This is a genomic window from Paenibacillus mucilaginosus 3016 (assembly GCF_000250655.1).
Classification (GTDB): Bacteria; Bacillota; Bacilli; order Paenibacillales; family NBRC-103111; genus Paenibacillus_G; species Paenibacillus_G mucilaginosus.
In genome coordinates, this window is record NC_016935.1 from 1,332,629 (window position 1) to 1,794,001 (window position 461,373).

The following is a 461,373-nucleotide window of genomic DNA, read 5'->3' on the forward strand; positions in this document are numbered from 1 at the left end:
GCGGGCTGCTCGTCCACAAATCGACGCACCACTTCGATCTCGTGAACTTCTGGATCGGGTCGCGGCCGGATACGGTGTTCGCTTTCGGCGACCTGCTGTTCTACGGCAAGGAGAATGCGGAGCGGCGGGGCGAGACCCGGTTCTACGACCGGGCAACCAGGAATCCGCTGGCGGAGGACGATCCGTTCGCCCTGCATCTGGACCGCAACGAGAATCTGAAGGCGATGTATCTGGATGCGGAGCATGAGGACGGGTACCGGCGCGACCAGAGCGTGTTCGGGGACGGTATCTCCATCGAGGACACGATGGGCGTCATGGTGCGCTACAAGAACAACGCAATCCTCACATATTCCCTGAACGCTTACCTGCCCTGGGAAGGGTATCGGATTGCCTTCAACGGAAGCAAGGGGCGTATCGAGATGTCGGTCGGCGAGAAATCGTACGTGAACTCCGGGGGAGACAAAGCGCAGGAAGGCGCGGTGAAAAGCCGCTCGATCCGCGTGTTCCCGATGTTCGGGAAGCCGTACGAGGTGGAGGTGGAACTGGCCGCAGGCGGACACGGCGGAGGGGATCCCGCCCTCCTGAACGACCTGTTCGGCGAGCCGGCCGAAGACCCGTTCCGGCGGGCGGCGGACCACGTGGACGGAGCGAGGTCCATCCTGACCGGCATTGCGGCCAACCGGTCGATCCGGACAGGGCTTCCGGTACGGGTCGACGATCTGGTGCGAATCTAAAACAAGAGGGGAGCGGGAACAGATATGGCTTACGTGGAGGAACACGAATCGATTGCCGCGCGCACAGCCGGGCGGACGGAGGACATGCTGACGGCGGTGGTGAACCGCTATATCGGGGCGAACCCAAAGCTGCCGCCGGTGTACCGGGTGTTCAACAGAGGCGGCTTCCTGAGGGATGCGGAGTACCGCTATGATATGAATCTGGCGGAGAAGTTCGGGGAGCTGGAGGACGGGCTCTTCGTGTATGCCTGGGCGAAGCTGTGGGCCGAGCAGGAAGGCGAGCAGCCTCTGCGGATCTCGTGCTACGGGCCCGTGCGGGCGTTCGTGAACGACGCCTGGGTGTTCCAGTCGAACCAGCGGGACGACGTGCTGCCCGACCAGACGGCGGAGTTCAAGGCGCCGCTGCGCCGGGGCTGGAACCACGTGGTGCTCGAATTCACCAGCGCAGCGACCGGCTGCGGGGGGCGGTTCGGCACCGGGCTCATCAAGGCGGCGCCGCTGCACTTCCTGGCCCCGACCAAGGAACGGGAAGGGCAGGAGGGGTGGGTCTACAGCGAGCCGCAGGCGGTCCGCTGGTACGGGCTGAAGCCGGCGGAAGCGGAGCTCTCGGGAGGCGAGCCGATGGGGGCGCCGGGCCGTGAGGCATTCCGCATGGAGTCGCTGGCGCAGGAGAGCGGCGCCCCGGTCCGGTGGCTGCCGGACCGGTCTTGGGACGCCGAGGCGGTGCAGCGCGGCCGCTTCGCCCGGGTGATCGGCGGGGAGACGGAGCCCGGAAAGCTCGCCTTCGCGTGGGCGAAGCTGGAGAACCGGGGCGCAGCGCCCGCCGAGGTCACGCTGAAGGGCCGCCTTGCCGGCCGCACTGCGTTGTATCTTGGGGGCCGGCTCGTGTACGAGACCCCGGCGGAAGGCGGCGGCAGCGGGGAGATTGCGGTGGTGCTGCAGGTGCCGGCCGGCAGCCATGATTTCGTGGTCCGGGGGCAAAGCGAAGGCGAGGGAGCCCCGTGGGGCTTCGACTTCGAGCCCTTCAGCGGTCCGGAGGAAGTGCGGTGGGTGCAGCCCTCCCCGGTATTGGGGATGGGAGAGGATCCCTGGCTGTACCTCGGTCCCTTTGACAGGGGAGCGGAGCCTTCCGTCAGCGAGGTGCCCGTCATGGAGACACTGTTCGGCGAGGGCGAGGAGCGGGTCTACTGGCGGGTGGACCAGCCGCGCGGATGGGTGAGGCCGTATCTCGAGAATCCCCTGTTCGGCCGGTGGAATTATCCGCTCGGCGTGACGCTCTACGGCATCCTCCAGACCGGCAAGGAGCTTGGCCGCGCGGATTATATCGACTACGCGGCCGATCACATCGGCCAGTGCACCCGGCTCGGCGAGTACTCCGAGTGGGATGCCCAGCAGTACGGCGGACCGGGGACGAATCACCAGCTTGCGCTGATCGACTCGCTGGATGACTGCGGCTCCTTCGGGGCGACGATGCTGCGGGTTCTCCGGGAGCGGGAGCTGCCGGGAGGCCGGTGGGCGGCGGACCGGATCGCGGAGTACATTACCCGCGAGCAGGACCGTCTGCCGAACGGGATGCTGTACCGCCGGCGGGGGCACAGCCAGCTCATGCACGGAACCGTGTGGTGCGACGATCTGTACATGAGCACCCCGTTCTTGTGCCGGTACTACGAGCTGACGGGCGACGAAGCTTATCTGACGGATGCGGCGAATCAGTTTCTGCGCTACAAGGAGCTGCTGTTCATGCCGGAGCGCCGCATCATGCACCACGTCTATAACCTTCGATTCGGCAAGCCCAATACGGTCCCTTGGGGCCGGGGCAACGGCTGGGTGCTCTTCTCGCTGACCGAGCTGCTCGAGACGATGCCGGAAGGGCATGCGAAGCGCGGTGAGATCCTGAGCTTCTACCGGGAGCTGTGCTCCGGGTACCTCGCGCTGCAGGATGAGTACGGCTTGTGGCACCAGGTGCTGACGGACCCGCAGTCTTACCCGGAAGCTTCCTGCACCTCGATGTTCATCTACGCCTTCGCCCGCGGCGTCCGCTTCGGCTGGCTGCCCGATCCGGGCCCTTATGTGCAGGCGGTGCGCCGGGGATTCGACGGGCTCACCCGCACCTGTATCGACAAGCAGGGCAATGTGTACGGCGTGTGCCGCGGCTCGGGCTATTCGTATTCGGCGCTGTATTACAAAGAGCGGCTGTCCTGGCTGCTCAACGATACGCATGGCATCGGCATCGTCCTGCTCGCGGGGATCGAGACGCTGAGACTGCAGGCGCATCTGGCGTCGGGGACACAGCCGGCTGCAGCGGCGGGCAAGCGGTAGACGGCGGCAGGCAGCTTCAGAGACCGCGGCGGAGTTGGCCTCAGCCGCGCGTCCTTTGCATGATGCTTCATTTTCCAAGCGATACCGGAAGAACCGCATAAGGCAGACAGTCCGTTGAAGATCCGGCGGCTGTCTGTTTTTTCATGGGATCCGCCGGTCAAGGTAGGAATTGGCACACCTGTGGTCGAATATAAAAAAGAGTGCGCTTACATTACACACGGGAGGTGACGGGATGTCCAGATTCCAGGAGTGGCTCAAGGGCAATTGGCGCAATACCCAAGCCCGGCTGGTACTGATTATGACGCTTTCGGTTTCTTTGATCATCTTTACGGTGGGACTCGCTTCCTACTATACCTCGAAGTCCGTGCTGCAGAGCGAGCTCAGCGAGCCCCAGCATCTCAAGCTTCGCATTGGGATGAGCTATATCGACAAGCAGGTGGACGAGGCGAACCGGCTCGCGGTCAAGATCTCCCTGCACCCGGCGGTGCGGGAATTCCTCACCACAACCGAGCAGGGGGCTTACGGTCCGACGACGCAGCTCTATGGGGTGCTCGATGCCCTGTTCCTGAGTTCCCCTTACCTTAACAGCATCCATATATATGACAAGGAGCGGCAGAGCTTCATCGGTTATCCCGACGGTTACAGCTCGCGTTCCGAAACATTTCCGGATCACACCTGGGTGAAGCAGGCCGAAACGATGGGCAGCCGCCCGATGATGATCGCCAGCCGCAAGCTTCCGGAGGGCACCAGCCATGCCGGCCGCGACCAGGTGACCCTGTACCGCACGATCAAGATCGCGGGACAGAACGAAGGTCTGATCGCGGTGAACTTCAACCCGAATGCGCTGTTCTCCCAGATGACAGGCAGTGAGGTATCGAGCCTGAAGAGTCCGCAGTTCATCTTCGATTCCGCAGGGAAGCTCGTTTTTGCTGCAGGAGCTGAGGATTTCGGCGTGGATACGGGTACGGTGCTCGGCGCGCTGCAGGCTCTCGGTGGAGATCAGTTCGGCGAGCTGGCTTATGCGGGAGGCAGGCTGCTCCTGTCGCACACCCGTTCCGAGCTGACGCAATGGGAATTCGTCTCCCTCGTCTCCCAGGACGAGCTGCTCGCGAAGACGGAGAAAATCCGCGACGTCGTCCTTCTGGTGGCGGCCGGTGCGCTGCTGCTCGGTGCCTGGACGATCGTCCACATCAATTCCGTTGCCTTCCTGCCCGTGCGGCGCATGCGCTCCATGCTGCATGCCTACAAGAAGGACGGCGTATCGCCGGACCTGAACGATCTGGAGCAGGTAACCGGCCGGCTGCTCAGCGACCACGACAAGCTGTCGCAGCTGATCCGGCAGACGCTGCCGGAGGCGGCCTCCAAGTTCGTGAAGGAGGCGCTGGCCGGGCAGATCCGCTCCTCCAAGGAGTGGAAGCACAAGTGGACGTGCTATTTCCGGGATTGGGATGAGGGGCCGCTGACCTTGGCCGTGCTGTCCATCGACCGGTACGGGGAGTGGGTACGCCGTTACCCCGATCACGATCACCTGCTGCTGAAGTACGCGCTCGCCAATATTACGGAGGAGCTGTTCGCGGCGAAGTGGCGGACCGTATGCCTGGATCTCGGCCATGACCGGATGGCGCTGCTGCTTCAGCCGCGGGAAGCGGAGACGGAGGGGCCGGAGCAGGGGCTGCGGGAGGCGGAGGAGACGATCCGGCGCCTGCTGAGCTTCAGCATCTCGGCGGGCATCAGCCGGCCGTGCCCGGATGCGGGAGCGCTGCAGAGGGCTATGCAGGAGGCGGAGACGGCGCTGGCTTACCGGCTGTACCTGGGCTGCGGCCGTGTCATCCCATGGGATGACACGCTTCAACAGGGAGGCGGGGCGGTCACGCTTCCGTCCGAAACACTGATCGGCGGCCTCGCGGACGCCGTGGAAGCCGGGGCGGCGGACCATGCGCTGTGCCTATGGGAGCGGATCCGGCGGGAGCTGGAAGAAGCCCGGACTCCGCCGGCTGCCGCTCTGTCCTACGTGAATGCTCTGAGGCACAGGCTGAACGGCATCTCCCGCGTGAAGGAGCAGGGCGGCGGGGCGGAAGCCCGGGAAGCCCCGTACGGGGAGACGATGCCTCTCGCCGAGATCGGCGAAGCTATGGCGCTGGAGATCCGGGAGCTCGCGGAGAGCTTTGCCCGCACGGCCCGCAGCAAGGAGTATCTGCAGGTCCAGGGCATGATCGAGTACATGAGGCAGCATCTCGGCGACAACGTCGGCGTACAGGACATTGCGGCGGCGGCCGGCATCTCGATCTCTCTGGCCTCCCAGCTCTTCAAGCAGGAAACCGGCGAGACGATCCACGATTACCTGACGGCGCTGCGGGTGGAGCGGGCCGGGGAGCTGCTGCTGCAGACGCCGAGCAAGATTGCGGATATCGCCTCGATGGTCGGCTACCAGCATGAGAACAGCTTCATCCGGGTCTTCCGCAAGTATAAGGACATTACGCCGGGCAAATACCGGGAGCTGATGAAAGCCAAAGCGGCGCCGGCAGCCGAATAGCTGGTAGGCGGCACGATTAGACAGCCCCGGCAGGGCCCCCTTGGAGCGGAATTCATATTCGCTCTAAGGGGGCTTTTTGGTGCAGGCGTGCAGCCGGCGAGGCGTGGCACAGCTCTCCCACAGAAGGCCGGCCAAGGCGTGGGTCCCCCGTCCCTGCAGCCGGGGAATCTGCCCAGGCACGGGCCAGCCCGTCCCGCAGCCGGAACCGGCCCTTGCAAGAGGGCCGCCCGTCCCGCAGCCGAAATGCCGGCCGAGAGAGGGCAGCCGGCCCGTCCTGTCGCCGAAGCGCCGGCCATGCCCATGACTGCGCGCACGCAGCTAATCTTCTTCCGTTGTGCTGCCACCCCCCGTCAGTCCAAGCCCCACCCCGCATCAACCGAACGGCCACGGGACCAACCGATCCGTCACAACGGGGCGCCATCCCGGTTTGGCGCACGGGATAACGGAATGATCGATTGCCGCAGCCCCCTGGTGAAGGTACGATGAGGCCAATCCCAACAACACTTTGGACTCCGGTCAGAAGAAAGGCGGTGTGACGATTGGCCAAGTATTGGCAGAATGCCAAGAAGCATTGGATGCTCTATCTCATGATCCTCCCGGGCATAGCCTACTATATCGTATTCAAATACGTGCCCGTGGCGGGAAGCATCATCGCATTCCAGAAGTACCAGATCATGCGGGGGATCTGGGACAGCCCCTGGGTGGGGCTGGATAACTTCAAGTTCATTTTCGCATACCCGGATTTCTACAATGTCCTGCGCAATACGCTGCTCCTGGCGATGTACCATCTGGTGTTCGGGTTCCCGGCGCCGATCCTGCTCGCGCTTCTCTTCAACGAAGTGCGGCTGGCGCTGGCGAAGAAGCTCTTCCAGAGCCTGTTCTACCTCCCTCACTTCCTGTCGTGGGTGGTGGTCGGCGGCATTGTCTTCGAGCTGCTGTCCGCCCAGGGGATCGCGAATATGATCCGGGGCTGGTTCGGGCTCTCCCCGATCCTGTTCATGCAGGAGGAGTCGATGTTCCGCTCGATCGTCGTCATCTCAGGGATCTGGAAGGAAGTCGGCTGGGGAACGATCATCTACCTGGCGGCACTGGCCGGCATCAACCCGCATCTCTATGAGGCGGCGGTCGTCGACGGGGCGAACAAGTGGAAGCAGACGATCTACATCACGCTGCCGTCGCTGATGCCCACGATTCTCGTGCTGTTCCTGCTGCGGATCGGCAACTTCCTCGAGCTCGGCTTCGATCAGGTGTTCAACCTGCTCACGCCGATGACCTATTCGGTCGGGGACATCATCGAGACGTATGTGTACCGGGCCGGGGTGCTGCAGGCGCAGTACAGCGTTACAACGGCGATCGGCTTGTTCCAATCCGTCATTGGGTTCCTCTTATTGTGGATCTTTAACAGATTAGCGAGAAAATCGGAACAGGGGTTGTGGTGATGACAGAGACTTGGGGAGAAAAGCTGTTCAAGCCGCTCAATTACATTTTCCTCGCGGCAGCCTCACTGTCGATGGTGCTGCCGCTGATTCACCTGCTGGCGGTATCGCTCAGTTCGCCTTATGCCGCCGATGCGAAGCAGGTGCTCCTGCTGCCTGTGGATTTTACTCTGGCCTCGTGGGACTACATCCTGAACAAGGATGACCTGTGGCGGGCGTTCTGGGTCACCGTGATGATCACGGCCGTGGGCACGGCAATGAGCATGCTCTTCACGGTGTTAACCGCCTATCCGCTGGCCCAGCGGGCGTTCCTTCTCCGCAAGGCGGTCATGCTGGGCATTGTGATCACGATGATTTTCAACGCGCCGCTCATCCCGTTCTTCCTTACCGTGAAGGCGCTCGGGCTGCTGAATTCGTTCTGGGCTTACATTATTCCGGGTCTCATCGGGACCTTCAACATGATTATCATCCGTACCTTCCTTATGGAGCTGCCGCCTGAGCTCGACGATTCGGCCCGCATGGACGGCTGCAACGACCTGCGGATCCTCTTCCAGATCTACCTGCCGCTGTCGAAGCCGGTGCTCGCCACGGTCAGCTTGTTCTATGCCGTCGGCTACTGGAACACGTTCCAGCGGGCGGTGCTCTTCATCCGCAACCCGGACCTGTGGCCGCTGCAGATGAAGCTGCGGGAGTATCTCATGAGCAACGAAGAGCTAATCACGACGAGCCAGATGGTCGGCACGTTCGACTACAACGCGGCGACGCTGCATGCGGCGACGATCATTTTTGCAGCGGTACCGATCCTGCTCGTGTATCCTTATCTGCAGAAGTACTTCATTAAGGGAGCGCTGATCGGGTCGATCAAAGGATGAAAATCAGGCGGTTCGATCAAGGGCTGAACAATCGAAGGGGGATGGCGAAGATGGGTATGGACAAAAGCGCAAAACAGCGTTACGGCACGGTAGCCCGGTCGAGTCTGACAGTGGTGCTGGCGGCGGCGCTGGCGGCAGGCTGCAGCTCCGACAAGGGAGCCGAGCAGGGGGCGGAGGCAGGCCAGGACGGCAAACCGGTGAAGGTACGCGTGTTCAAGAGCCACCTCGGCAAAGGAAAAATTCCCGAGGGGAGCAACGAGCACATCAAATATATCGCCGACCGGACAGGGGTCGAGTACCAGCTCATGACCTCGGCGCCGGGCTCCGATCCCGCCGAGACGCTCAACGTGATGATCGCCTCCGACGATCTGCCCGATATTCTGCGGCCCATCGGCGGCGTGGAGCAGACGCTGATCCAGCAGGGAGGCGCGCTGCCGCTCGACGACCTGCTCCCGAAATATGCGCCTAACGTGTGGAAGCTGATCCCGAAGGAAGCATGGGACATCGTGCGGGCGGCTTCGCCGGACGGGAAGATTTATTTTGTCCCGAAGGTGTACACGATTCCGGAACGGGTCCCGATGATCCGCAAGGACTGGCTCGATAAGCTCGGCCTCCCGATGCCGCAGACGAAGGAGCAGTACTTCGAGATGATGCGGGCGATGCGCGACAAGGACCCGAACGGCAACGGCAAGGCGGATGAGCTGCCGACGACGGGCCGCGAGCTCGGGAAGTGGATGGACCACCTGTTCGGCATGTACGGCGTCGCGATGTGGGAGGGCAACCCGGAGTGGGACGTCTATGACGGCCAGATCCAGTATGCGGGCATCACGCCGAACATGAAGGCGGCGATCGCCATGATCCGCGACATGTATAAGGAGAAGCTGCTCGACACCGAGACGTTCCTGAACAAGGGGGAAGTATGGCAGGCGAAGATCAACAACAACCTGGTCGGCCACTGGTACCATCTGCCCGCCTCGCTCAAGGATAAATATGCCGCGATGAAAAAGACCGCGCCGGATGCCTACGTAGCCGGCATGCCGCTGCCGAAGGTGGAGGGCTTCACGGGCTTCGTGACCCAGAAATCGATGGGCGAGGTCGAGTGGATGATCCCGACCGCCTCCGAGAAGAATGCGCCGAATGCGCTGAAGCTGCTCGATTTCTACTACAACCCGGAGAATGAAGATTTCGTCCGCTTCGGGGTCGAAGGCCTGCAGCACGAAGTGGTGAACGGGGTGAAGAAGCTGCTGCCGGAGTCGGAGGACCGCCCGATCGCCCTCGGCATGCAGAACTTCAGCACGAAGGAAACGATGCAGAAGCGCATCGAGCAGACGTATTCGGCCGACCAGGTGAAGATGGTCATGGATATTTTTGAGGTCGGCATCTCGCAGGCGCGCCGGATCGCCGGGGACGGCATGAGCTCCTCCGTCTATGAGGGCTTCCCGGATATCCAGTCGCACAAGCTGTTCCAGCAGTATGTGGCGAAGATCATCATCGGCGAATGGCCGCTCGAGAAGTTCGACGAGTTCGTGGAGAAGTGGAAGTCTTCCGGCGGCGACGCGGTCACGAAGCGCGTGCAGGAATGGTACGCACGCGTGGAACAGTACCGGAAGCAGCAGCCGTAGGGCTATGCCGGACTCCCCGGTGGCAGGGTACGATTCTGAATGCGCAGGGGGAGCGGCTTGCGTCAGAGGGGAAGTTGGGATGAGGCAGGCCGCCGGAAGCAGGTTGGAAGAGGAACAAGGACTCCCGGAAATAAGGGAGATATGCTGCAGGGATGACGGAGCGCAGTGAAGCAGGGGGGCCGGTGGGGAAGGCCCCTCTGCGCGTACCGTCCGTAAAGGACGGCAAAGCCGTTTATCTCGGAGAAGGAGGAGCTATGACAACGATCGATCGCAAGGCTTTGGTCCGCCGGCACAATCCGGTGATCCGGGAGGTGCTGCCGCTGTCGCCGCTGTCTGTCGGCAACGGGGAGTTCGCGTTCACGGCCGACCTGACGGGGCTGCAGACGTTCCCGCAAGCGTACGAGGTGCCGCTCGGCACCCAGTCCCAGTGGGGCTGGCATTCTTCTGGAGGACGGGAGGTCTGGACGCTGGACGATGTCCGGCTGCAGTACCGTGATGAGGCCACAGGCCTCGGCGGGTATCCCGTGCATGCCGAGGACCGCGAGGAGGCGTATCATTGGCTGCGCCAGAATCCGCACCGGCTGCAGCTCGGCCAGCTGGGCCTGCTGCTCCTGCGGGAGAACGGCGGGCGGATGACGCCGGAAGAGATCACGGACGCGGAGCAGACGCTGGACCTGTGGACCGGCATTCTGACGAGCCGGTTCCGCGCTGGGGGCGTACCGGTGACGGTGCAGACTGTCTGCCATCCGGAGCTCGACGGCATCGGCGTGACAGTGGAGAGCCCGCTGCTCGCGGAGGGCCGGCTGGGGCTCTCTCTCCGGTTCCCTGCCCCGGGGGTAACCTCCCGGGCCTGGGACAAGACGACGGGGCTGCACTGGGACGGGCCGGAGGAGCACCGCAGTGAGCTGGAGCGCCTCGGCGACGGCGGCTTCCTCATCCGGCGGACGATGGATGAGGACGGCTATGGAGCCCTGCTCCGGCTCTCGGAGGGAGAGCTGGAGCGGGAGGAGGAGCCCCACGCGTACGTGGTACTGGGCGGCATTCCCGGCGGGCGGCTGGAGCTCACGCTCTCGTTCGCTTCGCAGGACCGGCAGCCGCCGGAGCTTCCCGGCAGCGGCGGCGTTCTGGAGGCGAGCGCCCGTCACTGGGAGCGCTTCTGGCAGGAGGGAGCCGCCGTGGAGCTGGCGGACAGCCGGGACTCCCGCGCCCCCGAACTGGAGCGGCGCATCGTGCTCTCGCAGTTCCTGACCGCAATCCACTCGGCGGGCTCCGTGCCTCCGCAGGAAACGGGGCTGCTCTACAACAGCTGGTTCGGCAAGCCGCATCTGGAGATGCACTGGTGGCATGCGGTGCATTTTCCGCTCTGGGGCCGCACGGAGCTGCTGCTGCGCAGCATGGACTGGTACCGGGCGATCCTGCCCAAGGCCAAGGCGCTGGCAGCTTCGCAGGGCTACACCGGGGCGAGGTGGCCGAAGATGGTCGGTCCCGAAGGGGACCAGAGCCCGTCGCCGATCGCGGCACTGCTGATCTGGCAGCAGCCGCACCCGATCGTGTTCGCGGAGCTGGTCTACCGGGCCGACCCGACCAGGGAGACCCTGGAACGCTTCGCGGATGTTGTGCTGGAGTCCGCGGAATTCATGGCTTCCTTCGCCGCTTGGGACGAGGCGGAGGGCCGGTACGTGCTCGGTCCGCCGGTGATCCCGGCGCAGGAGAACCACAAGCCCGCAGGCTGCCGGAACCCGGCCTACGAGCTGGAGTATTGGCATCACGGGCTGGAGACCGCGATGCGCTGGGCCGAGCGGCTCGGGCGGCCGGTGCCGGACCGCTGGCAGCGCGTATACCGTCATCTCGCGGCGCTGCCGGAGCAGGACGGCGTGTACCTGGCGCATGAGCGGTGCCCGGACACCTACACCGCCTTCAACACCGACCACCCCTCGATGCTGGGGGCGCTGGGCCTGCTGCCCGGCAAGCTCGCCAAGCGCGAAGTGATGCGGGCTACGCTCGACCGGGTGCTCGAGAGCTGGCGGTGGGAGACGTCCTGGGGCTGGGACTTCCCGATGGCGGCGATGACCGCCGCCCGGCTCGGGGAGGGCGCCCTGGCCGTCGACCTGCTCCTCAAGGAGGAGGTCAAGAACACCTACCTGCCCAGCGGACACAACTACCAGCGCCCGGGGCTGACCGCTTACCTGCCGGGCAACGGCGGGCTGCTGGCGGCCGTGGCGCTGATGGCCGGCGGCTGGCAGGGCGGGCCGGAGGGGCATGCGCCCGGCTTCCCGCAGGACGGCAGCTGGACGGTCCGCGCCGAGGGGCTGAACCCCTGGCTGTAGGCCGGCCCGGCAGGCGGGAGGTACCGCAGGAGTAGAAGCGGCGGCTGGAGCGATTGCACCATCGGTGTGCGGTCCGGGCCGCGGGTGGAGCCTTTAGCCGTAACGGGTGCAAGAGGTGAGCCATGAGAAGAATCGGCATATGGAGCGGCTGGACGCAGGAACTCCGGTGCAGGACGATCCGCAGCGGCAGACCCTGGGCCTTAAAGGGGGCGGAGGCTCCGGCAGCGGAAGCGAGGGCTGACGGGCCGCAGCAGGAGGTGGAAGACATGAAGGGATGGCAGGAGGAGGCGGCCGGCGGCGTGAAGGGATGGCAGGAAGCGGGAGCCGGCGGCGTGGCGGGATCGCAGAAGGAGACAGCCGGCGGTGTGAAGGGTTCGCAGCAGGCGGGTGCCGGCAAGGGGGACGGCGCACCGTCCTACGGCGGCCGGAACCGGCGCAGGCTGGTCCTTCGCCGGCCGGCGTCGTGGTGGGGCCAGCTGTGGCGGGAGGCGCTGCCGTCGGGCAACGGCCTGATCGGTGCCGCCGTACATGGAGCCATCGGCAGCGAAACGGTGCTCCTGACCCACGCGGAGCTGTGGACCGGAGGCACGAAGCAGGAGCTGCCGGAGGTCAGCGGGACGCTGGCCGAGATCCGGCGCCTGATGGACGAGGGCGCCTACCGCGAAGCGAACGGGCTGCTGGAAGGCCGGCTCCGCGAAGCCGGATACGAGCCGGTCCGCGAGACGCCGCTGCCGCTGGCGGACCTGAAGGTGGTGCGTACGGCGCAGGCCGGCTTCCGCCGTTACCGCCGGGAGCTGGACCTGGAGACGGGGGAAGTCTCCGTCCGCTGGGAGGAGGGAGCGGCGGCGTACGAACGGAAGCTCTTCGTCTCCCGCAGCGACGATCTCATCGTCTATGAGCTTGGGTCCCGCGGAGGGTGCGTGGATGTGGCCCTTCTCCTGCAGCCGCATGAGAAGGGGACGGCCAGCCGTCCGGACATGCCCTCCTATGTGTCCGAGTCGCTGGAGATCACGGCGGCGGACGGCTTCCTCCGGTATGCCGCCCGCAACGATGACGGCCGGGATTTCGGCGCGGTGCTGCGGGCGGTGCCTGCCGGAGGGCGTCTCGGCGAGGATCAGGGCCGTCTGTCCGTTACCGGCGCCGACAAGGTGCTGATCCTGGTGAAGGTGTTTGCCGGAGGCGACCGCTCGCAGGAGTGGACGCGGCTGGAAGCGGAGCTCCGCGAAGTCGCGTGGACGTACAGCGAGCTGCTGGACCGCCATACGGCGCTGCATGGGCCGTTGATGCGCTCCGCGGACGTGCACCTGGGCGGTGCCGGTGAGGAGGCGTCCTGCACGTACACGGATGAGCTGCTCCAGGAGGCGTATGAAGGCGGTTTGAGCCCCGCTCTGGCGGAGCTGATGTGGGCATACGGGCGCTACCTGTTCATCTCGGGGACCCGTCCGGGCGGGCTTCCTTTTGGCCTGTACGGCCTGTGGTGCGGCGATTACAAGGCGGTCTGGAGCCATTTCATGGCCAATGAGAATGTGCAGATGATGTACTGGCACGCGGCGGCCGGCGGCTTGTCCGAGCTGATCCTGCCCATGCTGGACTATTACGAGTCCCGCCTGGAGATCTTCCGGGACAATGCGAGGAAGCTGTACGGCTGCCGGGGAATTTTCATCCCTGCAGGGACGACGCCCGGCATGGCCGAGCCCTTCCAGACCGTGCCGGTGATTATGCACTGGACGGGGGCGGCGGGATGGCTGGCCCGCCACTTTTATGAATACTACCGGTTCACCGGGGACCTGGAATTCCTTCGCAGGCGGGCGTTACCTTTCATGAAGGAAGCGGCATTGTTCTATGAGGACTTCCTGGTGGAGGGGGAGGACGGCAGGCTCGTCTCGTATCCGTCCGTGTCGCCGGAGAACACACCGGGCAATTATATCTCCGAAGAAGGCGTCTTCGGAGCGATGGCCCATGCCATGCCGACGGCGGTCAATGCGCTGCTTGACTTCGCGATCCTGAAGGAGCTGCTCACGGATCTTCTGGAGGCCGTGGAGCTCACAGGGGAAGGGGAGCCGGAAGCGGTCCGGCGGTGGAGCGTTCTGCTGGAGCGGATTCCCGCCTATGAGGTCAACGGGGATGGTGCCGTCCGCGAGTGGCTTCATCCCGATTTTACGGACCGCTACCGGCACCGGCATATCTCACACATCTACCCGGTGTTTCCGGCTTACGAAGTCTCGCGGGACAGCGACCCGGCGCTCTTCGAAGCCTTCGCCGAGGCGGTGCGCAGGCGGCAGGTCGTCGGGATCGGCGACCAGACCGCCTGGTCGTGGGCCCATCTCTCCAATATTTATGCCCGTATGGAAGAAGGGGAGCCGGCGCTGGAGTGTCTGGCCATGCTCGCGCGCTCGTGCCTGCAGGATAACCTCTATACCGTACATAACGACTGGCGGCATATGGGGGTAAGCTTGTCCTACGGCCGGGCGCCGGTCCAGATGGACGCGAACCTCGGCTGGGTCTCCGCCGTGCAGGAGATGCTGCTCCTGGCTGCGCCGGGCCGTGTGAAGCTGCTGCCTGCTCTGCCCGCTTCCTGGGCGCAGGGGAGTGTCCGGGATCTGCGCTTCGAGACCGGCCGCGTCAGCTTCGCCTGGAACCTGCAGCGCGGGCAGCTCGAAGGGGAGGTGACGGCAGGACGCCAGACGAACCTGCTGCTGACACTGCCTCCGGGGTTCCGCCTGACTGCGGTGGAAGCGGAGGGAAGTGATTGGGCCGCCGGCTGCACCGGGCCTTCCTTCCCGGTCCGCTTGAGCGCGGGCCGTACGCTGAAGTTTACCGCCGAAGCGGAGCGGGGGCGGATGGTCCCGGACGAGGGAATGTGAGAAGAGAGGCCGGAGGAAGAGCATGAAGGAGGCCCTCGAAGCAGGGAGGCCGTTACCGTAAGTTTATTTGTCGCCTGCGCGAAAGCGGCCGGTAGGTTCTTCGGCGTCCGCCTCCGGACCCGTACCCTACACTCCACCTTGGAAAGGAGGTGACCTGGACGGACCGCACCGAAACAGGCGGTGGATTGGCTGACTCCAGTCGACCGACACGGAGCCCGCCTGAGCCCATTGGATTGGGCACCTATCCACGCACTCATTTTATCCCAAGGAGATGATGCATGTATGAGGAAGAGACAAGGACCGAAGAGGCTGCTGGCGGCCCTGCTGGTTCCGTCGCTGCTGCTGGGCTCCATCCCGCCGTCCGCTGCGGCGGAGGGGACGCTTCCCGCTTTCCCCGGCGCGGAAGGCGGAGGAATGTACACGACCGGCGGACGCGGCGGCGCCGTGTATGAGGTCACGAATCTGAACGATTCGGGCCCCGGCTCCCTGAGGGATGCCGTCTCGCAGGGCAACCGCACGATCGTGTTCCGCGTGTCGGGGAACATCAACCTGAAGTCGAAGCTGATCATCCGCAGCTCGAACCTCACCTTCGCCGGGCAGACGGCACCGGGCGACGGGATCTCGATCAACCATTATCCGGTCATTGTCGATGCGGATAACATCATTTTCCGCTACCTGCGGTTCCGTCCCGGTGACGTCGTCCTGGCGGAGGAGGACGCGATGTCGATCCGCAAGCATGCGAACATCATCATCGACCACTGTTCGTTCACATGGGCGATCGACGAGGTGCTCTCGCCTTACGAGAACCGCAACGTCACCGTCCAGTGGTCGATCGCGGGCGAGGCGCTGCATATGTCGAGGCACCAGAAGGGACGCCACGGCTTCGGCGGTCTCTGGGGGGCCGGCAATTCCACGTACCACCACAACCTGCTCATCCACAACGCCAGCCGCAACGCCCGTTACAAGGGCACGCTGACGGAGAGCAAAACGCTCGATTTTCGCAACAACGTCATCTACAACTGGAATTATCAGACGTCCTACGGCGGCGACCATGCCGATGTGAATATGATTAACAATTACTACAAGTACGGTCCGGATACGAATATCTCCGAGCGGACCAACTTGTATGAGCTGACCGGCGCGAACGGCAAGGTCTACGTGAACGGCAACTATGTGGATTCGTTCCCGGACGTCACGGCGGATAACTGGCTCGGGGTGGATCTCGACGCGGGCAAAGAGCGTGTCACGGAGCCGATCCCGGCCTATCCCGTGACTACGCATTCGGCGGAGGAAGCGTACCGTCTGGTGCTCGAGCAGGCCGGCGCGGTGCTGCCGAAGCGGGACAGCGTGGATGCCCGTCTGACGGCCGATGTGCGGGACCGGACCGGCCGGCAGATCAACTCGCAGGCGGAGGTGGGCGGGTGGCCTGAGCTGAAGAGCGCGCCGGCACCTGCAGATGCCGACCACGATGGCATGCCGGACGCCTGGGAAACCGCCGAAGGGCTGAATCCGGCGGATGCCGCGGACCGTAACGGTACGCAGACGCCTGGCGGGTATACGCATCTCGAGAGGTACCTGAACTCCATCGTCTGGAAAGGGGACCGGAGTCCGGTCGTCCGGCTGACCTCGCCGGAGATCAACCGGCTCGCGGATGCCGGCGGCAGCATGACCCTGAAAGCGGATGCGGTGGATCCGGACGGGACGGTAGCCAAGGTGCAGTTTTATGCCAATGACGTGCTTCTTGGCGAGGACACCTACGCACCGTACAGCTTCGAGTGGAAGAACCTGAAGGACGGCAGCTATTTCCTGAGGGCCAAAGCGGTTGACCGCAAGGGCTATGCGACGGACTCCTCCACGGTCCCTGTTCATGTGAACACCAGAGGCTCGATCTACCCCTGGATCTCCAAGGATATCGGGGAGCCGGGAATCCGCGGCCACGTGTCGGTCAGCGGGGACAGCATCACGGTCAAGGGGGCGGGCAACTGGCGGGAGAACGACTCCTTCCACACGGCGTACCGCAAGCTTAGAGGCAGCGGCGAGATCGTGGCCCGGATCGACACGCTGACGAATACGACCCCGCATAACCGGGCGGGCGTCATCATCCGCGAGAGCCTGGAGCCCTTGGCACGGGAGGCCATGATGGCCTTGTCCGTCCGCGGCGAGGCGTATGTCGGGGTGTTCTATCACCGCGGGGAGGCAGGGCAGCCTCTTGCCGAGACACCGCCGATCGTGGCGCTGCGCACGCCGTATTACGTGAAGCTGGCCAAAACCGGCGACACGGTCGAAGGCTACATTTCGCAGAACGGCACGGACTGGAGGCTCGTCTCGACGGCTTCTTTCCCGGGCATGAACGAGGTGTACATCGGTCTGGCGGCGGAAGCTGCTGAAGAAAACAACCTCATCGACAATTACAATGCGTCGGTGTTCCGCCAGGTGGGCCTGCTCGGGCTGCCGGAGATCCGTCCGGACCAGCAGAGCGGCACGGTTGCCGCATCCGTCTATGGATCGGGAACGGTGACCTCCGCGGTGTACCGCCTGTCGGGATCGGTGAGCGAGCCGGCGAGCGTGAGCGTGAACGGGCGGGCGGCGAAGGTCGATGCATCCCTGCGCTTCACGGCGGATGTGACGCTGTATCCGGGGCCGAACCGGTTCACCCTGCGGGCCGTGGACACGGACGGCAACCCGGCCGAACCGAAGGTCCTGATCCTGACGTGGGATCCGCGTACGGCTTCCGTCCGGGTGGAGGAAGGCACCGTTGACGCCGCGGCGGGAACGGAAGCTTCAGGAGCTGCACCGGATGGCGGAGTGGCGGAGGATTCGTAACCAGATACATCCGATGGAAGGCGCTGTCCCCTGAGAGGGGGCGGCGCTTTTTTGCAGCGAAGATAAGATTGCTGTCTCACCAGGGTTCGATTCTGTCATCCTTCTAAACGCGCATGATCCTTGCAGGACGGCGAATCCGTTTGTCTCAGCTTGCCGCCGTGCGGCCCGTACGCTATATTATCTTCCAATGGAGGAAACCCTAAGGGCATCCTTCGGAGGGGAGAACAGCTATGGAAAAGAGACAGATCGACCAGCTTCGCGACATCCGCAATAAAGTGACGCGCTTCATGATGATGTACAAGTTTGCCCTGGAAGAGCTCGAGACCAAGATCAATATTCTTAATGAGGAGTTCCATCTCCTGCATGAATACAATCCGATCGAGCATACCAAGTCCCGCATCAAATCCCCGGAGAGCATCCTGGAGAAGCTGAACCGCAAAGGGGGAGGGGAATCGCTCGCCAGCATCAAGGAGACGATCCGGGATATCGCCGGACTGCGCATCACCTGCTCCTTCGTCGAGGATATCTACTGGATCAGCGAGATGCTGAAGAACCAGTCCGACCTTCATGTCGTGGAGATCAAGGACTATATCAAGAACCCGAAGCCGAACGGCTACCGCAGCCTCCACCTGCTGGTTCAGGTGCCCGTGTTCATGTCGGACAGGCAGGAGCCCGTGTACGTGGAGGTACAGATCCGGACGATCGCGATGGATTTCTGGGCCAGCCTCGAGCACAAAATCTTCTACAAATACGACGGTTCCGTGCCGCCGCGGCTGCTCGAAGAGCTGAAGGACGCCGCCGATTCGGCTACGGCCCTGGACCGCAAGATGGAGAAGCTGCACAAGGAGATCGAAGCGATCAAATCCGCGGAGGAGGAGGCTTCGGAGGGCCCGGAGCTGTTGGAGCAGCTGACCGGCGGGAAGGGGCTGCCGATCCCGGAGGCCCTCCTGCGGCTGGCGGGCGAGGGGGCAGGACTAGGGAGCATTAAATAAGCCGTTTCTCAATAGAGTATGGGCTGGCAGCATAGCAGGCGAAACGATGTTGGTCTATAGGCCGGCATCGTTTTTTTTGTTGTGACGAAGGCAGATGCAGGAACTTAAGGGGATAGGCATAAGCAGAATGTGGTTTTCGCATGTGGAAATATTTGTTAATATATGTAGGGGATGTGAGTTTGTAAGGGGGGAAGAGGTAGAATGCATATCAACAAACGGCTTATTACATTGCTGCTTATTCTCTTCTTTTTAACCAACGTGGTTACCTTCGGCCTGCTCTATTTCTCCCGACTGGATACAACGTTCTCTATAAGTACTACATCCCGGAAGGGTGAGCATACCGTTAAGGTTCAAACGTTTAGCGGTCAGAGTCCGACCTGGAAGGTGGATCATTATACGGTAGTCCGTACCGAAAACAAGCTGTGGCGGGGAGGAGCGAAATTAACGCATGTGGGTGATCCGGAGGAGAGGGCGGCCGGGACTTCCTACTTCAAATACACGTTCTATGAACAGAAGGAAGACAAGCAGCAGGCTGACGTTGTGTTGGCTGGATCCACGTCCGGACCACCGGGAAGCACCCCATTCCAGGACCTAAGGAAGCTGGGGGCGACCGAAGAAACCCCTTTTGGAAAGTGGGCTCCCATTCGCAGTGTCTATCTGGAGGTGGAATGGTTCGACCCGAGCGGGGAGATGAGGAAGGATAAAATCTTTCTGTCCGAGTAGAATAGGGGCTTTGCATCGAGGGCTCCGATTGAAATAAAGGAACCTGGATGCCTTATTGGCATGGTTTTACGGGTTCCGCCGCATATAAGGGAACTCAGATGCTCTATTGCTGTCCGATTGGGGGAAAAGCCGGCTCAAACCCCGGAATAGCGAATCTCCGTTCCGTTAAAATGAAAACAGCCCTGCCGCGACCAAGGATAGCGCACCGGAGTTCCTCTATTTCACCATCACGGGGCTTGCCGGGGCAAAGACCGTCCGCACTTGCCGGTCGAGCGTGATATGCCCGAGTCGTTTCGTTCCACCGATCCAGCCCTCTGCACACAAACAAACACCCTTCCGCCGGAAGGGTGTTTTTCGTTGAGACGATTATGAATGTATATCTCGCCAGGGCTCGATTTTGTATTTAATCAATGTGCATCGTCCGTAAAGGACGGGGAAGCCGTTTATCCTACAGCGAGCGGGTTCTGCCTGAAGTATGTTTAAACCCACGGCCGAGGCATCAGGCATAGTGGATGACCATGCTCATGCGCGTCATTACACTGCCCGAATTGTGATAGTCATGGGGCTTGTCCGCCTTGAAGCGGATAGCATCCCCGGCCTTGACCGTATACTCCGCATTGTCGATCCGGACGGTCAGCTCCCCGTCGAAGACCGTGATGAATTCCTCCGTCCCGGGCTGATGCGGATTGGCGCTCAGGTATCCCCCTTTGTCGATCTCAATGGTATACACCTCGAACCGCCTCCCGTCCTCAAAGGGGAAGAACGGATAGATCCGGTAGCTGCCGTTATCCTCGTGGAGCGCACCGATCTCGCTCTTCGGTACGACGACGGCATCCGGCCGGAGATCATGGATAAGCGAAGTGAAGCTCACCTTCAAGCCGTTCGCGATTTTCCATACCGTATTGATCGTGGGATTGGATTCCCCGCGCTCGATCTGCCCGAGCATCGTCTTGCTGACGCCGGTCAGCTCCGCCACCTTATCCAGACTCAGCTTCTCTTTCTCTCGCAGCAGCTTGAGATTCTTGGCGAGCACCACATTAATATTGTCCATGCCCATGACGATCCCCCTTTTTTTGGTTGTGCGTTATGACGTCTGTATTGTATAATCATAACGTACATACGTTAAGGCGCACTTTTTGTGCAATTATAGAGCATGTTAGGGGTGGATCACAATGGGTTTTGTACCGTTCTTGCTGTATGTGCTCGTGACCAGCTTCACACCGGGGCCCAACAACTTCATGGCGATGTCGAATGCCAGCCGGTACGGGTTCGCCGGAACGCTTCGCTTCAGCCTGGGGGTCGGCGCCGGCTTCTTCGTGATTGTGATGCTGTGCAGCTACTTTAATCTGTTCCTGTACAGCCTCATACCCACGATCCAATTCGTGATGAGCCTGCTCGGGAGCGCTTATATGATCTATCTAGCGGTCAAAATCATGAGGAGCAAACCGGGCGATCCGGACGGGGCGCCCGAGTCCATGAATTCCTTCGCAGCCGGCGCCGTTCTGCAATTCGTCAATCCGAAGGCGATCCTGTACGGGATTACGGTGACCTCCACGTTCATTCTGCCGTTCTACCAGTCCCATCTCAGTCTGATTCTGTTCGCTCTGGGACTTGCGCTGGTCGGCATTCTGTCGACTTCGAGCTGGGCGCTCTTCGGTTCCTTGTTCCAGAGGTTCCTCGCCGGCTGGCAAAGGTCCTTCAATGTGCTGATGGGGCTGCTGCTGATCTACAGCGCCGCGGCGATCTTTATGTGATTTGGGCCCATTCCTCTTCACCGCAAAAAAAGCCAAATGACCCGGCCCCCGGCCGGATGCATTTGGCTTCTGTCATGAGCAGCCTGGGGCTGCACTCTACTGGCCCTTCACTGCTTCGGCAAGCAGCTGATACGACCGCAGGCGGGCTTCGTGGTCATAAATCTGCCCGGTGACGATAATCTCGTCCGCGCCGGTCTCCTGCAGGTAGCGCGGCAGCTTCTCCCGGATGGTGGCCTTACTGCCCGCAATCGAGTAGCCGAGCTGCTTCAGCACGATGGCTTTCTCCTGCTCGTTCCACAGCGTATCCATGCTGTCCACCGGAGGCTTGAGCTGGCCGGTGCGCCCGCGGATGATGTTCAGGAAAGCCATCTGGTGCGAGGTCGCTAGACGCTGCGCCTCTTCGTCGGTGTCGGCGGCCACGATGTTCATGCCGACAATGACGTAGGGCTTCTCCAGCACTTCCGACGGCCGGAAGTTGCTGCGGTACAGATCGAGCGCGGGCAGCAGGTACTCGGGGGCAAAATGGCTCGCAAAAGCGAACGGCAGCCCGAGCTGGCCGGCCAGCTGGGCGCTGAAGCCGCTGGAGCCGAGCAGGTAGATCGGGATGTCGAGGCCCTCACCCGGTACGGCGCGCACGCCCATCGGGCGGCTGTCAGGGTCGCCGCTCAGGTAGGCGCGGAGCTCGCTGAGCTGCTCCGGGAAGTCGCTGCCGTCGCTGCCGAGGCCGCGGCGGAGAGCACGGGCCGTGTACTGGTCGGAGCCCGGCGCGCGGCCAAGGCCCAGATCGATGCGGCCCGGGTACATGGACTCCAGCGTGCCGAACTGTTCGGCGATCATCAGCGGCGCGTGGTTCGGCAGCATGATGCCGCCGGAGCCGACGCGGATGGTCTCGGTGCCCCCGGCTACGTAGCCGATCACTACGGAAGTGGCCGAGCTGGCAATGCCGGGCATGCTGTGGTGCTCCGCGAGCCAGAAGCGGCGGTAGCCCCACTGCTCGGCATGGCGGGCAAGGTCGAGCGTATGGCGGAAGGTCTCTGCGGCCGTGCTGCCGGTGCGGATCGGCGCCAGGTCCAGCACGGAGAGGGTCAGATTCTGCAGCAGGTCGTCTGTATGGGTAGCAGTCATTATCGTAAAGTACCTCCTAAGGATAGCATGATGCCTTGCAACTGTTACTATTATAATAACAGAAGTGGCGGGGGAACAACAACCCTTAGGATATCCGTGCCAAGGTCCGGTCATTCAGGCTGATTCCTTGCATTAGCCAATTGGGGCTGTTCAGGCTGATTCCATGCGTGTCAGGTTCCTGCTTTTTGCAGCGCAGCCTCAAGTTCGGAGCGCTTCTCCTTTGGAGATCCCTTGCGGGACAGCCGAAGGGAAGCTGCCGCGGTCACTGCAGCCACGGCTACGCCCGCTGCCCCGATCCAGGAGATGGAAGCGAGGGAGACGCTTTGGATGACCACGCCGCCGATGCCGGCACCTGCGGCCATCGCCAGCTGCAGCACGGAGGAGTTCAGGCTGAGCATGATCCCCGAAGCTTGGGGCGCGAGCAGGATCAGGTTATATTGCTGCGTCGGGCCGGACGACCAGGCGGAGAATGCCCACAGCATCAGCAGAGGGAACATGGCTGCGGAAGAATGGGCGGCGAGGGACAGCGCGACCAGGGTCAGCGTATGAAGCAGCATGCCGCCGATGAGAGTGCGGGGAACGCCCCAGCGGTCGGTGCCGTACCCGCCGAGTTTCGATCCGAGCAGGGAGGCAATGCCGAAGGCGAACAGGGCGGCACTCACTCCTTTTTCGCTCATTCCGGTTACGGTAAGCAGGAACGGGGAGATATACGTATAGGTGATCGAATAGCCGGCGATCCAGAAGAAGGTAACGAGTAAGGCAGCGGCAATCTTCGGCTGCTTCAGAAGCGCAAGCTGGTCCCGGATCGGTACGGGCTGTTCGCCTTCTGTCCGTGGAATGACCCAGGCAACGGCCAGCATGGCAAGAACCCCCAGTACACCGATACCGCCGAAGATCCACTGCCAATCATACGCCGCGGCTATGACTCTTCCGAGAGGCACGCCGACGATCAGGGAGGTGCTGAAGCCCATGACTAGGGTGGCGATGGCACTGCCCTGCTTGTCGGGAGGAGCGAGCTTGGAGGCCACAGTGAGGGCGGTGACGACGAATACACCGGTGCTGAGCGCGAGAATAATCCGCGAACCGATAAGGAAGGAATAGCCGGTCAGGGTAACCGCAAGCAGATTGCCGGCTACGAATACAGCCAGGGAGTAGAGCAGCAGCCTCCTTCGTTCCATCCGGGCCAGGGCTGCCATCAGGATGGGCGTACCGAAGGCATAGGCAAGGGAGAAGACGGTAATGAGCTGGCCGGCAGCGGAGACCGATACGCCGATGTCAGCTGCCACCTTATCCAATATGCCTGCAATAATATTTTCCGACGTACCGACCAGAAAACTGGCGACAGCGAGCAGGTAGATTTTCCACGTGTTCGACATGATTTCCTAAGCTCCTTTCATACCTCAAATTTTATATTTCTAAAAATATAGAAATAACAAGCAAAAAAAATTACTGCAGCAGGTAAGGGGCGTATTTCTGCGCCATTTCTCTATTTACGCTGTAATAAATAAACGTGCCGTCCTTGCGAAGGTCGAGCAGCCCGCAGTCCGTCAGCTGCTTCAGGTGATGGGACAGCGTCGATCCGGCGATGGATTCAAGCTTGCTCTTGATATCGGTGCAGCACAGGTTCTTCTCCTCGGTGAGCAGCATGGCGATCTTCAGGCGGGTAGGTTCCCCGAGCGCTTTGTATACTTTGACAGCTTCACGTAATTCTGCGTTCTCTTGGACCATGAGGATCACCCTTGTTGTGTTTTGGTATTTCTATAACTATGGAAATTAAGTTACCATATCTTTCCCCGGATGTAAACCCCATTTTTCCGGGTGAGCGGGTATGTTTTACGGACATAACTGAATCCGCTGTCTCCGGATACCGCTTCGCATGCTTCGGGTCCCGGCTGGGAAACCTAGGGGAGATTGCCAGACAGCCAAAGCGTTTCGCGACCAAACGGAAGGAGGCATTACCCTATGGATCTCACCAGACTGCGGGAAGAGCGATGGAACGCATGGACTCACGGCATCGGAGCGGTCCTGAGTGCTTTCGGGCTCGTCCTGCTGCTGCAGCGGGCCGCGCTATTCAGCCACGCAGCTTATACGATATCGAGCGCTGTATACGGGGTGTCCTTCACCCTGCTCTACCTGTCCTCCACGCTGCTTCACAGCGCCCGCTCCGCGAAGTGGATCGAACGGTTCGAACGGCTGGATCATGCGGCCATTTTTATTGCGATTGCCGGTTCTTATACGCCCTTTCTTGTCTATGCCTTTCCCGGGGTGCCAGGCTATGCGATGCTGAGTCTGGTCTGGACGCTGGCCTTCACCGGCATCGGGCTCGTCCGCTGGATCATCCGGCGATTCATGCCTTGGGGGATGATCTACTATCTCGTGCTGGGCTGGCTCATCGTCTTCCTGCTCGGGCCGCTGCAGGACAAGCTGCCGCCCGAAGGACTCGCCTGGCTGCTCGCCGGCGGAGTGCTTTACAGCACGGGCATTCTGTTCTTCGTCTGGCGCAGTCTCAGGTACCATCACGTGATCTGGCATCTCTTCGTGCTAGCAGGCAGCGGCTGCCATTTTATCACGGTATATGCTTTCCTGGCTCCCTTGCCGGGAAGTTGAACGAACAGCACTGAACCAAGACCCGACGTACGGTACCTGACACGGTTCCGTCGGCGGGTCTTTTTGACATATCCGAAAATATAACTCGCTTAAGCTCGTTTCTGTCATCTGCATAAGTTTAATAAACGCACACCGTCCCTAAGGATGGCACAGCCGTTTATCCCAATCGGCCATGATTCGACAGGATTTACGAAAGATTCACACCGGGATGATATTCAGCAAATACAGAATGTTTATTTTAGAAAAGTAAACGAGCAAAAACGTGCACGGATATGTTCAACGTGTTTGTTTTTGCGCGATTGAGATTACAGCAGACTTCGACGGGCAGTTCAGGGGGACTATGGAACAGGATATTCAAGGATTCATGGGGGATGGGGACGGCACGCTGCGGAGTTCGCTTGTCGACGTGCCCGCCTGTCTCCCGCAGCCGGGAGAAGAGCTCCGGGGCAGTCCTAAGGGGCATGCTTCGGGCGAGCCCCAGTGTGCTGCCGGAGCATCCGGCTGGACGAAAGGAGCGACGGAGCATGCTGGCAGCGGAAAGAAAACAGCGCATCGTTGATTACGTCCGGAGGCACAGCACCGCTTCGGTCCATGCGCTGGCCCGCGAATTCCAGGTGCATGAAGCCACGATTCGGCGAGATCTGGCGGAGATCGAGTCGGAGGGGCTGCTGAAGCGGACGCATGGCGGAGTTGTCGTGGAACAGTGGACCCGTGATGAGCCCCCGTTCTCCGAGCGCTCCTCGCTGCACCTGGACGAGAAGATGCGCATCGGCCGGATGGCCGCCAGCCTGGTGGAGGACGGGGAGCACATCATCGTGGATTCGGGCACAACCACCGAGCACATCGCGAAGAACCTGACGCAGCGCTCTCATATTACCGTAGTGACCAACGATATGAATGTCGCAGCGGAACTGAGGGAGGCTCCCCGGGTGAAGGTGATCGTAACGGGCGGGGAGCTGTATCCTTCGAGTTATATGCTGAACGGCATGCTCACGGATCAGGCGCTCGGGGCGCTTCACACATCCAAGGCGTTTATCGGGACACCGGCTCTCCATCCGCAGCATGGACTGATGCATCCCGAATCCCAGCTCGTGCCGGCCAAGCAGGCGATGATCCGCGCCGCCCAGGAGGTCATCGTCGTGACCGACCATACCAAGCTCGGCAAGCTTTCTCTGCATACGGTCGCGCCCCTGAGAGCCATTCATACGCTGATCACCGGCAAAGAAGCATCGGAGCAGGAACTTGCGCCCTTCCGGGAGAGCGGAATTACCGTGTATACCGTGTAGTGCGCGCAGGACGGCTTACAAGGCAAGGAGGAAGAAGATTGGCATCCATTGATATCGTCCAAGTGACCAAAACCTTCGAGAAGACCACGGTCATCCAAGATCTCAGTCTCACGATCCGCGACGGATCCTTCACGGTCCTCGTCGGTCCTTCCGGCTGCGGCAAAACCACGCTGCTGCGCATGATCGCAGGGCTCGATCCCCAGACGAGCGGTTCGGTAATCATCGGCGGAACCGACGTCTCGAGGCGGCCTCCGGGCCAAAGAGGAGTCGCGATGGTATTCCAGAACTATGCGCTCTATCCGACCATGACCGTACGGGAGAATATTGAATTCGGACTCAAGAACAACAAGGTGGGGAAGGCGGAACGCAAGGCGCTCGTGGAGACGATCAGCGAAACGGTCGGTCTTCAGCCGTATCTGGACCGTAAGCCTGCGACCCTGTCAGGCGGGCAGCGCCAGCGCGTCGCACTGGCCCGGGCGATGGTCAAGAAGCCCTCGGTGTTCCTGATGGACGAGCCGCTGTCCAACCTCGATGCCAAGCTTAGGGCGCAGATGCGCCTGGAGCTTATCGAGCTGCACAAGAAGCTGGGGACGACCTTCGTCTACGTCACCCATGATCAGGTGGAGGCCATGTCGATGGCCGATACTATCGTCCTGATGAACCGGGGCATGATCCAGCAGGAGGCTTCCCCGGAGGAGATGTACCGGAGACCGAGCAACTTGTTCACGGCCCAGTTCATCGGGGTTCCTCCGATGAATGTGAACGGGCTCGGAGAGGGCGGCATCGCGTTCGGCTTCCGTCCGGAGCACGCCATACTGTCGCTATACCCGGTGGCGGCTGATTTCCGGGCTGAGGGCACCATTGTCACCCGAGAGATGCTGGGCTCCGAGACCCTGTATCAGATCCGGGAGCAGGGACGCTCGTATATGGTGAAGAGCATGGATGACTCGTTCGCCGTAGGGCAGCAGGTTCATCTCGGCGTAGGTGCCGGCCGGCTCTACTTCTTCGACCGGGACGGCCGACGGATGGACGAAGGACATCCGGAGCACAGGGCCTGTCTGGGGATGCTGAGAGGGCATGCCCATGCGTAGCACGGAGCTCTGGATGCGGATCCGCCCCTATGTGATGATTGCCCCGGCTATGACGGGTATCGTTCTCTTTGTCCTTTACCCTGTCGCGTACCTCGGGTATCTCAGCTTCCATAAGTACAATCTGCTCAATCCCTCGAAGAGCAGATTCGTCGGCTGGGAGAACTATATCCGGATTTTTACCAGGGAGGATTTCTACCGGTCCGTGCTCAACACGGCTGTGTATACCTTGGGAGTAGTCGTGCTCACCCTGGTGCTGGCCCTGCTGGCAGCCCTGTGGCTGCGCGGAAGCTCCCGGTGGAACGCGTTCGTCAGGGCCGGCATCTTCACGCCGCATATCGTGTCCATCGTGTCGATCGCCCTGGTCTGGATGTGGCTGATGGAACCGAATCTCGGCCTGCTGAACTTCATGCTGAAGGCCGTCGGGCTTCCGCCATCCCCCTGGCTTCAGAGCTCCGCCACGGCGATGGCGTCCGTGATCCTCGTATCGGTGTGGCACAATGTCGGCTATTACACGCTGATTATTTTTGCGGCGCTGCAGAGCGTTCCGCCCAGCCTCTATGAGGCGGCCGCTCTCGATCAGGCGAGCCGCAGCAGGGTCTTTTTCCGGATCACGCTGCCGATGATTTCGCCCCAGCTCTTCTTCATCCTGATTGTCATGACAATCGGCTCCTTCAAGGTGTTCGATACCGTCCAGATCATGACGGGCGGAGGGCCGAACGGCGCCACCGAAACCCTGGTGTATTATATCTACAGCTATAGGACGACCAATATCGGCTTTGCTTCGGCCACCGGCGTTGTGCTCATGGCGATCATCGGCGGATTGACGCTCTTGTATTTCCGATTCTTGTCCAGGAAGGTGCATTACCAATGAGTATGATGGACAGGAGCCTGCTCCTGAGGTTGCTGGATCATGCCGGCAAGGCGCTGATTCTGCTGGTCTTCCTCTTTCCCTTTCTGTGGATGATCTCCACTTCGCTCCAAACGTTCGAGGAGACGATGTCGTTCCCGCCGGTCTGGGTCCCGTCCTCTCTGCAGTGGGGCAATTTTGCCGAAGCGATGACCGCCGGGCCCTTCCTGACGTATGCTCGGAATTCGATCGTCATTACGACCGCGATCCTTATCCTTCAGTTCGCTGTGATGATTCCCGCCGCCTATGCGTTTGCCAAGTATACCTTTGCCGGCAGCGGGCTGATGTTCGGGCTGGTGCTGCTGGCCTTCATGATTCCCTCCCAGATCACCTTCATCCCGGTGTATATGACCATGGCGGACTGGGGCTGGGTCGACACGCTGCTGCCGCAGATTGTTCCTTTCATGTCCAATGCCTTCGGCATCTTCCTGCTCCGGCAGTATTTCAGGCAAATTCCGCAGGAGATCATCGAGTCGGCACGGCTGGATAACGCGGGGGAGTTCAAGATCATCACGAGGCTTATGGTGCCTATGTCGATGCCGGCCCTTGCCACCATTGCCCTCTTCAGCTTCGTCAGCCATTGGAACGATTATTTCTGGCCCCTGGTCATGACCGACGCGACGCATGTCCGTCCGCTTACGCTGGGCATCGCCAAACTGCGGGAGACCGAGGGGATCAGCAACTGGAATATCATTATGGCGGGCAACGTCATTCTTGTGCTGCCCATTCTTATCGTGTATCTGTTCTGCTCGAAGCAGATTGTCAAAGCTTTCGTGTATTCCGGGATCAAATAAGATTCCTGTGCATGGGGCGGTTCTCAGCCGCCGCATCCCACTACTACCTATTATGGAGGGATTTACCATGAAGAAGACGCATTTGCTGTGCACCGCCGCTCTGCTGATGGGGACGCTGACGGCCTGCGGGGGGCCGGAGGAGCCGGCCGCAACCGGTGCTGCTCCGGCCGCCCAGCCTGCTTCGGAGAAACCGGCGGAAGGCGGGAAGACGACCGTGCAGTTCTGGCACTCCCTCGGCGGCAAGAACGGAGAGTATATGGATGCGATGGTGAAGCGGTTCAACGATTCGCATCCGAACGTGGAGGTTGTGGCGACCTTCCAGGGGAGCTATGACGAGATGGTCACGAAGCTCCAGCAGTCTCTTCCTTCCAAGACGGCCCCGGATGTCGCCATGCTGGAGCGCGCTTATGTGGAGATGTTCGCGGATGCCGACGTACTGGAGGATCTCGGTCCGCTGATGAAATCCTCGAATCTCAGCGAGGGTGACTTCGTGTCCGGACTGATGGGCCATTCCACCTTTAACAACAAGCTGGTATCGCTGCCCTTGAACCGTTCCACCCCCATCCTTCACATTAACAAGACGCTGCTGGATGAGAAGGGGCTGAAGGTGCCGACAACCTGGGACGAGCTGAAGACCACGGCGGAAGCTCTGGTAGTCAAAGAAGGCGGCGAAGTGAAGCGCTACGGTCTGACCATGCCGTTCGACACCTGGTATCCCATGGCGATGATCACCCAGGCGGGCGGGACCTTCTTCAGCGAGGATAAGAAGACGATCGGCTTCTATGATAATGGGGTGGGAAGCAAGGTATTCGGCTACCTGAAGGACCTTCAGGGGACGGGAGCCCTGTTCTATCCTCCGGCCAAGGATTCGGGGAATATCGTGAACCAGATGTTCACCAGCGGCAAGGCGGCCATGATGTTCCAGTCTACCGGCACGATCGGCTCCCTGATCAATACCGCCAAGTTCGAGTACGTCACCGCCTATCTTCCGAAGGACCAGAAGTTCGCGAGTCCGACCGGAGGGGCGAACGTGGCGATGATGTCTTCTTCCGGGAACAAGCAGGCCGCGTGGGAATTCATCCGCTGGATGGAGACGGACCCGCAGGGGGCGCTTCCGTTTATTCTGCAGTCCGGCTACCTGCCTTTTACCAAAGCGATGGCCGAGTCGAAGGAGCTGCAGGACCTGTGGGCGAAGGAGCCGGCCCGCAAGGTGGCTTATGAGCAGCTTCAGTATGCGGTGGATACCAACAAATCGGTGGCTTGGCCTGAGGTGATGAAGGAATTCAATTCCGTCATTGAAGCGGTGATGTATGACAATAAAGACATTCAGGCTTCGCTGGAAACCTTCAAAAAGCAAGCTGAGCGCATCCTGGCAGGACAGTAAAAGCGGGCTGTTCATCATCCGGAAAGGGAGAGGGAAGACATGATCGAGAAGCTTGCGGCCGCGGAAGAGGTGACCGTGGCCGGTCACCGGGGGTATAAAGCGGCGTATCCGGAGAACACGCTGCTCTCCTTCCGGAAGGCGGTAGAAGCGGGGGCGGCCATGCTGGAGTTTGACCTGAGACGCTCCAAAGACGGCGTGGTCGTCGTTATTCATGACGATACGGTGGACCGGACGACGAACGGAACCGGGGCGGTCCGCGATCACACCTGGGAGGAGCTGCGGGGACTGGATGCGGGTGGATGGTTCGACCCCGTATTCGAGGGGCTGCGCATCCCCAGCCTGACGCAGCTGTGCGAGGAGCTGCGGGCTTACCCGGATCTGCTCCTGAATGTGGAGATTAAGCCTGCGCCCGATGCCGTACAGACCGCGGACCAGGCGGTGGCCATGCTGCAGGCTTACGGGCTGCTGCCCCGCTGTGTGTTTACCAGCTTCGACGCGGAGATTGTGGCTTACCTGCACGATACCTATGGGCTGAAGACGCAGGGATTCCTCGGAGAAGACATGCTTCACTTTCAGGAAGGGGAACAGGGAACCTACTCCAAAATGTGGGCGATCGCCTTCCCTATGGGCAAGCTGACGAAGGAGATTGTCGAGACGTACCGGAGCAGGGGGCTGCTCACCTGGTGCTACTGCCCCGATACGGAAGCGCAGGTGGATTATGCGCTGGAGTGCGGCGCCGGGGTGCTGACATGCAATGACCCTGTTCCGGCGCTGCATCGGCTCCGCAGGCAAGAGGCGCCAAGAGTGTAAGGTAACCTTCGGTGATCCTTGGGATAAAAAGAGGGAGAGGTGAGGGGCAGCCGGCGGGCTTTGAGGCCCCTTGTGGATATCCGCGAGTCCGAGAGGAGAATGCGTGCAAAGCTCGCCGGCCGCCAATCGCTGACCGCCGACCGCCCACCGCCGCAATAACAAAGATCGGTATCCGGTTAGGGAAGGCTTAGTGGATGCGGGAGGGCGAATGTAAGGAGAGGCTGCCGGCTGACTGTTCTTCCTTGTCATGTTTAAGCGGGGTCCCTTTCGGGGTAAAAAAGGGTAACCGAGGCACGTCCCTCTGCAGGGGGCGGCCATGACGAAGGAGTGTTCCCTATGAGTATCCAAAACCGTAACGAAGCAGCTTCGTTCACGAAGCCCTTTGCCCATGTGCATACCCTGCTCACCGCCCACGGATTCGATGAAGTGGCCGGTAAGGAGAATAGCTTCTATGAGCTCCCGATCCGCTCGGAGGGAGAGTCCAAGGGCTACCCGTTCCGCGTGTATACCCGCGCTGCGGAGAACAATCAGCTCGTCGTAGACCTGAGCGAGGCCCGGTTCGCCGCAGAAGGCGAGGTACCTGCGGAGGTTTCCGCCAAGGCGGACAAGCTGCTCGCGACCCTGCGTGAGAAGCTGCAGGGAGAGCCGTACAAGAACGAGTCCACGCCAATCGACGAGGCCCAGAACGGGCGGATGTCGAACAACGAGGAAGAGGTCAAGCAGCTTGGCAAGGTGATGACGGATTACCCGACGAACAAAGAGGTCAAGGAAAGCGGCATGGTGCCGGATCCGATTCAGTAAGATACGGATGCGGCGGCCCAAACAGGGTCATGCGGAGGATTTACGCGGCCGAGGCTTGCTGTTGAGCCTCGGTATACCATGAAGAAAAGAGGCACTCTCGGTGAGGGGGCCTCTTTTCTTTGCGGTGGGGATTCCACACGGCGGTTGTCATGTTGGCCGGGCGAAACTTCGCGCTCTATGTGACTTGTGATGGCAAACAGCCCGTTCCTTGCCGTTTGTCGAGGCAGCCGGGTAGTTTGGGGGGCTGGCTTGAGCCGTTTGGCTTGCCCATACGAATAGCGGAACTGAGGTGCGCTATTGCCGGGATGATGGCGGCCGATTTCGAAATAGCGGAACTCAGATGCGCTATCTGGGCTGGAAGGGGGGATAGCGGTGACTTTGGGGCCAATAAGATACCTGAGTTCCGCTATTTCTCGGGAAATGATGGGAAATATCACGATAAGGCATCTGATTTCCGCTATTTTGAGTGGGGCCGTTGCGACAGTCCGTTGGAGCCGCCGGATGGGGGCAATCTATAGCTCATGGGGACTGTAATTCGTACCCGTACAAGACCGCCGCGCATGCACAGCAGTACCCCCGCGCAGCGTCTGCGGGCCACTCGTACAGCAGGCAGCGGTCGAGGCCGGAAGCGGCACGCCTGCAGGTGGCGTGCGGCGCACAGCTAGCGCCCGCGCTGCCTTACTCCGCTTCCGCGCGGAGCCGCGCCAGCAGCGCGTTCATGCGCCGCGGATTCTCCTCGCGCAGCGCGCTCCACGGCGCGAAGGCGTCTGCGGGCCACTCGTACAGCAGGCAGCGGTCGAGGCCGGAAGCGGCACGCCTGCAGGTGGCGTGCGGCGCACAGCTAGCGCCCGCGCTGCCTTACTCCGCTTCCGCGCGGAGCCGCGCCTGCAGCGCGCTCATGTGCCGCGGAATCTCCTCGCGCAGCGCGCTCCACGGCGCGAAGGCCACTCGTACCGCCTGCAGCGGTGCGAGGGCCGGAAGCGGAACGCCTGCAGGTGGCGTACGCCGCACAGCTAGCGCCCGCGCTGCCTTACTCCGCTTCCGCGCGGAGCCGCGCCAGCAGCGCGTTCATGCGCCGAGGAATCTCCTCGCGCAGCGCGCTCCACGGCGCGAAGGCATCCGCGGGCCACTCGTACCGCCGGTAGCGGTGCGAGGGCCGGAAGCGGAACGCCTGCAGGTGCCGTGCGGCGAGCTCATCCAGCTCGGCGTCAGTGGCGAACGTGCCGCGGAACAGGTCCGGCACGAGTACGCCGCCCTCGCCCGCGAGCTCCATCCCGGCCCGCTCGCCGTCCGGCAGCAGGCGGAAGAGCTCCGGCATGGCGCCGAAGGCATGCTTGCCGGCCTGCACATGAAGCACGGGCCGCCGGCCGTCTTCGAGGTTGCTGCGGTCCGGCAGCAGGCCGAGGAAGAATTTGCCGTGGAAGCTGGCTTCGCACCGCACGACTTCCCCTTGATGGCCGAGGTAGACCCAGACATGCTCGAGATCGTAGAGGTGGCCGATGTCATAGTCCCAGTAGACGGCGTATTCGATCACCGAAGAGACCTCGGCGGGATCGAAGCGCAGCTCGCGGCGGAACGACGGTGAAGGTCCGGAGGCCTCAAGCAGCGTCACTCCGCAGCGGACGGGCACGAAAGGCTCCTGCTCGTCGAGCAGCATGACGGGGGCATAGGCGGCGGCCAGCTTCAGGAGACGATCTCCTGCGCCGCCGCTCATACGCCCGCCCCTTCCTGCAGCGCCTGCAGCCGGGCGGCAGCCAGCGTCTGCACGCTGATCCGGATATCGCCCGGACGTGCAGTCGACCTTGGACTCCCCCGCAGCCCGCCCCAACAGACGATCTCCGCCGCCGCTCATACGCCCGCCCCTTCCTGCAGCACCTGCAGCCGGGCAGCCAGCGTCTGCACGCTGATCCGGATCTCCTCCGGCGTGCAGTTCGGCTTGAGCTCATAGACCTTGAGCTCTGCCGCGGCGATGGCCGGAAGGAACCGCTCGAACCCCGGCACGTCCTGCGTATGGACGTAAGGACAGCCGTGGTCGACGAGCCCGACCGTATCGTGGATATGCATGCCGTAGATGAGGCGCCGGTACTTCACCATGTCGACCGTGTTGTCGTACAGCCCCATGCGCTCCATGATGATCGCATGGCCGCTGTCGACCCACAGGTAGACGGGGGCGGCGGCAAGGCCTGCGATCACCTCCGCCGCTTCGGCCGGCGTCGGGAGCTGGTGGCACCGGGCTCGCGTCTCGAGCCCGATCGCCACACGGATGCCGCGGACGGCCAGCCGCTCGCACACGGTCTCGAGGCTGTCCCGCATGTGATGCAGCGCGGGAGCGGCGGCTTCCGTGCGCCGGGCCAGCATGCGCCGCCACGTGTCCGCGTACGCCTCCGACTCGCGCAGGCCCTCACGGTAGAGCCGCTTCAGCTCCGCATCGAACTGCGGACCGATGTCGGCTTCGCCCGGGTGCAGCACGACGGCTTTGGCGCCGTAGCGCGCAGCATACTCCGCGGACTGCACGAGCAGCTCGACGCCCTGCCGGCGCATCGCCTCGTCAGGATGCCCCAGCATGAGGGAGTCGGGGCCGAACTCGGGATCGTCCGTCCGCGGGAAGACATGGTGCACGGAGGAGATCTCGATGAGACCGCTTTCGATCATCGGTTCGATCGTCTCGAGATGCTGTGCCGTAACCTGGTAGTTCAGCTCGATCCGCCGGAAGCCGAGCCCCCGGATCTCGTCGATCATGTCGCGGCCGACGGCATGGCGCTTGACGTTCCAGCTCGTGGAGAAGGAGAAAGCATCGTAAGGATTCGGTACGGATGAGTTCATGGACTTGTAACCTCCTGAAGCCTCAGTGTGGGATAACGGCAAAATCAGCAGGGGAGGGCATCCGCCACGGGGCCCGTCCCTCTGCCTTACCCATTTATTTCTTCTTCACATTAGCGTACCACTCATTGGCTTCTTTGGTAAGCTGCTCGCCGCCGGCTTTGTTCCAGTTGGCGACGAAGGTGTCGAAGTAGTCGACCGGCTTGTCGCCGGTGATGATGGAGATGATCATCTCGTCGCGCATCTTGAGCAGCTCGGCCTTGTATTTGGCGTCGGATGGCAGTGCGCCGATCAGCTTGTTGCGCACGGTGCCGACGTCATACTTGTGGTCATACGCCCACTGGTTGCGGTGCTTGTTCGTGTCGTAGGTCATGAAGCTGGCGGCAAAGGTCCCCGCGCCGTATGCGTCGCCGCTGGTCATGGTGTCATACGGAGGCAGCGTGCGGATCGTGTTCAGCTCCGGATCTTCGGACTCCCAGTGCTTGCCCCGGACGCCGGAGAGGGCGGTCATGTAGTTTTCCTTGGTCGACCCCATGTTGTGCTCGAGGATCTGCAGTATCTTGCCGAGCTTGTCCGGCTCCTTCTCGAGCGGCTTGCCGAACACGACGACCGGCGCATCCACGAAGTTGTTGGCGAACAGCGTGCGCTTGTTATCCTTGCCGAGCGGCGGCAGTCCATGAACGAGGGAGTTCGCGATGTTCGGATCCTTTTTGTACAGCTCCTGGTAGTTCTGGCCGCCCTTGTCGCCCTTGATCTCCGGGATCGGGCTGTACCAGTGGTGGAACTGCGCATGGCCGGTGAAGCCGATCCGCGAGTTGATGAAGGCATGGGAGAGGCCCCAGTAGCCGCCGGTGTTCTCGCCGGTGATGAACTCGGGGTCGATCACCCCGTCCTTGTACCACTTGTTCAGGAGCTTCAGCGCATCCTTGACCTCCGGCTGCACGGCGCCGTAGACAAGCTTGCCGTCACGTTCCTGCCAGAACCAGTCCTGCCACTTGTGGGCGGAGAAGCCGGGGAGATAGCCGAAGGCGCCGAAAATCACCTGCAGACCGGATTTCGAAAGGCCGTACGTATCCTTCTTGCCGTTGCCGTCCGGATCGTTGTTCGCGATCTTATAGAGCGCGTCCTCGAATTCGGCGAGCGTATCCGGTGTCTTCTCGATGCCGAGCTTCTTCAGCCAGTCGCCGCGCCAGACCACGGTCGTACGGAACAGGGCCGAGTCGGCGAGGATCGGCAGGCCGTAGATTTTGCCGTCCACCTTGGCGAAGTTCAGCCAGTCGGGCTCCAGCTCTGTCGCTTTCTTGTAGACATTCGGCATGAGCTTCTTGATGACCTCCTCCGGCACCTCGGCGAGAACACCCTGGTTCACGTACTCGGGGAGGGTGGTCATTTTGACGGCGTTGCGGTTGTAGTCGGGAATCTCGCCGGAGGCCAGGCGCATGTTGAACAGCTCGGTCACCTTGCTGTGGTCGAGGTTCCAGATGTCGAAGTCGACGTTGAACTTGTCCTCATAATACTTGACCATATCGGCGTCCTGCGGCACCGGTACCGTCTCATAGGGAAGCCAGGAGATGCTGTACTTTTTGCCATCTACCGGGTTGTACCTGCTAAGCGCGTCACCGGAAGAGCTTGCGGCTGCGGCACCGGCTTCGCCTGTTCCGGAAGCGGTTTTGGACGTTTGGCAGGCGGTCATGACCGGCACTGTGACCATCATCAGGGCGGCGAGGCGGGCGATATGCTTTGCGGCTTGGGAGGATTTCATGGATTGGGGGCACTTCCTTCGTATAAGGTAGGGTGTTGTATATAAAGGCGACGGAGCGCCTTGTTTCCTGGAGGCTTACTCATCGTTGGACACTCATCTCTGCGAACATGACGGGGGGTGATCCGTTCCGCAGGCTCAGCCCTTCACGGACCCGACCAGCATGCCCTTCACAAAATACTTCTGCAGCAGCGGATACACCGCCACGATCGGCAGCGTCGTAACCATGAGGGTGGCGGCCTTGATCGTCTCTGTGGAGACATGGGGGCGGTCCTCCGGAATGGCCGTGGACATCACATCCATCTGGCCGTCGAGCACGATCCGGCGCATTACGACCTGCAGCACCTCTTTGGACGGATCGGTCATGTAGAGCAGGGAGTCGAACCACGAGTTCCAGTGGGATACCATATTCCACAGCGCCAGCGTGACGAGAATCGGCAGCGAGAGCGGCAGTACGATCTTCAGCAGAATGACGATGTCGTTCGCCCCGTCGATCTTGGCGGATTCCTCCGGCTCAGCCGGCAGCGAGGCCAGGAAGTTGCGGGTGACGAGCAGCTGGAAGGCGCTGATCATGGACGGCAGCACCAGCGCGCCGAGGTTGTTCGTCAGGCCCAGGTCCTTGATGAGCAGGTAGGTTGGAATCAGGCCGCCCGAGAAGAACATCGTAAGGAGGATGAGCTGGGTCCAGAACCGGCGGTGCGGAAAATAAGGCTTCGACAGCACATACGCGGCCGCCATGGTGGTGACCACGGAGAGTAAGGTGCCGACCGCCGTCCGGGAGATGCTGTTCAGGAAGCCGCTGCGGATGTTCGGGTAGCCGAGCACCTGCCTGAAGTTATCCAGGGTTACTTTCTCGGGAATGATCTTCAGCGTCGTGAACGATACGTCGGCCGGGCTGAGCGACATCGCGAGCAGGTACAGGAACGGATACAGGGTGATTACGCACAGCAGGGTCATGAGCGTGTAATTCAGAACATCGAATGCGGAGGTTCTCTCCAGGGCGCGGTTCACTTGGCCGCCCTCCTTTCGTGGTTTACCATAAGCCGCTGCGGTTAAAGCGGTTCGCCGCCCAGTTGGCGCCGAGCACTAGCAGCAGCGAGATGACGTTCTTGAACAGCCCGACGGCGGTGGCAAAAGAGTACTTGAGCTGCTCTACGCCGCTGCGGTAGGTGTAGGTGCTCAGCACGTCGCCGACCTGGTAGACGGCCGGGTTGAGCAGGTTGAACACCTGGTCGAAGTCGTCCTGGATGAGCTTGCCGACGCTCAGAATGAGCATGACCGTCACGACCGGTGCGATGCCCGGCAGCGTAATGTGCAGCATGCGCTGCAGCCGTCCCGCTCCATCCACCTTGGCTACCTCGTACAGCTCGGGATTGATCCCCGCGATCGCGGCAAGATACACGATGGCGCCCCAGCCGAGATCCTTCCATACGTCGGAGAAGACGAGCACCCAGCGGAACCAGTCGGGATCACCGACGAAGAACACCGGTGAGAAGCCGAGGAGCTTCAGCAGGTGGTTTACCGGACCGATGGAAGGGGACAGGAACTGGATCAGCACCCCGGCCATAATCACCCACGAGATAAAATGGGGAAAGAACGTCACGGTCTGCACCAGCCGCTGGAACAGCAGGGAGCGCAGCTCGTTCAGGAGCACGGCGAACAGGATCGGGGCGGGGAAGCCCGCCGCGAACTTCAGCAACGAGAGAATCAGCGTATTGCGCAGCACGAGCCAGAAGCTGTCCAGCGAGAACAGGTAGCGGAAGTGCTCGAGCCCGACCCAGGGGCTGCCGGAGATCCCGTCCATGAAGCGGTATTGCTTGAACGCGATCTGGATGCCGTAGATGGGCACATAGTGGAACACGATAAAGTAAATGATGGCGGGCAGCAGAAGCAGCGTAAGGTATCTATGCTTCCAGTAGCCGTACAGCGAAGAGCTCCGCCAGGCCGACGGCTTCGCCGATCGTTCGGTAGGCATGGACAGCGATGACTGCATGCAGGGGGTTCCTCCCTTAATGGTGGTTTTGAACGTGGTATCCGGTGCGGAGCGGCGGCTTGGCCGGTTCCGCAGCACCAACATAAGGGAGAACGGGCGGCCCGCTCAACGGAAAAGTTTTTGATTTCTAGCACAATTTCTACTCTTTCCTCATTTTGGAGGTAACGGGAATTCGGCGCAGGCGCAAAGTTTGGAGATCGCGGAGGATTTAACATGGGGTTAACACAACCCGGCATCCGGGTTAACGATTCCAGGGTATAATGATCGGCTTGATTGAGGTGAGGGGCTGGGGACACGGGCAGAACTGGGCCCAGGCTTCATAGCACTGTTCAGTTGAATAGCCCTATCTGATCCTGCCCGAGAGGTAGACTCGCAAGCTGCGGATTCACGGCAGGTGCCTTTATCTCTGCGTACCGGTTCGATTATAATATACTCATTCCTACGAACGGGAGGTGATACTGATGGCAATCAGAGATTGCCGGATTGGACAAGCCTCATGCAAAGCCGAATAGGAGAGGCGATACTTTGCATGGGCTGACCAGGGATTCACGAACGTCGCCCGAATCCGCAGCTATCGTTTTCTAATATATTGGCTTTGCACTTTATTTTCTCTATCGAAAATAAAAAATAAGGGGCTAGTGTCCATGTGCGAACCATTTATTAGAAACCATCAATATAACTATATCCGAAACCAGGCGGACGCGGTGCTTCATGCACTCCGGTCGGTCGGTGATCCGAAGATATGGGAGTCCGTCCGGCTCAGCGCCCAAACCAAGGTGCTGGAGCTGTTTCCGGACTTATCGGATAACAGGAAAACGCTGCTGGCATCCATTTCGGATGTGAAAACAGCAGAAGATGTTCACAACTATAGGCTGGCACTTGAGCCGTATCGGATTGGATTTCCTCCAGTGACCGAGAAGCAGATTCGGAAGCTGTTCCCCAAAAACAAGAAGCTGAAGCTGCCCGATCTCTCTCAAATCGACTTCCGGCAAGTGTCTTATCTGAGCTGGACCGATATCGCGACGAATAAAATGTTCATCGTGTATCCCGCAGGCGAAGGATTTGTCGGTGTAGAGGGCAGATATACCGCAACCCACAAGAAAAGCTACTGCTTCGTATGCAGCAGTTACGAAGAATTGGCCTTGTTCACTGCGGCATCCAAAAAAAGACCGGCACATGCTTCACCGGACTATTACAAATCGGTCGGTAACTATATATGCATGAACGGCCATGAGTGCAACAAGAACATGACCGATGCTGCTTCGTTGGAAAAATTCATCAGCTCGGTTCTGGAATAGCACCGGAAAGATCATGCAAGCAAGTCAAGGGGCAGCTCAGGCTGCCTCTTTTTTCACTGCCAATGATTCGAAGTTCAGGCTGGGTACAACATTGGATCACAACCTTTCGTCAGATACATAGATACCATTATTTTTCCATGAGGAGGGTGTTAGAATGAATCGGCAGGAATTTATGATCTTTACGTAAGTCCCCTCATGAAAAAAGGATGCAGCTGCAGCTCATGCGCTAGCTAAGTGAGGTAGAGGGAGCCAAATGATTTTATTGTTGCAAATACAACGAATATGAGATAAATTAAAACCATGCTTTTTGTTGTATTTGCAACAATAAACAGGAATCATTCCGGAACAATCAGCCAAAATGATAAAAGGAGGATCATCTTTATATGACTATAACTATAAAAAAGTGTACCCTTGAAGATTCGCGAACACTTCAAGAAATTAGTTATGAAACCTTTAACGAGACATTTAAGGATCAGAACTCGCCCGACAATATAAAAACCTATTTGGAAAGGGCTTTTAACATAAACCAATTGGAAACAGAATTATCCCATCCTTTTTCGCAGTTCTTTTTTGTTTATTTCAATAATGAAGTTGCAGGATATGTAAAGGTCAACGCCAATGATGCTCAGTCTGAAGTAATGGGTAATGAATCTCTCGAAATCGAGAGGATTTATATTAAAAGCAAATTTCAAAAACATGGACTTGGTAAAGTTCTGTTAAATAAAGCTATGGAAATTGCGCTGGAATGTGAAAAGAAGAAAATCTGGCTGGGCGTATGGGAAAAAAATGAAAATGCTATCGCTTTTTATAAAAAAATGGGGTTTGTTCAAACAGGGGCCCATACTTTCCATATGGGTGATGAAGAACAAATCGATTTTATAATGACCAAAACACTCATATAACATCTCTCTGTAATGCTATTCAGCCAACATGGGACGTTAGCGTCATAACCAGGGAGCAGTTGTTGCCGCGGCACAGCTGCTCCTTTACTATAGAATCAAGGATGAACTATTTTATTAGCATTCTTAATTCAGTCAGGAACTGTTCTTCACTTGATGAGCTGTAGTGGCGTGCTGTCCCGGCTGCCCCTGATTGGCGATATCCATAATAAAGAACGCCCGGTTTTTAACCATCTGTAACATAAAGTTTGTGGAATCGTATATGGTAATATTAGTGATAGATCGTGCGACTAAACATTCCTGTACAGCCTAAGCAATCGGCTTTGTCTCAACAAAGGAATGCCTCGGTATGATGGGTTTGCCCACGGGTTCGATACCCCGTCCCATCAAGGAGGCGCTCTTACTTGAATACAGTATGGAATGGGAGGATCGGCCATTCGATGTCCAATAACACCCAAAGTAATCCATCATCCTCCGGCAGCGGGCGCAAGCTTGCACCGGATCTAGCCAGAGGCTTTATGCTGCTGCTCATTGCCCTGGCTCATGCTAATCAGAATCTATTAACCCTCGAAGCAACCACTTTCAATCGAATGATCGTAGTATTGCGGCAGATCTTTGTTGACGGACGGGCATTTCCTGTTTTCTTTCTTCTATTTGGCTATGGTATGGTCCAATTATTACACCGCCAAGAAGAGAAGGGGCATGATTGGCCCTTTATACGCAAACTGTTCTTCCGGCGGGGCTGGTGGCTGCTTCTGTTTGGTTTTGCACATGCATTATCGCTTGACGACCTTACAATCGGACTGTATGGCATGGCAACGATCCTCTTTGTCTGGTTTCTTCGGCTATCGGATAAGAAATTGATTTGGATCGCTGCAGCAGCTCTCTTGCTGGCGGCAGTTCTTGGTTCTGAGATTACACGCGGTGAATATGAATGGGGTCAAGTTGCTTCAGCTCCAGGAACAGCTGCTTTAGCCGGCAGCGTAGATACCATGCTGACCCGATTGTTCTACTGGGCTCCCTACAGTTTGATTCTACTGCATCAAGTTATACCGGCTATGGCACTTGGCATCTGGGCAGGCAGGAAAAAGCTGCTGGATCATCCGGAGCGGCACCGCGGCCTCCTCCTGCGGACGGCATCGGTTGGTCTTGCGCTTTCCACACTTGGCGGCATACCGCTAGCGCTCTTGTCCTCGCTGTATTGGAATTCCCCTTCAGAAGCAGCAACAGCCATTGCAGGTTCCATACATACCGTTACCGGCTATGCTGGCGGAATCGGATGGGCTTCACTAATCGGATTAATCGCTTGCAGCCCAAGAACACTACGCAGCAAGCTGACAAGGGCTGTCGCAGCTCTTGGCCAGCGATCGTTGACGTTTTATATTTTTCAGTCTATCGTGTTCTTTATCGTTTTTGCGGAGGGGATAGGCGGTCTAGGCGCTACCGGGAATCAGCTCAGCAGCGATATTGTCGCCTGGCTGACATGGATCTTATCCATACTAATTGCCTTGTTCATGCAGCGCGCTAACTACCCCGGCCCCGCCGAGCAGCTCTTGCGCCGATTGACTTACCGAATGACTCCAAATAGGTGATGTTGTAAATTAGAGCCCGCAGCCGATGAAGAATATGTAAAACTTTAACGATTCAATATGCTACGCAGAAACGGCAGCCAATCCTGGCTGCCGTTATTTTCGTCCTTACGTCTGAGGACGGCAGGATAGTTCAAAAAAAATGGGGAAAATAACAACCAATATATTATGGGGGAGGTGATTTTTTCATGAACAGGTGGGCAGTTCTACTATTGTTTATGTTTGTACTTTTGAACGGAAATGAAGCTGTTGTGGCATCAGATAAAATCATAGTTTCTAGTCTGCGTCCTAATGTTGAATGGGGTAGTTTTAATTTATCACCGGGCGGTATTGAAACGGCTGAAATCAAGTGGTCGTGCTGTAATAAAATTCTTCTTACTAAAGACGAAGTAAATAAGCTCACTATCTTTTTAAGCAAAGTCACGCAAAGTGATGTAACAATATTTACGGGACCTGCTCCCAAAGGTGGTCCTACTCGCTTAGAATTATCCATAAAACCAAACCAAAGATTCTCACTAGTGTTTAATGGAGATTATCTTCTATATCGCGGAAGCCAAGTTTATTTTCCGGAGCTTCGTGAATTTACAAATAAAATCAAGAAGCGGGTCCAATCAGATAGAGAGCAGACCAATTTATATGCTTCATTGGTAGCCCCTGTTACTAGGTCACACGAATACGAAGAACATCATAAAAGACTCGTTCTGACTCTCCTGGCACCCAATATACAAAATCAAATAAACCAATTTTATAAAGATAGACTAACTACATCTCCACAGTTCGCACCTTTTCTTGGAGGGACTGAACTGAATGTACTGTATTATTCTTCGCATATGGAAGTTAATGTAACGCTAACTCCATATGTAGGCCCACATCTGGATGTAGGAATGGATTCGATAAAGTTTCACGTAGATAATGCCGGGAAGGTGACAGTTGCGGAATACAAGCATGTAAAGGATTATGAACTGCCTCCAAATTACAAGTCCTTAATACTGGGGGAAGAGGAACGATAGTTCAACCAAAACAGGGGGCATTTCCCATGTTATTACCGGATAGTTTATACTTTAGAAAAACCATTTTTGCCTGGAGGAAACCATGTCGAAAAAAAAAGTGAAGGTCTATTACGAACGGGGAACGAATGAACTGAGGGAGAAAAACATGCGAGCACAAAGGCTTGTAAAGGCTTTTAATGACTGCGATCCCGAGGATGGACAAGAGAAAGAACGGTTGATTCGAGAACTGTTTGGCAGCGTAAGTGAAGGCATTAGCATTGAGCATAATTTCCATTGTGATTTGGGTTACAATATTTATGTGGGTCGTAATTTCTATGCCGGTTATAATTGCACCATATTGGATATAGCGGAGGTCCGTATCGGTGATGATTGCATGATAGCGCCGAATGTCGGGATCTACACGGCTGGTCATAATATCGGACCCAAAGACCGTAATCAATCTGGTTACGGCATCCCCATTACGATTGGAAATAATGTTTGGATTGGTGGGCATTCCGCAATTCTGCCCGGGGTTTCAATAGGGGATAATTCCATTTGTGGCAGCCGGTTCAATAGTAACAAAAGATGTGCCAGCAAACACAATAGTCGCAGGTAATCCAGCCAAGGTGCTCAAGCAGATTACAGAGGAATAATTTATAACTTTTAACAGATGGGATTAAGCTATCTGGGAACTCTAGCGTCAGGGAGCAGATCGCCGTGAACAGCCCCCCGTTAAGTAGACAGTACAAAAAATAAAAATCTTAAGCGGCCTTGGTCCTGTATTCCATTGGACTGAGGCCGTTTAGTTTTGCTTGTAATCGTTCGTTATTGTAAAAATCGATGTAAGCCAGAATGTCTCTCTCAAGCTCCTCAAAGGTTTGGTAAGTGTGTAGATAATACTTCTCGCATTATCCTGTATTTGTCGATGATCTGGTATTTTGACAATCCACCCTCTACATAATCTTTCACCGCTTGAAGCTTCAGCTCAGCGCTCTAACTTCGATTGCGAGTACTTCTTTCCAGTCCTTCATACCCTTAAGGTTGTTTTATTCATGCTACCCTTACAGTAACAGTTTTTTTATTATTTCACCTGCCTACCGTTTGGGGAGCGTATCACGCGGCAGCTGCTCCCTGCAGTTGCTACCTCAGTTAACTACCTTTATTTCGTGTGTACTGAAGCTTAAGGGAATCTTCTTTATCATCCTCGATATTCGGCATACTCATATAAAATCGGCGAAAGTGAGTAGGTGTTTGCTTGGTCATTTTCTTGAACAGAGTAACGAAATACGATGTACTGGAGAACCCAATGGCTAAAGCAATTTGGTCTAATGACTTATTCGTTTCAAGCAAGTATGCCTTAGCTGCGTTTATTCTCTTTCTCTGAACATACTCCACAGGGGTAACCCCCTTGATCCTCTTGAAGGTTCGCTGCAGATGATAGGGACTCCCATGAAACTGATCCGACAATGCTTCAAGCGTAATCGTATTAACATAATGTTTGTCTATATACTGTGTAATCTGATCAACCCATTCTTCAGTAGGAATTTGCGCTCCATTGGGTTTGCACCGCTTACATGGCCGAAAGGTTTCATATATAGCCTGCGTTGCACTCCCAAAAATACGGACATTCTCTTTTTTGGGTGGTCTTGATTTACAGGAAGGTCTGCAAAAAATGCCTGTTGTCCGAACTCCATATAAAAATTGATGGTCAAAGGCTGCGTCATTGTGAATGATAGCTTGCCAGCGTTCATCAGTTAGCTGGAGCTCCTTTTTTTGAATGGAGTCATTCAAAGTGAAATCACCTCCCGTCTAAGCATACCTTCCTGGCCGCAATTCGTACATAATCTGAAAATAGGATAGCAAGATTCCGTTAATGGCGATTTGTGTGAATGAGAGCACAACATCGCGAAATTCCGGACGTGGTATAACAAAGCTGTATCAAACAACAATTCGTCAGGAGATGAAGCGTATGAGTAAATTGTTAAACAAAGTAGCTATCGTAACAGGAGGGAGCAGGGGCATCGGCCGGGCCATTGCACAGCGGCTTGGGCGCGAAGGGGCGACAGTGGCTGTTCATTACGCATCCAGCCAAGGCGCTGCCGAGGAGGTTGTTGAGGAAATCAAGCACCATGGGGGCTCTGCTTTTGCCGTTGGATCCGATCTAGGGACTCTTGATGGAATTCAGACGCTCTATGACGCGGTGGACCGTGAACTTCTCGCACGGTTCGGCACGACTGGAATCGATATTCTTGTCAATAATGCAGGAAACCCTCTTGTAGCAGCTATCGAGGACACGAAGGGAGACGAATTTGATTCACTGATGTCATTGAATGTAAAGGCGCCATTCTTCATGATTCAGCAGGCGCTCCCCCGCCTCCGCAAAGAGGGGCGCATTATTCAACTTTCTTCAGCAGTTACACGCATTTCCCTGCCGGCTATTCCGGCATACAGCATGTCGAAAGCCGCCATTAATGCATTGACACTCTCCCTTGCGAATCAGCTCGGTCCGCGCGGAATTACAATCAATGCCATCGCGCCAGGATTCGTCGCAACGGATATGAACGCTGGCATGCTCCAAGATCCGGGAAGCCGTCAGTTTGGCGCTGACTACTCGATTTTCGGAAGATGGGGCGAACCGGGGGACATTGCGGATATTGCAGCATTCCTAGCTTCTAGCGAGAGCGGATGGATCACTGGTCAGGTCATTGACGCAAGCGGGGGTTCACACCTTTAATAAGATATATCGCTTTATGTTATCGGTTAACGAGAGTTGAACGATCCAGGAGCAGTTTGCCGCGGCAGCTGCTCCATTAACGCAATAATGGACTATAACATTGAATAACATGCCAAAAACGCAGTGCCTATGATCTGCGGCAATGCGTTTTTCGCATTTTATTTACTCCTTCATTTCTGCTACGTCGAGCTGGCGAATCCGCGATTGTTCGGCAATCATCTCGATCTCGGTGATTTTGCCCTCCACAATCTTGAACTCGAGTACGAAAAGCATGTTACCGCGAGGAGCGACGACTGCGCCAACAGAACCGTTTATTAAGATCGGCCGTGCACCCTGGGCACGACCGGCGAAGCCCTTGGCCACAGCTTCCGCACCGTGAACAAGCGGCCATGCTGCGACAGGAGGGAATGCTGGATCCTGTCTCAGCACAACATCAGGGTCTAATACCGAAAGAAGCTTCACAAAGTCCCCCGAACGTGATGCAGTCAGGAAAGCATCTACAAGTTCCCGTTTCCGCTTGAACTCCTCGGAATCCGCAGTTGCTTTTGCTCCCTGAACCCGACGGCGTGCGCGGCTCGCAAGCTGTCTGGCCGCAACCTCATTACGCCCGATAATCGGTGCTATTTCTGAAAAAGACAAGGCGAAAATATCGTGTAATACGAACGCAATCCGTTCAGAGGGATTCAAGTTTCCAAGGACCATAAGCATGGCAAGACCAACAGAATCAGCCAACAATGCTTCTTGCTCAGGATCGCTGCCGTCTTGTTGGTTATTCACCGGCTCGGGCACTCCCGCAAGCGTAAGCTCTTCACGCCGTGATTTACGAGCCCGCAGCATATCCAAACACACCCTGGAGACGATCGTCGTCAGCCATCCACCCATATTCTCGACGTTGCTGCTATCGGTACGGCTAAACCGTATCCATGATTCCTGTACTGCATCCTCCGCTTCGTTCAAAGATCCAAGCATCCGGTAAGCTACCGTTTTCAAGTGATTTCGATGTGTCTCAAAATGTTCTGCCAGCCATTGAGGATCATCCATTGGTCATATTCCTTCCATTGGTTTCTTATTACTTACCTGTCGTATGAAACTCAACAAAGGTGACAACGAAGATGTACGAACATGCATGTTGATCATTCGAAAATTTTTCTCACGGAACTGGTCACGTTTCTTTGCTGACTTACGACAAAGTTAGTGACAGGGAAAACGGACGATGAAGATTTCGGAAGAGACCCAGGAAAGAAGGAGCTGATGAATTGAGTGCGTGATCCGTGGTCAAATGAATAATCCTATTTTAATTAAATTAGGGAGGACTTTCTATATGACAATTCTTACGATCATACTGCAAAGCTTATTGATCGCATACTACATCTTTTCGGGGACCGCTAAGATGTTTGGAGTAAAATATTGGACCGATATATTTGAGAACCTTAAACTGCCGAAATGGCTTCTACCCGTAACAGGAGTCGTTCAATTCATCGGTGCCGTAGGGCTTATCGCTGGCTACTGGTATGTCGGAGCACTTACATGGGGCGCTGTTTGGCTTGGCATTACCATGCTGGTGGCGTGCTTCGTACATCTGAGGGCCAAGGACCCATTCGGCAAAACGGTACCTGCACTTGTATTTGCATTTCTTAACATCACCCTCATCGTCATAAATGCAGGAACCGTTATATGAGGTAGAAGTTCTTTGGGGTGGGTTATGAAGTTAAACAAGGTATCATGTTCAGCGTGAGTGTGGGCGTTGTTGTTCGGGTTACGGAGTTTCTATCTTTGCATTGGGCGGAACAGTTGGAAATGGGGGATTCTGGCGTAAGAGATCTGGAAGGGATTCTCACTCAGGATCCGGCCTTCTTATGAGCTTTGCGGGTGCCTGGTAAAAGCTTATGTTGGCATGCTTCAGCCTTAGAATGTAGTAAAAACCATCGTGAAATTGCTCAATGGGGCGTAGTGATTAAAGGTGATATAAAAAGAACTGATTGAAGTAACCGGGAACGATATTCATTGGGACACAAAGGCAGCCGGCCAGTAGACCGGCAGCCTTTTGCCATTAAAGTAACGGGCAGCATAGTTCCAATATGTGGTATTATGGGGAGGAAGGTTGTCCAGGGAAGGAATGATGATTTTGATAGTACTTTTTAAAATGATCGGAGTTGTAATTGTTGGTATCGCCCCTGTATATGAATTTTACAGAAGACGTTTATGGAACAAGCCAAATACTTTTGATACCATGTGACCATGATGACGAAGCTGCTGAAAGATCGGCAGCTTTGTTGCGTTAATTGGCAGGAGAGTTTGAAAAGAATAGTTATAAAAAAGTGGGGTTGACCGAGGGTGTTTATGAAAAGTTTGGCGACTAAAATAAACATATGGTCATTCATATTTATGTTGTTATGCTGGGTAGCCTTCTTTAGTGGATTATCACAAGTTTTTGACCCCCATTACATGATACTTGTTGTTTCTATTGTTGTATTTATACTTAGTGTAGTGGGACTAGGAGGAGTAATTGGCTGGAAGACAGCTTTACTAGCAATAATATCAATCATCGGTTCTATAGCTTTAGTTGTACTCGAATTATGGGTGATATTTATCGGAAGGTTGCTATCTTAGTATCACGATTTACTCTTATCTGTTGTCACTTAACGAAGAACGTTAGAGCAGGTACTCCATTGTCTGTGGAATAAAGCAGTAATACCCAGGGGATTTTACCCTTGAGGTGATGGCATGCGAATGTTGCTTGTTCAGTTTCCTTTGTTATTTTTAGCTATAAATTCGATAGTGGTTCAACCAAAAACACAGCAAGTATCATATCCGTGCAGTGTTGTATTGCTTCCAGCTAAGCATGTGCTTAATACACAAGGAACCGCATTGATCACTAAAGTAAAAAAGCCCTATACTGCCGATCCAACGGGACCTCTAAGAGAACGTCAAAGCGTAGGTATCTATGCTGATTGGATGACAGATCCATCTGCCTACGGTGATTACGACCACTATGTGGGATTAGCCCAAATACCCGGTGTAATCAGTTGGCGATTTAGACTATCTCCAGTTAAGGAGGATTCATCAAGTTTCTTTGGAGGTCATCCTTGGGTGGGTAAATTCGATGAAATTTCCATGGAGATTCCGGTTTATGCGCGAGTGGAGGTTCGACCTTCTAATTCTAAGACCAACGAGCTGGGGCCAGTTATTCTACAAAACTCTTTAGAGTCGTGTAAACACAGAAGCCATTCTGAGGGGAACGTGCTCCGCTAACGGGAGACGTTAGCGCAATAACCAGGGAGCAGATCGCCGCGCGGCAGCTGCTCCCTTCTTCATTGAAGTAACGGGCAGCATTCCTATTATGAGCAAATATCAGGTTTGAGAAATAAAAAGACTCCTTGGTATGATGTTATGGGTCCATGATGCTGGCCAGCGGCCGGATCCCAAAAACAAACCAAGGAGACTACAAGATGAATTTTACTCAAAATGAACGTATTAATCAAATTACTTCTTCTACCTTAATTGTCGGTGTCGACATCGCAAAATTCAATCATGTGGCCCGTGCACAAGACTACCGCGGAGTCGAGTTCGGGAAGGCCCTTACCTTTGAGAATAATCGAGAAGGCTTTACACGATTCTTAGGTTGGTTCCGGAGCTTATGGTCATTACTGGCTTAACCTGGCTTATTACCTACAAGATGAGCAAGTCATGTTTGGTGTCGTGAATCCCTTGCATGTGAAGAAAAGCAAGGAACTCGACGACAACTCACCGACCAAGAATGACATCAAAGATGCAAAAGTGATCGCACAGCTGGTCAAAGATGGGAGATACGCCGTACCTAACCTTCCTCAGGGCGTTTATGCTGCACTGAGGGAAGCGATGAAATTCGCGATTACCTAACCACTGACCTAAGCGTAGTACAAAGCCGTGTCCACAACTGGCTGGATCGTTACTTTCCCGAGTTCTTCACGGTGTTTAAGGACTGGGAATGCAAGTCGGCACGCCAAATGCTAAGCCTAGGTTTACTGCCGCATGAGCTTGTTTCCGTAACGGATGAGGTCCTGCTGCGGCACCTAAGGGAAGCTGCAAAGCGTGGACTTGGACTAGCACGTGTGAGGAGCTTGAAGGACGCTGCCAGCCGTTCTATAGGTATTAAAGAAGGTTCTGAACTGGCTAAAATGGAGCTTCAACTCCTGTTGGCTCAGTATGAACTACTCCAAAGTAAGTTCGAAGAACTGGAAGCAAAGTTGCCCAAATAACGAAGAGAGGAAGGAAGCGTCTGCGGGCCTTGCTTTTCCGCGTGATGATGCCCCTTGTGGCCAAAAAACAAGCATTTAAGGCGCTGCATGAGTATTATACCAAGCGGCAAAGCAACCCTTTGAAGAAAATGCAGTCACTCATTGCGCTTTGCAGTAAACTGATACGTATTCTCTTTGGCATGTTGAAAAAGGGACATGCATTCAATGAAGAAAAGATGATGCAGGATATCCCTCGATTTGCGGAAGTAACGTTAGCAGCATAAGTACAAGCTTTTTCTTAGAAAAGAGACGAAAATAGCAGCAGAACAACAGACAACCAAAGCACGGATGAGTCGGAATAAAACTAACATACGGACGAAGATCCTGTCGGGCAGCAAATCCGACCTCTACCTCATGGACAGGTTGAATGAAGGAAAGTGGGAGCGTAGACTCTGCGAGACATGGGAGGGTTGACCGCCATGAGACCATGTGGAGATCCAAAAGGTGCAACCATACTTTACCATAGTAGCCATTTTTTAAAGAGGATGGTCTAGGTGGAGGCTTTTTTGCACTTAAGAAGTCCCCTAAATTTCTTTATATACAACTTCGTTCCAATTTAATATTGTCTACTGTTAAAGAATAATGGGTCGAAGTCTAAGAAAACGTGAGCATTTAAGAGCTAATGGATTCTCCATAGAGGGAGTAGAGTTACAAATGAAGGAAAATATTAGGTATTATAGAATAAATAATAAAAGAACACAGACCAGTCTAGAACAATCTGATAAATTGAATTAATTTTACTGAGGTGGAGGCCAAATGAATCCAGTTATCGACCACATTCAGATAACAGTTAAAGATATGGGAGTAGCAGAACCTTTCTACGATAAGTTCCTACCACTTTTAGGATTTGATATTAAGAACAAAGTAAGTGCTGTTATAGAAGATCATGATTTTCATGTAGTGGAATATACACATCCGTTACTGGCTTTTGCGATCACTTCACCAAGAAAATCTTTTAAAGAAGATACAATAAATCGAAGGAAACCAGGAGCATTACATCATCTTGCATTTAAAGCGGAGTCTCGTAATGAGGTTGATAGGCTTTCCATTTGTTTGGAAGAGATTGGTGCAAAAGTGTTGAATAAGCCCAAAATATTTACTGAATACGGTCCCAACTACTATGCTATTTTTTTTAAAGATATAGAGGGAATAAAATACGAAATTGTTTGTAATAAACCATGAGAGAATTACAAGCCTTTGAAATATGTGGGTAAACAATCACATGTAGATTTCAATCTTCATTGAAGTAACGGGGAACGATAGCTCAATTAAGGCACCGTGGCAGCCGGCAAAGATGAGTGACGGGCAGATTACGCTAATTGAGTTGTTATAATAAATCATTTGACACAGTGTATAAGTTATTTGTTATGATTGATGAAGGAGGTGTGCACTCATGACTCATTCTATGCGATTGCGATAATTAGGGGAGGTTTGTAAATGTCTCGACCATTTTTTTAATGATAATGGTAGGGTTATTTGTCATTCCAATTTTCCGATTATCCAATAACAATGAATGAGTAAAAGGAGATATAGCCTCTCATGAATACACAATGGAAAAAAACGTTCGCGCTGATTTTCAGCGGACAAATTTTTTCGATCTTAACGTCGTTTATGGTTCAATTTTCTATAATTTGGCATCTAACGAAGACCACTGAATCGGCCTCGGTGTTAATGATTGCCGGGTTAGCCGGATTTCTCCCGCAAGCGCTTCTAGGCCCATTTATCGGCGTCTGGCTCGATCGATGGGATCGCAAGGTTACAATGATGGTTGCAGATAGCGCCATTGCACTCTCCAGCTTGATCTTAGGTGCTTACTTCTTATGGGGGGAGTCGAATGTATGGGTCGTGTATTTGATCCTGCTGATTCGATCAGCTGCTTCATCCTTCCACGCTCCGGCGTTCCAAGCTGCGATCCCATTGATCGCGCCCCAAGATCAGTTAACGCGGGTAGCGGGTTGGCATCAGCTTGTGTTCTCTTCCTCCAGCGTGCTCGGACCTGCGCTTGGAATAGCGGTATACTCGGCAACTTCCCTAGGAACGGTCTTGCTCTTGGATGTCGTAGGCGCTCTGATTGCGAATCTTATGTTGCTCCTGATCAAGATTAATCAACCAAAGCCGGAGAACTCTCAAGCGCCTTCGTTTCGTAAGGAATTTATACTTGGATGGATAACTTTCCTATCTGTAAAGTCGGTTGTCACGATTACAGTCGCTATGGCTGTGTTCAGTGTCGTGTTTATGCCGCTAGCTATGTTGTTTCCCCTGATGACGCTATCTCATTTTGGCCGTGGGGGCTATAGTGCCAGTTTGATCGAGGCGGTATTTGGTATCGGAATGATCCTGGGGGGCGCTATTTTGTCGGCCATTGCTTCCAAATGGAAGGATTCCACGTATATGAGTCTGAGTCTTGTTCTAATAGGGTTCACTTGCGTTCTAAGTGGAGTCATCGGGAGTAATGCGTTTATCGCCTTCATCATCCTCTCCTTCTGTATGGGCGCAGCGGCGCCGCTTTTTAACGGGCCCTACATGGCTATAATTCAGAAATCGTATGAGCCCGAGAAGTTAGGACGAGTGCTCTCATTCGTCACTAGCATCGGGCTGCTGTCTTCCCCGATCGGGCTCGCGTTGGCCGGGCCGATCGTCGATCGTTTCGGAGTGCAGGTGTGGTTTTTTTGGTCAGGGATCGTAGTGATTCTGATCGGGGCATTGATTTTTTTCATGGTTTCAAGAAAAGAAGATATATGTGGCAGACAGGAATCGAATAAGCAATAAATTACTATTCTTTAATTAAAACACTGAAGGGCAGCCTCTAACGGCTGCCCTATTGTGCCTTCAAGAAAAAATCAAATATTTGATACATACTGCCGATGTTCTTTGAGCTCCCTCAAAGAATAAGGATTTTCACACGAATGCTCGCTCATTCGCAGGATTTCACATGGAAGTTTCACATAGGAACTCAGATGAGTGGAGAGTAAGGGCCAGGAAATCCGTTTGAGCGCATGCGGGAACAGAAGGTGTTGATTCATTTTACAACATCTTCCATAAAATAATTCTGCTGCACGCCTCTCTCCACAAGGTCCTTGGGGATTTACTCTCCCAAATCTCGACGGGTCTATGCCCTCACATTCCTTCGTCCTATCTATCCAAGGTGTGGAGTCCGATCAACGTTAACGGAACGGGTCTTTGCCCTAAAGCGTAAAGATCTCGGTACTCCGTGCTTTCTTTGTGAAATCCTGCGAATGAGCCAATCTACGTGTCCGGGTTACAAGTCTTAATTTTAAGCTGCTAATGGTGGCTGGGCCTTATCGGGGGAAAATGCCTGTCCTTCCCTCGCCAAGGCTACAAGGATTCGAGCCAGTTTCCCAATCAACTTCATCATGGACTGCATTTTCGTCATTCGTTTCACTTCGGTATTGTGTACATGCATGGCTTGGAAAGCTCCATTAAAAGATAACAGGTGAAACACAGTGAAGTATAAATGCTTACGTAATAATGAGTTGCCTCGTTTGGTGAGCTTAATTTGTCCCTTATACTTGCCAGAACTTCGTTCTGCTAAGTTCAATCCTGCTTTTCGTAATAACTGCTTCCCGTGAGACAGCTTACGTAAGTCCCCGCCAAATGCTAATATGGCAGCCGTTGCAGGAACGGAGGCACCTACAGATCGAATGAGATCCGAACAAGGTATTTCAGGCAGCGCCTTTTCAATCATCTGGTCTGCTTCATCAATGATTCGGCGTATTCTCTCATATTCCTCAATGAGGTGCCTCAATTCCCATTTGTCTTCTTCAAGGGCACTCGTGTCTCCCACGCTATGTCTGGCAAGTGATTGAAGCTCTAACGCCTTGTTCTTACCGCGCTCACCGCCAGGTCTGGTCATGTACTCACTCCAGATTTGCACCATTTGCTCCGAGGTTAGCTGCAATATGTCAGAAGGGGCTGGAAACCGGCGCAAGGTAGCCAATGAGCGATCACTAAAAATGTCATCAAATGCTTGTCTGTATTCGGGAAAACGGATATCGAGCCAGCGGTGGATTCTGTTTTTAATACGTCCAGATTTAACAACCCAGTGCTCTCTGTTTGTAACCATAACCCGTATACGGCGGAATGCTTCATCCTTTGGAGCAAAGGGCGTGTAAAACCCGCGGCTCACTGCATCGGCAATGACCAAGGCGTCCTTTGGGTCACTCTTGGAAGGAGAGTTATCTCTGTTTTCCTTATTGCGTTTGGTTGTCATTGGATTGACAAGAGCCACATCAATTCCTTGACCCACCAACCAGTTGGCGATATTGAACCAATAATGGCCGGTGCTCTCCATACCCACAACGACGTCATTCATGCCGTGCATCTTCTGTAATTTCCGAATGCTCTGTTCTAAATGCTCGAAACCAGCAAGGTCATTCGAAAATAAAATGGGGCGCTTGGTGAGGACAATTCCTCGAAAATTAATGGCTTGTGCAGCGTGTTTCTCCTTGGCAATGTCAATGCCTATAACCAGAGTGGAAGTAGAGATTCGTTCTACACGTTGATTTTGAGACTTTATTAGATTAGACTTCATGATAACGCCTCCTAAGGTGAGTTCTGAGGGCTGCAACCCAGTACATACTCATCCTAGCGAGGCGTCCATTTTTCTGCAAATCGGATCTCTTAAGACCTACAGGAATGTTAACGGGCAGCATTCCTATTATGAGCAAATACGAGGTTTGAGAAATAAAAAGACTCCTTGGTACGATGTTTACGGGTCCCAGAGCTCGCCAGCGACCGGATCCAAAAACAAACCAAGGAGACTACAAGATGAATTCTACTCAAAATGAACGTATTAATCAAATCACTTCTTCTACCTTAATTGTCGGAGTGGACATCGCAAAATTCAATCATGTGGCCCGGGCACAAGACTACCGCGGAGTCGAGTTCGGAAAGCCAATCACGTTTGGAAACACCCGGGAAGGCTTTGAATTGTTCGTAGGCTGGTACCAAAAGATTGCGACTGCACAAGGGTTCCAGGACGTCATAGTCGGCATGGAGCCGACCGGCCACTACTGGCTAAATCTTGCTCATTACCTAAGGGAGAATCACGTGAAGTACGGTATTGTGAATCCACTGCACGTGAAAAAAAGTAAAGAGCTTGATGACAATTCTCCTTCGAAGAATGACATGAAGGATGCGAAAGTTATTGCACAGCTGGTCAAAGACGGGAGATACGCCATACCCCATCTTCCTCAGGGCATTTATGCTGAACTGAGGGAGGCGATGAAAATTCGCGATCACCTGACCACTGACCTTTGCGTTGTACAAGCACGTGTCCATAACTGGCTGGACCGGTATTTCCCAGAGTTCCTTACGGTATTTAAGGATTGGGAGTGCAAGTCAGCCATCCAAATGCTCAGTCTATATCTACTGCCGCACGAGCTTGCTTGCGTATCGGATGAAACCCTGCTTAAGCACCTGAGAGAAGCCGCAAAGCGTGGGCTGGGTCTAGGCCGCATCCAGATGCTTAAGGCAGCAGCTAGCCGTTCTGTGGGCATATGAGACGGTTCAGAGCTGGCGAAAATGGAGCTAAAGCTGCTGCTAACCCAGCACCAATGGTTCCAAAGCAAACTCGAAGAACTGGAAACGAAATTGGATGGATTACTGACACAGATCCCTTATGTGGAGCAAGTGCTGGCCATTAAAGGAGTTGGCAGAGACACCGTCGCAGGATTTCTTGCTGAGGTAGGCGACATTAGCCAGTATCGCCACCCCAAGCAGATCACGAAGCTCGCTGGATTGAATTTAAAAACAAATTCGTCAGGCACACACAATGGACAAACGAAAATCACGAAGAGAGGCCGCAAGCGCCTACGTGCCTTGCTGTTCAGAGTCATCATGCCATTGGTCTCTAAAAATACAGCCTTCCGAGCCTTGCACCAGTACTACACGAAAAGGTCGGTAAATCCATTGAAAAAGATGCAATCGCTCATCGCTTTATGTAACAAATTGATTCGGATCTTGTTCGGTATATTGAAAAAGGGACATGAATTTAGGGAAGAAAAGATGCTGCAGGATATCCCCCGAATGGCAGAATTACCACAAGCAGCTTAATTATAGCGATTTTTTGGAAGCTTTGCCCTAAGCAATAACAGACAACAAAAGCACGGATGAGTCGGAAAGGCACTATCCATACGGACAAAGATCCTGCCGGGCAGCATATCCGACCTCCACCTCATGGACAGGTTAAATGAAGGAATGTGGGAGCGTAGACTCTGTGAGACGTGGGAGGTTTCACCGCCATGAGCACATGTGGAGATCCAAAGGTGCAACCATACTTTACCAAGGTAGCCATTTTTTAAAGAGGATGGTCTGAGTGGAGACTCCTTTTTGCATCGCTAATCCCATATATTTCTTCGTTTACAACTTGCATCCATATCCATGCTGTCTACTGTGAAGAAAGCTAGGTCAAAGTCTAAGAAAAAGTGAGCATTTTAGAGCAAATGGATTCTCCATAGAGGGAGGATAGTGGGGAGATATGTTAATATTGGATTGTGATGCTTATGCCTATCTCGAAAGGAGATTTATTGAAGATGCTTAGTGCTCAACAGGTGCTATCAAGTTATTTCCAAGCATTAGGAAGCAAACAGATGGATAAAGTGATCGAATTGATTCATGATGAAGCGAAATTTATTATTCTAAAAAAAGAGCCCTCCGATAAGATCCCTTTATACGGTACATTTTATGGTAAAGAAGGTGTTAGAAAATATTTAAACCTCTTAGAAGAAACAGAACAAATAGAACGGTTTACTCTATATAAACTCATCGGTAATCAGGAAGCAGCGTGTGCATGGGGGAATTTCCGCATCAAGGTCAACGTAACCGGTAAAGTATTCGACAGTGATTGGGCAATGGTTTGCGAAGTAGAGCAAGGGAAGATAAAGTTTTTTCAAATCTTTGAAGATACGGCTGCACTAGAAGAAGCGTTTAAATCATAAAAACGTTTGATTTGCTAATGCACGAAGCTGTACTGACTGAGTAACGGATCGGCTCAAGTTATACGTTACGCTATCTGGGAACGTTAGTTGAACTTTGCTCAGCTGTGATTTACGAAAAGCGATCCCCTTGTAGAGAAAGGGAGAGCTCGCTTTTTATGCAACGAATTGCATAGTACGTTTTCCGCCTTTTGTCGTGGTACTCCAATATTGACAGACAGAATTGAATAGAGAAGGGAGATTACACCATGTCGGATGAAATCACAGTGCCCCCCGTCGTCTGGCCACCTGCCCCAATCATGACCGAGCGGCTCGTGCTCCGCCAGTCCGAGGCCCGGGACCGTGCGGCGCTAATCGACCTGTTCGCCTCACCAGAGGTGGGCACCTACGTTGGCGGCTCCCGACCGCGTGACGAGCTCGAGCGCGCGCTGCCCGAGGTGCCCGGGCAGCGCTTCGGCTTCTTCGTGGTCGAGCTCAACGGAACAACAATCGGCATGATCACGCTCGATCGGCGCGGCCCGGAGCGTAAGGGTCACATCCGTCCAGAGGGAGGGGAGCACGGGCTCGGCTACATGTTCTTGCCGCAGGCGTGGGGACGCGGGTACGCCACCGAGGCGTGCGCAGCGGTGCTCGACTGGTTCACCGACGCGCATCCCGGCGAGCCGGTGCTGCTCTCCACCCAGACCGCCAACGAGGCTTCGATGCGCGTCGCTGCGAAGCTGGGGTTCGCCGAGGTGGCGCGGTTCGAGGACTACGGCGCCGAACAGTGGCTCGGCGTATGGTATCCGGGCACGTCGTCCGAATGAGTTCATGCCCGACAGCGCGACGGCTCGCCTAGGCCGCCGATCGGCCATCGGCCTAGGCGAGCCGCTTGTGCCAGTGCTTCCCATCGGTGACAACCGTCCCGACTTCGCTGTCACCGGACGCGCGCCCGTCAGTATTTAGGGATGATTTTGATAAAAATCACTTAAAAATCCAACTTAATAATGTAGCCTTATTTATTGATTAATGGGATGCGTTTAAGCGGAAAGTCTTTTGATGATTTGTTCGTGCTTAATTAAACTAGCGGAGAACGATAGCTCAATAACAACCAACGAAGCTGCCGACACATGATCGGCAGCTTCATTACGTTAACGGGCAGATTAGTTCCAACATGTGGTAAAATATTATAGATACTGGTTTTATGTTTATCGTTCAAATTTGGAGGTGCTTAAAAATTCAAAATAAATATCGTTCTGATTTTAATGTTTTCAATGGTTATTCTGGTTATTTCGGGATGCTCGTCTCAAAAAAATAAAGAGTTCAATCTAGAAAGTAGCATGAATTCGATTATCAGTTATAAATTGAATGAAGTAGAAGATGAGCATACAGAAACGGTTAACCAGTGGTTGGCTAATGCAAAAGAAACAGGAGCAGAAGGACAATACTTTCTATATCAAAATAGCACTAAAGACAATGCATATTCGTATGTGTATAGAAAAGGATATTCTGATTATGAAGTTTCATTTATCTACGATCCAAGTGATTCAACAAACAAGGGAAAAGTCTATGTGAATGGGATTAAGAAGAATTCAAATAACGATACTTTTATACAAATAAAAACAATCAATGACCTCTCACTTCTATTTGTTTTATCCGATGAAAGTTTGCAGAATAAATTGAAATAACGTATACCACTTTATCTTCTTGCTATGATGCATTTTTGAAGGTCAGAATCTGTTGCATCATTAAACTATCTGGGAACGATAGCACAACCATCAGGGAGCAGGTCCCCGCGCGGCAGTTGCTCCCTGCTCGCGTTGAAGTGACGGCAGGTTGTTCCAATATGTAGTATAGTCGATGTGGAAAAAGTGGGGTTTGAGGAGGGTTCGTAGTAGTGGACAAAGACGATATAATTAAACAAATGACAGATTTAGATAAATTAGAATCAATAAAATCATTAAAATCGACAATCAGTAAACTCGAGAGTGCCTTGTCCCAGATGACTCAAAGTGGAACAAATACTACCCTAGTAAAGAAACGACTCAAAGCTGTTTATATCGGCTTAGCCACGCTAGAAAACGTTTGGCTTCAAATACCCCATCATTACACCCAGGAAGATTTAGCAGAAGCCCGCAATGTTATTACTGGTTTATTTCCGTCAATTGAAAACAGTTATGTTAAGTCAAAGGCTGGTAGTCCCCAAAGAACGCTTTTAAAAAGAAGAATTAAAGCGTTGGAAAAAGCTGTTCAAGCTATTGATGACCTTTCCGCCAAATAACTCATAATGTAAACGAAGCTTTAAGAGCAACCTTAATTAACCTTACTGAACAAAAACTAACTGAAGTCCTTTTATTAATATACTTTTGGGAGTTCTAAGCCACCGAAGGTATGAAGGGTTTAACCATCATAAACGCGGCATGGATGGCTATCTGGGAACTATAGCGTAATAGCCAGGGAGCAGGTCGCCGTTGCGGCAACTGCTCCTTCTGTCGTTAAGCTAAAGAGCAGGATAGTGCAGTACCCCCATTCAAGGTCTGGGCTTCAAGACACGAGAAATTCGTGTTCGTAAATCGCTTGAATCCTTTCCAAAACGTCCTGCGCCTGGTCTTTAAATTTTAATTCTGCAACCCGCCCTTTCAGCAAAAACACGCCGCTCTCATGATGGTGTTTCCCGAGAGCCCCTTCATACAGCTTGTTGGCGCCGAGGGTAGGAGGCGAGAAAAATAGCTTCATCAATACTTCAACCAAAACGGGCAGTCCGGATTGTTTCCCTTTTCTTAGCGTATTGTTGCCACCCGGGTCAACGCTACGGATCTTGATGTTGTCCTTGGCGAGCTGCGATGCAATGGCCTGAGTCCACAGCGAAAGAGCTAGCTTTGAGGTCGCGTAAGGACCAAGCAACTTGCGAAAGGTTTTGGGATGCTCCAGGACTTCGATCGAAAACTCTTTTGTAAATTTTAGGGCTGAAGAGGAGGTATTGATTACCGTTTTTAAACGACTGATTTTTAGGAGTTCCTTCAATTCCATCAGAATAATATAAGGAACGACCGTCATCAGCTCATAATGCTTCTCGCGTCCTTGTTTCGAATAGCTCAGCTCGGGAAAGGACCCTCCGGCGTTATTGAATAAAATATCGATCCGCCGCTCCTTGCTTTTGATCTCTTCCAAAGTAAGTCTCAAGCTGGCAAAGTCGGCAAGATCATCCGTTTTATAAATGCGAAGCAATCCGCTCTTGACCGCATTGTGGATGATCATATCGTCGGCAGGAAAGTCAGAACGGTTTACAGCAACCACATGCCAGTTCTCCGACAGTAATTTCCGTGTAAGTTCCAACCCGATTCCGGCGCTTGCGCCTGTAATCAATGCGATATGTTCACGTTGGTACTTGTTCATTGTACATCTCCTTTTGATATCGGGATTTTTGATTCGATAGCGCACATTCTATAACTTGAAGTCGACTCCAAGTCAAGACGCTAAAACAAATCTTTTCTCCAGGGATAAGAGATTTGACTTGGAGCCAGCTTCAAGATGTATAATGCACAATAATCAATCTTAGGGAGGGAACAGGATGAAGGAAGAGCAATGCTTTACAATAAAGCAAACCGCCGAGCAAACCGGAATTACTGAGGATACGATCCGTTATTACGAAAAGATCGCGCTGCTGCCTCGCGCAGAGCGGAAGGATAACGGGCACCGCATCTACCGGCAGGAGGACATCAATACGATCCGGCTGATAGCATGCCTGAAAAAAACGGGGATGCCGCTAGTGGAAATTCGGCCTTTTTTGGCGGTCTCAGCCGATACTGATCCCGCGGAATATCCGGAGCTTGTGGAACTCTTAAGAAGCCATCGTGAAAATATAGTCAGCCAGATCACTTCACTGCAGCAAGTTGTTGATTTTATCGACATGAAGTTGGAGGAGGGGAGATATAGACGAGACTGCTCGGATGAAGGTCTAGACGGCGTAGCAGAGAAAATGTCGGGTGAACCGAAACCAAAGCCTGTCTCACCTGGCGAGATGAGGTATTTTTCTGTAACGGCCAAAGCGGGAAAGTCACAGGCCTCCGTAAGATAAGCTCGTCTTAACAAGGTGGAGCGGCTACTTCCTGCATAAACTGCTGTAGTCCGTTGAGTTTACGGGGAACGTTAGTTGAATGAAGCAATTGGCTGGCGGTTATTAGCCGGCAGCCTTTTTTCCGCTAAGGGAGGATTAAGAACGGAGTTCCATCATATATAGGTCATCACACTGCATCACCTATGTGTACTGAAGAACATGCGCACATATAAGCAATACGTAGTAAAGGGGATGTCCTCCAGATGATATGTGGAGGCATCCCCTTTTTGTTAAAATGCCACAAGACCACATTCGATTAAATGCTCGATCTGAAGGTACTAAGATTCGAGGAGGTACAGGTTGAATCCATATAACAACTTATATCTAAAAAAAGTATTAGGTTCAGCTTTTAATGGTGATACCACATCTCAAAAAATGCTGCTGTCAATAAAAGAATCATTTTCTGTTTCACCCGATTTTTCAACTTTAGTCGTTGTCATAAGAGGTTGATCGGCCGAAAATCATGAAGAGGAATTTGGGAAGGAATTGTATCTATCAAGGTACCATGCTGAAATATACCGGTGTAAAGAAAACCCTGTAAGTCATCAGGATGTTCTTATTTCTTGGACATACATTCCTATTCCACTTGATTTTCAGGTTACTAAAATTCACTATAATGAGGACAAGTTTTGTTTCATTTCAGCGGACAATGAGCATGTATCTGGGACTTTAGATAAAATAATTTGCTCTATGCTCAATTCAGTAATATATTCAAACGATGTAACTGAAGAACAGATCAAGAAGGCCTTTTTTTCAATCGAAAACAGAATTTGAAACTTTATTAGCCCAGTGCTAGTCAAGTATAGACTTCCAGTCCATTAAAGTATCTGGAGACGATAGTCCAAAGAAGAAGGTGAGATTAAGTTGAAACAACCAGGACCATTTGAGGATCCAGAAAATGTAGTTGTCATAACCATAGATAGAATCATGAAGCGAGAATCTCCGACTTTATATGTAACTCATGACGAGGACGATGGTACGTGGCAATTTCTCGATGGTGGCGAAGTTAAGGAAGAAGAGGCGCGTCTATTGTCGTTAAAAGAAATGGTCAACATTGACCCGAGTCTGACTCAACTCTCCGATCTTCCGCTTGGCTGGATTGCATGGAGAGACAATCAATATAGTGAGTGGATCAGAGCACAAAGATAAGCATTTGTCATTAAACTGTCGGGGAACGTTAGCTGAATAAGACCCTGCAGCAACTGCATAACTTTATGACAGTGACGCTTAGACATAAACTTAATTGAGGACAGCTTTTAGAGATCATGACTTTTCATTCAAGGAGAGAAAAATATGACAAATAATAAATTACTACGAATGGACAACGTCCTTATCGTCGTTGACAACCTCGAAGCCGTCAAAGCCTTCTTTCTCCAACTCGGATTCGAGTTGGAGGGCGAAACGACCGTTGAAGGCTCCTCCGTAGATCGTCTCATTGGCCTTCAGAACGTCCGTGCTACCCTCGTGTTTATGCGCACTCCGGACGGCCACGGACGGATCGAGCTGGACAAGTTCTACACACCGGATGCGCTCAGAACTGGGCCGGAGAAGGCTCCGGTGAACGAACTGGGGATCCGCCGCATCATGTTCGCCGTCGATGACATCGATGACGTGGTCGCGCGCCTGCTTGCCCATGGCGCCGAACTGGTCGGCGAAGTGGTGCAATTCGGGGACACGAATCGACTGGCCTACATCCGCGGTCCAGAAGGCATTATCGTCGGATTGAGCGAGCAGCTCAAGTAATAAAACTGTTACGCTATCGAAGAACGATAGTGCAACAACCAGGGAGCAGTTCGCCGCGCGGCAGCTGTTCCCTTCTTCATTAAAGTAATGGGCAGTTTAGTGGAGAAATATGTTAAAATTGGATTTAGGGTCTTGATATCGAACCGGGGTGGGTATCGTGGAATTTATATTCATTTTTCTTCCAGCATTTATATTTATGATGTGTTTCCTACTCACAATCCGTGCTTTCATAAACAAGGATACTGGACTTGGTACGTTATTATCTTTCTTTACTTCAGCGATATTTGGGTTTTTGTTTTGGATTTGTATTAAAAGTGTTGAAGGCTAAGCTATCCGCGAATTAGGTGCCGTCCGTCCTAACAGCCAAATATAGGAGGGTAGCCTAGAAGATGTATAAACGAATTCTAATATTAATAATTCTCATATTAGTTCTCAATAAAAAGAAGAGGAGCGTGTGCTTCATGGCTCATGCGAAGGAAGTGCTGTCCGACCAACTGCTTGCCAATGCCGATGATCCGAGCTGGTATATGCCTTTCAAGCAGGCGACCGAGGGGGTGTCCGAAGTAGACGCCTTCCGGAAGCTAGACGCAAACGTCAAGAGCATCTCGGAGATCACGCAGCATCTGCTGTACTGGAATGAGACTTGGCAGGAGCGTTACCGGGCGTCCCGGCTTGATGTGGTGCCGCGGATGTCAAGCAACGACGAAAGCTTCGTTGTGCCGGAGGGCCGGGATTTCAAAACCTTGAGGGAAGATCTACTGAAAGTGCTCTTGCGCTGGCAGGAGGATCTTGCTCCTGACAAACTGGAAAGGGCCGTGGACGGCTTCGACGAGCAGGCCAAGTGGTGGCAGGTCATCGCCAACGTGACCACCCATAACGCGTATCATATCGGCCAAATCGTATATATCCGCAAGTTGCAAGACAATTGGATCGAATCTACGCATTAACTTTTTCGTAGATGATTTTGATTTTAATGATTGTGGAACCGATCCACCACTGGTTTTGCTTTATGTGTCCCTGAATAATTCCCTACAAGTGACTGGTTGTATAACGGAGATCAGGAAAAATAAGGACCATTATGACGTCGTAGTTGGATGCTCAGATCAAGATGAGATAGAACTATGGGAAATGTTGAATTTGAATGGTGATGTAATTTATATTCAGTAGTCATGATTAAGCTATAGGTTAGCGCAATAACCAGGGAGCAGATCGCCGCGCGGCAGCTGCTCCCTTCTTCATTGAAGCAACGGCAGTTTAGCCAAATTTTCTAAATTGTTCAAGAAGACGCAACTTATTTGTGCACAAATAGTTGCGATGCGATATTAGTGGTATTTTATAATTGGGTTGAAAGGAGGGATTCGATGGATTGGCTTGAACGGATGAACCGGGCGATGGACTATATCGAATCAAACTTGGCTGGGGAGATTGAGCTGAGTGAAGTTGCGCGTAGAGCATGCTGTTCGTCTCATCAGTTCCAAAGGATGTTCTCATTCATTACCAATGTAACACTGGCAGAATATATTCGGCGCCGAAAGCTCACCCTTGCCGCACTCGAATTGAAGAATAGCGAGGCGTCCAGAGTGATCGATATCGCCATGAAATACGGCTACGAGTCCCCGGTTTCATTCGCGCGAGCTTTTCAATCGCTTCATGGGATCACGCCGGCAATGGCTCGCCAAGACGGCATTGCTCTTAAAGCCTATCCGCGCCTCTCCTTCCTGATTACGATCAAAGGAGTAGATGCGATGAATTATCGTATTGAAACGAAGGAATCATTCGAGGTATTCGGTATGGAGCGAGTTTTCCGCAGCGATGGAAGTGGGGATCCACCGAACACGCCGGAACAATTCTGGCAGCAATCCCACGCCAATGGCGAAGTTGAGAGACTTGCTGCTAACGCCGGAGACTTGCCCCGTTTTGTAAGCCAAGATTTATACAAAGTACATGGGATTTGCAGTTACAAACATACAGGACACGATACTTTCCCTTATATGATCTGTGCCTTTAAAAGCGGGACCAGCAACGCAAACGGTTATTCAACCATCATGATTCCCGCACAAACATGGGCGATCTTCCCTTCGGAACCAATTGCTTGGGATGCATTCGGTGGAACCATGGAGACGTTGTATCGACGATTTTATGCGGAATGGCTCCCAACATCAGGCTATGAGCAGGTGGATGAAATAGAATTGCAAGTTTGCGGCGAAAGAGCGGGGCTTTATTCCATTGAACTATGGTTCGCCGTAAGGAAATCTAATGCACGATTACAACTTTGAGCACGAATCTTAATATGCTTGAATGGTAGTAGAATATGGGTAATAAGGGAGATGGAAGAATGCTAAGAAAATTCAACCCTCCAGGAATGGGCTCCTCAAACATGTATCACCAAGGTGTTGAGATTACGTCTTTCCAACGTATGCTGTTCATCTCAGGTCAAGTAGGTGTAGGTTCGGACGGAGCTCCCGGCAAAGATATTCGGCAACAAACGGAGCTCGCGATTAATAATTTATACAACATTCTTGCCGCTGCAGATATGGATGCAAACGACATCGTCAAAACCACAATCTATTTAACGGATGAAAATCTGCTCGGTGCCTTCATGGAGGCTGGTGCATCGTCCTTGCCTAGCGCTCCCCCTGCGACGACGTTAGTTATTGTCAAAGCGCTCGCTTCGCCGGATTTGCTCATTGAGATCGAAGCCGTTGCAGCGAAGTAATGTTTCTATTACACCTATATTCCCAAGTAACAGGGAAGGAAAACAAGCAGGGGGCAGAGTGCAGCGTTCATTGAGCTACGAGGAAGTTAGCGAAAATAACCAGGGAGCAGACCGCCGCGCGGCAGCTGCTCCCTGATTCGCGTTTTGACATTCTGGTGTTTCTTCATAAGGCATTTTGAGGGCTTATCCACTTGCTGGTAGCGGGCCAATTTTGTGGAATATCAAACCACTCCATTTGGTTTTCTTGTATCTTATTCAAGTTGTGTTTTACAACATTACACGTCATGTTTTATGTCCGATTTATTTTAATGAGCTTAATATTTTTGCTACAATGACCATACTATTAAATCTTCTATGATTTGAGTCTTGTATGATTTATCATAAGATGCAAAGGAAAATCCATAAAAAAGTACAGAATATAGACATAGACGGGGGGCTGACAATGATAAGGATAATCAGAGGTATTCCGTTGAAAAATTCGGTATTGGTGAAAACGATTTTTTTTCATTCTATGCTCGTTCTGATTTTGGTTAGTTTAGTTTCGTTTTTCATGATGAATATCGTCTCCAGAGGCTTAACCAAGGAAGCCAAAGCATCAGTTGATACAATGACAGAGCAAGCTTACCACACGGCTGACGTGCTTTTGAGGTCTACCTATTACTACTTCGGGCAGCTTTATACGAATGATATGGAGATATTTAATGCGATGTACGGGGATGAATTTACCGGCATGCAATCCAAGCGGATCCGGGATAAGCTCGTGGATTTAAAAGCAGCTAATCCCTTAATAGAATCAGTTTATATCTATAACATGAATCATGACATCGTCTTTTCCTCCGAAAGCACCCAGAACACGGTAGATTCCTTCTACGACAACGGGATGACCGAACTGTTAAAACAAGGACAGAAAATGGGCAACCGAGGAGTTTTTATTCCAAGAAGGGAACGGTTCTCTTCTAATAATACTCCAGTAGACATGAATTTGTTATCGATCGTTTATACACAGTTTAAACAGGATGGAGCTTCAGATGGGGCGCTGGTTGTTAACTTGAATCAACAAACGCTTCAAGAGCTTATAAATAAGGCAGGGCAGGGAATATCACGGCAATCGATGATTATCAATCAGCAAGGTATGGTGCTTTCCCATTCGGACCCACAATTTCTCATGAAAAGTATTGCGGATGAACGTTATATCGATGAGATTTTGCATTCCGAACATACAAGGGGACAAATCAGTGTTTCGATCAAAGGGGATAACTATTTGGTCGCCTATTTGAAATCCGATCAACTAGGGTGGATCGCAATCAGTATGGTGGAGGAAAACAGCGTTTTGGGGACCGTAATCATGGTTCAGCGGTTTATCCTCTGTATTACAGGTCTATTTATCATTATCGCAATTGTAAGTGCTATTCTCTCCATTCGGTCGATCTATATACCCGTTCGGAATTTGGCAAGAAAAATAGGGGGAAGTTCGACCAAACCTTTGCATTCACCGCATGCGAACGAGTATGAAATGATCGAATCATGGATTTCCCATCAAGAAGAACGGGTGCAGGATTTGCAGAGCAGCATCTCAAGATACAGCGATGCCGGCAAGAAGGAGCTGCTCAAAGAGGTTATTCTTGGAGTGTTTAAGGAAACCCCTGCTAATCTTAAGCGTTCTCATAACCTTGGAATCCTTCTTGACGGCGGACCTTATCTGGCTGCCGCAATTCGAATCGATAATTATTATTCCTTAAGCAACAGATTTCAACTTGAAGATCTGGCGCTGTTTAAGTATGCGATTATGAATATTGCTGACGAAACTATGCGGCCTTACGGTACTGCGGAGCTATTCGAATACAGCGATGATACGATCGCTGTTCTAATAAACTTGGCTGAGGGGCAATCTCATCATGCCGATGCTTATCATAAAGCATTCAACGAAGTGCTGGGAAATATCACGGAATATCTCCCCTTTTCCGTAACCATATCCTTTGGTACTGTTGTACACAGTCTGGTGCAGGTGACTTATTCTTGGAGCCAGGCTTGTCAGGCGGCGCAATACAGGATTGTTCACGGGACGGGAACGGTAATCGCTTATGAGCCGGAGATGTCGCAGCGGATGCCGGCGGATGAATACCCCTACCAATTGGAAAAGATGATTACGGATCAGATGAAGACGGGAAACAAAAGGAAGCATCGTACGCTTGTAGACGAGTTTTTCGAAACGATATCGAAGTATCAATATGAAGAGATCATTCAGTACCTGTCCCAAATGGTGATAATGTCGGAACGTGTTGCGAAGGTGATTACAGATGATGATGAGTTGCTGCACATGGATCTGTCCTCATTATCGGAATCCTTGCGTCAATGGGATACATTAGCCCATATCAAGGAAGAGTACATTAGAATTTGTGAGAAGATCATGGATTTCCGGGATAATGATTTTTCATTACGAGGTGTCAAGGTTGTCGATAAGGTGAAGGAGTACATCCACACGGAATACAGCAACCCGGATCTAACCATTGACGACCTGGTAAAGCAAACCGGAATGACCAAAAACCATGTCCGAAAAATTTTCAACGATCTATGTGGAGAGACCATAAGTCAATATCTCAGCAATTACCGTTTTGAGAAAGCCAAGGAACTGCTGATCCAAACCGACTATTCCGCGGCTAGGATCAGCGAGATGGTCGGCATAGCAAATTCCAACTACTTTTATGTCTCGTTCAAGAAGTACGCTGGCAAGTCGCCGCAGCATTACCGAATGGAGCATCGATTGAATTAATGGTAATCAAATGGAAAGGAGGAAATTGCAACATGAGAAGAAAACTGATCAAGAACGCGACCTTATTGATGGCTTCTGCAACAATGATGCTATCCGTTGCAGCTTGCTTCAAAAGTAAGGAAGATGCTGGAGCTTCAACTGCTCCGAGCTCCGATGCTTCCACAGCTTCAAGTGCATCGTCTACGCCACCGTCACCTGTAACATTGAAATTACTGTTCCTGCAATCAAAGCCGGCAGAGATGGATAAGGTGTTGGCCGAGTTCGAGAAGCGCACCAAGGATACACTGAATACCAAGCTCGATATCGAGTTTACCGGCGATCTGGCGCTGAAGCTTGGACTGAAGATGGCCGCCGGCGAAGAAGTGGACTTGTCGTTCGACTATCTTGGCAACGGCACCTTGTATCAGAATATTGCAAAGGGGTACTATCAGCCACTTGAAAAGTATTTCAACAATGATGCATACCCGGGATTGAAGAAAGCGTTTCCGCCGGAACTCATTGAAGCCAATAAAGTTAACGGCCATCTTTACAGCATACCAATGACGGAGGCTTGGCAGATTCCGGGCGTCATTTTTTACCGCAAGGACTTGCGCGAGAAATATGGCTTGCAACCGATCAAGACCATGGCAGAGTTCCAGGTGTTCATGGATAAGGTGAGGGAGCAAGACCCGAAGCTGGTTCCTCTGGCTGTTCGCAATACTCGCGGCTTTGCCAATGGTGTAATGTTCGCTAATGAAGAGGTACAGAAGAACATTCGCACCAACCCGTACTTCATCTCCGGTACAGGCGTGAATTTCAGCGTGATTCTCTCCGATGACGGCAAAAAGGTACTAGGTGCAGTAACATTGGGCGACCCGGCATCGGATTATGCAAACCTCCCGGCTCCGTATAATAAACAGGATTACCTGTACCAATACCTGGATAAGTATGTTCAATGGAACAAATACCTTGAGAAAGATGTTTTGGCTCAGAAGAACCCCGGATCGCTGTTCGATTCCGGCAAAGCCGCAGCACATGAATGGAATATAAGAGGGATGGCTGACGTTAAGAAAACGATCCAAAAAGCTATTCCCGGCGCAGATATCGAGTACTTCGTCTATAACACCAAAGTCGCGCATCTTCAGCCCCAAGCTCTCGGAACCAACTATATCCCGTACAACCACGCTGTCGTTCCGGTTACGTCCAAAAATGTTGACCGTACGATGAAAGTTTTGGATTGGATTTTCAGCAGCCAGGAAAACAACGATCTGTTCACCTGGGGAATCGAAGGCGAGCACTGGACCAAGGTAGGAGATCATGGCTATTCGCGTACGGATGATCAAGCTAAGAAATACAGCTTCCCGTGGTATGAATTGTCAATGAATTCGATGTATGAACGCACGAATGCTGATACGGATCCGTATGCGAAAAAGGTGCTCCAATTTGTAAAAACGAATGACGCGTATTATACGCTGCCTCTGGCCCAATTTGTATTTGACGCAACGCCAGTAAAGACTGAAATTGCCAAAGTATCTCCCAAGCTTGAAGAATACAAACCTCTCTTCGTCACAGGCTCCGACAAGAACTGGAGAGAATCGGCTGCGAAGATGAACAAGGAACTTCGCGGGTTGGGAATGGAGAAGATCCGCGCAGAGTTGGTCAAGCAAATCCAGGCGTATCTTGATAAAGGCGGTAAGTAATCCTGTAACCGTCACTGAGCCGCACGATCAGTCCGGAAATGAATAAAAAAGGTTCAGTAAGAGGGGAAGGCATTACGCCTTCCTCAGGTTGTTTGAAAATGCGGTTTTTAGCAGGTTAGAACGGCACCTATGGTTAAAAGTACCTCTTCTTGATGCATCAAATTACAATCGCCCTCTACTTTGCCTTCTTGGCAAGGTGGAGGGCGATTTTCTTTATGTTCTGTGCCGCTGCGGTCATCAGTGCCTGTTCCCGGACTTTTTCCTTGCCACGAAACCGGCAATAGCGAAGCCCATGGAGCTCTTTGGCATCCGCGAAGCTTCGCTCTATGGTCTGGTACCGCAGGCGGTACAGATATTTACCTGATCGGCTAAGCCGGTTAAGACGCACCCACTCTTTGCTGTCTTCCCAGACATGGCGGGTGATGACCTTCTGTGTGTTTTGGGATCGGGTGCACGTCTCCAGCAGCGGACAAGTTTTGCAATGACTGGGGTTTGACTTATATTCGCGGTAGCCGTCCCGGTTCGTAGTGGAGTACTTCAGTTCTTGCTTGCCGGGGCATACATAAACATTTTTCTCCGCATCATACGTAAACTGCCACTTCTTCATAAGTCCTTTGACAGGGGAGAAAGACCAATGCCCAATGACGGCAAACACGTTCATGTCGTGAACTTCTTTGCAAATATAAGATGTCAAATAACCGGCATTCAGTGCTACAGCCTCCAGTGTTTCGCCAAATCCACAATTTGGACCTGGTGTTTGAGCCGCTCGATGTAAGGAATCGAATCATGCACGTTCCCAGGGGTAACATGAACGTCCGTAATGATGTTGTATTTATGGTCTACCGTACGATGATTAAAAGAAGCCTTCCGGCTTACCGTCCCGAACCATAAAGCCGCTCTCTGGGCCGGTTGTGCTAATCTTGACCTCCTTGGTCTTTGCCACCACCTCCTTCTCTTGTAATGGCTTTTTTCCATGCTTCCTCCGGTCTTCGTTGATGGCGTTGTCCAAGTCCTCGATGTATTCCTTGGGCGAACATTCTACCACTTGCTTGTTAAGCTTACGTTTATTGGCGTTGGCTTTAAGATGAGTAGAGTCCGTGATGAGTACGCGGCCGGCTACCATGCGGTGTTCCATAGCTACACGAACGACATGGTCGAAGAGCTCTTGGAATACTTCTTTGCCTTCAAAGCGATTATTCCGGTTCGCTGTGGTCGGGTGCTTTTTTGGAGAGACCAATGCCCAGAAACCAGCGGTAGGCAATATTCAGATTGATTTCCTGTTCCGACCGGCGCTCCGAGCGAATCCCGTAAAGATACCCGATGAGCAGCATCTTAAAAAGCATAACGGGAAGGATGGAAGGCCGGCCGTGTGTTTGGCTGTAATAAGGGCGAACCAGCTCTGTAATAAAGGAAAAGTCTATATGTTTTTGGATATGCCGCAGCAGATGATTGTCCGGCACCATATGCTCAATACAAATAAGCTCATAGTCCAATTGAGGCTCAGGCTGATAAGTATATAACAAGAAGAACACCTACTTTCTGCTAAACTCTTTACCGATATTATACTATATTAACGCATTGTCGTATTAAACTAAATAGATGAAAAGAAAGACTGTTGAAAGATTCTCAACAGTCAGGGGGAAGGCATTACGCCTTCCTCTTTTCATTTTTTACATATGCGATATTTCATTCGAAGGACGTCCTTTCTCATTTCCTGAAATCATTGGAATCATGCGTGATTGCAGTGTTTGAAAGAGTTCGATCACAGTGTTCGTAATATATTAAAGTAGTCTGAAAGCGCTGTTTTTATGCATACTGAAAACATCGAGAAGAGATTATCTTGTTAAAGTGAGGAAAAAATTGATGAGCTTTTTAAAGATTTGGGAGGCGCCCGAAGGGGCGGTAGGCCGGGATGATTTTGAGGTTAGCGTCCGCATTCCGGGGGAGAGCTGGCAGCCACTCTTCGTATATGAAGCGAAGGTGGACATGCACAATGTCAGACAGGCATCCATGACCTATTTCGACATGGAAGGAACGGTGGAGGTCCGGGTCGAGAGCCGGAAGGGACCGGTTCATCAAACGGTTATCCGCCCCCTCTCGAAGCAAATTCCGTTCGAGGTGGAAGGAGCGGTTGTTACCTTCCGTTTGAATGAACCTTGTAAGCTGTCCATAGAAGTGAACGGGGACCGCTTCGGCAATCTTCATCTTTTCGCGAATGCTCCGGAGGAGAATCCGCCGGAACAGGACGCCCCGAACGTGCTGTTCCTGAAGCCTGCCATCCATCGGATGGATGATATTTATCGGTTGGCCGACAATCCGAAGGAGCCCGGGGGGGCGGCGCCGGAAGTGATCTATTTTGGGCCGGGGATGCACTATCTGGAGGAGACAATCTTCCGCATCCCGTCCGGGAAAACCGTCTATATCGCCGGCGGTGCCATTGTGGTTGGCTCCCTCGTCTGTGATCATGTACAGAATGTTACCATCCGTGGCAGAGGGGTATTGTATTTAGCTGACTTCCACCGGTTTTCTGCGTTCCGGGGTGTCCGAATCCACTTCTCGCAACATATTACCGTGGAAGGGATCGTGCTGCTGGACCCGCCTCACTACAGCATCTATATCGGCAAGTCCGAGCATATCCGGATCCGCAACTTCAAATCCTTCAGCACGCGGGGATGGTGCGACGGCATCGACATGATGGCTAGCTCCTATATTGAGATCGAGGATGTGTTCCTGCGGACGTCCGACGATTGTATTGCCGTATACGGAAGCCGTTGGGATTATAAAGGGGATTCACGCTGCGTAAGTGTCAAAGACTCCATCCTCTGGGCTGACGTCGCTCATGCGATGAATATCGGCGGACATGGGGACTACCGTCGGGGAGGTGACTTGATCGAGGATATCCAGTTCAGCAATATCGATATTTTGGAGCATCATGAGCCCCAGCCCGGTTATTGGGGGGCCATGAATATTAATGTCGGCGATAATAACACAGTGCGGAACGTCACCTATGACAACATCCGTGTGGAGGATTTTGAGCTGGGCCAGCTGCTGGACATCCGTGTGGTGTGGAACGAGAAATATAACCCTGTTGCCGGTAAACGTATTGAGAACATTCATTTCCGGAATGTGACCTATAATGGCAGGAATGAAAACATAAACCGAATATACGGGTTTGACCGTGAACGGAGTGTGGAAGGGGTCACCTTTACCAATTTGCGGGTCAATGGCGAGTTGATTTTGAGTGCGGAGCAGGGGAATTTTGAGATCAATGAGTTTGTATCCGGCATTCAGTTCCGTAAAGAAGAAGGAAGGAGGATATAAATGAATGTAGCTTTGAGCAATAATAAAGCAGACAGCGTAGTCATTAAGAAGAAGAAAAAGACCTTCTTCTCAGAGATAAAACAAAATTTCTACTTGTACCTATTGGTTTTTCCAGGTGTTTTATTTTTTGTGATATTCAAATACCTCCCGATGGTGGGAATTATCGTAGCTTTTCAAGACTTTAATATTATGAAAGGACTTTTTAAAAGTAAATTTGTCGGTCTGAAAAATTTTGAGTATTTCTTTACTTCAAAGGATTGGCTGGTTGTAACCTGGAACACGGTGTATTTAAATTTATTGTTTCTTTTTACCGGCTTGTTTTTTTCTATCCTTATTGCCCTTGTACTATCAGAAATCAGCTCCAAGTATTTTAAAAAAGTGACGCAATCTGTTGTCATTCTGCCGAATTTTATTTCTTGGACATTAGTTTCGATGTTTGTTTTTGCATTACTGTCGACTGATGTAGGATTTATTAATTCCGTTTTAAAAACGCTTGGTATTATACAAGAAGGGCAGGAAATAAATTTTTATTCAAATCCGGCATTATGGACTGGGATACTTGTAGTATTGAAAATATGGAAAACCGCAGGTTTCGGTTCCGTTATATATTTGGCTGCAATTGCAGGCATTGATCAGGAAATATATGAAGCTGCCAAAATTGACGGAGCCAGCCGTATGCAGTGTATTACAAAGATTACCTTGCCTCAGCTTCGAACAACAGCAGTGCTTATGACCTTATTTGGCATCGGAAACATATTCGACGGGGATTTAGGGATGATTTATGCGATTGTAGGAGACAACCCTAATTTGTATGAAACGACCGATGTCATTGACACTTATGTATTCAGAATGCTTAGGCAAATGAATGACTTCAGCATGACTACTGCGATCGGACTTTATCAAGCACTTGTAGGTTTTGTCATCGTATATATAACGAATTATTTTGCCAAGAAATATGATTCGGATTCAGCCATTTTTTAAAGGAAGGAGATAAAAAAATGAAAACCAGCTTGGAGAATAAAGCAATAGATCTATTTTCTTATCTCTTTATGGCCATATTTTCAATATTTTGCATTGTGCCTTTTATCCTTCTTATATCAAGCTCCCTATCAGACGAAAAAGCTGTACAAGCGACTGGCTTTGTTCTTTTTCCAAAAGAATTCTCGTTATTTGCTTACAAGGTCATATTTCAGGATAACGCAATATTCAATGCTTACAAGACAACCATAATTTTCACCGTTTTGGGTACGGTGCTTTGCCTTATCCTTACGAGTGCTATGGCTTATGCCCTTTCCGTAAAAACGTTTACTCACAGAAACAAGATTGCTTTTTTCGTGTATTTTACGATGTTGTTTAACGGAGGTTTGATCCCTTCGTATCTTCTAATCGCCAAATATTTAGGCTTAAGAGACAATATCTTGGTTTATATTCTACCGGTGTTGATTAATCCGTTTAATATGTTTCTGTTAAGAAATTTCTTCAAGCAAATCCCGGATTCGCTGGCGGAGTCCGCCAAAATAGATGGAGCTAATGACATCTATATTTTATATAAAATCATCCTTCCATTAGCAAAACCTGCATTGGCAACGATCGGGTTGTTTTATGGACTCGGTTTCTGGAACGAATGGTTTACAGCCACCCTTTATATTGACAATAAAGACCTGTATTCTTTGCAATATCTGATCATGAAGGTATTGAGAGAAGTGGACTTTATGAATCAAATGAATGAAATGCAAGGAGTTATGGCTAATTATGTAGTTCCAACCAATACTGCCAGAATGGCTACCGCCGTCGTCACTGTAGGTCCCATTATTTTTGTTTATCCATTTATACAAAAGTACTTTGTTAAGGGATTGGTAGTTGGAGCCGTTAAGGGCTAGACCCGCAAAAGAGGTTTAGTATATATCATTATTTTTCATTGGGGGAGGAAAAAACATGAACAAAAAGTTTTTGGTATTGCCGCTTGCCGCAACAATGCTTGCTGCATCCATCGTTGGATGCAGCAAGGAATCAGGCAAGCCGGCTGAAAGTACTGCGCCAGCAACAAAGAAGGATCCGGTTACGCTTAATATTCGTTTCTTCGGGACGGAAAACGGGCATTACCGCGCTGTCGATCCCGCCTTTAGAGAGTTTGAGAAACGGACGAAGGAAACTCTTAATACGAACTTGAATGTGGTATGGACACCGCCTGCCGACTATGGTACCAAGCATCAATTGTGGATGACATCGGGAGAAGATGTCGACCTCTTTATCCCGTGGGAATTGAACAAATTCGCCAAAGACGGCGTATTGGCAGATTTGGGCAAATACTTTAACAACCCTCAATATCCAGGACTTCAGAAGGCATTTTCACCAGAATATATCAATGACAATAAAATTTTTGGCAATACCTATGCCATTCCGATTGCAAACACGTTTATGGATATGGAAGGCGTATATTATAGAAAAGATTTATTAAAGAAGTACGGAATGAAGGATATCAGCAGTTATGACGATTTGTATAACTTCCTTGAAAAAGTAAAAGAAAACGAAAAAGACATGGTACCATTTGCGAATTACGGAAATACGGCTTTCTTTAAATTATTTACCGATATCAATGCACAACAGCTGGAAGGGAAAGTATTTCCATTTACCGGCGCCGGAAATCCGAAGAGAAATTTCATTTACGCTCAAATAGCCGATGATGGGAAATCCGTTGCAGGTGTGGCAGCTTATGGAGATCCGGCATCCGAATGGGCTAAAATTAATCCCACATACGGTCTGGATTATCTGATGAACCAGTTTAATCAAGCGAAGCGGTTTAACAAATTTATCCCGGTAGATACCTTATCAAACCCGAATGGAGCACAAGGAAAGCAAGAAGCTGCCGGATATGTACCAATAGGTGGTTTCAAGGGAACTGAAGCCAAAATAAAAGCAAAGGATCCGAATGCTGAACTTGGTTTCTGGCCTATTTTTAAGAACAATCAAGAAATGAAACCTGGCACTCAATCTACGGATGGCAAGGCGTGGAACTTCATTGCCATCCCTGCTTCCTCCAAGAAAATTGACAGAACCATGGAATTCCTGGATTGGGTTTTCTCCAATCAAGAGAACAATGACTTATTTACTTACGGTATAAAAGGTACAAACTGGGAGCCTGTAGGAACGAATCAGTGGAAGATTCCGGATGGAGTCGATCCGGCGAAAAATTACAGTTTCCCCGGTTACCAGTTGACTTGGAATCCGACATTAACCAGAATCCCAGCAGGATTGCCGGAGCAAATTCAAAAATATTATGAATATCAATATAAGCCGGATACATTTAAGAAAAATGTACTGGCAGGATTTACATTTGATCAAGAGCCTGTAAAAAGTGAAATTGCCAAATGCAACACAGTTATGGATAAGTATATGCCATTTTTACTGTCCGGCTTCGGCGACGTTAATGAGAACTTGTCAAAGATGAATGCGGATTTGAAGGCTTCAGGTGTAGATAAAATTAAAGCAGAATTAACGAATCAAATTAACGCTTTCCTCGCTCAAAAGAAGTAATCACAATGAAGAATGTATTATTGTTTATTTAAGTAATTAGGGACATTTGTAGATTTAGGTAAATCAAATCTATAGGTGTTCCTATCCTATCCTAGATAGATGCCGGCTATGTGAATCTTATTTAATCAAAAAAAGGAGGGTTATTGAAAACGCTTTAATTTTGCCCTACTTCTCAGGAAGCAAAGCTTCTAAATGAAAGGATGATTTCAGATGAAACAAAAGGGAAAAAGAGTGTTATCCCTTGTTACAGCCATTGTGTTGCTGGCACAGATGCTTTTAATCGCTTTGCCGGTTGCTGTGAAAGCGGAAACAACCTCGATTTTTACAGATTATCTGCCGCAGATCACTCAAACAACCGATGCAGCCGGGTTTACACATCCCGGTGTAGGACAAACCAAGGAGCTTCTTGATAACGTTAGATTGAAGGTCAGAACGGGAGCACAACCTTGGACGTACTATTTTAATACCATGCTGCTCCCGGCTGCTGAAGCTTCGAAGACGGTTACGTCAAGCAACAGCGGCGATGGCAAGACACCAAGTGCTGATTATTTCGACAGTCAGGGTATTCAAGGAAGGTTTATTGCAGATAGCATAAAGGCATATGCACAGGCGGTTATGTATTATGTGACCGGCGATGAAGTATACCGTGCCAATGCAATGATGATTATCCGTATTTGGGAACAGATGGATCCTGCGAAATACAAGTACTATTCAGATGCTCATATTCACGCAGGAATACCTCTTAACCGAATGCTCATGGCAGCGGAGATTTTAAGGTATACAAGCACTCAAACAGAATCACTGGCTTGGACAGATCAAGATACAGCTAAATTAACCAACAATCTTATCATTCCGATAACGGAAACATTGCTGCATAGCCAACACCATTTTATGAACCAGCATAATTATCCGCTCATTGGAGCCATATCCGGGTATATCTTTACCGGCAACCGCGAGAGATACAACGAGGCTGTGGAATGGTTTACCGTTAACCGTACAGCTAATGACCAAGGCTTCAACGGATCAATTAAGGCGCTGTTCCGGTGGGTAACGGAGGAACAAAAGCCGGGAACGATAGTCGGGGAAGGAACGCCGGTAGAACCTCACGTCCAGCATATGGAGATGGGCAGGGACCAAGCGCATGGCGGCGGCGACTTAACCAACGCGGCCATCATTACCCGGTTGATTCACGCCCAGGGAACCAAAGTAGACCCGGTAGCCGGAACCCCGTCTACAGCGGACAATGCAGTGGATATCATGGAGTTCCTGAATCATCGACTTTTGGCGGCAGCCGACTATTTTTGGCAGTTCATGCTCGGTTATGATACGCCATGGACACCGCAGGCATACGCCATTACCGGCGGCGACCCTGATAACGTTGGTATGGGTGGAACTATAAGAGACACTTATAATACAATTGCACACGGTTACTGGGGAAGATTTACGACGGCAAACTTCTGGGATTTTTATTCCTACTATACTTATGTAAGACATGAAGATGTAGCCGAGATTGCACCGTATTATTATGAAGCCTTCACCAAGAAACTCCCGTCAACTCCCGATGGCTGGCGCAATAAGGATGCAGGCAATGACTTCTGGCTCTATTTGCCGCCGGAGGCTGAGGCTGATGCAGCAAAGTTTATACCTCAGGATCAAACCAGCGGCAAAACCTTCCATCTGGATGACCGGTACACGAATCTTGACAACCATACGGCTACGATGCAAGAGGGCGATACCAGATTCATCCGATTTAATGCAACTCAAGAAGGAAGTAAAATAGCTGTTCTCAGCTTTGCAAGTGCCGGTTCGGGGTCCTTTGGATTCAAAATTCGAACCAATGGCGTAACCACAATTGATTGGGTGGGTTCGACCTTCACCCTTCCGGATACAAAGGGGGAGTGGAAATATGTAGTGTTGGCCGGGGGCTTTGGCGATATGGTCTTTATGACGGTAAAAGGAGCCCCTGGTGTTACCGTCGATATTGACTCCGTTGATGCGGCGGCAGGCACGAATCTGACACCCCCGGTATTCAAAGCCGGAAGCTCCGATTTGAAGATCTATACTTATGTAGGAGCGACCGTGAATGTAGATTTGTCTGCTACGGATGCAAGCAGCACGGATGTGATTGCGTATGAGCTTCAGAATAATTCCAAAGGGCTTCCGATAGATACCCATACAGGCGCATTTTCCTGGCAGCCTACAGAGGCCGGAGACTATTCCGTTGTCGTTGCGGCTACGGACGGCACTACCGTTTCGGTCAAAAATGTCAACATTATCGTAAGCAGCGACCGTGCTTCTGCAGTACAAGCCATTACTTCGTCCTATGATAGTAACCAAGCATACATTGAAGCAACACTTAACAATTTCCACACGGTTCATAACGAAACGTTGAGTCTGATTAACACTGCGTCCGATGTGGAGTTCGATATGCAATTGCAAGCTCTAAGGGCTGCAGTTGATGGTCTGGAATTAGTGACGCCTTTAACTGATTTCGGCATGCCGTGGTCCAAGCTTGTTGCTTGGTCCACCTTTGGTAAAGATGCCACTTATGTAAATGATGGTGATTGGGAGAGCGGCGCTTGGTTTGGTCTGGCGCAGGGGTCACCGCCGCATTTGTATCATTTGCTGGATTTCGGTCCCGATTATAAGGTTTCAGCTACCAAGTTTGGGTTCAAGAGCAATATCTTCGTAGATCGTCTCGCCAACTCCACGGTATATGGATCCAATGATAAGATGAACTGGACTCGGCTGACACCGGGAGTCACCCAGTATACGCAAGCTTATCATACTCTTGATGTAGATCCTGCATACCAAAATGAGAAATACCGGTATATCAAATTGGAAATGATCAAACCGCTGCCCGATGTTCTTCGTGGGAATGTGGTTAATCTCTTGGAAATGCGCGATTTTGACATCTATGGAACGCGTCATGAAATCGGCAACAAGCTTCAATCGGTTTCCTTAAGTTCGGATCAGGCTCTTAACGGCAGGGTTGCACTAGGCAATACAGTTAAAGCATCCATCACGGCCAAAGAAGCGATACAAAACGTAAAGGTTAAAATTCAAGGCCAGGATGCCACAGTCAGTACGACGGACCATATCAACTGGACGGCTACGGCAATGTTGACGGGACAAGATCAAACCGGCGATGTGAAAGTCAGTGTCGATTATACCAAGCAGGACGGAACGAACGGAGATACCCTGTATGGCACAACCGATGGTTCCAAGCTGTTCGCTGCCGATGATTCGGATTTGATTACGAATCTGGCCAGCCTCGCCAATTTGATTGGTTATAGCGCGGCAGATACTTTAAAACAAGCGGATTATCTATTTGACAACAATCCAAGTACGGCTTCCGAGTTCCGGTTGAACGGCTCTGGAGCGGGAAGCTACATGACCTTCGACTTCAGGGAAGGCAATCAAGTGACGCTTTCGAATGTAGAACTGCTTGCAAGACAAGATCAAGTTGCTCGACTAAGCGGTGCAGTCGTTCAGGGCTCCAACGATAATACGACGTGGACGACCCTCACCAAAGGAGCGGTATCAACAGCGGATTGGCAAATGTTGAAGGTTAGCGATACGAAAGGGTACCGTTATATCCGAATTTACAATGCGAATACGTGGTTCGGCAATATGGCGGAAGTAAGACTCCATGGCGTTGTGAAGTCCCTGAGCAAAATCGCGTCGTCTTCGATCAGTTCGGCTCAGAGCGTCAAAAGCAGGATTGTTCCAGGTAACACGGCCCAATTGACCTTCACTTCCAAAGAAGCGATCAATAATGTCAAGGTCACAATCCAAGGTCAAGCCGCGACGGTTACTTCTGCGGACAATATCAACTGGACCGCAGAGGCAACCTTGAATCAAGGCGCAGCAACAGGCACAGTAAATTTCGCCATTACTTACAACCAGCAAGATGGAGCAGTCGGATTCCCAATTCACTCTACTACAGATAACTCCACTCTGTTCCTTGTAGACGAGTTGGATGTGATTAAAAATGTGACCAGTATCGCCAATTTAATGGACTCTACTGCAGGAAGAACTGCAGCAACGACCCTGCAACAGGTGAATTATCTGTTTGACAACAATGCAAGTACGAGTTCCGACTTCCGTATTGGAAGCAACAACTCCGGCTCCGGAAGCTATATCACCTTTGACTTTAAGGAAGGCAATCTAGTTACGCTTTCGAATGTAGAACTGCTCGCAAGACAAGATCAAGTTGCTCGACTAAGCGGTGCAGTAGTTCAAGGCTCCAACGATAATACGACCTGGACGACACTCACGAATGCAGCGGTTTCTACACCAGATTGGCAAACATTATCGGTCAGCGGCAATGTGCCGTATCGTTATATCCGAATTTATAATGGCAATGCGTGGTTTGGCAATATGGCTGAGGTGAGGTTCCATGGAAAGGTTGATTCCGTGACCAAAATCCAATCGGCTTCGATCAGTTCGGCTCAAAGCATCATGAACAGGATCGTGCCAGGTAACACAGTAAATGTAGCGATTGTAGCCAATGAGCCCATAAAAGACGTAAAAGTAGCGATTCAAGGCCAAGATGCAACTGTATCTTCCACAGACAATATAAACTGGAAGGCTACGGCGACCTTGAATCAAGGCGTGGCTTCAGGGCCGGTGAAATTCACCGTGAATTACAATAAACAAGATGGAACGGCAGGGTATCCGGCCACTCAAACAACAGACAACACTTCTCTTTACCTTGTTGATGAGTCGGATGTGATTAAAAATGTCACCAGCAACGCGAATTTTATAGATTCAACTTCAGGAAGAACTGCCGCGCAAACCTTGCAGCAGGTGAATGCTTTGTTTGACAGCAATGCAAGCACGGGTTCCGACTTCCGTATTGGAAGCAACAACTCCGGAACGGGAAGCTACATCGTCTTTGACTTTAAAGCTGGCAATCAAGCTACGCTTACGAGTGTAGAGCTGCTCGCAAGACAAGATCAAAATTATGCAAGAATCAATGGTGCAGTGATCCAAGGCTCCAACGATAATACGACCTGGACGACTCTCACCAAAGCGGCGGTAGCTACGCGGGATTGGCAAACCTTGGCGGTTAGCAGTAAAGTACCGTACCGTTACATCAGAATTGTCAACCCAAACACTTGGTTTGGAAATGTGAATGAAGTGAGATTCCACGGGGCAGTGAAACCGGCAGATGTGACGCCTCCGGTTACCTCGGATGATGCGCCGCAGGGGCCCGTGCACACGGATAGGGCGGTAAACTTTAACGCCACAGATGAAAGCTCCGGTGTTGCGGCTACTTATTACACAGTAGACGGCGGCGCACAGCAAACAGGGAACACGGTCACATTGACCACCTATGGAACGCATACGTTAGTATATTGGAGCGTAGACTGGGCCGGCAATGTGGAGCAGCAGCATACGGTTACCGTAAACCTCGATAAGTCTGCTCCGGTTGTGGCCGGCTTGTATGCGGATATTACAGTGCCGACCAACAAAGATGTTACTGTAACAATCTACTATCCGAATGACGTAGTGCTGACGGAGTACAAATTTGGCGATAACGGCGAATGGACAGCGTACACGGGTCCGGTAACGGTTTCCGAAAACGTAACGGTGTATGCAAGAAGTGCGGATGCTGCGGGCAATGTCTCGGACGTAGCGAGCTACACGGTCAGCAACATTTACAAGACAGCACCTACGGACGCCGTCTTCACAGCGGACGTTACAAACCCGACCAACGGTAATGTTACCTTGACGATCAGCTATCCGGACAACGCGGTGGTCAAGGAGTACAAAGTCGGGGATAACGGCACATGGACAGCGTACGCTTCGCCTGTCACCGTATCCGATAATGTTACTGTTTATGCACAGAGCAAGGACTTTGTGGGCAATAGTTCGAATGTAACCAGCTATACCGTCAGCAATACCGACAGGCTGCCGCCTGAGGACGCTGTATTGTCTGCCGACATTACGGAGCCGACTAATCAGGATGTTACTGTAACAATCAGCTATCCGGCCGATGCTGCAGTGAAGGAGTACAAGGTAGGCGAGACCGGCGTTTGGACCGCGTACGGCGCTCCTGTGGTGATCTCCGAGACCAGCACGGTGTATGCAAGAGGTACGGATGCTGCCGGCAATGTCTCCAACGTCACCCAATATGCGGTTGGCAATATCGACCGTATACCACCGGCTGACGCAATCTTGGCAGTAGATACCACAGCTCTGACCAATCAGGGTGTTACCGTAACGATCACCTATCCGGAAGATGCGGCAGTGAAGGAGTACAAAGTGGGCGATAGCGGCATGTGGACTGCCTATACGGGACCTGTTGTTGTCCAAGACAATGATACCGTATATGCGAGAGGAACGGACGCCGTAGGCAATGTATCGAATGTAACCAGCGCAATTGTAAGCAACATTTGGAAGGTTGCTCCTATCACTACCGCAACGTTAAACCCTGCTTCGCCTAGCGGCAAGAATAGTTGGTACACAACGGATGTTACCGTTAGCCTTTCCGTATACGCAAGTGTATATGGAGGAGCAGTGACAACGGAATACCAAGTGAATGACGGTGCCTGGATCACCTATACCGGTTCCATTCCTGCCTTTGGTGACGGAGATTATAAGATGGGTTACCGAAGCAAGGATCAAGCCGGCAATGTAGAACAACTCAAAACGATTGAGTTCAAAGTGGACAAGACAGCCCCGGTATTATCTGTCCAGTTGGACAAGACGATGATTTGGCCGCCGAATCATAAGATGGTGCCTGTCAATGCCACGTTGCTTTCGAACGACGACGGTTCAGGGATCGAATCGGTGGTGTTGACCTCCATCACGAGCAATCTGCCGGATAGCGGCAGAGGCGGCGACATTCAGGCCAATTTCGGCACAGCCGCCACCTCATTCAGCGTGCGTGCGGAAAGAGGAAGCATCTACACCATCACGTATACGGCTACCGATAAAGCGGGCAACAAAACAGTAGTAACGGCAACCGTAACGGTGCCTCATGATCAATCCGGCATTCATTAGTTAGAACCATTTTATCGGAGGAAGGCCTTAGCGCCTTCCTCTGTTAGAATGTTCTTCGTTACTGATTTTTTGCAACATCAGACGCGTTTAGAAGCTTAGGAGGTGCCTCAAGGATCACTGTACCAAGGGTTGTCATGCTTAAAGAGTTTTAGTTTTCTAACCTAAACTCGATGAAGGAGGATGGCGAATATGCCTGCCATCACCTCAGTAGCACCCCGTGCCCTTTTTGGGAGACCCCAGCGCAGACGGGAGTGCTGGACCAGGGTTTATCCGTAAGACTCCATGAGTTAGCTCGTTTGTATGGGGAAAGGTGGTCGTGAGGACCTACGAAGAGCTTATGCTAACTGTCGATTTTGTGACTCGAGCCTTACCATCGCTGAAGTGGTGGCGGATCTGAAATCAGACGGAAAGTAAAGATCACGCTAATGAAAAATGCAAGCTAATAAAACGAAAAAAACGAATTGGTTATCTAAGTAAGATAGAACTTCTCTTCATGATGAACGGTAATGAAGCGCAATAACCAAGGAGTAGTGCGCCGCGGCCGCTGTTCCCTGGTTTTGTAAACAGGCAGGGTAACGTAGACTGCCCAAGGCTAGCTATACTAAATTCTATTCAAGGTCTATTTAAAAGGCACCTCAAGTTTCTAATGGGGTGACTTTTTTTTGTTACAGGAACATAGGAGTTTCCGTTGGCTTTGCGTCTGCGTCGATTCAAAATGTGTGCCCTGATTATACGGTAGACCGGAACAATGGCTTCTATTTACTGTCCACTTTGGTGAGCTTTTTTAGCAATGCAACTTAAAATGTTGTTATTTAAGCTTTCTATTTGTTATTTAAGAGGGGACAGCCTGCGGAATATAATGAAGAAGCCAACAACATCGTAACCGGTTACAGTGTCTTAGGAGGATCAAGAGTGACGACGATTTACGATATTGCCAAGAGAGCGGGTGTATCTTCCGCAACGGTGTCCCGGGTGATCAACGAGCACAGGGATGTTAGTGAGAAAACAAGGCAGAATGTGAAAAGCATCATGGCTGAGCTCGATTTTCGGCCGAATGCGACAGCCAGGGGACTGGCGACCAAAAGCTCTCAGCTGATCGGCGTATTTTTACAGGATCATCTCCTGACAGGATTAAAGCATCCGTTTCTTCAGGACGTGCTGAGTAGCTTCGAGGTGGTGGCAGGCGAGAAGGGATATGACTTGCTTCTGTTTGCGAATTACAGTGCCGAAAGCATGGATAACTATGAGGCCAGAGCCAGGCGAAGAGATGTCGACGGCGTGCTGCTCTTCGGTATATCGAAGACGGATCCCAATGTGTCGGCGATCATTAAAAGTCAAATTCCCTGTATTTCGATCGACATGGATTTATATGGTCCACGCACTGGATTTCTGACTTCCGATAATGTGGGGGGCGCCATTCTTGCCATTGATCATTTCGTGGAAAATGGTCACCGGGACATCGCCTTCTTTGCCGACATCTATAACAGCAAGCCGGGGCTGGATCGCTTGATCGGTTATCAGCAGGCAATGAACAAGCATGGGTTGCCTTATCCGTCCGAATGGACCCTTCATTCCGATTTCAGCGAACAGGGAGGTTACGAGGCGGCACAGCGCCTTCTCAGCCTGGAGAAGCTGCCATCCGCTCTCTTCTGCGCATCGGATACCATGGCTCTTGGCGCCATGGAGGCGCTCTCTATGGCCGCGCTTGTCGTTGGACAGGATATCTCGATTATCGGATTTGACGACATTGCCATACTGAAGTACCTGAGACCTGGGCTAACCACAATCCGCCAGAACCGGGAAGAAATCGGAAGGAGGGCGGCGCAGGCTCTATTTGACATGATGGATTGCGCGCAGTCGCACCCGCCGATCCTGACTATCCCGACTGAACTGGTTATACGGGAAAGCGTCGCCTGTCTGATTCCTTCGTCGAAACCGGTTACGGAAATATCATCAAATTTATGAACATACAGGGGGAGTTTTTCTTGAAAAAAGCACCGACTTCCGTATTGGCAGCAATGGTAACAGCATCCATGGTGTTCGCGGGTTGTTCCTCGAGCACGCCTGCTTCAGACACCGGACCGGCAGCTGCAGAGCAAAACGGCAAAGACAAGCCGGTTACTCTGAATGCCTGGATCATGCCGAACAGTCCGAAGCCCGATCAGGATTTTTTGACAACATTGAAGCCTTACTTGGACCAGAATAAACACGTGACCCTGAAAGTAACGGTGTTGGATTGGGGCTCGGCATGGACCAAAATAACGACAGCCGCAACCAGCGGGGAGGGTCCCGACCTGCTTCAGCTGGGCACATCCTGGGTTCCGGCGATCGCTTCAATGAATGGGATAGAAGACATTACCGGCAGGGTGAAGGAGATCGGCGGCGAAGAGGCCTATCTGCCAGCAAGCTGGAAGACAACCAAGATTGAAGGCAGCGACAAAATATATGGTGTTCCCTGGTTTGTGGATGCACGTGCGATTTTCTACCGCACGGACGCTTTTAAGAAGGCGGGAGTCGATCCGGCAACGGCATTCGAAACGTGGGATTCATTCAGGGAAGCGTTAAAGAAAGTGAACGGAGTTCAAATCGGGGATCAGAAGATGAGCGCCCTGGGCATACCGGGCAAGAATGATTGGAATGTGCCGCATAACCTGTTCCCGTGGATTTGGGGCGCTGGTGGCACCGTGCTGACCATGGACAATAAGGCAGCCGCTTTCAATGACGAGAAGGCCTTGGAAGGCATCCTGTATTACACAGGCCTTGTGCAGGATGGCTTAGTGGATAAGACATCCCTGGAGAAAAACTCGGCCCAAGTGGAATCGGACTTTGCCGACGGAAGATCAGCGGTTCTTTTTGCAGGTCCTTGGATGGTGAAAAACTTTACCACGCCGACGGATGCCGGCGGGATGGCCGAGAAGCTGGCAGCCCAAAACTATGGCGTAGCCCCGCTGCCTGCCGGTCCGAAGGAGAGAGCAACCTTCATTGGAGGAAGCAATTTGACGGTGTTTAAAGGTTCCAAGAACAAGGATGCCGCCTGGGATGTCATCCAATTCCTCTCTACCGACGAGGCTCAATTGTCTTACGCCAAGCTGACCGGGTTCTTGCCTGCCAAGGCCAAAGTAATTCAATCGGAGGAGCTTACCAAGGACCCGGGATTTGCCTCTTTCGCCGAAGCGGCCAAATACGGCAAATCCTACCCGTCGATTCCACAGTGGGGTCCCATGGAAACGGCCCTTGTCAAGTATTTCGGCAATATTTGGGATATCGTGGCTGGTGTGAAAGGTACGTACAGCAAGGAAGCGGTGAAACAGCAGCTTGACGATGCCGCCCGCGAAGTGAACGGAATTCTCAACCAGTAATCCGCTTGGTACAGACAATGGAGTAGTGTGCCGTCTGGCGTAATACCTGATGGCACACTCATCGAAGAAGGAGATATGTTATGCAGCCTGCAACCGGTTCTTCAGGAGATGATAACCAGAAATTTGCGATCATTCTCCATGATTTCAGAAAAAATCGATTCGCCTACGCCTTGGTCCTGCCGACGATTCTCTTTATGTTGGCTGTACATTTATGGCCTATGCTGCAGGGGATCTGGATGTCTCTGCTCAAGCTCAACCAGTTTACGCTTAACCAATATTTGAAAGCGCCGTTCGTCGGTATGCATAACTATACGGAGCTGCTCTTTAATACGAGCAATCCGGTTCGTCAGGGAATGCAGTATGCTCTCCGGAATACGGCGATTTACACGGTCGTCGTCACGATCGCTGTGATGGCCTGCGGACTTGGGACGGCGATGCTGATGAACCGCGCGTTTCCGGGAAGAGCGATTGCGCGAACCGCTCTGCTGCTGCCTTGGGTGGTTCCCTCCTATGTGGTCGGTATCCTATGGGGATTTATGTGGCAGAAAGAAGGGATTATCAATTATGTTCTGGTGGATGTGCTGCATCTGCTGGATGACAAGCCATTCTGGTTGATCGGATCCAACACGTTATGGGCCATTATCATTCCGACCGTATGGCGCAGTTGGCCGTTTCTGATGATCGTCTTCCTGGCCGGTCTGCAGACGATATCCGATGAGCTCTACGAAGCGGCAGAGATCGACGGAGCGAACAAGTTCAGGCAGTTTATGAGCATTACCCTGCCTTTGCTGAAACCGATCATCGCCGTTCAGCTCTTGTTCCAAATCATTTACAATGTGTATTCCTATAACATTGTAGCCATGATGTTCGGCAACGGTTCAGGTTACCCCGGAGAGTGGGGCGATCTGGTGATGACGGCGATGACCCGCCAGACTTTCGGGTACTGGGCCTTCGGAAGCGGTTCCGCCGCCTCGTTCATGCTGATGCTTATTATGTTTGTCATTGTCGGCATCTGGTATCGAGTCTTCAGATCGGAGTTGAATACATAATGAGCAAGCAGCAATCCCGTTTTATTCTGAACGGTTCTTTGACCACATTCACCTGGATAATCGTGCTGTTCACCATTTTCCCTATTTTTTATATGGTCTTTGCTTCCCTGCATTCGAATGAGGACATTCTCCGGGGAATTACAAGCTTTAAGCTCGTGGACCCCAAGTGGGAGAATTACCGGGATATGTGGATTAACATTGATTTCTTCAACTTTTTCAAAAACAGCCTCATTATCTGTACGGTCACGATGCTGCTCGCCAGCTCCTTCGCCGTGATGGCTGGCTATGCGCTTGCCAAATACCGGTTTTTCGGATCCAAAACACTTGAAATGGGTATTATCTCGACGCAGATGATTCCAGGCATTATGTTCCTGCTCCCGATCTACCTCATGTTCCTGGGATTGAAAGAAGTACTCGGCATTCCTATGATCAATACCTATTGGGGTATGATTCTTGTCTACACAGCTTTCTATACACCGATGAGTATTTGGATTATGCGAAGCTTCTTCGTAGCAATCCCGAACGATCTGGAGGAATCGGCACTGATTGACGGCTGTACCCGGTTCCAGGCCTTCGTGAAGGTGATTCTGCCCTTGTCGGTTCCCGGCATGATTGCCACCTGCATCTATATCTTCCTTACCGCTTGGGATGAGCTGCTGTTTGCTTGGGTTCTTACGACAAGTCCGGACGTACAAACGATTCCCGTGGGTATCCGGCTGTTCGTCGGACAATATCAGAATCGATATGATCTGCTGATGTCGGCGGCTACCGTAGTGACTATTCCGGTCATCATCACGTTCTTTTTGACACAGAAATATTTCATTCGGGGTATGACGGCAGGTGCGGTCAAGGGGTAGTGAACCCTTGAGCGAGCCTTATACAATTCCAAAAGTGAGGTTGACAGACATGAACAATAAGCTATTTCCTTCTGACTTTACGTGGGGGACGGCTACGGCAGCGTATCAAATCGAAGGTGCGGGAAGCGAGGATGGGCGAACGCCCTGCATATGGGACATGTTTGCGGCAATTCCGGGAAAGGTACACGGGGGGCATAACGGAAGTGTGGCGTGCGACCATTACCACCGCTATCCAGAGGATATTTCCTTGATGGGTGAGCTTGGTTTCCAGTCGTACCGGTTCTCCGTAGCCTGGCCCCGTATATTCCCGGAGAAGGGGAAGCTGGGTGAGAAGGGTATCGACTTCTATCTGCGTCTGCTGGAGCAGCTGCACAAGCATAACATCAAGCCGTCGGTGACGATGTATCATTGGGATCTCCCGTTGTGGCTGTATGAACAGGGGGGATGGCTCAGCCGGGACACGGTAGCGCATTTTGAAGAATATGCCGACACCTTATACCGAAGGCTCGGAGACGCCGTACCGATGTGGATCACTCATAACGAGCCTTGGTGCGCCGCATTCCTGGGCTACGGCATGGGCGTGCATGCCCCTGGGCATGAGGATTGGAATGAAGCGTTAACGGCTGCCCACCATCTTCTGCTGTCCCACGGCAGAGCGGTACAGGCTTACCGTGCAGCAGGTCTTCAAGGGCAGATCGGCATCACACTCAATCTGAGCCACGTCGATGCAGCTTCTCCATCGGAAGAGGATCAAAGGGCAGCTCAAGTCGCCGACGGGTTCACGAATCGCTGGTTCCTGGATCCCGTGTTTCGCGGTAGCTATCCAGAAGACATGATGTCCCGTTTTGCTGACCTAGGCGTTACCTATGAATTCATAAAACCGGGTGATTTCACGACGATTTCCACACCCAATGACTTTGTGGGAATCAATTACTATACCCGCCAATTGATTCGTGCCAATCCGGAGGATAGAGCTTTCGGTTTGGCTCACGTTAAAGGAGAGAATCCGCACACAGATATGGATTGGGAGGTATACCCCGACGGGCTGTATCATCTGTTGCGGAAGGTATCCCGCGAATACACCGAACTGCCGATTTATATCACGGAGAACGGAGCCGCTTATGCCGATGAGCTCTGCGACGGCTCGGTGAACGACGGGGAGCGGGTAGAGTATTACCATCGGCATTTGGAGGCTGCACACCGGTTTATTTTGGAGGGCGGACCGCTGAAAGGATATTACTGCTGGTCGTTCATGGATAATTACGAGTGGGCTTACGGATACTCCAAGCGGTTCGGCATTGTTCATGTGGATTATGAGACCCAGATCCGGACGCCCAAGCAAAGCGCGTTATGGTTTAAGGAGCTCATCCATTCCAATGCTCTGCCAGCAAGATGAGCATCACTGAGAACGGTCGTCAGGAAGCACCGGCATCCGTGACCGGGTAAGCGCCTTAAGGATGCATAAGGAACGAGGTGGATGGCGGGCTTAGGGTCCTCCGCAAGGTACAAGCGGTATCCGGTGCCTGCCTCGGCCGCTTAGGCGCATATTCATCAGGAGCAGGACGTTCATACATAAGGAGTTGGATACGATGAAAATGAGGAAAGCACTGGTTATTGGACTGTCGGTTTTGACCTTATGGGGACAAGCGGCAGGCGGTATTCTTGCGAACCCACCGGTTCCAGGCAGTCATGAGGCGGAATTGTTGGATTTGAGTCAGCATTGGTCGGCAGCCGAAGTGGTCAAGTGGGTCGATGCTAAGGTGCTTGAAGGGTATCCAGATGGAACCTTTCGGCCAGACGCGCCTATCACGAGGGCGGAATTCGTGTCCGTGCTCCAAAGACTGTTCGGATTCCGTATAAGTGCATCCGGCGGACAGGCAGCCTTCACTGATATCGAAGCGGACGCTTGGTACAAGGAGACGGTCACTGCAGCGCTGCGGCAAGGATACGTATCGGGGTACCCGGACAACACCTTCCGGCCGAATGCGCCGATTACCCGAGAGGAGGCCGCCGTTCTTGCCGCCAGGATGTTCAGGCTGGAAGCAAGGCATGATGGGGAGGGGACGATGCTCCCGTATCCGGATGCAGACCGGATCAGCGGATTTGCTCGCAATGCGGCGGAAGCCATGCTGGCGGAAGGCTCAATCACAGGCTATCCGGACGGGACCTTCCGGCCTCAAGAGCCCATTACGCGTGCCGAAACCGTAAGTCTTCTTAAGCGTCTAACCGGGGAGGTATTCCATAAGCAGGGCACATACGGCAAAGCGGAAAGCATGCCGAACGCCATCGTGAATGCGCCAGGCATCAAGCTCTCGGACGCAGCGATTGCCGGACGGTTATATTTGACCGAAGGTCTTGGCGGCGGAGACGTGGTCCTGGAGCGCGTTCAAGTGAAAGGGGTTACACATATAGGTGGAGGGGGCAGCGTGCAGCTGACTGATTCCACTTTTGGTACCGTAGTAATCAAAAAGCAGGAGCAAGAAATCCGTGTAACTGCGGCAGGTACTACGACTGTAGAGAGGTTGGAGGTGCGGTCGGAAGCGCTTGTAGAGGCCGTTTCTTCAGGCATGAAGGATGTGCTCATACATACCGAAGGGCCGAATGACACGGTTACACTGTCCGGCAGCTTCGGACGTGTAGAAGTCGCGTCGGCTGACAGCCATGTCGTGGTGACGGCCGGATCGACCATCGGCGAACTGCATATTCTTGAGGGCGCGAAAGGGACGAAAGTGGAGTCCGCAGGAGCGCTCCGAAGCTTGTTGGTCGACGCTGATGGCGTATCACTAAACGGGAAGATGATCGCCAAAGGCGCATCATGGAAGGATGTGAAGCCACAAGGCGGGAACAACAGCCCTGGAAGCGGAGGCAGCGATCCCGGTGATGGCGATGATGGCAGCGGCGGAGGCAGCGAGCCGGGAGAAGGCGACGATGACAGCGGCGGAGGCAGCGATCCCGGAGGCGGCAACGATGACAGCGGCGGGGGCAGTGATCCCGGTGACGGCGATGATGACAGTGATCAGGGACTCGCCTACACGGTGCAGGCGGGTAAGCTTCACGGAACCACCCGGATCGACGCGCTTGCGGGTGAGGGCCGTCACCTTGCCGTCAAGGTAAGCCATGAAGTCTTACCCCAGCCGGCAGCGGGAGACAAGGCACCTGCGGACCGGACGGTGCATAACCCTTATGTGCCCGGCTCGGACATTAGCGGTGTCGACGCGGTAACCAATAAATATATTGGGCTGTATGAATTGGATTCGAACCAGAGGGTGATGGGATACCGGCTCATCGAACTGGGGGCTGATCAGATCGCTGCTGAAGCATGGAAGCTCAGGTGGGCGGATGAATTCGACCAGCCGGGCATAGATCCCGCCAAGTGGAACTTCATCGAGGGCGGCGGCGGGTACGGGAATAATGAGCTTCAGAACTACACGAACCGTCCCGAGAACGCACGCGTGGAGGACGGCAGCCTGGTGATTGAAGCCCGCGAGGAATCCTTCGGAGGGAGCCCATACACCTCTTCCAAGCTCACATCCCAAGGAAAAGGCGAATGGACGTATGGCCGATATGAGATCCGCGCCAAGCTGCCGGCAGGGCAGGGTATCTGGCCTGCGATCTGGATGATGCCGGCGGATGAGACCCTCTATGGCCCTTGGCCGTCGTCAGGCGAGATCGATATCATGGAGCTGCTCGGGCATCGGCCGGGCCAAATCTTCGGAACGCTTCACTACGGCAAGCCTAAAGAGGAAACCCAGGCTTCGTACATCTTGCCCGGAAATAAAGGCTTTGATGACGACTATCATGTATTCGCCATCGAATGGGAGCCGGGCGAGATCCGGCATTATGTAGACGGTATCCTCTACAGCAGGATGAACGACTGGTTCTCCCACAATAGCAATGAGGCGGCAGCGTATACGTATCCTGCACCCTTCGACCGCGACTTCTATATGCAGTTGAATCTGGCCGTCGGTGGGAACTGGCCCGGGAATCCGGATGCGACCACAACATTCCCGCAGCGGATGCTCGTCGATTATGTAAGAGTATATGAGCTCGATGGGATGTATCGCAGTGCGGGAACTCGCCCGAAGCATGAGGTGGTGCTGCGGGAGCCTGCTGCGGATGGAAACTATATAATAAATGGCCGTTTCGAGAACGGATTGGATGCATGGCAGTTCCAGCCGTTTGCCCCGCCGGCAGACCTGTTCGGCGGCACCGGAGACGTAGCGGTGGATCAGGGTGCAGCCAGAATCACGATCGGTCAGGAAGGCAGCCAAACCTATGCGGTTCAATTCGTTCAGCCGCAAATTCCTTTGGAGAAGGGGGCGTCTTACCGGCTGACTTTCGATGCCAGATCAGACGGGGAACGCACCATGGTGACAGGCATTTCGGGACCCGAGCGGAGCTACACAAGGTATTTGGACGATCAGAGCGTCGTGCTGAACTCCGAGCTTCAGCGTTATACGTATGATTTCGAGATGAAAGCAGAGACTGACGGCAGCGCGCGTCTGGAATTCAACCTGGGGAAGGCCGGGACACGGCCGGTTTGGATCAGCAACGTGAAGCTCACCCAAACGGAAGCGCCGGATCCGAATCCGGTAAAGGAAGTGCTGCCGGACGGCAATTATATCTATAACGGCACCTTCGATCAGGGCGACGACCGGAAGATGTTCTGGGACTTTCTTACCGTGGATGGCGCAGAAGCAGACTTTGGGGTCACGAACGGGTGGCTCGGCTCCCACCTGGTTAGAGAGCTTAAGGTGGACGTCAAAAAAGAAGGGCCTCATGCATCCTCTGTGGCTGTAAGTCAGAACAACCTGTCTCTGGACAAAGCGTCTGCGTATAGTGTCATGTTCAGCGCAAGGGCAGAATCTCCGCGTTCCATGGAATGGAATATGAAAGCGGTTGACCCGCAAAACATCGTATTCCTAAGCGAAAGAAAGCTGGAGCTGACTCCGGAGATGAAGAACTACCAGTTCGACTTTGCCACAGCCGATTTAGACGGTCCCTTGAATGCCAAGCTTGAATTACTGCTCGGGAACGCCCTTGGCAGTGTCTATCTGGATAACGTCCGGCTTGTGAAACGGGGAATTCCTACTGAAGTGAACGGATGGACGCATATGGAAGCTGACCAATACTGGGGAATGCAGGGGATTCAGGTGGGCGCAGACGGGACTGTCGGCTATCTGGATACAGGGGATTATTTTGAATTCAAACTGAATGTCTCGCAGGCTGGTAAGTATCTTGTTCAATCCCGGCTCGCCAGCGATATAGGCGAATCCTTCGCCAGACTGACGTGGCGCGATGCCAACCGGAAGGTAATGGGCACACAGGACTATGGTATCGGCCGCACAGGCGGGTGGGATACTTACCGCACGATGGACCTGGGGCAGGTTCACTTGACTCCGGGCGTGTATTACCTGGAGATCTCAGGTGACAAATTCAACACCGATTGGGTGGAGCTGAGCCCCTCCCTGATCGACAATGGCGGCTTCGATGAGGGTCTGCAGGGGTGGGATTACTTCGAAGCGGATTGGCTGCCGGGTGTAAGCCCGTCCTTCGCTGAAGCTAAGGATGGGAAACTTCAGGTCAGCATCTCCGACCCGGGTACGGAAGAGTGGAACATTCAAGTGAAGCAGCCAGGCAGATCGCTCCTTAAGGGCCGGTCCTATACCGTGAGCTTTGATGTGTATTCCACGATGGAGCGGAACATACTGGTGGTAATCCAGCATGACGGTACCCAGGATAACGTTTGGACGCCTTATTATGAGAACATGATCCATCTGGACGGCACGCAGCAGCATGTAGAAGATGCTTTTATAATGCAGCATGACTCCGATCCGAGTGCCCTCTTTCAGTTTGCGCTTGGACAGACCGGCGCCATCTCCGTCTCGCATGCCGTCTATATCGACAATGTGGTGTTGAAGGAACGGGCCGCTATCCAGCCTCAAGGTATCAATCTGCTGCCGAATTCGGATTTCTCTCAAGGGACATCCGGCTGGGCTTCTTACTCGCCGGAAGCAGATCAGCTTATGGTATCTGCTGCGGAGGAACAGCTGAAGATCGACATAGGCACGCCGGGCAGCAATCCGTGGGATCGGCAGGTCTTCCTGGAGGGCGTTGCTTTTCAGGAAGGATACAATTATACACTTACCTTCAAAGCCCGAACAACCAAGACGCCGAGGAAAATGAATGTGAGCACCGGCCGGCTGAGCGGAGCCCCCGACTATGTATGGACGGGTTACCATTCCGAGATCATCGATCTGACAGCTGAGGCGCAGACGCACACCGTGAATTTCGATGTACGGCAGCCCACGAATCACAGCGGCCGTGTTAGTCTTGAGCTGGGGAACATCGACGGAGGCGATTCGGGCGGATTGTCTGTATATATTGATGATATCCGCTTGGTGAATAACGGGCCTTCAATGTGACAGTAAACCACATCTGATTTGAAACAGGGGATCATGCTAAAGCCCTCCGGGTTTCGGGGGGCTTTTGCCTATGTTCGAATGTCGGAAATGATGACTTTGCAAAAGGATCGTTTTGTCAAACTTGGTCGCGATATTCCTGGGGTGTTACCCCGTATCGTTCTTTGAACACTTTGATAAAGTAATGCGCATTGGAATACCCGAGCTCCGATGAGATTTCATAAATTTTATCACTGAAGTTCTTGAGGAGATAAGCGGCTTTGTCCATCTTGGCATTGTAGATCAGCTCACTGATGCTTTGTCCGGTTTCCGTTTTATAAACCTTGGACAAATAAGCGGGGTGGAGTGAGACTTGGGCGGCAATCGTCTGCAGAGTAACGGTCGACAGATGGGCTTCCACAAACTGATGAATGGTTTGGACGAGAGCGCTTTTGGAATGCTTGACCTCGAACTCCAGTTCTTTTCGGATCCCGCTCACCATGCGGAAAGTCCACTCTTCGACCAGCTGGATCGATCTGAGATGCTCGGGAGGAAGCGGAGCTCCTGCCATATCAGACAATAGCCGGCCATTTTTATGGGCAATATAGTAAAAAGCGGACGAAAGCACGGTATAGGCTTCCATAAGATGCTCCTGCGAATCATTCCACTCGCTGCGGATTTCCCTGAATATCGAGTACAGCTTCTCTTCGAAGGCATCCCAGCGTCCCGATTCGTACAGATGGATCAAAGTGGGCGGCTCGTACAGCGATCGAATCGTTTGGACCGACAGAGGCTCTGGGTCGCCGGAGAGGGAGAGAAAGTATCCTGTGTCCTTGCCGATTCTCTTGCGCAGCGCCGCTAAGGAGTCCTGGTAAATCGCTTGAATGCCTTCAGGGAATGTTCCCCACTTGCCCGTCACGACCGAGATGCCTCCGCCGAGATAAATGTTTACATTTCGCTGAAGCTGGCTGGCCAAAGACTCCAAGGCATGGTCAGAAGTATCGGGTGAATCGAAGGGAGAGCTCTTGGGGGTAACGACATAAACAAGCATCTCATGGAGGTCCTTGCAGGACCATAATTGAAACTGCTCCGAGAACGTTTCCCGTGCAATGTTGTCAATGGCATACTCAAACAGCAGTAAGCTGTCCGTATCATGTTTGAGAAAAAATTCCTCCAGCCGAATCAGCATGACGCTGATCCGGTCTCCTTGGAAGAAGGGAATCCGATATTTATCCAGCTGTTCCGCTAGAGACGGTGAATTTGTGCTCCTGCCTTGAAGGAGCTCATTAAGCAGCTTATCCTTCAAGAGGGGCAAATGTTCCTCGAATGTGCGGATCGCATGATCGTAAGAAGCCAGGGCTTTCCACTCATCCCGCATTTGATCTGCCACATTCCGGATCGTGGCCATAAAATCGGCATCGCTGATGGGCTTCAGCAAATATTCGCTTACCTCGTGGGACAACGCTTTACGTGCATAGTCGAACTCTGCATAGCCGGAAAGCAGAATGCATTTGGTCCGCTTATATTGACGGCGAATCGTCTCAGCCAGCTCTATACCGGACATACCCGGCATGGAAATATCGGTGACCACGATATCGATGGCGGTGTGCTCCATGATTTGCAATGCTTCCGCACCCGAGGAGGCAGTGAATACTTCTTCAATCTGCAGCTCGCTCCACGGTATCGTTGCAGCCAAATCTTCTACAACGTAGGATTCATCATCCACCAGTAATAGGGTAAGCATAGTTATTCCTCCTGAGTTTATTGTTGAATGCAAATCCTAAGTCTCGATGTTCAGTGTAAACCGGATCCCGCCTGCGGCCGACTCGCTCACCTGCAGTCCGGAGCCTTGGCCAAAGTGTAAAAGGATTCGCTGGTGCACATTCCATAACCCGTAGCCCGATGACTTCGGTGCAGGGGCCAGCAGACTGTCGCGAAGCTGCTGCAGCTGCTCAGGTTCCATGCCCACCCCGTCATCCTCTATTACGATGGTCAGCCATCTTCCGGACTGCTCCGCGCAGATACGGATCATACCGCTGCCAACCTTGGGTTCGATGCCATGTATGATGCTGTTTTCGACAAGCGGCTGAATCAGCAGCTTCGGGATATGGAATTCCAGTAGAGGCTCCGGAATGTCTATAACATGATCGATTCGCTGCTTTCGCAGGTTTTGTATGTTCAGATAATGGATTACCAGCTTCAACTCCTGACCCAACGTGGTCTGGGACGTATCTACACGGGTTAAGTATCGATAGTATTCGCCCAAGCTGAGGGCCATCGACTTAATCGACTCCATATCGCCGACGGACGCCTTGCTTTTGATGAAAAACAGGCAGTTGTAAAGGAAATGTGGATTAATTTGGGATTGGAGCTGCTTCATCACGGCATCCTGGGAACGGATTTGCTCCAAGTATACACGTTCAATGAGCTCCTGGATCCGATCGGCCATCTCGTTGAAGCCCATATACAACATCCGAAATTCATAGGTCCGGATAGGCATTACGCGAGCCGTGAGATCCCCTTGCTTGAACTTGTTCATTACCTTGATGAACAGGGATATGGGTCTTTGTATATTCCGGTACAGCAAAGCGGACAGCACGATCCCCAAGATCAGCAGCATCACCGTGGACACGATAAAGAAATTGCGGCCTTCCTTGATCGGGACGAGCACCCGTTCAAGCGGAACATAGTCGACCAAATACCACCCGAGTGATTTTGACTGGACATAGTTGACGAGGTACTGCTGGTGATTCAACAGGACCAGTTGCGAACCCTTAGAGGAGAGGGATTGTTCCTTAAGCTTGGCTGTGACTTCATTGGTGAGTTCCGCTTGAGAGGATTGATTGGCGATCGTCCCATTCTGCGGGTGAAACAAGAATGGATCTCCTCCCGACCGTTTGAACTGATCGAGCATCTTGCGTATGTTGTCTTCCTGGAAACGGGTCTCAATCACGAGATTCGGATGTTGGACGGGAGCTCTGCCAAGCTGGGGGGCCGCAACCAGAAAAACAAATTCGCCTTGCTCAGGCCGTCCGTGTTGGATATAGGTCCATGAACCGTGAATCTGTCCCGTAACCCCTCTGTAATCGCTGTCAAGTGAAGGTGCGGTAGAGATGATTTCACTCGTTAACGGGAAATGCAGCAGCATTTGGTTGGGCCACGAGCTGCTGGCACTTTGCAGGGTTAATTTCTCCAAAATCGTGATTCTAAGTTTATTGGCGTCGAGCAGATGGTTCAAATGATTGATGTTGCGATAGTCCTGAATGGACGGGTCGCGCTCAAGTGTGTAAGCACTGATGGCAAGCTGGTCGATTTGGTTCTCCATCTGACTCAGGAAGAATTCCAGCTGGTTTAAGTTGTTTCGCTGAATCTCCTCGCGGACTACGCCGATGTTGATCCCATACGTATGCCGATAGAGTAAGAAGATAACGAGGAATATCATAAATACAGCGAATATCATTTTGGTCGATAGGTTTGGCTGAATTTTCAATCTGGACACCCACTTTTTATTCTAATACACTTATTTAATTAACACTATTTTACTATAGATTTGAAAACAGGAGTAATACATACAGGAAACTCAGTGATGGTTTCCTATCTTAGTAGAAGGCAGTGGATACTACATGAAACGCTTTGTACTGCTTGGGATGACGGCACTCTTCCTTCTCTCCGGCTGCCGGCAGGGTGGGGGGAAGGAGTCGGAATCGATGCAGGTTACATCGGACACGGCCGGAGGTCAGAGCGTCCAATTCAACCCGCAGAAAGACAAATATGATCCTCCGGCAACGATGACCGTGGCTGCAGCGGTGAATCCGGAGATGACGTTCAAGAATGGCGAGACGCTTGAGGACAATGTGCATACCCGCTGGGTAAAGAAGCGGCTTGGTATCGACATCCGTTACTTGTGGACCATTCCCAATCAGAATCACTCTTTCGATACCAAACTAAGATTAGAGCTTGCTGCCGGACGGCCCTTCCCCGATGTGCTTCCCGTCAGAGGTGAAGTTGTGCACGAATTGATCGACTCCGGTCAGTTTATGGAAGTGGGGGAGCTCTTCGAGCGTTATGCTTCGACGTCTTGGAAGAAAGCGATGGATACCGATCCATCCGTATGGTTTCCCTACATGAGAAACGGCAAGAAGTATGCCATACCTATTCTGGATTATGAGTATTCCTCCGATCCTGTGCTATGGATCCGCGAGGACTGGCTGAATCGGTTGAACCTCAAGGCGCCGGAAACCCTGGATGAGCTAACCGACGTGATGAATGCGTTTACGAATGGGGATCCGGATGGCAATCAGACCAAGGATACATATGGGCTGGCGGTCGGTTTCAAGAACGGCATGAACAGCTGGATGGCCGATGCCAACTGGATCTTCGGAGGGTTCGGCAGCGTACCGGGACAGTGGAATGTGGGAGCTGGAGGCAGGCTCGAATACGGTTCGGTAGATCCGGGGGCCGAGAGCGCTTTGGCTTTATTGCAGAAGTGGATGAAGGAGGGGTATATCTCCAGAGAAGCCGAATGGTTTGATGAGGTGCGAGCCGCCGAGCAATTCGCCTCAGGCAAGGCGGGGGTCGTTGCCGGGCCGATCTGGATGAAATATTGGCCGCTCGGTGAAATGAAGGCGAGGAACAAGGACGCGGTGATCTCCGCATATAAGATACCCTCCGGCCCGGGAGGTAAGATTGCACGCAGGGGCAGCCGGCTTAACAACGGAGCGGTGCTGATCAACAAGGAAATGAAGCATCCGGAGCTGTTTTTTACGTATCAAAATTATTTGTTTGATCATTACGCACAGCAATCCGGTGAATTCAAATACGGATTAGCCGAAGGTTATGATTGGGTGAGGACACCGGAGGGTCAGGAGTCGACGAATCCCAGCGATATCCCCGGCGGGTACGTACGGGTGGCTGCGTATACTTTGACATTTGACGGGGCGAGGATTCCGGAAGCATGGAACAAGAACGTTGTGCCTGAGGATGTTCCTATTCATGAGGTGCTGCTAAGTCAGGCTGGTGCCTCGAAGAAAGACATGTTTCGAGGGGGCCCGACGGAAACAATGGGACTGAAAGGGGAACTGCTCAAGAAGTTGGAGAAGGAAACCTTTATTCAAATCATTTATTCGCGGCTCCCGGCTGCAGCCTTCCGTGAATTTACGAGATCATGGAGACAACTTGGGGGTGAACAGATCACCGAGGAAGTGAATCAGTGGTATGACGAGGTGAAGTAAATGCAAGAGAAGGAGCGCCGATGAATGAGATCATCGGCACCCCTTTCTGCAGTATGCACGGCACAGGCTTCGTCTTTATGGTGAACGTCAGGATGGATATTGTGAGCGTTTTCTATAAGTTGGATAATGAGTGTTTGTTTTGGGTTTTAATTGCTCGTATACTTTACCCAATCGTAGTAAGCATAGAGAGGAGTTTTTCCGTCATAACTCCCGAGCCAGGAATCCACGCCCGTGCCATTCCAAACATTCATCATTATCTTTCCAGGCGTTTGCGGAATGTTAGAGGTGGCGGTATGCTTCAATACGCCATCAACATACCACTTAATGGAGCCTGGCTGCCAATCAAACGCATACGTATGAAATCCTTGTGAAGCATCGAAGCCGAGGTCAACGACCTTCTCATGACCGCCGACACCATTGGTATAGTAATTAAATTGTACTTTCGTGGTGTCCTTGCCAAGGAATTCGATATCGATCTCATCCCACTGGGTTCCATCACTCGGGCCGGTATAGGTGAAGAAAGAGGAGACAATACCCACATTCTTGGCAGGCTTCATGTTGACCTCGTATTTGCCGAAGCCGTATTTGTTCGTGGAACGGTACTCGCCACAATCAAACTTGTTGTAGGATGGACTTGTGATCTTTAGTTCCAATTGTCCGCCGCTAGTGAAATTGGCATTGTTTGCTCTCCACGTACAATTAAACATGGATCCGTTGGAGTAATTGTTCGCTTTTTCCCAGGTGCTAGGATTGTGATAAGTGAGCGGCTCCCAGAACACCCACGCAGCTGATGCGGATGTAACCAGACAAAGCGATAGAATTAATCCGACAAGTGCAAGCATCCATTTCTTCTTTTTCATTAGTATACCTCCTGAGTATAGAGATTGCGTTACAACTCTATGCTATCAGGGTCGCATAATGTAAGCGATACCAATTATTTGAGATAAATAACAATATCGTAGCCTGTAATATGGGATTCATCCTACCGGCTTTCCCGTGTAGGATTTTCCTTTGTCATACCTGTTACTTTATGATATACTGTTGCCATATTATTTTCTGTTTTTTTGTGCACCCGCCAAGCGGCTCAGGGTGAAAAGTAGGGTAGATTGTAGACCCAGAATGACCTCTTTAGGTATTGACTCGTACACACGGGATTTCTCTGTGTACTGAAGCGTCGATGCTTAAAGAGGTCATTTTGTTTTTACGACCTAAATTCGACGAAGGAGGATGGCGACTATGCCAAAGATATCCCAGAGCACCCTTGATATGATCGAGAACATTCACACCTACGATGTGGTGACACGACTAGGTCACTGAAGAGAAGCGGGCAATCAGTTGGATAAGACTTTACCCTGAGAGCATCGCAGAAGACTACGTCAAGGAAGTGGTTGTAGACAAAACAACGGATATGTACGAGTCGGCGGGAAATGGATAGGATATCTCGGTCCCCAAACTTTCTGGCTAAAAATCGAAGATACTTGGCTAGGCGAAGCTTGGATTGTCGACCCCAATCATGGAATAGGATCTCGAAAAGCGCTTTGGTAACGTCGAATCTGACTCTCTCGTTATTAAAAAGTTAAAGGAAGTCATATGTCCTTATGCACATTGACTTCCCTATCGTTCAGTTCCTATCTTTGATGTTATGTTTTTGTATCAAGGCCAATACCTCTTCCTTTGTCAAAAAAGTTAGTTTGAAGGTACTTAATCAAGTCACTCACACAAACTCCCCCCCTCAAAATTCGTTTTCATCCGTTAGTGCCTTTTTCTTAACAAATTCAATTCTTCGCTGTTAATATGAAAATGGCATCTGAACAGCAGCGTGCGTACGTCATTCAGCTCTTTGGTTCCCGTAACCAATTTTTTAATGCTTACCATCCTGATAAATTTGAGCAATAAAAAACCACCGTTAGAGTTTGGCGCCTCTGAGGGTGGTTTTTTATTTGGAGTTCTAAGAAAAAGCAAAGGGATTGTTGCGACAGGATATTCCAGAACTTTATTTCGTACTAATATGGTGTCTAAGGCAACATTCGTGACTGAATTAAATAAGTAAACAAAGATCCAATCTTTCCTGGGAGCTTTCCTCATGGTATAAGCTAACGCAGTCAGGTTTGAGATTAGGGCTCCGTACAAAATAAGCCTGTTCTTCTTCTTATTAATTCGTCCGTTCATTAAGATCACACCTCAAATTTGTCTTAAGCGTATTATTCCTCTTACAGACAAATTTAAGCAGGTATTGGTTAAACTGACTGGGCACGCTAGGTCAACAACAGTCAAATAGGGCGAGGCTGCCGAAAGGCAATCTCGCTGTGCTAATGTATATTCCAATAACTCTTGTTATTTTGCTCTAGACAATGGTAATATTTTACGGGAACATGCGTTTGTTTTTTATGTCTTCCAACGGAGGAGCCGATGTGGACATGATCCAATTGACGAATCGCCAGGCACGGCAATTTCTGCTATTGAAGCACGGGCTGTTGGGCGAATATCAATTTGCCGGAAAGCAGGGAGTATTGGATTTTGTGCGGCAGGTCGGCTGTATTCAATACGATCCCATCGATGTTTGCGGTAAAAACGCCGAACTGGTGCTGCAGTCGCGAATCAAAGGATTTACCAAGAACATGCTCGCCGAGTTGCTGTATCAAGATAGAAGCCTTGTCGATTATCCTGACAAGAATTTGGCCATTATCCCTGTCGAGGACTGGCCGTATTTTGAGCGGTACAGGCAGGCCGCCCGACAACATGCCAAGCGCTATCCTGAAATGGAAACGTTGATAGAGCAAGTACGGGCTCATATCCAAAATCACGGTGCGCTAAGTTCGGATGATCTAAAATTGGATGGAAATTTCGCTTGGCAATCGGCCATCCACTGGAGCAGCGGAAACAATTCAACCCGGTCGGTGCTGGAGCAGATGTACTCGACAGGCGAGTTGGTTATCCATCACAAAAAAGGAACTCGTAAGTATTACGATTTAGCTGAGAAGTACATAGAGCCAAATCTGCTGAATGCGCCGGAGCCGCTAGAGGGCGAGCTTGAGCATCATAAGTGGCGGGTACTGCGTCGAATCGGCGCTGTTGGCCTATTATGGAATCGTGCATCCGATGCCTGGCTGAACATATGGGGATTGAAAGCGAAGCAGCGCAACGAAGTTTTCCGCCTGCTGCTGCACGAAGCTCGCATTGTTGCTGTTGCCGTGGATCAAATGAAGGATATACTGTACTGCCGCGTGGAGGACTTGCCGCTTATTGAAGACGTCCTGCAAAATCCGGCGCCGAAATGGCGCTGCGAGCTGATTGCCCCACTAGATAATTTCATATGGGACAGAAAGCTGATCAACGAATTGTTTGGATTCGATTACACTTGGGAGATTTACACGCCTGCAATCAAACGGAAATTCGGCTATTATGTGTTGCCTCTACTATACGGAGAAAGCCTCATCGGACGAGCCGAGGTAATCGCGGAGCGAAAATCCGGGACGCTCGTTGTTAAAAACATATGGTACGAGAAGGACATAAAGCCAACAAAGCAATTGCGAACAGCCTTGAACCATTGTTTTCAAAATTTTGCATTATTCAATGAATGCGAGACGATTTCGATAAAGTCTATGGACTGATATTCCCAGTCCCCCGGTAACATTTGCCGACAAATTCCCGTGTACGAAACAGGTAAGCCGACGCGTCCGGTGGCGGAGCCTATGCACAATTCAATGATAAGTACGAATTATTGGAGTTTTTATGTTCCGATTTATTTCAATATTATAATTAAAATATTTTCAAAATATGTATTTTATTTGAGGGATATGATCCGCTATGGAGCAAGTAGAAAAACACAATCCGATCAAGAGATAAAGAGTATGAGCGAGCAATTAACTGAAATAATTGTCAACGAAGTAGTACAAATCTACCTGCCGTCAACCAATATAAAAAGAACGGTTGAGTGGTACAAGAATGTATTTGGTTTTCAGGTTATTTGGGAACAGGAGAGCGCAGCCAATTTAAAATTGAAACACGGTCCTTTTTTGTTCATTAAGAAGACTTCGATAAAACAACCTGTCCAATTTGAAGCGGATGAAGAAGTATCGCCGGTAGTAAGTTTCCAGACTTCAGATTTAAATCTTCTTCATGAAAAACTAAAATCAGAAAAATACCAAGTTGGTGAAATTAACCAACATGGAGAAGGCATAAACGGATCTTATAAGGATTTCTATATTACAGACCCTGACGGGAATTTGATTGAGGTCAGTAGCTACCCCGATCTAAATCTTGAACAATTTAGAGGGTACTAGTCGTTCAACGATCGGGAGACGATAGCACAACACCCAGGGAGCAGATCGCCGCGCGGCAGCTGCTCTCTTCTTCATTGAAGTAACGGGCAGGAATGTGGCTTGTTGATTTGCTCCTTTTATCACTGGCCTAAACCTATACGTAGTTCAAAAAACCAGCTGAGAGCCAGAGCTGATTTTTCTTTTCTTGGGAAAACACTCGCGGATGCCACATTCCCGTAAGCAGTAATCACTTGCAGCATTCTATAGGAGGATTTTGGAAAAAACTGTTGAATGTAAAATTTTAGGTAAATAATTTTGTTCCTTATTGCCACAAGGTGAGTCAACTGCTGAATTCAAATTCGATCGATAGGTGGTTCGTTGAGATTGGAGTAGAGAATGATCAACGGAGGGAAATGAGATGAAACGACGTTTTTTACTTAGGTTATGTGGATTCCTGATTGTGACGCTGCTTCTGCCCTTACAGGCGGTCGCCGACGAGTCCGATTCCGTGGTGGCAGCAAAGAGCACGTATTCAGGGATCAGGATGGCTGCTGGAGGAGAGAGTCATACTCTCGCTCTGAATGCCAACGGAACGGTATGGGCGTGGGGAGGCGGCCAACTGGGCAATGGAAGCACGACGGGGAGTCCTGCGCCCGTTCAAGTACAAGACCTTCATTCGGTGGAAGCCATTGCTGCAGGGGGCTCGCATAATTTGGCCATCAAAAGCGATGGAACCGTATGGGCATGGGGATTCAATGGCTATGGGCAGCTCGGCGATGGAAGCACGACAGGTCGGAATACTCCAGTTCAAGTAGAGGGCCTCAGATCGATAGTCGGCGCTGCAGCGCATTACGATCATAGTTTGGCGCTCAAAAGCGACGGCACCGTTTGGGCGTGGGGAAGAAATGAGTACGGGCAGCTCGGCGATGGAAGCAAGACGGACCGTCATACTCCGGTTCGAGTGAAGGGTCTCGATTCGGTAGTCGCGATTTCTTCCGGTTTTGGGTATAGTTTGGCAGTCAAAAGCGACGGCACCGTCTGGGCGTGGGGAAAAAATGAGTACGGGCAGCTTGGCAATGGAAGCACAACACAGAGTTCTGCTCCCGTTCAAGTACAGGGTCTTCATTCGGTGACGGCCGTTGCTTCAGGTGATTATCATAATTTGGCAATCAAGAGAGATGGAACGGTTTGGTCGTGGGGACCGAATTTGGCCGGTCAACTGGGCGATGGAAGTGATATGGACCGATATACTCCTGTTCAAGTAGAGGGTTTCAGTTCGGCAGTCGACGTGGATGCGGGTTTTGGGCATAGTTTGGCACTTAAGAGCGACGGAACGGTATGGGCGTGGGGAAATTATCAGTTTAACGAATGGGGGTTTGGAAGCAGTACGCCCGTTCAAGTGCAGGAGCTTGATTCGGTTGTTGACATCGCCGCAGGTACCCAGCATAGCTTGGCAGTGAGAAACGACGGAACGGTATGGGCGTGGGGAAAAAACGATAACGGACAACTCGGCGACGGAACGAGTACAGCTCGGCTTACTCCCATAAAAGTTCAAGGATTTGGAGGACCGGAGTGGCCGGAGGGTGACGTGCTTACGGTTACGCATGTGACTTATAACAGTGTACAGCTGAATTGGCAGCCGGCGAAGGATGGGGCGGAGGTAGACCAATATTGGGTATACCAGGAAAACACCCTGGTTGCTGCGCTGAACGGGGATACGACCTACTATGAAGTGAAAGAGCTGTCTCCCCATTCGACCTATCACTTTTCACTGATCGCCGTCAATGACGATGGCAGCCAGAGCGCGACAAAAGACGTGACGGTCACTACTGCTGCCAATCAAGATGAAACGCTGCTTTTTAACCGGTTTGACGGAACTATTCTCGACTTTGATCAACATCGTATTCTGTGGAAACAAACTGGCGATCAGGTGCTCTGGCTGTTCAATCGTGCGAATCAAAGCCAAACAAAGGTTCACGATGCCACTATGGCCGGAGCGCCGTATACCATTGGTGCTGCGAAGCTATCCGCTGACGGCGTTGTGTATTCTATCTTGGGGAAAGCTGTGAATACCCGTTATTGGAAGGACGGCGCGGATCAAAGATATTGGGACGGTTGGGAATGGGGATACCTTCACGAAGTCAATGGGAATTATGCGGTATTCACTTTCGGTGCTGCGGATGTAACGACAGGAGGGTCCCGAACCTTACCGAGTTCAGATTTTGAAAATGCCTACCGCTTCGATCTGTCCTATGACGGAACGGTGGCTTATACGGATCCAACTTCAGAATCCAGCCTCTACCTATCGCTTCCCGACGGTACGTTGACTACATACGATCCGTCTTCGAACTACCAGACCTATTCCGGGGCTTTGACCGATGGAAAAAACATGATCTACAAAGTACTTAAGGTGGATAATGGAAGTGATTCCATGTGGTCGCTGCGTGTAAGAAGCACCGATCAGCGGATAACCGAAGAGACCGAATTAGCATTGAACCCGTATGCGCAGGACGAGTTCGCCGATCCAAGAAAGTCGTACCGGATCAGCAACGGCTGGATTGCCTATAACAAATATAATCAAGATGGAGACAGTTGGACTTTGTATGTCCGGTCGCCGGAAGGCGAAGAGAAGCAGGCATCGTTCCTTAGCGGACATGTGAATATCGAACAGCTTGGACCGGATGGCACGGTTGCCTATTCCATTCAGAACCAAACCTACCTTTACTCCGCCCCAAAGGGCAAGCTCATTCATACGTCCACCGGTCCGGGGACGTTCCATTACATTGACGGCACATGGTACCGGCTCGACGGCAACTCATTGTTTGCGGTTCAAACTGATCATTCGGATACGACCGCCCCTGTTTGGACCGCAGAGAATCCTTTGACCGTGACGGACGTGACCTACATGTCCGCGGTGCTGGCTTGGCAGCCGGCTGCCGATACGGAAGGCGTCACGCTGTACCGCATTTATCAAAATGACACTCCGATCGATACGGTGACCGGCAGCGTATACAGCTATGAGGTCGATGGACTTACGCCGTCGACAGCTTATAAGTTCACCTTGGAAGCGGAAGACGCGGCGGGGAACAAAAGCGCGAACAGCCCGTCTGTTACTGTGACTACGAACGCGTACGCACCTGTCGATTCGACCGCCCCGGTATGGCCGGACGGTCCGGTGCTGACGGCTGCCGATGTAACCTATAACAGCGTACAGCTGAATTGGCAGCCGGCCGCGGACGATATGGGCGTCGATTCCTATGAGATTTACAAGGATGATTCGCTGCTGGCTTCCGTCAGCGGATCGGTATACAGCTATACAGCCTTGGGGCTGTTTCCGGAGACAGCCTACGGGTTTGCCGTGCAAGCCAAAGATGCTGCTGGCAATGCAAGCCTGAAGAGCAAGGTCATGAGCGTAACTACATCGGCTTACCATCCGCTGCCAAACCCATACATGGATCTGAAGGTGAAGCCGGGATTCGTGCAGGTAGGTTCGACTTTGGACCTTGTAGTAAAGGCCGAGGAAGCGGAGGATCTCTATGCCTTCCTGGCAGACCTGAAGTACAGCCCGCAGCAAGTAAAGCTTAAAGAGGTGTGGCTGTCCCCAAGCTTCGGCACGGAAGGGAAGGATGCCGTATTCAGCCGGAAGCTGCAGGATGGTAGGGCCAGACTGGCTGGCGCGCTGCTTGGTCCCGTTCCGGGTCGGAGCGGCAGCCTTCAGCTGATGACGATCCGGTTCCAAGTGCTCGCCAAAGGCCCGGTCGTCTTCACCCTGGATCCGAATACCGAAGTCGCCGACAGTCAGGGCCAGACCCGGAAATTGGGCACTCCTGTAATGCTGGAGCTCGTGATCAGTGATCCGGATTTCGATAAAGACGGGAAGATCGGACTCAGCGATCTTGTCCTGATTTCGCGCCACAGCGGGACGAGTGAAGGGCAACCGGGCTATGATAAGGCTTATGATCTGAATTTCGACCGTATGATTGACAGCCAGGATGTTCAGTATGTAGCGGGCAAAGTGGCTGCAGGATCGGCCTAACTCGAGTTTCATCCTAACAGGCGGCTTCGGGCACCTTTGTTCTATCCATACACAGGATATATGTGTCCGCTGTTTTTGGTTTGATTGCATGTGTCATTAAGCTAACGAGGAACGATAGTTTAACTTACAGGGAGCAGTTTGCCGCCGCGCAGCTGTTCCTGTTTCATTGAACTAAGGGCAGGATAGACGTATTTCTCGAATAATTGTTAGAGTTTATAGTAACTAAAATATTCCGTATTAGCTGCTACTAAGTACCAACTAAGATTTCTTTTAGTGTGAATTATGGGAAAAAACTTAGTAAAATATCTGGGAGATCTACTTTTACATGAAGATGACGGATTGCGGTTTGTGCGGTATTAAGTCAATTAGCCATTGAGTGGAAACACGATGATAAGATATCCAAAGAAGCAGTTGATTACTTTATTAATATAGATCCGGTTATTAATGCAGCTTTGAATCAATATTCCATGAAACAGCGCAATTCATTTAGAGGGAACGCGGAGTACTGGGAAACTCGTAAGCTCCCTGTGGAGCAGGGGAAAAGCTGGAGATCACATCAAAATGCTTACCTATTGTAACCTATAGCTGGGCAACGGTTGTTTGGTAGCCATCATTGCATTCTTAAAGTGAAAGAGGGGGGGGGCACCTGTCCTTGGTCGCCGCACCCTCCATAACACCGCCGCATCGGATTAACAGACAAGGCGATGGCCGCGATCAGTTTCCCCTGGTCAAACCGGTCGATTGCAGGAGCCGTAAGCCGAAATCGGCATCCTCATCGGCCCAAATCTCCCGCCAATATCCTCCTTTCAGCATTCCCGAAATTCTATTTTGTGCAGTACCCCCTATTGCTTGCGCCAGCTTTGTGCCTCCATCCGCTCCACGTCCTGAAGCCCCGTCTACACCAAACAAAGCCGCTCCACTCGCCAAAACTTCTCTAGCAGTAATTTTATTCTGCATTTTTGGGGCAACTTATGAATAACACTACGCAAGTTCAAAATTAACCCAATAACGGGACGTGCTAACAAACCAGAAAAGTGAAGGGAGCGCTGTTGGTGAAACTGTACCAAGTGCGGAAGGGGCAATTTGTCTACTACAACAACAAATTACACAGGGTTTACGGAATAAAGCCAATGTACAAGCAATCCGTTCATCTCATTCGGCTAAGCGACTTAACGCAGCATCTGGCTACTGCGGCAGAAGTGGAAAAGTATAAACCAAAAGAGCTGGATAGCTTTGTTTATAACCACAAGCCTTACACCCTCAGAAAGGACCGAAAAGCGCAAGAAGGGGATACGATATTAATTACCAATCCGACACCCGATTCTCTTGACCATTATTCGCTCAATGAAATTGAAGTCGTGGATACAGTTGACCATAAAGGCGTCATTACCATGGATTCAAACGGCATCAAGCATAATGAATATTTGTTAATGGTTCCCGGCCGAAGCACGGAAAGCCGCGTTATTGACTATCAGACTGTCGAACCTGCCGGGGAAGAACAATTAAACATGGATTACCCTGATATGCATACCAACAATTCCGGCAACTTACTAATGCCCAATCTTGGGGACGTCTATAAACAGACTAACAATGACGCCTCATTCGAAACCATGGTCGTTGCCATCCAGAATCAAACCGTATTCTTGGGAGGCGGCTTTGTCGTATCGCCGGAAGAGCTGTTGGATCGTGAAAAGTGGCAATTCCAGTACAACCTACTAGACCAATGAATGTCCCTATATCAGATTGAGCTAAATTCCACTTCACTTGGGGGTCCCCATGAATAAAAAACTACAGGAAAACATTGTTTTCATTATTTCTTTGGCGATTACCCTGATCTTCATTTTGTGGGGAGTCTTCTTCACCGATAATCTCGCCAAAGTTACTGATGCCATTTATAACGGTTCAATCGATTACCTTGGATGGGTTTATCTAAGCGCCACTTTATTTTTTGTCGTGTTCTCGATTTACTTGCTGTTCTCCAAATACGGGAATATTCGCCTGGGCAAAAAAACGGATACTCCCGATTTCAAAACAGGGTCTTGGCTCGCCATGCTGTTCGGCGCTGGGATGGGAATCGGGATTGTGTACTGGAGCGTAGCCGAGCCCGTCACCCATTATACGAATCCCCCTATAGGCGAACCCTACACGATAGAAGCGGCCAATACGGCAATGAAGTATACCTTCTTCCATTGGGGCCTCGATCCATGGGGCATCTATGCGGTTATCGGGTTAGCCCTTGCTTTTTTTCAATATAACAGAAAGCTGCCTGCAGCCATCAGTTCGTCGTTCCAGCCCATATTGGGCCACAGAATTAACGGACCGATAGGGAAAACAATCGATGTGCTCTCGATCTTTGCTACGGTATTCGGCATCGCCACGTCTCTAGGTCTGGGCGCCATGCAGGTTACGGCCGGGATGCATGCCATTTTCGGCATTCCTAATCTTCTGTTCGTCCAGCTCATTGTCATAGCCGTGGCGACCGTGCTTTTTATCATCTCGATCAATACAGGGCTGGAAAAGGGAATTCAGTATTTGTCGAACGCGGCGATGATTTTATCATTTGCCATCATGGCGCTGATTCTGCTTGTAGGCCCAACCATGGCGGTTATTAAAGTCTTCTTCAATACCACAGGGATCTACCTAAGCGACTTTTTACATATGAGCTTAAGGCTGAAGCCCTTCGGGGAAGGCGAGTGGATCGCGTCATGGACCTTATTTTATTGGGCATGGTGGATTGCTTGGGCCCCTTTTGTCGGCATGTTTATCGCTCGCGTCTCGAAAGGAAGAACCATCCGGGAATTCGTTATCGGCGTTCTGATCGTTCCCACAATCGGTACATGCCTCTGGATGTCCGTATTTGGCGGCTCCGCCCTGTCCATTGTTATCGATTCCGGTAACCATGATCTGGCCAAAGCCATTACGGAAGATGTATCGTTGTCGATATTTACCTTTTTCGATCACCTTCCGTTGAGCACGCTGCTGAGCCTGCTCGGGTTTGCCGTGGTCGCGATTTATTACATCACCGTTGCCGATACCGCTACCTTTGTTCTGGGGATGCTAAGTGAAGGCGGAACACTTAATCCTTCCGGTAAAATCAAAGTGACATGGGGTATCATACAATCGGCGGTAGCCGCGGTATTGCTGCTCGCTGGAGGCTTAAACGTCTTGCAGACGGCTTCCATCGCCGCGGCTCTCCCCTTTGCGATCATTATGGTCGTCATGTGCTTCTCCCTGCTCAAAGGTCTAAAAAAGGAGCTCGAAATCCAGCAGCCTGCCAAGAGAGGCGGACAATTAAACAAAGACGTGAAGTAATTGCAGCATGCGCTCCCCTTCAGGTAAAAAGGCGAAAGGCCATCCTCATGTAAGAAACCTTAAATATTCGCGCAATTGCAAAAAAATCCTTGACCCTAGTCGAGGATTTTTTTCGTTTCAGGGGTCTAGTGTCCAAATTGGCGGCGTTTGGCTCGGGAATGGGGTCAAGTTCTTGTCAAAAAAAATGTCGGGTAGGTATCCGCGTTACGCTACCCTGAAAATAACTCATAGCGTATAGCCTAAAAAGGCAGCACGAAACTAGGCGCAGCTGCTTCAATTTTTTAAAAGCTGCGTCTTCCTCCAAGTAATGATGTTATTTCAGAACTAAGATACTTCGGTAGTGGCCAAAGTAACAGAGTATCCTAAGTTTTCTAACTTTCGAACCGTCTGTCTGACAATGGCGTCTTGCTTTCGCTTCTCAAAGTAATCAGAGCCTAAATCCGTGTAATCTTCCTGGCGTGTTATCAGATGGTATGCAATAGTCATGATGGAGTGAGCAACTGCAACAGCTGCTCTATGTCCGCCTTTACGGGCTGCAATGCGTCTATACTGAGCACCGAGGTAGTTGTTCGATCCTCGAATGGAATGGGAAGCTTCAATGAGGGCAGAGCGGAGGTACTTGTTGCCTTTTCGGGTTTTGGAGGGTTTGCGCTTACCTGCACTCTCATTATGCCCCGGCACAAGGCCGATCCACGAGCAGAGGTGTGGTGCACTCGGGAAACGGGAGGCGATATCGGTGCCGATTTCAGCCAGGATTTGCTCAGCGGTCCGTCTGGCGACCCCTGGAATGGTATCCAGGCGATCCAGATCTTGCTGAAAAGGGTCGAGCCGTTTGGCTACCTCCATATCCAGTTCGGAAATCTGTTCATTTAGGAAGTCGATATGCGTCAGCATGCTTTTGAGGATGAGACGCTGGTGTGCAGTCATGTTCCCCCGCAGCGCAAGCTCTAGTTCTTCTTTCTTTTTCTTCATGGTTCGGCGTGCGAAGCCTGCCAGCTTCTCCGGATCCGTCTCCCCATTCACCATGGCCTCCAGCATGTCCCGGCTCGAGACGCCCATAATGTCAGAAACGACAGAAGCCAGCTTAATGTTAGCCCCTTCCAGAACCTTCTGAATCCGGTTGTGTTCACGGGCACGCTCCTGGATTAAGCTTCGGCGGTAGCGAACCAGCTCTCGCAATTCACGTTGGTTTCGGTCCGGAATAAAGCTCGCTTTAAGCAGGCCGTGCCGTAATAAATCGGCGATCCATTCCGCATCTTTCACGTCTGTCTTGCGGCCGGGAACGGCTTTCATATGCTGTGCATTCACAACCAGAAATTCAATCTGTTCCGCTTCAAGCAGGTTGACGATTGGCTTCCAAAAAACGCCGGTGCTCTCCATGGCCACGTGGGTGCAGCGGTGTTCCTTGATCCAATCGATAAGTTCAAGAAGAAAGACTGTATGGGTACGGAATGTCTTGATCTCCTTTCCTTCAGGAGTAACGATGCAGGCTGTGATGGACTTCTTATGAACATCCAACCCGCAAGCTCGTTCAATAAGAACTTCCATGATACTCACCTTTCTTCGGCAAATTGAATTGAGGACTGGCGCAACAACCAGCAAAAGGGTTAATCTACCCTGCGTGCTTCCCCAAAGGGAGCGACATTCCGTGGTGCACCATGGTCGTCGGAGTCAGACTAAAGGTTGGGTTCGCAACACCATAGCTTATCGACCTTCCTCACCAGCCGTAAGAATAGTATAAGGCAGGAAGTATAAATTTTCATGATTCCGTGGTGCCGCGTTCGCGCGGCATGGATGGCTAAAGGGCAGTATAGTTTAAGATCATTCGCGGTAAACCGTATCACAAGTAACGGCAAGTTTTAGGGGGAATGTCGAAGAAGCCTTCAATAACGCGTTGACCGGCATGGGTTGGGGAAGGAACGCGCTCAACGGAAAAGTCGGCGCAAACGGGCTTCTTCGAGTTTTTCGTAACAAAGAACGATGCTGTACCTTCGCCGTTTTTGGTGGGAGGGGCCTTTCTGCCAGTTGTCTCTCTGCCTCGGTCTTGCGCTGCGCAGGCTGTTCGTGCTGGACTTTCAGTTTGGCAGGATGGGCGATCTTCTTTATGTTCTGGCACGTCGCTGTGCGGACATACCTTATATTCACTTTTGTTATATTTTTGACTGGATCCAGAATAAAACGGACTAGCGTAATTTCGAATGCTAGTCTGTTTCTGTTTGTTCGTTATTCTCCTTAATTGAGTCGCTTTCGCTGGACATGGGCCGCTCCCCATTGATGTAAGGCTTCCAGAATTGGAGACAGGCTCATGCCGTATTCCGTGATGGAGTATTCCACTTTCGGCGGGATCTGCGGATAAATGACTCGTTTAACGAGCTCTTCCTCCTCCATTTCGCGCAGATGGAGCGTAAGCATCCTTTGCGTGATACCGGGCAGCAATCTTCTTAGCTCATTGAACCGTAGAGGTTTGCCTTGAAGCAAATGATAAAGGATAATCGGCTTCCACTTGCCGACGATCGAATCCAGCGCCGTAACGAATTGACATTGGACAGGATTCTTTTCCATTTGTTGACCTCCGTAACAGTACCTTTTTTAATACTATACCACATAATTGTTCCTACTTTTAATAAGTAAGTACATATTATATGATCGGTCTAGAAAGTGTACTTAATTTAATTACAGAAAGGAAGTTTTCATTCATGGCAACTATACTGTACATCACCGCACATCCCCTTGATCCTCAGGAATCTTTTAGCCTCGCGGTAGGTAAAGAATTTATTGAGGCGTACCGTGAAGCTAATCCAACAGATGAAGTTGTTCATTTGGATCTGTACAAAGAGAATATTCCGCAGTTCGATGCAGATGTTTTGCATGGCTGGGAAAAGCTTCGGTCGGGTTCGTCTTTTGATCAATTGTCCAAAGCCGAGCAATCAAAAGTAGCTCGGCTTGACGAGATTGTCAATCAATACGTGTCTGCCGATAAGTACGTGTATGTTTCCCCCATGTGGAATTTCTCGATCCCACCGGTTTTGAAAGCATACACGGATGCGACTTCAATTCCGGGCAAGACGTTCAAATATACCAAGAATGGTCCTGAAGGTCTATTGTCCGGTAAGAAAGCCTTGCACATTCAAGCTAGCGGTTCTGTTTATTCGAATGGTCCTCTTGCTGAAGTTGAAATGGGATACAGCTATCTGAAAAAGATTTTGCAGTTCTATGGAATTCAATCTATGGAGGCCATATTTGTTGAAGGAACGGCATCATCAGAGCGAGCTCCAGCCATTAAAGAAGAGGCAATTGCTCATGCTAAGGAAGTTGCCACACGTTTCTAATAAGTATAGTGTAAGGATTCATGGATGGATTGCACATGGGTCAGTACATGACGAAGTATATATTTACTTAGATTCCTCGCACTTCAATAGCGGCTTAGTTTTATCAGGAATTGAAGTCCAAGGGAAGAAATCTGAATAAAGACACCGAGCAGCCGGTCGCAATGATCGGCTGTCTCTGTTGAACTAAATGGGAACGTTAGTTCAATAAAGCAGTGGGCTGCCGATTATTATCCGGCAGCCTTTTTTGGATATTCTCCGTGTAAATCGGCGTACAAAACCAGCGAGTTACATTTTATAAAATCCTGAGGATCAAATATTAGCACCTAATCTGTTATGCATGACTGGTTTATCAGTCTGAAGAACAAGTTGGTGCTTTTTTACAGTAAAATTGAAATAAGGCGCAACCGATATTTTTAATTATATAAGGCTGATAAATTTTGGTTTATTACAATCTAAGGGGATCATCTCATGAGACTAAAGAATAAGCTTGCCTTACTTCTACTTACGATCTGCGCAGTGCCGCTAATTTTGTCCTCTGTCATGTCGATTCACTCCACATTTGAAAATGAAAAAGCTCACGCAATCGAAAGAAATTCTGCACTATCTAGGGAAGTAGATCTTGAGATTACCTCGTTAATAAACCATAACATGGGAACACTTAAGCTGCTTGCGCAAGATCCCGTAATTCGTTCCATGAACACGATCGAAATAAAGAAGGTGCTGGAGGAGGCGCTGCAAGTCAGCCCCGAATTCAAAAGTGGAATTGTCCTCACCAATACAAGCGGTATGCAAATTGTTCGCAGTGGCGACGGAACACTCAACAATATTTCGGACAGGCAATTTTATCAGGATGCCTTAAATGGCAAGGCAGAGGTCATATCGGAAATATTGGTAAGCAAGCAGAGTGGTCAATTGATTACCGTTCTAGCCGCACCGGTATACGATCATCCGGGCGGCAAAATAATAGGGGTTATACAGGGTTCGATGGATGTGACCAAGCTGATTGAATTTGTGCAACAGCGTTCAAAAGATGGAGCAACGGTGTTTGTTGCCGACGAGAAAGGGAAATTGATTGCCCACCCTACCATTCAATTATCAAAAGCAGAGGATCGCATCGACTTGAGCCAAACCGAGTTTATGAAGGATGCATTGGCGGGGAATAAGGGCTCGGTGGAAATGGCCAATCCAAAAAGAGAAAGGGTCATAACCAGTTATTTGAGAAATCAGGCAACTGGGTGGATTGTTAGCACTGAGGTGCCGCTTTCGTTAGTGGAAGCAGGTGGCTGGAAAGAAACAATCTTCTCAACGGTCTTTCTCTTAATCGTTCTTGTGATTGTCATAGTTGTAGCAGTTATTGTCGCTAGAAAGGCGACGAAGCCAATACTTGAGATTTCGGAAATGACACAATCTATAGCTGTGGGCAATTTAACCGGGAAGTTGATTGTGCGCAGCCAAGACGAGATTGGGCAGCTGGCCCAGAGCATCAACTCAATGCTTGATTCTCTCCGTACCATTGTTTACAACATTCAGAGGCAATCTTCAGATGTAAGCGGGCATGCAGTCGGCTTGTCGTCGACATCGGTACAGATAGCCCACTCGTCTCAGGAGGTAGCAACCGCTGCGAGTGAAAGCGCAACAGGAGTGACCAATCAATCGGAGGAATTGACGCATATTCTTAATAGTGTCAATGATTTTAGCCAAGCGATTAACCATATTTACGACTCCATGGAATCAGTCAAGCGAGGATCTGAATTAACCGAACGGCTGTCAAACGATGGTAGCCAGAGGCTGAAGCAGCTTGAAGAATCGATTCAAGGGGTGGAGAGTTCCTTTGCAGGCTTGGTAAAGACGCTTGGTGACCTGGATCAGAACGTTAATAAAATTGGACACATTGCGAATGAAATCAAGACGATATCCGATCAAACCAATATGTTGTCCTTAAACGCATCGATCGAAGCGGCAAGGGCTGGAGAAGCGGGCAAAGGCTTTGCGGTTGTTGCCCAGGAGGTTAAGAAGCTAGCAGATCAATCCAAACACTTAACCGGCTCTATAGAGGAAATTGTCAGCTCAGTTACAACGGATGCAACCGCGGCGGTACAATCAAGCGAGGCAATGAATCATAAGCTTGCATTGCAAATCCAGACGGTCGAGCATATGTCCGCCGCTTTCGTAGCCATCTTGAAATCGGTAATGGAAACGACGCCGCAATTGAAGCGATCGGTGGATGCTACAAACCGGGCAATCCTTCAGAAAGATGATATTGTTGGAAGAATCGAGTCCATCTCTGCCATAGCCGAGCAGACCTCCGCAGCGACTGAGGAAATGGCTGCTTCAGCTGAGGAGTTGACCGCGACCACTCAAGAGATAGCTGCTGTTGGAGAAAATCTGAAGAGTGTTTCCGCTGAATTAGAGGAATGCATAAAGATCTTTAGAGTGTGAATTTATGATTCGGCTGCCGGATATGGTCCGGCAGCCTTTTTTTGCTAAATGAGAATTAAAAACTGAGTCCCATCATATACATAGGGTCATCCAGAACATAACCTATAACTTAGATGTACTGAAGAACATGCGCACATATAAGTGATACGTAATAAAGGGATGTCCTCCAGATGAGTGTGTGGAGGCATCCCCTTTTTGTTAAAATTTGTTATGCTAACGGGCAGGTTAGTTCCAATTAGATATCATTGAATCTCTCCTTCGAAACCCTAATAAATTCGGATATAGCTGCTGATTTATAAGTATCCTTGCGGCGAATGAATAGAGTGGGGATATTAACGAGCTCATCCGAGATTTTGTGATATTGTAAGTTATATTTAATCATAGCTCTTTCGATAACCGAAAAAGGTAAAAGCGAAACTCCGAGGCCAGCATGAATACATCCCAGAATCCCCTCTAAAGTTCCGAGTTCCATAATTTTTGCGGGAATGCCTTTCAAGTGCAACCAATCTTCAAGTATTCGACGGTAATGACATCCAACGCGAAAAACAAAAATGGTCAGATGGCGTAGTTGTTCAAGGTGATGGATCGGCGCTGTTTGCCGGCCTGATATGAGTACGAGTTCCTCAGTCCCAACTTCTACTGTGTCAAGCTCTACATGATCGCCTAGTGAGGATACAAAAGCTCCGTCCAACTCGTACTTCAAAACCGAATGGATGAGTTCTTCTGTCGTTCCTGTTTTGAGAATTAAATCGACCTCGGGATAAGATTTATGGTATTCAGCGAGAATAAATGGAAGCCGAAGCGCAGTTGTAGTTTCAAGCGATCCGATTCGAAGCTGCCCACGAGGGATTGTATTATCAGATATAACGCGTTCCGCTTCTTTGGTGAGGAATATAATTTTCTCAGCATAAGACTTTAGTGCCTCTCCTGATGATGTGAGGCGAACTCCCTGACGTCCACGATGGAACAGTTCTGTTTTTAACTCGCTTTCAAGTTGCTGAATTCTTATACTTATGCTCGATTGAACGTATTCTAACTTCTCAGCTGCCCTGGTAAAGCTCCCTTCATTGGCAACAGCCAAAAAAATCTGCATGTCCCTGATGTCCATTGCGATTCCTCCGTAATTAAGTATTGATATTTTTAATGATAAACATCTTTTAAATTCATTTTACTTGATATATAAAGAGGGGTAAAATGATTTTTGAAAGGGGCAATTCTTATGCAGTTATTTAGGAATAAAGTTAATGAATCTACGCGGACAATGATTGCTGGATTCGTTATGCTAATCATTGCGATGGGCATCGGGCGGTTTTCCTATACCTCCATACTCCCATTGATGCAGTCACAAACTCATCTTACAGTTACGGAGTCTGGGTATTTGGCGGGAAGTAATAATTTGGGTTACCTTGCCGCTGCTTTTGGTGCAGGTTTTATAACCTGGGGAAATCGGCGACCTCGCCACCTACGGATTCACTTGATACTATGCGTCATTTCTACAGGACTTATGGGAATCACTTCATCCTTTATTGGATGGCTATTATTACGTTTTATAGCTGGGATAAGTAGTGGTCTTATATACGTTTTATCATCAAGTTTAGTAATGGAAACACTGATTTCTAATAAGCGTGAAAAATGGGTAGGCTTTTTCTATAGCGGAGTTGGTACCGGTATTGTCCTTACGGGTTTAGCTACACCTATGCTCAGCCATTTCACTTGGCGGGGAGCTTGGATAGGTTTTTTTGTCGTCAGTATTATTCTTATTCTACCTATTTGGACTTCTATCTATGACGGAAAATTCGAACCATTTCTAACGAATTCTGCATCCAAACATTCATTAAAATTACCCCAATCTATTTTCATCTGGCTTCTTGTAGCTTATGGACTTGAAGGACTGGGTTATATCGTAAGTGCGACTTTCTTAGTAGCAATGGTAAAGCAAATGCCCAATATCTCAGATTTTGCTGATTTTAGCTGGATTGTCGTGGGGCTAGCAGCCGTCCCATCACCCTTACTCTGGTCATGGTGGGCAAGTAAGGCAAGTTATATTAAACCTCTAATAACTGCACTTATTCTGCAAGCACTTGGAGTAATCATACCTATATGCATGCCTAATATAGTAGGTGTAGTACTAGGGTCGATCCTTTTTGGGGGACCTTTATGGGAATATCTATGCTTTCACTTGCCGCAGCGCGTATGGTACGACAGTCAAATAGCAATTATGCTATTGCTCTAATGACCGGTTTTTTTGGTATAGGGCAAATAATAGGTCCGATTGGGGCTGGATTCATTTTGGAGGTAGCGCAAAGTTACAGTCTGGCACTTACAATTTCAACTTTGGTGCTTGCCTTAGCAGCTATTATATTGATCTTTGGAACAATCATATCGAGTAAAGCTGAACAATTGCATGTTCCATTCAAAATGTGGGAAAAAATAAAAAATAATTAACAGGGGGCTTTCAATAATGCTCAAAACACTGATAATAAGCAAGCTCAATATTACCTATCCGATCTTTCAGGCACCGATGGCAGGCGGGCCAACGACTCCAGAATTAGTAGCAGCAGTTTCAAACGCAGGTGGACTTGGCAACCTAGGGGCTGGGTATTTAACCCCTGAACAAATTCGTATTGCCATCAATAAGATAAGAGGGCTAACCGACCGGCCCTTCGGAGTTAATTTGTTTGTTTTTGAGCAGCCGGAGGAATCTAAAGAAACAATTGAGAAAATGTCTGATTACCTTAACTACTACCGTAATGAACTTGGTATTGTGCAAAATCCATCTCTTCCAAAATACTCAGAATCGTTTGAAGAACAGATACAAGTTGTGATAGAAGAGCGCGTTCCTGTTTTTAGTTTCACGTTTGGGATCCCTTCAAACAATATTATTCAAAGCTTGAAGAAAAGTGGAACTTTTGTAATTGGTACTGCTACAACAGTAGATGAAGCTATGATATTGGAATTATCAGGTGTAGATGCAATTGTGGCACAGGGCAGTGAGGCAGGAGGGCACAGAGGAACATTTCTAAAGAACGCATCTGAATCCTTAATTGGACTCATAGCTCTAGTTCCCCAAATTGTTGATCATGTTTCGATCCCTGTGATTGCTTCTGGAGGAATTATGGATGGACGCGGGCTTTTAGCGAGCCTAACTTTAGGAGCAGCAGCCGTTCAAATGGGCACAGCCTTCTTGGCCTGCACGGAAAGTGGTGCACATCCAACGTACAAACAAAAAGTACTTTCTGCAAACGAGGATGCTACTATAATTACAAATGCATACTCGGGTAAAGCAGCACGAGGCATTAATACAGAATTTATTCGCGACATGCAGTTGTATCCCGGAAATATTCCTCCCTATCCTATTCAGCACGTGATGACACGGGATATTAGACAGGCGGCAGCAATAGCGAAAGACCCAGAGTTTATGTCACTCTGGGCTGGACAAGGCTTGAGGTTAGCTAACGACCATTCGGCCGCTACAATTATCAATGATACAATCGAGCAAGCAAGAAAGATAATCACAATGAGATTTTAACAATGTAGTTAATTGTCATAAGAAATGAACCCTCGGTGTTCAGCAACCTCAGTTTTTCAATGGAGGACTAGTTATGGTAAATCACCTAATTAAACAATTAAGATTTGTTCGAGTCAATACGATAAAACAGGTCACAGGTATGAGTGAGGGAAGAAACAAGGACTGTACCACGAGGATTTAACAACAATGTTTTATGGAACCTTGGACACATTCTTCTTGTTCATGAAAAGTTCTCTCTTGGGCTAACAAATGAAAAAATGGAGTTACCGAAGCATTTAGCAGAATATTTTACTACTGGCACAAAACCAGAAAACTGGGTAACGAATATACCTAGCTTAGATGTAATTCTACAATTGCTATCAAAGCAAATCGATCGGATAGAGCAAACCTTGGAGCATCGCCTAGAATCATCTCTCGAGCAACCATATGTCACTTCGGCTGGCCTTGAATTATTGACAGTAAAGGAATGTCTTAGTTTTTGTTTGTATCACGAAGGCATGCATTATGCAACGATTAAAGCCATTAAACAGCAAATTTTAGTATCTTGAAACCTGAGTTAAAAAATGCACGAGAAGGCACAAAGTCATTAAGCTCCCTCGAAACGATTCAAAAATCTCACTCAAGCTCAGAATTCGCAGGATTACACCTTAGCTAGTTGTTCAACAGAATGATACAGGCGGAGCCGGTAGTCTGGAAAACGTTAAAAGGGCATGCAGGAACAAAGGTGAAGTAGATATCACCCAAATCGTTCCATATCCTGCACGTCTCCATGCTGCCCCCAGCGATTTTCACTCCCACGTCTCAACGGGTCAATGCCCTTTCATTCCTTCGTCACATCTTGCTAAGGGGTGGAGGTCGGTTTTTCTATCGGAATGGGTCCGAGCCCTTTTGTTTAATGTCTCCCGATTCTCCGTGCTTCTTTATCCTGCGAATACATCAACTGGTGAGAAGCGCGATTTAAGCAGCCTGTGGAAATACTTTGGCAGAGCTATAGCCTTCACTGCTTTTTGCCAGGCCAACAAGCATTCTTGCTACCTTGCCGCACAATTTCATAATGGATTTCATTTTCTTCAGCTTCTTTTCTCGGACATTGTGTTGGTGCAGGGCCTTCACATCCGGATTGGTCATCACCATACACATCGTCATGAGATAAAGGAAGCGCCGAAAAGGGTCGAGCCGTTTGGCTACCTCCGTATCCAGTTCGATAATCTGCTCATTTAAGAAGTCAATATGAGTCAGCATGCTTTTGAGCATGAGACGCTGGTGGGCAGTCATGCTTCCCCGCAGAGCAAGCTCAAGTTCTTCTTTCTTTTTCTTCATGGTTCGGCGAGCGAAGCCTGCCAGCTTTTCCGGGTCCGTCTCACCGTTCACCATCGCTTCCAGCATGTCCCGGCTGGAGACGCCCATAATGTCGGAAACGACAGAAGCCAGCTTAATGTTGGCCCCTTCCAGCACCTTCTGAATTCTGTTATGCTCACGGGCACGCTCCTAAATTAAGCTTCGACGGTATCGAACCAATTCACGCAATTCACGTTGGTTCCGATCAGGAATAAAACTTGCTGTAAGCAGGCCGTGACGCAATAAATCGGCGATCCATTCCGCATCTTTCACGTCCGTCTTGCGACCGGGAACGGCTTTCATGTGCTGTGCATTCACAACTAGAAATTCGATCTGTTCCGCTTCAAGCAGGTTGACGATCGGCTTCCAAAACACGCCGGTGCTCTCCATGGCCACGTGGGTGCAGCGGTGCTCCTTGATCCAATCGATAAGATCAAGAAGGAAGACCGTATGGGTACGGAATGTCCTAATCTCCTTTCCTTCTGGAGTAACGATGCAGGCCGTGATGGACTTCTTATGAAACATCTAACCCGCATGCTCGCTCAATAAGAACTTCCATAGGACTCACCTTTCTTCGGCACATCGAATTGAGGACTGGTGCAACAACCAAAAAAGGGTTAATCTACCCTGCGTGCTTCCCAAAGGAGCGACATTCCGTGGTGTACCGTGGTCGTCGGAGTCAGACTAAAGGTTGGGTTCGCAACACCATAGCTTATCGACCTTCCTCACCAGCCGTAAGAATAGTATAAGGCAGGAAGTATAAATTTTCATGATTCTGTGGTGCCGCGTTCGCGCGGCATTGATGGCTAAAGGGTAGGATACTTCCAATATGTGGTACAATGGTTGAATGAGATTATAGGATTCGGCAAAGTCAAAAAGCAATAATGCGTTGCTGGTAAAGAGGTGAATACCTGCAGCGGCTTCAAATCGAATAGGAGAGATGGCGATGCAACTTTCAGATTCCACCCATGCCGAGGTTACCGCGCTATGTAAACAAGGCGATGATTTGATTAGAGCAGGCAATCTTGAGGCGGGCAAGAATATGTACATTGCGGCCCTCCGATTATTGCCGGAAAATCATCGAGAATGGGAGGCCGCAACGTGGATATATGTGGCTATTGGGGATGTCCATTTTCAGATGAAGAATTATGACAAGGCATTCATGTGCTTTGTTAATGCTGCACAGTGTCCGAAGGGGTTGGGGAATCCCTACATTCATCTTAGGCTAGGACAATTGTATTACGAACAGGAAAAGCTTGAAAATGCGGCAGACGAGCTGACCCGGGCTTACATGGGTGCCGGGATTGTAATCTTTATGGAAGATGACCCGAAGTACCTTGAGTTTTTGGAGACAAAAATAGAGATTTGAAGTTCCAGGGAAGTAGTAAATTCTGCTGCGCTTCGGATCGCTGTGGGAAAATAAGTAAAGGAGCCAGAGTGCACCCGATTGGGTGCACTCTGATTTCACTGAATAGATGATACGAAGAACCGTATTATAAATAACCGTTAAGCTATCGAGGAACGTTAGTTGAATACAGATGTATGGTGAAACGCCGCGGCATACAGTTAATAATGGTTACTTAAGCGCAGCTGCAGGATCGATTTGTTGAATACTATATAATAACAGAGGATATGGCAGGTGTAAGTTTCATTCGTGTTCAATCTAAAGACGGCAAAGAGAAGACTTGGATCAACCTGGATGCTGTTGAGATGATCCGGAGAATTGGCCCCACCGATGGTGGGGTCTCTTCTCGTTCTGTTGGTTCCATCAACAACGGTTTCGCGGCTTAGTTGTTAAGCTGACAGGCAGGATAGCTCCAGAATTCAAGTCCTGGCGTGAGGTATTGCGAATTATTGCTCTCCGTTAGTCTTAACCTTTTGCCGCATCCATGTTCATGTAGTTAATAGCCCACAGATGGCCGTCCAAGTCCACGAAGCCCCAATGATACATGAACCCATGATCTTCAGGTTCAGCGTGCAACTTCCCGCCCAAGGAGACCGCGGTATTCACGATTTCATCGACCTTTTCCCGGCTCTCGAAGGCCAAAGCGACCGTCATCTGCGCATACTTGCTCGTATCGACGGATTCCTTCTCCGTGAGCGTATTAAAGAATGCTTGATTGATCAGCATGACCTGCAGGTTGTCGCCGATCACAATGGCTACCGAATTCTCGTTCTCGGGGAATTGCGGATTGAGCTCGAATCCGAGTCCGGTGAAGAACGCTTTTGATTGCTCTACGTTTTTTACAGGCAGGTTGAAGCTCGTGAATGCGGACGTTAATGCCATTTTCAAAACACCTCTTCGTCAAATAGATTGTGTTCATTTATGCCTTCGTTTATATAGACGACAGCCAATCCGGGAAGTCATCGGTCTCATGGATTCGGATTGTGCAGGGATAAAGATCGAACCTCTCTAAAAAGGAATTCGTCTGAATATATGACAATTAAAGGGTGGGTATCGAGTGACGGAATGAGGAACGGTATGGAAATTAATGATAAAACCGAAGTGCGAAAGAAAAAGTTCGAAACCGTGTGCAGCTCACCGCGCAGCAAGCCTTCTCGATCAGATCGCGACAACCCGGTTAATTCACAGCTTGCCGGCGAGATTCTGTCAGGCTGTTCAGCTAAACATTCCTGTATAGCCTAAGAAATATCGGCTTTGTCAAAAAAAGGAGCGCCTCGGTATGATGGGTATAGTCCAATTCACCATCAAGGAGGCGCTCCTTACTATGAAGTTTAAGCAGATCGCCACGCGGCAGCTGCTCCCTTCTTCATTGAAGTAACGAGCAGGATAATTCCAATAATCTACAGACTTCACACGGATGGACGTTGGATGTCATGCAGATGCGTGATAAAATCAAAGGGAATATAAGGTAAGAGATCTGGGATGATGGAGGTCGACGGTCATGCAAACGATTCGAAACTTGTTCGCACACTTGGATTGGGCGAACCGCGAGCTGCTTGAGGCACTGCGAGCTGCACCTGCGGAAAAAGCTGAAAAGGCATCGATTCTGTTCCTGCACGTGCTCCTAGCGGAGCGCATCTGGCTGACCCGTCTTCGAGGTGAGAGCAGCGAGGGTCTCTCCGTATGGGAGGACCATGCCGATCCTGCCGCTTACGCTGCGCTGATCGAGGCGAATGGGAGCGGCTTCCGGGCTTGGCTCGACGCCTTGCCCGAAGATCGCATAGATAAACCTATCGCGTATCGCACTATAGCCGGAGCACCGTTCGAGTCGTCCCCGCGGGACATATTGATCCATGTAGCCCTGCACGGCCAGTACCACCGCGGGCAGATCAACGCCGCGCTCCGCGCAGGGGGGGGGAGCCGGCCGCCGTGGATTACATCCTGTACGCGCGGCTTGGTGCAAACGTCTGACCCGCATAATACGGAAACAGTTGGCCATTGCGCTAAACATTCCTGTATAGCCTAAGGAATCGGCTTTGCCAAAAAAGGAGCGCCTCGGTATGATGGGTTTGTACACCATCAAGGAGGCGCTCCTTTACTATGAGATGTAAGCAATCGACGCACATGGCCAAGGAAACCCATGTCCACAAGCCACCCATTTTCGGGGGATCATCCTTTCCAATCGGCAGCCTTGCCTTCCAGAACACGGCAGGGAGTCCATGCTCCAAAAGGGCATAGACCCATCCATAAACGAAATCGGTCTCCACCCCTTGTTGCTACTTGTATCGGTCAGTGAGGGACGGATTTGGCCGGTGTCGATATTCTTACTCAGTTCAATCAATGCGGCCAAGGGCGACAGCACGAATTTGCATTTAAACCGAGCTCTCATCCCTTTGTACGTCGCTTCGCATAAACTCGAGATGATTAAAACCCCAGGTGCACATGTCGCGCAGCACAGCGCTTAACGATTGTCCGTGCTCGGACAGCATATATTCGACCCTGGGCGGAATTTCCTGATAGACGCGGCGGATGAGCAGGCCGTCACGTTCCATTTCGCGCAGTTGATTGGTCAGCATGCCCTGAGTAATGTTAGGGAGCATTCGCCGGAGCTCTCCAAACCGTTTTGTTCCCTCATGCAGCAAAATAAATAAAATGAGCGGCTTCCATTTGCCCCCGATCACCTGCAGTGTGGCGATGATCCCTTGCGTAGCCACCGAGTCGCGAATTCCCTCTGGCATTGATCGCCCCTCCTGTGTGTCATTTTCCAAATCCATCCTAATGCTACGTTACCAAATAAATCAGAATTGCACCAGTATGACGTTAGAACGTACTTAGTACGTTTATGCGTACTAGTTGCCGCTTTCCCAGTTGCCCTGCTAGGTACGCCGTACCAGACTTACGCAGAAAAAAGAGAGTACTTTACGGGTCTCGTCATTCCTGACAATAATGGGGGTGTAGATCGCGATGCTACGAATCAATCGAAAAGGATGATGAGCATGAAAGTAGCTGTTATCGTAGCACACCCTGATTTAACAAAATCCCGGGCGAACCACGCCTTGGTACAGCAATTTCACGCGCAAAGCGGCGTAGATGTCTATAACCTTTACCACGAATACCCTGATTGGCGTATCGAAGTTTCAAAGGAACAACAGCGATTACTGAAATACGACCGGATTGTGCTGCAATTTCCGTTCTACTGGTACAGCTGCCCGCCTCTGCTCAAAAAATGGTTCGACGACGTGTTTACCTACGGCTGGGCTTTCGGTACAGGCGGTGAACATCTGAAAGGCAAGGAATTTCTCGTCGCCACGACGATTGCAAGTCCGGAGGAGTCCTACCAAACAGACGGGGATAACCGGTTTACGATCGAAGAGCTGCTGCGACCGATTGAACAGACGATTGTCAAATGCCACGGCGTTTATCTGCCCTTTTTTGCGATCTATGGGGTCGAAAAACTGACGGATGCCGAGCTGGCGGAGCAGGCTTCCAGGTATGCGGGCTATATTCAGACTCCCGCGTCGAATTAATTGAAAGAAAACACCAAGGCATCGACCGGCTGCCTTCGCTGTGCTAACTGGCAGGTAATTTTAACATTATATGAAATATATATGAGTATAACCTGTGTCTGTAGGAGGAGTTTTATGAAGGTTAGACTCAGTGAATATAGCGAGAATTGGACCAGGCTTTTCCAAGAGGAAGCTGACTTCCTGATGACGATATTTAGGGATGAGATCCTGCAAATTGAACATTTTGGGAGCTCCTCAGTTCCCGGTTTAAAAGCTAAGCCTGTCATTGACATGATATGTATTGTGAAAAATATCAGTAATGTTGATTTGTTTAACGATAAAATGCACTCCCTTGGTTATGATGTTGCTGGGGACTGGGGGATTCCGGGAAGAAGGCTATTCCGCAAAGGTGGAGAAAACAGAACCCATCACATTCATTTTTATCAGGCAGATAATCCCCAAATCGAACGGCATCTTATATTCAGAGATTACTTGAGAAGTCATCCGGGAGAAGTTGCAAGATACAGCCGGTTCAAGGAAGAATTAGCTCAACACTTTGAAAACACAAGCGAATATAGTCCAGCAAAGAAAGCCTTTGTAACGAGAATGGAGCAGCTTGCACTTGCATGGTTTGCAGAAACTCAACAAAGCATCTAGCTCCTCGCGAACATTAGATTACAATCGCATCAACAAACTATCCGGGAACGTTAGTTAAATTCATCATGGAGCAGTTTTGCCTGGCGGCAGCTGCTCCATTTTTATTAAAGGGCAGTTACGTTAATACGGGCAGCAGCTAATGATTATGATCATATTTAAGCTTGACTTGGAGTTCACTCCAGAGGTTAAGCTGGAGATGAAGTGTTCGTAATAGCAACGAATTATTTGGAAGCGAGGAAATAACCTGATGGAATATATGAAGCTTGGAAATACCGGCTTGGATGTATCGAGGCTTTGCTTGGGCTGTATGGGGTTTGGCGAGAAGGGCAGATGGATTCATCCGTGGGTGCTGGATGAAGAGAACAGTCGTCCAATAATAAAAAAAGCTCTAGAGCTTGGAATCAACTTTTTCGATACTGCAAATGTATATTCAGACGGGACAAGTGAGGAAATAGTAGGACGGGCGCTGAAGGACTTTGCCAATCGGGATGAAATCGTTATTGCCACAAAAGTGCACGGCCGCATGCATAAAGGCCCCAATGGTTCCGGGCTATCTCGAAAGTCAATCATGAGTGAAATTGATAAAAGCCTGAAACGTCTGGAAACCGATTATGTCGATCTGTACCAGATTCACCGCTGGGATTACGATACGCCGATTGAAGAGACAATGGAAGCCCTGCATGATGTGATAAAGGCTGGGAAAGCACGGTATATCGGTGCTTCGGCTATGTTTGCGTGGCAATTTTTGAAGGCCTTACATGTTGCCGAGAATAATGGATGGACCCGGTTTATTTCGATGCAAAATCATTTAAACCTTATTTATCGTGAAGAGGAGAGGGAGATGCTTCCGCTTTGCAAAGCTGAGAAAATTGGTGTCATACCATATAGTCCGCTTGCCGGAGGAAGGTTGACTAGAGATACAAATGAGACCACACATCGCTCCGAAACCGATCAAATTGCAAAACAAAAATATGATGCTACTTCTGATGCAGATCAGTTGATTGTGAATCAGATCGCTGCTATTGCGGAACTACGCGGAGTTTCCCGAGTGGAAATCGCGCTTGCCTGGTTGCTGCAAAAAGAACCTGTAGTAGCCCCGATAATCGGTGCAACAAAAATATCTCATCTCGAAAATGCGGTAGCTGCACTTTCCACTAAATTAACCGCAGAGGAAGTTGCTTTGCTAGAGGGGCCGTATATTCCTCATCCGGTAGTTGGTCCACAGTAATAGTTGCTTCACTCTACAGAAGGACAGCCCGCGATCACTCCAAAGGACTATCAACGGGGAAAGGTGAATGGGTATGATGTCAATCGCGCAAGTGAGTAAAAAATTTGATCTTTCGCAGGATACTCTCCGCTATTATGAGCGTATCGGACTAATCCCTCGAGTGAATAGAAATAAAAGCGGAGTTAGAAATTATTCAGAAGAAGACTGTAGATGGGTCGAATTTGTCAAATGTATGCGAGGTATAGGTCTCCCTATTGAAACATTAATTGAGTATGTTAAGTTGTATCAACAAGGTGATGATACTATCGAAGTGAGAAAAGATCTCCTTACCGAGCAGCGTAAGCTATTATTAACCAGAATGAACGAGATGAGCGTTGTGTTAGAACGAATGAATGAAAAAATCCTGAGATACGAAGAGACATTTAAGCTATCGAGGAACGATAGTTGATTAAACCTATGACGGCAGCCGGCCTGATGCTCTGCTGCCGTTTTCTCAATGAATAACGAGCCGATTCCGTGGGAGGATCCAAACTTATGTATTAAAAAGCGCCCATGGATTGGGCGCTTAAGAAATTAGATAAATGCACGAGAAATGATTACGAGCAGGATGAAGAGAACCAGGATAACCCCCGTGCTCGTCAGTCCGCCGCCGTAACCGCCGCCTGCACCAGTTCCGCCTGCATAACCCATAGTTGCCGCCTCCCTTCGGTTCAGCTTCAGCATATTATGAACAGCTGTGCTGCCTTGATTGGACAGAGTTCGGAATTGTGCTTTGTTACCTGAGTAAGCCACAGGTTCCAAGGCTGATGTACTTTCATAGGATGTACTGTTGTGTAGGATCACAGCCAGATCACAACACTCATAGAGCTCCATTCGGAAATCAAAAATAGACGGTTGCCAATCGCGTACCGTCTATTTTTGCCGCGTCAGCCGGCTAAGATGATCGGCTGCCTTGCTCCATTAAAGTAACGGGTAGATAAGTTCCAATATATGTTATTATAAAGCTGTATGATCAATAACTCGAAATGATCCTATGTAATTCATAACTAATCAGGACGAGGCGGGAGGATGCACAATGGGGACCGAAATCACAAAAATTCACCATGTGGGGCATGTCGTCTACGAGATGGAAACTACGCTGGAGCTTTACCGGAAGCTGGGTTTCGTGTGCCAGCCACCGGCCTATCCGATGGTCGCTGAGAAAGTAGGCGAGACACCTAAACCATTTGGAGCAGCGAATGCGCATATCAACTTTGAGGATAACTTTATTGAAATCGTGACAGTTGTACAAGAAGGCACAGAAATTCCTCAAGACGCACATTGCGTGTCGTTTTCTGTCCCCCCAGCCGCGCTCCCGAGTGTTATCGCTTCGATTAAGAAGACTGTTAACAAGATATCACGCTGTCTTGCACGTTTCGAGGGAACTCATATAGTGGTCTTCTGCTCTTCCGATGTGACTGCCTCAGCGGCTCGTATGGACCATGAGAGAGTCGGACATGGCAATGTAAATACTGTGCAGCGTCCTGTGGAGACGCAGTCTGGTACGCAGCTGGCTCCTGTACGCTTGTTAGAAATTGAGGATGAACAAGTGTCCGAAGGAAGGTTGGCTTTCGCGGAAGATCAATCACAGGACACTTTGCGAACAAGGATCCGTACGGAACATCCGAATGGGGCGCTTGGGGTAGCGGAAGCGATATTGTGTGTTCAGGATGGAGAACTCGACACCTATGTATCGCGCTACCGATTATATTTGGGAATTGAATCTCGAACAGAGAAGGGGCTAAGTGTTTTTGATCTCGCTGGCGGGCGAATGACAATTATTCCCGAGTCCCGTTTAACGAATCTGCTCCCGGGAGAAACTTTGCCTTCTTTACCGGGCTTTGTTGGATATGCAGTAAAAGTAAGCAACCTTTCTATTACCCAAAGGTATCTTGAAGCCCATGAGTTTCCGGTAATCGAGATGGGGACAGGAGATATTTTTGTACCGGGCGCCTCGCTTCATGGGACGGCACTTATATTCAGGCAAGGCTGAGCGCCAGAAGCTCCTATATTGGAAACTACCCATATTACGCTCGATAGCACAAAGACCAGGGGGGCAGTTCGCCTCGCGGCAGCTGTTCCGGACCGCCCAACGGCGGTCCGTTTTATTCCCAACGTATCCGAGCCGTCGACTACGCGTTGGAAGAGACCAACAGGTCATACTTGAACCGAAGCAGTTCGAGCGCGCTGCGGACGTCCGTCTCCGTGAACAAATGAACCGAAACCCAGTTCGATTCCGGCAGCACGTGGTGTGGTACCGCTTTGCCGAGCCCGATCGCTTCGTCCCGTGCAGCCTTCGGCAGCAGCAGATCGACGAGAGATACGCCGTGCATATGGCCGATTTCCTTCCCGTTCACAACGAATTCCGTCCCGCCGAACCGATGCGGCCGAAGCGCCACGCCGGGCCAGGAACGAACCGTTTCGACCAGCGCCGTTCCGTCCAATTTTGTCATGACGCCTTCACCTCCCTTCGGCCGACAGCCGCGGTTCTGTCAGCCGGCCCGGACGGAACCTCATCCGGTAATACGCCAGCAATCCCGCGTGAAGGAGGAGGAAGCCCAAAAACAAGTTGGCGAACATCCCGGCGTTCGCGCCGGCGGCGAGCGGATTCCAGCCGTGCACATCCATCTCAAGCAGCAAGCCGTAGACGCTAGCAGCCATGCCGCCGACGATAAAATTCGTCATCGTAAACAGCCCCATGCCGACGCCGGCCTGCTCTTTCGATAACGTCTTGGACAGCGAGTTGGAGACGGCGACTTGGATGAACGTCTGGCCAACGCTGCCGAAGATCAGGAACAACGGAATCGTCCATACGGGCGCCGCGCCGGAAAAGGCGGCGAGCAGCGCGAAACAGAGCATCAGCAGCCCGGATGCGAGCGTGTACAAGCTGGAGTCCCCCCTCCGGTCCGCCAGCTTCCCGCCCGTGCGGCTCAGCGCAAACGAAGCGAGGGCGGCCGGCACGAGCGCAAAGCCGATCCATTCGGAGTCGAGCCCGTAGACGTCGGCGAGCAGCACCGGCGGCAATAACGCCATGCCGCTCGCGACGCAGGAAATCAGGGCCGTAATCGCTAATCCGCCCGCGTAGCTCCGGTTCCGGAACAACGCCGGCTGCACGAACGGTTCGGGCGCGGTCGCAAGCCGCCAAACGAGTAAGCACAGCGTTAGGGCTGCCGCCGCAAACAACCGCCCCGACCAATAGGTCGCGCCGAGCAGCGCTAGCGCGACCGTCCCGGCAAGCAGCGCGGCACCGGGCCAATCGATCTTCCCGGGATTCGGGGCGGGATCGTCGTTCACGTACTTTCGGAAAAACGGCACCAACGCCAAAACGAGGACGGGCGGAACGAACAACCAGCGCCAATCCAGAACGGCGAGCAGCAGTGCGGCTACGGCGGGTCCGAGTGCGGTGCCGAGCGCCAAGCCGGCTGCGGTCATGCTCATCGCCCCGCCTCGCCGCTCCGGTGGAAAGTAACGGATCGGAATGAGCATTGCCGCCGCCGGAACGACCGCCGCGCCGGCCGCCTGCAGGAGACGGCCGGCCAACGCCTGCCAAAACGCCGTAGACGCGAAGCCGACCAGCGAGCCGGCGGCGAACGCGATCAGCCCGAACGTGAGCAAATGTTTCAGGCGGTATCGGTTCGCCAGCTTTCCGTAAATGACGCTTCCGATCGCATAAACGAGAAGATAGCCGGACGAAAGCCAGCTCGCCTGGGCCAAGTCGATCTGAAATTCCGCTCTCAGTTCCGGCAGCACGATGTTAAACATGAGTACGCTCATCGCGCTGAAGACGGCGGTGAACAGCATGACGCGCATGATGCGCCGGCCGGCGAGTTCTTTGGATGAAATCTGCATGAGGACAACATCCTTTCCTTTCAATGTATGCAAGTACTTACTTACATCCTGGGCAAGAAAAAACTAGGGAGCCAGCGCCCTAGCGAAAAGATCGACACTCCGCTCGATAAACGTGTCAAGCGTAACGTCCGAATTCGACGACTCCACCAATTTGCTGCTGAACGCCCCCAAATTCATCCACATGAACGACATGGCCGTAACTTCCGGATCGATCGGAGCGATTTTCCCTTGTTCAAGGAGCGACGAGAAATAGTTCGTCAGAAGCTTCTTTAGTTGGACCGGATGCTGCGAAGCGTGCTTGAGCACTTCCTCGGGAAGCCGGCTGCCGCCCTTTTGCGCGATATCGATCAGCTTCCTGTTCCGGTTCATAATCACATGGTACGTTCGTCCGACCAACATCAAATCTGTCCGTACGTCCCACGTCATCCGCTCGTTGAACAGCTTCGTCATTTCGCCGGCGTAATGGTATCGTTCGAACGCGGCGACAAGCAGCGCCTGTTTGCTGCCGAAATGCCTAAACAGCGTCACTTCGCTGACTCCGGCCGCTGCGGCGATCTCCTTCGTCGTCGTTCCGTCGTACCCTTGTTCCGCGATGAGGTCGATCGCCGCCAATATCAATTTGTCTCTGGTGCCCACTGTTTGGTTCACGAGTCGTCCCTGCCCATTCCTTTTGTAAGTACTTACTTACATGTAATTATTCACAATTCAGTTCAATTTGTCAAGCCCGCAACGTCACGATATCGCTGCGATCCGGTCAGGCGGCACGAAGTGATCGACGATGCCCGCCGAATGACTGTTCAAATAAATGATTGAGAGCAGGCGTGAATACAAGCAGCAGATGGCAAGGGTGAAGGCCCAACTGTTTGAGGCTGGTGCGGCGGACGGCAAGCCTGTTTGGGAGATTACTGGTGAGGACGCGGCTGCGTTCTGCGAAGAGCATTTGCGCAGCGCCAGCACATACACGGACGCAGCCTGCGAAGCAGGGTCTTCGAACGTCATCCATGCGGTTAAATGCGATGCGGCCGCGACTGTCTTTTTTCATAATAGGGGTAGTTCTGCGTAATATGTGTAAAATAAACAGGGAGGGGATAAAAAATCATCTTCCGATGAGGTAAGAAGTTATGAAGGATCAATTGCATGAGATACAGCTTCAGGATGCGCAGTTCGAGCTCGAAAGATGGGTAAGCAGCGCGGTTTTTACTTGGCAGTGGTGGTTCATGCTGGCGTTGCTCATCATTCCGTGGGTGATTTTAGTAAAGGTAATGGATCGGGAACGTGCTCACTCTATTTAGTGTTTTGGTTTTATGGTCCTGATTATCACTTCTTTTGTAGACGATCTTGGTGCTGAAGTGGGGATTTGGGTATATCCGATTAAGTTAGCTCCTTCGTCCATTACTGGAACATCCCAAGGGTGGGATAGGTGCGGCTTAGACAAACGGCAGATAGCTTGATTCCATCTTGAACGGCAGTAAGCCAAAAAAACTCTTTACATATAAGCAAGTAGTTATATAATAATATACAGATTAATTGGGCAGTATGAGGTGCGAAAGAGGAGGTGTCAGTCATGCAATCCATTCCACAGATGGCGGAGGTATTCAAGCTGCTTGGAGACAAATCCCGTCTGTCCATTCTTGCCTTACTTAAAGAAAAGTCATTATGCGTCTGCGAGATCGTCGAGATCATGGGACTAAGCCAGCCCAACGTAAGCCAGCATATGAGAAAGCTTAAGGACGGCGGCCTGGTTACCGAAACGCGTAAAGGCCAGTGGATCTACTACTCCTTGTCCATTGAAGACAAGCCTTATTTGCAGGAAGTATTCCGGCATCTCCCTTCGCAGAAAGAAAAAGTGGATGCGCTGAACTGCTCGGATGACTGCTGTGTTTGATATCGCTTAGGGGGGACTTATGGTTTACGCTGCGAGTTTGATTTTCCTGGTCACACTGGTTTTTGTTATTTGGCAGCCCAAGGGCCTTAATATCGGCTGGTCCGCCATGGGCGGCGCTGTGCTTGCACTGCTCTTCGGAGTGGTGAGCTTCTCGGACGTACAAGATGTAACACTCATGGTATGGAATGCCACGCTGGCTTTTGTGGCGATTATCCTGATCTCGCTGCTGCTGGATGAGATCGGCTTCTTCGAATGGTCAGCTCTGCATATGGCCCGGCTGGCGAAGGGGAACGGCATGTTGATGTTTATCTACGTCATCCTGCTGGGCGCCGCGGTGGCCGCACTGTTTGCCAATGACGGTGCTGCTTTGATTCTGACCCCGATTGTGCTTGCCATGGTACGGGCGCTCAAGTTTGATGAACGGATGATCCTGCCCTTCATTATGGCCAGTGGATTCATTGCAGACACGACTTCGCTGCCGCTCGTCGTAAGCAACCTGGTGAACATCGTTTCCGCCGATTATTTTGATATCGGTTTTGTGGAATATGCCAGCCGGATGGTGGTTCCCAATCTCTTCTCATTGGCTGCCAGTATTCTGGTGCTGTATTTGTTTTTCCGTAAGAGCATCCCGGCGCAGTACGATGTGCGGCAGCTGAAGGAGCCCCGGGAAGCGATTAAGGATCCAAGATTGTTCCGCTTATCCTGGGTGATTCTTACCGTCCTGCTGGTGGCATATCTCATGAGCGAGTTTACGGCGATTCCGGTTTCCATCGTGGCCGGAGTGGTCGCTCTCTTCTTTATTCTTGCGGCCCGCCGCAGTCCTGTCATCGAGACCAAGCGCGTCATCAAAGAAGCTCCCTGGGCCGTCGTTGTCTTCTCCATCGGGATGTATGTGGTGGTGTACGGACTCCGGAATGTTGGGTTAACCGATCACCTGGGGAATCTCATTGTATCGGTTGCCTCCCAGGGCTTATTCGCGGCGACGGTGGGAATGGGCTTCATTGCGGCCATCCTGTCTTCGATCATGAACAACATGCCGACGGTCATGATCAATGCGCTGGCCATACAGGGGACCGCAACCGAGGGCGTCATTCGGGAAGCCTTGGTATATGCGAATGTCATCGGCTCCGATCTCGGACCCAAAATCACGCCGATCGGTTCGCTCGCTACCCTGCTCTGGCTGCATGTGCTCTCCCGTAAAGGGGTTACGATTACCTGGGGCTATTATTTCAAGATCGGTATCATCCTTACGATTCCGACACTCTTCATTACATTAACCGGGCTGTACCTGTGGCTCCGGCTAATTGCATAAATCCAATTCAAATGAAAAGAGGAACATGAACCATGGAAAAGAAGCTCGTTTACTTTTTGTGTACCGGAAACTCCTGCCGCAGCCAGATCGCGGATGGCTTCTTGAAGCAGCTCGGCTCCGACAAGTATGAGGTGAAGAGTGCCGGACTTGAAGCGCACGGCCTCAATCCCCGCGCTGTGCAGGTGATGAAGGAAGCCGGTGTGGACATCAGCGGGCATACGTCGGATGTGATTGACCCGCAGCTGTTAAACCGGGCCGACTATGTCATCACCCTCTGCGGCCATGCGGATGAACACTGTCCCGTCATCAGCAATAAAGACGTAGTCAAGTGGCATTGGGGATTCGAGGATCCGGCCAAAGCGACAGGGACGGAAGAGGAAGTAATGGCCAAATTCCGCGAAGTACGGGACAGCATCAAGCTAAGAATGGAACAGTTTGTGGCGGAAGGGAAATAAGCCTGACAAGGGGGTTCTTCGATGATTCAGCGTATGCATGTGGCGGTAAACTGTACGGACCTGGAACGTTCCCTCGAGTTTTACCGCAGTTTCTTTGGTGAGGAGCCGGCCAAGGTTAAAGACAACTACGCCAAATTTGAGCTGAGCCAGCCCGCACTGCACTTTTCTTTGAACGTTCGTCCGTTTGAACGGGGAGGGGTGCTGAACCATCTCGGGTTTCAAGTCTCCAGTACGGAAGACGTGCTGCAGATGGGAGAGAGGCTTCGGGCATCCGGTCTCTTGCTGAAGGACGAAATGAATACGACCTGCTGCTATGCGGTGCAGGATAAGGTCTGGGTCTACGATCCGGACGGCAATGCGTGGGAAATATTCCATACCAAAGAGGACTCGGAATTCGAGTCTGCGGGCGAAGAGAGGGATCTCTCCCTGTGCTGCTTGCCTCCTTCGGCACCTGTAGCGGTGGAATTCACATCATTCCGAAAGAAATCATAAGGAGCATCGAGCTGACATGACTACATCTTATCAAGCTTTAGTGGAAGACCGGATTTACCTCGGAGGCGCCGCCGATGTAAAGGATATGATCACGGAATCCGGCTGCAATGTCATTGTGGATCTGCGCGAAGAGGCGACAGAATGTGCCTTCCCGGGGACGGAAGCTGCATGGGTGAAGGTGGGGCTGGGAGATCATGCGGAGGTGCCTCAAGAAGAACTGCTCCAAAAAGCGATCGACGAAGTGGTGCAGGCTTACCGCAGCGGAAAAACCGTCGGGTTTCACTGCGGCGGAGGCAAGGGCCGGACGGGCGCTGTAGCAGTCGGAACCTTGATGGCTCTGGGAAAGGCTTCGAGCCTGGAAGAGGCCGAGCGGAAGGCCAAGGAAATCCGCCCGGTCATCGGCATCAAACCTCCGCAGAGAGAAGCATTGGAGAAACTGTTCGGGAAATAAACAAGAAGAGCCGCGTTCCTTGCGGCTCTTTTGCTTTTTAGAGCAGGAGCTGTTTCTCCATCATGACATCAACAAAGCGGCCGTCCAGTGTATCAATCGACAGATCACGAGCTCCATTATAGGCGCAGCGGAGTTTTCCTTCCTGATTGGCAGCAGCTTCTCTTTTGAAAGGGAGATGGGGCTACGTTTAAGTGCAGCAGCAGCTCCTGTACAACCGTCTTGGCATCGGGACCGGCTCCTCTTATCGTCGCGGAGGCGAGGGAGCTTTGCCAGGGAAGGCCCACGAAGTAGAGACCCTTGCAGTTCAGCGAGATTCCATGCTTGTGAATAGGCGATCCGCTCTCATCCAGAACGCCGGGATCGATGAGGTAGGGGAAGCTGGGAACAAATCCGGTAGCAAAGATAACGGTATCCAGGTCTTCATATGAGCCATCCTCCCAATAGACGCCTCTCTCGCCAAAGCTCTGAAACATGGGGCGCTGCCGCAGTGTCTTAGCTTCGATAGCTGCCTTGTACCTTCCGGTGTCCAGTACGCCGGAAGACCGGCTTTGGAGCAGCCATTTGCCCAATCGGGACTGATCTAACCGGAGCAGATGAGTCCAATAGTGAATGTCTCTGCCCAGGAATACCTGCGGAGTGAACTGGACCGGCCTTCTTGTGGCAAGCGTCACCTCAGCAAGCTGGGCCAGCTCGTATGCGATTTGGACAGCAGAGTTTCCGGCACCCACCACGGCGATGCTGCGGCCGCGGTACTCTTCCGCATGACGGTAATGGAGCGAATGCAGGACAGTCCCCTGGAATTGCTTCATCCCGGGAAGGGAAGGAAGGTAGGGCTTCCGAAAAGGGCCCGAGGCGCATAGGACCGAGCGTGTCTGCAGGATCTCTTGGCCGGCTGTGGTGAGGCGGAACAGCTCCCCTTTCTTTTCGACACGCTCTACACGGGTATGGTAACGGACCGGGAATTGGAAGTGATCGGCGTAGGCTCTGAGATACTGAACGACTTCATCACGGCTGGGGTATTTCTCCGGGTCCCCCGGGAAGGGATATCCCGGGAGAGAGGAGTACCGTGCAGGGGAGAACAGCTGCAAGCTGTCATAATAATGAGCCCAGGATCCGAGATTCCCGCTTTGCTCGAGGACCACGAAGTCCAGTCCCTCCCGCTGCAGGAACCAGGCGGAAGCCAACCCGGACTGCCCTCCTCCGATAACGACGGAGTCATAGATGATTTCCTGCGTCATAGAAATCTCCCTCCCGGTTATCGGGAACAGCCGCAGCTGCCCCCAACCGACGGTGCAGAGGCTTCCTGTGGAGCTCGCAGGGAATCGGCACAGCAACCGGAGGAAGCCGCAGCTTCAGCGGCCGGCTCCTTCTCCTGGGGGATCGGAGTGCAGCATACGGAGGGTGAGGGAAGGGAACGAGCGTCCGCCGACTCGAATTCGGCATCCGCTTTGGTGTAGAAGACTTCCCAGGCGTTGCCTTCCGGGTCCGTGACCCAAATTTTATCCTGTACGGCATAGCAGCAGGTTGTATCCATCTCATCGACAGAGAACAGCCCGGCGCTCTCCAGTCTTTCTTTGGCGGCGAGCACATCTTCCTTGCGGCTGACCTGGAATCCAAGGTGGTTGAGCACCCCCTGATCCGCATACGGACGGACGTTCAAGGAGAAGTGAAGGGGCGGCTCATCCAGTTCAAACTTGGCATAGTTCTCTTTGACTTTGGCCGGCTCCGCATGGAACAGTTTGGTGTAGAATGAAAGGGAGGCCTCCAGATTCCTGACGTTAAGCGCGACATGCATTCTCATGTTACTTCATCCTCTCATTTAATAATAATTGAAAAATGCAACTAAAGATCAGGTCTCAAGTCAGCAGCAGGCTGCACAGCACACAGCGGGTGTTTTCTGCGGGAGGAGAGGTCTTAAGGAAAAGCGAGCCCAGGCTGCTGTCTTCCTTTCGGAGGGGGAGGGGATTCCTTTCCACGCGTGTCGGGATGCGTTCTCGATTTCTTGCTGCCGCTGCTGCATAAAGCACTCTGTCAGGGACCACGTTGTATTCATCACGGTTCATCACTCCTGTTTGCTAATAGTTGAAAAATGCAATTATATGTTGAAAAAGAACTCCTCTTAAAGAGGAGGGGTGCAGCAGTTAGGGCTTTGACTCATGGCGATACTAAGCAGATGGAGGCTTTCCAAAACTTGATCGCGTTTGTCAGCTGGGACATGTTTGAAGATCTCCTGGACGTACTCCTCCATGGTGCCCGCAATGGTCTGAGCTTGCGCTTCCCCCAAGGCTGTGAGGGAGAGAACGACATACCGGCGGTCGTTGGGGTCGGGAAGACGGCTTACCAGATCCGATTGCACTAATTGCTGGACTTGCCGGCTGAGCGTACTGGTATCCACACAGAGAATCTCCCCCAAATCATTTAGTGAAATATTGGGGCGTTTGTGGAGCTCATAAATAACGTGGCTCTGAAGGACCGTAATGCCGCAGCATTGGGCACCGTCCTTTTGCAGTAAACCAAATCGTCTGACCAGAAGCTGCAGTACTTCTCTCACGTTTACGTGCTGTGGTAAAGATTTCATTGTTATCACCTGAGATAGTTATAACATGAATCAGTTGATCGTTGCAATTATTATTTTTTGCAGCATTTGGGATTACCAAAGCGCGTACACGAGCCGCATAGGGTAATCCCGGACGCCAACGACAATCTTCGGAGGGCCGGATCCTTATCCGCTCCTTGTTACATTGGCAATATACCGCGTACGGATCAGGAAGAAGTAGGCTGTCTGGATCAGTGCGAACGAGCCGATGACGGCAGTCGACTCCACAACAAGGCGGTACTGGAACAGGTTCTGCAGCGCCGTTAAGGCAACCGCCCCATGAATGACCGCGATGAGGATCGGCACGAAGAAGAGGATCATCAGCTGTTTGGTCAGGATGCCGGAGAGTTCCCGGTCGCTGAGCCCGAGCTTGCGGATGGCCTGGAACTTGCGTCGATCCTCGTCCAGATCCGTGTAGAGGCGGAAGTACAGGAAGCTTCCCGCTCCCACGAAGAACACCATTCCGATGAAGAATCCGACGAAAAGGATGGCGCCGTAGCTCTGATCCGCTTCGTAGAGCTCATAGTCGGTGCTTTGGTATTTGAATTTTCCGTTCCCTCTGTCCTGCTCCAGCAGATCTGACAATTGGTTCCCCAGATCCTTGAGGTTCCCGGCTTGCTTGACATCGAACGCATAGAAGTGCTCCTGCTTCTCGGCTTGAAAAGAACTCTGCAGCTCATCGAACAGCGAATCACTGACAACGTAATATTCCTGGTACAGCGGTAGGGTCACGGATTGGATGCGCTGCACCGGTACCAGACTCAGCATGGTTCCGGCAATCCGGACGGATGAGCCGTCAGATGAAGGGATGGAGGCTCTGCCGCCGTAATATACAACAGCCGCTTCGTCCCCGGACACTCCGGCTTGCGGCTCTCCGGCCGCTTCAGCTATTCGATTGAACTCGGAAGCACGTACGAATACGGCGGACTTCCCATTCTCCAACCGGCCGTACCTCATCTCCGCCTCCAGCACCCGGTAGTCCAGCTTTGCTTCTGCGAGTGCCTGTTTGACCGCCTCTACGTGCTTTCCGGCCAGCTCCGCCGGATTCCCTGCCCGGGAATGATACTCCATGGCAAACGGATTCTCTCTCTTCATCACCTTGGTGTACATGGATTTGAAGCCGACGAGCGAACCGATGGCGGAGAAGGCAACGGCAGACAGAATGGCGACCATGAAGAACGTCCAGGCATTATCCCGCATCCGGTAGGACAAGTCGGAGAACAGGATGAGGTTGGTCCTTCTCCAGAAGAAGAGGCGGTTGGAACGCGCTTTGTGGATGAGATAGACACTAAGCTGGGTGAACAGCAGGTAGGTGCCCACGGTAACGATAACGGTGACCGGAATCAATGCGCTGACAACCAGCGTTCCCTTCACCACCAGCGCGAGGGTATACCCCGCAGCGAGCAGAAGTGCTGCGGACCAGGCCAGGAAGCCTGAAGCCTTCGGCTCCGGCTTGGGCTTGGCCGTTCCTTTAATCAGCTCGATCAGCTTATGGCCGCGGAGTACCGATACCGTGAACAGGGAGATGCAGATGAACAGCACCATGAAGGCCGCAAAAGTCAAGAGAGCCGGCACGAAGGGCAGGTAGAAGGGCAGCGTCTTCTCCAGCCGCAGCACATTCTGGGCCAGCAGCAGGATCAGCTTGGAGAACACCAGCCCGAGCCCTATGCCGAACACGGTAGCACCGGCCCCGATCAGCATATTCTCCATAAAGACCATCCGCCGAAGCTGCAAGTTCGTCATCCCGTGCATGATCAGCACCCCGAATTCCCTCTTGCGGGTCTTCAGGAAAGAGCTCATCGAATACAGGACGAAGAAGAAGGAGAACACATAGATGATGGATTCCGCAAAATGCATGGATATGGTCACATTGGAGTGGATATTCCCCTCTTTCAGCTCCGGGTGGAAAGCGAACATGGAATAGACGAAGAAGACCATCACCGAAAAGGAGCTGCTCAGAAAATAGGCCGCGTAGATCCGGCGGTTGCGAAGGACATTGTTAAACGCGAACTGACGCAAGGTCATGCGCATGCCCTCCCAGCAATGACAGCATATCGATAATCTTCTGGAAGAATACCTGACGGTTGTCTCCGCGGTGAATTTCGTTATAAAGCTGTCCGTCTTTGATAAAAATCACCCGGTGGCAGTAGCTTGCCGCCAGTGCGTCATGCGTAACAAGCAGCGTGGTCGTCCCTTCCCTGGTATTGATCTCCTCCAGAGTCAGCATGACATCCTTGGATGATTTGGAGTCCAGATTGCCTGTCGGTTCGTCGGCCAGCAGCAGACTGGGCGAGTTAATGATGGCCCGGGCGATCGCCGCCCGCTGGGCCTGACCTCCCGAGATCTCATAGGTCCGTTTCTCCAGGATCGGCGTGATGCCTAGACGCTCTGCCAGCGCCCGCACCTTCTGCTCCATAACGGATACCTTCTCCCCGTCCAGCGTCAGAGGCAGCACGATGTTCTCTTCCACCGTCAGCGTGTTCAGCAGGTTGAAATCCTGGAAGACGAAGCCCAGTTCCCTGCGGCGGAATTGGGCCAGTGCATTGAGGCCCAGCCGGTGGGGAATCTGGCCGTTAATATAAATGCTTCCGCTGGTGGGACTGTCGATCGTGGATACGAGGTTGAGCAGTGTGGTTTTTCCGCTGCCCGACGGACCCATCACCCCTACGAATTCCCCGCGCTCCACCGACAGCGAGATATCCGTCAGCGCTCTGTGCGTCACGCTGCCCTCGTATATTTTGCTTGCATGATCTACCTTCAAAATCTCCATGGTTCCTGACTCCTTCCTTTCCGCCGGCATTCGGTATGGCTGCCTTCAGTGTACAGAAAGGCGGGAATGCTTCCTATCGATTGGCCTTACAGTTTCCTTACACGGGTGTAAGGTTCAATCCCTTGGAACCGGATGCGGACCGTCGTCCCTTGACCGGCCTCGGATTCCAGTTCGACCGGGTGCTGCAGCCGGGCGCAGATCCGCTTGACGAGATACAGGCCCATCCCGGTGGATTCCCGGAAGGTTCTTCCATTCTCCCCCGTGAAGAAGGGGCGGAACACCCGCTTCATGTCGGAGGCGGGGATGCCTACCCCTCTGTCGCGGATCTCCAGGATAATCTCTTCTCCTTGCCTCACGGCCGCGAATGTAATCTTCTCCCCGCTGCCGGCAGAGTATTTGATTGCGTTGCTCAGCAGCTGGCTGAGCACGAACCGCATCCACTTCACGTCGGTCTCCACAGTCAGGTCCTCGTCAATTCGGTTATCCGGGAACACCCCGCTGCGGATGAACAGCCGCTTGTGCTCGTGAATCACCGATCCTGCCAGCTCCCGCAGCCGGGCCGGCTCCACCTGCATGTCCTGCTCCATCGATTCCAGCCGGGCTGCATACAGTACGGTCTCCAGTCCCCGGTCCAGCCGCTCCGCCTCCTCCCGGATGTTCGCAGCCTGCTCGTCCCGCCGCTCCTGAACGGTGAGGTGGATGACGGATAGAGGGGTTTTCATCTGGTGCACCCACTGGTGGATGAACGTCAGATGCTCCTGTTTCCGGTGCGCTTCCTCCTGAAGCTGCTCCCGGTAATGACGGTACTGCGATTGGAGCAGCTCGCCGAGCGCCTGAGGCACCGGAGCCTTGCCTGCCGGGCGGACGGACTCATCGAGCGATTCCAGGGGGCGGGAGAGCCGGGCGTAATAATCGCGGTGGGTGGCATATTTGTATACCAAATAGGCGGCGAGCACGAACAGGCCGAGAAACATCGCATAAAGCCCTGTCTTCCAATCACGGAAACCGTCCAGTACATAAACCAGCAGAACCAGTGTCAATTGGATCATATGGACGGCGATCAGCACCAGATGGTCGCGTAGAAACAGCTTCATGCGAGGTCTCCTCCGGATGGTTTGTTCATAGACCTCTCCTGAGTGCCCCCGGCAGGGGGTGTCCCGGTCCCTATTCGCTCCTGCAGCCTGTAGCCGCCCCCCGGATAGTCTCAATGCCGTCCGGGACGCCGAGCTCCAGCAGTTTCTTCCGGGCCCGTGCCACATTCACGTTGAGCGTATTCTCGTCCACGTAGGTCTGCTCATCCCAGAGCAGTTCCAGCAGCTCTTCCCGGGCCGTGACACGGGGATGCTGTCTCATGAGCGCTTCCAAGAGCACGGCCTCCTTCCTCGTCAGCACAACCGACTGTTCCCCGCTGTGGAGCTCCAGTCTTTCCGGATATAAGGTAAGTCCGGCCTTCTGCACGATCTTCTCTTCCGTCTGCGCGGCATATTCGCCGTATACACGTCTTAGCTGGCTGCGGATCTTGGCGATCAGCACCTCAATCTGCAGCGGTTTGGTGATATAGTCATCGGCTCCGTACTCCAGTGCCATCACCTGGTCCATTCCCCCCGAGCGGGCGGAGATGAAGATGATGGGGCAGGTGGAGACGCTCCGGATCTGCCGGCACCAATAAAACCCGTCATACTGCGGCAAATTGACGTCCAGTAATACCAGATGGGGGGCCTGCGCTGAAACTGCCCCAGCACCTGACCAAAATCCTCAACGATCACGGACTGAAATCCGTACCTTTGCATATGGCTTTGGAGAAGCTCCGAGAGCTTCGTGTCATCCTCGCAAATCATGATCCTATAGATGGCAGATTCCTCCTGATCCTAAGCTTGTGCTTTAGGGGCGCACCTAGAAAAGTTTCTCATGGTCCGCTGCATCTGACAACCACCGCAGGTCGGGTTTTTCTCATTCCGGGAGATATGTCCAAAAGAAGCTATGCCAAAAGAGGGCTGCCATGAGCATGGCGGCCCTTCGATCTGGGGGAGAGGCTGGGGGAAGCGGACGCTAACAGCGGGACCGTTCAGCCGTTACATGGCCTGATCCTCCCGGTCTCCCCTCCGTGCCCGGAATTCGCTGGGGCTGAGCCCGAACGCTTCCTTGAACTTTTTCGAGAAGTAAGCCGGATTGGCATAGCCGACGAGCAGGGCAATCCGCTCGATCTGCGTATCCGTCGTGGAGAGCAGCGTCTTCGCCCGGTTCATCCGCTCGGACGTTACGTAATCCACGTAGTTGATGCCGGTGGCGGCCTTGAACATCCGGCTGAGATAGGCGGGATTCAGGGACACCTGCTCCGCGGCGGCGTTCAGGGACAGATCATCGGCCAGGTGGGCGTCGATGTAGGCTTTCACCTTGTCGACCGTATAATCGGTCCGGGCGGCGGTTCTCTCGCGCAGCAGCGCGGAGGCCCGGGCGGCGGCGAGGCCGAGCCAGCGCTGCCACTCGGCCAGATCGCCAGGGGTGTGCGGCTGCAGCGACAGCTCGCCGGTCAGCACCTCTTCGGGGGCCAGATGCACCTCGAAGAGGTACTGCCGGTAGGCGTGCAGCGCATCGCCGGCGCTCTGGCGGGCGTAGGCCGCGCTGAAGCCGCCGGTGCGCAGCTGCTCCGCCCAGTCGGCGAGCAGGCGTTCCGCCAGCGGCACGTCCCCGGCGCGCAGCGCCTTGACCCACTGGGCGAGCCAGCTGCCGTCCAGCGCCCGGCCGCTGCGCTCCCGCTCCAGCCACTCCTTCCCGTGGAAGAGCTCCCGGGAAGGAAACAGGAAGCGGTACTGCAGCATGGCTTCGGCTTCGCGGAAGGCGAGCGCGGCGCCGGCCGCCTCCTCCAGCCAGCTGCCGACCGCCGCGGCCGCCACCACGCTGAAGTGAGCGCAGGTGAACGACTGCAGCGAATCGATGCGGCGCAGGAGGGGAGCGGTGTCCGGCTGCCGGGCCAGGACGAGGGCGCTGACGCCGCGGCCGGAGGCCTGCACGCCGAGGCAGACAAGCTCGCCGGTATTCATGTCCTCGAACTGCTCGATGAAATGATAGAGCAGGAATTGGCGGTTCTCCACTGTGAGGCGGGAGAACGATAGCTCGTCGAAGCGGAAGTGGACCGCGCTCCAGTAAGGCGGCGGCGCAATGCCGAGCAGTCCCAGCAGGCCTTCGAGCTCGGCCGGGGGAACCGGGGAGCCGCCGAGCAGGTTGGTCACGAGGCTCTGCTTCACCAGCGGCAGATTCGCCTGCAGCGTATGCTCGAGGCGGGTGACCTTCACCGACAGGTTGTCGATCAGGCCGTTGATCTGCAGCACTTCGTTCTCTTCCCTGCCGCTGCGCTGCGGGCTTCCGTCGCGGAACAGGTCTCTGGCCCGCTCCGCCAGCGAGCGGATCGGGTGGTAGATCCGTGCCGAGAACAGGCACGAGAGCAGAATCCCGAGGCCGATGGCGGCGGCGCCGATCGCCAGCAGGGTCAGGGCGGCGGTATCGCGCCCGCGGTAGAAGTCCCCGAGCGGCGTCAGGCCGGCCAGCTTCCAGTCGGCATGCGGCAGGGAGACGTAGGTCAGCATGTACGGGCTGCCGCCGATCGTCTCCAGGAAGCTGCCGGAAGGTGCCCCGGCCGCACGGAGCCGCTGAAGGACTTCCGAAGGAAGTTCCTCCTGCATCTCTCCGTAGAGGGTGTGGGGGCCGGCGACGAGGAGCGAGCCATGCTCGCTCAGGGAAGAGCCGCCCAGCTGTCGTGCGAGGGCCTCCGCATCGGCACGGATGACCACATAGCCCTGATTCGTTTCCCCGGGCACATAAGGATAAGAGGCGGCCAGGATAATCTCGCCGGCCGCTCCCCCGGAGAGCAGCGGGGCGCTATCCAGCCAGAGCAGGGAGCTCTCCGAGAAGTCCATCCCGTCGAGCCATTCGACGGCGGGCCAGGGCTCCGAGCCCTGAAGCTGCCGGTATCCTCTTTCGGAAGAGATCAGCATGCGGTTATGTTTGTAATACATATCAATGGAGCGGATCGTCCCTTCGCTCACCGACGCCAGATACTGCAGGTAGCTGTGGGCTTCGCCGATCTTGGCGTTATGCTGCTTCACCGGATTCGTGAAAAAGAAGAGAACGTGCTCCGCGTTCAGCTTGTTCACGGTGAGCTCCGCATACGTTTTGACCATGCGGTCGAAGACCTGGTGGCGCAGCGAGGAGCTGACATTCTCCAGCGTGACTTCGTGCGCTTTTTCGATCTCGCGGTTGAAGTGGTTCGAGAAGTAGAGATAAGATGCGATGCCCATGAAGATGGCGGTCAGGATGATCAGAAGAATATAGGAGAACACGAGCCGGTGGAATATCGTATTGAAGCGTTTGTGAATCCGCATGGTTCCTCCTTCGGAATGCTTCGGGCCGGCCCGGGGGAAGGCCCATCTGGGGATTCCTTCATTATAGCGGAAGGGAATGCTGCGGGATTTTAAGATATCGTGAAGGCAGGGAGAGGAGACTCCATCAGCGGGAGTTTGACTTCCATCAATAGGAATATGCGTTTGTGCCCCGCTTACCCCTCGAAAGGATCGCTGGAGAACGAATGGATTAGTGAGCTTGACACCCTACATAAGGTAGACCTCAAAGGAGAGACAAATGATGAAAATGAACAAGCCATGGATGATCACCGCTTCGGCGATCGTCGCTACCAGCCTGATGACCGGTTCCGCTTTCGCGAAATCGGAGAACGGCAGCTCCGCAAACGCGGCAGCCTCCGCTTCGGTACAAGCGACTGCAGCGAAGGAAGAGAAGGATGCCAAGGTGAAGGCGGACGCTACGGTAACTTCCGATACGTACGGCGAGCATGGGCACCAGGGCTACAAGGGCCTGCTTAATGCGATCGAGAACGTGAAGGACAAGCCGGCGGGCGCAGTCATCGCTGACCTGCTCGTAAGCAAGTACGGCAGCCAGCTGACGGCTGAGCAGAAGGCTGAATTCGAAGCCCTCGTAGAGGCCGATGCAGCACTGACGGCAGCAGCTGACGTGCTTGACGCTCAAGGCAGCGTGACGGAAGCGGTATACGTCCAGAAGGAAGCCGTTAAAGTCAACGTGAAGAACATCGACTCCTACAAGAAGCTCGGCAAGCTGCTCGACAAGTCCGGCCAAGCCGGCGTGAAGCTCTACGTGAACGGCGAAGAGCCTTCGATGGAAGTTCGTCCTTTCATCCGTGAAGGCAACACGCTCGTGCCTTTCCGCGCGATCTCCGAAGCCCTGAAGGCGGAAGTGAGCTGGAACGCGGAAGAGCGCTCCGTAACGGTAACCCGTGACGGCATCACCGTGAAGCTCTTCATCGACAGCAAGACGGCTTATGTGAACGGCGAAGAAGTGACGCTTGAAGTGCCTGCAGCAATCGAGAACGGCAGCACGGTTGTGCCTGTCCGTTTCGTGAGCGAAGCCCTCAAAGCTACGGTGAAGTGGGAAAACGAAACGAAGTTCGTCGTGATTTACGAAGAGCAGTAATCGATAGGCTGCAGTAAGGAAGGAGCCCTGCCGGATGGCAGGGCTCTTTTTTTGGCTAGCCGCCCCGTTTATATGAGGAATCGATCCGCTTGGAGATGACAGTCACAATGATGCCGAAGAGGACGGCGGGCGCCGCCATCCGAAACAGCTCGAAGGCTCCCCAGCCGGAAATCGAGTTCCAGCTGACAAGGAGATTGAGCAGGACAAAGAGCAGGGTGGACAGGACGAAGCGCTTCATGACCGTGTATCTCCCTATCTTTTATGTTATTTTACAAATATTACTATAGCACAGAGTCTGTAAACTTCAATGGAATAACAGGGAGAGGCCATTCGCTGCGACCGATTATCGTAAAACAGGCCTTGTCCGTTGGCTTGCAGCGCTTTCCAGGAGAGTATATTCCATATTACACTGAAAGCTCGGGAGGAAGCGGGACAGCTTGGCGGGGTGGACCACCGCTGCAGGAAGTTGTAACGTTTTCATGTGCACACCGGGACAGGCTCGTTCTTATCCATCCGCATCACTAAATTTTTTGGAGCACATGATAGATTACGCGGTTTCTTGGCATTTACAGGTAAAGGGGAAAAGAGGGGAGACAGGCCATGTTCACGGTACAGGGCAGGAGGCGGCCGGACGCAGGAGGGGGGGAAGCAGAGGAACGGGCAGATGCGGGCGGAGGGTCTGGTGAATCCGGCTTTACCGTGAGCGCAGGAAGCGGAGCCCCTTCGGGTGCCTTGGCCCAAAGGGATTCGGTGGAGAAGGAGCTCGTGGAGCGGGCGAGATCCGGCGACCGGGAGGCGTTCGGAGAACTGGTGCGGATGCACCGGGCGAGAGCGCTCGGATGGGCCGGTTCGCTGACGCGGGATGCCCATATGGCCGAGGATATTGTGGATGACCTTAGGCGAGCGTGAAGGGAGGGGCGGCCGGATCGGCCCGGGAGGATGCCGTGCAGGAAAAAGAAGGAGAGAGTGCAGCCTGGCCTGATAGACGCTAAATCAGTCATTTTATGGTATAATGAGTTTCAACAGGCATAGATCGACCCATCAATTGATTCACGGTGATCCGGGGAGGGGCCCTACTTGGCGAACTATTTAAAGCGCTTACTTCTATTCAGTTTCCTGCTCGGCACGCTTCCCGTCCTGCTTACAGGATGGCTCTCCTATACGGCGGCATCCCGCGATATGGAAGAGAAAGTGAAGGAAGAAGGCGGCCATGTGCTGCTCCAGACGCAGATGCGGGTGGAGCAGGTACTGAAGACGCTCGAGCTGTCCGCGATCCAGTTCGTGAATTCACCGGAGTTCTCGGCTACCGCGAACCGCGCGCTGACCGAGGAGAATTACGAGGAAATCCGCACGCTGTCCAAGGGCCTCTATCAGCTGCAGACGCTGACGGGCATTAACGACGCGTATCTCATTAATTTCAAGCATGACTGGCTGGTGAATTACCGTCTGTTCCGGACGCTCTCTTCCGAGCCGGCAAGAGAGCGCTTTCTCTCGTACGCCGGACATCCGGACAGCCTCTTCTGGGTGACGCCGGGACAGGGCGGAGGCGAGGAGCCAGGAGGAACGGGAGGCGGCGGACGGGGAGCCGCTGGTCCGCATGGTGCTCAAGATTCCTACCGTGCCGGCCGCCAAGCCGCAGCAGATGCTCGTGATCGAGCTGCCCGAGGGGGACATCGAGACGCTGCTCGGGGCCAGAGAAGGCTTCGGTACGCACTACGTGCTTGATCCGGGCCGTGCCGAGGTGGTGGTGGGCCGCGTGCCCGAAGGGGCTGCGGGACGCAATCCGCTGATTGTCCAGCAGGTGCTGGCGAGCGGGGCGGAAGAGGGCTTCTTCCGGATGGAGGACGAGAAGGGCGAAGAGCTCGGCGTGTCCTTCCGCAAGTCGCTTTACAATAACTGGATCTATACGTCGGTCGTATCGATGAAGGAGATGGGCGCGGCCTCCCGCAAGATTGCGATGATCACGGGGCTGGTCTGCCTGTCGATAGCCGGACTCGTCGCGGTGCTGGCCTTCTTCGGAAGTCGGCGCATGTATATGCCGATCCGCAGGCTGTTCGACGCCACCCGGGCGATGGGCGGCGAAGGGGAGGCGGCGGCCGCGCTCGACGAGTTCACCTACATCGAAGGCCGGCTGAGGGATTTGTCGCTGACCGGCAGGGAGCTGCGGGACCAGCTGTCGAAGCATGCCGGACAACTGAAGGAGCTGTATGTGCTGAAGCTCTTTACCGGACAGGCCAGTGAGAAGGATTACCATTATCAGGCCGAGAAGTACGGGTTCCCGAGAAGCTGGAAGCATCTTACCGTACTGACGCTGCAGATCGATTCGCTCCGGGACACGCGGTACCGGGAGGAGGATCAGGACCTGCTCCTGTTCGCCATCAATAACATGGTGGGCGAGCTGCTGCCGGAGCCGGTGCGGTTCAGTCCGATCGTCCTTGAATCCTCTCAGGTAACGCTGTTCGCGAGCGACCGGGAGGACGCGCAGGAGCTGAAGAATCAGGTTCATGCGATAGCCGAGGAGATCCGTACGAAGGTCTATGAATATCTGGGGCTGAAGGTGAGCATCGGGGTGTCCCGGCCGTTCGAGCGGATCGGCGAGGCGGTGGAGGCGTATTCCGAGTCTCTCTATGCGCTCCGGAGCCGGCTCAGTCTCGGTAGCGACATTGTGGTGCATTATGGGGATACCGGCACGGGCGGGGGACTCAGCGCGGCCGGCTCGCACCACCTCCGGCTGCTGGAGGATCAGATTGTGCATGCCCTCAAGATGAATCCCGACCGGGTTCCAGAGCTGTTCGAAGAGTATATGGCCTCGGTGGCGGACAAGGAGATCGGCTTCGGGGAATATGCCGCAGTGATGATCCAGCTCGTGGCGAAGGTCTACGGTCTGGTGCAGGAGCAGGGCGGTACCGTGGAGAACATCTGCGGTCCGAGAGCGTCGATGGAGGTGTTCCTGAAGCTGTATACTCTCGAGCAGCTCAAATCCTGGTTTACGAATGATCTCCTGGGACCGGTCTCGTCCCACCTGAACCGGCAGGCGGATTCGCAGCATACGGACATTGCGGGACGGATGCTCCGCATGATCCAGGAGCAGTACGATGAGGACCTGTCGCTCGATTCGTGCGCGGCGGCCCTGAATTTCCACCCGGTGTACCTTAGCCGCGTATTCAAAAAGGAGACCGGCGTCAACTTCAGCGAGTACCTGATGGAGTACCGGATGAAGGTGGCCAAGCAGATGCTCGAGGAATCGAATATCCGCATCTCGGATATTGCGGACAAGCTGCGCTACACGAACACCTCGGCCTTCATCCGGGTATTCCGCAAGGTGGTCGGCATGACTCCGGGCAAATACAGGGAGCAGTGCAGCGGCAAGTGAGGAGCGGAAGTCATGCCCTTAAGAAAGTCAGCGGAGGAGGAATGCGGATGGGTGCAGGACAACGATGGGCGGCCGGCCTGACGGCCTGCTGCACGATGCTGCTCGCCGGCTGCAGCGGTGAAGAGCGGGGGAGCGCTACGGAGAGCGGGACGGCGGACCGCTTCCCGATCACGATCGCGGCGGCCCAGGTGGGAGACGCGCTGGCGGACGGCAATGACGTGGAGCGTGCGATCGAGGCGTATACGGGCACGCAGCTGGATATCCAGTGGATCCCCAGCGCCGCTTATGACGACAAGGTGAGCGTGCTGATCGCTTCGGGCAAGCTGCCGATGATGCTGCGCCTGAAGTCGACGCCGCCGTCCGCAAGAGCGATTCAGTCGGGCCTGTTCTGGGAGATCGGGCCGTATCTGCCCTCCTACCCTAACCTGTCGGCGCTCAGCCCGCAGTATTACGATAACATCCGGGTGGATGGCAAGCTGTACGGCGTTCCGCTGTTCCGGGACATCGCCCGTTCCGCGGTCGTGTACCGGAAGGACTGGCTGGAGAAGCTCGGGATGAACCTGCCCGTGACCGCGGAGCAGTGGTATGAGGTCTGCCGGGCCATGGCGCTGGGGGACCCGGACGGCAACGGCAGGGACGATACCTACGGTCTCATTCTCGGCAAAAAATACAATGACGGTTCCGCGGCCACCACTACGCGGATTGCGGTATCCCTCGGCGCGCCGAACAAGTGGGGGGTGGATGAGCAGGGCCAATTCACCCCGGAGTTCATGACCGAGCCTTATCTGGATGTGCTGCGCCTGCTGCGGCGTCTGTATGAGGAGAAGCTCGTGAACCGTGACTTCGCTGTGCTTGATGACGACGAGGCCGAGAAGCAGTATGACACCGGCCGCGGGGGACTGCGCGTCGGCGTAGCCCAGAACGCCAAGGGCATGCAGGACCGGCTTACCGGCTCGGGCATCAAGGGCGAGTACGATCTCGCCCCGATGACCGGCCCATCCGGTGTCCGTGCTACAGCGGAGCCGGGCAACAACGGCTTCTACGTGTTCCCCAAGTCCTCCGTCAAGAGCGAGGAGGAGCTGAAGAAGATTCTGGGCTTCATCGACAAGATGCTCGATGAGGAGATGGCGACGCTGCAGCTGAGGGGGCTCGAGGGGCGGCACTTCGTCCGCACGGAAGGCGGGGCGGCGGAGTATAAGGACTTCGAGCTGTTCCAGAAGGAAGTGAAGCCTTACCGCGATACCTTTTTCAACCTGGAGGGCTACAAAGGCGTTCCGCTCAAGGACACGCCTCTTGGGGAGAAGGGCAAGCGAATCCCGAAGGAAAGCCTCGCTTCGGCGGTGCGCAACCCGGCGGCGGGGCTCGAATCCCGCACCTACACGGAGCGGGGCCGGGAGCTCGAGGAGCGCATCGGGGACGCACAGACGAAGTTCATCATGGGCCGGATTGACGAGGCGGGCTGGCAGGCGGAGGTGCAGGCCTGGCTGAAGGCGGGCGGCGAGCAGATGATCCGGGAATATGAGGAAGCCTACAGGAAGGCGTCTTCAGCCCGGTGACGGCCGAACGCAGGAAGGGGTTCCCTCCTGGCTCCTCCTTTTGGTAAAATATAGGAGTGTGGTTCTAAGGGGAGAGAGGAGAATGGGAGCTTGCTTACTTCGCTGGAGCATATGCAGATTCCCGTGCGGGAGATGGACCGGGCGATCAAGTGGTATACCGAAGAGCTGGGCTTTCGGCTGGCGAACCGTGACGGCGGGAGGACCGCCTTCCTGACCCTGCCAGAGGGGCCGGTCCTCATGTTGTGGCAGACCGATGATGAGGCGACCTATGCGCATTATACGGTGAACGGTACGGATTTTCCGGTGCTGTTATACCGGACGGAGCGAATTCATGAGCTTCATGACCGCTTGAAGGAATCGGGCACGCGGATGCAGCTGTACCGCAATGACGGTTTCGCCTGGGTGCTCAAGTTTTATGACCCGGAAGGGAATTTGTGGGGTGTACTGCAGTTCAACCCCGATTCCGACATCGGGCGGCAGGACGTTTCATAAAGATGAGAAGATGCCCGATCGAGCAGGTCGGGCTTTTTGCTGTGCCTGCGCCTGTTGTAATTGGAAAAAGAGGAAAATCCCTCTTGACTCTCCCCTATAGGGGAAGGTATATAGTCGGTTCAGAGGCCTCGATCAACCGGTGAAGGAGAGGAAAAAGGAAAGGATGTGCGCGCATGTTCAAAATCAGTGATTTCTCAAAGCTCAGCCGGGTATCGGTGAAGACGCTGAGGTATTACGACCAGATCGGACTGCTGAGGCCCGCCCATACGGACGGGGATTCAGGCTACCGCTATTATACGGCCGACCAGCTGTACCGGCTGCACCGGATCCTGGCGTTCAAGGATCTCGGCTTTACGCTCGAGCAGATCGGTCCCATTCTCGAAGAGGTATCGTGCGAGGAGATCAACGGCATGCTGCGCCTGAAGCAGGCGGAGCTGCAGCAGAAGGTGCTCGAGGAGCAGGCCCGGCTGGCGCGGATTGAAGCGCGGGTGCAGCAGATCCGCCTCGAGGAAGGGAAGGCGCCGGTCAGCGAGCCGGTCGTGAAGCGCATTGACGCGGAGCTGGCCGCCACCCTGCGGGCTCAGGTGCCAAGGTCGCATCTCGGCCAGCTGGCTGCGGAGGCGCAGCGGCATGTGCAGGGGCAGGGCATGGCCCCCGGCCCGCTGGTGGTGCAGTGGCATGACTGCGGCCTGCCGGACGGCCGGGTGGATATCGAAGTCGGCGTTCTGCTGGGGAGACCGATCCGGGACGACGGCCGCTTCCGCGTGACGAGGCTGCCGGAGATGCCGCTCGTCGCCTCGTTCCTGCACCGCTGCGACCCCCGGGGTGTCTGCCGGGCCTCCTCCCAGCTCGCCCAGTGGATCGAGAGGAACGGCTACCGCATTTGCGGATGAGCCTCCCCAGCGGGAGCTGTTCTACCCTGCAGCGGAAGGGGAGGATCCCGGAGCGCTGCGTCACGCGGAGCTGCTGATCCCCGTGGTACCGAACGGTTCAAAGACGGACTGAGACGGACTAAAGACGGACTAAAGACGGACTAAAGACGGACTAAGGCGGAATAAGAACCCAAGGAGGAGATCGAAGATGAATACAGGCAGATTGAATGGCAAGGCGGCCCTGGTGACTGGTGCGAGCCGAGGGATTGGAAGAGGCATCGCGGAGCGGCTGGCCCGGGATGGGGCTGTCGTGGCCATCCACTATGGCAGCCGGAGGGATGCGGCGGAGGAAGCTGCTGCCCGCATTCAGGCGGAAGGAGGTACGGCCTTCCCCGTGGGGGCGGATCTCGGGAGCCTGGAGAGCATCGAAGCCATGTGGGGGCAGCTGGATGCGAAGCTCACAGAGCTCACGGGTGAAGCCAGATTCGATATCCTGGTCAACAATGCGGGGATTGGAACCCGCGGGAAGATCGGAGAGACGACGGAGGCCATGTTCGATGAGCTGATGACGGTGAATGTCAAAGCCCCGTTCTTCCTGATCCAGGGGGCGCTGCCGAGAATGAGGGACGGCGGGCGCATCATCAACATCTCCTCGGGCGTGACCCGGATTGCCTATCCGGACCTTGCAGCCTACAACATGACCAAGGGAGCGCTGAATACGCTGACGCTGACGCTCGCCAAGGAGCTCGGTCCGCGAGGCATCACGGTCAACGCGATCCTGCCGGGGATCGTCGACACCGAGATGAATGCCGCCTGGCTGCATGAGCCGCAGGCCTGGAAGTTCGCTTCGGAGATGTCCGCTCTGGGCCGGGTGGGCCAGCCGGGCGACATCGCCGATATCGCGGGCTTCCTGGCCTCGGACGACAGCCGCTGGGTGACGGCCCAGATGATCGACGCCACCGGCGGTTCGCATTTGTAAGCGCCGGGGGGCCGGGAAGCGGTCGGTTGGGTGCCCGGTATTATCCGTGTTATTTTGCTCCTTACCGGCCTGGGTACCTCATCTTGTCGGAACGAAAGAAAGAGCAATAAGAACGCTCTCCCATGATCCGGGGAGCGTTTTTTGCTTTTGGCAGGGCAGCCGATCGCGAGTCCGCGTCATACTTAACTTAGAATACGCCAATATCTCAAGCCCTCTTACAGATATCTGATGACCCGCCGGATGGCTTTTTTTATTTAAATATACTGGTTGGCGAGCGGTGGAACCTGGAAAAATGCGCGATGATACGGGGAAAATAGGATATAGAAGGTTGTTGATGACCAACTCTGATTGAATATGAATGAAATTGACTGTTGACAACGATTTCAAAAGGTATATAATCAAATTCAAGCAAAGATAATCATAAATGAGCAGATATAATCAGGTTAGAGCAAGGTTAGGTCAAAATCATGCGCATTACCGATGGAGGGTGAAGGATTCCGTGTTCGGAGAAGAGAGAAAGACGAAGATCATGGAACGGCTCGAACGCGAGGAACGGGTCGATGTGGTCGAGCTGAGCCAGAGCCTCGAGGTGTCCGAATCCACGGTCCGCCGGGATTTGCGTGAGCTCGAAGAGGCCGGGCTGCTGAAGCGGACCCATGGCGGCGCGGTGTCGAACAAGATCGCCGTGAAGAACGGGGTGAATCTCGAGCCGAGCTTCCGTGAGAAGGAAGTGCAGTACCAGCGGGAGAAGCAGGCCATCGCCCGCAAGGCGGTCGAGTGGATCCGCGAGGGAGACACGGTGCTGCTCGACTCGGGAACGACGACGTTCTATATTTTGCAGGAATTGAAAGCGTTTCGACAGCTGACGGTCGTCACCAATGCCGTCATCTCTCCCCAGCATCTGGACCACCACCCGGGGATCGAGCTGATCTTCCTGGGCGGAACGTTCCGGGCTCAGACGCAGTCCATGGTCGGGATGTTCACCGAGCAGAGCCTCGGCCTGATACGGGTGGATAAGTGCTTTATCGCCACCAACGGGGTGGACCCCGTGCAGGGATTGACGACGCCGACGATGGCCGAAGCGGCGATCAAGCGCAGGATGATCTCCTGCGCACAGGAAGTGGTGCTGGTTACGGATTCGTCGAAGTTCGGACGGACGCATTTTGCCAAGTTTGGGGAGCTGGAGCAGATCCACACGTGCATCACGGACGCGGGCATCCCCGAGAATGATATCAAAAGCCTTCGCAGCCGCGGCATTACGGTAGTGACGGTAGATACGGATAGGAATGATTAAACCATGACCAAATCGGAAGTACTGACGGTAACGCTGAATCCGTCGATTGACAAGACGATTGTGCTGCCCGAGCTGCGGGTCGGTTCGCTGAACCGGACGTCGGAGGTGCGGCTGGATCCCGGGGGCAAAGGGATTAACGTAGCCCGCCTGCTGCACGAGTTCGGCGTCGGAGTTACTGCGGCCGGCTGGAGCGGAGGAGCCGAAGGCGAGGCGCTGATGGGCTACCTGAAGCGGGACGGCATTGCGGCGAGCTTCACCCCGGTGCAGGGCCGGACGCGGACGAACCTGAAGATCGTCGACTCCTCGAAGGAGCTGACGACGGAGATCAACGAAGCGGGAGCGGTAGTGACGGAGGCGGAGCTGGCGGCTTTCATCCGGGATTTTACCCTGCTGCTGGAGGATGTCTCGTACCTGATCCTGGGCGGAAGCATCCCGCCTGGCGTGCCGGATACGATCTATGCCCGGCTCGCCGGAATTGCCCGGGAGCACGGAGTGAAGACGGTGCTGGATGCGGACGGTGAAGCGCTTAGGGAAGGGCTGCAAGCGGTTCCGTTCGCGGTCAAGCCGAACATTCACGAGCTGGAGCGGCTGCTCGGCCGGACCTTGGCTTCGGATGAGGAGATCGTCGAGGCGGCCAGGGAGCTGCTGGGACAGGGCGTGTCGATCGTCATCGTATCAATGGGCGAAGCGGGCTCCATTGCCGTCAGCGGGGAGGAAGCGTACCGGGTGAATCCTTTTGAGATCACCGTCAAAAGCACGGTGGGCGCCGGGGATTCCATGGTCGCCTGCCTGGTGCACTGCCTGCTGCAGGGCAAGGGACTGCGCGATATAGCGGCTTGGACGGCTGCGGCCGGCACCTTGACCGCTTCGAAGGAAGGCACCCAGCTGTGCACGCTCGCCGAAGTGCAGGAGCATGTTCACCGGGTCGAGGTACATTCAATCGGAGTGCATCCACTGTAAGGCTACATTGGAACTGGAGGAATTCACCATGGAGAAAAAGATATTGGCCGTCACGGCGTGTCCTACGGGGATCGCTCATACGTATATGTCGGCAGAAGCGCTGGAGCAGGCGGCAGGAGCCCGCGGGATTCCGCTTAAGGTGGAGAAGCGCGGAGCGATGGGGATCGAGGACGGCCTTACGGACGAGGAGATCCGCGAGGCGCATGCGGTCATTATTGCGGCCGATACGGATGTGCAGGAAGCCCGCTTCGCCGGCAAGAACATCGTGAAGGTGGCGGTGGCTGAAGCGATCAAGAACCCGAACGGGCTGCTCGATCAGGCGCTGGCCAAGGAAGCTAGGCAGGCCTCCGCAGCCGATGCCATCGCCCAGGTGGAACAGGCGAAGCAAGAGCGGAGCAAGCAGCGCTCCGGCCTGTATAAGCACCTGATGACCGGCGTCTCGAACATGCTGCCGCTCGTGGTAGCCGGCGGTCTGATCATCGCGCTGTCGTTCGTCTTCGGCATCGAGGCCTTCAAGCAGGAAGGCACCCTGGCAGCCGCCCTCATGAACATCGGCGGTGGAGCGGCCTTCGCCCTCATGGTTCCGATTCTCTCGGGCTTCATCGCATTCTCGATCGCCGACCGGGTCGGCCTGGCGCCGGGTCTTGTCGGCGGCATGCTGGCTTCGCAGCTTGGCGCAGGCTTCCTCGGCGGCATCATCTCCGGCTTCCTGGCCGGCTATATCGCGCAGGGATTGAAGCAGTACCTCAAGCTGCCGAAGAACTTCGAAGGCCTGAAGCCGATCCTGCTCATCCCGCTGCTCTCCACGCTGACCGTCGGCCTGCTCATGGTCTACGTCATCGGCAGCCCGCTGAAGGCGGTCATGGACGGCCTGACGGCCTGGCTTACGGGCATGGGCTCGACCAATGCGATTCTGCTCGGCCTGATCCTCGGCGCCATGATGGCGTTCGATATGGGCGGCCCGGTGAACAAATCCGCGTACACCTTCGCGATCGGGCTGCTCGGCAGCTCCGTATATGCTCCGATGGCTGCGGTAATGGCCGCCGGCATGACGGCTCCGCTGGGGCTGTGGCTCGCAACGATGCTGGCACCGAAGAAGTACACGAAGGAAGAGCGCGAAGCGGGCAAGGCGGCTTCCATCCTGGGGATCTCGTTCATTACCGAAGGGGCCATTCCGTTCGCCGCAGCCGACCCGCTGCGCGTCATTCCAAGCATCGTGGCCGGATCGGCGGTTACCGGGGCGCTGTCGATGGCCTTTAACGTCACGCTCAAGGCACCGCACGGCGGGATTTTCGTTATGGCGATCCCGCACGCTGTAGAGCATGTATTGTTCTACGCCCTCGCGATTGCAGCGGGCATGGTGGTTACCGCCATCACGGTGAATCTGCTCAAAACCAACAAAACCACAGCCTAAGGGCTGCTTAAGGAGAGAATAGAGATGAATATTGCAAGCATTCTGCGTACCGAAACGATTGAGCTGAACATGACGGCAGCAACGAAGGAAGAAGCGATCGCCAAGATGGCCGCTCTGGTCGGTAACGCCGGCTTCCTCAGCGACCAGGACCAGTATGTGAAGGACGTGCTGATCCGCGAGGGCAGCTCGTCGACAGGCATCGGCTTCGGCGTGGCGATCCCGCACGGCAAGTCGTCCGGCGTGAAGTCGGCGGCCCTGGCCTTCGCGAAGTTCGCGGAGCCGGTGGAGTGGGCGTCGATGGACGGCCAGCCGGTGACGATGGCCTTCCTGATCGGCGTGCCGGTCGAGCAGGCGGGGCAGGAGCACCTCAAGATTCTGACGACGCTGGCGCGCAAGCTCATCCATGAGTCGTTCCGTCAGACGCTGACGGATGCCGCTTCGGCGGAGGATGTGCTGAAGGCACTGGATTTCTAAAAAAGAAGAAGCTGTGACGCTTCAGCATAGGTTGGTTGTACGGTAAAAGGGACTGCAGCGGAGGCTGCGGTCCTTTTTTTGTGGCGCTGGTCGTATTTCCCTGCGGCAGACTGCGGTGCTGGAACCGGATGGGGATTTGGACTTGGTTGTTAAGTGGTTGGTTCTGTGTCTTAGGTGGGCACCCGCAAGCTCCTTCGTACAAAAGGATGCGTGTATCGGTTATACACTCCAAGCCAAGCTCTAAGGCGATCTGATCCTGGAATCCCGGCTTTCCTTCGGTCTTAGACAAACTGTATGCGATACAAAACATCATATATAAGTCTAAGCCCCTGTTTTCCCCCGGTTATCTGATGTTTCATATCACTTCTTAGGCATCGCCTGGCTTTTTTGGCGCATTTATCAACGGATATGATGTTTTTCATCGGATAACCCCCGTAACCATGCTGCTTTTGAATTTATCCGATGCAAAACATCACAAAGTTATTTCAGTTCGTCCGAATCCGGACGGATCCTGGAAACCGTAGCGCCGTCGAGCCAAAACTCAAGCGTGGTGTGGTTTTGCTTATCGATATACCCGATCACCAAGGCGCCCTGTTCGGTACGCCGGTAGCAGCGGTCACCATAAACAGCGACGGCCTTAGCGGCAGGATCTCCGATGCCAAAGAGAGCAAGCAGGCGTTTGTTTCGTTTCAGCGCCATAATTACTTGTCCACGCCCCCTTTGGGTGAAAGATACGTAACGGACGCTCGGGCTTAACACAAGGTTGCAGATTTGGCACTTCAATAACGTCCCTCCATCCGTAGGGCCTCAGGGGCCCACTGGAACCCGCCGCGGGCAGCTTAAAGGACGCTCCCGGTTTGGGAGCGCCCCTGGTTACATCCGCATATGCAAGTTTAGTAGAAGCGGGAAGCGAGGGCCTATCTTTTTGGCAGCGACCTTTGTGCGAAGTACAAGGGAGCGTAAAAAGGAGGCCATTAGCTCTTCGTACTTCCCCTACCAGCGAGGATCTATCTTTTTGATAGCGACCTTTGTGCGAAGCACAACGGAGCGCAAAAAAGATAGACCCGAGCGTTGGAGCGCAAAAAGATAGACCCGAGCGCCCGAGCGTTTACTTGATAAACGCAGCAATCCCCAGCTGCAGATCACGGATGCCTTCGGTCACAAGGCGGGCGATCTGCACGGCGCCTTCTTCCTTGAAGTGCGTGTTATCCTGCACACCGTTCGGGAAGTTCGGATACACGCCCGGCTCCAGCCACAGGAAGAGAGCCTTCGTCTCCTCGATGCCCACCGTGTTGTAGAAGGCGATGCTGCGCGCGTTGAGGTCAAGCAGCTGCACGTTCTGCTCTTCGGCTACCTGCTTCATGGCGGCGTAGTGGTCCGGGAAGTCGTTCTTGAACAGGCCGTTCGCATCCCAGCTGCGGCGGCCCACCGGCGTGACGAGCACCGGTGTCGCTCCGCGCTGCTTGGCACCGTCAAGGTACATTTTGAGATACTCTTTGTACGTTGTATAAGGAGCCGCATAGCGCTCCGGATTGGACGATGCATCGTTATGGCCGAACTGGACGAACAGGTAGTCGCCCGGCCGGATCTCGTTCAGGATCGTGTCGAGACGGCCGTCGTTCACGAAGCTGCGGGAGCTGCGCCCGCCGATCGCGCGGTTGGCGAAGATCACACCGTCGGTGAAGTAGTCACCGATCTTCTGGCCCCAGCCGGCTTGCGGGTAAAAACGCGAATTGTAGGTTTGCACGGTCGAATCGCCGGCCAGGTAAGCCGTCGGCTTGTCGCCCTTCACGCGGTTCGGCCGCTTTTTGACGACAAGGGAGTTCAGGCGCGGTACGGCGCCGAGCACTTCGATGCTGAGCTGGCCGTCGATCACGGCTACGTTGAAGGTGGCGGTGCTGAATTCGCCGGCAGCGGCGGCCAGTGCCCGGGCTCTGTAGATTCCTTCGGCCTTGATGTCCACGAGGTTCGCTTCCGTCTGGTCGCCGGAGATCAGGCTGACTTCGTAGTCCCCGTTCGGCAGGTCGAGGAGGAACGAGGCGCCGCTCGCACCGAGGTAGTCGCCGCGGAGGGCATCCGGAGCCCCGCGGTCTGCGCCATAGGTCACCTTCGTCACATCAGAGAAGCCGTAGCCTGTCGAAGCGCTGTAAGAGGTGGTCTGCCTGACCGGCGTGTAGCCCGGCTCGACCGCCCCCGGACCGAAGTCGAACTTGTGCACGCGGGAGATCTCGATCGCGTTGATCCGCGGCGCCGTGCCGCCGAATTCAAGATCGAGTCTGCGGTCCGTGACCGGGACCGTCAGCGTCTTCTGGTCGAACTGGCCGGCGGCGGCGGTGAAGTCGGCCGTGATGGAAGCCTCGGCCGTGACGGCGGTGGACGAAGCTTCGGCACTGTCGCCCGAGAGGACCGTCACCTGGTACTCGCCGTTCGGCAAGTCGGCACGCAGCGGGCTCTTCGGCACGCAGAAGTCGCCGCGCAGCGCATCCGGAGTGCCGCGGTCAGCGCCGGTCACGAGCTTCGGGTTCAGGAAGCCGTAGCCGGGCGAGGCCTTGTAGAGCGTGGAGGGCAGGAGCCGGACGTAACCCGGCGCGGCCGGTCCAGGCCCGCAGTCGAGCAGCAGCTGGTTTCTGGCCGAGAGGGACGTGTCGGCTGCCTGCACGGAAGGGACACCGGCAGGCAGGCTGCCGGCTCCGAGGGCCGCGCCGAGCAGGACGGCGGAGACGGTTTTGAAGATTTTGCTGCTCATAAGCTTGTACATGGACTGGAGCACCTCTTTCGGATTCAAATGGGTGGGAGCAGGGGCTATTTTACATATTGGGCCTGAGGAAGCAGGGCCGGTTTGGTTCGGTTGAACATGGCGGACATCAATGACTCCTTTGTTTGAACATGAATAAATAGGCGAAGAAGGCGGCTTCATCCTAAGATGTAAGCGCCTGCAAGGAGGTTGCGCGGCAATCCCTCCTTTTTGGGTTAAACTCTGATTAGGGCGGTCCCATGGAATCTACTGTAATGGAAAACCGCTTCGAGGTATGTACAAAAATCAGTGTTTTTCCTCCAAAATTCAGGGAATATGTGGATTGGGTGGTGGGGAATTGTAAGAGTGTGAGTTTCTGCGCGGAGGTAGAAGCCGAAGAGTCCGGGCTGATTTGACGGCGGAGAAGCCTTGGGATAAGGTATGGGGGATAGCTAAGATACAGCGAGGTGGGAAGGATGGACCTGGACCGGATTCATTCCGTTATCATAAAGCAGAAGGAACATTTCAACCGGGGCGAAACCCGGCCCCTGGCCGTACGGCAGGCCCATCTTGAGGCACTGCGGCAGGCGGTGAAGCGGTATGAGGCCGAGATCATCGCCGCACTGAGGGCGGACCTCGGCAAGTCGGAGCTCGAGGCCTATTCGACGGAGATCGGCTTTCTGCTCGAGGAGATTCGCTTCGTGAGCAAGCGGATGAAGGGCTGGGCGAAGCCGAGGAAGGTGAAGACAGCTCCGACGCACATCGGCTCCCGCGGCGTTATCATCCCCGAGCCTTACGGCACAGCGCTCATCATCGCCCCTTGGAACTACCCGTTCCAGCTGGCGCTCTCGCCGCTCGTCTGTGCGATAGCCGCTGGCAATACGGCCGTGCTCAAGCCCTCCGAGCTGACGCCGACCGTCTCGGCTCTGCTCGCCCGCCTCGTGGCTGATACCTTCGCTCCGGAGGTGGTCGCGGTCATTGAAGGCGGCGTGGAGGAGACGACGGAGCTGCTGCGGCAGCCGTTCGATTACATCTTCTTCACGGGCAGCGTACCGGTCGGCCGGATTGTGATGGAGGCGGCAGCGAAGCGGCTGATCCCCGTCACCCTGGAGCTCGGGGGCAAAAGCCCGTGCATCGTGCACCGCGACGCGAAGCTGGAGCTGGCCGCGAAGCGGATCGCCTTCGGCAAATTCGCCAACAGCGGCCAGACCTGCATCGCCCCGGACTACCTGCTCGTCCATGAGGAGGTCAAGGATGAACTGCTCCGGCACCTGCAGGCGGCGGTGGAGGAGTTCTACGGCCGGGAGCCCGTGCGCAATCCGGACTACGGACGGATCGTGTCCCGCCGGCACTATGACCGGCTCGTGCGCTTCCTCGGCGACGGCCGGTCGGTCTTCGGCGGACAGTCGGACGACGAGGCGCTGCGCATCGCGCCGACTGCGCTGGATGGCGTCAGTCCGGAAGCGCCGGTGATGCAGGAGGAGATCTTCGGCCCGATCCTTCCGGTGCTGACTTACCGGGAGATCGGGGAGACGATTGCGGCGGTGAATGCGAAGCCGAAGCCGCTGGCCCTGTATCTCTTCACGGAGGATGCCGGCGTGCAGCGCGAGGTCGTGGAGAAGGTCTCCTTCGGCGGAGGCTGCATCAACGACACCCTGATGCACATCGCGACGCCTTATCTTCCCTTCGGCGGGGTGGGGGAGAGCGGGATGGGCAGCTATCACGGGGAGAGCAGCTTCAAGGCGTTCTCCCATTTCAAAAGCGTGCTGAAGCAGACAACCTTGTTCGATATCGCCTTCCGCTACCCTTCGGCGAAGAACGGGTTGAAGCTCATGCGCAGATTCATGAAGTAGCCTCTGCGTGCGACGGGCATGCCGCTCGAACACCCAAAAAGTCTGCCGGCCCTTCCGGGACGGCAGGCTTTCTTTCGTGGAATATAACAATTTATTGCGTGTAGCTCAGCGGCCGACCGGCGCGCGGACAGAAGCCCGTCCGCCGTCTCCCTGCAGCTGATCACGCAGCGCCCGCTTACACCTTTACTCCGCTCTGGCGTGCCAGGATGACGGCGTTGAGCCAGGTAAGCTCCGTCAAGGTAAGCTGCTTGCCGTAAGCTTTTTTGGGCCAGGACGGGTCGGTGATGACGCCCTGGTCGAGCAGCCCCTGCAGGGCATCCCCGAGCTGCTTCCACTGCCACTCGTGCTGCAGTCTCATCGGTATCCATCCCCCTTCCTCCGCTGCCTGCAGATCCCACTCCTGCAGCTTGTATTTTTCGATGATCGAAATGAGCTTGTTCGCGTACCCCGGGTCCGTCGCGTATCCTGCGCTCTGAAGCGCCCTTGCGGTCCCCTTGTAATCCAGCGCCCGCGATCGGGTGAATACGCCGGCTCTCGTATAGGTCGGATTCTTCAGCAGAAATTCGCTGTGGTCCCGGATGCTCTCCGCCCAGCTGCCGTAGACGCGGAAGCTGTCGACGATCTGCCGCCATCCCCGTTAATGTACTCGCGGGTCGTCTGGTTGGCGCTGTTCGCAGAGCCCTTGGCTTTGATCCCGAACAGGTTGTTCCCTTCGGCGTAGGCGCCATAGCCGCTTTCGAGAGCGGCTTGGGCCAGGGTGATCGAGGCCAATACACCGTGCTCGATCTGCTCCGCCGCGGCGGCCGGACCGAGCAGGCTGAAGAACTCCTGAGGTTTCATTTTTTTCACCCCCTGGATGCGCAATCCTGCGGCCTTACGTTAACAGGATATGCAGGGACCGTCCCATTGGAAACAGGCAGGCGGATGTACCCGCGGGCGGCCGGGCGGATTCCACCGATAATCATTAGATCAGATGAGGCTCTGGACCGCGCTCCGAGCCGGGGGAGGGGACAGGGCTGTGGAATCCAAAGGCCCCTAAAGTGCACGGAACCGCGGCTGACCTCTAACCGGAGCGGAGGCTCGACCGGACGAAAAAAAGAGACGGTCGAGCAGCGGGAGAGGCCGCCGGCCTGCTGGATTAAGCAAGCGCGGAATGACCGGCTGGTCCCGGAGCGGGCCGCGCTGACTTAGCCGGTATGAATGCTGATGCAACCGGCGGGACGAAGTAATGTATCCTCTTATCTTCGGCGCCGCCAAGCAGGGTTATACCTGGACTGCCCGGAGGACATCCGACTTCCGACGGAGCTGCGCCGGGAAGTGTGCCGGGGATAACCTTGGGAATCCGTGGAGCGGCCTTTGTCGCTGTCACTCATTTGTGATTGCGTACTGCTCCGCAGCAATCCGCAAGAATTGTGGTATCGGATAAGGTACTTGGCCAGGCAGGGACAGTACACCGAAGCGAGGTCCGCGCTGCCAAATCCGCCTTCGTCGGGGAAGCCTGTCGAGTAAGGAAGCCGCGTTAAGTGGTAACTTAGCAGGCGGCTTTTTGCCTTGCCTAAGCGGTCATACGGCGAATACGTGCCTTGGGGATGAAGTGCGCACCGTCCTGGCCGGTCGATTACGTGCGGTTCAGCGATTCTTTTTGTCGAACTTTGACGGGGATAATCATTGTCTCAGGTTGGAGGGCCAAGCCGCGCCCCGTGCGGGGTTCAGGGCAAGATATAATCCAGAGATTATGGATGTAATTCCGCAAAGGGTTTACTATAAGAGGCAGAGAGACGCAAGGCCAACGCTCAGACAGGAAGCTCATAGGGAGGAAGAGAGAGAATGAAGACACAGCGTTTCAAACAAATCAGTGCATTCTGTGCGCTTACGTTAGCAGCTTCGGTATTCGCCGGCTGCGCGAATAAAACGGACGGGGGCGCCGCGGCAGGCGATGCGGCAGCCGATACGGGTCCGGTTAAGATTACGATGATGGCGAACCTGCAGACACCGGAGGTTCCTTCGGATAAGCTCGAAAAGCTGATTGAGGAGAAGACGAACTCCCAGCTCGAAATCTCGTGGATTCCGGACGGTTCCTACGATGAGAAGTTCCAGGCTTCCTTCGCCACGGGCACACTGCCTCAGGTGGTTTATTTGAAGAACCAGGCTTCCTTCATTCTGATGAGAGACGCCATGAAGGACGGCCAGTTCTGGGAGATCGGTCCGCTGCTGAAGGATTATCCGAACCTGAAAAGCCTGAACCAGGAGACGCTGAAGAATACGGCGGTCGCCGGCAAGATCTACACGCTGTATCAGGAGCGCCAACCTTCGCGTACCGGTATTATTTATCGTAAAGACTGGGCGGACAAGCTCGGCCTGGCAGCACCTCAGACCGCAGATGATATCTACAACATGCTGAAGAAGTTCAAAGAAACGGACGCAGCAGGCAAAGGAAACACCATCCCTCTGTCCGACCGTAACGATCTTGTATATGGTGCGTTCAAAACCGTCTCCATGTATTTCGGAACACCGAACAACTGGGGTGTGGTCGACGGCAAGCTCGTGCCTGAATTCGAGACGAAGGGCTACCTCGACACGATGAAGTTCTTCCAGAAGCTCCATAAGGAAGGTCTCATCAACCAAGACTTCCCTGTAACGAGCAAGACGGACCAGCAGAACCTGATGTACTCGGGCAAATCGGGCATGTATATCGGAACGATGGGCGACGTCAAGACGATGCAGGAGAAGACCGTCAAGAACGTACCGGATGCAATGTACGATGTAACGAATGAAATTAAAGGCGTGGACGGCAAAAATGTTTCCTGGGGTCTCTCCGGCTACGGCACGGTAGTGGTGTTCCCTAAATCCGCGATCAAGACGGAGAACGAGCTGAAGCGGATTCTCGGGGTCATGGACAAGTTCTATTCTCCGGAAGTGGCGGACCTGCTGAAGTATGGTATTGAGAACGAGCACTACTCCTTGAAGGACGGCAAAGTACAGCCGGTACAAGATCCGAAGCTGATCGAGAAGGAAGTCAGACCTTACCTGAACCTGGCTCTGTATGAAACGACGAACGTGAAGCCTGCTCTCTTCTCTATGCCTTCTCACGAGAAAGCAAACACCCTGTCGAACGCTGCAGAGAAGTTCATGGTGCAGGACCCTACGGCAGCCCTGGATTCCCCGACGTACAATTCGACGGGAAGCAGACTGCAGGATATCATCAAGGATGCTACTTACCAGTTCATCTTGGGCAAAATCGACGAAGCCGGCTTCAAGGCGGCAGTCGACAAGTGGAAGAAGGATGGCGGTCAGAAGATCATCGACGAGTATAACGCACAATACAACAACGCCGGCAAGTAAGACAAAGCGGCAAACAGGACGGCTGAGGAATCAGCCGTCCTGTTTGTGCAAGGGTCGCTGCAGTGCGGGGGTTCCCCAGGGCTGCAGGGGCCGAAGGGAAAAAAGTCAACTGGGATAAACGCCTATGTCGTCCCTATATGGACAATTCGTGCTTTAAAGCGAGTTCTATTTTCGGATATATCGAGAAGAAGCGATACCCGGATCATCGGGGCCGCTTCTTTGCTTTCGACCGTTCCCATACACTTTGCGCCTTGGACTGGACTGCTGAGGCACTTCTACACATTGGCGCCCGATCGCTGGTGCCATGAGGCTCCCAGCTCAGCAGGTGGACACCGCGTCTGCCATTCATATGTCCGACCCACAGCAATGTCCATTCTCGCCATGCCTGCAGCGGCGGATCATGTCCGCCGCTGTGAACCATCCTGCGCAGATCTCGGGATCAAGCGCCGCTTACTTGTTCACCGTCAGGTTCGTGACCTTGCTCGCGGTAACGACCAGCTCTTCCGTGTCCACATACTGCACCCGGACCTGGTCTCCCGCCTGAAGGAAGCCGGCATACGGATACTGTGATTCCAGCACGACGAACACTTTATCCGAATTATCCATCATCCACTTGACGCGCAGGTCCGCTCCCTCGGAGACGAACGAGACGCGGACGATGCGGCCCTGGATCTCCTTTTGCTGAGCTGAACCTGTGGGGTCCATCTGTCCGGAGCCGAACGAGACCAGAAGATTCTTGTACGAGGCGAAAGCGGACGCTTTGTTCTTGTGATGGGCGAGAATCTGCGGATTCTTCGCATTGACGAGGGCCAGCTCGCGCAGCAGGCCATTGCCGTCGGTGACCGGGACGAACCAGGTTTCTTCGCCGTAAATGTTGTACAGCGTGGGAGATGCACCGGTCCACTGGTCCTTCAGAAAGGTCTTGTTGACGCTGTTGATCGCCGCGCTGCCGTTGGCCAGGCCGCTGGAGGAGACCGTCTGGCCGCCGTAGTACGTGAACTTCCCGGACCGGGCGTTGATGAGCGAGTACCCGACAAGCGACTTCGACGTCTCGTCAAGCGTCGTATGATCGGTGAACCAGGACATGTTCCCCTCCTGGTCGAAGACGGCCACGACCTCATCGCCTTCTTCCCAGGTGGTCGGCATGTGAAGGTCTCTTTTGCCGAAGAGCGTGTTCAGGTAGCCGTGCTTATACTTGCCGAAGTACGTATTGTAGGTATCCGCAATGGATGCCGGAATCACCTGATCGACGAAGGCGGGGACCTGATCCGTCCCATACTGTTCGATTGTTCCCGACTCGGGATCTACGAGGAATACCCCGTCGACGTACGGCACGTTACGGTACTTCTCGTAATGTCCGTAAGGAACGACATACACGGGCGAGCCGTCGTCCTTGGGCTCGAAGGAGGCTTCGAACAGCACGGCCGAAGGATAGTCCGCGCGGATGTGCCGGTAAATATTGCCCGAGAAATACCCGCTCGGCACGTATTTCATGGCGTAGCCGGACATCAGCTCGGCCGGTGCGTTCTCGTCCTCCGCCGAAATTTTGACATACGCGGTGACTGTCTTCGCGCTCAGCGACTTGAAGAAGCCGTTGTACTCGACGGGAGCGACCCAGACGAGTTCGTTGTCGATCTTCTGGATGCTGTAGTCCCCCATCTGGTAATAGCTGAAGTTCGGCACCTGGCCGAGCATCTTGTCGCCTTTGTACTTGGCGAAGGTCTTCGGGACCGAAGGAATGTGCTTGATATCGATCTGCTCCATCTTCGCATCCCGGACCTCCGCATGGGCCGCCTGGAACTTGTCGTCAGCCGTGGTGATGCCGTAGACGAAAGCCAGGAACAGCCACAGGAGCATCAGAAGAGCCCCTGCCATGAATTCGAGGCGTCCCGCCTTCCTCGAGCCGTCTCTCCCCGGTACCATGCCGGAGAGGAAGAGGAGCAGGCCGAGCCAGAAGCCGCCCGCCTGGAAGTAGGCGCTGACCGTATGGTCGAGAATTCTCCACCAGAGATAGAGCCAGGTAAGCCCGGCAGTGAGCAGGATCACGCAGATCACTCTCTGCAGGCGGTTGTGAAGCAGGCCGGATAGGAATGTCATCAAGGAACCTCCGTTTAGACGAGTTGTGGAATCGATCCATCTCTAGCTACATACGTGCCAAGGCGCTTTTATGTTGCTAAAAAATGGTTTAGGTGGGCGGAGGAAAAGGAAGCGGAGCGGGATAGCCGGGGCGGGGGGGAGTGGATAAATCAGGGCACGCTGGGCATCCTTATGGGATAAAAGGAATGCCGGCTGCAAGGCCGGTGACAGGGAGGTCCCACATGTTGAATCTAGGGGAGTTGGAGGAGCTTCACGCGGATATACAATCCGTCCATGAGATTGTACAAAGCCTGAAGGCCCGGGTGGACGGGCAGGAGATCGGCATCCGGATCTGCCGGAATGCGAATGGCCATTTTTTCTATGAATTGAGCCACACGTACCGGGGAGCGGACGCAGCCGACCCGGAGGTGGGCGTCGTCAACTCCTTCGATTCGGCGGAGGAAGCGGCGAAGGGGGCTCTGCGCTCGGCCGTCCTCTACTACCGCAGCATGGACGAAGGCGGGCGGTGGCACCGCAACGATTCGTTCTTGATTCAGTAGAGGGGCGCGGGCAGCTCTGTGAAGCGGCGGGCGCAGCAGCAGCCCAGCCTGTTCCTTAACCGGACGGGCTGGGCTGTTCTTTATTACGGCGAATAGGGAGCATAGGCTGCGTACAGGTATCCGCCAAGATACCGGAGAGGGACGCTTTCTCCAAAGCACGTAGTAGTAGGCGGTGCTTAGCGCCACCCGTCCGTATCCCGGACATTCTCGGGGGTGACGACGACGGTGCCCGTTTCTTCGAATTCAGGGATGGCGAGCCCCTGGCTTGCCTGCAGCAGGCGCCTAACGATGAGGCGTCCCCACGTATGCTCCTGGCGGGAGAGCGCGGCCGATACCTGCCCGTTCTTGATGCCTTCAATGATCTTCGGCGTGAGGTCGAAGGTGGCGGCCGTACGGTGCAGGCCCATGGCCTTCCACACAAGAATCGATGCCGGTCCCGAGACCGAATCGAGGCCGATGAAGGCATCGAAGTGCGGATGCGCCTCGATCATCTCTTCGAGCTGCGCAACAGCCAGGTCCTCGGAGCCTTCGTTGGCGCGGATCTCCAGGACCTGGATGCCCGTGTGCTCATGCAGGTAATCAAGCAGGCCGCGCAGGCGCTGCTGCTGGCTGAGCATGCTCTCCATCCCGGTGCCGATGAAGATCATGCCGCGGCCCTTCAGCATCTTGTCGATCACCGCGCCCATCTGCCGTCCGGCCTGCGTGTTGTCACTGCCGATGAAGGCGAGCCGGCGGCTGACCGGCGCATCCGAGTCGAAGCAGACGACGGGGATTCCGGCCTCGACCGCCTTGTCGATGTAGGGCGTCAGGGTCTCGGCATCCACGGGATCGATTGCGATGCCGTCGACCTTCTGTTTGATCATCATCTCCAGCATGCGGATCTGCTGCTCGAGGTGGGCTTCATCCGGCGCCTTCACAAGCAGCTTGACGCCCATCTCCTTGGCCGCCGCCTCGGTGCTCTCCGTGATCCATTCGAAGTAGGGATGGCTCATCGGATAGAGGATGGCGAAGGTCTTGGGCTCGCTTGCCTGCACCTTCGGCTCGCCGGTCCCTGGCAGCGGCGATTCGCCGGTCCCGGGCCAGAGCCCGCGGCAGGAGACGAGCACCAGGGTCATGCCGGCGGCCAGCGCCAGGATCAGACCGAGCTTACGAGAGAGCGGCATGCCGTTCTTCCCCCTCATCCGGATGGCCGCTCTGGGCCTGGTTGCGGCGGAATTCCCTGGTGGTCATGCCGGTCGACTTCTTGAACAGGTTCGAGAAATAGTGGGAGTCCTGGTAGCCTACCTGATAGGCGATCTCGTAGGACTTGGCATGCGTGGAACGCAGCAGCTCCATCGCTTTGCCGATGCGCAGGCCCGTCAGGTATTCCGTGATCGTCTGCCCGGTCTCGCTGCTGAACACCGAGGAGATGTAGCTCGGGCTCATGCGGACGTGCTCGGCGATATGCTGCAGGGAGAGCTCGGACTGGCCGTAGTTCGCATGCATATAGTCCTTCACCCGGCGGATCAGCCCGCTGTACTTGTCGGCGTTGCCGTCGCGCACCTGCAGGAAGGCGCCGATCATGCCTTCAAGGTAGCGGTAGGCTTCGTCCGCCCGCTGGATGAGGCCTACCTGGCTCTGCAGCGCCTGGAGCATGTCTTCGATCCGCTCATGCTCCGGGTAGCTTTCCTTGGCAAGCTGGGAGACGGTCGCCGTCATATCGTGGAGCAGATAGTAATAGTAGAAGGAACGGCTGCCGTCCCACTCCGACAGGCAGGCGGCATACTCCCGCACGAAGGAAGGGACAGCCGCGGGGGAGCCGAGCTTCAGGAAGCGGATCAGCGGGCTCCGGTCCAGATAGCGTAGCGGGCCTCCCGCTTCGCCGCCTCCCTGCCAATCGCCCCCCGGGCCCTGCGGGCTGCCGGGAAGAAGCTGGCGCTTCAGGCTTTCCTCCGCTTCCTGGAAGGAGGGGTACAGCCCCTGCAGCCGGTCCTGGATGCTCCCGAGCCCGAAGCGGACCCGGCTCGAGAGTGCGGTGTGCGCCTCCTCGGCAAGCGGCTTCAGCAGCTTCTCCCCAAGATCCTGCAGCTGGGCGGCGCTGTCGCCCTGGAGAATCCAGACCGTCTCCTTCTTGCTGCGCTTGAAGGAGAGATAGGAGGCGGTCTCGCCGAACCGGCCGTGCATCAGCTCCTCGAGCCTGCGGCAGACCTCTTCGGCCTCCGGGGCATCGGCCATACACTCCTGCTCGCTGAGCACCACCGCGTAGCACTTCGAGACGAGATTCAGCTGCAGCTTCGCTGCCGTCTGCATCGCCTCCGAGGTGGTGACGAGGCCGCTGCACAGGTCGCTGAGCAGCTTCTCCCGGCTGTGCCGCACCCCGTCGCTGACGCGCCGCTTCAGGCGCTCCATCTCTTCGCGCTCCCGCTCCTCCCGGTCGATGAGGGCGCTCACATCCTGCAGCAGCTTGATGAGATCGGCGGAGGAGACGGGCTTCAGGCAGTATTCGGTCACCCCGGTCCGCAGGGCCTCGCGGGCATATTCGAACTCGTCATGGCCGCTCAAGATGATGATCTTGATGGAAGGAAACCGTTCGCGGATGATGCGGCTGAGCTCCAGGCCGTCCATGAACGGCATCTTGATGTCGGTAATGACAATATCCGGCTTCGTCTCTTCGATCAGGGGAAGGGCCAGCTCTCCGTCCGGGGCATCGCCGCAGTATTCGAAGCCCTCCTCGTTCCAGGCGATGCGGTCCCGGATCCCTTCCCGGATCACAATCTCATCATCCACCAGAAATACTTTCTTCATCGGGTCATTTACCTCCAAGCGGCTGGAATCCGCACCGAGATGCAGGATCCGACGCCGTATTCGCTTTCAATGCTGACGCCGTAAGGGGAGCCGTAGTGCAGACGGATGCGCTGATGCACATTGAGCAGCCCGAATCCGCCGGACGAAGAGGCGTCCGCTTCAAGGGCGGCTGCGCTCTGGCCGTGGGCGAGCTGCTCCTGCAGCTGTGCCAGCCGGGCCCCGGGTATGCCCGCGCCGTTATCCCGTACCTCGATGCGGATGTCGCCGTCCGGCGTGAAGCCGCCGGTGATCCGGATCAGGCCACGGCCGCGCTTGTTCTTGATGCCGTGGTACAGGGCGTTCTCGACGAGCGGCTGAAGGGACATTTTGACGATGGGGTAGGGGTTCAGCTCTTCGGGCAGGTCGACTTCATAGTCGAGAATGTCGCGGTAGCGCATGCGCTGGATCACGAGATAGTTCTCGATATGGTCGAGCTCGCTCTTGATATGAATCTGGTCGCGCCCCTTGCTGAGCGTGATGCGGAAGAACTGCGAGAGCGCCTTCACGAGGGCGATCACTTCGTCATGCTTGCGGGTCTCGGCCATCCACATGATCGACTCGAGCGTGTTGTAGAGAAAATGCGGGTTGATCTGCGCCTGCAGCGTCCGCAGCTCGGCCTTCTTGATCTGCTCCTGCTCCTTCAGGCTGCGCTCCAGCAGCTGCTTGATCTGGCCGAGCATAATATTGAAGGAATGCCCGAGGTCCGCGATCTCGTCGGTGCCGGTATTGCGGGCCTTCGCATCCAGGTTGCCCGAGGCGGCCTGGCGCATCTTGTTCTTGAGGTACTGAACGGGGCGGATGAGCCGGTTCGTCAGGAAGAAATACAGGGAGACGGTGAACAGGATATTGAAGAGCACGGAATACAGGGTCAGGCTCTTGATCTCGTCCGCATCCCGCATGATTTCCTTCAGCGGTGCTCTTCCTACGATGCTCCATCCCGTCATCTCGGAACGCGTATGCACATAAAAGAGCGGCTCGCCGGCGGACCGGTCCGTCCGACTGCCTTTGTCCGTATCCGCCGCGAAGGTCAGAGCCGCAGGATCGAGGCCCTCCACACGGGAGGGAAGGAAGATCGGATTGCCCTGTTCATCCACGACATAGAAGAAGCCGGTCTCCCCGATCAGCGTCGTATTGCAGAAGTTCTCGACCGTCCGGTCATCCATATCGATCAGGATGAAGCCGATGATCTCATGAGTCACCCGCTGGGTGACCGCCTTGGCGATGGAGATAACCCGGCGCCCCTCATAATCGGAGCCGTCCATCCGGTCCTCCGGCCTCGCCGCCTGCGGAGGAATGATCAGCGTCTGCTCTGGATTGTTCAACAGCGTCAGGAAGTGAGGGTTCTTCAGCGGATCGGCGTCCATCTGGAAGACCCCTTTTTTCTCGGAGATTCCTTTGCCGTAGGTGTTCACCATCGAGATGTTGACGATCTGCCCTCCCAGCTTGTAGGTCTCCCGGTAGAGCTCGAAGGTATGCAGAATTTCCTTGGCGTCCTCGTACGTCTCGCTCTGGGCGGTCAGGAAGCGGAGCACCGGCGGACTCTTGCGGATCTGCAGGAAGCTTGTCGTATCCTGGAACAAAATATCAATATCGCGGCGCAGTCCTTCCGCAATCAGAGCATTCGCCGCCGTGCTGTGCTCGGATACGGTCTGGTATGACTTCATATAAGAGATGAGTCCTTCCCCGATCAGGGGAATCATGGTCAGCAGCACGAAGATGGTAAGCAGCTTGGCCCTCAGGCTGGAGGTAATGCGCTGGACAAGTCTCATGGGCGGGCAACCTTCTTCATTTTAAATGTATACGGTTTCAATTTAATTGTTTCCATCATATCAAATTTGGAAGGGGTTAGCCATGGCGGGACGGTGGCTCCCAAAAAATTTATACAAACGCCATAAAAAATCCCAACAAGCGGGGAGAAGAGGACGAAAGTTCCTCAAAATATTGAAAGAAACGCAAGAGAGATTCCATTCCTTGGCTGAAGAAAGCGTTTTATAATAAGCCTACACCACAACGAACTGGTGACTGCAGATAAGGGGAGAGGATTTATCCATGAAACAATTCGCCAAAACGGGCGCCGTTCTGATGATGTCGGCCGTCCTGATGCTTACCGCAGCCTGCGGAGGCGGAGGGTCGAAGCCGGCCGCCGGGGACGCGAAGAGCGGTGCAGCCGCAGAGACGAATACGTCCACCGCACAGAAGGACGGGGATAAGAAGATCACGATGGGCTTCGCACAGGTGGGTGCGGAGAGCGGATGGAGAACGGCCAACACCAAGTCCATCCAGGAAGCTGCGAAGGAAGCCGGCGTCGAGCTGAAGTTCTCGGATGCGCAGCAGAAGCAGGAAAACCAGATCAAGGCGATCCGCTCCTACATCGCGCAGAAGGTGGATGTCATCGCGTTCTCGCCTGTCGTGGAGTCCGGCTGGGAGACCGTCCTGAAGGAAGCGAAGGATGCGGGCATTCCGGTCATCCTGACCGACCGTGCCGTTGATGTCAAGGACACCTCGCTCTACGTCTCGTTCATCGGTTCGGACTTCGTGGAAGAGGGCCGCAAGGCCGGCAAGTGGCTCGTGGACAAGGCGAAGGATACCAAGGAGCCGATGAACATCGTGGAGCTGCAGGGCACGACGGGCTCCGCACCGGCGATCGACCGCAAGCAGGGCTTCGAGGAAGTCATCAAGGAGAATGCGAACCTCAAGATCGTCAAGTCCCAGACCGGCGACTTCACCCGCACGAAGGGCAAGGAAGTCATGGAAGCGTTCCTGAAGTCCTCCAAGTCCGAGAACAAGCCGATTCATGTCGTGTATGCGCATAACGACGACATGGCGCTCGGTGCGATCCAGGCGATCGAAGAGTTCGGCCTGAAGCCGGGCAAGGATATTCTGATCATCTCCGTCGACGGCATCAAGGACGCGTTCGTGGCCATGAAGGACGGCAAGATCAACGTGGTCGTCGAGTGCAACCCGCTCCTCGGGCCTCAGCTGATGCAGGCGGCCAAAGACGTCGTAGCCGGCAAGTCGCTGCCGAAGCGGATCGTGACAAAGGAAGGCGTGTTCCCGCAGGAAACCGCCGAGAAAGAGCTGCCTAACCGGAAGTACTAAGGTTTGTACGGATGGAAGGTGTAAAAAAGGGCCGGCAGGTCCAGCGTACGTGACGTCAGAGGAAAGCCGCTTGCTTCGGTGACAAGATCCGTGCCGCCGTAAGCGGCTTTTCCCCTGAATGGAGCGGCTGCCCCGCCTGCATGCCTTAGAGGAAGAGACAGAGAAACCGGCGGAGAGCTTGTAAGCCGGACCGGAATGGAAGGGAGAGAAGGCATGATGAGTACAGCCCATGAATCCGCAGCAGCTCCTGCACTCGAAATGAAAGATATCGTCAAAAGCTTCCCCGGCGTCAAGGCGCTGTCGGGAGCCCGTCTGCGGCTGTTCCCCGGGGAGGTTCACGCGCTCATGGGGGAGAACGGCGCAGGCAAGTCCACCCTGATCAAGGTGCTGACGGGGGTTCATCCGATTGACGGCGGCACCGTCACGCTGGAGGGGAAGAGCATCACGGTCGGCGGGCCGCTGGAAGCGCAGCGCCTCGGGATCTCTACGGTATACCAGGAGGTGAACCTGTGTCCGAACCTGTCGGTGGCGGAGAACATCCTCATCGGCCGGGAGCCGAAGCGCTGGGGACGCATCGACTGGAAGGAGACGAACCGGCGTGCCGCCGGGCTTATGGAGCGGCTGAACGTGAAGATCGACGTCACGAAGCCGCTGAACCACTACTCCGTGGCGGTGCAGCAGATGGTGGCGATTGCCCGCTCCCTGCTCATCGACGCCAAGGTACTGATCCTGGACGAACCGACGTCGTCCCTCGATGCCAATGAAGTGAAGGAACTGTTCACGGTGATGCGCAAGCTGAAGTCCGAGGGACTGGCGATCCTCTTCGTGACCCACTTCCTCGATCAGGTCTACGAGATCACCGACCGGATCACGATCCTGCGGGGCGGCGAGTTCGTCGGGGAGTATCTCACGAAGGACCTGCCCCGGATTGAGCTTGTTGCGAAGATGATCGGCAAGGACCTCGGGGCGCTGGAGTCCCTGCCGAAGACGGAGGGAGCCGGCGCGAAGCGGCAGGCGGAGCAACGGACGCTGCTGCAGGCCAGCGGCACTGGCCGCAGAGGATCGATCCAGCCGTTCGACCTCGAGGTGCGGGAGGGCGAGGTCGTATCGCTCGCCGGCCTGCTCGGCTCGGGACGCTCGGAGGCGGCCCGGCTCTTGTTCGGAGCCGACAAGCCCGACCAGGGCGAGATCCGCATCGCTGACAAGCGGGTGGCCATGGCTTCCCCGAGGCAGGCGATCGACAATGGGGTGGCTTTTTGCTCCGAGAATCGCAAGACCGAAGGCATCATTCCGGACCTCACGGTCCGCGAGAATATCATTCTGGCCCTGCAGGCTTCCATGGGATCGTTCAAGTACATCTCCCGCAAGAGGCAGGATGAGATCGCCGAAGAGTATATCCGCATGCTGAACATCAACCCGCCTAACCCGGAGCATCTGGTGAAGAACCTCAGCGGGGGCAACCAGCAGAAGGTGCTGCTCGCCCGCTGGCTGCTCACCGAGCCCAAGCTGCTCATCTTGGATGAGCCGACACGGGGGATCGACATCGGGGCGAAGACGGAGATCCAGAAGCTGATCCTCTCGCTCTGCGAGAAGGGAATGTCGATCGTCTTCATCTCCTCGGAGCTCGAGGAAGTGCTGCGGGTCAGCCACAAGATCGCCGTACTGCGGGACCGTCACAAGGTGACGGAGATCGTCAACGAAGATATCAGCCAGCAGCATATCATGCAGGCCATTGCCGGGGGGTGACACGAGTGAAACGACTGACTTGGCCGCTGGTTACGCTGGCCGTATTACTGCTTGTCAATGTAATCTATAAGCCCGATTTCTTCTCGATCACCATGGTCGACGGGCATCTGTTCGGGAGCCTGATCGACATTCTGAACCGAGCCGCTCCGCTCATTCTGGTGGCCGTCGGTATGACGCTGGTCATCGCGACCAAAGGGATCGACCTGTCGGTCGGCTCGGTCATCGCCATTTCCGGCGCCCTGGCCTGCCTGCTGATCTCGAAGAGCGAAGACGCCTCCGCCTTGAATGTGGTCCTGATCGCCGTCGGAGCGGCGCTGCTGGTGTCCGTGGTCTCGGGCCTCTGGAACGGGCTGCTCGTCGGCGGAATCGGCATCCAGCCGATCGTCGCGACCCTGATCCTGATGGTCGCCGGCCGGGGGATCGCCCAGCTGGTCACCGACGGCCAGATCATTACGATCTCGTCGGAGCCGTATTCCTTCATCGGGGCGGGCTATCTAGCGGGTCTGCCGTTCTCGATTTTCATCGTGGCCTTCGTCCTGCTCGTGTCCGCGCTGCTGACCCGCCGCACGGCCATCGGCTTGTTCATCGAATCGGTCGGCTGCAATCCGGAGGCGAGCCGCCTGGCGGGGATTCGTTCGACCTTCGTGGTCTTCCTGGTCTATATGTTCTGCGGCCTCTGCGCCGGGATCGCCGGACTGATCCTCAGCTCCAACGTCTCGAGCGCCGACGGCAACAACGCGGGCCTCTGGTACGAGCTCGATGCGATCCTGGCGGTCGTGATCGGCGGCACGTCGCTGAACGGCGGCCGGTTCTACCTGGCCGGCACCGTCCTCGGCGCGCTGATCATCCAGACGCTGACCACCACCATCTACTCGCTCGGCGTCCCACCGGAAATCACGCTCGTTGTCAAGGCGGTCGTCGTTCTTCTGGTGTGCCTCATCGGTTCCGAGCAGTTCCGCAGCAAATGGAAGAAGGACAAGGCCGCTGGCAAGGTGCCTTCGAAGAAGGAGGTAACGGCATAATGTCCAAGCTGCGCATCGGAAGCCAGTTCGTTCCCGCGCTCGTCACCATGGTGCTGTTCTGCCTGATGTTCCTGGCAGCCTCGGCCCAATACACCGGGTTCTTCTCGGCGCAGGTGTTCCTGAACCTGTTCATCGACAACGCCTTCCTGATCATCACGGCGGTAGGGATGACCTTCGTCATCATCTCGGGCGGGATCGATCTCTCCGTCGGTTCGGTCATCGCCCTCACGACGATGATCTCCGCCAGCCTGGTCGAGCACCACGGCTGGTCGCCGATGGTCGTGATCCCGCTCGTGCTGGTGATCGGCTCCCTGTTCGGCTGGGTCATGGGCTACATCATCCATGAATACCAGATCCAGCCGTTCATCGTGACGCTGGCCGGCATGTTCCTGGCCCGCGGTCTGTGCTACGTGATTTCGATCGAGACGATCACGATCACAAACGAGACGTACACCGCCATCTCGCAGGCCAAAGTCCCGCTGCCGGGCGGCAATTATGTGTCGATCTCGGTGGTGCTCGCCCTCTTGGTCGTTGGCCTCGCGATATATCTCGCGCACTACACCAAGTTCGGCCGCAACACCTATGCGATCGGCGGCAGCGAGTCTTCGGCTCTCTTGATGGGCCTGCCTGTCGGCCGCACGAAGATCCTCGTCTACACGTTCAGCGGGTTCTGCTCCGCGATGGCCGGCGTCGTGTTCACGTTCTACATGCTCTCGGGCTACGGCCTGCACGCGGTAGGCCTGGAGCTCGACACGATCGCAGCCGTGGTCATCGGCGGCACGCTGCTGACCGGCGGCGTCGGCTACATCGCCGGCACTCTGTTCGGCGTGCTGATCCAGGGCATCATCCAGACGATCATCATGTTCGAGGGGACACTGAGCTCCTGGTGGACGAAGATCGCGATCGGCATCCTATTGTTCCTGTTTATCCTGCTGCAGCGGGTGCTTGTCTCCCGCAAGGCGAAGGCGGCTTAAAGCCGTGCAGGCGAATTCGTTTCAGGGCAGCTTCCTGTGGGAGGCTGTCCTTTTTAATTTATGAAGGTTGAAAACAATCCCTGAACTGGATAAACTGTTGTGGAAAAGCGAGGTGATCTCCATGGAGGGAGGATACCCATTCCCGGAGTTGATTTGGTTAAGACCTGTGCATATGACCCTCGGCATAGGCTTGGTTTTTGTACTGATTACGGTCGTTTTCCAGAAAGTGCGGCTCTTCAATTTATTTTCCGTCACCGTTATTTCGATGCTTTGCTCTGTTGTCTCTGCGGTAACCCTCTATGCCAGCGGCTATATCGTGGATGAATACAACTTGGGAGGGGATGAAGTTTCATTTTATATGTTTTTGGCGAACCTGGGATTGTCCGTTCTCAATATGATGATCTATTGGGGCAGGAATAGCATCGTGACCTATGAGACCGTAAACCCAAAAAAGTGAATCAGGAGCAAACATGGGAACACTTACTTTTGTCTACGATGAGAACCATCGATCTCATACTGCTGAGTTAAGCTTGCATGGGGAGCTGGAAGCAGGTCTGTTTCAACAGGGGATCGAAGCTCTGATCGATGAGTTTATCGCTTATATCCAAAGAACCGGGGAAGATGTATATCACCTGGAAATCCTTATTAACGGGGAGGTGGTGGAGGAATCGGCGTTTTGGGAAGAGGCCATTCACCGCTTCGGGCTCGTGGACTTATCCGCAGCTTATCTCAATGAGCTTCTCTATCGAGCGAAGTCGGTCCGGCCGATTTGGCTGGACGAGGAGAAACCCGCTGCCCGCCAGGCGGCCCTGTGTCTCGCCCGCCATTGCGCAGCGTACATCCCTTATTATATTCGGTACATCAACTGGCACGATATGGACTACGAAGTTCATGAGTACAAGGACATCGACGAACTCATCAAGCGGTATGGATGGAGGAGAGAAACCCTGCAGTTGGCGGCCAGCCGGGCGGGGGTCGCTTGCGGGCAGCAGGGGATATGGCAGTTCGAAGAGCTGGCCTCCGGCGGAGGACTGCGAAGCTATCTGGAGGAGCATCATTTGCTGCACGGGTTTCTGTTCGAACTCTTTCTCGAACCGTACCTGCTGCATTATGCCGAAGTGCTGCAGCGTTCCGCCCATCTCCACTGGCCGCTCGAATATGTACTCGATACGTGCTCGGATGTTCTCGGGGCCTTGGCGGAACCCGATTCCGCCAGCGCGCTGCTTGACCAGTGTGAGGCTAGAGCGCGGAACTTTTATGAAGAGCATCAGTTGATGACATAACGCAGCAGCTGCACCATACCCTAACGAAACAAAGCCCGTTTTCTCCCCGAAGAGAAACGGGCTTTCCTGCTTTTCCCTGTCAAAGCGTGCCGGCTGCCTCGCGGACCCAGGAGGTGAGCTGATCGAAATCAGCCGTGTGGGTCTGGCGCAGCTTGAGGGTTTTCCGCTCGGGAGGTCCCTCGAAGAGGCCTTCCGGCAGCTGCAGGTCAGCGGCATTGAAGATCGTGAAGCTGACCGTATCCTTGGCGACGGAGATGACGGCGGCATATTTGCCGTTCCTCAGAAAATGGGGCTTCTTGTACTGCATCCGCTCCTGTACGTCTGGGATCGCTCCGTGGACCGCTTCACGCAGCCGCACACACAGCTCAGCCTGCCATGGAGCCTGCACCGCGCCGATATAATCCAATACTTCCTGGCTCATCTCGTATCCTCCTCTGCCTTAAGCGGGCTGCTGGGTGGGCTTGATTGCACTCTCATACTGCTCTGCCTTTCCTTAGGAAAAATCAGGTTTGCAAGAAGAAGGATAATTCTTAACTTACCGGTTGTCAAGTTATAACTTACCTTCTGTTAAGTTGCGTTCTTGACTTTACCTATTGGAGTCACTACGCTTTAGTTATTGGGATTCATAGGATGGTGAAATGATGTGGGTGAAATCCGCAATGCCGAGCGTACACGGAGCCTGATCCTTCAGGCCGCGAGGGAAGAGTTCTTTGAGAAGGGATATACCGGGGCCCGGATCGAGTCCATCGCCAAGCGTGCCGGGATTAATAAGCAGTTGATCTACCACTACTTTAAAGGGAAGGATCAGCTCATCAACGAAACCATCGGGGACTTCATGGCCTCACTCCCTGCCGGGAAATTCACGCTGCCGGCCGATCCCGTGGATATCGCGGAATTCCGGCTTAAGGTCAATCAGGAGCATCTGCTGGAGTTCCTGAAGTTTACGGCCTGGGAGGCCATCGATGTCGTGCCGGGGAACGTCAACGGCGAAGAGCTGAGGCAGCAAATGCTGCAAGCCTATAACGAGGATATGAAGTCCAAGCAGGACCGGGGACTTGTTCCCCGCGAACTGGATCCGGCGTTGATCACGCTGATGCTGTCCAGCCTGACCATTTATCCGCTCCTGTACAGCAATGTGACGCGCATGATTACGGGACATACGCCCGATGAGCCCGAATTTCAGGAGAAGTGGGCCCAGTTCCTGAGGTTGATCAGCGAACGGATATTCAAAATGGAATCTTAAGCCGTATTGCAAGAAAGTCGTATTGAAGGCAGGCCGGGGAAGGTGTAAGGTGGAGGAAGGGGAGATTTGGCTAAAGCTGAGGAGGAGAAACAGATGGACATCGGTTTGAACCGGTACAGGCAGGGAGAACTGCTCTATGCCAATAAGCTGGAGAGCCCGGCGGATGTGGAGGGCTTCCGGATGGAAGGGCCTGGGGTGCTCTCGTTCCCGAACGGGATGATGCGGATGGAGAGCCGGCTCGATCCGTCTGCCGGGCAGAACGCCAACTTCGTGCTGTGGTGCCCGGTAGAGTTCCCGGACTCCTTCGTGGTCCGGTGGGACTTCCGCCCGATCCGCGAACCCGGGCTGTGCATGCTGTTCTTCGCGGCGGCGGGAGCACAGGGCGAAGATCTCTTCGATCCGTCGCTGGCTCCGCGCAGCGGCCCGTACAATCAGTATCACAGCGGGGATATCAACGCCTATCATATCGCCTACTTCCGCCGGGCGCTGCCGGACGAGCGGGCGCTGCATGTCTGCAACCTGCGCAAGAGCCGGGGCATGCACCTGGTCGCCCAGGGGGCGGACCCGATTCCCGGCGTCGCCGAGGTGCAGGGCACGTACCGGATCGAGCTTGTCAAGGCGGGCGGCGACATCCGCTTCATGATCCAGGGTCTGCCCGTGCTGAATTGGATCGACGACGGGGAGACGCTGGGCCCGGTGCTCGGCCGGGGCCGCATCGGCTTCCGCCAGCTCGTGCCGCTCATCGCGGACTATGCGAATCTGGAAGTGCACGCCCTTGAGCCGATCGAGGGATAGGTCCCCAGAGGAGGGAAGGCGGCCGCGATGATCTCCTTGCCGGGTGCGAGCCTGACTGCCGGGACAAGCAGTCCCGCGTCCATGCATAATATTTCCACTTGTGCCGATGCTAAGAGCAAATGAGCGGGTATAGGTGGTGAACGCAGAATGGGGCAGCTGGCGGACTATGTGGCCACGGCAAGGGAGCACCTCGCGTTCCAACGCATAAGAAGAAGGCCGGACCCAGCATGAACTGCTGGCTGTCCGGCCTTTTTTGCGGCATATTAGGAAGAAGGACGGTTAAGCTGCGTCTTGGCCGGCCAGGCTGCATGGGCACGTCTGCGCGATCCATCCTGCCGGCGGCCTGGCTGGCGACTCCCACTCCGGCTCCGGCTGAGCTGCCGGACTATTGGCCCAGCACGATCTTCCGGCCTTTGGCCGCGCTCTCAAGCGCACCGAAGACCATCGCCATGCTGTGCAGGTTGTCGCTGCTGGCCGTCTCGGCCGGGCGTCCCTCCGCCAGGGCAAGGAACATCTCGTCGAGGCAGCCGAAGTGGTGCTCGCGCCCCTGCCAGCTCTCCCTCGGCTCGGCCCGGCGGCAGGCGTTCAGGAACGGCTGCTCCTCCGCAGGCTCGATGACCTCGCAGTAGGGCGCCGATCGGCCGTCCCACAGCGCCGTTCCGCGCTCGCCGGTGATGCGCCAGTCGGCCTCCCACGAGGTCGGAGCCCCTTCGGCACACCACGAGCCGCGGTAGCAGAAGACCGAGCCGTCCGACATCTCGAAGATGCAGACGGCCGCTGCATTGCCCTGGTACCACGACCCGGGCGGGTTGAACTCGTGGCAGTACACGGATAGGGCGTGCGCCCCGGTCAGGAAGCGCGCCTGGTCGAACGTGTGGATCGCCATGTCCAGCACGAGCGGGCTCTCCATGGCATCCCGGAAGCCGCCGAAGTGCGGGCCGAGGAAGAAGTCGGCGTTTACGAAGCCGGGGCGCCCGATGGTGCCGTCCGCCAGAAGCGAGCGGAAGTCGCGGATGTCCTTCAGGTAGCGCCGGTTCTGCATCACGGCGTACTGCAGGCCGCGCTCCTCCGCCAGCCGGGCCATGGCCCGCGCTTCCTCCATCGTGCTGCCCATCGGCTTCTCGCTCATGACATGGCAGCCGTGCCCGAGAGCGGCCGAGACCACCTGAACCCGGCTGGCCGGGATCGTGACGTCGAAGACCAGGTTGGCGTCCGTCTGCTGCAGGGCCTGCGTGATATCCGTATAGATGGGGCAGGCGAGCCCGAATTCTTCAGCCATCCTGCGGGCGCTCTCCTCGAAGAGGTCGACGAGCGCCACGATCTCGGCGTCCTGCCGTTCGAGGGCATAGCGCACCCAGGTTCTGGCCATGCCGCCGCAGCCGGCTACAATAATGCGATAAGGGGACACGGTCCCGCCTCCTTTAGGCCGCCGCGCGCTTTATGAAGCGCTTGCGATCGGGTATGATACTCCTATGATAACCGTAAACCTATGGGGAATCTCTACTTGATCTTGTGCACTTGTTGTACGATTTTGCGATAAGGGAGAGGCGCATGAACGACCTGCAGCTTCATGAGAAAACCGTATTGATCGATCCGGCGGCCTTCCCGGTGAACGTGTTCCTGGGCCGCCGCACGCTCGGCCTGCATTGGCACGAGCATTACGAGATGATCTATGTGACCCGCGGGGAGGCCGTCTTCCGGATCGGGCAGCAGCGGCACCAGGCGGGGCCGGGCGACATCCTGTTCGTGAACGGCGGGGAGCTGCACGAAGGGTCCAGCCTGACGCATGCGGAGCCGTTGGAATATTATGCGCTCGTCTACGACCCGGCGCTCTTCGAGCAGATCGACGATCCCCACTACCGCGAGATTACGGTTCCGCTGCGCGAGGGAAGGTGGTCGTTCCCGCCCAAGGTGAGTCCGGGAGCCGACGCCTACCCCGCCGTACGCCGGTACCTGGAAGGCCTCATCGAGGAGTGCTCAATGAAGCAGACGGCTTACGAAGCGGGGATGAAGAGTCTGCTGGCCCTGCTGCTTACGGTGCTGGCCAGGCACGGACTGCTCAGCGAAACCGGGACGAGCCGTCCCGACGAACGCACGCTGAAGCGGTTCATGCCCCTGTTCGATTACATCGACGCCCACTACGGCTGCCGGATTACGGTCGAGGAGGCGGCCCGGCTCGTAAGCCTGAGCCCCTACCACTTCTGCAAGCTGTTCAAGCGGGCGACCGGGCAGACCTTCGTCTCCTTCGTGAACGAACGCCGGGTGAACAAGGCGGAGGAGCTGCTGCGCTCAACCGACCTGCCGGTGACGGAGATTGCGGAACGGGTTGGCTTCGGGAGTGTCAATTACTTCGACCGGGTGTTCAAAAAGGTGAAGCGCTGCCCTCCGTCGGCGCGGCGCAAGTAACCCCGGACAACGATATTCCAGTGTCCGGATCGGCTGCACCCCATGCATTTAGGGGTGCTTCTTTGCGGAAGATGTGATACAATTCGTATAAGGATACGATTCGTATCACTACTAAGCGCTTTTTGCAAAAGGAGTGAGAGCCGGTGATGACCCGATGGCTGATGATTTTCCTCGTAGCGGCCGGCGCGGCCGATGCCATCATGACCGATTTTGGGCTTCAGGCCAACATGATTGAAGAGGCCAATCCGCTGATGCGTTTTTTATATGAGAATGCGTATGTTCTGTTTTATGTCGTCAAGATCGGTCTGCCGCTGCTGCTCTTCCTCCTGATGAAGAGAGTGAGGCGTGCTTACATCCAGCGGCTGCTGATCGTGCCGGCCATGGTCTATGCAGGGGTGCTCGTGCTGCACTCGTTTTGGTTCTCCGCTTTCCTGTTTATGACCTTCACCTGAGGAAGCGGGAAGGGACAGGCTATCGGCACGGGACGGAGTGCCCCAATCCATAGACGTAAGCTCTATACATACAGGCTTTAAGCTTGCCAGACACATCGGCCAGATACACCATGGATCAGCTGCAGTGAAGAAGCTCCGCTTCTGGGAGCCCCCCAAGCCCCGGCACACCGCCGGGGCTGTTTCTGTTGTGCGGTCCGGGGCTAACTTGGCTCCTGCAGCGGGGTTTCCGGCTAGCGGCGTTAGGGAGGCTAGCGGCCGTGGTATTATAAGGAGTAGACATGCTGACAGCTGATACCGGAAGGAGGCGTATTCATGGCGGAGATCGATCCAAAATCCGGGCCCGGACCCGATCCGGGAGCGGGAGGTAAACGGCGGCTGTGGATGGCCATTCTGGCGCTGGGCCTGGTGCTGCTCGCCGGACTGGTCTGGCAGCGGCTGCAGAGCGGGGCGTGGTCCCTTCAGACTGACGACGCAGACGGGTATGTCTTGTCACTGGATGAGGGGGAGACGGTGCAGGGGTCCAAAACCATTCTGGCCACGGCTCCGGACGCGAAGACCCTTCCACGTCTGACCATCGACGGTCGGGAGGCCCCCGTACGGCCGGTGATGGAGCAGGACGCGGTACTGTTCTTCGAGGCACAGGGCCTGCGGGGGGCGGAAGGCTACCGGAGCAGCATCTGGGTGAACGGGCGCCTGATACATACACTGGAGGACACAACCGAAGCGTTCACTCCGATGGAGGTTCGTATCCCGGGAGCAGCCTTACGCACGGGCGTGAACGAAATCACGCTCCGCTCGGGGGGCAAAGGAGCGCCGGAGGACACCGGCGGCGAACGCAGCGCATGGAAGTTCCGGGGACTGACCTTCACGCTGGCGGACGGCACGCTGCTGGAAGACCCGGACTACCGGACCTCGGCGGTATACACCGTAGGCGTCCCCGCGCCGAAGAAGCCCGAGGAGGAGCCGCTGGAGAAGACCCTGCATTTTACCATTAAGGAAGAGAAATACCGCACGGTCTATCACGTGTGGAACACCAAGGAGGCCGCGGAGGGACTCCACGAGGTCGGGCTGCGGGCCGCAAGGAATTTCGGCCTCGGGCCGCGCCGCACGGTGAACGTCCGGGTGGACAACACCCCGCCGAGCGTGCAGGTTCTGTCACCGGTCGAAGGACGCGTCTATAAGAATAAGGTCAGCGTCACCGTGCAGGCGGCCGATGAAGGCACGGAGGAGAAGCCTTCGCTGGTGGCGAAGCTGGACGGCCAGGTGATCGAGGTGCCTGCGGTGCTGGAGACGGCGGCGCTGCCTGTCGGGGAGCATCGGCTGGTCGTCACGGCATCCGACAAGGCGGGCAATGAGAAGGAGACGGCCGTCTCCTTCCTGGTGCAGGACGAGATGCCTTATCCGCCTTCGGCCCCGTCGCCGGCGGACAAGGCGGCGGTGACGGGAGGGACGGCCCGCCTGAGCGTGCAGGCGGGAGACGCGGCGAAGGACCCGCTGCACGTGGACTTCTACAAAGCGCGGCGGTACGATCTCGGCCAGCCGGGCAGCCGCCACACCGCTTCTCTGCATTCGGCGGACCGGGAGCCTCCGGTGGAGAGGGAGCCGGCGGGCGAGACGCAAATGACGCAAGCGCAGCGCGCTCTGGTGTCCGTGCAGGACGGGGCGTATCTGGTGACGGACCATAAGGAGCGGTTCCCTTATCACCGGTTTTCCTTCGAGGTGGGAGATCGGCTGCCTGTAGATACCGAAATCGTATGGAAGGGGCATTCGCTGCCGGACCGGCGCGTGACGCTCTACCTGTGGAACTATGCCAAATCGCTCTGGGAGGAGGCGGACTCGGGGCAGGGCACCGAGGACTTCACGCTCCGCGGACGGATCGTACCGGCCGAGATGGTGAGGGAGGGCCGAGTGGAGGCGCTCGTGCAGGACCGGATTCCGACACCGGGCGAATATGATTTTGCCTTCGTGTGGATGAGCGATACCCAGTACTATTCGGAGACGTATCCGAAGATCTACGACATCATGACCCGCTGGACGGTGGACAACTGGGCGAAGAGAAAGTTCAGCTACCTGATCCACACCGGCGATATCGTCAACAACTGGAACAGCAGGAAGGAGTGGGAGAACGCTTCCGCGTCCATGAGAATTCTCGATGAGGCCAACATCCCTTACGGGGTACTGGCTGGGAATCATGACGTGTCCTACGGCGGGGAGTACGACGAGTATTGGAAGTACTTCGGCGTGGACCGCTTCCGGCATCAGCCGACCTTCGGGGCGGACCTCGATAACAACCGGGACCACTATGATCTGATCAGCGTGAAGGGGCATGACTTCGTCATCGTGTACCTGGGCTGGCTGATCGACCAGAAGAGCTTCGACTGGGCGAACGGCGTGCTGAAGAAGTATGCGGACCGCAACGCGATCATTGCCGTGCATGAGTACCTGAAGCCGAACAAGCATTATTTCGGCCAGGGCCAGACGATCTGGGACAAGCTCGTGCTGCCGAACTCCAACGTGGTGATGGTGCTCGGGGGACACAACCCGGGAGCGGCCCATAATGTGAAAAAGGTGGGCAGCCGCACGGTGCTCGAGATGCTGAGCGATTACCAGAACGGGCCCGAGGGCGGCCAGGGCTTCATGCGTTTCCTCCAGTTCGACCTGGAGCGGGAACGGCTGCTCGTCAATACGTTCTCGCCCTACCTGAACAAGTGGAATTTCTTCAAGCCGGAGCTTGACGAGCTGGAGCTGCCGCTGAAGCTGAAGCCGATCGACAAGCGGGTGGCGACCGATTATATCGGCGTCTACGCCCGCACGGACGAGCTCATCGGCGAAGCGGACCGGGTGCCGAGCGGCAGCCGTGCCGAGGTGCCGTATCCGGGACTTGCGCCTGGCTCCGTGTACGCGTGGTATGCGGCGGCGAAGGACGAGTTCGGCGGCGTCAGCCGGTCGGACGTCTGGACGTTCGAGGTGAAATAGCCGGGAGAAGAAACGAGCAGAGCGAAGCCGCAGCAGTGTGAAAACAGCAGCTGCGAGACTAGATATCAAATTTAGGACAAGAACGTACCCGCAGAGAGCAGGCCGATCCCTTTGGACCGGCCTTTTTTTCTGACTCTACAAAAGTTACTTCGCGGCAGGGGACAGCGTTCCTTCTAGTATCCCTTTGACCCTGTCAAGGTCTTTCCGGTTGGCCTTCTCCATCGCAGGGCGCATCAGCGGGGCCAGAAGCTTGGAGAATCCGGCGGGGGTGCCCCGGTTGCGGAGCTTCATCCGCGTCGCACCGCCGCTGAGGGCTTCCCACTCGTAAGTGGTCTCCATGGGAAACGGGCCGGCTGCCGTACGCATCATGAGCTTTTGCCCCGGGATGTATTCCACGATCTCATACACATAGGACAGCTCGCGCCCGAGGAATCGGGCCTTGAAGGCAATCTGCGCCCCCGCCGCGACCGATCTCGGAGTCCTCCACTCGGCGGAATGAATATTGACGTACCATTCGGGAGCTTTGTCCGGATCGGCGGTGTAGGCTTCCACTTCGGCCAGCGGACGATGGATGGTGATCTCGGTTTGAACGTCTACCATGTCGCTCATCCTTTACCGTAATTTACTTTCCTGGGAATCGAATTGTTGATGTCCTCTTTTTATCATACCCCAGAAGTAGGAAGGGACGCGAAAAAGGCCGCCCATCCCTGATCGGGACAGGCAGCCTTTCAGCATTATGACGCTCGCCCTATGGGGTTCGCGGCATCGCTGATGCCATTATAATTTCTTCGTTAAGGCTGAAGGTCGGACGATTCCACCGGAACGAAGATCTCGCTGATCATCTCGATGAACGTGTCCAGCACATTGCCGTTCACCGCTTCTTCTTCCTCGAGCGGCTCCTGAGCGGCAGATGCCGTTGCAGCGGCTGTGGCGGTATAGCTGGCCTGCCTTACTTCACCCGGCTCGGAGGAGGCCGTCGGGGCCGGCGCCAAGCCGATGTCGCTGTAGGTCAGAAAGTCCGTATACACTCCGTTCACTCCCATGTCCAGGTAGTCCTTGACTTCATTCGGCTCGTTCAGGGAGTGGACATAGGCAACGGCCCCAGCTTCCTTGAGAGCGGCAATGAACTCCGGCGTGGCGCGTTCGGTAGGCATGGCCACTACGCGGATGCCATGGGTTTTGACATACTCGGTAATCTCCTCCGGCTCAAGCTCCGATAGATAGAGCGAGTAGATGTAGTTCGGGAACGGGATGATGCTTCTTACCTGGGCGATCATCGAAGGAGAATACAGTTCGGGTACGATCCGGTCGACGATCTTCGGATCCACCTTGTTCACCGCGTCGCGGATCAGCGTGAACTGCTGCTGCACGATCTTCGGATCGGTTTCCTTCGTATCCGTAACGAGGTACACGTCCGGATAGAGCTTCAGCAGGTAGGCGACGTCTTCCATGGACAGCGGCGTGTATTTGCGCAGGATCGGATAGCTCTTGAACTCGGCCATCGTCAGCGGGGCGTCCAGCTTCTCCTCGGGGATATCCTGCTGGAACTTGGCCGCCAGATAAGGAAGCCAGTCGTGCCGTGCCGCAAGCTGACCGTCTTCCGTCAGGGAGAAGTCCGCTTCGAAGACGCGCTGCCCCTTCGCATAGTTTTCCTTGAAGGCTTCCAGGCTGTTCGTATAGTCGACTCCGTCAATCCCGCCCATGGCGTGGGCGATCAGGGAGTACTGTGTCCATTCGGGCTGGGGCTGTTCGGCGGCCGATGCTCCCGGAGCATGCAGCGTGAACAAACAGGCGCCGGCCAGAAGCATCGATGCTGCTTTTTTCAGTATGAGGTTCATAACCATCTCCGCCTCTCATGAGGATTTGTTCTCTCTCTTTGGGTGCTTCTCCTATTCCTATCCATAGGGTTCTTACTGGCTAAGGATTTTGGTGGGGTTGCTTACTAACTACTTACCCACAATTGTGACAGGATCCTTACAATTTCGTCGAAACTTGTGAAATTTGGGTGAATGCCTGCGCTGGACTTTGGGGTAAAAAATGACATATAATAGGACCACTTTTTGGGATCGGGAAGCGAGGGGTTGGATGATGGGCAGACGGACAAGCAGGTGGGTGCCGCCGGGAAGCGGGGCCCTGCGGCGGAGCACTGCGCTGCTGCTTGCGGCGGCGGTGCTCCTGGCCGGGTGCGGTCCGGGAAGGACCGGCGGCACGAACGGAGCGGGCGGACCTCCGGCAGCTCCGCCAAGCACACCGGTTGAAGCTCCGGTGGAAGCGACGATCGGCACGGTGCCCATTGCCGCAGGCAAGTTCCGTTTCGTCGTGATGGGCGACAGCCGGGGCTCATCAAACGGCACGAATGAAGCTACGCTGCGGGCTCTGCTCGAGAAGGTGAAAGGGCTGAAGCCCGCGCCGGATTTCCTCCTCTTCACCGGGGACCAGGTCACGGGAGGGTATACGGTGGCGAAGCAGCTGGCGAATTGGAAGAACATTGCGGACGATTATTTCCCGGTGACGTCGATCTATCCCGCGCTCGGCAATCACGAGGACGACGAGAAGGTCTTCAGTAAGGCGTTTCCTTACCTTCCGCAGAATGGGGCGGAAGGCTATGGACGGACTGTGTATTCGTTCGACCACGGCAATGCGCGGTTCATTACGCTGAATTCCAACCGGACGAATGAGGACGACGACTATGTCATCGACGATGCACAGCTCGCCTGGCTCGAGGAGCAGCTCAAGGGGGCGGCGGACAAGCACCGGTTCGTGCAGTTTCATGTGCCGGCTTACCCGGTCGGCGCCCATCTCGGCAGCTCGCTGGATGCGGCTCCCGCCTCACGGGACAAGCTGTGGGCGCTGCTCGACCGGTACCGCGTGACGGCCGTGCTCGTCGGGCATGAGCATAACTATAACCGGCGCAAGGTGGATGCTTCGTTCAGCGGCAGCGGGTATACCTTCCGGCAGGAGATCTACCAGCTGACCATCGGCGGAGCGGGAGCCCCGCTGTATACGGGCAGCAAGGAGAACAAGGGCGTCGTCGTCGGTCCCAAAGCCAGCTACCATTACATGGTGGTGGATGTGGACGGGAGCCGGGCACAGTTCGAGGCCTATGACCTGCAGCAGAATCGGATCGATTCTTTTGCTGTCGAGCGGTAGGTCCATTCGCGCCGCGGCGCGGTCAGCCGGCAGCGTCTGACAAGTCTATACCTGGAAGGAGAGCAGGAGGATATGAAAATGCAGCCGCCGTTTCGGGATCTCGCCATGGCGCAGGGGGCAGCCGCGGTGGTGCTGTTCCTCCTCGTGCCCGCGGCGACCCTGCTTGGGCCGGGCATGCACCGGACGGCAGGGATGCTCCATGGGCTGGCGGCTTCGCTGACCGTGCTTGTGGCAACGTATACATGGCATGCGTTCTACGATTATGCGAGGGGGCGGGGAGCCGGCAGGAGCAGACTGGCGCGCAGGCTCGGGATGACGAACGGGCTCACACTGCTGACCCTTGTCACGGCCAATTGGCTCTATATCGGATACCAGGCGCCGGAGGGGGCTTCGGAATGGTTCAAGCTCCACCTCCCGGCAGGGCATTGGGTTGTGATGGAATACAAGGAATTCGTGTCGCTGATGACGCTGCCCTGCGGGGTCGCGGCCCAGGTCATCCTGCAGCGCTTAGGCGGAGGCCGATCGCCTTCCGAAGGGGTGCGTCTGGTGCTTGGAATCCTGCTGACGATGCTGTGGCTGTGCATGCTGGTAGGCTTTGCCTTCGGGCTGATCCTGGTAAAGTGGAAGGCGGCGTAAGGATCCTTATCCTAGGATATGCAGAGCAGGCTGCATGTGGACGGGCTTGGTGAATACATAGGCAGCAGAATTGGCTGGTTGGTAAGAGGGGAGGCGGCCGCTGGTGAGGAAAGCACGACGTGAGGTGTCCGGTACGAAAGCGGAGACGGCCCGGGGAGCGGCAGGCAGGAGCGAGAGAGGCTCCGCGCTCCAGGGCGGAGAAGCCCAGGCGGAACGAGCAGCGGCAGCGGGCCGTCGGGGAGATAGCGCTGGTATGGATATGAGGAGAGGCAGGGCGGAGAACGGTGGTAAGGCGAAGATCGGGGAAGCCGCGGCAGGCGGGGGATCGGGAGCGGGCCGTCGGGGAAATGCGGCCGGAATGGAAGCCGAGAGAGGTCGAATTGTCGGCGGCAGAGAGGAGAGCGGTGCTGTGACGGTAGCCGGAGCGGCTCAGGCTGAAGGAGTCTCCGAATCTGATGCTGGCATGGACCCAGCTAGCCGCCGAGAGGAGAGCCATGCTGCAGCGGCAGGCGGAGCTTCGGAAGCGGGCCGGCGGGAACATGGGGCTGAAATGAATGCGGAGAGCAGTCCGGGAATCGGCGTGAGGCACAGTGCTTCCGCAGCGAAGAACGGGGAAGCTGTAGCGGCCATGCTGGCGGTTCTGCTCGGGATGGCTGTGCTGACCGCAGCGCACTGGTGGAGCTCAGGCGACCCGGCCTCAGCCAATCCGCGGCTGCTGAAGCTGGCCTCCTGGGTGCCGGGCGGACTGCGCATCGGTCCTTATGCAGGCAAGGAAGCGGCAGCGCTTACGGTCTGGCTCGGCTCCTGGCCCGTGCTGTTCCTGCTGCTGCGCCGGTACGATCCGCCGCTTAAGCCGTGGGCATACGGCTTTGCCGCCGTCTTTGTGCTGCTGCTCCTGCTTCTGTGGCCGCCGGTATATCATGCCATCTACGGCTGGCCGGCTTAGCGGGATTTCGGATACCAGGATGGAGCCGTTGGAACGGTTGGATCTCAGGCGGCTTGATGAAGAGGGGAGGGGTGAACGTGGCGGATGAGAGGGCGGAGAATGGAGTGCGTAGGACGCGGACTGCGACCAGCCCGGTGAAGGTGCCGGAAGCTGAAAGCCCCCCCGGGGCCGGCAGGCCTTTCGTCACTGACGCTGTTGGGACTACCGGAGCTGAAGCAACCGCGATGTCCAAGCAGCAAGCGGAGCATTCCCCCCAACGCCGTTCTGGTCTTGCGTCCGTACGGGAGGGAAAGGGCGGCGGCACGAGCCGCCCGGGAAGAGGTGCCCGGCGATTCCTGCCGGTTACGCTGCTCTTCCTGCTGCTCTTCGGAGGACTGGCCGGAGCGCTCCTGTGGTCCCGCCCGCCGGTGACCGGCAGATCGGAGTTGGCGGCCGCATCGGATGAGGAGCGGTCCTGGCAGGCGGTATACAGCCTTGCGGATCCGGCAGCGGCTGCCCCGGGAGAGCTGGATCGGCTGCTGGCGCAGGCACCGGGCGTGCTTTTCTTCGCGGGTCCGGCGGGGCTGGCCGGCAGTGGAGCCGCGCCGCGGACTTTCTTTCCCGTATGGGACGGGCGGGGGCAGCCGGGCAGCAGCCGGAAGCCCGCTTCCCGCACATCCCGGAGGAGCAGCTTCCCGGCTATGGCCGCACGGCCTATTTCGTCGATTACGGCGAAGCCCGCTTCTGGTTCCTGAACGCCGCCAAGCTGGCGCAGGAACCTCAGGTGCAGCTCGGCTGGCTGCAGCGCACCGCCGCCGAGAACCCGCAGCCGCCCGCATCGTGCTGCTGGCGGACGAGCCCGCCGCGCCGGAGGCCTGGCAGGGCTTCACCGCCGCCGGCGTCGAGCTCGTGCTCGCGGGCGGCCGGCTCTGGGCGCCCCCCGCCGCGGTGCAGGCCCCGCCGCCGGAGGGCTACCGCGCCGCGGACGCCCGGCCCGGCTGGGCCGCGTGGACCCCGCCCCCGGGCGGGAAGCAGGAAGCCCCCGGCTTCCTGCTTCTCGAGGGGCGGGGCCCGCGGCTGCGGGCCGCCCTGCCGGCCGGCGGCGGCAGCCCGGGCGCGGCGCTGGCGCTCGACGCCTCGGCGCTCAGCGGCCCTGCGCCGCTCGAGCGGGCGGCCGTGCCCCCCGGCGCGCTGTGGCGCTACCGCCCCGGCGGACGCGATCTGCCCGCGGTCGTGCCCGATGGGCTCGACCTCTCGGGCGAGCATCCGTCCGCCGGGCGGACGCCGCTGCCGGCCGCCGACTGGCGCGGCGCGGGCTTTGACGCCGCCGGCTGGGCCGCTGGGCAGGCGCCGCTTGGGCGTACCCGCGACGCCTCCAGGCAGCGGGGCATCGCCACGGCGCTGCCGGCAGGCCCTTCGCCGGCGTATTACTTCCGCCATGCGTTCCAGCTGGACGAGCCGCCGAAGGAAGGCCAGGAGTGGACGCTCCAGGCCGCTTATGAGGACGGCATCATCGTCTATCTGAACGGCGTGGAGGTCGCCCGCGATTCGATCCGCGACGGACTGGTCGACGACCGGACGCTCGGGGTTCCCCATTCGGGCGTAATCTACGAGTCGTTCCCGCTGGAGGCGTACCTCGAGCTTCTGAAGCAAGGGACCAACACGCTTGCCGTCGAAGTGCACGGCAGCCATCCGGATACGCCAGAGCTGTGGTTCGACCTCAGCCTGACGGTCCGGGAACGGCCCGCTGCGGGGGGAGGGGGAGCGCCATGAAGAGGAACGCTCCATCGAACTGCACCCGGTATTCCTGGCGTAGGGCCCTTGCTCCGCGCGGTTTTCGGCAGCATCCGTACCGATGGTCCGGCTGCTCTGCTTTCAGCAGCTCATCTCTCAGCGGACGCAGACGCCCTGAATTCGCCGGCCGGCCCTTCCGGCATCTGCTGTGGGCGCTGCTTCTCTGTCTTGGACTGACCGCAGGCTGCGGCGCAGCGGATCGTCCCGCCGACTCGCCCGGTCTGCTGGCCGCACTGTCGTTTGCCAGGGAACATATCCTGCTTGAGAATGGCAACGACTTCGTGTGGACCGATGTGACCGTATCGCTGAACGGCCGGTATGTCTACAAGGCGGATACCGTGCCGAGAGGGACATCCGCGCTGCCGTTCGCCGAGTTCCGGGACGGGGACGGCCGGCCCTTCGACCGTTCCAGCATGACGCCGCGCAGTCTGGTGATCGAGGCCGGCGGAGGGTTTAATGGCCAGCCCGGCCGGTACGAATGGTAGGCAGCTGGTGATAGATGCTGCCTTGGGTTTAACGGCCAGCCCGGGCCGGTACGAATGGCAGCCGGTGATCGAGGCTGCCGGAGGGTTCGACGGCCAGCCCGGCCGGAATGAATGGCAGCCGGTGATCGAGGCTGCCGGAGAGATCAGCGTCCAGCCCGGCTCTTTTAAGGCATCTGGGGTAGATACCCTCAGCCGAGCAGGCCCTCGGCAGCCCTACAGGCAGTCACCTTAATCCGCTTAAAAAACCGGACTGTACGCAAGTTCCCCCTTACTCATCACAATAACGGAACTACGATTCCTTATTTGATTATTTCCCGTCATTTCCCATGAAATAGCGGAACTCTGGTATCTTATAGCCTCCCAAGGCAGGGCTTTTGCTTGCGGAGAGTCCAGATAGAGAATCGTAGTTCCGCTATTTTTAAATCAGCAGTCCATAGGGAAGACATAGCGAACTATAGTTCCGCTATTTTGGCGGTAAAGGGTGTTTTGGCTGGTGGGAGGAATCCGCCGCTGCCCGGACCGACGTGCCCGTAGTCTGACAAGGGGAGAGGCGCATGCGGGAGGCTGCCGGAGGAAGGTAACAGCAAGGGCAGACTCGGTTTTGCGAGGATCGTAAGAAGCATAAGGAAGGCAGCTGTGTGCCCAAGCGCCCTGACCGGGCCCCGGCTCTGATGGATCTGTCGCAGCAGCAATTCTGTCTATCGCTGCCTGCATGGGTCTTGCTTCGGCCAAACGCATCGTGGCCAAGCATGTGGGAAGGCAGCTGTGTGCCCAAGCGCCCTGACCGGGCCCCGGCTCTGATGGATCTGTCGCAGCAGCAATTCTGTCTATCGCTGCCTGCATGGGTCTTGCTCCGGCCAAACGCATCGCGGCCAAGCATGTGGGAAGGCAGCTGTGTGCCCAAGCGCCCTGACCGGGCCCCGGCTCTGATGGATCTGTCGCAGCAGCAATTCTGTCTACCCCCGGCTGCATGGGTCTTGCTGCGGCCAAATGCATCGCGGCCAAGCATGAGGAGGCCTCCCATATGCAAAGCCCCACCCCCAACTCCCACTGCTTCACTGACCCGCCATGGGCAGAGCAGACCTGCCCTCCCAGCGCCTCGGCCGCTGTCCCCACGCACGCTAAAAAAGGCTGCACGCCTGCTCCGGTGAGCTTGGCTGCAGCCTTTTTACAATATAAGAATTTACATCTCGCCAGGACTCGATTCTGCATTCTTATATTTCTTATAAACGCGCATCGCCCTTAAAAGGACGGCGGCCGTTTATCCTGTATCCTGCTTACTTGAACGCTGGAACAACAGCGCCTTGGTACTTGTCTTCGATGAACTTGCGGACTTCCGGGGAGTTCAGGGCCTTGGCGAGCTTCTGCATCGCTTCGGAGTCCTTGTTGTCCGGACGGGATACGAGGTTGTTCACGTAAGGAGAGTTGCTGTCCTCAATGAACAGGGCGTCCTTCGTCGGGTTGAGCTTCGCTTCGAGAGCGTAGTTCGTGTTGATCAGGGCCAGGTCGACTTCAGGCAGAACGCGAGGCAGCATGGCGGCTTCGAGTTCCTTGATCTTGAGGTTTTTCTTGTTCTCAACGATGTCCTTCACGGTACCGGAGATGCCTGCGCCGTCCTTGAGCTTGATCAGGCCGTTCTTCTCTAGCAGCGCCAGGGCGCGGCCGGAGTTCGAAGGGTCGTTCGGGATGGCTACGGTAGCGCCGTCCTGCAGCTCGTCGGCTTTCTTGATTTTCTGGGAGTACGCACCGAACGGCTCGATGTGGACGCCGGTAACTTTCACCAGGTTCATGCCCTTGGCTTTGTTCTGGTCGTCCAGGTACGGCGTGTGCTGGAAGAAGTTCGCGTCGAGCTGCTTCTCGAATACCTGTACGTTCGGCTGCACATAGTCCGTGAACTCCTTCACTTCGAGGTTCACGCCTTCAGCCTTGAGCTTGTCTTTGACGCTGTTCAGGATCTCGGCGTGAGGAACAGCGGTAGCGCCGACCTTCAGCGTCACTTCCTTGGCAGGTGCTGCGCCGTTCGATGGAGCCGGTGCCGCCTGTTCTGCCGGCTTGGTGCCGCATGCCGCGAGCGAGAAGGCCATAACCAGGGACAGTGCGAGTGTTAACGGTTTTTTCATAGTAGAATCCCTCCAGAATGTAGTGTGGTATAAAGTCCTTGGATCTATATCAAAAATCCTTACTTGCGCTGAAATCTCCGGACGAGCCGGTCGCCGAGCGACTGTAGGATTTGAACCAACACGAGCAAAATGACGACGGTGACTACCATGACCGGCGTGTTGAAGCGCTGGTAGCCGTAACGGATGGCGAGGTCTCCGAGACCGCCGCCGCCGACTACGCCGGACATGGCCGTGTAGGAGACGAGCGTGACGGCGGTGATCGTGATCGCCGCGATCAGGCCCGGACGGGCTTCAGGCAGCAGCACGCGGGTGACGATCTGCCCGGAGGTGGCGCCCATGGACTGGGCGGCTTCGATCACGCCGCGGTCGACCTCCCGCAGGGCCGTCTCCACCAGACGCGCAAAGAACGGCGCGGAGGCGATGACGAGCGGAGGAATCGATCCCGGTACGCCGATCGACGTGCCGACGATCACCCGGGTCAGCGGGATGACGAGAATCATCAGGATGATGAACGGCACGGACCGCAGCACGTTGACCACGAAGGACAGCAGGGCATAGAGCGCGTTCTGCTGCAGCAGCTGGCCCCGGGAGGTCAGGAAGAGCAGGATGCCGAGCGGGAGGCCGATCACTACGGTGAAGAGCGTCGACAGCCCCAGCATCGTCAAGGTATCATAGGTGGCAAGGGAGATATCCTCCCAGACGATGTCTTTCAAGAACTCAGCCATGCTGAATCACCTCCACATCAAGTCCGCGTCTGCGGAGAGCGGCGATCGCCGCTTCCGCCTCGGCTGTGTTCACACGCAGCTCGAGCAGGAGCTGGCCGTAAGGCGTATCTTTCAGGCGGGATACGGTGCCCTGCAGAATGACGAAGGGCACGTTGGTCTCACGCATCGTTTCGAAGAGCACCGGCTCGTACGTCTGCTCGCCGAGGAAGGTCACACGGATGCGGATCCGGCCGCTGGCTTCAGCGCCGGTCTCGGCGAGCGTCGTCTCGGGATCCTCCGCAAGCTGGGCTACGAAATCACGTGTGGTCGGATGCTGCGGCTTCAGGAACACATCGGTAACGGGACCCATCTCCACGATGTGGCCCCCATCGATGACCGCGACCCGGTCGCAGATCGTCCGGATCACGTGCATTTCGTGTGTGATCAGCACGATCGTGATCTGCAGCTTCCGGTTGATGTCGAGCAGCAGCGAGAGAATCGAGTTCGTCGTCTGCGGGTCAAGCGCGGATGTAGCTTCGTCGCAGAGCAGCACCTTCGGGTTCGTCGCCAGGGCGCGGGCGATGCCGACACGCTGCTTCTGGCCTCCGGAGAGCTGCGACGGATACTTGTGCTCGTGGCCGCTCAGGCCCACAAGTCCGACGAGCTCCTGCACGCGCTGCTTGATCTCGGCTTCAGGCCGTTTGGACAGACGCAGCGGGAAGGCGATATTGTCCGCCACGGTGCTCGACGACAGCAGATGAAAGTGCTGGAAGATCATGCCAATGGACCGGCGTTCTTCCTGCAGGCGGCGGCTGCTCAGCTTCGTCATCTCGACGCCGTCGATGATGACCGTGCCGCCGGTCGGTTTCTCAAGCAGGTTGATCGTGCGGATCAAGGTACTCTTGCCCGCACCGGAGTGTCCGATGATGCCGAAGATCTCGCCTTTGTTGACGGTCAGATCGATCTTCTGCAGCGCCGTTACCGTTCCGCGCCCGCTTGTATATTGTTTGGATACGCCTTGCAGTTGAATCATGGGGACTCCACCTCCGGAAATACGCACTAAAAAAACCCGTACATTCGTAAGCAACCGCGTGGGATTGCTGCGAGGTACAGGTTTATCATGTCACACTGTGCCCTCTCATCTATCAGAATCCAGCTGCCTTGTCCCATCCGCCGGCTCGCGCGATGCGTACCGCAGTCCTGGGTGGCCTGCTCCGGCAGGGGCACACGCCATAAGCGCGCCTCCATGCCGGGCTGCATTCTGAAGGAATTGGCACCAGTCTTCCTTGGACAGAGGACAAGCAGCATGCTTGCATCCTCCATCCAACCAGGAACGGTTGCCGGGCTTCATCGGGCCTTGTCCCTCCGCCTCTCTTGATAAGAAGTTAACCGCTATGAAATTAGCAGAAAATTAACCTTGGGTCATATTGCTAGGCTCTTAAAAACGATCTTTATCATATAGAAAAACAAGGATGAAGTCAACAGGTTCATGTGAACCACCGGCTTAGCAATGTTTCCCACCCTATGTTTACCCGGCCTGTGAATCTGGTAATCCGGTTTTTGCCAGAAAGAATGAAAGCGGTTGATGAGGCCAACGGAGGAGCATACGTAAGATAAGGGGATGGAACTGGACGAAATGCCCTCAAGGGGAATGGCGATAGGTAGACGGTCTCGGTAGGATTTGGCGGTCTCGGGGTAGTAATAGAGTAGAGAAGAAGACCTGCACACTGGAGTTGTAAAAAATGTGCCGGCAGCGTTCAAAGTGAAATCTACATTAGAGGAGTGGTTGCCAGATGAAACGTCCACGAATTGCCGTAGTCGGGAGCTTGAACATGGATCTGGTCGTATCCATGCCGCGGATGCCGCAGGTGGGGGAGACCGTCCATGGTACGGATATCCACTATATCCCGGGAGGCAAGGGAGCGAACCAGGCGGTCGGCTGCGCCCGTCTCGGCGCGGAGGTATCGATGATCGGAGCGGTGGGGAGCGATCATTTTGGCCGGGAGATGCTGGAGCGGCTGCAGGAGGAGGGCATCGACCTCGGCGGTGTCCATACGGCCGAGGGGCCTACGGGAACCGCAGCGATCTTCCACACCGCGGAGGATAACTGCATCGCCGTCGTCCCGGGGGCGAACGCCTATTGCACGCCGGAGCTCGTTGAACGGCACAGGGAGCGGATCGAGTCGGCCGACGTGCTGCTGGTCCAGCTGGAGGTGCCGCTGGATACCGTGCACCGGGCCCTGGAGATCGCCCGCCAGGCCGGCGTGCGCACCGTGCTCAACCCGGCTCCGGCCAAGGTGCTGCCGGCTCCGCTATTGTCGCTGGCCGACATCCTGACGCCGAATGAGACCGAATTCGCCCTGCTCAGCGGGGAGCAGGATACCTCGGAAGAGGTGCTGCGCCGGGTTATGATCGCCTGGCAGCAGGATTACGGCCATACGGTGATCCTGACGCGAGGACGGCTGGGCAGCTCCTGGCTGGATGAGGGAGAGCGCCTGCGCACCGAGCCGGCCCTGCCCGTCGAGACGGTGGATACGACCGGAGCAGGCGATGCCTTCAATGCAGCGCTGTGCTTCGGCCTGGCTTCCGGCTGGGACCTGCAGCAGGCCGCCGATTTTGCCTGCCGGGCCGCATCGGTATCCGTCACCCGCTTCGGCGCCCAGGCCGGCATGCCCCGCCTGGAGGAAGTGCCGGAGCGGTAGGCGCCCCGCCGAGTACACATTTGGGCGTCGGCTGGTAGGCCGGCTGGCGAACTGGACCGCCATGCGAAGGCTAAGCGGCAGGATGTCGGCCGCCGTCTCTCAGGCGGTTACTTTAAGATATTGGCAAGTATAAGTTTTAGGCGAAGCTGAAGTGTTCTGAAAAATATAAGAGTTCATATCTCCCAAGGGTTCGATTCTGTCATCTCATATTTCATATAAACGCGAATTGTCCTGCAGGTCGGCGAAGCTGTTTATCTTGCGGCGTATCGGATTGATCTTTAACCCTGCCCCAGCTCCATCACAGCCTTGATGATATCCAGCGGATGAAGCTGGACGATCCGGTCGGCATGCTGCTTCACGATGAACGGGGGCTTCTCGGCCGGGAAGGGCTGGACTCCGATGACCGGTTTGTTCAGCTCATTCTTGGCGAGGATCAGCTCCTTGTTGACCCACCGGTTGTATTCGGCGTAGACCCCGCAGAGAATGAGGATGACGTCGGCATACCGGATTTTGCCCCGGATGGCTTCGTAGAGGATCCGGTCGTCGGCAGCTTCGCTGGTCTGCCGGTCGAGGGAGGCCGGGCGGAAGCGGAAGCTGTCGACGGATTGAAGCATGCGGAGCAGTTCCCCGCCGGTGCCGCGATCATTCCAGGTATGGCTGAGATAGAGGGTATAGACCCGGTTCGTATCGTAGACGGTCATGGCGGAAACCTCCCTTGAACAGTAACTGCCCGCTGAAGAAGACAAAAAGAAGCCTGCGGTTGACAGGCTCCTCCGGGTAACCGCTTATGCAGTTGGGCACACTGTAAATGTATACGGTATCGTTCCAAGTGGTGGAAATAATTATAACGCTGGGGCTTCCGCTCTGTAAAGGCAAAATGCCGGGGAATTGATTTTTGCCGGGGAGAGGATTATCCTAAATATAGGAAAAGTCCGGCCTGCCGCATGCTTCAATCCGTTCGCCGGCGGGTAAACAGATAAGGACGAATTATGCCCGAAAGGGGAGGATCAACGTTATTGGAGGCAAGCGGGAGAGCATCATGAGCGCAGCCCTTGAATTATTCGCCGAGCAGGGCTTCGAAACGACGACCGTACCCATGATTGCCGATAAGGCCGTTGTGGGGGCAGGCACCATATACCGCTATTTTACGAACAAGGAAGCCCTGGGCAACGCCTTGTTCCAGGATTGCGTCCGGCAGTTCTCAGAGGCAATCCAGCGGGGGTATCCGGCAGAGGGGAACGCGAGGGAGCAGTTCCGGCATATATTCTGCCGTATGGTGGAGTTTGCCAAGGAGCAGGAGCGGGCCTTCTATCTGCTCGAGACACACAGGCATGCGCGTTATTTAAGTGAGGAGAGTCACGAGCTGTTCCGGGAGATGATGGATTTTCTCCGGGCTTATTTCCGGGCGGGCCGGGAGCAGGGGACGATCCGTTCCATGCCGTCCGATGCGCTGATTGCCATCGTCTATGGCGCCTTCGCCGCATTGTATAAAGCGATCCGGGCAGGTAAGATCCAGGAAACCCCCGATCTCATCGACAGCGTCGAGCAGGCCTGCTGGGATGCAGTTCGCGTACATCCCCATGGATAGCGTCTGTCCAATGGATAGCTTCTGTATTGAAAACAGATGGTATGTAATGAAACGAAGCTGCACCTTAGCACCTACAACGGAATGAACGTTCATTCCGCGCATTGTTATTTTCCGGACATGAACGGACATGGAACCGGGCCCATCGGCCCTCATCCTAATCACAGGATAAAGATGCGCAGGATCTGCACGTACCCGTTAGTCCGCTAAGGACCAGATCAAGGAGGAATGATTGATTCATGACCCAGACCAGTCAAATTCCGCAGCCCAAAACATTCGGACCGCTCGGCAACCTGCCGAATTTGAATACGAAGGAGCCAGTGCAGTCCATTGTCAAAATAGCGGACGAGTTCGGTCCGATCTTCCAGCTGGACCTGCCCAGAGGCAAGTCCGTGTACATCTCGAGCCATGAACTGGTGGCTGATGCGTGTGACGAGTCGCGGTTCGACAAGTATGTGTGGGCGCCGCTTCAGAAAGTAAGGGCGTTCGCGGGGGACGGGCTCTTCACGGCCGAGACGGATGAGCCTAACTGGCAGAAGGCCCATGCCATTCTGCTGCCAAGCTTCTCGCAGCGGGCGATGCAGGGCTACCATGCGATGATGGTGGATCTCGCGGTTCAGCTCGTCCAGAAGTGGGCGAGGCTCAATCCGGACGAGAGCGTCGAGGTCGGCGAGGACATGACGCGCCTTACGCTCGATACGATCGGCCTCTGCGGCTTCAACTACCGCTTCAACAGCTTTTACCGGGATCAGCCGCATCCGTTCATCACTTCGATGGTGCGGGCGCTCGACGAAGCGATGAGCCAGTTGCAGCGGCTTGGCCTCCAGGACAAGCTCATGGTGATCTCCAAGCGGCAGTACAAGCACGACATCCAGACGATGTTCGGGCTCGTGGACAAAATCATCGCGGAGCGCAAGGAGCACGGTTCGAAGGAAGGCGAGGATCTGCTCGCGCATATGCTGAACGGGCGCGATCCGCACACAGGCGAGGCGCTTGACGATGAGAACATCCGGTACCAGATTATCACGTTCCTGATCGCCGGACATGAGACGACAAGCGGTCTGCTGACGTTCGCCCTGTATTTCCTTCTGAAGAATCCGGAGAAGCTCGCCAAGGCCTACGAGGAGGTCGACCGGGTGCTTACGAGCCCGCTGCCAACTTACAGCCAGGTGCGTGAGCTGAAGTACATCCGCATGATCCTGAACGAGTCGCTGCGCCTGTGGCCTACGGCCCCTGCCTTCGCGCTGACGGCCAAGGAAGATACGATGCTGGGCGGCCGGTACCCGATGCAAAAAGGGGACAGCGTCTCGGTCCTCATTCCGAAGCTGCACCGCGATCCTTCCGTCTGGGGCGATGATGTCGAGTCCTTCATCCCGGAGCGGTTCGAGGACCCGTCGAGCATTCCGCCCCATGCCTACAAGCCGTTCGGCAACGGACAGCGGGCCTGCATCGGGCAGCAGTTCGCGCTGCACGAAGCGGTGCTGGTGCTGGGGATGGTGCTGCGCCACTTCGAGATTATCGACCATACGAATTACCAGCTCAAAATCAAAGAAACGCTGACGCTGAAGCCGGAGGGCTTCACGATGCGGGTGCGTTCGCGCATCGAGCCGCAGGCGGTGGTGATGCCGGGCCGGGAGGCGGCGCCGCGTGAGGAGAAGCGGGAGCAGGCCGCCGAGGCCGCTCCGGTGCCGAAGCACAACACGCCGCTGCTTGTGCTCTACGGGTCGAATCTCGGGACGGCCGAAGGCATCGCCCGGGAGCTCGCCGACGCGGCCCGCTATCAGGGCTTCTCGAGCGAGACCGCTCCGCTCGATGAGCATGTCGGCAGCCTGCCGAAGGAGGGGGCGGTCTTCATCGTGACCGCCTCGTACAACGGCAGCCCGCCGGACAATGCCCGCGCGTTCGTACAGTGGCTCGAGCAGGCGGAGCCCGGCTCGCTGGATGGCGTCCGCTACGCCGTCTTCGGCTGCGGGGACCACAACTGGGCGAGCACGTACCAGCAGGTGCCGCGGAAGATCGACGCGCTGCTCGCGGACAAAGGGGCGAAGCGTCTCGCCGGCCTGGGCGAAGGCGATGTCAGCGACGATTTCGAGCAGCAGCTGGAGTCCTGGCGCGGCGGCTTGTGGCCGCAGGTGATGGAGGCGTTCGGCCTGTCGCTGAACGAAAACGCCGGCCAAGAGCGCAGCTCCCTCACCGTGCAGTTCGTCAGCGGCCTGATCGGCACGCCGCTGGCCGAATCGTACGATGCGCTGCAGACGACGGTCGCAGAGAACCGTGAGCTGCAGGGGGAAGGCAGCGACCGCAGCACGCGGCACATCGAGGTGGTGCTGCCTGAAGAGGTGAGCTACCGCGAAGGCGACCACCTCGGTGTGCTGCCGCTGAACCGAAGGACCTTGTGGGACGCGTGCTGCAGCGCTTCGGCCTGCAGGGCGGCGATCACCTCGTGCTGAGCGCGACCGGACGCAGTGCGGCGCACCTGCCGCTGGACCGGCCGGTGCGGCTGTCCGATCTGCTCGGGAGCAGCGTGGAGCTGCAGGAGCCGGCGACCCGGGCCCAGCTGCGCGAGCTGGCCGCCTACACGGTGTGCCCGCCGCATAAGCGGGAGCTTGAGGCGCTGCTGCAGGAGGACGCCTACAAGACCGAGGTGCTGCGCAAGCGGGTGACCATGCTGGAGCTGCTCGAGAAATACCCGGCCTGCGAGCTGCCATTCGAGCGGTTCCTCGAGCTGCTGCCGCCGCTGAAGGCGCGCTATTACTCGATCTCCAGCTCGCCGCGCGTGCTGGGAGACCGCGTCAGCATCACGGTCAGCGTCGTGCGCGGCCCGGCCTGGAGCGGCCGGGGTGAATACCGCGGCATCGCCTCGAACTACCTCGCCGAGCGGAAGCCGGGCGACCCGGTGGTCGTGTTCGTCCGCTCGCCGGAGTCGGGCTTCGAGCTGCCGGAGGACCCGTCGACGCCGGTGATCATGGTCGGCCCGGGCACCGGGGTGGCGCCGTTCCGCGGCTTCCTGCAGGCCCGCCGCGTTCTGAAGGCTCAGGGAGCCGAGCTCGGCGAGGCCCACCTGTACTTCGGCTGCCGCAACCCGCAGCACGATTACCTCTACCGCGAGGAGCTCGAGCAGGCGGAGAAGGACGGGCTGGTCGTCCTGCATACGGCATGCTCCCGCGTGGATGGGCAGGAGAAAACCTACGTGCAGGATCTCATGAAAGGCGACGCCTCGCTGCTGATCGGGCTGCTGGACCGGGGCGGCAAGCTGTACATCTGCGGCGACGGCAGCCGGATGGCCCCCGACGTGGAAGCGACCCTGCGCCGCGCGTACAGCGAGATTCACGGCGTAAGCGGGCAGGAGGCAGCGGACTGGCTTGACGGGCTCGCCCGCGAGAACCGCTACGCCAAGGACGTATGGGCCGGAACGGTAGGCTGATTCCGGCAGGTGCAGCAGCAGGCTCAGGCTGAGAAGGCAATAGAAGGAAAAAGAAGGACCCGCAGCTTCCCGGTGGAGGCATGCGGGTCTTTTTTTACGGTGGAGAGAGGGCTGCCGTTGTGCCCGGGACAATCCGAATGGCTCGGCACAACGTCGGACTGGTTGGTAAAGTCGGCTTATAGGGGAGGCCCGAGCCGCCATGTGTTCTGGCTGCCGTGTCCTCGCTGACGCTTAGGCTAAGGCCGTGCCGGTACCTTGGCGAACGCCGGGCGGAGCCGTGTTTACCGTGCCGCCCCCGCGCTGGCTTTCGCCGCTTGGCAGCCACCTAGTGCCGGTGACCCTGGGTCCGCCGAAGGTCCATCAATCGGCTGCGCTCATCCGTCAGGCGGGCGGGAACCAGCTGATCGCCCTCCTGCCGGAAGAAGCCGTACCGGTCCGAAGGCCCGGTTTCAATGATCCACTCGCCGCTTTCTTTGAAAAGGTAGGCGTACAGTGGAACTTGCTCCATTGTCAGCCCGAAAGCGGCGGCCGCAACGTTCTCCACCACCGTGTATTCGTATGCCCGGGCGGTGGAGTCCCAACGGTAAATCCCGACGCTCGGAGGGACCCAGTCGACGGAAGGGCTGATCCACTCGGCTTGTCCGTCTTGATTGAGATCAAGCCGCTGCACGTCATGGCCTTGAAAGTCCTGCATCCGCCACACCCCCTTCTCCGCATCGTAGAAGAGGGTGCGGACAGGCCCGGCATAGCTGTCATCCGGCGCGCCGCCGATAGCAAGCTCCATAGGGCCGTCTTCGGCTGGCCCGCTTCCCTGGGGCAGATACCGGACCGCGAGCGAGCCTGCATCCCCGGCTATGGAGCCGCCTGCGGCATACCATCCGTCCGGGACTCTCAGGAAAACCCGGACCCCAATGTAGCCGTTGTCTGCCCGTTCCTCGTAGAGGTGCACCGAGCAGGAAGGCAGTCCGGGAGCGGCACTGCACTCATATACTTTGGCGGGAGAGGCCGTTTCCGGTGCAGCCGTTTTCTCCAAAGCCGGAGATTCGATCCGGCCGAAGACGAGCGGCACGGCTTTCAAATCCTCCGGCTTGACATAGGCTGGGCCGGATGCCGCAGTTTCGGTGCCCACGGCTGTGGGCACAGAGGCGGTGGATCCTCCCGCCCCGTTGGCAGGAGACTCGATGTTCCCGACGTCAGCCGGGGTGGATATAGAGGAGCAGGCGGCCAGCAGGAGCAGAAGGAGCGGGGCCGCGCAGCTTGGTTTCTTTTTCATCTGTGTATCTCTCCGATCATCAATGGGGGGGGCAGCCCAGCTTCGGACTGCCTCCTCTTATGGACGCTGTCCGGGATGATAATGTTCCCTTAGACCTTCGGAGCGCAAGTCGGCCGGCTTGTTGGAAGCTGCTTAAACCCTCACATCAGGGCTCAACCGACAAAAAACAAGAGACGCAGCGTCCCTTGTTTTCGCATTTTCGCTATGATTTCGCTTTGGTTCGCTTCTACAGAATCCGGATGCCGAGCCGCTGCTCGAGTTCGGCGGTCTTCGCCTGCTTGTCCTTCGCCGGCAGCCAATCCCGTCCTGCCACTTCTGATAAGCGTACAGGATCAGCGCAATACCGGTTATCAGCGACATATGCTCAGAACTTGCGGTACGCGAAGACAAAAATCCATATCGTACCCGCCAGAAAGAAGCCGTAGACGGAGAACAGCGGGATAACCCGGTCCCAGGCGAACAGCGTCTCCTTGAACCTCCACCACCCGTATGTCCATGCCATCTGGCCTACGATCGTATTTAACAAGGCGGCGACGACGACCGCAACCGGCATATATCGGCGGAGTGTCCCGCGGTCCAATAAGACAAGTGAAATCCAAGGCAGCAAATAGGTTGCCCATCAGATGGCTTTAATCGGCTGTGTCCGAGCTCTTCTTCATACACGATGCCCTATGAAAGAAGGAGACTATCCCCTTTTTGGGAGGGGCCGGCTTACGCTGTGACCTTCTTCTGTCGTTTTACCCGTGATAGCTGCCCACCGGTTTGTTCAGCACCCACTCGAGCAGCAGGATCATATCGTCGAGCCGATCCAGCTCGGACTGCAGGCCGGGTTTGCGGTCTTCCTCCGCGGCGGCCAGGCGCTCTTCCACCGATTTTTTCTGCAGGAGCAGTTCATTCGCTTTTCTCCGGATCTGATCTTCCGTGCGCATCATCATCCACCTCTTCGTTCGTATGTGCTGCTATCCTTGTCATCCTATCAAAAACCCGCTCCGGAAGAAAGAGGCCGGATGCTTGGGTTGGGGAGGGCTTTGGGAAGAAGCGGGGGATTCTGCTATACTGTTCAGAAAGGGCATGCCGCTGCTGCAGACCCGGGTCATAGAGAAACGAAATCATACATATAGAGAGGGAATGGATATGATTAGATTCGGCATTATCGGGACGAACTGGATTACGGAAACGCTCATTGAGGCGGCGCTGCGCACAGGCAGGGTAACCTTCACGGCCGTGTATTCCAGGACGGAGGAGAAGGGACGGGAATTTGCGGACAAGTTCGGCATTCCTCATGTATATACGGATCTGGAGACGTTCGGGGAGAGTGCGGAGTTCGATGCGGTGTATATCGCGAGCCCGAATTCCCTGCATGCGAAGTATGCGGTTCAGCTGATGAACTACGGGAAGCATGTGCTCTGCGAGAAACCGCTCGCTTCCCATGCGCGTGAAGTCCGGGAGATGATCGATGCGGCCAAAAGCAATAACGTGCTCCTGATGGAAGCCGTGAAGTCGACGCTGATGCCGAGCTTCCGTGCGGTCCAGGAGCATCTGCACAAGATCGGGCCGGTCCGGCGGTACACGGCAAGCTATGGACAATACTCGTCGCGCTATGATGCGTATAAGCAGGGAACGGTCCTCAATGCGTTCAAGCCGGAGTTCTCGAACGGTTCGCTGATGGATCTCGGCGTGTACTGCATCTATCCGATGGTCGTCCTGTTCGGCCGGCCGCAGCGGGTGCAGGCGGAAGCGTTCATGCTGGAGTCCGGCGTGGACGGGGAAGGCAGCCTGCTGCTGAAGTACGAGGGCATGGATGCGGTCATTATGCATTCCAAGATTGCCAACTCCTATCTGCCTGCGGAGATTCAGGGGGAGCTGGGGACGATCGTCATCGACCGCATTAACGAGCCGGGCCGCGTGGAGATCCGGTACAAGGACGGCCGGGTGGAGGACCTGACGCAGCCGACCGAGCATCCTTCGATGTACTACGAAGTGTTGGAGTTCGCAGCCCTGCTCGAAGCGGGCGCAACGGAGTCTGCAGTCAATTCGCACGGAAGCTCGCTGGCGGCGATGCAGGTTATGGAAGAGGCGCGGAAGCAGATCGGCCTCGTGTTCCCGGCGGACAGCGAGAGCTGAGCAAGCTGGGGGTCGGGGGCTGGGCAGGACTGGCGTATGAAAAGCTTGCTCCTGCTCCTGCTCAGGTTCATCTAACGAAAAGAGGGCTTGGCAGACATGCCAAGCCCTTTTCTCTGCGTCCTGCTCCCGTTACGACCGGCCATATTCCCGCATTCTAACGGGCTGCGGAGTTTCTGATCCGGCAGTAGGGCGCTCCTTCTCCCGCATGGGGTTCGACGGGCCTCCCGCAGTCCGGAAACCTTCACCTTGTACGGCTGAGCGTGGAAACAACGCCGCTCCGGCAGGATGCTCCGGTGAATAGCGGAACTCAGGTTCGCTATCGCCGGCCCGGAGGGCCTCCTCGGAAAAATAGCGGAACTACGATTCGCTATCGCCGGCCCGGAGGGCCTCCTCGGAAAAATAGCGGAACTACGATTCGCTATTGGATCTCCACGGGTTGAAATCCAGACGATGGAGAGCGAATAAGGCATCTGAGGAGGGTATTTCATAATTGTTTCACTCTGTCTTCGAAAAGGCAGAATTTCTAAAACGCTATTTTTAAAACAGGTGGCTAAATTTTAGGCTGCCTGTTTTTGTTGTTTTTGGCGCATGCAATCAACAGCATATTGACAAAGCGTGTAGCTAAGAACACTCAGGGCGGCGTCAACCTCAGCTCTTTTACCGCGCTTCCTAGACGCCCCCAGTCCGTAGTAACCCTTCAGATAGGCAAAGATTCGCTCAACCGTTGTCCGTTTCTTGTATATTTTTTTGTAAGATTTACTGCCCCTGGCTGGTACGGTAAATCGTCTGAGATCCTTCTCTACCTTGATTTTATAGACCCTTTGACACCTGCCGCTTTTTTCTAGCGGGCATGCTTTGCACTCTTGGGGCCTAGTGAATTTTAAGCTTTTGTTCTTGGCATCGAAGCTGTCATATACGTAAGAGTGCCCTTCCTGACACACCGGGTGAAAATTCTCATTCAATCCTTCCGGCGGCTTTTTCGCTCGCTCGTTATAGTCAATTAGAGGCCAGGCTCCCAAGCTCCTTACTTGTTTGTAGACGGCCATAACATCATATCCAGCATCAGCCAAGGCGTGTTTGACCTTCCAGTCAGGAAAATCGGTTTGAAACTTCTTTAGCAGCGGAATCGCCAGCCGTCCGTCATTTACGTGAGCGGAACTGAAGAGGGCGCTCAAAATGTAATGCCCTTTACTGTCTGCGAGAATATGCAGTTTGTATCCATGCCACCACATGAGTTTTCCATTGGAGCCTTTTTTACTGCTCGTACTTGGATGTATAGGAATCAGCGGTTTGAGCTGCTCAAATGTGTAAGGGAGCATATCCTCGAGTTTACGTTCGAACAGGGGCAAAGAAGCTTCCCATGCTTCTCTTTCCAAACGGCGGCGCTCCGCCTCTGCCTTCGTAGGCGCACCCCTTTTATATTTCTTCCGCGGGTCTTCCAGACGCTTAGCGCTGGTGGATGGGGAGTGTTCCATTTCAAGGACAGGTTGTTCGTTAGACTCGGCCTTCGATTCCACTTCCTGTTCTTTACGCGGTTGGCGTTCCTCTGCCTCTACATGGGTGGAGTCAAAGCTAATAAAACTGGGAGAGACGAATCCCGCCGCAGCGGCGAGGGAAATGACTTGGCGCTGCAGCTCCCACAGCACACCGGAGTCGGCGAGTTTTGTATACAACCGTGAAAATGAAGCTTCACTAGGAATAGCGTCGGATCCGCGAAAACGGCAAGTCCTGCGGAACTCTTCATTTGTCCGCAAGCGCTTCAGCAAATCTTTTGTGGTCGGAATACGTTCAATGGTCCCAATGAGCATAGCGTATACCATGGCCGCATAGTTCAGCTCTTCTGGCCGGCCTCTGTGCGTTCTCTTGTTGAGCACGCGCAGTGCAGGTAAGAGGTCAAGCGTTTTGAAAACGATGCTGTATTTATTTTCTGGTGCCATTTCCATAAGCTCTTGCAGGGAAAACAGCTCTTCTTGACGAATAGTATACAAAAGAGTACCTCCTTCGTTTGAGTGTGGTGTGGTAACCATACATTCAATAACTTGGGTAGGTACTCCTTTTTTTTCTGCCCTGAAAGCCAGTTACGGCATGGGTTTTGAATTATGAAAGTGACTCCTGAGTTCCGCTATTTGTTGGGAAATGACGGGAAATACCGGGATAAGGCATCTGAGTTCCGTTATCTCATATAATGTCCTCACAATCGGTGCTTCGTGGGTTGGTCTCGCCAGGATGACAGTTCTCCCGCCTGCCTGGGAAAGATCTGTCACGGTACACAGACGAAATAGAGTAATGTTTCAAGCCTGCTCGGAATTCTCCCTTCGTCTGTGTGGGCTCGCGATACCGCGTCCACAGCCCGCTCGGGATTCCCCATCGCCTTAGTGAAGCCTCGCGATTCTCCGCCACGGTCCGTGCAGGACATTCCGCCTACTGCCCAGGGGGGATTCCCTCAAGTCCCCCCTGACCGCGGCACGAACCAACGTCCGGCCGGCGGATCAGCCCGCCACAGTGTGCAAACCACAGCTTACCCGCCGAGCCTTACAGGTTCAGGCTGCTCATGTTCGCTTCCGGATACCGGCTGCCCGCCGCGGCGCCCTTCGGGGCGGCTTCGTCGATGCGGCCGAGCTCTTCCGGCGTCAGCTCGATATCAAGCGCCCCGACATTCTCCTCCAGATAGACGGTGCGCTTCGTGCCCGGGATCGGTACGATGTCGTCGCCCTGCGCGAGCAGCCAGGCGAGCGCGAGCTGCGAAGGCTGCACGTTCCTGGCCGCAGCGATCTCCCGGATCCGCTCGACCAGATCGAGGTTCTTCTGGAAGTTCTCGCCCTGGAAGCGGGGGGAGAAGCGGCGGTAGTCGTCTTCCGCCAGATCCTCGAAGCGGCGGATCTGCCCCGTGAGGAAGCCGCGGCCGAGCGGGCTGTACGGCACGAAGCCGATCCCGAGCTCCCGGCAGACAGGGAGAATCTCGTCCTCGACGTCGCGGCTCCAGAGCGAATACTCCGTCTGGAGAGCGGTTACGGGATGAACGGCATGAGCCCGGCGGATGGTCGCAGGGGCCGCTTCCGACAGGCCGATATAGCGGACCTTGCCCTCACGCACAAGCTCGGCCATCGCGCCGACCGTCTCTTCGATCGGCGTGTTCGGATCGACCCGGTGCTGGTAGTACAGGTCGATGTGGTCGACGCCGAGACGGCGCAGGCTCGCTTCGCAGGCCGACCGGACATACTCCGGCCGGCCGTTCACGCCGAGGAACTGCCCGTCCTCGCTTCGCACGTTGCCGAACTTCGTGGCGAGGACGACGGCATCCCGGCGGTCTTTGACCGCCCGGCCTACGAGCTCCTCATTCCTGCCCACACCGTACATATCGGCTGTATCGAGGAAGGTGACGCCGAGCTCCAGCGACCGGTGAATCGTACGGATCGACTCTTCCTCATCCCGTCCGCTGTAGAAGTCGGACATGCCCATGCAGCCAAGCCCAAGCGACGAGACCTCCAGATTGCTTCTGCCCAGTGTTCGTGTTTTCATCTTCCCTACCGCCTCTCCAGATATAGTGGTGGTATCCTAAAATGTCCCATATTCCAGTCTTCTCCAGTCTAGCGCTCCGGCTAACGGAGTTCAAGCTGCAGTGCGGGGCGTGAAGCCAAGAGGGCGGCACAGCACTGCAGCATTGAAGATCGTTAGACCGACCAAGCAACGGCACGTGGCTCGCGGAAGTCCCAGATGAACGCCGCCCTTTCCGGTGTCGAGCCCAAGGCCGCGGCCCTGCCGAAGCTGCCGGCTGCTTTTCCCGAGAGCCGAAGCCCTGGCACGTCAGCGTCTTTTTACGGTCTCCCGGACAGGGCTCTTCTCAAAAAAATCATCCTGCCAACGACATACAGGCGAGCAGGGTCATCGTGTATTCGTGCGTCGTGCGCCATACCTGCCTGATGGATCTGCGCAGCAGGCCGCGGCTTTTCTGCCGGATGATCTGCTGCCTCTCTGTCATATGAAGCTCGAGTTCAAAGTAATGCATCCGCTCCACTTCCTTTCCGTTCCTCATTATGGGGGAGGGGAGCAGGGAATAAAATGGAAAGAACAATTATAACGGAACGGTATCGGTCAGCGGTTTGTGGCAGAGGCTCCGCCAGGGCGGCCGGGAGCATAGAAGCGCTGGAGAGGAGTCAGGGCCCCACCCATCGCAAATGGGCATGGGAATAGCCCGCCGCCCGTAGTAAAATCCATAATAGTGTGGAGAAAAAAGGAAGCCTGGTCATGGGAGATGGAGAGGCAATGGACGAAGACAGAATCATTAATTTCTCGGGACTGCGCATGAGCAGGGATACCTGGCATAACTTCCGGTGGGATGTCGCCGCCGCATCCGTATTCAGTTTGTTTAACGTCGTATTCAACCAATTTTATATTCCGATCGCTCTGAGGCACGGGGCCAGCGACTTTGAGGTGGGGCTGCTGGCAGCGGCGCCGGCGGTGGGACTGCTCTTTTCGCCCGCCTGGGCGGGGCTGATGGAAGGGCGCTCGCCGAAGCCGTTCTTCCTGCTGCCGAACCTTATCGGCCGGCTGCTGCTGATCATCCCGGCGCTTTACTCGACGCCGGTTATGTTCGTGATGACGGCTTTTCTGTTCCACCTGCTCATGGGGATTCAGGCGCCGGCCTACGCAGCCCTGATGACACGGCTCTATCCGGCCGACCAGCGGGGACGCCTGATGGGGAATGTACGCGTGATCATGGGCCTGCTGATGCTGCCGCTGGCCTGGGTCACCGGCCTGTGGATCGACGCCTCCGGCAGCTCGGGGCCTTTGCTTGTGGCAGCGGTGACAGGGGCGCTCTCGCTGATCGCCTTCCAGCAGGTGCGGGAGGTCCCGCGATTCTTCGCCGGCGGCAAAGGCGAAGCGCTTCGCCTTTCGTTCTTCGGCCAGCTCCGCCTGCTGCGCGGCAACCGGCCGGTGCTGATTTTTCTCGCGGCGACGAGCCTTGCGGGCTTCGGCAACATGCTCGCGAGTCCCCTCTACGCGATCTATCAGGTGAACGAGCTCGGTCTTAGCAACGCGCAGATCGGCTACCTGCGGATGGCGTACTTCGCCTGTATGCTGCTCGCCTACCTCATCGCCGGATGGGCGATCGACCGCTTCTCGCCGCAGGCGGTGATGGCCTGCGGTCTGACGGCGATGACGACGGTGCCGTTCCTGTACGGCCTCGTGGGCACCTTCCCGGCAGTCTTGGCGGCGAGCGGGATTCAAGGGATCAGCGATGCGGTCTGGGACATCGGCTGTATGGCCTTTGTTTTCCGCTTCGCGAGAGGGAGGGAGGCCGTCGTCTTCGGGCTTCACCTGATGCTGTTCGGCATCCGCGGTACCGCCGGACCGCTGATCGGCACTTCGCTGAACGGAGCGATGCCGTTCGGGGGGATGATGCTGTTCGTCGGCGCCCTCGGGCTGGCCGGCCTGCTCTTGTTCCTCGGTTCGAGAATTCGCAGTGAAGACGGGATGACGGCAGAAGAGTAGAGGCACGATGCATGGAACCCAAGCAAGGAGCCAAAGTCCGGGTGTGTCACCCGGGCTTTTTTTGGTTGCAGGTAACCTTTTCCAATGTTGGATCGTTCATACCTGTAGAAGTGGCCGGATAGCCGGACGGATCACGGGCAAGAGCGCCCGGGAAGGATAGGTGCCGTTATGCAGCGTGGGCTCCGGCCAATGACCGTGATAAGCTTCCTGCTGCCTGTGCTTCTGCTTGGCGGCGGTTCGGGGAACCGGCCCGGGAAGAAGCTGGGAGAGACCGCGCTGCGTATGGCGGGAAAGGTCGACTGTTCAGCATACCCGCCTGCCCATGGAGATGCGACGATGCTGGCGGAAGGAACGGCGGTACACGAGGCCCGGGGATATGCGAAGACCTTCCGTCTCCTGGCCGGGGGCAGAGTCTATGAGGTAATGGAGAATCGGGAAGCGAAGACGCTTGGAGAGCAGTACGACATCGCGGGCAAGGTGGAGTATCTGACCATCCGGAAGGATACGGATATGGAGGAGCGGCGGTTCGATTCGGAACTTACGGAACGGCTCACGGAGCTGTATCTGCAGCGGAAGCGGATCGGCGAGCCGGAGATTCTGAAGAGGGGTGTGCCGAAGGCGGAGTACGTATACAATTTGGAGTTTCACCTTAGGGACGGTTCCGAGGTACGTACGACTTATCTGTCGGGGAGCGAATACTTTGGCAGCGGGGCCCTGCTGGGGAGTGAACTGGAGAAGGCGCTGAAGGACATCACCCAAAAAGAGTTCGGCAGGCCGTAACAGACTGTTCCGTACAGGACAGCAATCGGATAGGGAGGACGAGCGATGGAGTGGAGGAAGCACCATGAGAACAATGCCCGGATCAGCCGGTGGGTTGGATGGGGCCTCTTGGCTGCTGCGGCTGTGTATGGCATGCTGGATTGGAAGTACGGCTGGTCGACTCGGCCGGGGATGGCCATTACGGTCTCCGGTATGGTGCTGACGGCCGTGATTATCCTGGGGACCGCGTCTGCCTTTATGCGGAAGGCGGCATTTTTCCCTGAGGAGCGCAGGGAGAGGGATAGAGAGCTGCAGGACGGTTCCGGGGAAGATCCCTTTCTTCACCGGGACCGGGAGATGATGCTCATGCGTCAGGGAGGAAAGGGAACTCGCGCCCTCATCCGGTATTTCTCGGTGGACGGGGAGCTGCTGCTGGAGTTTCGGGAAACGAGCAGAGGATGGGTGTTCGCGGCCGATTGGATCCTGGACCGGCTCAGGCCGTTCCTTCCGAAGAGCTTCGTCCTGACGGACCGCATCGGCGGACCCCGCCTGTATCTCACACAGCGGGGAGGGATCAACTCCCCTATCGAGATCCGCCTGCCGGACGGCACCCTCATTGGAAGCTGCCGGCAGGACTGGTGGAAGGCGCGGATGGAGCTTCGCGACGGTGCGGGGCTGCCGGCCGGCGAGGTGGGAAGCGACGACCTGCTCGGCACGTCTTTCCGAGTCCGGGACGCTTCGGGCCGTGAACTTGTCCGCTTCTACAACGGCGGCCTTCCTTCGCGCAACGGGGATGCCTTCTCCAGCGATGCGGATCTCGTCAAGGTCAGCGCCGGGCTTGCCGGAGAGCCTGAAGCCTATGTGCGCTTCATTGCCGTGCCGGCGCTGATCAAGATTGTATTTTCGCGTTGAGCGGAGAGGGCTGGAGGGTTCTGTGTTCGGCTATTTCTCTTTTGGCTGACTAGAAAGTTCGCCCATCGGACAGCTCGTCGAATTGGTCATAGATGCGACTCCTGCACCTGTGATACCGAATATTATCAGACGAACGCGTTCCGCAGGGGCGATCTCGTGCTTTTTCCAGTCGGAGAGGACAAAATATACTTCAAGCGGATTATTGCGCTGGGGGGAGAACGCGTGAGGGTGGACGGGGACGATGTGTATATCAACGGGACCAAACTGGATGAACTGTATCTCGCAGATGGACTGAAGCGGGCGGCGGAGCTTGGAAGCCCGTATAATGTCCGTGATTTCGCCGAGGCGGTGGTGCCGAAAGGGGCCGTATTCGTGATGGGCGATAACCGCAGCAACAGTATGGACAGCCGGGATGCAGCGGTTGGCTTCGTGCCTTATGCTTCCATCCTGGGGAGAGTCGTAACCGTACAGCATACCGATGAATAACATAGCAACCGAGATCCCTTGCGGGATCTCGGTTCGGCCTGGCCAGGGATGGTCAGGCCTTTTTCATATGAGTTTATATCGCATGGTCCTTCGGCGAAGCCGTTGATCTTGTTGAGCAGCGCGATCCTGCGTCTCTGGGGCGCTCAAACCGCCTGGTCCAGCGGAGGCGCCGCATCCGTACCTGTGCCGCTGAGCACGTCGATGACCCGGGGAATGTCGCTGCTCTCCCGGGAACGAATGACGCCGAGCCCGAGGTTCAGCCAGAAGCCGGGATCGGCCACTTTGCCGCCGAGGTACGTGACGTCGTTATCCAGCTGGAGAAGGTACGAGGTGTCGGCGGAATCGTCGCCCAGGGCCAGCCTCTCGGCCACCTGCCCGGGCGGCGGTTCGGGCACGGAGATCAAGCTCGATCCGGAGAAGACCTACCAGTCCATGTTCGGTATCGGCTCCTCGATGGAGGAGTCCACGGTGCACAACCTGTGGAAGATGTCTCCGGCGAAGCGTACGGAGGTGCTGAAGAAGCTGGTGGACCCTCAGGAAGGGGCAGGAATGAGTCTCATCCGGCTGACGATCGGCTCGGCCGATTTTACCGCACAGACCTTCTACAGCTATGATGACATGCCGGCGGGCGGGACGGACCCCGAGCTGAAGCACTTCTCGATTCAGAAGGACCGCGAGTTCCACATCATCGATACGGTGAAGGAAATTCAGCGCATCAACCCGGACGTCAAGTTCTTTGCCTCCCCCTGGAGTCCTCCGGGCTGGATGAAGACCACGGACTCCCTGATGAAGGGCCAGGTCAAGGACGAGTACCTGCCGGTACTGGCGAAGTATTATCTGAAGTACCTGCAGGCCTACCGGGCCGAGGGCATCGAGATCGAAGCGATGACGATGCAGAATGAGCCGCTGCTCGAGATCGAATACCCGAGCGCCAAGATGCCATGGGAGCAGCAGGCGAAGCTCGCGAAGCTGCTGCGCGCCGAGCTTGACGCCAATGGGTTCTCCCACGTGAAGCTGTGGACGTTCGATCATAACCCGGGCGACACGATGGCCTATCCGGCCCAGCTGCTGCGAGACCCGGCGAACCGTGAAGCCGTGGACGGCACCGCCTTCCACGACTACGGCGGCGACTTGGGCGAGATGACGAAGCTGCACGACATGTACCCGGAGGAGCACGTGTATCTCTCCGAACGTGCCGTATGGGGCACGAAGGGTGCGGACCGGATGGCGCAGTATTTCCGCAACTGGGCTCGCAGCTACAACTCCTGGGTGGTGATGCTCGACAGCGACATCCGCACCCACCAGTGGGTCGGCACGCCGGACCCGACGCCGCTTGTGCAGGACTCGGCGGACCGCGACAACTACTGGCTCGCGCCGGAATATTACCTGCTTGGGCAGTATACGAAGTTCGTGGAGCCGGGCTATGTGCGGATCGACAGCAATTACGGCTCGGCCGATACGGTGACGAACGTGGCTTTCCGGAGCCCGGACGGGAAGAAGATCGTAACGGTCGTGATCAACCAGACGAATGAGGATCAGCCGGTGAAGCTGCTCAGCGACGGGACGCAGATTAAGGCGACCGTGCCGGCCAAGTCGGTGGTGACGTACCGGTGGGACCGCGTCGTGGCGAAGCAGGCGGTTCCGGGCGCGATCCGCGCTGCGGACTTCGACCATGCCGCCGGCAGCTATAAGGCTGACGGGGAGACCGGTACGGTGGGCGGATTGAACGAAGGAGCCGGAGAGCCGGCATCGTTCGATTACCTGGTGAACGCTGCGGAGAGCGGCACCTATTATGCGGATCTCGGCTACACAGGAGTTCCGCAGGACGCTTCCCTGCGGCTGTTGAAGGATGACGCGGAGATTGCGGCGGTTCCACTGTCGCAAGAGGTTTCGGGCGGCGGCCCGGCCGGCTATGCCAGAGTGTCGGTAGCGCTGGAGGCGGGCATCCATAAGCTGACCTTAACGGCCCAAGGGCGCGGGTACACCCTTACGGACTTGGTGCTGAGCAAGGCGGATCCGGGGCTGCACAGTGTGCCGGGCCTCATCGAAGCGGAGGGGGGAACGCTGCTGCCGGGGACACTGGCAGACCGTAATGCAGACGGAGTTATAGTCCGCTTCACGCCTGACGCAGAAGGCGCCGAATACCGGTTCCATGCGGAGCAGGGAGGGGAGTACCGGATGACATACCGCTATGCTGCGGAAGGCGTAGGGGCGGCCGCGGAGCTGTCCGTAGAGGGTACGGTCATCGGCACGACCTACCTGCCGGTCACGGGCGGAAGGGACCAGTGGGCCTATGCGGCGGATACGGTAACCCTGCCGGCAGGCGACCACGTGCTGAAGCTCGCCGTGAAGGACAGCCCGGTCCGTCAGGATTGGCTGGCCGTCGGACCGACAATGATCGCGGCAGCGGGAGCCCCGGTCACTGAGGGGCAGGAGAACGGCACGCCGATCACCGTGGAGCTGCTCAACGACACTTTCAGGGAAACGCTGCATGCCGAGCGTTGGAGCCTGGAGGGGGCGGAGGGTGTGTCCGTCGGCAGCGTGACCCGTCTGGATGACCGGCGTGCGCAGGTGGTGCTCAGCGGTACCCGCACCGCGGATTACGACAAGGACATCCGGGGGGCTGTTACGGCAGCGGTGTACGAGACGGTCAGCGGCAGCGTCTATGCTTCCGGTGTGCTGCGGAGTCGGCTGGCGTTCACGGCCGTGGAGGATGCCGAAACGCTTGTGATGGCGGACGGACCGCTGCCTTACGGCGTGGACGGCCGCGTGCTGGAGCTTGCGCTCGAGGGCGGCACCTTCCGGACCGGGGCGCTGGACGGCATCACGCTCGCCGGCAGTGCGGTGACGCAGGGCGGGGTCAGCCTGAAGTCCGTGCGAGCGGTGGATGCTTCGCACCTGGAGCTGACGCTGGGCTGGAACGGAACCGCCTATTACGGGGACCTGCAGCTGGAAGTCAGGGTGCCGAAGGAAGCTTACGCGGACGGAGAGGCGGCGCTTACTGCGGCCGCCGTCCTGAGCGGAACGGTGAACCGTCAGGAGGCGGTGCCGGTGCCCGGCCTTGTGCCTGCCGACGCGTTCTACAAGGTGCAGGGGGCTGCTGCGGATGCGGGACCGGACGGCACCCGTAAGCTGACGGGCTTCGATGCGGGCGATTATGCCGAATACAAGATCAATGCGGCGCAGGCCGGTACGTACCTGGCTGCCCTGCGGATCACCTTTGAATCCGGCGCAGCCAAAGGGATCGTGCTGAAGAACGGGGCGGGGGAGACACTGGCCGAATATACCGTGCCGCAGCTCTATAACAAGAATTGGGTGACGGTTGGCAGCCGCATTACACTTCCGGCAGGCGAGCAGATTCTGAGAGTCTACGCTCAGGCGGGAGGCTTCGAGCTAGGCAGCTTGACTCTAGAGCCGGTCACGGCTCAGGCGATGGATGAGCAGGGCGTCCTGCGGGTTGAGGCAGAAAGCTACACCGGCGCGACCGTGGGCGTCATTCAGGACAATGCGGCGAGCGGGACTGCTCCGGCATTCCGCAACGTCGGTTACATGAGTGCAGGCAATACGCTCGATTATCTGGTCGATGTGTTGGAGGACGGCTACTACCGTGTGACCTACCGGTATGCGACGGCGCAGGGCGGGGTATCCGCAGCCTTCACGGTCGGCGGCCAAGTGCTTGGCACGGCACAACTGCCTGCCACAGGCGGCTGGGGGACGTATAAGGAAGCATCCCATGTCGTCAGCCTCCGGAAGGGCGTACAGACGATAACCCTGCTTGACCAGGGGGACGGATTCAATCTGGACTGGTTTGAGCTGCAGCCGTCGGATGCCCCCGAACAGGCTGTGACGGACCAAGCGGCCGTACCTGCAGCATCCCTGCGTGCCGGCACGTATTACGGCAGCCGGGAGGTCGCGCTGAGTACGCTGACGGAGGGCGCTGCGGTATTCTACACGCTGGACGGCACGGTTCCGACCGCGGCCGGCACACCGTACACGGGGCCGATCGAAGTAACAGGTCTTACCGTGATCCGGGCGATAGCGGTCAAGGCGGGGATGAAGGACAGCTACGTGGCCCCTTACACGTATGTGGTGGAAGCGGGCGAGCAGCCGCCGGAGCAGGCCGCAGCCCCGGTGGCCTCACCGGGACCCGGCAGCTACACGGTACCGCAGCAGGTGGTTCTGACCACGGCGACGGAAGGCGCAGTCCTTTATTATACGCTCGACGGCAGCGCACCTTCGGCAGCGGCGGGAACGGAATATAAGCATGCGATCACCGTACCGGTCGGCACGACGACGATCAAGGCCATAGCGGTGAAGGAAGGCATGGCCGACAGTGCGGCCGCTGAATTCACTTATGTCATCACGGCACCGGGGAATGGCGGCGGAAACAACGGCGGCGGAAACAACGGTGAAGGAAACAATGGTGGCGGGAACACCGGCGGCAGTGAAGGTGACAGCAGCGACGGCGGCAGTCAGCCTGGCAGCAGCGGCGGCGGAACGCCTGGCGGCGGCGCAGTCAGCACGCCCGCTCCTGCTGACGGAGGCCCGCCGGTCCTGACCACACCGCAGCCTGCTCTCGACGCAGAGACCGGCATCGCTTCCGTAACCGTACCGGCGGCGGAGCTGGAGAAGGCCCTCGCGGGCCGGAGCTCCGTCACGGTCGAAGTGCCGCAGACCGCAGGCGCCAAAGCTTACGGCATCGTCCTCCCGGCTTCGGTTCTGACGGAAGGGTCCGGGAAGCATACGCTGGAGGTCGTTACCGAAGCGGCCCGTCTTATCCTGCCAAGCGGTATGCTGGCTTCCGCAGGCGGTGCGCAGCAGATCGAGCTGCGGATCGGCATCGCAGATCCGTCCGGTCTCAGTGCCCCGCTTCGCGGGCAGCTGGAGGGCAGGCCGGTGATCGAGCTGAGCCTGTTCGCAGACGGCAGGCCGCTCGAGTGGAGCAATCCGGACGCGAAGGCGGCCGTCTCGATCCCCTACAAGCCGGGTGCGGATGAACTCGCTCACCCCGATTGGATTACGGTATGGCATGTGGACGCCGCCGGCGTAGTGACAGCTGTCCCGAGCGCCCGTTATGATGGGGAATCGGGACGGGTGACCTTCACCACCACGCATTTCAGCAGATTTGCGGTGGCCTATGTGACGAAGGCCTTCGGGGATCTTACGGCCCATGCATGGGCCCGTGAAGCCGTCGAGACCATGGCGGCCAAGGGCGTAATCCAAGGCACGGCCGAGGGGGTATTCACCCCGTCGGCACCGGTGACACGGGCGGACTTCCTGCTCCTGCTCGTGAAGGCGCTGGACCTCAGTGCAGGCTTCACAGGCAATTTTGACGACGTCGATCCTTCGGCCTACTATTACCAGGCGGTCGGCATCGCCAAAAAGCTGGGCATCACCGAGGGCAGGGAAGGTAAACGCTTCGATCCGGCGTCTCCTATTTCCAGGCAGGAGATGATGACGCTGGCCGAACGGGCGCTGAAGCTTGCCGGGAGGGAGCTTCCGGCCGGGGATGAATCCGTGCTCGGCGGTTTCGCAGACCGTGCGGATCTGTCCGCGTACGCGGCTGAAAGTACGGCAGCTCTAGTGAAGAGCGGCCTCATTACAGGCGACGGCTCCCGGCTGAATCCGCTGGGGACGGCGACCCGGGCCGAGACGGCGGTATTGATTCACAGGTTGTATCAACGGTAATCAGAGAAGGGAGCTTGGCGGAGCGCCGCCAGGCTCCTTTTTCCGTATCCCCGGCCAAGAGCCCGGTTTATTTTTACCGGGGTCTCCCGCGTTTACCGCGCCTCTCTCCTGTCGATACTAGGATCAACATAGTATTCCGGATTGGAAGATTCCGAGAATCCGACAGACGAGAACGACGGGGGGACGGACCGTGAGCACATGGTACGGACAGCAGCTGCGCGAATTAAGAGAGCTGAAGGGCATGGAAGTCACCGAATTTGCCAAAGAACTGGGGGTCTCGCCGGGATATCTGCGCAACCTGGAGAGCGGGCGGACCCAGACGATCCAGCTGGAGATCCTCTCCAGACTGGAGAAGGAGCTGTATTGGTCCGTCGACGAGGAGCTGGCGAAGGAGGAGGAAGCGGAGGAGGAAGCGGCCCGGGAACCGGAGGACTCCCCGCGTCTCGACCGCGCGCTGCGTGAGCTGCGGGAGCTCACGGCCGCCGATCCGCCGGCCGGCGAATATCTCCTCGGCATGCTGGAGCAGGGACTCCGGCTGGTCCGGGACCGGCGGCAGCCAGACATGCCGCCTGCCGCCGCTTCGGAGTGACCCGGATCCGGGAGCCGCATCGACTGCGGCACAAGAACTTGAGAATATCGGCATCACTGCCAAAAGGCCGCAGCAGAAACGCATTCTGCTGCGGCCTTTTTTATCCATTCCAAGAACTCCCGCCCAACCTCTGTACATCATTTTCTATACAGAGCCCTGTCACATCCGTTATATCAGAAATTTCAGATAATATGACGCATGGCTTCACGGAAGATCACAGGAATTTCCGGTTATGCTTGCGACCGTCATAGGAGAAGAGGACGGGCTTGCCTTCGATGACGCTCTCCAGGTAGACCGGTTTGCCCCACAGCCGGTGGATGTAGGGGATCGTGCGTTCCACGTATTTGAGGTCGAGCTCCGTGCCTTCGAACATGTGGCGCAGGTACAGCTCGCCGCTGCGCTCATAGTCGCCGTCTTCCACCACGATGTAAGGGAAGCCGCCGTTCACGCGGGCGAAGATGAGCTGGTCCCGGATGTTCTCCCACGATTTGTCGGTGATTTTCCACTCTGGCCCCTTCTTCTCGAACACATAGAGGTCGAGCTCGTCGACAAGCTGCTTCGTCATGTAGTTGCGGATGAAGGACGAGTCGGAGTCGAATTCGCGGACCTCGAAGATTTTCTGCCGGCCCTCGCCGCCCTTGTAGCCGAACCGCTCGCGGTCCTCCTTGCTCGGGTGATCCCAGCGCTTCTCGATGTCCTCGAAGATTTTGAGCCCGAGGTAGTACGGGTTCAGGCTGTGACGCGACGGCACGACGACGGAGGAGTTCAGCTTCGCGTATTCGATCGTCTCATCCTCGGTGAGATCAAGCTCCCGCAGGATGCGCTGGTGCCAATAGGAAGCCCAGCCTTCATTCATGATCTTCGTCTCCATCTGCGGCCAGAAGTACAGCATCTCGTCGCGCAGCATCGTCATGATGTCCCGCTGCCAGTCCTTGAGGTACGGCGCGTACTCTTCGATGAAGAGCATGAGATCCTTCTCCGGCCGGGGAGGGAACTTCGCGGGCCCTTCCTTGCGCTCGGGCGGCTTCGGCTTCTCGTCGAGATCCCACAGATCCTCATAGCCGAAAGTCCGCTCGGTCGGCGGGGCTGCCGCCTCGGTCCGCAGTCCGCTCATCCCGCGCACGGGCTTGGTGATCAAGGGATCGACATGCTCCTGGATCGCCAGCACCGCGTCGATGAATTTCTCGACTTCCTCGTTGCCGTATTCGATCTCGTACTGCCGGATCCGCTCGGCCGTGGCCGACATGCTCTCGACCATGTTCCGGTTCGTCTTCGAGAAGCGCACGTTGTTCTTGAAAAAGTCGCAGTGCGCCAGGACGTGCGCGACGATGAGCTTGTTCTGGATGAGCGAGTTGCCGTCGAGCAGGAACGCATAGCAGGGGTCGGAGTTGATGACGAGCTCGTAGATCTTGCTCAGGCCGAAGTCGTACTGCATCTTCATCTTGTGGAACGTCTTGCCGAAGCTCCAGTGGCTGAAGCGGGTCGGCATCCCGTAGGCGCCGAAGGTGTAGATAATCTCAGCAGGGCAGATCTCATAGCGCATCGGGTAGAAGTCGAGGCCGAAGCCCGTGGCGACCTCGGTAATCTCGGCAATGGCATACTCCAGCTTTTTGATATCGTCGAGCTTCATCGGGCGGCTCTCCCTTCAACATTTTTGGGGAAGAAGGTCCGCAGTGCTTTGTACACTTCGCCTTTCTCACGGATCACATAGTGCACAAACTTCGGATCATGGATATTGCGGTACGCCGACATCAGGGTGGAGCTGCGGTTGTACTGGTTGACTTCACCGTAACCGAACAGGTTCGCCCGTTTGACGAGCTCTCCGATCAGCTTCACGCAGCGCTCGTTATCTGAAGTCAGGTTGTCGCCGTCGGAGAAGTGGAACGGATAGATGTTGTAGCGCGAAGGCGGGTACTTGCGGTCGATGAGATCGACGGCGAGCTGGTAAGCGGAGGAGCAGATCGTGCCGCCGCTCTCTCCCTTCGTGAAGAACTCTTCTTCGGTCACTTCCTTGGCTTCGGTGTGATGGGCGATGAAGACAATCTCTACATGCTCGTACTTGGTGCGCAGGAAGCGGGTCATCCAGAAGAAGAAGGAGCGGGCGATATACTTCTCGAACGATCCCATGGAGCCTGAGGTATCCATCATGGCAAGGATCAGCGCATTGGAGTGCGGGGTGACGATCTCATCCCAGGTCCGAAAGCGCAGGTCATCCGGCGAAATGTGGTGGATGCCGGGCGTGCCTTCCCGCGAGTTGCGGCGCAGGTTCTCCATGATCGTTCGTTTTTTGTCGATGTTGGACATGATGCCTTTCTTGCGGACATCGTTGAAAATGATCTCCTTGGTCGTCACGTTATTTTTCTCTTTCTGCTGCAGATTCGGCAGCTCCAGCTCTTCGAAGAGCATGGTCTGCAGCTCCTCCATCTGCACTTCGGCATCGTAATAATCGTCACCAGGCTGGTCGCCTGCCCCCTCGCCCTTGCCCGATCCTTTGGCCGGCTGCGGATCGACCCCGAGCACATCGCCGACCTGGCTGTCGCCGTCGCCCTGCCCGACGTGCTTGCTCTTGTTGTAGTTATAACGGAAACGGTACTCATCCAGGGAACGGATGGGCACCTTGACGATCTGCTTGCCGTCCGACATCACGATGCTCTCGTCCGTCACCAGGTCAGGCAGGTTTTGTTTGATGGCTTCGCGTACTTTTTCCTGGTGGCGGGTCTGGTCTTGATACCCTTTGCGGTGCAGGGACCAATCTTCTCTTGAGACGGTAAACAAAGGCTCTGTCATGCGGGACACCTCCTGAAGTGGGCTTCATGGTAAGCAAAATGGAAACCGGACGATTGTTCGTAAGAACAAGACTTTGTAAAAAAAGTGCTTGTTACTAACTATATTCAAGGAGGACGGGGATATGTGATGGGAGCAGGTGCCTATTTTTGTGCGGAGTTTATGGCAGGGTTTTTGGCGGAGCTTCTGGAGAGGATAGAGATCGGCGCGGCCGGAACCGTACAGATGGATAGAATAAGAGAACCCGGGGAAAGCGGATGGGAGAGGCCAGGATGGTGCTGCGCAGCTTTACAAAAGATTAATATTGTAAAATATGTAACATTTTAGTAGATTAAAGAGGGGAAGCGGTGCCGCACCGAAAACCGACTTTAAGGATGAAAGAGGGTATAAAGGATGATGGAAGCAGTGAAACCAAATCTTACGGCAGGAGCCCGGGCACGGGAAGTCGAGAGGCAGGCCGCCTTGGCGAAGGGGATGTTCGAAACGAATTTCAGCCGCAGGCTCCACCTGATGAAAGTATCCGCCCCCTTGTTCGTTGCCGAGGGCAGCGGAATCAATGACAACCTGAACGGCTGGGAGCGGGCCGTCTCCTTTGATGCGGCGGGGCCCGGGGAAGATGCCCCCATCCGGCTGGAGGTCGTACAGTCTCTGGCCAAGTGGAAAAGGCTGGCAGCCCGGTATTACGACTTTGGTCCGGGAGAAGGGCTGTACACGGACATGCGGGCCATCCGGAGGGATGAGGAGGTGGGTCCGCTGCATTCCTACCTTGTCGACCAGTGGGATTGGGAGAAGGTGATTACCCGGGAGGAGAGGCATACCGGTACGTTACAAGCGGCGGTGGCCCTCATCTACGAGGCGCTGAAGGAAACGGAGGCGGAGCTGGCCGTGCTGTACCCGGAGCTTGCCCCGGTGCTTCCCGATGCTATCTCATTTATGACCACGCAGGAGCTTGAGAACCGCTACCCCGGGCTGACGCCCAAGGAGCGCGAGCATGAAGCCGCACGGGAGACAGGCGCCGTTTTCCTGCTGGAGGTGGGAGGGAAGCTGGCTTCCGGTGAGGTGCATGACGGCCGGTCTCCCGATTATGACGATTGGCGGCTGAACGGGGATCTGATCGTATGGAATCCGGTTCTCGGCACCTCCTTCGAGCTTTCCTCGATGGGCATCCGCGTGGACGAGGCTGCACTCCTGGCCCAGCTTCGTGAGAGCGGCTGCGAAGACCGGCTGTCCCTCCCCTTCCACCGGATGCTGATGAACGGAGAGCTGCCCTGCACGATGGGCGGAGGGATCGGCCAGTCGCGGGTGGCCATGTTCCTGCTTCGCAAAGCCCACATCGGAGAGGTGCAGATGTCCGTCTGGCCGGGCGGTATGGCGGAGCGCTGCCGGGAGAGAGGAATCGAGCTGCTGAACGCGGCCGACTAACCGTAGCGGGACGGCTGCGGAGCCTTGTCTGCCCTGTGAATGGGGCGGCAGGGCTTTTTGTAATCCGTCCTCTGCAGTCTTTGCCAATCAGGCAAATGATTGGCCCCCGCCCTGTTTTTTCCTGCAGAGCGGCAGGATTGGAAGACCCCGTGTCGAATGTGGTAAAGATGACAAGCACAGCCAAAACGGTATTGGGGTTGACCTGATGAGTCTGTTCAAAGAGATTATCCTGCAGCTCTTTTTCGCCCTTGCTCCTTTCGTGATCTACAATATTTATTATCGGGATAAACTCCGCAACTACAGTCCCTGGTTCATCCTCGCGACGAGCTCCGCCTGCCTGCTTCTTTCGATGACTTTCGCATCAAGCCGGACGGAAGGGCTGATCTTCGACATCAGGTACGTCATGATATTCTTCTCCCTGGTGTACGGGGGCCTGCAGACCTTGCTCATTCTGCTCATCGAATTCGCCGCCTACCGCATGTACATCGGCGGACAGGGCGCGCCCGTTTCCCTCCTCATTGTCGCGTCTGCCTTCGGACTGTCTCTGATCCTGCATCGGTGGTACAGGAATACGTACCGCAAGGCGCTGGTTACCTTCGTGGCCGGCATCGTTTTCGCCTCCGTTCCTCTGATCATGGTCTACTTCTTCTTCCCTGTACAAACGCAGGAGAATCTCCCCTTCCACTTATTCGTCATCCCTCTGCAGAATGCCCTCGGGATTTGGCTTTTGATGTCCCTCTTCAGCAAGGCCGTAGCGGATAAGGAACTGTTCATTAAGCATGCTCAGCATGAGAAATTCGAAACGATGAGCCACGTGGCGGCTTCGCTCGCCCATGAGGTGCGCAATCCTCTGACGGCGGTGAAGGGCTTCCTGAAGCTGATCCGGGAGAACCCGGAGAACCGCGTGAAGATGGAACAGTACATCACGATCTCGCTGGAGGAGATCCAGCGGACGGAGACGATTCTCTCCGACTACCTTTCGATCTCAAAGCCCCATGCTCAGAGGCGGGAGCTGATCGATCTCTGCGGCCAGATGCAGGCCATCGGGGAGGTCATGTCCCCCTTCGCCAATATGCATAATGTGGGACTGGAGATCCAGAAGCCGGAGGAAGCCGTACGCATCAAGGCCAATCCGGACGAGATCAAACAGGTGCTCCTGAATTTTATCAAGAATGCCGTCGAGGCGTGCTCGGAGGTGCCGAACGGCCGGGTCATTCTGAGGCTGACGACGGAGGACCGGCATGCTGTGCTGACGATCAAGGATAACGGCGTGGGGATGAGCGAGAGCCAGATCAATCGACTGGGGTCGATCTATTTCTCCACCAAGACCAACGGCACGGGCCTGGGGCTGACCTATTCCTATCAAGTGATCCATGCCTTGGGAGGCAGCGTGATGGTGACCTCGAAGGCGCAGGTGGGGACGAAATTCGCCATTCTGCTCCCCCTCGGCAGTGTGGAGTCTTAGAGGACTAATGGGGAGACGGCCAAAAGGGCGGACGGAAGCTTCAGTTCCGTCCGCTTTCTGCGTGCTTCACAAGCACACGCAGCGGGACATCTTTAATCTTTGAAGTAAAAAGTAAAATTGTACTGGTAGGCAGGGAAGGCAAAGTGCATTATACTATCTTGAAAACGGTTGTCGAATATTGAAAACGATTACAACATGCTGCTGCAGATCGATTATACAGAAGAAGAACTATGCAGGGGGGAGCTCGCCATGCTGAAAGTGCTGCTCGTGGACGATGAAATGTTCGTGCGCATGGGGTTGAGGAGCCTTATTGATTGGGAATCGCTCGGTTATGAAGTATGCGGGGAAGCGGAGAATGGAGAGGAAGCCTATGCGGAGATCGAGCGGCTGGATCCGGACCTGGTCATCACGGATATCCGGATGCCTGTGCTCGACGGCCTGGGGCTGATCCGCCGGGCGGCCGAGGAGCTGCTGTCTCCGCCTTCCTTTGTGATCATCAGCGGCTATCACGATTTTCACTACGCCCAGAAGGCGCTGCGCTACGGAGTGCAGGATTATCTGCTGAAGCCGGTCGACGATGAGGAGATGGAGGACACCCTGAAGAAGCTGGCGGCCAAGCTCAGCATGCGCAGGCTGTCCCGCAAGAAAGGGGAGGCGCTGTCGAGCGGTGCCTCTTCCGCGCTCGAGATGCTGATCCGGGGAAGCGTGCGGCAGGAAGACGCTCCACAGGTGGCGTCGGTGCTCGGGATGGAGAAGGCCTCCCGCTTCACCTATGCCATCATAGGGATGCAGAAAACGCCGGAGTCGGCGGAGGAGAAGGAGTCTCTTGCCGGAAGGCTGGCTTCCTCGGTACGCTCCGTTCTTGGCGGAACTGCGGGCGAACTGCCGATCGTCGAGCAGCCTCCGGGGCTGTACGGCCTTCTCATCGACGCTTCGCGTCTTGAGGCCTCGGGCCGGACGCTGGAGGACTTTCTGTACCTGCTCCAGCGTGAACTGACTCGGTCTGCGGGGCTTCCCGTGGTTCTCTATGCCGGGAGGACGGTAGACCGGATTACAGAGGTGGAGGCTTCTTATCGAACCGCTTGTGAAGCGCTTTTGTACCAATATGCGGAGGATGGCCGGCCTGTGATCGCTTATGAGAGCGTACAGGGAACGCCCTTGTCCTATTTCGATATCGAACCCCGCCTGTATGCCCAACTGCTCGAGCATCTGGAGGAGAACCGGCTGGAGGCATGCCTGCGGACGCTGGACGAGATGCTCGGTCAGTTCAAGACGAAGCGTCTTGCGCCAAGTGCGGTTGCCGGAAGCGTCACCCGCTGCGTGATTGATATCGTGAATGTGATCTGGGGGATGGACGGGGAGGAGAACAGCCTCCGCACACTCCCCGGGATGATGGAATGGCAGGATCGTCAAGGGGGGCTTGGGGTACTGCGGGAGCGGTTCGCCGCGTTTCTCACCGAGGCGTCCGATTATATTTCGCGCCTGCGCAAGGAGCAGACGAAGGGCGGCATCGAGAAGATCCGGAAGTTTATTGAAGCCCACTACATGGAGAATATCAGCCTGAAGACCATCGCGGCCAAGTTTTTCATGAACCCGGTGTATCTCGGCCAGCTGTTCCGCAAGACATACGGGGTGTACTTCAACGATTTCCTCCTCGGCATCCGGGTGGGAGAAGCGAAGAAGCTGCTGCGGCAGACGGATCTCCGGATGTATGAGGTTGCCGACAAAGTAGGATTCCAGAACGCCGATTATTTCGTTACCCAGTTCGAGAAGCTGGAGGGGGTCACGCCGACGGAGTACCGCAACAAGTTGATCGGCAAGGCTTGACAGGAAGGAGACCGTGATTGGCATGGGCAAGCTGCACCTCAACCATATGAGGCTCCGCGACAAGTGGCTGCTGATGTATGTCCTGTCGGTATTCATCCCGATCGTGCTGACCAATGTGGTGTTCTATCATGTGACGACGACGAACATCAAGAACCAGAAGCACCGGGATGCTTCCGTGGCGATCGACAAGACGGGAAGCGAGATCCAGGCCCTCATGGACGAGGCGGCCGGGGTATCGTATATTTTCTTCTCCGATCCGCTGCTGAATGAAACGCTGGACCGGGACTACCGCTCCTCTCTCGATTACATTGAAGTGTACCAGAACACGCTGCGGAGCATGTTCGATAAGTATAACGAGTCCACCTACCAGTCCATCCAGCGGATCGAAGTGTACTCGGATAACAAAACGCTGCTCGCTTCGGGGAGCATGGAGTACATCAGTGATACGGTCCGCAGCACGCCGTGGTACAAGGAGCTGATGAATGTCCCTGCGCCTAACCCGGTTCTGCTCCGGACGGGAGAGACGCTGAGCCTGCTTCAGCGGCTCGACAATTACAAGTATTACAACGGACACGAGAAGTTCGTGAAGATCACGCTGAATATGGGCACCTTCCAGCAGCGGCTGCGTAATTCGACCTTCGACGGTGAGCTTTACCTGGTGAACCGCGAAGGGCACATTGTCTCCACGAATGTGCCGGGCGTGGATTGGAAGAGCGGCAGCGCTTCGTTCGCCTCGCTGTCCCCGCGGGAGAAAGCCCTGTACTACGAAGTACCTTATACGACCCGCAGCTATCTGAGCGGATGGAGTCTGCACGGGACCATGAACGACAAGGTGGTGCTCGAGGAGGTACGCAAGTCATGGAAGTTCCTGATCTATCTGGCCTGCCTCAATTTTGTCATCCCGTCGATCATCATCATAGCCATGTCCCGCTCGATCCATGTGCGGCTTGTCCGCATCCTGAGGCATATGAAGAAGGTCAAGAACCAGCATTTCGAGGAGATCCCCGACGAGGAATACCGGGATGAGATCGGCCAGCTGACGGCGGAATTCAACCGGATGACCTCCCGCATTCGCAGCCTGATTGACGATGTCTATATAGCGGATATCCAGAAGAAGGATTCCGAACTCAAGCAGCGGCAGGCCCAGCTTCATGCGCTCCAGAGCCAGATCAATCCCCACTTTATGTTCAATGTACTGGAGACCGTGCGCATGCGCAGCCTCATGAAGGGGGAAGGGGAGACCGCGAAGATCATCCAGCATATGGCCAAAATCTTCCGGAAATCGATCTCCTGGGGACGGGACTGGGTCAGCGTGCGTGACGAAATGGAGCTCATCGAGCGGTTCCTGGAGATTCAGAAGTACCGCTTCGGCGACAAGCTGGACTACCGGATCACGGTGGAGCCTGCGGCGGGCGATCTGTCGATCCCGAAGATGACCCTGCTGCCGTTCGTCGAGAATGCGAGCATTCACGGGATCGAGACCTCGCCCCGCAAGGGGTTGATCGTCATCGGTATCGCGGTCGACAGGGGCAGCGGAGAGCTTGTGTTCTCCATCCGGGACAACGGCGTGGGGATGTGCGCTGCGAAGCTGAACGAGATTCTCGGCTACCTGGAGGAGGACGATTCGATGGGCGACCGGGTCGGCATGAAGAATGCGTACTACCGCCTCCGGATGTGGTTCGGCGGAAGCTTCCGATTTCATATCGAGAGCGAGCAGGATATCGGCACGTTCGTGAGCATCCGGCTGCCGCTCGAGACGGGAGAAGCCGCGCTGTCCGAATCCCGCTAGAGGCAGGCTGGCAGCGGGAGCGGCGCGGCGGCGGCTGGGTTGAATCCGTCCTGCGAAGAACCGGAAGGTACGGCAGGTCCCGCCTATCACCTCCGGAAGCGTAGAGACCGCAGCGGACATGCCCGTATCAGCCGTCCTGCCCATTCAGCGGGCAGGGGAGCCGTCCTGCGGCGGCCGGTTTGCCTATACGGGTGGAGGAGCGATACGTTCCGGTTTCCTATCATCGGTAACGGTGCCGGGACATGGCCGGCATACCGGTTTGAGTATTAGGGCTTCCAAGGCGAAGCCCTTTTTTGACGCATCCTATTTATCCCATCTCACCCATTTTCCTGATTATCGCCGTTTGCATATGCTTTTCAAAGTGGAAACTAAAGTTTCAGGGGTACATGACGAAAGTGCTCCCGCGTTATACTGAAAGTGCTTACACCGTTAGTGAATTTCGAGGATCGAAAGGGGTAGTAACGCAGATGATCAACCATAAAAAGATAGCTGCCGTGAGCTTGTCGGTGCTGCTTGCAGCGACAGCCGTGGGATGCAGCAGCGACAAGCAGCCGGAGGCCGGCACAGCCCAGGAATCCGCCGGGGCCGCGGATGACAAGACGCCCGTCACGTTCACTTATTTCTCCTTCTCGAAAGAGAAAGACGTCAACTCGAACGAGACGGTCATTGGCAAGGAGCTCGAGAAGCAGACCGGTGTTAACTTCAAGATGGAATTCGCGGTAGGCGATTCGAAGACGAAGTCGGGGGTCATGATTGCGAGCGGCGACTATGCCGACGTCATTGTGCCGGAAGGCGAGATCGACAAGCTGCTCGACGCCGGCGCCTTCATCCCCCTCGATGAGCTCATCGAGAAGTACGGCCCGAACATCAAGCGGGTATACGGTCCTTATATGGATAAGTTCAGACAGGAAGACGGCAAGATCTATCACCTTCCATTCTCCGCCAACCAGGGCTATATCACCGACCCGGGCATCTCCCAGGGCGCCTTCTGGATTCAGCGGTCCGTGCTCAAGGAGTTCGGCTATCCGACGATTAAGACGCTCGATGAATATTTTGACCTCATCAAGAAGTACAAGGAAAAGTATCCGCAGGTGGACGGCAAGGACACGATCGGATTCGCGGCCTTCGCCGGCGTGAAGGACAACTTCTTCGCCCTGACGAATGCGTCGATGCACCTGGCCGGCTACCCGAACGACGGCGGTGTCATTGTCGATATGAAGACCCACGAGGCGAAGGTCTACTCGGCGGGCGAATACGAGAAGCGCTGGATCAAGAAGCTGAACGAAGTCAACGCGCAGGGACTCTTCGATCCGGAATCGTTCACGGTCAACAAGGACCAGTATCTCGCGAAGCTGACCTCCGGCCGCGTGCTCGGTTACTTCGGCTATAACTGGCTTGTCGGCGATGCGACCAACAACCTGAAGAAAGCCGGCGTCGACGAGAAACGCTATGCGCCACTGCCGATTGTCTTTGACAAGGACATCAAGGACCAGTATCTCGATCCGCCGGCCTTCGTGAACAACCGGGGCATCGGCATCTCCGTTAAGGCGAAGGATCCCGTGCGCATCATTAAGTTCTTCGACAACCTGCTCAAGGAAGAGAACCAGATCCTCGTACAGTGGGGCATCAAGGACCAGACGTACACGGTCAATGAGAAAGGCCGCTACGTCCTGACGCCGGAGATGCTCAAGAAGCGCAACGATCCGGAGTTCAAGCGCTCCTTCGGCTTCCAGTACTTCGAGTACAGCTGGCCGCGTTACGGCAACAACTCCATTCTGAAGGACGGCAACTCCTACGGCGTGGGCAACCAGCCGGAAGTGGCGGAGATGGATTACACCGAGGGGGACAGGAAGATCCTCCAGGCTTACGGGGCGAAGACCTTCGCGGACATGTTCTCGAAGCCGGACGACCGTCCATGGTACCCTGCATGGAGCATTAACCTCGGACAGGGCACGCCGGAACAGATCTTCGGCCAGAAGTCGCAGGACCTGCAGCTGAAGTACCTGCCGAAGCTCATCATGGGTTCGCCGGATGCGTTCGATGGCACGTGGAAGGAATACACCACGGAGTTCGGCAAGCTGGACAGCAAGACGTATGAGGAAACGATCACGAAGGTGGTCAAAAATCGTATCGCAGGCAAGTGGTAAAAGGACGGGGGGGCTGCTCCTGGCCATGCTGTAGAGATAGGGAAGCGAGCGGAGGACCGGAAGGCACGTACTTCGGTTCTCCTGCCTGCTGGCTGTAAAGAGGGAGAAGGAAAGGAGCTGCAAACCAGTGGAGAAACCTATAGAGAATGTATTTCCGGCCGGGGCCCGGCCAGCTTCAAGTCCTACCGGATTGAGGTTGTTTTTCAAAAAGCTCGCCCAGCAGAAGGCGCTGGTGTTCATGTCGGTCCCGTTCCTGCTGTGGCTGATCATATTCAAATATTTACCGCTCTGGGGCTGGGTGACCGCCTTCCAGAAGTATCGACCCGCGAAGAGCTTCGCCGACCAGCAGTGGGTGGGCTGGCTGAACTTCGAGATGATTTTCAAGGATGCGGCCTTCTACCAGGTCCTGCGCAATACCCTCGTTCAGAGCTCGATCAAGCTGATTCTCGGTTTCGTCACGGCGATCGCCCTCGCCATCCTGCTTAATGAGCTGCGGAGCCTGCTGTTCAAACGTGTCGTACAGACGATTTCGTATCTGCCGCACTTCGTATCCTGGGTCGTAGCAGCCAGTATCATTTCGACCACCCTTGCGCCGGAAGGCATTGTGAATGTACTGTTACTCAAGCTCGGCTGGATCTCCACACCGGTGCTGTGGCTCGGCAAAGGAGAATATTTCTGGGGCATCCTGGGTGCTTCTGAGGTATGGAAGGACGTAGGCTGGAACACCATCATCTATCTTGCGGCGATTACCACCATCGATCCGTCGCAGTACGAAGCGGCTGAGATTGACGGAGCGAACCGCTTCCAGCGGATCTGGCACATTACGATGCCGGGCCTGAAGCCGGTGATCGTCATTCTGCTGATCCTTAACATCGGGAATATTCTGGAGTCGGGATTCGAGCCGCAGTACCTGCTCGGCAACGGGATGACCGTCGATTACTCCGACAACCTGGACATATACGTACTGAAGTGGGGCCTGAACCTCGGGAACTACTCCCTGGCTACGGCAGCGGGGATGTTCAAGACCGTGGTGAGCTTTATTCTGCTGATCTCGGCGAACTCCATCTCCAAGAGGCTTGGGGGAAGCCGGTTGTACTGATCTCCCACCGGTCAACGCGCCGCTTTACAGGAGGCGTTGAACTGCAGTTTCTTTCACCTAATGCAAGGAGGTAGAAACCCATGAGCGAACCATCGGCTTCCGGAGCAAGATACAAGAGCCTGCCGGACAAAGTGTTCGATGTATGCAATATCATCTTTATGGTGTGTCTGATGATCGTCACGCTGTATCCGTTCGTGAACATGCTGGCCGTTTCGTTCAACGATGCGAACGACTCGATCCGCGGAGGCATATACCTGTGGCCCCGCATGTGGACGCTGGAGAATTACAACTACATCTTCAGTGAAGCATCGGTCTATCAGGCTACACTGATCTCCGTCCTGCGGACCGTGCTCGGCACCGTGATCTCGGTCTTCTGCACGGCCATGCTGGCCTACACGCTGACCCGTCCGGATTTTGTCCTTCGCAAATTCATGTCGGTGGCGTTCATCTTCACAATGTACTTCAGCGGCGGCCTGATTCCGGGCTATCTGCTGATCAAGGGCCTCGGCCTTACGAATTCATTCTGGGTCTACATTCTTCCCGCGGTGATCGGCGTATTCAATCTGATTGTCATCCGTTCCTTCATCGAAGGGCTGCCGGAGGGATTGCTGGAATCCGCACGGATTGACGGCGCAGGCGAATTCGCCACCTTCCTGCAGATCGTGCTGCCGCTGACGATCCCGGCACTGGCCACCGTGTCCCTGTTCGTCGCCGTAGGCCAGTGGAATTCCTGGTTCGACGTCTTCCTCTACAACTCGTCGAACGAGAACCTGAGCACCCTGCAGTATGAGCTGCAGAAGATTCTGCAGACGACGAACACCTCCGCCACTTCGGCGGCGGACCAGTTCGCTTCGGCACAGGGGAATGTTACGTTCGTGACCCCGACCTCGATCCGGGCGACGATGACCATCATCGCGAGCGTGCCGATCATCCTGGTCTATCCGTTCCTGCAGAAGTATTTTGTCAAAGGGCTGACGGTAGGCGGCGTAAAGGGCTGATTCACGGTTCCGATGACAGTACTCAGAGTACGGCCATAGGTAATCACATTTACAACAAAGGGGTTGGGCATGCAATGGAGCAGAGGCGGCAGGATCAGATCACCGTGATTCCCTCTCTGAAGGAGGTATATGCGGACCGGTTTGCAATCGGTGCGGCGGTGAGTCCGCAGACGATCGTAACGCAGAAGGAGCTGCTGGCGGCGCACTATGGCAGCCTTACGGCGGAGAACGAGATGAAGCCGGTCTCCGTCCAGCCGGAGGAAGGACGGTTCACGTTCGAAGACGCGGACCGGATCGCCCGGTTTGCTGAAGAGCATGGGATGCAGATGCGCGGGCATACGCTCGCCTGGCACAACCAGACGCCCGATTGGATGTTCGTGGACGGCCAGGGACAGCCAGCCGGCAGGGACCTCGTGCTTCAGCGGATGAAGGACCATATCGGTGCCGTAGTCGGCCGTTATAAGGACCGCATCAAGGTGTGGGACGTCGTCAACGAGGCGGTATCGGACGAGGGGCCGCAGCTTCTGCGCCCGTCGAAGTGGCTGGAGACGGCGGGAGAGGAATTCATCCGCAGGGCGTTCGAGTATGCGCATGAGGCGGACCGGGATGCGCTTCTGTTCTACAACGATTACAACGAGTGCCATCCGGACAAAAGGGACCGCATCCACCGGCTGCTGAAGTCCCTGAAGGAGCAGGGAACACCGGTCCACGGCATGGGCATGCAGGGCCACTGGAGCCTGCAGCGCCCGTCCGCGGACGAGATCCGGGCGGCGGTGGAGCTGTATGCCTCGCTGGACCTGCAGCTGCATATCACGGAGCTCGACGTGTCGGTATTCGAGTGGGACGACAAGCGGACGGACCTGCTGGAGCCGACGGCCGAGATGCTGGAAGCCCAGGAGCGCAGGTACGAAGAGATCTTCGGTCTGCTGCGGGAGTACAGCGGGGTCATCACCTCCGTGACGTTCTGGGGAGCCGCCGACGATTATACGTGGCTCGATCATTTTCCGGTGAGGAGCCGCAAGAACTGGCCGTTCCTCTTCGATAGGAACCATCAGCCGAAGGGCTCCTTTTGGAAGGTGGCTCGGCTGTAGCGGCTAAGGGGGCTGCGGCCGTACGAAGAGACGACGGTCTGCCGCATATACAGTATGCGGAACAAAGCTGCTGCCGGATGCAGCAGAGGGTGACCCGGGTATGGGGAAACTGGTTGCAAAGCATGCGATCCCATTGCAGCTGGGTGAAGTCTTACTTTGCGTGGAAGCCATTACCGCCTTCTATCCGGCTTACGTGCAATGGAAAGAGCGGCGATGTGCACAAGCAGCACAGGACGCGGTACAAAACGGCTTCTGAATGAACCAGATGGATCACAGGAACACGAAGAGACTGCTTTCAGCAAGCGAAGCCCGCATCCCATTGCGCGGGTTAAGTTCAGCCTTTTGCGTGGAAGCCATTACCGCCTCCTATCCGGTGTTCGTGCAATGGTACGATCAGCGATCGTCTCCAATTCAGGAAGCATACAAAGCTGCTGCTGGAGTTCAGCTGCGGTGCAGGGCTGTCCATCCGTTCCGTTATGAATAGCAAAAGTAGTGCTGCTGGCGCAGCGTGCGGCAGACTGGCGGGGTGACCCGCCAGTCTTTCTGCATTTCGGGGAGAGACAGAAGATATGATCTTATAAGGGGACCTCTATCGGGGGCCGCCCTGGACCGAGGCTGATCCCGGGCGGCTTGGTAAAGGAGAGGGGCTGATGAAGCGGCAGTGGATCTATGTAATGGGACTGTGCTTGTCCGGCATCCATCGGAGCAGCACAGTCCAACCAATGAGGCTGGGTTCAACTAATGGCGGTGGATTAGAGGAGATGGGAACACGGTTCCTAAGCCCTCAGCCTCTCTTCATCCAGTCCGCCGCTTCCCGGCACGGACTCCCGGATCTTGAGCGCCTCCTCTACGGCTGCCCGGGCATCGGTCTTCCCGTGCCCGAACCAGGGGCTCCAGGTACCGTCGGGATCGCCGATATCCTGGAAGTCGCCCTTGTCGAAGGGGGCAATGGGAGAGACGTCCCAGGACGGATCCGGATCAAAGCTGGCGGGCGGCGTCTTGGGATACCCCTCCAGGTTCAGTTCCTTCGAAGCAGTCCGCTTTAGGAGGGAAGCGAGCTCCAGCGCGCTCAGCGCGGGATTGGCGGACAGCACGAGCGCAGCGATGCCGGCCGCCAGGGGCGTGGCGCTGGACGTTCCGCCGAACCGGTCGGTCACGCCCTGGCCCTCCGTTGTCGTAATGCCAAGCCCCTGCACCGGCACGCGGTAATATTCATGCACATTGTTAGTCGGCGCGCAGACGGAGATTCCCGTTCCATAGTTCGAATAATGGCTGCGCTGCGCCGTGCTGGCCAATGCCGCTACGTGCATAACGCCGGGGATGCCGACCAGGTTGTTGCTGAAGACGCGGGTCTTCTCTACGCCGACCCAGACGAGAGATCCGTCCGGTCTGAAGCTGACGCCGCTCGTATACGGGACATCCTGGTCAGCCGTATGGTGGATGGGGCAGTTCTCGTTCCCGGCAGCCCACAGGAAGAGGATCCCCCTCCCGCGTCGGCCACCGGTAAGAGCCAGCTCCCTGATGCGGCGGATGACGACCTCCGGCCACAGGGTCACCGGCACACCGCCCCAGGAGTTGGAGAGGATGTCCACTTTATCCTGAACGTAATTCAGGGCGCGCAGCAGCTTGGAATCGCTGATGAATAGCGAGGGGCCGCTCGACTCCCACTTGATGGGCAGCAGCCGGCAGCCTGGGGCGGCTCCGACCGTCAGCAGAGCATCGGCTTCGGCGCCGATGACTCCCGCGCATGAGGTTCCATGGTCCGAGCCTGCCTCGTACATGCTCGCCGGGTCTGCATCCACATCTTTATTTGTGTACAGACGCGGGCCGCGGAAGTACCCCCAGCCGGCGAACTTGTCCGGCGAGTCAAAATCGGGATGATCCAGCCGGCAGCCGTCATCCGTGACGCCGACGACGATATCGGGGCTTCCGTGATGCCCGAGGAGCTGCCAGGCTTCCTCGCACCGGGAAGTGGCCCGCGGATCGAAAGCAGGCTCCCCGGAGCGGGAGTGCAGATGCCACTGCTTAAGATACGAAGGGTCGCTTGGAACCAGCTCCTGGTATTTGTTCATTACATAGTTGAGGTCGTGCTCGGCGGAGGCCACAAGAGGCTCCTGCTCGGTCAGCTTCACCACCAGCTTGACCGGGTTCATGCCCGTCTGGTCGGTGAGCTGGAAGAGATAATCCCGGTCGCTGTAGGATTCGAGGACGAACAGGCCGTAGCGGCCCGCGAAAGCGCCGACTTCTTCAGACGGCAGAGGTTCATGGAAGGAAACAATGATCCGGTCGGTGACAAGAAATTCTTTCTGCGTATCGGCCACACGGTAGACATGGTGGGTCGGCGCGAGGTGCCGGGCCTGGGTCATCAGGGGCTCCAGCTCTTCCCGGTCCGTCACGACGCGGGAGGAAGAAGCGGATACCTGCGTGGCATCCGGGATCCCGATCTCCCGCTGAATTTCGCCGGGCAGGGCACGGACGACGAATTGGTCGGGTTCCTTGGTCAGGGCGATCTTCCTGCCGGCACGATACGTATAAATTTCCCCATTTTGCGGCATCATGTTCTCTCCTTCGCCATAAAATTACAAACACATGTTCGTATAGCTTGGTGTAGAATCCATAATATACCATGAATAAATGGAAATCAAGCACTTTTTCGTGTAACAGATATTGACGCAATATTCGGTTACGAATTAAAATGAATGAAATTCGAAAGATGCATGTAATATTACATAACACGAAATATGGCGTTTGCATCAGGGCCGGCGTATTGAGGAAGAACCGTTTTCTGCGGAATGTAGAGACAGGATCTAACTTCAAGCGCCTTTTTTTGTTACAAGGTCGGTTCCCATCAGGAGGAAGGTATGGAGGAACGGTGGATTACGAGCGTGGGCATCGACCTCGGCACAAGCACGACCAAGTGGATTCTGTCCGGCCTCAAGGTGGTCCGGAGCTCCGGGGATGGTGCGCTGCCGCGCGTGGCGATTACGGACCGGGTAATCCGATACGCGTCCGAGCTTTATCCGACGCCGCTGAAGCACGGCAGCGAGATCGACGCCGAGGCTCTTATCCGGCTGATGGCTGCGGAGTACGGCCGGGCGGGCATCACACCGGAAGGGATCCATTCCGGGGCGGTAATCATTACGGGGGAGACGGCGGCCAAGACCAATGCGGGGGAGCTGATTGGGAGGCTTGCACGGGGAGCGGGCACTTTCGTTGCCGCCGCGGCGGGAGCGGACTTGGAGGCGCTGCTGGCCGGCAGAGGGTCGGGAGCAGCCGACTATTCACGGCGGACGGGAAAAATGGTCGTCAATGTCGACATCGGAGGCGGGACGGCCAACGCGGCCTGGTTCCGGAGCGGCGAGCTGACGGCTTCGGCAACCCTGCATATCGGGGGAAGATTAATCCGCCTTGGGGCGGACGGCGAGGTCCTGTATGCGGCAGAGCCGCTGCGGCGGTGGCTGGAGCCTGAGGGGGCAGGAGCCTTACGGGCCGGCGGGCGGCTGGACTTCCCGGCTCTGCGGGAGATCTGCCGCCGGATGGCTGCCGGATTGGTCGCTTACATCGGCGGACCGCACGGGCAGCCTGCAGTCGGGGGCATCGAGGCGCTTCTCGTCTCCAGGCCGGAGCCGCACAAGGAGCTGCCGGTGCCGGAGGAGATCTGGATCTCCGGCGGGGTCGGCGCCTTGATGAGGGCTGACCCGCCCGCATCGCTGCAGGAGACCGCACGCTATGGGGACATCGGACCGCTGCTGGCCGCCATGCTGCGGGAGGAAGCTCTCGCGTGTCCTGTGCCTCTGCGTCCCGCTGAACAGCAGGAGCGGGCCACCGTGATCGGGGTCGGCACCCAGACAACCGAGCTCAGCGGGGCCACGATGTACCTGGACGCCGGGGCACTGCCGCTTCGGGGCGTACCGGCTGTGGTCTGCGGGCTGCCGGAGGAGCATGCCTCCGAAGCGGAGGATGCCGCCGGGCTCCGGCAATCCCTGCAGGCGGCTGTGAAGCGGGGAGCTTCGCTGTACGGCGCCGTGCCGGCCGACCCGCCCTTCGCGCTTGTGCTGCGCGGGGACTGCTGCTCCTACAGGCGCCTGCAGCGGTTGGCGGCAGAAGTGACCGGGGCCTATGCCTCGGCCGCTCCGGACGCCTCGGTTCTCCTGGTCGTCTGCGAGAGCGATATGGCCAAGGCGCTCGGCCAGCAGCTGGCCCGGCGGTCCAAGGACGCAGGTCTGCGGATGGTGTGTCTGGATCAGCTCAGGCCGGAGGAAGGCGATTACCTCGACATCGGACTGCCGCTTGGGGAGGAGCTGGTGCCGGTGGTGCGCAGGACGTTGATTTTTCAGCTGGAGGGCGGCGGGACGGACCCCGCCCCCGGGAAGGAAGGTGGGCGCGAATGAGGCTGGGAACGGTTCTGCGGGGAAGGGCGTACGAATTCGCGGACCTGAAGGAAGTGATGGCCAAGGCCAACGAGGAGCGGTCGGGCGATGCCCTGGCGGGTATTGCGGCCCGGGATCTGACCGAGCGGATCGCCGCCAAATTCGTGCTGGCGGACACGACGCTGGAGTATATCCGCGGGCATCCGCTGCTTCCGCCGGAATGTGATGAGGTGTCCCGCCTTATTGAAGAAGGCGTAGACGAGGACGTTTACCGGGAAGTGAAAAGCTGGACCGTGGGAGAGCTGAGGGAGTACCTGCTGCGTACGGACACGACCGGTGCCGCGATGCTTCATACGGCCAAGGGACTGACCAGCGAGATGATTGCGGCCGTATGCAAGCTGATGTCGAACATGGACCTGATCCAGGCCGCCGGCCGGATCCAAGTGGTGACCACGTGCCGTACGTCCATCGGACAGAGCGGGACGCTGGCCTCCCGCGCCCAGCCGAATCATCCGACGGACCGGATCGGCGGGATGAAGGCTGCGCTGTTCGAGGCGCTGAGCTATGGCGTGGGGGATGCCGTCATCGGGATCAACCCCGTCAGTGATTCGACCCGGACGACCGCTGACCTGCTCCAGGCGGTGAAGGAAACGATCGACCGCTGGTCGATCCCGACGCAGAACTGCGTGCTGGCACATGTGACGACGCAGATGAGGGCCGTGGAAGGAGGAGCGCCGGCCGATATGCTGTTCCAGAGCCTCGCGGGGACGGAGGAAGGCAACCGGGGATTCGGCATTTCGGCCGCCCTGCTGGAGGAGGCTGATGCGCTGATCCGGGAACGGGGGACCGCCGGCGGCCCGAACCGCTGGTATTTCGAGACGGGGCAGGGCTCCGAGCTCTCGTCGGGGGCCCACGCGGGGATCGATCAGGTGACGCTCGAGGCCCGGTGCTACGGACTGGCCAGGCGCTTCCAACCGTTTATCGTCAACACGGTCGTCGGTTTTATCGGCCCGGAGTATTTGTATGACAGCAAGCAGGTGATCCGCGCCGGGCTTGAGGACCATTTTATGGGCAAGCTGCACGGACTCCCCATGGGAGTAGACATTTGTTATACGAATCATATGAAAGCGGACCAGAACGACATGGAGGCGCTGGGCGTGCTGCTGGGGGCGGCGGGCGTGAACTTCGTGATCGGCGTGCCGATGGCCGATGACTGCATGCTGAACTACCAATCGCTGAGCTATCACGATATTGCGTCGCTGCGGGAGGTACTCGGGCGCCGGCCGGCCCCTGCGTTCGAGGCCTGGATGGAACGGATGGGCCTCATGGCGGACGGGAGACTGACCCCGGCGGCGGGGGACGGGTCGCGGTTTGCCTTTTAATGAGGGGAGGCGGGGACGATGACAGAGGAAGAACAGCGGCGGGAGCTGCAAAAGAGAATCTTCACGGAGCTCCTGGCCCGCACACCGGCCCGGCTTGGAGGAGGGCGGACGGGGACGCGGCCGACCACGGAGGCCATGCTGAAGCTGCGGCTCGATCATGCGGAAGCCGTGGATGCGGTCTACGGTGAGGTTGGGGGAGCGACGAAGGAAACGTACCTGAAGCGCCCCGACTGGGGGAGGCAGCTGACCGCCGAAGCGGAGGCGGCGATACGGAAGAACTGTGTGCCGCAGCCCCAGGTGCAGGTTGTCGTCTCCGACGGGCTGAGTGCAAAGGCCGTGGAAGACAATCTCGGCGATGTGCTTCCCTCCCTGCTGGATTCGCTTGAAGCGTATGGGCTGCAGGCGGGTACTCCATTTTTCGTGCGGGGCGGGCGCGTGGGCTGCATGGATGAGATCGGGCGGATCCTGGAGCCCTTAACGCTGGTATTGCTCATCGGCGAACGGCCGGGGCTGGTCACCGCCTCGTCCCTGAGCGCCTATATGTGCTACCGGCCGCAGCCGGGGTGCAGGGACGCCGACCGGATGGTGATCTCGAACATTCACCGGGGCGGAACGCCGCCGGTCGAGGCGGGAGCGCATATCGGGAGCCTGCTGCGGAAGATGGTGGATCAGGGTGTGAGCGGAGTCGGTCTGATCGTTTGAATCCTACTAAGCGAAAAGAGGTGGTCGCATGGGCAGCGAGACGCTTCACAAAACGCTGCGGCCGGTTCATTTGTGGGCCATTGCCGTAGGGATGGTCATCTCCGGCCAGTATTTCGGATGGAACTACGGGTTCCCCCAGGGCGGCGTCATGGGCATGACGGCAGCCTCCCTGCTCGTTACAGTGTTCTTCGCCTGCTTCATCTTCAGCTATGCGGAGCTGTCCACTTCGATTCCGAAGGCGGGAGGGCCTTCCGCTTACGCGGCGAGAGCCATGGGCCCCTTCGCGGGCTTCATGACGGGGATTGCCTGCCTGCTCGAATTCGTCTTCGCCCCTCCGGCCATAGCGGTGTCCACGGGGGCGTATGTCCACTTTCTGATTCCGGCGGCGGATCCCGTATACGTGACGACGGGTGTATTCCTGTTCTTCATTCTGATCAATCTTATCGGGATGAAAGGGGCGGCGCTGATCGAGCTCATCGCCACGGTCATCGCACTGGCGGGGCTGGCCCTGTTCTATGCGGCCGGGCTGCCCCATGTCGATACGCGCAGCCTGTGGGGAGGCGGCGATGCGTTCATCGGCGGCATAGGCGGCATGCTGGCTGCGGTTCCCTATGCCATCTGGTTCTTCCTGGCCATCGAAGGGGGAGCCATGGCGGCTGAAGAGGTGCGGGACCCGAAGCGGGACATTCCGCGGGGCTTCATCTGGGGGATCGTGACGCTGGGCATTGCCACCGTGCTGACCTTGTTCGTCACCGCGGGACTGGGCGGAGGCAGCGGCACCCCGGCGGACTACCCGCTGCCGCAGGCGCTGAGCACCGTTTACGGGGAGGGCAGCTGGATCACCGTCGCCGTTGCGGTCATCGGCCTGTTCGGCCTGATCGCCAGTCTGCACGGGATCATCATCGGCTATTCCCGACAGACCTATGCGCTGGCGCGGGAAGGCTATCTGCCGGCGTTTTTGTCCAGGCTGAACGGCCGGGGCGTGCCGGTTTGGGGGCTGCTGCTGCCCGGCGCGATCGGTGTGGTGTGCGCCGGTTCGGCCGCTTTTGCCAATGCGCTGATTCTCCTCTCCGTCTTCGGGGCGGTGCTCATGTACTGCCTCAGCATGGTCTCGCTGTTCCTGCTGCGCCGCAGGGAGCCGGGACTCGAGCGCCCGTTTCGGGTCGCCTATCCCGTGGTTCCGGCGGTCGCCCTTGCCCTAGGCCTGCTTTTTCTCTACTGCGTCGTGCGCTACAGCCTGCTGACAACCGATCTTCCGCTCTTCGGCTGGAACGTTCCGCTGTGGCTGGTCGTGGCGGTGATTTACGGTGCGGGTATCGCGTATTACGGCATGCGGGGACGGCTGTCGGCCGCAGCAGCAGCACGCGGAGCGGAAGGATGAGCGGCGGAGAAAAAAGCTAAAATTCCCCAAAATAGGCGAAGCATCCCTGGATAATCGCCGTTCATAGCCTGTTATCGCCGATAATGGCCCTTGATCAGAATCAAGGGTCATTTTTATATTAATATTAGCAGTCAGTGCAGAGGAGTGCTAAACGGAGAGGGAGGTGCAGCCTCCACCCGGAAGGCCGGACAGGCTGTTCGTCCGGCGCGCAGCCTGCAGTGACTGAGTCGGCTGGAGCAGTGGATGTCGGAAGCGGCAGAAGGCAGGCGGCGGTGCCGCCATTTCGAATCTTGGAATGGAGGGATCTTCGTGATGAAAACCATGTCATGGACTTATGCGCTGACGCAAACGGGAGGCCGGGAATCCGGCGGCGGAAGTGCCGGGAGAAGAACGTACAAGCGGCGGCTGCGGCGGCTGCTTCACCGGGCGGCCGGAGGCTATTGGATGCCCTCGGCGTATTGGGCGGATACGTTGATTTTTCCTGCCAAAGGAGGGGAGCAGGCATGAGCCGGATCGCCTATCTCAGCACCTACATTCCCAAAAAATGCGGACTTGCCACCTACACGCATCATCTGAGGCAGAGCATCCGCGCCGCCAAGGGCTGGAAGGGCGTGGACCCGGTTCTCGCGGTCACCGATGCGGCTGATACGCTGCCCGCCGCCGACCCTGCGGTCTGGCTGCTGGCCAAGGGAGAGAAGGCCGCTTACCGGAAGGCGGCGGAGAAGCTGAACAACAGCGACGTCTCCGTCGTATCCCTGCAGCACGAGTTCGGGATCTTCGGCGGGGAGGCCGGCCGGCATGTGCTTGAGTTCGTGCGGCATCTGGACAAGCCGCTGGTGACGACCTTCCACACCGTCTTCGAGCACCCTCAGGAGCCTTACCGCTCCATCCAGCAGGAGCTCGCGGAGCGCAGCGACCGGATCGTCGTGATGAACCAGAGGGCCGTCGGATATCTGCAGAAGGCGTTCGGCGTGCCGGAGAGCCGGATTCGCTTCATTCCCCATGGTACGCCGGTTCCGCTGCAGGGGGCCCGGGAGACATTCCGCCGGGAAGCCGGCTGGACGGACCGGAAGGTGCTCATGACCTTCGGTCTGCTGGGCCGGGGCAAGGGGCTTGAGATGGTGCTGCGCGCTCTGCCGGCGGTCGTCCGGGAGGTGCCGGAGACGCTGTATGCGATAGTGGGACAGACGCATCCCGAGGTCCGGAGGCACGAGGGCGAAGCGTACCGCGAGGAGCTGCAGGAGCTGGTTCATTCGCTTGGACTCGGCGGGCACGTCGTCATGATCGACCGCTATCTGGACGAGCCGGAGCTTGTCCGGCACCTCATGGCCTGCGATCTGTATCTCACCCCTTACCCGGGGATGGAGCAGATTACCAGCGGTACATTGGCGTACGCGGTAGGACTCGGGCGGCCGGTGCTCAGCACCCCGTACAGCTACGCCCGCGACCTGCTGCAGCCGCACGGCGAGCTCCTGATCCCTTACGGCGACGAAGCGCAGTGGAGCTCCCGGATCGTCAAGCTGCTGACGGAGCCCGGCTCCCTGCAGCAGTGGGAGCAGACGATCGAGGAGATCGGAGCGGGCATGCGCTGGCCGCAGGTCGGCCGGGAGCACCTGGAGCTGTTCCGCGAAGCGGCCGAAGAGCTGCCCGTGCGGCAGGCGACGTAAGCCGGGGAGGGACCGCTGCATGCAGGAACCATGGGTTTCTCTCACACATCTCGAACGGATGACGGATGACACCGGGCTGCTGGAGCATGCGCTCGGCCGGATCCCCCGCCGGCGCGAAGGGTACACGACAGACGATAACGCCCGGGCGCTGTGGGCCTGTGTGGAATGGCTGGGAGCCGCGCCAGACCCGGAGCACGCTTCGGTTCTGCGCCGGCTCACCGACCGGTACCTGTCGTTCCTGCTTTGGGCACAGCGGGGGGACGGGCTGTTTCATAACAACTTCAGCTACGACCGTCGCCCTGAGCCGGAGGTGCCCTCCGACGATTGTCTGGGGCGGACGGTATGGGCGCTGGCGCTGGCCTGGACCCGCCTGCCCGAAGCGGAACTGCGGCTGCCGGCAGGGGAGATGCTGAGGCAGGCGGCGGAGCACCTGCCTCGGATGAGCGCTCCGCGGGGCTGGGCCTACGCGCTGTCGGCCTGCTGCCTGCTGGAGCGCAGCCCCGCCTGGAGAGAGCAGGCGCCGGCCTCCGGTCCGCTGTCCGCCGAAGGGCTCGGATCGCTCGTCCGCGATCTGGAGGGGCGGCTGCTCGGCGCCTTCCGGAAGGCGTCGGATGCGCGGTGGCTCTGGTTCGAGCCGCAGCTGACCTACGGCAACGGCATCCTGCCGTGGGCCCTGTTCCGTTCTTACGGCGTCACGGGGAACGCCGAGGCCGTGGATACCGCCCGCCGGACACTGGACTTTCTGACGAATCGGATGACCTCGCCGCAGGGCTGGATCCGGCCGGTGGGCAACCGGGGCTGGTGCGACCGCCGTTCGCAGGCGCTCTGGGATCAGCAGCCGCTCGAGGTGCTGAAGCTTGCCCTCGCCTCGCTGGAAGCCTGCCGTCTGCTGCAGGAGCCCGCCTATCGGGAGACCGCGCAGCGCTGCCGGCAGTGGTTCCACGGGGAGAACGACGGCCGTGTGCCGCTGGCCGATCCGCTAGATGGCAGCTGCTGTGACGGCTTGACGCCAGCGGGGCCGAATGCCAACCGGGGCGCGGAGTCGACGCTGGCCTACCTGCTGACCGAAGCGCTCCTGGCCTCAAGTGGAAGAGAGGAGGTGAGTGCGGATGGAACGAACCTCGCTGCCATTTCCGATCGGGCCCTTCTCGAAGTTCCCCCGCAACCCGATTCTCCTGCCCCAGGGCTCCTCATGGGAAGCTAAGGACGTGTTCAACCCGGCTGCGATCGTGAAAGACGGCCTGGTGTATCTCTTGTACCGGGCGGAGGATCATACGGGGGAGGGCGTGTGGAACGGCACCTCCCGGATCGGTCTGGCCTGGAGCCGGGACGGCCTGACGTTCGAACGGCATCCGGAGCCGGTTCTCTCTCCGACGGAGCCTTACGAGCTGCCGGGGGGCTGCGAGGATCCGAGGATCAGCTTCGTGGACGGAACCTATTATCTGACCTATACGGCTTTCGACGGAATAACCGCACGGCTGTGTCTGGCCACCTCCACGGACCTTTTTCATTGGGATAAACACGGGCTGCTCTTTCCCCAGTTTGACGACGGAGAGACCTACCAGTGGACCAAATCCGGAGCCATCGTGCCGGCGAAAGTGAACGGCCGGTATGTGATGTACTTCGGCGATACCGACATCTGGATCGCCTTCTCGGACGACGGCATCCGCTGGGAGTCCGAGCCGGAGCCCGTGCTCCGGCGAAGCGCCGACCCTGCCGCCTTCGACAGCCATCTGATCGAGCCGGGCCCCGCCCCGGTCCTTACGGAAGAAGGCATCGTGCTGCTCTACAACGGAGCCCGGCTGATTACGGCGGAGGGAGGTGACAGTGGCAAGCCCTACTACAGCATGGGCCAGGCCATGTTCGCCCTCGACGATCCCCGCCGACTGCTCCGGCGGACGACGCATTCGGTATTCGATCCGAGCACGTCGGACGAAGTGCGGGGGCAGATCGACTTCGTCGTCTTCGGCGAAGGACTGGTGCATCACCGTGGCGTATGGCTGCTGTATTACGGCATGGCCGATTCCCGCGTGGGGGTCGCCGCCTTCTCGGAGAGGGGGGCGGAGCCGTTCGAAGCGTTGGAGGGCCTGCGGTAGAGCGGAGGCGGAGACCGTCTCGAATCTTCAGAGGGATTGCATCACCAAAAAGCCCTTGTCGCTTCACTGAAGCGTCAAGGGCTTTTTGCATTGCGCGCGCTGAATACCCGTCGGCCTTCGGAGATTTCATCCCAGGCAGCCTGGGCAAACCGGCCTCGGCTCACCAGATTCGGCACACCAGCTTCGAATCTCCCGCCTCAGCACTCCCGCCCTTCGAACCTTCTCAGAGCCTTTGTGGCGCGCATTCATTGGAATCGGCTTTTGTCACCCGCACGGTACTATCTGCGATACCCTGCATGTCTGCGCGGTCGGCACGACCCTGTGGTGCCCGCAAGTCCGCGCAGACTGCACGATCCGCCGGTCCCTAGTCCCGAATCCCTTACTTCGTAGGATCCCAGCCGTCCGATCCGGCCAGCACAGTCTTCGCGGTGATCGCATTTGCTTGCCCGGCGGTCAGCGTCTTGGCCCAGCTCACCCGCGCCGTAGGGTTGGCTCCGGCTCCCGTGCTCCCGTATTCATAATAGCGGGTAGTCGCTTCATTGGCCGTATTGCCCCAGTTGTTCCAGCCTTCGGGACGGATGTGGGAGTCCATCGCCGTGTTGATGTAGGTTACTGCGGAGTAAGGTCTCCAAGGCCTGCCGAGATACACGGTTTGATTGCCCGCCCCGTTTTTGGTCAGTCTCGAGTTCAAAAAGACATACCCGTATTTTTTCGACTGGTCCGTCGAAGCCGCCGTAACGAAGCCCGTACCGAGGCTGCGGATCTCGCAGTTCTCGAATACCGCTGTGGCCGAGCCGAAAATAAAATCGACCGTGCCTTCAATCTGGCTGTTATAGTAGTACTGCCGTCCCGTTCCCGTCGCATACAGGGTATCCTGATAGCCGGTGGCTCTGATGTTCTTGAAGACCGCCCGGTCGCCGGATACATAGAGAGCTACCGCCTGTCCCGCAGTAGGCCCTGCCGTATTGCGGAACGTGATGTCCCTGGCCTGGAAGTTGTTCGCCCGCACCATGGTGCTTGCGCTGTTCGTAGTGCTGCCCGCCGTGGAGGAGGTGTCGTTGTAGGTCAGGATGGTCCCGAGCGTGCTTTCCCCGAGCAGGGTAATGTTGGGCTTGGTCGAGGGGATGTTGATCTTTTCATTGTAGGTGCCGTTCTTGATGAAGATGGTACGGGTGGTCGTGCTGCTGTCGGGAATCGAATTGATGGCGGCTTGGACCGTCTTATAGGCGCCGGTTCCATTCTTGTCGACGACGATGGCGTCCGCAGGCTGCGTGGCAGCCTCGGCAGGAGATGGACTCCCGGGCAAAAAGGCAAAGAGGGCGGCAGCGAGTAAAGGGAAGCGGAGTTTTTTCCATGGATTCATCAAATTCACAACCTTTGCATGAGAATGTTTGGATGGCCTTTAGGCGCATAAGCCTAAGAGCAGGGTAGAGCGGGGCTTGCACCTCCTTTCATGAAAACGGTATCAAAAACAGATGTGCTTTGTCTTGCTCTGAATTGTTCTTTTTTCTCCATTATTACATTTATTTGTCATTCGGGTATGGCAAGCGCCTTACATAGGGATGGGCAGCCCCAGCCATATGCCCACATTAAAATCCGAGTTGACAGCTATGTTTATATGGAATAAGATGGGTACAGATTTTTCTTTCATCCCCAAAGAGTTGACCGTACGAACGGAGGCTCCCGTTTCTTTTTGCATCTGCAGCCCAGGCTGCACACAGCGGAAGAGATGGGGGCTATTTATTTGGTTTACAAAGAATGGAAGGTGTTCTTCATGTCCCGTTACAGTTACTTCTCTCATCTGCAGTGTCCCCAATGCGGACTGATCTTCTCGGGCTCGGAAGTGCGGCAGCTGTGCGGATGCGGTTCTCCGCTGCTCGCCCGCTACGATTTGGAGGCGCTGAGGCAGGTTCTGCCCCGGCCCGAACTGGAGGGAAGAGAGACCAGTCTTTGGCGCTACCATGAACTGCTTCCGGTAGAGCGTCCGGAGAACGTGGTCACGCTTGGGGAAGGAATGACCCCGCTACTCCCCCTGCCCAGGCTCGGGGCGGCGTATGACCTCCCCCATCTTTATATGAAAGACGAGGGGATCATCCCTACCGGCTCATTCAAGGCCAGGGGGGCGACCGTCGGCCTGTCGAAGGCGAAGGAGCTGGGGGTCCGGCAGTTCGCCATGCCGACGAACGGCAATGCCGGGGCGGCCTGGTCCCTGTACGCGGCCCGCGCGGGCATCCGGGCGTCGGTCGTCATGCCGGTCGATGCGCCGATGATTACGCGGGGCGAATGCGCCGCTTCCGGAGCCGACCTCTACCTCGTCAACGGGCTGATCAGCGACGCCGGACGGCTCGTGGCCGGTAAGATCGCCTCCGGCGGCATCTATGATGCCTCTACCCTTAAGGAGCCCTACCGCATCGAAGGCAAAAAGACGATGGGCATCGAGATCGCCGAGCAGTTCGGCTGGACTCTGCCGGACGTCATTCTCTATCCGACCGGAGGCGGCGTCGGTCTCATCGGCATCTACAAAGCGCTCAGCGAGCTGCTGGAGCTCGGCTGGATCGAAGGGCCGCTGCCCCGGCTGGTGGCCGTTCAGGCGGCAGGCTGCGCGCCCATCGTGAAGGCCTGGCAGGAAGGAGCCTCCCGCTCGGAGTTCTGGCCGAACTCCGGTACGGCCGCCTTCGGCATTAATGTGCCGAAGGCGCTCGGCGACTTCCTCGTGCTGGAGGCCGTTTACGCCACCGGCGGCTGCGCTGTCGCAGTGGAAGACGAAGCCCTGCTGAGCGAGCAGCGTCTGGCGGCATCGCTGGAAGGCGCATTCGTCTGCCCTGAAGGCGCAGCTGCCTTCGCAGCGGCCCGGAAACTGCGCGAGAGCGGATGGATTCGGGACGGGGAGCGGGTGGTCGTCCTGAATACGGGCATGGGCATCAAGTATCCGGAGACGATACCAGTGAATGCCCCCGTACTTCAGCCGGAGGATGCGCTCCCGTCATGACGATCGATACCGCTTATATGCTGGAGAAGCTCCCTGCCTTCTGGAAGGGCGCGGCAGTGACCTTTCAAGTGGCCGGCGCGGCGATTCTTCTGTCCACGGCAGCAGGGCTGCTGAACGCCGCCATCCTCTTTTTCCGCATACCGGTGCTTCGGCAGGCGGTGAGAGTGTATGTGGAGGCGGCCCGGAATACGCCGCTGCTCATCCAGCTGTTCTTTCTCTACTTTGCGCTGCCTTCCGTAGGCATCCGGCTGTCGGGTTACGTAACGGCCGTTGCGGCCATGACGTTTCTCGGCGGAGGCTATTTGACCGAAGTCATCCGCTCCGGTGTGGAGGCCGTGTCCAAGGGACAGATGGAATCGGGTCTTGCTCTCGGACTGTCCCGCCGGCAGCTGCTGCGCCATGTGGTGCTGCCGCAGGCCATGCGGATCACCATCCCGGCGCTCTTCAGCAATTATATTTTTCTTCTGAAAGAAACGACGGTGGCGTCCGCTGTCGCCGTTCCCGAGATTTTGTATACGACTACGAACTTTATCGCTCTCGAATACCGTACCTACGAAATGCTTCTAATGATGACCGTGCTGTATCTGTTGATTTTCCTGCCGCTGTCCTTCCTGCTGGACTGGGTGGAGAGGAGGCTGCGCCATGGGCAGTTCGGACATTGATCTGCTGCTGCAGTCCCTCCCGCAGCTTGGCAGGGGAGCTCTGTACACCGCGGGGATTGCCCTCTCGAGCATCGCGTTCAGCGCGGCGGGAGGGCTGGTGTACGGTGCTCTGAGGACCTCCCGGCTGCCGCTGCTCCGCTTTGCGCTGCGCACTTATTTGGAGCTGTTCCGTGCCGTGCCGATCCTCGTCTGGCTCTTCTTTTTCTTCTTCGGGCTGCCGATTTTCTTCGGATTGAACATCCCGAGCTTCCAGTGTGCGGTGCTTGTTCTGTCCTTGTGGGGCATTACCGAAATGGGCGAGGTGGTCCGCGGGGCCCTCCAGTCTCTGCCGAAGGGACAGCGCGAGGCAGGCCGGGCCATTGGCCTCAGCGAGCGTCAGCTTCTGATGTATGTTCTGCTGCCGGCCGCGGTCCGGCGGATGCTTCCTCCCGGCATCAATGTCTGTACAAGGCTCATCAAGACGACGTCGCTTACGGTTCTCATCGGGGTAACGGAGGCGATCAAAGCCGGTCAGCAGATCATTGAACGTACGGGGGAATCTCTCCTAATCTACAGCGCTTTGTTCCTGTTTTATTTTGTGCTGTGCTATCCGCTGTCCGCTTTGTCGCGCCGGCTGGAGCTGCGATGGAACCCGCAGGGTTGATTCCAAAGACGGCTGAGGTCTTATGCCATAGGAAGGGAGGAGGTCCGGTATGGAACCGATCATAGAGCTGCAGGGGCTCCGCAAGTCCTTCGACGGGCAGGAAGTGCTGCGCGGGGTGGACCTGGACGTGCACCAAGGGGAGGTGATCGTGATCCTGGGGCCGAGCGGCTGCGGCAAAAGCACTCTGCTCCGCTGCCTGAACGGGCTGGAGCCCGCCGATTCCGGCACGTTTCGCTTTCGGGGCAGTGAATTGGCCCGGGGCGCTCCCTGGCGGGAGGTCCGCCAGAAGATCGGCATGGTGTTTCAGCGGTACGAGCTTTTCCCTCACTTGAATGTGATGGATAACATTCTGCTCGGCCCGCTCAAGGTGCAGCGCCGCACCCGGGAGGAAGCAGAGGCTCAGGCGGAGCGGCTGCTGGAGCGCGTAGGCCTCTCGGCGAAAAGGCACGCCTTCCCCCGGCAGCTGTCCGGCGGGCAGCAGCAGCGTATCGCCATCGTCCGGGCTCTGTGCATGAACCCGGAGGTGATGCTCTTTGATGAAGTCACGGCCGCGCTGGATCCCGAGATGGTCAAGGAAGTGCTGGAGGTGATGCTTGGCTTGGCCCGGCAGGGGATGACGATGGCGATCGTCACACACGAGATGGGGTTTGCACGGGCCGTGGCCGACAGGGTCGTTTTTATGGATGAGGGGGTCATCGCCGAGGCGGGGGATCCGGCGGCATTTTTCGCGAAGCCGCAGACGGAGCGGGCCCGGCGGTTTTTGGATCAATTTTTGACGGTAGAATCATGGAGAGGATGATTGCGTAATGAAAAAAGGAACCCGGTGGCTGTCAGCGGGACTCGTCATCATCATGGGACTGCTCGCGGGGTGCGGCGGTCAGGGGGGCGGGAGTGCGCCGGCTTCGGCTCCGAGCACGGCGGCCCCTGCCTCTTCCAAGACGGAAGGGAGCAGCTACATACAGAAGATCAGGGACCGCGGCAAGCTGGTGGTCGGCGTATTTACCGATAAGCCGCCGTTTGGCACGGTCGATGAGAAGGGCAGCCCTACGGGCTTTGAGAACGAACTTGCCCGGCGCTTTGCCAAGGATCTGCTCGGCGACGAGTCGAAGATTGAGTTCGTCACCGTGGAACCGGCCTCGCGTATCCCGTATCTGCAGAGTGACAAGGTGGACCTGATCGTGGCCAACATGACGGTGACCGAGGAGCGGAAGAAGGCTGTGGACTTCACCAACCCGAACCTGAAGGTCGCCACACAGGTGCTCGTCAAGCAGGATGCGGGCATCCGGAGTCTCGCCGACCTCAAGGGTAAGAAGGTGATTGTCACGAAGGGGACTACAGCCGATATCTTTCTGACGAAGAACCGTCCCGATGTCGAGCTCGTGAAGTTCGACAAGAATACGGAGTCGCTGCAGGCGCTCAAGGACGGGCGCGGTGTGGCCTATGCCCAGGATAATATTATTCTGTTCTCCTGGGCCCGCAAGAATCCCGGCTTTACGGTCCTTCCGGAGAAGCTGGAGAAGGAGGCGCCGCTGGCACCCGCAGTCAAGAAAGGCAATACGGAGCTTCGAGATTGGGTGAATCAGGAGCTTGAGAAGCTGGGCCGGGAGAAATACCTGCTCGAGCTTTATAACAAGTATGTCAAAGATGAGCTCGGACCCGAAACGAATCCGAACGATATCATCGTGGAAGGCGGAAAGTGGGAGTAAGGAATGCTCTGTCCCTGCCTGTACTCACACGAGGCTGGTTGAGCCGCGACGAACTGAATTTCAGCAGAGCTCTCTCCGGGACGAAATTTGGTGCATTTAAGCAGACGGTCTTTACGAAGATCGTCTGTTTGCCGTTTAGCCATCCACATGCAGACGCTTCGTTTTTTTACAAATTATTTATAAATTCAATAATCAATTTGTATTTTTTTACCGATTTTTGCACCTTTCGGGCGGGATGAGTCGTCTGACATGATAGGTGTTGGATAGGACAGACAACTGTGTAGTGTAGGGTGCAAAAATGGGTACAGGAGCGTGGAGCATGAGTGGAACGACGATGGCAGACAAAGTGTTCGGACTCGACGAGTCCTTGTTGGAGCGCACCGTAAGCAGACTGACCGGAGAGTGCGGCGGAACGATCGGTTCCTGGACCTGCCATCCCATGGGCTCGCTGGACGGGAACTTTGTGACGGACGGCGTGTTCCGGGTGGAGGGATGGTCGGAGACTTCGGCGGGGCCGATTCCCTGGTCCGTCGTTGTCAAAATGATCCGCCCCGACCGGGCCCGTGACGATTCGGCACATTATAACTACTGGCGCAGGGAAGCGTTGGTCTACGGCTCGGGTCTTCTGGAATCGCTGCCGGGCGGGTTGAGTACACCCCTGTGCTATGGGACGGAGGAGAAGGACGACGGCTCGGTCTGGCTGTGGCTGGAGGATATTGCGGACGACGGTGCGCCGTGGGGAGAGGCAGAATTCGCTTTTGCCGCGCGCCAGCTCGGCCGCTTCCAAGGGGCGTACCTGACCGGTGAGCCGCTTCCGGACCATACGTGGCTGAACCGGGCTTGGCTGAAGTCCTGGGTTCGGCAGAGCCGTCTTCACCAGCCGGCCGTTTCGCCGGAAGCTGCGGATTCGGCTGTGAAGCTGTACGGACTCGGACAGCTCCTTAAGACCTATCAAGACTTCTCGCAGACCATCGACCGGTGGGTAGATGCGCTCGGGCGGCTTCCCCGTACTTTTGCACACCAGGATTATTATAAAAATAACCTCATCCTGCTCCGCAGCCCATCGGATCAGTCGCCTCTCGGACTGACGGCGCTCGATTGGCAGTTTGCCAGCTTGTCAGGCATAGGGGAGGATCTGGGCCGCTTTTTTGGCCTCACAATGACCAAGGGTCAGATTCCGGTTTCCGACTTTGGCCGGTATGGCGAGCTCTTTTTCGAATGGTATCTGGACGGCCTCCGTGATGCCGGTTGGAGAGGCGACGAACGGCTTCCCCGCATGGGGTTTCTGGCATCCTGCGCCATCCGCTCCGTGTGGGAGGTGCCCAAGCTGATCCATAAGGCATCGGCAGAGGATCACCGCGTGAGTGATGGGCTTCAGCAGCCGAAGGAGTCTGTCGAGAGGCTGATCCGGATCACGCAACAGCAGATGGAGATGGCCCGGCAGCTTTCAGGGCTGAGCGGGCTTATGTAAGCGGCTGAACTCTTTGTATCTTCTCTATTGACTTATTATCCCCCCCTGTTTAGTATGAAAAATACCATGAACAGCGGCACGAGCCGCCCGGAAGCGGAGGTCAGCAGATGCTCAAAGAGAAGATACAAGGAAGAAAGCCGGGGATCATCACCTACGGCATAACGCCCCCGAAACAAAATCATCCGCCCGAGAAGATCGCGGAGATTGCGAAGAAACAGATTGACCGCATAGCCGATATCGGGATTGACGGCTTGATCATATATGACATTCAGGATGAAGCGGACCGGATCGATCAGGAACGGCCGTTTCCTTATTTGAGCACCGTAGACCCCACTACATACAGCAAGGAGTATCTAGGGCCCTTAACCGTCCCCCATATCATTTATCGAAGCGTAGGCAAATATTCGGAGAGCGAGCTTTCCGGATGGATCTCCTCCGATCCGGGACAAGACCGGTTCTCTGTCTATGTCGGCGCTTCCTCCAGCAAGCAGGAGGTCAGACTTAGTCTGCCGCAGGCCTATGAATTGAGCCGCCATTTGAATGATACCCTCCATTTCGGCGGAGTAGTCATTCCTGAGAGGCACCTGACGAGGAAGGACGAGCATCTCCGGATGATCAGCAAGATGAACAGCGGCTGCCAATTCTTCGTCTCCCAAGCGACCTATGATGTGGAAGCTTCCAAGAATGTGCTGTCCGAATACTACTATACGTGCCAGGAACAGGGGCTGGAGATGGTTCCGATTCTGTTCAACCTGACCCCCTGCGGGTCTCTGAAGACGCTTGAATTCATGAAGTGGCTCGGGATCAGCGTACCGAAGTGGCTTGAGAACGATCTTATGCATTCCAACGACATTTTGGACAAGTCCGTCCGGCTGACTCTGAAGATCATGGAGGAGCTCATGGACTTCGGCCTGGAAAAAGGAATTCCGATCGGATGCAGCGTCGAAAGCGTATCGACCCGGAAGGTGGAGATTGACGCCTCCGTCCAGCTCCTGAAGGACGTAAAACAGAGCATGGAGAGCCGTCTGCTGCAGCCTCAGAGCCTGTAAGACCCTCGTCTGTGCCACAGAAACACCTGTAAATGTGGTTTTCCATATTTTCAGGTGTTTTTGCAGTTATTTTCAAGAGGAGCGGCTTCCCGCTCCATTCGTTCTTTCTTCCTTGAGCGGTACCCCTTAACTACATTTTCAAGTTATTTGACGGAGCGGAATTCCGTACGCTATAGTAAATCTCGAGCAATGGTTGTAAGATTCAACTATTTTGGAGGCCTGTGATGAGAGCAAGAATGATTCCCATGCTGGCGCTGTTTATTCTGATCTTTGCGGCGCTCAACTATTATATAGGCTACCACTTGTGGATGTACCTTTCTTATATGCTCGATCTTGGCAATCCCGCTGTCTATTGGGTCCTCTTTTGGATCGTTGCCTTCTCCTATCTGATTGGCAGAACCGGCGCCCGTTTCGTAGGAAGATCCGTGGGTCGAATTCTGAGACAGATTGGCTCGATCTGGTTCGGTGTCATCGAATACTCGGTGCTGCTGCTCCCCCTGGCTGATTTGGCCTCGGTGATTCTGAGAGCTGGAGGTATGCCGACAGCGGATGTGTTGGAGCTGCTCGGCACGATTGTTTTCATACTTCTGATTGCGCTTCTGATCTGGGGCTCCTACAATGCGTGGAATCCGATTGTCCGGCGATACGATATCCATATTCCGAAGAGCGGCGCCGGGAGGCAGAGCCTGCACGTGGCAGTCGCCTCGGATATTCACCTCGGGACGATCGTCGGAAACCGGCACCTCGGCCGCCTTCAGAAAGTCATGGAGGAGCTGAATCCGGAACTCATCCTGCTTCCGGGCGATATCATTGATGATGATATCGAGCCTTTTGTCAGGGAGAACATGTCCGGAGGGCTTGCGAAGCTGAAAGCGCCGCTGGGCGTTTACGCCGTGCTCGGCAACCATGATTATTACGGAGGGCATGTCCCCCAGCTCGTTAAGGAGCTTGCTGCGATCAATATTCGTGTCCTGCAGGACGAGCATGTACTAATAGAAGAAGGCGTTTATTTGGTCGGACGTAAGGACCGCACGGCGGAATCGATGGAACCGGGCGGACGGAAAGCCGTTGACGCTTTAACTTCTGCTCTTGATAAAAGCAAGCCGGTTATCCTGATGGATCACCAGCCTTATCAGCTGGATAAAGCGGCCGCGGCAGGCGTCGATCTCATGCTCTCGGGCCATACGCACAGGGGACAGATGGCTCCGAATCATCTGATCACGCGGCGTATTTTTGAACTGGATTGGGGATACCTGCTCAAAGACCGGATGCATGCCATCGTCTCATCCGGCTTCGGCACGTGGGGGCCTCCGATCCGGCTCGGCAGCCGCTCGGAGGTCATCGATATCCGGATCACCTTCGGAGCCTGATTGCTATAATGACATATTGATAGGTTAGAAGAGGCGGCCACCGGCCGCTTTTTACTTTTTCTCCTCCTTTTTGTCGGCCTTCACAGGGGACTGGGAAGAGGAAGACGAGCCCGTTGAAGCTGGTTGTGCAGGCTTGGCTTTAGCGCTCTTTTTTTCTTTCTTCTCCTTTTCTCTTACCAAGTCTCTTGGATGAGAGAGGTACAGGATGTTACGGGAGTCCTGGGTGATCTCAAGTGTGCTGGCCGTCCGTGAAGGATCCATGACGATATACAGGTCGGCAAATGCAATATCGTACTCGCCGTGGTCTTTCAAAGTCAGTTCATAGTCATCATCTGGGATTTCGTATTTCGCCGACATGACGGGATAGGTGCCCGGTTTAAGCTCAAGCGATCCGGGGTTGCCTTTGGATCCGCAGGCGGTTAGGGAAACGGCAGCAAGAATCAGGAGCAGCGTGGATACAGAGGTTTTCAATTGGGATTCTCCTTAGATGGAAGGGTGCCTGAAATGCAAAAAAGCACACTGGTCACAAAGTGTGAACAGCGTGCTTCGCTGGAAGAGAACCGATCCATATTGAATTTGTAGTATAACTATAGCAGGTCAAAGACATACTGTCTACAAAATTATGGGAATTGTACTGTCGCTTCTTCTGTGCTCTTCCGTAATTCACCAGCAGGTGTGTTATAATGCGCAGTATAGACATTTTGAACCAGAGGGGTGCAGACCATTGCAAATCCGTGTAATAGAAGCCGCCATGACACACAGCAAGGAGGATGGCTATAGAGGGTATGTGCAGTTCCATTACGGGGAACATAAGCAGCCGTATGAGCTCGCTCTTTTCAGCAAGCGGGGTATTGATTGGGATTACAGCCTCATATTTGCCAAAGAGTCCGGACCGGAAGAAGAGATCCTTATCATAGAAGATAAGCTTGAGAAAGATGATGATTTTTTCGATGAATTGGTTGATGCCGCTTATGAGAAGCTGGAAGAAGAGCCGTCGGAATAGCCTTCTTAAGGGGATGGAGTCTTTTACGGCTTCATCCCTTTCCTGTCCGTCGGTTTTTACGGTGTCAATTCAGCGGGACTCTCCACACCGTGTACTTCCAGCATTCGTCAGGTGCTATGTCTTGCATTCGGAAGAAACCCGTGATATATTACTTTCCCGGGACACACATAAGCACCCGGGTTACATGAGATCAAGATGATTTGTAGTCAAAATTAATTCTTGATTTATTGTAAACAATATGGTAGATTACATCTCGCGGCAAAAAGCCGCCGATGAAATCTTCTAGTGCTGGTCTTTCGGGTCATCCTTAGATTGGGTAACATTAGTAGGTTGCATAATGAGATGAAATATGCTACATTGATTCTCGCCGCTGAAAAACATGGCGGACGAAGTCGAGATTGCCCTTTGAAAACTGAACAACGAGTGAGTGTTAAATATAGAGACTCAGCGATGAGTTTCTGCCAAGCTAGTTGCAATTGTGATGCCGATTTCGGCGGCGCAATTGTCAACCGTAATGAGTCATCAGCTTTTCTTTAATGGAGAGTTTGATCCTGGCTCAGGACGAACGCTGGCGGCGTGCCTAATACATGCAAGTCGAGCGGAGCACTTCGGTGCTTAGCGGCGGACGGGTGAGTAACACGTAGGCAACCTGCCTGTAAGATCGGGATAACTACCGGAAACGGTAGCTAAGACCGGATAGCTGGTTTCGGTGCATGCCGGAATCATGAAACACGGGGCAACCTGTGGCTTACGGATGGGCCTGCGGCGCATTAGCTAGTTGGCGGGGTAACGGCCCACCAAGGCGACGATGCGTAGCCGACCTGAGAGGGTGATCGGCCACACTGGGACTGAGACACGGCCCAGACTCCTACGGGAGGCAGCAGTAGGGAATCTTCCGCAATGGGCGCAAGCCTGACGGAGCAACGCCGCGTGAGTGATGAAGGTTTTCGGATCGTAAAGCTCTGTTGCCAGGGAAGAATGTCGTGGAGAGTAACTGCTCTGCGAATGACGGTACCTGAGAAGAAAGCCCCGGCTAACTACGTGCCAGCAGCCGCGGTAATACGTAGGGGGCAAGCGTTGTCCGGAATTATTGGGCGTAAAGCGCGCGCAGGCGGTCTTTTAAGTCTGGTGTTTAAGCCCGGGGCTCAACCCCGGTTCGCACCGGAAACTGGAAGACTTGAGTGCAGGAGAGGAAAGCGGAATTCCACGTGTAGCGGTGAAATGCGTAGAGATGTGGAGGAACACCAGTGGCGAAGGCGGCTTTCTGGACTGTAACTGACGCTGAGGCGCGAAAGCGTGGGGAGCAAACAGGATTAGATACCCTGGTAGTCCACGCCGTAAACGATGAGTGCTAGGTGTTAGGGGTTTCGATACCCTTGGTGCCGAAGTAAACACAATAAGCACTCCGCCTGGGGAGTACGCTCGCAAGAGTGAAACTCAAAGGAATTGACGGGGACCCGCACAAGCAGTGGAGTATGTGGTTTAATTCGAAGCAACGCGAAGAACCTTACCAGGTCTTGACATCCCTCTGAAAGCCCTAGAGATAGGGTCCTCCTTCGGGACAGAGGTGACAGGTGGTGCATGGTTGTCGTCAGCTCGTGTCGTGAGATGTTGGGTTAAGTCCCGCAACGAGCGCAACCCTTGACTTTAGTTGCCAGCATTGAGTTGGGCACTCTAGAGTGACTGCCGGTGACAAACCGGAGGAAGGTGGGGATGACGTCAAATCATCATGCCCCTTATGACCTGGGCTACACACGTACTACAATGGCCGGTACAACGGGAAGCGAAGTCGCGAGATGGAGCGAATCCTTAGAAGCCGGTCTCAGTTCGGATTGCAGGCTGCAACTCGCCTGCATGAAGTCGGAATTGCTAGTAATCGCGGATCAGCATGCCGCGGTGAATACGTTCCCGGGTCTTGTACACACCGCCCGTCACACCACGAGAGTTTACAACACCCGAAGCCGGTGGGGTAACCCGTAAGGGAGCCAGCCGTCGAAGGTGGGGTAGATGATTGGGGTGAAGTCGTAACAAGGTAGCCGTATCGGAAGGTGCGGCTGGATCACCTCCTTTCTATGGAGTCCATGTCACCTGCAGGGTGGCGGACAAATCTTATAGCAGCCCTTGAGCTGCGGACACTCACTCGTGTTCAGTTTTGAAAGGTGCAATGGCCTTTCAATGAAGAAGTTTGTTCCTTTGAAAAACTGGGATATACGAAACAAACTAGCTGAAGTATCTAATGGTTTTTTTATTAGCTGCCTAGCGAGATGTTTTATTTTGGTAGTGACCTTTGAGCGAAGCTCAACGGAACGCAAAATAAAATCATCGAGCGATTAGGTTAAGCTATTAAGAGCACACGGAGGATGCCTAGGCACCAGGAGCCGAAGAAGGACGTGGCGAACAACGATAATGCCTCGGGGAGCCGTAAGCAGGCTTTGATCCGGGGATGTCCGAATGGGGAAACCCACATGTGGTAATTCGCATGTACCATGCAGTGAATACATAGCTGCATTGGAGGCATACGAGGGGAACTGAAACATCTAAGTACCCTCAGGAAAAGAAAACAATAGTGATTCCGTCAGTAGCGGCGAGCGAAAGCGGAACAGCCCAAACCAAGGAGCTTGCTCCTTGGGGTTGTAGGACGTCAATGTGGGTTAAGCAGAGTAGGCGAACAGGTCTGGAAAGGCCGGCCAGAGTGGGTAAAAGCCCCGTAACTGAAATTCTGCGAACACCCTAGACGGATCCTGAGTACCGCGAGACACGTGAAACCTCGTGGGAAACCGGCAGGACCATCTGCCAAGGCTAAATACTCCCTGGTGACCGATAGTGAAGCAGTACCGTGAGGGAAAGGTGAAAAGAACCGCGGGAGCGGAGTGAAAAAGAACCTGAAACCGTGTGCTTACAAGAAGTCAGAGCCCGTTAATGGGTGATGGCGTGCCTTTTGTAGAATGAACCGGCGAGTTACGTTCCCGTGCGAGGTTAAGGTGAGAAGCCGCAGCCGCAGCGAAAGCGAGTCTGAATAGGGCGACATAGTACGTGGACGTAGACCCGAAACCGTGTGATCTACCCCTGTCCAGGGTGAAGGTGCGGTAACACGCACTGGAGGCCCGAACCCACGAATGTTGAAAAATTCGGGGATGAGGTGGGGGTAGCGGAGAAATTCCAATCGAACTCGGAGATAGCTGGTTCTCCCCGAAATAGCTTTAGGGCTAGCCTCGGGTTAGCGTTGCGGAGGTAAAGCACTGATTGGGTGCGGGGCCCGCCAAGGGTTACCAAGTCCAGTCAAACTCTGAATGCCGCAAACGTGATGCCCGGGAGTCAGACAGTGAGTGCTAAGATCCATTGTCAAGAGGGAAACAGCCCAGATCATCAGCTAAGGTCCCCAAGTGTGTGTTAAGTGGGAAAGGATGTGGAGTTGCACAGACAACCAGGATGTTGGCTTAGAAGCAGCCACCATTGAAAGAGTGCGTAATAGCTCACTGGTCGAGTGACTCTGCGCCGAAAATGTAACGGGGCTAAACACACCACCGAAGCTATGAGTCCAAGGTGCAAACTTGTTTGCACCCGGGCAGTAGGGGAGCGTTGTATGCGGGTTGAAGGTTGATCGTGAGGACAGCTGGACTGCATACAAGTGAGAATGCCGGTATGAGTAACGAAAAGATCAGTGAGAATCTGATCCGCCGAAAGCCTAAGGGTTCCTGAGGAAGGCTCGTCCGCTCAGGGTAAGTCGGGACCTAAGGCGAGGCCGAAAGGCGTAGTCGAAGGACAACAGGTTGAAATTCCTGTACCACCGTGAACCGTTATGAGCAATGGGGTGACGCAGAAGGATAGTGACGCGAGCTGATGGATGCTCGTCCAAGCAGTAAGGCTGATGTGTAGGCAAATCCGCACATCGTAAGGCTAAGCTGTGATGGGGAGGGAAATTTAAGTACCGAAGGTCATGAGTTCAGGCTGCCAAGAAAAGCCTCTAGCCAGGGAGAAGGTGCCCGTACCGCAAACCGACACAGGTAGGCGAGCAGAGCATGCTAAGGCGCGCGGAAGAACTCTCGTTAAGGAACTCGGCAAAATGACCCCGTAACTTCGGGAGAAGGGGTGCCTCGGTAGGGTGAATAGCCCGAGGGGGCCGCAGTGAAAAGGCCCAAGCGACTGTTTAGCAAAAACACAGGTCTGTGCGAAGCCGCAAGGCGAAGTATACGGGCTGACGCCTGCCCGGTGCTGGAAGGTTAAGGGGAGCGGTTAGGAGCAATCCGAAGCTGTGAACCGAAGCCCCAGTAAACGGCGGCCGTAACTATAACGGTCCTAAGGTAGCGAAATTCCTTGTCAGGTAAATTCTGACCCGCACGAATGGCGTAACGACTTGGGCGCTGTCTCGACGAGAGATCCGGTGAAATTTTAATACCTGTGAAGATGCAGGTTACCCGCGACAAGACGGAAAGACCCCATGGAGCTTTACTGCAGCTTGATATTGGACTTTGGTACGATCTGTACAGGATAGGTGGGAGCCTGAGAAGCCTGAGCGCCAGCTTGGGTGGAGGCGCCGTTGGGATACCACCCTGATCGTATCGGAGTTCTAACCTGGTACCGTGATCCGGTACGGGGACAGTGTCAGGTGGGCAGTTTGACTGGGGCGGTCGCCTCCTAAAGCGTAACGGAGGCGCCCCAAGGTTCCCTCAGAATGGTTGGAAATCATTCGAAGAGTGCAAAGGCATAAGGGAGCTTGACTGCGAGACAAACAGGTCGAGCAGGGACGAAAGTCGGGCTTAGTGATCCGGTGGTACCGAATGGAAGGGCCATCGCTCAACGGATAAAAGCTACCCTGGGGATAACAGGCTTATCTCCCCCAAGAGTCCACATCGACGGGGAGGTTTGGCACCTCGATGTCGGCTCATCGCATCCTGGGGCTGAAGTAGGTCCCAAGGGTTGGGCTGTTCGCCCATTAAAGCGGTACGCGAGCTGGGTTCAGAACGTCGTGAGACAGTTCGGTCCCTATCTGTCGCGGGCGCAGGAAATTTGAGAGGAGCTGTCCTTAGTACGAGAGGACCGGGATGGACGTACCGCTGGTGTACCAGTTGTTCCGCCAGGAGCACGGCTGGATAGCCAAGTACGGACGGGATAAGCGCTGAAAGCATCTAAGCGTGAAGCCCCCCTCAAGATGAGATTTCCCAGTATGTAAGACCCCTTGTAGACGACGAGGTTGATAGGTTCGGGGTGGAAGCGCGGCAACGCGTGGAGCTGACGAATACTAATCGGTCGAGGGCTTATCCACAAGCTTCTGCAAGGAAGCGGTGGCAGTAATATAGATGTTAGGTTTTCAGCTAGCAGTTTCGTTTCCAGTTTTCAAGGTACAAGCCTTGAACAACCGTTTGGTGATGATGGCGGAAGGGAACCACGCGTACCCATCCCGAACACGAACGTTAAGCCTTCCAGCGTCGATGGTACTTGGACCGCAGGGTCCTGGGAGAGTAGAACGTCGCCAAGCGGTCCCGTTTAAGTGGGGAAAAGGTATCAATGAGACTTCATAAGGGCCCTTAGCTCAGCTGGTTAGAGCGCACCCCTGATAAGGGTGAGGTCGGTGGTTCGAGTCCACTAGGGCCCACCATATAACTTTATAATCGCATGGGGCCATAGCTCAGCTGGGAGAGCGCCTGCCTTGCAAGCAGGAGGTCAGCGGTTCGATCCCGCTTGGCTCCACCATGATCTTTATCTAGTATGGCCCGTTGGTCAAGGGGTTAAGACACCTCCCTTTCACGGAGGTAACAGGGGTTCGAATCCCCTACGGGTCAGTTCCCATGGAGGCTTAGCTCAGCTGGGAGAGCATCTGCCTTACAAGCAGAGGGTCGGCGGTTCGATCCCGTCAGCCTCCACCACTTATGCCGCTGTAGCTCAATTGGTAGAGCAACTGACTTGTAATCAGTAGGTTGGGGGTTCAAGTCCTCTCGGCGGCACCATAGTTTTTTCGGAGGCTTAGTGAAGTGGCTAAACACGGCAGACTGTAAATCTGCTCTCATCGAGTTCGGTGGTTCGAATCCATCAGCCTCCACCACTTTCTTTTCTGTAGTATTCCCTGATAGCTCAGTTGGTAGAGCACTCGACTGTTAATCGAGTTGTCACAGGTTCGAGTCCTGTTCGGGGAGCCATTATGGAGGCTTAGCTCAGCTGGGAGAGCATCTGCCTTACAAGCAGAGGGTCGGCGGTTCGATCCCGTCAGCCTCCACCATAAATAGTTCTTTATCACTGACGCGGGGTGGAGCAGCCCGGTAGCTCGTCGGGCTCATAACCCGAAGGCCGCAGGTTCAAATCCTGCCCCCGCAACCAATTTCTTTGTGTGGAGCCGTGGTGTAGAGGCCTAACATGCCTGCCTGTCACGCAGGAGACCGCGGGTTCGAATCCCGTCGGCTCCGCCATTCTTCTTTTACATCGGTTCGGTTTTAATTTTTGGCGGTCGTGGCGAAGTGGTTAACGCACCGGTTTGTGGATCCGGCATTCGAGGGTTCAATTCCCTTCGACCGCCCCATTTTTTAACCTATTGGGGATTAGCCAAGCGGTAAGGCAACGGACTTTGACTCCGTCATGCCTAGGTTCGAATCCTAGATCCCCAGCCATTTGGTATGAGCCATTAGCTCAGTCGGTAGAGCACCTGACTTTTAATCAGGGTGTCGTAGGTTCGAGTCCTACATGGCTCACTTTTTTAACTTTATATGCGGTTGTGGTGGAATGGCAGACACGCTATCTTGAGGGGGTAGTGGGCGTAAGCTCGTGGAGGTTCGAGTCCTCTCAACCGCACCATCTAATTTTATATGCGGTCGTGGCGGAATTGGCAGACGCGCTAGATTCAGGTTCTAGTGGTGTAACAGCCGTGGAGGTTCGAGTCCTCTCGACCGCACCATCTTTGCGGAAGTGGCTCAGCGGTAGAGCATCGCCTTGCCAAGGCGAGGGTCGCGGGTTCGATTCCCGTCTTCCGCTCCATTTTTACTTAATAAGGCGCCATAGCCAAGTGGTAAGGCAGAGCTCTGCAAAAGCTTTATCCCCAGTTCGAATCTGGGTGGTGCCTTAGCCTTTATGTTCCCTTAGCTCAGCTGGATAGAGCGTTTGACTACGAATCAAAAGGTCGGGAGTTCGAATCTCTCAGGGAACGCTTGACGGGATGTAGCTCAGCTTGGTAGAGCACCTGGTTTGGGACCAGGGGGTCGCATGTTCAAATCGTGTCATCCCGATAATGAAGTACAAGAAAGAGTCCATGCGAATGGGCTCTTTTTGTTTTACACTCCCTCTTGGCCCAAAGGGATGGGTGAACCAATGGCCGGCGCCTATGCTTATGAATGACAACAAAGAAATGGCTCGGGATAAGCCGCGGTGTGTACCATGAAGGACAGCGGCGCAGTATGGCCGCTGAATACGGGTGGTCCAGCATCGCCATGCGGCTTTACGCGCTCTGGGAGATGTGCGCGTTGGTGAAATGGCAGCATGCGAATGGGGGGAAGGGCTGGGAGGAGTCAAACCTGCTGCGGCATGTCCATGAATTTTTTTTCCAGTATCCGACGATTTTGGAGTATTTTCGAATACAGGCTTTGTTCGGCAAATAGAATATGATATTTTAATAGTAATAGGATAATAGGTGATGAGACAGCAGCGTCTGTCAGTATAATTGACGCAGGGTGGAGGCAGTATGGCGGAATTTGACAAGGAACTGCAAGTGATCAAAAGCAGCAGGGATGAGATCATTACACGCTGGTATTCGCTGTTGACTGAAGCATTCCCCGATTTTTACGGTTCAGAGGAGCTGCGGAGACAGGCGGAATATTATTTCGACTTTACGGTCGATCTTCACATTCCTGTCGAAACGCATGAGTTGAACGAGAGAGTGCCTCTATGGTCGCGTAACCTGGTTGACCGGGGGCTGCCGCTGCATCACATCTTCCGAAGCACTGCCTATTGGAGGGCGGCCGTGTTCGATGTGCTGGAGAGCAAGGTGGAGCCGGAAATTCCTAATCCTATTCCGTTCCTGGCTGTTATCATCAGGCGGATTGAGTATATTCAAGAAATGGTGTGCTCCCATTACATAGAACGGACCAGTTCCAGGCTAAAGGACAAGGAACGCGCACTGACCCAGCTCCATGACGACAGGCTCAGCCTGATCGGGAAGATGGCGGCAAGCATGGCGCATGAGATCCGTAACCCGCTCACCTCCATCAAAGGCTTCTTGAAGCTCATTCGGGAAAGCTTGTCCGCCCAGGAAAGCTCAGATAAAACAATTCGATATTTAAGTGTAGTGGAAAACGAATTTGAGAACATTAATATGCAGATCACCGGGTTCCTCAGCTTTTCCAAGAAGCGCGTCATTGAGGAGCCGGTCATCCGGCTTACGGCCAAGCAGCTGCTGGATTCGGTCATTTCCCTGCTTAACCCGAGATTCCTAAGCGAAAACGTCAACCTCGTCATCGACCTGGAGGACGATGCCGATCTGTACATACAAAAGGTAGCGGTTCAGCAGGTTCTCTCGAATGTCATTAACAATGGTCTAGATGCCATGGAAGAAGTCAAGTATGAGAAGGAGATGCATATCTGCGGCTACAGCAGACCCGGCTGCTATATTCTTGAAATCGCCAATAACGGGCCGGAGGTAAATCCCCGCATCCTGGACGAGCTCTTCGAACCCTTCGTGACGGATAAGGAGGAGGGCACCGGACTCGGCCTTGCCGTATGCAAAACCATCATGCAGAAGAACGGCGGGGAAATCGGCTGTGTCACCGGACCGAAGCGGACTACCTTCCTTCTCACTTTCCGTACGCACAGTGTGGAAGGCTGAGTCTTGCGGCCGGTCCGGCGGAAGCAGTCGGCCTGTTCCTACATCCCGGACGGTCCGGTAGAAGGAGATGCTGCAAGGAAGGGGAAAGGGACGCGCTAAGTCTACGCTCTTCCTTTGGTGAGGATGCAGGGCACGCCTTTGCCGATCATTCCGGGCTGGGACATCTTCTCAAGATACCGCAAACCTCGTTCACACTTGCGGCAACGCGCGCACACATCAGAGGTGACCACCTTCATCATGAACTGCGTTTTGTCGATGGAGGAGGCAGGAGTATTCTTCTTGGCTTTGCTGTTCTTTGCCTTGCTCACGTCATTCATCTCCCACGCCTTGGATGATGCATCATATGACGAAGCCCGGAGGTTGGCGACAGCCCGGCAGGGGTGCGGAAACATTTTTGCAGAAGGCTTGGGTGAGGGGCCGCGGCAGAGGATAAATATTCGTCTGCGGGTATAGGGCAGCAGGAGTTTTATGAGGAATGTTGAATAAAAACAGGGTACCCGGGGTAACAAAAGATAGATAGCCAACACACGCATCCCCGGACAGAGGAGGAGCATGATGAAATACATCATCTGCCAAGAGGTCAAGATTGTGGATATGAATGAAGAAATTCTGACGCAAACGCTGTTCAACCGCGGGGAGTTCGATGCCCCAGCGATCTCGGTAGGTTCTTCCGTACTCGCATACCAGCTGGGCTTGAGAGAGTTCGATGTGGTCCTGGACAAGCGGGAAGGCAAGCATCAGCGCTACACGGTGGTTGATGTGGAAATTGATCTGATGACGACCCCGACCAGTACCCGTGTCTTCTTGGAGCCGGTTACCCTCATTGTGGGACAGCACGACATCGGACAGGTTTGAAGATACACGATGGATGTGTTTCCAAGTGGAAGTCCCGTATAGATGAAAAGGGCAGTCCGGTCAGCAGCGCCTAGGAGGTGCCGCTGCCGGGCTGTTTTGTGTTAAGGAAAGGCATAGAGAATGAACTTTCGGTGAACTCTGCTGGCAGGAGGGGAAACGCAGGGAATGTTCATTTGACGCAGGGTGGGCCGGATACGGTAGACTTAAGAACGGGGGTGATGTTCATGAAGTGGACCTTTATTCGAATCGGAGCGATCTGCGGGTTCCTGGCGGTGGCCATCGGTGCCTTCGGTGCCCATATGGTGAAAGAGAATATCAGCGCGGCGATGTTCGCCAATTACCAGACCGGCGTTCAATATCATATGTTTCATGCGCTGGCCTTGACGGTCATCGGCCTTGCGTCCGCTGTACTTCCAGCGACGGGACACCTGCGCCGTGCGGGCTGGGCGATGCTGACCGGGATTATTATTTTCTCAGGCAGTCTGTATGTGATGGCGCTGACGGACCTGCGCATCCTTGGAGCAATTACGCCGATCGGCGGGGTGGCTTTTTGTTCGGCTGGATCAGCCTGTTCCTGGCCTGCCGAGGCGCTGGGTCTGCCGCGAAGTAATATGGAGGCGATCGGAGGGAGACTCTCCGGAAGAAGGGGGAGGCCGGGAGAGGCCTCTCTTTTTTGTTAAGAAAGATGTGAGGATAGTAAGTAGTAGCATAGCGAGCCGGCAACGGAGGAGTGGATCCGAAAGTCGCTGGAAATGGGTTCTGCGCTGCCCGGCGACTCAGGCGAATGGCACGTAACCACGATCTCTCCCTTGACATATAGTGAAAGCATACGGGCGTAAAGGGGGAGACAAGGTCATGATGCGTATGGAACCGGTCGAACTGGACGGACGCACTGCACTCGCGATCGAGGTGAAGCTGCCGAAGACAACGCTGCTCGTGGTCACGACGGATAAAGGGTATATCATGTGCGGCGCGCTGGATGTCGGACTGCTCAATGAGAAGCTGAAGGAGCGCGGTATCATTGCGGCCCGGGCGACAGGCGTCCGGACAATCGAAGAGCTGCTTGAGGCTCCGCTGGAGTCGGTCACCTACGGTGCTGAAGCGCTTGGTATCGTTCCCGGCATGAAGGGGCGCGACGCGGTGTCTCTGATGTCTAAAGGCATGAAGCTGCGGGAGCCGCCCCTGCGGCTTTCTTTTTGGGGGAAGCCAGTCCTATAATGAGGGAAACGGCAGCTGACACAGGAGCTGCGGAGGGGGAAAGCATGCGCAGCGATGAATTTACATACAAGGATGAAGGCGGGGTGCCCATCCATACTTATGTGTGGCTTCCGGAGGAGGATGCGGCCCTGCGAGGAGTGGTACAGATTGCTCACGGCATGGCCGAAACGGCCCTGCGCTACCGCCGGTTCGCCGAAGCGCTTACGGCGTCCGGCTATGCGGTCTATGCCGGCGACCACCGGGGACACGGCAGGACGGCAGGAGACCGTTCGAAGCTCGGCAGCATCGGGAGGGACGGCTTCCGTCTCATGTGCGCAGGGATGGCGCAGCTGACGGAGCTGATCCGGGAGCGGCATAAGAAGCTTCCCGTGTTCTTGTTCGGACACAGCATGGGTTCGTTCCTGACCCAGCGCTATATGTATACGTACCCGGAGAAGGTGGACGGCGTCATTCTCTCCGGCTCGAACGGCCCCCAGGGAAGCCAGCTTCATCTGGGCATCTGGCTGGCCAAGAGGGTGGCCGCCCGCAAAGGAGCGGAGCACCGGAGTCCGCTCTTGACGCAGCTTACCTTCGGGGGCTACAACCGGGGCTTCCGGCCGGTCCGTACGCCGTTCGACTGGCTCAGCCGGGATCCGGAAGAAGTCGACCGCTATGCGGCCGACCCGGACTGCGGTGCCGTGTTTCCCGCCCAGTTTTGGGTCGAATTTTTCACAGGCCTGGCTGAGCTGCATCGGAGGGGGCAGCTGGAACGGATTCCGAAGGAGCTGCCCCTGCTGATCATCTCGGGTGACCGGGATCCCGTGGGGATGAGGGGGAAGGGAATTCGCCGGTTGGAGGCGCTCTACCGGGCCGTGGGAATGAAAGAAGTCACGGTGAAGCTCTACCCGGGAGGAAGGCACGAGCTGCTGAATGAAATCAACCGGGAGGAAGTCACTAGAGATGTGCTGGCCTGGCTGGAGACGCGGCTTCAAGGAGCGGCAGCGGTACAGCGAGCACAAAAATGAATAAACGAACCTTGAAACCCGGCCGGCAGCGGACCGGGTATTTTTTTTTGTCAAATAAAATAATGTGTATCTCACCAAGGCTCCATTCTGTAATCGTATCTTCCTTATTAACGCGCATGGTCCTTAAAGGACGGAGATGCCGTAACTCTTGGTAATTCCGATAAAAAATCAAGGGGAAACTATTGACAGTTAAAGTGATAACGATTATCATTCTCTTTGTTATGATATTGAATATCATTATCATCGGATAGCGGAGAGAAGGAGCGGATCAATCATGGCAAAGGTAATTCTGGTGTTCGCCAGCATGACCGGAAACACGGAGGATATGGCGGATGCGGTGGCAGAGGGAGTTCAGGCTGCCGGAGCCGAGCTGACGCAAAAAAATGTAATGGATACGAATGCGTCCGAGCTGGCGGGCTATGATGGGATCATCCTTGGTGCCTACACGTGGGGAGATGGAGACCTGCCGGATGAATTCCTCGATTTCTATGACGAATTGGAGGAAGTCGATCTGGCCGGTAAGAAGGCTGCTGTCTTCGGGTCCTGCGACTCTTCCTACTCTGCCTACGGGGCAGCAGTCGATACGCTGATCGAGAAGCTGCAGGAACGTGGAGCGGAGATCGTAACGGAAGGCCTGAAGGTAGAGCTCGGCCCTTCCTCCGAAGATAAGGAAGTATGCAAGTCGCTCGGCGAAACGCTGGCCCGTTCCCTGCAGGTAACGGCGTAAGCCGGCAAGGCGGTCGAACGCGGGAAGGCCCGCAGGCCGTACAAGAAGTACCCCTAGAGAGAGGATGGAATGCCCGTATGGGACAACTGTCTTCCTCCAGGGGTATTTTTCTTGTGGGATAGCTGACATTCCGGCGGCCGGTTGTACTTCAGGGAAAGCGGAGTATACAATGGGAGGGACAGGAAGCCCCGGGCAGGGAAGGAGCACGAAGACGAATGGAAATCAAGCGTATTACAACGCAGAAAATATATGAAGCGATTGCAGAGCAGATCAAAGATCAAATCGTATCAGGCCAGCTTCAGCCGGGTGACAAGCTGCCGTCCGCCAAAGAGCTGTCCGAGCGGTATGAGGTGGGGCGGTCGACCGTACGGGAGGCGCTGAGCGCATTGAAAGCGATGGGGCTCGTAGAAATTCATCAGGGGGAGGGCAGCTATGTCAGAGCGATTGAGGCGGACGATGTGGGCCTGCCGGAATTCGACTCTCTCCTGATGAGCCGGGAGACGGTGCTGGAGCTGATTGAAGCCCGGCAGGCGCTCGAAATCTCCAATGCCGCCTTGGCCGCAGTGAAACGGACGGATGCCGATCTGGCCAAATTCGAGGAGGTGCTCCGACGGATGGAAGCGAGTCCGGGGGACGAGGTGGAGGGGGAGCAGACCGATATTGCCTTTCACCTGACCTTGGCCGAAGCGACGCATAACTCCATTCTCGTGCGGATGATCGATTCGATCTCTTCCCAGATGCAGACGGCCATCCGGGAAACCCGGCGGCTGCAGATGTATGGGAGCCCCGAAGTCTCCCGGCAGCTGCTGAAGGAGCATCAGGCCGTGTACGTAGCCGTAAGGCGCGGGGATCCCGGCGAAGCCCAGGAGGCTATGCGGAAGCACCTGTCCCATGTGGAGCATGTCCTCATCCGCTATTTGAAGCGCTGAGGCGGTTAGGACACGACCATGCGGCGGAACAGAAGCCGGTGCGGTCCGTATGCAGATATGGAAGAGCAAGCGGCTATGTGACCGTGCTGCCGATCCAGACGAGCACGGCTGCTCCCAAGAGACCGGCCCATCCGGGATGCTTCGCCTTCGTACCGACGAAAACGAGAAACGCCGCCGCGAGCATGGAGGCTCCGATAGTGTTCCCGAGTACGGGTAAGGCGGCTCCAGGAGAGGGCTGCCGCGCCAGCCACAGCAGCAGCCAGGCCATCCCCCATCCAAAGACGGTGAGCGCATGCCAGCTGGCCCACAAAATGCGTACGCTGGATTCTTTCAATACCCCTCCGCCATCGGTCGGAACAAAACTGCCGCGTCTCATTTGGCGGAAGACGAGAGCCTCGCCCAGCACGCTGTGGATCAGACCCACAACAAAGACCAGGATCGAAGCGCTTAGGAAGTATCCGTTCATCTGAAAGCCCCCTCGCATGATATGCATCTACCCGCATCTTACCATTCATTGGTGAACTGTTCATCCACTTTGTGTAATTGACTCATTTTTCCATATAGAGAAAGGGTTTGGGGGAGCACATATCGAATACTACTCTATCCAAAAAGTGGAAGGGTGCGGTTTCGTGTACAGAGTGGATGTGGCCTATGCACTGATTGCCAATGAGAAGCAGGACAAGGTATTGATCGTCAGAAATAGGGACTCTTCGAGCTGGTCATTACCCGGGGGTGCTGTAGAGCCCGGTGAGTCGTGGGCTGCCGCGGCGATCCGAGAAGCAAGAGAAGAAACCGGGGTTGAGGTGGAACTGGAAGGGATCAGTGCGGTGAATGAGTGCCTGTTTGAAGATCGGGGGGAGCATGTCATCTTCGTCACGTTCAAGGCCAGACCAGTGAGTACGGAGATCCGGATTACACGCCCCCATGAGATCGCGGAAGTGAGATGGGCGGGTCTGGAAGAAGCTGAGGAGAAAATGCCTTATTACCGATCCGGAATCCGTAAGCTGTTCGAGTCCGGGGCCATTCCTTATGATTTTCAAGGAAGGCAGACCCTGCGCACATACAATTCCAAAAGAGAGGAAGGGGTGAGCCCAAGTGAAGTATGATGTCGAACGGTGCTTTTGGATCAACGAACCGAAAGAATACGTCGTGCAGGAGAACAGGATCATAATCAAAACCGAACCGGGAACCGACTTTTGGCAGCGCACGTATTACGGGTTCCGTAACGACTCCGCTCCGGCTTTGCTGATGAAGACCACCGAGCGTTACTTTTCCTTCGGGGTCAAAACGGAGTATAACAGCAAACAGCGCTACGACCAGTGCGGCGTGATCCTTTACCAGAACAGCGAGAACTGGTTCAAGGCATCCGTGGAATACGAAAATGAGGGATACCAGAGGCTGGGGAGCGTGGTGACGAACCACGGGTACTCCGACTGGGCCACGACCGATATTCCTGCGGAGATCAAGACGATGTATTACCGGTTAAGCCGCCGCGAGAGAGATTACTGCATTGAGGCGTCCTATGATGGGGCCGCGTATACCCAAATGCGGATTTTCCATCTGTTTGAGGGTGGGGATGAGATCCAGTTTGGAATTTATGCCTGCAGCCCGGAGCAGTCTTCTTTCCAAGCGGTGTTCAGTCAGTTCGAAGTAACGGAGTGCCAATGGGAAACACACCAGTAGAGGGATACTCAAGCGAACGGAGTACATATGATCATTACCGAACAACAATTTGAGGTTAAAGGGCTGCGCTACCGGATCAGGCCGGCGGCTGTCCGGGATGCCGAAGAACTCTCCGCATTACGGGTGCAGATCGACGGAGAGACCGAGTATATGGACAGGGAGCGGGGCGAAGCGTTTCTTGACGTGCCGGGCTTTGAACAGCTGATTCGGACGGACGCCGAGAAGGAGAGAAACTTATGTTTGGTGGCGGACACAGGGGAGCATATCGTGGGATTTTCGAGATGCGAAGGAAGTGCGCTGAAACGGCTCTCCCATAAAGTGGATTTCGGTGTCTGTGTGCTGCAGGAGTTCTGGGGGTACGGCATCGGGAAGCAGCTGCTGGTCCAATCCATGGCTTGGGCTGACGGGAGCGGGATTCTCAAAATGGGGCTCCATGTGCTGGAAACCAACCATAAAGCGATCGCCCTGTATATCAAGCTGGGCTTTGAGATCGAAGGCCGATTGAGAAAGGACAAGCTCCTGGGGGACGGCAGATACTATGACACGATTGTGATGGGACGGTTTAAGGAAGGGAACATGCTCGCATGATACAACATCATGACCATAAAAAGGCGGTCCAAAGGACGGGAGTGAGCTGGATGCTCGCTATCCTTTGGACCGCCTTTTTGTCATGCGGAGCTGCGGAACATCAAACGGGAAGGGCGGCGCGCTTCAGGAGGCGCTGGATGGAACGGTCCGCCTCAGCCAGCACGGTGAGCGGGTCGATGGTGCGCATGATGCCTTTTTCCATCACGATCCGGCCGTTAATGATCGTCGTTTCCACATCCGCCCTGGTGGCGGAGTAAACGATGCGGGAAATCGGATCGACATCGTAGGAGGGGAACGTGTGGAAGGCGTTCAGGTTGAGCAGGGCGAGGTCCGCCTTTTTGCCGACTTCAATGCTGCCGATCTCCTTCTCCATGCCGACCGCCCTGGCTCCGCCGATCGTAGCCATACGGAAGACGCTTCGGGCATTCATCGCGGTAGGACCGTGAACCGGTTTCTGGATCAGCGCGGCGAGCCGCATCTCGTTGAACATATCGAGGTTGTTGTTGCACGGCGCTCCGTCGGCACCGAGAGATACCGAGATATCGAGCTTCAGCATCTCCGGCGTCTCGGCGATCCCCGAGGCCAGCTTGAGGTTGGAGCCCGGGCAGTGGCTGACATGCACGCCCCGTTCCCGGATAATCCGCTTCTCCTCTTCATCGAGCCAGATGCAGTGGGCAAGAATCAGGCGTTCGTTGGCGAGGCCCAGATGGTCGAGATACACAACGTTGCGCATGCCCGTCTCCGCCTGGACAATCTCGATCTCGCCGAGATTCTCGGAAGCGTGGGTATGGACCTTGACGCCGTACGAGGCCGAGAGCGATTGGACCTCGCGGAGCAGCGTTTCGGTGCAGGAGACCACGAAGCGGGGACAAAACGCATACTGGATGCGGCCTCCGTCGTATCCGTTCCAGCGCTCGAGAAGGTCGACGCTTTGCTGAATGGAATCTTCCGTCTTCTCCTGCAGCGGCAGAGGGACTTCCGTCCCTTTATCCATCATGACCTTGCCGGACAGGGCCCGGATGCCGCTGGCGGCAATCGCCTGAAAAGCCGATTCGGTATGGTGCACGGTCTCCATATCGACGATCGTGGTCGTGCCGCTCTGGATCAGCTCCCCAATGCCGAGCATCGCCGAATAATAGATCGACTCTTCATCATGCGAGGCTTCCAGCGGCCAGATCCGTTTGCGGAGCCAGTCCATGAGCTCGAGATCGTCGCCTTTGCCGCGAAACAGGGTCTGGCACAGGTGGATATGGGTCTGTACGAACCCGGGAATCAAGGTCCGGCCGACGCCATGGATGACGTAGTCCCCCGGCTCCTCAGCAAGGTGGGGGGCGATCGCAGCGATCCGGTCGTCCACGATCCGGATATCCCCCGTAAAGATGTCCTCCGATGCATTCATCGTAATGATCTGCGCCTGTTTGATCAGCATGTTCCCCATGGCAATCCCTCTCCTATTCCGACGGATGGTGTGCATAAAAAAACTAGCTGCGAAAAAACATGTCTTTGGCAAAGAACATATTTTTTCGTAGCTAGAAATTTACGGTTTCCAAGTAGAGACCCTTAATCCAATCATTAAGGTTATACGAAAAGAAAAACAGTATGAAATTACCTCTATGATACCTGGATAGAAGATAAGTTGTCAATCTGTGTTATTGAAATTGACATGGAATATTGCTGAACATGAAGTGCGAGAAGGAGTCTCGCCCGAGAAGCTTACCGTTTGGGCTTGGAGGCGGTCTCCGCCTCCAAGCGGCTCCGCAGCTGTGCCGCCTCTTCGTCGGATACGGGCTTCTCCCCATACCGGACGCTCTCATAGAGGCGCAGCAGCTCCCCGGCTGCCGGGCCGGGCGCGGCGGCTCCGTTCGCAGCGGCGGCCTCGCGCACCGTCTCGGCCGGCGTCCACTGCGGCGGGGCCTGAAGCCCCCGGCGCCGCTGTCCGCGCAGCCACTCCCGGTACAGGTAGCGGACGCGCTCGCCGCCGCTGCGCAGGTCCTCCCAGCGGGGCTCCCGCAGCCGGGTGCCCCGCTGGAGGCCTTGGCCGCTCCGCCCCGCGGACGGGGCCCTCAGCAGCGAGACGACTTCGTCCTCGTAGCCTTCGGCGCTGCCGGACCGCTGCGCGGGGTTCATGCGCTCCGCGAGCCAAGCGAGCAGGCGCCGGAGCCGGCCCGGCAGGCGGCGGGCCAGCCGGTAGAGCAGGTATGCCGCCAGCAGGGTGAGCAGCGCGCCTGCGGCATAGAGCAGCGCCTGCTCCAGCCACTGCAGCCAAGCCGGCGGCGGCTCGGACGGCGGCAGGGCGGGCGGCGACGGCGGTGCGGCCGGCGGTGCGGCCTCCGGCGGCGGTTCCTGGCCCTGCGGCAGCAGGCCGAGCAGGAAGGCCGCAAGCCGGGTGAGCCCTTCGCGGAGGGCCGCTTCCAGCGCCGAGCCGAAGGCGAGCAGGAGCACGCCGGCCAGCAGCAGGGCGGTCCACAGGCGGTTCGGCCAGAGCACCGCCGGCGGCAGGGCCGGCGGGCTCCCTGCGCTGCTGCTGCGGTTCAGCGTCTCGTCCTGCAGCCGGATGCGGTTCATCCGGAACAGTGCGGTCCCAAGGGCCGCCAGACCGCCCCACAGCAGGAGGGGCAGGTAGGGCGCGAACGAGGGGACGAACTGCAGGACGAAGGACGCGGCGAACTGCAGCAGCAGCCCGGCGGCGAAGGCGGGCGGCGGGAAGAGCAGCGCCCAGGGCTCCGCCGCCATGCGCGCTCCGCGCCGGGCCAGCAGCCAGCCGGCCGGAAGCGCCAGCAGCGCCGGGAGGCCCGCGCCGAGCGTGCAGACGGCCTGGAGCAGGCCGAAGGCCGCCGCCACGGTGTGCCGCGTCAGCCGGCGCTCCTGCGGAAGGCGCAGGGCCAGGGCGCAGCCGGCGGCATAGAGCAGCGGCAGCGACGCCAGCCAGAGCCAGCGGCCCGGCGCAGGCAGCGCGTAGACGGCCAGCAGCAGCGGCAGGGGCAGGAACAGCAGCAGCTCGGCAGCTCCCTGCAGCAGGGCTCTCAGGCCGCGAAGCAGGAGCGGGCGCAGCGTGTTCTTCATAGGCTCACATCCTCTTCCGAAGGGATGGTGAGAAGGTCTACGGTATGCCCCTGGCTGCGCAGCCGGTCGAGAGGTCCGGCCATTTTGGCGCTGACGAAGGCGGTAATGAGCAGAATATCCAGGCGCGGGCCGTCCTGCAGCCGGTCGGCTTCTTCCTCCAGGAACGCGTCGAACGGGATGCTGAGCTCCAGCACCAGGCGGGCCAGCGTGTCGAGCAGCGCTTCATGCTGGCCTGCCCCGCCCTGCAGGCCGGTCCGTGTGGGGGTCTTGGGCGAATCGACGGAGCCTGCATTCGAGCCGAAGCCGGCTTCCATGCCGGCCTCCGCCGCCTGCCGGAACAGCTCGGCGGCCGCAGAGATGCCCCATTCGATGAGCTGGGGCCGGTTCACCTGGTCCCACATGCCTTCATGGTCCTCGACGTTGAGGTAGACCATGAGGCGGCGTTCGGCGGTATATTCGTGGCGGTGGACCTGCAGGGAGCCGGTCCTGGCGCTGGCCATCCAGTTGACCCGCCGCAGCGGGTCGCCGGCCTGGTATTCCCTTGTGCCGGCGGTCAGGAACGGATCGTCGATCATCCACCGGCGCACCGTGAGATCGCCCTGGAAGTGCTGGCCCGGCCGGTCCAGCGCCCCTGCGGGGAGCGGCTCGGGGTAGACGAGCAGCTCCGCGCCAAGTTCCAGCTGCCGGGTGGTGTGCAGGAGTCCCAGCACATCGCCGGCCGTGAGCGAAGCGGAGCTCAGGCGGTAGCAGCCGCGCTTCAGGGGGACGACTTTGTGACGGCGGATGATCCGTGTGAACGGCATCAGGCTGAAGAAGCTGCGGTGGTTCTGGTAATGCTCGCCACCGCTGACCTGGAGGTTAAACTGCCTGCGGAACTGCAGAGAGCCGTGAAGCAGGGATTCGAGGCGCAGCCAGGGGACCGGGAGGGCCTTCCGGTTCTCGATGCTCTCCACAAGCTCGATCTCCTCGCCGGGATAGCAGGTGCGGGTGCTCCAGCGGCGTTCGTAGGTGAGCCTGCGGAGATTGAACCGCGAGAAGAGCAGGCCCTGGCCGGCTGCTGCGGCAGCAGCGATGAGCAGTGCGCCGTGAAGGCTCATCTCGCACTCACCTCGCTGACGCGGAGGGCTCTGCCGGTACGGGCAGCTCTTCGAGCAGCCGGCTTACGAGCGACTCCGCCGCTTGCGGCCGCACCCGCAGGCCCGGCTTCAGCACGATGCGGTGGGCGAGCACGGGAAGGGCAAGCGCCTTGATATCGTCGGGCGTGACGAAGTCCCGCCCGCGCAGGACGGCGTGCACCTGGGAAGCGCGCAGCAGCGCCTGGCTGCCGCGGGGCGACACGCCCACCGCCACGTCGCCGTGCTCCCGTGTCGCCTCCACGATGGACAGCAGGTAGGCGAGGACGTCGTCGGCTGCCGTCACCCCGGCGCAGAAGGACTGGGCCTCCGTGATGTCTTCAGCAGAGGCGACGCCGGCCATGTCCTCCAGCGGGTTGTCCTGCCGGAACCGCTTCAGAATCTGCAGCCCTTCGCTGTGCGACGGATACCCCATGCGGATCTTGAGGAGAAACCGGTCGAGCTGGGCTTCGGGCAGCGGGAACGTGCCCTGGCTTTCCACCGGGTTCTGCGTCGCGATGACGAGGAACGGACGGCGCAGCCGGTGAGTCGTTCCGTCAATGGAGATCTGCCGCTCCTCCATGCACTCGAGGAGGCTGGACTGGGTGCGGGGCGTCGCCCGGTTGATCTCGTCGGCCAGCAGGAGGTTGGTGAAGAGGGGACCCGGACGAAATTCGAATTCGGATGTCCGCTGGTTATAAAAATGAATGCCGCTGAGATCCGACGGAAGCAGGTCCGGCGTGAATTGTATGCGCTTAAAATCGACGCCGACCGAGTGGGCCAAGGCTTTGGCCAGCAGCGTTTTACCCGTGCCGGGCACATCCTCCAGCAGCACATGGCCGGAGGAGAACAAGGCGATGAGCAGCCGGTCAATGACGTCTTCTTTGCCGACGATGACCCGGTTGACCTGGGTGCGGACACGGTCGGCCAGGCTGCGGACGGTTTGCAGGGATTCGGACATAGGCAAGTGCTCCTTTCGGAAGGGACGGACGTTTTCGTGCCCCATCCAAGTGCTGTTGTTTTCAGTATATCGGGTACGTTCGAGGAAATCGAACTTAACTTTTTTTCGACAATAATAGCTAAATTGTGGCAGGGGTTCTACCGAAATAAGGGAAGAACCTCTGTTTGCCCTTCGGGGCGGGCGGGAGGTGCAGCAGGCCGGAGTCCATGAGGGAGAGCCGGTACTCATTCCTTGGGAGGAGAACGCCACTATGAACGGAAGAACGGTGTCCACCCTGGTGCTGTCCGCCTTGTTCGTATCGGCCTTGACCGGTACAGGCAGTGCGGAGGCAATCGCGGGCAAGAAGGTGCTCAAGAACGAAAAGGGAGAAATCCATACGATACATGGGGAGCTGGGCACGCTGAAAGGGGCAAGAGCCCAGGAACGTGCGGCCGACGCCCTGACCAAAATCAAAGCGGATTACGGGATCGGCGATGTCTCCAGGGAGTTCAGGCTGAAGAAAACGATGACCGAAGGCAAACGGGCCCATACCCGGTTCGACCGTCTTCTGAACGGGATTCCCGTGTACGGGGAGCAGTTGATTGTCCATGAATCGGACGGGTCTCTGACGGGGGTGACCGGCAAATACGAGCCCCTGACACCCACAGCGGCTGAGGCATCGATTACGGCTTCCGAAGCGCTACAGAAGGCCGTGGAACACACAGGCTATAAGGGTCCTCTCAGCGTTCCTGCCTCCAGCGCGCTGACGTATCTGCCGCAGGGCGATCAGGCCGTGCTTACTTATCAAGTCAGCGTCTGCTACCTTGCGGGGGAAGCGCCGGGCGACTGGACAATCTTCGTCGATGCGGGGGACGGCTCGATTGTGAGCGCTTTGAACCGTGCGCAGGAATTGGCGGCCAAGGGCTACGGGCTGGACGGCACGCAGAAAAAAATACAGACCCTTGCGAAGGGGAGCGGCACCTATGTGCTGGAAGACCGGACAAAGCTGCTCTCGCTCGGCTCCGCCATTTATACGTATACGTTCAATAACGGGTCTTTGGCACAGACGTACGTGAGCGACAAGGACAATGTGTGGGATTCGGAGGCGCAGAAGGCGGCGGTGGATGCTCATTACTACGCCGGTCTGGTGTACGACTTCTATCTGAACGTGCTCGGCCGCAATTCCTACGACGGAAGAGGAGCGAGCATCATCTCCGGCGTGCACTATTCCAAGGGCTACAACAATGCTTTCTGGAGCGGCTCCCTGGGGCAGATGGTGTATGGCGACGGGGATGGAGTGCATATGAGCTCCTTGGCCGGGGGGCTGGATGTCGTTGCGCACGAGCTCACCCATGCCGTCACCGAGTATACGTCAGGCCTGATCTATCAAGGACAGTCCGGCGCCCTGAACGAATCTTGGTCGGATGCGATGGCAGCAGCGATCGAGAACCGGAACTGGCTCATCGGTGAGGACATCTGGACTCCGGGGGTGCCGGGAGATGCGCTGCGGTATATGGATCAGCCCGAACTCGGGGATCAGCCGGGGCATATGCGCGATTATTATTATGCGGATCTCAACGACGATAACGGCGGCGTGCACACGAACTCGGGCATTCCGAATAAGGCGTTCTACCACTTTGCCACGGCGATCGGCTCCCGGGTGAATGCGGGGAAGATCTGGTACAGCGCCTCGCTGAATTACATGGCGCCGAATACCGATTTCTCGGGAGCCCGGGCGGCTACCCTGGCGGCATGCCGGGACGCTTACGGGGAGCAGTCCCGGGAATACACGGCATTGCAGGCAGCCTGGACAGCTGTCGGTGTGAACTAGGAGGAGGGGAATCATGAGAAAATGGAATGGCATGCTGGCGGCGGCCCTGGTGGTCTCGACAGCCCTGGGATCTCTGCCGGGCGGCGGGCCCTTGGGGTCTCTGCCGGACGCCAAAGCCTATGCGGCCGGCGGGGGCTTCACGGATGCGGATCAGGCGGCTGCCTGGGCACAGGAGGCAATCTCGGAGATGCGCAGGCTCGGCATCATGAGCGGGTACCCGGATGGAGGCTTCCATCCGCTGGACCGGCTGACCCGCCAGGAGTTCGCAGCCGTACTGGCCGTATCGATGGGGATTCCGATGGAACAGGCGGCCCGCTCTTCCTTCGCCGACGTGCCGGCGGGCAGCTGGTCCGTCCCTTATATTGAGGCGGTCCGCCGGGTGGGCTATATGGAAGGTGACGGCGGGGGCGTGTTCCGCCCGGAAGCGCCGATCACCCGGGAAGAAATCGCGGCCATTCTGGTGCGTGCGTCCGGGGCGGAAGCCGGCGGCATGGGAGCCCGCCTTCCCTATGCGGACCGGGATCAGATCAGCGCCTGGGCGAAGGACGCCGTACAGTATCTGTATGAGTCGGGCGTCATGTCCGGCGACGGGACGGCTTTCGCCCCCCGCCGGCATGCGCTCCGGCAGGAGATTGCCGTGGTGCTGGCCAAGGCGCTCCCGCTGCTCAAGGAAGCGCCGCCGGCCGAGCTTACCGCTCTGAAGGAGGGGAAGGCGGTCCTGAACGGTACGGAATACCGTGTTCCTCAGGGACTGGCCGGGCTGTTCTCCGAGGCGAATGCGGATGTGCTGCAGCATGCGAAGGTCCGGTTCGAGGCCCGGGACGGCATGCTGACCCGGATCACCTATCTGGAGCTGACGGCGGCAGGACTGCCCGCTGGGGCCGGAGAGGCGGAGTTCAGCGGCAACCGGGTGCTGGACGGCGGCGGAGCCCGGATTGAAGGGAAGGTGAAGGCGGCGGCGGACTACCTGACGCTGAAGAATCTCACCGTCACGGGCGATCTGGAGATCGGGCCGGAGCTGCAGCATGACTTCCTGTCTTCGGGTCTGACCGTGCTTGGGCGGACCGTGGTGAACGGCGGCGACTCCAACACGGTCGTATTCGACCGGGCGGTGCTGGGAGCCGTGGACATCGGGAAAGCCGATGTCCGGGTCAAAGCGGGCGGGGGGACGACGGTCGGTTCGGTCACCCTGCAGGCGGACGCGGCCGTGGAGGCGGCTGCCGGGGTGGTGATCCCGAAGCTTACTGTAGGCGCCGGGGCACAGCAGGTGAAGCTGGAGGCGGAGGTGACCCTGCTGGAGTGGACCGGCCGGTCGGGCACGGTGGTGTCTGGCAGCGGTGCGGTGGCTGCCGTCAACGCGGCAGGGCAGGGGCTTCTTCAGCTGGACCTGCCGGGGGGCATCGGTACTGTGGAGGTGAAGAGCGCCGGAGGACGGATCTCCGTTAAGGAAGGCACGCGGATCGGGCAGCTGATCGTGCCTGCCGGGAAGACGCCGTCTGACGTCGTGGAGAACTACGCCCTGGCGAAGGACCGGATTGGCTCCGGCCCGGCTTCGGCCGCCCCCGCATGGGGCGGTGGAGGCGGCGGTGGCGGAGGTGGCGGAGGAAAGGGCAAAAAAGGCGGCAGCAAAGGAGGCGGCGGCACCGGTAACGGAACGGGCGGCGGTACCGGCAGCGGTACGGGCAGCGGTACGGGCAGCGGGACGGATACAGGGACCGGGACGGAAGCGGGCACAGACACCGGCGCGGACCAAGGTACGGGCACGGATGCGGATACGGGGGCCGATACCGGTACAGGTACGGATACCGGAACAGGCACCGGTACAGGCACCGGTACAGGAAGCGGCACAGACAGCGACACGGACAGCGGCGGGGATTCCTCCTCCGGCGGAGCCGGTGGTTCGTCAGTCAATGAAGCACCGGTGGTACGACCGGCAGCAGAAAGGGTGCTGCATCTGGCCCAAAGCGCCGGAATCACCCTGTTTCCTTCGGATCTGGCAGCGGACAGGGAGGGAGATGCCCTTTCGTTTGTCCCGGGAACCGTGCAGTCGAGCGTCTATGAGGCGGTCTACACGAGGCTGGAGCTTGGCGGCCTCGTCATTCAGCCGAGAAGCATCGGGTCGGCCTTGGTTACGGTAAGCATCACGGATGGCCTGCACACCACGGCAGCTGACGTTCCGGTTCGGATCGTCACGGATGAGCTCCTGAGCGTAACCCTCCTCGCCGGCGCTTCGTTCCCGGCCGGAGGCGCGGATCATCCTGCCGTGATCCGGCTGCAGCATCTAAGCGAGTCGGGAGCGGAGGTGCAGGGGTTTGCGGGGCTGATCATAAGCGCCAATGGCCTGGAGCTGGTACAGGGACTGCATTATGCACTGGATGAGCTGACGGGTGAAGTTACCTTGACCCCGTTCTTCCTGAATTCCCTCGAAGAGGGCTTCGTACCGCTGTCGTTCGCGCTCGGCGGGCTGACGGCCGGAGCGGTGCTGGAGGTCCGGCCTGCAGCAGGCTCGCTGACCGCCCAGGCTGTATACGGGGCGGTGCTGCGGGAAGCGGATGCGGCCGTCGAAGCGCTTTTCGCCCTGACCAAGACGGATGGCAGCGGACAGCCGTCCGTGCCGGGGGATCTCTCCGCCGTATCGATCCGGCTGGGTGACAGGGGGCTCGTTCAGGGCAGGGATTTTGCAGCTGGTATGGAACCGGGCGAGGTGGTAATTCTGCCTGCCTTCTTGAATACGCTGGCTGCCGGAAAGCATACGCTGAGCTTGAAGCAGACCGGACTCACCGCCACGCTGACGGTCGAAGTTCTTCCGCTGGAAGAGGAGGTGCGTCTCGCGCTTGACTCCATTAACCGCGCGGACAATGCCGCCGAGATGCGGGAAGCTCTGGAATCGGCCGGCCTGTGGCTGGAGCTCACTCCTTATTACAGCCTGACGAATGCCCGGAAGATCGAGGCGGCGGAGGCAGTGCTGCTCGGCCGGGGCTCAGGATTCACCGGACGCTGGGCGGTGCAGGACCTGCTCGATCTTACAGTAGAGGGGCTGCAGCTGGGCGGAGACGAAGCGGGTGCCATCCGTGCGGTCAACGAAGCGGGCACCCCGGAGGAGATGCTTGGCGCACTGATGTCTCCGCTCCTTCATCTCGACAACGAGTATTATACGTATATGGAAGATTATGAGCTGCTGATCATCGGCGGGTATATGCTGGACCAAGTGGCACAGAACGGCGCCTATACGACGCAGAGTGCCATTCAGAATGATTTTGACGCTATTATCCATATGATTCTGGACGACTGGTATGCGATGATTGAGGATGCCTCGGCTCTGGAACCGAAGTTCGCGGCAGGAGACAGGAATGACAGTGTGACGCAGGATCTGATCCTTCCTGCAAGCGCTCCGGTTCACGGGGCGGCTGTCGGCTGGACCTCCTCTGTGCCTGATGTCGTTACGGCTGCGGGGCGGGTCACCCGCCCGGCGGCCGATACGCAGGTAACGCTGACGGCGCATCTCACCAACCGTTACGAGAAGTTCGACCTGAACTTTATGCTGACGGTCAAGGGCACCGGAGGATAGTTAGCGGCGGCTGCAGCGGCCTTCCAGGCTCAACCGCAGCCCCCTCGGTAAGACGAGCCTCCTCGGGACGGCCGAGCCCCGGTTTGCCCGACCTTAGTGCGAGTAATCTGCAATATCATATATCATGCGGATGATCAGAAGAAGACTGCCCCGGAAGAGGCGGTCTTCTTTATGCTGCTCACCGGGCGAAATTCCAATTGACACCAGCGTGGTGCCGGCGTTACACTTAAAATGTTAGAATAATAAACCGTGGTTTAGCATAATAAACCGTAATGGACAGCATGGAGGGCACATGGACAAAAAATATTGGGTGCCTGCCTTGGAGAAAGCGGATGCGGTCCTGCAGGCCATCGCTTCAGAGCCCTCGGCTCTCAGGCTGATTGACCTGTCGAAGCGGCTCGGGTACAACAAGAGCTCAATGTTCTCTCTGCTTGCGACGCTCGAGGCGCTCGATTGGGTGAAGCGGGACGCGGACGGAACGTATACGCTCGGTGCGCGGATGGGCTATCTCGGCCACGCTTTCTTCAAAGGCTTCAGCCTGATCGACCGGTTCCGTAAGGAGGCTTCGGTGACCAAGCATACGCTGGGGGAAACGATTCAGCTTGCCAAGCTGGAGCGTCACGAGGTGCTCTATCTGGCGAAGGAAGAGATGCCGTCGCCCGTACGGCTTGCCTCCGAGCCCGGCTTGAAGCTGCCCGCGCATGCCACCGCGCTGGGCAAAGCGATGCTGGCCTGGCAGGAACGGTCCGAATTGGAAGCGTTTTTTCCGGAGGAGGCGCTGGAGCCGGCGGCTACCCCGCACACGCTCCGCAGCCGGGAGGAGCTGCTGAAGCAGCTGGTGGACGTCAGGGACCGCGGCTATGCCTTCGATCTGCAGGAAGCGGTCATGGGGTTCTGCTGCGTGGCGGCTCCGGTGAGAGACAGCGCGGGCAGCGTAATTGCCGCGATCTCCTGCTCGATGTTCCTTCATGAATGGGAAGCGAAGCAGGAGCAGGCGATTCGGGAGATCTGCGCGCTCGCCCGGCGGTTGTCCCAGAATCCGGGACTCGTCTGAACGGTCCGAACCGGAATACGCTGGCTGCGGGAATACAGGCGGGCACGTTGGCAAGCAGGCAGGTGCAGGCTTTGCATGCAACCACAGGGAGAGAGGAAGGAAGGCGTCTATGAGACTGGACGGCAAAATCATTCTCATCACAGGCTCCGGCTCGGGGATCGGAAAGAGCTCGGCACTGCTGTTCGCCCGTGAGGGAGCGGTTGTCATTGTGAACGATCTGGCGGAAGACAAAGGGCAGGAGACCGTAGAGGAGATCCGCAGCGAAGGCGGCCAGGCGGTCTTCGTCCAGGCGGACGTCACGAAGCCCGAATCGGTTCAGCGGCTCGTGGATACGGTGATCGGAACCTACGGCCGCATCGACGTGCTGTTCAACAATGCGGGGATCAGCGGGGTAGGCGCGATTCACGAGGTGGAGCCGGAGCAGTGGGACCGGGTCATCGAGGTCAATATCCGCGGCGTATTCCTGCCAAGCAAGTATGTGCTGCCGCATATGATGGCCCGCCGGGAAGGCTCGATCATCAATATGTCCTCCTGCATCGCGGAAATCGGGCTTGCGCGCAGAGCCTCTTATTCGGCGACGAAGGGAGCGGTGCTGGCGCTGACCAAGTCCATGCAGGTGGACTACGCCCCGTATAACATTCGGGTGAACGCGCTTTTGCCGGGTACGATTCTGACGCCTTTCGTCGAGGACTACCTGCGGAAGTCGTACGATAATCCGGAGGCGGGCTATGAATCTCTCAAGAAGCGGCAGCTCAGCGGTGATCTCGGCCGGCCGGAGGATGTCGCGAAGGCGGCTCTGTTCCTCGCTTCGGACGAATCGAAGTTCATGATGGGCTCTCCGCTGTATATCGACGGCGGAGTCGTTTTTGGGAAGAACGGGTAAACGCTACAAGAGCGAAAGCTCTTAATCTACTATATATGTAGGGGAAGAGGAGGCTACTGCTATGAAACTGCTTAACTTTGTACAAGGCGGCCGGCTGCAGCTGGGCATCAAGACGGATGAGGGTATCCTGTATGTCGAGCGCGCGCTCGATATCCTGGAGGACGGCAAGCTGAACGTGCCGCTCAGCATGCAGGAGGTCATCGACGGGGGAGCAGGCGCCCTGCAGGCGCTTCAGGGTCTCGTGGACAAGATGCTCGCTTCCGGCGCCAAGGGAGGCGCCCTGTTCGACGAGGCGGACCAGACCTTCGGTCCGAGCATCCTCCAGCCCGGCAAAATCATCTGCGTGGGGCTGAACTACCGCAAGCATGCCGAGGAGACGAATGCGAAGATTCCGGAGTATCCGATTCTTTTTAACAAATTCAGCAATGCCCTTACCGGACACGGACACGACGTCTCTCTGGCGGAACGCGTGACCTCCCAGGTGGATTATGAAGCGGAGCTCGCGATCGTGATCGGCAAAGAGGCGAAGGACGTTCCGAGGGAGGAAGCGCTGAATTACGTGCTCGGCTACAGCTGCGCCAATGATCTCTCGGCCCGCGACCTGCAGCTGCGCACGGCCCAGTGGATGCTCGGCAAGACGCTTGACGGCTTCGCCCCGCTCGGCCCATACCTCGTGACGGCAGATGAGGTAGGCAATCCGAACGAGCTGGCGATCTCCTGCAAGGTGAACGGGGAGACACGGCAGAGCTCCAATACGTCCGACATGATCTTCCACTGTGACGAGATTGTGAGCTATATCTCGCGGCATATGACCCTGCAGCCGGGCGACGTGATCCTGACGGGAACGCCGGAGGGCGTCGTTCTGGGCTGCCGGAAGCGCAGCGGGTGTACCTGAAGGACGGGGACGTGGTGACGATCGAGATCGAGAAGCTTGGCGCCCTCACGAACCGGATGGTCAGCGAGCGGAAGTAAGCCGGAACCGGGCTGGCATGGACAAGGAAGACATCAGGCCGGTCAGGCGGCAAGCATAATAGAGGAGGAGCGGCAGCATGGCAGGACAGATTACCGCAGGCGCGCAGGCGCTGGTGATGGACCCGCGCGATCATGTGGCGACGGCGATCAGGGAGCTGGCGGCAGGGGAGAGCATCACCTGCTACCGGGGCGGCGAAGAGCTGCAGGTGAAACTTCTGGATCCGGTGCCGTTCGGGCACAAGGTGGCGCTGCAGGATCTTCCCCAAGGCGTGGAGGTACGCAAATACGGGGAGGTCATCGGCCGTACGACGGCCCCTATCCGTGCAGGTGAGCATGTGCATGTTCATAATGTCGAAGGCATCCGGGGCCGCGGGGATCAGGCCGGTACGGGTACGACAAGCGAAGGGAGCCTGAACGCATGACTACTCTGATGGGTTACCGCAGACCGAACGGCGATATCGGCATCCGCAATCATCTGTTGATCATTCCCACGGTGATCTGCTCCAACCAGGTCTGCAGCCGCATCTCCCAGCTCGTGCCGGAGACGGTGGCGATTCCGCACCAGCACGGCTGTTCGCAGATCGGCGCGGACAAAGACCGCACCTTCGAAGTGCTGGCCGGAACGGGCCGCAACCCGAACGTCGGCGGGGTGATCATCATCTCGCTCGGCTGTGAGGTGGTCGATCCCCATGCGCTGGCGGAGTCCATCCGTGAGACGGGCAAGCTTGTCGAGGTGTTCGACATCCAATCCGTGGGCGGGTCGGTCAAGGCGATTCAGCACGGGACCGAGATTGCACGGAGAATGCGGGCGCAGCTGGACGCCATGCAGCCGGAGCCGTTCCCGATGAGCGAGCTGATCATCGGCGTCAAGTGCGGCGGCTCCGACGCGACCTCGGGCCTTGCGTCCAATCCGGCGCTCGGCGCGGCCGCCGATACGCTGATCGGCCTGGGCGGCGGTGTCGTAATCGGCGAGACGACGGAGATTATCGGGGCCGAGCATGTGCTGGCCTCCCGCTGTGCGGCGCCGGGGGTATCCGATCAGCTCTATCATATCGTGGGCCGCTTCGAGAGGGAGGTGGAGCGGATGGGTGCCGACATGCGCGGCGGCAATCCGAGCCCCGGCAATATCGCAGGCGGTCTCACGACGATCGAGGAGAAGTCGCTCGGCTGCATCTCGAAGTGCGGTACGGCACCGATCCGGGGGGTCATCGAGTACGCCGAGCGGATTCCGAAGGGCGGCTTGTACTTCATGGATTCCCCGGGGAACGACATCGAGTGCGTATCGGGGATGGCCGCCGGCGGCGCCCATCTCGTCTGCTTCACGACCGGGCGCGGAACGCCGACAGGCTCGGCTGTTGTGCCGGTCATCAAGATTACCGGCAACAAACAGATGTACCTGCGCATGTCCGACAACATGGACGTGGATGTCAGCGATATGCTGGAGGGCACGATGAGCCTGGAGGCGGCCGGGGCGGCGGTCTGGGAAGAGATTGCGGCCGTCGCGGCCGGCAAGCTGACGAAGGCCGAGATTCTCGGCCATACGGAGTTCAGCATCAACCGGATCGGACCGAGCTTGTAAGGAGCTGCCCGAAGAAGCGGCTTTGGGCCGCAATACAAAAAGAGGAAAGCTTGGAGATGAAGCGGCGTCCGCCGGGTTCTGCAGGACGGAAGCAGGAGCCGGCGGACGCCGTTTTGTTCGATTCTTTTTTGACCCTAACCAGAGGAGGAACGGCAGTATGGGCAGATTGACAGGACGGGTGGCGCTGGTCACCGGGGGCAGCAGGGGCATCGGCGAGGCGATCGTTATCCGGCTGGCGGAAGAGGGGGCGCATGTGGCCGTCAATTTCACATCCGAGCGTTCGCGGGAGCTGGCCGAGGGAGTGAAGGCCAGAGCGGAAGCGCTGGGCGTCCGGAGCATGATCGTACAGGCGGACGTGGGGAAGAAGGATCAGGTGACCGCGATGTTCGAGCAGGTGAGCGAGCAGCTTGGGGAGGTGGAGATCCTCGTCAACAATGCGGGCATCGCTCCGTTCGAGTCGTTCCTTCAGGCCAGCGAGGAGACCTGGGACCGCACCTATGATACGAATGTGAAGTCGGTGTTCCTCTGCTCGCAGCTCGCGGCGAAGGCGATGATCCCGAAGCGGTACGGCAAAATCATCAACGTGCTGTCCACGGCAAGCCTGGTCGTGACCAGTCCCGTAATCCCCCACTACCAGTCCTCGAAGGCGGCGGCCCATATGCTGACCAAGGGAATGGCGATCGAGCTCGGCCGCCACAACATCAACGTCAACGCCGTTGGCCCGAGTACAGTGGACACGGATATGTGCACCGATTATTTGGCGGATGAGAGCATCCGGGCCAAAGAGGTCGAAGCCAACCCGATGAAGCGCCTCGGTACGGCGCGCCAGATCGGCGATGCGGTCGTGTTCCTCGCTTCCGAGGAAGCGATGCAGATCAACGGCCACCTGCTCATGGTGGACGGGGGCCTAACGGTCAAGGCGGCTCAGCCGGATGACCATCTCGAGCATTAATCTGCGCCGAATGTCCTATATGAAGTTTGAGAAGCCCTCCTGCCGGCAGGAGGGCTTTTTTTCATTCTGTACGGATGGGATAAGGGGGGGATTCAGGGGTTTGATCGGAGGCTGTGCTGTGTAAAAAAGGGATAGCAGGAACGGCATCAGGGCCTGGACGGAGGAAAGCGGGGCCTCGCATGCGGATAAGAAGGCGCGGGACAACCACGTATCAACTTCCATGATTTGGGGTATATAAAAGCTAAGTACTTAACAGGATGCAAAAACAATGCTATAATTCGACAATCTTCGACTCTATTAGAGGGAATCTCTTACGAAATCTAATAATCTCCTAATAATTAGCTGAAACTTTCCGAAAGATTCCCGGATATAGTTATAAGTAATCAAGCAGGGGGTGAGTGAGATGAAAGACATGCAACTTTTGCACAATGGTAAGGTGTATCGCGGTCAAGTCTCATATGAGGGGAACGATCTGATGGAGGTATCTTGTACGGACCCGTCTTCGTTCGCCGGGGGCGAATCGGTGATCGCATTCAACTATAGAACGAAAGCCCAGATGAGAGTGCTTCGCGTCTCGCAGTCCAAACTGATCCTGGTGCCGGCCGATTCCGAACTCTTCCATATTCAAGCCGCCGGGAGCCAAATCTATGACGACATGTACCGCGACGAGGATAAAGTGTTCACGAGCTACAAGCTCAACACGTACGGCACGCTGATCGACGACTTCAAGACGATGGCCGTTCGGTTCACCAACGTCAGCCGTCTCGGATTCGGATTCGAGGTCAACGACTTCTCCGTCAAAATGAACCATGTGTTCGATACGATGATCATGTGCGATGAAGCGACGATTCATCCGAAGCTGATCGTGCGGTACGCCCACATCCAGGAGAAGACGATCCGCTACGGGGCCGAGATTCATTCCATCTCTGAGAAGGATCTGAGCAAGCTCCGCTACTATCTGGTGACCCAGCAGTTCCTGGCGAAGTAAGCTGGCCCGGCCTTTACCGCAGAAGAGAGGCAGCTTTGCTCACACCCCAGAACCTGCTTCTACGTACGGCCCGAAATGCTGTGATACAAGACAGCGATTCATCCTAAAAAAAGCCCGGCTTGTTCGCAATAGCGAATAAACCGGGCTTTTGGTGCATAAAGGCGGAAGGTTGGTGGGCTGCAGGGGGCTTGCCGGCTTCAGCAAACGCGGCGTCCGTCGACCCACACCCGCTCGATCTCGAGGGACGGGGAGACGAGAAGAAGGTCGGCGGCCTTGCCGCCGGCAATGCTGCCGGTGTGCTCCGACAAGCCCAGCACCCGTGCCGGATTGCGGCTGGCGAGCAGACTGGCTTCCTCGACGGAGAGGCCAATCCGCTCCACCATGTAACGGAGGGCGTCGATCATCGTCAGCGTGCTGCCGGCGAGGTTGCCGCCTTCCTTGAGGCGGGCGACCCCGTCCTTCACGACGACGTCCTGGCCGCCGAGCATGTAGTCGCCGTCCCCGAGTCCCGCGGCGGAGATCGCATCGGTAACGAGAACGAGGTTGCCCTGGCGCTTGGTCACGGTCAGGAGCCGGACGCAGGCCTCGTGCACATGAATGCCGTCGGCGATGACTTCCGCGGTGACCGCCTCGTTCGTCAGTACGGCGCCGACGACGCCGGGTTCGCGGTGGTGAAGGCCCTTCATGGCATTGAAGGTGTGTACCGCATGGCTCAGCCCGTGCGAGACCGCCTCCTGGATCTGGTCATAGGCCGCATCCGTATGGCCGCAGGCCGCCACGATGCCGTGGCCGGCGAGCATCCGGATGAACGGAGCGGCTCCTTCGAGCTCCGGAGCGAGCGTGAGCAGCCGGATCAGGCCCGGATAGGCGGAGGTCCACTCCTCGAGCCACTCGCTCTGCGGAGGGAGCATGAGCTTCGGGTCCTGGGCGCCGGCCAGCTTCGGGTTGATGAACGGGCCTTCAAGATGCACGCCGGCGAGGCGGGCGAAGGGCATGCCCTTCGCGCGGAAAGCCTGCACAGCCTGCAGGGCCCGGGTGATGTCTTCCCGGGACGCGGTCATCGTGGTGGCCAGCATGGTGGTCGTGCCGCGGCTGGCGTGGAACCGTGTGATCTTGGCGAGGGATTCCTCGGAGGCATCCATGAAGTCGCCGCCCCAGCCGCCGTGGACATGAACGTCGATGAAGCCGGGCAGCAGCCAGCTTCCCTTGGCATCCACAATCTCGGCCGGCTCGGGGGGTCGCGGGCAAGGAGGCCATGGGGCCGAAGGCGCCGATCTTGCCGTCCCGCAGCACCTCGAGGAAACCGTCCGCTTCGGTGCCGTTCTCGGTGGCGATGCGGGCGTGAATGATGCGCTGTGTGACCGTCTGGCTCATGACAGCAGGCTCCCCGCTTCCGAATCGAGCAGGACGACCACGTGCGGATGGGTCTGCAGCAGCGAGGCCGGGCATTCGGTCGTGATCGGCCCCTGCAGGGCGCGCTTCACGATCTCCGCTTTGTCCCGGCCGCGCACAATGAGCAGGATGGTCTTCGCCTTCAGGATGGTGCCTACGCCCATCGTGATCGCATGCGTCGGCACCTGGTCCGGGCGGTCGAAGAACCGGGCGTTCGCCTGTCTCGTCTGCTCCTGCAGCTCCACGACATGCGTGCCGCGCTCCAGTTCCTCATCCGGCTCGTTGAAGCCGATGTGGCCGTTATGGCCGAGGCCGAGCAGCTGCAGGTCAATCTGCCCGATTTCCTCCAGCAGGCTGTCATAGCGGACGCATTCCGCTTCCGGGTCAGGGGCGGAGCCGTCCGGGATATGGCAGCGCTCCGGTGCGATATCCACGTGGCTGAACAGGTGCTCCTGCATGAAGGTGTAGTAGCTCGCCGGGTGGCTGCGGTCGAGGCCGACATACTCGTCCAGGTTGAAGGCCGATGCTTTGGAGAATGAGACGAGGCCCTGGCGGCAGGTCTCTACCAGTTCCCGGTAAATGCCGACCGGAGTGCCGCCGGTGGCCAGGCCCAGGCAGGCCTTCGGGTTCGTCTGGAGCAGGCCGGTGATGATCCCCGCACCCGCTTTGTTCAGTTCGTCTTGAGAACGGAAGGTAAGAATATTCATAAGTTCATCTCCCTTTTTCATTGCGGAATTTGCGGACCTGCTGGAACGAATGCTCCAGCTGAGGCACATAATCTTCGAAGCCGGCACTGACGAGTGCCGTGAATAGGATGTCGACAACGTGGAGCTGGGCGATCCGGGAAGCCATGTCTCCCCGGCGCATGCCTTCTTCCAGAGTCGAGGCGAAGAGCCGGATGTCCGCCGCCGACGAGATGCGGTTCGCGCCGAACTTCGTCAGCGAGATGGTGACGGCGCCGCGTTCCTTGGCACAGAGCAGGGCGTCATAGGTCTCCACCGTTTCGCCTGAGTAAGAGAAGGCGAAAGCGACGTCTTCCGGCGTGAGGCTGGAGGCGGAGGTAATCTGCATATGCGAATCCGAGTAATGCTGGGCCATCCGGCCGATCCGTACGAGCTTCTGGTGAAAATCAAGGGCGACCACGCCCGAGGTGGCGACGCCGTAGAGATCAATGCGGCGTGCGGACTGCAGCGCGTCTACGGCCCGCTGCAGCTCCTGCAGATCGAGCTGCCGTGTCGTATCGGAGATGGAGCGCAGGTGGTTCTTCTCGATCGCCTCCACGATGCTGGGCAGGGAATTGCCGGCGACAATGTCCTGGTAAGACGGCTTGCCGGGAGGGGGAAGCACCAGCTCGGCGGCCAGCTTCATGCGGAAGTCGCTGTAGCCCTTGAAGAGCAGATTCCGGCAGAAGCGCGATACGGTTGCCGTACTGGTGCCGGAGCGGCCGGCAAGCTCGGTGATGCTGAGATGCACGGCCTCATGGGGATGGTCAAGCAGGAACTGCGCCAGCGTCTGCTCCTGCCGGTGCATGGCATGCTGTCGGTCTCGGATCGACTGAAGGATGCTGGACATGGGATCACCCGTCTTTGTTATTTTTTTTGTAAATTATTTTCTTTATTTATCGTAAGTTAACAAAAATATTTTTCATAACCATCATATCGTATCCTCAAACCGGAAGCAACAGGCAATCTACATCATTTCCCGTGCCGCCATATTTTATAAAAAAGCCTCCCTACCCCCTCAAAACTGGTAAATCTTCATTTCACGCCTGCCGGGCAGGTAGTATAATAGAATCTGCCGCTTGGAAGATCGTGGAGTGACTGCACGGTTCCTGTATATAGATGGGGAGTGGACAATCATGCTGATGTGCTTCAGCGATAGAAGGGGGTTTTACCCGTTTTGAACTTGGCAGTAAGGCCGGCGGGATGGGGAAGGGCAGGCCGCGTGCTGCTTGCCCTGCTTCTGCTGGTGATGGGGCTGGTTTCCGGTCTGCAGCCGGCGCAGGCGACTATGGGCACGATGCTGGAGGAAACCGGTGGAGAAGAACCGTCTTCCATTGGCGGGTTGTACTTTTATAATTATGGTCAATGGGAGTTAAATCCCTACGTGAACGAGCAAAACAATCTGGTGATGGAGTTCTACACGAACAAAGTTCTCGGGGGAACGGATACGATCGAGCTTCGGTATCCTGCCGAATACGGCTGGAATATGACCGGAGCCGTCTATCAGATCTCCGTCAATCCCGGAGAGAACTGGGAGCTGACGGGGACCCATGTGGACGGCCCGAACGGCCCGTCGATCGTTTTCCAGCTGCCGGCAGGATTTGCCGCGAACCCGGAGGATAAGGTGCAGCTCTTCCTGGGGCTTGCCGAGAATCCGCCGCTGGGCGGGGAGTATATGTTTTCCGCCAGAACTTCGGCGGAAGAAGCGTGGGCGTACTTCTACTCCTATGTGTATGACAAGACGGTCCGCGGGCTGGGGGTTACGGCAGGCAGTGACACGGCGGGGGCACGGGATGTGCCTTATACGTTCTCTTTTGACGCACCGTATAGAGATCAGCCTGTGCTAGCCCTCAGCAGCAGTGAAGAAACGGAAGCGACCGGCAGCGAATCGGGCTCCGACACTACAGTACAGCTGACGTTCCCACCGGGCTATACGATGAATGCGGAGCTGTCTCCGTCCAATGTATCCGTTCGGACCGGCTGGGAGGGAGAAACGGTGATCGAGCCCAACGGTACAGCCGTGTACTATGGAGAAGGCGGCGAGCGCATTGTCGAGGTGGTTATCCCTTCATGGGAGATGCCTCGACTGACACCGGTGGAGATCACGTTGAATGAATCGGCAGGGATTGTCAATCCGGCAGCGGGCGGTACTTACGTGCTGAAAGCTCAGTTGGCCGGTGACATGGAATCCGCAGCTTATGAGATCGTCCTCCGCGAAGCGGGGGAAGAGCCTGTGGACACGACGATTCTTGCCGTAAAAGAGTCGGAGACGTCGCAGCCGCTTAGCGTGACGGACTCAGTCTACACACTGCAGGTACCGTACACAGTAAGCGGCCCCGTAACGGTGTTTGTGGAGCTGAACGATGCGCGTGCTGTGCTGACGGCTGCGGCGGATGAGGGAACCGTGGCGGATGTAACGTACGGCCGCCAGTCGGAAGCTGCCGGCTACTACTTGCAGTTCGACGGGCTGGGCGAAGGGATTAACACCGCCCGCGTTGTGGTAAGCGGTGCCGGTGCGGAACCCCATGGCTACCTCATCGTGATCCATCGGGCGGCAAGGCCATCTAGCGTACCGCTTAACGGTACCCCTTATCCGCTTACGGCGGCGTACCCCGTCGCTGTGTTTGCAGAGGGGGCGGTGACTCTCGATTTCACCGGCAGTACCTTCTCTGCAGGTGCTTATGTGTTGGCATGGGAGGAACAGTCTCCAGCCTACAGCACCGGCATGAAGCCTGTCAGCAAAGTAGTCAGGTTTGAAATCAGCGGAGTCACGATGGCAGCCGGTCAACCGGTGAAGCTCACCTTGAAGACAACAAGCGGGAATACCAATAAGCCGGCTGGCGTCTTCGTATCCAGCGGCGGCGGGTGGGTGCACGACCGTTCCGGCCTGGTAAGCGAAGGCGGGGCCGAGCTGCCGCTGTCCGGCCTGCCGGCAGGGGATTACGGAGTCTTCGAGGCTGACTACACTATGGTCAAAATGAAGCTCGGCAAACCGGCCGGCGGTACGCGGGAACTGACGCTCACCTCCGAGGAAGGAGCTGAAATGTATTATCAGATCGGCGGTCAGGGCTATCAGCCGTACAACGCGGCCCAGAAGCCTCTCGTGAAGGCAGGGGAGAAAGTGACGGCCTATGCCAAGGCGGCGGGCAGGCTCGACAGCGAGCCCCGGGAGCTGACTGTGCCTCCCATCCCGGTCATCGGCAAAGCTGAGGACGTGCTCAAAGAGCTGAAGAACGGGCAGGATTTCAACGGAGACGGTACCTTCGACGCAGGGGACGTTGTGGATTATCTCCACCTGATCGAACCCTACCGGGCGAAGCCTTAGCCGGCTTCCGCTTGAACTTGCTGTTCCCAACCGGGACTGATTCGTCCGGTTAAAAAAAGAAGACCGTATCCCCCAAGTTCATGGGGGATACGGTCTTCTTCATTGCCGGCTGCTGCTATTCGAACAGCTTCTTCAGGTTCTCCGCGTAAGGTGCGCGGATGACGCCCTTCTCCGTGATGATCGCCGTCACATACTCGTTCGGCGTCACGTCGAAGGCCGGGTTGTACACCTTCACGCCGGCCGGAGCCGTACGCTTGCCGAAGCCCTGTGTGATCTCGTCCTCGTGACGCTCCTCGATCGGAATATCGGCGCCCGTCGGCGTGCCGAGGTCGATCGTCGACATCGGGCAGGCCACGTAGAACGGGATGCCGTGCGCTTTGGCCAGAACGGCAACGCTGTACGTGCCGATTTTGTTGGCGACATCGCCGTTGGCGGCGACGCGGTCCGTGCCGACGATGACGGCCTGGACCCAGCCCTTCGCCATGACGGCGCCGGCCATGTTGTCGCAGATCAAGGTGACGTCGACGCCAGCCTGCTGGAGCTCGAACGCCGTCAGTCGGGCACCCTGTAGCACGGGCCGCGTCTCATCGGCGAATACCTTGAGGGCGATGCCCTTCTCCTGCGCCAGGTACATCGGCGCAAGGGCCGTACCATAGCGGGCCGTCGCGAGGCCGCCCGCGTTGCAGTGCGTCAGGACGCCCATGCCGTCCTGGAACAGCTCCAGCGCGTGCTCGCCGATCAGGCGGCAGGTCTCTTCGTCCTCCGCCTGGATGGCGCGGGCTTCGTCAAGCAGCAGCTCCTTGGCCGTCTCAACCGACGTATCGCTGTCTGGCCCGAGCAGCGCCTCAGCCCGTGCGCGCATCCGGTCCAGCGCCCAGAACAGGTTCACGGCCGTCGGACGCGAGGTCGCGAGGTAATCGCACTGCCGGCCGGCTTCGGCCAGCAGCTCTTCCCGGCTGCCGTTCACGCCGCGGATGCCGAGGTAGACCCCGAATGCCGCCGCGATGCCGATAGCGGGGGCGCCCCGTACAGCCAGCTGCTTGATCGCATCCCATACCTGTTCGGAGGTGGTCAGCTCGAGATAGAGGATTTCGTCCGGAAGCAGACGCTGGTCAAGCAGATCCAGCCGGTCCTCCAGGGAGTTCCAGCGGACCGATTGCAGCCAGTCGGCGGTTTCTTGATTTTGTACAGTCATGGTGAATCTCACTCCTCTTATGTCTAGTAGGCGGATGCAAGAGGCTTGCTCTTATTGCACCGCTTTGTCCGCAATCTCGATCAGCTGTTCGATGGACGATGCCTGGCGGTTGAACTTGATCAGCGTTGTGCCGATCGAGAGAGCAATGCGCTGGGCGCGTTCCTTCGCCGCTTCGTCCGTGAGGCTGTTGATGTCGGCAACCTGGGCCAGTCCATGTACGCGGCGGACCATCTTCGCACCGGTGAAGCCAAAGGTATCCTGGAGCAGGGTTCTCATGTAGTAGTCCTGGTATCCGGCGGTCCGGGACATGCGGTCAACCCCATGAGCATCCCACAGGCGGCGGAATTCCCGCTCGAAGTTGTTCCAAGTGTCGCGGATCGTTCCCGTCAGGTAGGCGCGGAAGTCGCGGCGGGAGGCCTCATCCGCACTCCAGCCTTCCTGGGCGGCGAAGTTCAGGAGCAGGTTGGCGAACACGGCGCCGATATCGAAGCCCATCGGACCGTAGTAGGCGAACTCGGGATCGATGACTTTCGTCGATTCCTGTGTAATGAAGATACTGCCCGTATGCAGATCTCCGTGCAGCAGCGCCTGGGCGCTCGTAAGGAACTTCTGGCGGAGAATGGCTACCTCAAGGTGAAGCTCCCCATCCCCCCATACCGCACCGACGGCATCGCGGATCGCCGGAGGCACATTGTTATTCGGTGAATCCGTATAAGGATCGTCGAAGATGAGATCCTCGGTAATTTTGCACAGTTCCGGATTGATGAACCGCTTCACGCGTTCCTTCTTCTCCTGCTGGTTCAAGCCGAGATCCGACGTGTAAAAAAGAGTATGGGCCAAAAAGCGTCCGATGTGCCCGGCGAACAGCGGGTACCGGTTGCCTTCGATGAGACCGCGGCGCATGATGACATGGTCGCTCAGATCCTGCATCACCGTCAGAGCCAGATCCGGCTCGTAAACATGTACATGCGGCACGAGATCCGGGCACAGCGATTCCTGAATCATCAGCGCTTCGCTTTCGATGCGGGCGCGGTCGAGTGTCAGCGGCCACGATTCGCCAACCACCTTGGCGTAAGGCAGCGCCTGCTTCAGGATGATACTGCGGCCGGTGGAGGGCTCAGAGATATGAAAGACGAGATTGAGGTTCCCGTCGCCGATTTCACGAGATACGAGTTCGGACTCTGCATGGAAGAGGTCGGGCAGCCGGCGCGCATATTCAATGGCTTCAGCTTCCGTAAGCGGATGGTAAGCAGACATGAGTGGTTATTCCTCCTTATTGGATAAGCAAACTATCATTTCACTCTAGTATAAAGGAAACCGGGCTCCGTTGGAAGGAGCAGTCCGTGTGCGTTCCGGGGAGCGGCGGCTCTTTTTTACAAAAGATTCACATGGGCATGACGCCGGGTTAATTCAGTCCTCCGATAATGGAGATATGACACAATCCGGCGGAGGAATAAGGATGAAGACGCGGATGGACAGTTTGTGGCTGGCGGGAATCGCTCTCGCGGCCTGGTGGATCGTGGCCCTGCTGATGCCGGCGCAGCCTGCGGACAGTCTGTCCGGAGTCCAGGCCGGAGTGACCTATACAGCTTCCCTGCAGGACGACGACGTTCGAAGCGAGAATGACTATGTATACCGGGAGGCCCGAAATCCCGAGGATCCACGCTGAGCGGACGGACAGAGTTTCTTCGTCTTAGGTTAACCGCAGCGGACGAACCGTACCCGGAGGACCGCCTGATTCCCGAAGAGATATAGAGAAAATAACAGATAAAGGCGGATACGCCAAAAAGGGAGGGCAGAAGCGCCTTCCCTTTCTTGCTTGTAACGCCCAGCATGGGCGTCATCTCTAGGGTGAGAGTCCCGAACGGGGGCTGGCGAGCGCCTACCGTTAGCCAAGGGCAAGGGTGTCGGCCGCGAGGCGGAATCTGAAGGAAGCCGGAGGCAAATGCACGGGCCAAGGTACACGAACCTAATTTGAGGCAGTGTCAGTCGGATGAGTCTCCAAGACAAGACGAAATCCAAAGCCGCCAAGGGTTGATGCTGTAAACTTAAGTGGTCACGGGCAGACAGATGGCGTTCTTATCTGGGGAGGCCTGCGGATACGCGAAGTGACTTCGTAACCGCGGCTGAGAAGCCGCGCTGAATCCGCAGGAGTCAGCAGAGGCCATAGTACGCGAGTACGGGACGCCGGAAAGCGGAAGGGCTGAACCGAAAGGAGAGAGGAAACCGGTGCGTTCGCGTGAAGAGCAGAGACAGCAGAATATCCCGCAAGGGAGCTCGCGGCAAAGAGAAGCGGTGAAGCTGCCAGGGTATGCCGGAGCGCCGAGTTCTTCGCCGGCACAAGCCGCCCTTTCCTCTCGCAAAGACCAGAGCAGGCTGCTGGAGAAGATGCTCGAGGGGCACAACCTTCGGCTCGCTTACAAGCGAGTGGTACAGAACGGAGGAGCGCCCGGAGTGGACGGTGTAACGGTAGCCGAGCTACAAGCTTACCTGAAAACCCACTGGGAACAGGTGGAAGCCAACCTCCTGACGGGAAGCTACAGACCCGCACCAGTCAAACGGGTGGAAATCCCCAAACCCGGAGGCGGTGTGCGGCTGCTTGGCATCCCGACCGTAATGGACCGTTTTCTCCAGCAGGCGCTTCTGCAAGTGATGAATCCGATTTTTGACGCACATTTCTCGGGGTACAGCTACGGTTTCCGCCCGGGGAAAAGGGCGCATGACGCCGTAAAGCAGTCACAAAGCTATATCCAAAGCGGTCTTAGATGGGTCGTGGATATAGACCTGGAGAAGTTCTTTGACCGGGTGAACCACGACATGCTCATGGCGAGGGTAGCACGGAGGGTAGAGGACAAACGTGTCCTGAAGCTTATCCGCTCCTATCTGAACGCCGGGGTCATGTCGCATGGAGCGTTGGAGCGCATAGAGGAAGGCACGCCGCAGGGCGGTCCGCTCAGTCCGCTCTTGGCGAACATCCTGCTAGACGATCTGGACAAGGAACTGACAAAACGGGGATTGCGCTTTGTCCGCTATGCGGACGACTGCAACATCTTTGTCTCCAGCAAGCGTGCCGGGGAGCGCGTGATGGAATCGGTGATTCGCTTTGTGGAAGGAAAGCTGAAACTGAAAGTGAACCGGGATAAAAGTGCAGTGGACCGGCCATGGAACCGCAAATTCCTAGGCTTTAGTTTCCTATCGAACAAACAGGCGACGATTCGGCTGGCTCCTAAGACGATTTCGCGTTTCAAAGAGAAAGTGCGCGAACTGACGAACCGGACCAAGCCTGTGTCGATGGAGGAACGTATCCGGCGACTGAACCAGTACATGCTGGGCTGGCTGGGTTATTTCCGCCTAGCCTCGGCGAAGACGCACTGCCAAGCCTTTGACAAGTGGATTCGGAGAAGACTCCGCATGTGTCTGTGGAAGCAGTGGAAACGGGTGAAGACACGCATTCGCGAACTACGTGCGCTCGGCGTTCCGAACTGGGCTGCCTATATGTTGGCAAACTCCCGTCGAGGTCCATGGGAAATGTCCCGTAGCACAAACAATGCCCTCCCGACTTCTTATTGGGAAGCGAAAGGGCTTAAAAGTTTGCTTTCTCGTTACCTGGAACTTCGTTAACCTTTTGGAACCGCCGTATGCGGACCCGCATGTACGGTGGTGTGAGAGGACGGGGGCTAGGCGCCCCCTCCTACTCGATTATGCTGCGGCCGGGATTAGAGCAGGTCGTTCAGATTCTTTCTCCGGGAGTCCACGAGATCAATCGCACCAAGCACAACGTGGGCAAGTCCAAAGCCGACGACAGCGGCGGCGGCCATTGGGTATTTGGCCCGCAGGGCCGCACCGGATGCTGTTACGGCCGTACCGAGTACCGTAGGAATTAAGCCTTCACGCATGGCAGTTCACGCTCCTTGGATGGGATGAGTTACGTGTCCGGCGCTCTGCCGGCAGCCCTTTTAGCATCGATTTTTGAGATCGATTTTATGCCTGACGGGAATTGCATTGTTGTGGATGGAATTCTATAATGATGTAATGGCTTTTCATAGGAAATTCAGGGGGGTTAGCCCAAGGAGGGAATGGGGAGATGACGGAACCGAAGAGTGTACAGGCCATCGGGCTCAAGGAATGGGCGGCCGCTCTGGAGGCGCTGCGTCAGGGAGAGCAGATCCTGATCATGCGCAAGGGAGGTATCCGTGAAGAAACACGGGATTTTCAGGTCGAAGCGGACAGCTTCTACTTATACCCGACCTTCGAACACCAGAGGAAAGAGCTTATCAAGCCTGAATACCAGGCGGCTGTGGACCGGAGCACGGAAGGCTGGTCGCCGGATCTGACGCAGGTGGCGCTTACCTGTTACGCCGAGCTCGTGGAAGACATCCTGATTGAAGACGGGGAGACGCTCGCGAAGCTGGCCGGCGAACATATCTGGACGGACCGGTTCGCGGAGGAGCGGCTGAAGTGGAAGAAGGCCAAACCGCTTCATGTCATGCTGCTTCGAGTATACGAGCTCGAGAACCCGGCAACAATTGAAATTCGGGAAGAATATAACGGCTGCAAGTCTTGGATCTCCCTTCCGGGCGAAATGCTGCAGGATGTTCCGAGAAAACCGGTGCTCTCCAATGAGGAGTTTAACCGCAAGGCGGAACGGATTCGCTCTTTACTTCAATGAAATCTTGATGAAAAGGGCGCTGCGGGGCTTTATTGATTGGGTATCGTAAGTTATAATAAAAAAGTGAAGCTTAACTGAGAATCACTGATAATCATTTTGGAATGATTATCAGAAGATAATAATTTGAAAGCGGAGGCGTGACAAAGCATGGCTAATTCTCCACAATTCACTATAGACGGTTTGAAGGCGACTGTCGAAGGCAAAGAGATTCTGAAAGGGCTGAGCCTGTCCATCAAGGGCGGCGAAGTGCATGCGATCATGGGGCCGAACGGTACCGGTAAGAGTACGCTGGCTTCGACTCTGCTGGGTCACCCGAAATATGAAGTAACGGGCGGCAGCGTAACGCTGAACGGCGAAGACGTGCTGGAGATGGCTACGGATGAGAGAGCGCGCGCAGGCCTGTTCCTCGCGATGCAGTATCCGAGCGAAATTACCGGCGTAACGAACGCCGACTTCCTCCGCAGTGCGATCAACGCGCGCCGCGGCGAAGGCAATGAGATCTCCCTTATCAAGTTCATCCGCCAGATGGAAGCGAAGATGAAGGAACTCGAGATGAACCCTGAGTTCATGCACCGTTACCTGAATGAAGGCTTCTCCGGCGGGGAGAAGAAGCGCAACGAGATTCTCCAGATGCTGATGCTGGATCCGGGCATCGTCATTCTTGACGAGATCGACTCCGGTCTTGACATCGACGCCCTTCGCATCGTGGCTGCAGGCGTGAATGCGATGCGTTCCGAAGAGCGCGGCTTCCTGATCATCACGCACTACCAGCGTCTGCTCAACTACATCAAACCTGATTTCGTCCACGTTATGATGCAGGGCCGCATTGTGAAGTCCGGCGGACCGGAGCTCGCAGAGCGTCTTGAGAACGAAGGCTATGACTGGGTGAAAGAAGAACTGGGTATCGTGGATGAGCGTGTCGGCGTGGAGGAAGAAGAAGAATTCAAAATGCCGATGAACACCACCGCCCCTAAATACTAAGCTGAAGCGAGAGAAACAGGAGGATTGACCATGAGCACGCAAACTGTTCTTCCTATCGATCGCAGCAGCTTGGTGGAGCTTTCGAAGTCGAGGCAGGAGCCCGAGTGGCTTACTTCCTTGCGCGGAGAAGCGCTGGAGCTGGCCGGATCGCTGGAATTACCCGCATTGGAGAAAACAAGAATCGACCGTTGGAACCTGAGTTCCTTCGGTACCTATAAAGCATCGGCGCCGATGGCGAACCTGGGCGAGCTGCCGGAGACGGCAAGACAGCTTCTTCCGGCCGAAGGCCAGCTGGACAATCTGCTCGTACAGCGCAACTCCGGCGTAGTTTACAACTCGCTGGCCGAGTCGCTGAAAGCGCAGGGCGTCGTCTTCTCGAGCCTGGAAGAGGCTGTCCGTACCCACGGCGACCTCGTGCAGAAGCACCTGTTCTCCGTCGTGAAGAAAGACGAGAACCGCCTGACGGCGCTGCATTCGGCGCTGTGGAGCGGCGGCGTTTTCCTCTACGTGCCTAAGAACGTCAATGTGGAAGTGCCGCTGCAGGCATTGTTCCTGACCGATGACGCTGAAGCGAGCTTCTCGCCGCACGTGCTGATTGTTGCCGAGCAGCATGCTTCCGTAACGTACGTCGACAACTTCGTTTCCGAAGGCAGCCTGAACGGCCTCGTGCAGAACGGCGTCGTGGAAGTGGTTGTCGGCGCAGGGGCGAAAGTCACGTTCGCTTCCGTACACAACCTGAACAACACCGTGACCGATCTGACTTACCGTCGCGCGGTCGTTGAGAATGACGGCTCGATCGAGTGGGTCATCGGCGAAATGCATTACGGCAACGCCATGTCCGACACGTCTTCGGTTCTGAAGGGCAACGGCTCCACATCGGATGCCAAAGTGATCTGTGTCGGCACGAACGACCAGAAGCTGAACATCACGACACGTGCGGTTCACTTCGGGAAAAGCTCCGACAGCCAGATGATCACCCGTGCGGTGATGCGCGACGAAGCAACTGCGATCATTAACGGCATCACGAAGATCGAGAAGGGCGCAACCAAGGCGAACGGCGAGCAGACAGAGAAAGTGCTGATGCTGAGCCCGAAATCCCGCGGAGATGCCAACCCGATCCTCCTGATCGACGAAGACGATGTAACCGCAGGACACGCGGCGAGCGTGGGCCAGGTGAACCCGGAGCAGGTATACTACCTGATGTCCCGCGGTATTTCCAAGGCTGAGGCCGAGCGCCTGATCATCTACGGCTTCCTGGCACCGGTGGTGTCAGATATTCCGCTGGAGCAGGTGGCTTCTCAGCTGCAGCTCCTCGTCGAAAGGAAACTGGGCCAATGAATATCGAGGAGATCCGTCGACAGTTCCCGATTCTTCATCAGGAAGTGAACGGCCATCCGCTCGTATATTTGGATTCGGCGGCTACCTCGCAGAAGCCCACAGCAGTTATCGAAGCCGTCAAGAACTATTACGAGTGGGATAATGCGAACGTGCACCGCGGCGTGCATACGCTGGGCTCCCGGGCGACCGACGCTTATGAAGGGGCGAGGGAGAAGCTCCGCCGTTTCATTAATGCCCGGTCTACCGAAGAAATTATTTTTACGCGGGGAACGACAACGGCCATTAACCTGGTCGCCTCGTCCTATGCCAGGGCGGTGTGCAAGGAGGGTGATGAGATTGTCATCACCCCCATGGAGCACCACAGCAACCTGATCCCTTGGCAGCAGGTGGCGCAGGCGACCGGTGCGGTCCTCAAATATATTCCGCTGCAGCAGGACGGATCGATCTCGCTCGAAGACGTGGAAAAGACGATTACGGAGAAGACGAAGATGGTCTCCGTCATGTACGTCTCCAACGTGCTCGGCGTTGTCAATCCGGTGAAGGAGATTGCGGCCATCGCTCACCGTCACGGCGCCAAAATGCTGGTCGACGGGGCGCAGAGCACACCGCATCTCAAGGTTGACGTGCAGGATCTGGACTGCGACTTCTACGCCCTCTCCGGGCACAAGATGTGCGCACCTACCGGCATCGGGGCACTCTATGGTAAGAAAGAGCTGCTCCAAGAGATGGAGCCGATCGAATTCGGCGGAGAGATGATCGACCATGTGGGCCTGTACAACTCCACGTGGAAGGACCTCCCGTGGAAGTTCGAGGGCGGCACGCCGATTATCGCAGGTGCCGTCGGTCTCGCGGCCGCGATCGATTTCCTGGAGAGCATCGGCATGGAGAACATCGACCGGCATGAGAAGCAGCTGACCTCCTACGCGCTCGAGCGCATGGTGGAGATCGAAGGACTGACGATCTACGGCCCGGGCCAGGATCGTGCAGGACTCGTCACATTCAATCTCGACGATGTGCATCCGCACGACGTCGCTACCGTGCTCGATGCCGAAGGCGTAGCCGTCCGTGCCGGCCACCACTGCTGCCAGCCGCTGATGCGCTGGCTTAATGTCACCGCAACGGCTAGAGCCAGCTTTTATCTGTACAATACCGAAGCCGATGTAGACCGACTGATCACCGCTCTTATCAAAACAAAGGAGTACTTCGGCCATGTCTCAACTTGATGATTTGTACCGCCGCGTCATTATGGATCATTATAAAAATCCCCGGAACCGGGGAACCTTCGATGAAGGCGAAGCCGTCAGCATCAACCTGAACAACCCGACCTGTGGCGACAAAATCCAGCTGCAGATGCAGGTGGAGGACGGCCGGGTTAAGGCGGCGAAGTTCGTCGGAGAAGGCTGTTCGATCTCGCTGTCGTCCGCTTCCATGATGACCGATGCCGTCAAAGGCAAGACGCTGGAGGAAGCGCTGGAGATGGCCGAGAACTTCTCGGGTCTCATGAAGGGCGAGAGCGTCGAGTTTGAGTATGAGGATATCGAATCCCTGTCGGGCGTCAATAAATTCCCTGCGCGGATCAAGTGCGCAACCTTGGCCTGGAATGCTCTTCGCAAGGGCATCGAACAGTCCAAAACCCAGTAATTAAGGAGGCGAGGAATCATGGCAAAGAAGATGCCGGAAATGGAAGATTACAAGTACGGTTTCCGCGACGAGCACAAAGCCATTTTCCAAAGTGGTAAAGGCTTGACCAAAGAAATCGTAACCGAAATCTCCCGCATGAAAGGCGAGCCCGAGTGGATGCTCGAGTTCCGACTGAAGTCGCTGGAGCAGTTCTTCAAGATGGAAATGCCGACTTGGGGCGGCAATATGGATGACCTTGACTTCAACGACATCCAGTACTATGTCAAGCCATCCGAGAAGCAGGGCAAAACGTGGGAGGAAGTTCCTACCGAGATCAAGGAAACCTTCGACAAGCTGGGGATCCCTGAAGCGGAACAGAAGTTCCTTGCGGGCGTATCCGCCCAGTACGAGTCCGAGGTCGTATACCACAGCATGCAGAAGGACCTGGAAGACCAGGGCGTTCTCTTCATGGATACGGACACGGCGCTGCGTGAGTATCCTGAGATTTTCCGCAAGTACTTCGGTACGGTCATCCCGCCAAGCGACAACAAGTTCGCTGCACTGAACAGCGCGGTATGGTCCGGCGGCTCCTTCATCTATGTTCCGAAGGGCGTCAAAGTGGAAATCCCGCTGCAGGCTTACTTCCGGATCAACTCCGAGAACATGGGCCAGTTCGAGCGTACGCTGATCGTAGCCGACGAAGGCAGCTTCGTACACTACGTGGAAGGCTGTACCGCTCCGGTATACAGCACGAACTCCCTGCACAGTGCCGTGGTTGAGATTTTGTGCCTTAAGGACTCCCGTGTACGTTACACGACGATCCAGAACTGGGCGCCGAACATCTATAACCTGGTTACGAAGCGTGCGGTTGCAGAAGAGAACGCCACGATGGAGTGGGTTGACGGCAACATCGGCTCCAAGCTGACGATGAAGTATCCTGCCGTAGTTCTCAAAGGCCGCGGCGCGAAGGGTATGGTTCTCTCCATCGCGGTAGCAGGCAAAGGCCAGCACCAGGATGCCGGTGCGAAGATGACGCACCTGGCGCCGGACACGACATCGACGATCGTATCGAAGTCGATCTCCAAGCATGGCGGTAAGGTAACGTACCGCGGTCTGGCTTCCTTCGGACGCAACTCGCAGGGCTCCAAGGCGAACATTAAGTGCGATACGCTCATCATGGATAACGAGTCGACATCCGATACGATTCCATACAACGAGATCATGAACGACAACATCACGCTGGAGCACGAAGCAACGGTTTCCAAGGTATCCGAGGATCAGCTCTTCTACCTGATGAGCCGCGGTCTGTCCGAAGCCGAAGCGACCCAGATGATCGTTATGGGCTTCATCGAGCCGTTCACGAAAGAACTGCCGATGGAGTACGCGGTCGAGATGAACCGTCTGATCAAGTTCGAGATGGAAGGATCTATCGGTTAAGCCTTATAGATCAAGGGGTTTTGGGAGAGCGCAGAGGGGTTTGCCCCCTTTTTGCCCCCCAACTTATTTTTGGATATATTTTTCGTAGAGGGCGAGTGCATCGTCCTCTATTTTTTTTGTGACATGTAGATACGTGTCTGCGGTTATTTTTACGCTTGCGTGTCCAAGTCGTTCGGACACGTATTTTATATTTGCACCAGCTTCTAGTAGGTGGACGGCGTGAGAATGGCGAAGTGCGTGGGGGGAAAGAACGGGTAAGTTTGCTCTTTTACATACGGCTTTAAAATAATCACGAACGACATTAGTACGAAGCCATCTTCCATCATGCTGATGAAATACAATATTGTCTTTTGCAGGCTTATAATTTACATACTGCAAAATGACTTCCTTTTGGTTTACTTTGTGACGTTTTAACACCTTCAAAGTGTATTCGTCTAGCTTGATCTCCCGGTTACTCATTTTAGACTTTGGCGTAGAGAGATAGGGGGCAGAGTTAAGAGGGTAGACAAGAGTTTTATTAACGGTAATAGTAGAGCTATCCATATTTATATCATCCCAAGTGAGGGCTAGAGCTTCACCAATTCTAATGCCAGTACGGGATAACAACGTAAAAAGTGCGAAATACTGAATGGATGCTTGATATTTCGCATGCTTCACAGGCTCTTTTACTGCGTCCAAAAACGTATCTAACTGCTCTCGTGTAAAGTACTGCACTTTCTCAGTCGTTTCAACGTCTCTAGGGATTTTTATTTTTTGAACTGGGTTCTCCCGTATTATGTTGAACTCATGAACAGCATCCGTCATGGCGCTAGAAAAAATGCTGTGAATTCTCCGCACTGTCCCTTCGCTGTAACGTTCCTTGAGTTCATTGATCCACTTTTGGTACTCATTCCTGGTTATGTCCTTTAGTCTGTATTTTCCCCATCGAGGTAAAATATTTAATCTCACGTTGCGTTCCTGAACGCTATATGTGACGGGTTTTACAGTAGGCTTTTTGTAAGTTTCTAACCATTCTTCGAAAAACTTGTCTATCTTCTCAGATCCGTTTTCACTAAATCCAAAATGATTGATCTTGCTTGCTTCCTCCATTGCTGCATGCTGCGCTTCCTTCTTTGTTCTGAATCCCCCTTTTGTTTTTTCCTTCTGTTTACCTGTTTGTCTCTCGACATATTTAATTCGGTACTCCCACGTATCTCCCCGTTTTCGATAATACGCCATTTGTATACCCTCCCCAAATCGAATAGTAAACTCTACGGGCAATTTGATGATATCTAGTATAAGCCATCTCGGCTGATACTCTAAAAGTATTTGTTATTAGCTCAATTGCTGCGTGTTGATCCTGAGGCAGGCTAATACGACGTAGCATTAGAAATGGAATGCTTGCGTACAGAACAAAATTTTCAGCGTCCCATTCTTGCCACTTACGCATAAGTGGGTGGAGCTTCAATTGGTTTCCTGCATGACGTTTAACGTGACAAAGTTCATGGAGAAACTGTTTCCACTGTTCCTCTTCAGATGCCTGATCATTTATATGTACAGTTAGAACTCCATTTCGCATAGAAGAAAAACTTATGCTTGAATAAGCAATTTTTATATTTAGTGCTGCGGCGATGTCCTTGATTGTCAATTGTTCAGGGCGGAAAATGTTAATACGGGAATACAGGTTATCAACGAAATCTTCCAAGTGCGTGGTTTGGTATTTCTTCAGATCCATTAGACACCTCGACAGAAAATCGAATATATGTTCTGTTTTTGGCTAAAAAGAAAAGCCCATAGGGCTTATTTTGTTTTAAGCAGATAGTTCCTCAATAACGTCATTGCGATTTGACCATAGTACTGGTTTAATATCGTACTCCTTGAAAGCTAAAATGATATCAGACTTTACTGTTTTCGTACTATCATTCAGAAATGTATACATTAAGGTGCCTTCTTTTCGAGTGTCCTTAGAGTCACCCCATGCAAACAACAAGCTTTTTGCCTTGTCAATTGTTGGACTATTAACTGTTGAGATTAGTCTTTCAGGCCGAGATTTGGAACGTGGTATGAGAAAATCAAATTTGTGGGTTAATCCACTTTTGCCGGTTAAGTTGATCTGTTCACTGAATCTTATATTATTCTCAAGAAAAAAATTCTCCACATCCTCAAAAAACATGTTATGGACATTTGTTTGAGAGGTCATAAACATATCATTAACTGCCAACATCGCTTGCAAAAACAAATGTTTTTTTTGTGGGAAGTTATTTATGGAGGCTTCAGAGATTAATTCGTTATCTTCCGATAATTTTACACCATAACCCGCTAAAATTGTGTTAAGCAAATCCTTACGGCGCTTACTCTTAAAGTCGCATCCCGCTGACATTAAATCATTCAAAATATATCCATCATCTGTTAAGTGTAATTTATTATTGTCGTTTGTAATGACGTAAAATTGCAAAAAGTCATTATGTCTGTCCATGAGGGGGGAGGTTATTTCAAGCGCACCATCTATTTCAGTTATTTTTGTCTGTTCATTTAACCAATTCATGTATGATTTTTTTAACTCATCTATAAGACCTTTCATGACTCTCCCCCCCTTTATCTTTGGTTTAGAATAGTGTTCTTGAAAAAGCCGTGGGTATATTTTCAATATTATTATACTCAAGAAAATCGATTAAGACACTTAGTAAATCACTTGTATCTGTTTTAATTTCATTTTCTAATGGAAATGCCCACTTATCATCAAAACCCTCTCTATAGATATGAATATGTGGACAAGGAATCACATTGCCATCTGGGTTCATATGGGCTGGCCCATCAATGTCGAGGCGTAATAATATCGTTGATTTATTATACAACGTTAAGTAAGTACATTTTGTCGGCTTTAACTTCCCTTTTCTGTTTATGTTGATAACAAAATTCTCATCTTTGTAGATTTTAGATTCAACGTCTAGGCGCTGTTCTTGTCCTAGAGGGGGCAGAACTATGTTATTACTATTACGTCCTTTAATTATCTTGAGCATATTTAATAGATGTTCAGCTTCTGATTGCGTAATCAAGATCTCACGTCCAATTGTAGGATTAATGTAGTTATTTAAATTAATTTCGAATTAAATATTTGCTCCTATAATCTCAAAACTGCTATCTGCTAGTAATATTCTGATTTTATTTCTTCTTACTTTTCTTTTCTCTTTCCTCGGCTTCTTGCATTAGTAGTTGAGCACGCACATATGCCTTGACTTCTTCTTGCCTCTCAGGTGTGAGTTTCTCCCAGCCATAGAAGAATAAGTCCATATCTGGATCATCCAAAGGATCCTTAACTTCGGGTAAGGGAGCAGGGTCGTTAGTACGTCCAAGTAAATAATCTGTAGAGGTTTCTAATATGTCTGCAATTCGCTTTAGTGCTTCAGGATCTGGCTTCCTGTCATTTGTTTCATACCTGGATAGCTGCACGATCGTAAGTTTGGTTTTGGCAGCAAACTCTTTTTGAGTCCACGCCCGTTTCTCACGAAGGTATTTTATTCGGTTGCCCAGATCCAGCATAGCGATTCCTCACTTCTGTAGTTGTATATAGATAATACTACCATTACCGAAATGGTAAAAGAATAATATTACCAAAAAGGTATTGACGTTGCCGAATTGGCAATGTAATATTTGGATATAGGTTATTACCGATACGGTAATGTGGAGGTGGTGAAAATGCGTAAGGTAAACCTTAGAAAGATAAAACAACTCCGTAAAGAGGCAAAATTCTCTCTTGATGAAATGGCTCAGTTACTTGGTTATGAGAGTCCTAATGGTTACTATTATCTAGAGATTGGTCGTGGGAAATTCTCCGCTGAGGCTTTAGCCAAGGTAGCAGATAAATTTGGGGTGCCTATAGACGAACTTTTTTTTATTCAGGATGTTACCGAAATGGCAAATTAATTCTCAAGGAGATAAAAGGCATGGCGATATTGGAAGGAGGCGAGCTACATGCTCAAAGTACAAATCGATGAAACAGAGTTTCAGCGCTTGTGTAGAGATCGTATCGCAGATCTTGTGAAGGAGGTCGAAGCAGAACTCGTATTCTGGGATTCAGCAGAATTAAAAAAGCGAACTTGCATGAGTTGGAACACTATTCAGGAATTATTCTTTTTTGATCCAAGATTCCCCAAAAGAAAGATCGGCAGCAAGTGGTATTTCCCAGCTCGCGAGACCAGAAGATTTTTGGAACAGTGGCTTATTGAACAGCCGATGTTGTGACGTATTGGATGAGGAAAGCCCGTCTCCTAGGGCGACGGGCGTTGTGGGGGAGGTGAGGGGGATGTGATCTGATAAACCAATGATAACCTCTACTCAGTAATGGCACCAATCCACTTTGGAATAAATTCCAACCTGGACTGAAAGGAGGTGAGAGACGTGATTATTACCTCGAAAGAAGTAAGCGCTGAGTTGCGGAAGAAACGCAGAGCCGCTGGGTATTCGCAGGAAGACATGGCAGGATATCTAGGCGTTACCCAGGCGACGATCAGCAAATATGAGCGAGGCCGCATACCTGATGCTGCTACATACAAAATGTGGCTTTGGTTCTGCGAGAACCCACCGATAGCAAGGTTCGAAATCAATCTGGACGGGAGGAATAATCAACATGCGTAAGCAGATGACGGATAGTGAATGGCGGGGCCAGTTGCTGGCCTGGAAGAAGAGCCGGACGGTGATTGAAGGCATGGACATTATCGATAAGCTTATCGCCGAGTCCGAGCGCGAAATGGAACTTGCAGCTGCTAAAAAGGAAAAGACTCGCCGGTCAGGGCGAGCCTCGTTGAGAACCCGGTTAAAGTTTCTCATGCTGTTATTTTACCACAGAACGAACGTTCGTGGGAAGGGGGCGTCCCCGGATGCCTGATTCCATCACATATGACTTCTATGAATGCCAAGAATGCTGCCTTGGTTACGCAGTTGAATCAGAGCAACTCGAGGAACCGGCTTGCCCCAGTTGCTCAGAAACCAATGCTCGATACGTGATCTCCCGTGAGATAAAAATGAGCGAAGGAGCAGCAGTGAAATGAAGAAAGCGACAGGTATGACAAGAAACCTTGATAGTTTGGGTAGGATTGTGATCCCAAAGGAACTTCGAATGAACATGGATCTCGATTTACATGATCCATTGGAGATATTCGTAAATGGTGATGAAATCATTCTCCGAAAATACACTCCTGGCTGCTCACTTTGCGGCCAGGTAGATAGTCCCATCACCTCAGTGTACCCAGGTAAGAAGATCTGCACCACCTGCATTAAGATCATCGCGGAAAAAGCGGCAAAGCTCAACCGAACAGCAACTTGACCATATCTGGTGAGGGTCCGGTACGCCGGTCCTTCAGAGATGCGGCCAAGCCTCATCGAAAAAACATTGTCGGGAGTGATTAGTGAATGGCAAAGGGTAAGATGCAAGTTCGTTTTACTGCGGAAGAAAAGCAGATGGTGGAGAAGCTCAACGAGGAAAAGGTTCCGGCGGCGAAGATTGCAGAGCAGCTGAATGAAAAATTCCACAACAACAATCCGATTCGTAAAGCCCAGTCCGTATACTACATGCTCAAAGCCATGAAGAAGTCCTCAGGGACTGCGAACTAAGGAAAAAAAGGAAAGAACCCGCCTGCCAGCGGGCCCTGAAAAAAACGAATCTGCCGCCAGTGTACCATGCTGGCGGACTTTACATCAAGGGGGGAAGACGGTGCCATTAAGAGCATCCAAATCGGACCTTTTGAATCGCCTCGAAACCACGCTCGATGAGAATGAAGAGTACATTGGGAGTACGGTTTGGAAAGCGTTAGAGGAAGCATTTGAACGTGTTGATGACGAGGCCGATGAGATCGAGAGAGAACTTGAAGAAGCTCAACAGCGAATCGAGGAGCTTGAATCGGCACTGGAGGCGCTGAAATATGCAAGCTCTTAAACTGGTCAGTGTCAAAGACATGCCCAGGGAAGATTGGCTGGAGTACCGTAGGAAAGGCATTGGGGGCAGTGACGTGGCTCCGATCTGCGAGCTCTCGAAGTACAAATCGCCCATGGCTGTCTACTTGGATAAGATCGGCGAGCTGCCTCCGCTGGAGGATAACGACAAAATGAAAGCCGGTCGGATGCTCGAGCCGCTGATCGCCAAATGGTTCACCGAGGAGACCGGGATCCGCGTCATGCAACAGCATTCGATCTTCAAACACAGGGAGCACGACTTCATGCTGGCGAACATTGACCGCTGGGTGATTGGTAAGAACGAGGGCCTCGAGATCAAGAACACCTCTGAATACAACCGTGACGAATGGGCAGGCGACAAGGTACCGGTGGAGTACATGCTGCAGTGCAATCATTACATGGCTGTCACCGGTGCTGAACGCTGGTACGTTGCCGTTCTGATCGGCGGTTGGGACTTCCAGTGGCGCATTATCGAAAGGGATGAGGAGTTAATCCGGAACCTTATCGAAATCGAGTATAACTTCTGGCATAACCACGTATTAGCCAAGCAGCCGCCGGCATATGGACACCAGGATACAGGGCTCTTAAAGGATCGCTTTCCGGAATCTCGACCCGGGGCGAATATGGAGCTTGGCGAGGAACATTCGGAGCTCATTCGGCTGGTCTTTGACAGCAAGAAAGCACTTAAACGAGCCGAGGAAACACACGAGACAGCGAAGAACCGCATGAAGGCCGTTATGGGCGAGCATGAGACAGCTTGGTTCCAGGGCGAGCCGGTGTTCACGTGGAAGTCCAACAAGAAAGGTGTTCGAAGTTTCAAAATTGTTGGAGGTGATGAGTAACCATGGCAGCACCTGCTAAAGCAACAGATCAAAAGGAACTCGGTAAGGCGCTGGCGAACAAGGCCGCAGCTAGTAACGGTCAAGGTAAAACCATAGCCCAGCTATTCGATGAAATGAAGCCTGCTATCGCTCAAGCGATTCCCAAACACCTCACACCTGAGCGATTACTGCGTATCGCAACAACCTCGATCCGAACCAACCCCAAGCTGAAAGTCTGCACTCCTGAGTCCCTTCTTGGCGCCGTAATGCAATGCGCCCAGCTTGGTCTGGAGCCCTCCATTTTAGGTCATGCATACCTGGTACCCTACCGTAACAAGAAGAAGGATGCGGCCGGCAAGGACTTGGGCTGGGTCGACGAGGCGCAGTTCCAGATCGGCTATAAAGGATATATCGAGCTCGCACGACGGACGGGGCATGTCTCCAGCATCGTGGCGCAGGCTGTACATGAAAAAGACCTGTTTGAATATGAGTACGGCATCGATGAGAAGCTCCGTCATGTGCCGGCCGATGGAGACCGTGGCCCTGTGACCAAGTATTATGCTTACGCCAAATTCAAGGATGGCGGCTATTCCTTCATGGTAATGAGCAAGCGAGACATCGAGCTGCATCGCGATAAATTCTCCAAAGCGAAGACTTACGGCCCCTGGGTGGATCATTTTGATGAGATGGCAAAGAAGACGGTGCTCAAAGCTTTGATGAAGTACATGCCGATCTCAGTCGAGTTCCAGAAGGCCGTTTCGATGGATGAGACGACCAAACGAGAGGTCTCCGACGACATGTCCGAGGTGATCGATGTCACCGATTGGAGCGAGGCTCAGGTAGAAGAGGCAGGTGAAGAGCGTGACCCTGACACAGGCTTTCCTACCAACAGTCCACCCGAAGATGAGGTTACGTTTGAATGATGGAAATGCACCATACTCCGCTGACGAAATCGATGATCAGCCAAGACCTATGGACTCTGGTGGAATCGGAGCCGGATCGGTTTAAGCAAGAGGTTAAATCATACTTCGCCCGTACATATCCTGGCTTCGTTGTCGTTCGGGCAAAGTACCCTCTGATCTATTTGCGAGATCAGCGCGTGAATAACGTTTAGGAGGTGCGCCGGATGGCGAATCCACAGACAGAAAACGGATATATCCGCATAGCAAACGAGATCTGGGACGAAGTCATCCGGCGTGACTTCTCCAAACGGCAGAAAGACATCATGCACTTTATATGGCGGCTCTCATACGGCTGCCGCAAGAAAGCAGCATTCATCCCTAAACTGGTCCATTTTGAGCTTTGTGGCGTTGGTAAGAATCATATCAAAGATGAGCTCCTTTATCTCGAGTCATGCAAGGTGCTGTTTTGGGACCGGGAAGCCAAATTATTCGAAGTAAACAAGAACTACGACGAGTGGCAAGTCTCACCAGTTAAAGGGTGGGATGAGTTCCGATTCGAGGAATTAATCGCTCTGAACCTGAAAGAAAGTTCCCAAAATGGGAACGTAAAAGTTCCTGAAACAGGAACAAAAAAGTTCCCGAAACAGGAACTTTCCGAAGATGGCGAAAACGAAAAGTTCCCAAAAGAGGAACTACCGAGTTCCCAAAACAGGAACTTTTCCGGCGAAAAAGTTCCCAAAACAGGAACTGCGACACCCGATGAGCCCAGTCCTGGCGCGGGATCTCAGCCCCGTAAAGACATTATTAAAGACAATAATAAAGACAGTAGTAGTACTACTAAGGTAATACAAATGAACCAAGTTACAGGACATGGCCGCCACCAGGACTTTTCTTTCGGCCGAATCTACTCCATTTACGAAAAGCACTTTGCAGTGAATGGTACGGTCAGCGAGTTTGAAGTCCAGGACCTTGGATTCTTGTTTGATGACTATGGGGGAGAGTGGGTATACGAGGCAATGCGAGAGGCGGCGAGGTACAAGGTCTTCACGCTTGCTTATCTTACCAAGGTCTTAAAGGGATTCAGAGCCCGCGGCAGTACGCAAAAAGAGGAGCCGTTGCAGGTTGTCGGAGGACAGCCGATTTACCAAGTAGCCGAAGATGATCCCATAACTCAGCAATTACGTGAGGTGTATCAGGCGTATGCTGCAAACGGAAGCTCTTGAAATGGTCATCCTTGGATCGGTCTTTGAGGATCCAAGTCTCGCCCGGGAAGTTATGGCCACGGTGACGATAGACATGTTCCGGCAGCCCTGGAACCGCAACTTGTACCGGATGATGGCCTGGCTGGAGAAGAACAACCACCCGGTGAATTACACGAACATTTCAACCTACTTCGCTAAGGACATGGGCAAGATCGGCGGGGTTGACTATCTGCTCAAGGTCATCGGGTCGGTCGTTTCCGTCAGCGAGATACGTGAAAACATGAAGCTGCTGGCCGAGCTCGATGCCCGCCGGAAGCTCTCTCAGCTGATTGAGCAAACCAGGGCACTCATCGACGACCCGGCCGCCGGCAGGTTCGACGAAATTCTGGATACCTTTGAGCAGAAGGCGCTTGAAATTCGGCCCAAGGTGAGCCAGGAAAACAAATCGGGGGACCGGATCCGGATGTGGTTTGAGAACCTGTTGCTCCGGAAGCAAAACCCGAGCCTGGCGTTCGGAGTTCTAACCGGCTGGGATCCGCTTGACCGTATGACCCTCGGATTTCAGCGGAGCAACCTGATTGTGATCGGAGCGAGAACGAGCATGGGAAAATCTGCTTTCGCAAACGAGATCAAGGTTCGGGCATCCTCCATGGGAAACAAGGTGGCAGATTTCAGTCTTGAAATGACGATCGAGCAAATCTATAACCGCATGGCCTCAACGATGTGCGGAATCCCCCTACAGGCTATACGGATCGGAAATCTGACAGACTTCCAGATTGGTCTGATTGCAGACAAGCTGGACGAGTTTGCTAAGATTCCAATCGACGACTCCAGAGGGGTGACAACGGAATACATCACCTCGGAGATGCGTCGGATGAAGCGGCAAGAAGGGCTTGACCTTGTGGTTGTCGATTACCTGCAGGAGATCAACGAGACAGCCGAGCAGAACGATAACGGTGGCTCTGCACTTCATAGGGTATGCCAGAAGCTAAGGGCGGCGGCCAAAGACTGCGACTGTGCAGTAATCGGACTCTCCCAGGTGAAACAGGATGTGGACAGCAGGGCAAACAAGCGGCCGATGGTTTCAGATCTATCTGGGAGCGCGGCGATCGCGGCTGTAGCAGATGACATTCTACTTTTGTACCGGGATGAGTATTACAACCCGGAAACCTCGGACAAAGGCATTCTCGAGGTAAACGTGGCGAAACAGCGGAACGGCCCAACGGGCATCGTGAAGTTGAAATATGATAAGGACACTCAAAAAATCACAGTGTGAGGTGAGCGGCCATGAATCGCTGGCACGTTTACGAGTGGCTTAAACAGACATACATGGCAACTGGAACGGTTCCCACGATGGGACAGGCTCAGCAGCGATTTTCAAGCCATGTAGATCCCGAGGAGCTGACGGAAGGAATCGACGAATTCCTCACGGCCATCCGGGAGTACCGAACAGAGGAGGCAGGTTCATGCGAAATGTAGATGATCCTCTTTTCCAGACAATCCACCGGTTTGTGATTTACAACGGCAAGGACCAGCTGGGTGGAGTGTACGTTTTATCGGAACGATTCATCTTTGCTCCGAAGAAAGCACGCCACGGCTTGCGCTGCGTGAAGGTGGTGGGATACTGATGGATCCAATAGCCAGAGCAATCATTAAACGTGTAATCGATGATCTGGAGACGAAGGCAAGGGAGCTGCAGGTGCCTAACATTCCGGGAGCAGGGTCAGAGTACGTGGATGGGTTCAAGACAGGTAAGGCTGTTGGCTTATTCCAAGCGAGCATGGAGCTTGAGAAGGTGCTGGAGGATGCCTAGGTACGTTGGGATAGATCCCAGCACCAAAACCGGGTTTATTGTTCTGGATGAGGATGGCGAGGTCTGGGAAGCACGAGAGCTCGAGGGGATGGGCGAGAATCCGGAAAGGATGCATGATCTGATCTGCCAGGTAGGCCAGCTGATACAGCCAGAGGACCGGGTTGCGATTGAGGGTTTCGGATTTGCCAGCCAACGTGGTTTCGAGCTGGGCGGCATCGGCTGGGCAATCCGGCTGAACCTCTTCGCAAGACAGATCGGATACACCGAGGTAGCTCCATCGCAGTTGAAGAAATTCACCGGCGCCGGCGGAACTGCCGCTAAAGAGGTGGTTGCAGTGGAGACATACAAGCGCTGGGGCTTCCAGCACAAAAGCAACAACGTCACCGACGCTTATGTGCTCGCTCAAATTGTACGTGCTATACACGAGCCGGTGAAGCTGCTGAAGGTGCAGCAGGAAGTCATACAAAAACTGAGAGGATGATCTAAATGGTCGCTGCTAAGGGAAAGGCGAATATCGGAGGGATTACTGTAGGTTCTAAGAACGTGAAGATCGTTCTTGAGGTCAGCAAGCGTGATTTCTTCAAGAACGCGAAATTCTTCGAGAGTGACCCGGAAGAGGTAGACTTTGTTCTCGGTGACATGCAGATGAGCATATCCGATTATCTTGAATCATCTGCTTCGTCAAAAGAACTACTGGCGTCGGTGGGCAATTCAGATGTTAAACAGTCGGTAAAAGATGAAGACCAGGTAGTACTCTTTGATCAACAACATCAACAGCAGGGTTCGCAGGAAGCTCAGGCGGCGCCAAATCCTGATCTTGAAGTGAGCTTTGAAGACGGAAATATTCCTGCCGAGGGTGGACATGCTGCTGATGGCGGCGGTCACGCAGAGGGAAAAGACGAAGCTGAGGGTACAGATGAATCTGGATCGGAACCAAGCAAGGAAGAAGTCGAAGAACACATTCTGAAAGAGCAACCGCGATTCGATGATGTCGAGTTTGACCCATCACTCTATATCGAAAAGGTTGAGACGCAAAGTAGCTGGATGGATATAGCCTCGAAATATGGGCTTAGCTCCAACCAACTACAAAAGGCTTGGGGAAAGTATAAAAATAGGGTGGCAGAGAAACTGAAGCAGAAGGGGGCTGCTTAAAAATGGCGAGCGTTTATCGTAACGTCAGTCACTGCAGATGAGATGGAGCGCATTAACAGTGTTATGATCTGCATCGCTTAAGGAGGAGGCAATTTGTGCCTCCCCTACTATTCAAGTTGTATATGGAACAAATAGATTAGTGAAACGACAATAGGTATTGAGAGCCCGTAGGCTACCAAAGGTCGTTTATGATGCAATCGAATCATTGGAAACATCATGATATCGAATAAGAGTGAATACCAAAGACTCCAACTGTGTTGGTACGAGATCCTGCCCATTCTGAGAAGAAACCATTCACCAATTATGTAAATACCAATCCAAATCCCGTAGTGGAAGACTTTCTTACCAAGTGCTTTGGGATATCTTGAAAGAAATATGAGGACTGAAAGAGGCATAGTTACAATGGCATATACCACAACTGTGACAGTTTGGTTGTATAGGTAATCAGGGTGGAATTTCCACATTGTCTGGTCCTTTGTGAGGTACTCATAAAGGTAGCTTCCGGCTGTGATATATAGCATGGAGGGATGGTACAGTTTCCAGTTTTTCCAATCACCCCAACGCCATGCAGCAAGGATAATTATAATGGCATAAGCCAAATGCATAAGCGATCTCTCCCTGCAAGATATATCCAATAAGGGGGTTCTCATGACTAACAATCAGATTAAGGAGATACAGGAGGAATGCAGTCGATTATATCCCAGGGACTCACGCTGCAGCTAGATCAAGGTCTCAGACCTGAAGTTTCTGGTAGACACGATCCAAAGGCAGGCTGAGGAGATCAAGCGACTTGCCGGTATCGAGCATGCGTTACAGGACTTCGGTCCCCGTGTACGTCAGTCAGCCCAGACGTATATGATTGGCTTGAGTCAGTTAGTGGGTACCAGGAGGAACCGGTTGATGATCAACCTTGCAAATAAAATCGGAGTTCTGCAGGACGAGAAGGAATTCATCGTTGTTATTCACGGGACGTTTTACGGTCCATTTAAAAACGAAGAGATCGGGCGAATCCAGGATCTGTTTGACGAGGAGGTGCTGAGAAAATGAATCCCCGTAAGCTTCGCAGAAGATGCAGGCCACCGCTGAGCATGAATTATGGAATGCCACCCGCGTACTAAGGGACAAAAAGAGAACTCTTCCTAATTTGGTCTCCTGAGAAATTGTAAGTGCCACCTTAAATAAAGTAACCCCAGAGCATAAAAGGGAATCGAATACCACATTCTCCAACCCTTGTAGATAAGATATCCAAAGAGAACGGATATCCACTCAAATAAAAGAGAACAGCAGACTACGAGTATAAGATAAAACAAGAAACTGTGAGTTTTTTTGGGGTTGAAAATTTAGTGCTAATATGCCTGCTGCGGGTGGGAGAGCAGCCTGAAGAATTAAATCACTCAGGGTTATATCGGGATAAATGAAGTCATAGAGGTCTAGGATTAGGCCGAAGATTAAATCTGTATTTAGAGTAAGGCAAGCCATCACAAACCAAGTTGTATATATTTCTTTTCTGTTTAAACGCTTTGGCATCAAGAGTAGGGCCAAGATAAAAATTGCTAAGGAGATATAAGCAAATAAAGTTGCTTTATCCAGTGTCATAGTTGCTCCTACTCCTTATGATGAAATACCCCATGAGTGGCCATAAAACAAGTCGGATGTACTGGTCTCATTTATCAATATGGTCAAAGCAGTATTTATTCATACTTAATTCATGGAGGCCGAAGATGCATATCATTTCATATTACAAACACCCCACAGGAAATTACGTCGCCAAATACAATAGCCAATCCATCATGGTGCTGCAGACAGTATTTCGGAGGATCACGGGTGTAAGTCCAGCTTCAGTCAGCGGTTGGACTGAGGTAGAAAAGCAGGAATTGTCGCAGCTGGGATTCATCGCGAATTAACAAAAGGCCCCGTCGATCTAGGGGGATCGGCGGGGCTATGAACGAGTAAATCGCACAACCACAGTATACCATACGGTGAGGGGTGCGGGGATGTCGATATTGTTTAAGATGGAGGAATTGTTTCCCAAGGCGTCTAAAGCTGATATTATACGCACAAAAGCTTACCTCAGCCAATATAAAGAAAAGAAACGCCGGGTAGAAATGTTTGAACGTAATCCGCCTCAAACAGACGAATTGAAGGAGATCCAAACAAATCTGATTAAGTTCACCAGCCTCCTGGAAAGGGCAGTGGCTCAAATCATACACGACGATGTCCGTAAGGTGATCGAATACCGATTCCTAAAAGGAAATTCCCGAGCTGCCACAATCCTGCGCTTTGAGTCATGGGAGTGCTGTGATAAAACCATCGACCGCAAAATCATTGAAGGGATCGAGTCTGTTGCAAACACGCTACTATATCTGGAGTGAAGAAATTGTCCATTTACAGTCCAAGTATTGACCAGAAGATGTCTGCGCATGAAGGGTACAGTAGAACCAGGGAGCCGAGGTGGGCTCGGGTGATGTCTACTGTACCCTTATCATTGTAGGCACTCGGTCATGCTGTGGGACTTCGATCCTTAGACGCCAGTCGTCGAGGGTGTGATATGAGGGTGGGTGAAATGCCCTATGTATAAACAATGGAGAGTATTTTACATATGGTTGTGGGAAGTAAGCTCAGCTTCTAGGAAAGTTAATAGCAGGAAAAAGGCAAAGGAGCTGCTACGCTCATTTGCCTTTAGACACAAGAATTTATCCTGATATAAGATAGCGGAGGAACTAGATATATTATTGATTATTATTGAATCCAATCTACTGCTGCAATTCTGTTTGCAATCGGCTTTGTTGTAGTTCCGCTTCCGAGTTTCGTTTTGAATCCAATAAATTCTTTGTAAAAGTTAAAAGTGATATAGTTATGAACAGCATATCCTTGTACGATCCATGTTTTATTCGTTGGGATTGATTCCTCTTGAACTACTAGGGTAGCAGACATACCAGTTGATCCAGTGACGGAATATCCTACAGCAGCTGAAATAATCGGTGTAAGTGCCGCCTCTACAGTAGAGCTAAATTGATGCGCTACGCTACTATTAGCCTGTAACTGGGATTCACCTTTACATGATGGTACCTTAGAGCAAAAATATCTTGTTTCAGCAATAACATCACTACCAGTTAATGTTCCCCTACCTGTCTCTTCGAATATATAACCATTAATCTGAAAATTAGGAGAAATTCCACTCTTTGTGGGTGGTGTAACCGTGGCGGGCATAATCCTGATAGATTTAAGTTGAGCATTAGGCGAAGGTTTTTTCAAATTGAATTTTTTAATAAGATCATTTTCATTTTCTGGGGTAGCCTTAATGGTTTCAACACCCTGGGAAGGAAATCTTGGAATTTCCCCACCCTTTGCGCTTGCTGGAACTGCGAGAGCACTAAAGGAAAGGGAAAGAGTAAGCATCAAACCTGCAAGCTTTTTTTTCAAAAGATAACACAACCTTTTTCTATTATTTTCCTTACATGTGCTATAATAGCATAATATGGAAAAACAAATAGATTTCTAAAGGTAAATTTAGGAAACTATTTAATATAAATACAATATTGTAAAAATAAGTAAGGAGCGATTTGATTATGCCTGATAGAAATAAGGTGTTTTGGATTCTTTCAATTGTAGGATTCTTGTTAGTGATAATGAGTCCCCAATTAGCCAGTATTGGAGCTGATAACTTTGTTCATAAAATGGGGGGCGTTGCTGATAAAGACGAGACTTTAAGAAGATTAGAAACCTATGCTGCTGCTTATCGTATGTTGGGTGGCATCTTCCTCGGAATTGGATTGTACTTTACTTTTTCTCAAGAAAAAAAATAATCTCAATTATGGAGTGCGATTAAGCACTCCTTTTTGCATTATTTTTAGTAGGGATTGCTTTGTTTATATGATAACTGGAATTTATTAGATTTTTTGGAGGGAGTAAATGACGAGGAAACCTATGCGTCCATGTAATTTCCCTCTATGCAGTGAGTTGACTGCAGGAAATTACTGCCAGACTCACCAACAACAAACCGTCAGACTGTACGATAAGGCGAGGGATCCCAAGCTCGTTTCCTTTTACAAGTCCTCCTCTTGGTTATCAACGAGGCAAGCTGTTCTGAGCCGAGACAACCACTTATGCCAGCACTGCCTGCAGGAACAGCGACTAACGCCGGCAGTAATGGTTCACCACATCCAAGAGGTTCGTAAGGATTGGGAAGTGCGGTTGGATCTCGATAATCTGATTAGTCTCTGCGATGCGTGTCATAACAAAGTTCATAATTAGGATGAGTAGAAAATCAACGGATCTTTTGGTTAACAAATCTTTAGAATGTAGATAAAGGATTTGAAGGGGATGAGAAGGTATTTAGTTATGTACCAAGTTTAGGTCATTCTAAGGGAGTGATTAATATTAACAAAAAAACACCCCAAACTGAGAAAGAGTTGCTTCATCACTTAGAAGAACAGTTATATTTCATTAAAGCATCCTCAGAGGCATTTGATAAAGGTTTCTTAGGTGAAGCTAAGAGATTGGCTACAACAATTCGTGTATTACTGCATGATAATAAAACAAGTTCGCAATCTCTATTAAAACAACTAGACCAGAAGGATAAAATAAAATACTATTCTGTGCTTGAGAACAAAGATACAGATAACGCCATTATCTTTGTGGGTCTGTCATCGGGGTTCGAGAATGGGGAGTTTACTTACTATCCAAGGTTGGTGAGTCCAGTAGCAAAGCTGGACTTCCAAGAATGGTGGAATCAACCTGTACTAATAAATAAACCCCAGGGTTTGTTGTTTACTAGAGAAAGTATAATTAGAAACGTAGCAAATACCGATGGCGGTGCTCATGTAGATCCTGGTCTAAACGAAAAGTACTATGAGTTGTCCAGACAGAATGGATTTGGTTGGGAATTCCATGATGTTGAACCCCCATCCGAATTTAAAGGGCCTGAGTTATCTTTCACGCGTCAAATTGCTCATGAGTTATACATGTCAATTACAGAACAAATCCGTATCTAAAATATAAGTATTGTCGCTCAAATGAGCGGCTTTTTTATTTGCCCAGAGTCAAAAAAGGACTCCCCCCTACTTTAACAGTTGTCTTGAAGCCCCTTCCGGACCGACGGGGCCTCGCGTGCGAAAAAAATTCCCTTTTTGAGCACAAGGGGGGAAAGCAGTTAATCGTAAGAACGACGCAACGATGATACCCAAATTGTAGGGAAAGGAGGTGAGTTATGTATGGCTGGAAGAAAGGCAATGCCCGTTAATTTACTTCTGATCAAAGGGAAGAAGCACCTGACCAAGGAAGAGATCGAGCTGCGGCAGGAGAGGGAGAAGAAGCTACAGCCGAGTACAAACCGTACCAATCCACCGGCCTGGTTATGTGACACAGCCAAAAAGGAGTTCCGCCGGATCGCAAAGGAACTCAAAGAGATTGATCTGCTTACGAATGTGGACATCAATGCTCTAGCTTTGTATTGCGATGCCTATGCAGATTACATTGAGATCTCCAAGATCATTAAGAACGATGGATTCATGGTTGAGCATACCAACAAATCAGGAGTGACTAACGAAGTGGCACATCCTCTTCTGGCCAAAAAGAAGCAGATGCATGAGCAGATGCGATCCCTGGCTGTCGAGTTTGGGCTTACGCCGGCCTCGAGGGCTAAGATCGCCATGCCTCCGCGTGGACAGCCAGAGGAGGAAGACGAGTTTACGAGGACGTTCGGTGATGTATAATGCTGAAGCAGTTTCTTATCGATTACAGCCAGGATGTAATCAATGGCAAAGTGATTGCATGCCAGAAGCACAAGTGGGCGTGCATGCGTTTCCTCCGGGATATTGAGCGAGAGGGCACGGAGGAGTTTCCCTTTATCTTTGATGAAGAGCGCGCAATGCGCTTTTTTTTATGGATGAATCTCTTCCGCCACACGAAAGGCGTATTGAAGGGGCAGCGTATTGAGCCTCATGAAATCCAGTACTTCATATTTGGCAACATCTACGGCTGGATCCACATGGACACCGGGTACCGGCGGTTCAATAAGGCATACTGGCAGGTAGCCCGCAAGAATGCCAAGTCTCAGAGCAACTCATGTGTTGCCTCTTATGAGGCTTCAGCATTCGGGGAGTCGATGGCCGAAGTCTATTGCGCTGCAACGAAGCGGGAGCAGGCCAAGATCGTCTGGAGCGAAGCGGATTACATGATCAAGCAGTGCCCGGAGCTGAAAGGCAAGTTCAAAACATCCTACGGTATTATCCGGCATCTGAAGAGCAACTCCATCATCAAGCCGCTGAGCCAGGAGGATAAGAAGAAAGGCGACGGCCTTAACCCGCAATGCGGCATCATCGATGAATACCACGCTCATGAGACTGATGAAATGGTGAACGTTATTGACTCCGGTATGATTGCCCGGGCGCAGCCATTGATCTTTATCATCACCACAGCCGGCACGAATCTCAACAGCCCATGTTACCGGACGGAATACCAATTCGTTTCCCGGCTGCTCAATCCGGATGACCCGACCGAGGTCGATTCCTATTTCGCGATGGTGAACGAGCTGGATAAGGATGATGATGGGAACCTGATCGACGACATCAAGGATGAGTCTGTTTGGGTGAAAGCCAATCCCATTGCGTGCTCGTATCCTGAGGGCATTCAGAAGATGCGGTCGCGGCAGAAAGAAGCGCTCGAGAAACCCGAGATGATGGAAGACTTCATGACCAAGAACATGAACGTCTGGATGAGTCATCCGAAAAAGCAGTACATGAACATGGAGAAATGGGCTGCCTGCGGTATTTTGAAGCGCAGGAAATCGGATCCCGAGCTACAGCTGCCTGAAGTAAGAGGCTTTACCTGTTTTGCCGGCGTGGATATGTCCATGAAAATTGACCTATCCTCGGTTGGTTTCGTGGTTCCTTTGACAACGGGAAGTTTTTACGTTGGCCAGCACTCCTTTATTCCCGAGGAGACACTTGAGCAGAAGAAAAAGACGGACCGGGTTCCGTATGATCTTTGGATTCGCAAAGGCTGGCTTACGGTGATCCCGGGTGCTGTGGTCGACCAATCGGTGATCGAGAACTATTTGCTGGAGGAAGAAGAACGCCGGGGCTGGGTGATGAGAGAAATATGCTACGACCGTTATGCGGCAACACAGTTTGCTCAGAATATGGCCGCACATGGATATGAAATCGTCGAGATCCGGCAGGGGGTACAGACGCTCTCGGAGCCGATTAAGGACTTCAGAGAGCTCGTACTGCAGAAGCGTATCATTCATGAGGATGACCCGGTACTTACCTGGGCGCTCGGGAATGCCGTGACCAAGTCGGATGACAAGGAGAATCTGCTGCTGGACAAAGCTAAGTCCACCAACCGGATTGACCCCATAGCAGCAGTGATCAATGGTTTCGTGCGTGCTCGGGTGGCTCCTCCAGACAGCGGGGATGTGGAAGTCTGGACATTCTGAGCCGAAGCAATCTAGGGGAAAGGAGGGGGAAGATGGGGATTCTACAACGGGTCATTTCTTGGTTCGGCCTGGGTGCAAGGCTAGAGACCAGAGCGAATCGAAATCTAGGCGGGTTTCAAAAATGGTTTGAACCGTACAACATGTTTGCACGGTCCGGCCAACTTGATGCCTCGAATGAGACGATCTTTTCGGCGGTATCGCGGCTCTCAAACTCCATGGCCAGCCTGCCGCTAAAGGTCTTCCGCGGATATAAGCAGGTTAGCGGCTCGCCTATTGCGCAGCTGCTCGAATATGGGCCGAACCCAAATATGACAAGCTTTGATTTTATCCGGACTCTGGAAGCTTTCCGGGATACGAGTGGCAACGGATATGCGTTAATTGAGAGGGACGCCAAATACCAAGTCCAAGCACTGTGGTTGCTTAATCCCAGGAAGGTGAAGCCGGTTCAGGAGAGCAGCACGAAAGAGCTCTGGTATGAGGTTCAGGGGGATGACGGGACTTACTATATCCATAACATGGATATGATTCACGTCAAGCACTTCCACACCGTGGGATATGAAGGGATTTCGCCGCTGGATGTACTTCGAAACACGATCAACTATGACACGCAGGTAAAGCAGTTCAGCCTCAGCCAAATGGAGAGCGGGATCAAGGCTTCGTTTATTCTAAAGCTTAACGGCTCCTTGAGCGACGAGAAGAAGAAGGCGATGCTCCAGAACTTCGCAGACTTTTACTCCAAAAACGGCAGCGGCGTGATCGTCATTGATTCCGGCCAGGATTTAAAGGAACTGAAGCAGGACATCATTGACCTGAAGGTATTCGAAGTGGAGCGAATCACGCGCTCTCGGGTGGCCGCAGTGTACAACATGCCGCCTCACATGCTCGGGGATTTCTCGCAAACCTCCTTTTCCAGCATGGAGCAGCAGGCCCTGGAGTACGTCCAGAACACACTGCTTCCGATTGTGCGGATGTACGAGCAGGAGTTCAGCCGAAAGCTGCTTACCACAAAGGAGCGGTCCGCGGGGACGGTAATCAAATTCAATATGAATGGACTGCTCCGTGGCGACATTAAGACGCGCGGAGATTTTTATTTTAAAGGGGTCCGTTCGGGGTGGTTTACACCCAATGAAGTCCGTGCTTACGAGGAACTGCCGCCCGAAAAAGGGGGCGACAAGCTGTATATGAGCAGGGATTTGGCCCCGATTGACAGTCCAGACCGGTCCATCGCACCAGGAAAGGAGGTGAATGAGCAAGATGAATCAGAAGCCGACAACGACACCGGATCCGAACCAGAATGAAGTCCGTACGCTGAAACTCACCAAGCTGGAGACAAGGGCGCTCGGAGACGAGAGCGGCACAGGTACCAAGATCACAGGCTATGCTGCCGTTTATGAGGAGTTCACCGAGCTGAGGGATTGGTGGGGGGATCGCTTCTATGAACGGATCGCCAAGGGGGCTTTTGATGATACGCTGGCCGACGGACACGACATATTCGCCTTGAAAAACCATGATTGGAACCTCATTTTGGGCCGTTCAGGGGCCAATTTAACTCTCGAAAGCCATGAAAATGGGCTGTATTTTGAGCTTTTACCGAACAATTCGAGCCTCGGACAGGACATGAAGGAGGATGTGCGGAGCGGCCTGATCAAAGGCTGCAGCTTTGGATTTCGTATCGTTGATCAGGAGTGGGAGCAGCGGGATGACGACTGGTTTCGAACCATCAAAAAAGTGGAGCTTCAGGAAATCACCCTTACGCCTATTCCGGCGTACTCGTCCACTACCGCGGAAGTACGGAGCTTGGATCGTCAAGGCCAGCACAAAACTGCCTTGGAAGTACCGGATTCGCAGCGATTCTCGGTGCCAAAAGGCTTATCTGAGGAGCAAATTCGGGCCCTAAAACGCAAAAATGAGGCCCTTTTGCTTGATATTGAGACCACTTTAAGGTATGGGAGGGCATAAAATGCCAGGAGAAACAACGATTTTTCAACTCAAGGAAACCTTGAACGACATGGGAACGGAGCTTCGTTCCATCACCAATAAAATTGATGAGGCCCTGACGAATCCGGCGGCGCGAGTGGAAGAAATTGAACAGATGGAGGTCCGCCAAAGAGAGCTCAAGAAACGCTTTGATGCCATTAAAGCACGGATCGAAGAAAGGGAGCAGGAAAGCCAGCGAAACCTCGAGCAGCAGAAGCGCGCAAACCCGGTTTTACATGCGGATACGGACGAAAAGCGCATGATTGCGGCCAAAGCGGAGCTCATCCGGGCAGAAATTCTAAGAGGGCAGGTATCCGATGAGTCCCGTAACCTGCTGGGAGCGATCAAGCAGCCTACAGCAACCGGCGGAGAAAAGTTCCTGCCGACGAACATGAGCAACCAGCTGATCACGGAACCCCTAGCTAAAAATCCTCTTCGCAGCATGAGCCCTACTACAAAAATCAAGGGTTTGGAGGTCCCTAAAATCGCATATGAGCTGGATGATGACGGCTTTATTGGCGATGAGGAAACCGCGAAGGAAATCGAGTTGACCGGTGACAAGGTTGCGTTCGGACGTCACAAGTACAAGGTCAAGGCACGGATCTCGGACACTGTTCTTCATGGATCCGACGTGGAACTCACAACCTACGTAGAGAACGCACTGCGGTCCGGCCTTGCAGCGAAGGAAAAGAAAGTGGCACTAGCTACCACCCCGAAGGCGGGGGAGGAGCATATGAGCTTCTACTCTACGCAAAATGCGATTAAGCAGGTACCAGGCGCGGATAAGTACAAGGCGATTAAAGCAGCGATTGCGGATCTCCATGAGGATTACCGGGAGAACGCTAAGGTACTCATGAAGTACTCTGATTATCTGGACATTGTGGAGACGCTGGCTAACGGCAACGCAACGCTGTATAGTGCACCACCAGAGCAGGTTCTTGGAAAGCCGGTTGAGTTTAGTGATGATGCCACGATGCCGATTGTTGGCGACTTCTCCTATGCCCAGCTGAACTATGACGGAGATCCCGTTTACGACACAGACAAAAATGTGGACAAAGGCGAGTACCTCTTTGTTCTGACCGGCTGGCTGGACCACCAAATCCTGCTGAAATCGGCCTTTCGGATTGCCAAGGTAGTTGCAACTCCATAGAAAAGGGTGATGCTCTATGCTGAGCCTGGACCTTGATGAACTGAAAACGTACCTGCGGGTAGATGGGAGCGAGAACGATGGATTTCTCGCTCTTTTGGTTCACTCGGCCAAGGAATACCTGAAGGATGCTGGGGTTCCCGAGTCATCAAGTGCAAGGTACAAACTCGCCGTCATGATCCAAGTAGCCTTGAACTATGACCGGGACGGTAATGCAGCTCTGGAAAAAGCGCTAGAAAGCTTGATAAATCAATTAAGGGTAGGTGAGCCAAAGCATGGCGGGAGCGAGCCAGAAAACCTCCTCGAAGGCACCTGTGGAGATGGTATATAGGGTCTTGGTGGAGTTTATCGACCGTGATCAGCGATATTATCCGGTTGGTGATGAGTACAAAACAAAGGATCAGGACCGGGCAGGGTACCTCGTTGAGCTTGGATTCCTGGAAGCCCCGGCTGCTGCTCCCAATCCGCCTGCACAGCCAGAGGGGCAGACCGGAACAACGGTGACCGATGAATCCGGCCAAGTATAATCGCCGCATCCACATCCTGCAGCCGGTACGGGGAGAAGACAATGAAGGGATACCAGTGATCACCTGGGCCCCAATCATTTGCTTGTGGGCAGCGGTAAAGCCCCTTAGGGGACGGGAGTATTTCCAGGCCGCAGCCATCAACCAGGAGAACACCTTAAGGGTGGAAATTCGGTACCGTACAGGCATAACGAGTGAGATGCGGGTGCAATATGCCGGCAAGCTCTATAACATCAACGCGATCCTTGATCCCGATGAAGCCCATAGGGAGCTTCACCTGATGTGTTTGGAGGTGCAGGAACATGGCGGAGATGAAGCTGGAGGGCATGGATGAGCTGGTGAAACGGCTGCAGGAGATGGGCCGGAAGGGTGCAGCCATCGAAAGAGCAGCACTGCAGGCTGGCGGCGAAGTCATTCGGAGTGCTGCAAGCGAGCGGGCTCCGCGGAGTAATGATGCTCCCCATTTGGCGGATAACATCAAGATCAGCAAGATCAAGACCAGCCAGGGCATGAAATATGTGCTGGTCGGTCCGCAAAAAGGGGATAACTCCGAGTTTTTCTACGGTAAATTCCTCGAGTGGGGAACCAGTAAGATGGCTGCACGTCCGTTTTTGGGCCCTGTTGCGGCCGAGAAGCAGGGGGAAGTGATTGAAAAGATGAAGCAGGCGATCAAGGATGGACTGGGCTTATGATCAACGTCAAACCAGAAGTATTGGAATCTCTTCGAGAGGACGAGGAGCTTCTTTTGTTACTCGGGGGCCCCCGGGTATACCAGCTTGTTGCACCAGAGCCGGGCAAGTTTCCGCGGATCACGTTTTTCGAGGTCAGTAACGTTGACGACAGCTATGCCGATGATTCTGCGATCTCCAGCCAGATTGTCATTCAAGTTGACGTATGGAATAAAACCAATACGTCAGCCATAGCGGATCGGGTAGATGCGGTCATGAAGAATATTGGCTTTTCTCGCTCGGGCTCCGCTGACCTCTACGAGAATGACACAGGAATCTTTCACAAAGCAATGAGATACACAACACGAAGGGAGGAGGTTTAATCCATGGCTGGAGTACGCATAGGTCTAAGAGACCTGCATTATGCCAAACTGCTCAGTGACAACAGTTCAGGGGCAATGTACGCAGCACCGCAGAAGATTGCTGGTGCCATCAGCGCGAAAGTCACACCGAGCTCGACAACCGAAACGCTCTATGCTGATGACGGCGCGGCAGAAACAGCAACGGCCTTGGGGGAGATTGCCGTTGAGCTCAATGTAAAAGATCTGACATTGCAGCAGCTGGCGGATCTTCTCGGGCGGACCGTGGTCAATGGCATTATGGTAAGTAAGGATACGGACACGGCTCCGTATGTTGCCATCGGCTTCCGTTCGATCAAATCGAACGGGAAGTTTCGGTATAAATGGCTGTTCAAAGGACGTTTTAGCCTGCCGGCCGAGGAATATAAGACGCAAGGAGACAAGCCTGAATTCCAGACTCCAGTGATCAGCGGCGTCTTCGTCAAACGGGAGTTTGATGGATGGTGGGAAGTAACCGGCGATGAAGATGAGCCAGGCTTTACCCTGGGCGATACCTGGTTCAACAAAGTATTTGAAGCCGGAGATTCGGAAAATCCAACGTTGCCGGTATTTGTTTCGGCGAACCAAGTTGTCTTTCAATAAGAGAAAAGGATGGTGGATCGATTATGCCAGCACACAGCAAATCATTGTATCGTGACGGGGCTCAGCTGCCTGCGCCTCAGTACTTCAACCCTGTAACCGATTCGTATGAGCCCCTTCATGGAGCGAATGGAGCTTCGGACGTCAACGTGAAGGGAAGCTCGGCGATTAAAGATGGGGTCCTTTCGGTCTCTGCTCCGGGAGTGCGAGTACAACTGCCAAACATTCCATGCCGGGAAGTCACGGTTATCGCAAGGAAAAACAACATAGGCACGATCTATGTTGGCTCCGAAACCGTCTCGGCAAGCTCCTTCGCCGCCGAACTGGATAAGAAAGACGCGATCACGCTGCCGGTAAGCAACGCGAGTATGCTTTGGATTGACGCTTCCGTAGCCGGAGAGGGGATCTCATATGTCGCGCTTTAAGCCTTGGCCGGGTACGAACGCGAGTCCAGGGGGAGGCTCGGGAAACGGATCTCTTCCCCGAAGTTACGAAGGTATTGAAGTGGTTTGGTGGGGCAACTCCATCATCGAGGGACAGGGATTGACGGACCTGCAAAAGTTTCAAACGCAGCTTGCCAAATTGAACGGGATGGTTAACCGAATCTATGGGTATCCCGGCAAACCGTGGGGTTATAAAGGCACCGGTCCCGACGATACGATCTACTCGAACAGGGCGCTGCTTCCGAAAACGGCAAAGCTCTACGCGATGTACGGTGGTGGAAACGACAACCGGTTAAATATCCCGCGGGGCAACGTGGATGACATGGTAAACACCACTTTTGCGGGCGCAATCAACCTGGGCATCGTTTATATTAAAACGAACATGCCCGGAGCAAAGATCGTCCTGATTACATCACTGCAGCGCAATGGTGGAGACGATGGAACGGGAAAGCCAATCACCGGTACAACATTGAACGATCTGAAACTGAGCCTGATCGATTACAACAATATGATTTTGGCAATCGGGCAAAAGCACGACATCCCGGTTTGGGATCTATACAATTGCGGCATCAACAATGCGAGCATCCCGAAATATATGCAGTCGGATGGTGTTCATTTAAATGCCCAGGGAGCGGCCAAAGTGGCGCTGTGCGGATATGGGTTCTTTGAGACCATCGATTTGTCGATCGTTTCCCCGCCGGCTGACACAACGGCACCAACAGTACCAGGGAAACCAACGCTGACGAGCAAAACTCATAACAGCGTTACGATTGCTTGGACAGCGTCTTCCGATGCAGTGGGTGTAACGGGCTATATTGTGACGGGCGGACCAAGTCCTGTAAACGTCACAGGCACTTCAGCGACCATTCCAGGACTGACTCCGGAAACGAACTATACGCTTTCCGTCAAAGCTAAGGATGCAGCGGGGAATGTATCTGCAGCGTCAGAGGCTCTGACGGTAACGACCGATGCGGCGCCAACGGGCGGCGGTGGTACAACGGTAACGACTTATTATGAAAATACCTTTACCGGGGCCGATGGATCCGCAAATGGGCAAGTCGCAGAAAGTGGACAGGCTACCAACACCGCAACCGCAGTAACCCCGGATAACTGGGTGATTTCGGGTAACCGGATGAAATATTCGGGAACGACGGGGGACCGGATTATCATGTCCACTTCCGCGACCGGTGGGGACTATACAACTGAAGCTCAGATCTACCCTGCCGGAGGTAAAGCCGGTGTGGTTTTTCGGGCAAAAGATGGAACGGAGTATATGTGGGTTCGGTTTGATCAGGCGGGCAATGCCGGAGAAGAAATCAAGATGTTTAAGAAGCACGAATCGACGGGAGCCAATACGCAGATCGCCGCAGGCCCAGTAAAGATCAACACGACGGGGTCAAATATCGTGAAGATTGTTTGCGCAGCGAACAACGTCAAAGTCTTTGTAGATGACAACCAGGCAATCAACTATACCCTGACAGCGGCAGAACAGGCCAAGTATGGTGATAATACGGGAGTCGGACTGTACGCGGGCGGTGAGAACGCCTCTACATGGGAATACCTTAAATCATATTCGAACTAATCCATCGATAAGTGGGGCGCGTAGGCGCCCCTAATTTAATTGAGGGGGCACATACATGAAACTCGTTCTGCGGATCAATGGAAAGCCAAAAACTTTCACCGTTTCATTTGTGAGCGGCCGCATGCTGCGTAAAACACTGGAAATTTCCAAAAACACAAATTTTAATAACGTAACGCTTGAAGCGTTAGATACCTTGGTTGAATTTGTCGTGGAGCTTTTCGAAAAGCAGTTCACGGTGGATGAATTCTATGACGGCATCGAGGCCGATAAGCTACTGCAGTCGGTTATGGACTGCATTTATCAAGTCACGGGTAAGGCAGCCAAAGCATTAGAGCCGCTGAGCGACCCAAACGCATAGAAGGGGACACAGACCCCACCGACACGATTAAAGAGATTTACATCTCCCTCTTGGATAGCGGATGGACCCTCGAATCGATCGACAATATGGACATTATCCATTATTTCGAGCTGCTATCCTACAGGGTGAAGCCGAAAGAAGCCCCTATGGTTTACATCGATCACATCTTCTAGCCGAGAGGAGGTGAGGAAACAATATGGCAGAGGAAGAAGCCGGCAGTGTGGTCGTTAAGGTCGGCATGGACGGCTCAGGCTTCCAAAACGGCATAAGTAACATCAACCGGCAGCTGCGCCTGATCCAAAGCGAGTTCGCGGCGGCTAGCGCTAAGCTCGGGGATTTTGGGAACAGCGCGGAAGGACTGAAGCTGCAGTCCGATGCGCTGTCCAAGCAGATGAGCCTGCAGCAGCAGAAGGTCGACGCACTGCAGAAGGCTTATGAGAAGGCGGCGGAAAGCAAGGGAAAGGACGCGAAAGCCACCCAGGAGCTTGAGATCAAACTCAACAAGGCTAAGGAAGAGCTGGCGAAGACTGAGAAGAAGCTCGAATCGGTTAATGAGGAGATCGAGAAGCAGAATAACCGCTGGAACAAACTGGCGGGCACGCTCAACGATATCAGGGATCGGTTTCAGGCGCTCGGAGATCAGCTGTCCGGCATTGGCGGCATGCTCAGTGCCACGCTGACTACGGCACTCGCCGGCATAGGTATCGGGGCGATCGGCGCAGCGTCCGATGTAGACAAGAGCGCAGGAAAGATGCAGGCGAGCCTGGGTCTGACGGCTGAGGAGGCCGATAAGCTCAGTGCGACAACCCAAAACTTGTGGAAAGATGCCTTCGGGGAAAGCATGGAGGATGTGACTCAGGGCCTCATCACCGTAAAGCAGAACATGCAGGGACTTGATGACGGCAGCCTCGAGAAGGTCACAAAGGATGCTTTTACATTGAGGGACGCCTTTGGCGCCGAGGTCAATGAAACCACTCGCACCGCCTCAGTACTGATGAAAAACTTTGGGATCGATGGCTCCACGGCGATGGACCTGATCACTGTTGGCTTCCAAAAAGGCGGAAACTTTAGCGACGAGCTGCTGGATACGATGCGCGAATATGCTCCGCAGTTTAGGGCAATGGGCATCGGTGCTGAAGACATGCTCGGTATCCTGATCAAAGGAGCAGAAACCGGAGCTTTCAACCTCGATAAAGTCGGTGACGCGCTGAAAGAATTCAACATCCGAGCGAAGGATGGAAGTGAGCTGACCTCTCAGGCATTCTCTGCTTTAGGGTTTAATGCGGATGAAATGAGCGCCAAGTTCGCCGCTGGCGGAGAGACAGGGAAGGTGGCATTCCAAGCTGTCACCGTGGCTTTGGCCGGGCTGCAGGACCCCTTAACGCGCAACGCAATCGGTGTTGCGCTTTTTGGCACGCAATGGGAGGACCTCGAGGCAAAAGTCGTCACTTCCATGGCCACAGGAATCGGATCCGTAACGGGATTTCAAGGGGCGACCCAACGTGCAGGGGATGCCCTGAGGGATAACCTCGGGGTCAGGGCAACCAAGGTGTGGAGGGAGTTCCAGACAGCCCTGCAGCCCCTCGGGGAGATGATGATCGGCTTGGCTGAGGAGATCCTTCCGCAGGTAAGCGCGGCGGTGCAGTCCCTGACGCAGTGGTTCTCCAACCTTTCGCCGGATGGCCAGAAGCTGACGCTTGTGCTCGGAGCAATCGCCGCGGCAGCCGGGCCTGTCGTGATGATCGTTGCTCAAATGGTGGGAGCTGTTACAACCCTCATTGGCGCCTTCTCTGCAGTTTCTTTAAAGATAGCAGCCGCCGGTGGGGTAATGGGATTACTCACCGGCCCGATCGGCATTACGATTGCATCGATAGCGGCCTTGGCTGCGGGTGCCTACCTGGTCGTGAAGAACTGGGATCAGATCAAGTCGTTCTTCTCGGGACTCGGCTCCTGGCTTTCATCGTATTTCAGCAATCTCGTTAGCACCGTCACCACATACGGCCAGTTCATCATGACCGGCCTGATGGCGGGAATAAACAGCAAGCTGCAGCCGGTCATCAACATGATTACGGCGGTGGCCAATGGCATCACGAGCTCCTTCCGGCGGATCATGGGCATCCGTTCTCCATCAAAGGTGATGGAGGAATACGGCCAGTTCATTGATGAGGGGCTTGTACAGGGGATGGCCTTAGGTCAGGACTCGGTGCTCGAGCAAACCCAAAGTATTGCCGATGGGATCAAGCAGACGATGGAGAAGAACATCGGCATGCTGAACAAGCTCGGTGAGGCGATCGTCGGAGCTCTGCGCAAGCAGTACGAGGAAATGGAGAGCATCCAAACCGCGGCGCTGGACAAGCAACTTGAGAATGAAAAGAAAGCCTCGGACGAGCGGCAAAAGGTCTACGACAAGGAGTACGCTGAGAAGCTGAAGCTCATTGACGAAGAAACCTACAACAAGGTCAAGGCCGTTCAGGACCAGATCGACAGCATCGACAGTCAGACAAGCAATGAGGAGAAAGCATTAAAGGCCCAGGAGGAGCAGACACGGCTCGCCGAGCTGCAGAAAAAGATCGCGGCAGCCGAGACAGCCGAGGAACGGGCTCGCCTGCAGGAAGAACTGAGCAGCACCATTGCCAAGTATGAACGGGAGCAGCTACTCGAGCAGCGGAACAACCAGAAGGAAACCCTGAAGAAACAAATCGAGGGGCTGAAGGAAGCATCCGCCGAGCAGAAGGAGATGCTGAAGGCCGATCTGGACAGCAAGAAGGAGCAGGAAAAGCTGCGGGCCTCGCAGGTGGAAGAGTCGCTCAAAGCGGAAAAGGATGCGGTCAAAAAGCACTTTGACGAACTGACGACACAAGAAAACCTGCAGCTGGAAGCCCGCAAGCTGGTGGTCGATAAGAACAATCAGGAAATCGTCGACTTGCTCCAGAAATACAATCCGAGCTGGCAGAACGCGGGCCAATCCTTTGCAGATAGCCTGATCAACGGAATCAACTCGGAGAAGCAGAGCATTGCCGATGCAGTCGGTAAAACCATCGATCTGCAGCCTATGGTGCAGAAGCAGATGAGTGTACTGGATGAGCTTCAGAAGAAGATTGCCAGCCTGCAGCAGGCCGAGAAAGCGGAAGCCGGCGCAGCAGGTGAAGAATCTCCTTTCCCCGACTCAGGAGGGTTTGCGGGCAGCGGCGGTGGGGATATAGGAGGTCTTGGTGCTGCCGCGGATAACACCTCGGCCAAGCTTGAGGGACTGATGCAAACCACTACTACCCTGCAGCAGGACCTCACAGGTAATTTCATCCCCTCGGTCGAGGGTATAAGCGGGGCATGGAACGGGGTTATGAACAGTTCGAGTAATGTGTGGGGTCAGATTACAAGCAATCTTACCCAGACATGGGCCGGCATCGCCAGCCAAGCACAGCAGGTGTGGTCAGGGATTACCGGCTTCTTCACATCCTCGTGGAACTCGTTTTTGTCCGTCGCCACCTCGGTGAGCAATGGCATCCACACGGGTGTGACTGACACCTGGAACAATATTTCTGCTCACATCAATTCGGTTGTGTCCGAGATCGTCGGCACCGTGATGACGATTTTCGGGGGAATGAGCGCTGGCATTTCGTCGGTGTTCAGCGGCATTGAATCGATTATCTCGGGCAGTTGGACCGTCATTAAAAACGTGACACTCGGTTCCATCCTCTTGCTGCTGGACCTGGTCACCTTCAATTTTACTGAACTGACCTCTCATGCCGGGCAGATTTGGGAGAACCTCAGAACGGCCTTCCGGCTGATTTGGGAAGGCATCCAGCTGGTCTTTACCAGCGCTCTGGAAACACTCAAAGGCGGTTTGGCTACTTCCTGGGGACTGATGAAGACGGACCTGATACAAAGTTGGAACGAGGCGGAAGCTTACCTCTCTACGCTGTGGGTCAATATCATTGACCAGGCGAGTACGGGCTGGACGGACTTCAAAACGTCAGTCACCAAGCTCGTGGAGGAGACGATCAGCAGCACCCGGACCAAGTGGGATGAACTTCTGAGCTGGTTTGGGGAGCTCCCCGAGAAGCTCAAGGGGTACGCCGAGAACATGTTCCGTTCCATGCGCGATGGCTTCAACAACACGGTAAATGAGGTTACCAGCGCTGTCAGAAACGGTCTGGACGGTGCCTTTGATTATATCAAGAAGCTGCCGGAGGAGGCCCTGCAGTGGGGGAAGGACATCATCGAAGGGCTGATTAAAGGTATTCGATCGGCAATCGGGTCCGTTAAAGCTGCGATCGACAGTGTAGCGAGCACCGTAAAAGGCGGCATCACCGACGCGTTGGGCATCCGCTCGCCTTCCCGGGTGATGATGGAATACGGCGGATTTACCACGGAGGGCTTCGCCCTTGGGATGAAGGGCGGACTGAGCCGTGTGGCCAGTGCTGCACGGACCATCGCCAGCGCTGCTTTCCCTAAGGTGGATCTGCCGAATATGGCGGCACCTGCGGGCAGAACGGCAGTGCCAGCGTCCTCATCAGGTGGCTTTGTGCAGAACATTACCATCAACTCTCCGCAGCCTCTTTCGCCGGCTGAAACGGCTCGGCTGAACCTGAGGGCAAGCCGGCAGCTTGCGATGGGATGGGGGTTAGACGGTGCGTAAGATTTCCTTTACCAACGCGAACAAAGAGCGTATCGTGCTTCAGAGTACCGGCCCATATTTCCTGACCAAGCTCGAAGGAGTTGCGGCAGTCCGCACAACGGTGCAACTCAACAAATCACCTTTCCAAGACGGTCAGACTTACCTTGGCAACAACCTTGATGTTCGTGAGATAACGATCGAGGGATCGATCGTGCCCGGAGCAGTGACGTTAGAGGAGAGGCGCCGGACTTTGATGCGGGTTCTTAACCCAAAGCTTGGCCTGGGGATCGTCCGGTATGAGGATGCCGGCGGGGCCAAGGAGATCCGGGCAATCGCAGAGGAATCACCGGTATTCCCAGATAAACAGCACGGGGTCTATCAGAAGTTTCTGATTTCCTTCCTGTGCCCGGATCCGGCTTTTTATGATCCGAGGATTCAAAAGGTAAACCTGGCCTCCTTTACTGGCGGCATCTCCTTTCCGTTCAGCTTCCCAATCAGCTTTGGGCGCGTCGGCCAGTTCATTACGCTCAACAACCGTGGGGACCTTGACGCCCCGGTGTTTATTACCTTTCTCGGGCCGTTGAAGAATCCCGTGCTTGAGAACAAGACCACGGGCCAGATGATCAAGCTGGTGCAGGAAATCCCAGAAGGGCACCGGCTTGAGATCAATACAGCATTCGGTAATAAGACGGTGACAAAGATCGCCGAGGACGGCACTAGGTCCAATGCGTTTCACTGGGTGGCGCCGGAATCCGAATTTTGGGGGCTGGTACCGGGAGAGAACGAAATTTCTTATCAGGCAACAGAGGAATCGAAGTTTGGCGCTGTGACTCTGGAATACCAGCCGCGTTACTTGGGGGTGTAGTAGTGAACAAATATCCCGCCCTTATCTTTGATCCGGAACTGCGTTATCTCGCCCAGATCGACAATTACGAGTATCTGCAGTGGACGCGCCGCTGGCGTAACCCCCACACCTGGGAGCTTCAGATTAACCGAAATAAAACAAACACCCAGTACCTCCAGGCTGATAACTTCATTGCCGTAAAACGCGGGGGCAAGTGGCGTGCCGGTATCATCGCACATCGGGAGCTGCCGCTGACACAAGAGGGCAAGCTCTCGGAAACCTGGACGGTGAAAGGCAGGGACTTCTCCGGGGTGTTCCTTGAACGTCTGGCATTGCATATGACGGATACCGGCAGTGGGTACGATGATCAGCGAGGCATCGCGGAACAGGTCATGAGGCATTACGTGAATGTGAACTGCATTGAGCCGAGTAATCCGGACCGTGTCATACCCTTCCTGCAGCTTGGGTTGAACTATGCCCGGGGGCAAACGGTAGAGATGCGGGCACGGTTCCAAACGGTTGCCGCACTGCTTGAGAACCTCTCCTTTGCTTCCGGACTCGGATATGAGACCTTGTTTGACCTGGAGTCCACCTCATTTTCCTTTAACGTTCTCTCCGGCCGCAACCTGACGCCAGGCCAGACCGAGCATCCGCCGGTGATCTTCTCTCCGGAATTCGATAATGTCGAAAGTATGGCTTTCCGTCATAGTATCCTGGACTCCAAAAACGTGGCGATTGTCGGCGGCAAGGGGGAAGCGCAGGATCGGCTAGTGGTCTCCGTTGCAAACGGTTCGCCCAAAGGTCTGAAGCGGCGAGAAGTATTTATCGATGCACGCGACCTGGAGACAGCAGAGCAGCTGTTGCAGCGCGGAAATGAGCGCTTGGCTGAATATGGCGAGGAGCTCGTCATGGAGTTCCAGCACCTGCCCTGGGGGCCCTTTAAATACGGCGTCGATTTCGATCTGGGTGATATTGTCCACGCTCGGTATCCGGGCGTAGGCAGCACGGAATCCCGAATTGTGGGTGTGGTCGAAGAGCTCACGCCGGATAAGGGAGAAGCGGTCAGGCTTGTTGTCGGTAAAGAGTGGCCGGATCTGGTCAGCGTATTAAAAGCAGATCGAAGAAATTTGGAGACGGAGGTGAGAAGATAGCATGACGGAGCAGTATCGTTTTTTCGGCAGCACCGAGGGGGACGTGAGGGAATACAATCAGCTCGAGTTTGCGGAGGTCTTTGACCGGTTCTTCCAGACGGGCATTTTCCCCCGGGTTGGTGCGGAGCTCAAGGTACTGGAAACCGACCCCCAGCGGCTTGCCGTCCGGGTAAGTACTGGACAGGCATGGCTGCGGGGCTATTGGTATCGTAATGATGACTTCAAGGAGATTGAACTGCCGCCGGCACATCCGGAGTTCCCACGAATCCATCGCATCGTCGTTCGGCTGGATACGCTGAATAAACGGGATATCATTGCCCTCGTTAAGGCAGGCGAGCCATCGGCGACCCCCGTCCCTCTTGCGCTGGAGCAAAATGAGGAGTACTGGGAAATCGGTTTGGCTGACGTTTATGTGGCTGCGGGAGTGACGAAGGTCGATGCAAGCAACATTACCGATATTCGGTACAGCGGCGGTGGCGGAAAGGCGGTTGGTCACGACTTCACCGACCTGCAGCTCCTTGCCGATCAGGCCGTTGCCAAAGCGAATGCAAGTCTCCCTAAAGACGGCAGTCAGCCCATGACCGGCGCACTCCGGTCAGCAGTTGGATCTGCCTCCGGCGGGCGCGTGCATCATTACCTGGGGAGCACCAATGATGTCCATCGGGTTGGCATCGGCTTGGATGGCGATGAAAACGGGGATGATCAGGTCGGGTCGGCCTTCACCGTGTGGGCCTACAAGAATAACGGGCAATACCACAAGACGCTGATGCAAATCTGGCGCGACGGCACGGCCTTTATTGACGGGAAGCGTGTCATTCTGGCGGACTCCGGAGGAAGCATTGATTCGGCCATCATCAAGAATTCCACTATCAATGACTCCACACTCAATAACCCGCGAATTTTGTGGAATCGTGATTCCGACTATGCCCGGCTGGAGTTTGTGGACGAGGGAGCTAACAAGGATATCCTCACCTTAACGGTAGGTGATGATGCTCAAGGGTCAGATACAGGGATCGAGGATTTCTTCCGGTTGAAGTTCGGCGATGATACGGTGGCCCGTTTCCGCAGCCAATCCCTAACCATTGGTGAGCCTGGTTCAGGTTTTGAGATGTACAAGAATGGAGACCTGTGGCAGCGCGGCGAACTCATGGCCCCTACAAGAGTTAGAGGGGGAGTCATGGAATATTGGGACGGAGAAAGATGGAGGGCGGCAGGCATGAGTACAATCGTGGTAAGTGGCACGGTACAGGAGACCATTCACGGATCGGCAGCCGACTTCGCGGGCGGAAGCTCCTATGGAGGCCGGAAGTTTCTAGTGGCGAAGCACATACCCAAAGGCGTCGGAGAGCTCAATATTGTTGTGGACTTCTACAACAACACAAATTCAGGAGGTGGATATACAGGGATTCAGGTTTTTTCTCCCGTGCAGCATATGTCAAACAGCAGCACGAGTGGGTACTTCGCGCGGGAAGCGTACGATGGGTACGGTCCTTTGTGGTGGCACGCATACGGGACATACTGGGATACTGACTCGGACTTCCGATGGAATAGCAGTTTGGTTGGCGGCACAGGCGGAAGTATGGGCGCCAGCTCATGGGCGACATACGAAACGACGGTGAAGGTATCGACAAAAATGCCCATTTACGTTTTGGGATACTCGAGCTTGGGGGCATTCAAAATTGCCAATGTTCGCTTTCGATACGATGTTCTATAAGGAGGGAGACCATGTACGCCATATACAATGACGGAGGACGCCCCAATGGCATTATCCCAAATGTGACCGAGGAAATGGCTGCAACTTTGCCACAGCAGTATGTGCTGTTCGACGGAGATCCCCCGGAAGTTCCAGCAGGACACCGCCTGATGGTCAATTTCGAAGCAAAGGAAGTCGGCACAGAACCTATACCAACGCCTCCGAAAACACCTGAGCAAGAAATCGAGGAACTCAAGAATGAGATTTCCGTTCTACGTACGACTGTCAACTATCTCCTGGGAGTCTAACTGAAACGGAGGGGAATTGGATGCCGAGCATACTTTATCCGCACTTTGAGATCTGCTGGGTCAAAAAGGCCGTTACAGCAGCTCAGCTTCAAACTGCTGTAACGAAAAAGTACATTACCGAAGAAGAAAAAGTGTTGATTGTAAGCAAAGAGCAGAGGGACTGAAGGGGGACTCAATGAAAGGAGGTGATACGGATGACTAACGATACGAAAGCGCTCAGTGACCAAATTGTAAACGTTAGGCTCGACATTAGGGAACTGAATACGAAGATGGACGGTATTAAGGACCTGACCAAAAAAGTCGAAGAGGTCCACGATACGGCCAAGGAAGCACTGGCCAGCACCAAATCTGCTCATAAAAGAATCGATGAATTGGTGCCGGTTAGCACGCTCGTAATTCAGAATGAAAAGGAAACAGATCGAGCCAATAAACGGTTAGATTTTTATGATAAGCTGGCATTTTGGTTCGGCACATCGATCTTGGGCAGCGTCATCTTAGGCGGCTTGGGATTGTGGAAGACGTATAAGCCGTAAGGAGGACCTATGATCGCGATTAAACAAAAATTCATCCCACTAGGGAGTCCGAACCGTCCAGGACGTCGGCGCCAAGCGCGCGGCGTCCTTTTTCATACCACGAATAATTGGAAGTACGGCGCAGGCGATGAGATGCATGGGGAGTACATGGCCACGGTTAAGGATCGGGTCGTCAGCTGGCATGTGACGGTCGATAAGGACAGCGCTACGCAGCATATTCCCTTTGACGAGAATGCCTACCACGCGGGTGACGGTAACGGGGACTACAACTCCTACTGGATCGGGGTAGAGATCGCGTGCGAAGCCGTAGAACCTGGTGAGCCGCTTGATTTGCCAACATACCGCAACGCTGTTGATGTGGTTGCCCAGATCATGATGCAGCAAGGATTCGATTCATGGGAGCAGCTGCAACCCCACAAAGTGGTTTATGGCAAGGATTGCCCGCACCATTCGTTATTGTATCATGACAGGTTCAAAAGAGACGTTTTTGAAAGGATGGGGACAAAATTGCTTCCTGCAGTGGTGAAGGAGCGGATTTATTCTATGAACGGCGTGCTTAAGCGCTGCGATGGAGACTACAAAGTTAAGGCAACAGATGTTCGATACCTGAAACTGGATGGGAAAAGGCTGCGTTTTAAGTTTGTAGCTCGTACAGGGGCAAAGGTATCGGAGCTGCTTATAGAATACGGTGCAGATTTTGCAACGAATGCTCCGTATTTCTGGGACGGCAAAGTGCTTGGAGATGCAGTAGCCGAGGGGCAGGTCATCGCCCAGGCGTACGGCAAGATGCTCACCTGGCATGAGTTCGGGGTTAAGGGAGGCCGGCCGCAAATCGGGCAGCTAGATCCCATAGTGCAATGGGATGTGCTTGTTCAAGGGGCTCCCCTGCTTATCGAGGCCGGAAATATTTGCTGGGATTATTACCGAATTCAACAACAGGTCCCGGATGACATTGGTACAAGCCGGGCACAGCGAACATTGTATGGTATCGATGCATCGGGCGATTTGCATATTGCTGTAGCGGATGGTCGGACGAAGTTCGATCAGGGGCTCACGCTAGAAGAGGCCGCGCTTTACATGCAGTCTAAGGGGATGCACCTGGGCGCTGAACTTCGATGGCGGTGGCTCCAGTGTGCTGGCTCAGAAAGGGAAGGGGAGCCTGGGGCAAAATCAAGGAGCGGGGGAGAGAGTGGTGAATCACGCCCTTCTGATTTGGATTGAAGAACCAGCGCCGATTACACCGCCGGCAGCGTCACCCAGCGAAGAGTGGAAGCAAAAGGCTATTGCATGGCTGACAGAACGCGGAGGCATCGAAAGCCCGCACGACCCAAATGAGCGGGTGGAATTCGCAGAACTCGCTGTAGTACTCAAAAACTTGGTTGAAAAGGGAGCGATTTAATCATGACCATGGAAATCATCCAACCTCATATCACTGAAATTGCCCAGTCCGTTCTTACCATTGCCGCATTGATTGCACTTGCGGGCCTCCGCCAAGTCAAAAAGAAGGCTCTGGAGCTGTACAAAGCACAGACTACTGATGCACAGCGCGAGGTCCTTAATAAAGTCGGCACAGAGGCATTTGCTCACGCCGAAACGCTGTACAAGGGAATGGGCGGGGATGCCAAGCTGGATGCAGCATACGAGTATGCGTCCAAGAAACTCGGGCAACTGGGGGTTAATCTTACTCCCGAGGAGATCAAAGCCTCGATCCATAAAGCGTGGTTGGATCACAATGCGAAGGTGCAACCTGCAAAACTGAATGACTCCGGAACGAGCAGCGACCAAAAGGTGATATAACGAAAGTCCCCCACTGGTTGAGGCGGCCTTCAAGGATTTTGGAGGAGGCGGAGAACTATGTGTTGGGTCGCCTGGAGGACATTGGCTTAACCCTGACCTCACAGGAAGTTCGCGCCGCGATCGAGAAGGCCGTACTGGAGCATAACGCAGTTGTGAAGAATGACACGAAACGCCCTGCCGAAATGCGGGGCGATTTTTTGCTTTACAAACCAAGCCGCTTGAGTCATTATGCCTTGTCTGAACTAACTCTCCCGGTTAGCGTAAACCATTAACATTAACCTGTTGTCTTGCGTGCTTTCTGTTTAAACCATCTCATGCTTATTTTGATTTTTTTTATCTTACTTGATGAGGGTTTCTTCTTAAGTGGAGACGTTATAGTGATTTTGTTGGTTAGGTATCTTGCAGCTGCAGCTATGAAAACAGTCGTAACAAAAGAAGCTGTATAGTGCCAACGATTTATCTCGTACATATCCCAATATACTAACAATGGTTGCGCAATGAAAGATGTTGCAGCAGCAAAAAACATAACACCTGCAAAAAATTTCATTGAGTTGGTGTAATAATAATGAAATAGTAATAAAAGTACTGTAGGGAAGACACTTAGGCTACCCGGTAAAAATGTATGAAATGCAGGGATTATCTTGATTGGATATAAAAATAAATTAAAGCCTAACCCTAATTGATCCAATAGCGAGGCAAGGAATGAAACTAATAAAGTAAAGATCGCATACTCTGCTTTTTTCAGTCTTTGATGACGAAACAAAAGTACTACAATGAGCCATGGAACAATTAGTATGCCCAGCAATAAGTACCATTCCCATGAGAAAATATACTGATTCCAGTAGTCTGTATGAAGATTTTTTAACTTTTCTGAAACAGTTTGGAGTTCACTTTGAAGATTTTTATCCATGATTGGTGCCCCCGCTGTAAGTTCTTCGGTAGTTTTTACGATATATCGTCCCCCTTTGTTGCCTAAATATCCAAATCCAAACCCGATCTTTTCATTTATAACTATCCTGTCCGTTTTGTTGAGTTACCCCCCCATTAGTTTAACAAACTTTGGATTATGCAACACTTGCCATTCGCGTCGTGATCGAGAAGGCCGTACTGGATCATAACGCAGTTGCAAAGAAATAACACGAAGCGCCCTTGCCGATATGGCTGGGCGATTTTTTTGCTTAAAAAACTAGGAATACTAGCTTCGCCGTCTCACATTATTGTTCTTCGCTGAGTTCGACGAAACGGACAACTCTCCTGATCGCTGCACTGAACGGTCGAACCTTCTCGTGGTATGCTCAGGGACTTCAGGGCCAATCAGTCATCAATATCGGATTCCCGAATATACATTTGTGTATTTGGTCCGATCAACTCGTTAGGAAAGGCGTGATCATGTGAATGACAACTGACGGCAATCAAATTGACTATAGTTCTCCTTCATTGAATTTGTCTTTTGACCTAAGGTCTTCTCCGTATTTCATTAAGGACAAACAGAACTTTCTTCTTTATCAAACGGCGAAACAGTTACCCGCCATGCAAGGCCTAAGCTTGGTCGACGTATTTTTAAGTAGAGGACATAGCGTAGAACCTCATTGGCACCCCAATGCGAATGAACTACTTTATATGATACAAGGAGAGATCGTCGAATCCGTTCTGAATCCATTCACTCTTCAAGTGCTTAGTTACCGTGTAGGGCCACTACAATCGGTGTATATCCCGATGGGATGGTGGCATTGGACGATCGCAGTCACAGATCACACCCGCCTTGTGGTCAGCTTCGATAATGGACAATTTGAAACCACTTATGGATCTGACATCCTGAGGAAGACGCCTCCTGAGGTGATCCAGATAGTATACGGCATAAAAGCAGCCCAATGGGCTGAAGTAATCAAGCCGATCGATCAAACCGTTGTCATTGGTCCGCCGCGAGGCACGATGACGAATAGGAACCAAAGGTCACCATAAGGGTGACCTCTTTTTTATTCAAGCGGAAGTAAAGCGTATGAACAACAACGGTTGCTGGAAACAATAGGGATTACGACTTTTTGAAAGTAGGAGAATTTATGCCGAACATGATCTGGTATTACGGATTGATTGTCATAGGGGCGATCATTACAGGCTATACGTTGTTTCGAAAAAGAAATGTAGTGGATTTGTTCACTTACTTTTTGTTTACAACAGCTTGGACATGGGTAGGTGAAGCCGTCGTGCTCTTCGTATTCAATGCTTACGCTTATAAACCCGGACTGTATCCGGATCCTTTTGCTGAAAATATTATCGGCCATATCATAGCAAATTCAGCAATATGGGCGTCAACCGCGATTTGGGTTATGATTTTTCAGCCGACCTATCTCATTATCGGATTGATCTGCTTATTGTTTATGCTGATAGAGGAAATGTTTCTTAACGCCGGCGTCTATACTCAGTATTGGTGGCACACATATATGACCGGTATTTGTTCCTTTGTTTTTTTAGCTGCCATGAAGAAGTGGTACATAATATTAAAGAAAACTAAACGAAACTCCCCACGCATTACAGTTTTCTGGACAATCGCATGGATCATTTTACAGACTCCGACGAGCGTGCTCATGCTTTTCGACAAACAGTTTTTTCGCGTAAATTGGGTCGAGAACATTTACAGGGACAGCACGTTATTTAGCGGTTTTTTGTACCATGTCCTGATGGCATTTATTGTAATCTACTTTATGTTCGTGCCCAAGAACAAATACTGGAAACTGGCCCCTTTCTTAATTCTGATATTAGCAGATGTAATTCTCTGGAGCACCGGCATATTGATATTCTATGGTGATTGGAAAATGATTTATCTAATCTGCATTCGCGCCGCATGTTTGCTGTACATCTACATGCTTGAGAAACATTCGGTAAACAGCGTGATTGAGAAGGCATCGCTGGAGCATAAAGCTGTTGCGAAGAAATGACTTTAAGCGCCCTTGCCGAATGGCAGGGCGCTGTTTGCTATCATACCCTCCTCTCACCGTCATGGATGAATAATAATTTGTCAGGATGTAACAATACCAAGTGAGGCAGTGAGAGGGGGAGTCCGGTGGGGTTTGCTTTTTTCTTTTTTGTGGCGTGGCTTACGATAGCAGGATTCGGGTTTATGAGGAAGCAGCTTACTTTTGTCGAAAATACCGTTCTGCTGTTACTCATCATGATTATCAGCATTCACTGGTCGTGGATTATCTTTGAAGAGTTGAAGCACGTCGAGATTTCAAAAGAACCAATAAATTATACGACCTTCCTGATCCACCGGAGCATTACCATCCCTGTGATGGTGGTCATCGCTATCAATTTGGTGAAGCGGGCGGCTACCATTACCAAAGCACTGCTGACGGCCGGCCTTTCCGTCCTGCTTCATGTGGTCCTTGTACTTGTCGGACGTTTTGTCGGGATCACGCATGCGGTGCATTGGAATCTGATCTATGACGTGGTTTATTTTGCTCTGCTGCACGTCATCGCTTATGTCTTCTTAAAGTACTTCCACCATTTGGGCCAAAGCGAGGCGGAACGCGTATGACTCTCTGGGTGAACTTCAGTCTCAACGAAATCTCGATATTGGTGCTCAACACCGCCGTGTATGTGCTCATGTTTTTTCTGCCCAGGAAATTAACGTCTCAGGTCCGAACGCTGAGCTTGCTATGGGGATTCACCATTGGGGTTATCTTTGATTTTACGATCGGCGGAGGACTCATTGATTTCTATATGGTGAACGATTCGAACCATTTTGAAGCCTTTGATTTTTTGTATTACTTTCTGTTTGCGCCCTTCGGATATTTTTTCTTCTATTTCTATGAAATCCTGCGGATCAACAAAAAAACGTTCATTCCTTATGTGTTGGCCTGGTCCGTCGTTGGGGTGGCGGCGCAGTGGGCGTTCACCTTTCTGGAGATTATTACGTTTCAGAAAGGGTACAAGGTCCCTTATTCGTTCCCAGTGTTCCTGGTAACCCAGACCTTGACGGGGATATATTTGGAACGCGTAAAGTCCAGACAACCTATTATGGCTGCTCCCAAGAAGAAAGAGTCCAGAAAATATGTGCTCAGGAGATGGCTTACCTGAGAAGAAAGCTATGGGAAATAAGCCCACCTGCCGATATAGTTTATGGAGGTGGACTTTATGAGAAAAGTGGAACGCAATGCTCTCCAGCCTGGCAGACTGATAAACGTGTATTACGATTTAGGAGGAGGTGAGGAAATGAGTGTCGGGCATTTTAGAGAAATCAGCATCGACATTCTTGATGAAGATTCTTCGGCTTTCATAATACTAGAAGGCATAAATGAGGGAATTATGGGAATCAATCTGGAATGTGTATAAAATGTTATTCCAGCTTGATAAAAACTAAACTGTTCGCATATAATGCGAACAGAGGTGATTTACGGATGCTGCAGGGTATTGAGCGTAAAGTTTTACGGATCATAGCGAATTATTGGAGTGGCCGACACCGCTGTCCTTTGATTGATGAGCTGATGATCAAGACCGGTCGCAGTAAAGAGGGCATATACAAAGTACTAACGGTGCTCGCGAAAGAGGAGTACATCGAGTGGTCCCCTACAATCCCCCAAGTTATGTTAGTCATCAATCCGTATGAACGAGATGCGCCGAACAACTGGGCGCAACCGGTCCGATCCCAAACTAGGTACTTCATGGATTAGTCCAAAGTTACCTTTGACCATGATGCATTACTAAGAGGATACCGGTTACATGACACCTTTTATAAGGGTGACAGCTAGTACATACAAAGTAGCCGCGGGCTTACCGTGGCTTTTCCCTTATCCAAAATTATTCGAAATGGAGCTAATTTTTTGTGCCTTTCATTTCAAAACGACGGTATTTGAGACAAGTTTTTTTGTCAGATGACCTGATACTGGAGCTACAGCAATGGATAAAGAGATAATGGGCCAGTATTGGGTAAGCAAGAACATCGCCCGGAGATGGTCCTTAACTACCCAATACCCGAATCCGGCCATTACCGCCCAACAGGCACCAGCAGGGGACGGTAATCCGGGAGGCCAACGATTATAGAGGCTGCCAGCGATCCGCAGAATAGACAAACTATACATTGAACAAGAGCGGAGATAGCCAAGAAGTCAAAATAAAATGTCCGATATGCGCGCTTCTGGCCATCTGCATACAGGCTGCAATTGTTCCGTGACTGCTGGGGAACGGATCCCAACCTCCATCACTGGCCACATGATGACAAAGAATCCCCCCACCAGTAGGCTAGTTACTCCTCTTCTCGAGAGGCTTTTTTGGTGCAAAACTTCTGTCTTTCTTTATATCAAGACTTCATAATATGCCATGGCCCTCCGAAACAACTCATCCGTATGCATATCGAAGCCCGTCCCGACCGGGTCTGAAATAAGATTACACAAGGATGCAGGTTCCCAAGCATCTTCGTTCTCCCGCCATTGCGCCTCAATCGCATCGGATAGCAGCTTCAAGGCGGAGCAAGCAGGTCCGATCAGGTAGTCCTTGTGAATTTCGAGCGAATAACCTTGTAACCAGAGATGGTTCGCGTAAGTGATCATTTCCGTCACTGTGCCTCTGTCGCCAGGGTGAATATGCCGGACGCTATTCCTTTTGCCATAACGATTTGCCCAGGCGTCCCTGACAGGTTCCGGTCTTGCGCGCAGCATAATATGTGACGCTATGGATACGTTTTGCCTACGCGCGACGAGATCCAGAAGAGCGGTTTGAACCAGATCCGTTCGGTTGTCGCCCCATATGATCCGATGCAAAGCCGTGATTTCGAGAGCTTTGCGAATGGTTGTTCGCTTCAACTGATGGAGGAAAGAGGCCCATCTGATTATATCGAACGCCTTGTCGTCGGAAGACATGATACATTCACCCCATCCGGAGTAGGAGCCGCAGCTGATGAGCAGCACCCCGTAGCGGCAATTCGTCAGCCTTCCCTTCCTCGCATGGAAACAGGACTCATAATCAAGCTCGAAAAGCTGGATCCCCGTAATACGTGCATCTTCCAAACGCTTGTCTTCTTCGCTAATAACGAGAGCGTCGTTTATTAAGCCAATTGTCATCGTCATCTCTGCGTCACCTCAACCAGAAGGATAACGGCGATACCCAGGCGATAAAACAGAGTATTCCGCAATTCCTTTCTTAACCGCTGCCTCTCCTCTCGATATGGAGGTTGAATCGAGTTACCGTTGTTCATGATGATTTCCCTTCCTTTCGGATCGTAATGGTCCGATTGAGCAGGGCACAGCATAGAAGCCGTACTTAAGAAGGAGATCCGCTTCAGTAGGGCTTATCGTTCATGGACGTCTCGTCCTATAAGCGCATAGAAGATAGGTCTCTCTGAACGCTTACGAGGTTAGCTGTCGGATTCGGACTGAGAGTAGCCCTTCATGAAAGAAATCATGATTCACCCCAAGGCAGTTGTCAGCCAACTCTAGGTTCCCCCGTTTCCCGGATCCGGGAATTCAGCGATTACGGCATTTCAGCGTATACCTTACCATTCGAACTGAGCAACATGATACGCGATGATGGCATGTACTGTAAAATTCGCGAAATGCGATATAACGATGAAATATCGAAAATTAGCTTGTCATCCCTGATTTCGAGCGATAGAAGCCAGTGTTTCGCGATTGCAGCCTATGCTGTCTCGCTCAATCGTGCAAAAGGGACGATAAGCCTCGGAAGATGAACGATAACCCGCATTCGCCGATTATGGAAACGAATGCGGGCCGATATTTTTTTATACTTTTTTTACGCGTCCCCGCGACATCTTAACACTATTTTTATGCCGAACCGTATTATCATTGCTTATGCGGAAGCAGAAAAACAAAATATGAACCGCTGAATTTCACGACACGTGGAAGCGGGGGAACCACTGGGACCGGACCGTAAGCCGGACTATGGGGTGAATCCCAAGGTAACTTGGGTAAGGCGACTCTCACGCCCGAATCCGACAGCTAACCTCGTAAGCGAATCTAGGGAGCAACATTTTTTCGTAATGCGCGCGTTTATTTGGCTGCGAGCGCAGAAGCAGCGAGAAGAGTCAATCTTCCGCGGCTTCTTTTTTGTTGCTCTTACGGTGGAGGAGAAGGTGCAATGAGTTTAAAAACGGACGGGTCTTACATCTTGGTGGCCACCACGAACAAGAGAGGAAGGGCATTTATGAGCGTGCTCCATTCGATGAACATGCCGTACGCCGTGCTAACAAACAGCAAGCAGGAAATGCTGGAGCTGGAGGAGCTCGGGATCGAACCTACCGTTCTAGTCGATACCGTCGATAGGTCAGCCTGGTTGGTACCGGATATTCCTATTGGCAAGGTGATTATCTTTGAAGAGTCTCTGCCGCTAACCTGCCGCTATCTGCAGGCTGTCACATCTTGGACCCAAGGTCCCATCTATGTGGTATCAAGCAGTGGGATGATTCGAAGGATGTATAAGGAACTGGGAGCCACATACGTCATTCATAGCCGAAATGCTGATGTGTCGTTTTTACTCGATATAAGTTCGAAATAGGAGGTTAGGTTACCATGTTGGATATTGTGATGGTGGTATCTTTTATTGTTCTGGCTTTACTAATGGCGGGATTGGCTGCTTGGGCTGGCAAAGTTTCCGATGAAGGAGCTGGCCGTTCATGATGTGGGCGCTTGGTGTAGTAGTTGTCGCCGTCTTTGTCTATCTGACATATGTGTTGTTAAATCCAGAAAAATTCTAACTGCGGGAAGATAGGAAGGGGTTTGGGTCGTTATGTACGCTACTTTGTCCATCGTGGTTACGCTGCTGCTTGTCTTGGTGCTGGCGCGGCCAGTCGGTCTTTATATGGCACAGGTTTTTGATTATGAGAAGTCCAAATGGGACAAATGGTTCGGCTGGATCGAGAAGCCGATCTATACCATTAGCGGGATCTGCCGCGACAATCAGACCTGGAAGCAATATGCGCTCGCTGTCGTCTTTAGCAATCTGGTCATGATCATTCTGGTTTATTTGATTTTTCGTTTTCAGAAGTTTCTGCCGCTCAATCCATCCGGAATTGCGAATATGGAGCCCACGCTGGCATTCAACACGGCGATCAGCTTCATGACCAATACGAATTTGCAGCATTACAGCGGAGAAAGCGGCCTTTCCTATCTATCTCAAATGATTGCTATCGTATTCATGATGTTTACGGCTCCTGCTACGGGACTAGCGGCAGCGATTGCCATCATTAGGGCGCTTGCGGGTAAGCCGATAGGCAATTTCTTTGTCGATTTGATTCGTTCGATTACACGAATTTTGCTCCCTGTAGCTTTTGTCGCGGCACTGATCTTTATTGCGCTTGGTGTACCGCAAACACTTGAACCTACCGTTACGGCTCATACGATCGGCGGTGAAGTGCAGGAGATTGCACGCGGTCCGGTGGGATCGTTCCTCTCCATTAAGGAGCTTGGCAATAATGGCGGCGGCTTCTTCGGCGCAAATTCCGCCCATCCGTTCGAAAACCCGGATGCGATCAGCAATCTGCTGCAAATCGTTCTGATGCTGCTTTTTGGCACGGCAATTCCTTTTACGTATGGCAAAATGGTCGGTAATGCAAAACAAGGGCGTGTACTATTCGTATCCATGGCGATGCTCTTCATTATGATGCTGGGGATATCGCTGGTGGCTGAGACGGCCGGCAACCCCGTCTTGAATGCCAGCGGAATTCAGCATGATCAAGGCAGCATGGAAGGGAAAGAAACGCGATTTGGCGTGATTCAATCGTCTTTCTATTCGGTTGTGACGACCGCTTCGGAGACAGGCGCCGTGAATACGATGCATGACACGATGACACCGATCGGCGGACTTGTCACGCTCGCGAATATGATGCTTAATACCGTATTCGGAGGTGCCGGAGTTGGCTTTATCAACGTTCTCATGTATACGATTATTGGTGTTTTCTTATCGGGCTTAATGGTGGGGCGGACACCGGAGTTCCTCGGCAAGAAGATCGAGGGTCGGGAGATGAAGCTGATTGCCGTTACTTTGCTGATCCAGCCGTTCATAATATTAGCACCGACGGCGCTTGCACTTTTCATCTATCCGGAGACGATCTCTAATCCTGGATTTCACGGGCTAACACAGGCTCTATACGAATTTACCTCCTCTGCGGCCAATAACGGCTCCGGCTTCGAGGGACTTGGCGACAATACGCCATTTTGGAATATCTCAACAGGCATAGTGATGTACCTGGGGCGTTTCTTCTCGATCGTGACCATGCTGGCGGTTGCAGGCTCGTTGGCAGCCAAGAAGCCGGTGCCGGAAACCTCGGGTACATTCCGTACCGACAACGGATTATTCGCCGGCGTATTCCTTGGGACGGTTCTAATTGTAGGCGCGCTTACCTTCTTCCCGGCCCTTGTGCTCGGACCGATTGCAGAACAATTAACGCTTAAGCCATAAGCATAGAAAGTAAAAGCGGAGGAACTTAGCCATGAGAGAGAAAAAATCGATGATGAGCAGCGCGATTATTCAGAAAGCGGTCAAGGAGTCATTTCTGAAACTAGATCCGCGTGTCATGGTTCGGAACCCGATCATGTTCATTGTAGAGATCGGTTTTCTAATTACAATGCTGCTGATTTTCGTGCCGGATTTATTCGGCGGTACCGTTTCAAGAGGCTACAACCTGGTCGTGTCACTGATTTTGCTGTTCACCGTATTGTTTGCGAACTTTGCTGAAGCATTGGCAGAAGGTCGGGGAAAGGCGCAGGCTGACACGCTAAAGAAAACGAAGCAGGATATCAAGGCGAATAAAATCGTCGGACACCATTCCATCAAGCAGGTAGTATCGTCGGAGCTTCGCAAAGGCGATGTCGTTATTGTCACGCAAGGAGAGATGATTCCCGGCGACGGCGAAGTGATCGAGGGACTTGCATCGGTTGATGAATCCGCGATTACAGGCGAGTCGGCTCCTGTTATTAAGGAGGCCGGCGGCGATTTCAGTTCGGTCACCGGAGGTACGCGTGTCGTCAGCGACCAGATTAAGGTGCGGATTACGAGCGACCCGGGGGAATCGTTCCTTGATCGTATGATCGCGCTCGTTGAAGGCGCCAAAAGGCAGAAAACTCCCAACGAAATTGCGCTTAGTACCGTTTTGACAAGCTTGACCTTAATCTTTTTCATTGTTGTCGTGACGCTTCCATTCTTCGGGAACTACTTGAACGTCAATTTGGAAATACCGATGCTGATCGCGCTTCTCGTCTGTTTGATTCCGACGACAATTGGCGGTCTGCTGTCGGCGATTGGTATTGCCGGCATGGACCGCGTAACACAGTTCAATGTGCTTGCGATGTCCGGAAAAGCGGTAGAGGCAGCAGGGGATATCAATACGATTATTCTCGATAAGACGGGCACAATCACGTTCGGCAATCGGATGGCGAGCGAATTCATTCCCGTCGGGGGACATCAGGAGAAGGAAACGGCTGCGTGGGCGGCAATCAGCTCGCTTCAGGACGAGACGCCCGAGGGGCGTTCCGTACTAGAACTGATGAAGAAGCAAGGGTTCACACATGACGCCGCTGTAGGAGACGGGGCCGAATTTCTCGAATTCAAGGCTGAAACCCGGATGAGCGGCATGGATCTGAAGGATGGCCGCAAGGTGCGCAAAGGCGCCGTCGATGCCGTCAAAAAGTGGATTGTTGCCCAAGGCGGTAAAATCCCGAAGGACCTTGATCCAAGCAGCGACCGAATTGCCAAAGCCGGCGGCACGCCGCTTGCCGTGGCCGTCGATCAAGAGATTTTTGGCCTGATCTACTTGAAGGATACCGTCAAACCGGGCATGAAGGAACGTTTTGAACAAATGCGCCGGATGGGGATTAAAACGATCATGTGTACGGGTGATAACCCGTTGACGGCAGCAACAATCGCGATCGAGGCCGGCGTAGATGATTTTATCGCCGAGAGCAAGCCGGAAGATAAGATTGCAGTCATTCGCAAAGAGCAGGCGGAAGGCAAGCTAGTTGCGATGACGGGCGATGGTACCAATGACGCGCCTGCGTTGGCGCAGGCCGATGTAGGCATAGCGATGAACAGCGGAACGGTAGCTGCCAAAGAAGCGGCTAATATGGTCGATCTGGACTCGGACCCATCTAAAATCATTGAAGTCGTGGCGATTGGCAAACAGCTGCTGATGACGCGCGGCGCATTGACGACATTCAGTATTGCGAACGATATCGCTAAATATTTTGCGATCATCCCTGCAATGTTCATGCTGGCCATCCCGCAGATGGACGCCTTGAATATTATGCGGCTAGGTTCGCCGAATTCCGCGATCTTGTCAGCTTTGATCTTCAATGCTGTCATCATTCCCTTGTTAATTCCGCTGGCGATGAAAGGGGTAGCGTATAAGCCCATGTCTTCGTCCGCGCTGCTGCAGCGCAATCTGTTCTTTTACGGTTTGGGCGGCGTAATCGTGCCGTTCCTAGGCATTAAATTGATCGATCTTGTCGTTCATCTGTGGGTATAACGGGAAAGGAAGGAAACCAATGAAATTGATTGTGAGCAGTATTCGATTAAGTCTCGTGCTTATGGTGGTATGCGGACTTCTTTATAATCTTGTCGTGACGGGCATTGCGCAAGCGGTTATGCCCCATCAGGCAGACGGAAGCTTGGTCTACGATGAAAACCAGAACGTTATCGGGTCGGAATTGATTGGACAACACTTTGTCGATCCGAAATATTTCCAGAGCCGCGTATCTTCCATTGGATATAATGGAGCTGGCTCAGGGAGCGGCAACTATGCCCCGTCCCATCCAGATCTGCTAGCGCGTGTTCAGAAGTCGCTCGAGTCGTGGAAGAAAGAAAATCCCGATGTGCCGGTTAGCCGTCTGCCGATCGATCTGATCACAAACTCGGGTTCCGGGCTGGATCCTCACATCAGTCCTGAAGCGGCCGAGGCGCAAATCCCGAGAATAAGCAAGCTGACGGGAATTTCTGCAGAGAAGCTCCAGGAATTGGTGAAGGACCATACAGCTGCAAGAGAGCTAGGATTCCTTGGCGAGCCGGTGGTCCTTGTGCTGCAGTTAAATCTGGCTTTGGCCGAGCTTACGAAATAAATACAACCCCGCTAAAGTGTACGACTTTAGCGGGGTAATTGACTTTTTAGCAGGCAACGCTAAACCCGTATAACAGGAGGATTCCATGGACGAATTCAGAAGGAAAACCCCTGAGGAAATCTTAAAGTCGATCTCTGAGCTGCAGCGAGGCCGGCTCAAGATTTATGTCGGCCCGTTCAGCGGCTCGGGCAAAACCTATCATATGCTGCAAGAGGGCAACAGTCTCAAACAACGGGGGATCGATGTCGTGATTTGTGCGGTATCTACCATGCAGCGGAAAGAGACGATCGAGCAGATCGGGTGTTTGGAAAGGGTGCCGAGTATTCATTGGGTAAAGGACGGCGTAGAGAAGAAGGACCTGAACATAGAAGCGCTGCTCGCGCGCAACCCGGAAGTGGTTCTGGTCGATGGTCTTGCTCACCGTAATCGCATGGAGGCGAGGTTTAGAACGCGCCTCCAGGATATTCAGCATTTGTTAAAGCAAGGCATCAGTGTCATCACGACGGTCAATGTTTACGAGTTGGAAGGGTATACGGAACTGGCCCAGAGGCTGACCGGGATCGAAGTGGATGAAACAGTTCCAGCCGACACCTTGGAGCTGGCTGATGAAATTCGGCTTATCGACGTAACGCCGGAGTCCATACTCGCACGTCTCTCAGAAGGTGCAATGGAGGCCACCCACACCTCGCTTAGTAAAAGAGATAACCTCGGCAAACTTCGGGAACTCGCGCTGCGTCTCGTTGCCGAGGATGTGAACGAATCGCTCGAAGAGCACCGGGAGGCGCTTGGATTAAACGGTCCCTCGGGGGCTTCAGAACGTATATTGGTGTCGACGCAATACCATTGGAATGGATCCATTTATATACGACGCGGTGAGCAAATTGCCAGACGGTTAAATGGGGATATGCTGGTCGTTACGTTCGTAGATCCGAAGAAACCGTTATCGAAGGAGCAAACCGCTTTCAAACGCTCGATCGTCAAGTTGACCGAGAAGCTGGAAGTCTCCTTCGACGAACTCCCCTTCGTGCGCCGCAGAGCGATGCCAAGACAGCTCGTGGACTATGCGATCGACAATAAAGTGACGCGGATCGTACTCGGTCACTCGAAGCAGACAACTTGGCAGGAATGGTGGAGAGGATCGGTGGTCAATACGCTTATGAAGCTTGCTCGCCATGTGGATTTGTTTTATATGGCCGATTCAGCCGAGCAGAAAGGTGAGCGAATCCTACCTACTTCGATCACAAAGAAAGCAGACGCAAATATATACAAACGATTGAGCGGCTCCGAGGTGAAGGAGCGAATCATCCGCATCAAGCGAGGGACATTTAAGATCTATATCGGAGCTGCGCCGGGCGTAGGGAAAACGTACACGATGCTCAAGGAAGGGAACATTCTGCTTAAGAAAGGGATCGATGTGGTCATTGGACTGCTGGAGACGCATGGACGTAAAGAGACGTTCGAGCAGATTGGAGACCTGACTACGATACCAAGGCAAGTTAGCGATTACCGGGGAACCCGATTGGAAGAAATGAATATGGAAGCCATTATCCGCCTAAACCCCGAGGTTGTTCTTGTGGATGAGCTTGCGCATACCAACGTGCCCGGCAGTAAGAATAAGAAACGTTATGAAGATATTCTCGAAATTCTGGAAGCGGGTATTTCCGTTATTTCCACGATGAATGTGCAGCATGTCGAAAGCTTGAATGATGCGGTTGAGCAGCTGACAGGCGTAAGAGTAAGGGAAACCGTGCCGGACCGTATTCTCCGCTTGGCCGATGAAGTGCAATTAATCGATGTCGCCCCCAATGCCTTGCAACAGCGGCTGCGCGACGGGAAGATCTATGCGCGTAATAAAGTAGAGCAAGCGTTGAATCATTTTTTCAAGACAGGCAATCTGATTGCGCTTCGTGAGCTTGCCCTGCGTGAGATTGCCGATGACGTGGATGAACGACTTGAGGCATGGGAGCGGCGGGATTCCCTCAGAGGACCCTGGAGGCGTGAAGAGGTTATTTTCGTCTGTGTTACCTTGAGCCCGCGGGCGGAAAGCCTGATCCGCAGAGGCTTCCGAATCGCCCATCGCTTGAAAGCCGATTGGGTTGTCCATTATATTGCCGTGAAAGCAGATTTGCCTGAAGAGCAGCAGAAACGGATTATGGATCTTCGGGAGCTAACGCAGCGCCTCGGTGGAATATTCAACATGCAGGTTATGGAGAGACGCAGACAAGTAGCGGTTAAGCTTCTGGAGCAAGCGAATGTGAACAAAAGCACACAATTGATCATCGGACAATCCCAGATGAAGTTTTGGGAGCGGATGCTATATGGGAATACGGTCAAAACGATCCTTAAATACGGACGGCACATGGATGTGCTAGTCGTCTCAGGGTTCGTCCCGAAAGAAAGATGACCGTTGCTTGCCTTCTCCATCCAGTCTGTCATACTGAATATAAGCAGCAAGCAATCCTTCGTAGGATGTGATTTTACATGATACAACAACGCTCTTATCTATGGGTTACCTTATCGATTATCCTACTAACCTTTGTGCTGAATATGCTCGGACCGGCATTCGATTTGGTCAATATCGCGCTTGTTTATTTGCTGCCGGTGTTAATTAGTGCGGTCTATGGAGGAAAAGGAGCTTCGTTTTATGCGGCGGTTCTGGGCGTGCTGGCCTTTGACTTTTTCTTTGTCCCACCGCAGCTGAGCTTCTCCGTATCAGATCTTCGCTATGTGGTTTCCTTTGGCATATTCCTGTTTGTAGCCTCGTTAACGGGGGGGCTCGCCGCCAAGCTGAAAAATCAACTGCACTATTCGAAGCAGCGGGAGGCCTACACCGCATCGTTGTATGCATTAAGCAAAGAAATGAATGCGATCGCCGATTTTCAAGCCTTGCTTCAACATATCACCTTAAAGGTGTCGCATACCGTACAATCCGAGTCGGTGATCTATTTACCGAATGAAAGGGATGAATTGGAGCCCGCTTCTTATTCAATGCCAGTGCCCGCATGGGCGCAAAGCGAAGCGGAAATGGTGATTGCCAAATGGGTTTACCAGCATGGCGAGCATGCGGGCAAGGGAGCCGGGACATTGCGAGAAGCCTCGGGGCGCTATATCCCGCTGAAGATCGAAGAGAAAATTTACGGCGTCTTGAGCGTTAATCTGGGAAGCTCGGCTCCTTCATCGGATATGTTAAAATTGCTGGAAGCGTTAGGCGAGATCGCCGCTAGTGCGATTGCGCGCGTCAAACTAAGCGAAGAAGCAAAGCTTGCGCACTTGACAGCGGAGTCGGAGAGACTTCGAACGGCTATACTGGATTCTGTTTCCCATGAACTACGGACGCCGCTCGCAACGGTCATTGGCTCTGCGACGGCGTTAATTGAAGGGGAGGGTATGTTCTCCCCGCAAGACAGAATGGAGCTGCTCGTAACGATTCGTGACGGATCGTTGCGGATGAATCGTCTAGTGTCCAACCTGCTCGGTATGGTGCAGCTCGAGAGCGGCATGCTCCGTCTGCGCAAAAGATGGTGCGATGTAGAGGATATCATCGGCGTCGCGCTCAAGCAGGTGAAGGATTTTCAACAGCATCGCAAAATACGCGTACAATTCTTGAAGCAGGTTCCGCTGATCTTAGGTGACGAGGTACTGCTCGAGCAGGTATTGGTGAATATCATTAGCAATGCGATTAAATATTCACCTGATGGCAGTGAAATTAACATTATGGTCAATAAAGAGGAGGACGCGGTCTTCTTCTCCGTATCTGATCAAGGGATTGGTATAGAAGTATCGGAGCGGGAACGTATATTCGATAAATTTTATCGCGCAGACAAGTCGAAGCATATAACCGGAACTGGCTTGGGACTTGCCATTTGCAAAGGAATTGTCGAACTGCATGGAGGAACAATCTCGGCTAAACCGAACGGGGAAAAAGGGTTGTCAATCGTGATCAGTTTGCCAATTAGTGATGAGGATAAGATATTTTTTATACATGAAGAGGGGGAACAGGCGCCAGTATGACGACCACAGAGAAAGGGACGAGGATTCTTATCATCGATGACGAGCCCCAAATTCGAAAGCTGCTTAAAGTGACGCTGCAAGCACACAACTATCAGGTTGAAGGGTCGGAGACCGGCGAAGATGGGATCATTAAGGCCTCCGGAGCGCCTCCCGATTTGATCCTGCTGGACTTGGGGCTTCCCGGGTTGTCTGGCATGGAGGTTCTAAACCGGATACGGGAATGGTCGAGTGTACCTGTTATTGTACTTACGGCCAAGGATCGGGAAGAAGATAAAATTGCAGCGTTGGATGGAGGCGCGGATGATTATGTCACGAAGCCGTTCAGCATGGGTGAACTGGTTGCACGGATACGTGTTGCGCTTCGCCATGCAGCAAAAACGGTTCATGAACCCGTCTTGAAGTTTAACGAGCTGATCATAGACTTATCGCAAAGGAACGTTGTACTTGGAGGTGAGCGGGTCAAGCTGACACCTACGGAATACGATCTGCTCAAAATATTAGCGACTAACGCCGACAAGGTTATCACGCAGCGGCAGCTGCTGCAGCAAGTTTGGGGCGGGCACCACAGTGAATCCGAAAGTCACTACCTAAGGGTATATATTAGCCATTTAAGGAAGAAACTCGAGGAGGACCCAACTCGGCCAAAGATGATTGTGACGGAATCCGGGATTGGATATCGATTTGTTACACCTGAGTGACAGATAATATTACCAAGGGTCCAGGATTCATCTCGAGGAAAGACATTGATGCATTTTTTACGGCAAGATCCGCGACATGCGTAACCGGGCTCGTCACTCGGGACAGCCCTTTGGTCTGTCCCGGGGCAGATCATTATTGCGTGTATGATCCAAGTTGGCGGACTAGGATTCATGACCATGTCTACTCTATTCATTTGGTCGCGGTAATCGCGGCCTTTTTGATTTATGGGATAAAGAAGTGCCGGACAAGTTGAGAAACAAACGCTTTGACAAACCAGCTACTGCGTGATACTATGTAGAAGTAGTAAGTAACACTGCATACCAGTCTTACAGAATAGCGAAGGGTGATTGTGCTGGAAAACTTAACGGAAATGCTCAAAGGCGTGCTTGAGGGCTGCGTACTCGAAATTATAAGCCGCAAAGAAACCTACGGCTACGAAATTACGCGGCGGCTGAACGCCCTCGGCTTCACTGATGTTGTGGAGGGAACGGTGTACACCATCCTGATTCGGCTTGAAAAAAGCAAGTTGGTAGAAGTAACCAAAAAGCCCTCCGACATGGGGCCGCCGCGAAAGTTTTTCGCGCTCAACGACGCGGGGCGTGAGGAGCTGCAAAGGTTCTGGGGAAAATGGGAGTTCGTATCATCCAAAATGAACGAGTTAAAGGAGATGAAATCATGAATTTTTGGGAAAAAATCACCGGCAGCGACATGACGAAAGAAATGAAAACTTTTGAATCGCGAGCCAAAAAGCTCCCGGCTGATTATCAAACGGCATGGAAACAAATTAATGCCAACCTTTGGCCGCACTCCGATTTCACCGGTCGAAACCTCATGCCAATTCTTGATGGCGTGCTCGGTCTTCTCGAAGAAACGGCGGCTGACGGTCAGCGAGTCCAAGAGGTTTTGGGCGACGATATCAAAGGCTTCTGTTCGGCGCTGGCCGGCGAAGAAGGGGCAAAGGTCTTATCGCGACAAGTGGCGCGAGCAGCTCAACAATAATATTGCAAAAAAAATAGGTAAAAAATAGGAGGGGAATTATGAAAATACACGATATCATCCAAGGCAAAAAAGAGTGGCGAGCGCATGTGGCGCGTGTCAAAGCGCTTCCGCAAGATTATCAGATCGTTTATAAAGAAATTCAAAAATATTTCTTTAAGGTCGGCCCTGTCGAGCTAACCGAAGGGACGGGTTTGCTCTCGGGAATCGTCGATCTTTTTGAAGAGGGAGCGGCCTCGGGGAAAGGCGTGCTCGAAGTGACGGGCAGAGACGTAGCGGCATTTTGCGACGATCTCATCAAAGATTCAAAAACTTACGCTGACATTTATCAACAATCTATTGATCAAAAGGGTAACAAGAAATGAAATAGGCCGCGGATAAAAAATAATGGAGGGGATATCGGGATGGGAAAAGCGATTGAAGTGAAAGGTCTGCAAAAGTCCTACAAGAAACTTCATGTTCTAAAGGGCGTCGATTTTGAGGTAGAAAAGGGCAGCATTTTCGCCCTGCTCGGCTCCAACGGGGCCGGCAAGACAACGGTTGTCAAAATTCTCAGTACACTGCTCCAACCGGACAGCGGAACCGTCACCGTTAATGGATTTGATATTGCGTCAAAGCCAGACCCAGTACGACAGTCGATTAGTTTGACCGGGCAATTTGCCGCGGTTGACGAGATTTTGACCGGGCGGGAGAATCTTATTTTAATCGCCAAGCTACGGCACCTTAAAAATCCGCGGCAGGTTGCGGACGATATGCTTAAGCGCTTCGGCTTGACAGATGCCGCGAACCGAAAGGCATCTACTTATTCGGGGGGGATGCGCCGCAGGCTCGACATCGCCTTGAGCCTTGTGGGGAAACCGCAAATCATTTTCCTCGACGAGCCGACCACCGGGCTTGACCCCGAGGCACGCATCGAGGTTTGGAAAATTGTCAAGGAACTGGCGGACGGCGGCACGACGGTATTCCTGACCACACAGTATTTGGAGGAAGCCGAGCAGCTTGCCGACCGAATTTCCATTCTGCACGAGGGCAGAATTATCGCCAGCGGCACGCTTGCGGAATTGAAAAAGCTGTTCCCGAAAACGCAGGTAGAGTATGTTGAAAAACAGCCGACATTAGAGGAAATATTCCTCGCCATCATCGGTAAAAAGGAGGCCATCTAATGGAGGTGGCAAAAAACCATTTTTTCAGTGACTTGAGCGTCATGCTTGGACGTTCCATGCGCCATATTTTCCGCAGTATGGACACCATCTTCACGGTCTGCATCACTCCGATTGCCATGATGCTGCTGTTCGTCTATGTGTTTGGCGGCGCAATCCAAACCGGTACGGATAACTATGTGAACTACCTGTTGCCAGGCATACTGCTAATGGCTATTGCCAGCGGGGTGGCCTACGTGGCTTACCGCCTATTTTTGGATAAGCAACGGGGCATCATTGAGCGGTTCCACTCCATGCCGATTGCGCGTTCCACTGTGCTGTGGGGGCATGTGCTGACATCGGTGGTATCCAACGTCATTTCTGTTGTCGTCATCATTCTCGTAGCGCTCATTATGGGATTCCGTTCGTCGGCAGGGGTACTGTCTTGGCTTGCCGTAGCCGGTATACTCGTGTTGTTTACGCTGGCTTTGACTTGGGTCGCGGTCATTGCCGGACTGTCAGCAAAAACAGTGGAAGGTGCAAGTGCCTTTTCCTATCCGTTGATCTTCCTGCCGTTTATCAGCTCAGCGTTCGTGCCGACCGAGACGATGCCATTAGTCGTACGCGCCTTTGCCGAAAACCAGCCTGTGACGTCTATCGTAGAAACCATCCGTGCGTTACTGTCAAATTCACCGGTAGGCAATGATATCTGGGTCGCTTTAGCGTGGTGCTTAGGGATAATCATCATCGCATATCTATTTGCGGTGCGCGCATACAAACGGAATGCAGCATAACCAGGTGGCTGTTTTTTTTCTACGGCTGTCCAATCCACTTACAAAGTTTGGCCTCAGTTTGCCTGAGGTAAGCCGCGGGGTTACGGCGGAAGCGTCTCCGTTTTGTTGTTTCAGTCAATCGTTCCTTCCAACGACTTCGTTCTCTGTAGAAAGTGTCGTAGGGAACAGATCGGAGACGGTGCAGTAAGTTTTTTTGCTTCAGGGCATCATCCACAAGGACAACAAATTCCCCACTACGCAGTATGTGTTCGTTCCAACTGCGGCGGCCAGTTGTACGCCGGTGCTTGGTTTTGGTTTGGCGAAAGAATCGTTCGTGGTCGTTATTCGTTCTCGGAATATTCGGGGTATCGTAACACGTAAAAAGCCCCTTCCAAAAACCTTCAGTGTAACTCTGAAAATTGGTTAGGAGGGGCGTATCCTCCGTCCTAGTGTATGTCTGCTGCATCCAAGACAGCAGACAGCCCATTTCCCATCGAACCGTTTCACTACTCTGGTCCGCTTTTACAAGGGCAGGCTCCAATATTCTGGCTGTTTCCTGAATGGGGATCTGCCAACGCTTTACAGCTTCATACTGAGCAGTCAATTCCGGCAGCTTTCGGAAGAGTTTGGTTATTTTACTCAGGAATGAAGGCCCCCTTTTTTTGCTTCACTTTGCTCCAGTGAAGCTTTTACTGCTTGGGCATTTTCGTAAATCCGAATACCAGGCAAGTCTAGGGGAGGGGTGCCGTCTTCCAAAAGCAGCGAGCGTGTGGCGGCCAGGTAATCCCGGGCTACTTCGGCTTCTACAGTGGACTCGTGCTCGACCTGTTTCTCAATTTCCCGAATACCTCGCAAGCTTTTTTTAATCTTCGGGTCTTCAGTTTACGGTCCCAAAATCGACTACCGGCTTGGCAATATCTTTGAGATAGTGGTACTGGCAATATTGGTAAGGGGTGTCACCCCATGTTTCCTCCATAGCCATACGGATCGACCGTTGGCCATCACTTACCAACCCAACAACTGGATAATCCAAGTCCTTAACAGGCTTTAGCAGAGCTTTGAGCTCCGAGCACGATCCGCTTTTCAGGTTTTTGGCAGCTAAAATACGACCACTAAATCCTTCGCGAACAACATAGAGCGTTTCATTACCTTTTTCGGGCTGAACCCCATCCATAGACAAGAGAAGGCCGCCATGTTCCTTTACGATTTTTTTTAAATCTTCCTTTACATCATCGGTTAAAGAAGCGCGAAGCAAAGTTAGATACCATTCGTATAAACGCATCGCATGGCGCTCGGAGGTTGGAATCGCTCGCTGGGTCAACGCTTCGGATATTTCAGTAACCGTCATATGCTGTTTGAAGCGCATTTCTCCAACAAGCACAAGAACGTCATAAGCATAAGATGTATGTTTTAAACATAGGGCGTCCGCTTGAGCCGAACGAAAATAACGCTCCAATTTACCGCAGGCTTCGTTCGGGCAGTGGTAGGCCATATTCCAGACATCTAAAATTCCCTTCAGTGTAGCTACAATCTTATGTGAAGCGGTATGATGCCGCTTGAGCTTCGTACCGCAATCCGGGCAGTGTGTCAGCTCGGGACGGAAGTAGATTCTTTTTTCAGGAATAAGTCGATTTCGAGGTAGCCCTCTTCTCGCTTTCATGAAAGATCCCTCCAAATGGTCTGTACCGATAATTACCCATTGGAGGGGGCAGTTAGTAAGTTAATCAGCCGTAGTTTTTTTTAACATTCTTGACCTTTACACTAATGTGAAACTTTATAATAAAGTAAGTGTTCCAAAGCTGTGAGGTGATCGTTTTGAAGATAGGAAAGGTAAGAAAAATAACCGGCGTTAGCGCCCGGTCGATTCGCTATTATGAGGAGAAAGGATTGATCAAAGCATCTCGTCAAGAAAATAATTACAGGGAATATGACGAAAAGGTGATCGATTCCATAAACGCAATTCAACTCTATCTAGGGTTAGGGCTTACAACGGACCAAATTCAAGACATCATCTTCTGCAAATATCCTGAGCATCAGGAGCATAAAGATAAGGACGTCTATTGTGAGGAATTACTGCTTATGTATCAGTCGAAAATGCAAGAGATCAATCAACAAATAGCTGCATTAACCGAAGCGAAGTTCAATTTGGCCGAAAAAATCAATCACATGGTACAAAAACGGGAGGAGGAAAACAAGTGACTATATTAGTTACAGGGGCAACGGGAACCGTAGGGCGACACGTCGTGGAGCAACTTATTCAAAAGGGGCAAAAGGTGCGTGCATTGACACGTAATCCGCTGCAGGCCAATCTTCCTAATGAGGTAGAGGTTGTTGCGGGAGATTTAAGTGATCCAAGTACGCTAGTTTCTGCGTTGGTTGGCATAAGCGGCATGCATTTAATTACAACAGGCGCTGAATATACCCCGTTACAAACAGGCCCAGAAATTGTTGAACTTGCTGAGAAGGCTGGGGTACGCAGGGTTACCCTTTTATGGAACGGAGAGAAAGGCCCTTTTGAGAGGGCAATTGAGGCCAGTAGTCTGGAGTGGACTCAACTTCAAGCCTTTGAATTTATGGCAAATGCACGAAAATGGGCGAACTCAATACGCTCTGTGGGGGTTGTTCGAGATATGTTTGGAGGATCACGAATTGCTTCTGTTCATGAAGCGGATATTGGAAGAGTCGCAGCGGTTGCACTAACTGAGGAAGGTCATTCAGGTAAAATATACACACTAACAGGGCCTGAGAGTTTGTCGGTTCCAGATAAAGTCCGGATAATTAGTGAGGTTATCGGACGTGAAATTCAATTTATTGAGAGCTCCGAAGAAGAAGAACGTGAACAGATGAGAAGAATGGGTGTTCAGGAGGATGCAATTGATTACGTGATTAGTTGGCACCTTAATCCGCCTAAAACTGCTTATAAGGTTTTGTCGACAGTTGAGGAAGTAACAGGACATAAGCCGTATACTTTCGCAGAGTGGGTTAAGGAGAATGCAGGATTTTTTATATCGGATGTTTCTTGAATCTATTATTTCGAGGTAGTGAAATAGAAAAACGTGTCTGAGTGCATCTCTGGTAACTATGAGGTCAGGGGTTCGTCTGCGTAAGGAGGCGAACCTCGAATTGTTACGGTATCGGGTAACGATAGTACAACAACTAGGGAGCAGTTCGCCGCGCCAGCTGCTTCCTTCTTCATTAAAGTAACGGGCAGGATAACGCAATGGGGCCGTAAATTTGCTCGATTAGCAACACCCAATGACCATCATGCGGGAGACCTTGCATTGCGTCGGAGCATGCTATGCCCAATCCAATAAAAAGAAGTCGACCATCTCGTTGGTCGACCTATACTTACATTATTGTGCGGTCAGGATCTGTGGACCTTCAGCTGTAATGGATCGGCAGCTTATTGCGTTAACTGAATTATAATGAAATCAAGGTCGCTGAATAAGGTTCAATGTGAGACATTTAGTACTCCAATGTTTCAGGGGAAATAAGCACAATATTTCCATTTAAGCAGCTTACTTCTTCGCATGAACGTCGTATAATGGAAGCTGATCATCTCTTGTTGAGTCTCGGAGGTACGAATCATGAGCAATGTGAACGCACCATTTCGGGCAAGAATCGGATTGTTGAACGACGGACCGCTTACGTTCGATCAGTTGAGCACTGTTCTCGAACGAACGGCATTCGCGGTCCCTTTTGAAAATTTTGCAATCATCGAATCCAGAACGCAGACCATCTCAAAGGAGCAGCTTTTGGACAAAATAACGGTTCAAGGTGAAGGAGGCCTATGCTATGAATTGAATACACTGTTTTACTTCTTCATGCTGGACAACGGACTGGACGCCCGGCTGGTCAGCGGCGTGGTATACAATCACGAGAAGCAGCGTTACCCGGCCACCGGACGTACGCATGTTACGATTCTGCTCCGGCATGAGAATCGGACTTACCTCATCGATACGGGATTCGGCAGTAATCTGCCGCTGCGACCTTTGCCGTTATCAGGCGAGCCTGTCTCCTCTTCGAATGGGGACTTTCGTATTGTCCCGGCGTACGGCGAGCATGCCGAGCTTGGTGATTACGTCCTGGAGATGAAGCTGAAGCATAAGCACAGCGAGTGGATGACCGGCTACGTATTCGATACCGCGAAGACTATTACCGACGATACCGAGCTGAATGCGATTCAGCGCATAATCGCCGAGCATTCCGACTCGCCGTTCAACAAGAAACCGCTTGTCACGAAGGTCACGGAGCGCGGAACGATCACGTTGACCCCCTCCTTCTTCACGGAGTGGTGTGACGGAGTCATGACCAAGACACCGGTAGACGAGTCTAGCTACAGGGAACTTCTGTGGCGATATTTCGGGATGCGTAGACCTCGGTAAGATGTTGCGTTGCGTACTCTTTATTGTAAAGGGGCTTGTCGCGATGCAGATCCTAAACTAGAACAATGTGAAAAGTTGAGAGAGAGGTGGAGGGCCTAGCCTTGCCTCCTTTTTGTCTGCCCGCTGAGTCTCAAAAACGGCCGTTTAAGAAACAATCTTTAAGTTACTATGAATCCCATACATTCGTGTAGTCTAATGGTGTCTAAACTCGTGCCAAAATCTATGTTACATAAACGTGTGTTTATGATGCTATTAAGGCGTGTACCGGAAAGAAAAGTACACAAGAAGAGGGACCCGAACGATCATATTTCTGGGGACGGAATGTGCTTTTCTGATCAAAACGAAGAACGATGGCACAACAACCAGGGAGCAGATCGACGCGCGGCAGCTGCTCCCTGGTCTCGTTAAAGTAATGGGTAATAAGCCTGTAAGTGGACCTTGTTTGAGCAAAAGGTCAATACAATTTGCCCCCTTTTTGCCCCCCACAATTTGAAAAGCTATGAACCTAGATGAAAATTGATTCTCAATAAATTCCTTATTTCTCGAGGTTTTTATGAGTTATAAAACCCAATAAAAGCCTTCACTAATAAAGTTCGAGATGGAAGGTTCGATCGGTTAAGCCTTATAGATCAAGGGTTTCGGTGGGACCAAAGTGTGGTTTGCCCACATTTTTCCCACCGATTATTTTTGAACATATCTTTCGTAGAGGGCGAGCGCATCGTCCTCTATTTTTTTTGTGACATGCAGATACGTGTCTGCGGTAATTTTTACGCTTGCGTGTCCAAGTCGCTCGGACACGTATTTTATATTTGCGCCCGCTTCAAGTAGGTGGACTGCGTGAGAATGGCGAAGTGCGTGGGGGGAAAGAACGGGTAAGTTTGCTCTTTTACATACGGCTTTAAAATAATCACGAACGACATTAGTACGAAGCCATCTTCCATCATGCTGATGAAATACAATATTGTCTTTTAACTCATGAATTCGCAGGATTTCACCCTTAGCAGAATTGTAGTATTAGATGAATGCTAGAGAAGTTCGGGGGTTGGGGCAGAAAAGGGTATGCGGGAATAGAGGGAAGGGAACTTCCCCCAGTTTGTTCCATATCATGCACGTCTCCATTTCGCCCTTAGAGATTCTCACTTCCATGTCTCAACGGGTCATAGTGTCATCTATGAAGGTACAGAAATTATTGGTAAGGACCTACAAGTACAGAAAAAGCAATCATTGATTGAACTAAACCATCGGCTGCCGGTTATTATCCGGCAGCCTTTTTTTCGCTAAGGGAGGATTAAAAACTGAGCACTATCATATTCATAGGTCATCGCATTACATTGCCTATAACTTAGGTGTACTAAAAAACATGCGCACATATAAGTGATACGTAATAAAGGGGATGCCCTCCAGATGATGTGTGGAGGCATCCCCTTTTTGGTAAAGTTGATTAAGCTACCATGAAAATTCATCCTCTGTGGTGCAGCGCTGATTATTGTGCTGCATGAATGGCTAATGGCAGGCAAGATAGGAGTAATTCAGGGATAATATTATTTTTTTGTTAAATTTATCCAAGCGCAGTTTGTTGTGTTATATTTAATCGGAATTTATTCATAAATTTAAGGAGGATTTACAAATGTTTAACAAAAAAAATGTTATCATCGCAAGTTTTTTTTTATGTTCATCTCTAATTTTCCTTTCAGCAGGACCAACAATTATTAAAGCTGATTCTGTGATCACCTACGAAGGAACCAGGCAAGCTGCGAAGGAGAAGGCAGATCTCCTCACGAATACTTACGGAACGAACAGCGTGCAGTACGCCATTATCGATCATGGCAGCATCGTCGTATCCGGCCAATCCGGCAAGAATAATGAGAAGGGACAGAATCCGCTCACGAAAGACACGATGTACGGGATCGGCTCGACGAGTAAAATGTTTACCACGGTTGCCGTCATGCAGTTGGTCGACCAAGATAGAATCGATCTCGATACGCCGATCGTCCAGTATATCCCCGAGTTTACGATGAAGGATGAACGTTACAAGCAGATTACGCCGCGCATGCTGCTGAATCATTCTTCCGGTCTGGACGGATCGTCGATGACGAACGCCTTTTTATTCGAAGATAACGATACTTACGCCTACGACACACTACTGAAGCAACTGGCCGGTCAGACCTTGAAGGCGGACCCCGGCGCTTATTCAGTTTACTGCAACGACGGATTTACGCTGGCCCAGATTCTGATCGAGCGAGTCAGCGGTATGGACTTTACCTTTTATATCCATCGATATATTACGGAACCTCTGGGTATGGCCAATACGGTGACGCCGCTCGATTCTCCGAACACAGCGAAGATGGCGGGACTCTATTATCCTACCTACGCAGGGCAACTTCCCAACGAGACGTTCAACGTGATCGGAACGGGAGGCATTTATTCCACGGCGGAAGATTTGGCTCGATTCTCGCAAATTTTCACGGGGGAAGCGGAAGAAGTCTTGTCCGGCAAATCGGCTGCGGCCATGGCGCAAGACGAGTATAAGACACCTTTGTGGCCTGATGATGCGGACAACTCAACCGAATACGGTCTCGGCTGGGACAGTGTCAATCTGTATCCCTTCGGCGAATACGGAATAAAGGCGCTGACCAAAGGCGGGAACACGTTTCTCTATCACTCATCGCTCGTTGTGCTTCCCGAGCAAAACATGGCAGCAGCTGTCGTCTCTTCCGGCGGGCGCAGCGAGTTCGACGAGCTTCTGGCGAAAGAAATCCTGCTTCAGGCACTGAAGGAGAACGGGACAATTGCCGAATTTAAACCTGAAAAGTCGTACGGTGTGCCGGTAAAGGCTAATATGCCGGAGTCCGTGCTGCAGTATTCGGGAATCTATGGCGCGACCAATACAACGATAAACATCGATATTACCGAAGGCGGCGTCATGTCCATTACTTCGGAGCAGTCGCCCGATAATCCGGCCCAGATCTTCGAGTATTCGGCGGACGGCACGTTCAAGAGTGCGGATGGGAATGTGATGATCAGCTTCGTGACGGAGGAGAACGGCCGCATCTACTTATGGATGCGTCAATACGCTTCGCTGCCGGGTCTTGGGCAGAGGGCAGTTTCAGAGTACAACGCCGAGAAGCTCCAGCCCCAAGATCTTCCGACAGAGACAAAAGAAGCATGGATTCAGCGCGACGGCAAGAAGTATTATCCACTGAATGAGAAGTATACGTCGCTCATTTATTTGGTGTCGGGAACCATCCAATTGAATGTGTCGAAACAATTGCCGGGGTACGTGTTGGATAAGCGAATAACAGGCCCGAATACGGCCGTCTCCGAATTGCAAATTCCAGGAACGAGCGGCCGGGATCTCTCAGGTTATACGTTCTTTACACTGGACGGCGTTGAGTACCTGAATATTGGTGGAAGCATCTTAGTAAACGAGGACGCCGTGAAGCCTGTCAACGTCGCTGAGAAGTCAATCGTTACCATTCCGTCGAGCGGCTACGCCAAATGGTATACGATAAGCGATAAAGACGGGGGCAAAACCGTTAAGGTGAGCATGTCCTCGAAGGCTTCCTTCGCTGTTTATAATGCAGAGGGGACATGTATCTACTTCAGTGTCATCGGAACCAATGATCAGGTCGAGCTGCCTGCGGGAGGATCGATTGTTTTCGCCGGGGATGCCGGCACGAAGTTCGAGATTTCCGCGCAGTAACGTCGCAATAGGTATTTCATAACTGGCCAAGATACAGTCCTGCGTATAAGTAAGAAGAAGACTCCTCAAGAAAAGTTGGAATTTTCATGATTCCGTGGTGCCGCGTTCGCGTGGCATGGATGGCTAAACATTCCTGTATAGCCTAAGAAAACGGCTTTGTCAAAAAAGGAGCGCCTCGGTATGATGGGTTTGTCCACTACACCATCAAGGAGGCGCTCCTTACTATGAAGTTTAAGCAATCTGACGCACAAAATCAACGGATTGAACGAATTACTACCTCTCACCTGGTTGTAGGAATTGATATGGCAAAGTAAACTCATGTCGAAGAAGCCACCAACTTCCGGGGAATCGTCCTTTCCAATCGGCATCTTTCCTTCAAGAACAAAAAAAAATAGAGGACGATGCACTCGCCCTCTACGAAACATATGTCTTGCCCGGAAACCGGGCAAAAAACGGACAAAAGCTATTAAACGATTCAGCAAACCCTTGATCTATAAGGCTTAATCGATAAATCCTTCCGTCTCGAACTTTATTAGTGAAGGCTTTTATTGGGTTTTATAACACATAAAAATCCTTGAGAAATAAGGTATTAATGAGAATCAATTTTCATCTAGGTTCATTGCTTTTCAGGCTGTGGGGGGCAAAAAGGGGGCAAGCTGTATAGACTCTTTGCTCAAACAAGGTCCACTTACAGGCTAATTACCCATTACTTTAACGAGACCAGGGAGCAGCTGCCGCGCGGCGATCTGCTCCCTGGTTAATGTAGCCGCGGTCATCTGGCCGGCTGTCTAAATAAAAGCCTCTTCGCATTCAACTAACGTTCCCCGATAGTTGAACGAGCGTCAACAATCATTCCCTAAACAAATACTCCCTCTGGTCTTTTTTGTTATATAATTCCCAATGCACGTCGGCTATCCGGTCTGGATCGTAATACGTCCCCTTTTTGACATGATCAGCGATTAGAACCTGACCTACATAAATTCCAAAGGGAGACACTGTCTCCGCTATTGAAAGTGCAAGCGAGCGGGTCGCTGCTTTGCCGATGGATAAAGAGGTATAAAGGGGATTCGGATTCAGCGCAATACTGCCACCTGTGAAAAAGAGTGTCCCCTGTTTACGTTCGACCATATCCGGAATTACTTGTTGAGCGCTGGTCAACGCACCAACAGTATTCACCTTAAAATCTTCAATAAGCTGCTGTTCAGTTAACGAAAGGGGATCCCCTGGCACGATGTGTGCCGCATTATATACCAAAACATCGGTGGTTCCAAATGAATCTTTTATCTGTTTAAAGGCTGTTTTTAATGAATCCGGATCTGATGCATCTGCAGTAATTCCGTGCGATTCAATTTGTAACTGTCGAAGGGATTCCAAGCTGCGTTGCAGTGATGATTCGGTTCTTGATATGAGAATCACTCGGAAGCCATTGCTTCCGAACTTTTTGGCTATACTGGCGCTTACTCCCGGTCCAGAACCGACGATGACTAACAGAGGTTTATGGCTCATCCTTACCACGCCTTCTTTCTGATATTAGTTTAAATACATAAATTTGGTGTTTCTATATTTTTAATAATATCGAAATATATAGATTCGTCAACCACTTCTTCTCAGCTAAGCAGTGCAACTGTTTATTACGTTATTCTGCCCTTTAGCCATCCATGCCGCGCGAACGCGGCACCACGGAATCATGAAAATTTATACTTCCTGCCTTATACTATTCTTACGGCTGGTGAGGAAGGTCGATAAGCTATGGTGTTGCGAACCCAACCTTTAGTCTGACTCCGACGACCATGGTGCACCACGGAATGTCGCTCCCTTTGGGGAAGCACGCAGGGTAGATTAACCCTTTTGCTGGTTGTTGCGCCAGTCCTCAATTCAATTTGCCGAAGAAAGGTGAGTATCATGGAAGTTCTTATTGAACGAGCTTGCGGGTTGGATGTTCATAAGAAGTCCATCACAGCCTGCATCGTTACTCCTGAAGGAAAGGAGATCAAGACATTCCGTACCCATACGGTCTTTCTTCTTGAACTTATCGATTGGATCAAGGAACACCGCTGCACCCACGTGGCCATGGAGAGCACCGGCGTTTTTTGGAAGCCAATCGTCAACCTGCTTGAAGCGGAACAGATTGAATTTCTGGTTGTGAATGCACAGCATATGAAAGCCGTTCCCGGCCGCAAGACAGACGTGAAAGATGCGGAATGGATCGCCGATTTATTACGGCACGGCCTGCTTAAAGCGAGCTTTATTCCGGACCGGAACCAACGTGAATTGCGAGAGCTGGTTCGCTACCGCCGAAGCTTAATCCAGGAGCGTGCCCGTGAACACAACCGGATTCAGAAGGTTCTGGAAGGGGCTAACATTAAGCTGGCTTCTGTCGTTTCTGACATTATGGGCGTCTCGAGCCGGGACATGCTGGAGGCCATGGTGAATGGGGAGACGGATCCGGAGAAGCTGGCAGGCTTCGCACGCCGAACCATGAAGAAAAAGAAAGAAGAACTAGAGCTTGCGCTGCGGGGGAACATGACTGCACACCAGCGTCTCATCCTCAAAAGCATGCTGACGCATATCGACTTCCTAAATGAACAGATTTCCGAACTGGATATGGAGGTAGCCAAACGGCTCGACCCTTTTCAGCAAGATCTGGATCGCCTGGATACCATTCCAGGGGTCGCCAGACGGACCGCTGAGCAAATCCTGGCTGAAATCGGCACCGATATCGCCTCCCGTTTCCCGAGTGCACCACACCTCTGCTCGTGGATCGGCCTTGTGCCGGGGCATAATGAGAGTGCAGGTAAGCGCAAACCCTCCAAAACCCGAAAAGGCAACAAGTACCTCCGCTCTGCCCTCATTGAAGCTTCCCATTCCATTCGAGGATCGAACAACTACCTCGGTGCTCAGTATAGACGCATTGCAGCCCGTAAAGGCGGACATAGAGCAGCTGTTGCAGTTGCTCACTCCATCATGACTATTGCATACCATCTGATAACACGCTAGGAAGATTACACGGATTTAGGCTCTGATTACTTTGAGAAGCGAAAGCAAGACGCCATTGTCAGACAGACGGTTCGAAAGTTAGAAAACTTAGGATACTCTGTTACTTTGGCCACTACCGAAGTATCTTAGTTCTGAAATAACATCATTACTTGGAGGAAGACGCAGCTTTTAAAAAATTGAAGCAGCTGCGCCTAGTTTCGTGCTGCCTTTTTAGGCTATACGCTATGAGTTATTTTCAGGGTAGCTTAACGTCAACTAGGGAGCAGCTGCTCGCAGTGATACGCTCCCCATACGGTAGACAGGTGAAATAATAAAAAACCTGTTACTGTAAGGGGAGCTTTTTCATGTCTAAAGAAAAATACTGTGCTACGGAGAAACTTGCTATCCTTGAAGAAGTTTCAAGTGGAAAAATTGGTTTTATCGCTGCAACCAAAAGATACGGTATGAATAAAACAACTTTAATGAAATGGCAGCGTCGTTATAAGCTATATGGGTATGAAGGACTGGAAAGAAGTACTCGCAATCGAAGTTACAGCGCTGAGCTGAAGCTTCAAGCGGTGAAAGATTATGTAGAGGGTGGATTGTCAAAATACCGGATCATCGACAAATACAGGATCTCAAGTACAACGCAGCTTTCTAACTGGATTAAGAAGTATAATGGTCATAGCAGCTTAAAAGCCTACAAAGGGGAAGCACAAGCTATGACAAAGGGTCGCTCTACTACGTGGGATGAGAGGATCGATATCGTCCACTATTGCCTGGCACATCAGCATGACTATCATAAGACAGCTGGCCAGTTTCAGGTCTCCTACCAGCAAGTATATCAATGGGTGAAGAAATTCGAAGCCGGCGGTGCGGATGCTTTAAAGGATGGCCGGGGGCGAAAGAAGGCGCCGGAAGAGATGACGGAGGCAGATCGCCAGAAGCTCGAGATGAAGAAGATGGAATACGAAATGGAGAGGCTTCGGGCGGAGAATGCATTTCTAAAAAAGTTACGGGAAATCCAAAGGAGGCGAAGCTAAGCCAATATCGCCAAGAGAACGTCTACCTTGCCATCCAAGCGCTTCAGGAAGAGGAGTCGATCAGCATTCAACTTCTGTGTGAAGTCGCAGGAGTTGCACGCTCAAGCTATTACAAATGGTTAAACCGCAAACCCAGCTCTCGTGAGCAGGAGAATGAGCGGCTGACAAAGATGATGATGTCCATATATGAAAAAGTAGAGAAAACCTTTGGGTACCGCCAATTAACACTCCACATGCGCAAGGAAACCGGACAGACGATTAACCATAAACGCGTGTACCGGCTGATGAAAGTCAAGGGAATCCAGTCGGTCATCCGCAGGAAGAGAAAGAAATACCCTCATTCTACTCCCCAGCACGTGGCCGAGAATGTGCTGAATCGTAATTTCCAAGCAGCTGAACCCAATGAGAAATGGGTAACGGATGTAACAGAATTTAAATACGGCAACGGTCAGAAAGCGTATTTAAGCGCGATTCTCGATCTTCATGATAAATCCATCGTCTCCAGAGTAGTGGGGCATTCCAACAACAACCCACTTGTTTTCGAGACGTTGAAGCAAGCCTTGCAAGCAGCTCCAGGAAGCAAACCAATGCTTCATAGTGACAGAGGATTTCAATACACTTCACTTGACTTCAAAAAGCTTTTGGACGATAACGAACTGACTCAAAGTATGTCCCGGGTTGGGCGGTGTATCGATAACGGGCCGATGGAATCCTTCTGGGGGACCTTAAAATGCGAGAAGTATTATCTACACACTTACCAAACCTTTGAGGAGCTTGAGAGAGACATTCTGGCTTACATCGATTTTTACAATAACGAACGATTACAAGCAAAACTAAACGGCCTCAGTCCAATGGAATACAGGACCAAGGCCGCTTAAGATTTTTATTTTTTGTACTGTCTACTTGACGGGGGGCTGTTCACAGCGAATCTGCTCCCTGGTGTTGTGCTATCGTTCCCAGCTAGCTCAATGACCTAACTCTTCTTTATGATTGATTACCTTTGCAGTCATAAGGGTGAAAATTGAGAAAGGGACTGTTCGTGACTGCATTGGGACAGTAATCCCGGCCCTTTTGGCGGTACATGGTCAATCATCCGAGGAAAGAGGATGCCGGCTTGCTCGTTCATTATAAAGCTCTCCCCACTCTTTCATCAGTAAAATAATTGGGTTCAAGGTTTTACCAAATTCCGTTAGCGAGTATTCTACCTTTGGCGGCACCTGGTTGTACGTTTTGCGCTCTATGATACCTTCACGTTCGAGTTCCCGTAGTTGCAAGGTAAGAATATGATGAGTGACTTGAGGGTAAATTTTGCGAAGTTCGCCGAAACGCTTCGTTCCGCCCATTAAGTGATAAAGAATCACTCCTTTCCACTTTCCACCAATAACATCAATCGTCGTTTCGACTGGACACTTTTTTTCTGGAGCATTTGCCATCCTTCTACCCCTTGCATAGTATTATTTCTGTTACTAAGTATTATTAATTTGCATACTTTAAGTATATTACTAACTTAAATATAATGAAATAGCCAACGGTAGCCAATATGTGAAGGGAATGATTGCAATGGGGAAAGTGAAAGAGATGAAGCGATTTGAGGGCCAGACAGCGATAGTCACTGGAGGCGGCACCGGGATGGGCCGCGCTGCAGCGCTAAGACTCGGTAAAGAAGGAGCCAATGTTGTCATAGCGGGCCGACGGCCGAAAGAGCTTCAAGAAGTTTATGAAGAAATTGTCTCTCAGGGAGGTAAGTCCCTCGCTGTTCAGACTGACATTGCCGATCCTCGTCAGGTCGAAGCGCTTGTAAATAAGACGCTGGATGTATTTGGTAGTCTGGATATGGCTTGGAACAACGCCGGCATTCTTGGTGCTTTCTCACCTGTCCACAAGCTATCCTTTGAAGATTTCGATACTCTGATGTCAGTCAATCTGCGTGGTGTGTTCGCCTGTCTAAAATACGAGATCGCAGCCATGCTCGACCGTGGAATCCGAGGCTCGATCGTTAACACTTCTTCGTGGACGGCGCATGGGGCAATGGCAGGTACTTCAGGCTACGCTGCCTCCAAGGGAGCACTCGATGCAATGATGAGAACCGTGGCTTTGGAGGTTGGTCCTAGCAACATTCGAGTTAACAATGTCAGTCCTGGAATGATTGCAACCCCAATGTCGCAGGAGGTTCTAAGCGACGAGACTACGGCGCTTCCCTTCGTCAAGCAAACTCCCTTACAGCGGGTGGGTCAATCCGAAGATGTGGCGGATGCAGTGGTCTGGCTTCTCTCCGACGACGCTCGTTTTGTTACTGGTCAGAGCATACTCGTAGATGGCGGTTACACTATCGGCGGATTACGCCCGTGACTGAACGAAGCGATATATTCAAGCCAAACAGCCAAACGGCAGCCGAATGATTAATTCCCGGCTGTTGTTTTGTCGTCGAGAATCAATATATTGTGGCTCTTTCGTTACTTTAATAGAAAAAGGCAGCCGATCATCAGATCAGCTGCCGAGGTGTCTTTATTGTGCAATCGTTCTCACACTCCTGAATCCTTCCGTCCGGACCTGGTCATTAGCGGTCCCTAATTGCGACCGGTTGTCATGAGTTTTTAAGCCTTCTGAGCAAAATGAGTAAAAAAAGAAAATTATCTTACGCAATCAAGGCCCGGGAGCTTGATGAATCGGCTCCTGGGCCGTTTTTATTCTTATTGACATTGACACTAGTGTAATCCTCTATGATGTGCTTAATCTCATCCGAAAGGAGTTTTATCATTGAGAAGTAGCAATCGAAGTGAGAACATTCGTGTTGGAACCGAGAATACAGTTGGGAAGAGCAAATCGGTGACGGTCATCGGGCTTGGTCCGATGGGTAAGGCGATGGCGGCCGCTTTCCTTGAGCATGGCTTTAAGGTGACCGTGTGGAATAGGACTTCAAACAAAGCAGACGAACTCATAACAAAAGGAGCCGTTAAGGCGTCGACGGTCCACGAAGCGTTGGCGGCCAATGAGCTAGTCATCCTCAGCCTAACGGACTACGATGCGATGTACACTATTCTTGAACCGGCATCGGAGAATCTGTCCGGCAAGGTTCTCGTCAACCTGAGCTCGGACACTCCGGAGAAAGCTCGCGAGGCGGCGAAGTGGTTGGCCAACCGTGGAGCCCGGCACATCACAGGCGGCGTTCAGGTCCCTCCTTCTGGCATCGGTAAACCAGAGTCCTCCACTTACTACAGCGGCCCGAAAGAGGTGTTTGAGGCCAACAAGGAGACACTCGAAGTCCTGACCGGAACTGACTATCGGGGAGAAGATCCGGGACTTGCGGCACTATACTACCAGATCCAGATGGACATGTTCTGGACAGCCATGCTCAGCTACCTCCATGCCACTGCGGTGGCCCAAGCGAACGGTATTACGGCTGAGCAGTTTCTGCCATACGCCGCCGAGACAATGTCGTCGCTGCCGAAGTTCATCGAGTTCTACACACCCCGGATTAACGCGGGTGAATATCCCGGTGACGTGGACAGACTTGCCATGGGAATGGCGAGCGTCGAGCACGTCGTTCATACGACCCAAGATGCCGGCATCGATATCACCCTGCCAACCGCTGTTTTGGAAGTTTTCAGACGCGGCATGGAGAACGGTCATGCCGGCAATAGCTTCACTAGCCTCATTGAAATCTTCAAGAAGTCCAATATTCGTCCATAAAAACTGGGCCATTCCTGACGGGATGGCCTTTTATCTTTTCATAACAAACCGGGGGGGGGGATCCGTATCATAAATTGTACTCATTGCTGCGCTATACTGCCCGTTAACATTCCTGTAGGTCTTAAGAGATCCGATTTGCAGAAAAATGGACGCCTCGCTAGGATGAGTATGTACTGGGTTGCAGCCCTCAGAACTCACCTTAGGAGGCGTTATCATGAAGTCTAATCTAATAAAGTCTCAAAATCAACGTGTAGAACGAATCTCTACTTCCACTCTGGTTATAGGCATTGACATTGCCAAGGAGAAACACGCTGCACAAGCCATTAATTTTCGAGGAATTGTCCTCACCAAGCGCCCCATTTTATTTTCGAATGACCTTGCTGGTTTCGAGCATTTAGAACAGAGCATTCGGAAATTACAGAAGATGCACGGCATGAATGACGTCGTTGTGGGTATGGAGAGCACCGGCCATTATTGGTTCAATATCGCCAACTGGTTGGTGGGTCAAGGAATTGATGTGGCTCTTGTCAATCCAATGACAACCAAACGCAATAAGGAAAACAGAGATAACTCTCCTTCCAAGAGTGACCCAAAGGACGCCTTGGTCATTGCCGATGCAGTGAGCCGCGGGTTTTACACGCCCTTTGCTCCAAAGGATGAAGCATTCCGCCGTATACGGGTTATGGTTACAAACAGAGAGCACTGGGTTGTTAAATCTGGACGTATTAAAAACAGAATCCACCGCTGGCTCGATATCCGTTTTCCCGAATACAGACAAGCATTTGATGACATTTTTAGTGATCGCTCATTGGCTACCTTGCGCCGGTTTCCAGCCCCTTCTGACATATTGCAGCTAACCTCGGAGCAAATGGTGCAAATCTGGAGTGAGTACATGACCAGACCTGGCGGTGAGCGCGGTAAGAACAAGGCGTTAGAGCTTCAATCACTTGCCAGACATAGCGTGGGAGACACGAGTGCCCTTGAAGAAGACAAATGGGAATTGAGGCACCTCATTGAGGAATATGAGAGAATGAGAGAATACGCCGAATCATTGATGAAGCAGACCAGATGATTGAAAAGGCGCTGCCTGAAATACCTTGTTCGGATCTCATTCGATCTGTAGGTGCCTCCGTTCCTGCAACGGCTGCCATATTAGCATTTGGCGGGGACTTACGTAAGCTGTCTCACGGGAAGCAGTTATTACGAAAAGCAGGATTGAACTTAGCAGAACGAAGTTCTGGCAAGTATAAGGGACAAATTAAGCTCACCAAACGAGGCAACTCATTATTACGTAAGCATTTATACTTCACTGTGTTTCACCTGTTATCTTTTAATGGAGCTTTCCAAGCCATGCATGTACACAATACCGAAGTGAAACGAATGACGAAAATGCAGTCCATGATGAAGTTGATTGGGAAACTGGCTCGAATCCTTGTAGCCTTGGCGAGGGAAGGACAGGCATTTTCCCCCGATAAGGCCCAGCCACCATTAGCAGCTTAAAATTAAGACTTGTAACCCAGACACGTAGATTGGCTCATTCGCAGGATTTCACAAAGAAAGCACGGAGTACCGAGATCTTTACGCTTTAGGGCAAAGACCCGTTCCGTTAACGTTGATCGGACTCCACACCTTGGATAGATAGGACGAAGGAATGTGAGGGCATAGACCCGTCGAGATTTGGGAGAGTAAATCCCCAAGGACCTTGTGGAGAGAGGCGTGCAGCAGAATTATTTTATGGAAGATGTTGTAAAATGAATCAACACCTTCTGTTCCCGCATGCGCTCAAACGGATTTCCTGGCCCTTACTTTCCACTCATCTGAGTTCCTATGTGAAACTTCCATGTGAAATCCTGCGAATGAGCGAGCATTCGTGTGAAAATCCTTATTCTTTGAGGGAGCTTAATGGCTGCCAGGTTAGTTACAACTTTTTATTTTCACGGTCTAATACCAGGTTGGCTGGGCTTCACAAGCAATCTGTCGCGGAAATGTACGCTTTTTCTTGTCCACTGGCGGCAATGTAAGTAAGTTCTTGTCCTGACTTAAAGACAAGAACTTACTTACATAGAACAAAAATGCCGCATTCGGCGGCATTCATTGTAAGTATGTTTTTGTCCTCTGACATCCTTCGTTTATAAATGTTATGGAAAATCTATTAAATTATATTTATTTCTGAAATCAAAATTATAAGTTCGCTCTGCTACTCCGCGCTAAGTCCGTGTTTCCGTTAGTAACGAAAAAGCAGCTGGTCGTCTGACCAACTGCTGAGGCTCTTTATTAAACTTTCGTCATCTAGGGCTATCAGAAATATGCCGACAGCCATTGTATTATATTATAAACAGCATTTTAAGAAATTGAAGTAAACGTATGATTTCACCATTTATTATCTCTTCGCTGGCCTTTTTAAAGTCTGTGTCCGATCTTCTTACTTGTCCGGGTCCCCGCGGTGGAGCAGCTGCGCTCCGGCGATGCCGGGATTCGTCATCTCGTAAGGGTCGAGGATCGTGTTCAGCTCCTCTTCGGTGAGGACATTGTACAGGAGGCACAGCTCGCGGACCGGACGGCCGGTGACGATCGCCTCCCGGGCGATCCGGGCGACGACTTCGTAGCCGAGGTGCGGATTGAGCGCGGTGATGACGCCGACGCTCTTCTCCACATACTCCCGGCAGCGGTCCGCATCGGCCTGCAGGTCCTCAAGGAGGTATTTGCGAAACACATCGAACACCTGGTTCATCATGCCGAGGGACTGCAGCAGGTTGAAGACGAGCACAGGCTCCATGACATTCAGTTCAAGCTGTCCGGCTTCGGCGGCGAGGCAGATCGTATGATCGTTGCCGAACACCTGGAACGCGACCTGGTTCACGACCTCGGCCATGACGGGATTCACCTTGCCCGGCATGATGGAGGAGCCGGGCTGCCGTGGCGGCAGCAGCAGCTCGCCGAGACCGGCGCGCGGTCCGGAGGCCAGAAGACGGATGTCGTTGGCGATCTTCGACATGTTGATCATGCACACCTTGAGCGCCGCCGACACCTCGGTGTAGGCATCCGTATTCTGCGTCGCGTCGACGAGGTGCTCGGCCCCCTTGATCGGCAGGCCGACCAGCTCGGCCAGATGCTCCACGACCCGCTTGATGTAGCGGGGGTCGGCGTTAAGGCCGGTGCCGACTGCGGTGGCGCCCATGTTCACCTCGTAGAGATGCTCACGCGTTGCCTTGATGCGCTTGATGTCCCGGGCGAGCACCCGGCTGTAGGCCTCGAACTCCTGCCCGAGCCGGATCGGCACGCCGTCCTGCAGATGGGTGCGGCCCATTTTGATGATGGGATCGAATTCGAGCGCCTTGCGCTGGAACGTGGTGAGCAGCTCCTCCATCGTGACGGTGAGCTTCCCGATCAGGGTCAGCGTCGACAGATGGATGGCGGTCGGGAACGCATCGTTGGTCGACTGGGCCATGTTGACGTGCGTGTTGGGGCTGACGGTGAAATAATCACCCTTCGTGCCGCCAAGCAGCTCGATGGCCCGGTTGGCGATGACCTCGTTGGCGTTCATATTAATTGAAGTGCCCGCGCCGCCCTGGATCGGATCGACGATGAACTGGTCATGCCACTTGCCTTCGATAATCTCCTGCGCGGCCTGGGCGATCGCTTCGCCGATCCGCTTGTTCAGCTGCCCGGTCTCCATGTTGGCGAGCGCGGCCGCCTTCTTCACGTAAGCCATGGCCCGGATCAATTCCTGATGGATCCGGTAGCCCGTAATCGGGAAGTTCTCCACGGCCCGCAGCGTCTGGATGCCGTAATAGGCGTCGACCGGGACCTCCCGGGAACCGAGAAAATCTTTTTCTATCCGCACCTGACCTGTACTCATCCCATTCTCCCCCTGCCAGCGGAACTTTTGTGATTAAGCCGCCTGTTTGATGGAATCCAAGTATTGATTACCCTTCTTCTGGTCGTAATGCCCTTCCCACTTCGCCATTACAACCGTAGCCAGTGAGTTGCCGAGTACGTTGACGACTGTACGGGCCATATCGAGAATCCGGTCAATGCCCGCAATGAAGGCAAGGCCTTCCAGCGGAATCCCTACGGAGCCCAGTGTTGCCAGAAGGACGACGAACGATACGCCCGGCACGCCGGCGATTCCCTTCGATGTTACCATAAGCACGAGCATCAGGGTAACCTGCTGGGAGATCGAGAGATCGATGCCGTACATCTGGGCGATGAACAGGGCCGCCAGTGCCTGGTACAGGGTCGAGCCGTCGAGATTGAACGAGTAGCCGGTCGGTACGACGAAGGAGGTAATGGCCTTCGGCACGCCGAACTTCTCCATCTTCTCGATGACCTTCGGCAGCACGCTCTCGGAGCTTGCCGTAGAGTAAGCGAGAATGAGCTCGTCTTTCAGAATCCGGATGAACATCATGATGCTCGTTCCACAGAGCTTGGCGATCGCTCCGAGGATGACGAAGACGAACAGGAACATGGCGGCATATACGGAGATGACCAGCTTGCCGAGCGGGAGCAGGGAAGCCACACCGAACTTCGAGACGGTGATCCCGATGAGTCCGAAGACGCCGATCGGCGCAAAACGCATAATGAGGTTCGTCACCCAGAACATCGCATCCGCCACGCCCTGGAAGAACGCGATCACCGGCTTCCCTTTCTCGCCGATAGCGGCTACGCCGAGACCGAAGATGACGGAGAAGAAGATGATGGCGAGCATGTCACCGGCCACGAAGGACTCGAAGATGTTCTTCGGCACGATGTTCACGAAGGTATCCGTGAAGCTGTGGTTCGTCGCTTTCTCGGTCGTATCCACGTACTTAGAGATATCGCTCTTCGTCAGCTGCTCCATGTTCAGGCCGGCACCCGGCTTCACGACATTGGCGACGAGGAGGCCGAAAATGATGGCGATGGTCGTTACGATTTCAAAATACAGAATCGTTTTGCCGCCCAGCTTGCCGAGCTTCTTGATGTCGCCTACGCCGGCTACCCCTACGATGAGCGAGGAGATGACGATCGGCACGACGATCATTTTGATCAGACGCAGGAAAATATCGCCGAGCGGCTGCAGATAAGCCCCTATGGCCGGATTGCCGTAGAAGACAGCGCCGACGATGATACCGAGAACCAGGCCCACCAGAATTTGAAACGCCAGACCGAAATTTTTCAATAGGATCCCACCTTATCAACTAATTTTTTTAAAAACGCTTTCAAAGCTATTGTAAAAGGGAGGCTGCGGGGGAGGCCGATTGGGGCCGCCACTTGCATTATCCCGCGCTGTTCTATTACCTGGCTTACGGCATCTCTTCTTCATCATGCAGGTCAGCCGTCTGAACCGACCGCTGTTGCTCTGGGTGCTCGGCGTGCCGCTCGAGCTGACGGCAGTGGTTTACCGAGCTACTGCTGGCGCTATGCCGGAACACCCAGGACGATCAGCTCTCGCCCCTGAACGTAATCGCGATTATCGCGCTCTTCCGCAGCTTCTTCGTGATCGGCTTCGTCAATCTGCTATTATATGTGTGCATTAGAATCCTCCTTTTCTTAGTATTGGTTAAAATCCTTTTGAATCTTTTGTATATCTTGGGTTTGGCTGAGTGCCAACATCAGCAAGATGCGTGCTTTTTGAGGGCTCAGATTGTCGGAAACGACAAATGTATTGTCGTCATCGATTTTTTCTCTGGTAACTATACCTTCAGGTACACGGGTACCGCGAACAACGACAACACCTTTCTTTATAGCATCCTGTAGACCTGGAAGTGTTTTTTCATGAACGGAGCCGTTGCCTGTACCGGCATGGATAATACCTTTCGCTCCGGCCGAAACCGCCGCGTCAACCATTACACGGTCATCATTGGCATGTGAATAGACGATATCGACACGCTTCAAATGATCTTCAGTCATACTGCGAATATCAAATTCGGACTGATTTGTATGTCTTCTAACCGGCAAGTTGTAAAAGTAAGGTTTACCTCCTTGCATATATCCAAGGTAGCCTAGTTCCGGATTTTTGAAGGTATCAACGCCGGTAGTGCTGGTTTTAAAAGTATCCCGCGCGTTTCCAATTTTATCGTTAAAGGAGATCAGTACCCCTTTACCCTGGGCTTCTTTAGAACCGGCTAGCGCTACAGCATTATATAGGTTGAACGGGCCGTCAGCAGACAATGCCGTTGAGGGACGCATGGAGCCGACGAACACGATCGGTTTATCGGAATGAACAGTCAAATCGAGAAAGTAAGCAGTCTCCTCCAATGTATCCGTACCGTGGGTGATGACAACGCCGTCATACTTTGGATCATCCAATGTCTTTTGGGCTTCCTTCGCCAGCTTAACCATGACGGCATCGGTATTGGATGTCCCTGAATCCATTTTCGCCACTTGAGTCGTTGTCAGGTTAGCAATATCTTTTAGTGATGGCACCGCTTCAATAAGTTGATCCGGAGTCAGAACCCCCACCTCATAACCGGTAGTTTGAGCTGGACCGGAGCCGGCCGCGGCGATCGTGCCGCCCATTGTTAAAATATGAATGTTGGGTAAATTGGGTTTGACAGCATTGCTCACATTTGCGACGGAAGCGGATTCAACAATTGGGGTCGCATTTTTTGTTTCTACATTGGGCTGGTTTTTTGCCGCACATCCTGTGGATATAAGAGATAATGTTAGTACAGTGACAGCCGCGATCTTCTTTCCTATTAATTTCTTCATTTAAAAAATTCCTCCTCAAATAGATTAACTTTACAATAAACCGCTTTCATTTTCAGTATAAGTCTTAGCTATAAAAATCTATACGAATCTACAAAACTATATAAGTTGAACTTACAATTTTTTTGGAAGAATTCCCCTTACGTACACGTCGAATGAGAATATCATGAACCTGCTAAAGAAGCTCCTGTAGCCGAGTATCCGCTACGCCGCTCACTAAATCGATCGCCGCCAGAAGCGTCATCGTACCATGCCGCACATATTCGTAGTCGCGCGAGCACGTCGGGTGTTCTCTAGGGGTAGACGGCAAACGTGAGGCAGATCACGTTTGTTTTAGTTTGCATGGACAAAAAATAGAGACAGCATCAGCGATGTTCGCCGATGCTGCCCCCTTCTTGCATGATTAAGCGATCCCGTTTACAAGTTGTTTCAGTGCTTCGTGAATTGGCACAAAAAAGCCTGTAGATCCTTCCTATTAGGGAAGGGTTGTCTACAGGCTGAAGCCTTTTTACATGCGGATCAGCTAGTAATATTCTTATCGTCCGCCTGTATTCGAGGCCCAGACGGGATATGTGCCTCTAGATGTCGTTGTGCTATACAGGACTACATTCCCATCATCTTGAACCCACAGGCTATCGGCGCCGACAAGTGGAGGCATATTATTTGAGGGATAGTAACTACGCATCCAGCTCGGAATGTTAGAATGCCAGAATGGGGGAGTACCGAAACCTTTTCCGACTGAACTTTCTAAAGTCAAAGTAGAAGTCATTACCAATGTATTAGCTTTAACAGTCCTCCAAGTCCTATAATACGGATCATAATAACTGTGGGTTACATCATCCGTATTTGTATCCCAGATCGGATTGCCGCCATCTTGATAAAGTACGAGATTGCCGTCAGTTTGCATGACCAAGGCGAACCTTCCATTATTGGAAACCAACATCTGTCCCGCAGTGAGCTTTTCGCCAGGAAGAAGGCTGTTTTTTGCAGAAGCGGCGGTAACAATAGAGAACTGAAGCATGAACACTGCCAATAACAATAATGTAAACTTTTTCATAAATATCCTCTTTTCTATTTCAATTTTCCAAACAAGAGCAGTACAGCGCTGCTGGGGAACTCCTTTTACCCATCCTGGGACCAACACTAGAAATCTACTTTTTTATACTTGGCTCATTGGGTTCCCCCTTTTTACAACTATCTTCACTTGAATGCCTCTTACAAGTAATGATAATAATTGATTACTTCCTCCAAGTCTTGCCAATTTGTGCGGAGTGCTTAACAATTTGTGCTATATATTGGCGGGAAATCCGGTATCCGTTCCCTGATCGCTTAATGAAAATAGAGCAGCTGCCACTGGGGAAGGTGCTCCATGTAAGATCTATTCATCAATAATGAAGGATTTAGGCGAAACTAATACTTTGACGGGGGGAGGGGGGCATGATACTATAACTTGCTGTTTAATGGCTTTCATCGTTGCAAAATGCATACTTTTTGACAGACAGGCATAGTGAGGAATCCGGTAGCTGCTGCCCGTATGGCATATCCGGCGTAGATCAACGTAACATTTCCAAATTTAAATCGTCCGTTAATAAAAAAGGAAGGGGTGGAGTAGCTGAATAAATCACTGATAATATTAATCTTGGCAATCAGTTTAACTGTCATAGGATGTCAAAACAAGAAAATGATTAATTTAACCGAAATTACAGGTATATTCGAAAAACATGGAATACCATTGTCAGAGCCAAAAGGAATGCACCCTGAAAATGTGTTTCTAAGAAATTTAAATGGTGTTGCGCCTCACACATTTACTATTAATGAAAGCCAGTTAATCAGCATTTATATCTACTCTTCCAGTCAAGGAGCTGTAGATGGAGCAAAGGATTTTGAAAATAAAACATCTGCAGCAGGGGTGGTTCCTCATAGTAGATATCTAGTAGAGAATATACTATTGTATTATGTTCCTGATGGTTCCCAAGAAGATGAGCGAATTTATTTGGTTATCGAAGAAATGAGGTCATTGCAATAAGGGGGAATGCTAGCTAACAATCACGGAGCAGAAAGGAGTCCAGCTTGTATAAGCTGGGCTCTTCACTTTACTGCTTATCAAGCTCATCAATCTCAGTAGCCCGAGTGTTCATCAAGGTGCTTCTCCCTTTTCAGCCAAACCTATAGTTCCTCCACTCATACAGGGAATGCCCCCGGGAGAGCGATCGAAAAGCATTTCACCGGCGGCGGCCATTACGTCATGCTGACTGCACTGCGCAACAGGCTGGTCATGGTGACGCATAGTCCCTTCATGAAAATTATGAACTCAGCGTTGCGAACATGACGAAATAGGTGTTTCTAGTTAAAATTGAAGATGCAGAAGAAAAGCGATTTAACTTCTGAACTTATAACCTTGGCCTGAGGAGCATGTTTTGGGAAATTCAATGGTAACAGGCAATTCATTTGAACGCATGTCGATATTTTATAAACAAATATGTTGCCGACCACATTTATTTGTGTTATATTAACTTTGATGGAAATATAATACACCACAACCGCGAGCTTGTATGATGACAACTTGCGTGAGTAGACAGACTATCCGACCAAGACGATACAACAATTATAGGACGAAACGACGGAGATTATCGATGGAGCGTCAAGATGATGAGACACAATTGGAAAGAAAGAATGGGGAGTCAAGTACCAATGAGCGATATCCGGTAAGCTTCGCCATTTTTATGTTAGCTCGGGCACATCGAGGTTTAGCTGCCCAAATGCTTCGCGAGATAGGATTGTTCGCGGGGCAGGAAATTATGCTCATGCAGTTATGGGATCAGGATGGCCAATCGCAGCAAAGTCTTGGCCGTTTAATCGGGCTGGACCATTCCACTGTAGCCAAATCGGTTAAGCGGATGGAGGAGGCGGGACTGGTGACTCGTACCCGATCGCCACAGGACAAAAGAGTGACACTGGTCTCACTAACAGACTCAGGCCGCGAGTTGGAAGCAAAGGTAAACGATATCTGGAACCGGCTCGAGCGGATTACCGCAGAACGTCTCACGGAGAAGGAGCGCCGACTTCTCGTATCCTTGTCTTACAAGATTGCTGCAGCCATCGATGAAGCGAACTCAAATAGTGTAAGCGAAGAATGATGGGCACCGCGTTCCTACTTGGGTGGTAGATGACAATCGGCAAGAATTAATGTGGGTACGGCAGTGTATATGCTAGTAGTCTGATGGCTGTGTTTTGAGAAACGGGATTAGAAAAATAACCTGCAGAAGGGAAGTTATAAAATGAAAGTACTTGATACGATGATTCGTGTATATATTGAGCCGGATCAGTTGGAGTCTACGATTAACTTTTATGAAGCTTTATATCAAGAGAGATGCAAGGCGCGTGTCCGTTATGAAGATCTTCATCTTGACTTAGCGATGGTTTCTCAAGTTCTTATTATGGCAGGTGATGCCAATATCAGAAAGGAGCTTGAAATCGCAAGTGCAACCATTGTAGTAGACTCTATTCAAGAAGCGAGGGATTTCTTGCAACAGCAAGGCGCAGTTTGTTTAACTGAGCCGCAACAGACTCCGGGAAGCTGGATTATGTTCGTGAAACATCCGGATGGTTTGGTTGCCGAGTATGTACAGCCTTTTCCACATGACCCGGTATAAATGCTGGTTATTAGGTTTTTGGGAGGAGCTAACGGAGAAAAATCGATAAGGCTGCATTTGTATACGAATACCAACCAACGAAAAGCAGCTGCATCTACGGGGATACTCATTGTGCCGGGATCACATTTGAATGTACACTGAAACCAGGATCGTATCCCAAACTCCCCGAAACACCAGACCCCATCAGATCGGCGTAAAGTGGATTCCTATTTCGACACTGCCTGATCAAAATAATGAATAGTCGTTAGCGTTGGAGGTTTGTACAATGAAGCTGTTTATTCTGGGCGCCACTGGCCGTGTCGGCACCCGGATCGTTGCCGATGCTCTTCGGGGTGAGCATGAAGTCGCCGCATTAGTGCGCCAACCGAATAAGATGGAAGTTACCGGCAGAAAGTTGACTCTTATTCAAGGTAATGCAACAAACAAGGATGATATACGAATTGCCATGCAAGGTGCCGATGCAGTGTTCAGCTCCCTGGGAACGGACGGGACGACGACTCTGTCGGAATCGATGTATATAGTCATAAGAGAAATGAAGCAGCAGGGGATACGGCGGATCGTCTCAGTAGGTACAGCCGGCATTCTGCGTAGCCGAACGAATCCGGATCTGTATCGCTATCAGTCATCGGAATCCCGCCGGAGAAGCACGTTTGCAGCAGAAGAACATCGTCGTGTCTACGAACTGCTTCTACATTCGGACTTGGATTGGACGATCGTATGTCCTACTTACTTGCCAGATGGAGACAGACTTGGAACTTATCGCGTTGAACGCGATTATTTACCGGAAGGTGGAACTTCGATATCAGTTGCTGATACGGCGGAGTTTGCTTACCGCCAAATCAATAGCGCAGAATATAACTGCTCCAGGGTCGGCATCGCTTATTAGAGCAATCTAAATCTAATTTTTGCGTTAATATTAGGCAGCCAGTTCATGGCTGTCTTCCTTCGTTTTTACTTTTCAACATGGTAGTTAAGTAACCACAGTATCTCTTCATGAAGAGCGTTAACCGGTAGCCTTGTTAAGCTAATGGGCAGGATAGCGTGGTTGCACATTTAATTTACTTACAGGTCTTTGTTGAAATTTCTGATTAAAAAATAAAGTATTAGACTTGGAAAATAAAACTGTTTAATGAGAAAATATAGTGTTAGACTGCTGCCTTTATTAAATAAAGTACGACCACAAAAAAAGAGGTCGGACCAGTAAGTTCTGGTGGACCCCAAATACGAACGGTTAGGTATAAATTCATGAGAAAAATAAACGGGCTGCAATGCAAATAACGATCTATCCGTTTGTGCTACGTGCTAACAAATGTTTTATGTTATCATCGATAAATTGATTATCGGCACTGTTGATCCCGCGACCGGCAAAATGGCCCCAGATCGACGGGATTGGTTTAAAGACAGCATTAGGTATAAGCTTAGCTTCGTATTCATTATCGTCCGCTGTGCAGAAGAGGTCTGTGCTTCCCGGCATGATACAGGCAAGAGCCCTAATGCTCTTAAGTGCCTTATCGAAATCTCCGTTATATAAGGGGTTTGCACTAATATCTGCATGTTGGCCTGTCCATAACATGGCTAGGACATTATGCGGATCCATCTTCATAAAGCTATCTTCCCAGACGCCAGCCACAAAATCTTCCAAGGAGTCAAACCCCATCTCACGATAAAGCTCCTCTCTATAAAAAGCATGCGATAATCCCCATCCCGCATAGACCCGGCCAACGGCGCGCATGTCTGCAAAAGTCAGCTGGTTTTGTTTATTTGAATCGAAACCAACTGCAGATAGCAGCGCAGCTTTCATACCGTTCAAGACAACAAATGTATGGGGCCATGGCTTGGCAATTCCCGCGAAAGGTGCAATTCGTTCCACCATCTCTGGATAACTTGCACCCCATTGAAATGCCTGAATGCCTCCCATGGACCATCCAACTACAAGAGCAATCTTTTGAATGCCGAACTTTTCGGTAATCAGCCGATGCTGGAGCTTAACATTGTCATAGATGGTCACCTGCGGAAAGTTAGCACGGTCGAATGGCGGAAGCGTGTTACTAGGGGACGAAGATAATCCATTTCCAAGCAAATTTGGAACGATGATGAAATATTTCTCGGGATCAAGTGCCATCCCACTCCCAATTAACCATTCATTTTGAACATGCTGGTCGCCAAAAGCAGTTGGATAGACGATGACATTATCTTTCTTTTCATTCAATATTCCATAAGTCTTATAAGCAAGAAATGCGTTCGGTAACGTCACTCCTGATTGCAAAGATACGTCACCCAAATCAAAAATTTCATACTCCATCGTGTTGTTTGCTCCTTTCAAAATGAAAGCATACATTTAAATTGTATTTCTTGTTGCTAGTATAGATCCGTGGTATCCTCAATAAAAGTGAATGGAATTCATAGTAGTATTCAATAATATTGAAAGTTAAGGGGGATCGTATATTGGAGTTGCGCCAACTAAATACGTTCCGCACGGTTGCATCAACATTAAATTTCACTCGAGCTGCTGAAGTGCTGAACTACGTCCCCTCCAATGTCACGATGCAAGTTAAAGCATTGGAGGATGAGCTTGGTGTCCGCCTCTTTGATCGCTTGGGCAAGCAGCTCGTTCTCACTACTGCGGGTAAGCGCTTTTTAACTCATATCCAAGGCGTTCTTGACAAATTGGACGAAGCTCACAGCGTCGTTCATGACAATGAAAATCTAAGCGGCACCCTAACAATAAGTGCCAATGAGGTTATTTGCGCCTATCGGCTTCCAGCTGTCTTTCAACAGTTTCGTTCGCAGCATCCGGGAGTACGTCTGATCTTCCGCTCCGTTCCAAATCAAGAGCTCAAGCAAACACTCTTTGAGGGAGCCGCGGATATCGTCTATATGTTGGACGAACCGATTCGCTCGAGCGTACTTACCGTAGAACCGTTGCTTGAAGAAAATTTCCGCTTGTTCGCTGCTCCAGATCACCCGCTCGCAAAACGAACTGTGCTAAAGCCGGAAGATTTTCACGGGCAAGTGTTCCTGACAAATGAGAAAGGTTGTCCCTATCGAACCATGTTTGACCGGTCATTTGAGAAAGAGGGCATTGATAGCATTACGTATTTAGAATTTCAAAGTGCTGAGGCCATTAAACAATGTGCAATTTCAGGAATCGGTATTGCCTTTCTTCCAGAAATCGTAACGGAAGCCGAAGTTGAACGCGGGGAACTAGTTCCCCTTTCATGGCAAATTCCTGACTTGCACGTGTATACACAGATGTTGTGGCATAAAGACAAGTGGCTTTCACCAATCGTGTTATCTTTTATAGAAGCAGCAAGGGAAGTACTTGCCTAACAAAATGAAAATAAAACCGTTTAGTACATGTATATAATACTTTTCGAGCTGGCACCGTTCGAACACCTGGATAAACCAGACCTATTTTCATCCTCTGTGGTGCAGCTCTGCTTTCGCACTGGAGGGATAAAAGGTGCGTCAGTTCAATAAACCAGCAGTCAAGGACTTTAATCTCTCGTCCTTGGCTGTTGCTATTTTTATTGCAGGATAACTGGAGGAGTAACAATCGATGTAAAATTTTGGGGGCATATTGGTAATACAATATATCGTTCCTAAGTAGAACTAACTACTGATGTTCCCTCATATTGTTCAGCTAACTGGGAACTGTTCAAATCCTTCCAGGAGCAGTTGACCGCCGTAGCACCTGTTCCTTTTGTCATTAAGCTATTGGGCAGGTTAGTTGAAGATAAATTACGGTGAGCCGAACCAGTAGTTTTACGAGGCGGGCAGGGACTGACGTGCTGTAGGAGCATTTGGATATATAAATTATTCGTAATCGCTTATTATGGGAGTATAGAAGATATATAATAACACTAAGCCTGCTAGAGCATACTTCATGACTCTTGCAGGCTTTATTACTTTACGGCGTAAAGGAGGAGTTGTAGAAATGACGGATGTATTAATTGCAGGAGCGGGACCTGTCGGGCTAACATTGGCTTGTGAGCTGGCTCGGAATGGTGTTTCATTCCGTATTATCGACAAGTCCCGGGAGCCCTCCAAACTTTCCAAAGCACTCGGTATTCACGCACGGTCGTTGGAAATGCTGGAACGGATGGGCACGATCGAGCCTTTTCTTAAACAGGGATTGAAGGTCCACGGGATGCAAGCTTGGCTGGGAAGCGAAAAGCAGCTCCTGAATATTCGTTTTGATGATTTGGATTCGCCTTATCCATTTATTTTGGATTTGCCGCAGTCCGAAACGGAACAGATTTTAATTGAACATTTGGCGCAATTCGGTGTGCAGATTGAACGGCAGGTCGAGCTGGTCCATTTCTCACAGACGGAAGATATCGTAACTGCAACACTTCGGCATGCGGATCACGAGGAGGAAGCCACAGAGGTAAAATGGCTCGTTGGCTGTGACGGTGCACACAGTTCTGTCCGTCATCTTTTGAATCTTCCTTTCGAGGGGGCCGTCTATCCGGAGAACTTTATTTTGGCCGATGTACGGGTATCCTGGGAGCTCCCAGAGAATGAAATGCATCTTTTTATCCATGAAGAAGGTTTGCTTGCGGCATTTCCTTATGGAAATAACCGATATCGGCTGATGGCTGAGGTAAACACCCCATTGCAAAGTGAAAAAGTGCCGGATCCAACCCTGGAAGAGTTTCAGCACATCGTCGATGTTCGCGGACCTCGAGGCACCCGAATTAGCGACCCCGTATGGCTTGCAGGGTTCCGCTCCCACCTTCGCCATGTGAAGGAAACCAGGCACGGAAAGGTATTTTTGGCGGGAGATGCCTCACATATCCATAGTCCAGCCGGCGGGCAAGGCATGAATACGGGCATGCAGGATGCTTTTAATTTGGCATGGAAGCTTGCACTTGTTGCAAGGGGCAGTGCGGCTGAATCGTTGCTTCAAACCTACTCGCTGGAACGGTTGCCTGTTGCCCATTCTGTCTTGAAAATGACCGATACGATGATCAAAATGATAACCACTAAGAATAGAATCACGCAGAAATTGAGGAATCAGCTTGCACCTTTTTTATCATCCAGAGAAGTGGTTCAGAAACGAATTCGAAATCAGATTTCTGAAATTGCAATTAACTATCGAAATAGTCCCATCGTGCAGGAGCACCGCTCGTTCATTCAGCATCTGCAACCGCATCACATTCATGCCGGAGATCGGGCACCGGATGTTCAAACCTTGATAGGGCCTAACAAAACGGAACAGCGTTTGTTCGAAATCTTGCGAGGTACCCGTCATGCTTTACTTATCGTCGCTTCTGATTCCAAACTTACTGAGTTAAGACTTGAAGCGTTGGATCGCTGGAAAAACGAAATAGACTTGTATTTGATAATGACTGAGCATCATGAGCAATCATCCCATCACGGTTGTACGATCATTCTCGATCCTGCTCATCAACTTCATAAGCGTTATGATATAGGACCTGACAGTCTGGTACTAATAAGGCCGGATGGATATATCGGATACTTAAGCGATTCCATCAATTTTGATCAGCTGCAACAATATTTGGATCCTTTATTTACAGTCAAACTCGGCGTTTGAAACTCGAACGGGTAGAATTTTAAGATTAGCGATAGCTTAATAGCTAAATTAAAACACGTCGGCAGCCGGCCAAAGATCGGCTGCCGTTTAAGTACATCGAAAACTGGGCTCACGGGGTGATCACCTTAAAATTAGCGTCGCTCATCTGTGGAACAATACCCATCTCCTTGCAAAATACATAGGAAAAATAACTTGCACTTTGAAACCGGCAAGAAATAGCTATCTTGCTGATCGTTCTATCCGTATCGTGCAACATCTCACAGCTTTTTTGGATGCGATACCGTGTCAGATAGGATTTCGGAGTTTGACCTATATAACTGCCGAACAGCTCACAACATCGACTCCTTCATACAGAACCCGTGGCTGCCATCTCATCAAGCGTAATTTTGTTCTCATAGTGCCGAAGAATGAAATCGGTCATCTTCCAAACCACTGTCCAGAACGGATCATTTGCAAGTTGTCCTGAATTTAAAGTTAAATGATCTCCCATGCATGCACATAGGGACATAGCCTGCGATAGTAAGCGAAGCGGATTGCGTGTTTGACTGTGCATCTCATCATAGATCTGAATAAGCGAGAGCAGACGGGAGACGATAGTTCAACGATCCAGGAGCAGTTTGCCGCGGCAGCTGCTCCATTTTTCATTGAAGTAGTGGGCAGGGTGGTCCCAATATATGGTAGTATATTTACGTACATTATCCTTTCCATTTATCTGCGGAGGTTCTTAAGATGCCTTATCCGATGGTCCATTTTGCTATTGCTTCAGAACTTTGTTTGTGCATGCCAACTCCGAGTTTTTTAATTGGAAGTATTGCTCCGGATGCTATCCATGTAAGAGAAAATGTGACTAGAAAAGATAAGGGAATTACTCATTTTGTATACGAAGATAAATTCCCTAGTATTGAAGTGCTTAAGGGAAAATGTTTGTATTATCTAAGCTTACATTATGATGTTGACTGGAAAAATTACATCCTTAGATATTTCGCTCATATCTATGCGGACATCAGATGGACGGAAACTGTGTTTATGAATTTTGAACAGGAGTATCAAGGGGAAAAAGACGATATAAGAAAAACCTATAATAAGGAGTCAAATCAGGTTGAGTTTGACCTGATGAGAGAGGAATGGACAGATGATGTTCTTAAAAAGCTACATATAGCAGCCGCCTACACTATTGAACCATTGTTAACCCAGATTGAAGTAAATCAATACCGTGATATAAAGCTACAATGGCTACGTGACAGGGGAAATGAACCCCAGATAATTCCTGTTTACTTAAGAGAAGATGTTATAGAGAATTTTGTTTCTAAAACAACAAGTGAGCTTAACGACTTATATAGAGATGGGGAGTCGCTGTCTCCATTGAACTAACAACCCTAGCAAGTAATGATTCAACTATCGGGAGACGTTAGTTCCACAACAAACAACCATGATGAGGCTGCCAGTAAGATCGGTGGTCCCATTGAGTCAGTTTGGGTTTTATAGCAGCTTAAGCTGTCCTATTAGACGTCCGCACCCTCATGTGAGAAGCTAAAGGAATAAACGCCAGACGCACACAAAGAAAAGGAGTGAAATCATGAAATTTCTGCTTACATCTGGAGGCATCAATAACAAAAGCATACACGAAGCGCTGGTTGGCATGCTGGGCAAGCCGATCGCCGACTCCAACGCCCTGTGCATCCCCACCGCGATGTACGGACACCCCTGGGTCGGCCCCGGCGTCAAAGCCTGGGAATTCATCAGTGGAAAAGAAGAGAATCCTATGGTCAACCTGGGCTGGAAGTCTGTCGGCGTGCTGGAGCTCACAGCGCTGCCAAGCATCAGCGAAGACCGCTGGGTGCCGTTGGTCCGGGAGACGGACGTCCTGCTGGTGGCGGGCGGAGACGCCCTCTACCTGTGCCACTGGATGCGGCAATCCGGGCTGGCAGACCTTTTGCCGTCGCTGCAGGCAGTATATGTTGGAATGAGCGCCGGTAGTATGGTGATGGCACCTAACATCGGGGAATTCTTCGTTGGCTGGACTCCATCCAACGGTGGCGATGAAGCACTGGGACTGGTTGATTTTGCAATGTTTCCGCATCTGGATCACGAAATGCTGCCGCATAACACAATGGCCTCTGCAGAGAGCTGGGCCGCCAGGATGCAGGGGCCGGGGTATGCGATTGATGATCAGACCGCCATCAAAGTGATCGACGGAGCAGTTGAAGTTGTTTCCGAAGGACATTGGAAACTTTTTTCGCCCTAGTCAAAAAGAAATGGGGCATTGAGCTAACTGGGAACGATAGTTCAATTGATAAAGCGGCCGCGGCCGCTTATTTTGTTTCATATGCAAACCTGTATCCAGGTCGGTTTAACTTTCATTATCGCCCTAAGTCTGTCTAAAAGCAGAATGTGTGAGGGACTGCGTACAAGGACACATTTTAATCTGCTGTCCAATCCGGACAAGCGAAGAATCCCATAAACTGATTGTAAGCTTGAACCAGAAGGAGGCGACAACTATGGGTTATGCAGGCGGAGCTGGTGTAGGTTGTGGTGGCGGATTCACGAGCACAGGGGTTATCCTGGTTCTTTTCATCCTGCTTGTAATCGTCTCTACTGCTTTCGTCATCTAAGTCCAAAAAAGGTGCTCAATTGGGCGCCTTTTTTAATACATAAGACATATAGCTTTTTGTCTGCCCGTGAGGGACAAGGATGGCTAGTTATTCGCCTTTTTGTGAATATGGCCTATACCTTCGAGATAAACACTCATACAATACAGTATCGGTGCACGAGGGGAGGAACCACGATGAGTTGCGTTAAAGGGTACTATACAAGCACAGGAGTAATTCTGGTCCTTTACATTCTGTTGGTTATCGTTCTTGGGGCCGGCTGGCTCATTTAAGAAAGGGTTAAAACTCAAGCCTAAGGCTTGAGTTTTAATGTTTATGGCGACGGGAGTTAAAAAATTTATATGGATGGGTTACATAAAAGCACAAACCGGAATAAAACATCTGTATAGAGGTCAACCGCCTCGACCTCTAACCAGCTGACGCTCAAATGGTCAGCGGGGCAGCCCATTGTTGTACCTTTCAGAGCACCAAAGAAGCTTCCAAGCATTCTTGCCTGGGAGCTTCTTTGGCTAATCGTAAGATAGCAGCAGGTTCATTGAAGTAACTGGAGACGATAGTTCAACCAGAACAGAGAGCAATCCGTCGAGTTGCTGCACTCTGTTTCATTGATTAATTTAGACTGAATGATACGGATACGAAGGTCAGGCACATCGTTTTAATATAGAGTTGGAATCGGAGAACAATGGAAGGAAACAATATCTCTTACTGCAATCGAATATTGATTCCATCTTCCGCCGAAAAATCTAAAGCCATAGGCTCTTGATTCCCCGACAGTCGTTAGAAAAAACCAGAAATTGTCTCCATTTCTTAGCCACATATAAGTGAAACGATATAAACAATGTTGAAGACCGATTGGATTCTGGGTATAGGGAGGCATTTGTTGCATATATCCCATTATTCGAGGTTCACTCCTTATCGAAAGTAGATATATAACCAGTTTATGCCGGGATTCAAAGCTTGGGTTGGATGTATGCCTAGGAGCAGGAACGATTGCATGGAGGCTGCAGAATTGGCAGTTGTCATTGCTTTTGGGAACCTGGCAGCTATGCTTATCTTCGGTCTACAGAAAAAGTAACGTAAGTACCTGTGTCAAAAGGCATGCTTTGGGACAGACAGGCATGTGAGGCGTCCGGTAGCTGCAGAGCCCCAGAACGGTCATTTTTTCGTATTCAATGAAGGAAAAAAATGAAGAAGAACTGAACTGAAGAGAGCTCGTTCCAAAAACGGCAGTTGAAGTCTCTATACAGCTTGCCCCCTTTTTGCCCCCCAACTTATTTTTGGACATATCTTTCGTAGAAGGCGAACGCATCGTCCTCTAACGATTCACCAACCAAGATAATTAACATCTTCGGTTCCTGTGTTGATATATCAACAATTCGCTCTTTTTTAACCATTGAATGTACGATTAATAAATATAATAATAGACGTAAGTTGAATAAACGTATTCATTTGTTTATTTGCCGCAGATTTGTATTTGCCCAAAGAGAAATTCCAGAGGGGCTGGATCCTATCACAAGTGAGTTTTTTGAATATTACGCAGCTCCACGTGGACACCATCCCAATTCGATAGGCGGATTTACGATCACGAGCGACATGCCTTTTATGAACTTCCCTTTGCTTACTGATCTTGAATCCATCTCGCCAAGACCCATCTTGTTCATGATGGGTGAAAACGCCCATTCGCGCTATTTTACAGAAGAGGCTTACAAGATGGCTGCCGAACCAAAGGAATTGTATGTTGTCAAAGATGCAAGACACATCGACCTGTATGACAGAAAGGATCTAATCCCCTTCGATAAGCTCGAGAGCTTCTTTAAAGCAAGTCTAAATTAGAGCAATGGAGGTATGGGAGAAATGGAAATCAAAAGAATCGGATCACAAGCTTCCGGCAAAGGACCGTCTGACTATTTTACCGGAACAGTTCGTATTGATCCCCTGTTTGGGGCAGCCGCCCCTGCACGCGCAGCTGGAGCAAGCGTTACGTTCGAGCCAGGTGCACGAACGGCATGGCATACTCATCCCCTGGGTCAGACTTTGATTGTAACTGCGGGCAGCGGACGGGTTCAACGCTGGGGAGGTCCTATGGAGGAGATTCGTCCAGGTGATGTGGTCTGGTTCCCGCCGGGTGAGAAACATTGGCATGGTGCTTCTCCAACCACAGCTATGACTCACATTGCCATTCAAGAGCATCTTGACGGTAAGGCCGTCGATTGGATGGAGAAGGTCAGTGACGATCAATACAATACCTGACTACGCGGAATCATACAGAAAAAAAGGTGGAATACAGGGGATGAGGATAGGAGACGAATGATGAAAGCTGAACGAAAGAACCTGCTGGTTTTGATTCTGGCAGTAGGGGTATTCGGTATTCTTAATACGGAAATGGGCGTAATTGGGGTGCTGCCGTTAATTGCCGATAAATTTAATGTCAGTATATCCAGCGCAGGGTTGGTCGTAAGCCTATTTGCACTTGCTGTTGCCCTATCTGGTCCAACTATGCCTTTGCTGTTTTCACGCATGAATCGTAAGACGACCATGTTACTTGTATTAGGCGTTTTCATATTGAGTAACATCGTTTCCGCACTTACAACGAACTTTACAGTATTATTAATTGCTCGTGTGATCCCGGCTTTGTTCCATCCTATTTATGTATCATTGGCCTTTACGGTCGCTGCTGCATCGGTTCGTAAGGAAGAGGTCCCCAAAGCGGTTTCGAAAATATTCATTGGCGTATCTGCAGGGATGGTACTAGGAGTCCCCGTCACGAGCATAGCTGCTGCTGCAACCTCCCTAAGTTTGGCCATGTTATTCTTCGCCATCGTCCATATTGTCGTCTTCATAACAACACTCCTTTTTGTCCCATCCATGCCTGTTCGTGAACCACTTTCTTACGGGGCACAAGTAAGCGTACTGAAAAAAACAATGACCTGGCTATCGATTACCGCTGTCATTTTGATGAATGGAGCCGTATTCGGTGTTTATAGTTACCTTTCAGAGTATCTTGAGACCATTACGAAGATGACTTGGAATACAATTAGCTTCATGCTGCTTCTATACGGTACTGCCAATATGATTGGAAACATTCTTGCAGGGAAGCTGCTTACTAAAAATGCCTTCAAAACGGCAGCCATTTTTCCTTTTGCATTAGGAGCGGTTTACATCATCTGGTACTGGGCAGGTCATTTCAGCGTGCTAATGGCCATCATTGTTTTGCTTTGGGGAATCTTGGCTGGGATAGGGGCGAATATCAACCAATACTGGATTACGTCCGCAGCTCCAGAGGCTTCTGAGTTCGCTAATGGGTTATTTTTGACATCCGCCAATTTAGGAACAACATTCGGCTCCACTATTTGTGGCCTAATCATCTCAGGATGGGGGATCCAATACATTGTTTTTGGGGGATTTCTATTTTTAATAGGAAGTGCGGCTTCCATATTTCTAAGGAACTCCCTATGTAACCCTGCAAAACAATTCTCCTGACGGCTCACCATTTGACTATTCTAATGTAAATGGATCAAAATAAAGGAAGTAAAATCTAATGACAAGACGTATCTTCATGAAATGGCTCTCGCCGCGGTTGAGGCAGGTGCTCTATCCATGATCGGGAAGGATTAGGGGAAAAATAATGATTTATGTATTCGTATTGCTGGCCGCAGCAGGAGTGATCGCTGCATTGTTTCTTAACCTACATCCCGTATTCGGAGGAAACTTAGATAAGGAACAACAAGAACGGTATCGTAAGTTTGAGAATTATAATAACGGGAAGTTTGTCAATCAGGTGCCAACCAAGATGGATATGGGGGTATCGGAGTATTTTTCCATGATTAAGGATTCTATTGTAGGCGCTAAGGACCGTAATCCTGCTGGGAAACTTCCTGTTTCCGTAATCGATTGGGGCAAAATAAATAGCGTAGAGGATAGCCTGACCTAGTTTGGGCATTCTGCGTTTTTACTCAGCATTGATAATAAAAAGATTCTTGTAGACCCGATGTTTGGGCCGGTTGCATCCCCTGTATCTTTTGCAGGAAGCAAACGTTATAGCGAAGATCTGCTGCATCTCATGGATGAACTGCCACCTATTGATGCCGTTTTTATTACCCATGATCATTATGATCACTTGGATTATCCATCCATTCAAAAGCTGAAAGGAAAGGTATCTCACTTTTTCGTTCCTTACGGTGTAAGTACGCACTTGATTCGATGGGGTGTGGAAGAAGACAAAATTACAGAATTCAATTGGTGGGATGAAGCAGAGTTCCAAGGGCTCACCGTTGCCTTGACCCCATCCAAACACTTCTCCGGAAGAGGACTCTTCAATCGGGATACGACGTTATGGGGTGGTTGGGTGATTTTGGGCAAAACTACTCGTTTCTATACCAGCGGGGATGGTGGCTATGATTCACACTTTAAAGAGATCGGGAATAAATACGGACCCTTTGATATCGCGTTAATGGAAGGAGGGCAATATGATCGGCGCTGGTCCTGGGTTCATATGACACCTGAAGAAGCGGTACAGGCTAACGTGGATGTCCATGGGAAACAGATGATGTTAATTCATTGGGGAGCGTTTACCCTGGCATATCATGGTTGGACAGAACCTATTGAACGGGCCTTAGCAGAGGGAAAGAAAACAAATGTGAATCTCATTGCACCTCAAATTGGGGAGACCGTTTTGCTGACTGAGAATTTATCGGTTCCTGTATCAACCTGGTGGAAAAAGCACTTGCCTTAACGGCTATCAGTTGCAACCGCCAAAGGAGAGGCCGATATGCCTCCCTTACTATTCCAGCTGTATATGGAACAAGTAGATCAGTGAAACCACAATAGGTATGGAAAGTCCATATGCAATCAACGGCTTTGTATGATGAAGCCGAATCATCGGAAACATCATCATATCAAACAAGATGGAATACCTGAGACTCCAATTGTTCTGGTACGAGATTCTACCCATGGAGAGTAATACCCATTCCCCAGATGCGTAAATGGCAATCCATAGGCCGAAGTGAATAAGCTTTCTGCCAATGGTTTTGGGATACAAGGACAGGAATATGAGGACTGAAAGAGGCATGGTTACCAGAGCATAAACCACAACGGTTACTGTTTGATTGTAAAGGAAGTCGGGATGGAACTTCCACATGGTTTGATCCTTTGTAAGGTACTCATAAAGGAGTCCTCCTGCTGTGATAAATAGCATAGAGGGGTGATAAAGTCTCCAGTTCTTCCAATCGCCCCAACGCCAGGCAGCGAGAATAATCAATATGGAATAAGCAACATGCATAAGCAGTTTCCTCCAGCAGCTAACCATATAATTTCTAATGTGTTCATGACAAATTCATCGATAGTAAACCGTTCAAGCCCACTCCGGGCCTGACCTGTTCTTCGTGCGGTTATAACAATGCTTCACCATATAATAAAACCACACCGTAAAGGCCTGTGAGGTTAAATAAAACACGAAAGAATACCCGAACTGCCACCCCTTCCCGTAATTATAAAGATGGAAAAAGGTAACAGAAACCCATTCGTAAGCAACTCCGGCAAGAGACCAAGCGAGTACGTACCAAGTGATCCGGATCCCCTTCGGCTTCCACCAATCAAACAGATAAAGAAACATATAAGCAAACGGGCTGTACAGAAGGAAATTCACTAAATCAAACCATTCATACATCGGGAGATCGTTAACATCGTACATATCCACCGGCGGGAGACCGAGGTGAAAGTCTACAAACAGGGCGGTTCCGCTTCCAATGACCAGAAATACGAATGAGACGATCGTCGGAAAGCGCCGCGGCAGAATCAGTACAAGCGCAAACATAATCAACAAGGAAATTATCGAAAACCACTCGTTGCCGTCAAAGTGCACGGGTAATCTCATATCCTCACTTCCTTTCGGGAGATGGACCGGATCCCTTTAAAAGCTAACCCCAACACCACCAGATTCAAGGCCCAATTGGCAAAGGAGTACCATAACCTCCAATGTAGGCTATGGCTGAGGAGGCCAAGCACTTCGCCCAAGTATTCCAGGCCGACAAAAAGCGCGGCGAACATAGCCCCGTTCAGAAGCTTCTTCCACCTCCGGTCCAGCGATACGTGAAGCTCCAGGAACAGCATCATGCCGAGCGGAACTATAATGCTGCGAATAGTATCGTATACCAGATAGTCTATCCAATGGTGCGAGAATTCGACTAGCTTGTAGTTTAATCCGATCAGCCAAAAAAAGTTGTTCTGAAGCAATACGGTTAAAACCCATACGATAATTCCTTCGAAGACATGCAGTCGGCGTTTCGTTACGGAAAATGTAAGAATGAGCAGCACGGATAGACTGCAGAAAATCAGGATAGCCAACCGATTCCCACCTTTTTACATGCAGATTGATACTATTATTCCTCACCCCCGGATAGGTTATCCGATTCCTATAGCTTGCTTTTAACCTGCTATCCTGACAATAAGCAGTGGAAATGTGATATTTGTATGGATATCAGGTAAAATTAAACCAAACCTGCTTATGAAAACGAAATGGGGTTAATGAATGAAGACAGAGAACAAACAACTCGCCTTATTAAAAAGGGGATTACGAGGACTTGCCGTAATCATGGGGGGATTTATCACGGCTTATGGACTTGAGGCCGTATTGATTCCGAACAACGTCTCCGACGGCGGTATAACGGGTTTAAGCATCGTGGGATTCGAGCTTACCGGATTGCCCCTGGGACTGTTGATCGCTGTTCTTAATATTCCGTTTATATTCCTGGGATACAAGCAAATCGGAAAAAGCTTTGCCATTTACTCCGTGATCGGTATTGCCTCACTGGCCGTCGGCACTGTCGTTTTGCATCACATCTCGCCCATCATTGAAGGCGATACGCTGCTCGTAACCGTTGTCGGAGGTATTATTATCGGCTTTGGAATGGGTTTGGCACTGCGGAATGGCGGCGCATTGGATGGGATTGATATGCTGGCCGTACTGCTCTCCCGAAAACTTCCCTTCGGTACAAGCGATTTGATCTTATTCCTGAATATGTTTGTGTTTATCGTCGTCTCGACGGTATTCGGCCTTCAAGGGGCCTTTTTGTCAGCCATTGCTTATTATATCGCCTCCAAAGTGATTCATATCGTTGAAGAAGGCTTAAGCGGCGCCAAAACATTTAAAATTATCACCAAACATCCCGAAACCATGGTAGAGACCATTCGTGACCGCTTAGGTCGGGGTGCTACATACAATCTCGTGCAGGGCGGATATTCCAACGAACAGTTCAGAGAAATCACTTGCGTCATTAACCGGCTGGAAGAAAGCAAGATGAAAGAAATCATTTATGAAATTGACCCGAGTGCATTTGTTATGGTATACGATGTTGCCGAAGTGAGAGGCGGAAACTTCAAGAAACACGATATTCACTAAATGGCTTTGTGAGATAATCGATTACACGAATCTGAACGGCGATTTATATGAACTGGCGAGTCATTTTGTTCAGCAAATGAATACACCGCTGGGTAAACAAATGCTCTCGTTATTGATCTCGACTTTACCCGGCAGTTCGCAGATCTCCCAATCCTTTTGGGAAAACCACTCCTTGCCAAAGACGAAGTATTATTGATCATTCAGAAGAATCCTACAATGAAACCCGTGCCATCGAGTTGTGGGACTGGAGTTCCGATAGGCTTGAATTGCCAAGGGATCTCTAAGGGGGAAAATGGAAGATGTTCAACTGAGCAATCGGAAAGAAATCAATGCATGATTTCATTGCTATAATGGCTAGTACTTAGTGTCATAGGTTTCAAGAAGGCATGTCAAAGCTTTGGGAGGGATGGACATGAACGAAAACAACGCAGCAAACAAAGTCGGAACGCATGTAGGTGAACGCGAGATTGTGATCACCCGTGTACTTGATGCTCCACGCGCTCTTGTGTTTGATGCTTGGACGAAAGAAGAGCACCTGTCGAAGTGGTGGGGGCCTCGAGGTTTTACCATGACGTTTGAGAAGTTTGAAATGAAACCGGGCGGTACATGGCAGTTTATCATGCACGGTCCTGATGGCGTTGATTATCCCAACACCAACGTGTTTGTCGAGGTCGTTAGACCCAAGCGAATCGTCATCCAACATGCAGTGTTTCCCCACTTTTTGGCGACAGCAAGCTTTGAGGATCAAGATGGTAGGACCACACTCACTTATCGAACAGTCTTTGACGAGACTGACGCAGTATTCGATAAGGTGAAAACCTACGCCGTCCCAGGTGCCGAACAGACCCTGGATCGTCTTGAGGAGCATCTGGCAAGTCTATCTTGAATGGCAAAAACCAAACAGAGTCCAAGATGATTGGGCTCTGTTTGGTCTGCGTATGGATGGCTACCAGGCGGGTCTCCACAATGATGGAGAGGAACTTCGAGGAGAATTAAGAGTTGATCGCGAGAGCCAGCAAGCTTAGCTGACGATGAGATAAATGACCATGTAGACGACCCAGATCCCAAGGGAGAGGATGTTCAAATAGGACAAGCGGAGAATGTTGGCCTTGGTCTGTTTGGTGTAGTTATCGTTCTCCTCCGTATTCTCTGTCGAGCCTGCCACCTTCAGAGTGGCTATTACACTGATAATCCCGATAAGAGCGAGAAAGGAATAATATATGGTCATGTTGAGGGCCTCCTTTGTGCTTATGGCCTTAGTATAAATGCTAGAAGGAGGCTGTGTTGTGATCTGAATCACTAAACCATGGTTTGCCCTTTTTTTGCACTATCCATGAATTGGTTTACATCAAGCTCCGAATCGTGTACGGTGATCCTAATGGATGGATAACCGAGAATTAAAGGCGGGATGGAGTTGAATACCGAATTTTTGGCTGGTTTTATAGAAACCGCGGACAAGAAAAGTATAGCTAAGGCGAGTGAGGCTCTGCACATCACGCACACGGCTCTGAGCAAGCAGCTGAGAAGTCTGGAGAAGCAGTTCGATGTGCAGCTGTTTGTTCGTTCTTCTCAAGGCGTTGAGCTTACGGAGGCCGGTAAGATTTTGTACGACTCTGCGAAGGGCCTGCTGGATCAGTTGTATGCCCTGGACGATAGGATGAAGCCCTACAAAATCTGGCGCCGCGTCAAAATAGCATCCGTGCCGGATATCGCAACGAAGTATCTGGTATCCTCTGCGCTTACCAAGATCCAAGAGCAGGGTCATGAAGTGGAAATCGTCTACCGTCAGTCGACGAAAGAGGTTTACAAGCTGCTGCTGGAAGGCGAAGTGGACCTAACCGTCGCTGAGCGCTTCTCTATGCATCCGTCCATTTGGACGGGAGAGCTGAATCAAGAAGCATTCTATGTGGTCATGCCGAAGGACCATCCGCTGTCGGTCCAGCACGAAATCGCATTGACCGATTTGAGCGCCCAGCCCCTCGTCCTGTACACCCTCGGGTGCACGATCCGGGCCGCCTTGACGGAGATCTTCACCAGCATGAAGATGCCTATGCACATCAAAACCGAGGTTGGCTTCAGTGAAGTCATCCTCGGTTATGTGGTGAACGGTTCGGGCGTAACGGTACTGCCGGAAGCCTTTATTTCACAGATGTATACCGATCGGCTGGTCTATCGGCGGCTCAATCACCCGGACGCTCATCGGACGATTGCCGTAGCCAGTATGAACCGCTCGAAGGGCCAGCGGATCTTGCGGCTGATGAGTTAGCCCGCCGCCACAGGCTGCTGGATCCCGAAGATTTGAAGCGAAATGTAGGGATACGTGTTATATCGAATCGCAAGCTCCAGCTCAAGCAGGGTGAAGCGTTCGATCGTCCGGTTATTCTCCAATTTGCCTGCTTGAAGGAAGCGGAACGGAAGGGCTTTGACGTGCTCCAGGAAGGTTTGAACCGCATTTTCATCGTTTCCTGTAACAAGGACATCACTCTGCTGCCCTTGGCACAGGGGCTCTTCCACGACCTTGAAGAAGGTATTCTTAAAGGCTCCGATGACGGCCGAAGCCGGCAGGAGGGACTGGAGCTGCTCGGCGGAGGATTCTCCCCAGGAAGTGGTGAACCCGCTGAAGTCGGAGTTGAACGGATTGGATATATCGACTACGATTTTTCCTTGAAGCTGATCCTTATGTGCCACAGCCCAGTCCTTCAGAATCGAAGCATGGAAGGCGGGAATGATCAGGTCCGCCTGCAGGGCTTCTTCATTCGTGCATACCGTTACATTCGAAAGCTGGAGCTCACGCACCAGCTGCTCCGCTTCCTCCGGATTCCGCGAACCCCACAAGATACGAGATTGTCCGTGCGTGCTCAGCTGCTTCACCAGTGCTTTCCCCATATTCCCAGTACCCAGAACCGAAATCGTCTTTGTCATGATTATCACTCCTCTTTGTTATTGATATCATCTTACCAAGCATAGGGAGCTCACAGAAGTTCCGGAATGTCGGAGCCATGCAACTTTTGGTTTCGGCGGATACCGGGGCTGTATGATTGCATATGAGAATGCAGTAAAGGAAGGGTTAGAAGCAGCAACGCGCCTATATCATTGAAACCGTAATTTATATCTTTGGGAACAGCTATCCATATCACCCCGGCATCATCAAGAACAGCTCGTTTTATGACAGTAATTTGGGGGCGCTTACCTCCAATATGCTGGCGGTTCCCGTTTTAAGTACATATTACGCCTTGTTCCGTTTGCGCTGGAAAGGATACCTGATCATCATCGTGTCCCTCGCTGCGGTAGAAGCATGGTTTGTGAAGCTGCAAATGTATACTTTGTTCTGGTGGCGGATCGAGTATACATCGATCGGATTAGGTGTGTTTTTGATTTTCGTGAGGATGGTATATCAACGTATGCTGCAGCCCTTAACAGGATGGGTTCACTTTGTTCTTCTTTACTTATGCACCGCACCCCTGCTGGGCACGTTTCATATCACTTACAAACGGCAGGCTTGCTTGTCATGAACACCTGGTGGGATCCATGGTATTACACCTTGTTTCCGGCCCTTGTTTATCGTATCGCCGAAGGAATCAGCCGCCGTCTTTCAAGGATCTCCCATGCCGCACACAACTCATCTGTGACTTGATATTAGTACGGCTCGTCCCGTCGTTTATGCAGGGCGGCTGTGCTTTTTTGTTTCCATGGCTCCACAGCGCATAGCCCCGCGGTTCCTGTCTCATCCTATGAACAGTTCAGAATTCACCAAGAGATGAAGGAGCAGGAGCCCAACATGATGAAACATTGGCGTAATGTAACGATACTCGCAGTAGCCTCTTCCCTGGTGCTGACCACCGGATGCGGTCCGACGCTGTCCAAAGAACAGCAGCAGAGCCAGCAGCAGGGCATTCCGAGCACGAACGGACAGGCAGCGAACCGGCTGAAGAGCGAGCAGAGCAACGGAGTGAAGCAGCTGGGCACAGGGGGAACGACCCGGATCCAGGCTGCCGGCGGCAGCTCGCAGATTACGGTACCGGTCGTGGACGTGAACGGTACCGCCTATGTGGTTGGTTCGGATTTTGCGAAGAGCCTCGGCTATGATTTTGACTGGGATGCGGAGCGCAATGTGTTCCAGCTGGGGGACCATGATGCGGCGTATGAGTTCACGGCCGGATCCCCTCAGGCGGAGAAAGAAGACCGGAAGGTCTCGATGAACGAGCCTGTGCTGCTTCAGAACTCGCAGGTCCTGCTGCCGGTGGCGTCTCTGACAAGCCTGATGCAGGAGGAGCTGTCCATCCAGAAGCAGGACAAGAACATCGTGATTACGGCGTCGGATATGGCGGTAGAGGGGTCGATCGACGGACCGGATGAAGCGAATACCGGGGCGGAGCTGGACTTCGAGGATGATCCTACGGATCCGTTCAAAGGCGTGGAAGAGGATGCTTCCCCGACCATGGGCGCCTTGGAGGCCGAGGGAGTCAGCATCACCGTGGATGAGGATGCCGTACCGGTTCTCAAGAATATCAACGTACCGGGGATGATCGCGCAGGCCAAGCGCTACCTGGGTGTGAAGTACGACTTCGGGGCGAAGCCTTATCAACAGTCGGGCCGCTTCGACTGCTCCACTTATACGAGATACATTTTCGGAAAATACGGAATCAGCCTGCCGCGCACAGCCCGGGCTCAAGCCAGATTGGGCACATCGGTCAGCCGGAAGTCGCTCCGTAAGGGGGATCTGATGTTCTTCTATGTGCCGGGCCGCTTCAAGACGAACAAGACGGTCGGCCATGTCGGCATCTATATGGGCAATCAGCTCATGATTCACGCGTCTCCCAAGCCGAAGGATGGCGTGCAGATCACGAACATCAACAAAGCGTACTGGAAAAGAACGTATTTGTCGGCCAAGCGGTTTGTGTATTAATCCTGCAGCGAATGGCAGTGCAGGGAAAAGTCAAAAGAACGGAAACCACCCCAAGGACCCATGGTCCCTGGGGTTTTTCATTAGAGCAGACCTCAGGTCTACACAAAGATATGTTCGACTTCCAGATCCCGGCGTTCGGACAAATCGACGAATTCTCCGTCAAAGTTGACCAGCGGACGGAAAAAGTCGCTCGGGTTCGTCATGACGATCGTACCGATTTCACCGGTCAGCAGCTGTATCTTTTTGTTGATGAAATTCGGAATCATGTGACGGATGAACACCTGCGTAATCTCGGGATCGAGCTCCCCGAAGCTGCAGCGGTACAGCTCCCTTAAGACGTACAGCAGGTCGCGTTTCTTCTGATACACCCGCGTGGAGATCATCGCGCTGTAAATATCCGCCACAGCGACGATCTTGGCCATCGGATGGATGGCTTCCCTGCGGAGCTTGAGCGGATAACCGGAACCGTCGAAGCGCTCGTGATGCTGCAGCGCGGCCATGGTGATCTCTTCGGGGAAACCGGAGCGCTTCAGAATGTCGTAGCCGAAGACGGTATGCTTCTTGATCTCATCATATTCCTCCGCGGTCAAGCGGCTCGGCTTCTGAAGGATCGCACGGTCAATGCGGCATTTGCCGATATCGTGCAGATAGCCGGCACGGCCGGCCAGGAGGGCCTTTTCCTCGGTCTGTCCCATCCACTTGGCGATATAGTAGGAGATCATGCCTACCTGCACGCTGTGCTGGTATGTATAATCGTCGCGGTTGTTCAAGACGAGAAGCAGGGACACGACATCCTTCTCCTCATGAACCCGGCCGGCCAGCGGGTTGAAGCCCCGGGCTACCTGCTCGGGGGAGATGAAGCCTTCTTCGAGCGCTTGCTCGAACGTGATCTTGATGCCGTCGACCGCCTCCTGGTAAGCCGCGATGACGGCCTTCTCCCGGGCCGCTTCCTTCGGCTCGGAAGAGAAGGAGTACGCCTCAGCCGCAGTTGCAGTCGCGGGAGGGGAGGCTACTCCGTCAGGCGGTACGATATCGACCTTATCGATGCCGAGCCGTTGAAGCTTCTCGATGTCGGCGGCGCTTAAGAGGGTGCCGGCGGATAAGACCAGCAGTCCGCTGGGGTGAAAAGCATCCGTGCCGAGGCAGTCCCCGGCACGGACGTTCTTGGTAGGAATCAGCAAGGGTGTCACCTCAGGTCATGATGCGATTGGGTTTGCAGCCGTAAGAGCGGCTGAACTGGATCTATAGAGCAAGGATGAACCGCTTGACCCCTACATGCCGATGTACCGGCTGTATAAGCTTTTCGCTGCAACGGGATCGTCCGTTCCCTGGACGATCATCCGGCCGTCGGGGAAGAGGACCAGGGTCAGATCCCCCTCCAGATGGAGCTTCAGCAGGAAGGGATTGAGCTCCACGCGTCCGGCCTTCTCCAGGCGTGCCGCCCACTCCGGCAGCGAGAGCGTCCCCGGCTGAAGAGGCTGAATCTGCACGGAGTTGCGTCCGCAGAGCGTCTGGATCGTCTCTTCTTCATGAAGGGCATCCAGATAGTCATACTGCTCAAGACCGCAGCAGGGGCAGTCCGCTTTGCGCGCTTTCGTCACGTCGATGGCGGAATAATGGTTATACCACAGGTCCCAATGCACCATACGCCGGTTCAGAGCCTCTTCAGCTCCGGTCAGGAGCTTGAATGCCTCGGCGGCCTGGTGGGAGGCCACGGTATGGATGATGGGCCCGATCACGCCCGCCGTATCGCAGGTTTCGGCCGTTCCCTGGGCCGGAGCCTGGCCGAACATGCAGCGCAGACAGGGGGTCGTTCCCGGGATGACGGTCATGGAGACGCCGCGGGAGCTCACGGCACCGCCATAGATCCACGGGATGCCGTGCTTGACGCTGATATCGTTGATAAGAAAGCGCACAGAGAAATTATCGGTCCCATCCAGAATTAAATGAACATCAGATAATAATTCCTCGGCGTTGACGGGATTGAGGTCCGCCACAACGGGCTCGATGACTACCGACGAGTTTGCCGCCCGCAGACGGGCCGCACCGGCTTCTGCCTTCGGAGCGGAGCCGGAGGCATCGGCCTCGTCGTAGAGCATCTGGCGCTGAAGATTGCTTCGCTCGACGAAGTCCCGGTCGATCAGCCGGACATAGCCGACGCCGCCGCGCACCATATGGTTGGAGAGTACGGTGCCCAGTGCGCCCATCCCCACGATCGCTACGCGGGAGCGAAGAAGCTTCTCTTGGCCTTCCGGGCCGATCGGGGCGAACAGCATCTGGCGGGAATACCGTTCGCGGTCAGGGCCCTCCACCCCGGCTGCCGTGATGGGTTCATTCGTGCTCATGAGGCCGATCCCTCCTCTGCCGGGGCCGTGAGCGGATTCCAGGGGCCCTGCTGATGTCCTTTCCATTCCGAGCCGTCCTCCCAGATCTCCTTCTTCCAGATCGGCACGATCTGCTTGAGCCGCTCGATGGCATACCGGCTCGCATCATAAGAAGCATCCCGGTGGGGGGAGGAGACGGCGATGACCACGCTGATCTCTCCGATCGGAACGGGTCCGAGACGGTGGGTGATGGCGCACAGCGTTCCCGGCCAGCGGGCTTCGATCTCCCCGCCGATCTGTTCCATCGTCTTGAGCGCCATGGGCTCATAGCCTTCATATTCGAGCAGCGTCGTCCGCTGGCCGTGGGTGAACTCCCGGGTCGTACCGACGAAGGAGAGGGCCGCACCGTGGTGCGGACGGATGACTTTGGCAGTCACGTCTTCGACGGAGATCGGGTCGCGGGTAATGATCATGCGGGGGGCCTCGCCCCCGGATACCGGCGGGATCAGCGCGACTTCGTCGCCTGGGGTGATCAGCACGGTCTCGTCCGCATAGGCCTGGTTGACGGCGACGAAGGCCGCCTGGAGCTGTGCAGCAGCTTCAGGATACAGCCCGGCCACGAGCAGTTTGAGTTCACCCGGGCGGATGCCGGCAGGGGTTATATCCAGCTCGAGCACCGGAGCACCCAGGGATTCGGCGAGCCCGGCGAAGAGCAGCAGTTTCAATTTCATGGGAACCACTCCATTTATGTACGTTATGAGTAAGAAGAAGAGGGCGGAACCTTGCAGGAATAAGGGAAGCGGGCATTCCGCCGCAGATTCAGCATACCATATTTTCTGTAAAAAATGATATAATAGCAAAGACATGCTTACAAGCAAGGATCGGAGGCAGAACTCATGAAAATCGCAGTATATGATGAAAAAATCGGCTCGGAGCGGCTGACCGCGGACGAACTGGCGGCGATCGGACCGCTTCACCTCTCTGCAGCCGAGCGAGTGGAAGGAGTCTCCGGCCGCGCGGTCGACTTCCTTCAGTGGTACGCGGCCTGGAGGTCCCGGCACGGAGCGGAGGGGCAGCCGATGCCGAAGCGCCTCGGGGTGCGTGCCGCCGACGAATTCGAAGCCTCGGTTCCCTGGGCCCAGCTGGAGCGGGCTCTGCTTCTATACAGGCAGGAGGACGGCCAGCCGCTGAAGAAGGGCTATCCGCTGCGGCTGTATGTACCGGATGGAAGCAGCGACTGCCTCAACGTCAAGAGCGTGGTGCAGATCCGCTTTCTCTACGAGGGAGACCCGCAGGAAGGCGCCGATTACGGGTTCCGCAATCAGATCAGCCCGGACCAGCTGCGCAAGCGGGAAGCGAAGTAGCCCATGAGCGGGATCGACTCCGAAGGAAGGTGCCTGAGTGACTGACACAACCGTGAGGCTTCGCGTCCTTCATACGAACGATATTCACAGCCACTTTGAACATATGCCGAGCATCGCCTCCATCATCCGAACCCAGCGCGCCGAAGCGGGGGAGGACCATACGCTGACGCTCGATATCGGCGATCACATCGACCGGGTCCATCCCGCGACTGAGGGAACGCAGGGACGGGCCAATATCGCCGTATTGAACGCCATCGGCTATGATGCCGTGACGCTGGGCAACAACGAGGGCCTGACCCTGCAGCCGGAGATTCTCTCCCGGAGGTATGGGGAAGAGGCGGCGTTCCCCGTCGTGCTGGCCAATATGCCGGAGATGGCGAGCGGCACGCATCCGGCCTGGGCCGTTCCTTATCATATTGTTGTTAAATCGGGTATTCGCGTCGGTTTGATCGGTGTCACGGCTCCGTTCGCCGAATTCTATAATCTGCTTGGCTGGGATGTCCGGGACGCGGTCGAAACGGTGCGGCGGCTCAGCAGGGAGCTTCGTCCTCAGGTGGACGTTCTCGTGGTCATGTCCCACCTCGGAATCCGGAGCGATGAACGGATGGCCGCCGAGATTGAAGGGATCGACCTGATCCTGGGCGGGCATACCCACCATCTGATCGAGGAGCCGCTGCGCATCGGGCGCACGGCCGTCTGCGCGGCGGGCAAGTTCGGCCAGTATGTCGGCGTCGTCGACCTGGAGCTGGACTCGGCCAGTCGGGAGATCCGTAAGGTGGAATCCCGGGTGCTTGCTTCGGTAACCGGCGAGGAAGCAGGGGATATCACCTCATTGATCGCTTCCTACAGCGAGCAGGCGAGCCGGGTGCTGGACCGCGAGGTCGTGCGGCTGGACCGGCCGCTCAGCGTGGACTGGTACGGGGAATCCCAGCTCGGCAACGTGCTTGCGGCCGGCCTGCGCCGGCGCACCGGGGCGGAGATCGGGCTCGTCAATGCGGGACAGCTGCTGGGCGGCCCGCTGCAGGGGTCCGTCACCGCCGGGCGGCTGCTGGAGCTGTGCCCGTCGCCGATCAATCCGTGCCGGATGAAGCTCACGGGCGCCCAGCTCCTTCGGGCGCTCGAGGAATCGCTGCTGCCGGAGTATATGGATAAACCGCTGTACGGGTATGGCTTCCGCGGCAAAGTGCTCGGCACCTTGTGCGTGGACGGCATGACCATCGATTATGACCCGCAGGGGGAGCCGGGTGCGAAGATTCACAGCGTATTCGTCGGGACGGAGCCGCTTGAGCCCGCCCGTGCCTATACCGTCGGCACCATCGACATGTTCACCTTCGGCATCGGCTACCTGTCCATCAGCGAAGGAACGGAGCGGAAGTTCTACCTGCCGGAGTTTCTGCGGGACGTGCTCCTGAAGCAGCTGCATGACAAGGCGGTGCTTCAGGACAGCTCCAGGCTCCGCTGGATCCGCCTGGATGCCCGCCGGTCGACCTCTTGATACAGCAGCAGACCAAGCCCGTACTCCTCTTGCTGAAGGAGTACGGGCTTTTCTTTTCAATACAATCGTATTACGTTACAATGGAAAGTATATATCTAGTATAGGATATACATAGGTCCGCCTGGGGGGCTCCTCCGGGAAGGGACGATGATCTTATGAGAAGTCAGGTGTGAAGAAGAACCATGTCCGAAATCAACCAAGAAGGCCTCATCAGGGACCTTCCGCCCATAACACCCAGCAATGACCCATGGGATCCGCTGAATTCGTTCCGGCAGTACGGCGAGCACAAGCTGACCAGCGTGGAGCTCACGGTCACGAACCTGTGCAACATGCGCTGTGAGCACTGCGCCGTGGGAGAGTCTCTGACGATGACGGAAGGGCCGAGAATTCCCGTCTCCGTCATCCTGAAGAGGCTCGATGAAGTCGAGCATCTCGAGACGATCTCGATCACGGGGGGAGAGCCGAGCTATCACGCGTCGACGGTCAAGGATTACATCGTGCCGATTCTCCGCTACGCGAGGGAGAGAGGCGTCCGCTCGCAGATCAACTCGAACATCACGCTCGATCTGTCCCGCTACGAGATGATGGCGCCGTACCTGGACGTGATGCACATTTCGTTCAATTATCTGAACGGGGATGACTTCTACGGGGTCGGGTTCGAGCGCTCGCCGCGCCGCGTCAGCAAAGAGACGGCCTACAAGCTGTATGACCGGATGGTCGAGAATGCGGCGGCGCTGACCCGCGGCGGCATGTTCGTGTCAGCCGAAAGCATGATCAACTACAAGACGCATGAGAAGCTGGTCGGCATTCACGGCCTCATCCGGGATATGGGCTGCCAGCGCCACGAAGTGCACCCGATGTACCCGAGCGCCTTCGCCTCTCATCTTCCGCGGCTCTCGCTTGACGATACCCGCAGGGCCGTCACCAAGCTGCTGAACGGCCGGGACCCGGAGCTGTGGATGCTCTTCGGCACGCTGCCGTTCTATGCCTGCAGCCCGCTGGAGCAGGACCGGGAGCTGGTGAGGCGCCTTCGCGAAGAGCCTAATGTCACCGTCCGCAACGATCCGGACGGACGCAACCGCCTTAATGTGAATCTCTTTACCGGGGATGTCTATGTAACCGACTTTTCTGACGTGCCTTCTTTGGGTAATGTACATCAAGACAGGCTGGAGGACGTGTTCTCCCGTTGGAAGAACCACCCGCTGAACGGGACCGTGTCCTGCTACTGCCCGGCAGCGGCCTGCTGCGGGCCCAACCTGCTGGTCGTGGATACATATTACAAGGATGTGGACTTCCGCTCGCGGCGTGCCGTGGTCTGACGGAGTCCCATCCGCCCATCCTATTAACGCAAAGGAGATTGACGTCATTGGACGCACTCGCCAGTCACAGTACGGGATTCGATTTGGGGGCGATCTCCCTCAACCTTCTCTTGGTCTTATTCCTGGTTCTCTTGAACGGGTTCTTCGTAGCCGCCGAGTTTGCGCTCGTCAAGGTCAGACAGTCCCGGCTGCAGCAGCTCGACAGTGAAGGCAACGGCAAGGCGCGGTATGCGCTGGCCGTCACCGGCAAGCTGGATGCCTATCTGTCCTCGACGCAGCTCGGGATTACGCTGGCATCGCTCGGCCTCGGCTGGGTAGGGGAGCCGGCGATCGCCCACCTGATCGTGGATCCGGCCTTCGCGGCCCTTGGACTCGCGGACGCGTGGTATGCCGACGCGGTGTCCTTTGCCATCGCCTTCGCCTCCATTACCTTCCTGCATATCGTGCTGGGGGAACTGGCGCCCAAGTCGCTGGCGATACAGAAATCGGAGATGACCTCCCTGTGGCTGTCTGCGCCATTAATGTTTTTCTACCGTATCTTCTATCCTGTCATCTGGCTGCTGAACGGTGCGGCCAACCGGCTCCTCCGACTGCTGGGTGTTGAACCGGCCACGGAGCATGAGGCGGCCCATACCGAAGAGGAGATCCGCATCCTCATGGATCAAAGCGCGCGCAGCGGGCATATCGACAAGGATGAGCTCGCCCTCTTCGACAATATCTTCGAATTCTCGGACCGGGTGGCGCGCGAGATCATGCTGCCCCGTACGGATATGGACTGCCTGTTCACCGAGCTCAGCTTCGAGGAGAATCTGAAGATGGTGTACCAGACGAAGCATACCCGCTATCCGGTGGCGACCAGCGACAAGGATGAGATCGTCGGCTTCGTCCACATGTCCGATCTGCTGACGGCCGAGCCGGACAAAGCACACGACCTGAAGGACTTCCTGAGGCCGGTGCTGATGGTGCCGGAGTCGATGGAGATCTCCCACGTGCTGAAGCTCATGCAGCGCAAGCGGTCGCAGCTTGCCGTCGTAATCGACGAATACGGCGGAACCGCGGGGCTCCTCACGGCCGAGGATATCCTGGAGGAGATCGTGGGCGAGATGCACGACGAGTTCGACGAAGGGGAGAGGCCGGAGATCGAGAAGCTCCCCGACGGCTATTCGGTGGACGGCCGGGCCCTGCTGGAGGAGCTCGACGATCTGCTGGCGCTCGGCATCGTGGATGACGAAGTCGATTCGATCGGCGGCTGGCTGTTCAAGCAGATGGAGGGCACGGTCGCCCGCGGCCGCAAGTACGGCTATGAAGGCTTCGTATATGAGATCACCGAGACGGAGCGTCTGCGGGTGCTCAGGGTTAAGATTACGCCGGAATCCAGGCAAACGGAGCTTCCGCTGACGGCGGAGCTGCCCGGCGACAGAGAGGATCAACATTAAAACTGGGGGGTCACTCGCTAGATGCCGCTTCGTACCTTGCTGTTCTGCGCGATAAGCGCGCTGCTGCTATACGGTCTGTTCACCACCGGCTTTCCCTTTCTGCTGGCCGTTCTGATCGCGATCCTGATTGAACCGGTGGTCGCCGCCATGATGAAATACCTGAAGTTCGGGAGGGTCCCCGCGGCCGTGATCGCCTGCACCCTGTATACCGCCCTCTTCATGGGGTTCGTGTATCTCGTCGGCTTCAAGATGGTATCCGAGCTGGTGCAGTTCGCGAAGAATATGCCGGATTATCTCAACAACGCGGTCACCCTGTTCAACGATACGACCGCCAAGACCGAGCTGCTCTATGAAGCGCTCCCGACTGGGATGGCGGAGCAGGTTCAGAAGTGGCTCGGGTCGGGCGTTGGCGCCCTGACCGAAAGCCTGAAGAGCATCTTTGCCGGGGTGTCCCGTTATTCCCTCGGCGTGGCGAAGACGATTCCCAGCCTGTTTATCTTCTTCGTGGTCTTCGTGATCGGCCTGTATCTGATCTCCCTCAGCCTTCCGAAGCTCTACCAGTCCTTCCTCGGCTTGTTCGATCAGAATTCCCGTGCGAAAGTGGCAACGGTGCTTGTGGACCTGCGCCGCGCCATCTTCGGCTTCATTCTGGCCCAGTTCATCATCTCCCTGCTGACGTATATCGTCACGCTGATCGGGCTGCTGATCCTCGGAGTGGATTATCCGATGGCCATCGCCCTGCTGATCGTGCTCGTCGATATTCTGCCGGTGCTCGGCGTCAGTGCCGTGCTGTTCCCGTGGGCAGGCTACAGCTTCCTCGTGGGGGATTCGCATCTGGCCATCGGGCTGCTGGTGCTGTTCCTGGTGATTCTGATCTTCCGGCGCATCATCGAACCGAAGATCATCGGCGACGCCGTCGGGATCAATGCGCTTGCCGCACTGATCAGCATCTATGTCGGGTTCAAGCTGATGGGGGCCATCGGCCTGATCCTCGGTCCGGTCATGGTCATAGTCTATTCGGCCCTGCGCCGCGTCGGTTTACTTAAAATCAACATCAAGCTGGACAATTAACGGACATACATAGGTGCAGCATCAATTCGTAGGGGGACAAGGAATGGAGGCACAGCTGCCCGCGGTCAAACAGCATACGAGAACCCCGCTGGCCAAAGTGCTGCGGCGGGCGGTTCTCATCTTTTTCGGGGCGGCGCTCGTCTCGGTGGGTCTGGAGATCTTCCTTGTGCCCAACAATATTATCGACGGAGGCATCGTCGGGATCTCGATCATAACGGCGCATCTGTCCGCGCTGCCGATCGGCCTGTTCCTGCTGCTCTATAACCTGCCGTTTCTCCTGCTCGGCTACAAGCAGATCGGCAAGACCTTCGCCCTGTCCACCCTCTATGCCGTCCTGCTCATGTCGCTCGGGACCTGGCTGCTGCATCCGGTCAAGGCGCTGACGGTCGATCCGCTGCTGGCGGCGGTATTCGGCGGGATCATTCTCGGCATCGGCGTCGGGATGGTCATTCGCTCCGGAGGCTCGCTGGACGGAACGGAGATTCTGGCGATTCTTTTCAGCAAAAAAACGCCGTTCTCCGTTGGCGAAATCGTCATGTTCTTCAACCTGTTCATCCTGAGCAGTGCAGGATTCGTCTTCGGCTGGGACCGTGCGATGTACTCGCTGATCGCATACTATATCGCTTTCAAGATGATCGACATCACGATCGAAGGATTCGACGAATCGAAGTCCGTGTGGGTCATCAGCGAGAACAGCCGCGAGATCGGCGAGGCGATCATGCAGCGCCTCGGGCGAGGCGTGACATACCTGAACGGCGAAGGGGGCTTCAGCGGCGACAGCCGGCGCGTGATCTTCTGCGTGATCAACCGGCTGGAGGAAGCGAAGCTGAAGTCGATTGTGGAAGAGCATGACCGTACCGCCTTCCTCGCGGTAGGCAACATTCACGATGTGAAGGGCGGAAGGTTCAAGAAAAAGAATATTCACTGATGCTGGAGCCTGCGAGAGGTGGCGGCATTCCACACCGTAGAGAATACACAAAAAAGAAGCGAAGCTGCAGCTGCTGCAGTTTCGCTTCTTTTTTGTGGTTCTAGAACCGGCGGGCGCCGAGGTACTTCGGACCCCAGTAGGTATTGTTCATGTTCTGAACATAAATCCCTACGGAGCTGAGGGCGGAGATGAACTGGCCGTTGCCTACATAGATGCCCATGTGGGAGGCCACGCCCGGCGTGCCCAGGGAGAAGAAGACGAGGTCGCCCGGCACAAGCTTCGCTTTGTCCACCGCAGTGCCCATCGTGAACATAGCTGCCGACGTCGTACGTGTCAGCGGAACGCCGTGCTTCGTAAACATGAAGTAGACGAAGCCGGAGCAGTCAAAGCCCTCCGGTGTCGCGCCGCCCCACTTGTAAGGCACGCGGAGGTACTGGTAGGAATCCGCTACGATGGCCTTGCGGACAAGCGCGAAAGCAATGCGCTCGCGTGTAACCGGGTCCGCTGTCCCTGTAACAGGGAGGCTGTAAGCTGTCTGGAAGGCACGGACTGCACCTGCAGTCACGGTACCGTAATAGTTCGTGATCGTCGGGTACACAAAGTAACCCAGGGTTTTGAGGTCCCGCTGAAGCTGGGAAACGGCGTCAGAGGTCATTCCCTGATAGAGTGTCGTGTAGACCGTAGCCGTCTCGGCTGCCTGTGCCGCAGGAACGAGGGCAGGATTGGCGGTAACGAAGACAGCGGCAGCGGCTGTCAGCAGGATCATCTTGTTCGTCGCTTTCTTCATTAGGGCTGGGGTCTCCTTTGTCCTCACCGATGGCGGGCAGGGTATGTGTCCAATCTGCTGTCATTTTATACGCATAATGGACAAGCGAACAATGTATAAATGTTGGGAGCATGCCAAAGGAGGTCCGCCCATGGATCAGGTGAAAGTCTGGTACCCTTATGTCGGTCCCTGCGACCCCTGCCCGCCGATTAAGGTGAAGACGTACGTTACCCCGCCGAACCTGTACATCCGCTACCAGCCGCCCGGTCTGCCGCAGTTCTCCCCGCAGGAGGCTTTGTGCCGCGGAACGCTGTGGCCCGCACTCTACAGTCCCTATGAAGGCAAGAACACCTGAGGGGAGAGGAGGAGAGGACGATGGAACGCAAAGCGCTGCCGGAGCAGTTCTACACCCAGCTCCAGGAGCTGCAGGCCATTGATTTTGTGCTCGTCGAGCTGACGCTCTACCTGGACACCCATCCTGGGGATGCACAGGCCATCGCCCAGTACAACCAGTTCGCTCAATACCGCATGGGCCTGGCGCATCAGTTCCAGCAGGAGTTTGGCCCCTTGACCTCCTACGGGCACAGCTTCTCCAAGCAGCCCTGGGAGTGGGTGGAAGTCCCTTGGCCGTGGCAGGTCTGATGGATCGGCATACCTCAAGGAGGGGAGGCAGGAAGCATGTGGATTTATGAGAAGAAGCTGCAGTACCCGGTCAAGGTCAGCAAGTGCGACCCCCGCATGGCGCGGCTGCTGCTCGAGCAGTACGGGGGAGCGGACGGGGAGCTTGCCGCCGCGCTCCGCTATCTCAATCAGCGGTATTCGATTCCGGACAAAGTGATCGGGCTGCTGACCGATATCGGGACGGAGGAATATGCGCACATCGATGTCATCCGTGAGAATCTTTATGGAGGAATAATATAAATTCCCACCCAATTATTGATTTAGCCTAAACGCTTTAGATAAACATCCATATAATACAGTATCGGTTCCGAAGGGAGGATAAACCATGAGCTGCGTGAAAGGCTTCTATACCAGCACGGCGACAATCCTTGTTCTTTACATTCTGCTGGTTATCGTTCTCGGGGCAGGATGGATCATCTAATGGATTAAAGCTCAAGCCTTCGGGCTTGAGCTTTAATTTTGGTTCAGGGAAAAAAGTATCATGTGGAATAACGGAATAAAAACTCGAATAAAGTTCTATATAGAGGTCGAACGCCGCGGCCTCTTGCCCAGCTGACGGTGGATAAGTTGGATAGTTGGACCAGTTGTCAGCAGCGCGCCCATGTGAGTGCCTCCTTACCAAAGAAGCTCCCAGGCCAAATTGCCTGGGGGCTTCTTTGTTGTCTCAGATATCCTGGCAGCCTTTTTTCGCTCAAGGAGGAATAGAAACTGAGTCTCATCATGTGTGCACATCGCAGTCATACGTGAGCATAAAAAAAATGGCTACGCTCCAATGAAGCCGATGGAGGGTAGCCATTTTTTATTTAAGCGAACAAAGAAGGCGTTATCTGACAAGTAAGGAGTTGTATGACACGCGGCTGCTACTTATACGGATAGTTATCTCAGTTTACCTGCTATTCGCGAGTTCTTTTCGTTTTGGTGCTAGTGGAGGTTGTTCTAACCATTGGTTCTCCGTCATTAAGTCAAACCAATCTTTTGTAACTGCCAGGTTTTTTATTATAATCTTTTCATACTGAACTATAAGGTCTGCTCGCATTGCTGACGCAAGTCCTGCTCCATGATAAGCTTGTGACGTTTGTACCAAAAACCCCATGTGGTACAGCATTAGTTTATCTGAGAAAGGGGAATCTGTTGAGCTAGTAATTTCAGTTTCCCAAGAACTTGGTACAGGCAAGTTATCGTCCCGTAAGATGTTGCTTAAATTCCGAATCTGTTCCTCAGAGGTTTCTTGTGTTGATGTTAAAAATTTCCTCACACTTTCTGATCGGGTAACTTGGCTAAACGCAATAGAAAGAGTCTTCTCGAGAATTTTCTTTTTAATATTAAATGAAAGGCTGATAATCTCAGTAGCGGCTAATGGACGTCTTTCTCCAAAGAATCCGTCTAGAAATCTTTTTTTCTGAACATACTCAGGACTTTCTTCTGGAAAAAAATAAGGGTCTCTTTGAAAAAGTCCTTTTTCAAGTAGTAGATCAATGGTTTTATCATACATTTTCTTTCCATCATCGTCACATATATTATAAAATTGGCGCAAATCCTTCCTGACAGAAGCAGATAGTGAAGTTACATGCCCCAACAAACCATGGAGAGTCATGACATGCAAGTACTGCAAGCAGAAGGTGTCTGAAAATAATCTTTTAGACCCTTCATTAAGGTCGTGATCGTTGAAACCAATTGGTACGGGAAAGCCTTCCTTTTCAAGAAAATTTGATATTTCGTTTTTTTGTTTTTCGAATGTCTTTATCGCTTCGTCAAAGATTGTTTTTATTTTCATATCCTCTATGATGCTGTACATGTATTTGTTTATAACATGAACAGCCGTTCCGTTAACAAACTCCCCCCACAATGTGCCAACTTCAGCTGAGGTTAATTTTAAACTATTCATAATAAAAACTCCTCGTAAGGTCTGGTTTTTGTTTTTATTATTATTTGTCAAATGGATGAGAATTTATCAATTTTCTCATTGAATCGTGCACTGCATTGTAATTGAATCGCAGGCGCAGTAGCTCAATTTTATGGTTGGGCAAGGATTAAAAACTGAGTGGGATCATATACATAGGTCATCACAATTCATCACCTATAACTTAGGTGTACTGAAGAATGTGCGCCCCTATAAGTCATAGGTGAGAACACAAAAAGGGACACTCTCCGACGCAGGAGATGTCCCTCTTTTTCATAAAATAAAACTAATTTGTGCAGTGCATAAATTGTTATCAACCTATGCTCGAACGTTTCGGCATATAAAAAATGCAGTTATATTTATGAGGAATAACGTTCTTCAAATTGCTTATTAATAGCCTTCGCAAAATTGTAGATTGAATCTTTTTGTTGGACGATAGAAATTCCGACTCCGGTACGAGTAGAGCGGGATTTATTAATCTCCCCGGAGTCAACCCAAAAGTAGATCCGGTAAAGCGGTTGATCGTATTCTTTAGCGATCTCAGCTTTAATTTCAGCAATTGTAATTGAAAATGCCGGTTCAGTTGAGTCCCAGGGACTATGTTGCAAAATATACTCCCAGTGATCTGAAAGAAGTGACGTAAAGCTTCTTACATCGTCACACAAAACTGATAAATCAAAAGATAGTTGCTGTGCTCCAAAAGTGAACTTTACTTCTACTTTGCATGCAACTTCGTCTATATGTTCAGTAACATTGAAGTTTAATGATGTACCGGATGCCGAATATCCATAATCCTTTAAACAAGGCATGATTAAACTCTCCTTTTTGAGGAAAGTTTACCATCTCCAATTGCTATTTACAAATTTTTGTGCGATTTCATTGAATTCTGGCTTGTATATAGTTGAAATGTTCTTCGTATTACCTACGAACACAACAACAATATTTTGGTTCTGATCCCAAATGGCCCGAGCTCTACTAAACTGATCCATCATTTTTCTTCCATTTGTAATGGCATTTGCTACTTGATCGGTTGTAATTTGACGTTCATTTGCTCTTTGAATTGCATGTGCAGTGAACGTAACCGTAGCCTGTGCAATTCTACTTGCAATAATCCTGGCGCATGTAGCAGCAATAAAATAAACAATTGGGGCAAATTTAGGGCCGATTGTTTTACTTGGCGTAAAAGTTACCGGAAGTCTAGCAGTTTTAATAGAATTCCAGAAATGTGCCTTTTCTTCCACGCTTAAAGCATTATATAAACCTTGAAGGTTTTTATCTTGCTTTAAGTAGTTGTCCGTATCAAAAATATATCTGTTAAACTGATTATAATCTAAATTCGATACATACGAGGACAATTTTTGAGCGTTACTTGCAGTCTCTTGAATTGTATACGAGTTTTGTGCATTAGCAAAGGTAGGCAAAGCCACGCTAGCTATCATAGCAAAAGCAATACAACCACTAATTATTTTTCCGTATCTCATCGTTGGAAATACCTCCCATATTTTTAGTACGTCTAGGATGTTAACATGAAAACCAAAACTTGTAAATAAAATAAAATAATTTGTTATTTGCTAAATAATGTGATATTTTTATGGAGTTTCCTGTAAATTCTGAGTGAAGGAGTTTTTTATGCTGCTGAAGTTTAGACAACAAAAAGATAACATGTCTACTCAAAACATGTGGGAGGATTGGCAAGATTTTAGGAATTCATTTGGTAGCACACTGTTAAAAATAAACGAATTGCTTACTATAAATAGAGGTCGTGTTTTACTTCTTGGGGCTGGGAATGGTAACGATGTCCCAATTGAGATAATAGAGGAAATGTTTGAAGAAATTGTCCTAGTAGACATTGATTCAGAAGCTCTATCTAGATTCATTTCAAAAACTGGCAATTCAAAAAAATATACTTGCATAGAAGCAGACTTATCAGGAATCGGACATCTAATTCCAGATTTAAAACACAAATCAGAAAGACATATTATCGAATTATTAGAATCCATTAACTATGAGCCTTTATGGGTTAAGAAAATTACTGGGAAATTCGATTGTGTAATTAATTGCCATTATACGTCTCAATTAATAGCACCAATTTTTATGAGTCGATTTGATAATCGAGTAACATATCCAAGTCGCAAATACTTGCTATCTCTATCTAATTGTTCTAAACGTGTATTGGGAGGGCTTTTTCGAGATATACATCTCGTAATGTCAGATGGAGGCATATTTATACACTCAACTGATGTTTTTGAAGTCAGTTTCAATTCAAATGGGAAAAGCCACCCTGGTTCCAGTGAGATATTAAAAGCCACAGGTGGTGACTTACAAAAAGTCGGCGAAATTGTATCATTATATGATGAATTGATGAAGAAGGGATATCATGTTACTGGAAGTGAGTACCCCGATAATTTGAAGGATATTTTTGAGCATTTCGTCATGTTTATTAATCCTTGGACATTTATAGATTCTGATATAGAAAAAAAGACGTATATTGTTTTTACTGATGCTTTTCGTAAAAAATAAATGTAACATCGAATGAAGCAATTAGCTGCCAGCTGCCGATCCGGCAGCCTTTTTTATGCTCAGGAAAGATTAAAGATTTAGCTCCTTCATAATATATAGGTCATCACACCACATGACCGATAACTATAGTGTGCTGAAGAATATACGCACATATAAGTAAAACATAAAAAAAGGGATACCCTCCAGAGGTGTGGAGGTATCCCTCTTGATAATGTAGATTAGATTCTAACGGGAGTACATTTCCCCAGAACTAAGGCTAATGGCGAGAACCCTTGAGGCAAAGCCACCAGCTCCAGTGCTCAGGTAGACCGTGTTAGATTCCAAAATACACCGCTGAACTGATTCTGAGATAATATAACTCGACCAGTATTTCCATCTATGTCAAGATACCAGTTTTTATATGGACTGTTCCCCTGGTTTTGCAGGGTAACTATTCCGTTTCCATGGTTAGATACTCTCCAAAATACACCGCTGAACTGATTCTGAGATAAAATGACTTGACCTGTATTTCCATCAATATCAAGATACCAGTTTTTGTAGTGACTATTACCTTGGTTTTGAATAGTAACTATTCCGTTTCCATGGTTAGTTAGACTCCAAAATACACCGCTGAACTGATTCTCAGAAAGGATGACCCGGCCAGTATTTCCATCAATATCAAGATACCAATTTTTATATGGACTGTTGCCTTGATTTTGGAGAGTAACGTTATATTGTCGAGTTGGTATTAAGACCTGCGATGGATAGTAAGGATATTGTTCACCATCATTATTATAGATCGGATAATCGCGATCTTGAGGATGTGTATAATCACCGTACCAACAACTGCATGGGTAGAAGTTCCGAGGGTAAGGGTGCGTATAAAGGGCGTAATTAGGATCGTATAAATTAAAGTTCAACTTAATTCATTCCCTTCGTTCGTTTGATATTATCCTATGTCGATTCAGTAAAATTGGTTGCTTGCCTAGAAAAAAGGACATAAATTTGCTTAGGCAAGCTGCTTTCAGGTTATATCCCCTAAGGTACAGATATTTTCCTTCAATAGCCACACAGCTGTGCTGTTCGCCTTTGTCTGTCGGTGCTTCTTGAGCTAATGGATTAAGTTAGTTCATTAATGCATTCGGCAGCCGGATATGGTCCGGCTGTCTTTTTCCAATTAATGAGGTTAAAAAGTGAGTACCATCATATACATAGGTCATCACACCATATCACCTATAACTTGAGTGTACTGAAGAATATGCGCACATCGAAGTTATATATAAAAAGGGATGTTCTCCAGCCGACTTGGTGGAGTGCATCCCTTTTTACATGTTTGATGATTAAGTTATTCTGCTTTTCTTCCTTCCAAGTATTCTCCGATTGAGATAAATCAAGTTAATCCAGCTGGGAGTTTTTTTGTCACGTTCTTTGCTGTTTGAGGCGGTTTTCATTTTTTCAAACAAGGAGGTTAGTAGGTATGCTCCCTCAAAAAGAACTAGATAAATGAGGAAGATAATAATGTAATTTACCCATTTGTATTTTTCGAATAAACCACTTAATACTAATAATGGTTTGAAGCCAAAACCAAACGCCAGTGCTGTCAGAAAGGCATATAGGTGAAAATTCTTCCTTCGCTTAAGTGTCCATTGAAATACGAACATAATTGCAATAGGAATTAAAGATGCGTCCAGAGAGACACTGGGAAGAAAGGGAAGAACTTGATACGGATATCCCCATAACCCATATCGGATGCCAAATGCATCCGTGTAGGCAAATAGTACATGAGTAGCGAATCCAAAAAAAGCAATTTTATAAATCATCGTACGATCAATAAATTTGTATAATAAAGCAAGTGGGACAATCAACATAGCCAGAATAGTCCAAAATTGCCAGGTGTTAATATTTGAGTAGATAAGCCAATAATCAACGCCCTGACGAGTAATCACCTCTTGGCCAGCAACTAATTTACGAAAATAATCGGCTTGTGTCTGTGTCATCCTAATCCCCCTGCTATTCTTTTGGGTCTGTTAATTTTAGGATGTACAAAATATAAAGAAAAATGCGAAAGTATATGTCATTGGTAAATTCCTCGCCTGCTTCTCGTTTCGCATAAAAAAGGGTTACTCTCCAGATGATGAGTCCGAGAGCAGCCCTTTTTTTGAGCGGAGATGATGTTTTAGCATATTCCTTACTAACTTCCAGTCAGCCACTAATATTAAGAAAAGAACAGGATATAGCAGCCCAGAATACCACCATTTCCAACCGTTATAATAAATCATACCACTCGGGAGAGCTATAAATATCTCATAGAGAATTGAAAACAGAGACCAAGCTATGATGTAAAATAATTTTATTAATACACTCCTATTAACCGGAAAATAGTTTAAAAAAAGAGTGCTGATACAGGGGCCAATTATATAAACGATTACATACCCGCCAATGTCAACACCCGGCTGAAAATAGCCATATAATTTAAACTGTAAATTGAGCGAGAAATCGCTAGTTGCATTCAGCAAAAAGGCAAATAAAGAAGTACAGTAGTATTCAATCAGAGATAATTTTTTTGGCATAGCAACAATAATTGCAATTAAGATTATTACAGTAATACCTAAAGCCATCATAAGAAATTGTTCAGCTCCTAAAAAAACCGTGATTACTATATAATACCCAAATTCAAAAAAATTTGTTTTTCTTCGCTCAATGAGGGATTCAAAGCGGAGTATCATCATATACATAGGTCATCGTACCACATCACCTATAATTTGAATGTACTAAAGAATTCGCCCACCTGGAGATGATCGCCACCATGGTCTACAAGCTCACCAAGGATGCGACCGTGGAGCAGCTGAGGGCTGCCGGTCTGGATGATCATTACGCGAACCATGACCGGGCGCTGTTCTACCAGAACGCCTCGGGTGTGCCGTGGACGGCGGCCTATATCCAGGCGAAGGGAGACCCGATCGCGGACCTGTATGAGGATATCGCGGCGGAGGAGAAGGCAAGGGCCACGTACCAATGGCTCATCGACCTCACGGATGACGTAGACCTGCAGGACGGCCTGAAGTTTCTGCGCGAGCGGGAAGTCGTTCATTCCCTGCGCTTCCGGGAAGCGGTGGAGATTCTGAAGGCGGAGCAGGGGGCCAAAAAAATCTTCTAATTGTACAGGGGGAAGAGAAGTGGAAGGAATCGCTTCAATCACTGAACTGAAGACGAGAGCGCTGGAACAGCTTCGGGGCAACTGGTTCAAAGCGGCGGTTGTGACGCTGATCGTCGTGGGCTTGTCGCTCCTTGTTTCCGAAATCCCCAAGGTCGGTTCCCTGATCAGCCTGCTGATCTCCGGGCCGATCTCCTGGGGATCGGCTTACTTTTTCCTGCGCCTGCGGCGCGGGGAGGGGGCGTCCATCGAGGACATCTTACAGGGATTCGTACGGTTCGTGCCAGCACTGGTACTGTATCTGCTCACCACGCTGTTCGTGCTGCTGTGGATGCTGCTGCTGATCGTACCGGGCATTGTCGCCGCGCTGAGCTATTCGATGGCTTACTACATCCGGATTGACGAACCGGAGCTTTCGGCAATGGAAGCGCTTCGCCGGAGCAAGGAGATGATGAAGGGCCACAGATGGCGCTTTTTTGTCCTGGGCTTGAGCTTCATTGGCTGGATTCTGCTGGCCGTGGTTACCGCCGGCATCGGATTTTTGTGGGTGGGGCCTTATATGTCGGTGACCAGCGCCAATTTCTATACGAACCTGAAGGCATCGCAAATCCATGGGTAGGGTAAGGTAAGGTAAGGTTAGGTTAGGTTAGGTTAGGAAGGCATAATCAGTGGGAAAAAAGGTCTTCTTTCGCCCGCCACTCGCAAGCGGCCGCGGATGAAGACCTTTTGGTGTGCGTCCATGGGAGAGAACAAAAAGAAAAAGCCGCCCGGGAAGAGCGGCCGGCAGGTTCGAAGCTGCTAGGTTTGGATGACGATCGCATGAAGCGAGCGGCTCTCGGCGGTGACGCTTCCTACGTTGACGGCATTGATAATCTGAATGGTGATGGTATAGACATGGGTGCCCGGGGGAGGAACATCCGCCCAGATGATCACAGGCTCCTCATCTTGGGGAAAGGCGACGCCGACCTGCTTGGAGCCTCCTCCGGCGACATGGACATCGGTAATCAAGTCCCCGTTTCGCCTTAAGCGCTGGATCAGCTCGTAGGAGAACGTGGTGCCTGAGGTGGAGGAAACCTGATCCACCTCGGTGTGCGCGTTGATCTGTACAAGCTGACCCGGGAGTGTGGTGACGGTTAAGGTGTTCACTATCGTTTCGGTGCCTGGGGTAACCGGTAAGGTGGTCGTGAGCTGATTAAAAGAGAAGGAGGTGCCCGGACCTGTCGCTCCGGTTACACCGGTGGGTCCGATGGGCCCGGTGGCTCCCGTAGGCCCAGTCGTACCTGTAGCGCCTGTCGGCCCCGTGGGACCCGTCGCCCCGGCCGGCCCGATGGGACCTACAGCCCCGGTGCCGCCTGTAGGCCCCGTCGACCCGGTGGCTCCCGTCGGGCCGACTGCGCCGGTGGCTCCTGTGGGTCCGATCGGTCCTACAGGCCCGGTATCGCCCGTGGGACCCGTCGCCCCGGTAGCGCCTGTGGGTCCCGCCGGGCCGGTCGCCCCCGCCGGTCCGATCGGCCCGACGGCGCCGGTGTCTCCCGTGGGCCCCGTGGTCCCGGTAGCACCCGTAGCGCCTGCAGCGCCCGTGGCTCCGGTGGCCCCGATCGGCCCGACGGCGCCGGTATCGCCTGCCGGCCCCGTGGCCCCGGTGGCCCCCGTCGGCCCAGTCGCTCCCGTGGCCCCTGTGGGCCCGATGGGCCCAACGGCGCCGGTATCGCCCGCCGGCCCCGTGGCCCCGGTGGCCCCCGTCGGCCCGGTCGCACCGGTCGCCCCGGCCGGTCCGATAGGGCCAACCGCGCCGGTATCGCCTGTGGGCCCGGTGCTGCCGGTGGCCCCTGTTGCACCGGTCGCTCCGGTGGCTCCGGTGAGTCCAACCGGCCCTGTAGGCCCCGTATCCCCCGCGGGGCCCATCGGCCCGGTCGCGCCTGTGGCTCCGGTCGCTCCGGTGTCCCCGGTGAGTCCAACCGGTCCGGTCGGTCCGGTATCGCCCGTGGCTCCCGTAGCACCGGTCGCGCCTGTGGCTCCGACTGCCCCCGTAGCCCCCGTGGGTCCAACCGGCCCGGTCGCTCCGGTATCCCCGACGGGTCCCGTGGCCCCCGTGGCCCCGGTGGGTCCGGCAGGACCGATGTCCCCTGCGGGCCCGGTTGGACCGGTATCTCCGGTGGCCCCTGCAGGCCCTGTCGCTCCTGTGGCTCCAGGAGCTCCGGTCGCCCCCGTGGAGCCGGTTGATCCCGTCGGACCGGTATCCCCGGTTGTGCCGGTGGCCCCTGTCGCTCCGGTCGCTCCGACTGCACCGGTAGCTCCTGTGGGGCCTACTGGCCCCGTAGGGCCGATATGGCCGGTCGGACCTGTGGCGCCTGTGGCCCCCGTGGGCCCGGAGGCTCCCGCAGCGCCCGTAGTTCCAGCGGGGCCAGCAGGCCCGGTTGGACCTGTCGCCCCCGCCGCCCCTGTGGGTCCGGCGGCCCCGGTCGGACCGGCAAGTCCGCTGGCGATCCCGCGGATGATGAACACATCGTCCACCGCGGCGCCCAGACTGCCCGCCCGGGCGATCTTGCTGACCACCACTACCGCTCGAGCGGCCGCCGGAGAGCTGCCAACCGTACCGTTGATCGCCGCCCAAGGGGACAGCCCCTTCTCAAAGCTTGGATTGGTAATCAAATTCGTAAAATTGACCGACATTGCTTCACCCCCTGAAGTAAGTTATGGAGGACAGAAGCCCCTTGACTGTACCCTTGCACTAAGCCCATAAAAAATGATGGGTTGTCTTTTTTAGGGTCATACTAAGGGAACATGTTCCTCAGCCGGAGCCGTGGGACAAGGTCTTTATTCGGGTGTGCCGGGAGTGCGGCGATCGGATGAAGGCCTTTTTGGAATGGCGGATCCGAGCAGTCGTATTCTAAAGAATTCTTAATATAAAATTTACAAAAATTGTTTATCCTAGAGGATAGTGATGTGAACCGGCGGGAACGAGAAAGGAGGGGAGCGGCCTATTCATATCGCGGTGACTTTGGTGACGCTGGCCTGTTTTCTCCGCGTCAAGGGATGGAAGGATTTGGACCGGTTTCATTCCACGGTGCTTTATATGATCAGTGCGAATGTGCTGTATTTTGTATTTACGACGAATTATCTGCTCTGGGCTTTCGTCCCTGACGTGCCGCTGTATCCCATCCTGAATGAGCTGCTCTACACCTTGATCGTGTTTCCCTGCTCGGTTGTTCTCTTTTTGAAGGGGTGCCCGGAGGAGAAAGGACTGCCGGTTTGGCACTACCTCAAATGGGTCGCTTTTTTCGCCGTTCCGGAAGCACTCTACGCCTACACGGGGCACATTGCTTATGGGCACGGCTGGAGCTGGGGGTGGTCCGCCGCTTTCGATCTCATGATGTTTCCGATGCTCTGGCTGCATTCCCGGCGGCCGGTGCTGGCCTATGTCCTGTCGGTCGGCATCACGACGCTGCTGCTGCTCCTCTTCCGTGTGCCGCTCGCCGGTCTGATGGAATTCGACGGCGCCACATCGGGCGGCCCCGATTGGTTTACATTGACAAGTCCCCTCTCCGCATGGTTCTATGAAGGTTGAGACCTGCAGCGGTTAGCCTGGCGAGCCGACTAACGTACAAGGGGGACGCAAGAATGACGGCGAGAACGATGCCGGAAGCCATGATATTTGATGTAGACGGCACTTTATTTCAGACGGAGACACTGCTGCTTCCAGCTTATCACGCCACGTTTGACCGCCTTCGGAGTGAAGGATTGTATGTGGGGGAGACTCCGCCCGAGCAGTATATCCTGGGAAGCCTCGGCATGCTCCTGGAGCACATCTGGCAGCAGGTGATTCCTGAATCGGACGTGGCCGTGCACCGGAGAGCGGACGAGCTGCTTCTGCAGTATCAGGTGGAAGGGATGGCCCGCGGCGAAGGTCTGCTCTATGAGGGCGTGGCGGAGACGCTGAAGGAGCTGCGGGCACGCGGCATCCGTCTATTCACCGCGAGCAACGGCCTCGAAGGGTATGTGAAGGGCGTAATCCGTGCCCAGGGACTTGAGCCTCTCTTCGAGAGCGGGGGCCTGTTCAGCGCGGGTGAGCACAGCACAAGGTCCAAGGTGGACCTGGTCCGCAAGCTGCTGGATCAGTACGGCATCCGGAGCGCCTGGATGGTCGGCGACCGCTCGTCCGATGTGGAGGCCGGCCATGCCAACGGCTTGTTTGTGGTGGGCTGCGATTACGCGGGCTTCCGCAAGGAAGGCGAGCTGGACGAGGCGGATGTGCGCATCCGCGATTTTCGCGAGATTGTGGGACTGCTCCCCGAGCGCTAGAAAAAGAGGGGAAACGGACAGACCACAGCAGTACAGCAGGGCGGCACTTATCCATATCCCCAAAAGAACAGCATAGCGAAGCAGGAAAAAATCAGCGGGTAACCCCGCTGATTTTTTGTTTGTACAGCCATGCGGCGAATTCCATCGGCCTTGCGACCGCCTGCCGGTAAGTCTCCCGCTGGCCGATGCGGGAGAAGACTTCACGCGAGGGCTTCGGGTTGACCTCGAGCAGCCAGACCCCGCCCTTGGGATCTACGGCAAGGTCGATGCCGACCTCGCACTGCATCCCGAACCGCTTCTCAAGATGCTCCACGACCAGCAGACCCAGCGAATAAGCCTTCTTCTTGATCGACGCGACCTTCTCTTCGGAGCCAAACCGGTTTTTGAGCAGCGTCTCCATCGGAATGGCTGTGCCGCCGCCGTGCAGGTTGGAGGTAACGGAGCGCCTCGGGCCGATCCGGCCGGCGCAGCCGGTGACCTGCCACTGTCCCTCGCCGTCCTTTTGGACCAGCATCCGGAAGTCGTGCACCCGTCCGTCCTTCAGGGTCAAGGGGATGCCCTGCTGGATGATGTATTTCTCTTCGAGCTTCCACCCGGCCAGCTTCGAGGGGAGATGCCGGACCGCGAGCTTCTGGACGGGGATGATCCGGCGGCCAGGATCCCTGCCCTGGAGCAGGACCGCATCGCCGCCCTGCAGCCGCTGCAGGCGGACAATGCCGCGCCCTCCGGTGCCGCTCTTCGGTTTCATATAGATGACGCCGTGGCTCTTCAGAAGATCCTCGACATCTTTCACGCTGTGGTAGCGGACTGTAGCAGGCAGGTGGGGGAGGATCTCGTCATGCTCGGCTAGCGCCTGGTGTACGGTCCACTTGTTCGCCAGCTTGCGGCTGAGATACCGCAGCTTTGCATACCTGCTGCGAAAGCGGGTCAGCTTGCGGTAATTCTCGACACCGTGATACCGGCACCGGTCGTAGATCAGCGGCGGGAATCCGCACGAGCGGCGCACCCAGCTGCCCTTCTCCGGATCGTAAGTCATCGCCTGAATGCGAGTACCGTCTTCATTCACGTCGTCGGGTGTGAAGACCAGGACTTCGAGTCCCAGCTTGCGGCCGGAGACGCAGAGCTTGCGGAAGAACGAAAGTTCCTCCAGCTTGCGCCCCGGCAAATACATGGCGAGCACGCCAAGTTGTCTGCTCATGCGGCATTACCTCCTCCGCCGGGGAGTGGGCCGGCGCACCCCGGTCAGCTGCTGTAAGGATACGGCCGAGTCGCCGGCGGCCGCGCTGCGTTTCAATTTGGAGAGATGAATGCAGTACTGGATGAGGTTCTCCAGCGATTTTTGGCGGATGGGCGGTTCATCGAATTTCATCGGCTTGGAGTTCGCCTCGAAGAACCAGATCCTTCCGTCGCTGTCCACCCCGAGATCCATCGACATCTCGCCGAGGATATGGCCGCTGGCGCTTTCGATCCGCCGGGCGACGGTAAGGGCCGTTTTCTTGGCGCGGATGAGGATCTTCTTGGCCGTCGTGGTCCCGAAGGAATAGGCGAGCAGCTTGGCGGGGTCGTCGATCGATCCGCCCCGGGGCACATGCGTCGTAATGCTCATTTTGCCGGCCAATCTCGCCCCGATGCCGGCAACGGACCACGCTCCCTTGCCGTTCTTCTGCACAAGTACGCGAAGGTCGAAGGGGCGCTGTTTGTACAGCGAAAGCGTGATCCCCTGCTGTACGATATAGTCCTGGGAGCCGACCAGCGGCCCCAGCTCCGTCCACAGCTGGCGGGTGCTCGGGTAGCGCGAGATGTGGCTCTTGGTTTTGTCCTGGATGCTGAGCTCGAACATCCGGGATTTGCTGCTGTTCTCCACCCGGCTCACCTTCATGATGCCCTTGCCCGCCTTGCCGCGGATCGGCTTCAGGTAGAGGAACGGATAGCTGCCGAGCAGGGTTTCGATCTCCTCGCCCCCGGGCGAGAGCCGCTGGGTCGCCGGGATCACGCTGCGGGTCTCCTTGGATTTGCTCAGCCATTCGAACAGCGTCCATTTGTTGAAGAACGAAGGGTTGAAAAAATGGATCTGCCGGTGGCGCAGGCACGTCTGCAGGATCTGCTGCACCTCGGGCAGCAGCTCGAACTTGCGGTACGGGATGCGGTTGTAGATCACGTGGGGGAGGGGGAACACCTGCCGCTTCCATTTCTTGCTGGAAGCGGCGTAAGTGTAGCCGACGGCGGTATCGCCGCTGAGCTTGAAGTCGGCGGTGGTCATGACGTAGACGAGCACGCCATGCTCTTCCCCCTTGCGGATCAGGTCGATAAAATTGTCCTGATTCCCCCTGAAAATCCTCTTCTCATCCACGTAAGTGAGGATGGCCATCGTAGGCCGGCCGGTCTTTTTCTGCTGTGCGTGTAAGTCCACTCAGGATTCCCTCCTTGACCGAAATCGGCTCAAGTAGAGACAGTAATCGTAGATATACTGCAGGGACGCCTTGCCCTGTTCCTTCAAGGCCGGATGCTTGAAGATCGAGCGGCCGGGCTTGGAGTTCGCCTCGAACATCCAGATCCGCTCGTTCTGGTCGATCCCGATGTCGAAGCCGAGCTCCCCGAGGGTGTGGCGGTGCTTCGTCTCGATGTCCTCTGCGAGCTTGATGGCCGACTCCTTCGCATTCGTCAGCACGGTGTCGGCCCGGCTGCCGAAGATCTGCCTCAGCACCTGCTCGGGGGTCATCAGCATGCCGCCGGTTCTCACGTGCGTGGTGACGGAGCCTTTGCCCGCCTTCTTGGCGCCGATGGCCGCTACGACCCATTGATTGCTGCTGTTCTTCGTCATGTGGAAGCGGAAGTCGATCGGGCAGGAGTCGATCTCGATCAGCCGGATCCCCTGCTGAATGACGTAGCCCTGCATATTGTTGCTGTGGCGGTTGACGTGCGCTATCAGGGATTCGAAGCGGCTGAAGCGAAGCAGCACGTTGCGGCTGCCTTTGCGGAACCGTGCATAATATCCGCGCTTCGGATTATAAGTTAGACGGTAGATGCCGATCCCGAGCGAGCCGGCCGTCGGCTTCAGGTAGATGAACTTGTGCTTCTCCAGCATCTCCTTCACCTGGGTGCTGTTCGGGTTGATCTTCGATTCGGGCACATACCGGAAGGCGTCCGTGCCTTCCAGCAGGTGATAGACGTCCCACTTGTCAAAAAAGCTCCAGTTGAACAGCGGAATCCCCCGCCGGATGAAGCGCTGCTTGAAGGCGTTCATCGACGCGAGCTTCTCCGCTCTGCGGCTCGGCAGCCGGTTGTAGACCACGTCGGGGAGCGGCAGCACCTTGCGCACCCAGCCCCCTTCGCTGCGCGGCACGATCGCGCTGACCGTCTCCTGCGTCCAGTTCACATCCGAGGGAGAGAAGCCGAAGTAGAAGGCTTTATCCGATCCGGCCCGCATGAATTCACGGATAAATTCGGTCCGCGAGCCGAAAGGGGATGTCGTGCTTTTGACCACGTTCGTCAGAATGCCGATCAGCGGTCCCAGCCGGATGTCCCTGCCGCTTGAAGTCGTGACCATCGTCGTTCCGTTCCGGGGGAGCTTCAGCTGGGTGTATACCGTCGGCGTCAGGTACAGGTGGTTGCCGCTTTTTTTGAGCAGCTTGAGGCTCAAGGAGACGCTCTTGCTGCCGAGCTTCAAGGTCACGGTACGGGTCTTGGACAGCTTCAGCGCTTTGGCCAGATCGCCGCTGAGATAGACGGCGCGTTCCTGCCGCTGGGTGACATGAATCGTGCAGGTTGTCAAGCTCATGTTGAACCTCCTGAGAGTTTTGCCGCAGGCAAAACTTGCTTCGTAAGGATGGGCTTAGAATTTTTTTGCCGAAGACAAAACATGCAGCGAAAGCAAGGCAGAGCGTTTTGCCGCGGGTAAAGCTTGCGTTGTAAGTCATGGGCTGAGAACTTTGCCGAAGGTGAAGGTAAGGTGTGTGAGTCGCAGGCTGCGTGTATTGCCGAAGATGAGGGTTAGCTGGGTGAGTCATAGGCATAGCATACTGCCGAAAGTGCTGGTTGGTGCGTGAATTATAGGCCGCATGTATGCAGAAGGTGAAGATGGGCTGCGTGAGTTAGGGGGGCATATGCTCTGCCGAAGTTGGAAGATTGCCGGGTGAATCGTAGGCCGAGTGATTTGGTGAAGGTGTAAGATTGCCGGGTGAATCGTAGGCTGAGTGTATTAGGTGAATGTGGAAGATTGTTGGGTGAGTCATAGGCTGAGTGTACTAGGTGGAGGTGGAAGATTGCTGGGTGAGTCATAGGCTGAGTGTATTAGGTGGAGGTGGAAGTTTGCTGGGTGAGTCATAGGCTAGCATGTGGCCTGAAGGTTAGCTGTCTAAAAACAAGCAGTTTTGCTAGGAATGCGAAACTATTGATTCTATAAAGCTTACTCTGCACCGGCGGAGCGGGGCTCATGGTGTCCTCAGCGTTCAGGGAGGCCTCGGCCCGGCGGTGCGGTATGTGGAGCTTTGCCGGCGGCAAGGCAGAGTGCCGGTCAGGGGCCGGCGCGACGAGCATCGGGCTTCCGCCCAAGGCGAAGGCATGGCGAAACCGCACCGTACCCCGGGGCTGCAGGCAGACGAGGTGCCGGTAACCGGGCGAAAGGGACGATTCCCCCGTCGCCTCTGATCCGGCAGCCGCAATAGCGGAACTCAGATGCGCTATCGCGGTATTTCCCGTCATTTCCCGGAGAATAGCGGAACTCAGATGCGTTATTGGCCGGAAAGGCCTCGATAAGGAGCCCGGAGTGATGGAATAAGGCATCACAGTTCCGCTATTTCGCTGGACGGTTCGTTTAGGCTGAGAATAGCGAATCAGAGTTCCGCTATTTCTGTCCCTCTGTCTTATAACTCCTCGCTGACTCATACCGCGGCCCCTTAGGTTCACTCTGCCTTTGCCGGGGCAAAGAGAGGGTATCTAGTCATCCGCGCTGCTCACCGCAGCGGCGGGTTTTGTGACGCGGTCCGCGATCCAAGGCAGCGGTCTTGGAGCCCGTGCTGCGGACGGCCGGAAGCCGGGCCGGTTCGCCGGCGGCGAAGCGTCGGCGAGCAGCGAAGCGTGCGCGGCAGCTGGCGGCGAAGCGTCGGCGAGCAGCGAAGCGTGCGCGGCAGCTGGCGGCAGAGCGTCGGCATGCAGCGCAGCCAGTGCGGCAGGTGCCGGTGGAGCGGCTGCGCGCTGCATGCCGTGCCCGGCACCGCGGCCGGCAGCCGGCAGCAGGCTCGCTGCGTACTGCAGCGGCCGCAGCAGGGCGGCTTCGGCGGCCCGGGCGTCGCCGAGCAGCGTGAAGACGCTGCGGCCGGGCTTCGAGTTCACCTCGAGCAGCCACAGGCGTCCGTCCCGGTCCACGCCGAAGTCGATGCCGAGCTCGGCGAACCGGCCGTACCCGGCTTCCAGCGCCTCCGGCAGCTCCGCGGCGAGCCGGCACAGCTCGCGGTGCAGCGCGGCACCGCGCTGCGCGCCGAAGCGGCCGGCGAGGAACGCCTCCGCCGGAGCGGCCGTGCCCCCGCCGTGCAGGTTGGCCGTCACGCTGCCCGCGGGCGCCTGCCGCACGGCGGTGCCGGTCAGCTGCCAGCGGCCGCTGCCGTCCTTCTGCACCAGGGCGCGCACGTCGAACGCCGCGCCCGCTTCCGTCTGCAGCTGCAGATACTGCTGCAGCAGATACCGCCGGCCGCGCACGAAGCCGCGCAGCCACTGCCCCAGCGCGGCCGCATCCGCGAAGCCGCGCGACACCTCGCGCCCGCGCGCATCCCGGCCCCGCACGGAGTAGGCCGCCTCGGCGGCCTCCCCCGTACGGGAGGGCTGCGCGCCAGCGCGGAGAGCGCCGCGGCGCACGTGCAGCACGCCGCGGCCCTGCGAGCCGGCCTGCGGCTTCAGGAGCACCTCACCGTGCTCCTGAAGCCAGGCGGCCAGGGCCCGCGGGGTGAGCGGCTCTGTGCGCGGCAGCAGCGCCGTGAAGCGTCCGTCCCGCTCGAGGTGGCGGTGGACGTCCCATTTGCCGGGCAGCGGCGAACCGAGCAGCTGCACGCCCGGCTCCGCCTGCAGCCTCCGCAGCGCCGCCCGGTAGAGGGCGGACGCTTCGCGGGAGAGGCTGAAGCAGCGGTCATAGACGAGGGCGGGCAGCGGGCAGTCGGTCCGCTCCCAGCGCCGGGCCGCCTCGTTATAGCGGTAGCCGGTGATGACGTCGTCCCCCTCCGGCAGATCGTGAGGCGTGAAGACGAAGACGGAGAGCCCCAGGGGGCGGCCGGCACGGATCAGCCGGCGGTAGAAGCCGCGGTTGTCGAAGGGCGGGAGTCCTTCGGTCCTGGCCGTGAGAATGCCGACCGACCGGCGTCCGTCGCCCGGGGACGGGATGACCTGCCATGGCTGGATCATAAGCCTCACCTCACTTCAGGAGATTGGGAATCAGAATTTGGCGGCGAACCTGGCGTACTGCACGAGCCCTTTGACCGACGGGCGGATCTTGCGCTCGGTATCGAGCGGGGTGTTGTCTTCCTTGGACGGCTTGGAGTTCACCTCAAGCAGCCACACCCGCCCTGCGGTGTCGATCGCCAGGTCAATGCCCAGCTCGGCAAAATGCCCCGGAACCTGGCTCTCAATGCCCTTGGCGATGCTGAGCGCCGCCCGGCGCAGCTTCGGAAGGCCGCCGGAGGCGGCGGCGGAGCCGCTGCGGGCCAGTGCGTCCTTCACCGTCGACAGCGAGCCGCCTCGCGCCAGGTTCGAGACGAAGTGCTGGCTTCCGGCGATCCGGGCGACGATGGAGGTGATTCCCCACTGCCCGGTATCCCCGCGCTGCACGAGTGCCCGGAAGTCGACGGGGCGGCCGCCCACGGTCAGCAGGTTCAGCCCCTGCTGGATCTGGTATTTCTGGGTTTTGACCTTGCCGGCAATCGTATTGAACAGCTGGGTGAGGGTCGAGAATGACTGCTTGCGGGCCCCGTTCAGGGAGGTGAAGTGGCAGAGATAGGAGCCCTCCGGCTGCCGCCTGACCCGGATGATGCCTTTGCCGAGACTGCCCGTGATCGGCTTCAGGAACACGGTGGGATGCTTCGCACACATCGACTTGAGCATGGTGAAGCTGCGGAGCAGATGGGACTCCGGCAGATAGGTTCCCAGGCCGGTCTCCTTGCGGAGGGCGTCGAACACCTCGGTTTTGTTCAGGTATTTCTCATTGAACATGACAGCGTTGTACCGCGTCTTGGCATGGCCCACGAACTGCTGCACGTTCTCCAGGTTCTCCAGCTTGCGCGATGTCAGGCGGTTGTAGAGGACGTTCGGCACAGGGAACGTCATCCGCTCCCATGTTCCCGTATAGCGCCATCCTTTCACCGTATCTCCCTGGCCCTGCAGGTCGTCGGGCGTGCTGAAGAACACGGAAGCCCCGTATAATCTGCAGGCATCGGTCAGCTCCCGGCAGAAGGCCGTATTCACACCGAACATTTTGTCAGGGGAGCCGGGATGCACCCGGGAGACCATGACCCCGATGAGCGGACCGAGCACAAGCGTCCGGGAAGACGATTTATACTGGAGGCACAGCTGATCGTCCTTGAACAGCCCCCATCTCGAAGCGAGGGCGCCCGAGATGCGCAGCGCACCCGCCTGTGACAAAGGTACGACTCGCACATCCTGCCGGCTCGATCCGAAGCGCAGCTGCAGGGTCTGCTGGAAGGGAATCTTCCATTTTTTGGCCACTGCTTCACTGAGCATCACAACGGAGCCGTCGGAGGATAGGCCGGAGCTCTGGATTTGGATCTTTACCTTTGTTCTTTTCATGACGGAACTCCTTCCCGGCACCAGGGAGCACAACCTTCGCCTGAAGCGCCTGGAACATTAACAAACGAACTACTTCATCATATGAGGGCGTTTATCCCTTGGTGAAAAGAAACTGCGGGGCTGCGGAATAAACGTCCCGGTCTCTGCGGAGCTGCGTGAAGGTCCGTCCACCCCGGGCACGGCGATCATGACCCTGCCGGCCGGCAGGAGCGTACCGTCTTGATGTGCGTGGAAACCGCTTTCTTTTGCCGCAGGGCAGAGGGTCTGCAGGGGACGAACGTCTGTGTGGAGAACGGGTGTTTCGAAGGTTCCAAAATGAGGAAAAGTAAGTAAACACATACGACAGCACTACTTTTGGGCGGAGGGAGTGAAGCGATCATGGCTGTACAAAAAGAGAATGGGCGGACGATATCTTACGGGGACGCAAGAGCATCGGGAGGCCTGTCGGTGTTCTCGAAGAAGTTCGACGAGGCTTTTTTCTATGATGGAGACGATCTGGGAGTGTCCTTGCGGGGGCGGGAGACCGGGTTCCGGCTCTGGGTTCCTACGGCGTGAGAAACGCAGGTGGTTCTGTATCCCGGCGTGGAAGAGGCAGCAGACCGGTATCTGCCCATGCGGGAGCTGAGGGGGCTGCGGGAGCTTACGGTTCCTGAGAACCTGGATGGGTGGTGCTACACGTACCGGATCCGTATAGGAAGCCAGTGGGATGAAGCGCCCGACCCCTACGCCAAAGCGGTGGGAATCAACGGGGAGCGGTCCGTTACTGGAGGTAATGGGAGAGCAGCCTGAAGACAGGGGATCATCGGTGTGACCGCCGGCAAGTGATACGTTGGCCGGGAGATGCCGGCGGGGCTGCAGAGGACGTTCGGGTCCATCGATGAACGAGGCGCTGCTTGCAGGATTCGATAGACTGGTTATGACCTCTTTGGATGAAGGGCTCCGAAGGGGTCTTGTTTTGTTTGCGGAGCTCAGGAGATACCGGGTTCCAAGAAGCGGGACCGACGGGCTGGCTGGCCTGCGGTCAAGGGGCTCGGGCAGCCGGGGGCCAGCCTGTCGGGGGCGGAAATCCCTCCACATGGGGAAGGGCTGGAGCCGGCATACCGCACTGAACGCAGCCGGGACCTCTCCCGGTAAGGGAGCAAGCAGGTTCAGAGAGCTGGGTAACGGCGTTCCCCCGCAGGTGTGCGTCTTGGGGTTAAGCCATCCGATGGAGGAGGGGAAGCAGCTCTCTGCTCGGAATCCGCCCGGCTAATGGTATATGCGCATTGTGCGTATCCATGCACCCGTTCAGCCTTCATAATCGGCAGCTTGTACCGCACCGAGCCGGTACAAGAGCATAAGCTGCTCTGCCATATACTCCGGCGGATGGGGTGTTTCCTGGTGAAGCCAGTGGATGATAACGCCAAGCTGGGCGGATGTGACGTAGCTGAGGTAGATGTCAGGATCGACGAGAGGGCGGGCCCCCTTGAGCTCCAGCACTCGGTGATGACCGTGCCGGATCAGCCGGCACATGACGTCCCTGAGGTTCTCCGAGAAGCCGGGGTATCCGCCCGGTCCCAGCATGATCCGGTAAAATTCCGCATGCTTGCCGATCTTCTCGAACATATGCGTGAAGATGGGCAGCAGCCTGTCGAAGTCGACCTCGCTGCCCGAACCCGCCCAGCGGTGTTCCTCCACGGTTCCCCATTCGCTGAGCACCTCGGAGACGGCCTGCTCGATGAGATCCTGTTTATCCCGGTAATGGGCATAAAAGGTGGCCCGGTTAATATCCGCCCGCTCCGTGATTCCGCCGACGGTCACGGCATGCAGTCCCTGCTCCCTGGTAAGGGAGAGGAGGGCGTCCAGGATGGCCCGGCGGGTTTTGCGGACTCTGCGGTCTTCTTTAATGGGGTTCATGGGTGGATCCTTGTTCCTCCTTCACGCTGCCGGATACCGGTCCGTGGGGCTGCCTGTTTTCGGTCTGTTCCTGATGCCTTCACGATATCCGACATTTTTGAATTCCTTGTTGTTTAGCTGACAGGTCCCACTCTATTGATGGTTGATTCTTCCAGTAGTAGGGGTATAATGGGTTTTGCCATCAGCCATCTTGTATTTTAACATACATCTTGTTGCTTTTTGGGGGATGGGATTTGATTACGGGGAGGAATGATTATGTCCAAGCTCAAAATCCTGATCGCCGGCGGAGGTCTCGGGGGCTTATGTCTGGCCCAGGGGCTGACCAAGGCCGGGGTGGATTGTGAGGTTTATGAAATGGACCCGGGCGTCCTTCAGGCGGGCTACCGTCTGCATATGAACGGAGATGGAGGCGGCGCGCTGCGGGCCTGCCTGCCGGAGCCCCTGTATGAGCTGTACATGCAGACGTCGCGCACCAATCCGCGCCGGGAGCTGGCGGTGATGATCGACAGCCGGGGAGTGGAAAAGGCCGTCCGGCCGCACATCGGACCGCCGAACGATCCGGTACGGCCGCATACGGCCGTCAACCGCAGGACGCTCCGCCAGATTCTGCTCAGCGGCCTGGAGGACCGGGTGCACTTCGGCGTGGAAGCGCTTCGCTTCGAACAGGACAGGAAGGGTGTCCGTCTTCATCTCGCGGACGGCAGAGTGGCGGAGGGCGATCTCCTCGTGGGAGCCGACGGCATCAATTCGATCGTGCGGCGGGGGCTTATGCCGGAGGCCGAGCCGGTGGATACGGGCATGCGGATGATCTATGCCAAGTCTCCGCTGACGCCGGAGATCGCGGCCTCGCTGCCCGAGGTGCTCTTCGACGGCTTCATCGGGGCAACCGATGCGTCCGGCGCCTTCGCGGGAATCGGCGCCTTCATTCCCCGCAGGCCCATCGCGGAGGCGGCGGCCGAGCTGGCTCCGGGCAGCGTCATCGATCCGGTGGAGCCGTACATGATGATTGCGCTGAGCCGGGGCTTCGCCCCGCTGCCGTTATCGGACCGCGAGCTCCGGGAGGCATCCCGGGAACGGCTGTATGCGATGATGCTGGGCCTGACCGAGGACTGGGCTCCCGCACTCCGGGGACTGTTCGAGCGCATCCGGGTGTCTTCGATCTTCCCGCAGTCGGTCCGCGTGCTGAAGCCGCAGGAGCCTTGGCGGGCGGGGCGGGCCACGCTGCTTGGGGATGCCATCCACGCTATGCCGCCGACCTTCGGTGCCGGAGCGAATCTGGCCTTGAAGGATGGGGCGGAGCTCGCGGCGAGGCTCATTCGTGCAGAGGCGGGGGAGCTCACCCTGACGGAGGCCGTCGCGGACTATGAAGAAGCGATGCGCGGGTATGCCTACCCGATCCTCGAAATGTCGGTCAATCCGAGCTACAAGACCGATTTCTCGAAGGGACCCGGGGGCCGGGCGGTGTAACGACGCCTGCTGTCTGGTCCTTGCCAAGGCATCCGGTGCTCATAAAAACAAAACCAAAAGCCTCCTGTCCAAACGTCGGACAGGAGGCTTCTTCTATTCGTATAGATGCTGCTTCGCAGTGGGAGGCATGTATGGGCGGGTTCAGCTTAACCCAGCGATTCGCCGCGGCGGCGGGCTGCCCGTTCGCCGAAGAAGACGTAGAACAGCAGCGTATTGACCAAGACCAGTACGGAGAGCACGAGGAAAATATTGCTGTATACCCCTCCGTCCGACACGATAAGAAGCGGGTTCAGGGCATGCGGGACGCTCGCTCTGCCGGCATCGAGCACCTTGCCGATGACGGAGGTGGCGATGGCGCCGGCGATGAAGTTCACCATCATGAACAGGCCCATGCCGACGCCGGTCTGTTCTCTGGCCAGCGTGCGGGAGACGGTGTTCGAGAGGCCGATCTGCATGAACATTTGGCCGATGTTCCCGAAGATCAGGAAGATCCACAGCACCCACGGGCCGATCCCCGCCGTCATCGACAGGAGGAAGAACGAGAGGAACTGGGCGGCGATGGCCAGGAAGATCAGATAGACGTTGCCCTTCTGGTCGGCGAGCCGCCCGCCCGTCTTGCCGAGCATGGAGGCGATGATCGCTCCCGGGAACATCACGAAGCCGATCACGGCCGGATCCAGCCCGTTCAGCTGCGTAAGCATCTGCGGCGTCAGGAACGGGATGCCGAACGAGAGGCCGCTGGCAATAAAGGAGACGATCAGTCCCGCGGCATACTTGCGGTTGTTCAGCAGCGCCGGCTGAATGAACGGATTCGCGCTGCGGCGGATGCGGACCAGGAACAGGGCGAAGAAGATGGCCGCGACGCCGAGGTAGATCCAGGCCGAGTTTGTAATCGACAGGAGCAGGAAAGCGATCGTCAAGGCGAGCAGTCCACCGCCGAGAAGGTCGGTCCGGCCGGATTCGCCCCGGTTGTCGTCGAGATACTTGCGGTAGAACGGCAGGGTCAGCAGCGACAGGACCGACAGGAAGAACAGATAACGCCAGGACAGCGTGCTGGTGACAAAGCCTGCGATGATCGGGCCGATGGCCGTACCGAGTGCGAGGCCGGCCGAAGTCGTGCCGAGGGCACGGCCCCGGGTTTCCGGCGGGAAGTACCTTACGGGAATGATCATGGCTGCGGCCGGGATGACGGAGGCGCCTACCGACTGCAGTACGCGCGCGAGAATGATCATCCAGTATTCCGTGGCGACGAAGCCCGAGGATGGAGCCGAACGCAAAGAACGAGAGTCCGATGGTCAGCAGATCCTTGAGCCGGTATTTGTCGGCCAGCTTGCCGTAGGTAACCGAGCCGATGGCATAGACGATAATATAAGCGGTGACCACCCAGGACACCTGGGAGGCCGTGAGCTGGAACTCCTTGCTCAGCGTCGGCAGCGCCACGTTGAACATGGTTGCGTTCATGACCGAGAGCACGAGCGTGAAGGCCAGCACCTTGATCAGTTTTTCTCCGGCTTGCGATGGATTCATAGTTCCTCCTTCATCTGCTTCATATTGGCAGTGATGCGTTCGAGCACGCTTCGGAATACGGCGTACTCCTCGGGAGACACCCCGGCAATGGCATCGGCGTTGTTGGCCAGTGCCTCGACAATCAGCTTCTGCTGCAGCTCCGCCCCTTTGGGGGTCAGGTGGATGCGGTTCTTGCGCCGGTCTTCGGGATGGGATACCCGGACCACAAGGTTCTTCTTGATCATGTTGTCGACGAGACGGGACACGCTGGGCTGGTCCTTGCGGGTCAGGGCCGACAGCTGTGCCTGTGTTAATCCGTCCTGGTTCCACAGCTGTGCGAGCAGGGGCCACTGTTCGATGGTCACATCGTACTGCCGCTCGCGGAAGCGGGCACCCAGCCGGCAGCTCATCAGTCGGTACGCGTTCCCGAGGAGATAGCCGAGGGAGTCGGAAAGCTGGTATTCCTTGTTGTCCATGATGACCTCCAGGCTTCAAACGTTGGTTTAGTTTACTATACAATCATTGTTTGAACAAGTAAAAAGTTGATGAAGAAAACGGGCCGCAAGCCCCGGTGAATCAGCGGGGTTCTTCCGGAGGGGCAGCGGGGTGAGCCTGAGTCGGCGAAGTAGAATATACGCCCGCTTTCTGGAAGCCATGCATGGTCATTATGTGTCACAGGCCAACCCTTCAATCCGGCGTTATTACAGGAAGCGGGAGGAGCGGCCCGGATTTGCGGTCATCGTGCTTCGGGCAGCTCCAGGGCGTACGGCGGCAGCAAACGCCAGCGCCCTTGTCAGCCCATGCAAAAACCTCCAATCCCGCGGAATCACGGAATTAGAGGTCTTAGGGCGCTGCGGGCCGGCAGCGGGCGGATGACAGGACACGGCCTCACGCCGGTTGTGTCTCGAAGGGCAGCAGCGCTGCTCCTTCCAAGACTTGGCCGTTCAGCACTGCTGTCGGCAGCACGTCGGCTCACGCCAGCCTTAAGCGCATGCTTCATGCGCTTTGGGCTGGCCGGTCGTACGCCGCCTGCTGCAGGCCTCCCGAACAGCGGCTCACGCGGGTGCGGCCTCCGCTTACGCCCGGCACGGTATGCCGGACGACGCATACTGCTGCACCTTGACGCGCCGCCGATCGGGGAGGGGGCCGGCCCTGCGCCTTACGCAGCTCGGCCGGCTCACACCGACGAGGCGGCGTCCGGGTGCTGGGCCCCGGCGGCGTTGTACGCCCGCACCCACTTCAGGGCGTCGGCGACGAAAGGGACGGTGCGCGCGGCTTTGGCCTGCACGTCCGGGTGGGCGGAGCCCATGGCGAAGCTGTGCGGCGTGGCCGCAAACATCGGCAGGTCGTTGAACGAATCGCCGAAGCAGACCGCCTCTTCCTGGGTCAGCCCCAGCACAGCGAGGAGCGCCTTCAGGCCCGTACCCTTGGATGTGGTCCGGGGCATAACGTCCAGACAGTCGATATCGGAGATATAGGCGTCGACGATCTCTCCATACCGGGCCAGCAGCTTTTCCTGAAGCCTTTTCAGCTCCGCGAGCTCCCCCATATAAGACAGCTTGCCGCAGACGAGCTCGTCTCCGAGCTTCTCGAGCAGATCCGGCATCTCAACCAGCGGGGCCATCAGCCGCGGCTTCAAGGCCTCGGCCGCTTCGCTCCATTCTTGGACGACGTAGCTCTCCGGCGCCGCAAGCACCGTGAGCAGCGAGGTGCCGGCCGCCGCTCCCGCCAGCTCCTTGATCAGGCCGGTGTCGAAAGCGCTGCTCTGTACAAGCTGCCCGTCCTGCGTATGCACGTAAGCGCCGTTCTGGGAGATGCTGTGTGTGCGCATCCCGAAGATCTCCATTACGGCCTGGATCTCGGGATGCATGCGCCCGGAAGCGAAGGCAACGGCAATGCCGGCTGCGGCCGCTTCTTTCAGTGCGTCGATGTCCTCCGTGCGGGCCTGGCGTTCTTCGTGAAGCAGCATCGTTCCGTCGAGGTCGCTGACAATGAGTTTGATCATGATTCCTTCTCTCCTTCACTCGTGATAATAATATGAATGTCATGCTCGAGCAGGGCCTGCTTCATCGGGGCCTCCGGCTCGCGGTCGGTAATCAGGATATCGATGGCTTCGAGTCCGGCGAGCCGGAAAAACTGCCGCTGCCCGAATTTGGTATGGTCGGCGAGTACGATAATCTGGTCGGCTCTGCGCATCATTTCCTTCATCACATAGCCTTCTTCTTCGTAAGGGTTCGTCAGTCCGCTCTCCGTAATGCCGGAGGTGCCGATGAGCAGCTTGTCGACCTGGTAGTCGCGGAGCATCTCGAGCGTCCTGGCGCCGTAGATGAACCGGTGACGGGGATGCACGACCCCGCCGAGCAGATGCACGGTCGTGCTCGGACGGTGGGAGAGGACGCCGGCAATATCGAATGAATTCGTAACGATCACATGATCCGCCGTGGTCAGGTGGTTGGCGGCCTGAAGCACCGTCGTGGAGGAGTCCATGAAGAGGTAATCCCCATTCTGGAGAAGGGAGGCGGCGGCCCGCCCGATGTCTTCCTTGACGGCCTTCTCCGCCTCCAGCCGGTCATCGAACCGGGGAACGTCCTTGTTCAGCGAGGGGAGAATCGCTCCTCCGCGTGTGCGCAGGATATGTCCCTGCTCTTCCAGCTTGACGATATCGCGCCGCGCCGTGTCGCGTGAGACCTGGAACAGCTCGCAGATCTCTTCCACCGAAATGCGGTGATGGTGCCGCATGTGCTGCAGAATGGCCAGCAGTCGTTCTTCCTGGTACATAAGGACTCCTTTCGCAGCTTGCTGATTCATGCCTTTATTATACGCATAATCACTTACTTGTTGCAAGTAATTTAAGTAATATTAAGTATTTGTAAGGATTGTTAAGGCGATTTACCCGAGAAAAAGGCTTATCATAAGCAGATATCCGGGGCGGCTAAGGGGCGGAAGGAAGGTTCCATTCGATTCTTCGCTGTACGGGAATCACTTCCGACATACCGGCGCGCTGTGCGTCAGAGGACACAGCATCAGCGGATCACGGAGCAGCGAATTTTTATGGACCGCCCCGTCCGTACGGCGCTTTGTCTCATTCAGACCTTCCTGATCCAAGCTGCTTTTGGCTCTGAGAGTAGCGTCGTTGTTCGACATACCTTTTCGGGGGCATCTTAGCAGCGTCAACAGGCTGGTTGGTACCGGTCCATCGCAGTCATTTTTTATCCGGCGTCCAATGTTGTTCAAGCATCCTCGGATCTTGCTCCATCCGGTCTCCTCGGACTCTGCGCGGGACGGGCATCCCGAATATAACGGGCCTGCGCAGACTTGCGTCAGCTGCCCGATCAAGCTTGACAGCTCTGTGCTATTCGCCGCGGGGATCGCATATGCATAAGTGTGTACAAGATTGGGTGTGGAAGGAGACAAAAGATGGGAAAAGGAACGCGAAGCGTCATTTACCTCGGGCTGTCGCTCGGTATGCTGCTGTTTGCGGTGCCAAGGCTTGATCTTGCCGGAGGGTGGTCGCTGCCGGCCGTATTCGGCGTGGTATGGTGTGCGTTTGCGCTGCTGCTGGTCGCCGCGCATCTGCACGAGCTGCTGGGGGTAGAGGAGGAGACGAAGCGAGAGCTGCTCAAGGTGAAGCGGATGAAGCGCTGGCAGCTCGAACAGGCGGTGCGCGGACGCCGCAAGATGCTCCAGGTCAGAAAGTAATGGTCAAAAAGTAAGGCTGCCGGCCGCGCCAAAAAAGCCCGCCCGTCCTTCGAGATGAAAGGACGCGGCGGGCTTTTTAGTAAATATCAGAAGGTCTTGCGCATCGGCTCGTTTCTGTTATCCGATATTTGGACGGCATAGGCGTTTATCGGGTCCGGAGCCGCCGGAAAATGCCGGCGGGGACCCTCTGCTACAGGAGCAGGGAGATGGCGAGCAGGTCGAACAGCGCCAGAGGGAGAATCACATTGTTATAGTACGGATTGTAGGGAGGGTAGCCGTACGGTCCCGGAATGAATGCCCGGCTGTGTCCCGGCGGCAGCTGCAGATAGATGTGATAAGCGTCGATGTGGACGATAATCCCTTCGTGGTGCTGACCGTGGGTCGTGTGCACCCGTACGGGCTTGTGCAGGTGTTCCGTGCAGACGTTGAGGATGCGCTCGCGGTATTTGTTCAGCGTGTCGATGAACGATGAGTCGGCTTCATAGATGGCCTGGGGTTCCCGGGCATCTGTGGACATAGGGAAGACACCTCCTGGGTATGTAAAAGCTGTTACCATCCTATGCGGGTGGGGGAGCTTTCTTGTACTTTTTTTCCGGAGAGCCCGCAGCAGGCTCCCGACCCGGAGTCTTCCGGGCCTCTTCGGATTGAGGCGACAGGCGCTGTACAAGTCCATCATCTGGCCGGGGAGACCGGCCTTGTGACCAAGCCTGAGGCGGGAGGGAGTGACGTACGGTCACTGTAGGGTCTCCTGCGATGGGTTTGGAAGGTGAAACAGGATGCGGTCCGCTGGGGTTCGAAAGTGCCGTCCTGTTTTTTTTTAAGAGATGTGCTATAATGGAGTAATACAGAACTATTACAGTAAAGATGGAGTTGGTAAGACAGATGACGGGGCAAGAGGGGAACTGGCAGGAGGCCGCCACCAAGCATGAGCAGATCCTGAAGTATATCGAGAGTCTGAAGATCGGCAGCAAGATCTCGGTCCGCAAGATAGCGGAGAAGCTTGGGGTGAGCGAAGGGACGGCCTACCGGGCGATCAAGGAGGCCGATACGCTCGGCCTTGTGGCAACGAAGGAGAGGGTCGGTACCGTGCGGGTGGAAAAAAAGCTCCGCGACCACATGGACAGGCTGACCTTCGCGGAGGTCGTCAACATGGTGGACGGGGAGCTGCTCGGCGGACGCGGGGGTCTGGAGAAGACGCTTCACAAGTTTGTCATCGGCGCGATGCAGCAGGACGCCATGCTGCGGTACATCGACCCGGGCTCCCTGCTCATTGTCGGCAACCGGGCCAAAGCGCACATGTGCGCGCTGGAGCAGGGGGCGGGCGTTCTCATTACGGGCGGCTTCGGGACGAGCGAAGAGGTGAAGGAGCTGGCGGACCGGCTGGAGCTGCCGATCATTTCTTCCTCCTATGATACGTTTACCGTAGCATCCCTGATTAACCGCGCCATCTACGACAGGCTCATCAAGAAGAAGATCCTGCTGATCGAAGATATCGTTCCGAGTCCGATGCAGGTGTACGTGCTCAAAGCCCATCACACGCTCCGCGACTGGCAGCGACTGCATGAAGAGACCGGACACAGCCGGTTTCCCGTCGTGGATGAGTGGAACCGGGCGATCGGGATGATCACCTCCAAGGACCTGATCGGCGCCGAGCCGGGGCAGACGGTCGACAAATTCATGACCCGGAATCCGGTCACGGCCCAGCCGAGTACATCGGTTGCGGCGGCCGCCCACATGATGGTGTGGGAAGGGATCGAGCTGCTGCCGATCGTTGATGCGGGGCGCAAGGTGACGGCCGTCATCTCGCGCAAGGACGTGCTGAAGGCCATGCAGCATATCCAGCGCCAGCCGCAGCACGGCGAGACGTTCGAGGACCTGATCTGGTCCGGCTTCTCGGAGGAGCGGGACCGCTCGGGACAGATTCTGTTCCGCGGGACGATCACCCCGCAGATGACCAACCGGCTCGGCACCGTGTCCGAAGGGGTGCTGGCCGTACTGATGTCGCAGGCCGCGTACCACGCGGTCCAGGACGTCAAAAAGGGCGACCTCGTGCTCGACAACATGTCCTCGTACTTCGTGAGGCCCGTGCAGATCGACTCCCAGGTCGAGCTGCGCCCGCGCATCATCGAAGTCTCCCGCAAGTTCGGCAAAATCGACGTCGAGATGTACCACGCCGGCGTGCTCGTGGCCAAAGCCATGCTGACCGCCCAGGTCTTCGACCCGTCCTGAGGCCCGCCGGCCCGCACGGCCATTGCCGGGCGCCGATGGTCAGCTTAGGGGTGTCTGAGCTTGCTCATGGCTGCGGCCTATGGGCCTCACGGACCGGAGCCCGATGCTCCGCCCGGGGGCGTCCGAGCTTGCCAAGAGGCGCACAGAGGGATGCAGGCCGAGCCACGCCGGACAAGGTCCGTACCGCAACTTGAATGTGTGGCCTGCGGAACCCTGCATGTGATGAAAAACATCACAATCGGCGTACGATAGCCACCCGCGCTTGATTATCCGATGTTTTGCATCACATAAAGCGGCGTAGAAGGCCAAATAGCCGATTTGCGCCACTTATGTGATGCAGAACATCACAAAAAGCACGTATTTGCCTCCGGTGTCCGGTTATCCGATGGTTTTCATCATATAGGATAACGCGCTGTTTAACAGTTTGTTCTTCAGTTAGTGACGGGGAGCTGACCTTCACGTCTGTCTCCGAAGAGGCAAGCCAAAGAGCCCGTCCATTTGGACGGGCTCTTTGGCTTGCTATGGGCTTCGAAGCTAACGTTCGTTTTGGAGCGACCTTTGAACGAAGTTCAACGGAGCGTCAAAACGATTTGTTGAGCACTTGAACTTTCGAGCAAGGGAGGGCCAGCGAAGCCGGGGGCGGTCTGAATGAGTCTTTTTTTCTTTTACCCAGCGATGTGTTTCGTTTTTGAAAGCGACCTTTGAACGAAGTTCAACGGAGCGCAAAAATGAAATCACGAGCCACCGAAATCACGAGCTACGAGCGTTTACTAAAGTGAATATGATTCCGGATCCCGGCGAACAGATTGAACACGCCGAGCAGCAGACACACCGTACCGAAAATCCGCCGCATGACGGAGTCGTGCAGGAAGAACAGCTGGGAGATGGCCAGGATGACCAGCATGGTGCCCATGGCGATGTTCATCCGTGACGAATAGAGGCCCCGCAGGCGGTGGTCCGCAGCCCGGCGGTAGCGGAAGCTGTAATAAACGGAAAAGGCCAAAGCAATGACAACCAGGGTACTGAGGGCCACCTGGATATTCGCAAGCATCGGGTCAGCACATCCTTAAGGAGAGTGAAGTGGTCCCCTGCGGACAGGGGAGGTCTTTCTCCACTTTAGCGATTTCAGCTCGGGAAAGCAACAGGGTTATGGGGTCGGAAGCCGCTTCCATTCCTTGATCGTCACCCATACCTTGAGCTCGGTCTGTGTCAGCACGATCCACCGGACGCCGAGGACCATATAGTCGCGGTCGAGCACACCGAGGTACGGTTTTTCCTTGAGGATGCTCTCGTACACTTCGGGCATGGCGGCGAAGTCCGAGATTTTGCGCCCGATCACCACTTTCTTGAGATCGCTGTTGACCCGTTTGCGCAGCTCGCTTTCCGTCAGCGTGTCGAAGGGCGTGCCTTCTTCCGAAACGACAAAGACGTTCAGCCGGTTGATCGTGGTCTGCTGATTTTTGGTCTTTTTCAGATCGGCGATTTCCCCTTCGAGCTCATCCTTCTGGGCGTGCAGCTTCCGGTTCTCGACGATGACCATGTTGAGCCGCTGGTTATAGATGCTGAGAAACAGAGCGGCCCCGATGATCATGCCGGCCACCAGAAGACCGATCGCCCGCATGTAGGAACTGAAGAAGCCGGGAGGGGGAACCTTCACGGGGCGGCTCCGGTGCCGCAGATCCATTTGATCAGCGAGGTGCCCATATGCGCCCCCACGAAGGCGCACACGATATAGAGGATTTGCTGGATGGCCGGCGAGATGTGCCCGTCGTGAAAGTGGGTCTCGATCGCCCGGATCGGATCGATGGTGCCTCCGATGGCGGCGACCATCGCCCAGATCTTGATCTGCTCGGCTACGGTTTCCATCCGGTGGACCGGCGGATCCAGCGTAATGACGGCGCAGATACCGGCCAGCATCGTGCCGCCGAGCACCACCCCGAAGGCAACGAAGAAGTCCAGCAGGCATTTGGTCAAAAAGGAAGCCATGAAGCGTTTCCCCCTTTCTCCGGTTCAGGGCGCGGGGCCCTGTGTGTAAAAATCGGCGGAGGGCGGTGCCGGATGCGGACGGACAGGTACGCCGCTCGTCCCGCCCGGACACCGCCTGACGCCGGTTGTCCTTCGTCGGATGTAGAAATTATATGTGGCAATCCCTTGGACATGACTCGTAAATTGCGGAGGAGGGGATACATATGGCACACCTGTTCGCCTTGTGCTAGAATGGGCGTATACCATTTGACGAACGTGAGGAGGCGGCCCGGATGGGCGATTTTGTCCATTTGCATGTGCACAGCGAATACAGCCTGCTGGACGGCGCCGCAAGGATTGAGACCTTGGTGTCCCGTGCGGCGGACCTTGGCATGACTTCTTTGGCGCTGACGGACCATGGGGTCATGTACGGGGCGATTCCTTTCTACAAAGCGTGCAGGGAGCGGGGGATCAAGCCGATCATCGGCTGCGAGGTCTATTACACCTCCGGCTCCCTGAAGCAGAAGGGCACGCGGCAGGACCAGCCGATCTATCACCTGATCCTGCTGGCGAAGAACCTGCAGGGCTATCAGAATCTAATGAAGCTGGTGTCGGTGGCGCACCTTGAAGGCTATCATTACAAGCCGCGCATCGACCCGGAGCACTTGCGCAAGTACAGCGAGGGCCTGATCTGCACGAGCGCCTGTCTCGGCAGCGAGGTGTCGCAGCATCTGCTGCACGGCAGGTATGACGACGCCAAGGCGGCGGCGGAGCGGTACCGGGACATCTTCGGGGAGGACTTCTTCCTGGAAGTACAGGACCACGGCCTCACCGAGCAAAAGAAAGTCAACCAGGACCTGATCCGCCTCGGCCGCGAGACCGGCATCCCGCTCGTGGCTACGAACGATGTGCATTACGTCTACGAGCCCGATCATGCGATGCAGGATATCCTGATCTGCATCGGAACGGGCAAGACGGTCGAGGACGAGGACCGTCTGCGCATTCACTCCTCCCAGCTGTTCCTGAAGAGTGCGGAGGAGATGGGGAGGCTGTTCCCGCATATCCCCGAGGCGATCGAGAACACGCTGGTCATTGCCGACCGCTGCGGGCTCGAGCTCGAATTCGGCCGCTCGATACTGCCGCAGTTCGATCCGATTCCGGAAGGGCTGACGGCGGGCGATTACCTTACGCAGCTCTGCCGTACGGGCCTGCAGGAGCGGTATGCCCCGCTTTCCGAGTGGGGGGATGAGGCTTGGCGACGCAATGTGGAGGCCCGGCTGGACTACGAGCTCGGTGTCATCGAGCGGATGGGGTACTCGGATTATTTTCTGATCGTATGGGACTTTATCCGCTTCGCCCATGAGGAAGGCATCGTTACGGGCCCGGGACGGGGATCGTCTGCGGGCAGCCTTGTGGCCTACGTTCTCAAGATTACCGACGTCGACCCGATCCGCTACAACCTGCTCTTCGAGCGGTTCCTGAATCCGGAGCGGGTGTCCATGCCCGATATCGACATCGACTTCAGCGACCTGCGCCGCGACGAGGTCATCGACTATGTCGTGCGCAAGTACGGGCGGGACCGCGTCGCTCAGATCATCACGTTCGGTACGATGGCGGCGAAGGCGGCCGTACGGGACGTGGGCCGGGCGCTGAACCTGCCGTACAACGACGTGGACAAGGCGGCGAAGCTGATTCCCGGCCAGCTCGGCATGACGCTCGAGGCGGCGCTGCGCTCCTCGCCGGAGCTCAAGGCGCTGGCCGACCGCCAGCCGAAGACGGCGGAGCTGCTGGAGATGGCGATGAAGGTGGAGGGCATGCCGCGTCACGCCTCGACGCACGCCGCAGGCGTCATCATCTCGCGGGAGCCGTTGACGCAGTATGTGCCGCTGCAGGAAGGCACCGAGCAGACCGCGCTGACCCAGTATCCGATGGAGCAT

398 protein-coding genes, 19 tRNA genes, 3 rRNA genes, 20 pseudogenes and 4 riboswitches (2 of these 444 only partly in view) are annotated in these 461,373 nt (G+C 54.3%); of the genes and pseudogenes, 311 read left to right on the plus strand and 129 right to left on the minus strand.

Translation table 11 applies throughout. From position 1 onward, the window contains the following. From PM3016_RS06055 to PM3016_RS06105, 11 genes are all read left to right on the plus strand, one after another. Window positions 1–734, plus strand: the 3' portion of a protein-coding gene (locus PM3016_RS06055; protein WP_014368762.1) for a Gfo/Idh/MocA family oxidoreductase. 556 nt of this gene lie to the left of the window's left edge; the window shows 734 of its 1,290 coding nt (coding positions 557–1,290); its start codon lies off the left edge, out of view; its stop codon occupies window positions 732–734. 24 nt (window positions 735–758) lie between these two features. Beyond that, window positions 759–3,053, plus strand: coding sequence for a glycoside hydrolase family 88/105 protein (locus tag PM3016_RS06060; RefSeq protein ID WP_013917478.1), 2,295 nt, complete (start codon window positions 759–761; stop codon window positions 3,051–3,053). A 232-nt stretch (window positions 3,054–3,285) separates the two neighbouring features. Next, window positions 3,286–5,586: a helix-turn-helix domain-containing protein gene (locus PM3016_RS06065; protein WP_014368763.1), complete on the plus strand. Its 2,301-nt coding sequence runs from the start codon at window positions 3,286–3,288 to the stop codon at window positions 5,584–5,586. A 539-nt stretch (window positions 5,587–6,125) separates the two neighbouring features. Further along, window positions 6,126–7,025, plus strand: coding sequence for an ABC transporter permease (locus PM3016_RS06070; protein ID WP_013917480.1), 900 nt, complete (start codon window positions 6,126–6,128; stop codon window positions 7,023–7,025). Next, the gene (locus PM3016_RS06075; protein ID WP_013917481.1) at window positions 7,025–7,894 is read left to right on the plus strand and encodes a carbohydrate ABC transporter permease; all 870 of its coding nucleotides are present in this window, start codon (window positions 7,025–7,027) and stop codon (window positions 7,892–7,894) included. Before PM3016_RS06070 ends, PM3016_RS06075 begins: the two co-directional genes overlap by 1 nt. 50 nt (window positions 7,895–7,944) lie before the next feature. Beyond that, window positions 7,945–9,516: an extracellular solute-binding protein gene (locus PM3016_RS06080; protein WP_014368764.1), complete on the plus strand. Its 1,572-nt coding sequence runs from the start codon at window positions 7,945–7,947 to the stop codon at window positions 9,514–9,516. 254 nt (window positions 9,517–9,770) lie between these two features. Beyond that, complete coding sequence (locus tag PM3016_RS06085) at window positions 9,771–11,843, plus strand: glycoside hydrolase family 65 protein (RefSeq protein WP_014368765.1); 2,073 nt, start codon at window positions 9,771–9,773, stop codon at window positions 11,841–11,843. A gap of 122 nt (window positions 11,844–11,965) precedes the next feature. Continuing rightward, entirely contained in the window at window positions 11,966–14,707 is a 2,742-nt protein-coding gene (locus tag PM3016_RS06090) for a glycosyl hydrolase family 95 catalytic domain-containing protein (protein WP_014368766.1), read from the plus strand. 282 nt (window positions 14,708–14,989) lie between these two features. Beyond that, window positions 14,990–17,530 carry an Ig-like domain-containing protein gene (locus PM3016_RS06095; protein WP_014368767.1) on the plus strand — a complete coding sequence of 847 codons (2,541 nt, stop codon included), beginning with the start codon at window positions 14,990–14,992 and terminating at the stop codon, window positions 17,528–17,530. Between the two features lie 230 nt (window positions 17,531–17,760). Continuing rightward, a complete protein-coding gene (locus tag PM3016_RS06100; RefSeq protein WP_014368768.1) occupies window positions 17,761–18,522 on the plus strand; it encodes a GTP pyrophosphokinase in 762 nt (253 codons plus the stop codon). Between the two features lie 201 nt (window positions 18,523–18,723). After that, window positions 18,724–19,245 carry a hypothetical protein gene (locus PM3016_RS06105; protein ID WP_013917487.1) on the plus strand — a complete coding sequence of 174 codons (522 nt, stop codon included), beginning with the start codon at window positions 18,724–18,726 and terminating at the stop codon, window positions 19,243–19,245. Between the two features lie 499 nt (window positions 19,246–19,744). Here the strand turns inward: PM3016_RS06105 and PM3016_RS06110 are convergent, their stop codons facing one another. Continuing rightward, window positions 19,745–20,302 carry a helix-turn-helix domain-containing protein gene (locus PM3016_RS06110; protein WP_013917488.1) on the minus strand — a complete coding sequence of 186 codons (558 nt, stop codon included), beginning with the start codon at window positions 20,300–20,302 and terminating at the stop codon, window positions 19,745–19,747. A gap of 115 nt (window positions 20,303–20,417) precedes the next feature. On the opposite strand from PM3016_RS06110, the gene PM3016_RS06115 reads away from it, so the two are divergent. Continuing rightward, the gene (locus tag PM3016_RS06115; RefSeq protein WP_013917489.1) at window positions 20,418–20,999 is read left to right on the plus strand and encodes a LysE family transporter; all 582 of its coding nucleotides are present in this window, start codon (window positions 20,418–20,420) and stop codon (window positions 20,997–20,999) included. A gap of 96 nt (window positions 21,000–21,095) precedes the next feature. On the opposite strand, the gene PM3016_RS06120 is transcribed toward PM3016_RS06115, so the two are convergent. From PM3016_RS06120 to PM3016_RS06130, 3 genes are all read right to left on the minus strand, one after another. Continuing rightward, window positions 21,096–22,124 carry an LLM class flavin-dependent oxidoreductase gene (locus PM3016_RS06120; protein WP_014368769.1) on the minus strand — a complete coding sequence of 343 codons (1,029 nt, stop codon included), beginning with the start codon at window positions 22,122–22,124 and terminating at the stop codon, window positions 21,096–21,098. 170 nt (window positions 22,125–22,294) lie between these two features. Further along, the gene (locus tag PM3016_RS06125; protein ID WP_014368770.1) at window positions 22,295–23,500 is read right to left on the minus strand and encodes an MFS transporter; all 1,206 of its coding nucleotides are present in this window, start codon (window positions 23,498–23,500) and stop codon (window positions 22,295–22,297) included. A 70-nt stretch (window positions 23,501–23,570) separates the two neighbouring features. Beyond that, entirely contained in the window at window positions 23,571–23,852 is a 282-nt protein-coding gene (locus PM3016_RS06130) for an ArsR/SmtB family transcription factor (protein ID WP_013917492.1), read from the minus strand. Window positions 23,853–24,086: 234 nt separating this feature from the next. On the opposite strand from PM3016_RS06130, the gene trhA reads away from it, so the two are divergent. The 8 genes from trhA to PM3016_RS06170 all read left to right on the plus strand — a co-directional run bounded on the left by trhA (window position 24,087) and on the right by PM3016_RS06170 (window position 31,804). Further along, window positions 24,087–24,731, plus strand: a complete 645-nt coding sequence (gene trhA, locus PM3016_RS06135) for a PAQR family membrane homeostasis protein TrhA (protein WP_014368771.1) — start codon at window positions 24,087–24,089, stop codon at window positions 24,729–24,731. A gap of 524 nt (window positions 24,732–25,255) precedes the next feature. Continuing rightward, a complete protein-coding gene (locus PM3016_RS06140; protein WP_013917494.1) occupies window positions 25,256–26,017 on the plus strand; it encodes a DeoR/GlpR family DNA-binding transcription regulator in 762 nt (253 codons plus the stop codon). 38 nt (window positions 26,018–26,055) lie between these two features. Then, on the plus strand, window positions 26,056–27,108 hold the full coding sequence (locus PM3016_RS06145) for an ABC transporter ATP-binding protein (protein ID WP_014368772.1): 1,053 nt from the start codon (window positions 26,056–26,058) through the stop codon (window positions 27,106–27,108). Continuing rightward, window positions 27,101–27,979, plus strand: a complete 879-nt coding sequence (locus PM3016_RS06150) for a carbohydrate ABC transporter permease (RefSeq protein ID WP_014368773.1) — start codon at window positions 27,101–27,103, stop codon at window positions 27,977–27,979. Before PM3016_RS06145 ends, PM3016_RS06150 begins: the two co-directional genes overlap by 8 nt. A gap of 5 nt (window positions 27,980–27,984) precedes the next feature. After that, on the plus strand, window positions 27,985–28,809 hold the full coding sequence (locus PM3016_RS06155) for a carbohydrate ABC transporter permease (RefSeq protein ID WP_420798966.1): 825 nt from the start codon (window positions 27,985–27,987) through the stop codon (window positions 28,807–28,809). Between the two features lie 67 nt (window positions 28,810–28,876). Then, window positions 28,877–30,193, plus strand: a complete 1,317-nt coding sequence (locus PM3016_RS06160; RefSeq protein WP_014368775.1) for an ABC transporter substrate-binding protein — start codon at window positions 28,877–28,879, stop codon at window positions 30,191–30,193. A 39-nt stretch (window positions 30,194–30,232) separates the two neighbouring features. After that, on the plus strand, window positions 30,233–31,003 hold the full coding sequence (locus tag PM3016_RS06165) for a glycerophosphodiester phosphodiesterase family protein (RefSeq protein ID WP_014368776.1): 771 nt from the start codon (window positions 30,233–30,235) through the stop codon (window positions 31,001–31,003). 336 nt (window positions 31,004–31,339) lie between these two features. After that, window positions 31,340–31,804: a hypothetical protein gene (locus tag PM3016_RS06170; RefSeq protein WP_013917500.1), complete on the plus strand. Its 465-nt coding sequence runs from the start codon at window positions 31,340–31,342 to the stop codon at window positions 31,802–31,804. Window positions 31,805–32,662: 858 nt separating this feature from the next. On the opposite strand, the gene PM3016_RS38450 is transcribed toward PM3016_RS06170, so the two are convergent. The 6 genes from PM3016_RS38450 to PM3016_RS06200 all read right to left on the minus strand — a co-directional run bounded on the left by PM3016_RS38450 (window position 32,663) and on the right by PM3016_RS06200 (window position 38,376). After that, a complete protein-coding gene (locus PM3016_RS38450; RefSeq protein WP_187298045.1) occupies window positions 32,663–32,815 on the minus strand; it encodes a hypothetical protein in 153 nt (50 codons plus the stop codon). 19 nt (window positions 32,816–32,834) lie between these two features. Further along, entirely contained in the window at window positions 32,835–33,656 is an 822-nt protein-coding gene (locus tag PM3016_RS06180) for a hypothetical protein (protein WP_238540451.1), read from the minus strand. Then, window positions 33,653–34,627 carry a sugar phosphate isomerase/epimerase family protein gene (locus PM3016_RS06185; protein WP_014368778.1) on the minus strand — a complete coding sequence of 325 codons (975 nt, stop codon included), beginning with the start codon at window positions 34,625–34,627 and terminating at the stop codon, window positions 33,653–33,655. Before PM3016_RS06185 ends, PM3016_RS06180 begins: the two co-directional genes overlap by 4 nt. Before the next feature lie 94 nt (window positions 34,628–34,721). Beyond that, the gene (locus tag PM3016_RS06190; RefSeq protein ID WP_014368779.1) at window positions 34,722–36,386 is read right to left on the minus strand and encodes a type 2 periplasmic-binding domain-containing protein; all 1,665 of its coding nucleotides are present in this window, start codon (window positions 36,384–36,386) and stop codon (window positions 34,722–34,724) included. Window positions 36,387–36,521: 135 nt separating this feature from the next. Beyond that, a complete protein-coding gene (locus PM3016_RS06195) occupies window positions 36,522–37,394 on the minus strand; it encodes a carbohydrate ABC transporter permease (RefSeq protein WP_013917505.1) in 873 nt (290 codons plus the stop codon). Between the two features lie 22 nt (window positions 37,395–37,416). After that, the gene (locus PM3016_RS06200) at window positions 37,417–38,376 is read right to left on the minus strand and encodes an ABC transporter permease (RefSeq protein WP_013917506.1); all 960 of its coding nucleotides are present in this window, start codon (window positions 38,374–38,376) and stop codon (window positions 37,417–37,419) included. A gap of 644 nt (window positions 38,377–39,020) precedes the next feature. Between PM3016_RS06200 and PM3016_RS06205 the strand changes: the two genes are divergently transcribed. From PM3016_RS06205 to PM3016_RS37040, 5 genes are all read left to right on the plus strand, one after another. Beyond that, entirely contained in the window at window positions 39,021–39,674 is a 654-nt protein-coding gene (locus tag PM3016_RS06205; RefSeq protein WP_013917507.1) for a FusB/FusC family EF-G-binding protein, read from the plus strand. Between the two features lie 383 nt (window positions 39,675–40,057). Next, window positions 40,058–40,576, plus strand: coding sequence for a spermidine/spermine N(1)-acetyltransferase (gene paiA, locus PM3016_RS06210; RefSeq protein WP_014368780.1), 519 nt, complete (start codon window positions 40,058–40,060; stop codon window positions 40,574–40,576). Window positions 40,577–40,977: 401 nt separating this feature from the next. Beyond that, on the plus strand, window positions 40,978–42,165 hold the full coding sequence (locus PM3016_RS06215; protein ID WP_041619038.1) for a DUF418 domain-containing protein: 1,188 nt from the start codon (window positions 40,978–40,980) through the stop codon (window positions 42,163–42,165). A gap of 185 nt (window positions 42,166–42,350) precedes the next feature. Continuing rightward, on the plus strand, window positions 42,351–43,172 hold the full coding sequence (locus PM3016_RS37035) for a DUF3888 domain-containing protein (RefSeq protein WP_014368782.1): 822 nt from the start codon (window positions 42,351–42,353) through the stop codon (window positions 43,170–43,172). Window positions 43,173–43,254: 82 nt separating this feature from the next. Then, window positions 43,255–43,767, plus strand: a complete 513-nt coding sequence (locus PM3016_RS37040; protein ID WP_014368783.1) for a sugar O-acetyltransferase — start codon at window positions 43,255–43,257, stop codon at window positions 43,765–43,767. Window positions 43,768–43,912: 145 nt separating this feature from the next. On the opposite strand, the pseudogene PM3016_RS41310 reads toward PM3016_RS37040, so the two are convergent. Further along, window positions 43,913–44,044 (minus strand): annotated as a pseudogene (locus PM3016_RS41310) (IS3 family transposase); the annotation flags it as partial. A gap of 256 nt (window positions 44,045–44,300) precedes the next feature. Continuing rightward, complete coding sequence (locus tag PM3016_RS06225) at window positions 44,301–44,942, minus strand: bifunctional transcriptional activator/DNA repair enzyme AdaA (protein ID WP_014368784.1); 642 nt, start codon at window positions 44,940–44,942, stop codon at window positions 44,301–44,303. 178 nt (window positions 44,943–45,120) lie between these two features. Between PM3016_RS06225 and PM3016_RS06230 the strand changes: the two genes are divergently transcribed. After that, a complete protein-coding gene (locus PM3016_RS06230) occupies window positions 45,121–45,885 on the plus strand; it encodes an SDR family oxidoreductase (protein WP_014368785.1) in 765 nt (254 codons plus the stop codon). A gap of 162 nt (window positions 45,886–46,047) precedes the next feature. On the opposite strand, the gene PM3016_RS06235 is transcribed toward PM3016_RS06230, so the two are convergent. Beyond that, a complete protein-coding gene (locus PM3016_RS06235) occupies window positions 46,048–46,926 on the minus strand; it encodes a sigma-70 family RNA polymerase sigma factor (RefSeq protein WP_014368786.1) in 879 nt (292 codons plus the stop codon). A gap of 280 nt (window positions 46,927–47,206) precedes the next feature. Between PM3016_RS06235 and PM3016_RS06240 the strand changes: the two genes are divergently transcribed. The 5 genes and pseudogenes from PM3016_RS06240 to PM3016_RS06250 all read left to right on the plus strand — a co-directional run bounded on the left by PM3016_RS06240 (window position 47,207) and on the right by PM3016_RS06250 (window position 52,931). Beyond that, window positions 47,207–47,563: a DoxX family protein gene (locus PM3016_RS06240; protein WP_014368787.1), complete on the plus strand. Its 357-nt coding sequence runs from the start codon at window positions 47,207–47,209 to the stop codon at window positions 47,561–47,563. Window positions 47,564–48,615: 1,052 nt separating this feature from the next. Continuing rightward, window positions 48,616–49,137 carry a YoqH family protein gene (locus PM3016_RS37050; protein ID WP_081484302.1) on the plus strand — a complete coding sequence of 174 codons (522 nt, stop codon included), beginning with the start codon at window positions 48,616–48,618 and terminating at the stop codon, window positions 49,135–49,137. Between the two features lie 197 nt (window positions 49,138–49,334). Continuing rightward, a pseudogene (locus tag PM3016_RS06245) lies at window positions 49,335–50,386 on the plus strand (IS110 family transposase). A 532-nt stretch (window positions 50,387–50,918) separates the two neighbouring features. Next, a complete protein-coding gene (locus PM3016_RS37055) occupies window positions 50,919–51,344 on the plus strand; it encodes a VOC family protein (protein WP_081484303.1) in 426 nt (141 codons plus the stop codon). A 357-nt stretch (window positions 51,345–51,701) separates the two neighbouring features. Beyond that, window positions 51,702–52,931 carry an MFS transporter gene (locus tag PM3016_RS06250; RefSeq protein ID WP_014368791.1) on the plus strand — a complete coding sequence of 410 codons (1,230 nt, stop codon included), beginning with the start codon at window positions 51,702–51,704 and terminating at the stop codon, window positions 52,929–52,931. A gap of 505 nt (window positions 52,932–53,436) precedes the next feature. Here PM3016_RS06250 and PM3016_RS06255 read toward each other — a convergent pair. Further along, window positions 53,437–54,714 carry an IS110 family RNA-guided transposase gene (locus PM3016_RS06255; protein ID WP_014368792.1) on the minus strand — a complete coding sequence of 426 codons (1,278 nt, stop codon included), beginning with the start codon at window positions 54,712–54,714 and terminating at the stop codon, window positions 53,437–53,439. 236 nt (window positions 54,715–54,950) lie between these two features. Between PM3016_RS06255 and PM3016_RS06260 the strand changes: the two are divergent. The 5 genes and pseudogenes from PM3016_RS06260 to PM3016_RS06280 all read left to right on the plus strand — a co-directional run bounded on the left by PM3016_RS06260 (window position 54,951) and on the right by PM3016_RS06280 (window position 59,378). Then, a pseudogene (locus tag PM3016_RS06260) lies at window positions 54,951–56,237 on the plus strand (IS110 family RNA-guided transposase). A 479-nt stretch (window positions 56,238–56,716) separates the two neighbouring features. Further along, window positions 56,717–57,121, plus strand: coding sequence for a nuclear transport factor 2 family protein (locus tag PM3016_RS06265; protein WP_014368795.1), 405 nt, complete (start codon window positions 56,717–56,719; stop codon window positions 57,119–57,121). 245 nt (window positions 57,122–57,366) lie between these two features. Further along, the gene (locus PM3016_RS06270; protein WP_014368796.1) at window positions 57,367–57,924 is read left to right on the plus strand and encodes a GNAT family N-acetyltransferase; all 558 of its coding nucleotides are present in this window, start codon (window positions 57,367–57,369) and stop codon (window positions 57,922–57,924) included. A gap of 513 nt (window positions 57,925–58,437) precedes the next feature. Further along, window positions 58,438–58,785, plus strand: a complete 348-nt coding sequence (locus tag PM3016_RS38020; protein WP_148279662.1) for a hypothetical protein — start codon at window positions 58,438–58,440, stop codon at window positions 58,783–58,785. A 236-nt stretch (window positions 58,786–59,021) separates the two neighbouring features. Then, the gene (locus tag PM3016_RS06280; protein ID WP_420798967.1) at window positions 59,022–59,378 is read left to right on the plus strand and encodes a hypothetical protein; all 357 of its coding nucleotides are present in this window, start codon (window positions 59,022–59,024) and stop codon (window positions 59,376–59,378) included. A 263-nt stretch (window positions 59,379–59,641) separates the two neighbouring features. Here PM3016_RS06280 and PM3016_RS06285 read toward each other — a convergent pair whose 3' ends face one another. Beyond that, complete coding sequence (locus tag PM3016_RS06285) at window positions 59,642–60,493, minus strand: SDR family NAD(P)-dependent oxidoreductase (protein WP_014368797.1); 852 nt, start codon at window positions 60,491–60,493, stop codon at window positions 59,642–59,644. 175 nt (window positions 60,494–60,668) lie between these two features. Between PM3016_RS06285 and PM3016_RS06290 the strand changes: the two genes are divergently transcribed. The 9 genes from PM3016_RS06290 to PM3016_RS06325 all read left to right on the plus strand — a co-directional run bounded on the left by PM3016_RS06290 (window position 60,669) and on the right by PM3016_RS06325 (window position 70,122). Further along, window positions 60,669–61,175 carry a MerR family transcriptional regulator gene (locus tag PM3016_RS06290; protein ID WP_014368798.1) on the plus strand — a complete coding sequence of 169 codons (507 nt, stop codon included), beginning with the start codon at window positions 60,669–60,671 and terminating at the stop codon, window positions 61,173–61,175. 339 nt (window positions 61,176–61,514) lie between these two features. Further along, on the plus strand, window positions 61,515–61,664 hold the full coding sequence (locus PM3016_RS38455; protein WP_164923368.1) for a hypothetical protein: 150 nt from the start codon (window positions 61,515–61,517) through the stop codon (window positions 61,662–61,664). Between the two features lie 414 nt (window positions 61,665–62,078). After that, the gene (locus PM3016_RS06295; protein ID WP_014649656.1) at window positions 62,079–62,363 is read left to right on the plus strand and encodes a hypothetical protein; all 285 of its coding nucleotides are present in this window, start codon (window positions 62,079–62,081) and stop codon (window positions 62,361–62,363) included. A 144-nt stretch (window positions 62,364–62,507) separates the two neighbouring features. Next, window positions 62,508–62,957, plus strand: coding sequence for a VOC family protein (locus PM3016_RS06300; protein WP_014368799.1), 450 nt, complete (start codon window positions 62,508–62,510; stop codon window positions 62,955–62,957). A 461-nt stretch (window positions 62,958–63,418) separates the two neighbouring features. Next, window positions 63,419–63,904, plus strand: a complete 486-nt coding sequence (locus PM3016_RS06305) for a DinB family protein (protein ID WP_014368800.1) — start codon at window positions 63,419–63,421, stop codon at window positions 63,902–63,904. A 414-nt stretch (window positions 63,905–64,318) separates the two neighbouring features. Beyond that, window positions 64,319–65,233, plus strand: a complete 915-nt coding sequence (locus PM3016_RS06310; RefSeq protein WP_014368801.1) for an AraC family transcriptional regulator — start codon at window positions 64,319–64,321, stop codon at window positions 65,231–65,233. A gap of 59 nt (window positions 65,234–65,292) precedes the next feature. After that, the gene (locus PM3016_RS06315) at window positions 65,293–65,673 is read left to right on the plus strand and encodes a RidA family protein (protein WP_014368802.1); all 381 of its coding nucleotides are present in this window, start codon (window positions 65,293–65,295) and stop codon (window positions 65,671–65,673) included. 469 nt (window positions 65,674–66,142) lie between these two features. Then, window positions 66,143–68,443, plus strand: a complete 2,301-nt coding sequence (locus tag PM3016_RS06320; protein WP_238540453.1) for an AraC family transcriptional regulator — start codon at window positions 66,143–66,145, stop codon at window positions 68,441–68,443. A 32-nt stretch (window positions 68,444–68,475) separates the two neighbouring features. Then, window positions 68,476–70,122, plus strand: a complete 1,647-nt coding sequence (locus PM3016_RS06325) for an ABC transporter substrate-binding protein (protein ID WP_014368804.1) — start codon at window positions 68,476–68,478, stop codon at window positions 70,120–70,122. A 175-nt stretch (window positions 70,123–70,297) separates the two neighbouring features. On the opposite strand, the pseudogene PM3016_RS06330 reads toward PM3016_RS06325, so the two are convergent. Beyond that, window positions 70,298–71,585: pseudogene (locus tag PM3016_RS06330) on the minus strand (IS1182 family transposase). Between the two features lie 400 nt (window positions 71,586–71,985). Here PM3016_RS06330 and PM3016_RS06335 point away from each other — a divergent pair. The 11 genes from PM3016_RS06335 (at window position 71,986) to PM3016_RS06385 (ending at window position 95,681) form a co-directional block, all read left to right on the plus strand. After that, window positions 71,986–73,443: a glycosyl hydrolase family 28 protein gene (locus PM3016_RS06335; protein WP_014368808.1), complete on the plus strand. Its 1,458-nt coding sequence runs from the start codon at window positions 71,986–71,988 to the stop codon at window positions 73,441–73,443. Then, complete coding sequence (locus PM3016_RS06340; RefSeq protein WP_014368809.1) at window positions 73,444–74,424, plus strand: ABC transporter permease; 981 nt, start codon at window positions 73,444–73,446, stop codon at window positions 74,422–74,424. 17 nt (window positions 74,425–74,441) lie between these two features. Beyond that, the gene (locus PM3016_RS06345; RefSeq protein WP_013917550.1) at window positions 74,442–75,323 is read left to right on the plus strand and encodes a carbohydrate ABC transporter permease; all 882 of its coding nucleotides are present in this window, start codon (window positions 74,442–74,444) and stop codon (window positions 75,321–75,323) included. Window positions 75,324–75,378: 55 nt separating this feature from the next. Further along, window positions 75,379–76,977: an ABC transporter substrate-binding protein gene (locus PM3016_RS06350; protein WP_014368810.1), complete on the plus strand. Its 1,599-nt coding sequence runs from the start codon at window positions 75,379–75,381 to the stop codon at window positions 76,975–76,977. Window positions 76,978–77,187: 210 nt separating this feature from the next. Next, window positions 77,188–83,991, plus strand: coding sequence for an OmpL47-type beta-barrel domain-containing protein (locus PM3016_RS06355; protein ID WP_014368811.1), 6,804 nt, complete (start codon window positions 77,188–77,190; stop codon window positions 83,989–83,991). A 912-nt stretch (window positions 83,992–84,903) separates the two neighbouring features. Further along, window positions 84,904–85,956, plus strand: a complete 1,053-nt coding sequence (locus PM3016_RS06360) for a LacI family DNA-binding transcriptional regulator (protein WP_013917553.1) — start codon at window positions 84,904–84,906, stop codon at window positions 85,954–85,956. 20 nt (window positions 85,957–85,976) lie between these two features. Further along, window positions 85,977–87,350: a sugar ABC transporter substrate-binding protein gene (locus PM3016_RS06365; protein ID WP_238540454.1), complete on the plus strand. Its 1,374-nt coding sequence runs from the start codon at window positions 85,977–85,979 to the stop codon at window positions 87,348–87,350. 80 nt (window positions 87,351–87,430) lie between these two features. Next, entirely contained in the window at window positions 87,431–88,399 is a 969-nt protein-coding gene (locus PM3016_RS06370; protein WP_014368813.1) for a carbohydrate ABC transporter permease, read from the plus strand. Next, entirely contained in the window at window positions 88,399–89,256 is an 858-nt protein-coding gene (locus tag PM3016_RS06375; protein ID WP_014368814.1) for a carbohydrate ABC transporter permease, read from the plus strand. The genes PM3016_RS06370 and PM3016_RS06375 overlap by 1 nt, the downstream gene beginning before the upstream one ends. A 49-nt stretch (window positions 89,257–89,305) precedes the next feature. After that, window positions 89,306–90,652, plus strand: a complete 1,347-nt coding sequence (locus PM3016_RS06380; protein WP_014368815.1) for a GH1 family beta-glucosidase — start codon at window positions 89,306–89,308, stop codon at window positions 90,650–90,652. A gap of 193 nt (window positions 90,653–90,845) precedes the next feature. After that, complete coding sequence (locus PM3016_RS06385; protein WP_014368816.1) at window positions 90,846–95,681, plus strand: carbohydrate binding domain-containing protein; 4,836 nt, start codon at window positions 90,846–90,848, stop codon at window positions 95,679–95,681. Between the two features lie 115 nt (window positions 95,682–95,796). Here PM3016_RS06385 and PM3016_RS06390 read toward each other — a convergent pair whose 3' ends face one another. Then, window positions 95,797–97,434: a response regulator gene (locus PM3016_RS06390; protein WP_238540455.1), complete on the minus strand. Its 1,638-nt coding sequence runs from the start codon at window positions 97,432–97,434 to the stop codon at window positions 95,797–95,799. A gap of 3 nt (window positions 97,435–97,437) precedes the next feature. Then, window positions 97,438–99,147, minus strand: coding sequence for a cache domain-containing sensor histidine kinase (locus tag PM3016_RS06395; RefSeq protein ID WP_014649561.1), 1,710 nt, complete (start codon window positions 99,145–99,147; stop codon window positions 97,438–97,440). Window positions 99,148–99,280: 133 nt separating this feature from the next. Here PM3016_RS06395 and PM3016_RS06400 point away from each other — a divergent pair, with 133 nt between their 5' ends. Continuing rightward, window positions 99,281–100,888, plus strand: a complete 1,608-nt coding sequence (locus tag PM3016_RS06400) for an extracellular solute-binding protein (RefSeq protein WP_014368819.1) — start codon at window positions 99,281–99,283, stop codon at window positions 100,886–100,888. 146 nt (window positions 100,889–101,034) lie between these two features. Here the strand turns inward: PM3016_RS06400 and bglS are convergent, their stop codons facing one another. After that, entirely contained in the window at window positions 101,035–101,748 is a 714-nt protein-coding gene (gene bglS, locus PM3016_RS06405) for a beta-glucanase (protein ID WP_014368820.1), read from the minus strand. Window positions 101,749–103,305: 1,557 nt separating this feature from the next. Between bglS and PM3016_RS06415 the strand changes: the two genes are divergently transcribed. From PM3016_RS06415 to PM3016_RS06440, 5 genes are all read left to right on the plus strand, one after another. Further along, on the plus strand, window positions 103,306–104,499 hold the full coding sequence (locus PM3016_RS06415) for a winged helix-turn-helix domain-containing protein (protein WP_014368822.1): 1,194 nt from the start codon (window positions 103,306–103,308) through the stop codon (window positions 104,497–104,499). A gap of 240 nt (window positions 104,500–104,739) precedes the next feature. Beyond that, complete coding sequence (locus PM3016_RS06420; protein ID WP_236628759.1) at window positions 104,740–105,171, plus strand: VOC family protein; 432 nt, start codon at window positions 104,740–104,742, stop codon at window positions 105,169–105,171. A gap of 397 nt (window positions 105,172–105,568) precedes the next feature. After that, window positions 105,569–109,186 carry an RCC1 domain-containing protein gene (locus tag PM3016_RS36720; protein ID WP_014368823.1) on the plus strand — a complete coding sequence of 1,206 codons (3,618 nt, stop codon included), beginning with the start codon at window positions 105,569–105,571 and terminating at the stop codon, window positions 109,184–109,186. Window positions 109,187–110,238: 1,052 nt separating this feature from the next. Then, window positions 110,239–110,913 (plus strand): hypothetical protein, encoded by a 675-nt coding sequence (locus PM3016_RS06435; protein ID WP_041617891.1) that lies wholly within the window; start codon window positions 110,239–110,241, stop codon window positions 110,911–110,913. 49 nt (window positions 110,914–110,962) lie between these two features. Further along, window positions 110,963–112,498, plus strand: a complete 1,536-nt coding sequence (locus PM3016_RS06440) for a glycine betaine uptake BCCT transporter (RefSeq protein WP_014368825.1) — start codon at window positions 110,963–110,965, stop codon at window positions 112,496–112,498. 324 nt (window positions 112,499–112,822) lie between these two features. Here the strand turns inward: PM3016_RS06440 and PM3016_RS06445 are convergent, their stop codons facing one another. After that, on the minus strand, window positions 112,823–114,046 hold the full coding sequence (locus PM3016_RS06445) for an IS110 family RNA-guided transposase (RefSeq protein WP_014368826.1): 1,224 nt from the start codon (window positions 114,044–114,046) through the stop codon (window positions 112,823–112,825). Between the two features lie 684 nt (window positions 114,047–114,730). Continuing rightward, window positions 114,731–115,060 carry a winged helix-turn-helix transcriptional regulator gene (locus PM3016_RS06450; protein WP_014368827.1) on the minus strand — a complete coding sequence of 110 codons (330 nt, stop codon included), beginning with the start codon at window positions 115,058–115,060 and terminating at the stop codon, window positions 114,731–114,733. Between the two features lie 134 nt (window positions 115,061–115,194). Here PM3016_RS06450 and PM3016_RS06455 point away from each other — a divergent pair, with 134 nt between their 5' ends. Both PM3016_RS06455 and PM3016_RS06460 read left to right on the plus strand, forming a co-directional pair. Continuing rightward, window positions 115,195–115,827 carry an FMN-dependent NADH-azoreductase gene (locus PM3016_RS06455; protein WP_014368828.1) on the plus strand — a complete coding sequence of 211 codons (633 nt, stop codon included), beginning with the start codon at window positions 115,195–115,197 and terminating at the stop codon, window positions 115,825–115,827. Window positions 115,828–116,295: 468 nt separating this feature from the next. Continuing rightward, window positions 116,296–118,266 carry a methyl-accepting chemotaxis protein gene (locus PM3016_RS06460; protein WP_014368829.1) on the plus strand — a complete coding sequence of 657 codons (1,971 nt, stop codon included), beginning with the start codon at window positions 116,296–116,298 and terminating at the stop codon, window positions 118,264–118,266. Between the two features lie 235 nt (window positions 118,267–118,501). Here the strand turns inward: PM3016_RS06460 and PM3016_RS06465 are convergent, their stop codons facing one another. Continuing rightward, the gene (locus PM3016_RS06465) at window positions 118,502–119,374 is read right to left on the minus strand and encodes a LysR family transcriptional regulator (RefSeq protein ID WP_014368830.1); all 873 of its coding nucleotides are present in this window, start codon (window positions 119,372–119,374) and stop codon (window positions 118,502–118,504) included. Between the two features lie 228 nt (window positions 119,375–119,602). On the opposite strand from PM3016_RS06465, the pseudogene PM3016_RS37065 reads away from it, so the two are divergent. The 3 genes and pseudogenes from PM3016_RS37065 (at window position 119,603) to PM3016_RS37070 (ending at window position 122,343) form a co-directional block, all read left to right on the plus strand. Continuing rightward, a pseudogene (locus PM3016_RS37065) lies at window positions 119,603–120,711 on the plus strand (YbfB/YjiJ family MFS transporter). Between the two features lie 16 nt (window positions 120,712–120,727). Next, window positions 120,728–121,795: an NAD(P)H-dependent flavin oxidoreductase gene (locus PM3016_RS06470; protein ID WP_014368832.1), complete on the plus strand. Its 1,068-nt coding sequence runs from the start codon at window positions 120,728–120,730 to the stop codon at window positions 121,793–121,795. 143 nt (window positions 121,796–121,938) lie between these two features. Beyond that, window positions 121,939–122,343, plus strand: coding sequence for a DinB family protein (locus PM3016_RS37070; RefSeq protein WP_238540456.1), 405 nt, complete (start codon window positions 121,939–121,941; stop codon window positions 122,341–122,343). 595 nt (window positions 122,344–122,938) lie between these two features. On the opposite strand, the pseudogene PM3016_RS37075 reads toward PM3016_RS37070, so the two are convergent. Further along, window positions 122,939–123,692: pseudogene (locus tag PM3016_RS37075) on the minus strand (IS110 family RNA-guided transposase); the annotation flags it as partial. Between the two features lie 387 nt (window positions 123,693–124,079). Between PM3016_RS37075 and PM3016_RS06485 the strand changes: the two are divergent. Next, window positions 124,080–124,502: a tetratricopeptide repeat protein gene (locus PM3016_RS06485; RefSeq protein WP_014368835.1), complete on the plus strand. Its 423-nt coding sequence runs from the start codon at window positions 124,080–124,082 to the stop codon at window positions 124,500–124,502. Window positions 124,503–125,003: 501 nt separating this feature from the next. On the opposite strand, the gene PM3016_RS06490 is transcribed toward PM3016_RS06485, so the two are convergent. Further along, a complete protein-coding gene (locus tag PM3016_RS06490) occupies window positions 125,004–125,420 on the minus strand; it encodes a VOC family protein (RefSeq protein WP_014368836.1) in 417 nt (138 codons plus the stop codon). A gap of 619 nt (window positions 125,421–126,039) precedes the next feature. Here PM3016_RS06490 and PM3016_RS06495 point away from each other — a divergent pair. Beyond that, window positions 126,040–126,564 (plus strand): DinB family protein, encoded by a 525-nt coding sequence (locus PM3016_RS06495; RefSeq protein ID WP_014368838.1) that lies wholly within the window; start codon window positions 126,040–126,042, stop codon window positions 126,562–126,564. A 346-nt stretch (window positions 126,565–126,910) separates the two neighbouring features. On the opposite strand, the gene PM3016_RS06500 is transcribed toward PM3016_RS06495, so the two are convergent. Then, a complete protein-coding gene (locus PM3016_RS06500; protein WP_013917093.1) occupies window positions 126,911–127,276 on the minus strand; it encodes a winged helix-turn-helix transcriptional regulator in 366 nt (121 codons plus the stop codon). Between the two features lie 258 nt (window positions 127,277–127,534). On the opposite strand from PM3016_RS06500, the gene PM3016_RS06505 reads away from it, so the two are divergent. The 4 genes from PM3016_RS06505 (at window position 127,535) to PM3016_RS06520 (ending at window position 130,377) form a co-directional block, all read left to right on the plus strand. Further along, complete coding sequence (locus PM3016_RS06505) at window positions 127,535–128,065, plus strand: NAD(P)H-dependent oxidoreductase (RefSeq protein ID WP_014368839.1); 531 nt, start codon at window positions 127,535–127,537, stop codon at window positions 128,063–128,065. A 114-nt stretch (window positions 128,066–128,179) separates the two neighbouring features. After that, the gene (locus tag PM3016_RS06510) at window positions 128,180–128,701 is read left to right on the plus strand and encodes a GrpB family protein (RefSeq protein WP_014368840.1); all 522 of its coding nucleotides are present in this window, start codon (window positions 128,180–128,182) and stop codon (window positions 128,699–128,701) included. Between the two features lie 247 nt (window positions 128,702–128,948). Further along, complete coding sequence (locus PM3016_RS06515; RefSeq protein ID WP_014368841.1) at window positions 128,949–129,929, plus strand: aldo/keto reductase; 981 nt, start codon at window positions 128,949–128,951, stop codon at window positions 129,927–129,929. Window positions 129,930–130,005: 76 nt separating this feature from the next. Next, window positions 130,006–130,377, plus strand: coding sequence for a MerR family transcriptional regulator (locus PM3016_RS06520; RefSeq protein WP_041619394.1), 372 nt, complete (start codon window positions 130,006–130,008; stop codon window positions 130,375–130,377). 125 nt (window positions 130,378–130,502) lie between these two features. Here the strand turns inward: PM3016_RS06520 and PM3016_RS37085 are convergent, their stop codons facing one another. Further along, a complete protein-coding gene (locus PM3016_RS37085; RefSeq protein ID WP_013917098.1) occupies window positions 130,503–130,619 on the minus strand; it encodes a hypothetical protein in 117 nt (38 codons plus the stop codon). A 385-nt stretch (window positions 130,620–131,004) separates the two neighbouring features. Between PM3016_RS37085 and PM3016_RS06525 the strand changes: the two genes are divergently transcribed. Beyond that, window positions 131,005–131,961, plus strand: a complete 957-nt coding sequence (locus PM3016_RS06525) for a VOC family protein (RefSeq protein ID WP_014368842.1) — start codon at window positions 131,005–131,007, stop codon at window positions 131,959–131,961. 139 nt (window positions 131,962–132,100) lie between these two features. On the opposite strand, the gene PM3016_RS06530 is transcribed toward PM3016_RS06525, so the two are convergent. The 3 genes from PM3016_RS06530 to PM3016_RS06540 form a co-directional block, all read right to left on the minus strand. Then, window positions 132,101–132,421 carry a luciferase domain-containing protein gene (locus PM3016_RS06530; RefSeq protein ID WP_013917100.1) on the minus strand — a complete coding sequence of 107 codons (321 nt, stop codon included), beginning with the start codon at window positions 132,419–132,421 and terminating at the stop codon, window positions 132,101–132,103. 7 nt (window positions 132,422–132,428) lie between these two features. Continuing rightward, window positions 132,429–133,817, minus strand: a complete 1,389-nt coding sequence (locus PM3016_RS06535) for an MFS transporter (protein ID WP_014368843.1) — start codon at window positions 133,815–133,817, stop codon at window positions 132,429–132,431. A 63-nt stretch (window positions 133,818–133,880) separates the two neighbouring features. Then, window positions 133,881–134,465 (minus strand): TetR/AcrR family transcriptional regulator, encoded by a 585-nt coding sequence (locus PM3016_RS06540; RefSeq protein WP_014368844.1) that lies wholly within the window; start codon window positions 134,463–134,465, stop codon window positions 133,881–133,883. A gap of 190 nt (window positions 134,466–134,655) precedes the next feature. Here PM3016_RS06540 and PM3016_RS36725 point away from each other — a divergent pair, with 190 nt between their 5' ends. The 7 genes from PM3016_RS36725 to PM3016_RS06570 all read left to right on the plus strand — a co-directional run bounded on the left by PM3016_RS36725 (window position 134,656) and on the right by PM3016_RS06570 (window position 138,412). After that, on the plus strand, window positions 134,656–134,880 hold the full coding sequence (locus PM3016_RS36725) for a DUF1048 domain-containing protein (RefSeq protein WP_051044960.1): 225 nt from the start codon (window positions 134,656–134,658) through the stop codon (window positions 134,878–134,880). 58 nt (window positions 134,881–134,938) lie between these two features. Beyond that, the gene (locus tag PM3016_RS38465; protein ID WP_014368845.1) at window positions 134,939–135,109 is read left to right on the plus strand and encodes a hypothetical protein; all 171 of its coding nucleotides are present in this window, start codon (window positions 134,939–134,941) and stop codon (window positions 135,107–135,109) included. A 272-nt stretch (window positions 135,110–135,381) separates the two neighbouring features. After that, window positions 135,382–135,702, plus strand: coding sequence for an ArsR/SmtB family transcription factor (locus PM3016_RS06550; protein WP_013917103.1), 321 nt, complete (start codon window positions 135,382–135,384; stop codon window positions 135,700–135,702). 19 nt (window positions 135,703–135,721) lie between these two features. Next, window positions 135,722–137,014 carry an arsenic transporter gene (locus PM3016_RS06555; protein WP_013917104.1) on the plus strand — a complete coding sequence of 431 codons (1,293 nt, stop codon included), beginning with the start codon at window positions 135,722–135,724 and terminating at the stop codon, window positions 137,012–137,014. Between the two features lie 32 nt (window positions 137,015–137,046). After that, on the plus strand, window positions 137,047–137,469 hold the full coding sequence (gene arsC, locus PM3016_RS06560) for an arsenate reductase (thioredoxin) (protein WP_013917105.1): 423 nt from the start codon (window positions 137,047–137,049) through the stop codon (window positions 137,467–137,469). Window positions 137,470–137,493: 24 nt separating this feature from the next. Then, complete coding sequence (locus tag PM3016_RS06565) at window positions 137,494–137,961, plus strand: ArsI/CadI family heavy metal resistance metalloenzyme (protein ID WP_413783337.1); 468 nt, start codon at window positions 137,494–137,496, stop codon at window positions 137,959–137,961. Between the two features lie 16 nt (window positions 137,962–137,977). Then, a complete protein-coding gene (locus tag PM3016_RS06570) occupies window positions 137,978–138,412 on the plus strand; it encodes a protein-tyrosine phosphatase family protein (protein WP_013917107.1) in 435 nt (144 codons plus the stop codon). A gap of 116 nt (window positions 138,413–138,528) precedes the next feature. Here PM3016_RS06570 and PM3016_RS06575 read toward each other — a convergent pair whose 3' ends face one another. The 8 genes and pseudogenes from PM3016_RS06575 to PM3016_RS06610 form a co-directional block, all read right to left on the minus strand. Beyond that, window positions 138,529–139,650: a flavin-containing monooxygenase gene (locus PM3016_RS06575; protein ID WP_014368846.1), complete on the minus strand. Its 1,122-nt coding sequence runs from the start codon at window positions 139,648–139,650 to the stop codon at window positions 138,529–138,531. 17 nt (window positions 139,651–139,667) lie between these two features. Beyond that, window positions 139,668–140,213: an ArsI/CadI family heavy metal resistance metalloenzyme gene (locus PM3016_RS06580; RefSeq protein WP_014368847.1), complete on the minus strand. Its 546-nt coding sequence runs from the start codon at window positions 140,211–140,213 to the stop codon at window positions 139,668–139,670. 318 nt (window positions 140,214–140,531) lie between these two features. After that, window positions 140,532–140,990 (minus strand): MarR family winged helix-turn-helix transcriptional regulator, encoded by a 459-nt coding sequence (locus PM3016_RS37090; protein ID WP_014368848.1) that lies wholly within the window; start codon window positions 140,988–140,990, stop codon window positions 140,532–140,534. Between the two features lie 144 nt (window positions 140,991–141,134). After that, window positions 141,135–143,033 carry an ABC transporter permease gene (locus PM3016_RS06590; protein WP_013917110.1) on the minus strand — a complete coding sequence of 633 codons (1,899 nt, stop codon included), beginning with the start codon at window positions 143,031–143,033 and terminating at the stop codon, window positions 141,135–141,137. Continuing rightward, window positions 143,008–143,778 (minus strand): ABC transporter ATP-binding protein, encoded by a 771-nt coding sequence (locus tag PM3016_RS06595; protein WP_013917111.1) that lies wholly within the window; start codon window positions 143,776–143,778, stop codon window positions 143,008–143,010. The genes PM3016_RS06590 and PM3016_RS06595 overlap by 26 nt, the downstream gene beginning before the upstream one ends. An 86-nt stretch (window positions 143,779–143,864) precedes the next feature. Then, window positions 143,865–144,872: a sensor histidine kinase gene (locus tag PM3016_RS06600; RefSeq protein WP_014368849.1), complete on the minus strand. Its 1,008-nt coding sequence runs from the start codon at window positions 144,870–144,872 to the stop codon at window positions 143,865–143,867. 70 nt (window positions 144,873–144,942) lie between these two features. Further along, window positions 144,943–145,628 (minus strand): annotated as a pseudogene (locus PM3016_RS06605) (response regulator). Window positions 145,629–145,850: 222 nt separating this feature from the next. Continuing rightward, window positions 145,851–148,157: a helix-turn-helix domain-containing protein gene (locus PM3016_RS06610; protein ID WP_014368851.1), complete on the minus strand. Its 2,307-nt coding sequence runs from the start codon at window positions 148,155–148,157 to the stop codon at window positions 145,851–145,853. Between the two features lie 259 nt (window positions 148,158–148,416). Here PM3016_RS06610 and PM3016_RS06615 point away from each other — a divergent pair, with 259 nt between their 5' ends. Then, entirely contained in the window at window positions 148,417–149,277 is an 861-nt protein-coding gene (locus PM3016_RS06615; RefSeq protein ID WP_014368852.1) for a copper amine oxidase N-terminal domain-containing protein, read from the plus strand. A 55-nt stretch (window positions 149,278–149,332) separates the two neighbouring features. Here PM3016_RS06615 and PM3016_RS06620 read toward each other — a convergent pair whose 3' ends face one another. Continuing rightward, window positions 149,333–149,515 (minus strand): hypothetical protein, encoded by a 183-nt coding sequence (locus PM3016_RS06620; RefSeq protein ID WP_014368853.1) that lies wholly within the window; start codon window positions 149,513–149,515, stop codon window positions 149,333–149,335. Window positions 149,516–149,877: 362 nt separating this feature from the next. Between PM3016_RS06620 and PM3016_RS06625 the strand changes: the two genes are divergently transcribed. The 11 genes from PM3016_RS06625 (at window position 149,878) to PM3016_RS06670 (ending at window position 160,691) form a co-directional block, all read left to right on the plus strand. Next, window positions 149,878–150,186, plus strand: coding sequence for an RNA polymerase sigma factor (locus tag PM3016_RS06625; protein ID WP_014368854.1), 309 nt, complete (start codon window positions 149,878–149,880; stop codon window positions 150,184–150,186). Between the two features lie 168 nt (window positions 150,187–150,354). Further along, window positions 150,355–151,002, plus strand: coding sequence for a hypothetical protein (locus PM3016_RS39380; RefSeq protein ID WP_238540457.1), 648 nt, complete (start codon window positions 150,355–150,357; stop codon window positions 151,000–151,002). A 346-nt stretch (window positions 151,003–151,348) separates the two neighbouring features. Further along, window positions 151,349–152,650, plus strand: coding sequence for a helix-turn-helix domain-containing protein (locus PM3016_RS39385; RefSeq protein WP_238540578.1), 1,302 nt, complete (start codon window positions 151,349–151,351; stop codon window positions 152,648–152,650). 47 nt (window positions 152,651–152,697) lie between these two features. Continuing rightward, a complete protein-coding gene (locus tag PM3016_RS06635; protein WP_013917119.1) occupies window positions 152,698–154,206 on the plus strand; it encodes an extracellular solute-binding protein in 1,509 nt (502 codons plus the stop codon). A gap of 90 nt (window positions 154,207–154,296) precedes the next feature. Further along, complete coding sequence (locus PM3016_RS06640) at window positions 154,297–154,698, plus strand: VOC family protein (protein WP_013917120.1); 402 nt, start codon at window positions 154,297–154,299, stop codon at window positions 154,696–154,698. Window positions 154,699–154,871: 173 nt separating this feature from the next. Next, the gene (locus tag PM3016_RS06645) at window positions 154,872–155,591 is read left to right on the plus strand and encodes a MerR family transcriptional regulator (RefSeq protein WP_014368856.1); all 720 of its coding nucleotides are present in this window, start codon (window positions 154,872–154,874) and stop codon (window positions 155,589–155,591) included. Window positions 155,592–155,778: 187 nt separating this feature from the next. Beyond that, window positions 155,779–156,549: an SDR family oxidoreductase gene (locus PM3016_RS06650; protein ID WP_013917122.1), complete on the plus strand. Its 771-nt coding sequence runs from the start codon at window positions 155,779–155,781 to the stop codon at window positions 156,547–156,549. A gap of 499 nt (window positions 156,550–157,048) precedes the next feature. Next, window positions 157,049–157,843: a DeoR/GlpR family DNA-binding transcription regulator gene (locus tag PM3016_RS06655; protein WP_013917123.1), complete on the plus strand. Its 795-nt coding sequence runs from the start codon at window positions 157,049–157,051 to the stop codon at window positions 157,841–157,843. A 3-nt stretch (window positions 157,844–157,846) separates the two neighbouring features. Further along, the gene (pfkB, locus tag PM3016_RS06660) at window positions 157,847–158,803 is read left to right on the plus strand and encodes a 1-phosphofructokinase (protein WP_014368857.1); all 957 of its coding nucleotides are present in this window, start codon (window positions 157,847–157,849) and stop codon (window positions 158,801–158,803) included. Window positions 158,804–158,831: 28 nt separating this feature from the next. Further along, window positions 158,832–160,217, plus strand: coding sequence for a PTS fructose transporter subunit IIC (locus PM3016_RS06665; RefSeq protein ID WP_014368858.1), 1,386 nt, complete (start codon window positions 158,832–158,834; stop codon window positions 160,215–160,217). A 24-nt stretch (window positions 160,218–160,241) separates the two neighbouring features. Further along, window positions 160,242–160,691 carry a PTS sugar transporter subunit IIA gene (locus tag PM3016_RS06670; protein ID WP_013917126.1) on the plus strand — a complete coding sequence of 150 codons (450 nt, stop codon included), beginning with the start codon at window positions 160,242–160,244 and terminating at the stop codon, window positions 160,689–160,691. 480 nt (window positions 160,692–161,171) lie between these two features. Here the strand turns inward: PM3016_RS06670 and PM3016_RS06675 are convergent, their stop codons facing one another. Together PM3016_RS06675 and PM3016_RS06680 are read right to left on the minus strand one after the other, a co-directional pair. Further along, window positions 161,172–161,390, minus strand: coding sequence for a hypothetical protein (locus PM3016_RS06675; RefSeq protein ID WP_014368859.1), 219 nt, complete (start codon window positions 161,388–161,390; stop codon window positions 161,172–161,174). A 409-nt stretch (window positions 161,391–161,799) separates the two neighbouring features. After that, on the minus strand, window positions 161,800–163,449 hold the full coding sequence (locus PM3016_RS06680) for a rhamnogalacturonan acetylesterase (protein ID WP_014368860.1): 1,650 nt from the start codon (window positions 163,447–163,449) through the stop codon (window positions 161,800–161,802). Window positions 163,450–163,901: 452 nt separating this feature from the next. On the opposite strand from PM3016_RS06680, the gene PM3016_RS06685 reads away from it, so the two are divergent. After that, window positions 163,902–165,278 carry an aldehyde dehydrogenase gene (locus tag PM3016_RS06685; RefSeq protein WP_014368861.1) on the plus strand — a complete coding sequence of 459 codons (1,377 nt, stop codon included), beginning with the start codon at window positions 163,902–163,904 and terminating at the stop codon, window positions 165,276–165,278. A 175-nt stretch (window positions 165,279–165,453) separates the two neighbouring features. On the opposite strand, the gene PM3016_RS39390 is transcribed toward PM3016_RS06685, so the two are convergent. The 3 genes and pseudogenes from PM3016_RS39390 to PM3016_RS39400 all read right to left on the minus strand — a co-directional run bounded on the left by PM3016_RS39390 (window position 165,454) and on the right by PM3016_RS39400 (window position 166,118). Then, on the minus strand, window positions 165,454–165,636 hold the full coding sequence (locus PM3016_RS39390) for a hypothetical protein (RefSeq protein WP_238540458.1): 183 nt from the start codon (window positions 165,634–165,636) through the stop codon (window positions 165,454–165,456). Between the two features lie 105 nt (window positions 165,637–165,741). Beyond that, window positions 165,742–165,900, minus strand: a pseudogene (locus tag PM3016_RS41095) (glucosaminidase domain-containing protein); the annotation flags it as partial. Next, window positions 165,831–166,118 (minus strand): glucosaminidase domain-containing protein, encoded by a 288-nt coding sequence (locus tag PM3016_RS39400; protein WP_238540459.1) that lies wholly within the window; start codon window positions 166,116–166,118, stop codon window positions 165,831–165,833. The pseudogene PM3016_RS41095 and the gene PM3016_RS39400, both read right to left, overlap by 70 nt. Window positions 166,119–167,105: 987 nt before the next feature. Between PM3016_RS39400 and PM3016_RS06695 the strand changes: the two genes are divergently transcribed. Next, window positions 167,106–168,620 carry an extracellular solute-binding protein gene (locus PM3016_RS06695; RefSeq protein ID WP_014368862.1) on the plus strand — a complete coding sequence of 505 codons (1,515 nt, stop codon included), beginning with the start codon at window positions 167,106–167,108 and terminating at the stop codon, window positions 168,618–168,620. Between the two features lie 450 nt (window positions 168,621–169,070). Here PM3016_RS06695 and PM3016_RS06700 read toward each other — a convergent pair whose 3' ends face one another. Further along, on the minus strand, window positions 169,071–170,717 hold the full coding sequence (locus tag PM3016_RS06700; protein ID WP_014368863.1) for a hypothetical protein: 1,647 nt from the start codon (window positions 170,715–170,717) through the stop codon (window positions 169,071–169,073). Window positions 170,718–170,938: 221 nt separating this feature from the next. On the opposite strand from PM3016_RS06700, the gene PM3016_RS06705 reads away from it, so the two are divergent. Then, a complete protein-coding gene (locus tag PM3016_RS06705) occupies window positions 170,939–171,256 on the plus strand; it encodes a hypothetical protein (RefSeq protein ID WP_014368864.1) in 318 nt (105 codons plus the stop codon). A 176-nt stretch (window positions 171,257–171,432) separates the two neighbouring features. On the opposite strand, the gene PM3016_RS06710 is transcribed toward PM3016_RS06705, so the two are convergent. Genes PM3016_RS06710 through PM3016_RS06720 form a run of 3 tightly spaced genes read right to left on the minus strand, consistent with a single transcriptional unit; the run spans window position 171,433 to window position 175,848 of the window. Beyond that, entirely contained in the window at window positions 171,433–172,419 is a 987-nt protein-coding gene (locus PM3016_RS06710; RefSeq protein WP_014368865.1) for a sugar ABC transporter substrate-binding protein, read from the minus strand. Further along, window positions 172,403–174,040 carry a response regulator gene (locus PM3016_RS06715; RefSeq protein ID WP_014368866.1) on the minus strand — a complete coding sequence of 546 codons (1,638 nt, stop codon included), beginning with the start codon at window positions 174,038–174,040 and terminating at the stop codon, window positions 172,403–172,405. The genes PM3016_RS06710 and PM3016_RS06715 overlap by 17 nt, the downstream gene beginning before the upstream one ends. Window positions 174,041–174,048: 8 nt before the next feature. Continuing rightward, window positions 174,049–175,848, minus strand: a complete 1,800-nt coding sequence (locus tag PM3016_RS06720) for a cache domain-containing sensor histidine kinase (protein ID WP_014368867.1) — start codon at window positions 175,846–175,848, stop codon at window positions 174,049–174,051. Between the two features lie 280 nt (window positions 175,849–176,128). Between PM3016_RS06720 and PM3016_RS06725 the strand changes: the two genes are divergently transcribed. The 6 genes from PM3016_RS06725 to PM3016_RS06750 all read left to right on the plus strand — a co-directional run bounded on the left by PM3016_RS06725 (window position 176,129) and on the right by PM3016_RS06750 (window position 182,203). After that, the gene (locus PM3016_RS06725; protein WP_014368868.1) at window positions 176,129–177,178 is read left to right on the plus strand and encodes an ABC transporter substrate-binding protein; all 1,050 of its coding nucleotides are present in this window, start codon (window positions 176,129–176,131) and stop codon (window positions 177,176–177,178) included. 213 nt (window positions 177,179–177,391) lie between these two features. Further along, entirely contained in the window at window positions 177,392–178,924 is a 1,533-nt protein-coding gene (locus PM3016_RS06730; protein ID WP_014649742.1) for a sugar ABC transporter ATP-binding protein, read from the plus strand. Window positions 178,925–178,929: 5 nt separating this feature from the next. After that, on the plus strand, window positions 178,930–179,946 hold the full coding sequence (locus PM3016_RS06735; protein WP_013917143.1) for an ABC transporter permease: 1,017 nt from the start codon (window positions 178,930–178,932) through the stop codon (window positions 179,944–179,946). Then, complete coding sequence (yjfF, locus tag PM3016_RS06740) at window positions 179,946–180,920, plus strand: galactofuranose ABC transporter, permease protein YjfF (protein WP_014368870.1); 975 nt, start codon at window positions 179,946–179,948, stop codon at window positions 180,918–180,920. The genes PM3016_RS06735 and yjfF overlap by 1 nt, the downstream gene beginning before the upstream one ends. A 121-nt stretch (window positions 180,921–181,041) precedes the next feature. Then, window positions 181,042–181,377, plus strand: a complete 336-nt coding sequence (locus tag PM3016_RS06745; protein ID WP_014368871.1) for a hypothetical protein — start codon at window positions 181,042–181,044, stop codon at window positions 181,375–181,377. Window positions 181,378–181,390: 13 nt separating this feature from the next. Continuing rightward, entirely contained in the window at window positions 181,391–182,203 is an 813-nt protein-coding gene (locus PM3016_RS06750; RefSeq protein ID WP_014368872.1) for a hypothetical protein, read from the plus strand. 79 nt (window positions 182,204–182,282) lie between these two features. On the opposite strand, the gene PM3016_RS06755 is transcribed toward PM3016_RS06750, so the two are convergent. Continuing rightward, window positions 182,283–182,624 carry a DUF1801 domain-containing protein gene (locus PM3016_RS06755; RefSeq protein ID WP_014368873.1) on the minus strand — a complete coding sequence of 114 codons (342 nt, stop codon included), beginning with the start codon at window positions 182,622–182,624 and terminating at the stop codon, window positions 182,283–182,285. Window positions 182,625–182,846: 222 nt separating this feature from the next. On the opposite strand from PM3016_RS06755, the gene PM3016_RS06760 reads away from it, so the two are divergent. Both PM3016_RS06760 and PM3016_RS06765 read left to right on the plus strand, forming a co-directional pair. After that, complete coding sequence (locus PM3016_RS06760; RefSeq protein ID WP_013917148.1) at window positions 182,847–183,446, plus strand: TetR/AcrR family transcriptional regulator; 600 nt, start codon at window positions 182,847–182,849, stop codon at window positions 183,444–183,446. 93 nt (window positions 183,447–183,539) lie between these two features. Beyond that, the gene (locus PM3016_RS06765) at window positions 183,540–184,241 is read left to right on the plus strand and encodes a YesU family protein (protein ID WP_013917149.1); all 702 of its coding nucleotides are present in this window, start codon (window positions 183,540–183,542) and stop codon (window positions 184,239–184,241) included. 385 nt (window positions 184,242–184,626) lie between these two features. Here PM3016_RS06765 and PM3016_RS06770 read toward each other — a convergent pair whose 3' ends face one another. After that, window positions 184,627–185,649, minus strand: coding sequence for a Gfo/Idh/MocA family protein (locus tag PM3016_RS06770; protein ID WP_014368874.1), 1,023 nt, complete (start codon window positions 185,647–185,649; stop codon window positions 184,627–184,629). A 143-nt stretch (window positions 185,650–185,792) separates the two neighbouring features. On the opposite strand from PM3016_RS06770, the gene PM3016_RS06775 reads away from it, so the two are divergent. The 3 genes from PM3016_RS06775 (at window position 185,793) to PM3016_RS06785 (ending at window position 190,075) form a co-directional block, all read left to right on the plus strand. Then, complete coding sequence (locus PM3016_RS06775) at window positions 185,793–186,647, plus strand: AraC family transcriptional regulator (protein ID WP_014368875.1); 855 nt, start codon at window positions 185,793–185,795, stop codon at window positions 186,645–186,647. Window positions 186,648–186,793: 146 nt separating this feature from the next. Then, a complete protein-coding gene (locus PM3016_RS06780) occupies window positions 186,794–187,099 on the plus strand; it encodes a DUF5658 family protein (RefSeq protein ID WP_014368876.1) in 306 nt (101 codons plus the stop codon). Between the two features lie 312 nt (window positions 187,100–187,411). Next, window positions 187,412–190,075, plus strand: a complete 2,664-nt coding sequence (locus PM3016_RS06785; protein WP_014368877.1) for a metallophosphoesterase — start codon at window positions 187,412–187,414, stop codon at window positions 190,073–190,075. Window positions 190,076–190,219: 144 nt separating this feature from the next. On the opposite strand, the gene PM3016_RS06790 is transcribed toward PM3016_RS06785, so the two are convergent. Both PM3016_RS06790 and PM3016_RS06795 read right to left on the minus strand, forming a co-directional pair. Further along, window positions 190,220–190,675: an SRPBCC family protein gene (locus PM3016_RS06790; RefSeq protein WP_014368878.1), complete on the minus strand. Its 456-nt coding sequence runs from the start codon at window positions 190,673–190,675 to the stop codon at window positions 190,220–190,222. Window positions 190,676–190,866: 191 nt separating this feature from the next. Continuing rightward, complete coding sequence (locus PM3016_RS06795; RefSeq protein WP_014368879.1) at window positions 190,867–191,913, minus strand: phosphatidylinositol-specific phospholipase C/glycerophosphodiester phosphodiesterase family protein; 1,047 nt, start codon at window positions 191,911–191,913, stop codon at window positions 190,867–190,869. A 247-nt stretch (window positions 191,914–192,160) separates the two neighbouring features. On the opposite strand from PM3016_RS06795, the gene PM3016_RS06800 reads away from it, so the two are divergent. The 5 genes from PM3016_RS06800 to PM3016_RS06825 all read left to right on the plus strand — a co-directional run bounded on the left by PM3016_RS06800 (window position 192,161) and on the right by PM3016_RS06825 (window position 197,065). Further along, the gene (locus tag PM3016_RS06800) at window positions 192,161–193,225 is read left to right on the plus strand and encodes a metallophosphoesterase family protein (RefSeq protein ID WP_049819046.1); all 1,065 of its coding nucleotides are present in this window, start codon (window positions 192,161–192,163) and stop codon (window positions 193,223–193,225) included. Window positions 193,226–193,297: 72 nt separating this feature from the next. Continuing rightward, a complete protein-coding gene (locus PM3016_RS06805) occupies window positions 193,298–193,861 on the plus strand; it encodes a hypothetical protein (RefSeq protein ID WP_238540460.1) in 564 nt (187 codons plus the stop codon). A gap of 103 nt (window positions 193,862–193,964) precedes the next feature. After that, on the plus strand, window positions 193,965–194,807 hold the full coding sequence (locus PM3016_RS39405; RefSeq protein WP_238540461.1) for a hypothetical protein: 843 nt from the start codon (window positions 193,965–193,967) through the stop codon (window positions 194,805–194,807). Window positions 194,808–195,248: 441 nt separating this feature from the next. After that, entirely contained in the window at window positions 195,249–196,559 is a 1,311-nt protein-coding gene (locus PM3016_RS06820) for a hypothetical protein (protein WP_148279663.1), read from the plus strand. Continuing rightward, window positions 196,556–197,065 carry a hypothetical protein gene (locus PM3016_RS06825; RefSeq protein WP_013917161.1) on the plus strand — a complete coding sequence of 170 codons (510 nt, stop codon included), beginning with the start codon at window positions 196,556–196,558 and terminating at the stop codon, window positions 197,063–197,065. Before PM3016_RS06820 ends, PM3016_RS06825 begins: the two co-directional genes overlap by 4 nt. A 1,277-nt stretch (window positions 197,066–198,342) precedes the next feature. On the opposite strand, the gene PM3016_RS06835 is transcribed toward PM3016_RS06825, so the two are convergent. The 3 genes from PM3016_RS06835 to PM3016_RS06845 are packed head-to-tail and all read right to left on the minus strand — an operon-like array spanning window position 198,343 to window position 200,922. Continuing rightward, entirely contained in the window at window positions 198,343–199,185 is an 843-nt protein-coding gene (locus tag PM3016_RS06835) for a MetQ/NlpA family ABC transporter substrate-binding protein (protein ID WP_013917162.1), read from the minus strand. A gap of 59 nt (window positions 199,186–199,244) precedes the next feature. After that, window positions 199,245–199,910 carry a methionine ABC transporter permease gene (locus PM3016_RS06840; protein WP_013917163.1) on the minus strand — a complete coding sequence of 222 codons (666 nt, stop codon included), beginning with the start codon at window positions 199,908–199,910 and terminating at the stop codon, window positions 199,245–199,247. Beyond that, window positions 199,903–200,922, minus strand: coding sequence for a methionine ABC transporter ATP-binding protein (locus tag PM3016_RS06845; protein WP_013917164.1), 1,020 nt, complete (start codon window positions 200,920–200,922; stop codon window positions 199,903–199,905). Before PM3016_RS06845 ends, PM3016_RS06840 begins: the two co-directional genes overlap by 8 nt. A gap of 210 nt (window positions 200,923–201,132) precedes the next feature. Then, a riboswitch (SAM riboswitch) is annotated at window positions 201,133–201,273 on the minus strand. Window positions 201,274–201,682: 409 nt separating this feature from the next. Here PM3016_RS06845 and rbsK point away from each other — a divergent pair. Then, window positions 201,683–202,591 (plus strand): ribokinase, encoded by a 909-nt coding sequence (gene rbsK, locus PM3016_RS06855; RefSeq protein ID WP_014368889.1) that lies wholly within the window; start codon window positions 201,683–201,685, stop codon window positions 202,589–202,591. A gap of 278 nt (window positions 202,592–202,869) precedes the next feature. On the opposite strand, the gene PM3016_RS06860 is transcribed toward rbsK, so the two are convergent. Then, window positions 202,870–203,292, minus strand: a complete 423-nt coding sequence (locus PM3016_RS06860; protein ID WP_014368890.1) for a TIR domain-containing protein — start codon at window positions 203,290–203,292, stop codon at window positions 202,870–202,872. A gap of 338 nt (window positions 203,293–203,630) precedes the next feature. Here PM3016_RS06860 and PM3016_RS06865 point away from each other — a divergent pair, with 338 nt between their 5' ends. Further along, on the plus strand, window positions 203,631–204,179 hold the full coding sequence (locus tag PM3016_RS06865; protein ID WP_014368891.1) for a TetR family transcriptional regulator: 549 nt from the start codon (window positions 203,631–203,633) through the stop codon (window positions 204,177–204,179). A gap of 236 nt (window positions 204,180–204,415) precedes the next feature. After that, window positions 204,416–207,600, plus strand: a pseudogene (locus PM3016_RS06870) (bifunctional cytochrome P450/NADPH--P450 reductase). A gap of 325 nt (window positions 207,601–207,925) precedes the next feature. Here PM3016_RS06870 and PM3016_RS06875 read toward each other — a convergent pair. The 3 genes from PM3016_RS06875 to PM3016_RS06885 form a co-directional block, all read right to left on the minus strand. Further along, on the minus strand, window positions 207,926–208,873 hold the full coding sequence (locus PM3016_RS06875; protein ID WP_014368892.1) for a hypothetical protein: 948 nt from the start codon (window positions 208,871–208,873) through the stop codon (window positions 207,926–207,928). A 364-nt stretch (window positions 208,874–209,237) separates the two neighbouring features. Then, a complete protein-coding gene (locus PM3016_RS06880) occupies window positions 209,238–209,426 on the minus strand; it encodes a hypothetical protein (RefSeq protein ID WP_014368893.1) in 189 nt (62 codons plus the stop codon). A 184-nt stretch (window positions 209,427–209,610) separates the two neighbouring features. Next, on the minus strand, window positions 209,611–209,802 hold the full coding sequence (locus PM3016_RS06885) for a hypothetical protein (RefSeq protein WP_014368894.1): 192 nt from the start codon (window positions 209,800–209,802) through the stop codon (window positions 209,611–209,613). A 205-nt stretch (window positions 209,803–210,007) separates the two neighbouring features. Here PM3016_RS06885 and PM3016_RS06890 point away from each other — a divergent pair, with 205 nt between their 5' ends. Next, window positions 210,008–210,997 (plus strand): Gfo/Idh/MocA family protein, encoded by a 990-nt coding sequence (locus tag PM3016_RS06890; RefSeq protein WP_014368895.1) that lies wholly within the window; start codon window positions 210,008–210,010, stop codon window positions 210,995–210,997. A gap of 557 nt (window positions 210,998–211,554) precedes the next feature. Here the strand turns inward: PM3016_RS06890 and PM3016_RS06895 are convergent. From PM3016_RS06895 to PM3016_RS38470, 3 genes are all read right to left on the minus strand, one after another. Next, on the minus strand, window positions 211,555–212,985 hold the full coding sequence (locus PM3016_RS06895; RefSeq protein ID WP_014368491.1) for a transposase: 1,431 nt from the start codon (window positions 212,983–212,985) through the stop codon (window positions 211,555–211,557). A 544-nt stretch (window positions 212,986–213,529) separates the two neighbouring features. Then, window positions 213,530–214,516: an aldo/keto reductase gene (locus PM3016_RS06900; protein ID WP_014368896.1), complete on the minus strand. Its 987-nt coding sequence runs from the start codon at window positions 214,514–214,516 to the stop codon at window positions 213,530–213,532. Between the two features lie 331 nt (window positions 214,517–214,847). Further along, a complete protein-coding gene (locus PM3016_RS38470) occupies window positions 214,848–215,003 on the minus strand; it encodes a hypothetical protein (protein WP_014368897.1) in 156 nt (51 codons plus the stop codon). A 257-nt stretch (window positions 215,004–215,260) separates the two neighbouring features. On the opposite strand from PM3016_RS38470, the gene PM3016_RS06905 reads away from it, so the two are divergent. The 4 genes from PM3016_RS06905 (at window position 215,261) to lepB (ending at window position 218,647) form a co-directional block, all read left to right on the plus strand. Next, window positions 215,261–216,490, plus strand: coding sequence for an MFS transporter (locus PM3016_RS06905; protein ID WP_238540462.1), 1,230 nt, complete (start codon window positions 215,261–215,263; stop codon window positions 216,488–216,490). Window positions 216,491–216,658: 168 nt separating this feature from the next. Then, a complete protein-coding gene (locus PM3016_RS06910) occupies window positions 216,659–217,270 on the plus strand; it encodes a hypothetical protein (RefSeq protein ID WP_014368899.1) in 612 nt (203 codons plus the stop codon). A 45-nt stretch (window positions 217,271–217,315) separates the two neighbouring features. Further along, window positions 217,316–218,161, plus strand: a complete 846-nt coding sequence (locus PM3016_RS06915) for a hypothetical protein (RefSeq protein WP_014368900.1) — start codon at window positions 217,316–217,318, stop codon at window positions 218,159–218,161. Window positions 218,162–218,242: 81 nt separating this feature from the next. After that, window positions 218,243–218,647 carry a signal peptidase I gene (gene lepB / locus PM3016_RS06920; protein WP_274380013.1) on the plus strand — a complete coding sequence of 135 codons (405 nt, stop codon included), beginning with the start codon at window positions 218,243–218,245 and terminating at the stop codon, window positions 218,645–218,647. Between the two features lie 143 nt (window positions 218,648–218,790). On the opposite strand, the gene PM3016_RS06925 is transcribed toward lepB, so the two are convergent. Then, entirely contained in the window at window positions 218,791–219,018 is a 228-nt protein-coding gene (locus PM3016_RS06925) for a hypothetical protein (RefSeq protein ID WP_041619049.1), read from the minus strand. On the opposite strand from PM3016_RS06925, the gene PM3016_RS36730 reads away from it, so the two are divergent. Further along, window positions 218,978–224,335, plus strand: coding sequence for a carbohydrate-binding protein (locus tag PM3016_RS36730; protein WP_238540463.1), 5,358 nt, complete (start codon window positions 218,978–218,980; stop codon window positions 224,333–224,335). The two genes, PM3016_RS06925 and PM3016_RS36730, sit on opposite strands and share 41 nt — an antisense overlap. Window positions 224,336–224,525: 190 nt before the next feature. Then, window positions 224,526–224,924 carry a helix-turn-helix domain-containing protein gene (locus PM3016_RS06935; protein WP_014368904.1) on the plus strand — a complete coding sequence of 133 codons (399 nt, stop codon included), beginning with the start codon at window positions 224,526–224,528 and terminating at the stop codon, window positions 224,922–224,924. 214 nt (window positions 224,925–225,138) lie between these two features. Here PM3016_RS06935 and PM3016_RS06940 read toward each other — a convergent pair whose 3' ends face one another. Further along, window positions 225,139–226,554, minus strand: a complete 1,416-nt coding sequence (locus PM3016_RS06940; RefSeq protein ID WP_013917184.1) for a SpoVR family protein — start codon at window positions 226,552–226,554, stop codon at window positions 225,139–225,141. Next, window positions 226,551–227,711 carry a sporulation protein YhbH gene (gene yhbH, locus PM3016_RS06945; RefSeq protein WP_013917185.1) on the minus strand — a complete coding sequence of 387 codons (1,161 nt, stop codon included), beginning with the start codon at window positions 227,709–227,711 and terminating at the stop codon, window positions 226,551–226,553. Before yhbH ends, PM3016_RS06940 begins: the two co-directional genes overlap by 4 nt. A 126-nt stretch (window positions 227,712–227,837) precedes the next feature. Here yhbH and PM3016_RS06950 point away from each other — a divergent pair, with 126 nt between their 5' ends. The 10 genes from PM3016_RS06950 to PM3016_RS38475 all read left to right on the plus strand — a co-directional run bounded on the left by PM3016_RS06950 (window position 227,838) and on the right by PM3016_RS38475 (window position 239,802). Continuing rightward, complete coding sequence (locus PM3016_RS06950; RefSeq protein ID WP_238540580.1) at window positions 227,838–228,035, plus strand: hypothetical protein; 198 nt, start codon at window positions 227,838–227,840, stop codon at window positions 228,033–228,035. 66 nt (window positions 228,036–228,101) lie between these two features. Beyond that, window positions 228,102–229,130 carry an aspartate--ammonia ligase gene (gene asnA, locus PM3016_RS06955; protein ID WP_014368906.1) on the plus strand — a complete coding sequence of 343 codons (1,029 nt, stop codon included), beginning with the start codon at window positions 228,102–228,104 and terminating at the stop codon, window positions 229,128–229,130. Window positions 229,131–229,335: 205 nt separating this feature from the next. Next, window positions 229,336–230,595, plus strand: coding sequence for a sensor histidine kinase (locus PM3016_RS06960; RefSeq protein WP_014368907.1), 1,260 nt, complete (start codon window positions 229,336–229,338; stop codon window positions 230,593–230,595). Window positions 230,596–230,844: 249 nt separating this feature from the next. Next, a complete protein-coding gene (locus PM3016_RS06965; RefSeq protein WP_014368908.1) occupies window positions 230,845–232,422 on the plus strand; it encodes a response regulator transcription factor in 1,578 nt (525 codons plus the stop codon). A 22-nt stretch (window positions 232,423–232,444) separates the two neighbouring features. Continuing rightward, window positions 232,445–234,211, plus strand: a complete 1,767-nt coding sequence (locus PM3016_RS06970; protein ID WP_013917190.1) for a cache domain-containing sensor histidine kinase — start codon at window positions 232,445–232,447, stop codon at window positions 234,209–234,211. Window positions 234,212–234,678: 467 nt separating this feature from the next. After that, window positions 234,679–236,358, plus strand: coding sequence for an ABC transporter substrate-binding protein (locus PM3016_RS06975; protein ID WP_041619050.1), 1,680 nt, complete (start codon window positions 234,679–234,681; stop codon window positions 236,356–236,358). A 127-nt stretch (window positions 236,359–236,485) separates the two neighbouring features. Next, the gene (locus PM3016_RS06980; RefSeq protein WP_014368910.1) at window positions 236,486–237,457 is read left to right on the plus strand and encodes an ABC transporter permease; all 972 of its coding nucleotides are present in this window, start codon (window positions 236,486–236,488) and stop codon (window positions 237,455–237,457) included. 80 nt (window positions 237,458–237,537) lie between these two features. Continuing rightward, window positions 237,538–238,455 (plus strand): carbohydrate ABC transporter permease, encoded by a 918-nt coding sequence (locus PM3016_RS06985; protein ID WP_013917194.1) that lies wholly within the window; start codon window positions 237,538–237,540, stop codon window positions 238,453–238,455. Between the two features lie 74 nt (window positions 238,456–238,529). Next, window positions 238,530–239,546 carry an endo-1,4-beta-xylanase gene (locus PM3016_RS06990; protein ID WP_014368911.1) on the plus strand — a complete coding sequence of 339 codons (1,017 nt, stop codon included), beginning with the start codon at window positions 238,530–238,532 and terminating at the stop codon, window positions 239,544–239,546. A gap of 100 nt (window positions 239,547–239,646) precedes the next feature. Beyond that, entirely contained in the window at window positions 239,647–239,802 is a 156-nt protein-coding gene (locus PM3016_RS38475) for a hypothetical protein (protein ID WP_187297996.1), read from the plus strand. Between the two features lie 520 nt (window positions 239,803–240,322). On the opposite strand, the gene PM3016_RS06995 is transcribed toward PM3016_RS38475, so the two are convergent. Next, window positions 240,323–242,104: a S8 family serine peptidase gene (locus PM3016_RS06995; RefSeq protein WP_014368912.1), complete on the minus strand. Its 1,782-nt coding sequence runs from the start codon at window positions 242,102–242,104 to the stop codon at window positions 240,323–240,325. A gap of 303 nt (window positions 242,105–242,407) precedes the next feature. On the opposite strand from PM3016_RS06995, the gene PM3016_RS07000 reads away from it, so the two are divergent. The 8 genes from PM3016_RS07000 (at window position 242,408) to PM3016_RS07035 (ending at window position 251,144) form a co-directional block, all read left to right on the plus strand. Continuing rightward, window positions 242,408–243,937, plus strand: coding sequence for an ethanolamine ammonia-lyase reactivating factor EutA (locus tag PM3016_RS07000; protein ID WP_014368913.1), 1,530 nt, complete (start codon window positions 242,408–242,410; stop codon window positions 243,935–243,937). Then, window positions 243,934–245,298: an ethanolamine ammonia-lyase subunit EutB gene (locus PM3016_RS07005; RefSeq protein WP_014368914.1), complete on the plus strand. Its 1,365-nt coding sequence runs from the start codon at window positions 243,934–243,936 to the stop codon at window positions 245,296–245,298. Before PM3016_RS07000 ends, PM3016_RS07005 begins: the two co-directional genes overlap by 4 nt. Before the next feature lie 18 nt (window positions 245,299–245,316). Then, a complete protein-coding gene (locus PM3016_RS07010; protein WP_014368915.1) occupies window positions 245,317–246,000 on the plus strand; it encodes an ethanolamine ammonia-lyase subunit EutC in 684 nt (227 codons plus the stop codon). A 28-nt stretch (window positions 246,001–246,028) separates the two neighbouring features. Then, complete coding sequence (gene eat / locus PM3016_RS07015) at window positions 246,029–247,381, plus strand: ethanolamine permease (RefSeq protein ID WP_014368916.1); 1,353 nt, start codon at window positions 246,029–246,031, stop codon at window positions 247,379–247,381. Window positions 247,382–247,690: 309 nt separating this feature from the next. Beyond that, window positions 247,691–247,888: a hypothetical protein gene (locus PM3016_RS07020; RefSeq protein ID WP_236628745.1), complete on the plus strand. Its 198-nt coding sequence runs from the start codon at window positions 247,691–247,693 to the stop codon at window positions 247,886–247,888. After that, complete coding sequence (locus PM3016_RS07025) at window positions 247,885–249,048, plus strand: glycosyltransferase (RefSeq protein ID WP_014368918.1); 1,164 nt, start codon at window positions 247,885–247,887, stop codon at window positions 249,046–249,048. The genes PM3016_RS07020 and PM3016_RS07025 overlap by 4 nt, the downstream gene beginning before the upstream one ends. A gap of 19 nt (window positions 249,049–249,067) precedes the next feature. Beyond that, entirely contained in the window at window positions 249,068–250,252 is a 1,185-nt protein-coding gene (locus PM3016_RS07030) for a glycosyl transferase (RefSeq protein ID WP_014368919.1), read from the plus strand. After that, on the plus strand, window positions 250,158–251,144 hold the full coding sequence (locus PM3016_RS07035) for a glycoside hydrolase family 130 protein (protein ID WP_238540464.1): 987 nt from the start codon (window positions 250,158–250,160) through the stop codon (window positions 251,142–251,144). The genes PM3016_RS07030 and PM3016_RS07035 overlap by 95 nt, the downstream gene beginning before the upstream one ends. A gap of 379 nt (window positions 251,145–251,523) precedes the next feature. Here PM3016_RS07035 and PM3016_RS07040 read toward each other — a convergent pair whose 3' ends face one another. Then, complete coding sequence (locus PM3016_RS07040) at window positions 251,524–252,507, minus strand: pectinesterase family protein (protein ID WP_014368921.1); 984 nt, start codon at window positions 252,505–252,507, stop codon at window positions 251,524–251,526. A gap of 411 nt (window positions 252,508–252,918) precedes the next feature. Here PM3016_RS07040 and PM3016_RS07045 point away from each other — a divergent pair, with 411 nt between their 5' ends. From PM3016_RS07045 to PM3016_RS07080, 8 genes are all read left to right on the plus strand, one after another. After that, window positions 252,919–254,133 (plus strand): threonine synthase, encoded by a 1,215-nt coding sequence (locus PM3016_RS07045; RefSeq protein WP_041617873.1) that lies wholly within the window; start codon window positions 252,919–252,921, stop codon window positions 254,131–254,133. After that, on the plus strand, window positions 254,130–254,795 hold the full coding sequence (locus tag PM3016_RS07050) for an amino acid ABC transporter permease (RefSeq protein ID WP_013917209.1): 666 nt from the start codon (window positions 254,130–254,132) through the stop codon (window positions 254,793–254,795). The genes PM3016_RS07045 and PM3016_RS07050 overlap by 4 nt, the downstream gene beginning before the upstream one ends. After that, window positions 254,776–255,438, plus strand: a complete 663-nt coding sequence (locus PM3016_RS07055) for an amino acid ABC transporter permease (protein WP_013917210.1) — start codon at window positions 254,776–254,778, stop codon at window positions 255,436–255,438. Before PM3016_RS07050 ends, PM3016_RS07055 begins: the two co-directional genes overlap by 20 nt. Before the next feature lie 49 nt (window positions 255,439–255,487). Further along, entirely contained in the window at window positions 255,488–256,237 is a 750-nt protein-coding gene (locus PM3016_RS07060; protein ID WP_013917211.1) for an amino acid ABC transporter ATP-binding protein, read from the plus strand. Window positions 256,238–256,244: 7 nt separating this feature from the next. Next, window positions 256,245–257,144: a transporter substrate-binding domain-containing protein gene (locus tag PM3016_RS07065; RefSeq protein WP_014368922.1), complete on the plus strand. Its 900-nt coding sequence runs from the start codon at window positions 256,245–256,247 to the stop codon at window positions 257,142–257,144. 319 nt (window positions 257,145–257,463) lie between these two features. Beyond that, window positions 257,464–258,615 (plus strand): aminoglycoside phosphotransferase family protein, encoded by a 1,152-nt coding sequence (locus PM3016_RS07070; RefSeq protein WP_014368923.1) that lies wholly within the window; start codon window positions 257,464–257,466, stop codon window positions 258,613–258,615. Window positions 258,616–258,722: 107 nt separating this feature from the next. Further along, complete coding sequence (locus PM3016_RS07075) at window positions 258,723–259,664, plus strand: methylenetetrahydrofolate reductase (protein WP_014368924.1); 942 nt, start codon at window positions 258,723–258,725, stop codon at window positions 259,662–259,664. A 224-nt stretch (window positions 259,665–259,888) separates the two neighbouring features. Further along, window positions 259,889–261,034 carry a metallophosphoesterase gene (locus PM3016_RS07080; protein ID WP_014368925.1) on the plus strand — a complete coding sequence of 382 codons (1,146 nt, stop codon included), beginning with the start codon at window positions 259,889–259,891 and terminating at the stop codon, window positions 261,032–261,034. Window positions 261,035–261,085: 51 nt separating this feature from the next. Here PM3016_RS07080 and PM3016_RS07085 read toward each other — a convergent pair whose 3' ends face one another. Then, window positions 261,086–261,505, minus strand: a complete 420-nt coding sequence (locus PM3016_RS07085) for an LptM family lipoprotein (RefSeq protein WP_014368926.1) — start codon at window positions 261,503–261,505, stop codon at window positions 261,086–261,088. Window positions 261,506–261,758: 253 nt separating this feature from the next. Here PM3016_RS07085 and PM3016_RS07090 point away from each other — a divergent pair, with 253 nt between their 5' ends. The 24 genes from PM3016_RS07090 to PM3016_RS07210 all read left to right on the plus strand — a co-directional run bounded on the left by PM3016_RS07090 (window position 261,759) and on the right by PM3016_RS07210 (window position 270,840). Then, complete coding sequence (locus tag PM3016_RS07090; protein WP_014368927.1) at window positions 261,759–262,037, plus strand: hypothetical protein; 279 nt, start codon at window positions 261,759–261,761, stop codon at window positions 262,035–262,037. Window positions 262,038–262,570: 533 nt separating this feature from the next. Next, window positions 262,571–264,107 (plus strand): 16S ribosomal RNA (locus PM3016_RS07095). A 263-nt stretch (window positions 264,108–264,370) separates the two neighbouring features. Continuing rightward, window positions 264,371–267,300: ribosomal RNA gene (locus tag PM3016_RS07100) — 23S ribosomal RNA — on the plus strand. Between the two features lie 96 nt (window positions 267,301–267,396). Then, a 5S ribosomal RNA gene (rrf, locus tag PM3016_RS07105) occupies window positions 267,397–267,513 on the plus strand. The 16S, 23S and 5S rRNA genes sit together here with 19 tRNA genes alongside, the layout of an rRNA operon. A 43-nt stretch (window positions 267,514–267,556) precedes the next feature. Then, window positions 267,557–267,633 (plus strand) — tRNA-Ile (locus PM3016_RS07110). Between the two features lie 19 nt (window positions 267,634–267,652). After that, a tRNA-Ala gene (locus PM3016_RS07115) sits at window positions 267,653–267,728 on the plus strand. A 17-nt stretch (window positions 267,729–267,745) separates the two neighbouring features. Beyond that, window positions 267,746–267,817, plus strand: a tRNA-Glu gene (locus tag PM3016_RS07120). 8 nt (window positions 267,818–267,825) lie between these two features. Continuing rightward, a tRNA-Val gene (locus tag PM3016_RS07125) sits at window positions 267,826–267,901 on the plus strand. Window positions 267,902–267,906: 5 nt separating this feature from the next. Next, a tRNA-Thr gene (locus PM3016_RS07130) sits at window positions 267,907–267,982 on the plus strand. Window positions 267,983–267,992: 10 nt separating this feature from the next. Further along, window positions 267,993–268,077: transfer RNA gene (locus PM3016_RS07135), tRNA-Tyr, on the plus strand. An 18-nt stretch (window positions 268,078–268,095) separates the two neighbouring features. Then, window positions 268,096–268,171: transfer RNA gene (locus PM3016_RS07140), tRNA-Asn, on the plus strand. A 4-nt stretch (window positions 268,172–268,175) separates the two neighbouring features. After that, window positions 268,176–268,251 (plus strand) — tRNA-Val (locus tag PM3016_RS07145). A gap of 21 nt (window positions 268,252–268,272) precedes the next feature. Beyond that, window positions 268,273–268,349 (plus strand) — tRNA-Met (locus tag PM3016_RS07150). A 12-nt stretch (window positions 268,350–268,361) separates the two neighbouring features. Next, window positions 268,362–268,438: transfer RNA gene (locus tag PM3016_RS07155), tRNA-Asp, on the plus strand. Window positions 268,439–268,472: 34 nt separating this feature from the next. Then, window positions 268,473–268,548: transfer RNA gene (locus tag PM3016_RS07160), tRNA-His, on the plus strand. A 13-nt stretch (window positions 268,549–268,561) separates the two neighbouring features. Further along, window positions 268,562–268,636: transfer RNA gene (locus tag PM3016_RS07165), tRNA-Gln, on the plus strand. 8 nt (window positions 268,637–268,644) lie between these two features. Continuing rightward, window positions 268,645–268,717, plus strand: a tRNA-Lys gene (locus tag PM3016_RS07170). Window positions 268,718–268,734: 17 nt separating this feature from the next. After that, window positions 268,735–268,820: transfer RNA gene (locus PM3016_RS07175), tRNA-Leu, on the plus strand. A 13-nt stretch (window positions 268,821–268,833) separates the two neighbouring features. After that, window positions 268,834–268,920: transfer RNA gene (locus PM3016_RS07180), tRNA-Leu, on the plus strand. Between the two features lie 5 nt (window positions 268,921–268,925). Beyond that, a tRNA-Gly gene (locus PM3016_RS07185) sits at window positions 268,926–269,000 on the plus strand. A gap of 14 nt (window positions 269,001–269,014) precedes the next feature. Then, window positions 269,015–269,085, plus strand: a tRNA-Cys gene (locus PM3016_RS07190). 10 nt (window positions 269,086–269,095) lie between these two features. Further along, a tRNA-Arg gene (locus tag PM3016_RS07195) sits at window positions 269,096–269,169 on the plus strand. A gap of 5 nt (window positions 269,170–269,174) precedes the next feature. Beyond that, window positions 269,175–269,248, plus strand: a tRNA-Pro gene (locus PM3016_RS07200). Between the two features lie 452 nt (window positions 269,249–269,700). Next, window positions 269,701–270,840 carry a sensor histidine kinase gene (locus tag PM3016_RS07210; protein WP_014368929.1) on the plus strand — a complete coding sequence of 380 codons (1,140 nt, stop codon included), beginning with the start codon at window positions 269,701–269,703 and terminating at the stop codon, window positions 270,838–270,840. Between the two features lie 101 nt (window positions 270,841–270,941). On the opposite strand, the gene PM3016_RS07215 is transcribed toward PM3016_RS07210, so the two are convergent. Next, the gene (locus PM3016_RS07215) at window positions 270,942–271,157 is read right to left on the minus strand and encodes a hypothetical protein (protein WP_013914796.1); all 216 of its coding nucleotides are present in this window, start codon (window positions 271,155–271,157) and stop codon (window positions 270,942–270,944) included. A 235-nt stretch (window positions 271,158–271,392) separates the two neighbouring features. Between PM3016_RS07215 and PM3016_RS07220 the strand changes: the two genes are divergently transcribed. From PM3016_RS07220 to PM3016_RS07245, 6 genes are all read left to right on the plus strand, one after another. Continuing rightward, complete coding sequence (locus PM3016_RS07220) at window positions 271,393–271,695, plus strand: hypothetical protein (protein ID WP_413783324.1); 303 nt, start codon at window positions 271,393–271,395, stop codon at window positions 271,693–271,695. Window positions 271,696–271,919: 224 nt separating this feature from the next. Further along, window positions 271,920–272,375 (plus strand): DUF423 domain-containing protein, encoded by a 456-nt coding sequence (locus PM3016_RS07225; protein ID WP_014368930.1) that lies wholly within the window; start codon window positions 271,920–271,922, stop codon window positions 272,373–272,375. A gap of 175 nt (window positions 272,376–272,550) precedes the next feature. Beyond that, the gene (locus PM3016_RS07230; protein WP_014368931.1) at window positions 272,551–272,913 is read left to right on the plus strand and encodes a YunC family protein; all 363 of its coding nucleotides are present in this window, start codon (window positions 272,551–272,553) and stop codon (window positions 272,911–272,913) included. Window positions 272,914–272,957: 44 nt separating this feature from the next. Continuing rightward, on the plus strand, window positions 272,958–273,917 hold the full coding sequence (locus PM3016_RS07235; protein ID WP_014368932.1) for an alpha/beta hydrolase: 960 nt from the start codon (window positions 272,958–272,960) through the stop codon (window positions 273,915–273,917). A 274-nt stretch (window positions 273,918–274,191) separates the two neighbouring features. Beyond that, on the plus strand, window positions 274,192–274,644 hold the full coding sequence (locus PM3016_RS07240; protein WP_013914802.1) for a flavodoxin: 453 nt from the start codon (window positions 274,192–274,194) through the stop codon (window positions 274,642–274,644). 215 nt (window positions 274,645–274,859) lie between these two features. After that, window positions 274,860–275,573 carry a FadR/GntR family transcriptional regulator gene (locus PM3016_RS07245; RefSeq protein WP_014368933.1) on the plus strand — a complete coding sequence of 238 codons (714 nt, stop codon included), beginning with the start codon at window positions 274,860–274,862 and terminating at the stop codon, window positions 275,571–275,573. A 73-nt stretch (window positions 275,574–275,646) separates the two neighbouring features. Here PM3016_RS07245 and PM3016_RS07250 read toward each other — a convergent pair whose 3' ends face one another. Continuing rightward, window positions 275,647–276,039, minus strand: coding sequence for a hypothetical protein (locus PM3016_RS07250; RefSeq protein WP_014368934.1), 393 nt, complete (start codon window positions 276,037–276,039; stop codon window positions 275,647–275,649). Between the two features lie 163 nt (window positions 276,040–276,202). Between PM3016_RS07250 and PM3016_RS07255 the strand changes: the two genes are divergently transcribed. From PM3016_RS07255 to PM3016_RS07265, 3 genes are read left to right on the plus strand one after another with little or no spacing between them, the layout of a single operon-like run. Further along, a complete protein-coding gene (locus PM3016_RS07255; RefSeq protein WP_014368935.1) occupies window positions 276,203–276,679 on the plus strand; it encodes an NUDIX hydrolase in 477 nt (158 codons plus the stop codon). Next, window positions 276,669–277,256, plus strand: a complete 588-nt coding sequence (locus PM3016_RS07260) for a DUF1349 domain-containing protein (protein ID WP_014368936.1) — start codon at window positions 276,669–276,671, stop codon at window positions 277,254–277,256. The genes PM3016_RS07255 and PM3016_RS07260 overlap by 11 nt, the downstream gene beginning before the upstream one ends. Window positions 277,257–277,283: 27 nt before the next feature. Then, the gene (locus PM3016_RS07265; RefSeq protein WP_014368937.1) at window positions 277,284–277,844 is read left to right on the plus strand and encodes a GNAT family N-acetyltransferase; all 561 of its coding nucleotides are present in this window, start codon (window positions 277,284–277,286) and stop codon (window positions 277,842–277,844) included. Between the two features lie 100 nt (window positions 277,845–277,944). Here the strand turns inward: PM3016_RS07265 and PM3016_RS07270 are convergent, their stop codons facing one another. The 4 genes from PM3016_RS07270 to PM3016_RS07285 all read right to left on the minus strand — a co-directional run bounded on the left by PM3016_RS07270 (window position 277,945) and on the right by PM3016_RS07285 (window position 282,980). Then, complete coding sequence (locus PM3016_RS07270) at window positions 277,945–279,282, minus strand: 5'-deoxyadenosine deaminase (protein WP_013914808.1); 1,338 nt, start codon at window positions 279,280–279,282, stop codon at window positions 277,945–277,947. A gap of 68 nt (window positions 279,283–279,350) precedes the next feature. Further along, a riboswitch (purine riboswitch) is annotated at window positions 279,351–279,450 on the minus strand. A 107-nt stretch (window positions 279,451–279,557) separates the two neighbouring features. Then, window positions 279,558–280,907 carry a DUF4129 domain-containing protein gene (locus tag PM3016_RS07275; protein WP_014368938.1) on the minus strand — a complete coding sequence of 450 codons (1,350 nt, stop codon included), beginning with the start codon at window positions 280,905–280,907 and terminating at the stop codon, window positions 279,558–279,560. Next, window positions 280,904–282,004, minus strand: a complete 1,101-nt coding sequence (locus tag PM3016_RS07280) for a DUF58 domain-containing protein (RefSeq protein ID WP_014368939.1) — start codon at window positions 282,002–282,004, stop codon at window positions 280,904–280,906. The genes PM3016_RS07275 and PM3016_RS07280 overlap by 4 nt, the downstream gene beginning before the upstream one ends. 7 nt (window positions 282,005–282,011) lie before the next feature. Further along, entirely contained in the window at window positions 282,012–282,980 is a 969-nt protein-coding gene (locus PM3016_RS07285) for an AAA family ATPase (RefSeq protein ID WP_014368940.1), read from the minus strand. 250 nt (window positions 282,981–283,230) lie between these two features. Between PM3016_RS07285 and PM3016_RS07290 the strand changes: the two genes are divergently transcribed. From PM3016_RS07290 to PM3016_RS07330, 9 genes and pseudogenes are all read left to right on the plus strand, one after another. Continuing rightward, window positions 283,231–284,790, plus strand: coding sequence for a M4 family metallopeptidase (locus PM3016_RS07290; RefSeq protein ID WP_014368941.1), 1,560 nt, complete (start codon window positions 283,231–283,233; stop codon window positions 284,788–284,790). Window positions 284,791–284,803: 13 nt separating this feature from the next. Continuing rightward, a complete protein-coding gene (locus PM3016_RS07295) occupies window positions 284,804–288,358 on the plus strand; it encodes an S-layer homology domain-containing protein (RefSeq protein WP_014368942.1) in 3,555 nt (1,184 codons plus the stop codon). A 292-nt stretch (window positions 288,359–288,650) separates the two neighbouring features. Further along, window positions 288,651–289,412 (plus strand): IclR family transcriptional regulator, encoded by a 762-nt coding sequence (locus PM3016_RS07300; protein ID WP_014368943.1) that lies wholly within the window; start codon window positions 288,651–288,653, stop codon window positions 289,410–289,412. Between the two features lie 109 nt (window positions 289,413–289,521). Next, window positions 289,522–290,295, plus strand: coding sequence for an SDR family NAD(P)-dependent oxidoreductase (locus PM3016_RS07305; RefSeq protein ID WP_014368944.1), 774 nt, complete (start codon window positions 289,522–289,524; stop codon window positions 290,293–290,295). Between the two features lie 61 nt (window positions 290,296–290,356). Beyond that, a pseudogene (locus PM3016_RS07310) lies at window positions 290,357–291,267 on the plus strand (fumarylacetoacetate hydrolase family protein). Between the two features lie 77 nt (window positions 291,268–291,344). Continuing rightward, window positions 291,345–291,689, plus strand: a complete 345-nt coding sequence (locus tag PM3016_RS07315) for a UxaA family hydrolase (RefSeq protein ID WP_014368946.1) — start codon at window positions 291,345–291,347, stop codon at window positions 291,687–291,689. Continuing rightward, entirely contained in the window at window positions 291,686–292,846 is a 1,161-nt protein-coding gene (locus PM3016_RS07320; RefSeq protein ID WP_014368947.1) for a UxaA family hydrolase, read from the plus strand. Before PM3016_RS07315 ends, PM3016_RS07320 begins: the two co-directional genes overlap by 4 nt. A gap of 157 nt (window positions 292,847–293,003) precedes the next feature. Next, window positions 293,004–293,798, plus strand: a complete 795-nt coding sequence (locus PM3016_RS07325; RefSeq protein WP_013914821.1) for an SDR family NAD(P)-dependent oxidoreductase — start codon at window positions 293,004–293,006, stop codon at window positions 293,796–293,798. A 475-nt stretch (window positions 293,799–294,273) separates the two neighbouring features. Further along, window positions 294,274–294,786, plus strand: coding sequence for a hypothetical protein (locus PM3016_RS07330; protein ID WP_238540465.1), 513 nt, complete (start codon window positions 294,274–294,276; stop codon window positions 294,784–294,786). Between the two features lie 197 nt (window positions 294,787–294,983). On the opposite strand, the gene nagA is transcribed toward PM3016_RS07330, so the two are convergent. The 3 genes from nagA to PM3016_RS07345 form a co-directional block, all read right to left on the minus strand. After that, entirely contained in the window at window positions 294,984–296,003 is a 1,020-nt protein-coding gene (gene nagA, locus PM3016_RS07335; RefSeq protein WP_014368948.1) for an N-acetylglucosamine-6-phosphate deacetylase, read from the minus strand. A 153-nt stretch (window positions 296,004–296,156) separates the two neighbouring features. Beyond that, the gene (gene nagB / locus PM3016_RS07340) at window positions 296,157–296,885 is read right to left on the minus strand and encodes a glucosamine-6-phosphate deaminase (RefSeq protein ID WP_013914825.1); all 729 of its coding nucleotides are present in this window, start codon (window positions 296,883–296,885) and stop codon (window positions 296,157–296,159) included. 4 nt (window positions 296,886–296,889) lie between these two features. Beyond that, a complete protein-coding gene (locus tag PM3016_RS07345; RefSeq protein WP_014368949.1) occupies window positions 296,890–297,750 on the minus strand; it encodes a MurR/RpiR family transcriptional regulator in 861 nt (286 codons plus the stop codon). Between the two features lie 327 nt (window positions 297,751–298,077). Here PM3016_RS07345 and PM3016_RS07350 point away from each other — a divergent pair, with 327 nt between their 5' ends. After that, complete coding sequence (locus PM3016_RS07350; RefSeq protein WP_014368950.1) at window positions 298,078–300,225, plus strand: hypothetical protein; 2,148 nt, start codon at window positions 298,078–298,080, stop codon at window positions 300,223–300,225. Between the two features lie 115 nt (window positions 300,226–300,340). On the opposite strand, the gene mtnA is transcribed toward PM3016_RS07350, so the two are convergent. Together mtnA and mtnK are read right to left on the minus strand one after the other, a co-directional pair. Next, window positions 300,341–301,420, minus strand: a complete 1,080-nt coding sequence (mtnA, locus tag PM3016_RS07355) for an S-methyl-5-thioribose-1-phosphate isomerase (RefSeq protein ID WP_014368951.1) — start codon at window positions 301,418–301,420, stop codon at window positions 300,341–300,343. 51 nt (window positions 301,421–301,471) lie between these two features. Beyond that, window positions 301,472–302,677: an S-methyl-5-thioribose kinase gene (gene mtnK, locus PM3016_RS07360; RefSeq protein ID WP_014368952.1), complete on the minus strand. Its 1,206-nt coding sequence runs from the start codon at window positions 302,675–302,677 to the stop codon at window positions 301,472–301,474. A gap of 202 nt (window positions 302,678–302,879) precedes the next feature. Between mtnK and PM3016_RS07365 the strand changes: the two genes are divergently transcribed. Both PM3016_RS07365 and ltrA read left to right on the plus strand, forming a co-directional pair. Beyond that, window positions 302,880–303,089, plus strand: a complete 210-nt coding sequence (locus PM3016_RS07365) for a hypothetical protein (RefSeq protein WP_014368953.1) — start codon at window positions 302,880–302,882, stop codon at window positions 303,087–303,089. A gap of 560 nt (window positions 303,090–303,649) precedes the next feature. Beyond that, the gene (ltrA, locus tag PM3016_RS07370) at window positions 303,650–305,041 is read left to right on the plus strand and encodes a group II intron reverse transcriptase/maturase (RefSeq protein ID WP_014368954.1); all 1,392 of its coding nucleotides are present in this window, start codon (window positions 303,650–303,652) and stop codon (window positions 305,039–305,041) included. Window positions 305,042–305,136: 95 nt separating this feature from the next. Here the strand turns inward: ltrA and PM3016_RS07375 are convergent, their stop codons facing one another. After that, on the minus strand, window positions 305,137–305,316 hold the full coding sequence (locus PM3016_RS07375; RefSeq protein ID WP_013914833.1) for a hypothetical protein: 180 nt from the start codon (window positions 305,314–305,316) through the stop codon (window positions 305,137–305,139). 188 nt (window positions 305,317–305,504) lie between these two features. Here PM3016_RS07375 and PM3016_RS07380 point away from each other — a divergent pair, with 188 nt between their 5' ends. From PM3016_RS07380 to sufB, 6 genes are all read left to right on the plus strand, one after another. Beyond that, window positions 305,505–306,089 (plus strand): DUF1802 family protein, encoded by a 585-nt coding sequence (locus PM3016_RS07380; protein WP_014368955.1) that lies wholly within the window; start codon window positions 305,505–305,507, stop codon window positions 306,087–306,089. A 147-nt stretch (window positions 306,090–306,236) separates the two neighbouring features. Next, window positions 306,237–307,070, plus strand: a complete 834-nt coding sequence (gene sufC / locus PM3016_RS07385) for a Fe-S cluster assembly ATPase SufC (protein WP_013914836.1) — start codon at window positions 306,237–306,239, stop codon at window positions 307,068–307,070. A 30-nt stretch (window positions 307,071–307,100) separates the two neighbouring features. Further along, window positions 307,101–308,408, plus strand: a complete 1,308-nt coding sequence (gene sufD / locus PM3016_RS07390; RefSeq protein WP_014368956.1) for a Fe-S cluster assembly protein SufD — start codon at window positions 307,101–307,103, stop codon at window positions 308,406–308,408. Continuing rightward, a complete protein-coding gene (locus PM3016_RS07395) occupies window positions 308,405–309,631 on the plus strand; it encodes a cysteine desulfurase (RefSeq protein WP_014368957.1) in 1,227 nt (408 codons plus the stop codon). Before sufD ends, PM3016_RS07395 begins: the two co-directional genes overlap by 4 nt. Continuing rightward, window positions 309,618–310,049, plus strand: a complete 432-nt coding sequence (gene sufU, locus PM3016_RS07400; RefSeq protein ID WP_014368958.1) for a Fe-S cluster assembly sulfur transfer protein SufU — start codon at window positions 309,618–309,620, stop codon at window positions 310,047–310,049. Before PM3016_RS07395 ends, sufU begins: the two co-directional genes overlap by 14 nt. A gap of 18 nt (window positions 310,050–310,067) precedes the next feature. Next, a complete protein-coding gene (gene sufB, locus PM3016_RS07405) occupies window positions 310,068–311,465 on the plus strand; it encodes a Fe-S cluster assembly protein SufB (protein ID WP_013914840.1) in 1,398 nt (465 codons plus the stop codon). A gap of 63 nt (window positions 311,466–311,528) precedes the next feature. On the opposite strand, the gene PM3016_RS07410 is transcribed toward sufB, so the two are convergent. From PM3016_RS07410 to PM3016_RS07420, 5 genes are all read right to left on the minus strand, one after another. Continuing rightward, complete coding sequence (locus PM3016_RS07410) at window positions 311,529–312,683, minus strand: site-specific integrase (protein ID WP_014368959.1); 1,155 nt, start codon at window positions 312,681–312,683, stop codon at window positions 311,529–311,531. Beyond that, window positions 312,637–313,179: an ImmA/IrrE family metallo-endopeptidase gene (locus PM3016_RS37095; protein WP_014368960.1), complete on the minus strand. Its 543-nt coding sequence runs from the start codon at window positions 313,177–313,179 to the stop codon at window positions 312,637–312,639. Before PM3016_RS37095 ends, PM3016_RS07410 begins: the two co-directional genes overlap by 47 nt. A gap of 75 nt (window positions 313,180–313,254) precedes the next feature. Further along, window positions 313,255–314,025: a DUF1829 domain-containing protein gene (locus PM3016_RS07415; RefSeq protein ID WP_014368961.1), complete on the minus strand. Its 771-nt coding sequence runs from the start codon at window positions 314,023–314,025 to the stop codon at window positions 313,255–313,257. Window positions 314,026–314,050: 25 nt separating this feature from the next. Beyond that, on the minus strand, window positions 314,051–314,500 hold the full coding sequence (locus PM3016_RS37100; RefSeq protein WP_187297997.1) for a DUF6978 family protein: 450 nt from the start codon (window positions 314,498–314,500) through the stop codon (window positions 314,051–314,053). A gap of 106 nt (window positions 314,501–314,606) precedes the next feature. Then, on the minus strand, window positions 314,607–314,984 hold the full coding sequence (locus PM3016_RS07420; protein ID WP_014368962.1) for a helix-turn-helix domain-containing protein: 378 nt from the start codon (window positions 314,982–314,984) through the stop codon (window positions 314,607–314,609). Between the two features lie 156 nt (window positions 314,985–315,140). Between PM3016_RS07420 and PM3016_RS07425 the strand changes: the two genes are divergently transcribed. The 15 genes from PM3016_RS07425 (at window position 315,141) to PM3016_RS07500 (ending at window position 323,283) form a co-directional block, all read left to right on the plus strand. Next, window positions 315,141–315,368, plus strand: a complete 228-nt coding sequence (locus PM3016_RS07425) for a helix-turn-helix domain-containing protein (protein WP_014368963.1) — start codon at window positions 315,141–315,143, stop codon at window positions 315,366–315,368. A gap of 48 nt (window positions 315,369–315,416) precedes the next feature. Continuing rightward, a complete protein-coding gene (locus PM3016_RS07430) occupies window positions 315,417–315,686 on the plus strand; it encodes a hypothetical protein (protein ID WP_014368964.1) in 270 nt (89 codons plus the stop codon). A gap of 156 nt (window positions 315,687–315,842) precedes the next feature. Next, window positions 315,843–316,079, plus strand: coding sequence for a helix-turn-helix domain-containing protein (locus PM3016_RS07435; protein ID WP_014368965.1), 237 nt, complete (start codon window positions 315,843–315,845; stop codon window positions 316,077–316,079). Beyond that, window positions 316,072–316,329, plus strand: coding sequence for a hypothetical protein (locus tag PM3016_RS07440; RefSeq protein WP_014368966.1), 258 nt, complete (start codon window positions 316,072–316,074; stop codon window positions 316,327–316,329). The genes PM3016_RS07435 and PM3016_RS07440 overlap by 8 nt, the downstream gene beginning before the upstream one ends. Before the next feature lie 159 nt (window positions 316,330–316,488). Then, window positions 316,489–316,767 (plus strand): AbrB/MazE/SpoVT family DNA-binding domain-containing protein, encoded by a 279-nt coding sequence (locus PM3016_RS07445; RefSeq protein ID WP_014368967.1) that lies wholly within the window; start codon window positions 316,489–316,491, stop codon window positions 316,765–316,767. A gap of 86 nt (window positions 316,768–316,853) precedes the next feature. Then, on the plus strand, window positions 316,854–317,054 hold the full coding sequence (locus PM3016_RS07450; protein WP_014368968.1) for a hypothetical protein: 201 nt from the start codon (window positions 316,854–316,856) through the stop codon (window positions 317,052–317,054). A gap of 100 nt (window positions 317,055–317,154) precedes the next feature. Continuing rightward, window positions 317,155–317,376, plus strand: a complete 222-nt coding sequence (locus PM3016_RS07455; protein WP_041619056.1) for a hypothetical protein — start codon at window positions 317,155–317,157, stop codon at window positions 317,374–317,376. After that, on the plus strand, window positions 317,363–318,235 hold the full coding sequence (locus tag PM3016_RS07460; RefSeq protein ID WP_014368969.1) for a YqaJ viral recombinase family nuclease: 873 nt from the start codon (window positions 317,363–317,365) through the stop codon (window positions 318,233–318,235). Before PM3016_RS07455 ends, PM3016_RS07460 begins: the two co-directional genes overlap by 14 nt. A 2-nt stretch (window positions 318,236–318,237) precedes the next feature. Next, complete coding sequence (recT, locus tag PM3016_RS07465; RefSeq protein WP_014368970.1) at window positions 318,238–319,137, plus strand: recombination protein RecT; 900 nt, start codon at window positions 318,238–318,240, stop codon at window positions 319,135–319,137. A 203-nt stretch (window positions 319,138–319,340) separates the two neighbouring features. Further along, the gene (locus tag PM3016_RS07475; protein ID WP_014368972.1) at window positions 319,341–320,339 is read left to right on the plus strand and encodes a replication protein; all 999 of its coding nucleotides are present in this window, start codon (window positions 319,341–319,343) and stop codon (window positions 320,337–320,339) included. Further along, entirely contained in the window at window positions 320,317–321,594 is a 1,278-nt protein-coding gene (locus PM3016_RS07480; RefSeq protein ID WP_014368973.1) for a replicative DNA helicase, read from the plus strand. Before PM3016_RS07475 ends, PM3016_RS07480 begins: the two co-directional genes overlap by 23 nt. Window positions 321,595–321,784: 190 nt before the next feature. Further along, window positions 321,785–321,946 carry a hypothetical protein gene (locus tag PM3016_RS38480; protein ID WP_014368975.1) on the plus strand — a complete coding sequence of 54 codons (162 nt, stop codon included), beginning with the start codon at window positions 321,785–321,787 and terminating at the stop codon, window positions 321,944–321,946. After that, on the plus strand, window positions 321,946–322,131 hold the full coding sequence (locus tag PM3016_RS07490) for a hypothetical protein (RefSeq protein WP_014368976.1): 186 nt from the start codon (window positions 321,946–321,948) through the stop codon (window positions 322,129–322,131). Before PM3016_RS38480 ends, PM3016_RS07490 begins: the two co-directional genes overlap by 1 nt. Continuing rightward, window positions 322,124–322,612 (plus strand): RuvC family protein, encoded by a 489-nt coding sequence (locus PM3016_RS07495; RefSeq protein WP_014368977.1) that lies wholly within the window; start codon window positions 322,124–322,126, stop codon window positions 322,610–322,612. Before PM3016_RS07490 ends, PM3016_RS07495 begins: the two co-directional genes overlap by 8 nt. A gap of 5 nt (window positions 322,613–322,617) precedes the next feature. Beyond that, window positions 322,618–323,283, plus strand: coding sequence for a hypothetical protein (locus tag PM3016_RS07500; RefSeq protein WP_014368978.1), 666 nt, complete (start codon window positions 322,618–322,620; stop codon window positions 323,281–323,283). 107 nt (window positions 323,284–323,390) lie between these two features. On the opposite strand, the gene PM3016_RS41100 is transcribed toward PM3016_RS07500, so the two are convergent. Then, window positions 323,391–323,933 carry a CBO0543 family protein gene (locus tag PM3016_RS41100; protein ID WP_337999619.1) on the minus strand — a complete coding sequence of 181 codons (543 nt, stop codon included), beginning with the start codon at window positions 323,931–323,933 and terminating at the stop codon, window positions 323,391–323,393. A 250-nt stretch (window positions 323,934–324,183) separates the two neighbouring features. On the opposite strand from PM3016_RS41100, the gene PM3016_RS38485 reads away from it, so the two are divergent. Next, window positions 324,184–324,330, plus strand: a complete 147-nt coding sequence (locus PM3016_RS38485) for a hypothetical protein (protein WP_014368980.1) — start codon at window positions 324,184–324,186, stop codon at window positions 324,328–324,330. Between the two features lie 219 nt (window positions 324,331–324,549). Here the strand turns inward: PM3016_RS38485 and PM3016_RS07510 are convergent, their stop codons facing one another. Further along, entirely contained in the window at window positions 324,550–324,879 is a 330-nt protein-coding gene (locus tag PM3016_RS07510) for a hypothetical protein (RefSeq protein ID WP_014368981.1), read from the minus strand. 398 nt (window positions 324,880–325,277) lie between these two features. On the opposite strand from PM3016_RS07510, the gene PM3016_RS07520 reads away from it, so the two are divergent. Then, the gene (locus tag PM3016_RS07520; RefSeq protein ID WP_014368983.1) at window positions 325,278–325,655 is read left to right on the plus strand and encodes a hypothetical protein; all 378 of its coding nucleotides are present in this window, start codon (window positions 325,278–325,280) and stop codon (window positions 325,653–325,655) included. A 367-nt stretch (window positions 325,656–326,022) separates the two neighbouring features. Here PM3016_RS07520 and PM3016_RS38030 read toward each other — a convergent pair whose 3' ends face one another. Next, window positions 326,023–326,706 carry a hypothetical protein gene (locus PM3016_RS38030; RefSeq protein WP_014368984.1) on the minus strand — a complete coding sequence of 228 codons (684 nt, stop codon included), beginning with the start codon at window positions 326,704–326,706 and terminating at the stop codon, window positions 326,023–326,025. A 146-nt stretch (window positions 326,707–326,852) separates the two neighbouring features. Here PM3016_RS38030 and PM3016_RS07525 point away from each other — a divergent pair, with 146 nt between their 5' ends. The 26 genes from PM3016_RS07525 to PM3016_RS07640 all read left to right on the plus strand — a co-directional run bounded on the left by PM3016_RS07525 (window position 326,853) and on the right by PM3016_RS07640 (window position 349,362). Continuing rightward, a complete protein-coding gene (locus tag PM3016_RS07525; protein ID WP_014368985.1) occupies window positions 326,853–327,089 on the plus strand; it encodes a hypothetical protein in 237 nt (78 codons plus the stop codon). 106 nt (window positions 327,090–327,195) lie between these two features. After that, a complete protein-coding gene (locus PM3016_RS37105) occupies window positions 327,196–327,537 on the plus strand; it encodes an HNH endonuclease (RefSeq protein WP_014368986.1) in 342 nt (113 codons plus the stop codon). Between the two features lie 116 nt (window positions 327,538–327,653). Beyond that, window positions 327,654–328,277, plus strand: coding sequence for a hypothetical protein (locus tag PM3016_RS07535; protein WP_041619058.1), 624 nt, complete (start codon window positions 327,654–327,656; stop codon window positions 328,275–328,277). 219 nt (window positions 328,278–328,496) lie between these two features. Further along, a complete protein-coding gene (locus PM3016_RS07540; protein ID WP_014368988.1) occupies window positions 328,497–328,997 on the plus strand; it encodes a phage terminase small subunit P27 family in 501 nt (166 codons plus the stop codon). After that, on the plus strand, window positions 328,997–330,721 hold the full coding sequence (locus tag PM3016_RS07545; protein WP_014368989.1) for a terminase large subunit: 1,725 nt from the start codon (window positions 328,997–328,999) through the stop codon (window positions 330,719–330,721). The genes PM3016_RS07540 and PM3016_RS07545 overlap by 1 nt, the downstream gene beginning before the upstream one ends. Before the next feature lie 32 nt (window positions 330,722–330,753). Further along, window positions 330,754–332,019, plus strand: coding sequence for a phage portal protein (locus PM3016_RS07550; RefSeq protein ID WP_014368990.1), 1,266 nt, complete (start codon window positions 330,754–330,756; stop codon window positions 332,017–332,019). Continuing rightward, the gene (locus tag PM3016_RS07555) at window positions 331,976–332,680 is read left to right on the plus strand and encodes an HK97 family phage prohead protease (RefSeq protein ID WP_014368991.1); all 705 of its coding nucleotides are present in this window, start codon (window positions 331,976–331,978) and stop codon (window positions 332,678–332,680) included. Before PM3016_RS07550 ends, PM3016_RS07555 begins: the two co-directional genes overlap by 44 nt. 1 nt (window position 332,681) lies before the next feature. Next, window positions 332,682–333,848 carry a phage major capsid protein gene (locus tag PM3016_RS07560; protein ID WP_014368992.1) on the plus strand — a complete coding sequence of 389 codons (1,167 nt, stop codon included), beginning with the start codon at window positions 332,682–332,684 and terminating at the stop codon, window positions 333,846–333,848. Between the two features lie 16 nt (window positions 333,849–333,864). Further along, a complete protein-coding gene (locus PM3016_RS07565; protein ID WP_014368993.1) occupies window positions 333,865–334,176 on the plus strand; it encodes a head-tail connector protein in 312 nt (103 codons plus the stop codon). Window positions 334,177–334,352: 176 nt separating this feature from the next. Next, entirely contained in the window at window positions 334,353–334,703 is a 351-nt protein-coding gene (locus PM3016_RS07570) for a phage head closure protein (RefSeq protein ID WP_014368995.1), read from the plus strand. Next, complete coding sequence (locus tag PM3016_RS07575; protein WP_014368996.1) at window positions 334,672–335,061, plus strand: HK97-gp10 family putative phage morphogenesis protein; 390 nt, start codon at window positions 334,672–334,674, stop codon at window positions 335,059–335,061. Before PM3016_RS07570 ends, PM3016_RS07575 begins: the two co-directional genes overlap by 32 nt. After that, complete coding sequence (gp17, locus tag PM3016_RS07580; RefSeq protein ID WP_041619061.1) at window positions 335,058–335,420, plus strand: tail completion protein gp17; 363 nt, start codon at window positions 335,058–335,060, stop codon at window positions 335,418–335,420. The genes PM3016_RS07575 and gp17 overlap by 4 nt, the downstream gene beginning before the upstream one ends. 3 nt (window positions 335,421–335,423) lie before the next feature. Further along, window positions 335,424–336,038, plus strand: coding sequence for a major tail protein (locus PM3016_RS07585; protein ID WP_014368998.1), 615 nt, complete (start codon window positions 335,424–335,426; stop codon window positions 336,036–336,038). A 23-nt stretch (window positions 336,039–336,061) separates the two neighbouring features. Further along, entirely contained in the window at window positions 336,062–336,460 is a 399-nt protein-coding gene (locus PM3016_RS07590) for a hypothetical protein (RefSeq protein WP_014368999.1), read from the plus strand. Continuing rightward, window positions 336,447–338,060 (plus strand): fibronectin type III domain-containing protein, encoded by a 1,614-nt coding sequence (locus tag PM3016_RS07595; RefSeq protein ID WP_014369000.1) that lies wholly within the window; start codon window positions 336,447–336,449, stop codon window positions 338,058–338,060. Before PM3016_RS07590 ends, PM3016_RS07595 begins: the two co-directional genes overlap by 14 nt. 55 nt (window positions 338,061–338,115) lie before the next feature. Continuing rightward, window positions 338,116–338,418 (plus strand): phage tail assembly chaperone G, encoded by a 303-nt coding sequence (gene gpG / locus PM3016_RS07600; protein WP_014369001.1) that lies wholly within the window; start codon window positions 338,116–338,118, stop codon window positions 338,416–338,418. A 50-nt stretch (window positions 338,419–338,468) separates the two neighbouring features. Further along, window positions 338,469–338,591 (plus strand): hypothetical protein, encoded by a 123-nt coding sequence (locus tag PM3016_RS40690; protein ID WP_274379995.1) that lies wholly within the window; start codon window positions 338,469–338,471, stop codon window positions 338,589–338,591. 23 nt (window positions 338,592–338,614) lie between these two features. Continuing rightward, window positions 338,615–343,057, plus strand: coding sequence for a phage tail tape measure protein (locus tag PM3016_RS07605; protein WP_014369002.1), 4,443 nt, complete (start codon window positions 338,615–338,617; stop codon window positions 343,055–343,057). Further along, on the plus strand, window positions 343,050–343,901 hold the full coding sequence (locus PM3016_RS07610) for a phage distal tail protein (RefSeq protein ID WP_014369003.1): 852 nt from the start codon (window positions 343,050–343,052) through the stop codon (window positions 343,899–343,901). Before PM3016_RS07605 ends, PM3016_RS07610 begins: the two co-directional genes overlap by 8 nt. Before the next feature lie 2 nt (window positions 343,902–343,903). Continuing rightward, entirely contained in the window at window positions 343,904–345,031 is a 1,128-nt protein-coding gene (locus PM3016_RS07615; RefSeq protein WP_014369004.1) for a siphovirus ReqiPepy6 Gp37-like family protein, read from the plus strand. A 1-nt stretch (window position 345,032) separates the two neighbouring features. Next, entirely contained in the window at window positions 345,033–346,745 is a 1,713-nt protein-coding gene (locus PM3016_RS07620) for a hypothetical protein (RefSeq protein WP_014369005.1), read from the plus strand. An 11-nt stretch (window positions 346,746–346,756) separates the two neighbouring features. After that, the gene (locus PM3016_RS07625) at window positions 346,757–347,032 is read left to right on the plus strand and encodes a hypothetical protein (protein WP_014369006.1); all 276 of its coding nucleotides are present in this window, start codon (window positions 346,757–346,759) and stop codon (window positions 347,030–347,032) included. 20 nt (window positions 347,033–347,052) lie between these two features. Beyond that, on the plus strand, window positions 347,053–347,196 hold the full coding sequence (locus tag PM3016_RS38490; RefSeq protein ID WP_014369007.1) for a hypothetical protein: 144 nt from the start codon (window positions 347,053–347,055) through the stop codon (window positions 347,194–347,196). A 30-nt stretch (window positions 347,197–347,226) separates the two neighbouring features. Beyond that, entirely contained in the window at window positions 347,227–347,565 is a 339-nt protein-coding gene (locus PM3016_RS07630; RefSeq protein WP_014369008.1) for a hypothetical protein, read from the plus strand. A 9-nt stretch (window positions 347,566–347,574) separates the two neighbouring features. After that, window positions 347,575–348,786: an N-acetylmuramoyl-L-alanine amidase gene (locus PM3016_RS07635; protein WP_014369009.1), complete on the plus strand. Its 1,212-nt coding sequence runs from the start codon at window positions 347,575–347,577 to the stop codon at window positions 348,784–348,786. A gap of 180 nt (window positions 348,787–348,966) precedes the next feature. Next, complete coding sequence (locus PM3016_RS07640; protein ID WP_014369010.1) at window positions 348,967–349,362, plus strand: phage holin, LLH family; 396 nt, start codon at window positions 348,967–348,969, stop codon at window positions 349,360–349,362. A gap of 274 nt (window positions 349,363–349,636) precedes the next feature. On the opposite strand, the gene PM3016_RS07650 is transcribed toward PM3016_RS07640, so the two are convergent. Further along, complete coding sequence (locus PM3016_RS07650) at window positions 349,637–350,272, minus strand: CBO0543 family protein (protein ID WP_014369012.1); 636 nt, start codon at window positions 350,270–350,272, stop codon at window positions 349,637–349,639. Window positions 350,273–350,757: 485 nt separating this feature from the next. Between PM3016_RS07650 and PM3016_RS07655 the strand changes: the two genes are divergently transcribed. The 5 genes from PM3016_RS07655 to PM3016_RS07675 all read left to right on the plus strand — a co-directional run bounded on the left by PM3016_RS07655 (window position 350,758) and on the right by PM3016_RS07675 (window position 353,694). Further along, complete coding sequence (locus PM3016_RS07655) at window positions 350,758–351,324, plus strand: cupin domain-containing protein (RefSeq protein WP_014369013.1); 567 nt, start codon at window positions 350,758–350,760, stop codon at window positions 351,322–351,324. 98 nt (window positions 351,325–351,422) lie between these two features. Then, entirely contained in the window at window positions 351,423–352,298 is an 876-nt protein-coding gene (locus PM3016_RS07660; protein WP_014369014.1) for a hypothetical protein, read from the plus strand. 125 nt (window positions 352,299–352,423) lie between these two features. Next, on the plus strand, window positions 352,424–352,897 hold the full coding sequence (locus PM3016_RS07665; RefSeq protein ID WP_014369015.1) for a hypothetical protein: 474 nt from the start codon (window positions 352,424–352,426) through the stop codon (window positions 352,895–352,897). Then, window positions 352,894–353,439, plus strand: a complete 546-nt coding sequence (locus PM3016_RS07670; RefSeq protein ID WP_014369016.1) for a hypothetical protein — start codon at window positions 352,894–352,896, stop codon at window positions 353,437–353,439. The genes PM3016_RS07665 and PM3016_RS07670 overlap by 4 nt, the downstream gene beginning before the upstream one ends. Window positions 353,440–353,496: 57 nt before the next feature. Continuing rightward, window positions 353,497–353,694 (plus strand): hypothetical protein, encoded by a 198-nt coding sequence (locus PM3016_RS07675; RefSeq protein ID WP_014369017.1) that lies wholly within the window; start codon window positions 353,497–353,499, stop codon window positions 353,692–353,694. A gap of 959 nt (window positions 353,695–354,653) precedes the next feature. Here PM3016_RS07675 and PM3016_RS07685 read toward each other — a convergent pair. Then, window positions 354,654–355,424, minus strand: a complete 771-nt coding sequence (locus tag PM3016_RS07685) for an enolase-like domain-containing protein (RefSeq protein ID WP_014369019.1) — start codon at window positions 355,422–355,424, stop codon at window positions 354,654–354,656. 262 nt (window positions 355,425–355,686) lie between these two features. Next, a riboswitch (cyclic di-AMP (ydaO/yuaA leader) is annotated at window positions 355,687–355,836 on the minus strand. A gap of 348 nt (window positions 355,837–356,184) precedes the next feature. Then, window positions 356,185–356,343: riboswitch (cyclic di-AMP (ydaO/yuaA leader) on the plus strand. Between the two features lie 108 nt (window positions 356,344–356,451). Here PM3016_RS07685 and PM3016_RS07690 point away from each other — a divergent pair. From PM3016_RS07690 to PM3016_RS07745, 15 genes and pseudogenes are all read left to right on the plus strand, one after another. Further along, on the plus strand, window positions 356,452–356,868 hold the full coding sequence (locus PM3016_RS07690) for a hypothetical protein (protein WP_014369020.1): 417 nt from the start codon (window positions 356,452–356,454) through the stop codon (window positions 356,866–356,868). Window positions 356,869–356,882: 14 nt separating this feature from the next. After that, the gene (locus PM3016_RS38035) at window positions 356,883–356,990 is read left to right on the plus strand and encodes a hypothetical protein (RefSeq protein ID WP_148279668.1); all 108 of its coding nucleotides are present in this window, start codon (window positions 356,883–356,885) and stop codon (window positions 356,988–356,990) included. Continuing rightward, window positions 356,990–357,067: a K(+)-transporting ATPase subunit F gene (gene kdpF / locus PM3016_RS41315; RefSeq protein ID WP_420798968.1), complete on the plus strand. Its 78-nt coding sequence runs from the start codon at window positions 356,990–356,992 to the stop codon at window positions 357,065–357,067. The genes PM3016_RS38035 and kdpF overlap by 1 nt, the downstream gene beginning before the upstream one ends. 32 nt (window positions 357,068–357,099) lie before the next feature. Beyond that, on the plus strand, window positions 357,100–358,770 hold the full coding sequence (kdpA, locus tag PM3016_RS07695) for a potassium-transporting ATPase subunit KdpA (protein WP_014369021.1): 1,671 nt from the start codon (window positions 357,100–357,102) through the stop codon (window positions 358,768–358,770). A gap of 31 nt (window positions 358,771–358,801) precedes the next feature. Further along, window positions 358,802–360,832 carry a potassium-transporting ATPase subunit KdpB gene (gene kdpB / locus PM3016_RS07700; RefSeq protein ID WP_014369022.1) on the plus strand — a complete coding sequence of 677 codons (2,031 nt, stop codon included), beginning with the start codon at window positions 358,802–358,804 and terminating at the stop codon, window positions 360,830–360,832. A gap of 19 nt (window positions 360,833–360,851) precedes the next feature. Then, window positions 360,852–361,421 (plus strand): potassium-transporting ATPase subunit KdpC, encoded by a 570-nt coding sequence (gene kdpC, locus PM3016_RS07705; RefSeq protein WP_014369023.1) that lies wholly within the window; start codon window positions 360,852–360,854, stop codon window positions 361,419–361,421. A gap of 85 nt (window positions 361,422–361,506) precedes the next feature. Further along, complete coding sequence (locus tag PM3016_RS07710) at window positions 361,507–363,825, plus strand: histidine kinase (protein WP_014369024.1); 2,319 nt, start codon at window positions 361,507–361,509, stop codon at window positions 363,823–363,825. 77 nt (window positions 363,826–363,902) lie between these two features. Continuing rightward, window positions 363,903–365,432, plus strand: coding sequence for an ATP-binding protein (locus PM3016_RS07715; protein ID WP_014369025.1), 1,530 nt, complete (start codon window positions 363,903–363,905; stop codon window positions 365,430–365,432). Continuing rightward, complete coding sequence (locus PM3016_RS07720) at window positions 365,429–366,130, plus strand: response regulator (protein WP_014369026.1); 702 nt, start codon at window positions 365,429–365,431, stop codon at window positions 366,128–366,130. The genes PM3016_RS07715 and PM3016_RS07720 overlap by 4 nt, the downstream gene beginning before the upstream one ends. Before the next feature lie 44 nt (window positions 366,131–366,174). Beyond that, window positions 366,175–366,322 (plus strand): annotated as a pseudogene (locus tag PM3016_RS39410) (Trk family potassium uptake protein); the annotation flags it as partial. 179 nt (window positions 366,323–366,501) lie between these two features. Further along, a complete protein-coding gene (locus PM3016_RS07725; protein ID WP_041619062.1) occupies window positions 366,502–366,810 on the plus strand; it encodes a PadR family transcriptional regulator in 309 nt (102 codons plus the stop codon). Then, a pseudogene (locus PM3016_RS07730) lies at window positions 366,807–367,158 on the plus strand (DUF1048 domain-containing protein). Before PM3016_RS07725 ends, PM3016_RS07730 begins: the two are co-directional and overlap by 4 nt. A gap of 10 nt (window positions 367,159–367,168) precedes the next feature. Further along, window positions 367,169–367,492 carry a DUF1048 domain-containing protein gene (locus PM3016_RS07735; RefSeq protein WP_014369029.1) on the plus strand — a complete coding sequence of 108 codons (324 nt, stop codon included), beginning with the start codon at window positions 367,169–367,171 and terminating at the stop codon, window positions 367,490–367,492. A gap of 39 nt (window positions 367,493–367,531) precedes the next feature. Continuing rightward, window positions 367,532–368,290: an ABC transporter ATP-binding protein gene (locus PM3016_RS07740; protein WP_014369030.1), complete on the plus strand. Its 759-nt coding sequence runs from the start codon at window positions 367,532–367,534 to the stop codon at window positions 368,288–368,290. After that, window positions 368,290–369,060, plus strand: coding sequence for an ABC transporter permease (locus PM3016_RS07745; RefSeq protein ID WP_014369031.1), 771 nt, complete (start codon window positions 368,290–368,292; stop codon window positions 369,058–369,060). The genes PM3016_RS07740 and PM3016_RS07745 overlap by 1 nt, the downstream gene beginning before the upstream one ends. A gap of 856 nt (window positions 369,061–369,916) precedes the next feature. Here PM3016_RS07745 and PM3016_RS07750 read toward each other — a convergent pair. After that, entirely contained in the window at window positions 369,917–370,699 is a 783-nt protein-coding gene (locus tag PM3016_RS07750; protein WP_014369032.1) for a transposase, read from the minus strand. A gap of 146 nt (window positions 370,700–370,845) precedes the next feature. On the opposite strand from PM3016_RS07750, the gene PM3016_RS07755 reads away from it, so the two are divergent. From PM3016_RS07755 to PM3016_RS07765, 3 genes are all read left to right on the plus strand, one after another. Then, window positions 370,846–371,238 (plus strand): MerR family transcriptional regulator, encoded by a 393-nt coding sequence (locus PM3016_RS07755; RefSeq protein ID WP_420798953.1) that lies wholly within the window; start codon window positions 370,846–370,848, stop codon window positions 371,236–371,238. Beyond that, window positions 371,235–372,062 carry an NmrA family NAD(P)-binding protein gene (locus tag PM3016_RS07760; RefSeq protein WP_014369034.1) on the plus strand — a complete coding sequence of 276 codons (828 nt, stop codon included), beginning with the start codon at window positions 371,235–371,237 and terminating at the stop codon, window positions 372,060–372,062. Before PM3016_RS07755 ends, PM3016_RS07760 begins: the two co-directional genes overlap by 4 nt. 564 nt (window positions 372,063–372,626) lie before the next feature. Continuing rightward, a complete protein-coding gene (locus PM3016_RS07765; protein WP_014369035.1) occupies window positions 372,627–373,424 on the plus strand; it encodes an arylamine N-acetyltransferase family protein in 798 nt (265 codons plus the stop codon). Window positions 373,425–374,105: 681 nt separating this feature from the next. Here PM3016_RS07765 and PM3016_RS37115 read toward each other — a convergent pair. Beyond that, window positions 374,106–374,393, minus strand: a pseudogene (locus PM3016_RS37115) (tyrosine-type recombinase/integrase); the annotation flags it as partial. A gap of 658 nt (window positions 374,394–375,051) precedes the next feature. Here PM3016_RS37115 and PM3016_RS07770 point away from each other — a divergent pair. Further along, on the plus strand, window positions 375,052–377,127 hold the full coding sequence (locus tag PM3016_RS07770; protein WP_013914865.1) for a serine hydrolase domain-containing protein: 2,076 nt from the start codon (window positions 375,052–375,054) through the stop codon (window positions 377,125–377,127). Between the two features lie 224 nt (window positions 377,128–377,351). Then, a pseudogene (locus PM3016_RS41550) lies at window positions 377,352–377,510 on the plus strand (IS110 family RNA-guided transposase); the annotation flags it as partial. 466 nt (window positions 377,511–377,976) lie between these two features. Here PM3016_RS41550 and PM3016_RS07775 read toward each other — a convergent pair. Further along, complete coding sequence (locus PM3016_RS07775; RefSeq protein WP_014369036.1) at window positions 377,977–378,633, minus strand: SDR family NAD(P)-dependent oxidoreductase; 657 nt, start codon at window positions 378,631–378,633, stop codon at window positions 377,977–377,979. 396 nt (window positions 378,634–379,029) lie between these two features. Between PM3016_RS07775 and PM3016_RS07780 the strand changes: the two are divergent. Beyond that, window positions 379,030–380,253: pseudogene (locus PM3016_RS07780) on the plus strand (IS110 family RNA-guided transposase). Window positions 380,254–380,468: 215 nt separating this feature from the next. Further along, window positions 380,469–382,024 (plus strand): IS3 family transposase gene (locus tag PM3016_RS41320; protein ID WP_420798945.1). Its coding sequence is split into 2 segments (ribosomal slippage): window positions 380,469–381,120 and window positions 381,120–382,024, totalling 1,557 coding nucleotides; the frame shifts between segments, so codons are not numbered across the junction. Between the two features lie 207 nt (window positions 382,025–382,231). Here the strand turns inward: PM3016_RS41320 and PM3016_RS07795 are convergent. Then, entirely contained in the window at window positions 382,232–382,579 is a 348-nt protein-coding gene (locus PM3016_RS07795; RefSeq protein WP_041616545.1) for a winged helix-turn-helix transcriptional regulator, read from the minus strand. 127 nt (window positions 382,580–382,706) lie between these two features. On the opposite strand from PM3016_RS07795, the gene PM3016_RS07800 reads away from it, so the two are divergent. The 4 genes from PM3016_RS07800 (at window position 382,707) to PM3016_RS39420 (ending at window position 386,336) form a co-directional block, all read left to right on the plus strand. Further along, on the plus strand, window positions 382,707–383,495 hold the full coding sequence (locus tag PM3016_RS07800) for an SDR family NAD(P)-dependent oxidoreductase (protein WP_081473145.1): 789 nt from the start codon (window positions 382,707–382,709) through the stop codon (window positions 383,493–383,495). 408 nt (window positions 383,496–383,903) lie between these two features. Next, entirely contained in the window at window positions 383,904–384,836 is a 933-nt protein-coding gene (locus PM3016_RS07805; protein WP_014369039.1) for an NAD(P)-dependent oxidoreductase, read from the plus strand. 214 nt (window positions 384,837–385,050) lie between these two features. After that, a complete protein-coding gene (locus tag PM3016_RS07810; RefSeq protein ID WP_014369040.1) occupies window positions 385,051–385,908 on the plus strand; it encodes an IS110 family transposase in 858 nt (285 codons plus the stop codon). Then, window positions 385,905–386,336 carry a transposase gene (locus PM3016_RS39420; RefSeq protein WP_238540466.1) on the plus strand — a complete coding sequence of 144 codons (432 nt, stop codon included), beginning with the start codon at window positions 385,905–385,907 and terminating at the stop codon, window positions 386,334–386,336. Before PM3016_RS07810 ends, PM3016_RS39420 begins: the two co-directional genes overlap by 4 nt. Window positions 386,337–387,258: 922 nt before the next feature. On the opposite strand, the gene aspA is transcribed toward PM3016_RS39420, so the two are convergent. The 4 genes from aspA to PM3016_RS37125 form a co-directional block, all read right to left on the minus strand. Beyond that, window positions 387,259–388,695 carry an aspartate ammonia-lyase gene (gene aspA / locus PM3016_RS07815; RefSeq protein ID WP_014369041.1) on the minus strand — a complete coding sequence of 479 codons (1,437 nt, stop codon included), beginning with the start codon at window positions 388,693–388,695 and terminating at the stop codon, window positions 387,259–387,261. Window positions 388,696–388,728: 33 nt separating this feature from the next. Then, window positions 388,729–389,994 (minus strand): cation:dicarboxylate symporter family transporter, encoded by a 1,266-nt coding sequence (locus tag PM3016_RS07820; protein WP_014369042.1) that lies wholly within the window; start codon window positions 389,992–389,994, stop codon window positions 388,729–388,731. A gap of 371 nt (window positions 389,995–390,365) precedes the next feature. Then, entirely contained in the window at window positions 390,366–391,526 is a 1,161-nt protein-coding gene (locus tag PM3016_RS07825; protein WP_014369044.1) for an asparaginase, read from the minus strand. 532 nt (window positions 391,527–392,058) lie between these two features. Further along, window positions 392,059–392,580 carry a hypothetical protein gene (locus tag PM3016_RS37125; protein ID WP_081473146.1) on the minus strand — a complete coding sequence of 174 codons (522 nt, stop codon included), beginning with the start codon at window positions 392,578–392,580 and terminating at the stop codon, window positions 392,059–392,061. A gap of 624 nt (window positions 392,581–393,204) precedes the next feature. Between PM3016_RS37125 and PM3016_RS37130 the strand changes: the two genes are divergently transcribed. From PM3016_RS37130 to PM3016_RS07840, 4 genes are all read left to right on the plus strand, one after another. Further along, window positions 393,205–393,549 (plus strand): hypothetical protein, encoded by a 345-nt coding sequence (locus PM3016_RS37130; protein WP_081484310.1) that lies wholly within the window; start codon window positions 393,205–393,207, stop codon window positions 393,547–393,549. Window positions 393,550–394,156: 607 nt separating this feature from the next. Continuing rightward, window positions 394,157–394,660, plus strand: a complete 504-nt coding sequence (locus PM3016_RS07830; RefSeq protein ID WP_014369046.1) for a MarR family winged helix-turn-helix transcriptional regulator — start codon at window positions 394,157–394,159, stop codon at window positions 394,658–394,660. Window positions 394,661–394,801: 141 nt separating this feature from the next. Beyond that, window positions 394,802–395,176, plus strand: a complete 375-nt coding sequence (locus PM3016_RS07835; protein WP_013914880.1) for a VOC family protein — start codon at window positions 394,802–394,804, stop codon at window positions 395,174–395,176. 265 nt (window positions 395,177–395,441) lie between these two features. After that, the gene (locus PM3016_RS07840; RefSeq protein ID WP_014369047.1) at window positions 395,442–396,062 is read left to right on the plus strand and encodes an NAD(P)-dependent oxidoreductase; all 621 of its coding nucleotides are present in this window, start codon (window positions 395,442–395,444) and stop codon (window positions 396,060–396,062) included. A 396-nt stretch (window positions 396,063–396,458) separates the two neighbouring features. Here PM3016_RS07840 and PM3016_RS07845 read toward each other — a convergent pair whose 3' ends face one another. Further along, window positions 396,459–397,478, minus strand: a complete 1,020-nt coding sequence (locus PM3016_RS07845; protein WP_013914883.1) for an alpha/beta fold hydrolase — start codon at window positions 397,476–397,478, stop codon at window positions 396,459–396,461. Between the two features lie 143 nt (window positions 397,479–397,621). Here PM3016_RS07845 and PM3016_RS07850 point away from each other — a divergent pair, with 143 nt between their 5' ends. Further along, a complete protein-coding gene (locus PM3016_RS07850; RefSeq protein ID WP_013914884.1) occupies window positions 397,622–398,506 on the plus strand; it encodes a LysR family transcriptional regulator in 885 nt (294 codons plus the stop codon). 607 nt (window positions 398,507–399,113) lie between these two features. Continuing rightward, window positions 399,114–400,736, plus strand: coding sequence for an FAD-dependent monooxygenase (locus PM3016_RS07855; protein WP_013914885.1), 1,623 nt, complete (start codon window positions 399,114–399,116; stop codon window positions 400,734–400,736). Window positions 400,737–400,845: 109 nt separating this feature from the next. Here the strand turns inward: PM3016_RS07855 and PM3016_RS39425 are convergent. Continuing rightward, window positions 400,846–401,067: pseudogene (locus tag PM3016_RS39425) on the minus strand (helix-turn-helix domain-containing protein); the annotation flags it as partial. A 398-nt stretch (window positions 401,068–401,465) separates the two neighbouring features. On the opposite strand from PM3016_RS39425, the gene PM3016_RS07860 reads away from it, so the two are divergent. From PM3016_RS07860 to PM3016_RS07885, 7 genes and pseudogenes are all read left to right on the plus strand, one after another. Then, entirely contained in the window at window positions 401,466–402,107 is a 642-nt protein-coding gene (locus tag PM3016_RS07860) for a hypothetical protein (protein WP_014369048.1), read from the plus strand. Between the two features lie 205 nt (window positions 402,108–402,312). Then, window positions 402,313–402,981: a Type 1 glutamine amidotransferase-like domain-containing protein gene (locus PM3016_RS07865; RefSeq protein WP_014369049.1), complete on the plus strand. Its 669-nt coding sequence runs from the start codon at window positions 402,313–402,315 to the stop codon at window positions 402,979–402,981. 253 nt (window positions 402,982–403,234) lie between these two features. Next, window positions 403,235–403,348, plus strand: a complete 114-nt coding sequence (locus PM3016_RS37145; protein WP_013914890.1) for a hypothetical protein — start codon at window positions 403,235–403,237, stop codon at window positions 403,346–403,348. A gap of 1,428 nt (window positions 403,349–404,776) precedes the next feature. Continuing rightward, window positions 404,777–405,178 carry an alpha/beta hydrolase gene (locus PM3016_RS07870; protein ID WP_202948960.1) on the plus strand — a complete coding sequence of 134 codons (402 nt, stop codon included), beginning with the start codon at window positions 404,777–404,779 and terminating at the stop codon, window positions 405,176–405,178. 21 nt (window positions 405,179–405,199) lie between these two features. After that, window positions 405,200–405,595 carry a (R)-mandelonitrile lyase gene (locus PM3016_RS07875; protein WP_014649834.1) on the plus strand — a complete coding sequence of 132 codons (396 nt, stop codon included), beginning with the start codon at window positions 405,200–405,202 and terminating at the stop codon, window positions 405,593–405,595. 60 nt (window positions 405,596–405,655) lie between these two features. Then, window positions 405,656–406,825: an MFS transporter gene (locus PM3016_RS07880; protein WP_013914894.1), complete on the plus strand. Its 1,170-nt coding sequence runs from the start codon at window positions 405,656–405,658 to the stop codon at window positions 406,823–406,825. Window positions 406,826–406,970: 145 nt separating this feature from the next. Beyond that, window positions 406,971–408,077 (plus strand): annotated as a pseudogene (locus PM3016_RS07885) (MBL fold metallo-hydrolase). A gap of 48 nt (window positions 408,078–408,125) precedes the next feature. Here the strand turns inward: PM3016_RS07885 and PM3016_RS07890 are convergent. The 3 genes from PM3016_RS07890 to PM3016_RS07900 all read right to left on the minus strand — a co-directional run bounded on the left by PM3016_RS07890 (window position 408,126) and on the right by PM3016_RS07900 (window position 409,687). Beyond that, on the minus strand, window positions 408,126–408,623 hold the full coding sequence (locus tag PM3016_RS07890) for a CBO0543 family protein (RefSeq protein WP_014369052.1): 498 nt from the start codon (window positions 408,621–408,623) through the stop codon (window positions 408,126–408,128). Between the two features lie 72 nt (window positions 408,624–408,695). After that, on the minus strand, window positions 408,696–409,217 hold the full coding sequence (locus PM3016_RS07895; protein WP_014369053.1) for a hypothetical protein: 522 nt from the start codon (window positions 409,215–409,217) through the stop codon (window positions 408,696–408,698). Further along, window positions 409,214–409,687, minus strand: coding sequence for a CBO0543 family protein (locus tag PM3016_RS07900; RefSeq protein WP_013914898.1), 474 nt, complete (start codon window positions 409,685–409,687; stop codon window positions 409,214–409,216). The genes PM3016_RS07895 and PM3016_RS07900 overlap by 4 nt, the downstream gene beginning before the upstream one ends. 184 nt (window positions 409,688–409,871) lie before the next feature. Here PM3016_RS07900 and PM3016_RS07905 point away from each other — a divergent pair, with 184 nt between their 5' ends. Together PM3016_RS07905 and PM3016_RS07910 are read left to right on the plus strand one after the other, a co-directional pair. Next, entirely contained in the window at window positions 409,872–410,741 is an 870-nt protein-coding gene (locus PM3016_RS07905; protein ID WP_013914899.1) for a YitT family protein, read from the plus strand. Window positions 410,742–411,153: 412 nt separating this feature from the next. After that, window positions 411,154–411,627 carry an SRPBCC family protein gene (locus PM3016_RS07910; RefSeq protein WP_014369055.1) on the plus strand — a complete coding sequence of 158 codons (474 nt, stop codon included), beginning with the start codon at window positions 411,154–411,156 and terminating at the stop codon, window positions 411,625–411,627. Window positions 411,628–411,762: 135 nt separating this feature from the next. Here PM3016_RS07910 and PM3016_RS07915 read toward each other — a convergent pair whose 3' ends face one another. Further along, on the minus strand, window positions 411,763–411,969 hold the full coding sequence (locus PM3016_RS07915) for a hypothetical protein (RefSeq protein ID WP_013914900.1): 207 nt from the start codon (window positions 411,967–411,969) through the stop codon (window positions 411,763–411,765). 180 nt (window positions 411,970–412,149) lie between these two features. On the opposite strand from PM3016_RS07915, the gene PM3016_RS07920 reads away from it, so the two are divergent. Continuing rightward, window positions 412,150–413,007 carry a LysR family transcriptional regulator gene (locus tag PM3016_RS07920; RefSeq protein ID WP_236628633.1) on the plus strand — a complete coding sequence of 286 codons (858 nt, stop codon included), beginning with the start codon at window positions 412,150–412,152 and terminating at the stop codon, window positions 413,005–413,007. Here PM3016_RS07920 and PM3016_RS07925 read toward each other — a convergent pair. Further along, window positions 413,004–413,663 (minus strand): NADPH-dependent F420 reductase, encoded by a 660-nt coding sequence (locus PM3016_RS07925; protein WP_014369056.1) that lies wholly within the window; start codon window positions 413,661–413,663, stop codon window positions 413,004–413,006. The two genes, PM3016_RS07920 and PM3016_RS07925, sit on opposite strands and share 4 nt — an antisense overlap. An 856-nt stretch (window positions 413,664–414,519) precedes the next feature. Here PM3016_RS07925 and PM3016_RS07935 point away from each other — a divergent pair. After that, the gene (locus PM3016_RS07935) at window positions 414,520–415,647 is read left to right on the plus strand and encodes a C40 family peptidase (RefSeq protein ID WP_013914904.1); all 1,128 of its coding nucleotides are present in this window, start codon (window positions 414,520–414,522) and stop codon (window positions 415,645–415,647) included. A 98-nt stretch (window positions 415,648–415,745) separates the two neighbouring features. Here PM3016_RS07935 and PM3016_RS07940 read toward each other — a convergent pair whose 3' ends face one another. The 3 genes from PM3016_RS07940 to PM3016_RS07950 all read right to left on the minus strand — a co-directional run bounded on the left by PM3016_RS07940 (window position 415,746) and on the right by PM3016_RS07950 (window position 418,702). Next, on the minus strand, window positions 415,746–416,828 hold the full coding sequence (locus PM3016_RS07940; RefSeq protein WP_014369058.1) for an HD-GYP domain-containing protein: 1,083 nt from the start codon (window positions 416,826–416,828) through the stop codon (window positions 415,746–415,748). A gap of 90 nt (window positions 416,829–416,918) precedes the next feature. Next, window positions 416,919–417,992 carry a ThiF family adenylyltransferase gene (locus PM3016_RS07945; protein ID WP_013914906.1) on the minus strand — a complete coding sequence of 358 codons (1,074 nt, stop codon included), beginning with the start codon at window positions 417,990–417,992 and terminating at the stop codon, window positions 416,919–416,921. Continuing rightward, entirely contained in the window at window positions 417,989–418,702 is a 714-nt protein-coding gene (locus PM3016_RS07950; protein WP_013914907.1) for a molybdenum cofactor biosynthesis protein, read from the minus strand. The genes PM3016_RS07945 and PM3016_RS07950 overlap by 4 nt, the downstream gene beginning before the upstream one ends. Before the next feature lie 165 nt (window positions 418,703–418,867). Between PM3016_RS07950 and PM3016_RS07955 the strand changes: the two genes are divergently transcribed. The 6 genes from PM3016_RS07955 (at window position 418,868) to PM3016_RS07980 (ending at window position 425,584) form a co-directional block, all read left to right on the plus strand. Beyond that, on the plus strand, window positions 418,868–419,335 hold the full coding sequence (locus tag PM3016_RS07955) for a molybdopterin-binding protein (RefSeq protein ID WP_013914908.1): 468 nt from the start codon (window positions 418,868–418,870) through the stop codon (window positions 419,333–419,335). A 37-nt stretch (window positions 419,336–419,372) separates the two neighbouring features. After that, entirely contained in the window at window positions 419,373–420,830 is a 1,458-nt protein-coding gene (locus tag PM3016_RS07960) for a bifunctional metallophosphatase/5'-nucleotidase (protein ID WP_014369059.1), read from the plus strand. Between the two features lie 182 nt (window positions 420,831–421,012). Beyond that, window positions 421,013–422,149 carry a radical SAM/CxCxxxxC motif protein YfkAB gene (gene yfkAB / locus PM3016_RS07965; RefSeq protein ID WP_013914910.1) on the plus strand — a complete coding sequence of 379 codons (1,137 nt, stop codon included), beginning with the start codon at window positions 421,013–421,015 and terminating at the stop codon, window positions 422,147–422,149. Between the two features lie 47 nt (window positions 422,150–422,196). Further along, window positions 422,197–423,585, plus strand: coding sequence for a hemolysin family protein (locus tag PM3016_RS07970; RefSeq protein WP_013914911.1), 1,389 nt, complete (start codon window positions 422,197–422,199; stop codon window positions 423,583–423,585). A gap of 21 nt (window positions 423,586–423,606) precedes the next feature. Beyond that, on the plus strand, window positions 423,607–424,656 hold the full coding sequence (gene ytvI, locus PM3016_RS07975; RefSeq protein WP_014369060.1) for a sporulation integral membrane protein YtvI: 1,050 nt from the start codon (window positions 423,607–423,609) through the stop codon (window positions 424,654–424,656). 43 nt (window positions 424,657–424,699) lie between these two features. Continuing rightward, window positions 424,700–425,584 carry a YitT family protein gene (locus tag PM3016_RS07980; protein WP_013914913.1) on the plus strand — a complete coding sequence of 295 codons (885 nt, stop codon included), beginning with the start codon at window positions 424,700–424,702 and terminating at the stop codon, window positions 425,582–425,584. Between the two features lie 100 nt (window positions 425,585–425,684). Here PM3016_RS07980 and PM3016_RS07985 read toward each other — a convergent pair whose 3' ends face one another. Continuing rightward, window positions 425,685–426,371, minus strand: a complete 687-nt coding sequence (locus PM3016_RS07985; protein WP_014369061.1) for a C40 family peptidase — start codon at window positions 426,369–426,371, stop codon at window positions 425,685–425,687. Window positions 426,372–426,501: 130 nt separating this feature from the next. Here PM3016_RS07985 and PM3016_RS07990 point away from each other — a divergent pair, with 130 nt between their 5' ends. The 4 genes and pseudogenes from PM3016_RS07990 (at window position 426,502) to PM3016_RS37155 (ending at window position 427,452) form a co-directional block, all read left to right on the plus strand. Continuing rightward, complete coding sequence (locus PM3016_RS07990; RefSeq protein WP_014369062.1) at window positions 426,502–426,705, plus strand: spore coat associated protein CotJA; 204 nt, start codon at window positions 426,502–426,504, stop codon at window positions 426,703–426,705. 20 nt (window positions 426,706–426,725) lie between these two features. Beyond that, window positions 426,726–426,992 (plus strand): spore coat protein CotJB, encoded by a 267-nt coding sequence (locus PM3016_RS07995; RefSeq protein ID WP_013914916.1) that lies wholly within the window; start codon window positions 426,726–426,728, stop codon window positions 426,990–426,992. Window positions 426,993–427,028: 36 nt separating this feature from the next. Next, window positions 427,029–427,256: pseudogene (locus PM3016_RS08000) on the plus strand (manganese catalase family protein); the annotation flags it as partial. Between the two features lie 100 nt (window positions 427,257–427,356). Beyond that, window positions 427,357–427,452 (plus strand): YjcZ family sporulation protein, encoded by a 96-nt coding sequence (locus PM3016_RS37155; RefSeq protein WP_014369064.1) that lies wholly within the window; start codon window positions 427,357–427,359, stop codon window positions 427,450–427,452. 465 nt (window positions 427,453–427,917) lie between these two features. On the opposite strand, the gene PM3016_RS08005 is transcribed toward PM3016_RS37155, so the two are convergent. The 3 genes from PM3016_RS08005 to PM3016_RS37160 form a co-directional block, all read right to left on the minus strand. Then, window positions 427,918–428,916, minus strand: a complete 999-nt coding sequence (locus tag PM3016_RS08005; protein ID WP_014369065.1) for a DUF3231 family protein — start codon at window positions 428,914–428,916, stop codon at window positions 427,918–427,920. A 374-nt stretch (window positions 428,917–429,290) separates the two neighbouring features. Next, window positions 429,291–429,740: a hypothetical protein gene (locus tag PM3016_RS38060; RefSeq protein WP_148279670.1), complete on the minus strand. Its 450-nt coding sequence runs from the start codon at window positions 429,738–429,740 to the stop codon at window positions 429,291–429,293. Window positions 429,741–429,767: 27 nt separating this feature from the next. After that, window positions 429,768–430,412, minus strand: coding sequence for a DUF4258 domain-containing protein (locus PM3016_RS37160; protein ID WP_014369066.1), 645 nt, complete (start codon window positions 430,410–430,412; stop codon window positions 429,768–429,770). 148 nt (window positions 430,413–430,560) lie between these two features. On the opposite strand from PM3016_RS37160, the gene PM3016_RS08010 reads away from it, so the two are divergent. Then, window positions 430,561–431,451, plus strand: a complete 891-nt coding sequence (locus tag PM3016_RS08010; protein WP_014369067.1) for a hypothetical protein — start codon at window positions 430,561–430,563, stop codon at window positions 431,449–431,451. Window positions 431,452–431,750: 299 nt separating this feature from the next. Here the strand turns inward: PM3016_RS08010 and PM3016_RS38065 are convergent, their stop codons facing one another. The 3 genes from PM3016_RS38065 to PM3016_RS37165 all read right to left on the minus strand — a co-directional run bounded on the left by PM3016_RS38065 (window position 431,751) and on the right by PM3016_RS37165 (window position 434,159). Further along, a complete protein-coding gene (locus PM3016_RS38065) occupies window positions 431,751–432,350 on the minus strand; it encodes a hypothetical protein (protein ID WP_014369068.1) in 600 nt (199 codons plus the stop codon). 420 nt (window positions 432,351–432,770) lie between these two features. After that, complete coding sequence (locus tag PM3016_RS08015; RefSeq protein ID WP_014369069.1) at window positions 432,771–433,427, minus strand: CBO0543 family protein; 657 nt, start codon at window positions 433,425–433,427, stop codon at window positions 432,771–432,773. 123 nt (window positions 433,428–433,550) lie between these two features. After that, complete coding sequence (locus tag PM3016_RS37165) at window positions 433,551–434,159, minus strand: CBO0543 family protein (protein ID WP_187297998.1); 609 nt, start codon at window positions 434,157–434,159, stop codon at window positions 433,551–433,553. Window positions 434,160–434,200: 41 nt separating this feature from the next. Here PM3016_RS37165 and PM3016_RS08025 point away from each other — a divergent pair. Further along, window positions 434,201–434,587: pseudogene (locus PM3016_RS08025) on the plus strand (manganese catalase family protein); the annotation flags it as partial. Window positions 434,588–434,606: 19 nt separating this feature from the next. After that, entirely contained in the window at window positions 434,607–435,203 is a 597-nt protein-coding gene (locus PM3016_RS08030; RefSeq protein WP_013914974.1) for a DUF975 family protein, read from the plus strand. Between the two features lie 179 nt (window positions 435,204–435,382). On the opposite strand, the gene PM3016_RS08035 is transcribed toward PM3016_RS08030, so the two are convergent. Further along, the gene (locus PM3016_RS08035) at window positions 435,383–437,257 is read right to left on the minus strand and encodes a collagen-like domain-containing protein (RefSeq protein WP_014369071.1); all 1,875 of its coding nucleotides are present in this window, start codon (window positions 437,255–437,257) and stop codon (window positions 435,383–435,385) included. 373 nt (window positions 437,258–437,630) lie between these two features. Here PM3016_RS08035 and PM3016_RS08040 point away from each other — a divergent pair, with 373 nt between their 5' ends. After that, window positions 437,631–438,152, plus strand: a complete 522-nt coding sequence (locus PM3016_RS08040; RefSeq protein WP_236628640.1) for a CBO0543 family protein — start codon at window positions 437,631–437,633, stop codon at window positions 438,150–438,152. 53 nt (window positions 438,153–438,205) lie between these two features. Further along, a complete protein-coding gene (locus PM3016_RS08045) occupies window positions 438,206–438,886 on the plus strand; it encodes an HAD family hydrolase (RefSeq protein ID WP_014369073.1) in 681 nt (226 codons plus the stop codon). Window positions 438,887–438,977: 91 nt separating this feature from the next. On the opposite strand, the gene PM3016_RS08050 is transcribed toward PM3016_RS08045, so the two are convergent. The 5 genes from PM3016_RS08050 to PM3016_RS08070 form a co-directional block, all read right to left on the minus strand. Continuing rightward, window positions 438,978–440,084, minus strand: coding sequence for a YheC/YheD family endospore coat-associated protein (locus PM3016_RS08050; RefSeq protein WP_014369074.1), 1,107 nt, complete (start codon window positions 440,082–440,084; stop codon window positions 438,978–438,980). 6 nt (window positions 440,085–440,090) lie between these two features. Beyond that, window positions 440,091–441,296: a YheC/YheD family endospore coat-associated protein gene (locus tag PM3016_RS08055; protein ID WP_014369075.1), complete on the minus strand. Its 1,206-nt coding sequence runs from the start codon at window positions 441,294–441,296 to the stop codon at window positions 440,091–440,093. Then, entirely contained in the window at window positions 441,297–442,664 is a 1,368-nt protein-coding gene (locus PM3016_RS08060) for a YheC/YheD family endospore coat-associated protein (RefSeq protein ID WP_014369076.1), read from the minus strand. It abuts the gene before it with no gap. 1,157 nt (window positions 442,665–443,821) lie between these two features. Beyond that, a complete protein-coding gene (locus PM3016_RS08065) occupies window positions 443,822–445,276 on the minus strand; it encodes a YheC/YheD family endospore coat-associated protein (protein WP_014369078.1) in 1,455 nt (484 codons plus the stop codon). Between the two features lie 30 nt (window positions 445,277–445,306). Then, window positions 445,307–446,674, minus strand: a complete 1,368-nt coding sequence (locus PM3016_RS08070; RefSeq protein WP_014369079.1) for a YheC/YheD family endospore coat-associated protein — start codon at window positions 446,672–446,674, stop codon at window positions 445,307–445,309. A 378-nt stretch (window positions 446,675–447,052) separates the two neighbouring features. On the opposite strand from PM3016_RS08070, the gene PM3016_RS38495 reads away from it, so the two are divergent. Further along, window positions 447,053–447,229: a hypothetical protein gene (locus PM3016_RS38495; RefSeq protein WP_164923372.1), complete on the plus strand. Its 177-nt coding sequence runs from the start codon at window positions 447,053–447,055 to the stop codon at window positions 447,227–447,229. A gap of 9 nt (window positions 447,230–447,238) precedes the next feature. Beyond that, window positions 447,239–447,463, plus strand: a complete 225-nt coding sequence (locus PM3016_RS38070; RefSeq protein ID WP_128758916.1) for an early set domain-containing protein — start codon at window positions 447,239–447,241, stop codon at window positions 447,461–447,463. A gap of 498 nt (window positions 447,464–447,961) precedes the next feature. Here the strand turns inward: PM3016_RS38070 and PM3016_RS08075 are convergent, their stop codons facing one another. Then, complete coding sequence (locus tag PM3016_RS08075; protein ID WP_014369080.1) at window positions 447,962–448,570, minus strand: TetR/AcrR family transcriptional regulator; 609 nt, start codon at window positions 448,568–448,570, stop codon at window positions 447,962–447,964. A gap of 255 nt (window positions 448,571–448,825) precedes the next feature. Between PM3016_RS08075 and PM3016_RS08080 the strand changes: the two genes are divergently transcribed. After that, the gene (locus tag PM3016_RS08080) at window positions 448,826–450,037 is read left to right on the plus strand and encodes an FAD-dependent oxidoreductase (protein WP_014369081.1); all 1,212 of its coding nucleotides are present in this window, start codon (window positions 448,826–448,828) and stop codon (window positions 450,035–450,037) included. A 146-nt stretch (window positions 450,038–450,183) separates the two neighbouring features. On the opposite strand, the pseudogene PM3016_RS08085 reads toward PM3016_RS08080, so the two are convergent. The 4 genes and pseudogenes from PM3016_RS08085 to PM3016_RS08100 form a co-directional block, all read right to left on the minus strand. Continuing rightward, window positions 450,184–451,564 (minus strand): annotated as a pseudogene (locus tag PM3016_RS08085) (MFS transporter). Further along, complete coding sequence (locus PM3016_RS08090; RefSeq protein WP_013914989.1) at window positions 451,561–452,019, minus strand: MarR family winged helix-turn-helix transcriptional regulator; 459 nt, start codon at window positions 452,017–452,019, stop codon at window positions 451,561–451,563. Before PM3016_RS08090 ends, PM3016_RS08085 begins: the two are co-directional and overlap by 4 nt. Window positions 452,020–452,720: 701 nt before the next feature. After that, entirely contained in the window at window positions 452,721–453,548 is an 828-nt protein-coding gene (locus PM3016_RS08095) for an HAD-IIB family hydrolase (RefSeq protein WP_013914990.1), read from the minus strand. Continuing rightward, entirely contained in the window at window positions 453,545–454,321 is a 777-nt protein-coding gene (locus PM3016_RS08100; protein WP_013914991.1) for a DeoR/GlpR family DNA-binding transcription regulator, read from the minus strand. The genes PM3016_RS08095 and PM3016_RS08100 overlap by 4 nt, the downstream gene beginning before the upstream one ends. A 639-nt stretch (window positions 454,322–454,960) precedes the next feature. Here PM3016_RS08100 and PM3016_RS08105 point away from each other — a divergent pair. Next, entirely contained in the window at window positions 454,961–455,242 is a 282-nt protein-coding gene (locus PM3016_RS08105) for a hypothetical protein (RefSeq protein WP_013914993.1), read from the plus strand. 190 nt (window positions 455,243–455,432) lie between these two features. On the opposite strand, the gene PM3016_RS08110 is transcribed toward PM3016_RS08105, so the two are convergent. Then, window positions 455,433–455,759: a hypothetical protein gene (locus tag PM3016_RS08110; protein ID WP_013914994.1), complete on the minus strand. Its 327-nt coding sequence runs from the start codon at window positions 455,757–455,759 to the stop codon at window positions 455,433–455,435. A gap of 365 nt (window positions 455,760–456,124) precedes the next feature. Between PM3016_RS08110 and PM3016_RS08115 the strand changes: the two genes are divergently transcribed. Beyond that, complete coding sequence (locus tag PM3016_RS08115; protein ID WP_013914995.1) at window positions 456,125–457,471, plus strand: DRTGG domain-containing protein; 1,347 nt, start codon at window positions 456,125–456,127, stop codon at window positions 457,469–457,471. Window positions 457,472–458,228: 757 nt separating this feature from the next. Here the strand turns inward: PM3016_RS08115 and PM3016_RS08120 are convergent. From PM3016_RS08120 to PM3016_RS08130, 3 genes are all read right to left on the minus strand, one after another. Next, entirely contained in the window at window positions 458,229–458,522 is a 294-nt protein-coding gene (locus PM3016_RS08120) for a YtpI family protein (RefSeq protein ID WP_013914996.1), read from the minus strand. Window positions 458,523–458,618: 96 nt separating this feature from the next. Then, window positions 458,619–459,128, minus strand: coding sequence for a sporulation membrane protein YtrI (locus tag PM3016_RS08125; protein ID WP_013914997.1), 510 nt, complete (start codon window positions 459,126–459,128; stop codon window positions 458,619–458,621). Beyond that, window positions 459,125–459,457 carry a YtrH family sporulation protein gene (locus tag PM3016_RS08130; protein ID WP_013914998.1) on the minus strand — a complete coding sequence of 111 codons (333 nt, stop codon included), beginning with the start codon at window positions 459,455–459,457 and terminating at the stop codon, window positions 459,125–459,127. The genes PM3016_RS08125 and PM3016_RS08130 overlap by 4 nt, the downstream gene beginning before the upstream one ends. 272 nt (window positions 459,458–459,729) lie before the next feature. On the opposite strand from PM3016_RS08130, the gene PM3016_RS08135 reads away from it, so the two are divergent. Next, on the plus strand, window positions 459,730–461,373 hold the beginning of the coding sequence (locus tag PM3016_RS08135) for a DNA polymerase III subunit alpha (RefSeq protein ID WP_014369083.1). The gene runs 2,319 nt beyond the window's last position; only the first 1,644 of its 3,963 coding nucleotides appear in the window; its start codon is at window positions 459,730–459,732; its stop codon lies off the right edge, out of view.

What these genes read in the sequence shown, in the direction of transcription:
- PM3016_RS06060 (WP_013917478.1), top strand. Translation starts at nt 759, where the DNA reads ATGGCTTACGTGGAGGAACACGAATCGATTGCCGCGCGCACAGCCGGG.
- PM3016_RS06065 (WP_014368763.1), top strand. Translation starts at nt 3,286, where the DNA reads ATGTCCAGATTCCAGGAGTGGCTCAAGGGCAATTGGCGCAATACCCAA.
- PM3016_RS06075 (WP_013917481.1), top strand. Translation starts at nt 7,025, where the DNA reads ATGACAGAGACTTGGGGAGAAAAGCTGTTCAAGCCGCTCAATTACATT.
- PM3016_RS06080 (WP_014368764.1), top strand. Translation starts at nt 7,945, where the DNA reads ATGGGTATGGACAAAAGCGCAAAACAGCGTTACGGCACGGTAGCCCGG.
- PM3016_RS06085 (WP_014368765.1), top strand. Translation starts at nt 9,771, where the DNA reads ATGACAACGATCGATCGCAAGGCTTTGGTCCGCCGGCACAATCCGGTG.
- PM3016_RS06090 (WP_014368766.1), top strand. Translation starts at nt 11,966, where the DNA reads ATGAGAAGAATCGGCATATGGAGCGGCTGGACGCAGGAACTCCGGTGC.
- PM3016_RS06095 (WP_014368767.1), top strand. Translation starts at nt 14,990, where the DNA reads ATGAGGAAGAGACAAGGACCGAAGAGGCTGCTGGCGGCCCTGCTGGTT.
- PM3016_RS06100 (WP_014368768.1), top strand. Translation starts at nt 17,761, where the DNA reads ATGGAAAAGAGACAGATCGACCAGCTTCGCGACATCCGCAATAAAGTG.
- PM3016_RS06105 (WP_013917487.1), top strand. Translation starts at nt 18,724, where the DNA reads ATGCATATCAACAAACGGCTTATTACATTGCTGCTTATTCTCTTCTTT.
- PM3016_RS06110 (WP_013917488.1), bottom strand. Translation starts at nt 20,302, where the DNA reads ATGGGCATGGACAATATTAATGTGGTGCTCGCCAAGAATCTCAAGCTG.
- PM3016_RS06115 (WP_013917489.1), top strand. Translation starts at nt 20,418, where the DNA reads ATGGGTTTTGTACCGTTCTTGCTGTATGTGCTCGTGACCAGCTTCACA.
- PM3016_RS06120 (WP_014368769.1), bottom strand. Translation starts at nt 22,124, where the DNA reads ATGACTGCTACCCATACAGACGACCTGCTGCAGAATCTGACCCTCTCC.
- PM3016_RS06125 (WP_014368770.1), bottom strand. Translation starts at nt 23,500, where the DNA reads ATGTCGAACACGTGGAAAATCTACCTGCTCGCTGTCGCCAGTTTTCTG.
- PM3016_RS06130 (WP_013917492.1), bottom strand. Translation starts at nt 23,852, where the DNA reads ATGGTCCAAGAGAACGCAGAATTACGTGAAGCTGTCAAAGTATACAAA.
- trhA (WP_014368771.1), top strand. Translation starts at nt 24,087, where the DNA reads ATGGATCTCACCAGACTGCGGGAAGAGCGATGGAACGCATGGACTCAC.
- PM3016_RS06140 (WP_013917494.1), top strand. Translation starts at nt 25,256, where the DNA reads ATGCTGGCAGCGGAAAGAAAACAGCGCATCGTTGATTACGTCCGGAGG.
- PM3016_RS06150 (WP_014368773.1), top strand. Translation starts at nt 27,101, where the DNA reads ATGCGTAGCACGGAGCTCTGGATGCGGATCCGCCCCTATGTGATGATT.
- PM3016_RS06155 (WP_420798966.1), top strand. Translation starts at nt 27,985, where the DNA reads ATGGACAGGAGCCTGCTCCTGAGGTTGCTGGATCATGCCGGCAAGGCG.
- PM3016_RS06160 (WP_014368775.1), top strand. Translation starts at nt 28,877, where the DNA reads ATGAAGAAGACGCATTTGCTGTGCACCGCCGCTCTGCTGATGGGGACG.
- PM3016_RS06165 (WP_014368776.1), top strand. Translation starts at nt 30,233, where the DNA reads ATGATCGAGAAGCTTGCGGCCGCGGAAGAGGTGACCGTGGCCGGTCAC.
- PM3016_RS06170 (WP_013917500.1), top strand. Translation starts at nt 31,340, where the DNA reads ATGAGTATCCAAAACCGTAACGAAGCAGCTTCGTTCACGAAGCCCTTT.
- PM3016_RS06180 (WP_238540451.1), bottom strand. Translation starts at nt 33,656, where the DNA reads ATGAGCGGCGGCGGAGATCGTCTGTTGGGGCGGGCTGCGGGGGAGTCC.
- PM3016_RS06185 (WP_014368778.1), bottom strand. Translation starts at nt 34,627, where the DNA reads ATGAACTCATCCGTACCGAATCCTTACGATGCTTTCTCCTTCTCCACG.
- PM3016_RS06190 (WP_014368779.1), bottom strand. Translation starts at nt 36,386, where the DNA reads ATGAAATCCTCCCAAGCCGCAAAGCATATCGCCCGCCTCGCCGCCCTG.
- PM3016_RS06200 (WP_013917506.1), bottom strand. Translation starts at nt 38,376, where the DNA reads ATGCAGTCATCGCTGTCCATGCCTACCGAACGATCGGCGAAGCCGTCG.
- PM3016_RS06205 (WP_013917507.1), top strand. Translation starts at nt 39,021, where the DNA reads ATGTGCGAACCATTTATTAGAAACCATCAATATAACTATATCCGAAAC.
- paiA (WP_014368780.1), top strand. Translation starts at nt 40,058, where the DNA reads ATGACTATAACTATAAAAAAGTGTACCCTTGAAGATTCGCGAACACTT.
- PM3016_RS37035 (WP_014368782.1), top strand. Translation starts at nt 42,351, where the DNA reads ATGAACAGGTGGGCAGTTCTACTATTGTTTATGTTTGTACTTTTGAAC.
- PM3016_RS37040 (WP_014368783.1), top strand. Translation starts at nt 43,255, where the DNA reads ATGTCGAAAAAAAAAGTGAAGGTCTATTACGAACGGGGAACGAATGAA.
- PM3016_RS06230 (WP_014368785.1), top strand. Translation starts at nt 45,121, where the DNA reads ATGAGTAAATTGTTAAACAAAGTAGCTATCGTAACAGGAGGGAGCAGG.
- PM3016_RS06235 (WP_014368786.1), bottom strand. Translation starts at nt 46,926, where the DNA reads ATGGATGATCCTCAATGGCTGGCAGAACATTTTGAGACACATCGAAAT.
- PM3016_RS06240 (WP_014368787.1), top strand. Translation starts at nt 47,207, where the DNA reads ATGACAATTCTTACGATCATACTGCAAAGCTTATTGATCGCATACTAC.
- PM3016_RS37050 (WP_081484302.1), top strand. Translation starts at nt 48,616, where the DNA reads ATGTTGCTTGTTCAGTTTCCTTTGTTATTTTTAGCTATAAATTCGATA.
- PM3016_RS37055 (WP_081484303.1), top strand. Translation starts at nt 50,919, where the DNA reads ATGAATCCAGTTATCGACCACATTCAGATAACAGTTAAAGATATGGGA.
- PM3016_RS06250 (WP_014368791.1), top strand. Translation starts at nt 51,702, where the DNA reads ATGAATACACAATGGAAAAAAACGTTCGCGCTGATTTTCAGCGGACAA.
- PM3016_RS06255 (WP_014368792.1), bottom strand. Translation starts at nt 54,714, where the DNA reads ATGAAGTCTAATCTAATAAAGTCTCAAAATCAACGTGTAGAACGAATC.
- PM3016_RS06265 (WP_014368795.1), top strand. Translation starts at nt 56,717, where the DNA reads ATGCTTAGTGCTCAACAGGTGCTATCAAGTTATTTCCAAGCATTAGGA.
- PM3016_RS06270 (WP_014368796.1), top strand. Translation starts at nt 57,367, where the DNA reads ATGTCGGATGAAATCACAGTGCCCCCCGTCGTCTGGCCACCTGCCCCA.
- PM3016_RS38020 (WP_148279662.1), top strand. Translation starts at nt 58,438, where the DNA reads ATGAATTCGATTATCAGTTATAAATTGAATGAAGTAGAAGATGAGCAT.
- PM3016_RS06280 (WP_420798967.1), top strand. Translation starts at nt 59,022, where the DNA reads ATGACAGATTTAGATAAATTAGAATCAATAAAATCATTAAAATCGACA.
- PM3016_RS06285 (WP_014368797.1), bottom strand. Translation starts at nt 60,493, where the DNA reads ATGAACAAGTACCAACGTGAACATATCGCATTGATTACAGGCGCAAGC.
- PM3016_RS06290 (WP_014368798.1), top strand. Translation starts at nt 60,669, where the DNA reads ATGAAGGAAGAGCAATGCTTTACAATAAAGCAAACCGCCGAGCAAACC.
- PM3016_RS06300 (WP_014368799.1), top strand. Translation starts at nt 62,508, where the DNA reads ATGACAAATAATAAATTACTACGAATGGACAACGTCCTTATCGTCGTT.
- PM3016_RS06305 (WP_014368800.1), top strand. Translation starts at nt 63,419, where the DNA reads ATGGCTCATGCGAAGGAAGTGCTGTCCGACCAACTGCTTGCCAATGCC.
- PM3016_RS06310 (WP_014368801.1), top strand. Translation starts at nt 64,319, where the DNA reads ATGGATTGGCTTGAACGGATGAACCGGGCGATGGACTATATCGAATCA.
- PM3016_RS06315 (WP_014368802.1), top strand. Translation starts at nt 65,293, where the DNA reads ATGCTAAGAAAATTCAACCCTCCAGGAATGGGCTCCTCAAACATGTAT.
- PM3016_RS06325 (WP_014368804.1), top strand. Translation starts at nt 68,476, where the DNA reads ATGAGAAGAAAACTGATCAAGAACGCGACCTTATTGATGGCTTCTGCA.
- PM3016_RS06335 (WP_014368808.1), top strand. Translation starts at nt 71,986, where the DNA reads ATGAGCTTTTTAAAGATTTGGGAGGCGCCCGAAGGGGCGGTAGGCCGG.
- PM3016_RS06340 (WP_014368809.1), top strand. Translation starts at nt 73,444, where the DNA reads ATGAATGTAGCTTTGAGCAATAATAAAGCAGACAGCGTAGTCATTAAG.
- PM3016_RS06345 (WP_013917550.1), top strand. Translation starts at nt 74,442, where the DNA reads ATGAAAACCAGCTTGGAGAATAAAGCAATAGATCTATTTTCTTATCTC.
- PM3016_RS06350 (WP_014368810.1), top strand. Translation starts at nt 75,379, where the DNA reads ATGAACAAAAAGTTTTTGGTATTGCCGCTTGCCGCAACAATGCTTGCT.
- PM3016_RS06355 (WP_014368811.1), top strand. Translation starts at nt 77,188, where the DNA reads ATGAAACAAAAGGGAAAAAGAGTGTTATCCCTTGTTACAGCCATTGTG.
- PM3016_RS06370 (WP_014368813.1), top strand. Translation starts at nt 87,431, where the DNA reads ATGCAGCCTGCAACCGGTTCTTCAGGAGATGATAACCAGAAATTTGCG.
- PM3016_RS06375 (WP_014368814.1), top strand. Translation starts at nt 88,399, where the DNA reads ATGAGCAAGCAGCAATCCCGTTTTATTCTGAACGGTTCTTTGACCACA.
- PM3016_RS06380 (WP_014368815.1), top strand. Translation starts at nt 89,306, where the DNA reads ATGAACAATAAGCTATTTCCTTCTGACTTTACGTGGGGGACGGCTACG.
- PM3016_RS06385 (WP_014368816.1), top strand. Translation starts at nt 90,846, where the DNA reads ATGAAAATGAGGAAAGCACTGGTTATTGGACTGTCGGTTTTGACCTTA.
- PM3016_RS06400 (WP_014368819.1), top strand. Translation starts at nt 99,281, where the DNA reads ATGAAACGCTTTGTACTGCTTGGGATGACGGCACTCTTCCTTCTCTCC.
- bglS (WP_014368820.1), bottom strand. Translation starts at nt 101,748, where the DNA reads ATGAAAAAGAAGAAATGGATGCTTGCACTTGTCGGATTAATTCTATCG.
- PM3016_RS06415 (WP_014368822.1), top strand. Translation starts at nt 103,306, where the DNA reads ATGATCCAATTGACGAATCGCCAGGCACGGCAATTTCTGCTATTGAAG.
- PM3016_RS06420 (WP_236628759.1), top strand. Translation starts at nt 104,740, where the DNA reads ATGAGCGAGCAATTAACTGAAATAATTGTCAACGAAGTAGTACAAATC.
- PM3016_RS36720 (WP_014368823.1), top strand. Translation starts at nt 105,569, where the DNA reads ATGAAACGACGTTTTTTACTTAGGTTATGTGGATTCCTGATTGTGACG.
- PM3016_RS06440 (WP_014368825.1), top strand. Translation starts at nt 110,963, where the DNA reads ATGAATAAAAAACTACAGGAAAACATTGTTTTCATTATTTCTTTGGCG.
- PM3016_RS06445 (WP_014368826.1), bottom strand. Translation starts at nt 114,046, where the DNA reads ATGGAAGTTCTTATTGAACGAGCTTGCGGGTTGGATGTTCATAAGAAG.
- PM3016_RS06450 (WP_014368827.1), bottom strand. Translation starts at nt 115,060, where the DNA reads ATGGAAAAGAATCCTGTCCAATGTCAATTCGTTACGGCGCTGGATTCG.
- PM3016_RS06455 (WP_014368828.1), top strand. Translation starts at nt 115,195, where the DNA reads ATGGCAACTATACTGTACATCACCGCACATCCCCTTGATCCTCAGGAA.
- PM3016_RS06460 (WP_014368829.1), top strand. Translation starts at nt 116,296, where the DNA reads ATGAGACTAAAGAATAAGCTTGCCTTACTTCTACTTACGATCTGCGCA.
- PM3016_RS06465 (WP_014368830.1), bottom strand. Translation starts at nt 119,374, where the DNA reads ATGGACATCAGGGACATGCAGATTTTTTTGGCTGTTGCCAATGAAGGG.
- PM3016_RS06470 (WP_014368832.1), top strand. Translation starts at nt 120,728, where the DNA reads ATGCTCAAAACACTGATAATAAGCAAGCTCAATATTACCTATCCGATC.
- PM3016_RS06485 (WP_014368835.1), top strand. Translation starts at nt 124,080, where the DNA reads ATGCAACTTTCAGATTCCACCCATGCCGAGGTTACCGCGCTATGTAAA.
- PM3016_RS06490 (WP_014368836.1), bottom strand. Translation starts at nt 125,420, where the DNA reads ATGGCATTAACGTCCGCATTCACGAGCTTCAACCTGCCTGTAAAAAAC.
- PM3016_RS06495 (WP_014368838.1), top strand. Translation starts at nt 126,040, where the DNA reads ATGCAAACGATTCGAAACTTGTTCGCACACTTGGATTGGGCGAACCGC.
- PM3016_RS06500 (WP_013917093.1), bottom strand. Translation starts at nt 127,276, where the DNA reads ATGCCAGAGGGAATTCGCGACTCGGTGGCTACGCAAGGGATCATCGCC.
- PM3016_RS06505 (WP_014368839.1), top strand. Translation starts at nt 127,535, where the DNA reads ATGAAAGTAGCTGTTATCGTAGCACACCCTGATTTAACAAAATCCCGG.
- PM3016_RS06510 (WP_014368840.1), top strand. Translation starts at nt 128,180, where the DNA reads ATGAAGGTTAGACTCAGTGAATATAGCGAGAATTGGACCAGGCTTTTC.
- PM3016_RS06515 (WP_014368841.1), top strand. Translation starts at nt 128,949, where the DNA reads ATGGAATATATGAAGCTTGGAAATACCGGCTTGGATGTATCGAGGCTT.
- PM3016_RS06520 (WP_041619394.1), top strand. Translation starts at nt 130,006, where the DNA reads ATGTCAATCGCGCAAGTGAGTAAAAAATTTGATCTTTCGCAGGATACT.
- PM3016_RS37085 (WP_013917098.1), bottom strand. Translation starts at nt 130,619, where the DNA reads ATGGGTTATGCAGGCGGAACTGGTGCAGGCGGCGGTTACGGCGGCGGA.
- PM3016_RS06525 (WP_014368842.1), top strand. Translation starts at nt 131,005, where the DNA reads ATGGGGACCGAAATCACAAAAATTCACCATGTGGGGCATGTCGTCTAC.
- PM3016_RS06530 (WP_013917100.1), bottom strand. Translation starts at nt 132,421, where the DNA reads ATGACAAAATTGGACGGAACGGCGCTGGTCGAAACGGTTCGTTCCTGG.
- PM3016_RS06535 (WP_014368843.1), bottom strand. Translation starts at nt 133,817, where the DNA reads ATGCAGATTTCATCCAAAGAACTCGCCGGCCGGCGCATCATGCGCGTC.
- PM3016_RS36725 (WP_051044960.1), top strand. Translation starts at nt 134,656, where the DNA reads ATGGCAAGGGTGAAGGCCCAACTGTTTGAGGCTGGTGCGGCGGACGGC.
- PM3016_RS38465 (WP_014368845.1), top strand. Translation starts at nt 134,939, where the DNA reads ATGAAGGATCAATTGCATGAGATACAGCTTCAGGATGCGCAGTTCGAG.
- PM3016_RS06550 (WP_013917103.1), top strand. Translation starts at nt 135,382, where the DNA reads ATGCAATCCATTCCACAGATGGCGGAGGTATTCAAGCTGCTTGGAGAC.
- PM3016_RS06555 (WP_013917104.1), top strand. Translation starts at nt 135,722, where the DNA reads ATGGTTTACGCTGCGAGTTTGATTTTCCTGGTCACACTGGTTTTTGTT.
- arsC (WP_013917105.1), top strand. Translation starts at nt 137,047, where the DNA reads ATGGAAAAGAAGCTCGTTTACTTTTTGTGTACCGGAAACTCCTGCCGC.
- PM3016_RS06570 (WP_013917107.1), top strand. Translation starts at nt 137,978, where the DNA reads ATGACTACATCTTATCAAGCTTTAGTGGAAGACCGGATTTACCTCGGA.
- PM3016_RS06575 (WP_014368846.1), bottom strand. Translation starts at nt 139,650, where the DNA reads ATGACGCAGGAAATCATCTATGACTCCGTCGTTATCGGAGGAGGGCAG.
- PM3016_RS06580 (WP_014368847.1), bottom strand. Translation starts at nt 140,213, where the DNA reads ATGAGAATGCATGTCGCGCTTAACGTCAGGAATCTGGAGGCCTCCCTT.
- PM3016_RS37090 (WP_014368848.1), bottom strand. Translation starts at nt 140,990, where the DNA reads ATGAAATCTTTACCACAGCACGTAAACGTGAGAGAAGTACTGCAGCTT.
- PM3016_RS06590 (WP_013917110.1), bottom strand. Translation starts at nt 143,033, where the DNA reads ATGACCTTGCGTCAGTTCGCGTTTAACAATGTCCTTCGCAACCGCCGG.
- PM3016_RS06595 (WP_013917111.1), bottom strand. Translation starts at nt 143,778, where the DNA reads ATGGAGATTTTGAAGGTAGATCATGCAAGCAAAATATACGAGGGCAGC.
- PM3016_RS06600 (WP_014368849.1), bottom strand. Translation starts at nt 144,872, where the DNA reads ATGAAGCTGTTTCTACGCGACCATCTGGTGCTGATCGCCGTCCATATG.
- PM3016_RS06610 (WP_014368851.1), bottom strand. Translation starts at nt 148,157, where the DNA reads ATGCGGATTCACAAACGCTTCAATACGATATTCCACCGGCTCGTGTTC.
- PM3016_RS06615 (WP_014368852.1), top strand. Translation starts at nt 148,417, where the DNA reads ATGAAAATGAACAAGCCATGGATGATCACCGCTTCGGCGATCGTCGCT.
- PM3016_RS06620 (WP_014368853.1), bottom strand. Translation starts at nt 149,515, where the DNA reads ATGAAGCGCTTCGTCCTGTCCACCCTGCTCTTTGTCCTGCTCAATCTC.
- PM3016_RS06625 (WP_014368854.1), top strand. Translation starts at nt 149,878, where the DNA reads ATGTTCACGGTACAGGGCAGGAGGCGGCCGGACGCAGGAGGGGGGGAA.
- PM3016_RS39385 (WP_238540578.1), top strand. Translation starts at nt 151,349, where the DNA reads ATGGGCGGCGAAGGGGAGGCGGCGGCCGCGCTCGACGAGTTCACCTAC.
- PM3016_RS06635 (WP_013917119.1), top strand. Translation starts at nt 152,698, where the DNA reads ATGGGTGCAGGACAACGATGGGCGGCCGGCCTGACGGCCTGCTGCACG.
- PM3016_RS06645 (WP_014368856.1), top strand. Translation starts at nt 154,872, where the DNA reads ATGTTCAAAATCAGTGATTTCTCAAAGCTCAGCCGGGTATCGGTGAAG.
- PM3016_RS06650 (WP_013917122.1), top strand. Translation starts at nt 155,779, where the DNA reads ATGAATACAGGCAGATTGAATGGCAAGGCGGCCCTGGTGACTGGTGCG.
- pfkB (WP_014368857.1), top strand. Translation starts at nt 157,847, where the DNA reads ATGACCAAATCGGAAGTACTGACGGTAACGCTGAATCCGTCGATTGAC.
- PM3016_RS06665 (WP_014368858.1), top strand. Translation starts at nt 158,832, where the DNA reads ATGGAGAAAAAGATATTGGCCGTCACGGCGTGTCCTACGGGGATCGCT.
- PM3016_RS06670 (WP_013917126.1), top strand. Translation starts at nt 160,242, where the DNA reads ATGAATATTGCAAGCATTCTGCGTACCGAAACGATTGAGCTGAACATG.
- PM3016_RS06675 (WP_014368859.1), bottom strand. Translation starts at nt 161,390, where the DNA reads ATGGCGCTGAAACGAAACAAACGCCTGCTTGCTCTCTTTGGCATCGGA.
- PM3016_RS06680 (WP_014368860.1), bottom strand. Translation starts at nt 163,449, where the DNA reads ATGTACAAGCTTATGAGCAGCAAAATCTTCAAAACCGTCTCCGCCGTC.
- PM3016_RS06685 (WP_014368861.1), top strand. Translation starts at nt 163,902, where the DNA reads ATGGACCTGGACCGGATTCATTCCGTTATCATAAAGCAGAAGGAACAT.
- PM3016_RS39390 (WP_238540458.1), bottom strand. Translation starts at nt 165,636, where the DNA reads ATGAGACTGCAGCACGAGTGGCAGTGGAAGCAGCTCGGGGATGCCCTG.
- PM3016_RS39400 (WP_238540459.1), bottom strand. Translation starts at nt 166,118, where the DNA reads ATGAAACCTCAGGAGTTCTTCAGCCTGCTCGGTCCGGCCGCCGCGGCG.
- PM3016_RS06695 (WP_014368862.1), top strand. Translation starts at nt 167,106, where the DNA reads ATGAAGACACAGCGTTTCAAACAAATCAGTGCATTCTGTGCGCTTACG.
- PM3016_RS06700 (WP_014368863.1), bottom strand. Translation starts at nt 170,717, where the DNA reads ATGACATTCCTATCCGGCCTGCTTCACAACCGCCTGCAGAGAGTGATC.
- PM3016_RS06705 (WP_014368864.1), top strand. Translation starts at nt 170,939, where the DNA reads ATGTTGAATCTAGGGGAGTTGGAGGAGCTTCACGCGGATATACAATCC.
- PM3016_RS06710 (WP_014368865.1), bottom strand. Translation starts at nt 172,419, where the DNA reads ATGCCGCTCTCTCGTAAGCTCGGTCTGATCCTGGCGCTGGCCGCCGGC.
- PM3016_RS06715 (WP_014368866.1), bottom strand. Translation starts at nt 174,040, where the DNA reads ATGAAGAAAGTATTTCTGGTGGATGATGAGATTGTGATCCGGGAAGGG.
- PM3016_RS06720 (WP_014368867.1), bottom strand. Translation starts at nt 175,848, where the DNA reads ATGAGACTTGTCCAGCGCATTACCTCCAGCCTGAGGGCCAAGCTGCTT.
- PM3016_RS06725 (WP_014368868.1), top strand. Translation starts at nt 176,129, where the DNA reads ATGAAACAATTCGCCAAAACGGGCGCCGTTCTGATGATGTCGGCCGTC.
- PM3016_RS06730 (WP_014649742.1), top strand. Translation starts at nt 177,392, where the DNA reads ATGATGAGTACAGCCCATGAATCCGCAGCAGCTCCTGCACTCGAAATG.
- yjfF (WP_014368870.1), top strand. Translation starts at nt 179,946, where the DNA reads ATGTCCAAGCTGCGCATCGGAAGCCAGTTCGTTCCCGCGCTCGTCACC.
- PM3016_RS06745 (WP_014368871.1), top strand. Translation starts at nt 181,042, where the DNA reads ATGGAGGGAGGATACCCATTCCCGGAGTTGATTTGGTTAAGACCTGTG.
- PM3016_RS06750 (WP_014368872.1), top strand. Translation starts at nt 181,391, where the DNA reads ATGGGAACACTTACTTTTGTCTACGATGAGAACCATCGATCTCATACT.
- PM3016_RS06755 (WP_014368873.1), bottom strand. Translation starts at nt 182,624, where the DNA reads ATGAGCCAGGAAGTATTGGATTATATCGGCGCGGTGCAGGCTCCATGG.
- PM3016_RS06765 (WP_013917149.1), top strand. Translation starts at nt 183,540, where the DNA reads ATGGACATCGGTTTGAACCGGTACAGGCAGGGAGAACTGCTCTATGCC.
- PM3016_RS06775 (WP_014368875.1), top strand. Translation starts at nt 185,793, where the DNA reads ATGAACGACCTGCAGCTTCATGAGAAAACCGTATTGATCGATCCGGCG.
- PM3016_RS06780 (WP_014368876.1), top strand. Translation starts at nt 186,794, where the DNA reads ATGACCCGATGGCTGATGATTTTCCTCGTAGCGGCCGGCGCGGCCGAT.
- PM3016_RS06785 (WP_014368877.1), top strand. Translation starts at nt 187,412, where the DNA reads ATGGCGGAGATCGATCCAAAATCCGGGCCCGGACCCGATCCGGGAGCG.
- PM3016_RS06790 (WP_014368878.1), bottom strand. Translation starts at nt 190,675, where the DNA reads ATGGTAGACGTTCAAACCGAGATCACCATCCATCGTCCGCTGGCCGAA.
- PM3016_RS06795 (WP_014368879.1), bottom strand. Translation starts at nt 191,913, where the DNA reads ATGAACCTCATACTGAAAAAAGCAGCATCGATGCTTCTGGCCGGCGCC.
- PM3016_RS06800 (WP_049819046.1), top strand. Translation starts at nt 192,161, where the DNA reads ATGATGGGCAGACGGACAAGCAGGTGGGTGCCGCCGGGAAGCGGGGCC.
- PM3016_RS06805 (WP_238540460.1), top strand. Translation starts at nt 193,298, where the DNA reads ATGAAAATGCAGCCGCCGTTTCGGGATCTCGCCATGGCGCAGGGGGCA.
- PM3016_RS06820 (WP_148279663.1), top strand. Translation starts at nt 195,249, where the DNA reads ATGAGGAGCGGTCCTGGCAGGCGGTATACAGCCTTGCGGATCCGGCAG.
- PM3016_RS06825 (WP_013917161.1), top strand. Translation starts at nt 196,556, where the DNA reads ATGAAGAGGAACGCTCCATCGAACTGCACCCGGTATTCCTGGCGTAGG.
- PM3016_RS06835 (WP_013917162.1), bottom strand. Translation starts at nt 199,185, where the DNA reads ATGAAAAAACCGTTAACACTCGCACTGTCCCTGGTTATGGCCTTCTCG.
- PM3016_RS06840 (WP_013917163.1), bottom strand. Translation starts at nt 199,910, where the DNA reads ATGGCTGAGTTCTTGAAAGACATCGTCTGGGAGGATATCTCCCTTGCC.
- PM3016_RS06845 (WP_013917164.1), bottom strand. Translation starts at nt 200,922, where the DNA reads ATGATTCAACTGCAAGGCGTATCCAAACAATATACAAGCGGGCGCGGA.
- rbsK (WP_014368889.1), top strand. Translation starts at nt 201,683, where the DNA reads ATGAAACGTCCACGAATTGCCGTAGTCGGGAGCTTGAACATGGATCTG.
- PM3016_RS06860 (WP_014368890.1), bottom strand. Translation starts at nt 203,292, where the DNA reads ATGACCGTCTACGATACGAACCGGGTCTATACCCTCTATCTCAGCCAT.
- PM3016_RS06865 (WP_014368891.1), top strand. Translation starts at nt 203,631, where the DNA reads ATGAGCGCAGCCCTTGAATTATTCGCCGAGCAGGGCTTCGAAACGACG.
- PM3016_RS06875 (WP_014368892.1), bottom strand. Translation starts at nt 208,873, where the DNA reads ATGAAAAAGAAACCAAGCTGCGCGGCCCCGCTCCTTCTGCTCCTGCTG.
- PM3016_RS06880 (WP_014368893.1), bottom strand. Translation starts at nt 209,426, where the DNA reads ATGCCGGTTGCGGTCGTCGTCGCCGCCTTGTTAAATACGATCGTAGGC.
- PM3016_RS06885 (WP_014368894.1), bottom strand. Translation starts at nt 209,802, where the DNA reads ATGCGCACGGAAGATCAGATCCGGAGAAAAGCGAATGAACTGCTCCTG.
- PM3016_RS06890 (WP_014368895.1), top strand. Translation starts at nt 210,008, where the DNA reads ATGATTAGATTCGGCATTATCGGGACGAACTGGATTACGGAAACGCTC.
- PM3016_RS06900 (WP_014368896.1), bottom strand. Translation starts at nt 214,516, where the DNA reads ATGAAAACACGAACACTGGGCAGAAGCAATCTGGAGGTCTCGTCGCTT.
- PM3016_RS38470 (WP_014368897.1), bottom strand. Translation starts at nt 215,003, where the DNA reads ATGCATTACTTTGAACTCGAGCTTCATATGACAGAGAGGCAGCAGATC.
- PM3016_RS06905 (WP_238540462.1), top strand. Translation starts at nt 215,261, where the DNA reads ATGGACGAAGACAGAATCATTAATTTCTCGGGACTGCGCATGAGCAGG.
- PM3016_RS06910 (WP_014368899.1), top strand. Translation starts at nt 216,659, where the DNA reads ATGCAGCGTGGGCTCCGGCCAATGACCGTGATAAGCTTCCTGCTGCCT.
- PM3016_RS06915 (WP_014368900.1), top strand. Translation starts at nt 217,316, where the DNA reads ATGGAGTGGAGGAAGCACCATGAGAACAATGCCCGGATCAGCCGGTGG.
- PM3016_RS06940 (WP_013917184.1), bottom strand. Translation starts at nt 226,554, where the DNA reads ATGAAGCTCGACGATATCAAAAAGCTGGAGTATGCCATTGCCGAGATT.
- yhbH (WP_013917185.1), bottom strand. Translation starts at nt 227,711, where the DNA reads ATGACAGAGCCTTTGTTTACCGTCTCAAGAGAAGATTGGTCCCTGCAC.
- PM3016_RS06950 (WP_238540580.1), top strand. Translation starts at nt 227,838, where the DNA reads ATGGGAGCAGGTGCCTATTTTTGTGCGGAGTTTATGGCAGGGTTTTTG.
- asnA (WP_014368906.1), top strand. Translation starts at nt 228,102, where the DNA reads ATGATGGAAGCAGTGAAACCAAATCTTACGGCAGGAGCCCGGGCACGG.
- PM3016_RS06960 (WP_014368907.1), top strand. Translation starts at nt 229,336, where the DNA reads ATGAGTCTGTTCAAAGAGATTATCCTGCAGCTCTTTTTCGCCCTTGCT.
- PM3016_RS06965 (WP_014368908.1), top strand. Translation starts at nt 230,845, where the DNA reads ATGCTGAAAGTGCTGCTCGTGGACGATGAAATGTTCGTGCGCATGGGG.
- PM3016_RS06970 (WP_013917190.1), top strand. Translation starts at nt 232,445, where the DNA reads ATGGGCAAGCTGCACCTCAACCATATGAGGCTCCGCGACAAGTGGCTG.
- PM3016_RS06975 (WP_041619050.1), top strand. Translation starts at nt 234,679, where the DNA reads ATGATCAACCATAAAAAGATAGCTGCCGTGAGCTTGTCGGTGCTGCTT.
- PM3016_RS06985 (WP_013917194.1), top strand. Translation starts at nt 237,538, where the DNA reads ATGAGCGAACCATCGGCTTCCGGAGCAAGATACAAGAGCCTGCCGGAC.
- PM3016_RS06990 (WP_014368911.1), top strand. Translation starts at nt 238,530, where the DNA reads ATGGAGCAGAGGCGGCAGGATCAGATCACCGTGATTCCCTCTCTGAAG.
- PM3016_RS38475 (WP_187297996.1), top strand. Translation starts at nt 239,647, where the DNA reads ATGGGGAAACTGGTTGCAAAGCATGCGATCCCATTGCAGCTGGGTGAA.
- PM3016_RS06995 (WP_014368912.1), bottom strand. Translation starts at nt 242,104, where the DNA reads ATGATGCCGCAAAATGGGGAAATTTATACGTATCGTGCCGGCAGGAAG.
- PM3016_RS07000 (WP_014368913.1), top strand. Translation starts at nt 242,408, where the DNA reads ATGGAGGAACGGTGGATTACGAGCGTGGGCATCGACCTCGGCACAAGC.
- PM3016_RS07005 (WP_014368914.1), top strand. Translation starts at nt 243,934, where the DNA reads ATGAGGCTGGGAACGGTTCTGCGGGGAAGGGCGTACGAATTCGCGGAC.
- PM3016_RS07010 (WP_014368915.1), top strand. Translation starts at nt 245,317, where the DNA reads ATGACAGAGGAAGAACAGCGGCGGGAGCTGCAAAAGAGAATCTTCACG.
- eat (WP_014368916.1), top strand. Translation starts at nt 246,029, where the DNA reads ATGGGCAGCGAGACGCTTCACAAAACGCTGCGGCCGGTTCATTTGTGG.
- PM3016_RS07025 (WP_014368918.1), top strand. Translation starts at nt 247,885, where the DNA reads ATGAGCCGGATCGCCTATCTCAGCACCTACATTCCCAAAAAATGCGGA.
- PM3016_RS07030 (WP_014368919.1), top strand. Translation starts at nt 249,068, where the DNA reads ATGCAGGAACCATGGGTTTCTCTCACACATCTCGAACGGATGACGGAT.
- PM3016_RS07035 (WP_238540464.1), top strand. Translation starts at nt 250,158, where the DNA reads ATGGAACGAACCTCGCTGCCATTTCCGATCGGGCCCTTCTCGAAGTTC.
- PM3016_RS07040 (WP_014368921.1), bottom strand. Translation starts at nt 252,507, where the DNA reads ATGAATCCATGGAAAAAACTCCGCTTCCCTTTACTCGCTGCCGCCCTC.
- PM3016_RS07045 (WP_041617873.1), top strand. Translation starts at nt 252,919, where the DNA reads ATGTCCCGTTACAGTTACTTCTCTCATCTGCAGTGTCCCCAATGCGGA.
- PM3016_RS07050 (WP_013917209.1), top strand. Translation starts at nt 254,130, where the DNA reads ATGACGATCGATACCGCTTATATGCTGGAGAAGCTCCCTGCCTTCTGG.
- PM3016_RS07055 (WP_013917210.1), top strand. Translation starts at nt 254,776, where the DNA reads ATGGGCAGTTCGGACATTGATCTGCTGCTGCAGTCCCTCCCGCAGCTT.
- PM3016_RS07060 (WP_013917211.1), top strand. Translation starts at nt 255,488, where the DNA reads ATGGAACCGATCATAGAGCTGCAGGGGCTCCGCAAGTCCTTCGACGGG.
- PM3016_RS07065 (WP_014368922.1), top strand. Translation starts at nt 256,245, where the DNA reads ATGAAAAAAGGAACCCGGTGGCTGTCAGCGGGACTCGTCATCATCATG.
- PM3016_RS07070 (WP_014368923.1), top strand. Translation starts at nt 257,464, where the DNA reads ATGAGTGGAACGACGATGGCAGACAAAGTGTTCGGACTCGACGAGTCC.
- PM3016_RS07075 (WP_014368924.1), top strand. Translation starts at nt 258,723, where the DNA reads ATGCTCAAAGAGAAGATACAAGGAAGAAAGCCGGGGATCATCACCTAC.
- PM3016_RS07080 (WP_014368925.1), top strand. Translation starts at nt 259,889, where the DNA reads ATGAGAGCAAGAATGATTCCCATGCTGGCGCTGTTTATTCTGATCTTT.
- PM3016_RS07210 (WP_014368929.1), top strand. Translation starts at nt 269,701, where the DNA reads ATGGCGGAATTTGACAAGGAACTGCAAGTGATCAAAAGCAGCAGGGAT.
- PM3016_RS07215 (WP_013914796.1), bottom strand. Translation starts at nt 271,157, where the DNA reads ATGAATGACGTGAGCAAGGCAAAGAACAGCAAAGCCAAGAAGAATACT.
- PM3016_RS07220 (WP_413783324.1), top strand. Translation starts at nt 271,393, where the DNA reads ATGATGAAATACATCATCTGCCAAGAGGTCAAGATTGTGGATATGAAT.
- PM3016_RS07225 (WP_014368930.1), top strand. Translation starts at nt 271,920, where the DNA reads ATGAAGTGGACCTTTATTCGAATCGGAGCGATCTGCGGGTTCCTGGCG.
- PM3016_RS07230 (WP_014368931.1), top strand. Translation starts at nt 272,551, where the DNA reads ATGATGCGTATGGAACCGGTCGAACTGGACGGACGCACTGCACTCGCG.
- PM3016_RS07235 (WP_014368932.1), top strand. Translation starts at nt 272,958, where the DNA reads ATGCGCAGCGATGAATTTACATACAAGGATGAAGGCGGGGTGCCCATC.
- PM3016_RS07240 (WP_013914802.1), top strand. Translation starts at nt 274,192, where the DNA reads ATGGCAAAGGTAATTCTGGTGTTCGCCAGCATGACCGGAAACACGGAG.
- PM3016_RS07245 (WP_014368933.1), top strand. Translation starts at nt 274,860, where the DNA reads ATGGAAATCAAGCGTATTACAACGCAGAAAATATATGAAGCGATTGCA.
- PM3016_RS07250 (WP_014368934.1), bottom strand. Translation starts at nt 276,039, where the DNA reads ATGAACGGATACTTCCTAAGCGCTTCGATCCTGGTCTTTGTTGTGGGT.
- PM3016_RS07265 (WP_014368937.1), top strand. Translation starts at nt 277,284, where the DNA reads ATGATCATTACCGAACAACAATTTGAGGTTAAAGGGCTGCGCTACCGG.
- PM3016_RS07270 (WP_013914808.1), bottom strand. Translation starts at nt 279,282, where the DNA reads ATGGGGAACATGCTGATCAAACAGGCGCAGATCATTACGATGAATGCA.
- PM3016_RS07275 (WP_014368938.1), bottom strand. Translation starts at nt 280,907, where the DNA reads ATGAAGAACACGCTGCGCCCGCTCCTGCTTCGCGGCCTGAGAGCCCTG.
- PM3016_RS07280 (WP_014368939.1), bottom strand. Translation starts at nt 282,004, where the DNA reads ATGAGCCTTCACGGCGCACTGCTCATCGCTGCTGCCGCAGCAGCCGGC.
- PM3016_RS07285 (WP_014368940.1), bottom strand. Translation starts at nt 282,980, where the DNA reads ATGTCCGAATCCCTGCAAACCGTCCGCAGCCTGGCCGACCGTGTCCGC.
- PM3016_RS07290 (WP_014368941.1), top strand. Translation starts at nt 283,231, where the DNA reads ATGAACGGAAGAACGGTGTCCACCCTGGTGCTGTCCGCCTTGTTCGTA.
- PM3016_RS07295 (WP_014368942.1), top strand. Translation starts at nt 284,804, where the DNA reads ATGAGAAAATGGAATGGCATGCTGGCGGCGGCCCTGGTGGTCTCGACA.
- PM3016_RS07300 (WP_014368943.1), top strand. Translation starts at nt 288,651, where the DNA reads ATGGACAAAAAATATTGGGTGCCTGCCTTGGAGAAAGCGGATGCGGTC.
- PM3016_RS07305 (WP_014368944.1), top strand. Translation starts at nt 289,522, where the DNA reads ATGAGACTGGACGGCAAAATCATTCTCATCACAGGCTCCGGCTCGGGG.
- PM3016_RS07315 (WP_014368946.1), top strand. Translation starts at nt 291,345, where the DNA reads ATGGCAGGACAGATTACCGCAGGCGCGCAGGCGCTGGTGATGGACCCG.
- PM3016_RS07320 (WP_014368947.1), top strand. Translation starts at nt 291,686, where the DNA reads ATGACTACTCTGATGGGTTACCGCAGACCGAACGGCGATATCGGCATC.
- PM3016_RS07325 (WP_013914821.1), top strand. Translation starts at nt 293,004, where the DNA reads ATGGGCAGATTGACAGGACGGGTGGCGCTGGTCACCGGGGGCAGCAGG.
- PM3016_RS07330 (WP_238540465.1), top strand. Translation starts at nt 294,274, where the DNA reads ATGGAGGTATCTTGTACGGACCCGTCTTCGTTCGCCGGGGGCGAATCG.
- nagB (WP_013914825.1), bottom strand. Translation starts at nt 296,885, where the DNA reads ATGAATATTCTTACCTTCCGTTCTCAAGACGAACTGAACAAAGCGGGT.
- PM3016_RS07345 (WP_014368949.1), bottom strand. Translation starts at nt 297,750, where the DNA reads ATGTCCAGCATCCTTCAGTCGATCCGAGACCGACAGCATGCCATGCAC.
- mtnA (WP_014368951.1), bottom strand. Translation starts at nt 301,420, where the DNA reads ATGACTGTACAAAATCAAGAAACCGCCGACTGGCTGCAATCGGTCCGC.
- mtnK (WP_014368952.1), bottom strand. Translation starts at nt 302,677, where the DNA reads ATGTCTGCTTACCATCCGCTTACGGAAGCTGAAGCCATTGAATATGCG.
- PM3016_RS07365 (WP_014368953.1), top strand. Translation starts at nt 302,880, where the DNA reads ATGAAGACGCGGATGGACAGTTTGTGGCTGGCGGGAATCGCTCTCGCG.
- PM3016_RS07375 (WP_013914833.1), bottom strand. Translation starts at nt 305,316, where the DNA reads ATGCGTGAAGGCTTAATTCCTACGGTACTCGGTACGGCCGTAACAGCA.
- PM3016_RS07380 (WP_014368955.1), top strand. Translation starts at nt 305,505, where the DNA reads ATGACGGAACCGAAGAGTGTACAGGCCATCGGGCTCAAGGAATGGGCG.
- sufC (WP_013914836.1), top strand. Translation starts at nt 306,237, where the DNA reads ATGGCTAATTCTCCACAATTCACTATAGACGGTTTGAAGGCGACTGTC.
- sufD (WP_014368956.1), top strand. Translation starts at nt 307,101, where the DNA reads ATGAGCACGCAAACTGTTCTTCCTATCGATCGCAGCAGCTTGGTGGAG.
- PM3016_RS07395 (WP_014368957.1), top strand. Translation starts at nt 308,405, where the DNA reads ATGAATATCGAGGAGATCCGTCGACAGTTCCCGATTCTTCATCAGGAA.
- sufU (WP_014368958.1), top strand. Translation starts at nt 309,618, where the DNA reads ATGTCTCAACTTGATGATTTGTACCGCCGCGTCATTATGGATCATTAT.
- sufB (WP_013914840.1), top strand. Translation starts at nt 310,068, where the DNA reads ATGGCAAAGAAGATGCCGGAAATGGAAGATTACAAGTACGGTTTCCGC.
- PM3016_RS07410 (WP_014368959.1), bottom strand. Translation starts at nt 312,683, where the DNA reads ATGGCGTATTATCGAAAACGGGGAGATACGTGGGAGTACCGAATTAAA.
- PM3016_RS37095 (WP_014368960.1), bottom strand. Translation starts at nt 313,179, where the DNA reads ATGGATCTGAAGAAATACCAAACCACGCACTTGGAAGATTTCGTTGAT.
- PM3016_RS07415 (WP_014368961.1), bottom strand. Translation starts at nt 314,025, where the DNA reads ATGAAAGGTCTTATAGATGAGTTAAAAAAATCATACATGAATTGGTTA.
- PM3016_RS07420 (WP_014368962.1), bottom strand. Translation starts at nt 314,984, where the DNA reads ATGCTGGATCTGGGCAACCGAATAAAATACCTTCGTGAGAAACGGGCG.
- PM3016_RS07425 (WP_014368963.1), top strand. Translation starts at nt 315,141, where the DNA reads ATGCGTAAGGTAAACCTTAGAAAGATAAAACAACTCCGTAAAGAGGCA.
- PM3016_RS07430 (WP_014368964.1), top strand. Translation starts at nt 315,417, where the DNA reads ATGCTCAAAGTACAAATCGATGAAACAGAGTTTCAGCGCTTGTGTAGA.
- PM3016_RS07440 (WP_014368966.1), top strand. Translation starts at nt 316,072, where the DNA reads ATGCGTAAGCAGATGACGGATAGTGAATGGCGGGGCCAGTTGCTGGCC.
- PM3016_RS07445 (WP_014368967.1), top strand. Translation starts at nt 316,489, where the DNA reads ATGAAGAAAGCGACAGGTATGACAAGAAACCTTGATAGTTTGGGTAGG.
- PM3016_RS07450 (WP_014368968.1), top strand. Translation starts at nt 316,854, where the DNA reads ATGGCAAAGGGTAAGATGCAAGTTCGTTTTACTGCGGAAGAAAAGCAG.
- PM3016_RS07460 (WP_014368969.1), top strand. Translation starts at nt 317,363, where the DNA reads ATGCAAGCTCTTAAACTGGTCAGTGTCAAAGACATGCCCAGGGAAGAT.
- recT (WP_014368970.1), top strand. Translation starts at nt 318,238, where the DNA reads ATGGCAGCACCTGCTAAAGCAACAGATCAAAAGGAACTCGGTAAGGCG.
- PM3016_RS07475 (WP_014368972.1), top strand. Translation starts at nt 319,341, where the DNA reads ATGGCGAATCCACAGACAGAAAACGGATATATCCGCATAGCAAACGAG.
- PM3016_RS07480 (WP_014368973.1), top strand. Translation starts at nt 320,317, where the DNA reads ATGCTGCAAACGGAAGCTCTTGAAATGGTCATCCTTGGATCGGTCTTT.
- PM3016_RS38480 (WP_014368975.1), top strand. Translation starts at nt 321,785, where the DNA reads ATGCGAAATGTAGATGATCCTCTTTTCCAGACAATCCACCGGTTTGTG.
- PM3016_RS07490 (WP_014368976.1), top strand. Translation starts at nt 321,946, where the DNA reads ATGGATCCAATAGCCAGAGCAATCATTAAACGTGTAATCGATGATCTG.
- PM3016_RS07495 (WP_014368977.1), top strand. Translation starts at nt 322,124, where the DNA reads ATGCCTAGGTACGTTGGGATAGATCCCAGCACCAAAACCGGGTTTATT.
- PM3016_RS07500 (WP_014368978.1), top strand. Translation starts at nt 322,618, where the DNA reads ATGGTCGCTGCTAAGGGAAAGGCGAATATCGGAGGGATTACTGTAGGT.
- PM3016_RS41100 (WP_337999619.1), bottom strand. Translation starts at nt 323,933, where the DNA reads ATGAGAACCCCCTTATTGGATATATCTTGCAGGGAGAGATCGCTTATG.
- PM3016_RS38485 (WP_014368980.1), top strand. Translation starts at nt 324,184, where the DNA reads ATGATCAACCTTGCAAATAAAATCGGAGTTCTGCAGGACGAGAAGGAA.
- PM3016_RS07510 (WP_014368981.1), bottom strand. Translation starts at nt 324,879, where the DNA reads ATGACACTGGATAAAGCAACTTTATTTGCTTATATCTCCTTAGCAATT.
- PM3016_RS07520 (WP_014368983.1), top strand. Translation starts at nt 325,278, where the DNA reads ATGTCGATATTGTTTAAGATGGAGGAATTGTTTCCCAAGGCGTCTAAA.
- PM3016_RS07525 (WP_014368985.1), top strand. Translation starts at nt 326,853, where the DNA reads ATGCCTGATAGAAATAAGGTGTTTTGGATTCTTTCAATTGTAGGATTC.
- PM3016_RS37105 (WP_014368986.1), top strand. Translation starts at nt 327,196, where the DNA reads ATGACGAGGAAACCTATGCGTCCATGTAATTTCCCTCTATGCAGTGAG.
- PM3016_RS07540 (WP_014368988.1), top strand. Translation starts at nt 328,497, where the DNA reads ATGGCTGGAAGAAAGGCAATGCCCGTTAATTTACTTCTGATCAAAGGG.
- PM3016_RS07545 (WP_014368989.1), top strand. Translation starts at nt 328,997, where the DNA reads ATGCTGAAGCAGTTTCTTATCGATTACAGCCAGGATGTAATCAATGGC.
- PM3016_RS07550 (WP_014368990.1), top strand. Translation starts at nt 330,754, where the DNA reads ATGGGGATTCTACAACGGGTCATTTCTTGGTTCGGCCTGGGTGCAAGG.
- PM3016_RS07555 (WP_014368991.1), top strand. Translation starts at nt 331,976, where the DNA reads ATGAATCAGAAGCCGACAACGACACCGGATCCGAACCAGAATGAAGTC.
- PM3016_RS07560 (WP_014368992.1), top strand. Translation starts at nt 332,682, where the DNA reads ATGCCAGGAGAAACAACGATTTTTCAACTCAAGGAAACCTTGAACGAC.
- PM3016_RS07565 (WP_014368993.1), top strand. Translation starts at nt 333,865, where the DNA reads ATGCTGAGCCTGGACCTTGATGAACTGAAAACGTACCTGCGGGTAGAT.
- PM3016_RS07570 (WP_014368995.1), top strand. Translation starts at nt 334,353, where the DNA reads ATGAATCCGGCCAAGTATAATCGCCGCATCCACATCCTGCAGCCGGTA.
- PM3016_RS07575 (WP_014368996.1), top strand. Translation starts at nt 334,672, where the DNA reads ATGGCGGAGATGAAGCTGGAGGGCATGGATGAGCTGGTGAAACGGCTG.
- gp17 (WP_041619061.1), top strand. Translation starts at nt 335,058, where the DNA reads ATGATCAACGTCAAACCAGAAGTATTGGAATCTCTTCGAGAGGACGAG.
- PM3016_RS07585 (WP_014368998.1), top strand. Translation starts at nt 335,424, where the DNA reads ATGGCTGGAGTACGCATAGGTCTAAGAGACCTGCATTATGCCAAACTG.
- PM3016_RS07590 (WP_014368999.1), top strand. Translation starts at nt 336,062, where the DNA reads ATGCCAGCACACAGCAAATCATTGTATCGTGACGGGGCTCAGCTGCCT.
- PM3016_RS07595 (WP_014369000.1), top strand. Translation starts at nt 336,447, where the DNA reads ATGTCGCGCTTTAAGCCTTGGCCGGGTACGAACGCGAGTCCAGGGGGA.
- gpG (WP_014369001.1), top strand. Translation starts at nt 338,116, where the DNA reads ATGAAACTCGTTCTGCGGATCAATGGAAAGCCAAAAACTTTCACCGTT.
- PM3016_RS07605 (WP_014369002.1), top strand. Translation starts at nt 338,615, where the DNA reads ATGGCAGAGGAAGAAGCCGGCAGTGTGGTCGTTAAGGTCGGCATGGAC.
- PM3016_RS07620 (WP_014369005.1), top strand. Translation starts at nt 345,033, where the DNA reads ATGACGGAGCAGTATCGTTTTTTCGGCAGCACCGAGGGGGACGTGAGG.
- PM3016_RS07625 (WP_014369006.1), top strand. Translation starts at nt 346,757, where the DNA reads ATGTACGCCATATACAATGACGGAGGACGCCCCAATGGCATTATCCCA.
- PM3016_RS38490 (WP_014369007.1), top strand. Translation starts at nt 347,053, where the DNA reads ATGCCGAGCATACTTTATCCGCACTTTGAGATCTGCTGGGTCAAAAAG.
- PM3016_RS07630 (WP_014369008.1), top strand. Translation starts at nt 347,227, where the DNA reads ATGACTAACGATACGAAAGCGCTCAGTGACCAAATTGTAAACGTTAGG.
- PM3016_RS07635 (WP_014369009.1), top strand. Translation starts at nt 347,575, where the DNA reads ATGATCGCGATTAAACAAAAATTCATCCCACTAGGGAGTCCGAACCGT.
- PM3016_RS07640 (WP_014369010.1), top strand. Translation starts at nt 348,967, where the DNA reads ATGACCATGGAAATCATCCAACCTCATATCACTGAAATTGCCCAGTCC.
- PM3016_RS07650 (WP_014369012.1), bottom strand. Translation starts at nt 350,272, where the DNA reads ATGGATAAAAATCTTCAAAGTGAACTCCAAACTGTTTCAGAAAAGTTA.
- PM3016_RS07655 (WP_014369013.1), top strand. Translation starts at nt 350,758, where the DNA reads ATGACAACTGACGGCAATCAAATTGACTATAGTTCTCCTTCATTGAAT.
- PM3016_RS07660 (WP_014369014.1), top strand. Translation starts at nt 351,423, where the DNA reads ATGCCGAACATGATCTGGTATTACGGATTGATTGTCATAGGGGCGATC.
- PM3016_RS07670 (WP_014369016.1), top strand. Translation starts at nt 352,894, where the DNA reads ATGACTCTCTGGGTGAACTTCAGTCTCAACGAAATCTCGATATTGGTG.
- PM3016_RS07675 (WP_014369017.1), top strand. Translation starts at nt 353,497, where the DNA reads ATGAGAAAAGTGGAACGCAATGCTCTCCAGCCTGGCAGACTGATAAAC.
- PM3016_RS07685 (WP_014369019.1), bottom strand. Translation starts at nt 355,424, where the DNA reads ATGACGATGACAATTGGCTTAATAAACGACGCTCTCGTTATTAGCGAA.
- PM3016_RS07690 (WP_014369020.1), top strand. Translation starts at nt 356,452, where the DNA reads ATGAGTTTAAAAACGGACGGGTCTTACATCTTGGTGGCCACCACGAAC.
- PM3016_RS38035 (WP_148279668.1), top strand. Translation starts at nt 356,883, where the DNA reads ATGTTGGATATTGTGATGGTGGTATCTTTTATTGTTCTGGCTTTACTA.
- kdpF (WP_420798968.1), top strand. Translation starts at nt 356,990, where the DNA reads ATGTGGGCGCTTGGTGTAGTAGTTGTCGCCGTCTTTGTCTATCTGACA.
- kdpA (WP_014369021.1), top strand. Translation starts at nt 357,100, where the DNA reads ATGTACGCTACTTTGTCCATCGTGGTTACGCTGCTGCTTGTCTTGGTG.
- kdpB (WP_014369022.1), top strand. Translation starts at nt 358,802, where the DNA reads ATGAGAGAGAAAAAATCGATGATGAGCAGCGCGATTATTCAGAAAGCG.
- kdpC (WP_014369023.1), top strand. Translation starts at nt 360,852, where the DNA reads ATGAAATTGATTGTGAGCAGTATTCGATTAAGTCTCGTGCTTATGGTG.
- PM3016_RS07710 (WP_014369024.1), top strand. Translation starts at nt 361,507, where the DNA reads ATGGACGAATTCAGAAGGAAAACCCCTGAGGAAATCTTAAAGTCGATC.
- PM3016_RS07715 (WP_014369025.1), top strand. Translation starts at nt 363,903, where the DNA reads ATGATACAACAACGCTCTTATCTATGGGTTACCTTATCGATTATCCTA.
- PM3016_RS07720 (WP_014369026.1), top strand. Translation starts at nt 365,429, where the DNA reads ATGACGACCACAGAGAAAGGGACGAGGATTCTTATCATCGATGACGAG.
- PM3016_RS07725 (WP_041619062.1), top strand. Translation starts at nt 366,502, where the DNA reads ATGCTCAAAGGCGTGCTTGAGGGCTGCGTACTCGAAATTATAAGCCGC.
- PM3016_RS07735 (WP_014369029.1), top strand. Translation starts at nt 367,169, where the DNA reads ATGAAAATACACGATATCATCCAAGGCAAAAAAGAGTGGCGAGCGCAT.
- PM3016_RS07740 (WP_014369030.1), top strand. Translation starts at nt 367,532, where the DNA reads ATGGGAAAAGCGATTGAAGTGAAAGGTCTGCAAAAGTCCTACAAGAAA.
- PM3016_RS07745 (WP_014369031.1), top strand. Translation starts at nt 368,290, where the DNA reads ATGGAGGTGGCAAAAAACCATTTTTTCAGTGACTTGAGCGTCATGCTT.
- PM3016_RS07750 (WP_014369032.1), bottom strand. Translation starts at nt 370,699, where the DNA reads ATGAAAGCGAGAAGAGGGCTACCTCGAAATCGACTTATTCCTGAAAAA.
- PM3016_RS07765 (WP_014369035.1), top strand. Translation starts at nt 372,627, where the DNA reads ATGAGCAATGTGAACGCACCATTTCGGGCAAGAATCGGATTGTTGAAC.
- PM3016_RS07770 (WP_013914865.1), top strand. Translation starts at nt 375,052, where the DNA reads ATGTTTAACAAAAAAAATGTTATCATCGCAAGTTTTTTTTTATGTTCA.
- PM3016_RS07775 (WP_014369036.1), bottom strand. Translation starts at nt 378,633, where the DNA reads ATGAGCCATAAACCTCTGTTAGTCATCGTCGGTTCTGGACCGGGAGTA.
- PM3016_RS07795 (WP_041616545.1), bottom strand. Translation starts at nt 382,579, where the DNA reads ATGGCAAATGCTCCAGAAAAAAAGTGTCCAGTCGAAACGACGATTGAT.
- PM3016_RS07800 (WP_081473145.1), top strand. Translation starts at nt 382,707, where the DNA reads ATGGGGAAAGTGAAAGAGATGAAGCGATTTGAGGGCCAGACAGCGATA.
- PM3016_RS07810 (WP_014369040.1), top strand. Translation starts at nt 385,051, where the DNA reads ATGAAGTCTAATCTAATAAAGTCTCAAAATCAACGTGTAGAACGAATC.
- PM3016_RS39420 (WP_238540466.1), top strand. Translation starts at nt 385,905, where the DNA reads ATGATTGAAAAGGCGCTGCCTGAAATACCTTGTTCGGATCTCATTCGA.
- aspA (WP_014369041.1), bottom strand. Translation starts at nt 388,695, where the DNA reads ATGAGTACAGGTCAGGTGCGGATAGAAAAAGATTTTCTCGGTTCCCGG.
- PM3016_RS07825 (WP_014369044.1), bottom strand. Translation starts at nt 391,526, where the DNA reads ATGAAGAAATTAATAGGAAAGAAGATCGCGGCTGTCACTGTACTAACA.
- PM3016_RS37125 (WP_081473146.1), bottom strand. Translation starts at nt 392,580, where the DNA reads ATGAAAAAGTTTACATTATTGTTATTGGCAGTGTTCATGCTTCAGTTC.
- PM3016_RS37130 (WP_081484310.1), top strand. Translation starts at nt 393,205, where the DNA reads ATGATTAATTTAACCGAAATTACAGGTATATTCGAAAAACATGGAATA.
- PM3016_RS07830 (WP_014369046.1), top strand. Translation starts at nt 394,157, where the DNA reads ATGGAGCGTCAAGATGATGAGACACAATTGGAAAGAAAGAATGGGGAG.
- PM3016_RS07835 (WP_013914880.1), top strand. Translation starts at nt 394,802, where the DNA reads ATGAAAGTACTTGATACGATGATTCGTGTATATATTGAGCCGGATCAG.
- PM3016_RS07840 (WP_014369047.1), top strand. Translation starts at nt 395,442, where the DNA reads ATGAAGCTGTTTATTCTGGGCGCCACTGGCCGTGTCGGCACCCGGATC.
- PM3016_RS07845 (WP_013914883.1), bottom strand. Translation starts at nt 397,478, where the DNA reads ATGGAGTATGAAATTTTTGATTTGGGTGACGTATCTTTGCAATCAGGA.
- PM3016_RS07855 (WP_013914885.1), top strand. Translation starts at nt 399,114, where the DNA reads ATGACGGATGTATTAATTGCAGGAGCGGGACCTGTCGGGCTAACATTG.
- PM3016_RS07860 (WP_014369048.1), top strand. Translation starts at nt 401,466, where the DNA reads ATGCCTTATCCGATGGTCCATTTTGCTATTGCTTCAGAACTTTGTTTG.
- PM3016_RS07865 (WP_014369049.1), top strand. Translation starts at nt 402,313, where the DNA reads ATGAAATTTCTGCTTACATCTGGAGGCATCAATAACAAAAGCATACAC.
- PM3016_RS37145 (WP_013914890.1), top strand. Translation starts at nt 403,235, where the DNA reads ATGGGTTATGCAGGCGGAGCTGGTGTAGGTTGTGGTGGCGGATTCACG.
- PM3016_RS07875 (WP_014649834.1), top strand. Translation starts at nt 405,200, where the DNA reads ATGGAAATCAAAAGAATCGGATCACAAGCTTCCGGCAAAGGACCGTCT.
- PM3016_RS07880 (WP_013914894.1), top strand. Translation starts at nt 405,656, where the DNA reads ATGAAAGCTGAACGAAAGAACCTGCTGGTTTTGATTCTGGCAGTAGGG.
- PM3016_RS07890 (WP_014369052.1), bottom strand. Translation starts at nt 408,623, where the DNA reads ATGCATGTTGCTTATTCCATATTGATTATTCTCGCTGCCTGGCGTTGG.
- PM3016_RS07895 (WP_014369053.1), bottom strand. Translation starts at nt 409,217, where the DNA reads ATGAGATTACCCGTGCACTTTGACGGCAACGAGTGGTTTTCGATAATT.
- PM3016_RS07905 (WP_013914899.1), top strand. Translation starts at nt 409,872, where the DNA reads ATGAAGACAGAGAACAAACAACTCGCCTTATTAAAAAGGGGATTACGA.
- PM3016_RS07910 (WP_014369055.1), top strand. Translation starts at nt 411,154, where the DNA reads ATGAACGAAAACAACGCAGCAAACAAAGTCGGAACGCATGTAGGTGAA.
- PM3016_RS07915 (WP_013914900.1), bottom strand. Translation starts at nt 411,969, where the DNA reads ATGACCATATATTATTCCTTTCTCGCTCTTATCGGGATTATCAGTGTA.
- PM3016_RS07920 (WP_236628633.1), top strand. Translation starts at nt 412,150, where the DNA reads ATGGAGTTGAATACCGAATTTTTGGCTGGTTTTATAGAAACCGCGGAC.
- PM3016_RS07925 (WP_014369056.1), bottom strand. Translation starts at nt 413,663, where the DNA reads ATGACAAAGACGATTTCGGTTCTGGGTACTGGGAATATGGGGAAAGCA.
- PM3016_RS07935 (WP_013914904.1), top strand. Translation starts at nt 414,520, where the DNA reads ATGATGAAACATTGGCGTAATGTAACGATACTCGCAGTAGCCTCTTCC.
- PM3016_RS07945 (WP_013914906.1), bottom strand. Translation starts at nt 417,992, where the DNA reads ATGAGCACGAATGAACCCATCACGGCAGCCGGGGTGGAGGGCCCTGAC.
- PM3016_RS07950 (WP_013914907.1), bottom strand. Translation starts at nt 418,702, where the DNA reads ATGAAATTGAAACTGCTGCTCTTCGCCGGGCTCGCCGAATCCCTGGGT.
- PM3016_RS07955 (WP_013914908.1), top strand. Translation starts at nt 418,868, where the DNA reads ATGAAAATCGCAGTATATGATGAAAAAATCGGCTCGGAGCGGCTGACC.
- yfkAB (WP_013914910.1), top strand. Translation starts at nt 421,013, where the DNA reads ATGTCCGAAATCAACCAAGAAGGCCTCATCAGGGACCTTCCGCCCATA.
- ytvI (WP_014369060.1), top strand. Translation starts at nt 423,607, where the DNA reads ATGCCGCTTCGTACCTTGCTGTTCTGCGCGATAAGCGCGCTGCTGCTA.
- PM3016_RS07980 (WP_013914913.1), top strand. Translation starts at nt 424,700, where the DNA reads ATGGAGGCACAGCTGCCCGCGGTCAAACAGCATACGAGAACCCCGCTG.
- PM3016_RS07985 (WP_014369061.1), bottom strand. Translation starts at nt 426,371, where the DNA reads ATGAAGAAAGCGACGAACAAGATGATCCTGCTGACAGCCGCTGCCGCT.
- PM3016_RS07990 (WP_014369062.1), top strand. Translation starts at nt 426,502, where the DNA reads ATGGATCAGGTGAAAGTCTGGTACCCTTATGTCGGTCCCTGCGACCCC.
- PM3016_RS07995 (WP_013914916.1), top strand. Translation starts at nt 426,726, where the DNA reads ATGGAACGCAAAGCGCTGCCGGAGCAGTTCTACACCCAGCTCCAGGAG.
- PM3016_RS37155 (WP_014369064.1), top strand. Translation starts at nt 427,357, where the DNA reads ATGAGCTGCGTGAAAGGCTTCTATACCAGCACGGCGACAATCCTTGTT.
- PM3016_RS08005 (WP_014369065.1), bottom strand. Translation starts at nt 428,916, where the DNA reads ATGAATAGTTTAAAATTAACCTCAGCTGAAGTTGGCACATTGTGGGGG.
- PM3016_RS38060 (WP_148279670.1), bottom strand. Translation starts at nt 429,740, where the DNA reads ATGCCTTGTTTAAAGGATTATGGATATTCGGCATCCGGTACATCATTA.
- PM3016_RS37160 (WP_014369066.1), bottom strand. Translation starts at nt 430,412, where the DNA reads ATGAGATACGGAAAAATAATTAGTGGTTGTATTGCTTTTGCTATGATA.
- PM3016_RS08010 (WP_014369067.1), top strand. Translation starts at nt 430,561, where the DNA reads ATGCTGCTGAAGTTTAGACAACAAAAAGATAACATGTCTACTCAAAAC.
- PM3016_RS08015 (WP_014369069.1), bottom strand. Translation starts at nt 433,427, where the DNA reads ATGACACAGACACAAGCCGATTATTTTCGTAAATTAGTTGCTGGCCAA.
- PM3016_RS37165 (WP_187297998.1), bottom strand. Translation starts at nt 434,159, where the DNA reads ATGATGATACTCCGCTTTGAATCCCTCATTGAGCGAAGAAAAACAAAT.
- PM3016_RS08035 (WP_014369071.1), bottom strand. Translation starts at nt 437,257, where the DNA reads ATGTCGGTCAATTTTACGAATTTGATTACCAATCCAAGCTTTGAGAAG.
- PM3016_RS08045 (WP_014369073.1), top strand. Translation starts at nt 438,206, where the DNA reads ATGACGGCGAGAACGATGCCGGAAGCCATGATATTTGATGTAGACGGC.
- PM3016_RS08050 (WP_014369074.1), bottom strand. Translation starts at nt 440,084, where the DNA reads ATGAGCAGACAACTTGGCGTGCTCGCCATGTATTTGCCGGGGCGCAAG.
- PM3016_RS08060 (WP_014369076.1), bottom strand. Translation starts at nt 442,664, where the DNA reads ATGAGCTTGACAACCTGCACGATTCATGTCACCCAGCGGCAGGAACGC.
- PM3016_RS08065 (WP_014369078.1), bottom strand. Translation starts at nt 445,276, where the DNA reads ATGATCCAGCCATGGCAGGTCATCCCGTCCCCGGGCGACGGACGCCGG.
- PM3016_RS08070 (WP_014369079.1), bottom strand. Translation starts at nt 446,674, where the DNA reads ATGAAAAGAACAAAGGTAAAGATCCAAATCCAGAGCTCCGGCCTATCC.
- PM3016_RS38495 (WP_164923372.1), top strand. Translation starts at nt 447,053, where the DNA reads ATGGCTGTACAAAAAGAGAATGGGCGGACGATATCTTACGGGGACGCA.
- PM3016_RS08075 (WP_014369080.1), bottom strand. Translation starts at nt 448,570, where the DNA reads ATGAACCCCATTAAAGAAGACCGCAGAGTCCGCAAAACCCGCCGGGCC.
- PM3016_RS08080 (WP_014369081.1), top strand. Translation starts at nt 448,826, where the DNA reads ATGTCCAAGCTCAAAATCCTGATCGCCGGCGGAGGTCTCGGGGGCTTA.
- PM3016_RS08090 (WP_013914989.1), bottom strand. Translation starts at nt 452,019, where the DNA reads ATGGACAACAAGGAATACCAGCTTTCCGACTCCCTCGGCTATCTCCTC.
- PM3016_RS08095 (WP_013914990.1), bottom strand. Translation starts at nt 453,548, where the DNA reads ATGATCAAACTCATTGTCAGCGACCTCGACGGAACGATGCTGCTTCAC.
- PM3016_RS08100 (WP_013914991.1), bottom strand. Translation starts at nt 454,321, where the DNA reads ATGTACCAGGAAGAACGACTGCTGGCCATTCTGCAGCACATGCGGCAC.
- PM3016_RS08105 (WP_013914993.1), top strand. Translation starts at nt 454,961, where the DNA reads ATGGGAAAAGGAACGCGAAGCGTCATTTACCTCGGGCTGTCGCTCGGT.
- PM3016_RS08110 (WP_013914994.1), bottom strand. Translation starts at nt 455,759, where the DNA reads ATGTCCACAGATGCCCGGGAACCCCAGGCCATCTATGAAGCCGACTCA.
- PM3016_RS08115 (WP_013914995.1), top strand. Translation starts at nt 456,125, where the DNA reads ATGACGGGGCAAGAGGGGAACTGGCAGGAGGCCGCCACCAAGCATGAG.
- PM3016_RS08120 (WP_013914996.1), bottom strand. Translation starts at nt 458,522, where the DNA reads ATGCTTGCGAATATCCAGGTGGCCCTCAGTACCCTGGTTGTCATTGCT.
- PM3016_RS08130 (WP_013914998.1), bottom strand. Translation starts at nt 459,457, where the DNA reads ATGGCTTCCTTTTTGACCAAATGCCTGCTGGACTTCTTCGTTGCCTTC.